The organism is Secundilactobacillus paracollinoides (assembly GCF_001702155.1).
In the GTDB taxonomy this organism is placed as follows: domain Bacteria; phylum Bacillota; class Bacilli; order Lactobacillales; family Lactobacillaceae; genus Secundilactobacillus; species Secundilactobacillus paracollinoides.
Genome location: NZ_CP014912.1, coordinates 2191515 through 2652887 on the forward strand (window position 1 = coordinate 2191515; position 461373 = coordinate 2652887).

Annotated in this window: 410 protein-coding genes, 26 tRNA genes, 3 rRNA genes, 1 other RNA gene, 8 pseudogenes and 3 other annotated features (2 of these 451 running past the window's edge); of the genes and pseudogenes, 360 read left to right on the forward strand and 88 right to left on the reverse strand. The window is 47.1% G+C overall.

Annotated elements, in window-relative coordinates; all coding sequences use genetic code 11:
• Window positions 1-355: the 3' portion of a ribosomal protein S18-alanine N-acetyltransferase gene (gene rimI, locus AYR61_RS09420; protein WP_083215533.1), read on the forward strand. The gene continues 116 nt to the left of window position 1, outside the view; the window shows 355 of its 471 coding nt (coding positions 117-471); the start codon falls outside the window, past its left edge; it ends in the stop codon at window positions 353-355.
• Window positions 345-1400: a tRNA (adenosine(37)-N6)-threonylcarbamoyltransferase complex transferase subunit TsaD gene (gene tsaD / locus AYR61_RS09425; protein ID WP_054711439.1), complete on the forward strand. Its 1056-nt coding sequence runs from the start codon at window positions 345-347 to the stop codon at window positions 1398-1400. Before rimI ends, tsaD begins: the two co-directional genes overlap by 11 nt.
• A gap of 192 nt (window positions 1401-1592) precedes the next feature.
• Here tsaD and AYR61_RS09430 read toward each other — a convergent pair whose 3' ends face one another.
• Window positions 1593-3560 (reverse strand): ABC-F family ATP-binding cassette domain-containing protein, encoded by a 1968-nt coding sequence (locus AYR61_RS09430; protein ID WP_065902755.1) that lies wholly within the window; start codon window positions 3558-3560, stop codon window positions 1593-1595.
• Between the two features lie 231 nt (window positions 3561-3791).
• Here AYR61_RS09430 and AYR61_RS09435 point away from each other — a divergent pair, with 231 nt between their 5' ends.
• From AYR61_RS09435 to ltrA (AYR61_RS09470), 7 genes are all read left to right on the forward strand, one after another.
• On the forward strand, window positions 3792-4430 hold the full coding sequence (locus tag AYR61_RS09435) for a redox-sensing transcriptional repressor Rex (RefSeq protein ID WP_065902757.1): 639 nt from the start codon (window positions 3792-3794) through the stop codon (window positions 4428-4430).
• Window positions 4431-4647: 217 nt separating this feature from the next.
• A complete protein-coding gene (gene cls / locus AYR61_RS09440; protein WP_056987560.1) occupies window positions 4648-6102 on the forward strand; it encodes a cardiolipin synthase in 1455 nt (484 codons plus the stop codon).
• Between the two features lie 407 nt (window positions 6103-6509).
• A complete protein-coding gene (gene groES / locus AYR61_RS09445) occupies window positions 6510-6791 on the forward strand; it encodes a co-chaperone GroES (protein ID WP_065902759.1) in 282 nt (93 codons plus the stop codon).
• A gap of 72 nt (window positions 6792-6863) precedes the next feature.
• On the forward strand, window positions 6864-8489 hold the full coding sequence (groL, locus tag AYR61_RS09450; RefSeq protein ID WP_056987559.1) for a chaperonin GroEL: 1626 nt from the start codon (window positions 6864-6866) through the stop codon (window positions 8487-8489).
• 268 nt (window positions 8490-8757) lie between these two features.
• Window positions 8758-8999, forward strand: a binding site (T-box leader).
• Between the two features lie 64 nt (window positions 9000-9063).
• The gene (gene asnA / locus AYR61_RS09455; protein WP_054711435.1) at window positions 9064-10071 is read left to right on the forward strand and encodes an aspartate--ammonia ligase; all 1008 of its coding nucleotides are present in this window, start codon (window positions 9064-9066) and stop codon (window positions 10069-10071) included.
• 1098 nt (window positions 10072-11169) lie between these two features.
• Window positions 11170-13005 (forward strand): APC family permease, encoded by a 1836-nt coding sequence (locus tag AYR61_RS09465; protein WP_065902761.1) that lies wholly within the window; start codon window positions 11170-11172, stop codon window positions 13003-13005.
• A gap of 487 nt (window positions 13006-13492) precedes the next feature.
• Window positions 13493-14875, forward strand: a complete 1383-nt coding sequence (gene ltrA / locus AYR61_RS09470) for a group II intron reverse transcriptase/maturase (protein ID WP_065900954.1) — start codon at window positions 13493-13495, stop codon at window positions 14873-14875.
• Window positions 14876-15383: 508 nt separating this feature from the next.
• On the opposite strand, the gene lrgB is transcribed toward ltrA (AYR61_RS09470), so the two are convergent.
• Window positions 15384-16148 carry an antiholin-like protein LrgB gene (gene lrgB, locus AYR61_RS09475; protein ID WP_065902764.1) on the reverse strand — a complete coding sequence of 255 codons (765 nt, stop codon included), beginning with the start codon at window positions 16146-16148 and terminating at the stop codon, window positions 15384-15386.
• A 37-nt stretch (window positions 16149-16185) separates the two neighbouring features.
• On the reverse strand, window positions 16186-16632 hold the full coding sequence (locus tag AYR61_RS09480) for a CidA/LrgA family protein (RefSeq protein ID WP_065902765.1): 447 nt from the start codon (window positions 16630-16632) through the stop codon (window positions 16186-16188).
• 278 nt (window positions 16633-16910) lie between these two features.
• Between AYR61_RS09480 and AYR61_RS09485 the strand changes: the two genes are divergently transcribed.
• Entirely contained in the window at window positions 16911-18005 is a 1095-nt protein-coding gene (locus tag AYR61_RS09485) for a glycosyltransferase family 4 protein (protein WP_065902766.1), read from the forward strand.
• A 489-nt stretch (window positions 18006-18494) separates the two neighbouring features.
• On the opposite strand, the gene AYR61_RS09490 is transcribed toward AYR61_RS09485, so the two are convergent.
• Both AYR61_RS09490 and AYR61_RS09500 read right to left on the reverse strand, forming a co-directional pair.
• Window positions 18495-19415, reverse strand: a complete 921-nt coding sequence (locus AYR61_RS09490; protein WP_404814626.1) for an acyltransferase family protein — start codon at window positions 19413-19415, stop codon at window positions 18495-18497.
• Window positions 19416-19653: 238 nt separating this feature from the next.
• Window positions 19654-20301, reverse strand: coding sequence for a YigZ family protein (locus AYR61_RS09500; RefSeq protein ID WP_065902770.1), 648 nt, complete (start codon window positions 20299-20301; stop codon window positions 19654-19656).
• Window positions 20302-20353: 52 nt separating this feature from the next.
• Between AYR61_RS09500 and AYR61_RS09505 the strand changes: the two genes are divergently transcribed.
• The 25 genes and pseudogenes from AYR61_RS09505 (at window position 20354) to uvrA (ending at window position 47321) form a co-directional block, all read left to right on the forward strand.
• Complete coding sequence (locus AYR61_RS09505) at window positions 20354-21655, forward strand: DEAD/DEAH box helicase (RefSeq protein WP_065902772.1); 1302 nt, start codon at window positions 20354-20356, stop codon at window positions 21653-21655.
• Window positions 21656-22126, forward strand: coding sequence for a hypothetical protein (locus AYR61_RS09510; protein WP_225353176.1), 471 nt, complete (start codon window positions 21656-21658; stop codon window positions 22124-22126).
• A gap of 69 nt (window positions 22127-22195) precedes the next feature.
• Entirely contained in the window at window positions 22196-22342 is a 147-nt protein-coding gene (locus tag AYR61_RS15555) for a ComF family protein (RefSeq protein WP_225353177.1), read from the forward strand.
• 126 nt (window positions 22343-22468) lie between these two features.
• A complete protein-coding gene (gene hpf / locus AYR61_RS09515) occupies window positions 22469-23029 on the forward strand; it encodes a ribosome hibernation-promoting factor, HPF/YfiA family (RefSeq protein WP_065902774.1) in 561 nt (186 codons plus the stop codon).
• Between the two features lie 268 nt (window positions 23030-23297).
• Entirely contained in the window at window positions 23298-25664 is a 2367-nt protein-coding gene (secA, locus tag AYR61_RS09520; protein ID WP_065902776.1) for a preprotein translocase subunit SecA, read from the forward strand.
• A 78-nt stretch (window positions 25665-25742) separates the two neighbouring features.
• Window positions 25743-26865, forward strand: a protein-coding gene (gene prfB / locus AYR61_RS09525) for a peptide chain release factor 2 (RefSeq protein ID WP_156770475.1) whose coding sequence is annotated in 2 segments (ribosomal slippage) — window positions 25743-25814 and window positions 25816-26865 — 1122 coding nt in all. Because the reading frame shifts where the segments join, the coding sequence is not laid out codon by codon here.
• Window positions 26866-27513: 648 nt separating this feature from the next.
• Complete coding sequence (locus AYR61_RS09530) at window positions 27514-28677, forward strand: PDZ domain-containing protein (protein ID WP_065902780.1); 1164 nt, start codon at window positions 27514-27516, stop codon at window positions 28675-28677.
• 61 nt (window positions 28678-28738) lie between these two features.
• Window positions 28739-29449 carry a response regulator transcription factor gene (locus AYR61_RS09535; RefSeq protein WP_065902782.1) on the forward strand — a complete coding sequence of 237 codons (711 nt, stop codon included), beginning with the start codon at window positions 28739-28741 and terminating at the stop codon, window positions 29447-29449.
• Between the two features lie 694 nt (window positions 29450-30143).
• A pseudogene (locus tag AYR61_RS15890) lies at window positions 30144-30278 on the forward strand (histidine kinase dimerization/phospho-acceptor domain-containing protein); the annotation flags it as partial.
• Between the two features lie 212 nt (window positions 30279-30490).
• Complete coding sequence (locus AYR61_RS15895; RefSeq protein ID WP_083215595.1) at window positions 30491-30820, forward strand: sensor histidine kinase; 330 nt, start codon at window positions 30491-30493, stop codon at window positions 30818-30820.
• Window positions 30821-31231: 411 nt separating this feature from the next.
• Complete coding sequence (locus tag AYR61_RS09545) at window positions 31232-32116, forward strand: phosphate ABC transporter substrate-binding protein PstS family protein (protein WP_065902784.1); 885 nt, start codon at window positions 31232-31234, stop codon at window positions 32114-32116.
• The gene (gene pstC / locus AYR61_RS09550) at window positions 32109-33035 is read left to right on the forward strand and encodes a phosphate ABC transporter permease subunit PstC (RefSeq protein ID WP_054709886.1); all 927 of its coding nucleotides are present in this window, start codon (window positions 32109-32111) and stop codon (window positions 33033-33035) included. Before AYR61_RS09545 ends, pstC begins: the two co-directional genes overlap by 8 nt.
• Window positions 33032-33919, forward strand: coding sequence for a phosphate ABC transporter permease PstA (gene pstA, locus AYR61_RS09555; RefSeq protein WP_065902786.1), 888 nt, complete (start codon window positions 33032-33034; stop codon window positions 33917-33919). Before pstC ends, pstA begins: the two co-directional genes overlap by 4 nt.
• Window positions 33920-33959: 40 nt before the next feature.
• Window positions 33960-34799 (forward strand): phosphate ABC transporter ATP-binding protein PstB, encoded by an 840-nt coding sequence (gene pstB / locus AYR61_RS09560; RefSeq protein WP_054709883.1) that lies wholly within the window; start codon window positions 33960-33962, stop codon window positions 34797-34799.
• 11 nt (window positions 34800-34810) lie between these two features.
• Window positions 34811-35566 carry a phosphate ABC transporter ATP-binding protein PstB gene (gene pstB, locus AYR61_RS09565; protein WP_054709880.1) on the forward strand — a complete coding sequence of 252 codons (756 nt, stop codon included), beginning with the start codon at window positions 34811-34813 and terminating at the stop codon, window positions 35564-35566.
• A gap of 15 nt (window positions 35567-35581) precedes the next feature.
• Window positions 35582-36256: a phosphate signaling complex protein PhoU gene (gene phoU / locus AYR61_RS09570; RefSeq protein ID WP_065902788.1), complete on the forward strand. Its 675-nt coding sequence runs from the start codon at window positions 35582-35584 to the stop codon at window positions 36254-36256.
• A 584-nt stretch (window positions 36257-36840) separates the two neighbouring features.
• Window positions 36841-37161: a PspC domain-containing protein gene (locus AYR61_RS09575; RefSeq protein ID WP_054709875.1), complete on the forward strand. Its 321-nt coding sequence runs from the start codon at window positions 36841-36843 to the stop codon at window positions 37159-37161.
• A 9-nt stretch (window positions 37162-37170) separates the two neighbouring features.
• Window positions 37171-37527: a phage holin family protein gene (locus tag AYR61_RS09580; RefSeq protein ID WP_054709872.1), complete on the forward strand. Its 357-nt coding sequence runs from the start codon at window positions 37171-37173 to the stop codon at window positions 37525-37527.
• Window positions 37528-37598: 71 nt separating this feature from the next.
• Window positions 37599-38540: an HPr(Ser) kinase/phosphatase gene (gene hprK / locus AYR61_RS09585; RefSeq protein ID WP_065902790.1), complete on the forward strand. Its 942-nt coding sequence runs from the start codon at window positions 37599-37601 to the stop codon at window positions 38538-38540.
• 20 nt (window positions 38541-38560) lie between these two features.
• Window positions 38561-39412, forward strand: coding sequence for a prolipoprotein diacylglyceryl transferase (gene lgt, locus AYR61_RS09590; protein ID WP_054709866.1), 852 nt, complete (start codon window positions 38561-38563; stop codon window positions 39410-39412).
• Window positions 39413-39417: 5 nt separating this feature from the next.
• Window positions 39418-40431 (forward strand): NAD(P)H-dependent glycerol-3-phosphate dehydrogenase, encoded by a 1014-nt coding sequence (locus tag AYR61_RS09595; protein WP_065902792.1) that lies wholly within the window; start codon window positions 39418-39420, stop codon window positions 40429-40431.
• A gap of 97 nt (window positions 40432-40528) precedes the next feature.
• Window positions 40529-41470 carry a thioredoxin-disulfide reductase gene (trxB, locus tag AYR61_RS09600; RefSeq protein WP_056987137.1) on the forward strand — a complete coding sequence of 314 codons (942 nt, stop codon included), beginning with the start codon at window positions 40529-40531 and terminating at the stop codon, window positions 41468-41470.
• Between the two features lie 307 nt (window positions 41471-41777).
• Window positions 41778-42308 carry a GNAT family N-acetyltransferase gene (locus AYR61_RS09605; RefSeq protein WP_056987136.1) on the forward strand — a complete coding sequence of 177 codons (531 nt, stop codon included), beginning with the start codon at window positions 41778-41780 and terminating at the stop codon, window positions 42306-42308.
• 109 nt (window positions 42309-42417) lie between these two features.
• Entirely contained in the window at window positions 42418-44424 is a 2007-nt protein-coding gene (gene uvrB, locus AYR61_RS09610; protein ID WP_065902794.1) for an excinuclease ABC subunit UvrB, read from the forward strand.
• Between the two features lie 44 nt (window positions 44425-44468).
• A complete protein-coding gene (gene uvrA, locus AYR61_RS09615) occupies window positions 44469-47321 on the forward strand; it encodes an excinuclease ABC subunit UvrA (protein ID WP_056987134.1) in 2853 nt (950 codons plus the stop codon).
• A 295-nt stretch (window positions 47322-47616) separates the two neighbouring features.
• Here the strand turns inward: uvrA and AYR61_RS09620 are convergent, their stop codons facing one another.
• Window positions 47617-48621, reverse strand: coding sequence for a YeiH family protein (locus AYR61_RS09620; RefSeq protein ID WP_065902796.1), 1005 nt, complete (start codon window positions 48619-48621; stop codon window positions 47617-47619).
• A 127-nt stretch (window positions 48622-48748) separates the two neighbouring features.
• Between AYR61_RS09620 and AYR61_RS09625 the strand changes: the two genes are divergently transcribed.
• The 5 genes from AYR61_RS09625 to whiA all read left to right on the forward strand — a co-directional run bounded on the left by AYR61_RS09625 (window position 48749) and on the right by whiA (window position 53464).
• The gene (locus AYR61_RS09625) at window positions 48749-49579 is read left to right on the forward strand and encodes a LysR family transcriptional regulator (protein ID WP_056987133.1); all 831 of its coding nucleotides are present in this window, start codon (window positions 48749-48751) and stop codon (window positions 49577-49579) included.
• A 107-nt stretch (window positions 49580-49686) separates the two neighbouring features.
• The gene (locus tag AYR61_RS09630; RefSeq protein ID WP_065902798.1) at window positions 49687-50223 is read left to right on the forward strand and encodes an HdeD family acid-resistance protein; all 537 of its coding nucleotides are present in this window, start codon (window positions 49687-49689) and stop codon (window positions 50221-50223) included.
• Window positions 50224-50621: 398 nt separating this feature from the next.
• The gene (rapZ, locus tag AYR61_RS09635; protein WP_065902800.1) at window positions 50622-51506 is read left to right on the forward strand and encodes an RNase adapter RapZ; all 885 of its coding nucleotides are present in this window, start codon (window positions 50622-50624) and stop codon (window positions 51504-51506) included.
• On the forward strand, window positions 51507-52520 hold the full coding sequence (locus AYR61_RS09640; protein WP_054709844.1) for a gluconeogenesis factor YvcK family protein: 1014 nt from the start codon (window positions 51507-51509) through the stop codon (window positions 52518-52520).
• A 5-nt stretch (window positions 52521-52525) separates the two neighbouring features.
• Complete coding sequence (gene whiA, locus AYR61_RS09645; RefSeq protein WP_054709840.1) at window positions 52526-53464, forward strand: DNA-binding protein WhiA; 939 nt, start codon at window positions 52526-52528, stop codon at window positions 53462-53464.
• A 238-nt stretch (window positions 53465-53702) separates the two neighbouring features.
• Here whiA and ltrA (AYR61_RS09650) read toward each other — a convergent pair whose 3' ends face one another.
• From ltrA (AYR61_RS09650) to AYR61_RS09660, 3 genes are all read right to left on the reverse strand, one after another.
• Window positions 53703-55085, reverse strand: a complete 1383-nt coding sequence (ltrA, locus tag AYR61_RS09650) for a group II intron reverse transcriptase/maturase (RefSeq protein WP_065902193.1) — start codon at window positions 55083-55085, stop codon at window positions 53703-53705.
• 478 nt (window positions 55086-55563) lie between these two features.
• Window positions 55564-56157, reverse strand: a complete 594-nt coding sequence (clpP, locus tag AYR61_RS09655; RefSeq protein ID WP_065902802.1) for an ATP-dependent Clp endopeptidase proteolytic subunit ClpP — start codon at window positions 56155-56157, stop codon at window positions 55564-55566.
• 671 nt (window positions 56158-56828) lie between these two features.
• Window positions 56829-56900 (reverse strand) — tRNA-Arg (locus AYR61_RS09660).
• Between the two features lie 301 nt (window positions 56901-57201).
• Here AYR61_RS09660 and AYR61_RS14930 point away from each other — a divergent pair.
• The 11 genes from AYR61_RS14930 to smpB all read left to right on the forward strand — a co-directional run bounded on the left by AYR61_RS14930 (window position 57202) and on the right by smpB (window position 69451).
• Entirely contained in the window at window positions 57202-57546 is a 345-nt protein-coding gene (locus AYR61_RS14930; protein ID WP_191982240.1) for a sugar-binding transcriptional regulator, read from the forward strand.
• 15 nt (window positions 57547-57561) lie between these two features.
• A complete protein-coding gene (locus AYR61_RS14935; protein WP_083220055.1) occupies window positions 57562-58188 on the forward strand; it encodes a sugar-binding transcriptional regulator in 627 nt (208 codons plus the stop codon).
• A 66-nt stretch (window positions 58189-58254) separates the two neighbouring features.
• Window positions 58255-59265, forward strand: a complete 1011-nt coding sequence (gap, locus tag AYR61_RS09670; RefSeq protein WP_054709829.1) for a type I glyceraldehyde-3-phosphate dehydrogenase — start codon at window positions 58255-58257, stop codon at window positions 59263-59265.
• Window positions 59266-59415: 150 nt separating this feature from the next.
• Entirely contained in the window at window positions 59416-60618 is a 1203-nt protein-coding gene (locus AYR61_RS09675; RefSeq protein WP_056987130.1) for a phosphoglycerate kinase, read from the forward strand.
• Window positions 60619-60771: 153 nt separating this feature from the next.
• Complete coding sequence (gene tpiA / locus AYR61_RS09680) at window positions 60772-61527, forward strand: triose-phosphate isomerase (RefSeq protein ID WP_065902804.1); 756 nt, start codon at window positions 60772-60774, stop codon at window positions 61525-61527.
• 96 nt (window positions 61528-61623) lie between these two features.
• Window positions 61624-62943: a phosphopyruvate hydratase gene (eno, locus tag AYR61_RS09685; RefSeq protein ID WP_056987128.1), complete on the forward strand. Its 1320-nt coding sequence runs from the start codon at window positions 61624-61626 to the stop codon at window positions 62941-62943.
• Between the two features lie 862 nt (window positions 62944-63805).
• Complete coding sequence (locus AYR61_RS09690) at window positions 63806-65344, forward strand: ClC family H(+)/Cl(-) exchange transporter (protein ID WP_065902806.1); 1539 nt, start codon at window positions 63806-63808, stop codon at window positions 65342-65344.
• Window positions 65345-65437: 93 nt separating this feature from the next.
• Window positions 65438-65674, forward strand: coding sequence for a preprotein translocase subunit SecG (gene secG, locus AYR61_RS09695; RefSeq protein ID WP_065902808.1), 237 nt, complete (start codon window positions 65438-65440; stop codon window positions 65672-65674).
• Window positions 65675-65761: 87 nt separating this feature from the next.
• On the forward strand, window positions 65762-66511 hold the full coding sequence (locus AYR61_RS09700; protein WP_054709822.1) for an alpha/beta hydrolase: 750 nt from the start codon (window positions 65762-65764) through the stop codon (window positions 66509-66511).
• 18 nt (window positions 66512-66529) lie between these two features.
• Window positions 66530-68950, forward strand: coding sequence for a ribonuclease R (gene rnr / locus AYR61_RS09705; protein ID WP_056987126.1), 2421 nt, complete (start codon window positions 66530-66532; stop codon window positions 68948-68950).
• A 27-nt stretch (window positions 68951-68977) separates the two neighbouring features.
• Window positions 68978-69451 carry an SsrA-binding protein SmpB gene (gene smpB / locus AYR61_RS09710; RefSeq protein ID WP_054709820.1) on the forward strand — a complete coding sequence of 158 codons (474 nt, stop codon included), beginning with the start codon at window positions 68978-68980 and terminating at the stop codon, window positions 69449-69451.
• 553 nt (window positions 69452-70004) lie between these two features.
• Here smpB and AYR61_RS09715 read toward each other — a convergent pair.
• Window positions 70005-70592, reverse strand: coding sequence for an LURP-one-related/scramblase family protein (locus tag AYR61_RS09715; protein ID WP_054709817.1), 588 nt, complete (start codon window positions 70590-70592; stop codon window positions 70005-70007).
• A 117-nt stretch (window positions 70593-70709) separates the two neighbouring features.
• Between AYR61_RS09715 and AYR61_RS09720 the strand changes: the two genes are divergently transcribed.
• The 4 genes from AYR61_RS09720 to AYR61_RS09735 all read left to right on the forward strand — a co-directional run bounded on the left by AYR61_RS09720 (window position 70710) and on the right by AYR61_RS09735 (window position 73521).
• Complete coding sequence (locus AYR61_RS09720; protein WP_056987125.1) at window positions 70710-71420, forward strand: uracil-DNA glycosylase; 711 nt, start codon at window positions 70710-70712, stop codon at window positions 71418-71420.
• Between the two features lie 57 nt (window positions 71421-71477).
• Entirely contained in the window at window positions 71478-72467 is a 990-nt protein-coding gene (gene pta / locus AYR61_RS09725) for a phosphate acetyltransferase (protein WP_056987124.1), read from the forward strand.
• Between the two features lie 87 nt (window positions 72468-72554).
• Entirely contained in the window at window positions 72555-73034 is a 480-nt protein-coding gene (tsaE, locus tag AYR61_RS09730; protein WP_054709811.1) for a tRNA (adenosine(37)-N6)-threonylcarbamoyltransferase complex ATPase subunit type 1 TsaE, read from the forward strand.
• The gene (locus AYR61_RS09735) at window positions 73024-73521 is read left to right on the forward strand and encodes a GNAT family N-acetyltransferase (protein WP_054709808.1); all 498 of its coding nucleotides are present in this window, start codon (window positions 73024-73026) and stop codon (window positions 73519-73521) included. The genes tsaE and AYR61_RS09735 overlap by 11 nt, the downstream gene beginning before the upstream one ends.
• Before the next feature lie 540 nt (window positions 73522-74061).
• Here AYR61_RS09735 and AYR61_RS09740 read toward each other — a convergent pair.
• Window positions 74062-74595, reverse strand: coding sequence for a 3'-5' exonuclease (locus tag AYR61_RS09740; RefSeq protein WP_054711555.1), 534 nt, complete (start codon window positions 74593-74595; stop codon window positions 74062-74064).
• Between the two features lie 40 nt (window positions 74596-74635).
• Window positions 74636-75400 carry an exodeoxyribonuclease III gene (locus tag AYR61_RS09745; protein ID WP_065902809.1) on the reverse strand — a complete coding sequence of 255 codons (765 nt, stop codon included), beginning with the start codon at window positions 75398-75400 and terminating at the stop codon, window positions 74636-74638.
• Between the two features lie 146 nt (window positions 75401-75546).
• Between AYR61_RS09745 and murB the strand changes: the two genes are divergently transcribed.
• Together murB and AYR61_RS09755 are read left to right on the forward strand one after the other, a co-directional pair.
• Complete coding sequence (gene murB / locus AYR61_RS09750; RefSeq protein ID WP_065902811.1) at window positions 75547-76455, forward strand: UDP-N-acetylmuramate dehydrogenase; 909 nt, start codon at window positions 75547-75549, stop codon at window positions 76453-76455.
• Window positions 76456-76475: 20 nt separating this feature from the next.
• Window positions 76476-78596 (forward strand): cation:proton antiporter, encoded by a 2121-nt coding sequence (locus AYR61_RS09755; RefSeq protein ID WP_065902813.1) that lies wholly within the window; start codon window positions 76476-76478, stop codon window positions 78594-78596.
• A gap of 190 nt (window positions 78597-78786) precedes the next feature.
• Here the strand turns inward: AYR61_RS09755 and AYR61_RS09760 are convergent, their stop codons facing one another.
• Window positions 78787-79467, reverse strand: a complete 681-nt coding sequence (locus tag AYR61_RS09760) for a DUF1361 domain-containing protein (protein ID WP_054711561.1) — start codon at window positions 79465-79467, stop codon at window positions 78787-78789.
• Between the two features lie 175 nt (window positions 79468-79642).
• Between AYR61_RS09760 and cdaA the strand changes: the two genes are divergently transcribed.
• The 11 genes from cdaA to AYR61_RS09810 all read left to right on the forward strand — a co-directional run bounded on the left by cdaA (window position 79643) and on the right by AYR61_RS09810 (window position 91707).
• Window positions 79643-80494, forward strand: coding sequence for a diadenylate cyclase CdaA (gene cdaA, locus AYR61_RS09765; protein ID WP_056987122.1), 852 nt, complete (start codon window positions 79643-79645; stop codon window positions 80492-80494).
• Complete coding sequence (locus AYR61_RS09770; RefSeq protein ID WP_054711563.1) at window positions 80491-81462, forward strand: CdaR family protein; 972 nt, start codon at window positions 80491-80493, stop codon at window positions 81460-81462. Before cdaA ends, AYR61_RS09770 begins: the two co-directional genes overlap by 4 nt.
• A gap of 25 nt (window positions 81463-81487) precedes the next feature.
• Entirely contained in the window at window positions 81488-82843 is a 1356-nt protein-coding gene (gene glmM, locus AYR61_RS09775) for a phosphoglucosamine mutase (protein ID WP_065902815.1), read from the forward strand.
• Window positions 82844-83061: 218 nt separating this feature from the next.
• Window positions 83062-84879 carry a glutamine--fructose-6-phosphate transaminase (isomerizing) gene (gene glmS, locus AYR61_RS09780; protein ID WP_056987121.1) on the forward strand — a complete coding sequence of 606 codons (1818 nt, stop codon included), beginning with the start codon at window positions 83062-83064 and terminating at the stop codon, window positions 84877-84879.
• 427 nt (window positions 84880-85306) lie between these two features.
• On the forward strand, window positions 85307-85450 hold the full coding sequence (locus tag AYR61_RS15385; RefSeq protein ID WP_169790384.1) for a hypothetical protein: 144 nt from the start codon (window positions 85307-85309) through the stop codon (window positions 85448-85450).
• Between the two features lie 139 nt (window positions 85451-85589).
• Window positions 85590-86285: a glucosamine-6-phosphate deaminase gene (locus AYR61_RS09785; protein WP_054711583.1), complete on the forward strand. Its 696-nt coding sequence runs from the start codon at window positions 85590-85592 to the stop codon at window positions 86283-86285.
• Between the two features lie 265 nt (window positions 86286-86550).
• Window positions 86551-87657: a glycoside hydrolase family 73 protein gene (locus AYR61_RS09790; protein ID WP_065902817.1), complete on the forward strand. Its 1107-nt coding sequence runs from the start codon at window positions 86551-86553 to the stop codon at window positions 87655-87657.
• A 728-nt stretch (window positions 87658-88385) separates the two neighbouring features.
• Window positions 88386-89237 (forward strand): glucosaminidase domain-containing protein, encoded by an 852-nt coding sequence (locus AYR61_RS09795; protein WP_054711569.1) that lies wholly within the window; start codon window positions 88386-88388, stop codon window positions 89235-89237.
• 93 nt (window positions 89238-89330) lie between these two features.
• Window positions 89331-90407, forward strand: coding sequence for an ABC transporter ATP-binding protein (locus tag AYR61_RS09800; protein WP_054711571.1), 1077 nt, complete (start codon window positions 89331-89333; stop codon window positions 90405-90407).
• 854 nt (window positions 90408-91261) lie between these two features.
• A complete protein-coding gene (locus AYR61_RS09805; protein ID WP_054711585.1) occupies window positions 91262-91570 on the forward strand; it encodes a hypothetical protein in 309 nt (102 codons plus the stop codon).
• 65 nt (window positions 91571-91635) lie between these two features.
• Window positions 91636-91707 (forward strand) — tRNA-Asn (locus AYR61_RS09810).
• A 67-nt stretch (window positions 91708-91774) separates the two neighbouring features.
• Here the strand turns inward: AYR61_RS09810 and ppx are convergent.
• The 4 genes from ppx to AYR61_RS09830 all read right to left on the reverse strand — a co-directional run bounded on the left by ppx (window position 91775) and on the right by AYR61_RS09830 (window position 97326).
• Window positions 91775-92734 carry an exopolyphosphatase gene (gene ppx, locus AYR61_RS09815; protein ID WP_065902822.1) on the reverse strand — a complete coding sequence of 320 codons (960 nt, stop codon included), beginning with the start codon at window positions 92732-92734 and terminating at the stop codon, window positions 91775-91777.
• On the reverse strand, window positions 92734-94887 hold the full coding sequence (locus AYR61_RS09820) for an RNA degradosome polyphosphate kinase (protein WP_191982304.1): 2154 nt from the start codon (window positions 94885-94887) through the stop codon (window positions 92734-92736). Before AYR61_RS09820 ends, ppx begins: the two co-directional genes overlap by 1 nt.
• A gap of 8 nt (window positions 94888-94895) precedes the next feature.
• Window positions 94896-96425, reverse strand: coding sequence for a Ppx/GppA phosphatase family protein (locus AYR61_RS09825; RefSeq protein WP_225356474.1), 1530 nt, complete (start codon window positions 96423-96425; stop codon window positions 94896-94898).
• A gap of 76 nt (window positions 96426-96501) precedes the next feature.
• Window positions 96502-97326 (reverse strand): LicD family protein, encoded by an 825-nt coding sequence (locus AYR61_RS09830; RefSeq protein WP_225353283.1) that lies wholly within the window; start codon window positions 97324-97326, stop codon window positions 96502-96504.
• A gap of 158 nt (window positions 97327-97484) precedes the next feature.
• On the opposite strand from AYR61_RS09830, the gene AYR61_RS09835 reads away from it, so the two are divergent.
• Window positions 97485-97949, forward strand: a complete 465-nt coding sequence (locus AYR61_RS09835; protein WP_065902825.1) for a MarR family winged helix-turn-helix transcriptional regulator — start codon at window positions 97485-97487, stop codon at window positions 97947-97949.
• Window positions 97950-98424: 475 nt separating this feature from the next.
• Here AYR61_RS09835 and AYR61_RS09845 read toward each other — a convergent pair whose 3' ends face one another.
• Window positions 98425-98871 carry an OsmC family protein gene (locus tag AYR61_RS09845; RefSeq protein WP_082409338.1) on the reverse strand — a complete coding sequence of 149 codons (447 nt, stop codon included), beginning with the start codon at window positions 98869-98871 and terminating at the stop codon, window positions 98425-98427.
• A 236-nt stretch (window positions 98872-99107) separates the two neighbouring features.
• Here AYR61_RS09845 and AYR61_RS09850 point away from each other — a divergent pair, with 236 nt between their 5' ends.
• The 3 genes from AYR61_RS09850 to AYR61_RS09855 are packed head-to-tail and all read left to right on the forward strand — an operon-like array spanning window position 99108 to window position 99832.
• Window positions 99108-99293 carry a hypothetical protein gene (locus tag AYR61_RS09850; RefSeq protein ID WP_054711576.1) on the forward strand — a complete coding sequence of 62 codons (186 nt, stop codon included), beginning with the start codon at window positions 99108-99110 and terminating at the stop codon, window positions 99291-99293.
• Between the two features lie 24 nt (window positions 99294-99317).
• Window positions 99318-99524 carry a hypothetical protein gene (locus tag AYR61_RS15390; protein WP_056987117.1) on the forward strand — a complete coding sequence of 69 codons (207 nt, stop codon included), beginning with the start codon at window positions 99318-99320 and terminating at the stop codon, window positions 99522-99524.
• Window positions 99525-99559: 35 nt separating this feature from the next.
• Window positions 99560-99832, forward strand: a complete 273-nt coding sequence (locus AYR61_RS09855; protein ID WP_054711579.1) for a hypothetical protein — start codon at window positions 99560-99562, stop codon at window positions 99830-99832.
• A 401-nt stretch (window positions 99833-100233) separates the two neighbouring features.
• Here AYR61_RS09855 and AYR61_RS15185 read toward each other — a convergent pair whose 3' ends face one another.
• From AYR61_RS15185 to AYR61_RS09880, 5 genes are all read right to left on the reverse strand, one after another.
• A complete protein-coding gene (locus AYR61_RS15185) occupies window positions 100234-100398 on the reverse strand; it encodes a hypothetical protein (protein ID WP_156319355.1) in 165 nt (54 codons plus the stop codon).
• Between the two features lie 349 nt (window positions 100399-100747).
• A complete protein-coding gene (locus AYR61_RS09860) occupies window positions 100748-101104 on the reverse strand; it encodes a fluoride efflux transporter FluC (protein WP_054711580.1) in 357 nt (118 codons plus the stop codon).
• On the reverse strand, window positions 101101-101484 hold the full coding sequence (locus tag AYR61_RS09865) for a fluoride efflux transporter FluC (protein WP_054711582.1): 384 nt from the start codon (window positions 101482-101484) through the stop codon (window positions 101101-101103). The genes AYR61_RS09860 and AYR61_RS09865 overlap by 4 nt, the downstream gene beginning before the upstream one ends.
• Before the next feature lie 199 nt (window positions 101485-101683).
• Window positions 101684-102871, reverse strand: coding sequence for a serine hydrolase (locus AYR61_RS09870; protein WP_065902827.1), 1188 nt, complete (start codon window positions 102869-102871; stop codon window positions 101684-101686).
• A gap of 548 nt (window positions 102872-103419) precedes the next feature.
• Window positions 103420-103785, reverse strand: coding sequence for a hypothetical protein (locus tag AYR61_RS09880; protein ID WP_225356475.1), 366 nt, complete (start codon window positions 103783-103785; stop codon window positions 103420-103422).
• A 475-nt stretch (window positions 103786-104260) separates the two neighbouring features.
• On the opposite strand from AYR61_RS09880, the gene AYR61_RS09885 reads away from it, so the two are divergent.
• From AYR61_RS09885 to AYR61_RS09915, 6 genes are all read left to right on the forward strand, one after another.
• Window positions 104261-105307, forward strand: a complete 1047-nt coding sequence (locus AYR61_RS09885; RefSeq protein ID WP_065903903.1) for an SGNH/GDSL hydrolase family protein — start codon at window positions 104261-104263, stop codon at window positions 105305-105307.
• Window positions 105308-105807: 500 nt separating this feature from the next.
• Window positions 105808-106929 carry an NAD(P)-dependent alcohol dehydrogenase gene (locus tag AYR61_RS09890; protein WP_065902831.1) on the forward strand — a complete coding sequence of 374 codons (1122 nt, stop codon included), beginning with the start codon at window positions 105808-105810 and terminating at the stop codon, window positions 106927-106929.
• Window positions 106930-107624: 695 nt separating this feature from the next.
• The gene (aldA, locus tag AYR61_RS09895; RefSeq protein ID WP_065902833.1) at window positions 107625-109100 is read left to right on the forward strand and encodes an aldehyde dehydrogenase; all 1476 of its coding nucleotides are present in this window, start codon (window positions 107625-107627) and stop codon (window positions 109098-109100) included.
• A 302-nt stretch (window positions 109101-109402) separates the two neighbouring features.
• Window positions 109403-110611 (forward strand): NAD(P) transhydrogenase subunit alpha, encoded by a 1209-nt coding sequence (locus AYR61_RS09905; RefSeq protein WP_056987113.1) that lies wholly within the window; start codon window positions 109403-109405, stop codon window positions 110609-110611.
• Window position 110612: 1 nt separating this feature from the next.
• On the forward strand, window positions 110613-110930 hold the full coding sequence (locus AYR61_RS09910) for an NAD(P) transhydrogenase subunit alpha (protein WP_054712006.1): 318 nt from the start codon (window positions 110613-110615) through the stop codon (window positions 110928-110930).
• A complete protein-coding gene (locus tag AYR61_RS09915) occupies window positions 110930-112345 on the forward strand; it encodes an NAD(P)(+) transhydrogenase (Re/Si-specific) subunit beta (RefSeq protein ID WP_065902835.1) in 1416 nt (471 codons plus the stop codon). Before AYR61_RS09910 ends, AYR61_RS09915 begins: the two co-directional genes overlap by 1 nt.
• Window positions 112346-112462: 117 nt before the next feature.
• On the opposite strand, the gene AYR61_RS09920 is transcribed toward AYR61_RS09915, so the two are convergent.
• Both AYR61_RS09920 and AYR61_RS09925 read right to left on the reverse strand, forming a co-directional pair.
• Window positions 112463-113047, reverse strand: coding sequence for a TetR/AcrR family transcriptional regulator (locus AYR61_RS09920; protein WP_054712008.1), 585 nt, complete (start codon window positions 113045-113047; stop codon window positions 112463-112465).
• A 291-nt stretch (window positions 113048-113338) separates the two neighbouring features.
• Window positions 113339-114664, reverse strand: coding sequence for a YhgE/Pip domain-containing protein (locus tag AYR61_RS09925; RefSeq protein WP_065902837.1), 1326 nt, complete (start codon window positions 114662-114664; stop codon window positions 113339-113341).
• A 198-nt stretch (window positions 114665-114862) separates the two neighbouring features.
• Here AYR61_RS09925 and AYR61_RS09930 point away from each other — a divergent pair, with 198 nt between their 5' ends.
• Both AYR61_RS09930 and ssrA read left to right on the forward strand, forming a co-directional pair.
• On the forward strand, window positions 114863-115633 hold the full coding sequence (locus tag AYR61_RS09930) for a Cof-type HAD-IIB family hydrolase (protein ID WP_056987110.1): 771 nt from the start codon (window positions 114863-114865) through the stop codon (window positions 115631-115633).
• Between the two features lie 66 nt (window positions 115634-115699).
• Window positions 115700-116070, forward strand: a transfer-messenger RNA (tmRNA) gene (gene ssrA / locus AYR61_RS09935).
• Window positions 116071-116134: 64 nt separating this feature from the next.
• On the opposite strand, the gene AYR61_RS09940 is transcribed toward ssrA, so the two are convergent.
• The gene (locus tag AYR61_RS09940; RefSeq protein ID WP_191982242.1) at window positions 116135-116539 is read right to left on the reverse strand and encodes a hypothetical protein; all 405 of its coding nucleotides are present in this window, start codon (window positions 116537-116539) and stop codon (window positions 116135-116137) included.
• 488 nt (window positions 116540-117027) lie between these two features.
• Here AYR61_RS09940 and AYR61_RS09945 point away from each other — a divergent pair, with 488 nt between their 5' ends.
• From AYR61_RS09945 to AYR61_RS09965, 5 genes and pseudogenes are all read left to right on the forward strand, one after another.
• Complete coding sequence (locus AYR61_RS09945; protein WP_065902838.1) at window positions 117028-117792, forward strand: response regulator transcription factor; 765 nt, start codon at window positions 117028-117030, stop codon at window positions 117790-117792.
• Entirely contained in the window at window positions 117792-119276 is a 1485-nt protein-coding gene (locus AYR61_RS09950; protein ID WP_065902845.1) for a sensor histidine kinase, read from the forward strand. Before AYR61_RS09945 ends, AYR61_RS09950 begins: the two co-directional genes overlap by 1 nt.
• Window positions 119277-119779: 503 nt before the next feature.
• The gene (gene ltrA / locus AYR61_RS09955) at window positions 119780-121162 is read left to right on the forward strand and encodes a group II intron reverse transcriptase/maturase (protein ID WP_065900954.1); all 1383 of its coding nucleotides are present in this window, start codon (window positions 119780-119782) and stop codon (window positions 121160-121162) included.
• 317 nt (window positions 121163-121479) lie between these two features.
• A pseudogene (locus AYR61_RS09960) lies at window positions 121480-122327 on the forward strand (GRP family sugar transporter).
• Between the two features lie 80 nt (window positions 122328-122407).
• Window positions 122408-123754, forward strand: a complete 1347-nt coding sequence (locus tag AYR61_RS09965) for a glucose-6-phosphate isomerase (RefSeq protein ID WP_065902847.1) — start codon at window positions 122408-122410, stop codon at window positions 123752-123754.
• Between the two features lie 394 nt (window positions 123755-124148).
• On the opposite strand, the gene AYR61_RS09970 is transcribed toward AYR61_RS09965, so the two are convergent.
• The 3 genes from AYR61_RS09970 to AYR61_RS09980 all read right to left on the reverse strand — a co-directional run bounded on the left by AYR61_RS09970 (window position 124149) and on the right by AYR61_RS09980 (window position 125492).
• The gene (locus AYR61_RS09970; RefSeq protein ID WP_065902849.1) at window positions 124149-124652 is read right to left on the reverse strand and encodes a hypothetical protein; all 504 of its coding nucleotides are present in this window, start codon (window positions 124650-124652) and stop codon (window positions 124149-124151) included.
• A gap of 20 nt (window positions 124653-124672) precedes the next feature.
• Window positions 124673-124879, reverse strand: a complete 207-nt coding sequence (locus AYR61_RS09975) for a hypothetical protein (protein WP_065902851.1) — start codon at window positions 124877-124879, stop codon at window positions 124673-124675.
• Window positions 124880-124967: 88 nt separating this feature from the next.
• Window positions 124968-125492, reverse strand: coding sequence for a CvpA family protein (locus tag AYR61_RS09980; RefSeq protein WP_054710443.1), 525 nt, complete (start codon window positions 125490-125492; stop codon window positions 124968-124970).
• A 221-nt stretch (window positions 125493-125713) separates the two neighbouring features.
• Between AYR61_RS09980 and AYR61_RS09985 the strand changes: the two genes are divergently transcribed.
• Window positions 125714-126355: an HAD family hydrolase gene (locus tag AYR61_RS09985; RefSeq protein ID WP_065902854.1), complete on the forward strand. Its 642-nt coding sequence runs from the start codon at window positions 125714-125716 to the stop codon at window positions 126353-126355.
• Between the two features lie 57 nt (window positions 126356-126412).
• On the opposite strand, the gene AYR61_RS09990 is transcribed toward AYR61_RS09985, so the two are convergent.
• Window positions 126413-126485, reverse strand: a tRNA-Gln gene (locus AYR61_RS09990).
• Between the two features lie 192 nt (window positions 126486-126677).
• Between AYR61_RS09990 and AYR61_RS09995 the strand changes: the two genes are divergently transcribed.
• Window positions 126678-126750: transfer RNA gene (locus AYR61_RS09995), tRNA-Glu, on the forward strand.
• A gap of 144 nt (window positions 126751-126894) precedes the next feature.
• On the opposite strand, the gene AYR61_RS10000 is transcribed toward AYR61_RS09995, so the two are convergent.
• Entirely contained in the window at window positions 126895-127224 is a 330-nt protein-coding gene (locus AYR61_RS10000) for a hypothetical protein (protein ID WP_056987780.1), read from the reverse strand.
• Between the two features lie 198 nt (window positions 127225-127422).
• Between AYR61_RS10000 and AYR61_RS10005 the strand changes: the two genes are divergently transcribed.
• From AYR61_RS10005 to AYR61_RS10015, 3 genes are all read left to right on the forward strand, one after another.
• Window positions 127423-128463 (forward strand): branched-chain amino acid aminotransferase, encoded by a 1041-nt coding sequence (locus AYR61_RS10005; RefSeq protein WP_056987779.1) that lies wholly within the window; start codon window positions 127423-127425, stop codon window positions 128461-128463.
• Window positions 128464-128661: 198 nt separating this feature from the next.
• Window positions 128662-129669 carry a serine hydrolase domain-containing protein gene (locus AYR61_RS10010; protein ID WP_065902855.1) on the forward strand — a complete coding sequence of 336 codons (1008 nt, stop codon included), beginning with the start codon at window positions 128662-128664 and terminating at the stop codon, window positions 129667-129669.
• A gap of 251 nt (window positions 129670-129920) precedes the next feature.
• Window positions 129921-131309, forward strand: a complete 1389-nt coding sequence (locus tag AYR61_RS10015; protein ID WP_056987778.1) for an amino acid permease — start codon at window positions 129921-129923, stop codon at window positions 131307-131309.
• A 181-nt stretch (window positions 131310-131490) separates the two neighbouring features.
• Here the strand turns inward: AYR61_RS10015 and AYR61_RS10020 are convergent, their stop codons facing one another.
• Both AYR61_RS10020 and AYR61_RS10025 read right to left on the reverse strand, forming a co-directional pair.
• The gene (locus AYR61_RS10020; RefSeq protein ID WP_056987777.1) at window positions 131491-132195 is read right to left on the reverse strand and encodes a type 1 glutamine amidotransferase; all 705 of its coding nucleotides are present in this window, start codon (window positions 132193-132195) and stop codon (window positions 131491-131493) included.
• Entirely contained in the window at window positions 132192-133550 is a 1359-nt protein-coding gene (locus AYR61_RS10025; RefSeq protein WP_054710435.1) for a Mur ligase family protein, read from the reverse strand. Before AYR61_RS10025 ends, AYR61_RS10020 begins: the two co-directional genes overlap by 4 nt.
• 596 nt (window positions 133551-134146) lie before the next feature.
• Here AYR61_RS10025 and AYR61_RS10030 point away from each other — a divergent pair.
• From AYR61_RS10030 to glyA, 5 genes are all read left to right on the forward strand, one after another.
• A complete protein-coding gene (locus AYR61_RS10030) occupies window positions 134147-134746 on the forward strand; it encodes a thymidine kinase (RefSeq protein WP_054710433.1) in 600 nt (199 codons plus the stop codon).
• A gap of 66 nt (window positions 134747-134812) precedes the next feature.
• Entirely contained in the window at window positions 134813-135895 is a 1083-nt protein-coding gene (prfA, locus tag AYR61_RS10035) for a peptide chain release factor 1 (protein WP_065902856.1), read from the forward strand.
• Window positions 135888-136736 (forward strand): peptide chain release factor N(5)-glutamine methyltransferase, encoded by an 849-nt coding sequence (gene prmC, locus AYR61_RS10040; RefSeq protein WP_054710430.1) that lies wholly within the window; start codon window positions 135888-135890, stop codon window positions 136734-136736. The genes prfA and prmC overlap by 8 nt, the downstream gene beginning before the upstream one ends.
• A 15-nt stretch (window positions 136737-136751) precedes the next feature.
• Window positions 136752-137786, forward strand: a complete 1035-nt coding sequence (locus AYR61_RS10045) for an L-threonylcarbamoyladenylate synthase (RefSeq protein WP_056987775.1) — start codon at window positions 136752-136754, stop codon at window positions 137784-137786.
• 79 nt (window positions 137787-137865) lie between these two features.
• Window positions 137866-139125 carry a serine hydroxymethyltransferase gene (gene glyA / locus AYR61_RS10050; protein ID WP_065902857.1) on the forward strand — a complete coding sequence of 420 codons (1260 nt, stop codon included), beginning with the start codon at window positions 137866-137868 and terminating at the stop codon, window positions 139123-139125.
• Between the two features lie 135 nt (window positions 139126-139260).
• On the opposite strand, the gene AYR61_RS15395 is transcribed toward glyA, so the two are convergent.
• Window positions 139261-139416 (reverse strand): hypothetical protein, encoded by a 156-nt coding sequence (locus tag AYR61_RS15395; RefSeq protein WP_156652907.1) that lies wholly within the window; start codon window positions 139414-139416, stop codon window positions 139261-139263.
• Window positions 139417-139669: 253 nt separating this feature from the next.
• Between AYR61_RS15395 and upp the strand changes: the two genes are divergently transcribed.
• The 19 genes from upp (at window position 139670) to AYR61_RS10145 (ending at window position 156253) form a co-directional block, all read left to right on the forward strand.
• Window positions 139670-140299 carry a uracil phosphoribosyltransferase gene (gene upp, locus AYR61_RS10055; RefSeq protein WP_065902859.1) on the forward strand — a complete coding sequence of 210 codons (630 nt, stop codon included), beginning with the start codon at window positions 139670-139672 and terminating at the stop codon, window positions 140297-140299.
• 289 nt (window positions 140300-140588) lie between these two features.
• A complete protein-coding gene (atpB, locus tag AYR61_RS10060) occupies window positions 140589-141305 on the forward strand; it encodes a F0F1 ATP synthase subunit A (protein ID WP_065902861.1) in 717 nt (238 codons plus the stop codon).
• 51 nt (window positions 141306-141356) lie between these two features.
• Complete coding sequence (gene atpE, locus AYR61_RS10065) at window positions 141357-141569, forward strand: F0F1 ATP synthase subunit C (RefSeq protein WP_054654092.1); 213 nt, start codon at window positions 141357-141359, stop codon at window positions 141567-141569.
• Between the two features lie 51 nt (window positions 141570-141620).
• Window positions 141621-142136 (forward strand): F0F1 ATP synthase subunit B, encoded by a 516-nt coding sequence (gene atpF, locus AYR61_RS10070; RefSeq protein ID WP_054710424.1) that lies wholly within the window; start codon window positions 141621-141623, stop codon window positions 142134-142136.
• A complete protein-coding gene (atpH, locus tag AYR61_RS10075; RefSeq protein WP_054710420.1) occupies window positions 142126-142668 on the forward strand; it encodes an ATP synthase F1 subunit delta in 543 nt (180 codons plus the stop codon). The genes atpF and atpH overlap by 11 nt, the downstream gene beginning before the upstream one ends.
• A gap of 32 nt (window positions 142669-142700) precedes the next feature.
• On the forward strand, window positions 142701-144230 hold the full coding sequence (gene atpA / locus AYR61_RS10080; protein ID WP_054710417.1) for a F0F1 ATP synthase subunit alpha: 1530 nt from the start codon (window positions 142701-142703) through the stop codon (window positions 144228-144230).
• A gap of 26 nt (window positions 144231-144256) precedes the next feature.
• Window positions 144257-145150 (forward strand): F0F1 ATP synthase subunit gamma, encoded by an 894-nt coding sequence (locus AYR61_RS10085; RefSeq protein ID WP_054710455.1) that lies wholly within the window; start codon window positions 144257-144259, stop codon window positions 145148-145150.
• Between the two features lie 21 nt (window positions 145151-145171).
• A complete protein-coding gene (atpD, locus tag AYR61_RS10090) occupies window positions 145172-146584 on the forward strand; it encodes a F0F1 ATP synthase subunit beta (protein ID WP_065902862.1) in 1413 nt (470 codons plus the stop codon).
• Window positions 146585-146596: 12 nt separating this feature from the next.
• Window positions 146597-147025 carry a F0F1 ATP synthase subunit epsilon gene (locus AYR61_RS10095; protein ID WP_065902863.1) on the forward strand — a complete coding sequence of 143 codons (429 nt, stop codon included), beginning with the start codon at window positions 146597-146599 and terminating at the stop codon, window positions 147023-147025.
• A 1195-nt stretch (window positions 147026-148220) separates the two neighbouring features.
• Complete coding sequence (locus AYR61_RS10100) at window positions 148221-148451, forward strand: DUF1146 family protein (RefSeq protein WP_056987771.1); 231 nt, start codon at window positions 148221-148223, stop codon at window positions 148449-148451.
• Between the two features lie 23 nt (window positions 148452-148474).
• Window positions 148475-149779, forward strand: a complete 1305-nt coding sequence (gene murA, locus AYR61_RS10105; RefSeq protein WP_065902864.1) for a UDP-N-acetylglucosamine 1-carboxyvinyltransferase — start codon at window positions 148475-148477, stop codon at window positions 149777-149779.
• 121 nt (window positions 149780-149900) lie between these two features.
• Window positions 149901-150911: a rod shape-determining protein gene (mreB, locus tag AYR61_RS10110; protein ID WP_065902865.1), complete on the forward strand. Its 1011-nt coding sequence runs from the start codon at window positions 149901-149903 to the stop codon at window positions 150909-150911.
• Between the two features lie 11 nt (window positions 150912-150922).
• Complete coding sequence (gene yidD, locus AYR61_RS10115) at window positions 150923-151198, forward strand: membrane protein insertion efficiency factor YidD (protein ID WP_054710408.1); 276 nt, start codon at window positions 150923-150925, stop codon at window positions 151196-151198.
• A 206-nt stretch (window positions 151199-151404) separates the two neighbouring features.
• The gene (locus tag AYR61_RS10120; RefSeq protein WP_056987769.1) at window positions 151405-151623 is read left to right on the forward strand and encodes a DUF2969 domain-containing protein; all 219 of its coding nucleotides are present in this window, start codon (window positions 151405-151407) and stop codon (window positions 151621-151623) included.
• 72 nt (window positions 151624-151695) lie between these two features.
• Window positions 151696-152925 (forward strand): FtsW/RodA/SpoVE family cell cycle protein, encoded by a 1230-nt coding sequence (locus AYR61_RS10125; protein WP_065903906.1) that lies wholly within the window; start codon window positions 151696-151698, stop codon window positions 152923-152925.
• A gap of 55 nt (window positions 152926-152980) precedes the next feature.
• Entirely contained in the window at window positions 152981-153283 is a 303-nt protein-coding gene (locus tag AYR61_RS10130) for a glycine cleavage system protein H (protein ID WP_054710402.1), read from the forward strand.
• A 396-nt stretch (window positions 153284-153679) separates the two neighbouring features.
• Complete coding sequence (locus AYR61_RS10135) at window positions 153680-154714, forward strand: methionine ABC transporter ATP-binding protein (protein WP_056987768.1); 1035 nt, start codon at window positions 153680-153682, stop codon at window positions 154712-154714.
• On the forward strand, window positions 154707-155390 hold the full coding sequence (locus AYR61_RS10140; RefSeq protein WP_054710399.1) for a methionine ABC transporter permease: 684 nt from the start codon (window positions 154707-154709) through the stop codon (window positions 155388-155390). Before AYR61_RS10135 ends, AYR61_RS10140 begins: the two co-directional genes overlap by 8 nt.
• 29 nt (window positions 155391-155419) lie before the next feature.
• Complete coding sequence (locus AYR61_RS10145; protein WP_065902867.1) at window positions 155420-156253, forward strand: MetQ/NlpA family ABC transporter substrate-binding protein; 834 nt, start codon at window positions 155420-155422, stop codon at window positions 156251-156253.
• An 84-nt stretch (window positions 156254-156337) separates the two neighbouring features.
• On the opposite strand, the gene AYR61_RS15190 is transcribed toward AYR61_RS10145, so the two are convergent.
• Window positions 156338-156577 carry a hypothetical protein gene (locus AYR61_RS15190; protein WP_156770477.1) on the reverse strand — a complete coding sequence of 80 codons (240 nt, stop codon included), beginning with the start codon at window positions 156575-156577 and terminating at the stop codon, window positions 156338-156340.
• A 61-nt stretch (window positions 156578-156638) separates the two neighbouring features.
• Between AYR61_RS15190 and AYR61_RS10150 the strand changes: the two genes are divergently transcribed.
• The 8 genes from AYR61_RS10150 to AYR61_RS10185 all read left to right on the forward strand — a co-directional run bounded on the left by AYR61_RS10150 (window position 156639) and on the right by AYR61_RS10185 (window position 165456).
• Entirely contained in the window at window positions 156639-157394 is a 756-nt protein-coding gene (locus AYR61_RS10150) for an ABC transporter ATP-binding protein (RefSeq protein WP_065902869.1), read from the forward strand.
• A gap of 10 nt (window positions 157395-157404) precedes the next feature.
• Window positions 157405-159216, forward strand: coding sequence for an FtsX-like permease family protein (locus tag AYR61_RS10155; RefSeq protein WP_065902873.1), 1812 nt, complete (start codon window positions 157405-157407; stop codon window positions 159214-159216).
• 63 nt (window positions 159217-159279) lie between these two features.
• Complete coding sequence (locus AYR61_RS10160; RefSeq protein ID WP_065902874.1) at window positions 159280-159651, forward strand: GntR family transcriptional regulator; 372 nt, start codon at window positions 159280-159282, stop codon at window positions 159649-159651.
• A complete protein-coding gene (locus tag AYR61_RS10165) occupies window positions 159648-160520 on the forward strand; it encodes an ABC transporter ATP-binding protein (RefSeq protein ID WP_065902875.1) in 873 nt (290 codons plus the stop codon). Before AYR61_RS10160 ends, AYR61_RS10165 begins: the two co-directional genes overlap by 4 nt.
• Window positions 160510-161286 (forward strand): hypothetical protein, encoded by a 777-nt coding sequence (locus AYR61_RS10170; RefSeq protein ID WP_065902876.1) that lies wholly within the window; start codon window positions 160510-160512, stop codon window positions 161284-161286. Before AYR61_RS10165 ends, AYR61_RS10170 begins: the two co-directional genes overlap by 11 nt.
• 101 nt (window positions 161287-161387) lie before the next feature.
• Window positions 161388-162362 (forward strand): DUF2785 domain-containing protein, encoded by a 975-nt coding sequence (locus AYR61_RS10175; protein WP_065902878.1) that lies wholly within the window; start codon window positions 161388-161390, stop codon window positions 162360-162362.
• Window positions 162363-163213: 851 nt separating this feature from the next.
• Entirely contained in the window at window positions 163214-164875 is a 1662-nt protein-coding gene (locus tag AYR61_RS10180; RefSeq protein WP_065902879.1) for a glycerophosphodiester phosphodiesterase family protein, read from the forward strand.
• 35 nt (window positions 164876-164910) lie between these two features.
• A complete protein-coding gene (locus AYR61_RS10185) occupies window positions 164911-165456 on the forward strand; it encodes a DNA-3-methyladenine glycosylase I (RefSeq protein ID WP_065902880.1) in 546 nt (181 codons plus the stop codon).
• Window positions 165457-165507: 51 nt separating this feature from the next.
• Here the strand turns inward: AYR61_RS10185 and AYR61_RS10190 are convergent, their stop codons facing one another.
• The 4 genes from AYR61_RS10190 to AYR61_RS10205 all read right to left on the reverse strand — a co-directional run bounded on the left by AYR61_RS10190 (window position 165508) and on the right by AYR61_RS10205 (window position 168781).
• Entirely contained in the window at window positions 165508-165984 is a 477-nt protein-coding gene (locus AYR61_RS10190; protein ID WP_065903908.1) for a universal stress protein, read from the reverse strand.
• A gap of 369 nt (window positions 165985-166353) precedes the next feature.
• On the reverse strand, window positions 166354-166644 hold the full coding sequence (locus tag AYR61_RS10195; RefSeq protein ID WP_054710374.1) for a hypothetical protein: 291 nt from the start codon (window positions 166642-166644) through the stop codon (window positions 166354-166356).
• Window positions 166645-166961: 317 nt separating this feature from the next.
• Complete coding sequence (locus tag AYR61_RS10200; protein ID WP_065902882.1) at window positions 166962-168233, reverse strand: replication-associated recombination protein A; 1272 nt, start codon at window positions 168231-168233, stop codon at window positions 166962-166964.
• Window positions 168234-168316: 83 nt separating this feature from the next.
• Entirely contained in the window at window positions 168317-168781 is a 465-nt protein-coding gene (locus tag AYR61_RS10205; RefSeq protein WP_054710371.1) for a YueI family protein, read from the reverse strand.
• Window positions 168782-168864: 83 nt separating this feature from the next.
• On the opposite strand from AYR61_RS10205, the gene AYR61_RS10210 reads away from it, so the two are divergent.
• Window positions 168865-169467 (forward strand): DUF1054 family protein, encoded by a 603-nt coding sequence (locus tag AYR61_RS10210; RefSeq protein ID WP_065902884.1) that lies wholly within the window; start codon window positions 168865-168867, stop codon window positions 169465-169467.
• A 12-nt stretch (window positions 169468-169479) separates the two neighbouring features.
• Window positions 169480-169644, forward strand: coding sequence for a hypothetical protein (locus AYR61_RS15195; protein WP_156319310.1), 165 nt, complete (start codon window positions 169480-169482; stop codon window positions 169642-169644).
• Between the two features lie 116 nt (window positions 169645-169760).
• On the opposite strand, the gene rpsD is transcribed toward AYR61_RS15195, so the two are convergent.
• Complete coding sequence (gene rpsD, locus AYR61_RS10215) at window positions 169761-170369, reverse strand: 30S ribosomal protein S4 (protein WP_065902886.1); 609 nt, start codon at window positions 170367-170369, stop codon at window positions 169761-169763.
• Between the two features lie 195 nt (window positions 170370-170564).
• Window positions 170565-171032, reverse strand: coding sequence for a GAF domain-containing protein (locus tag AYR61_RS10220; RefSeq protein WP_056987762.1), 468 nt, complete (start codon window positions 171030-171032; stop codon window positions 170565-170567).
• Window positions 171033-171198: 166 nt separating this feature from the next.
• Here AYR61_RS10220 and ezrA point away from each other — a divergent pair, with 166 nt between their 5' ends.
• From ezrA to cls (AYR61_RS10300), 15 genes and pseudogenes are all read left to right on the forward strand, one after another.
• Entirely contained in the window at window positions 171199-172935 is a 1737-nt protein-coding gene (gene ezrA, locus AYR61_RS10225) for a septation ring formation regulator EzrA (protein ID WP_065902888.1), read from the forward strand.
• Between the two features lie 480 nt (window positions 172936-173415).
• Window positions 173416-174591: a cysteine desulfurase family protein gene (locus AYR61_RS10230; RefSeq protein WP_065902890.1), complete on the forward strand. Its 1176-nt coding sequence runs from the start codon at window positions 173416-173418 to the stop codon at window positions 174589-174591.
• Between the two features lie 24 nt (window positions 174592-174615).
• Window positions 174616-175833 (forward strand): tRNA uracil 4-sulfurtransferase ThiI, encoded by a 1218-nt coding sequence (gene thiI, locus AYR61_RS10235; RefSeq protein ID WP_054712941.1) that lies wholly within the window; start codon window positions 174616-174618, stop codon window positions 175831-175833.
• Window positions 175834-176407: 574 nt separating this feature from the next.
• Window positions 176408-176917, forward strand: coding sequence for a thiol peroxidase (gene tpx, locus AYR61_RS10245; protein WP_054711305.1), 510 nt, complete (start codon window positions 176408-176410; stop codon window positions 176915-176917).
• A gap of 67 nt (window positions 176918-176984) precedes the next feature.
• Window positions 176985-177197, forward strand: a binding site (T-box leader).
• A 69-nt stretch (window positions 177198-177266) separates the two neighbouring features.
• Window positions 177267-179933 (forward strand): valine--tRNA ligase, encoded by a 2667-nt coding sequence (locus AYR61_RS10250; protein ID WP_065902892.1) that lies wholly within the window; start codon window positions 177267-177269, stop codon window positions 179931-179933.
• A 151-nt stretch (window positions 179934-180084) separates the two neighbouring features.
• Window positions 180085-181407: a bifunctional folylpolyglutamate synthase/dihydrofolate synthase gene (locus AYR61_RS10255; protein ID WP_065902894.1), complete on the forward strand. Its 1323-nt coding sequence runs from the start codon at window positions 180085-180087 to the stop codon at window positions 181405-181407.
• Between the two features lie 267 nt (window positions 181408-181674).
• On the forward strand, window positions 181675-182679 hold the full coding sequence (locus AYR61_RS10260; RefSeq protein ID WP_054711309.1) for a rod shape-determining protein: 1005 nt from the start codon (window positions 181675-181677) through the stop codon (window positions 182677-182679).
• A 478-nt stretch (window positions 182680-183157) separates the two neighbouring features.
• Window positions 183158-184021, forward strand: coding sequence for a rod shape-determining protein MreC (gene mreC, locus AYR61_RS10265; protein WP_065902895.1), 864 nt, complete (start codon window positions 183158-183160; stop codon window positions 184019-184021).
• 11 nt (window positions 184022-184032) lie between these two features.
• Window positions 184033-184557 carry a rod shape-determining protein MreD gene (gene mreD, locus AYR61_RS10270; RefSeq protein WP_065902897.1) on the forward strand — a complete coding sequence of 175 codons (525 nt, stop codon included), beginning with the start codon at window positions 184033-184035 and terminating at the stop codon, window positions 184555-184557.
• 16 nt (window positions 184558-184573) lie between these two features.
• Window positions 184574-185236 (forward strand): septum site-determining protein MinC, encoded by a 663-nt coding sequence (locus AYR61_RS10275; protein ID WP_054711317.1) that lies wholly within the window; start codon window positions 184574-184576, stop codon window positions 185234-185236.
• Between the two features lie 5 nt (window positions 185237-185241).
• Window positions 185242-186045, forward strand: coding sequence for a septum site-determining protein MinD (gene minD, locus AYR61_RS10280; RefSeq protein WP_065902899.1), 804 nt, complete (start codon window positions 185242-185244; stop codon window positions 186043-186045).
• A gap of 59 nt (window positions 186046-186104) precedes the next feature.
• Window positions 186105-186441: a binding site (T-box leader), on the forward strand.
• A gap of 59 nt (window positions 186442-186500) precedes the next feature.
• Window positions 186501-187145 carry an amino acid ABC transporter permease gene (locus tag AYR61_RS10285; RefSeq protein WP_054711319.1) on the forward strand — a complete coding sequence of 215 codons (645 nt, stop codon included), beginning with the start codon at window positions 186501-186503 and terminating at the stop codon, window positions 187143-187145.
• Between the two features lie 15 nt (window positions 187146-187160).
• The gene (locus AYR61_RS10290; RefSeq protein WP_065902901.1) at window positions 187161-187799 is read left to right on the forward strand and encodes an amino acid ABC transporter ATP-binding protein; all 639 of its coding nucleotides are present in this window, start codon (window positions 187161-187163) and stop codon (window positions 187797-187799) included.
• 19 nt (window positions 187800-187818) lie between these two features.
• Window positions 187819-188658, forward strand: a complete 840-nt coding sequence (locus tag AYR61_RS10295) for an amino acid ABC transporter substrate-binding protein (RefSeq protein WP_065902903.1) — start codon at window positions 187819-187821, stop codon at window positions 188656-188658.
• Window positions 188659-188731: 73 nt separating this feature from the next.
• Window positions 188732-190181: pseudogene (cls, locus tag AYR61_RS10300) on the forward strand (cardiolipin synthase).
• 273 nt (window positions 190182-190454) lie between these two features.
• On the opposite strand, the gene AYR61_RS10305 reads toward cls (AYR61_RS10300), so the two are convergent.
• Window positions 190455-191810: an aspartate kinase gene (locus tag AYR61_RS10305; RefSeq protein WP_065902904.1), complete on the reverse strand. Its 1356-nt coding sequence runs from the start codon at window positions 191808-191810 to the stop codon at window positions 190455-190457.
• Window positions 191811-192389: 579 nt separating this feature from the next.
• Here AYR61_RS10305 and yfmF point away from each other — a divergent pair.
• The 41 genes and pseudogenes from yfmF to tnpC form a co-directional block, all read left to right on the forward strand.
• A pseudogene (yfmF, locus tag AYR61_RS10310) lies at window positions 192390-193375 on the forward strand (EF-P 5-aminopentanol modification-associated protein YfmF); the annotation flags it as partial.
• Window positions 193376-193489: 114 nt separating this feature from the next.
• Window positions 193490-193636, forward strand: coding sequence for a hypothetical protein (locus tag AYR61_RS15400; RefSeq protein ID WP_191982244.1), 147 nt, complete (start codon window positions 193490-193492; stop codon window positions 193634-193636).
• Window positions 193633-194934 (forward strand): EF-P 5-aminopentanol modification-associated protein YfmH, encoded by a 1302-nt coding sequence (yfmH, locus tag AYR61_RS10315; RefSeq protein ID WP_054711331.1) that lies wholly within the window; start codon window positions 193633-193635, stop codon window positions 194932-194934. The genes AYR61_RS15400 and yfmH overlap by 4 nt, the downstream gene beginning before the upstream one ends.
• Window positions 194935-195042: 108 nt before the next feature.
• Complete coding sequence (locus AYR61_RS10320; RefSeq protein WP_054711333.1) at window positions 195043-195990, forward strand: helix-turn-helix domain-containing protein; 948 nt, start codon at window positions 195043-195045, stop codon at window positions 195988-195990.
• A 199-nt stretch (window positions 195991-196189) separates the two neighbouring features.
• Window positions 196190-196777 carry a CDP-diacylglycerol--glycerol-3-phosphate 3-phosphatidyltransferase gene (pgsA, locus tag AYR61_RS10325; RefSeq protein WP_054711340.1) on the forward strand — a complete coding sequence of 196 codons (588 nt, stop codon included), beginning with the start codon at window positions 196190-196192 and terminating at the stop codon, window positions 196775-196777.
• A 430-nt stretch (window positions 196778-197207) separates the two neighbouring features.
• Window positions 197208-198455: a competence/damage-inducible protein A gene (locus AYR61_RS10330; protein ID WP_054711335.1), complete on the forward strand. Its 1248-nt coding sequence runs from the start codon at window positions 197208-197210 to the stop codon at window positions 198453-198455.
• Between the two features lie 87 nt (window positions 198456-198542).
• Complete coding sequence (gene recA, locus AYR61_RS10335) at window positions 198543-199604, forward strand: recombinase RecA (RefSeq protein WP_054711336.1); 1062 nt, start codon at window positions 198543-198545, stop codon at window positions 199602-199604.
• A gap of 281 nt (window positions 199605-199885) precedes the next feature.
• A complete protein-coding gene (gene rny, locus AYR61_RS10340; protein ID WP_056987758.1) occupies window positions 199886-201445 on the forward strand; it encodes a ribonuclease Y in 1560 nt (519 codons plus the stop codon).
• 414 nt (window positions 201446-201859) lie between these two features.
• A complete protein-coding gene (locus AYR61_RS10345) occupies window positions 201860-202663 on the forward strand; it encodes a TIGR00282 family metallophosphoesterase (protein ID WP_056987757.1) in 804 nt (267 codons plus the stop codon).
• A 12-nt stretch (window positions 202664-202675) separates the two neighbouring features.
• The gene (gene mutS / locus AYR61_RS10350; RefSeq protein WP_404814629.1) at window positions 202676-205375 is read left to right on the forward strand and encodes a DNA mismatch repair protein MutS; all 2700 of its coding nucleotides are present in this window, start codon (window positions 202676-202678) and stop codon (window positions 205373-205375) included.
• 26 nt (window positions 205376-205401) lie between these two features.
• Window positions 205402-207459, forward strand: a complete 2058-nt coding sequence (gene mutL / locus AYR61_RS10355; RefSeq protein ID WP_065902906.1) for a DNA mismatch repair endonuclease MutL — start codon at window positions 205402-205404, stop codon at window positions 207457-207459.
• Window positions 207460-208033: 574 nt separating this feature from the next.
• The gene (locus AYR61_RS10360; RefSeq protein WP_054711338.1) at window positions 208034-208270 is read left to right on the forward strand and encodes a YkuJ family protein; all 237 of its coding nucleotides are present in this window, start codon (window positions 208034-208036) and stop codon (window positions 208268-208270) included.
• Window positions 208271-208461: 191 nt separating this feature from the next.
• On the forward strand, window positions 208462-210516 hold the full coding sequence (locus AYR61_RS10365; protein WP_065902908.1) for an LTA synthase family protein: 2055 nt from the start codon (window positions 208462-208464) through the stop codon (window positions 210514-210516).
• Between the two features lie 829 nt (window positions 210517-211345).
• Window positions 211346-212909: ribosomal RNA gene (locus AYR61_RS10370) — 16S ribosomal RNA — on the forward strand.
• An 82-nt stretch (window positions 212910-212991) separates the two neighbouring features.
• Window positions 212992-213065 (forward strand) — tRNA-Ile (locus tag AYR61_RS10375).
• A gap of 25 nt (window positions 213066-213090) precedes the next feature.
• Window positions 213091-213163: transfer RNA gene (locus AYR61_RS10380), tRNA-Ala, on the forward strand.
• A gap of 175 nt (window positions 213164-213338) precedes the next feature.
• Window positions 213339-216258 (forward strand): 23S ribosomal RNA (locus tag AYR61_RS10385).
• A gap of 68 nt (window positions 216259-216326) precedes the next feature.
• Window positions 216327-216443: ribosomal RNA gene (gene rrf, locus AYR61_RS10390) — 5S ribosomal RNA — on the forward strand.
• The 16S, 23S and 5S rRNA genes sit together here with 21 tRNA genes alongside, the layout of an rRNA operon.
• 10 nt (window positions 216444-216453) lie before the next feature.
• Window positions 216454-216526 (forward strand) — tRNA-Val (locus AYR61_RS10395).
• A gap of 2 nt (window positions 216527-216528) precedes the next feature.
• Window positions 216529-216601 (forward strand) — tRNA-Lys (locus AYR61_RS10400).
• 47 nt (window positions 216602-216648) lie between these two features.
• Window positions 216649-216721 (forward strand) — tRNA-Thr (locus tag AYR61_RS10405).
• A gap of 13 nt (window positions 216722-216734) precedes the next feature.
• A tRNA-Gly gene (locus tag AYR61_RS10410) sits at window positions 216735-216806 on the forward strand.
• A 12-nt stretch (window positions 216807-216818) separates the two neighbouring features.
• A tRNA-Leu gene (locus AYR61_RS10415) sits at window positions 216819-216904 on the forward strand.
• A 20-nt stretch (window positions 216905-216924) separates the two neighbouring features.
• Window positions 216925-216998, forward strand: a tRNA-Arg gene (locus AYR61_RS10420).
• 5 nt (window positions 216999-217003) lie between these two features.
• Window positions 217004-217077 (forward strand) — tRNA-Pro (locus AYR61_RS10425).
• 36 nt (window positions 217078-217113) lie between these two features.
• Window positions 217114-217187 (forward strand) — tRNA-Met (locus AYR61_RS10430).
• A 16-nt stretch (window positions 217188-217203) separates the two neighbouring features.
• Window positions 217204-217277, forward strand: a tRNA-Ile gene (locus AYR61_RS10435).
• A gap of 57 nt (window positions 217278-217334) precedes the next feature.
• Window positions 217335-217424: transfer RNA gene (locus AYR61_RS10440), tRNA-Ser, on the forward strand.
• Between the two features lie 9 nt (window positions 217425-217433).
• Window positions 217434-217507, forward strand: a tRNA-Met gene (locus AYR61_RS10445).
• Window positions 217508-217527: 20 nt separating this feature from the next.
• Window positions 217528-217602: transfer RNA gene (locus AYR61_RS10450), tRNA-Asp, on the forward strand.
• Window positions 217603-217609: 7 nt separating this feature from the next.
• Window positions 217610-217682, forward strand: a tRNA-Phe gene (locus tag AYR61_RS10455).
• A 32-nt stretch (window positions 217683-217714) separates the two neighbouring features.
• Window positions 217715-217785: transfer RNA gene (locus AYR61_RS10460), tRNA-Gly, on the forward strand.
• A 4-nt stretch (window positions 217786-217789) separates the two neighbouring features.
• Window positions 217790-217863, forward strand: a tRNA-Ile gene (locus AYR61_RS10465).
• A 2-nt stretch (window positions 217864-217865) separates the two neighbouring features.
• Window positions 217866-217953 (forward strand) — tRNA-Ser (locus AYR61_RS10470).
• Window positions 217954-217986: 33 nt separating this feature from the next.
• Window positions 217987-218058, forward strand: a tRNA-Glu gene (locus tag AYR61_RS10475).
• A gap of 15 nt (window positions 218059-218073) precedes the next feature.
• Window positions 218074-218147: transfer RNA gene (locus AYR61_RS10480), tRNA-Met, on the forward strand.
• Window positions 218148-218150: 3 nt separating this feature from the next.
• A tRNA-Asp gene (locus AYR61_RS10485) sits at window positions 218151-218225 on the forward strand.
• A gap of 471 nt (window positions 218226-218696) precedes the next feature.
• On the forward strand, window positions 218697-220079 hold the full coding sequence (ltrA, locus tag AYR61_RS10490) for a group II intron reverse transcriptase/maturase (RefSeq protein WP_065900954.1): 1383 nt from the start codon (window positions 218697-218699) through the stop codon (window positions 220077-220079).
• A gap of 249 nt (window positions 220080-220328) precedes the next feature.
• Window positions 220329-220520 carry a hypothetical protein gene (locus tag AYR61_RS10495; protein WP_065901350.1) on the forward strand — a complete coding sequence of 64 codons (192 nt, stop codon included), beginning with the start codon at window positions 220329-220331 and terminating at the stop codon, window positions 220518-220520.
• Window positions 220501-220854: an IS66 family insertion sequence element accessory protein TnpB gene (gene tnpB, locus AYR61_RS10500; RefSeq protein WP_065901706.1), complete on the forward strand. Its 354-nt coding sequence runs from the start codon at window positions 220501-220503 to the stop codon at window positions 220852-220854. The genes AYR61_RS10495 and tnpB overlap by 20 nt, the downstream gene beginning before the upstream one ends.
• 69 nt (window positions 220855-220923) lie before the next feature.
• Window positions 220924-222534 (forward strand): IS66 family transposase, encoded by a 1611-nt coding sequence (gene tnpC, locus AYR61_RS10505; protein WP_065902910.1) that lies wholly within the window; start codon window positions 220924-220926, stop codon window positions 222532-222534.
• 114 nt (window positions 222535-222648) lie between these two features.
• On the opposite strand, the gene AYR61_RS10510 is transcribed toward tnpC, so the two are convergent.
• Window positions 222649-223878, reverse strand: coding sequence for a DUF2075 domain-containing protein (locus AYR61_RS10510; RefSeq protein ID WP_065902912.1), 1230 nt, complete (start codon window positions 223876-223878; stop codon window positions 222649-222651).
• Window positions 223879-224008: 130 nt separating this feature from the next.
• On the opposite strand from AYR61_RS10510, the gene AYR61_RS10515 reads away from it, so the two are divergent.
• Complete coding sequence (locus tag AYR61_RS10515) at window positions 224009-226048, forward strand: heavy metal translocating P-type ATPase (RefSeq protein ID WP_404814630.1); 2040 nt, start codon at window positions 224009-224011, stop codon at window positions 226046-226048.
• 148 nt (window positions 226049-226196) lie between these two features.
• Here the strand turns inward: AYR61_RS10515 and AYR61_RS10520 are convergent, their stop codons facing one another.
• Window positions 226197-226697, reverse strand: coding sequence for a hypothetical protein (locus tag AYR61_RS10520; RefSeq protein ID WP_054712375.1), 501 nt, complete (start codon window positions 226695-226697; stop codon window positions 226197-226199).
• Between the two features lie 110 nt (window positions 226698-226807).
• Here AYR61_RS10520 and AYR61_RS10525 point away from each other — a divergent pair, with 110 nt between their 5' ends.
• From AYR61_RS10525 to pepF, 5 genes are all read left to right on the forward strand, one after another.
• On the forward strand, window positions 226808-227551 hold the full coding sequence (locus AYR61_RS10525; protein ID WP_065902916.1) for an MBL fold metallo-hydrolase: 744 nt from the start codon (window positions 226808-226810) through the stop codon (window positions 227549-227551).
• Window positions 227552-227675: 124 nt separating this feature from the next.
• Entirely contained in the window at window positions 227676-228080 is a 405-nt protein-coding gene (gene spx / locus AYR61_RS10530; RefSeq protein ID WP_056987194.1) for a transcriptional regulator Spx, read from the forward strand.
• A 160-nt stretch (window positions 228081-228240) separates the two neighbouring features.
• Complete coding sequence (locus AYR61_RS10535) at window positions 228241-228966, forward strand: adaptor protein MecA (protein WP_056987193.1); 726 nt, start codon at window positions 228241-228243, stop codon at window positions 228964-228966.
• Window positions 228967-229335: 369 nt separating this feature from the next.
• A complete protein-coding gene (locus tag AYR61_RS10540; protein ID WP_065902918.1) occupies window positions 229336-230403 on the forward strand; it encodes a competence protein CoiA in 1068 nt (355 codons plus the stop codon).
• 73 nt (window positions 230404-230476) lie between these two features.
• On the forward strand, window positions 230477-232297 hold the full coding sequence (gene pepF, locus AYR61_RS10545) for an oligoendopeptidase F (protein ID WP_156770479.1): 1821 nt from the start codon (window positions 230477-230479) through the stop codon (window positions 232295-232297).
• Window positions 232298-232914: 617 nt separating this feature from the next.
• Here pepF and AYR61_RS10550 read toward each other — a convergent pair.
• A complete protein-coding gene (locus AYR61_RS10550; protein WP_156319346.1) occupies window positions 232915-233553 on the reverse strand; it encodes a DsbA family protein in 639 nt (212 codons plus the stop codon).
• Between the two features lie 284 nt (window positions 233554-233837).
• Between AYR61_RS10550 and AYR61_RS10555 the strand changes: the two genes are divergently transcribed.
• The 4 genes from AYR61_RS10555 to AYR61_RS10570 all read left to right on the forward strand — a co-directional run bounded on the left by AYR61_RS10555 (window position 233838) and on the right by AYR61_RS10570 (window position 237535).
• On the forward strand, window positions 233838-234521 hold the full coding sequence (locus AYR61_RS10555; RefSeq protein ID WP_065903912.1) for a GTP pyrophosphokinase: 684 nt from the start codon (window positions 233838-233840) through the stop codon (window positions 234519-234521).
• Window positions 234518-235321 (forward strand): NAD kinase, encoded by an 804-nt coding sequence (locus AYR61_RS10560; protein ID WP_065902922.1) that lies wholly within the window; start codon window positions 234518-234520, stop codon window positions 235319-235321. Before AYR61_RS10555 ends, AYR61_RS10560 begins: the two co-directional genes overlap by 4 nt.
• Window positions 235314-236213 carry an RluA family pseudouridine synthase gene (locus AYR61_RS10565; protein WP_054711344.1) on the forward strand — a complete coding sequence of 300 codons (900 nt, stop codon included), beginning with the start codon at window positions 235314-235316 and terminating at the stop codon, window positions 236211-236213. The genes AYR61_RS10560 and AYR61_RS10565 overlap by 8 nt, the downstream gene beginning before the upstream one ends.
• A gap of 251 nt (window positions 236214-236464) precedes the next feature.
• Window positions 236465-237535 (forward strand): 2,3-butanediol dehydrogenase, encoded by a 1071-nt coding sequence (locus tag AYR61_RS10570; protein WP_065902924.1) that lies wholly within the window; start codon window positions 236465-236467, stop codon window positions 237533-237535.
• Window positions 237536-237837: 302 nt separating this feature from the next.
• Here the strand turns inward: AYR61_RS10570 and AYR61_RS10575 are convergent, their stop codons facing one another.
• On the reverse strand, window positions 237838-238434 hold the full coding sequence (locus AYR61_RS10575) for a copper homeostasis protein CutC (protein WP_065902925.1): 597 nt from the start codon (window positions 238432-238434) through the stop codon (window positions 237838-237840).
• Between the two features lie 62 nt (window positions 238435-238496).
• Between AYR61_RS10575 and AYR61_RS10580 the strand changes: the two genes are divergently transcribed.
• The 49 genes and pseudogenes from AYR61_RS10580 (at window position 238497) to AYR61_RS10820 (ending at window position 294533) form a co-directional block, all read left to right on the forward strand.
• Window positions 238497-239678, forward strand: a complete 1182-nt coding sequence (locus tag AYR61_RS10580) for an AI-2E family transporter (protein ID WP_054711347.1) — start codon at window positions 238497-238499, stop codon at window positions 239676-239678.
• A gap of 217 nt (window positions 239679-239895) precedes the next feature.
• Window positions 239896-240411, forward strand: a complete 516-nt coding sequence (locus AYR61_RS10585) for a tRNA (cytidine(34)-2'-O)-methyltransferase (protein WP_054711349.1) — start codon at window positions 239896-239898, stop codon at window positions 240409-240411.
• A gap of 55 nt (window positions 240412-240466) precedes the next feature.
• The gene (locus AYR61_RS10590; RefSeq protein ID WP_065902927.1) at window positions 240467-242839 is read left to right on the forward strand and encodes a DNA translocase FtsK; all 2373 of its coding nucleotides are present in this window, start codon (window positions 240467-240469) and stop codon (window positions 242837-242839) included.
• Between the two features lie 87 nt (window positions 242840-242926).
• On the forward strand, window positions 242927-243046 hold the full coding sequence (locus tag AYR61_RS14940; protein WP_082620271.1) for a DUF4044 domain-containing protein: 120 nt from the start codon (window positions 242927-242929) through the stop codon (window positions 243044-243046).
• A gap of 782 nt (window positions 243047-243828) precedes the next feature.
• Window positions 243829-244179, forward strand: coding sequence for a DUF3397 family protein (locus AYR61_RS10595; protein ID WP_065902932.1), 351 nt, complete (start codon window positions 243829-243831; stop codon window positions 244177-244179).
• Between the two features lie 235 nt (window positions 244180-244414).
• Window positions 244415-244846 (forward strand): division/cell wall cluster transcriptional repressor MraZ, encoded by a 432-nt coding sequence (gene mraZ, locus AYR61_RS10600; protein WP_065902934.1) that lies wholly within the window; start codon window positions 244415-244417, stop codon window positions 244844-244846.
• A 37-nt stretch (window positions 244847-244883) separates the two neighbouring features.
• Window positions 244884-245825, forward strand: a complete 942-nt coding sequence (gene rsmH / locus AYR61_RS10605; protein WP_065902936.1) for a 16S rRNA (cytosine(1402)-N(4))-methyltransferase RsmH — start codon at window positions 244884-244886, stop codon at window positions 245823-245825.
• A gap of 38 nt (window positions 245826-245863) precedes the next feature.
• On the forward strand, window positions 245864-246253 hold the full coding sequence (ftsL, locus tag AYR61_RS10610) for a cell division protein FtsL (protein ID WP_065902938.1): 390 nt from the start codon (window positions 245864-245866) through the stop codon (window positions 246251-246253).
• A complete protein-coding gene (locus tag AYR61_RS10615) occupies window positions 246250-248406 on the forward strand; it encodes a penicillin-binding transpeptidase domain-containing protein (RefSeq protein WP_065902940.1) in 2157 nt (718 codons plus the stop codon). The genes ftsL and AYR61_RS10615 overlap by 4 nt, the downstream gene beginning before the upstream one ends.
• Window positions 248407-248439: 33 nt before the next feature.
• Entirely contained in the window at window positions 248440-249396 is a 957-nt protein-coding gene (mraY, locus tag AYR61_RS10620) for a phospho-N-acetylmuramoyl-pentapeptide-transferase (protein ID WP_056987188.1), read from the forward strand.
• A gap of 56 nt (window positions 249397-249452) precedes the next feature.
• Window positions 249453-250835 (forward strand): UDP-N-acetylmuramoyl-L-alanine--D-glutamate ligase, encoded by a 1383-nt coding sequence (murD, locus tag AYR61_RS10625; protein ID WP_065902942.1) that lies wholly within the window; start codon window positions 249453-249455, stop codon window positions 250833-250835.
• Window positions 250835-251932, forward strand: a complete 1098-nt coding sequence (murG, locus tag AYR61_RS10630; protein WP_054711364.1) for an undecaprenyldiphospho-muramoylpentapeptide beta-N-acetylglucosaminyltransferase — start codon at window positions 250835-250837, stop codon at window positions 251930-251932. Before murD ends, murG begins: the two co-directional genes overlap by 1 nt.
• A gap of 51 nt (window positions 251933-251983) precedes the next feature.
• The gene (locus tag AYR61_RS10635; RefSeq protein WP_054711366.1) at window positions 251984-252835 is read left to right on the forward strand and encodes a cell division protein FtsQ/DivIB; all 852 of its coding nucleotides are present in this window, start codon (window positions 251984-251986) and stop codon (window positions 252833-252835) included.
• A gap of 123 nt (window positions 252836-252958) precedes the next feature.
• A complete protein-coding gene (gene ftsA, locus AYR61_RS10640) occupies window positions 252959-254290 on the forward strand; it encodes a cell division protein FtsA (protein ID WP_065903914.1) in 1332 nt (443 codons plus the stop codon).
• A gap of 24 nt (window positions 254291-254314) precedes the next feature.
• Window positions 254315-255565: a cell division protein FtsZ gene (ftsZ, locus tag AYR61_RS10645; protein WP_065902944.1), complete on the forward strand. Its 1251-nt coding sequence runs from the start codon at window positions 254315-254317 to the stop codon at window positions 255563-255565.
• A gap of 37 nt (window positions 255566-255602) precedes the next feature.
• On the forward strand, window positions 255603-256040 hold the full coding sequence (locus AYR61_RS10650; protein ID WP_065902946.1) for a cell division protein SepF: 438 nt from the start codon (window positions 255603-255605) through the stop codon (window positions 256038-256040).
• Window positions 256041-256069: 29 nt separating this feature from the next.
• Complete coding sequence (locus tag AYR61_RS10655) at window positions 256070-256333, forward strand: YggT family protein (protein ID WP_056987199.1); 264 nt, start codon at window positions 256070-256072, stop codon at window positions 256331-256333.
• A gap of 38 nt (window positions 256334-256371) precedes the next feature.
• Window positions 256372-257154, forward strand: coding sequence for a YlmH family RNA-binding protein (locus AYR61_RS10660; RefSeq protein WP_054711370.1), 783 nt, complete (start codon window positions 256372-256374; stop codon window positions 257152-257154).
• Window positions 257155-257170: 16 nt separating this feature from the next.
• Window positions 257171-257869, forward strand: a complete 699-nt coding sequence (locus tag AYR61_RS10665) for a DivIVA domain-containing protein (protein WP_056987186.1) — start codon at window positions 257171-257173, stop codon at window positions 257867-257869.
• A 271-nt stretch (window positions 257870-258140) separates the two neighbouring features.
• Window positions 258141-260957, forward strand: coding sequence for an isoleucine--tRNA ligase (ileS, locus tag AYR61_RS10670; protein ID WP_065902948.1), 2817 nt, complete (start codon window positions 258141-258143; stop codon window positions 260955-260957).
• Between the two features lie 186 nt (window positions 260958-261143).
• A complete protein-coding gene (locus AYR61_RS10675; protein WP_054711374.1) occupies window positions 261144-261395 on the forward strand; it encodes a cold-shock protein in 252 nt (83 codons plus the stop codon).
• A 93-nt stretch (window positions 261396-261488) separates the two neighbouring features.
• A complete protein-coding gene (locus tag AYR61_RS10680) occupies window positions 261489-262049 on the forward strand; it encodes an NUDIX hydrolase (RefSeq protein ID WP_056987185.1) in 561 nt (186 codons plus the stop codon).
• Between the two features lie 13 nt (window positions 262050-262062).
• On the forward strand, window positions 262063-262371 hold the full coding sequence (locus tag AYR61_RS10685) for a hypothetical protein (RefSeq protein WP_054711376.1): 309 nt from the start codon (window positions 262063-262065) through the stop codon (window positions 262369-262371).
• 24 nt (window positions 262372-262395) lie between these two features.
• On the forward strand, window positions 262396-263085 hold the full coding sequence (locus tag AYR61_RS10690) for a 5'-methylthioadenosine/adenosylhomocysteine nucleosidase (protein ID WP_065902950.1): 690 nt from the start codon (window positions 262396-262398) through the stop codon (window positions 263083-263085).
• Between the two features lie 16 nt (window positions 263086-263101).
• Complete coding sequence (locus tag AYR61_RS10695) at window positions 263102-264268, forward strand: cysteine desulfurase family protein (RefSeq protein WP_054711378.1); 1167 nt, start codon at window positions 263102-263104, stop codon at window positions 264266-264268.
• Window positions 264268-264615 carry a DUF1831 domain-containing protein gene (locus tag AYR61_RS10700; RefSeq protein WP_065902952.1) on the forward strand — a complete coding sequence of 116 codons (348 nt, stop codon included), beginning with the start codon at window positions 264268-264270 and terminating at the stop codon, window positions 264613-264615. The genes AYR61_RS10695 and AYR61_RS10700 overlap by 1 nt, the downstream gene beginning before the upstream one ends.
• Before the next feature lie 1121 nt (window positions 264616-265736).
• Window positions 265737-266861, forward strand: coding sequence for a tRNA 2-thiouridine(34) synthase MnmA (gene mnmA, locus AYR61_RS10705; protein WP_054711380.1), 1125 nt, complete (start codon window positions 265737-265739; stop codon window positions 266859-266861).
• 486 nt (window positions 266862-267347) lie between these two features.
• A complete protein-coding gene (gene ltrA / locus AYR61_RS10710; RefSeq protein WP_065900954.1) occupies window positions 267348-268730 on the forward strand; it encodes a group II intron reverse transcriptase/maturase in 1383 nt (460 codons plus the stop codon).
• Window positions 268731-268911: 181 nt separating this feature from the next.
• Window positions 268912-269592, forward strand: coding sequence for a histidine phosphatase family protein (locus AYR61_RS10715; RefSeq protein ID WP_056987901.1), 681 nt, complete (start codon window positions 268912-268914; stop codon window positions 269590-269592).
• Between the two features lie 13 nt (window positions 269593-269605).
• Window positions 269606-270304 (forward strand): tetratricopeptide repeat protein, encoded by a 699-nt coding sequence (locus tag AYR61_RS10720; protein ID WP_054707884.1) that lies wholly within the window; start codon window positions 269606-269608, stop codon window positions 270302-270304.
• A 15-nt stretch (window positions 270305-270319) separates the two neighbouring features.
• On the forward strand, window positions 270320-272920 hold the full coding sequence (gene recD2, locus AYR61_RS10725) for an SF1B family DNA helicase RecD2 (protein ID WP_054707880.1): 2601 nt from the start codon (window positions 270320-270322) through the stop codon (window positions 272918-272920).
• Window positions 272921-273049: 129 nt separating this feature from the next.
• Window positions 273050-274045, forward strand: a complete 996-nt coding sequence (locus AYR61_RS10730; protein ID WP_056987900.1) for a ribose-phosphate diphosphokinase — start codon at window positions 273050-273052, stop codon at window positions 274043-274045.
• A gap of 100 nt (window positions 274046-274145) precedes the next feature.
• The gene (locus AYR61_RS10735) at window positions 274146-275597 is read left to right on the forward strand and encodes an amidase (RefSeq protein WP_065902954.1); all 1452 of its coding nucleotides are present in this window, start codon (window positions 274146-274148) and stop codon (window positions 275595-275597) included.
• A gap of 135 nt (window positions 275598-275732) precedes the next feature.
• Window positions 275733-277280 (forward strand): annotated as a pseudogene (locus tag AYR61_RS10740) (peptide ABC transporter substrate-binding protein).
• A 425-nt stretch (window positions 277281-277705) separates the two neighbouring features.
• Window positions 277706-278608: an N-acetylmuramic acid 6-phosphate etherase gene (murQ, locus tag AYR61_RS10745; RefSeq protein WP_065902956.1), complete on the forward strand. Its 903-nt coding sequence runs from the start codon at window positions 277706-277708 to the stop codon at window positions 278606-278608.
• A gap of 848 nt (window positions 278609-279456) precedes the next feature.
• Window positions 279457-280449 carry an aldo/keto reductase gene (locus tag AYR61_RS10755; protein ID WP_065902958.1) on the forward strand — a complete coding sequence of 331 codons (993 nt, stop codon included), beginning with the start codon at window positions 279457-279459 and terminating at the stop codon, window positions 280447-280449.
• A gap of 138 nt (window positions 280450-280587) precedes the next feature.
• Window positions 280588-281592 (forward strand): ribose utilization transcriptional repressor RbsR, encoded by a 1005-nt coding sequence (gene rbsR, locus AYR61_RS10760; protein ID WP_065902959.1) that lies wholly within the window; start codon window positions 280588-280590, stop codon window positions 281590-281592.
• A gap of 383 nt (window positions 281593-281975) precedes the next feature.
• Window positions 281976-283211 (forward strand): arginine deiminase, encoded by a 1236-nt coding sequence (gene arcA / locus AYR61_RS10765; RefSeq protein ID WP_065902960.1) that lies wholly within the window; start codon window positions 281976-281978, stop codon window positions 283209-283211.
• Between the two features lie 27 nt (window positions 283212-283238).
• Window positions 283239-284267, forward strand: coding sequence for an ornithine carbamoyltransferase (gene argF, locus AYR61_RS10770; protein WP_065902962.1), 1029 nt, complete (start codon window positions 283239-283241; stop codon window positions 284265-284267).
• 787 nt (window positions 284268-285054) lie between these two features.
• Window positions 285055-286017, forward strand: a complete 963-nt coding sequence (gene arcC / locus AYR61_RS10775) for a carbamate kinase (RefSeq protein ID WP_056987896.1) — start codon at window positions 285055-285057, stop codon at window positions 286015-286017.
• A 60-nt stretch (window positions 286018-286077) separates the two neighbouring features.
• Window positions 286078-286767, forward strand: coding sequence for a Crp/Fnr family transcriptional regulator (locus AYR61_RS10780; protein ID WP_054707862.1), 690 nt, complete (start codon window positions 286078-286080; stop codon window positions 286765-286767).
• A gap of 24 nt (window positions 286768-286791) precedes the next feature.
• Window positions 286792-288264: an arginine-ornithine antiporter gene (gene arcD / locus AYR61_RS10785; protein WP_054707859.1), complete on the forward strand. Its 1473-nt coding sequence runs from the start codon at window positions 286792-286794 to the stop codon at window positions 288262-288264.
• Window positions 288265-288291: 27 nt separating this feature from the next.
• Entirely contained in the window at window positions 288292-288762 is a 471-nt protein-coding gene (locus tag AYR61_RS10790; RefSeq protein ID WP_054707856.1) for an arginine repressor, read from the forward strand.
• Between the two features lie 133 nt (window positions 288763-288895).
• Window positions 288896-289981, forward strand: a complete 1086-nt coding sequence (locus tag AYR61_RS10795; RefSeq protein ID WP_054707892.1) for a mandelate racemase/muconate lactonizing enzyme family protein — start codon at window positions 288896-288898, stop codon at window positions 289979-289981.
• A 26-nt stretch (window positions 289982-290007) separates the two neighbouring features.
• Window positions 290008-290898, forward strand: coding sequence for a C40 family peptidase (locus tag AYR61_RS10800; protein ID WP_054707851.1), 891 nt, complete (start codon window positions 290008-290010; stop codon window positions 290896-290898).
• A complete protein-coding gene (locus tag AYR61_RS10805) occupies window positions 290895-291653 on the forward strand; it encodes a serine hydrolase (RefSeq protein WP_065902963.1) in 759 nt (252 codons plus the stop codon). Before AYR61_RS10800 ends, AYR61_RS10805 begins: the two co-directional genes overlap by 4 nt.
• 293 nt (window positions 291654-291946) lie before the next feature.
• Entirely contained in the window at window positions 291947-292975 is a 1029-nt protein-coding gene (locus AYR61_RS10810; protein ID WP_056987895.1) for a DUF1002 domain-containing protein, read from the forward strand.
• A gap of 232 nt (window positions 292976-293207) precedes the next feature.
• The gene (locus AYR61_RS10815) at window positions 293208-294224 is read left to right on the forward strand and encodes a C40 family peptidase (protein WP_065902965.1); all 1017 of its coding nucleotides are present in this window, start codon (window positions 293208-293210) and stop codon (window positions 294222-294224) included.
• A gap of 102 nt (window positions 294225-294326) precedes the next feature.
• Entirely contained in the window at window positions 294327-294533 is a 207-nt protein-coding gene (locus AYR61_RS10820) for a hypothetical protein (protein ID WP_054707841.1), read from the forward strand.
• 462 nt (window positions 294534-294995) lie between these two features.
• Here AYR61_RS10820 and AYR61_RS10825 read toward each other — a convergent pair whose 3' ends face one another.
• The 3 genes from AYR61_RS10825 to AYR61_RS10835 all read right to left on the reverse strand — a co-directional run bounded on the left by AYR61_RS10825 (window position 294996) and on the right by AYR61_RS10835 (window position 298034).
• Window positions 294996-295955 carry a diacylglycerol/lipid kinase family protein gene (locus tag AYR61_RS10825; protein WP_065902967.1) on the reverse strand — a complete coding sequence of 320 codons (960 nt, stop codon included), beginning with the start codon at window positions 295953-295955 and terminating at the stop codon, window positions 294996-294998.
• 187 nt (window positions 295956-296142) lie between these two features.
• Entirely contained in the window at window positions 296143-297819 is a 1677-nt protein-coding gene (rnjA, locus tag AYR61_RS10830; protein ID WP_054707838.1) for a ribonuclease J1, read from the reverse strand.
• A complete protein-coding gene (locus AYR61_RS10835; RefSeq protein ID WP_054707834.1) occupies window positions 297816-298034 on the reverse strand; it encodes a DNA-directed RNA polymerase subunit epsilon in 219 nt (72 codons plus the stop codon). Before AYR61_RS10835 ends, rnjA begins: the two co-directional genes overlap by 4 nt.
• A 201-nt stretch (window positions 298035-298235) precedes the next feature.
• Here AYR61_RS10835 and AYR61_RS10840 point away from each other — a divergent pair, with 201 nt between their 5' ends.
• Window positions 298236-298748 (forward strand): hypothetical protein, encoded by a 513-nt coding sequence (locus AYR61_RS10840; protein ID WP_065902969.1) that lies wholly within the window; start codon window positions 298236-298238, stop codon window positions 298746-298748.
• 292 nt (window positions 298749-299040) lie between these two features.
• On the opposite strand, the gene def is transcribed toward AYR61_RS10840, so the two are convergent.
• On the reverse strand, window positions 299041-299601 hold the full coding sequence (gene def, locus AYR61_RS10845; RefSeq protein WP_054707828.1) for a peptide deformylase: 561 nt from the start codon (window positions 299599-299601) through the stop codon (window positions 299041-299043).
• A gap of 319 nt (window positions 299602-299920) precedes the next feature.
• Here def and pdhA point away from each other — a divergent pair, with 319 nt between their 5' ends.
• From pdhA to holA, 17 genes are all read left to right on the forward strand, one after another.
• Entirely contained in the window at window positions 299921-301036 is a 1116-nt protein-coding gene (gene pdhA / locus AYR61_RS10850; protein WP_054707826.1) for a pyruvate dehydrogenase (acetyl-transferring) E1 component subunit alpha, read from the forward strand.
• 2 nt (window positions 301037-301038) lie between these two features.
• Window positions 301039-302016 (forward strand): alpha-ketoacid dehydrogenase subunit beta, encoded by a 978-nt coding sequence (locus tag AYR61_RS10855; protein WP_054707823.1) that lies wholly within the window; start codon window positions 301039-301041, stop codon window positions 302014-302016.
• 49 nt (window positions 302017-302065) lie between these two features.
• Window positions 302066-303379 carry a dihydrolipoamide acetyltransferase family protein gene (locus AYR61_RS10860; protein ID WP_065902971.1) on the forward strand — a complete coding sequence of 438 codons (1314 nt, stop codon included), beginning with the start codon at window positions 302066-302068 and terminating at the stop codon, window positions 303377-303379.
• An 8-nt stretch (window positions 303380-303387) separates the two neighbouring features.
• Window positions 303388-304815, forward strand: a complete 1428-nt coding sequence (gene lpdA, locus AYR61_RS10865; protein WP_054707820.1) for a dihydrolipoyl dehydrogenase — start codon at window positions 303388-303390, stop codon at window positions 304813-304815.
• Window positions 304816-305301: 486 nt separating this feature from the next.
• Window positions 305302-306240 (forward strand): lactate/malate family dehydrogenase, encoded by a 939-nt coding sequence (locus AYR61_RS10870; RefSeq protein WP_065902973.1) that lies wholly within the window; start codon window positions 305302-305304, stop codon window positions 306238-306240.
• Window positions 306237-306536, forward strand: coding sequence for a UPF0223 family protein (locus AYR61_RS10875; RefSeq protein WP_054707814.1), 300 nt, complete (start codon window positions 306237-306239; stop codon window positions 306534-306536). The genes AYR61_RS10870 and AYR61_RS10875 overlap by 4 nt, the downstream gene beginning before the upstream one ends.
• Entirely contained in the window at window positions 306533-307309 is a 777-nt protein-coding gene (locus AYR61_RS10880; RefSeq protein WP_065902975.1) for an inositol monophosphatase family protein, read from the forward strand. Before AYR61_RS10875 ends, AYR61_RS10880 begins: the two co-directional genes overlap by 4 nt.
• Window positions 307310-307445: 136 nt before the next feature.
• Entirely contained in the window at window positions 307446-309287 is a 1842-nt protein-coding gene (typA, locus tag AYR61_RS10885) for a translational GTPase TypA (RefSeq protein WP_065902977.1), read from the forward strand.
• A 255-nt stretch (window positions 309288-309542) separates the two neighbouring features.
• Window positions 309543-310703 carry an FtsW/RodA/SpoVE family cell cycle protein gene (locus AYR61_RS10890; protein ID WP_065902979.1) on the forward strand — a complete coding sequence of 387 codons (1161 nt, stop codon included), beginning with the start codon at window positions 309543-309545 and terminating at the stop codon, window positions 310701-310703.
• 3 nt (window positions 310704-310706) lie between these two features.
• On the forward strand, window positions 310707-310997 hold the full coding sequence (locus AYR61_RS10895; RefSeq protein WP_056987890.1) for a YlbG family protein: 291 nt from the start codon (window positions 310707-310709) through the stop codon (window positions 310995-310997).
• Window positions 310998-311570 carry a 16S rRNA (guanine(966)-N(2))-methyltransferase RsmD gene (gene rsmD / locus AYR61_RS10900; RefSeq protein WP_054707807.1) on the forward strand — a complete coding sequence of 191 codons (573 nt, stop codon included), beginning with the start codon at window positions 310998-311000 and terminating at the stop codon, window positions 311568-311570.
• On the forward strand, window positions 311563-312033 hold the full coding sequence (coaD, locus tag AYR61_RS10905) for a pantetheine-phosphate adenylyltransferase (protein ID WP_054707804.1): 471 nt from the start codon (window positions 311563-311565) through the stop codon (window positions 312031-312033). Before rsmD ends, coaD begins: the two co-directional genes overlap by 8 nt.
• A gap of 13 nt (window positions 312034-312046) precedes the next feature.
• Window positions 312047-313096, forward strand: coding sequence for a SepM family pheromone-processing serine protease (locus tag AYR61_RS10910; RefSeq protein WP_065902981.1), 1050 nt, complete (start codon window positions 312047-312049; stop codon window positions 313094-313096).
• Window positions 313097-313882: 786 nt separating this feature from the next.
• On the forward strand, window positions 313883-314527 hold the full coding sequence (locus tag AYR61_RS10915; protein ID WP_056987889.1) for a helix-hairpin-helix domain-containing protein: 645 nt from the start codon (window positions 313883-313885) through the stop codon (window positions 314525-314527).
• Window positions 314528-314629: 102 nt separating this feature from the next.
• Window positions 314630-315115 carry a ComE operon protein 2 gene (locus AYR61_RS10920; protein WP_056987888.1) on the forward strand — a complete coding sequence of 162 codons (486 nt, stop codon included), beginning with the start codon at window positions 314630-314632 and terminating at the stop codon, window positions 315113-315115.
• A gap of 46 nt (window positions 315116-315161) precedes the next feature.
• On the forward strand, window positions 315162-317357 hold the full coding sequence (locus AYR61_RS10925; RefSeq protein ID WP_191982246.1) for a DNA internalization-related competence protein ComEC/Rec2: 2196 nt from the start codon (window positions 315162-315164) through the stop codon (window positions 317355-317357).
• Window positions 317354-318382, forward strand: coding sequence for a DNA polymerase III subunit delta (holA, locus tag AYR61_RS10930; protein ID WP_056987886.1), 1029 nt, complete (start codon window positions 317354-317356; stop codon window positions 318380-318382). The genes AYR61_RS10925 and holA overlap by 4 nt, the downstream gene beginning before the upstream one ends.
• A 64-nt stretch (window positions 318383-318446) precedes the next feature.
• On the opposite strand, the gene rpsT is transcribed toward holA, so the two are convergent.
• Complete coding sequence (gene rpsT / locus AYR61_RS10935; RefSeq protein WP_054707787.1) at window positions 318447-318710, reverse strand: 30S ribosomal protein S20; 264 nt, start codon at window positions 318708-318710, stop codon at window positions 318447-318449.
• Between the two features lie 266 nt (window positions 318711-318976).
• Between rpsT and rpsO the strand changes: the two genes are divergently transcribed.
• The 8 genes from rpsO (at window position 318977) to AYR61_RS10975 (ending at window position 328194) form a co-directional block, all read left to right on the forward strand.
• Entirely contained in the window at window positions 318977-319246 is a 270-nt protein-coding gene (rpsO, locus tag AYR61_RS10940; protein WP_054707784.1) for a 30S ribosomal protein S15, read from the forward strand.
• A 759-nt stretch (window positions 319247-320005) separates the two neighbouring features.
• Window positions 320006-321787: a ribonuclease J gene (locus tag AYR61_RS10945; RefSeq protein WP_065902985.1), complete on the forward strand. Its 1782-nt coding sequence runs from the start codon at window positions 320006-320008 to the stop codon at window positions 321785-321787.
• Between the two features lie 62 nt (window positions 321788-321849).
• The gene (locus tag AYR61_RS10950; RefSeq protein WP_065902987.1) at window positions 321850-322740 is read left to right on the forward strand and encodes a hypothetical protein; all 891 of its coding nucleotides are present in this window, start codon (window positions 321850-321852) and stop codon (window positions 322738-322740) included.
• A gap of 200 nt (window positions 322741-322940) precedes the next feature.
• Window positions 322941-324128 (forward strand): elongation factor Tu, encoded by a 1188-nt coding sequence (gene tuf, locus AYR61_RS10955; RefSeq protein WP_054707779.1) that lies wholly within the window; start codon window positions 322941-322943, stop codon window positions 324126-324128.
• A 215-nt stretch (window positions 324129-324343) separates the two neighbouring features.
• Window positions 324344-325660 carry a trigger factor gene (gene tig, locus AYR61_RS10960; protein WP_065902989.1) on the forward strand — a complete coding sequence of 439 codons (1317 nt, stop codon included), beginning with the start codon at window positions 324344-324346 and terminating at the stop codon, window positions 325658-325660.
• Between the two features lie 184 nt (window positions 325661-325844).
• Entirely contained in the window at window positions 325845-327098 is a 1254-nt protein-coding gene (gene clpX / locus AYR61_RS10965; RefSeq protein ID WP_065902990.1) for an ATP-dependent Clp protease ATP-binding subunit ClpX, read from the forward strand.
• A 194-nt stretch (window positions 327099-327292) separates the two neighbouring features.
• Window positions 327293-327892: a ribosome biogenesis GTP-binding protein YihA/YsxC gene (gene yihA, locus AYR61_RS10970; RefSeq protein ID WP_054707772.1), complete on the forward strand. Its 600-nt coding sequence runs from the start codon at window positions 327293-327295 to the stop codon at window positions 327890-327892.
• Entirely contained in the window at window positions 327889-328194 is a 306-nt protein-coding gene (locus AYR61_RS10975; protein WP_054707769.1) for a nucleoside triphosphate pyrophosphohydrolase family protein, read from the forward strand. Before yihA ends, AYR61_RS10975 begins: the two co-directional genes overlap by 4 nt.
• 84 nt (window positions 328195-328278) lie before the next feature.
• On the opposite strand, the gene AYR61_RS10980 is transcribed toward AYR61_RS10975, so the two are convergent.
• The gene (locus tag AYR61_RS10980; RefSeq protein WP_054712567.1) at window positions 328279-329202 is read right to left on the reverse strand and encodes an IS30 family transposase; all 924 of its coding nucleotides are present in this window, start codon (window positions 329200-329202) and stop codon (window positions 328279-328281) included.
• A gap of 343 nt (window positions 329203-329545) precedes the next feature.
• Here AYR61_RS10980 and AYR61_RS10985 point away from each other — a divergent pair, with 343 nt between their 5' ends.
• From AYR61_RS10985 to AYR61_RS10995, 3 genes are all read left to right on the forward strand, one after another.
• Entirely contained in the window at window positions 329546-330850 is a 1305-nt protein-coding gene (locus AYR61_RS10985) for an argininosuccinate synthase (RefSeq protein WP_054707766.1), read from the forward strand.
• Window positions 330850-332232 (forward strand): argininosuccinate lyase, encoded by a 1383-nt coding sequence (gene argH, locus AYR61_RS10990; protein ID WP_054707764.1) that lies wholly within the window; start codon window positions 330850-330852, stop codon window positions 332230-332232. Before AYR61_RS10985 ends, argH begins: the two co-directional genes overlap by 1 nt.
• 111 nt (window positions 332233-332343) lie before the next feature.
• Complete coding sequence (locus AYR61_RS10995; RefSeq protein WP_065902991.1) at window positions 332344-332943, forward strand: TMEM175 family protein; 600 nt, start codon at window positions 332344-332346, stop codon at window positions 332941-332943.
• Window positions 332944-333414: 471 nt separating this feature from the next.
• Here AYR61_RS10995 and AYR61_RS15405 read toward each other — a convergent pair whose 3' ends face one another.
• Window positions 333415-333585, reverse strand: coding sequence for an SPJ_0845 family protein (locus AYR61_RS15405; protein WP_169790395.1), 171 nt, complete (start codon window positions 333583-333585; stop codon window positions 333415-333417).
• Window positions 333586-333818: 233 nt separating this feature from the next.
• Here AYR61_RS15405 and AYR61_RS11000 point away from each other — a divergent pair, with 233 nt between their 5' ends.
• The 5 genes from AYR61_RS11000 to AYR61_RS11020 all read left to right on the forward strand — a co-directional run bounded on the left by AYR61_RS11000 (window position 333819) and on the right by AYR61_RS11020 (window position 341696).
• Window positions 333819-335306, forward strand: a complete 1488-nt coding sequence (locus AYR61_RS11000; protein ID WP_065902992.1) for an ABC transporter substrate-binding protein/permease — start codon at window positions 333819-333821, stop codon at window positions 335304-335306.
• Window positions 335296-336045: an amino acid ABC transporter ATP-binding protein gene (locus AYR61_RS11005; protein WP_054707758.1), complete on the forward strand. Its 750-nt coding sequence runs from the start codon at window positions 335296-335298 to the stop codon at window positions 336043-336045. The genes AYR61_RS11000 and AYR61_RS11005 overlap by 11 nt, the downstream gene beginning before the upstream one ends.
• 469 nt (window positions 336046-336514) lie before the next feature.
• A complete protein-coding gene (uvrC, locus tag AYR61_RS11010) occupies window positions 336515-338317 on the forward strand; it encodes an excinuclease ABC subunit UvrC (RefSeq protein WP_056987881.1) in 1803 nt (600 codons plus the stop codon).
• A gap of 111 nt (window positions 338318-338428) precedes the next feature.
• Window positions 338429-339727: a GTPase ObgE gene (gene obgE, locus AYR61_RS11015; protein ID WP_056987880.1), complete on the forward strand. Its 1299-nt coding sequence runs from the start codon at window positions 338429-338431 to the stop codon at window positions 339725-339727.
• A gap of 52 nt (window positions 339728-339779) precedes the next feature.
• Window positions 339780-341696 carry an acyltransferase family protein gene (locus AYR61_RS11020; protein ID WP_056987878.1) on the forward strand — a complete coding sequence of 639 codons (1917 nt, stop codon included), beginning with the start codon at window positions 339780-339782 and terminating at the stop codon, window positions 341694-341696.
• Between the two features lie 482 nt (window positions 341697-342178).
• Here AYR61_RS11020 and AYR61_RS11025 read toward each other — a convergent pair whose 3' ends face one another.
• Both AYR61_RS11025 and AYR61_RS11030 read right to left on the reverse strand, forming a co-directional pair.
• Entirely contained in the window at window positions 342179-342937 is a 759-nt protein-coding gene (locus AYR61_RS11025; RefSeq protein WP_065902994.1) for a hypothetical protein, read from the reverse strand.
• 14 nt (window positions 342938-342951) lie between these two features.
• A complete protein-coding gene (locus tag AYR61_RS11030; RefSeq protein ID WP_065902996.1) occupies window positions 342952-343218 on the reverse strand; it encodes a hypothetical protein in 267 nt (88 codons plus the stop codon).
• Window positions 343219-343477: 259 nt separating this feature from the next.
• Between AYR61_RS11030 and rnz the strand changes: the two genes are divergently transcribed.
• Genes rnz through AYR61_RS11050 form a run of 4 tightly spaced genes read left to right on the forward strand, consistent with a single transcriptional unit; the run spans window position 343478 to window position 347650 of the window.
• The gene (gene rnz, locus AYR61_RS11035; RefSeq protein ID WP_056987874.1) at window positions 343478-344422 is read left to right on the forward strand and encodes a ribonuclease Z; all 945 of its coding nucleotides are present in this window, start codon (window positions 343478-343480) and stop codon (window positions 344420-344422) included.
• Window positions 344423-344435: 13 nt separating this feature from the next.
• Window positions 344436-344792 carry a LapA family protein gene (locus AYR61_RS11040; RefSeq protein ID WP_065911917.1) on the forward strand — a complete coding sequence of 119 codons (357 nt, stop codon included), beginning with the start codon at window positions 344436-344438 and terminating at the stop codon, window positions 344790-344792.
• Window positions 344789-347116 carry a single-stranded-DNA-specific exonuclease RecJ gene (recJ, locus tag AYR61_RS11045; RefSeq protein WP_065902998.1) on the forward strand — a complete coding sequence of 776 codons (2328 nt, stop codon included), beginning with the start codon at window positions 344789-344791 and terminating at the stop codon, window positions 347114-347116. The genes AYR61_RS11040 and recJ overlap by 4 nt, the downstream gene beginning before the upstream one ends.
• Before the next feature lie 15 nt (window positions 347117-347131).
• Complete coding sequence (locus AYR61_RS11050; RefSeq protein WP_056987868.1) at window positions 347132-347650, forward strand: adenine phosphoribosyltransferase; 519 nt, start codon at window positions 347132-347134, stop codon at window positions 347648-347650.
• A 352-nt stretch (window positions 347651-348002) separates the two neighbouring features.
• Here the strand turns inward: AYR61_RS11050 and AYR61_RS11055 are convergent.
• The 5 genes from AYR61_RS11055 to AYR61_RS11065 form a co-directional block, all read right to left on the reverse strand.
• Window positions 348003-348090: transfer RNA gene (locus AYR61_RS11055), tRNA-Ser, on the reverse strand.
• 135 nt (window positions 348091-348225) lie between these two features.
• Window positions 348226-348369 (reverse strand): hypothetical protein, encoded by a 144-nt coding sequence (locus AYR61_RS15710; protein WP_082615674.1) that lies wholly within the window; start codon window positions 348367-348369, stop codon window positions 348226-348228.
• An 86-nt stretch (window positions 348370-348455) separates the two neighbouring features.
• The gene (locus tag AYR61_RS15715) at window positions 348456-348770 is read right to left on the reverse strand and encodes an NAD(P)-dependent oxidoreductase (protein ID WP_263850086.1); all 315 of its coding nucleotides are present in this window, start codon (window positions 348768-348770) and stop codon (window positions 348456-348458) included.
• A complete protein-coding gene (locus AYR61_RS14955) occupies window positions 348760-349173 on the reverse strand; it encodes a Rossmann-fold NAD(P)-binding domain-containing protein (protein WP_191982247.1) in 414 nt (137 codons plus the stop codon). Before AYR61_RS14955 ends, AYR61_RS15715 begins: the two co-directional genes overlap by 11 nt.
• A gap of 634 nt (window positions 349174-349807) precedes the next feature.
• Window positions 349808-350356 (reverse strand): GNAT family N-acetyltransferase, encoded by a 549-nt coding sequence (locus AYR61_RS11065; RefSeq protein WP_065903000.1) that lies wholly within the window; start codon window positions 350354-350356, stop codon window positions 349808-349810.
• A 287-nt stretch (window positions 350357-350643) separates the two neighbouring features.
• Between AYR61_RS11065 and AYR61_RS11070 the strand changes: the two genes are divergently transcribed.
• The gene (locus AYR61_RS11070) at window positions 350644-351087 is read left to right on the forward strand and encodes a universal stress protein (RefSeq protein WP_065903002.1); all 444 of its coding nucleotides are present in this window, start codon (window positions 350644-350646) and stop codon (window positions 351085-351087) included.
• 143 nt (window positions 351088-351230) lie between these two features.
• Here AYR61_RS11070 and AYR61_RS14960 read toward each other — a convergent pair whose 3' ends face one another.
• The 5 genes from AYR61_RS14960 to AYR61_RS15210 form a co-directional block, all read right to left on the reverse strand.
• Complete coding sequence (locus tag AYR61_RS14960) at window positions 351231-351386, reverse strand: 50S ribosomal protein L4 (RefSeq protein ID WP_082409133.1); 156 nt, start codon at window positions 351384-351386, stop codon at window positions 351231-351233.
• 155 nt (window positions 351387-351541) lie between these two features.
• Entirely contained in the window at window positions 351542-351673 is a 132-nt protein-coding gene (locus AYR61_RS15720; RefSeq protein WP_263849985.1) for a hypothetical protein, read from the reverse strand.
• 22 nt (window positions 351674-351695) lie between these two features.
• Window positions 351696-352061 (reverse strand): hypothetical protein, encoded by a 366-nt coding sequence (locus AYR61_RS11075; RefSeq protein ID WP_054707741.1) that lies wholly within the window; start codon window positions 352059-352061, stop codon window positions 351696-351698.
• Window positions 352062-352097: 36 nt separating this feature from the next.
• Complete coding sequence (locus AYR61_RS11080; protein ID WP_065903004.1) at window positions 352098-352373, reverse strand: HPr family phosphocarrier protein; 276 nt, start codon at window positions 352371-352373, stop codon at window positions 352098-352100.
• Window positions 352374-352475: 102 nt separating this feature from the next.
• Complete coding sequence (locus tag AYR61_RS15210) at window positions 352476-352688, reverse strand: hypothetical protein (RefSeq protein ID WP_156770481.1); 213 nt, start codon at window positions 352686-352688, stop codon at window positions 352476-352478.
• An 82-nt stretch (window positions 352689-352770) separates the two neighbouring features.
• On the opposite strand from AYR61_RS15210, the gene AYR61_RS11085 reads away from it, so the two are divergent.
• Entirely contained in the window at window positions 352771-353172 is a 402-nt protein-coding gene (locus AYR61_RS11085) for a hypothetical protein (protein ID WP_065903006.1), read from the forward strand.
• A 13-nt stretch (window positions 353173-353185) separates the two neighbouring features.
• Complete coding sequence (locus AYR61_RS11090; RefSeq protein WP_054707732.1) at window positions 353186-354349, forward strand: hydroxymethylglutaryl-CoA synthase; 1164 nt, start codon at window positions 353186-353188, stop codon at window positions 354347-354349.
• Between the two features lie 66 nt (window positions 354350-354415).
• Here AYR61_RS11090 and lexA read toward each other — a convergent pair whose 3' ends face one another.
• Window positions 354416-355045 (reverse strand): transcriptional repressor LexA, encoded by a 630-nt coding sequence (lexA, locus tag AYR61_RS11095; protein WP_065903008.1) that lies wholly within the window; start codon window positions 355043-355045, stop codon window positions 354416-354418.
• Window positions 355046-355225: 180 nt separating this feature from the next.
• On the opposite strand from lexA, the gene AYR61_RS11100 reads away from it, so the two are divergent.
• From AYR61_RS11100 to AYR61_RS11115, 4 genes are all read left to right on the forward strand, one after another.
• Window positions 355226-355471, forward strand: coding sequence for a DUF896 domain-containing protein (locus tag AYR61_RS11100; RefSeq protein ID WP_056987863.1), 246 nt, complete (start codon window positions 355226-355228; stop codon window positions 355469-355471).
• Between the two features lie 83 nt (window positions 355472-355554).
• Window positions 355555-355788 (forward strand): YneF family protein, encoded by a 234-nt coding sequence (locus AYR61_RS11105; RefSeq protein WP_191982305.1) that lies wholly within the window; start codon window positions 355555-355557, stop codon window positions 355786-355788.
• A gap of 352 nt (window positions 355789-356140) precedes the next feature.
• Window positions 356141-357883 carry an ABC transporter ATP-binding protein gene (locus AYR61_RS11110; protein ID WP_065903012.1) on the forward strand — a complete coding sequence of 581 codons (1743 nt, stop codon included), beginning with the start codon at window positions 356141-356143 and terminating at the stop codon, window positions 357881-357883.
• Window positions 357883-359676 (forward strand): ABC transporter ATP-binding protein, encoded by a 1794-nt coding sequence (locus AYR61_RS11115; protein ID WP_065903013.1) that lies wholly within the window; start codon window positions 357883-357885, stop codon window positions 359674-359676. Before AYR61_RS11110 ends, AYR61_RS11115 begins: the two co-directional genes overlap by 1 nt.
• 649 nt (window positions 359677-360325) lie before the next feature.
• Here AYR61_RS11115 and AYR61_RS11120 read toward each other — a convergent pair.
• Window positions 360326-360946 carry a lysophospholipid acyltransferase family protein gene (locus AYR61_RS11120; protein ID WP_054707721.1) on the reverse strand — a complete coding sequence of 207 codons (621 nt, stop codon included), beginning with the start codon at window positions 360944-360946 and terminating at the stop codon, window positions 360326-360328.
• Window positions 360947-361034: 88 nt separating this feature from the next.
• On the opposite strand from AYR61_RS11120, the gene AYR61_RS11125 reads away from it, so the two are divergent.
• The 3 genes from AYR61_RS11125 (at window position 361035) to AYR61_RS11135 (ending at window position 363169) form a co-directional block, all read left to right on the forward strand.
• A complete protein-coding gene (locus tag AYR61_RS11125) occupies window positions 361035-361799 on the forward strand; it encodes a tRNA1(Val) (adenine(37)-N6)-methyltransferase (RefSeq protein WP_056987857.1) in 765 nt (254 codons plus the stop codon).
• On the forward strand, window positions 361796-362068 hold the full coding sequence (locus AYR61_RS11130; RefSeq protein ID WP_054707718.1) for a GIY-YIG nuclease family protein: 273 nt from the start codon (window positions 361796-361798) through the stop codon (window positions 362066-362068). Before AYR61_RS11125 ends, AYR61_RS11130 begins: the two co-directional genes overlap by 4 nt.
• Window positions 362069-362173: 105 nt before the next feature.
• Complete coding sequence (locus AYR61_RS11135) at window positions 362174-363169, forward strand: D-2-hydroxyacid dehydrogenase (RefSeq protein ID WP_054707712.1); 996 nt, start codon at window positions 362174-362176, stop codon at window positions 363167-363169.
• A 240-nt stretch (window positions 363170-363409) separates the two neighbouring features.
• On the opposite strand, the gene AYR61_RS11140 is transcribed toward AYR61_RS11135, so the two are convergent.
• Window positions 363410-364114: an HAD family hydrolase gene (locus tag AYR61_RS11140; protein ID WP_065903014.1), complete on the reverse strand. Its 705-nt coding sequence runs from the start codon at window positions 364112-364114 to the stop codon at window positions 363410-363412.
• Between the two features lie 241 nt (window positions 364115-364355).
• Between AYR61_RS11140 and rpsB the strand changes: the two genes are divergently transcribed.
• The 23 genes from rpsB (at window position 364356) to lepA (ending at window position 394422) form a co-directional block, all read left to right on the forward strand.
• Window positions 364356-365132, forward strand: a complete 777-nt coding sequence (rpsB, locus tag AYR61_RS11145) for a 30S ribosomal protein S2 (protein ID WP_065903016.1) — start codon at window positions 364356-364358, stop codon at window positions 365130-365132.
• Window positions 365133-365269: 137 nt separating this feature from the next.
• Window positions 365270-366151 (forward strand): translation elongation factor Ts, encoded by an 882-nt coding sequence (gene tsf / locus AYR61_RS11150; RefSeq protein WP_054707706.1) that lies wholly within the window; start codon window positions 365270-365272, stop codon window positions 366149-366151.
• A 631-nt stretch (window positions 366152-366782) separates the two neighbouring features.
• Window positions 366783-367505, forward strand: coding sequence for a UMP kinase (gene pyrH / locus AYR61_RS11155; protein ID WP_065903022.1), 723 nt, complete (start codon window positions 366783-366785; stop codon window positions 367503-367505).
• A gap of 38 nt (window positions 367506-367543) precedes the next feature.
• A complete protein-coding gene (frr, locus tag AYR61_RS11160) occupies window positions 367544-368065 on the forward strand; it encodes a ribosome recycling factor (RefSeq protein WP_054707890.1) in 522 nt (173 codons plus the stop codon).
• Between the two features lie 30 nt (window positions 368066-368095).
• A complete protein-coding gene (locus AYR61_RS11165) occupies window positions 368096-368506 on the forward strand; it encodes a hypothetical protein (RefSeq protein WP_054707701.1) in 411 nt (136 codons plus the stop codon).
• Between the two features lie 109 nt (window positions 368507-368615).
• The gene (locus tag AYR61_RS11170) at window positions 368616-369395 is read left to right on the forward strand and encodes an isoprenyl transferase (RefSeq protein WP_065903024.1); all 780 of its coding nucleotides are present in this window, start codon (window positions 368616-368618) and stop codon (window positions 369393-369395) included.
• A 23-nt stretch (window positions 369396-369418) separates the two neighbouring features.
• Window positions 369419-370207, forward strand: coding sequence for a phosphatidate cytidylyltransferase (locus AYR61_RS11175; RefSeq protein ID WP_054707695.1), 789 nt, complete (start codon window positions 369419-369421; stop codon window positions 370205-370207).
• A 39-nt stretch (window positions 370208-370246) separates the two neighbouring features.
• The gene (rseP, locus tag AYR61_RS11180) at window positions 370247-371521 is read left to right on the forward strand and encodes an RIP metalloprotease RseP (protein WP_065903026.1); all 1275 of its coding nucleotides are present in this window, start codon (window positions 370247-370249) and stop codon (window positions 371519-371521) included.
• A gap of 29 nt (window positions 371522-371550) precedes the next feature.
• Window positions 371551-373275 carry a proline--tRNA ligase gene (locus AYR61_RS11185; RefSeq protein ID WP_054707692.1) on the forward strand — a complete coding sequence of 575 codons (1725 nt, stop codon included), beginning with the start codon at window positions 371551-371553 and terminating at the stop codon, window positions 373273-373275.
• A 176-nt stretch (window positions 373276-373451) separates the two neighbouring features.
• Window positions 373452-377783 (forward strand): PolC-type DNA polymerase III, encoded by a 4332-nt coding sequence (locus tag AYR61_RS11190; RefSeq protein WP_065903028.1) that lies wholly within the window; start codon window positions 373452-373454, stop codon window positions 377781-377783.
• Window positions 377784-378711: 928 nt separating this feature from the next.
• Entirely contained in the window at window positions 378712-379188 is a 477-nt protein-coding gene (gene rimP, locus AYR61_RS11195) for a ribosome maturation factor RimP (protein ID WP_065903029.1), read from the forward strand.
• A 23-nt stretch (window positions 379189-379211) separates the two neighbouring features.
• On the forward strand, window positions 379212-380501 hold the full coding sequence (gene nusA / locus AYR61_RS11200; protein WP_065903030.1) for a transcription termination factor NusA: 1290 nt from the start codon (window positions 379212-379214) through the stop codon (window positions 380499-380501).
• A 14-nt stretch (window positions 380502-380515) separates the two neighbouring features.
• Window positions 380516-380818 carry an RNase P modulator RnpM gene (gene rnpM, locus AYR61_RS11205; RefSeq protein ID WP_054707685.1) on the forward strand — a complete coding sequence of 101 codons (303 nt, stop codon included), beginning with the start codon at window positions 380516-380518 and terminating at the stop codon, window positions 380816-380818.
• Complete coding sequence (locus AYR61_RS11210) at window positions 380805-381110, forward strand: L7Ae/L30e/S12e/Gadd45 family ribosomal protein (RefSeq protein ID WP_054707682.1); 306 nt, start codon at window positions 380805-380807, stop codon at window positions 381108-381110. The genes rnpM and AYR61_RS11210 overlap by 14 nt, the downstream gene beginning before the upstream one ends.
• 14 nt (window positions 381111-381124) lie before the next feature.
• Window positions 381125-383782 (forward strand): translation initiation factor IF-2, encoded by a 2658-nt coding sequence (infB, locus tag AYR61_RS11215; RefSeq protein WP_065903031.1) that lies wholly within the window; start codon window positions 381125-381127, stop codon window positions 383780-383782.
• A 35-nt stretch (window positions 383783-383817) separates the two neighbouring features.
• The gene (gene rbfA, locus AYR61_RS11220; RefSeq protein WP_054707679.1) at window positions 383818-384177 is read left to right on the forward strand and encodes a 30S ribosome-binding factor RbfA; all 360 of its coding nucleotides are present in this window, start codon (window positions 383818-383820) and stop codon (window positions 384175-384177) included.
• An 859-nt stretch (window positions 384178-385036) separates the two neighbouring features.
• Window positions 385037-385936, forward strand: coding sequence for a tRNA pseudouridine(55) synthase TruB (gene truB / locus AYR61_RS11225; protein WP_056987847.1), 900 nt, complete (start codon window positions 385037-385039; stop codon window positions 385934-385936).
• Window positions 385937-385957: 21 nt separating this feature from the next.
• The gene (gene ribF, locus AYR61_RS11230) at window positions 385958-386920 is read left to right on the forward strand and encodes a riboflavin biosynthesis protein RibF (RefSeq protein ID WP_056987846.1); all 963 of its coding nucleotides are present in this window, start codon (window positions 385958-385960) and stop codon (window positions 386918-386920) included.
• A 105-nt stretch (window positions 386921-387025) separates the two neighbouring features.
• On the forward strand, window positions 387026-388069 hold the full coding sequence (gene hrcA / locus AYR61_RS11235; protein ID WP_065903032.1) for a heat-inducible transcriptional repressor HrcA: 1044 nt from the start codon (window positions 387026-387028) through the stop codon (window positions 388067-388069).
• Window positions 388070-388110: 41 nt separating this feature from the next.
• Window positions 388111-388758, forward strand: a complete 648-nt coding sequence (gene grpE / locus AYR61_RS11240; RefSeq protein WP_065903033.1) for a nucleotide exchange factor GrpE — start codon at window positions 388111-388113, stop codon at window positions 388756-388758.
• A gap of 38 nt (window positions 388759-388796) precedes the next feature.
• Window positions 388797-390686 carry a molecular chaperone DnaK gene (dnaK, locus tag AYR61_RS11245; RefSeq protein WP_065903034.1) on the forward strand — a complete coding sequence of 630 codons (1890 nt, stop codon included), beginning with the start codon at window positions 388797-388799 and terminating at the stop codon, window positions 390684-390686.
• Between the two features lie 185 nt (window positions 390687-390871).
• A complete protein-coding gene (gene dnaJ / locus AYR61_RS11250) occupies window positions 390872-392035 on the forward strand; it encodes a molecular chaperone DnaJ (RefSeq protein WP_065903035.1) in 1164 nt (387 codons plus the stop codon).
• A 548-nt stretch (window positions 392036-392583) separates the two neighbouring features.
• Entirely contained in the window at window positions 392584-394422 is a 1839-nt protein-coding gene (gene lepA, locus AYR61_RS11255; RefSeq protein ID WP_054707664.1) for a translation elongation factor 4, read from the forward strand.
• A gap of 154 nt (window positions 394423-394576) precedes the next feature.
• On the opposite strand, the gene AYR61_RS11260 is transcribed toward lepA, so the two are convergent.
• The 3 genes from AYR61_RS11260 to AYR61_RS11270 form a co-directional block, all read right to left on the reverse strand.
• Entirely contained in the window at window positions 394577-395032 is a 456-nt protein-coding gene (locus tag AYR61_RS11260) for a type II toxin-antitoxin system HicB family antitoxin (protein ID WP_054707660.1), read from the reverse strand.
• 27 nt (window positions 395033-395059) lie between these two features.
• Complete coding sequence (locus AYR61_RS11265) at window positions 395060-395242, reverse strand: type II toxin-antitoxin system HicA family toxin (protein ID WP_054707657.1); 183 nt, start codon at window positions 395240-395242, stop codon at window positions 395060-395062.
• A gap of 126 nt (window positions 395243-395368) precedes the next feature.
• Window positions 395369-396280, reverse strand: coding sequence for a LysR family transcriptional regulator (locus AYR61_RS11270; RefSeq protein ID WP_054707655.1), 912 nt, complete (start codon window positions 396278-396280; stop codon window positions 395369-395371).
• 153 nt (window positions 396281-396433) lie between these two features.
• Here AYR61_RS11270 and AYR61_RS11275 point away from each other — a divergent pair, with 153 nt between their 5' ends.
• Entirely contained in the window at window positions 396434-398776 is a 2343-nt protein-coding gene (locus AYR61_RS11275; protein WP_065903036.1) for an NAD(P)H-dependent oxidoreductase, read from the forward strand.
• A gap of 569 nt (window positions 398777-399345) precedes the next feature.
• On the opposite strand, the gene galU is transcribed toward AYR61_RS11275, so the two are convergent.
• Window positions 399346-400299, reverse strand: a complete 954-nt coding sequence (gene galU / locus AYR61_RS11280; RefSeq protein WP_056987840.1) for a UTP--glucose-1-phosphate uridylyltransferase GalU — start codon at window positions 400297-400299, stop codon at window positions 399346-399348.
• Between the two features lie 1251 nt (window positions 400300-401550).
• Here galU and AYR61_RS11285 point away from each other — a divergent pair.
• Both AYR61_RS11285 and AYR61_RS11290 read left to right on the forward strand, forming a co-directional pair.
• A complete protein-coding gene (locus tag AYR61_RS11285) occupies window positions 401551-402831 on the forward strand; it encodes an FAD-binding oxidoreductase (protein WP_056987837.1) in 1281 nt (426 codons plus the stop codon).
• A gap of 54 nt (window positions 402832-402885) precedes the next feature.
• Window positions 402886-403305 carry a MerR family transcriptional regulator gene (locus AYR61_RS11290; protein WP_054707649.1) on the forward strand — a complete coding sequence of 140 codons (420 nt, stop codon included), beginning with the start codon at window positions 402886-402888 and terminating at the stop codon, window positions 403303-403305.
• A gap of 19 nt (window positions 403306-403324) precedes the next feature.
• Here the strand turns inward: AYR61_RS11290 and AYR61_RS11295 are convergent, their stop codons facing one another.
• The 3 genes from AYR61_RS11295 to AYR61_RS11300 all read right to left on the reverse strand — a co-directional run bounded on the left by AYR61_RS11295 (window position 403325) and on the right by AYR61_RS11300 (window position 405742).
• Complete coding sequence (locus AYR61_RS11295; protein WP_065903038.1) at window positions 403325-404173, reverse strand: SDR family NAD(P)-dependent oxidoreductase; 849 nt, start codon at window positions 404171-404173, stop codon at window positions 403325-403327.
• Window positions 404174-404399: 226 nt separating this feature from the next.
• Entirely contained in the window at window positions 404400-404567 is a 168-nt protein-coding gene (locus AYR61_RS15215; RefSeq protein WP_156319230.1) for a hypothetical protein, read from the reverse strand.
• 410 nt (window positions 404568-404977) lie between these two features.
• Window positions 404978-405742, reverse strand: coding sequence for an SGNH/GDSL hydrolase family protein (locus AYR61_RS11300; RefSeq protein ID WP_065903040.1), 765 nt, complete (start codon window positions 405740-405742; stop codon window positions 404978-404980).
• Window positions 405743-405948: 206 nt separating this feature from the next.
• Between AYR61_RS11300 and AYR61_RS14965 the strand changes: the two genes are divergently transcribed.
• Window positions 405949-406374, forward strand: coding sequence for a MerR family transcriptional regulator (locus tag AYR61_RS14965; RefSeq protein ID WP_404814642.1), 426 nt, complete (start codon window positions 405949-405951; stop codon window positions 406372-406374).
• A gap of 984 nt (window positions 406375-407358) precedes the next feature.
• On the opposite strand, the gene AYR61_RS11310 is transcribed toward AYR61_RS14965, so the two are convergent.
• Entirely contained in the window at window positions 407359-408105 is a 747-nt protein-coding gene (locus AYR61_RS11310) for a sulfite exporter TauE/SafE family protein (RefSeq protein WP_065903048.1), read from the reverse strand.
• 183 nt (window positions 408106-408288) lie between these two features.
• Between AYR61_RS11310 and AYR61_RS11315 the strand changes: the two genes are divergently transcribed.
• Window positions 408289-408864: a TetR/AcrR family transcriptional regulator gene (locus tag AYR61_RS11315; RefSeq protein ID WP_054710457.1), complete on the forward strand. Its 576-nt coding sequence runs from the start codon at window positions 408289-408291 to the stop codon at window positions 408862-408864.
• Window positions 408865-408938: 74 nt separating this feature from the next.
• Here the strand turns inward: AYR61_RS11315 and AYR61_RS11320 are convergent, their stop codons facing one another.
• The 3 genes from AYR61_RS11320 to AYR61_RS11330 form a co-directional block, all read right to left on the reverse strand.
• Window positions 408939-409997: a baeRF6 domain-containing protein gene (locus AYR61_RS11320; protein WP_065903050.1), complete on the reverse strand. Its 1059-nt coding sequence runs from the start codon at window positions 409995-409997 to the stop codon at window positions 408939-408941.
• Window positions 409998-410093: 96 nt separating this feature from the next.
• Window positions 410094-411002, reverse strand: coding sequence for a magnesium transporter CorA family protein (locus AYR61_RS11325; RefSeq protein WP_065903052.1), 909 nt, complete (start codon window positions 411000-411002; stop codon window positions 410094-410096).
• Window positions 411003-411035: 33 nt separating this feature from the next.
• On the reverse strand, window positions 411036-411668 hold the full coding sequence (locus AYR61_RS11330) for a TMEM175 family protein (RefSeq protein WP_065903053.1): 633 nt from the start codon (window positions 411666-411668) through the stop codon (window positions 411036-411038).
• 215 nt (window positions 411669-411883) lie between these two features.
• Here AYR61_RS11330 and AYR61_RS11335 point away from each other — a divergent pair, with 215 nt between their 5' ends.
• The 8 genes and pseudogenes from AYR61_RS11335 (at window position 411884) to AYR61_RS11370 (ending at window position 419290) form a co-directional block, all read left to right on the forward strand.
• Entirely contained in the window at window positions 411884-412234 is a 351-nt protein-coding gene (locus tag AYR61_RS11335) for a hypothetical protein (protein WP_054710466.1), read from the forward strand.
• Between the two features lie 332 nt (window positions 412235-412566).
• On the forward strand, window positions 412567-413205 hold the full coding sequence (locus AYR61_RS11340) for a DNA-3-methyladenine glycosylase (protein ID WP_065903055.1): 639 nt from the start codon (window positions 412567-412569) through the stop codon (window positions 413203-413205).
• A 23-nt stretch (window positions 413206-413228) separates the two neighbouring features.
• The gene (gene prmA / locus AYR61_RS11345; protein ID WP_065903057.1) at window positions 413229-414188 is read left to right on the forward strand and encodes a 50S ribosomal protein L11 methyltransferase; all 960 of its coding nucleotides are present in this window, start codon (window positions 413229-413231) and stop codon (window positions 414186-414188) included.
• Complete coding sequence (locus AYR61_RS11350) at window positions 414188-414931, forward strand: 16S rRNA (uracil(1498)-N(3))-methyltransferase (RefSeq protein WP_065903058.1); 744 nt, start codon at window positions 414188-414190, stop codon at window positions 414929-414931. The genes prmA and AYR61_RS11350 overlap by 1 nt, the downstream gene beginning before the upstream one ends.
• A 330-nt stretch (window positions 414932-415261) precedes the next feature.
• Window positions 415262-415588, forward strand: a complete 327-nt coding sequence (locus AYR61_RS11355; RefSeq protein ID WP_056987827.1) for a hypothetical protein — start codon at window positions 415262-415264, stop codon at window positions 415586-415588.
• A 24-nt stretch (window positions 415589-415612) separates the two neighbouring features.
• Window positions 415613-417850 (forward strand): annotated as a pseudogene (locus tag AYR61_RS11360) (RelA/SpoT family protein).
• 30 nt (window positions 417851-417880) lie between these two features.
• On the forward strand, window positions 417881-418327 hold the full coding sequence (gene dtd / locus AYR61_RS11365; protein WP_054710472.1) for a D-aminoacyl-tRNA deacylase: 447 nt from the start codon (window positions 417881-417883) through the stop codon (window positions 418325-418327).
• A gap of 318 nt (window positions 418328-418645) precedes the next feature.
• Entirely contained in the window at window positions 418646-419290 is a 645-nt protein-coding gene (locus AYR61_RS11370; RefSeq protein ID WP_054710475.1) for an HAD-IA family hydrolase, read from the forward strand.
• 139 nt (window positions 419291-419429) lie between these two features.
• Here the strand turns inward: AYR61_RS11370 and AYR61_RS11375 are convergent, their stop codons facing one another.
• Entirely contained in the window at window positions 419430-420269 is an 840-nt protein-coding gene (locus tag AYR61_RS11375; RefSeq protein ID WP_065903059.1) for a fructosamine kinase family protein, read from the reverse strand.
• A gap of 23 nt (window positions 420270-420292) precedes the next feature.
• On the reverse strand, window positions 420293-421150 hold the full coding sequence (locus AYR61_RS11380) for an N-acetylmuramoyl-L-alanine amidase (RefSeq protein WP_156770482.1): 858 nt from the start codon (window positions 421148-421150) through the stop codon (window positions 420293-420295).
• A gap of 396 nt (window positions 421151-421546) precedes the next feature.
• Here AYR61_RS11380 and hisS point away from each other — a divergent pair, with 396 nt between their 5' ends.
• The 8 genes from hisS to AYR61_RS11420 all read left to right on the forward strand — a co-directional run bounded on the left by hisS (window position 421547) and on the right by AYR61_RS11420 (window position 431472).
• Window positions 421547-422833, forward strand: coding sequence for a histidine--tRNA ligase (hisS, locus tag AYR61_RS11385; protein ID WP_065903060.1), 1287 nt, complete (start codon window positions 421547-421549; stop codon window positions 422831-422833).
• Window positions 422834-422845: 12 nt separating this feature from the next.
• Entirely contained in the window at window positions 422846-424642 is a 1797-nt protein-coding gene (gene aspS, locus AYR61_RS11390) for an aspartate--tRNA ligase (RefSeq protein WP_065903061.1), read from the forward strand.
• A 751-nt stretch (window positions 424643-425393) separates the two neighbouring features.
• Entirely contained in the window at window positions 425394-425936 is a 543-nt protein-coding gene (msrA, locus tag AYR61_RS11395; RefSeq protein WP_065903063.1) for a peptide-methionine (S)-S-oxide reductase MsrA, read from the forward strand.
• Window positions 425937-426034: 98 nt separating this feature from the next.
• Window positions 426035-426910, forward strand: coding sequence for a YitT family protein (locus AYR61_RS11400; protein WP_065903064.1), 876 nt, complete (start codon window positions 426035-426037; stop codon window positions 426908-426910).
• Window positions 426911-427307: 397 nt separating this feature from the next.
• On the forward strand, window positions 427308-428462 hold the full coding sequence (locus tag AYR61_RS11405; RefSeq protein ID WP_056987902.1) for a CDP-glycerol glycerophosphotransferase family protein: 1155 nt from the start codon (window positions 427308-427310) through the stop codon (window positions 428460-428462).
• A gap of 23 nt (window positions 428463-428485) precedes the next feature.
• The gene (locus AYR61_RS11410; RefSeq protein ID WP_054710480.1) at window positions 428486-429295 is read left to right on the forward strand and encodes an ABC transporter permease; all 810 of its coding nucleotides are present in this window, start codon (window positions 428486-428488) and stop codon (window positions 429293-429295) included.
• Between the two features lie 26 nt (window positions 429296-429321).
• Window positions 429322-430545: a CDP-glycerol glycerophosphotransferase family protein gene (locus tag AYR61_RS11415; RefSeq protein ID WP_225356478.1), complete on the forward strand. Its 1224-nt coding sequence runs from the start codon at window positions 429322-429324 to the stop codon at window positions 430543-430545.
• A gap of 3 nt (window positions 430546-430548) precedes the next feature.
• A complete protein-coding gene (locus AYR61_RS11420) occupies window positions 430549-431472 on the forward strand; it encodes a deoxyribonuclease IV (RefSeq protein WP_065903067.1) in 924 nt (307 codons plus the stop codon).
• Between the two features lie 539 nt (window positions 431473-432011).
• Here AYR61_RS11420 and AYR61_RS11425 read toward each other — a convergent pair.
• Window positions 432012-432851, reverse strand: a complete 840-nt coding sequence (locus AYR61_RS11425) for a pyruvate, water dikinase regulatory protein (protein WP_065903068.1) — start codon at window positions 432849-432851, stop codon at window positions 432012-432014.
• Between the two features lie 189 nt (window positions 432852-433040).
• Between AYR61_RS11425 and rpsU the strand changes: the two genes are divergently transcribed.
• From rpsU to AYR61_RS11490, 13 genes are all read left to right on the forward strand, one after another.
• Complete coding sequence (rpsU, locus tag AYR61_RS11430; protein WP_054710489.1) at window positions 433041-433226, forward strand: 30S ribosomal protein S21; 186 nt, start codon at window positions 433041-433043, stop codon at window positions 433224-433226.
• A 76-nt stretch (window positions 433227-433302) separates the two neighbouring features.
• The gene (locus AYR61_RS11435) at window positions 433303-433749 is read left to right on the forward strand and encodes a GatB/YqeY domain-containing protein (RefSeq protein WP_054710492.1); all 447 of its coding nucleotides are present in this window, start codon (window positions 433303-433305) and stop codon (window positions 433747-433749) included.
• Window positions 433750-433977: 228 nt separating this feature from the next.
• Window positions 433978-434328, forward strand: a complete 351-nt coding sequence (locus AYR61_RS11440; protein ID WP_056987818.1) for a glycoside hydrolase domain-containing protein — start codon at window positions 433978-433980, stop codon at window positions 434326-434328.
• Between the two features lie 211 nt (window positions 434329-434539).
• Window positions 434540-435508, forward strand: coding sequence for a PhoH family protein (locus AYR61_RS11445; RefSeq protein ID WP_054710497.1), 969 nt, complete (start codon window positions 434540-434542; stop codon window positions 435506-435508).
• Window positions 435509-435527: 19 nt separating this feature from the next.
• Window positions 435528-436013 carry an rRNA maturation RNase YbeY gene (gene ybeY, locus AYR61_RS11450; protein WP_054710499.1) on the forward strand — a complete coding sequence of 162 codons (486 nt, stop codon included), beginning with the start codon at window positions 435528-435530 and terminating at the stop codon, window positions 436011-436013.
• Window positions 435997-436386: a diacylglycerol kinase family protein gene (locus AYR61_RS11455; protein ID WP_054710502.1), complete on the forward strand. Its 390-nt coding sequence runs from the start codon at window positions 435997-435999 to the stop codon at window positions 436384-436386. Before ybeY ends, AYR61_RS11455 begins: the two co-directional genes overlap by 17 nt.
• Before the next feature lie 20 nt (window positions 436387-436406).
• Window positions 436407-437312 (forward strand): GTPase Era, encoded by a 906-nt coding sequence (gene era, locus AYR61_RS11460; RefSeq protein ID WP_054710507.1) that lies wholly within the window; start codon window positions 436407-436409, stop codon window positions 437310-437312.
• A 355-nt stretch (window positions 437313-437667) separates the two neighbouring features.
• The gene (gene recO, locus AYR61_RS11465) at window positions 437668-438456 is read left to right on the forward strand and encodes a DNA repair protein RecO (RefSeq protein ID WP_054710510.1); all 789 of its coding nucleotides are present in this window, start codon (window positions 437668-437670) and stop codon (window positions 438454-438456) included.
• Window positions 438457-438919: 463 nt separating this feature from the next.
• Window positions 438920-440302: a group II intron reverse transcriptase/maturase gene (gene ltrA, locus AYR61_RS11470; protein ID WP_065900954.1), complete on the forward strand. Its 1383-nt coding sequence runs from the start codon at window positions 438920-438922 to the stop codon at window positions 440300-440302.
• 285 nt (window positions 440303-440587) lie between these two features.
• Window positions 440588-441088, forward strand: a complete 501-nt coding sequence (locus tag AYR61_RS11475; RefSeq protein WP_054710512.1) for an SRPBCC family protein — start codon at window positions 440588-440590, stop codon at window positions 441086-441088.
• Window positions 441089-441108: 20 nt separating this feature from the next.
• Window positions 441109-441939, forward strand: a complete 831-nt coding sequence (locus tag AYR61_RS11480) for an SDR family NAD(P)-dependent oxidoreductase (protein ID WP_065903069.1) — start codon at window positions 441109-441111, stop codon at window positions 441937-441939.
• 99 nt (window positions 441940-442038) lie between these two features.
• Window positions 442039-442995 carry a zinc-binding alcohol dehydrogenase family protein gene (locus tag AYR61_RS11485; protein ID WP_191982248.1) on the forward strand — a complete coding sequence of 319 codons (957 nt, stop codon included), beginning with the start codon at window positions 442039-442041 and terminating at the stop codon, window positions 442993-442995.
• Window positions 442996-443007: 12 nt separating this feature from the next.
• Complete coding sequence (locus AYR61_RS11490) at window positions 443008-443514, forward strand: MerR family transcriptional regulator (RefSeq protein WP_065903071.1); 507 nt, start codon at window positions 443008-443010, stop codon at window positions 443512-443514.
• Between the two features lie 119 nt (window positions 443515-443633).
• Here the strand turns inward: AYR61_RS11490 and AYR61_RS11495 are convergent, their stop codons facing one another.
• Window positions 443634-444173 (reverse strand): LysE family translocator, encoded by a 540-nt coding sequence (locus AYR61_RS11495; protein WP_065903916.1) that lies wholly within the window; start codon window positions 444171-444173, stop codon window positions 443634-443636.
• Window positions 444174-444290: 117 nt separating this feature from the next.
• Here AYR61_RS11495 and AYR61_RS11500 point away from each other — a divergent pair, with 117 nt between their 5' ends.
• Window positions 444291-444737, forward strand: a complete 447-nt coding sequence (locus AYR61_RS11500) for a MarR family winged helix-turn-helix transcriptional regulator (protein ID WP_065903074.1) — start codon at window positions 444291-444293, stop codon at window positions 444735-444737.
• Between the two features lie 29 nt (window positions 444738-444766).
• Here the strand turns inward: AYR61_RS11500 and AYR61_RS11505 are convergent, their stop codons facing one another.
• The 3 genes and pseudogenes from AYR61_RS11505 to AYR61_RS11510 all read right to left on the reverse strand — a co-directional run bounded on the left by AYR61_RS11505 (window position 444767) and on the right by AYR61_RS11510 (window position 447142).
• The gene (locus tag AYR61_RS11505) at window positions 444767-445609 is read right to left on the reverse strand and encodes a low temperature requirement protein A (protein WP_263850090.1); all 843 of its coding nucleotides are present in this window, start codon (window positions 445607-445609) and stop codon (window positions 444767-444769) included.
• Window positions 445610-445643: 34 nt separating this feature from the next.
• Window positions 445644-445886 (reverse strand): annotated as a pseudogene (locus AYR61_RS15725) (low temperature requirement protein A); the annotation flags it as partial.
• 311 nt (window positions 445887-446197) lie between these two features.
• The gene (locus tag AYR61_RS11510) at window positions 446198-447142 is read right to left on the reverse strand and encodes an aldo/keto reductase (RefSeq protein ID WP_318529557.1); all 945 of its coding nucleotides are present in this window, start codon (window positions 447140-447142) and stop codon (window positions 446198-446200) included.
• A gap of 183 nt (window positions 447143-447325) precedes the next feature.
• On the opposite strand from AYR61_RS11510, the gene AYR61_RS11515 reads away from it, so the two are divergent.
• Entirely contained in the window at window positions 447326-447742 is a 417-nt protein-coding gene (locus AYR61_RS11515) for a MerR family transcriptional regulator (protein ID WP_065903076.1), read from the forward strand.
• Between the two features lie 524 nt (window positions 447743-448266).
• Here the strand turns inward: AYR61_RS11515 and AYR61_RS11520 are convergent.
• On the reverse strand, window positions 448267-449505 hold the full coding sequence (locus AYR61_RS11520; RefSeq protein WP_065901908.1) for an IS110 family RNA-guided transposase: 1239 nt from the start codon (window positions 449503-449505) through the stop codon (window positions 448267-448269).
• 371 nt (window positions 449506-449876) lie between these two features.
• Here AYR61_RS11520 and AYR61_RS11525 point away from each other — a divergent pair, with 371 nt between their 5' ends.
• The 14 genes and pseudogenes from AYR61_RS11525 to AYR61_RS11580 all read left to right on the forward strand — a co-directional run bounded on the left by AYR61_RS11525 (window position 449877) and on the right by AYR61_RS11580 (window position 460515).
• Window positions 449877-450254 (forward strand): DUF2255 family protein, encoded by a 378-nt coding sequence (locus AYR61_RS11525; RefSeq protein ID WP_054710951.1) that lies wholly within the window; start codon window positions 449877-449879, stop codon window positions 450252-450254.
• A gap of 286 nt (window positions 450255-450540) precedes the next feature.
• Complete coding sequence (locus tag AYR61_RS15730) at window positions 450541-450672, forward strand: cupin domain-containing protein (RefSeq protein ID WP_263850091.1); 132 nt, start codon at window positions 450541-450543, stop codon at window positions 450670-450672.
• A 274-nt stretch (window positions 450673-450946) separates the two neighbouring features.
• A complete protein-coding gene (locus AYR61_RS11530; RefSeq protein ID WP_054710949.1) occupies window positions 450947-451795 on the forward strand; it encodes an aldo/keto reductase in 849 nt (282 codons plus the stop codon).
• Between the two features lie 52 nt (window positions 451796-451847).
• Window positions 451848-452573: an SDR family NAD(P)-dependent oxidoreductase gene (locus AYR61_RS11535; protein ID WP_065903078.1), complete on the forward strand. Its 726-nt coding sequence runs from the start codon at window positions 451848-451850 to the stop codon at window positions 452571-452573.
• An 81-nt stretch (window positions 452574-452654) separates the two neighbouring features.
• Window positions 452655-453512 carry a GRP family sugar transporter gene (locus AYR61_RS11540; protein WP_065903079.1) on the forward strand — a complete coding sequence of 286 codons (858 nt, stop codon included), beginning with the start codon at window positions 452655-452657 and terminating at the stop codon, window positions 453510-453512.
• A 14-nt stretch (window positions 453513-453526) separates the two neighbouring features.
• Window positions 453527-454312: a glucose-1-dehydrogenase gene (locus AYR61_RS11545; protein WP_054711487.1), complete on the forward strand. Its 786-nt coding sequence runs from the start codon at window positions 453527-453529 to the stop codon at window positions 454310-454312.
• Between the two features lie 74 nt (window positions 454313-454386).
• Window positions 454387-455253: pseudogene (locus AYR61_RS11550) on the forward strand (aldo/keto reductase).
• Between the two features lie 31 nt (window positions 455254-455284).
• Entirely contained in the window at window positions 455285-456166 is an 882-nt protein-coding gene (locus tag AYR61_RS11555) for an NAD(P)H-binding protein (protein WP_054711490.1), read from the forward strand.
• A 24-nt stretch (window positions 456167-456190) separates the two neighbouring features.
• Window positions 456191-457051 (forward strand): NmrA family NAD(P)-binding protein, encoded by an 861-nt coding sequence (locus AYR61_RS11560; protein WP_065903085.1) that lies wholly within the window; start codon window positions 456191-456193, stop codon window positions 457049-457051.
• A 41-nt stretch (window positions 457052-457092) separates the two neighbouring features.
• Entirely contained in the window at window positions 457093-457746 is a 654-nt protein-coding gene (locus tag AYR61_RS11565) for a nitroreductase (RefSeq protein ID WP_065903087.1), read from the forward strand.
• 59 nt (window positions 457747-457805) lie between these two features.
• Complete coding sequence (locus AYR61_RS11570) at window positions 457806-458393, forward strand: aldo/keto reductase (protein WP_225356479.1); 588 nt, start codon at window positions 457806-457808, stop codon at window positions 458391-458393.
• Window positions 458377-458592 carry an aldo/keto reductase gene (locus AYR61_RS15575; protein ID WP_263850092.1) on the forward strand — a complete coding sequence of 72 codons (216 nt, stop codon included), beginning with the start codon at window positions 458377-458379 and terminating at the stop codon, window positions 458590-458592. The genes AYR61_RS11570 and AYR61_RS15575 overlap by 17 nt, the downstream gene beginning before the upstream one ends.
• Window positions 458593-458777: 185 nt before the next feature.
• Window positions 458778-460112 carry an MFS transporter gene (locus tag AYR61_RS11575; RefSeq protein ID WP_054711497.1) on the forward strand — a complete coding sequence of 445 codons (1335 nt, stop codon included), beginning with the start codon at window positions 458778-458780 and terminating at the stop codon, window positions 460110-460112.
• Between the two features lie 4 nt (window positions 460113-460116).
• Window positions 460117-460515 carry a MerR family transcriptional regulator gene (locus AYR61_RS11580; RefSeq protein WP_054711499.1) on the forward strand — a complete coding sequence of 133 codons (399 nt, stop codon included), beginning with the start codon at window positions 460117-460119 and terminating at the stop codon, window positions 460513-460515.
• Between the two features lie 181 nt (window positions 460516-460696).
• Here AYR61_RS11580 and AYR61_RS11585 read toward each other — a convergent pair whose 3' ends face one another.
• Window positions 460697-461373, reverse strand: partial view of an alpha/beta fold hydrolase gene (locus tag AYR61_RS11585; RefSeq protein ID WP_225356542.1) — the 3' portion only. Its footprint extends 85 nt past the window's final position; only the last 677 of its 762 coding nucleotides appear in the window; its start codon lies off the right edge, out of view — the gene reads right to left on this strand; the stop codon is at window positions 460697-460699.

The window sequence follows — 461373 nt, forward strand, 5'->3', positions numbered from 1 at the left end:
GGCGGTATTTGCACAAGAATTACGTGCAGAAAAGCGCGTGTATGCATTGACATATCATGATGGTAAGCTCGTTGGGTTCGTAGGCGCCATCAAAGTCTTAGACCAAGTTGATATTACAGGTGTGGCCATGCATCCGGAAATGCAACGACACGGCCTTGCCTTTAAAATGATGCGAGCGTTCTTAGCAACGCTGTCCCCAAAAACTGAAGTGTTCTTGGAAGTTCGAGTGTCGAACGTGCCAGCCCAGGGCTTGTACACCAAGCTTGGATTTAAACAGATTGGGATTCGACCGCACTATTACACCCACCCAGTAGAAGACGCATTATTAATGAAACTGGTCATCAATGCTGATTAGAAAGGATCTGAAGCACGTGGAACGAAATTTGATTTTATCTTTTGAATCCAGTTGTGATGAAACAAGTGTGGCCGTCATTGAAAATGGCGACCATATTTTATCAAATATTGTGGCAACGCAGATCAAGAGTCACCAACGATTTGGTGGCGTTGTTCCAGAAGTTGCCAGTCGGCACCATATCGAACAGATCACGAGCTGTATTGAAGATGCGCTGAGTGAAGCTCAGGTTGGGTATGATGACCTTAACGCTGTTGCGGTCACCTATGGCCCAGGACTGGTCGGGGCGTTGTTAATTGGTGTAACTGCCGCTAAAACGGTTGCCTTTGCACACCACCTGCCATTAGTTCCGGTTAACCATATGGCAGGGCACATTTACGCAGCCCGGTTCGTGAAACCAATTGAGTTTCCAGCCTTGGCCTTACTCGTTTCTGGTGGCCATACTGAATTGGTCTATATGCCGGAACCAGGTAAGTTTGAAATTATTGGTGAGACGCGCGATGACGCTGCCGGTGAGGCCTATGATAAAATTGGCCGGGTGTTAGGCATTAATTATCCAGCAGGCAAAGAAGTTGACCGTCTCGCACATTTGGGCAAGGACACCTTTAACTTTCCTCGCGCCATGGATCAGGACGACTCGTTTGACTTTAGTTTTAGCGGGTTGAAGAGCGCCTTTCTGAACACGACCCACCATGCTGATCAACTTGGCGAGACGCTCAGTCGTGAAGACCTCGCGGCTAGCTTTCAACAGGCTGTTGTGGACGTTTTGGCGGATAAAACCGTCCGGGCGCTTGCGGACTATCCTGTTAAGCAACTTATTTTGGCGGGCGGTGTTGCTGCCAACCTCGGCTTACGTGAACGGCTGACGACTGAATTGGAAGCCTTTGACAATACTGAACTGTTATTAGCGCCGTTGAAGTTATGCGGCGATAATGCGGCGATGGTTGGGGCCGCTGGGTATGTCTTTTATAACCAGCAGCAGTTTGGCGATGCCAGTTTGAATGCTGATCCTAGTTTGGAGTTTGATTGGATGAGTACGGCGGAATAATTTTAAATAAACAGAACATTAAAAGGCCATCGCGGATTGCGGTGGCTTTTTTGGCTTTGATTATTCTATTGAGATGTAGCGGGGTGGTAGCTGTACCGAAACGCTACTTTTAAAGGCTATCTTTGATTTCTGGCAAACGTCAATATTTAGGTTTTCTTTTTATGCAACATAGCGGAAACGTGTTTCAGAAGGCTAACCCTGCAGCTCCTCCAACGTCATCGAAATCTCTTCCCATTGATCTTCAGTGGTTTCGATTTCCGCATTCACGTCGTTCAGCTGGTCCTGCAGCTTAGTTAGTTTTTCGATATCTGAGAAAACGTCTGGCTGGGACATTTGCGTTTCTAACGCATCCTTTTGATCAGAGAGGACTGTCAGCTGTTCCTCCAAGGCATCCGCCTGACGAGTCAGCTTACGTTCTTTTTTCTGCTGTTCCTTAGATTGCTGATACTGCTGCTTATTTTGACTGGTTGTCGGAGCGGCCGTCGTCACAGTTGTACCCGCAGCTTCAGCTGCCTCAGCTTCTTTTTGGGCTGCCAAGGCTTCCTGCTCTTCTTTTTTATCAATGTAGTAGTCATAGTCGCCCAGATAAAGTTCTGAACCCTCAGCTGAAAGCTCGACCACTGATGTGGCGACTTGGTTGATAAAGTACCGGTCATGGGAAACAAACAGGACGGTACCTTCGAAGTCATTCAGTGTGTTTTCCAGCACTTGCCGGCTATCAATATCCAAATGGTTAGTCGGTTCATCCAAAATCAGAAAATTATCGTGACGCATGGCAAGCTTGGTGAGCAGCAACCGGGCTTTTTCACCACCACTGAGGCTATGCACCATCTTGTCGACGTCTTCACCCGTGAATAGAAAACTCCCGAGAATCGTGCGAATATCGCCCTCAGGGGTTGTTGGGTGATCATCCCAAAGTTCGTTTAACACCGTTTTTTCACCATGGAGTGATTTTTGTTCCTGATCGTAGTAGCCGGTCTCAACGCCGGTGCCAAAATGCACGTCGCCCTTAATGGCCGGAATTTTACCCAGAATCGTTTTGAGCAGGGTTGATTTACCCACGCCGTTTGGCCCGACAATGGCAATTGCCTGGTGTTTATTGACATCCAGATTCACTGGTTGCGCCAACACGTTGTCCGGTGTGTAACCAATTGCGAGGTCGGTCGTTGTGAGCACAATATTGCCGCTTTCTTTAGTGGGTACAAATTCAAAATGGGCAACCTTGTCAGCACCCTCTGGCCGATCAACACGGTCCATTTTAGCGAGTTGTTTCCGCCGCGCTTGAGCACGTTTGGTCGTTGAAGCACGCACAATGTTTCGGTTCACGAAATCTTCAAGCTTGGAGATCTTTGCCTGTTGCTTGTCGTATTCCTTCCATTCACGTCTTAACTTCGCCGCTTTTTGGTCCACGTAATTGGAATAGTTGCCATGGTAGTGGGTGAGGATGCCAGATGACATGTCGTACACTTCGCTCACGATACGGTCTAAGAAGTACCGGTCATGAGAAACAATCAGCAACGCGCCCTTGTAAGACTGGATGTAGCCTTCGAGCCAGGTCAACGTTTCAACGTCCAAGTGGTTCGTTGGTTCATCTAATATGAGCAAGTCGCGTTTTTCTAACAGAAGTTTAGCGAGCGCCAACTGTGTTTTTTGACCGCCAGACAGTTCGTTGACAGAACGGTCATAGTCGGGTTCGTTAAAGCCGAACCCGTGAAGCACACCGCGAATCTCAGCTCGGTACCCATAACCGTTATTAGCCTTAAAGTCACTTTGGATTCGGTCATAGGTTGTGGTGACCTGTTCAAATTGGTCAGGATCCGCTATAATATCGGGATCGCTCATTTGGGCTTCTAACTCGTGCAACTGGTCTTCCTGAGCCTGAAGGGCCGCAAACACGCTGGCCATTTCTTCCCAGATGGACTTATTGGAATCAAGCCCTGTATCTTGGGCCAGGTACCCGAGTGTTAACTTCTTTCGGGTAACGATCTGGCCCTTATCAGGCGCATCGATTCCGGCAATGATGCGGATCAGTGTTGACTTTCCGGCACCATTGCGACCAACAAGTGCCACCCGGCCATTATCCGGGATATCCATGTTGACGTCGGCAAAAAGTGTTTCAGCACCAAAGCGCCGCGTCACTTGCTGGACTTGTAATAACATATGAATCAGCCTACCTTTCTTCGTGAAACTATTTTACCATAATAGGGGCTCATTAACTGGTAAATAACAGTTTTCACAACCTTTTTATTGAAAATTATTTCACAAGATAAGGGTTTATGCTATAATGAGCGAGGATGGCTATTTCACAAGCCCCAGAATTAAGAGTAGAATACACGCACTTATTCTAATTCACTTCATTCACTTTACTAAAATTCACAAGGAGGAGTTACTGTGGCAGAAACAAAGATCCCAAAGGCAACCGCTAAGCGCTTGCCGATCTATTACCGTTACTTAAACATCTTAAAAGATGCAGACAAGACGCGGGCCTCGTCGACTGAATTATCAGAAGCCGTAAAGGTTGATTCAGCAACGATCCGTCGTGATTTTTCATACTTTGGTGCCCTGGGTAAACGCGGGTATGGGTATGATGTTGAGAGTTTGCTAAAGTTCTTCAAGAAGATCCTGAACCAGGACAAATTGACCAACGCCGCTTTGATCGGGGTTGGGAACCTCGGGAATGCGCTGTTGAACTTTAACTTCCATCAAAATTCCAACGTCCGTATCAGCGCTGCTTTTGATGTTAAGGCTGACCTCGCAAACACCGTTAAGAGCGGTGTGCCCGTTTATCCAATGGCTGAACTTGAAAAACAGTTGAAGGATCAACAAATTCAGGTTGCCATCATTACGGTTCCTGCAGACGTTGCCCAATCGGTAACGGATGAAGCTATCGCTGGTGGTATCCGCGGTATTTTGAACTTTACGCCATTTCGGGTATCAGTTCCGAATAACGTGCGCGTTCAAAACGTGGATCTGACGAATGAATTACAGACATTGGTCTACTTCTTGGATCACTATAACGAAGAAGCATAAGCAAAACTGGCTAATGACCCTTAGTGGCATTGGTCAGTTTTTTTTGTTTGTGTCATTTTTTTAATCGAAACAAGAACACAACAAGTAAATTTAAAACGCCTATTTGATCTGGATAGGCGCTATTTTTCGCTTTCAAGAAGCGGTCAAAATTTCGAACTTGTGTGAGAAAACGCACAATAGTGCTATACTTTTTGTAACCCTTATTGGAGGTGAGCATGTGACGATTTCTTGGTCCATGATCCTTGGTGTGATCTACGCAATTAACCTGATGACGGCACTGTTTACAGTGTTTCGACAACGTCGCGATATTGCCGCGATGTGGGCGTGGCTGCTGGTGTTGTTGTTACTGCCGGTAATCGGGTTCATTTTTTACGCTTTTTTTGGGAGACAACTCCCCAAAAACAAACTTTTCAAAGTCGATAATACGGTTCAGACGCGGTTAGATACAATTTTGTCTGAACAACGAGAACTGCTGCTAGAGCCCGATACAAGCCAACACCCGGTGTCGCGCGATATTGCCGGAACAATGCAGCTTTTTATGCGGGCCAATCGCGCTTTTTTGACCCGACGAAATCGCGTGAAACTATTTACGGATGGCAATAGCTTGTTTGACGCCATCATCCGTGACATTAACGCCGCGCAACGCAACGTGAATGTTGAATTCTACACGTTTTATAATGATGAAATTGGCAGCGCTGTCTTAAGCGCCCTTGTTGCCCGTGCTAAGGCCGGTGTTACGGTACGGGTCATCTATGATCCGTGGGGGTCAATGGGGACTTATCGGCGCTTTTTTAAGCCACTGATCGATGCTGGCGGATATGTTGAGCCATTCTTGGCGCGTTCCGCTATTCTTGACTTTCGTCTCAACTTTAGAAATCACCGCAAAATAGTGGTGGTCGATGGGGAAATTGGTTACGTCGGCGGGTTTAACATTGGTGACCAATACCTTGGCTGCAGCAAAAAATTTGGCCACTGGCGCGACACGCATATTCGCATTGAAGGGGCAGCTGTCTTTGCGCTCCAAAGCCGGTTTGTTCTGGACTGGAATGCGACGTCAAAGAAAGCAAAACTTGCAGATAACTACGTCGATCGTGACTACTTTCCAGTGATGGCGCCAAAGGGATTAACGAGTATGCAGATCGTCAGCAGCGGGCCGGATTCTCAATTGCAGCAAATCAAGATGGGCTACATTCGCTTGATTCAGATGGCTAAAAAACGGCTCTGGATCCAGTCGCCGTACTTTATTCCCGATGATGGCGTGATTGAAGCGTTGAAGATTGCCATTATGTCGGGCGTTGACGTGCGCATTATGGTGCCCAGTATGCCGGACCATCCATTTGTCTACCGAGCCACCCAACATTTTTGCAGAGACACAGCTGAAATTGGTGCGAAAATCTACTACTACGGGAATGGATTTTTACACGCAAAGACGATGCTGGTCGATGACGAAGTGGCCTCAGTTGGCAGTGCTAATATGGATTACCGCAGCTTTAAGTTAAACTTTGAAGTGAATGCCTTTCTATATGATAAGGAGATAAATACACAGCTGGCCGCGTTATTTGAACAGGATATGGCGGAAAGTACATTGATCACGCCTGAAATGTTTGCGGATCAGTCGTTGTACTTGCGGTTTAAGCAGAGTGTTTCGCGATTGTTGGCGCCGATTTTGTGAGTGGCGGCCACTTTGAGTTTTATTGTGCTTGGGGATTACTGTCTTGTACTTTGCTTATCTTTTCCTGCTTATCGGGTTCCTTCTCAATTTTCTTCTCGATTTTTTTACACATTTTCTCGATTCTCGTCATCTCATAGAGTCTTTCTATTCAGCCGTGCCGAAACGTGTTCCGAAAAGCAAGGGGCGGCCATGTAAGGGACTCTGACAAAAATGCCAAACCCAGGCATTTCTGTCAGAGTCCCTTACATTCTGCCCCTTAACCGCCTTTCTCCACACTCTTTTCAACTTTCTAGTCAATATAACTTGCATTTTACCCCGAATAATTTTATAGTATTAATTGTTGATTAGCACTTGTGTTAGATGAGTGCTAAGAGTGCTAAATCTTTAGATTTATTGGAGGGATTCAAGTGTTAAAACCATTAGGAGACCGTGTGATCTTACAAGCTCAAGAAGAAGAAACCACTGTTGGTGGTATCGTTTTAGCAAGTAACGCCCAAGAAAAGCCACAAACTGCAAAGGTAGTTGCTGTTGGTGATGGCCGTGTACTTGATAACGGTGAAAAGGTTGCCCCAAGTGTTAAGGAAGGCGAGACCGTCTTGCTTGACAAGTATTCCGGCACTGAAGTTAAGTATGAAGGTGCTTCTTACCTTGTGGTTCACGAAAAAGATTTAGTCGCAATCGTTGACTAAAACCGGTCAGCCTGAATAGGGCAGACATAAACACAAAATTAACAATTAATCATATGAGGTGAAAAATTAATTATGGCTAAAGAGTTAAAGTTCTCTGAAGACGCCCGTGGCGCAATGCTTCGCGGTGTAGATAAATTGGCAGATACAGTTAAGACCACCATTGGTCCTAAGGGTCGTAACGTTGTTTTGGAACAATCTTACGGTAACCCAACCATCACTAACGATGGTGTGACGATCGCTAAGGCAATCGAATTGTCAGATCACTTTGAAAACTTAGGTGCTAAGTTAGTTGCTGAAGTTGCTTCAAAGACCAACGATATCGCTGGTGATGGGACAACTACTGCCACTGTTTTGACCCAAGCAATCGTTAACGAAGGTATGAAGAACGTCACTGCCGGTGCTAACCCTGTCGGCATCCGTCGTGGGATCGAAAAGGCCACTAACGCAGCCGTTGATGCCTTACACAAGATGAGCCACAAGGTCACTACCAAAGATGACATTGCCCAGATCGCTGCTATTTCTTCAGCTAGTGAAGAAACTGGTACATTAATTGCCGACGCCATGGAAAAAGTTGGTAATGACGGCGTGATCACCATTGAAGAATCACGTGGTGTTGATACCAGCTTGGACGTTGTTGAAGGGATGCAATTTGATCGTGGGTACATGTCACAGTACATGGTTACCGATAACGATAAAATGGAAGCTAACTTGGACAACCCATACATCCTGATCACTGACAAGAAGATCTCAAACATTCAAGACATCTTGCCATTACTGCAATCCGTTGTTGAACAAAGTCGTTCATTGTTGATCATCGCTGATGACATCACTGGCGAAGCTTTACCAACCCTTGTGCTGAACAAGATGCGTGGGACGTTCAACGTCGTTGCTGTTAAGGCCCCTGGCTTTGGTGACCGTCGTAAGGCCCAACTTCAAGACATTGCTGTTCTGACTGGTGGGACTGTGATCACCGATGACCTTGGCTTGAACTTGAAGGATGCAACGATTGATCAATTAGGTCAAGCTAACAAGGTTAACGTCACTAAGGACAACACGACCGTTGTTGAAGGTGCTGGTTCTAAGGAACAAATCGAAGAACGTGTTGCTGAAATCAAGACGCAAATCGATGCCACAACTTCTGACTTTGACAAGGACAAGTTAAAGGAACGTTTGGCTAAGTTAGCCGGCGGTGTTGCTGTTGTTCGTGTCGGTGCCGCAACTGAAACCGAATTGAAGGAACGCAAGTACCGAATTGAAGATGCTTTGAACGCTACTCGTGCCGCCGTTGAAGAAGGCTTTGTTGCCGGTGGTGGTACCGCATTGATCAACGTGATCGGTGACGTGGACAAGGTTGAAGCCGAAGGTGACGAAGCAACTGGTGTTGCCATCGTGCGTCGTGCTTTGGAAGAACCTGTTCGTCAAATCGCAGAAAACGCCGGTGTTGAAGGTTCTGTTATCGTTGACCACATGAAGGGCTTGGAAACTGGCGTTGGTTACAACGCAGCTACCAACAAGTTCGAAGACATGGTTAAGGCCGGCATCGTTGACCCAACCAAGGTTACCCGTTCAGCATTACAAAACGCTTCATCAGTTTCAGCACTGTTGCTGACAACTGAAGCCGTTGTTGCTGACGAACCTAAGGATGATTCAGCTGCTCCTGCAGCCCCAGCCCAACCAGGTATGGGCGGCATGATGTAATCACGCCTCACCATTTAGGGTAAAGAATAAATTAAGAAGCGCTGCGAGATCAATTTGATTTCGCGGCGTTTTTATTTTCCCGAAATTTGATGATAATGAGAATAAGAGTTGTGCGGTGAGATAATTTTAATTTTATTTCAAAACTTGAATAGGCGGTAATCAAGATATGAAAGCGCTCTCTTGAATGGCAGCTGAAAGTCATTTTAAAATTTCCTCTTTTCAAACTCTCATTTACATGCTAAAGTAAAGACACATACGAAACAGACGAAAAAACAGAAAGATAAGTAAGTCCTTTCGACCTGACAGTGAATCGGGGTTAGTGGAAAACCGATGAGGTATCGAGAGCACTGAATAACACTTTCTGAGATTGCTACCCCAAATGGCGTTGCCAGAGTAGGCGTAGACGTGACCGGCCCGTTATTGTCCGGAGGCGCATGATGGTGCGTCGTAAGGTGGTCTATTTGAAATAGACAAACTGGGTGGTACCGCGAAAAGTCTTTCGTCCCTTTAGCTGGGGACGGAAGGCTTTTTTCGTTTCCCAGTGTCGTACAAAATTTCAAAGGAGTTTTTGACTATGCATTTTATTGTCCCAAAGGATTACGATCCAAAATTGTCAGTTAAAGAAACTGAAGCTGCTATTCGTTATATTCGTGAAACGTTCCAGGATGAGTTCGGCAAAGAGATGGGGTTGCAACGGATGTCCGCCCCAATGATGGTCGAACGCTCAACGGGGTTGAATGATAATTTAAATGGCGTTGAAGCACCCGTTTCATTTACCATGAAGGACATGCCTGGTGAAACCATGGAAATTGTGCACTCCCTTGCGAAGTGGAAGCGGATGGCGCTGCATCGTTATGGCTTTAAGATGCATGAAGGGCTGTACACCAACATGAATGCCATTCGTAAGGATGAAGATCTGGACAACTTCCACTCCATCTACGTTGACCAATGGGACTGGGAAAAAATCATTGCTAAGGAAGAACGGACCACTGATACATTGAAGACCACCGTTCGCCGTATTTTTAAGGTCATTAAGCACATGGAAGACGAAGTTTGGTACAAGTACCCAGATGCTGTCCACCACCTCCCAGATGACATTAAATTCGTCACCACGCAGGAACTGGAAGACCGGTGGCCTGATAAGACGCCTAAGGAACGTGAAGACGCCATCTGTAAAGAAGACGGTGCCGTATTCTTGATGCAAATTGGCGGTCTGCTTAAGTCTGGCAAACGCCATGACGGCCGTGCACCTGACTATGATGATTGGCAACTTAACGGCGATATCTTGTTCTGGTACGAACCATTGAACTGTTCCCTTGAAATTTCAAGCATGGGGATTCGGGTCGATGAAACGGCGATGAAGGCTCAATTGAAAGCTGCTGATGCTGAGGACCGTGCCAGTCTGCCATTCCACAAACAATTGCTTGCTGGTGAACTGCCATATACCATTGGTGGCGGTATCGGTCAGTCACGCCTGTGCATGCTGTTATTAGGAAAGGCTCACGTTGGTGAAGTTCAAGCCAGTGTTTGGCCACAGGACATGCTGGATCAGTGTGCGGCTGCTAATATCCACCTGCTTTAATCTAAAAAAATTGTCTCTGTAAAGATCCTCTGTGCCCAGAATAATGACCGGGTACAGAGGATCTTTTGTATGAGCGGCCTTAGTTGATTCAGTTTGGGTCTTTCCAATGTTGGGTGACAGGCCGTTGCATTCCGCAATTTGGCAGGCCGTGTAGTGGCTCGCGACTGAGCTAACTCGATTTCTGCTGCGCAGCTCTCGAGTGGATCTAAGTCGTCTCGCACATCAGTAACCGACCAAAGTACGGTCGATAACTGATGTCGACACCACAGCTCCGTGCCAAATTGCTGCATTCCACTGACGTTGAGCCCGTTTCTTTCACGAGTTAAGCATCACAATTGCGCTAAATCAAGTTCGCAGAGAATCCGCCCTCGACTGCTAGTAAGGCTATTAACAGCAATGCTTCTCATGACGAGTTAGTTACTAGTAACGATTAATATGGAATTTTAGTGATACCACTTTTGAAGACTTATTAATTGTGACGACTACTAACAGAATTATAGTGTAGTGGAACCGTTCGGCATTGCAGGCTGTGATGTCGGTGATCGTTAGCGGCTGTCTTTTAGCCGGATACGACCACGGGAGATGTAGGAGATCCTTGAATTTCTGGAAAGACATTCAATACTCCCCCAGAGTGACTCCACCTCAGCCTGCAGGGCCGAACGGTGGAACGAAGCGATATTAAGGCGCTACTTTGAATCACCCAACAATGGAAAACTCCTTCAGTTTACTGATCGATAAATGAGCCGTCGTTACGCGCAATCATTATTTTTTGTGGTGATTTGGAAAAAGAACCCTGAATGATGTCGCTTTCTTGTCCGTTTCGGGTCAGAAAGTGTTAGAATTTGATTATGAGCTTTCGACCCAAAATGTTGATGTAACAGGGTTTTACCTCAATGTTTTTGACAAATTCTCATAAGGTACCCATTCTTTTTAAAATAAATAGTAATTAATGGTGGATTGGTGTACAATACCTAATGATTTTGCGTGAAGCGGATTTGCGCAAAAATACTAGTTATCGAATATTGGGGATTAAAAAAGCTATCAGTTATGAATTTTCGTAGGTGATAGCTATTATTAGTCGGAAAAGGAGTAAAGAAAATGTGGCGTTATTTGAAACGGTTGTTAATTGGGAAACCGTTAAGGACCACAGATGAAGGCGGTCAGGCCTTAACAAAGTTCAAAGCTCTTGCACTACTTTCTTCTGACGCGCTATCATCAGTGGCTTATGGGACTGAACAAATTACGACTGTCTTGATCACATTATCAGCTGCAGCCTTGATGTATCAAATGTGGGTTGCGCTGTTAGTTCTGGTCTTGCTGTTTGCCATCACACTGTCTTACCAACAGATCATTCATGCATATCCATCTGGTGGTGGGGCCTACGTGGTTGCCTCGACAAACTGGGGGACCTCAGCGGGGTTAGTTGCTGGGGGCTCATTGCTGGTCGACTATATGCTGACTGTGGCGGTTTCTGTGACATCAGGGGTTGATGCCATTGTCTCGGCAATTCCAGCGTTAAGTCACTATCAAGTGATCGTTGCTATTATTATTGTCCTTGGCATCATGGCCATTAATTTACGGGGCATGCGCGATTCGGCGTCCTTCCTTACCTTCCCGGTCTACTTCTTCATCATTATGATTATTGGGATGGTACTCTGGGGACTCTTCCGGATCGCAACGGGGCAGATTGCCTACCACGCTTCAGCGGGGTTAACGACGTCGGTTAGCGGTATGTCGGTCGTGCTGTTCTTGCGGGCCTTCTCATCCGGGTCATCGTCACTGACCGGGGTTGAAGCCATCAGTAACGCGGTGCCAAACTTCAAAAAGCCAAAGAGCCACAATGCGTCGGCAACCTTGGCGATCATGGCAACGATTCTGGCGCTCTTCTTTGCTGGAATCACGTTCCTGAGTTACTACACCGGTATTCGGCCAATGGCAGACAACACTGTGCTGTCACAAATTGCTGAAGCAGTCTTTGGGCACGGGTTGATCTATTACCTCATTCAGCTCTCAACGGCCTTAATTTTAGCCGTGGCGGCGAACACAGGGTTTTCAGCGTTCCCAATTCTGGCTTATAACCTGGCCAAGGATAAGTTCTTGCCACATGCCTACCTTGACCGAGGCGATCGGTTAGGGTACTCCAACGGGATCATCTCATTAGCAGTTAGTGCCATTGTTTTGATCATTATCTTTAACGGGAAAACGAGTTTGCTGATTCCATTATACGCAATCGGTGTGTTCGTCCCATTTACGTTGTCGCAATCCGGGATGATCAGACACTGGTTCCGGGTACGAGAGGGTATCTGGCCATTAAAGGCCTTCATCAACTTCCTCGGGGCGTTTATTTCAGCCTCACTGGTTGTTTGCCTGTTCTTCCTACATTTCGGCAACGTTTGGCCTTACCTGATCGTGATGCCAATGCTTTACTACATGTTCTACCGGATTCACTTGCACTATGATAACGTGGCGCGACAACTGCGTGTGAGCGAGAAGTTTACGCCTGAAAATCACCACTATGATGGTGCAACAGTCATTGTCCTTGTCAGCAACGTGACGAAGGTAACGGCTAATGCGATCGACTACGCGCGGTCCATCGGGGACTACGTGATCGCGATGCACGTGTCGTTTGACGAAAATCCAGTGAAGGAACATAAGACGGCGCACGAGTTCAAAGTGAAGTTCCCAGACGTTCGATTTGTGGACATTCACTCGTCATACCGGTCAATCATTACACCAACCATGCGGTTCTGTGATGTGATTGCCAAACGGGCTGCTGAACGGAACTTTACCACGACCGTTCTTGTACCCCAGTTCGTACCACGCCATCCATGGCAAAATGTGCTGCATAACCAAACTGCACTGCGTCTGCGTGGTGCCTTAAATACGCGTCAAAACATTATCGTTTCAACTTACAGTTACCACTTGAAGCGTTAGTTAGAACAAGCGAAAGCAGCTCTGGATCAGATGATCTGGGGCTGCTTTTTTGGTGCGCCCGGCATGGGCGCCAACTAGACGGTGAAAGTCCGTTGCGGGCCGTAGTAGTCGGAACCGCAAGTCAATGACAAGGGTGTCCATCGTGAGGTGGAATCTGAAGGAAGTCGGCGACAAAGTACCGCATTGATGTACAAGAATCAGCTATAAGGCTGTGTTGGTCGGACGAGGTTGCCAAACAAACCAAAGTCCAATACTACTCGAGGCCATCGCAGTAAAGCTGGCAATGACATGGTACGAAAGTGGGCGTTCTTACCCGGGGAGGCCTGTATCGTACGTTCCCGACAAGAGGCGCGCTAAGCGCCACAGGAACAAACATCGCAGTGATGTGGTGCAGAACGATACAGGAGTCAGCCGAGGCCATAGTAGTGGTATCTGCCACGAAGGGCTGAACAATAATAGGTCATCATTGATATTGGAGGTGGAGACAGTGCAACAACCGCAGAATACAGAAAAAGCTGACCGCCGGCGGACAGTAGGACTGGAAGCCCAAGAACAAGTCGGGGTGCGTAGCACTGACTCTGGTGAAAATACGATGATGAACGGCACTAAGTTTCAAGAGTTAGTCTTAGACCGAAATAACCTGAACGAGGCTTATCTTCGCGTCTGCAGAAACAAAGGTGCAGCAGGACTAGACGGAATGACCGTTGACGAACTGTTGCCCTACTTGAGGAAACATAAACAGGAATTACTGCAAGCTTTACAAAACGAGACCTATCGGCCTCGTCCCGTTAAGCGGGTTGAAATTCCAAAACCTAATGGTGGTAAACGCAAGCTCGGAATACCAACTGTGATTGACCGACTTGTTCAACAAGCCATGGCGCAAGTCATGGTGCCAACATTTGAGCGTGTCTTCTCAGATAATAGTTTTGGGTTCCGACCGAATCGAAGTGCTAAAGATGCCATTGATAGAGTGGTTCAGTTCTACAATCAGGGCTATCACTATGTCGTGGATCTCGATTTAAAAGCATACTTCGATACGGTCAACCACGATCTGCTTATTAAATTTATTGAGCAGTATATTACGGATCCATGGATACTGCATCTCATTCGTCGCTTCCTAACCAGCGGTGTCATGAATGGTGGTCTATTTGAACGAAGTGATAAAGGCACCCCTCAAGGTGGCCCCTTATCGCCACTTTTGGCTAACATTTATCTCAACGAACTGGATAAGCTGTTAACTTCCAGAGGTCATAAGTTTGTCCGCTATGCGGACGATTGTAATATTTATGTCCGAAGCAAACGTGCTGGAGAACGGGTTCTGACTAATGTTACTCGCTTTCTTGAAGGCGACCTAAAGGTCACCGTCAATGAGGACAAGACATCAGTAAGTTCGCCTCTGCGGGCCAAGTTCCTGGGATTTTCCTTGGGGGTTGGTCGAGGAGGTGCGTATGCGCGACCTGCTTGGCAGGCCAAGCAACGCATCAAGTCTGCACTCAGGAAAATGACCAAGCGCAATCGGGGCGTTTCGTTAAACCTGGTGTTTAACGAGATTCATCAAAAGATGCGTGGGTGGTTACAGTACTATTCGGTCGGGAAAATGACCAATTTTATCCGTCACTTAGACGAATGGTTGCGAGCAAGGATTCGCCAGTATATTTGGAAACAGTGGAAGAAGCTCAAAACAAAGGTCAATCATCTTGTAAAACTGGGGCTTTCTGGCACCAGTGCTTATACAATGGCCAATACCCGTAAGGGTTATTGGCGAACTGCGCATAGCAAGACATTGACCTATACTCTGACAAACAAAAGACTGGAACGCCTTGGACTCATCAATATGAGCAAGACACTCCAGTCAATACAAAGTGCTTAAATTATTGAACCGCCGTATACGGAACCGTACGTACGGTGGTGTGAGAGGTCGGTAATTGAATTAATCAATTACCTCCTACTCGATTCGTTGTTTGAGGAGTGGGGGCCTTAGCGCACTTAAAGCTACTGTATCGGCTTGGGGGACTTGACGCATCGCCGGATGAAAAAGTGATGTTGTGTGACGTCTTCAGGTGGGGGGCAATGTTGGGAGACCTAGGAGATCCTTGAATTTCTGCCAAGACATTCAATAGCTCCCCAGAGCGACCCACTTCAGCCTGCAGGGCCAAACGATGGAACGTAGCGGCATGTCAGCGCTATTTAACCCACCCAACCCAAACAGTCACCAAGCGACCGGTTGGGTTATGCGGGGAGGCAATGTTAGCAGATTTTATGGTGGCGTTAAGTTTGCATTGGTACCGTTGATCTCGATAGATAGCGCGGGATAAAAGGCCACAAAAAAGCCCCGAACCGAAGTCCGAGGCTAATGTTTCGTTCAAATAAATGCGATTTTAGAACAAGTGCATCATTGATGCAAATGGTGGAACCACGATATCAACAACGATTGAAATAACAACAACCGCGATAGAAGCCATGGCACCTTGGACAGAACCTAATTGAACGGCTTTGGCAGAACCAACGGTATGGCCGGCAGTCCCTAAACCTAAACCTGCTCCAACGGGGTCGCTGTTCAAACGGAAGATCTTGATCAAGAAGTCAGCTAAGGCGTAGATCAAGACGGCGTTTAAGATACATGCCATTGCGGTAACGGCTGAGTTCCCACCAACAGCGGCGGAAATCGGCATTGCGACGGCAGTGGTAGCAGCTTGTGGCAACATTGATGAGATCATCGTGTTGTTCAGGCCAGCAACCTTGGCAACGAAGTAGATGACGATCAATGAAATAACCATCCCGACGATTAATGATAGCACAATTTCAAGCCAGAACTTTTTGAAGACATCGTTCCGACGATATAGCGGAATGGCAAACGCGATAGTGGCAGGGTTCAAGAACCAGAATAAGATGTCACCACCGGGCTTGTATGCGGCCATGTAGAAGGTTGGCAGTGAAACACCGAACCATTTTGACAACAGCCAGAGAACAAAAATACCAAGAACCATACCAACGAATAAAGGCTGGAATAAGAAGAAACCATTACTAATTTTGAACAACCATTGCCCAATTAAGAAGACAACGAGCGATAGGAAGATACCGAAGAAGGCAATCCCACCGACTTTCGGGTCTAAGGCATTACCGAAAAAGTTAACCCAAGTCATTTAACTCAATCCTTTCTATATTGAGAGCTATCGAAACCTACTGAACGTCAGTACTCTTGTGGAAGACCTTACGGCTGATCCACATGAAGCATGCAGTAGTGTAAGCGATAACGACTAACAAGATGATGGTTGCTAAAATAATAACAACGATCAACATAACCCCAGTCAAAGCACCGTCGTCGGTGAAGACGTTAAGGGAATTAGCCATTTGCACCCCAGATGGGACGAATAAGAAGGCGATTAAACTAATTAAGAAATCAGCCATCTTTTCAACTTGGTAAAGCTTAATCGCGTGTGATGCCAATAAAACGTACATGAGAATCAAACCAATAACCGGTGTTGGCACTGGAAATGACTTTGGGAATAATGGTGAAATTAATGATGACACAAACAGAACGCAGGCAAAAATTGCCATTTGTTGTAAGATCGGTGCTGGTTCATGCTCAGCCTCCGTTGTATTGGCACTTTGTTGATTGCTTGCCATGGAAAAACACTCCTTTCAAAAATATATAAAACACTTTTCACAAACTTGCAAAGCGCTTTCACTTCACAGACCAATTATAATAAGTTTTCGTTAAAAAGGCAAGGAGATAGTCATAAACAGTTGTTGAAGATAGCGATTTCAATTGTGAAAAAGGTTATCACGTCAACATCTTTGCTCAAAAATTAATTAATATTATTTAGTTTTATCTCTCGGAAGATTGTCTTTACTGAAAGCGATTTGTATAATAGGAGACAGTATTTCACAGAAAGGAAGACGCTATGAAGTTCGAAATTATTGTCAGTTTAATTGCAACGATGATCTTTGCGGCAATTTTGACGCCGTTCATCCGCAAGCTTGCATTTCGGGTCGGGGCGGTGGATAATCCCAACGCTCGCCGAGTCAATAAAGTACCCATGCCAACTATGGGGGGCTTAGCCATCTTCCTGGCGTACACGTTTGCAACGGTGTTCTTATTACGCCAACAGATTTCCACCAAACAACTTTGGGGCGTCTTTGGTGGAGAATGTATCATCATCCTGACGGGCATTATTGATGACATTTTTGAATTGAAGCCTCGCCAAAAAGTATTGGGAATTTCGCTTGCAGCTTTGGAAGTTTACTTTGTTGCTGGGGTAAAAATGATTCATATCACGCTGCCATTTATCGGGAGCATTTCCCTTGGATGGCTGAGCTTACCTGTGACGTGGATCTGGATCTTAGCGATTACCAATGCGGTTAACTTGATCGACGGCCTGGATGGGCTGGCTGATGGTGTGGGCATCATCGCACTGTCAACGATGGGGATCACGGGGTTCTTTTTCTTAAATGTCGCTAATACGTTCGTCAGCATCAGTATTTTTGCGCTAGTTTTTGCGATGGTTGGCTTTCTCCCGTACAACTTTTTCCCGGCGCGAATTTATTTAGGAGATACAGGCTCCCTGTTTATCGGGTTTATGATCTCAGTCTTTTCACTGTATGGTCTGAAAAACGTGACGTTTATTTCGGTCATCATCCCAGTGATCATTTTGGGTGTGCCAATTACGGATACCGTGTACGCGATTCTGCGCCGGATGTTGAATCGCCAGCCGATCTCACACGCGGATAAGCACCATTTGCATCATCGACTGATGCAGCTGGGATTGACCCATCGGCAAACGGTGATGGTCATCTACGGCATCGCTTTGATTTTTGCCTTCATCTCATTACTATATCCAATTTCCCCGTTGTGGGGCGCTATCTTCCTAACGATTGCAAGTTTAGTTGGTCTGGAACTCTTCGTTGAAGCAATCGGTCTGGTGGGAAAGAATCGCCAGCCGTTGTTGAATTGGATCAATAAGATGGTTAAGAATACGACGTCGAAGAACTCGCATTAGAGAGTGGAGCAAGGCGGGTTAGGGGCGGTGTGTAACGGACTCTGGCAGAAAATCCCGGGTCTGGATTTTTTGCCAGAGTCCGTTACACGTTAGCCCCGTGCGGAACTCGTTTCGGCACAGTGGCCGAGAACGACAGCATAAAAAAATAGTCTGGGTCGAGGGGCAGAAAATCCCTGACCTGAATTGTTTGTCAAAGTCCGTTACACGATAGCCTCTCAGTCTTGCGGAACTCGTTTCGGCACGGTGGCCGAGAACGACAGCATAAAAAATAGTCTGGGTCGAGGGGCAGAAAATCCCTGGCCTGAATTGTTTGCCAAAGTCCGTTAAACGTCCACCCCGTGCCCTGCAAACCGGTTTTGACAAGGTGGCCAAGAAAGATAAGACGTCTGAGTCTTTTAGGATCATATAAGAAAAACCAAAAAAAGGATGCCAAATCAAAATCCAACCGGATAATGATTTGGCATCCTTTTCTATCCTCTAATTGAGCCGTTATTTAACCGAAACTGAAGCGCGCTTGCCCACAAGTCGCTGCAAAAAACGGCCAACCAACTGGTCAAACACCCAGCCAAGGAACAACGTGCTCACTAAAACAAAGCAGAAGTAGCGTACCGGTTGATGAGCAAGGACGGTGTGACGGCCGAGAATCATTGGCAACCGCTGCAACATGTAAATCGAGAACATTGCTGTGCCGCCAACGTAGCGATAGAACGGCGCTCGAATGGTTGTTTTCATTGCAAGGAAAACGAATAATAGCGGAAAACAGATGGCTGCAAATTGATAACTAATAAAAAATAGCCAACGATAGGGCGTTATTGCACATAAGATATAGAACCCGCAAAAGAGACTAAACGTCCATAAAAACAGGAGCCAGTAATGCCCCCAAGAGGATGTTAATCGTTTTTCAATGGGCTCATGGTATCGTGCAAACAACACGCCGCCTAAATAGCTAAAAATCGTTTCAGCATACCAGGGCGGCAGCTGTTTAACCGCAATGACTAAGTAGCAGCTTGTGCCGATGAACAGCAGTATGATCGCCCGATTTGGCTGACCAGGTGCAAGTTTAAATGCCACGTAGGTCAGCGCATACATGAGCAGAATTGCAAAGATGTACCAGCTACTGTTGCCAATCGTTGCCAACCCCAGATAGGCGAGGACGATTCTGCCAGGCGGAAAGGGAATCGCCATCGCAACCGACAAGACAAGATAAATTGTGACTGCAATCCGTTTAACAGGAAATGTCTCAAGATAGGCAGGACCACGTTTTTGAAGTTGAACCATCACGCCGTATCCTGAAAAGAATAGGAACGTGGTGACAATCAGCTCACCCTTAGTGGGCCATCCAAAGATTCGTGAGTGTTGACCAATGCTGCATCGGCGGCATGTAGGTGACAAGATGGCTGAATAAGACAAGCATCAAAAAGAGACCATTAATACTCGCGGTGGTTGTTCGGTTGAGATAGTCAGGTGAGGGGCCGCGCAGGTTTGGGCGGAGGCTGACGATAAAGACCAGGACAATAAGGAGTAGGATCGCATCCACGGATAAGACTTCCAATCTAGTATCAGTTTAGATTTAATTCTACATAAGTTTGGAAGCTCGTGAAACCTAAAAAACGAAAAAGGTCATTCGGTTCATTAATACTAACGGTCGCTATTGCTCATAAGTCGGCACGTCAACCTCGTTATAATGCTCGTCCCCTGCGATAATACGCACGTTGCCAGCAAGGCGATTCGTGATTTCAGTCTGAACGGCATCAATAGCGTCAAGATCCACCGCAATCTTAACGGTGACATCTGTCGCATAAGACGTATCCACAACGGGAATTGATTGCTGGGTGAGAAAATAACTGAGCTTATCAAAATCGGCGTATGACACGGTCATCGTCAGATCTTTTTGCAGCACCTTTTTAACGAGGCCGACTTGTTCGATGGCCCTTGAAGTTGCGTTACTGTAAGCCCGGATGAGGCCACCAGCACCGAGTTTGATATCGCCGAAGTAACGGGTCACAACGGCACAAACATCGTGAAGGTGCATCGTTTTTAACACTTCAAGGATGGGGATGCCAGCTGTTCCAGAGGGTTCGCCGTCGTCACTTTCTCGCTGGAGGTCATCATTTTGACCAGTCATGTAAGCAAAACAATTGTGCGTCGCCTTAGGATTAGCCTCACGCACATCTTGGATGAAGGCGTCTGCCTCTTCTTTAGAAGTCACGCGGCCAACCGTACAAACAAACCGAGACTTTTTGATTTCAATCTCGTTTTGTCCGGAGTGCTTAATTGTTAAATAATCTGAATTCATTCAATCAAATCCTTCTTTTCTATCGTAGTTAAGGGTAATAAGGGAGGTCGTCATGCTTATTCAAGAACTCAATCAACTCTATGGTCGGCAGATGCCTGAATCTGACTTACCAGAATCACTAGCTCAGTTGCCAACGCTGGAACGGCGGCCAGCAATTTTACTGACCGGCAAGCACGCCCAATGTCAGCGCTGTGGGCAGCCCATTGATCGTCGTGAAACGCAATTGCCGGACGGCAGCTGTTACTGTGGTAACTGTATCCAGCTAGGACGGATGCGGTCGACTGACAACCTGTGTTCTTTGCCCGAGCCGAATCGGTTTCCAGAAATGACCGCACCGTTGACTTGGACCGGTCAGTTAACGCCATTACAAGCTGGGTGCAGCAGCCAGATCCGCCAGTATTTTAAGTCCAGAGAAGATCACCTGATGTGGTCGGTTACTGGTGCTGGCAAGACTGAAATGCTCTTTGAAGGGATCGCCTGGGCGATTGCTAACGGTCTGCGAGTGGCCATTGCGTCACCGCGTGTCGATGTTTGTTTGGAACTCGCACCGCGACTAAAACAGGCCTTTTCAACCACGGACCAAGTGGTGCTTTATGGAGATATGCCAGACGATTATCGCTACTGCCAACTGACGATTTGTACCACCCACCAACTGCTTCGATTCTACCATGCTTTTGATGTTTTAGTGATCGACGAGGTGGACGCCTTTCCGTATGCGGCAGACCCGGGATTGCATTTTGCTGTTCAGCAGGCCAAAAAAACGGCCGGCGCGGCGCTTTATCTCACCGCAACACCAAGTCGACAACTGCTGCGGCAGGTGAAACGACATGAGCTGCAAGTGAGCTATCTGCCGGTAGGCCAATGGCGTAAGAAATTAGCGCAGCATCAATTGCCAACCGTTGTTGTGCGCCAACTAAAGGCGGCGTTTGTTGCGCACAGGCGCTTTCTATTCTTCGTGCCGCACATTGCTGATCTTGCCCCGATTGCGGCAGCCATTGAAGCCCAATTTGCAAATGAAAAGGCGGTCACAGTCTATTCGGCAGACCCTGAACGACACGTAAAGGTGCAGCAAATGCGCGATGGTCAGATTGACTTTTTATTGACTACGACAATTTTGGAGCGTGGGGTTACTTTTCCCGACATTGACGTGTTTGTTCTGGGGGCGGATGATCGGGTGTTTTCAACAGCGGCCCTTGTTCAAATTGCGGGTCGGGTGGGGCGAAGTGCCCAGGCACCAGAAGGCCTAGTTCAATTTTTTGTCACGGCCAAAACGGGCACGATTCGTCGTGCGCAGCAGCAGATCGAATTCGTGAATCGAAAGGCGAAACGACTGACGACACAGGAGGGGACTTAAATGAGCGCTTGTTTACTATGCGGGACGCCGCTGACTGCACCAATCAGTTTGACAACGCTGCTGTCGTTTCGTCCGCTAAAGGTCCCGGCAACTTGTCAGCGGTGTTGGCGCCGATTTTCGGTCATTGATCTAGTGAACCGGTGTCCTAAGTGCGGCCGCCAACAGGGAGACACCGATGTTTGTGGCGATTGTTTGCGGTGGCCAGCCAGTTCACCCTTTGTCAATCAAGCCTTATTTACTTACAATGATGCGCTGCAGGATTTTATGCTGCAATATAAATTTCGCGGCGATTACAGGCTCAGGCATGTTTTTCAAGAGGCGTTTAAAACGGCCATTAGACGCGCAACTCCTGATCTGGTTGTGCCCATTCCGATTCACCCGACCACGTTAGCGTCGCGCGGGTTTAATCAGGTGGCTGGGTTTCTTGAGGACGTTCAGGTTGCCGAACTGCTCACCACGGCGACTAGTTAAAAGCAACAACCGCAATCGAGTAAGTCCCGCCAAGAGCGATTACGGACACCACAACCGTTTAAATTAAATATTGAGCAAAAAAACAAGTGCGTCAATCAGCGTATTTTACTGGTGGATGACATCTACACAACTGGCACTACGATAAGGTTTGCAGCACATTTGTTAGCCGAAGCAGGGGCGGCTGAAGTGCATGGGTTGACACTTGCTCACGGATAAATTTTTATGCAATTCATTGTTAATTGTAGCGTTTTCATTTATAATAAATATAACAAAACAACATTAAGCTGAGTTAACATACTTGCTTAAATTAGCTTTTGTTTGTGTGGAAGGGAGAGAAGTTCTATGCTCACATTCAATATTCGTGGAGAAAACATCGAGGTTACCCAATCCATTCGCGACTACGTTCAAAAACGGATCAGTAAGCTTGAAAAGTACTTTGAGCAAAGCGTTGATTCGACTGCTCACGTTAATTTAAAGGTTTATCAAAATAAGGATTCAAAGGTGGAAGTTACGATTCCGCTACCTTATTTAACGTTGAGAGCCGAAGAAACTTCACCAGATCTGTATGCTAGTATCGATTTGGTCACCGACAAACTTGAGCGTCAGATTCGCAAGTACAAGACCAAGGTGAACCGCAAATCTCGTGAAAAAGGCTTTAAGAACTTTGAATTTACACCGAGTGAAGCAGCCGCTGCTGAAACAACGGATGAAGAATCCAAGTTAGAGGTTGTTCGGACAAAGCGGGTCTCTTTGAAACCAATGGATAACGAGGAAGCTATCCTTCAAATGGACATGCTGGGGCACGACTTCTTTATCTATGAAGACGCTGAAACCGATGGCGTCAACATTGTGTACCGTCGTAATGATGGGCGCTACGGCTTGATTGAAGCCGACAATGAATAACAGTGAACGAAAGGCACTCAGGACTGATGTTCTGGGTGTTTTTTTGCGTAGTACGATATACCTGAATCACGCATGGCTGGTATTTCTCTTCTTTATGGGGAGCTAAGCGCTTTCTTCCATCTATTGTGATTAAAATTATCTTACAAACTAATCCAGATGAGTTTTCAATTGTCATTATAAATGTTAAACTTATTGCTAGTATGCAATAAAACTCAAAAACTAGCACAACATAAGTTAAAAACGAGATTAATTTTGGAAGGAACTTAATATGCCAAACGTTTTAAGAAAATGGGTCGAAAGTGATAAGCGCGAACTCCGGCGAATCAGCAAGTGGGCTGATCAAGTGAACAGTCATGCCGAAGAATACGCGGCACTTTCTGACGAAGATCTACAAGCAAAAACCCCTGAATTCCAACAACGCTACCAAGATGGCGAAACGTTGGATGAGTTACTACCAGAAGCTTTCGCCGTTGCCCGTGAAGGGGCTAAGCGGGTCTTAGGCCTCTATCCATTCCACGTTCAGGTCATGGGTGGGATCGTGCTTCATGAAGGTAACATTGCCGAAATGAAGACTGGTGAAGGAAAAACCTTGACCGCTACCATGCCCGTGTACCTGAATGCCATTTCCGGCAAAGGGGTTCACGTTGTTACGGTTAACGAATATCTGTCTTCACGTGATGCCACTGAAATGGGCGAACTCTATTCATGGCTTGGTCTGACCGTTGGGTTGAACCTGGCCGAAATGTCACCAGAAGAAAAGCGGGAAGCCTACAACGCCGATATTACGTATTCAACAAACTCAGAAATTGGGTTTGACTACCTGCGTGATAACATGGTCGTTTACAAGGACGACATGGTGCAACGGCCACTGAACTTTGCCATTGTCGATGAAGTTGACTCCATCCTCATTGACGAAGCGCGGACACCGTTGATCATTTCTGGCCAATCTGAAGGCACTTCACAGCTCTATATTCGGACTAACCGGTTTGCAAAGACGCTGCACGAAGACGATGATTTCAAGATCGACTTGGAATCTAAGAGTGTGTCGTTAACTGAACAGGGTATTGCTAAAGCTGAAAAATATTTCAACTTAAACAACCTTTATGATACTGACAACACAGCCCTGACTCACCATATGGACCAAGCGCTGCGGGCCAACTTTATCATGCTGCGCGATAAGGATTACGTGGTTGACGATGGTGAAGTTAAGATCGTTGATTCATTTACCGGTCGTGTTATGGAAGGTCGGCGTTATTCTGATGGCTTGCACCAAGCCATTGAAGCCAAGGAAGGCGTGGACATTCAAGAAGAGTCCAAGACCATGGCCAACATCACGTACCAAAACATGTTCCGGATGTATCAAAAACTTGCCGGCATGACTGGTACTGCTCGGACTGAAATTGAAGAATTCCGGGAAATCTACAACATGGAAGTTATTTCGGTGCCAACCAACAAACCGGTTGTTCGGATCGATGAACCAGATGTGTTGTACCCAACCCTGAAGTCGAAGTTCGATGCCGTTGTCGATCGGATTCGTGAGCTAAATGAAAAGGGTCAACCGATCTTAATTGGGACGGTTGCCGTTGAAACGTCCGAATACCTTTCTGATCAACTGGATCAGGCAGGCATTGACCACGTTGTTTTGAACGCGAAGAACCATGCAAAGGAAGCCGACATCATCATGAATGCCGGCCAACGCGGCGCCGTTACCATTGCTACCAACATGGCTGGTCGTGGGACTGATATTAAGCTTGGACCGGGCGTTCGTGAATTGGGCGGACTCGTTGTCCTTGGGACTGAACGACACGAATCACGGCGGATCGATAACCAACTTCGTGGCCGTTCTGGTCGTCAAGGGGATCCTGGTTTGACCCAGTTCTACCTGTCGCTTGAAGATGATCTGATGCGGCGGTTCGGAACTGACCGGGTCAAATCCTTCTTGGAACACATGAACGTTGAAGGTGAAGATGCCGTCATCAAGAGCCGGATGATCAGTCGTCAAGTTGAATCAGCGCAGAAGCGGGTTGAAGGGAACAACTATGATTCCCGGAAGAACGTGCTGCAATACGATGACGTGATGCGGGCACAACGTGAAGTCATTTACGGCCAACGGCAACAAGTCATTGACGAGACTGACTCTTTGAAGTGGGTCATCATGCCAATGTTTGAACGGACTATCGACCGGGTCGTTAACCTGCACACACAGGGGGAAGACAAGGATTGGGACTTGAGTACGATCCTCGACTTTGCTATTTCCGCTTTGGTGAGTCCAGATAAGATCAAACTGGATGACCTGAAGGATAAGACTGCTGACGAAATTAAGAAGTTCTTGATGGGGTTGGCAGAAGGTGTCTATGATGAAAAGAAGGAACAACTTTACGACCCAGCCCAAATGCTGGAATTCGAAAAAGTGGTGATCTTACGAGTGGTCGATGCCCATTGGACGGACCACATTGACATCATGGATCAACTGCGGACTTCAATTGGGCTTCGTGGTTATGGTCAATTGAACCCCTTAGTTGAATACCAACAAGATGGGTACCGGATGTTTGAGGAAATGATTGCCGACATCGATTACGATGCCACACGGCTGTTCATGAAGTCAGAAATTCGACAAAACATTACGCGTGAGTAATTTAAAATTAAACCAAGAAGGGGTTGGACAGGTTGTAATGGCCGCCAACCTCTTTTATTGATAACTGGAGTGATTTACATGGAAATCAGCGATATTAAACGCGACTTAAAAGCCATGGCAGACGAGATTGCCGGCTTTGGGAGGTCGCTTTGACTTAGATGCCCTCAACGAGAGTATCTCGATCAATGAATCAAAAATGGCAGAACCTGGATTTTGGGACAACCAGGCGGCTGCCCAAAAGCTGATTGATGAAAATAATCAGCTTAAGGGTAAGGTAGATGCTTATCACGATTTGACAGATCAATTGGAAAACATTCAGGTTGCCATTGAATTATTGGAAGATGAACCCACACCGGATCCTGATATGAAGGCAGAACTGGATGAGAGTTTTAAAAAACTCCAACACGACCAGCAACAGTATCGGCTTGGCCTCCTGTTGAATGGTCCCTATGACCATAACAACGCCATTTTGGAAATTCATCCAGGCGCAGGCGGCACTGAATCGCAGGACTGGGGATCCATGCTTTTGCGGATGTATACACGATGGGCTGAACAGCATGGGTTTAAGGTTGAAACGTTGGACTACCAGGCCGGCGACGTTGCCGGAATTAACAGTGTGACACTCCTGATCTCAGGGCACAATGCCTATGGGTATTTACGGTCGGAGAAGGGCGTTCATCGATTAGTCCGGATCTCACCATTTGATTCAGCTGGTCGGCGTCACACCTCGTTTGCGTCAGTCGATGTCTTGCCGGAACTTGATGATTCGGTCAACATTGACATTAATCCAGCAGACCTGAAAGTTGACGTTTACCGGGCAAGTGGTGCCGGTGGCCAACACGTTAACAAAACGTCATCAGCTGTTCGAATCACACATATCCCAACCGGTATCGTTGTCGCCAGTCAGGCCCAGCGGTCACAGTTGCAAAACCGGCAAACCGCGTTGGGCATGTTGCGGGCTAAGTTGTACGAACGTGAAGAGGAAAAGAAAGCTAAGGAAAAGGCGGCGCTGGAAGGCGACCAAATGGACATTGGCTGGGGCTCACAGATTCGTTCCTATGTCTTCCACCCGTATACGATGGTCAAGGATCACCGAACCAACTACGAAACAGGCAATGGGCAGGCAGTGATGGATGGGGATTTGGATCCATTTATTAATGCTTACTTGCAGTATCGGTTGGAGGGGGAGAATCCGAGATAGAGCGTGAAGCAAGGCGTTTTGAGGGCGGAGCATAAGCCAACTCTGGCAGAAAATCCCGGTCCTGGATTTTTTGCCAGAGTTGGCTTATGCAGTAGCCCTCAGCCTTGCTGAACGCGTTTCCACTAGATAAAAGCAAAGCACGTCGCAAGTAGCACTCTTATAACAAGAACCACGACCCTGGATTTTTGCCAGAGTTGGCTTATGCAGTAGCCCTCAGCCTTGCTGAACGCGTTTCCACTAGATAAAAGCAAAGCACGTCGCAAGTAGCACTCTTATAACAAGAACCACGACCCTGGATTTTTTGCCAGAGTTGGCCTACGCAGTAGCCCCTTGCCCTGCTGAACGCGTTTCCACTAGATAGAAGCAAAGCACGTCGCAAGTAGCACGCTGATAACAAGAACCACAAACTAGGCATTTTAGCCAGAGTCGCTTACCCGATAGCTGACAGCCATGCTGAACAAACCATCACAAAAAGAACTATCCGTAAGTTTCCAACACACGGATAGTTCTTTTTGTGTCAACAACCGTTTCTTCAAATTCAATAAAGTTCCTAAAGCGCTCCCTCTATCATCAACCCGCATTAACTGGTATCATAATAAGGTATGGTATAGGCAGTGATATAAATTATATAAATTGTAGGTGGCAGTGATGAGGATAATTTTGCTAGTCTTGACGTTGGTTGCGCAACCAGTTTGGTGGCTTGGGTTGATTCGGGAGTGGTTTACGGCTGATCGGCGGTTAACTGCTGAGCGTCGGTTCTTTGGGAGCGCTGTGTATCAGGATAAATTTGAAGTGCGTCACTTTGTGTTACTAAGTCTGAGCTACGGTGTTTTAGCGTCGGTCATTTCAGTGCTGTTGGGGATTACGATTCCAATCGGCTGGGCTATTGGGTACATGATTTTGAGTCTGCTGGCCGTTATCATCGGTCCAGCAGCGGGGATTCCAATCACAGTACTCACAATTTCGGTGCTGTGTTATCAGGTAGTGGACCCGGTTAAACAAGTGACCGGTGTTGACACTTGGTTGCAAACTACCGGCATTCATCCAAGTGAAACGACCATGATCGGGCTATTAGCGGTCATGGTGGTGACGCTCTTCATTGGCGGTCTGTGGGTGCACCGAATCGGCGGTCGCTTTGAAGCACCGCGAATCTATTCGCAACGGCGAGGTAAGTTGATTGCGGGATACCGTTTCAATGAATTATTAGTGGTGCCGATGCTCGTCATGGTGCCAGGCGATTGGTTTACCAGTCATCTTGCATTCTGGCCGGTTTTAAACATCAACCACCAATCGGTGACGTTTATCTTCTTACCACTATTGATCGGGCTTCGAATGACGATCTTTAAACAGATGCAACGTGCCGCACTGAAACGGTTTGCAAAGTGGGAACTGATCATTAGCGCGCTCGGGGGACTGCTATTGATTGGGTCATTCTTTTATTCGGCCGTCTTTTTGCCAGCTGTCGTTGGGTTGTATCTGTTTTACTTAATTTTGCTTGTGTGGACACGCTGGCATGACCGTCACCAGTCCTTCTGGTTTTCAAAGGTCGACCGCGGTGTGCGAGTGCTAGGTATCAAGCCTGAAACACCAGCTGCCAAGATGGCAATCAATACCGGCGACATCATTGTGGAATGTAACCACGAACCGGTCAACTCTGAAACTGAATTTTACGAAGCACTGTTACTGAATTCAACATACTGTCACCTGCGGCTGCAAACGCCTCAGGGAGATTTGAAGGTCACGGAAACGGCCATCTTTGCGGGATCACCCCATGAAATCGGAATCGTTATTTTTCGTGACGCGACCCATTAAAATACAACTGCACCATTAACGTTGCCGCTCTGTTGTTAGGATTTTCGCCTAGGAGGGCCCTATGCAAAAGATTTTAGTTGTTGATGATGAACCAGCAATCGTAACGTTACTGAGTTATAACCTGACCCAGGCGAACTACGATGTCGAGACCGCGATGAACGGCAACGATGCGCTGGCACTTGCGACGAGTCAAACGTTCGATGCCATCTTGCTCGATCTCATGTTACCGGGCATGGATGGCGTGGAAGTGACGCGCAAATTACGCCAGGAACGAATTGCGACCCCAATTATTATGATTACGGCTAAAACGGATGAATTTGATAAAGTATTTGGATTAGAGATCGGCGCGGATGATTACATTACAAAGCCCTTTAGTCCCAGAGAAGTCATTGCCAGACTTAAGGCAGTGTTACGGCGCTACCAGAACGTCCCAGAAGACTTCGCCACAAGTTTGACCTCTCAAATGATTCAGATTGGCGACATTGTGATCGATACGGCCAAAGTAACGGTGAGACGCCGCGGCGAGCGGGTACAGTTGACACCCAAGGAGTACGAGTTGCTCTTGTACTTAGCGAAACGCCCGCATCAAGTTTTAAAACGCGACCAGTTGCTGGAGGGCGTTTGGGGGTTTGACTATGCCGGTCAAACGCGAATGGTGGACGTGCATATGTCTCATCTGCGTGATAAGTTGGAACCGGACCCTAAGCACCCAATTTACTTAAAGACGGTTCGGGGCTTCGGTTATCGGCTTGAGGCCCCGCTTCATGATTAGACGGGGACTTTCAGCCTATGCGATTTTTCTCGCGAGCGACCTTGTCATTAGCTGGCTGATCATTGGCATGGTGTTGCACGAGACGTTGTCACTGACGCAGTGGGGTCAAATTTTGACCGTTAATTTGGTGATTGCAATTGTGGAGATGCTGGCTGCCGTCAGAGTGTTACGGGTGCGCGAACAAAAAATTGCGGCCATGACGCGTAAAGTCCAGGGGATGTTGCAAAATGAAGAACCAGCGCACATTCTATTGAAGAAGACGGATCCTTATTATGACTTGACGATGACGATTAACCAGCTGCAGACACATCAACAACAATTGTTGCGGGAAAAGGCCCAACAGGGAGAAGAGTTGAAACTGTTGCTGTCCTACCTGCCCATTGGGGTGATGGTGATCGACAACTACCGAAAAGTTGAATTAGCGAACGCGGCGATGGCTGAGTTGTTGCAGGTGCCGATCAGTCCGCACCGGCACCCGTTTGCCCAAGATATTCAGCAGTACGAACTGGTGGCACTGATCAACAAAGTCTTTGAGGATAAGGAGACTCGGCGGCAAGTGATTACGCTACCGGGGATGCCCACCGAAAAAAGGGTTGAGGCGACGGTGGTGTATACATCCACGAGTGAGGACTTTTTCCAGATTCTGGTGCTGCTCTATGATATTACTGAGATTTTTACCGTTGAGCAGATGCAAATGGACTTCTTAACGAATGCCTCGCATGAATTAAAGACGCCGGTCACGGCGATTAACGGCTTTGCTGAAACTTTGCTGGACGGGGCAAAGGACGATCCAGCAATTCTTGATCAATTTTTGAAGATCATTCAACAAGAGAGTCAGCAGCTATCGGAACTGGTTCAGGATATTTTGTCGCTGTCACGCATTGAGTCTCAGTCGGTGACCCAACACGACCTCACGAGGGTGCACTTGGGCGCCATGATCGATGACCAGTTTAAAGTGTTGCAACAATTGGCAGAGATGAAGCACGTGACCCTGATCAATCAAGTTGCTGATGACGTTCAGGTCGTGACGGATCAGAGTAAGTGTATCGAAGTCCTAAAAAATCTGCTGTCAAGTACAATCGTGAAGGGGGCCAGGTCACCGTTCGTTTTGAGCAAACGGCAACAAGTTGGACTCTGCATGTGGCTGACACCGGAATCGGCATCAGCCAAGACGACCAATCCCGGATTTTTCAGCGCTTCTATCGTGCTGACAATTCACGAACCAAACAGGTTGTCAGCGGGACGGGACTCGGACTGGCCATTGTCGCGGAATTGGTTTCAGCGATGAAGGGGACAATTAATGTCCAGAGTCAACGCGGTGTTGGGAGCACGTTTGATGTGATCTTTCAACGACTGCAATTGGACGAGTAAACGTCTGGAATAAGTTTGAGTCACATGGTCAACCTAGAAAATGAGGTGGCATCTGTCATGAAGTCTTAACCGACTTCATGGCAGATGCCATTTTTTGATGGTCCGAAAACTAACGAGAGTTGTTTTAAACGGATGAAGTGTTAACACTCAAAATAAAATTCAAAAATAGGGAAAAATACTATTACATCAGCGTTTACAGCAATAGTTTGCTCACTCATTTTCAAAAATCTTTACACAACCTTTACATAGATATGTAGTAGACATTTACAATCGACCGATATACTTAAACCTGAATAAGAGAGGGTGACGGGAAGCGGCCAGTTTTCCGAAACTCGTTTCAACATGGTCACTAAGAATTGCGTTTAAAAAGCGTGCTTGGCGAATTGCAGGGAAGCGCGGGAGGTTGCGGAGATGAAAAAACGTTGGCTAGCAAGTTTACTGGTGGTCATTGTGATCGTACTTGGAATTGTTGGGTATCAGCATCGTCAAGTGAGTCAGGCGGACATGTCGATTACGGCAGTGGGGTCTACGGCGTTGCAGCCGCTCGTTGAAGCAGCCGGCGAAGACTATAGCGGCAGTCGACTTGGCAGCTTCATTAACGTGCAGGGTGGCGGTTCCGGGACGGGATTGAGTCAGGTCCAGGAAGGTGCAGTGGAAATCGGCAATTCGGATGTTTACGCCGAGGAGCAAAAGGGCATTCGGGCCGCTAATCTCGTTGATCATCGGGTCGCCGTTGTCGGCATTACGCCCATTGTGAATCGACAAAACGGCATCACCAACCTCACCACCAGGCAACTGATCGCGATTTTTACCGGAAAAGTGACGAACTGGCGTGAGGTTGGCGGCCGCAATCAAAAAATTGTGATCATTAATCGGGCGCAGGGGAGCGGTACCCGGGCAACATTTGAAAAATGGGCGCTCAATGGCCGACAAAGTAAACCAGCTCAGGAACAGGATTCATCTGGGATGGTCCGGCAAATTGTGGCAACCACACCGGGGGCCATTAGTTACGTTGGGTTCTCCTACGTGAATAATACGGTGCAAGCCGTCACGCTTAACCACGTCGCGCCAACGGATGCAAACGTTGAGACGAATAAATGGCCGATTTGGTCCTATGAACATATGTATACGCAAAAGCACCCCAATCAGTTAACACAGAAATTTATTGCCTACGTCCGATCCACACATGTGCAACACACGCTGGTACGGCAGTTAGGCTATATCAGTATGGATCAGATGCAGGTGACCCGGTCAGTCAATGGCCAGATTCAGAAAGTCGAGGGAAGTCATGAATAAACAGTTAGGCGAACAACTGCGAAAACGATCCAAGGCCGCCTGGTTAGAGCGAATCGGGAAGACCGTCAGCTTTTCCGCGTTAGCGCTGATCACGATCACCGTATTTGCCATCATCATTTTCGTGGCGTCAAAGGGGCTAGCGACGTTTTTTGATAACCACGTGAGTCTGTGGCAGTTTCTAACGGATAAAAATTGGAATCCAACGATCACCGATAGCAAGGGTCGTCCTGAAGTTGGCGCGTTGCCGATGATTACGGGGTCGTTTATCGTCACTTTCCTATCTGCATTGCTGGCAACCCCGTTTGCAATCGGCACCGCTATTTTCATGACGGAGATCTCGCCAAAACGCGGGGCACGCATTCTGCAGCCAGTTACTGAGCTGCTGGTTGGAATCCCATCCGTCGTTTACGGGTTTATCGGCTTAACTGTCGTGGTGCCAGTCATTCGGACAATCTTTGGCGGAAGCGGGTTTGGGATTCTCTCCGGGACCTTTGTGTTGTTCGTCATGATCCTCCCGACGGTCACATCCATGAGTGTTGACGCGCTGAAGGCGGTGCCGCGATACTACCGTGAAGCCGCGCTGGCATTAGGCGCCACGCGTTGGCAAACGATATATAAGGTCATTTTACGCGCCGCAACGCCTGGTCTTCTCACAGCAATCGTTTTTGGGATGGCGCGAGCGTTTGGCGAAGCGTTAGCTGTTCAAATGGTGATCGGGAACGCCGCTTTGATGCCAAGTAGTTTAGTGTCGCCGTCTTCAACGTTAACGTCGGTCTTAACGACGGGAATCGGCAACACCGTCATGGGATCGTTAGCGAACAACGCGTTGTGGTCGCTTGCGCTGGTCCTGCTGGTGATGTCGTTGATCTTTAACTTGATTGTTCGTTTGATTGGTCGGAAGGGAGCGCTGCGAAAATGAAGCCGAAAACAGCAAATAAGATTGCGACTGGTGTCCTCTACGGGATTGCCGGCACCATCGTTTTAATTTTGGCCGCGTTACTGGGGTACATCATCATTACCGGATTACCGCACATTTCCTGGCACTTTCTCACGACCCCGTCAAAGACGTTTACAGCTGGTGGTGGGATCGGGATTCAACTCTTTAACTCGTTTTATTTGTTGATTCTAACGTTACTAATTTCATTTCCCATCGCTCTGGGTGCCGGTATCTACTTAAATGAATACGCCCCAAAAAATGCGATGACAAGTTTAATTCGAACGGCGATCGAGATCTTAAGCTCACTTCCGTCAATTGTTGTCGGGTTGTTTGGTTTCTTGATCTTCGTTGTCCGGTTTGGTTTTGGATTCTCCATCCTATCTGGGGCCTTCGCGCTAACGTTCTTTAACTTACCCCTGCTGACGCGCAGTATTGAAGAGGCGCTGGCTGCTGTGCCAGAGACGCAGCGCGAGGGTGGCCTAGCATTAGGGCTGTCACGCTGGGAAACTGTGCTTCATATTATTTTACCCGCGGCATTGCCAACGATTTTGACCGGTGTCATTCTCAGTGCTGGCCGGATTTTTGGTGAAGCAGCTGCTCTGATTTTTACGGCGGGACAGAGCGCACCCGCGTTAGACTTTGCAAACTGGAATCCGTTTGATATCAGCAGTCCCTTGAATCCGATGCGCCCGGCAGAAACCTTGGCTGTCCACATTTGGAAAATTAATTCCGAGGGGATCATGCCAGATACAAAGGCCGTTTCGTCAGGGGCTTCCGCAGTCTTAGTAATTGCGGTCCTACTCTTTAACCTTTCGGCACGCTACATTGGCCGGCGGCTCTTTAAAAAATTGACTGCGGCTGATTAGGGTGACAGTCACCCTTTATTCTTGAAAGTGGGGCATTTAAATGTTTATTAATCCAACGAGTCAGCATCAACATAACGACAATACGGCCTGGCTTGATCGCAATATCGTCGCCCCTGAGGCAACGTCCGAGTCGCCAGTCGTGCTGGAAACGAAAAATATGCATGTGTTCTACGGTGAAAATGAGGCACTGTATGAAGGTGACCTGCAGTTTTTAGAACACAAGATCACCGCGCTAATTGGGCCAAGCGGCTCTGGAAAGTCGACCTATCTGCGCTCACTAAATCGGATGAACGATAACGTGGCGAAAGTAACGGGGCAGATCATGTACCGCGGTGTTGACGTGAATCAGCCGGACATTGACGTGTATGAAATGTGGCGGCGAATCGGGATGGTGTTTCAACGCCCGAACCCGTTTGCAAAATCGATCTATGACAACATTGTGTTTGCCCTGCGCCGGCGAGGTATCACCGATAAACACCAGCTGGATGAAATTGTTGAAACAAGCTTGAAACAAGCCGCCATTTGGGATGAAGTCAAGGATAAACTCAATCAAAGTGCGCTGGCACTTTCCGGTGGTCAGCAGCAGCGACTGTGCATTGCACGGGCCATTGCCATTAAACCTGATATCCTGCTGCTAGATGAACCCGCCAGCGCGCTAGATCCCGTTTCCACAAGTCAGTTGGAGAACACGCTGCTGCAGTTGAAAAAACAGTACACCATTATTATTGTGACCCATAACATGCAACAGGCAGCCCGCATCAGTGACTACACGGCTTTTTTTAATCTCGGTCGGGTCCTGGAGTACGATGAAACATCAACTATTTTTACCTCGCCGAAGGTACAGCTGACGAACAATTACGTTGCCGGTGATTTTGGATAGGAGGCGTTACGATGACGGCATTAATTTCAACGCAGGATCTGCACGTTTATTATGGTAATAACGAAGCACTAAAGGGCATCACATTAGATTTTCCAGCGAAGGGCATTACCGCATTGATCGGTCCCTCTGGTTCTAGTAAGTCAACTTACTTGCGCACGTTAAATCGGATGAACGACCTGATTCCTAACGTGACGATCACCGGTAAAGTCACTTTTAAAGGGCAGGACATCTATGCCCCACAAACGGATATGGTCAACCTTCGAAAAGAAATTGGCATGGTGTTTCAACAGCCCAACCCATTTCCCTTTTCAATTTATGATAATGTCGCGTTTGGCGTGAAAATCGCGGGTAAGGTGGCGAAAGAAAAACTGGACGAAATCGTTGAAACGAGTCTGCGTGAAGCCGCAGTTTGGGACGAAGTGAAAGACCACCTGCATGAGAGTGCGTTATCCTTATCGGGCGGTCAGCAGCAGCGGGTCTGCATCGCACGTGTTCTGGCGGTGTCGCCTGAAATTATTTTATTAGACGAGCCGACCAGTGCACTCGACCCAATTTCAAGTAGTCAAATTGAAGCGACTTTGCTAAAATTAAGAACCAACTATACGATCATCACGGTGACCCATAACCTTCAGCAGGCATCCCGGATTGCTGACCGGACCGTTTTCTTTATGGACGGGGAGGTTGTGGAAGCTGATGACACCAAGCGGATCTTTATGAACCCCGCGAAGAAAGCAACCGAAGACTACATTAGCGGCCGATTCGGCTAGCGGAGGAGGCACGTGATGCGACGACTTTTCGATGATGAATTAGATGAACTTGATAACGGGTTTACCGAAATGGGGGTCCTGGTCAGCCACACGGTTCAAAAGGCAGTGGCAGCGTTTATCAACCATGACCGGGAGTCGGCCCAGCAGATCATTGACGAAGACCACCAGATCAATGACCGTGAGATTGAATTGGAGGCCAAGTCCTTTGAAATGATTGCCCTGTACCAGCCAGTCACAACCGATTTACGCGAGGTGGTCACCATTTTAAAGGCGGTGTCTGATTTAGAACGGGCTGGCGACCATGCCCGCAACATCGCTCACGCAACGATTGATGTTAAGGGGCAGCACCGCGCACCAGAGGTTGAGAGTCTCCTGGCCTCGATGGGGGAGCAGACCACTGAAATCGTGAAGCAGGCCATTCAAGCGTATGTCAACAAGGACGACCAGGCGGCGCGCGACCTTGTGACTATCAATAACCACCTGGCAACGATCAACGACCATATTTTACATGAGGTATACACCCAAGCTCAGGCGGACAGCAACGTGATCCTTGCCGTCATGAAGTACAGTGCCGTTGCCGCCGATCTATTGCGCATTGCGGATTACATGATCAACGTTGGCGAGTGGATCGTTTACTTGAAGACTGGTCAGATCGTTGAACTAAAGCTGATGAATAATTCAGAGGATTAGCGTGGGTAGGAATACTTTTCGATAGTCAATTGAATGTTTATTGTATAGGTCTTCTCAACATTAGACGACCGGTTGCGTGCATGAGAAAATCTATCGACCGGCTAAGTGGCCCAATCACTTTAAACAGAGTATGTGCTGATTTCGCCAACAATCGCTGCTAAACTTTATGACAGTAATATTTCGACCGATTGCCAAGTTAGCCTGTAGCATTTATCTTGTGCGGTTCATAGCACTTTTCTAACTTTTCGTAAATAGTGACTATATTTTGCCTTGCAGCGTAGTGGAGCCGTTCGGCATTGCAGGCTCTGTGGTTGTCTGTGGTTGTTAGCGGCCGTCTTTTGGCCGATTACGAACACGGGAGATGTAGGAGATCCTTGAATTTCTGCCAAGACATTCACTAGCTCCCCGGAGCGACCCACTTCAGCCTGCAGGGCCGAACGGTGCAACGAAGCGGTATATGAGCACAACCTGTAACAAAAAATTAAACGATAGTTCAGGGCTGGGGGCTTGCTTTCAGCCCTTTATTTCTCTATTCTGGTAACAGAAAGTTCTCATAGAACTCGTTTAAGAAATGAGGTGGACAAATGAGTCAACATCGACGTTTAACACGGTCGTCCAATAAAATCATTAGCGGAGTCCTTGGCGGCATTGCCGAGTACTTTGGTTTTAGTGCGACTATCCTACGAGTCGTTTTCGTGATTTTGACGATTTACCCGGGACACATTTTATTTGGGCTGCTGGTTTATCTGCTTTTAATGACGGTGATCCCACGGGATACGAGTCATCATGATTCCAATCAACCCCACAATCCGTTCAGCGGATTTGGTGGGTTTGGCGGCGGTTCTGGGAAACAACCGCGTAAGACACTGCATGATGTTTCCGAAGATGATTCTGATGAAAGATGAGTGAAGTAGATGAAATTTTGGGGTCGCATATTAGTGAACGCGGTGTTGTTCATCGCGCTCGCTGGTTTTTTCCACAGTAGTTTTTACGTGGCCAGTATTTGGATCGCGCTGCTTGCCAGTGTGGTGCTCGCCATTCTCAACGCGGCAGTCAAGCCCTTTTTGATCCTGTTGTCGTTGCCGATAAACGTTGTGACCTTAGGCTTGTTTAGTATTGTCATTAATGGATTTCTCCTACAGTTGACCGCCTTTTTTGTGGGCAATAACTTTCGCTTTTCTTCCTTTGGCATGTCCATGCTGATTGCCGTACTGATGTCGCTTTGTAATGCGATTATTTCAAGCTTCATTGGTGGCCGGTCACGGGATTGATGTAAGAGCTATCATTAGAGGGGCGAAAAGTGATACACTAAACTTTAATAGTGTGACAAGGAGGGATTCAAATGGCAGATAGCGTGACGGTTGCTGACTTAGTTGATAATATTCGACTAGACGTGCTGTACGGCGAAGATTTGCTAGCCGACCGCAAGATAACGACCAGCGACATTTCACGGCCCGGCTTGGAACTGACGGGGTACTTTAACTATTATCCAGCCAAACGGGTCCAGTTACTCGGAATTACCGAAACGTCCTTTGCGAAGGGCATGACAAGTGATGATCTATTGCAGGTCATGCGTCAGATGTGTCAACCAGAGACACCGGCGTTTGTGATCTCAACACAACTTGAACCGCCGGAGGAGTTGCTTCAGGCGGCGCAAGAATCTAAAATTCCAGTTTTAGGGACAAAGATGACAACGTCACGAGTCCTCAGTAACATGACCAACTATCTTGAAGGCAAATTGGCTGAACGCCAGTCGCTTCATGGCGTGCTGGTTGACATCTACGGTGTTGGGGTCCTGATTACCGGTGACTCTGGCGTTGGTAAGAGTGAAACCGCGTTGGAACTCGTTAAACGTGGTCACCGCCTAATTGCGGATGATCGGGTAGAAGTCTACCAACAAGATGAGCAGACGTTAGTGGGGCAAGCCCCCGCAATCTTAGCGCATCTGCTGGAAATTCGGGGGATCGGCATCATCGATGTCATGAACCTGTTTGGGGCCGGTGCCGTTCGAAGTGAGACCGATATTGATCTCATTGTGCACCTAGAATCCTGGTCGCCCGACAAGAAATTTGATCGGCTGGGTAACGGTGATGAAACGCAAAAGATCTTTGATGTGATCGTGCCGAAGATTTCGATCCCAGTTAAGACTGGGCGAAATCTAGCCATCATCATTGAAGCGGCCTCCATGAACTTTAGAGCGCGCTCCATGGGGTACGATGCAACGAAGGTCTTTGATGATAACCTTAACCGGCTTATCAAACAAAATTCAAAAAATAATAAGTGAGGGGTGGCACCTTGAGAGGAATGTTAGCCGCATTAAATCCAATTGCCTTTCATTTGGGGCCGATCCAGGTTCACTGGTACGGCATTTTTATTGCGAGTGCAGTTGTGATTGCAGTCACCCTGGCTGTGCGAGAAGGTAAGCGTCGCGGGATCGACCCCGACGATATTTATGACATGATCCTGTGGGCGTTGCCCGCAGCCATCATCGCAGCCCGGCTGTACTACGTTGGGTTTGAATGGTCCTACTACTCGCAGCATTTAAACCAGATCATTGCGGTCTGGGACGGCGGGATCGCCGTTTATGGGTCACTGATCGGGGCGGGCCTCGTGGTCTACTTCTTCTGCCGATCACGGTTCATCCCGGTCTGGCTCATGCTAGACGTTGCGGCACCGACCGTCATTATGGCACAGGGAATCGGCCGCTGGGGCAACTTCATGAATCAGGAAGCCTTTGGTCAAGTGACCAGTCTGAGCTTCCTGCAAGGGTTGCACTTACCACACTGGCTGATTGCCCAAATGTTCATTAACGGGGCGTATCGCCAGCCAACGTTTTTATTCGAATCAACTTGGGATATTTTAGGGTTTATTTTCCTGATGTCCCTGAGACATCAAAAAGGGTGGTTCAAGCAGGGTGAGATCTTCTTGGGCTACGTCATGTGGTATTCGTTTGGCCGCTTCTTTATTGAAGGCATGCGGACAGATAGCTTGATGCTGTTCGCTGACATCCGGGTATCCCAGTTGTTATCAGTCATTTTGTTTATTGGTGCAATCATCATTGTGATCTACCGGCGACGTTTGGGGAACCAAATTCCCATGTATCTTGATGGTGATCCATTTCGCAAAAAAGCCCAAGTGGCAAAAAATAAGGAGTAATTACTATGTCTGAAAAAATTGCAGTTTTAGGTGCGGGTTCCTGGGGCAGTATTTTAGCAAACTTACTCGATGAGAACGGCAACCAGGTGTCGCTTTGGTCCTACAATTCTAAGCAAGTCGAAGAATTGAACACCAAGCACACAAACACCCACTACATCAAGGACTTTACCTATTCAGAAACCTTAATTGCTTATGCGGATCTAAAGGAAGCACTGACTGATGCAACCACGATCCTGTTTGTTGTGCCAACCAAGGCGGTGCGTGATGTGGCCAGCCAAGTCAAAACGATTTTGGCTGAGACTCACGCAAAACCAGCCTTGATTCACGCCAGCAAGGGAATCGAGCAAAAGACTTACAAGCGCGTTTCAGAAATTTTGGCGGAAGAGATTCCGGCTGAAAATCGCAGTTCAATTACAGTCCTTTCTGGGCCAAGCCACGCTGAGGACGTTGCTAAACGCGATATTACGTTGATTACGGCGGCCAGCACTGACCTGGATGCTGCTAAACATGTGCAGAACCTGTTTATGAACCACTACTTCCGGGTCTACACGAATAGTGATGTTATCGGGGTGGAGATTGCTGCCGCGCTGAAGAACATTATTGCTCTGGGTACTGGTGCGTTACGTGGCCTCGGTTATGGCGATAATGCCAAGGCGGCTTTGATGACCCGGGGTTTGGCTGAAGTTTCTCGGTTAGGCGGCTCGTTTGGTGCTAACCCGCAAACCTTTATGGGGTTGGCAGGTGTCGGTGACATCATTGTGACCGGGACCAGCTCAAATTCTAGAAACTGGCGTGCTGGTGACCAGCTCGGTCAGGGCAAATCTCTGGATGAAGTCATCAACAACATGGGCATGGTGATCGAAGGCGTTGCTACCACAAAGGCAGCCTATGAACTCGCTAAACAACGCGGCGTTGATATGCCGATCACTGAAGCCATTTACCAAGTGCTTTATGAAGGTAAGGAAATTCGGCAAGCCATTTCCGACCTAATGCAACGGGAAGGCCGCTCCGAATTTTAGGGATAGAAACAAACTACTAGACATCTTTACTGATTTATAGTAAGTTAATCACCGTATTTAACTGTCAGAATAACTGGCTAAGAGAGAAGGAAAACAGATGGCAAAACAATATGATGTAATCGTTATTGGTGCGGGACCTGGTGGCATGGCCAGTGCGTTATACGCGTCACGGGCAAACCTTTCAGTACTCCTACTTGACCGCGGCATTTATGGTGGCCAAATGAACAACACGGCGGCCATCGAAAACTACCCTGGGTTTTCATCAGTTCTCGGCCCAGACTTAGCCAAGGACATGTACGACGGCGCCACTCAGTTTGGTGCTGAATATGCTTACGGCAATGTTCAGGGTATCGAAGATCAGGGCGCGGTTAAGATCGTCACCACCGATACTGAAACTTACGAAGCAAAGGCGGTTGTCTTAGCAACGGGTTCTGAATACCGTAAGTTGGGTGTTCCCGGCGAAGAAGAATATGGTGGCCGAGGTGTGTCTTACTGCGCAGTCTGCGACGGTGCGTTCTTTAAGAACCGCGAAGTTATCGTCGTCGGTGGCGGTGATTCCGCTATTGAAGAGGGTCTTTATCTGACTCAGTTGGCTTCAAAGGTGACCGTCATTCACCGTCGTGACCAATTACGCGCACAAAAAATCATTCAGGACCGGGCATTTGCTAACGACAAGATGAACTTCGTTTGGAACAGCAATGTGACCGAGGTTTTGGGTGATGACCAAAAAGTAACCGGCGTTAAAGTGGTCAACAACCAAACGAACGAAGAGACTGTTATCGATGCTAGCGGCGTCTTCATCTATGTTGGCATCTTACCTAAGACGGAAGAAATTGCCAGCTTAGGCGTGACCAACGAAGACGGCTGGATCGAAACGAACGGTCAAATGGAAACCAAGGTACCTGGCGTTTTCGCCATTGGCGATGTTCGCGCTAAGGACCTTCGTCAGATCACCACTGCAGTTGGTGATGGCGGTGTTGCCGGCCAACAAGTTTTCAAGTACATTGAATCCTTGAATGACACTGGCGTTAAAGCTTAATATGAAGAATTTTAAAGAAAGCCTACAGTGGATACTGTGGGCTTTTTTTGACTGGTTTTTTCCATTATTAGGTGATAGTTTGTTGTATTCCACTAATGTTGAGCTGCTTTTCAGATAAGTTAAGCATCACATTGTCTTTAGATCAAGGTCGAAGAGAATCCGCCCTCGACTGCTTATCAGAGGGTCGACAGCAAGGCTTCTTCCGATGTGCTAGTTGACAGTCATGAGTAACTAGCCAGACCATTTGCTCGCCCAAGCGACAGGCACTATAATATGTAAGAAAGATAAAACGAAATGAGGCGTTCTAATGGCAGCTCAGTTAGCAGAAACATTGAATCAACAGGTGGTCTACCAGGTTCGGGAATTGACCCACGAAAACGACGCGCAGATCTACGCGTTGCAAAAAGCAAATCAAGCGTTCTTTAGTTTGTTTATGGACCATCATTTGACCCACCAGGAAGCAGTTGCTGATTTGGATAGCGTGGCGACTCAGGCGAAGGCGAATCAAAAATACTATCTGGGCTTCTTTGACCACGATAAGCTGGTGGCCAGTTTAGATTTGATGATCGATTACCCGGGACCCAAAATTGTTTGGATAGGCCAATATCTCACCGACCCTCAGACAGTGAGCGATGCACAAAAGACAACGTTACTGGCACAAGTCTTAAAAACGCTACGTCAGCTGGCAACTCAAACGGTCCAGCTGATCTTGCCAAAACGAGATGTGACTGATCAGAAATTTTACGAGGCTTTAAAGTTTGAAGCTGTTTCTGAGACCAAGGCACCGCTGGCCGGCAGTAGTGTTGACGTTGTCATTTATCAACGTCAATTATCGTAAACGTCATTGGTGGCGAAACTATGTTCGGTATGTTAGAATAGACAAGCATTGCGTAGGAAGGCAGTTGCTTTCCTACTTTTTGAGTGTTTAAAAAAGGGGGATTTAGGATATGATTGAACGTCAAGAAGATCGAAAGTTCGACCTGGTATCAGAATACCAGCCAACTGGTGATCAGCCGCACGCCATTGATGAATTGACCAAGGGCGTTGAAGCCGGCAAAAAGGCTCAGATCCTTTTAGGTGCCACTGGGACTGGGAAGACTTTTACGATCTCAAACGTGATCAAAAATGTCAATAAGCCGACCCTGATCCTGTCACACAACAAAACGTTGGTGGGTCAACTTTACGGCGAATTTAAGGAATTCTTCCCGAACAACGCGGTGGAGTATTTCGTGAGTTACTATGATTATTACCAACCGGAAGCCTACGTGCCCTCAAGTGATACCTACATTGAAAAGGATTCTTCAGTCAACGATGAGATCGATAAGTTGCGACATTCAGCCACGAGTTCCTTGCTGGAGCGTAATGATGTGATCGTGGTGGCTTCTGTGTCTTCGATCTTTGGGTTAGGGGATCCAAGCGAGTACAAGAACCACACCGTTTCATTGCGTGTGGGTCAAGAAATTGAACGTAATGATCTGATGCGTAAGCTGGTTGACATTCAATTTGAACGGAACGATATTGATTTTCAACGGGGCCGGTTCCGTGTCCATGGTGACGTTGTTGAAATCTTCCCAGCATCACGGGATGAACGTGCGCTGCGGGTCGAATTCTTCGGTGACGAAATTGATCGGATTCGAGAAGTGGATGCCCTTACGGGAGAGATCATTGGTGACCGCGACCACGTGGCCATTTTCCCCGCGACCCACTTTATGACGAATGATGATATTATGGACCACGCCATTCAAGGCATTTCAGACGAACTGGATGACCGGTTGGGTGTTCTGGAAGGCGATGGTAAGTTACTGGAGGCGCAACGTCTCAAGCAACGGACGACCTACGACATTGAAATGCTGCGGGAAATGGGGTACACCAACGGCATTGAAAACTATTCGCGCTTTATGGATGGTCGTAAACCTGGTGAGCCGCCGTTTACGCTGCTCGACTTCTTCCCAAAGGACTTTTTGCTGATCGTGGACGAATCACACGTGACGATGCCGCAGGTCCGTGGGATGTATAAGGGTGACCGGTCACGGAAACAACAGCTGGTCGATTATGGTTTCCGGTTGCCAAGCGCATTGGATAACCGACCGTTAAAATTAAATGAATTCGAGAAGCACGTCAACCAAGTGATCTATATGTCCGCGACTCCTGGTGATTACGAAATGGATCAGACGAAGGATGTTGTTGAACAGATCATTCGGCCAACTGGCTTACTCGATCCAACGGTTGAAGTCCGGCCAATTATGGGTCAGATGGATGATCTGGTTGGTGAGATCAATAAGCGGATCGATGCTAACGAGCGGACATTTGTGACAACACTGACCAAGAAGATGGCTGAAGATCTGACCGATTACCTGAAAGATCTCGGTATCAAGGTCGCGTATCTGCACAGTGATATCAAGACACTTGAACGGACGCAAATCTTGCGTGATCTTCGGTTAGGTAAGTATGACGTTTTGGTGGGGATCAACCTGTTACGTGAAGGAATCGATGTGCCCGAAGTGTCACTTGTCGCCATTCTTGATGCAGATAAGGAAGGTTTCCTGCGTAACGAACGGTCACTGATCCAAACTATGGGTCGCGCTGCCCGTAACGTGCATGGGTCCGTTATTATGTATGCAGACGCGATTACCGATTCCATGCAAAAAGCGATGGATGAAACGGCCCGTCGGCGTGAAATTCAACAGAAATATAATGAAGAACATGGGATCACACCACAGACGATCAAGAAGGAAATTCGTGATTTGATCAGTGTGACGAAGACGGATGAACACAGCGGTGAAAAGGACGACTTTGTTGAAAGTGACTTTGATGCGATGAGCAGCAAGGACCAAAAGGCAATGATTGCCCGACTAGAAGATGAAATGCGGTCGGCAGCCAAGAAGTTGGACTTCGAACACGCAGCAACATTGCGTGATACCGTACTAGAATTAAAAGCAGAAATGGATGCTTAGTGAGACATTCAGGTGACTATTGATGCCGGAGGAGGATTCGCCATTTGGCAAACGATTATATTGAGATTCATGGTGCCCGAGCGCACAATTTGAAAAACATTGATGTTAAAATTCCCAAAAACAAACTAGTCGTTGTGACGGGACTATCAGGGTCAGGCAAGAGTTCCTTGGCCTTTGATACGTTGTATGCCGAGGGACAGCGCCGGTATGTCCAATCATTGTCTGCCTATGCGCGGCAATTCTTGGGTCAAATGGATAAGCCTGATGTTGACTCGATCGACGGGTTGTCACCGGCGATTTCTATTGACCAAAAAACAACGTCAAAGAACCCCCGGTCAACCGTGGGAACGGTGACTGAAATCAATGACTATTTGCGGTTGCTGTGGGCTCGGGTCGGGACCCCAATTTGTCCAAACGACGGGACCGAAATTACGAGTCAGACAGTGGAACAGATGGTCGATAAAGTTCTCTCGTTGCCTGAACGGACAAAGTTGCAGATTCTGTCACCCATCGTGCGTGAAAAGAAGGGTCAGCACAAGAAAGTCTTCGATAAGATCAAGCGTGAAGGGTTTGTACGCGTTCGAATCGATGGTGAAGTCCATGATGTTGATGAGGAGCTTGACCTGAATAAGAATCAGATGCATTCAATTGATATCGTGGTTGACCGGATCGTTGTTAAGGACGGTATTCGGTCACGACTTTTCGATTCCTTTGAAGCAGCATTACGATTAAGCGGCGGATACGCTGTCGCTGATTTAATCGATGGCGAGCCCATTTTATTTTCAGAACACTACGCTTGTCCAATTTGCGGCTTTACTGTTGGTGAATTGGAACCGCGCCTGTTCTCGTTTAACGCGCCATTTGGTGCCTGCCCAGACTGTGATGGGCTGGGGATGAAACTGGAAATCGATCCTGACCTGATTATTCCAGACGATACGAAGACGTTGAGTGAAGGGGCCGTTGCGCCTTGGAACCCATCCAGCTCTAAGTATTATCCTGATATGTTAGCTCAGGCGTGTGCCCAAGCTGATATCGACATGGATACGCCATGGAAGGACTTGTCCAAGGATGACCAGCACTTTGTGTTATACGGCTCATCAAAGGTCATGCATTTTGAATTGAACAGTGATTTCGGTGGTGTTCGGGAGACCGATACCCCGTTTGAAGGTGTCATTAACAACGTCGACCGTCGTTACCACAATGGAACCGACTTCACTCAAGGACAGATGCAGCAATATTTCCGTGAGTTAACCTGTCAAACGTGTCACGGCTACCGGTTAAACCGGAAGGCGCTGGCGGTTAAAATTGGCGGCAAGCACATTGGTGAAGTTTCTGACTTTGCCATTGGAGAAGAACTGCCATTCTTTGACCAACTGCAGTTTAGTGATCAGGATCAGACCATCGCACAACCGATCTTGAAAGAAATTCGTGACCGGTTAACCTTCTTGGAAAACGTTGGGTTGGATTATTTGACGTTGAGTCGGGCAGCGCGAACGCTGTCTGGTGGTGAGGCGCAACGAATTCGGTTGGCCACTCAAATCGGGTCAAACCTTTCTGGGGTGCTCTACATTCTGGATGAACCGTCGATTGGGTTACATCAACGTGATAATGACCGATTGATTGCTTCATTGAAGAAGATGCGTGACCTTGGCAATACCCTAATTGTCGTTGAACATGATGAAGACACCATGAAGGCCGCCGATTATCTGATCGACATTGGCCCTGGCGCCGGTGAGCACGGTGGTGAAGTGATGGCTGCTGGCACGCCTAAACAGGTGATTCGAACTAAGAAATCACTTACTGGTCAATATTTATCCGGAAAGAAATTTATTCCGGTTCCGGAGACCCGGGGCAAAGGCAACGGTAAGAAGATCACGATCAAGGGCGCAGCGGAAAATAACCTCAAAGACATTGACGTTGATTTTCCACTGGGTGAATTTGTGGTGGTCACCGGGGTTTCAGGCTCTGGTAAGTCAACGCTGGTGAACACCATTCTAAAACGGGTGCTGGCACAAAAAATCAATCGTAACTCCGAGAAACCGGGGAAGTATAAGTCGGTTTCTGGGATCAAGAATATTGAAAAAGTGATTAACATTGACCAAAGTCCAATTGGTCGGACACCACGCAGTAACCCAGCCACTTACACGGGTGTGTTTAACGACATTCGCGGACTGTTTGCGCAAACGAGCGAGGCCAAGCTACGTGGCTATCAGCAAGGCCGGTTCAGTTTTAACATCAAGGGTGGCCGTTGTGAAGCCTGTCATGGCGATGGTATCTTGAAAATCGAAATGAACTTCTTGCCTGACGTGTACGTGCCGTGTGAAGTTTGTCATGGTAAACGCTATAATTCTGAAACCCTAGAAGTGGAATATAAGGGTAAGAACATTGCCGAAGTCCTTGATATGACAGTGGATCAAGCATTGGAGTTCTTTAGTGCAATCCCAAAGATCACTCGGAAGTTGCAGACGATTCATGATGTTGGGTTAGGCTATGTGTCACTCGGTCAATCAGCGACAACGTTGTCTGGTGGTGAAGCGCAACGGATGAAGCTGGCGTCTGAATTGCAGAAGAAGGCCAATGGCCAAAACTTCTACATTCTAGATGAACCAACCACTGGTCTGCACGTGGATGATATCAAACGCTTGTTGGATGTCTTGCATCGCTTAGTCGATAACGGGAACACGGTGTTGATCATCGAACATAACCTCGACGTCATCAAGACGGCTGATCACCTGATCGACCTTGGACCAGAGGGCGGCGATGGTGGCGGCCAAGTGGTCGCAACGGGAACCCCAGAAGAGATTGCAGCAGCTCCGGGAAGTTATACGGGGCAGTATCTTGGACCGATTTTGGAAAGGGATAAGGAAAGGGCAAAGAGCGTGAAGCAGGGCGCTTAAGGGGCGGAGTGTAACGGACTCTGAGCTAAAAGTCTGGTTTTGACTTTTGGCTCAGAGTCCGTTACACAGTAGCCCCTTGCCCTGCTGAACGCGTTTCAGCAGAGTGGCCAAGAAAGCAGTTGCCAGAAACTCTCTGAAGCATAAAAGCTGAGTCTAAGCTGTGGAATCACCGCCAGAGTTTGCTAAGGTGGGGGTCCCCATCTGTCTAGCGCACTGCATGCTTGTTGTATAACGCAAAATAAAAAACAAAAAGTCTGAGCAATAACGCACCTCGTTATCGTCTCAGACTTTTTTATTACAAGAGAACAGAAATCAAAACAACCGCACTCACAACCTGAACAATCAAAACGCCGCCACCAAAGTAGGCGAGTTTCCGTCCAGCCTTGATAAATGCCGCAAAATTCAATCGCAACCCAATCGCTGCTAGTGCGGTGACTTCGCACCAACTGCTCAACGAATGGGCACCACTTGAGATGATTGGCGCAAACGTCAACCAAGAATTAAGCGCACAGAGGACGATAAAACCGACCACGTACCAGGGTAATGCCCGTTTTGCGCTATCCACCATACTGACCGACTGTTGGTCAGCGGGCTGGTGATGCCGGTGAATTTGACTGAAAATCAGAACAACGGCGATCAACATGATGATTCGCAAAATCTTAAACAGTGTTGCAAAGGTCGTTGTTTCCTGATTGACCATTGTGGCGCTGGCAATCACTTGACCAACGGATTGCACGGTACCACCAATTAGGGCGCCACGGAGAAAATTACTGTGGTGAAAGGCTAACAGGCTGATAAGGGGCAGGGTGAGCATTAGCACAGTCCCCATGAGATTAACAAGGGTGATGGCGAGTCGTTGATCATCGTCTTTGGCCTCGATGGTTGGGGCAATAGCAGCAATGGCTGATGAGCCGCAAACGGCGTTGCCACCTGCCATCATTAGGGTCATCCCTTCAGAAAAATGGAGTCGTTTACCCAAAATGAGTGCGAAGCCGATCGTAATCGTCATCTGTAATAAAATAAACGCGATCCCGCCTAATTTTAATTGCTGAATCGTTTGAAATGTAATGGTGGCACCCAGCAGCATCACGGAATATTCTAAAAGGCGTTTTTCCGACCAGGCAGTTCCGCTGTACCACATCGGCTGACGAATAACTGTGTTGCCAAGCAGGACACCAATCAGCAACGCCACGGTTGGCGCACCAATCCCCTTAATGAGGTCAGCGTTGACCCACTGACTAATAGTTGCAATTAAAAAACTTAATCCAAAACCCGGTAGTACGGCACGTACAGGCTTCATATCACTCTCTCCCTCAATAGTAAGTTCTCTCTAAGACACTTCGTTAGTATACCGGGATTGTTGTGATTAATGAAATACTGATTTATAATATAAACTATTAAGAACTTTAATAGAAAGGCGAGCGTGTATGGAGCGAGACGTGCAAACATTTATGACCGTGTATGAGACGCGAAATTTTTCCGTGGCCGCAAAACAGTTATTTATTTCTCAGCCCAGCGTTTCGGTGCAGATCAATCGATTGGAACAGACCTTAGACATGACGCTATTTGTCCGTAATGGGCGGCGACAGGTTCAACCCACACCAGCTGCGGATCAGCTTTACCTGGCCTATAAGCGGCTCGATGAAGAGTGGCAACAGACTTTCATGGCAATCAAACAACTGAGTGAACATCCTCAGATGCCAGCACCGATCGGGTTTTCACAAACGACGGCCGTGACCGTGATGCCGATGCTGATGCAGCAACTTTTACCGCATAGTGAATATCAATTTGAGGTGCGAACGATGAATTCAGAGGCCGTTCTAAACGGGATTGTTTCCCATGAACTCGCTTATGGTTTGATTGAAAAGCCCATGCTCGCAGATGCTGTTCGTCAGACCGAGTTGCCTGGCGATCAACTGGTGTTGGCGGGCGACCCCACGACAGATTTGTGGTTGTTGCGTGAGGCGGGTTCCGGAGTTCGGCACTATACGGATGCTTATCTGCGTGAACAGGGCATTACACCGACCCATACACTGGTAGTTGATACCAACCAGAGTATTATGGGGCTGTTGCAGGCGGGGATCGGGGAAACGATATTTGCTAAAGCGTTAGTGCCAGCTGGGGTGCCATCTGCAGAAATTGGGGCGAAATATCACCGGCACTTTTATCTGATTGGCCTTGAACAACAGCCTAACACAACGTTGCGTCGCCTGAGAGACCTGATCGAGGCCACACTTAAATCACCAGATTCTAACTGATTGTTGGTTTATTAAAAATTCATCGCAATGCTTGCAACATCGCTTGTGTTAGCGCTTTTAAATCGGTATGATGGATTTAGAATAGGGAAGAAAACGAGGTGAGTGTCATGTTTAGTATGCGTCCTAAATGGGGTTTTGACTGGCATGAATTAATTACGGGTATCTTATTCATTCTGGCGGCCCTGGTCCTAGTATTCGAACCAAATATTGGCATTACGGCATTGGCCGTTGTCTTTGGCTTTGTTGCCATTATTAGTGGGTTAACCACGATCTCAGGTTTTTCGAAGTTGCGAGAGTTAGTTGGTAACGTCGCAATCTTTGCACTGGTCATTGGTATTATTGACCTTCTGATCGGACTATTATTTATCATCAAGCCAACCAGCGGCATTATGACCATTGGCTATCTGTTTGCGTTCTGGTTCATCCTAGATTCGATTGAACGGTTGTTGGTGATCGGTCATCTACGCCAGTTTGGTACCGGCTATTACTGGGTGTCCATGCTTTTGGATATCCTATCGTTGCTCGTCGGAATCTTGCTGTTGGTAAATCCAATTGTGGCGGCGTTCTCGTTGACCTGGATGATTGCGTTCTACCTGGTTATTTTTGGGATCAACGCTGTTGTATTAGCTTTTGCACGGCGATAATTTCAGTTAAATGAATTAGGTCTCACTACCAGGAACTCGCTTCCGCAGTGTTGACTAGAAAAAGAATCTCTATGATATTAGTCTCTTAATATCGTAGGGATTCTTTTTTGATTTCAGATTAAGGCTCGGTCAAAAATCGTTTTCTTGAATTTGCTAGTTTTTTTAGTTGTATGCTTCCTGGTATTTACGGTGACCGTGTTGTGTAGGGGAGATAGGTGTTTAATAAGCGACTCTGGTTAAAAAGTCAGGCCACAATAGAACTCACTTTTGCTTACGCAGTAGCCCTCAAAACGCCTTGCTCCACACTCTTCGCACACCCGGCCCCCCATTGTAAATGACACACCAGGTATGTTATACTGTAAGTCTTAGTGTAGACAGACAAATGATGGGAGAATGCCATGACTGATAATGAAAAAATTCAACTCGTCATTATTTCAGGGATGAGCGGTGCCGGCAAAACCGTCGCCATGCAAGCTTTTGAAGATTTAGGGTACTTTTGTATCGATAACATGCCGCCGTCGTTAATGACGAAGTTCTGGGAACTCGTTCAAGAATCCGGTAACATCAAAAAAGTTGCAGTAGTGATCGATCTGCGGTCACGGGCCTTTTACGATGAAATCATGCCAATGACGAAGGATATTGCCGACCTGACGCTATCTGATTTAGGCCAGGTCGTTTTCCTTGAAGCTGACGACGAGACCCTGGTTTCGCGCTACAAGGAGACCCGGCGCTCCCATCCGCTGGCCCGCAATGGTCGGGTGGTCGATGGTATCAAGGCGGAGCGGAAACTGCTGGCGCCATTAAAGCAGGCTGCGCAGCTTGTGTTAAATACATCCAAGTTGACGCCGCGTAATTTACGGGAAGAGATTTTCCATAGTTTTGAGACGGGAGACACGGAGACCTTTCATATTGAACTCATGTCGTTTGGCTTTAAATACGGATTGCCGATCGATGCCGATATTGTGATGGACGTCCGGTTCCTGCCAAACCCGTACTACCTGCCAGAATTGCGGCCGCAAGCAGGGAAGGATAAACCGGTCTACGATTACGTCATGGCACAACCAGAGACTGAGCAGTTCTATCAGCAATTTTTAGGACTGTTGCAGACCACCCTTCCCGGATACAAACGTGAAGGTAAAACGAATTTAACTGTTGCCATCGGCTGTACAGGTGGTCAGCACCGTTCTGTGGCGTTAGCAGAACGACTGGGCAATGATCTCGGGGAACAATATCCCGTTCATGTGACCCACCGTGATATTGAAAAACGAAAGGACTCACACTAAATGAGAAATGAGGAACGTCGTCGGCCCAAGATCGTTGTTATGGGTGGTGGGACAGGCTTGCCCGTCATCTTACGCAACCTTAAGGACCAGGATGTCGACATTACCGCGGTCGTCACTGTCGCGGATGATGGCGGCTCATCCGGAATTATTCGCAACTACGTAAACGTGGTGCCGCCTGGCGATATTCGAAACGTCATCGTGGCACTATCGGGGTTACCAAAATTGGAACTAGATCTGTTCCAATATCGGTTTGATAGCAAGGACCAATTCTTTGCGGGTCATGCCATCGGTAACCTGATCATTGCAGCTTTGTCAGAAATGCGCAGCGGTATCTTTGGTGCGGTCCAGGAATTATCCGCAATCATGAAGGTCGACGGCCATATTTATCCAGCCGCCAACGAGCCGCTTGAACTCAACGCAGAGTTTTCTGACGGGACTACGCTGACGGGAGAGTCTGAAATAACGGCCGCCCATAAACTGATCAAACACGTCTGGGTCACGCCCAGTAATAAGGACGGTGAGGAGCCGGAAGCTGTTCAAGAGGTTATCGATGCCATCATGACGGCCGACCAGATCGTCCTTGGCCCTGGGAGCCTATTCACCAGTATTTTGCCGAACTTAATGATCGGTAACGTGGGGGATGCCCTTCGGCGGACACCTGCAGAGGTCATTTATATCTGCAACATCATGACGCAAAAGGGTGAAACTGAGAAGTTTACGGATGCGGATCACGTCCGGGTACTCAACGACCATTTGCAGCAGAACGTCATCAACACGGTGCTGGTCAACACGCAAAAAGTGCCCGATGAGTATATTGATTACCAGCGCTGGAACGAAATGTCGCGCCAGGTCAATCACGATTTTAAAGGGTTACGTGAACAGGGGTGCCGAGTCGTTTCCGCCGACTTTTTGGAGTTGCGGGACAACGGGGCCTTTCATAACGGCGAATTGGTCGTTAACGAACTCATGAATTTATTGGGGCAGGTTGATTCACGAAATGCCGAGGGGAGGTAACGCCATTGTCATATGCCAGTGATGTCAAAAAAGAATTGACAACGTTAGAAGTCCACCGGGAGAATGCGAAGGCTGAGCTGATTGCGCTGATTCGGATGAACGGCGCAATGTCACTTGCCAACCACCATTTTGTTTTAAATATTCAAACGGAAAATCCCGCTATTGCGCGGCGCATTTACCAGCTATTAAAACAGTTTTATGATCTGGAAAGCGAACTGCTGGTTCGGCGGAAAATGAAACTAAAGAAAAACAATCTGTACATCGTGCGGGTCAATGCCGGCTCTGAAATGGTGCTGAAAGATCTTGGCATCTTTAAGGATGGCCAATTGATTGAAGAAGTCCCAGCCAGTTTATTTGAAAACGACGGCCAGGTTCGCTCCTATTTACGAGGGGCCTTTCTCGCAGGCGGGTCGGTTAACAATCCCGAAACGTCCCGGTACCATCTCGAGATATACTCTCTGTATGAGGGGCACAACGAGATGATTGCGAACATGATCAACAAGTACGATCTAAACGCGCGCACAACAGCTCGTCGCGGTGGGTTTATCACCTATCTAAAAGAGGGGGAGCGTATCGCAGACTTTCTGTCCCTGATTGGGGCCACAAGCGCCATGCTGAAGTTCGAAGACGTTCGGATCATGCGTGACATGCGTAACTCGGTCAACCGGTTAGTCAACTGCGAGAACGCCAACCTTGATAAGGTCGCAAATGCGTCAAGTAAGCAGATTGAAAACATCAAGTTTATTGATGAGATGGTTGGTCTCGGTCAGTTGCCACCGAAGTTACGCGAAGTGGCAGAGGTTCGGTTAGCCAACAAGGAAGTCAGCCTTAAGGAACTCAGCACAATGATTCCAAGCGGTGCCATTTCGAAATCTGGTATCAATCATCGGTTACGTAAAATCAATGAGTATGCGGATAATTTGCGCGGGGCGGAAGCTATCTAGAACGTGGAGAAGGACGGCGTTACCATAATAGGGAATCGCATCCGCGCTGCACCAGCTGATACAAGCCAGCAACCTTAGAAATTATTAACCAGTAAAAAAGATGACCCAGCAAGGCGCTGGATCATCTTTTTTTGAATTCAGATTAAAAATCGCAATCGAGTAGGAGGTAATTGATTAATTCAATTACCGACCTCTCACACCACCGTACGTACGGTTCCGTATACGGCGGTTCAATAATTTAAGCACTTTGTATTGACTGGAGTGTCTTGCTCATATTGATGAGTCCAAGGCGTTCCAGTCTTTTGTTTGTCAGAGTATAGGTCAATGTCTTGCTATGCGCAGTTCGCCAATAACCCTTACGGGTATTGGCCATTGTATAAGCACTGGTGCCAGAAAGCCCCAGTTTTACAAGATGATTGACCTTTGTTTTGAGCTTCTTCCACTGTTTCCAAATATACTGGCGAATCCTTGCTCGCAACCATTCGTCTAAGTGACGGATAAAATTGGTCATTTTCCCGACCGAATAGTACTGTAACCACCCACGCATCTTTTGATGAATCTCGTTAAACACCAGGTTTAACGAAACGCCCCGATTGCGCTTGGTCATTTTCCTGAGTGCAGACTTGATGCGTTGCTTGGCCTGCCAAGCAGGTCGCGCATACGCACCTCCTCGACCAACCCCCAAGGAAAATCCCAGGAACTTGGCCCGCAGAGGCGAACTTACTGATGTCTTGTCCTCATTGACGGTGACCTTTAGGTCGCCTTCAAGAAAGCGAGTAACATTAGTCAGAACCCGTTTTCCAGCACGTTTGCTTCGGACATAAATATTACAATCGTCCGCATAGCGGACAAACTTATGACCTCTGGAAGTTAACAGCTTATCCAGTTCGTTGAGATAAATGTTAGCCAAAAGTGGCGATAAGGGGCCACCTTGAGGGGTGCCTTTATCACTTCGTTCAAATAGACCACCATTCATGACACCGCTGGTTAGGAAGCGACGAATGAGATGCAGTATCCATGGATCCGTAATATACTGCTCAATAAATTTAATAAGCAGATCGTGGTTGACCGTATCGAAGTATGCTTTTAAATCGAGATCCACGACATAGTGATAGCCCTGATTGTAGAACTGAACCACTCTATCAATGGCATCTTTAGCACTTCGATTCGGTCGGAACCCAAAACTATTATCTGAGAAGACACGCTCAAATGTTGGCACCATGACTTGCGCCATGGCTTGTTGAACAAGTCGGTCAATCACAGTTGGTATTCCGAGCTTGCGTTTACCACCATTAGGTTTTGGAATTTCAACCCGCTTAACGGGACGAGGCCGATAGGTCTCGTTTTGTAAAGCTTGCAGTAATTCCTGTTTATGTTTCCTCAAGTAGGGCAACAGTTCGTCAACGGTCATTCCGTCTAGTCCTGCTGCACCTTTGTTTCTGCAGACGCGAAGATAAGCCTCGTTCAGGTTATTTCGGTCTAAGACTAACTCTTGAAACTTAGTGCCGTTCATCATCGTATTTTCACCAGAGTCAGTGCTACGCACCCCGACTTGTTCTTGGGCTTCCAGTCCTACTGTCCGCCGGCGGTCAGCTTTTTCTGTATTCTGCGGTTGTTGCACTGTCTCCACCTCCAATATCAATGATGACCTATTATTGTTCAGCCCTTCGTGGCAGATACCACTACTATGGCCTCGGCTGACTCCTGTATCGTTCTGCACCACATCACTGCGATGTTTGTTCCTGTGGCGCTTAGCGCGCCTCTTGTCGGGAACGTACGATACAGGCCTCCCCGGGTAAGAACGCCCACTTTCGTACCATGTCATTGCCAGCTTTACTGCGATGGCCTCGAGTAGTATTGGACTTTGGTTTGTTTGGCAACCTCGTCCGACCAACACAGCCTTATGGCTGATTCTTGTACATCAATGCGGTACTTTGTCGCCGACTTCCTTCAGATTCCACCTCACGATGGACACCCTTGTCATTGACTTGCGGTTCCGACTACTACGGCCCGCAACGGACTTTCACCGTCTAGTTGGCGCCCATGCCGGGCGCACCAAAAAAACGAACCAGACAAATGTCTGATTCGCAAAGGTGCGTTTACTTACGGTCTTTTGAGCTGGTCATGATGGCATCGATCAGACCATAATCCACAGATTCTTGTGCGGATAAGTAGTGGTCACGTTCAGTGTCAGCGTTGATTCGTTCAATTGGTTGACCGGAGTTGTCAGCTAAGATCTTGTTGATCAATTTACGAGTCTTCAAGATTTCAGTAGCTGCAATTTCAATTTCAGTTTGTTGGCCTTGAGCACCACCAGATGGTTGGTGAATCAAGACTTGTGAGTGAGGCAAAGCAAACCGCTTGCCCTTGGTACCTGAAGATGCCAAGACACTGGCCATTGAAGCAGCCATGCCCATAACGATCGTTTGAACATCAGATTGGATGAAGCTCATCGTATCGTAAATGGCCATCCCAGAGGTAACCACACCACCAGGAGAGTTAATGTAAAGGTAAATATCTTTCGTTGAATCTTGCGCGTCCAAGAACAAAAGTTGGGCGATGATGGCGTTGGCCATGTCGTCTTCAATTGCACCGGAGAGCATGATAATTCTGTCCTTTAATAGGCGAGAGTAGATGTCGTAAGCACGTTCGCCACGGCTGGACTGCTCAATAACTGTTGGGACTAAGTTCATAGCTTTGCAGCCTCCTTATTTCGCTGTATTGTTAGTTTAATCTTGCTAACTGATTTGTAGTTTAACCCAATGGTCAAAAAAGGTCAAACAAAAAGGCCTCACTTTTGTGACCGTTAGTTAGCAGAATGAAACCAGCTGCATCTAGAATACCATAAAACGAGGCGAGACGGGCATTGGATTACTTAGTGGCCTGACCAGTTTTGGTCAGGCTACTGTGTGAGCTCGCCAGCTAATCAGACAAATAAGTGAAATTCATTGGATAACTGTCGAGATCGACAAGGTGGGCAGATAAATTAAAAAATAATTAGTGAAAGCAATAACAATCTCTTGACTTCACGTTTAAAATCAGTTATTATTACCACATCGTAAGGATAATCAATTTATGTTTTATATGTTGATTGCATTGCTATAACACACTTTTCTGAAAGAAAGCCTGCCGCTCACAGACTTTCTTTTTTTATTACTTCCATTTGTGATTATATTAACTTGACGACTCAACCTAATTAAAACCTAAGGGAATATTCAACTGGAAGACTGCTAGTAAATTGAATAATAAATAAGCTTGAGACTGTAAATCTGCCTTTGACGAGGGAGGCAACTGGCGAAACCCAACGCAAAAAAATAGGAAGCTAACCAGCTGGTTAGCTTCCTTGCACCGCTTTGTTCTCTTATGCGCCCGGAGGGAATCGAACCCCCATTTCAAGAACCGGAATCTTACGTGCGATCCATTACACTACGGGCGCAACACGTTCATGTCCTTTCGAACACTAAATTACTATAACTGAAATTGGATAAAAATACAAGGGTAAAACCTAAATATTCTGAAAATTGCGTGTCAAACAACTTTACCAATATTTTACCGGCATACCGATTGCAATGAGACAGGGTGCCTGTTATAATGCACTTGTGGGTGAGAACCCATTGTTTTTTGACCTTAATGGGTCACAATAAGCATCGCTGGGACAATTGCTGTCCCAGCAACATAAGAGAGTTGGTTAGAAGATGAACATCGAGTGGAGATGGGTTAATGCGGTCGTACCAAAAATGACCCAGGAACTAATCGACCGTTACTCGTTGTTACGAACCATTCATTTGATGCAGCCGGTTGGTCGCCGGCTCCTCGCTGAAAAACTGGGTGTCTCCGAACGGAGTGTTCGGACTGACCTCGAGGCGTTGGAGAGCAGTCAATTGGTGGCCATGCAATCTAAGGGTGTTGTGTTAACGCCCGATGGTGAGCGTGCCGCTGACCAGTTGCTGCCGCTGATTCAAAATCTCACTGGCATTCATAAGAAGGAAAAAGCACTTCAGACCCGACTTGGGTTGGAGGGTTGCCGGATCGTGAGTGGGGATTCTGATGATCAGCCGGAGATCAAAACAGCTATGGGATAGCTTACCAATACGTTAATGCAGCACCACATGCCACTGGGACCAAGTATCGTCGCTGTCATGGGCGGTACGACGATGGCGGCCGTGGCGTCGACGTTAACGCAGGAGCTTTCGGAACAACGCCAGTTAACGTTTGTTCCGGCTCGTGGCGGCATGGGAGAGTCGCCTGATATTCAGGCGAATACCATTTGTGCCAAAATGGCTGCACGAACGGATAGTACGTTTCAGGCACTGTACTTGCCAGAACTGGCATCAGGATCCACGTACGCAACGCTGCGGTCCGAACCAATGATTGCTAAAACGTTAGCAACCATTGATCAGGCGAACGTGGCGCTCCACTGTGTGGGCGATGCGATGGCGATGGCAAAACGGCGCCAAATGCCAGCTGACGTGATTGCAACGTTACAGGAGCGACACGCCGTTGGTGAAGCGTTTGGTGACTTTTTTGACCAGAGTGGTCAAATTGTGTACCAGGTACCCAAACTCGGGCTTTCCATGTCAGATCTTGAGAGAATGGATCTGGTGGTGGCAGTTGCCGGTGGTCACACCAAGGTAGCCGCTATTGAGGCCTATTTCAAACTCCCGCCAGCACCAACTTTTTTGGTCACTGACGAGGGAACTGCTGACACGATTTTAAAGAAGTGATACTATGTTATCTGGTATTACTGCTTAAAATATATTTTTTTATTTCCTAAAGGAGGAAATCACAGTATGACTGTAAAAATTGGTATTAATGGTTTCGGACGCATTGGTCGTTTAGCGTTCAAGCGGATCCATGAACTACATTCTGACGACATTGAAGTCGCTGCTATCAACGATTTAACTACCCCTTCAATGTTAGCTTACCTTTTGAAGTATGATTCAACCCATGGTCGTTTCCCTGGTGAAGTTTCAGCTACTGAAAAGGGTATCGTCGTTGACGGTAAGGAAATCCCTGTATATGCAGAACCAAAGGCACAAAACATTCCTTGGGTTAAGAACGACGGCGTTGACTTCGTTCTTGAATGTACTGGTTTTTACACTTCAGAAGAAAAGTCACAAGCTCATTTGGACGCTGGCGTAAAGCGTGTCCTTGTTTCAGCTCCAGCTGGTGATGTCCGGACTGTTGTTCCTGGTGTTAACTTGGATACCTTACAAGCTAGCGACAAGATCGTTTCTGCCGGTTCATGTACCACTAACTGTTTAGCACCTATGGCTTACTTCTTGAATGAAGAATTTGGCATCAAGGCCGGTACTATGACTACCATCCACGCCTTCACTGCTACTCAACAAATTCTTGATGGCCCTCGTGGCAAGAAGATGCGTAACAACCGTACTGCAAGCATCAACACTATTCCTCACTCAACTGGTGCCGCTAAGGCTATCGGCTTAGTTATCCCAGAATTGAACGGTAAGTTACAAGGCCATGCACAACGGGTTGCTGTTGTTGATGGTTCATTAACTGAATTAGTTTCAGTTCTTGACAAGAAGGTCTCAGCTGACGAAATCAATGCTGCTATCAAGAAGCACACTGAAAACAACGAAGCATTCGGTTACAACGATGACGAAATCGTTTCAACTGATATCATTGATGACCCTCATGGTTCAGTATTCGATCCTACCCAAACTGAAGTTACTACTAATGGCGACACACAATTAGTTAAGACTGTTGCTTGGTACGACAACGAATGGGGCTTCACTTGCAACATGGTACGGACATTGTTGCACTTCGCTTCACTTTAAGATTAACCTTAAACGTTAATAATTGAACCAAATAAAAGGCGGAGGGAGGATACTTCTTCCGCCTTTTATCCATTTTTTGTAATGAAGGCTAAAAACTAAGTGTTATCGTTTTGAGACGTAACACTACTCGTAACCAGGAGGGATTTAGAATTGGCTAAATTAACTGTTTCTGATTTAGACTTAGATGGTAAAAAAGTCCTCATGCGTGTCGACTTTAACGTCCCGATCAAGGACGGCGTTATTGGTAACGACAACCGGATCGTGGCTGCATTACCAACAATCAAATACGTGATCGAACATGGTGGCAAGGCCATCCTGCTTTCTCACTTAGGCCGGATCAAGAAGGAAGAAGACAAGTCTGCCTTGTCAATGCGTCCAGTTGCTGAACGTCTTTCTAACTTGTTGAACAAGCCGGTGACCTTCGTTCCTGTAACTGAAGGCGAACAACTTGAAACCGCCATCGATAAGATGAACAACGGTGACGTTCTTGTCATGGAAAACACCCGTTACGAAGATGTTAAAGATGGCGAAAACGTGAAGCGCGAATCAGGTAACGATCCTGAATTAGGCAAGTACTGGGCATCACTTGGTGACGTCTTTGTTAACGATGCCTTCGGGACTGCTCACCGGTCACATGCTTCAAACGTTGGGATTGCTTCAAACATGCCACAAACCGCTGCCGGCTTCTTGATGGAAAAGGAAATCAAGTTTATCGGTGGTGCCGTTTCAAACCCAGAACACCCATTTGTTGCCATCTTAGGTGGTGCCAAGGTTTCTGATAAGATCGGTGTCATTGACAACCTGTTGGACAAAGCCGATAAAGTCATCATCGGTGGTGGGATGACCTACACCTTCTACGCTGCAAAGGGTATGAAGATCGGGAACTCACTCGTTGAAACTGACAAGATCGACTTGGCCAAGGAAATCATGGACAAGGCTGGCGACAAGCTGGTATTGCCTGTTGATTCCGTAGTTGCTGCTAAGTTTGACAACGATGCTGACCACAAGACTGTCGAAGGTGACATTCCTGATGGGTACATGGCCTTAGATATCGGACCAAAGTCTGTTGCTGAATTCAAGGATGTCTTGAAGGACGCTAAGTTAGTCGTTTGGAACGGTCCAATGGGTGTGTTCGAAATGCCTAACTACGCCGAAGGAACCCTTGAAATTGGTAAGTTCCTTGGTACTTTGAGCAACGCGACGACCATCGTTGGTGGTGGTGACTCAACTGCTGCCGTTCAACAATTAGGTGTTGGCGATCAATTGACCCACATCTCAACCGGTGGTGGTGCTTCCCTCGAATACCTCGAAGGTAAGACATTACCAGGTATCGCAGCCATTAGCGACAAGTAAATCTTTTTTGAAGCTGGGACCAGTGTGTCCTGGCTTCTTTACTATCAGTTTCATCAGCGTGACAAGATTTGAAAATGGTGTTTACTAGTAAAACCGGTTTCATTTCGCTAGAATAGGTCATGTGAAATTGATTTGAAAAAGGAGCGTTCGACTGTGCGAATACCACTAATTGCGGGTAACTGGAAAATGAACAAGACGATTGATGAGGCCAAGGCCTTCATGCAGGCGGTCTCAGAACAGGTGACGGATCCAGCCGACGTTGAAACGGCGATTGCGGCGCCAGCGCTGCTGTTGTCGACAATGTTAGCCAACAATCCTGGGCAAAAACTGCGGATTGCAGCCGAGGACTGTTACTGGGAAGATGCTGGTGCCTTTACGGGCGAAACGAGTCCCCAGGCACTAGCTGCCATGAAGATCACGTACGTTATCGTGGGCCATTCAGAACGACGCGCCTACTTTAACGAAACGGATGATACCATCAATCGGAAGGTGCACGCCGTATATCGTAACCAGATGACACCGATCTTGTGCTGTGACGAAACGATGGGCCGTTTGGAGGCTGGCGAAAAGATCCACTGGGTCGTTAGTCAGGTGACAGGCGCCTTAAAGGGCATCACAGAAGAGCAGGCACGCCAGTTGATCATTGCCTATGAACCTAGTTGGGCAATCGGCAGCGGCAAGTCTGCATCGGCTGAACAAGCTGAAGAGGGCTGCTACCTTATTCGCCAGACCGTTGCTGATTTATACAGCGATGATGTGGCCAATGAGATGCGGGTGTTATACGGCGGCAGTGTGAATCCTGAAAACATCGATTCAATTATGGCGAAGCCAAATATTGACGGTGTGTTAGCTGGTGGCGCCAGTTTGAACGCTGAAACTTATTTGCAATTGGTGCACTACCAAAAATAAGTGAAATAGTAATTGCAAGTTCAAGAGTAAACTTATAAAATAGACACGGGGAAAATTGTTTCCCGCTAGGTTAAACTTTCATAAGGAGAGAATACAATGTCAATTATTTCTGATATTTACGGACGTGAAGTCTTAGACTCACGTGGTAACCCAACTGTTGAAGTCGAAGTCTACACTGAGGCCGGTGCAGTTGGTCGCGGTATCGTTCCTTCAGGTGCCTCAACTGGTGAACACGAAGCTGTTGAATTACGTGACGGCGACAAGGATCGTTTTGGCGGCAAGGGTGTTACTAAAGCTGTTGACAACGTTAACAACATCATCGCTAAGGAAATCGTTGGCTACGACGTCACTGACCAAGTGGCTATCGACAAAGCTATGATTGCCTTAGACGGTACCCCTAACAAGGGTAAGTTGGGCGCCAACGCTATTTTGGGTGTTTCATTAGCTGCTGCCCGTGCTGCTGCTGATGAATTGGAAGTTCCTTTATACAACTACCTTGGCGGCTTTAACGGCCACGTATTGCCAACCCCTATGATGAACGTTATCAATGGTGGGAAGCATGCCAACAACAAGGTTGACTTCCAAGAATTCATGATTATGCCTGTCGGTGCACCTTCTGTTAAGGAAGCTATCCGGATGGGTGCTGAAACTTTCCACGCCTTGAAGTCGATCTTAAACGACCGCGGTTACTCAACTGCTGTTGGTGACGAAGGTGGTTTCGCTCCTGACTTGAAGAACAACGAAGAACCATTCGAAATCTTAGTTGAAGCGATCAAGAAGGCTGGTTACAAGCCAGGCAAGGACATCGCTATTGCCTTTGACTGTGCCGCATCAGAATTCTACAACACTGAAACTAAGACCTACGACTTAGTTGGTGATGGCAAGTCATACACTGCTGACGAATTCGTTAGCTTGCTTGAAGGCATCGTCGACAAGTACCCAGTTGTGTCAATCGAAGACCCATTAGACGAAAACGAATGGGAAGACTGGCAGATGGCTACTGAACGCCTTGGCAAGAAGGTTCAGATCGTCGGTGATGACTTGTTCGTTACCAACACTGACTACTTGTCAAAGGGTATCAAGATGGGCGTTGCCAATGCTATCTTGATCAAGTTGAACCAAATCGGGACCTTGACTGAAACGGTTGAAGCCGTTGAAATGGCCAAGGAAGCAGGTTACACTGCTATCATCTCACACCGTTCTGGTGAAACTGAAGATACGACTATCGCTGACTTGGTTGTCGCTTTGAACGCCGGCCAAATCAAGACTGGTTCAATGAGCCGTGGCGAACGTATCGCTAAGTACAACCAATTAATGCGGATCGAAGACCAACTCGGTTCAGTTGCAGATTACAAGGGCATCAAGTCCTTCTACAACTTGAGCGAACAAGCTCGTGACGCAATCCAAGCTAAATAATAATCGACATTAATCTCGATTTATTGAACCGTCTAGCACAGTGCTGGGCGGTTTTTTTAGAGCGTGAAGCAAGGCGGGTTAGGGGCGGTGTGTAACGGACTCTGGCGGAAATGCCCGAACTTGGCATTTTTGCCAGAGTCCGTTACACGTTAGCCCCGTGCCTTGCTGAACGCGTTTCCACTAGGTAGCCTACAAAGTAGTAAGTAGTCTTGTCCGTTACATTCCGCAATTTGGCACGGCACCGAAGTGGCTCGCGATGAAGCTAATTCGACTGTCGCGGTGCGCCATTCGAATGGATCTTCATCGTCTCACACATCAGTAACCGACCACAATACGGTCGCTAACTGATGTCGACACCACAGCTCCGTGCCAAATTGCTGCATTCCACTAACGTTGAACTATATTTTTCCACTGGTTAAGCATCGCACTGGCGTTAACCCAAGTTTGCGGAGAATCCGTCCTCGACTGCTAATAAGCTTATAGACAGTAATACTTCTTATAATGTTCCAGTTGCCAGTAACGACTAATTAACTAGATTCATGACAACTTTGACAGATTTCGTATCTATGCAGACTATCGCGTGCATTGTAGCGTAGCGGCGCCGATCGGCATTGCAGGCAGTAGTATCGGTATTAGTTAGCGACCGTACTTGGGTCGGTTACGAACACGGGAGGCGTAGGAGATCCTTGAATTTCTGTCAAGACATTCAATAGCTCCGGAGCGACCCACTAATGCCTGCAGGGCCGAACGGCGTAACGAAGTGAGATGTCAGCACGCTGTCGAACTGCAAAAGCTCATTTTTCACAAGGCACCGATTATGCTAAACTAAATCATAGGATTTCACGGAAAAAGAGGTTATGTAATGGATGCAAAGAAGGGAAAAGAGCGGGACTATTCGCGGTTGACGGCGGTTGGTCGCGGGTTGGTGATCGGTCTGTTTGTTGGGGTCGTCATTAGCTTGTTTCGACTCTTGATTATGAAGGGTCTGTTGTTTGTGCAATGGTTCTTCGGTCAAGCACACCAGAATGTTTGGTTGCTTGGCGTCTGGATTCTGATCAGTTTAGTGCTCACGATAGTTGTCGGAAGACTCATCAAACAAACACCTGAGATCAAAGGATCCGGGATTCCCCAAGTTGAAGGGCAGCTCATGGGCGAGTTGGACTATCACTGGTGGCCAGTCCTTTGGAAAAAATTTGTGGGTGGCGTTTTATCCATTGGGTCTGGGCTGTTTCTTGGTCGTGAAGGCCCATCGATTCAGTTGGGTGCGACAGTGGGGCAGGGCGTTGCTGCAGTGACGCATAATACGGGTAGCCAACGCCGGCTGATGATTGCCAGCGGGGCGTCTGCAGGACTGTCAGCAGCCTTTAACGCGCCGATAGCCAGTACGTTATTTATTCTGGAAGAAGTCTATCATAATTTTTCCACACTCATTTGGTTATCGGCGTTAGCCAGTGCGTTGACGGCCAACTTTGTTTCCACTGCCGTTTTTGGATTAACACCGGTGCTACATATTAATTACTTTGCATCACTGCCACTGAGCCAGTATGGGCTGTTGCTCATTCTTGGTCTCGTTCTTGGCCTGCTTGGTCGGTTGTATCAGAGTGTTGTGCTGCGGGTCGGGGATTGGTATCACAAACTGACCTGGTTACCTGATCAGTATTACAGCATCATTGCGTTACTTTTGCTGATGCCGGTTGCTTGGTATTTACCAAGTGTTCTTGGCGGCGGCAACGGGTTGATCGTTTCACTTGGCATGCATACCCCAAGCGCACTGATCCTTTTAGGCCTCTTTGTGTTGCGATTTGCGTATTCAATGATTGCGTATGGCACGGGTCTGCCAGGTGGCATTTTTTTACCTATCTTAACGTTAGGCGCTGTTTTCGGCGCGTTTTTTGGTAAACTCATGGTGCTGTGGCAGCTGACAAGACCGGCATATGTGCCGATCTTTATCATAGCGGCGATGGCGGGGTATTTCGCTGGGATTAGTAAAGCACCATTTACGGCAATTCTCCTGATTACAGAAATGGTCGGGTCGTTGCACCATCTGATGCCGCTGGCGGTGGTGTCCCTTATTGCCTACATGACGGTCGATCTGTTAAACGGGGCACCGGTCTATGCTGCCATGTTGGAGAAGATGCAAACGCCCGCCCAACGGCATCTTACGGATGAAGTGGGGCACATGGAGATTCCCGTAATGGCGAACTCGGTCTTAGACGGCAAGCAGGTGCGTGAGGTCACTTGGCCACAGGGAGCCTTGCTGACTGAGATTCACCGAGGTGAACGCCACATTGTGCCGCGGGGTGACACGCTGATCCGGGTCGGTGACCTGTTGATCGTTCACAGCCCGTTAGATCAGAATGAAAGCGTACGTCAAGAACTGTTAAAAATGAACGGGAGTTAAATCTTCTGCACGCACGGGTGGTAATTGACGGCGTTTTATGATAAATTGTATAAAGGTATTGTCGGAGAAACGAGTAATATAGGAGGCAATTTCTTGTATAATTTACTGTTAACAGGACTGATGATTGATAGTGTCCTTATCATTATCGCTGTGTTGATGCAACCTTCTAAGCAAGATGACGCGATGTCCGCTCTTAGTGGTGGCTCACCGGATCTATTTCAACAACAAAAAGCACGTGGATTTGAAGCCTTTATGCAACGGGTGACCGTTGTGCTGGGTGTTATTTTCTTCGTTTTAGCGTTGGCATTAGCTTACTTATCATCACACTAGCAATTGGATCCTCCTGTGAATTCGCAGGAGGATTTTTGTGAAATTCTTGAACCTTTGGCGTAGTTGTTAATTGGAGGTGTGAACACCATGATTCAAATGCCAAAACCATTTTTCTTTGAAAACGACGGGCCGAAAGCCATTGTTTTGTTGCACGCGTATGCGAGCAGCAGTAACGATGTACGGATGTTAGGCCGGCACTTACAAGGAGAAGGGTACACCGTGTTAGCCCCAATGTTTACGGGGCACGCAACGGGCGAACCAAAGGATATTTTGACTGCCGGTTCACCAACTGCTTGGTGGCAGGACACCCAACAGGCCATCCAGCAATTACGCGACAAAGGTTGCCAGGAAATTAGTGTGTTCGGGTTGTCGCTGGGCGGTATTTTCGCCATGAAGGCGCTCGAAACTGATCCTAATTTAATTGGCGGCGGCTCGTTTAGTTCACCAGTCGTCCGGTCCCGCGGGTCTAACTTGATTCCTGAATTTATAAAGTTGGCCGCAGCAACCTATCACTATACCGATTTAAGCCAGGCCCAGGTCGATGAGAACCTTGCCTGGTTAAAGGCCAATGTGACGACGCAACTGGCGCAAATCGATACGTTTGCGCAAACGGTCACGGATGAGCTACCAACCATTCATAAGGCCGTTTTTGTGGCGCAGGGCGGCGCTGATGAACTGATCGACGCTAATTGTGCTTACGACCTAAAAAACGCACTCACCAACGCTCAGGTTGATTTTCACTACTATGACCAAGCCGGCCATGTGATCACGGTCAACAGTGCCCGTCATGAACTCATGGCTGATTTAGATACCTACTTAACGACAATCTATAATTAAATAAATGAGGAATAAATTTTGGAAGATAACAACTTAAAGCAACAAATCGAGGATCTGCTCCGCGCAAATCCTACCAAAAAATTTCGCGTTGAAGATATTTCAGACGCACTGCACTATCACGGCTCAGCCGCATTCAAACTGATCGTGCAGGAACTTGCACGCCTTGAACGTGAAAAGGTGGCTGCTGTCACCGGTGAATCAGAATTTCAATTAGACCCGAAGGCCCGCGTTTTGACCGGGATCTTCCATAGTAACGATAAGGGCTTTGGTTTCGTGGCCTACGACGATGATCTGCCAGATGCCTACATTGCGCCAGATAACACGATGTCAGCACTGAACGGCGATGAAGTTGAAATGGAAATCGTTCGGCCAGCTGATCCACGCTCTGACCGCGGTCCTGAAGGAAAAGTCACGGGGATTGCGACCCATAACTACACTCAAGTCGTTGGTGAATTTATGCAGACCGATGATGATAAGGGCTACTATGGTCAAGTCCGGTTAACCGACAAAAAGTTGAAGCGGTACAGCTTTTACGTTGTTGGGACTGGGTTAAAACCAACGCCAGGTGAAGTTGTGACGGCGGAAATCACGGGATTTCCATCGTCAGAACACCCCTTAGCGATGGTCGGCATTGCTAAAAAAATCATTGGGAGTGTTGATGATCCCGGCATTGATATTTTGTCGATCGTTTATGCACACGATATTCCATCTGAATTCCCAGAAGATGTTTTGGAAGAAGCCGATGCTATTCCAGATCACGTGACTGAAGAAGAAATGAAGGGTCGCGAAGATGTCACCGACCAGAACCTGGTGACGATTGATGGCGAATCTTCAAAGGACTTGGATGATGCCGTTACCGTTTGGAAAATGGATAATGGCAATTACCACCTTGGGGTTCACATTGCCGATGTGTCCCACTACGTTAAAGAGGGTACCCTGCTTGATCAGGAAGCCTATAAGCGTGGGACCAGTGTCTACTTAACCGACCGGGTGATTCCAATGTTGCCACGGCGGTTATCAAACGGGATCTGTTCATTAAACGAGGGCGTGCTGCGGCTTTGCATGTCCTGTGAAATGGAAATTGATCCGGAAGGTAACGTGGTCAACCACCGCATTCACCCAAGCGTGATGAAGTCAAAAGCACGGATGACTTACACCAACGTGAATAAGATCATTGAGGCGCACGATGAAGCTACCCGTGACCGATACGGCGAGTTGACCCCAATGTTTGATGAAATGGCTGAACTGCATAAGATTCTTTACAAGTCTCGGAAGCGTCGCGGTGCCATTGATTTTGACGACACTGAAGCTGAGATCATCGTTGACGACAAGGGTCACGCCATTGACATTAAATTGCGGGTTCGTGGCGTCGCTGAACGGATGATCGAATCCTTCATGCTGGCTGCCAACGAAACCGTTGCTGAACACTACAACAAGGCGAAAGCACCATTTATTTACCGGGTGCACGAAACACCAGATGGCGAACGGGTCAAGAGTTTCTTCGAATTCTTGACTGCCTTTGGCATCAACGTTAAGGGTGATCCAGATCACTTGCGGCCAAAGATGTTGCAGAACGTTTTAAAGGGTGTTGCCGGTAAGCCAGAAGAAGCCGTCGTTTCAGTCATGATGCTGCGGAGTTTGAAACAGGCTAAGTATACCGACCAATCCCTAGGTCACTTTGGGTTGGCTGCGAAGTACTATACCCATTTCACATCCCCAATTCGACGTTATCCAGATACCATGGTGCACCGTTTGATCCACTTCTACGAAAAGAACGGCATCAATGCTGAATCCAAGGCACGCTATGCTAACTTGCTAGAAGAGGTCGGTGTCCACAGTTCTGAAATGGAACGTCGGGCAATCGATGCTGAACGTGATACAGATGCTATGAAGAAAGCTGAATACATGGCAGACCACATTGGCGAAGAATTTGATGCCACGGTTAGTTCTGTCATGAAGTTTGGGATGTTCATTGAACTGCCAAACACGGTTGAAGGGCTGATCCACATTAGCCGGATGCAGGATGACTACTACGAATACGTCGAGAAGTTCCTGGCCTTGGTTGGTCGGACAACGAAGCGGACTTACCGGATCGGGCAACCCGTTCGTGTTAAGGTTGTCAACGTGGACAAGGAACAAAGTCAGATCGACTTTGACCTTGTGAACCCGGAAGCTGCGCCAACCTCTGATCTGCTGCCAAAGCGCGAATCACGCAGTCGCGGTGGTCGTAACGGCGGGTCATTCGGTCATGGGAATAACCGTAATAGCAACAACAATAATCGCAATCACGGTAATGGTAACCGTGGGAGCAACACTCGTGGCGGCAACAACCACGGTGGTAACCGCAATGGGAATGGTGGCAATAACGGCAACCAAAACCACAGTAATGGCGGCAACCACAGCAACAATAATCGTAACCAGCCACGAAAACACAACTAAACTGAACGATAAGTCAGGTGAGGATTGATGGCTAAAAAGAAAAAGACGCCGAACGATAAAAACGTGATGGCGCAAAATAAAAAAGCCCGGCACGACTATGCCATCCTCGACACATACGAAGCCGGCATGGTGCTGACGGGTACTGAGATCAAATCGATTCGAGCAAGACGCATTACATTGCAAGATGGCTTCGCTCAGATTCGCAATGGCGAGGCGTGGTTAATGAACGTCCACATTGACGAGTATGCCGAAGGAAACCGATTTAACCACGACCCATTGAGAAACCGGAAACTGTTGCTGCATAAAAAAGAGATCAAAAAACTCCAAGATGCAGTCTCTGATAAGGGTATCACCCTGATTCCACTCCGTATTTATCTCAAAAACGGTGTGGCGAAGGTGTTGATCGGTGTTGCCAAAGGGAAGCACGAGTATGATAAGCGTGAGACCTTGAAGCGCAGAGATCAGCAGCGGCAGATTGATCGGGTGATGAAACGATATTAGAGCGTGGAGCAAGGCAGAGCGTGGAGCAAGGCGGTTAAGGGGCGGAGTGTAACGGACTCTGGCAGAAAAGTCCGGGTCTGACTTTTTTGCCAGAGTCCGTTACACAGTAGCCCCTTGCCTTGCGGAACGCGTTTCCACTAGAGAAGGGGCAAGCACGTCGCCATTAGCACTTAGGAGTCTAAAATACCTTTCTGTTAGGGCTTTGGCTATCCTCTACTTTTAAATTAATCAGAATGTTGCACAGCGTTTAAAAAACAGCTAATCTCATAAAAGTGAGATTAGCTGTTTTTTTGGTGCATTTCTTATACAGTCCAGTTCCGACAACGGCTTTCTAGGCCGCCACGCCGAAACGTGTTCCGGAAGGGCAAAGGGTTGCACCTAAGGGACTTCGAACGTAAAAGCCAAGCCCAGGCTTTTACGCTCAAAGTCCCTTAGGCTCCACCCTTTAAGCGCCCTTCCTCCACACTCTGTCGAAACGTGTTCCAGAAAGCTGAGGGCTACTGCATAAGCAACTTCCAATTCGAAAACCAAACCCGGGTTTTCAAACCGACAGTTACTTATGCTCCGCCCTCAAACCGCTTTCTTCCACACTCTTATCTGCATAGTGCCAAGCCCTATTCCCATGCATATCATTTGGCACATTAAACGAGACATGCCAAGCCTGACCTGGGAGTTTGAATTTTGTTCGGCGGTTAGCCCAGTGATCTAGAGTCGCAGCGATGCACAGGCAGACCGGTTCGTACGATTTTTGTGAGCAGGTGATGTGCATCTGATCATCGTCTGCATCGGCCGTCATGATTGTTTTGGTGCCGTGGTAAATCTTATAGTGACCAGTTAAAAAATTACCCACTACGATCCAGCGGAGGTTCGTAATGTAGATGAATTCGTTGAAGAAGCCAAAGCGTTTTGCGATTCGGCCGACTTTTTGGTTATGGTAATAAATGTCAAATTGGGGCAGTAAACCGAGGTTTGTTTGCCGCAGTTCAGCCAGTAGGGTACCGCTGATCTGGTAGAGTGAAAGCGTGTCTGGTCGCCGGCCCCAGCGCCCAATCAAGAGGTAGATGGACCGGTGATCTTCGTCGCGCACAACGGTAGCTCCCTTAGCTGATAGACTGTCTTTTCTAACGTACAGTGTTCGCATGGAAGCCCCCCATTCGTAAGGTTCAATATCACCTTACATAATAACATGAAACGAATCAATTTTCTGCAATGTTAATTTTCACATGAATATGCTAGAATGAATGTTGAGGTGTTGGGAATGAAACCGTTTATTCATAATGATTGGTGGGCTGAATTAGAGCCTGAGTTTGAAAAATCGTATTATCAAGACTTACATGCCTTTTTAATTCACGAGTATGAAACGCAGCTGATTCACCCCGATATGTATCACATTTATGAGGCCTTTGAATGGACACCGTTCAGTCAAGTGAAGGTGGTCATCCTGGGTCAGGATCCGTACCATGAACCGAATCAGGCGCATGGGCTCAGTTTCTCTGTGTTACCCGGGGTTCGCATTCCACCGAGTCTACAGAATATCTACAAGGAACTGCAGTCGGATCTCGGTATTCAACCCGTGAACCATGGTTATTTGGAAAAATGGGCAAAGCAGGGTGTCTTACTGTTGAACTCTGTGCTGACGGTTCGTAACGGCCAGGCCTTTTCTCACAAGGGGAAGGGTTGGGAACAGTTAACGGACGCTGCCATTCATAAGTTGTCAGAACGATCAACGCCGGTGGTGTTTATCCTCTGGGGACGGGCAGCCCAAAACAAGATCAATTTGATCGATACGGATGCCAACATCGTGATTCAATCAGCACATCCAAGCCCATTATCTGCTCATCGTGGTTTCTTTGGCTCAAAGCCGTTTTCAAAGACTAACACCGCACTTGAAGCACTGGGAGAAACGCCAATTGATTGGCAACTGCCAGAACACGCTGAGGTTGATGACGACAACCATCAGCGTGCGTAACACCGCATAATAAGAGGATTGACTAGTCGGAAATTCAAACATCTGGAGGTCTGGAAAGTGGAACTTTTTGATAGTTTAAAGCAAAAGATTAGTGGTAAGAACAAGGTCATCGTTTTCCCAGAAGGAAACGACATCCGAATCATTGGTGCTGCCAGTCGGCTGTCACACGATGGCTTGGTGAAGCCCATTTTATTGGGTGACCCAGACGAGATCAACAAGCTGGCTTCAGAAAAGGGCTTTGATCTAACAGGCATCAAGATCACCAACCCGGCCGATGCACCCGAAGCAGAAAAGAAAGAGCTGCAGGATGCGTTGGTTGAACGCCGGAAGGGGAAGAACACCCCAGAACAAGTTGCTGAAATGCTGAAGGATCCAAACTACTGGGGCACCATGCTCGTGTACTTGGATCAAGCAGATGGCATGGTTTCTGGTGCCGTTCACGCAACCGGTGATACGGTGCGGCCAGCTTTGCAGATCATCAAGACAAAGCCAGGCACTAAGCGGATCATCGGGGCCTTCATCATGCAAAAGGATGAAGAACGTTACGTCTTTGCTGACTGTGGCATCAACATCAACCCTGATGAAGAAGGGTTGGCTGAAATCGCCGTTGAAAGCGCAAAGTTAGCCAAACTGTTCGACATTGATCCTAAGATTGCGCTGTTGAGCTTCTCCACTAAGGGTTCCGCAAAGGACGACGTCGTTACCAAGGTTGCGAACGCCACTAAGTTAGCTCAGGAAAAGGCACCGGATCTGCCAATTGATGGTGAATTACAATTCGATGCTGCGTTCGTGCCAGAAGTCGGCGAGCGTAAGGCACCAGGGTCGAAGGTTGCCGGGCATGCGAACGTGTTCATCTTCCCTAACTTGGAAGCTGGGAACATTGCGTACAAGATTGCTCAACGTTTAGGTGGCTTTGAAGCCTATGGGCCAATTTTGCAAGGCCTGAACAAGCCAGTTTCAGACCTGTCACGTGGTGCAAACGAGCAGGATGTTTACCAAATTGCGATCATTACCGTAATTCAATCATTAGCAAATGAATCTAAATAATGCTCACAAGCGTTTGTGAATAAGAATCAAAAAGAGTCCAAGGCAAGCGATTGTCCGGGGCTCTTTTCAATCTAAGGGAGACGCATCATGATCGATAGAATTGTAACAAGTCCAGAAGAAACGATGGCAATTGGCCAACAATTAGCACCGTTTCTGCAACCGAAGGATATCATCCTGTTAGACGGTGATCTAGGTGCCGGCAAAACAACATTTACGAAGGGGCTGGCCCTTGGGCTTGGCATCAAACGAAACGTCAAGAGTCCGACATTTACCATCATCCGCGAGTATCAGGAAGGGCGCATACCGCTCTACCATATGGACGTTTACCGCTTAGAAGAAGGCGGCGGTGACGAGCTTGGTTTGGATGAATACTTCAATGGCGATGGTGTGAGTGTCGTTGAGTGGTCACAGTTTGTTGCTTCAGAGTTACCAGACGACTATTTGCGAATTGCGTTTCACCGCGAGGACGATGCTGGCGAAGCACAGCGTCGAATCACGTTTATGCCTAAAGGAAACCGGTTTGAAAAAATCGTTGATGAGTTGGAGGCACAGCTTAATGACAAGTGAAGACCTGGACTATAGACGTGTCCAGCCAGCGGATGCGCAAGCACTCTTAGCGTTACTACAGCAGTTGAGTCAAGAGACGACCACGTTTACCGTGCCGACGCCGTTGCCGAGTGTGTCGCAAGAGGTCAAGGAAATCGAACAGATCAACGCGGGCAAGGACCATGTTGTGATTGTTGCGGCTACTGGTGAACAGCTGGTCGGCGTTGTGACGGTCATGCCAACGGACGAGCAAGCAGCTGGAGAGATCGGTGTCGCAGTCTTGAAGAAGTACTGGCGGCAGGGTATCGGCTATGAGCTGATGCTGTCGGGATTGGACTGGGGGGCTCTAGAATCCAGCTATTCAGAGATTTCTTTAACCGTTCAGAAACAAAATACTGGCGCCATCGCCATGTATGAGAAAATCGGCTTTGCGACGTTGTCGACCAGTCACGTGGAAAATAGTGCGGGCGAGAGGGTTGAGGCGTTTGAGATGGCAATCGGGGTCTGAGCGTGGAGCAAGGCGGTTAAGGGGCTACTGTGTAACGGACGCTGGTCTAAAAGTCCGGGCCTGACTTTTAGACCAGCGTCCGTTACACAGTAGCCCCTTGCCTTGCGGAACGCGTTACGGCACGGATGCCTAGAAAGTACTAAACTGAAAAAGTCTGGCTCTAACTTTGATGCCAGAGTCCGTTACATGGCCGTCTCGCCTTGCGGAACGCGTTACGGCACGGATGCCTCGAAAGCATTGAACGATGAATGTCCGGGTCTGACTTTTTGGTCAAAGTCCTTTACACGTTAGCCCCTTGCCTTGCGGAGGGTCTTTCCACTACACGGAGTGCCAAATTGCGGAATGCAACGGACTATCACCTAACAGTGGAAAGCCCCCTTGCGAAACGCGTTACGGCACGGATGCCTAGAAAGCACTAAACCAAACAATAAAAGAAAAAGCACCTACGCAACACACGCTCACTCGAGTTTGTCGCATAGGTGCTTTTTACCACAAAAAACGTTATTTAAAACAGCAGGTCAGCACTCAAAACAAGACTGCTTAAAGTGCTGAAACAAACGGTTTAATCGCCTGTTGACCAAACGCCTGACTCTCATAAAGCAAAATGTTAGCGCAGGCCAAGCTGTCATCAAGTGCGTTATGGTGATGTTCCAGATCGATTCCCAGCGAATCACAAACGGTGTTTAGTTTATGATTCGGTAAGGAAGGATAGAATTTCCGACTGGTTTTGACCGTGTCTAACGTCAGGTAGCGTGGGGCGATAATGCCGTGATGATTCAGAGTCTGTTTCAATACGCCGTTATCAAACTGCGCGTTATGGGCAATGACTAACTGGTCCGGTGTGAAGAAGGATTTAATGTGGGGCCACACTTCGGCAAAGGTCGGTGCGTCGGCCACGTCTTCTTCATGGATCCCATGAATCTGGATGTTGCGCCAGAAAAATGGTGTCTGCGGATTGATCAGCGTATAGAATTCGTCTTCGACCTGGTTGTTTCGGACAATTGTCAGCGCTAGTGAGCAGGCTGAGTAGCGTTTGCCACTGGCGGTTTCAAAGTCCATTGCAACAAAATTCAAAGCGTCACCTCCAATTTAATTCGATGATGTATCAGCTAGTTTACACGTTAAGGCCGGTTGTGACAAGTTCCACGGGGCAGTGGTCGGACCCGAAAACATCGTTTCGAATTTCGGCGGTTTCTAGGTTCTTTTGAATTGAATTGCTGGTCACAAAATAATCAATGCGCCAACCCGCGTTGTTATCGCGGGCATGGAACCGGTAGCTCCACCAAGAATATTGTTCAGTAGCGTCTGGATTAAAGTAACGGAAGGTATCCGTGTAGCCGCGACCAAGCAGGGCCGTGAATTTTTCACGCTCGTCATCGGTAAACCCGGCATTTTTATGGTTGGTTTTAGGGTTCTTTAGATCGATCTCTTCGTGAGCAACGTTTAAATCGCCGCATAAAATAACCGGCTTTGATATGTTTAACTTATCGAGATAGTCCTGAAAAACGTCCTCCCAACCCATTCGGAAGTCCAAGCGTTTCAATCCGGAACCGGAATTTGGTGTGTAGCAGGTAACGAGATAGAAGTCGGGGTATTCAAGGGTGATCACCCGGCCTTCGTGGTCATACTCGGGGACGCCAATATCATAGGTGACGGCGAGCGGGTGATGCTTTGTGAAAATGGCCGTCCCCGAATACCCCTTTCGTTCCGCGTAGTTATAGTACTGCTCGTAACCAGGCAACTCGAGGTCGAGCTGGCCCGCTTGCATCTTGGTTTCTTGAATACAGAAAAAATCCGCGTCCAGATCAGTGAAAGTCGTTGTGAAGTCCTTTTTAACGACGGCACGTAATCCGTTGACGTTCCAGGAAATAAATTTCATGGTGGTCATCCTTTCTCAACTAAAGTCATTCATCCTCAGTATAGCAAAATTTTTTGAACACGGGGTCAACGAGCGCCCACCAGATTCCGAGTCATGGTAAAATGGACTTATGTAATTTGATGTCTGAAACGAAAGGAACAAGAGTAATGACGGTGAATTTTATAACACAGTTTCCAAACGTCACGATTTTAACAGATGAACCACTTTCAAAATATACAAATACTAAAACAGGAGGACCAGCAGATCTGTTGGCCTTTCCAGCCTCAGTTGATGAGGTCCAGGCCCTGATGACGGTCGCAAACGCCAATGACGTGCCCGTGACAGTCATTGGCAATGCTAGTAATCTGATTGTCCGAGACGGTGGGATTCGCGGTCTGGTGATGATTTTGACACGGATGGCCACCATTAAGGTTTCTGGTCATCAAGTGATTGCCGATGCTGGTGCGTCGATGATTGAAGTCACCAAGCGGGCACAAGCAGCCAGTTTGTCGGGCTTGGAGTTTGCAGCGGGGATTCCTGGCAGCGTTGGCGGCGCCATTTTCATGAACGCCGGGGCCTATGGCGGCGAGACCAGTGACGTTGCCGATAGCGTGCTGGTCTTGACGCGTCAAGGTGAGATCAAAACGATCACGCGCGACGATTTGAACTTCGGCTACCGTCATAGCCGCGTGCAAGATAAAAACGACGTTGTGCTCTCCGCAACGTATCTGCTGCAACCAGGAGACGGCCAGGAGATCCAGGCGAAAATGGATGATCTGAACGCACGTCGGGCTGCCAGACAACCACTTGATCTGCCATCGTGCGGCAGTGTATTTAAACGGCCGACTGGGTACTTTGCCGGTAAGCTGATTCACGATGCCGGCTTACAAGGCCATCAAATCGGCGGCGCGCAGGTTTCAATGAAACACGCGGGCTTCATCGTGAACGTTGACCACGCAACCGCAACGGACTATTTGAACGTGATTCACCATGTGCAAACCGTTGTGTTTGAAAAATTCAACGTCCATCTAGAAAATGAAGTGCGCATTATTGGGGAATCTGTAAAGGAAGACTAACGAAAAGAGGGGGTCCTTAGTTGCCAATTGTTGAAGCTGTTATCTTACTTGTTGTATTAGTCCTAGCATCCAACATCATTAGCCACTATCTTACCTTCATTCCAGTTAGCCTGATTCAAATCGGGTTGGGTCTCGTTATGGCACTATTTTGGCAAATCGAGATCCCGCTGGACACTGATTGGTTCCTATTATTATTCATTGCCCCGCTGCTATTTAATGATGGGCGGCGGTTCCCGAAGCGCGAACTCTGGAAGTTGCGGGGACCGATCTTTGCTAACGCCATTTTTTTGGTATTTTTGACGACGCTGTTGGGCGGCTTTTTAATCTATCTAATGGTACCTAAAATGCCGTTAACAGTCGGTTTTGCGGTGGCAGCCATCCTATCGCCAACGGATCCTGTGGCTGTGCAGTCGATTGCAAAACGAGTGCATTTACCAGAAAATATTTTGCACCTGGTCAGCGGTGAAAGTCTGATCAACGATGCATCCGGGCTGATCGCATTTAAGTACGCGGTAGCGGCCACTGTGACGGGCGTCTTTTCACTGAGCCAGGCCGCCGGTGATTTCTTTTACATCAGTATCGTCGGGTTGATCGTCGGAGCCGTGCTGATGCTGTTAATTCAGTTTATGCGCGACGTGTTGCGGCGACAGGGCATTAACGATGTGATTTTTAACACGGTATTACAAATCATGACACCATTTGTGATCTACTTTATCGCCGAAGACGTTTTTCATGCGTCGGGGGTCATCGCTGCCGTAACAGCAGGTATTATTTCCCACACGCGCAATAATCATCTGATTGAGGACTTGCCTGAACTGCACTTGGTGACGGAAAAGACCTGGGATATCATTGTGTATCTGTTAAACGGGATCGTGTTTGTCATCTTGGGAGACGAGTTGCCAACAGCGACGAGTCACATCATTAAAAATGCGCAGTTTAAAACGTGGCAGGCGGTGGCTTATGCCTTTGGCGCATGGGTCGTCCTACTGGTGATCCGGGTCGTTTGGATCTACATCTATCAACTGGTCGCACAGTGGCGGAAAAAAACGGAGAAGGCGAGTTTTCGAATTTCGCTTTTGGCTGGGTTATCAGGTGTCCGGGGGGCAGTGACGATGGCCGGTGTGCTGTCGTTACCACTTGTCACCGCAAGTGGTGCGGCCTTTCCACAACGGTCTCTTGCACTGTTCATTTCTGCCGGGGTGATCATTATCAGTCTGGTCGTGGCCGTCATCACCTTGCCGCTGGTTTCGCCTGATGATGCGCAGCCGTTGCAGACCCGGGCAAGCCTGAGTGACATGGATGCGGATGACCTTGTGGATACGGATGAGGACGAGGATTCTGACGTACCCAAAGCACCACGGTTGACGGACGACCAGTCTCGAATCTACATCATGCGGTTGGCCATCAACGCCATTGAAGAGCACCGGCGTCAAGAAAATCAACGAGCGGCGTATGATCTGATCCTGGATTACCAGTTCATGATCCGCCGAATGGAGGCCAAAAGTAAAGATGATGGTGCCATTCAGCGCGTTGCCAATGACGAAGTGGCGTTGCGGCGGGTTTGTTTAACCGGTGAACGGCAGGCAATTGAGCGGTTGTTTGAGCATCATCAGATCTCAAAGACCGGCTATCAGCTTGCGATGAAGCGGTTAGCACGCAGCCAGCGCCGGCTCAATCAGGCGGATCAGGCATCGCTGACGTTGATTATTCATAGCTGGTGGCTGTGGTTGAAACACACCGTGCACCGGATCATCCAGTTGGCGCGTCATCAACGTAATCCAAAGGTCGAAAACGAGCGTCAGCTGATCGACCGCGAAAGCGCGAAGGCAGCCATCAAATCGTTATCTAAATACTTGGGTCGCGAGGATGTGGCAACGGCGGAGTTGGATAAACAAGCCATTTATCATCTGGTTGTCTTCTACCGAAATCGCATTGAGCGGGCTAAGTCTGATGATAGTTTCTCGAGAGAAGCCTATGCAACGCAGGTCAACAAGCTGCGAATCGTCGGTCTGGGCGCCCAAAGAAGCGGTGTGCAGACGCTGTTAGAAGCTGGCAACATTACCTGGCAAATGGCTGGGCGGTTACGCCAGTATATTAATTACTCAGAGAATGTGTTGATGATGGGGGAAGACGAAGAATAGCGCCTTGCGGAACGCGTTTCCACTAGGGAAGTGAAATGCACGTCGCCTCAAGCACTCACAAGCCAGCAATCCAAATTCTTTGGGTTCACAAATTAAAAATTTCAAAAAAACACTCCGCTGAGATTTGAATCCAAACCTCAGCGGAGTGTTTTTATAAAAAATATGAAAATTAAAACGCAATCACAACCGGTTATCCCGATTTCCCATCATCGTGTTGACTCACACCAACATGCTGGTGATAAACCAAATGTGACAACCAATAGGCCAGCAATTGAATAACGGTCATCAACCCAACGAATTCAAGCATCGGTTCGGTCCACATTCCGAGGAGACGGTGCATGATGAGGTCCGGTGAAATAAAGAGGTAGATCGTGTGGATGCGCAGAAATCGGCCAGCGTAGATCCCAACGGAGGAGAGGAAGGTCAAAATCAACACTAAGATAATCTCCAGCCACCGCGCGCGCTTAAAGTACCGTTCTGTAATTGTTTCTGCGACATAGTTGAGGCTCCAAAAGCCCAGAAAGACGCAGAAGAGCACGCTGATCAATTCAACTGTAAAGTAGATCCAGATGTGCAAGGAGGCTCTCAACAGCCCATCGTATGTGTACGGGTTTAAGAGCGACAGGTGAAACAGGTCAGTGAGCAGGTAGGGGGCATTTGGATAAAACAGCAGCCATAGGATCACCAGTGCCCAAAAGAATAGCCCATGTTTTGGAAAGGTTGTTTTGATATGAAAAGAAATTTCAATCGGAATGTACCCTAAAAACGTATTTAAAATGAGAAAGGTAAAGGGGGCTTTGACGAAGGCCCAAAGAAAGAGGAGCCAAAGCACAAAGAAAATTCGGATCTGCCATTTGGCCTGTGTTCGCATCTTGTCACCCCCTATTGTTTTGCAGACTTTATATAAATAGTACCAGATTAAAAGGCGAATAACACCGCAATTAGACCGAGATTTATAAATTGCTAAGAACCAGTTGGCAAACGGGACTAAAAACGGGCAGTCGGCGTGTTATAATGATAGCCGAATAGATTTTTGGAGGGAAAATATGAACCTTGATTGGAGTAACTTATTGACGTGGCACACGATCGTTAACTTACTCGATATCCTGGTTGTGTGGTTTGTCTTCTACGAACTGATCATGCTGTTGCGCGGTACCAAAGCGATTCAACTGCTTCGTGGTATCATTTTTATTGTCTTGATCAAAATTGTGAGCGTGTATGTGGGCTTCACGACGGTATCCTGGTTGATGGACCAGGTGATCAATTGGGGTGTCATTGCCCTAATTATTATTTTCCAACCGGAAATTCGTCGGGGACTGGAACATATTGGTCGCGGCTCCGTGTTTGTGCGTAATCGCCAAATGAACGAGGCTGAAAACAAGATGATCGAGGCACTGGATAAAGCCATTCAGTACATGTCGAAACGACGGATCGGGGCGCTGATCACCATTCAGATGGATACTGGGTTGGAAGACTACATTGAAACGGGGATCGAGCTGAACGCGGAGATCACCGGTGAATTGCTGATCAACATTTTTATTCCTAACACGCCGCTGCACGATGGGGCGGTCATTATTCGGGATAATAAAATTGCGGTGGCTGCAGCGTACCTGCCGTTGTCAGAAAGCAACCTGATTCCTAAAGAATTGGGGACGCGTCATCGGGCAGCGGTTGGGATCTCTGAAGTGACGGATGCCTTAACGGTGGTGATCTCTGAAGAAACAGGTGAGGTCTCCATTACTAAGAACAATGAATTATTGCGTAATATGGACCAAAATGATTACCTGAAATTCTTCCGTAACGAACTGATCAAGGACCAGGAGCCGGAAAAGCGCAATGCCTACACGGCCGTTTTAGATTGGATCGACGAGCGGTTTAGAGGAGGTAATCAAAAATGAAAGCTTTCTTGAATAGTCGATGGCTGTACCGGCTGATCTCGCTATTTTTGGCGATCTGTTTATTTTTATACGTGAACAGTACCAAAACAACGACCAGTCAGTCGACAGACAGCAGCAATGATAGCACGACATTAACGACTAACGAGCACAAAACGATCTCCGTTCAGTTGCGGTTGAATGTGAACTCAGATAAGTATTTTGTGACCGGTTATCCCGAAAAGGTAAAGGTGCACCTTAGTGGGCCTGCCGCTTTGGTAACGGCCACTTCGAACACGCAAAATTTCCGGGTCATGGCTAACCTGACGAAGCTGTCCACCGGTGAACATACCGTGGCCCTTCAACAGGAAGGCTTAAACCGAGATCTGACTTACCGGATCGACCCGGCCAAGATCAAAGTGAATATTCAAAAACGTCAGACGGTGACCTTCCCAGTGACGGTCAACTATGACAAGACGCGGATCGCGGACAACTATGAAGCTGGTAAGGCAACTTCTGATGTGACCAGCGTCAAGGCGACTGGTGCGGAGAGTGAAATTGACCGCATTAACAAGGTTGTTGCTCAGGTCGATTTGAAGCAAAATGCGAAATCCACGGTCAACAGTCAGGCTGTGATCGAAGCACTGGATAAGCAAGGACGGACGGTGAACGTGATCTTGACGCCGTCAACAACGCAGGTCAACCTGCCAATAACGTCAAAGCAGAATTCAAAGAAGGTGCCGATCAGTTTTAAAGTCAAAAATGGCAGCAGTGACTACACCTACTCGATCAAGAGCAGTACGAGTTCGGTTCGCGTGTTTGGTTCGAAATCAAAACTGGCAGACATTTCCAGTTTTGAGGCTGATATTGACGTGAGTGACATTAAGAAGTCGACCACGAAGACCGTGAGCTTGGACCCGGACGCCAATGGTGTGACGGGTGTCAATCCAACGAGTGTGAAAGTGTCGATCACAACAAAACAAGCAGATTAATTACGAGAAATGAGGAATTGATAACATGAAATACTTTGGAACTGACGGTGTGCGTGGCATCGCAAACCAAGAACTGACCCCGGAATTAGCGTTTCGTTTGGGTCGTGCCGGCGGTTACGTTTTAACGGAACACGCTGAGGGTAAGCAGCAGGCCCAGGTTCTGGTTGCACACGACACTCGGATCTCCGGCCAAATGTTAGAAGAATCATTGGTGGCTGGATTGCTTTCAGTCGGGATCGAAGTACTGCGGTTGGGCGTCATCTCAACGCCCGCTGTCGCATACTTGGTTCGGACACAGGGAGCTGATGCTGGGGTGATGATCACCGCGTCACATAACCCAGTGGCCGACAACGGCATTAAGTTTTTCGGGGCAGACGGGTATAAGCTTTCTGATTCATTAGAAGAAGAAATCGAAAGTCTGTTAGACAAGGAGACCGATACCCTGCCACGTCCGGCTGCTGAAGGCTTGGGCACCGTTGAAGACTACCAGGAAGGTAGTCAAAAATACATTCAATTCCTAGAACAAACCATCTCTGATGATTTATCTGGCATGCACATTGCTGTTGACTCCGCTAATGGTGCAACCAGTAACCTGGTTTCTCGGTTATACGCGGACCTTGCGGCTGACTTTGACACCATCGCAACTACACCAAACGGCCTGAACATCAATGATCAGGTTGGCTCAACACATCCGGAACAACTGCAAAAATTCGTGGTTGAAAAGGGTGCGCAAATTGGCTTGGCCTTCGATGGTGATGGTGATCGCTGTATTGCAGTTGATGAAAACGGCGATATTGTTAACGGTGACAAGATCATGTACATCTGTGGCAAATACATGTCCGAACACGGCCGTTTGAAAAAGGATACCATTGTCACCACGGTCATGAGTAATCTTGGCATGTATAAAGCCATGGAAGCCCATGGCATGACGAGTGTGAAGACCCAAGTTGGTGACCGCTACGTTGTCGAAAAGATGGTTGCTGACGGGTACAACCTTGGTGGCGAACAATCCGGCCATATCGTTTTCTTGGACTTTAACACTACTGGTGACGGGATGCTGACCAGTTTACAATTGCTGCACATCCTTAAGGAAACGGGCAAGCCACTGTCTGAACTGGCCGCCGATGCTCAGGATTACCCGCAAAAACTCGTGAACGTGAAGGTTGCTGATAAGAAGGCCGCCCTTAACAATCCTGAGATCAAGGGCATCATCGACACGGTGGAAAAGGAAATGGCTGGCGACGGCCGCGTTCTTGTCCGTCCTAGCGGAACTGAACCGCTTTTGCGTGTGATGGCTGAAGCCCCAACCAAGGAAGCGGTTGCTGGTTACGTGAACCGGATCGCTGCCGTTGTGAAAAAAGAAGTCGGCGTTGAAGAGTAATGAAAATGAAAGAAGCGGTTTTCAGGTTCTACAGCCTGAAAACCGCTTTTTTACTGGTGTTCTGGCAGATGGTCTATTTTCATCCTATACCACTTGGCGATACAATGTGTTGACAACCTGATGTAAAGACTGTAGAGTATACGTGTTATCAAGATACAGTCTTGATAAATAAGTCTATACCAATTAAAAATAAATGAAAAATACGAGGATGAAAGCTTATGTGTGGAATTGTTGGTGTCACAGGTAGTGACAATGCAGTAAAGATCCTGTTGGAAGGGTTACAGAAACTTGAATATCGTGGTTATGATTCTGCTGGTATTTATGTCAATGACCAGGACGGCCAGGATTACCTTGTGAAGGAAAAGGGCCGGATCGCTGATTTAAAGCGCGAAGTCGGTCCCGAAGTTCACGGGTCTACTGGAATCGGTCATACCCGTTGGGCAACCCACGGTGGTGTTAGTGTTGCCAACGCCCACCCACAAGTTTCCCAAGATGACCGCTTCTACTTGGTTCACAATGGCGTGATCGATAACTTCCAGGAAATTCGGAGTGACTACTTAAGCGACGTTTCGTTTACGAGCCAAACGGATACTGAAGTTGTTGTTCAACTGATCGATAAGTTCGCTGTTGAAGACAAGTTGAACGCGCACGATGCGTTTGTTAAGGCGTTAACTGTGCTGAAGGGGTCCTCATACGCCTTCCTGTTAATGGATCGCGAAGACCCTGAAACGTTGTACGTTGCTAAGAACAAGAGTCCCTTACTCGTCGGTGTTGGTGACGGCTTCAATGTCGTTTGCTCAGACGCTTCCGCAATGTTGCGTGAAACCCATGACTTTTTGGAATTGCTGGACGGCGAAGTGGTCACCATCAAGCCAAACGAAGTGAAGATCGAAGACAAGGACGGCAAGCCCGTTGAACGTAAGACGTTCCATGTTGACATGGACGCCAGCGAAACAGACAAGGGTACGTATCCCTTCTATATGTTAAAGGAAATTGACGAACAACCTAACGTGATGCGCAAACTGGCCCAGGTCTACCTTTCTGAGACTGGCGAACCGGTTGTGAACGAAAAGTTGTTGAACTCAATGAAGCAAGCTGACCGGATCTACATCGTGGGTGCCGGTACCAGTTACCATGCAGGGTTAGTGGGTGCTCGGTTGTTTGAAAACCTGACCCAAACGCCAACTGAAGTGCACATTTCTTCAGAATTTGCTTATGAACAACCGATCTTGTCCAAGAAGCCATTCTTTATCTTCTTGTCACAGAGTGGTGAAACGGCTGATAGTCGTGAAGTTTTGGTCAACGTGAACGCAGCTGGCTACGAAAGTCTGACCATCACCAACGTCCAAAACTCAACGCTTTCACGTGAAGCAACGTACACGTTGTTGCTGCATGCTGGCCCAGAAATTGCTGTTGCCTCAACCAAGGCCTACACCGCTCAGATCGCCGTTGAAGCTATTTTGGCTAAGGCCCTTGGCGAATCAGATAACCAGATCGTTGCGCAACGGTTTAACATCCGTCAGCAACTTGGCCTTGTTGCCACTGGCATCCAAGCTATCGTTGACGCGAAGTCAAAGCTTGAAGACATGGCCAAGAAGTACTTCTTGAACACACCAAACGCCTTTTACATCGGCCGGAGCCTCGACTGGAGCGTTTCACTTGAAGCCGCATTGAAGCTCAAGGAAATTTCATACGTCCAAGCTGAAGGCTTTGCTTCAGGCGAATTAAAGCACGGAACCATTGCTTTGATCGAAGACGGGACCCCAGTGATTGGCATCATCACACAGGCCAAGACCGCTGGACTGACGCGTTCGAACCTGCAAGAGACCATGGCCCGTGGTGCCCAGATCATCACCATCACCACGGAAAGTTTAGCCAAGCCTGACGATGACATCATCTTGCCAGACGTTGACGAGTTGTTGACACCGCTGTTGAGCGTTGTGCCAACCCAGTTACTGGCTTACTACACCAGCCTGAACAAGGGCTTAGATGTTGATAAGCCACGTAACTTGGCTAAGTCAGTTACTGTTGAATAATTTGGTTAACAAGTGAGGCCGCTATCGCGTGATAGCGGCCTTTTTTGGCGCGAAAAAGTAATCTGACCAGTGAAATTGCGTTGCTTAATATTGTAATGACGGGCTTTCGTTGATTTAAATAGCGCTATTATATCGCTTCGTTCCACCGCTCGGCCCTGCAGGCTGAGGCGGGGATTGAATGTCTTAGCAGAAATTGAATTAGCTTCATCGCGAGCCATCACAGCGGAGTGCCAAATTGCGGCATGCAACGGACTTTCGCTCAGTATTAAAAGAATACGACCATTGTGGCCATGGTCGACAGCGCAGCGCAGAGTCCTGTGACCAGGGAATCTAATGCAGCGTGGGCATAAAAATAGACGTTTGTGCATTTTCGTGATAGAATCGCGCTTGAGATGAATCAGTTGATTCAGCAGAGAGGAAGAAAATAATGAAATATACAAAAAAACGCAGCACCAGTAAGGACGCTGCTTCGAAACGCGAAGCAACGTGGGAAAAGTTTAAGGACCAGCAGAATGATTTAGCAGCAAATCGCCGTGGCATTCGTCGGAAACCAAGTCGCCGACCGAAGTAGCGGCCTTTTTTGTGCGATTTTTGACCCTTCTTGAAATGAGTTGAGCCATTTGACTTGCAATATCGGTCTAGACAGGTTATTATTGGACTATACCAACAAAAAGAGTGGCGATTAAATGACAGAATCAACAGCAATGAAAATGAACGTAATCGTAGTGAAGGATCGGCAGGAGGGTGGCCAACGCGGCTACCAAATTTTTAAGGCGGCGTATGATCAAGGCGCCACGGTATACGGCTTAGCGACCGGTAGTACCCCAATTACCACCTATGATGCACTCGTTGCTAGTGATCTGGACTTTAGTCAGATGACTTCCGTTAACCTGGACGAGTACGTCGGTCTTGCGCCTGATCATGCGCAATCCTATCATTACTTCATGCAGCACCACCTCTTTGATCAAAAGCCATTTGCACACTCATACGTGCCAAATGGTCTTAATGCAGATGCGGCTGATGAGATGGCGCGTTACGATAACCCGATCGACCTGCAAATTTTAGGGTTAGGTCAAAACGGCCACATTGGGTTTAACGAACCAGGAACCGATCCTAAGTTGGGGACGCACAAGGTTGAATTAACTGAATCAACCATTCAAGCCAACGCACGGTTCTTTGACAACGCGGATGAAGTGCCACGTTATGCTTACTCAATGGGCATTGCATCTATCATGAAGAGCCACCAGATCCTCTTAGAAGCATACGGTGAGGAAAAGGCTGATGCTGTTAAGGCGATGATCGAGGGCCCCGTAACGCCTGATCTACCAGCGAGCTATCTTCAAAATCACGGCAACGTGACTGTGATCTTAGACGAAGGCGCCGCAAGCAAATTAAATTTGAAATAACCGTTAGTATTTACTAGAACAGACAACTCAAAATCGGTTAGCAGGCACAGTCGCCCACTAACCGGTTTTATTCTGAAACAAATTTGATATTATGTGTTACATCCCCAGAAGAAATAACCAACAATTTGGCGAATTTTGGACAATAGTTATTTTGTAATGCGCCTTTTCTTGAAGCCGTTCTCGATAATCTTTATAATGAGTCTATGAGCATACATAGGGAAGATTAAGGGGGATTTCTGGCATGTGAAAACCAACATTATTAAAAGTGGCTGTGGCTGCTATCGTGACGGTTGGCTTAATTGGTGCGGATACAATTCACACGAAAGCCAGTACAACAACGGATACGTTTATTGCTACCATGTCAACGCCGGTTAAAACGGTTGCGAATGCGTATAAGCTGTATCCATCCGTAATGATGGCTCAGGCAGCACTTGAAAGTGGCTGGGGGACCAGTACGTTATCGACCTCGGCAAACAACTATTTTGGCATCAAAGGCAGTTATAATGGCCAGTCTGTGACGATGAGCACGGCGGAGTACGATTCGTCCAGCCAGCTATACTATACGAACGCTGCATTTAAAAAGTATCCAACGATTTCAGCATCGTTAACGGACAATGCACAGTTACTGCGAAATGGGATCTCGTCAGATCCAACGTACTATTCAGGAACCTGGCGGGAAAATGCTGCGACTTATGAAGATGCAGCCAATGCGTTGACAGGAAAGTATGCGACGGCACCAACCTATGGCACTTCACTCATTAATTTGATTCAAACTTATGGCTTCAATTCTTTGGATAGTTCGAGTTCGTCAAGCAGCAGTTCCACAACGACGACCACGAAAAAGAAACCAACGATTACGTATTACTCGACATTAAATGGCGAGACAGGGACGTTGAGCAGCAAGTATAAATCCTATGCCATTTATAATCACGTGAAGGGCAGTGCGTATAAGACAACGAAGTACAAGTGGACGACCGTTGGCGGTTGGAGCGGCCGACCAGTTTGGTTTGACGGTCGGGCTTATAAGTCAGACAGTAAAACGACCTGGTACCGGATCCGTTTCAGCAAGCAAACCACAGCTAAGCGTTATTGGGTTTACTCAAAGGCGGTGTCACTGCCAAAGACCACGTACACTAAGGAAAAGAAAACAGCGACCTTTACAGCAACGTCTAACCCAGTTTATGACCACGTTTATAATTCCAGCTATTTAGCCAGTCAGTTAACGACGACTAAGGCGCTGGGCACTGGCAAGATGAGTGTGGATTGTAAGGGCGTCATTACCCAAAATGGCGTTGCAAGTACTTGGTATCGTGTGACGAGTGGCAAGACCACTGGTTGGGTCAAGAGTACCGCGATTTCAAAATTAAGTTAGTCAAAAAAATTCGGACAATTATCGGATGACGAGAATATTTTTAAGATGTTGGAGAAAAAGTATCAGTCTCTTTTTAAAGCGTCGAACCATGTGTATGCATTTGCGGTTTTCTTTTCATTAACCGGTTTTTGTTCTTAAAAGAGAACTCAGAGTTTGTCTTAACCCAGTCACACGCAACAGACAAGTGGTTGTCTTCGATGCCGTAGTACTTTAACGTGCTGACATTTTGCCGCTGATAGCTGCGATCGTAATTTTTGTCACCGGATTACTGACCAATGCCATTCAGGACAGTCAGAATACCGGCAATTAAATTCGGATGATTTTATTTTTATCTTTATTGTGTAAAAATAAAACAGTTGACCGATATCTTTCGTATTTGAAAGGTGTCGGTCTTTCTCAATAATGGGGAAGGTACCAGGCACTTGATTGTTAAGCACATGCTAGTGAGACTAATGGATTTCCACAGTGGTTTCTAATGAACCTAAGACAAGAAGTTAGTTTCAGACTGTGACCGTCTTCTTTAGCAACCAAAAGTGGAACGAACGACTGGTGGTGACGCGTCCCAGTGCCGGCAACTGACGGGCATTGGTTTACCTGCAAGGCACACTCTCTAAAAGTTTAATAAAAATATCGTTTTTATCTTGTGTCTTTTCTAAAGACCGGTATAATTAACACGGTTTAGAAATGTTAAGGCCGATAATGAACGAACACGAATGGAGTACAACTGGATGAAACTCTGGATCAAATTGACGGCAACGCTGACTTTAGCGCTTGCGGCAGTTGGGTTAGGCGGTGGCCACACCGTCCACGCTGACAGCCACACGGCGTTCATCAATCGGCTCAGCAAGCCCGTTTTACAAGCTAGTAAGAAGTATCACTTATACGGGTCCGTTATGATGGCCCAGGCGGCGCTTGAGAGCGATTGGGGAACGAGTACGTTGTCCAGTGAGGATAACAACTACTTTGGCGTAAAGGGCGCGTATGACGGCAAATCCGTCACCTTGTCAACTGCTGAAGCAGATGGTGCCGGTCAGTTTTTCAATACGATGGCTCAGTTTAAGGCGTATCCATCAGTGCAAGCGTCGATCAACGATTACGCGCAGACGCTGCGTGACGGGACGACCTGGAACCCATTTCTATACGAAGATACATGGCGAGAAAATGCAACGTCCTACACTGAAGCAGTTGATACGATTGCAGCCCATTACGCAACCGATACGAACTACGCCAGCAAGGTCGAAACCATTATCGCTGAGTATGATCTGACAAGCCGGTTTGACGACACGACGAGTAACACGGATGATGCAACGACAATACAGATCACACCAGGCGTTTCCTACGCAACAGATACGGGTACGGCAACTATTAAGACCGGGACAATTAAGCTATATAAGCAGGTTCCGGGACCGAGCGTTGACGCAACTTCCAGTAAGACTGCTACGTTAGCCGGCAAGACTGTGACAATTAAACAACGCGGCATCATCAAGAGCAGTCAAACCATTTGGTACCAAATTAAGAGCGGTAGCACCACTGGTTGGGTACAACTGACAGATCTGTTGAATTTACAAGAATCACACTAAACTGGCGGTGCATTTCCCAAACGGGGATTGTTTGTTATAATGACGAATATGCACTTGGTGCGTCAGTAAACGAAGGTTAAGGAAGAATTTGAAATGGCAACTGATTATAAGATTAGAGTACAGAATGTAACGAAAGAGTACGACCTCTTCAAGACCCAGTCTGAAAAATTGCGGTCGTTCTTTGCAATCAACCGGAAACCAGTACCGCACTTCTGGTCATTAATGGGAATCTCACTCGAAGTTAAAGCGGGGGAGACGCTTGGTTTGATCGGGGTCAACGGGTCCGGTAAGTCAACGTTATCTAACATTATCTCTGGCATTATTCCACAAACAACAGGGGTTGTTGACGTTAAGGGGGATACTTCCATTATCGCCATTGGCGCCGGCCTGCGTGGTAACTTGACCGGGCAAGAAAACATCCGGTTAAAGGCACTGATGCAGGGGCTCACTAACGAAGAAATCGACGGCCTGATGGACGACATTGTTAGTTTTGCTGATATTGGTGATTTCCTCTATCAACCCGTTAAGAGTTATTCAAGCGGTATGAAGTCACGGCTGGGCTTTTCAATTGCGGTTCACGTCAATCCTGATATTTTAATTATTGATGAGGCCTTGTCCGTTGGTGATGATACGTTCTATCAGAAATGTTTGGACAAGATCACTGAATTCAAAGAAGAGGGCAAGACGATTATCTTTGTCAGTCACTCTTTGAAACAGGTTGAATTGATGTGTGATCAAGTTGCGTGGATCCACTATGGTACCTTGCACGAAATTGGGGACACAACAAAGGTCGTTGGTGATTACCGCGATTTTGTGAAGTGGTTTAAGGGCCAGTCCAAGAAGGATAAGCGTAAGTTCCAGCGCAGTATGAAACAGAACCAAAAGGACTTTGATATTGATCAGTATCAGGCCAGTGTGGTTGAGGAACGTAAGACGGCTGATCCAACTGAAAAGAACGTTGAAGCTAAAGTTAAAAAGGATTTCTACGGTTCAGTTATCAGTGAAAAGATGTCTGCCGGATCTAGAATCTTAACGGTGCTGACCTTAGCCTTATTTGTGTTCTTCTGCTGGACCAATGTCTCGGGACACTCGATTCGTCAGGTGATCAGTGAACCTTCAAGTTTAGTCCATCCAACAGATCACATTGATACAACTGGAAGTCTTAAATAGGCTAACATTATATTTAAATTAAAAAATGTGGACTTTTCTCATACTAAATGGTAATCTTTAGATAACCATTTATTTACCACCTATTGGTCGGTGTGACGAATAGGGACATCTCTCATTTAGTGGTTAGACATTAAATGCGGTTTAAAAAGAACGCTTGCTGGGAAACTGGTGGGGGTTCTTTTTTTAGAGTGCAGAGTGCGCAAGAAGGGTGCCTAAGGAGTGGAGCATAACCGGACTCTGACAGAAATTCCTGGTCTTTGGAATTTATGTCAGAGTCCGGTTATGTGCAACTCCTTGCCCTTCTGTCGCACGTTTAGGCTAGGTAAAATATCTGGCTGGCGCCCAAAAACAGGGAGGCATTAAAAGCGTGCAATCCCTACAAGTGCTGGGCGCTTATTCTATATCACATAAGAACAAACCTCATATTCTGCTCAATTTTCAATATTATTTTCAAAAACCATTGACAGCGCTTACAAAAAACGATATATTGTTTTTGTAAGGTATGAATAATTACCTTCTAATCAATTCTCTTTCTCTCTTATGCCGCCACTATCATCTGATAGTGGCTTTTTTGATGCTGAGTAAAATTCCGATTATCGTCCAAACATGACTGGAATTCTGTTCTGTGACAATAGCCATGCTTGAGACGACGCTAACAACATCACACACTTACGAAAATGGCCTCGCACGCAAAACTGCCAGCAAATCGGCATGCAGGTAAACTACGGCCTGTTTACCAGGTGACATCATGAAGTGACGTCCAGAAAAATCCCAAGGAGTTTGTTCTAATCCTGTTCTCAGCCCATTATTTTATGGTATACTACTTAAGTTGTGATTGAAGGGAGACGTTGTTATTGAAGAGTCATGAAACCTTTACGTTAATCGAAGAAATCACCCGGCTAGACGGGTCTAAGTACATGGAGATCAGTGACATGGTCCAAAATGGGCGGGCCGAGTTGGCAGCTGAGCGTGGGTATATTAAAGAAGTGCGCATTTTGCAGTTAAACATTCCGCACTCACCACATGTGGTTGCCTATGAAGATTATGTGAACGAGAATTACGACATGCCAACTGAAGCACTTGACCATTTTGAAGAGTGGGAGAAGCCGGAAAAGATCCAACAAGAAGTGAACATGGTCCTAAAGGAAAATGGGATTGGTTAGAATTTAGTGCGAAAAAGATTTGCATAGCATTAGAGATTATGGTATAAATGTTACATGATGCTTTTTGCCCCGTAGTTCAGCGGTAGAATAATTGACTGTTAATCAAGAGGTCGCTGGTTCGAACCCAGCCGGGGCAGTCATCACAGGTTCGGGAAGTTTAAAAATTAAAAAAGGCAGCAGTCTGAAAGAGGGCTGCTGTCTTTTTTAGAGGTCATTAATGGGTGTCTCACGAGTGTTTTGCGTCCGCAAATCATTCAGGTGTTCAAATAAGATGCCTTCACGTAACCCATTATTTGAAAATGTAATGTGGTCGGGATCCAGATAGCGTATCAGCAACACTAGCGGAATGAGGCCACCGACGATAATGTCAGCCCGGCCCTTACTTAGTCCGGGAATTTGTTTGCGGCCTTCTAGGTTGGTACCGATGATCTCAGAAAATGTCTGGTCCACAGAGTGGCGGCTGAGACGGTACCCATGGACGTCTTCAATATTAAGTAAATTCTTGCGTCGTCGATTAATTTTAGCCATGGTTCGATTACTGCCGCCAAGACCGATGATCGGTAGATTCAAGCCATTACGCAGCCACCAAACGTTATTGAGGACCTCACTGACGAAGGTCATGGCATTGAATAACGCATCCGGGGTAATCTGGTCAGTCGGTAAGTATTCCTGAGTTAGGTTCACACTACCCAGAGGAATACTGATCAGGTGGCTGACCGCGTTATTTTGGACGAGCACGATCTCTGAACTGCCGCCGCCAGTATCCAGGATAACGGCATTGGTAGCCGGAAGCGTCTCGCTGACACCGAGATAGTCGTAATAGGCTTCGGTGGTGCCGGAAATCACTTCTAACGGGATGCCGATCTCACTTGTGACCGTTTTGAGAAACTGTTTTTGATTCACGGCCTGACGGGTAGCTACGGTGGCGACGGCTTTGATTTTAAGGTTATCCAGCTGGTCATACTCGTCTTTGAATTCACGTAGGGCAGTTAGTGTTCGGTCGATGGCGTCAGGTTGCAGTTCATGCGCTTCACCCATATTTTCAGACAGCCGGACGTACGACTTCATCTCCTTGACTGGGCTGTACGTGCCGTCATCATTGATGCGGGTGATGGTCATTCGAACTGAGTTTGAGCCAAGGTCAATCACTGCAAAATTTTCCATTAGTGCGGGTCACTCCCATCATCGTAGTTCAACGGGTTCGGTTGGTTTTCGGGGCTCAACATGGGTTGAAATTCAGTGGGCTTTGCCATTTCGGCCGCGGCTTTATCTGCCTTGGCGTGCACGCTGGCGAGGTCCGCAAAATACGCTTGTGCATCCAACGCGACGTGGCCGCGTCGGTCAACGTGCTTAAAGGTGTCATCTGGTTGCAGGACGCGGGTCTTCACGTTGTCATTCCACATGACCTTGTAAATGGTGAGCACCCGTTTTTTGATCTGGGGGTCGTTAATGGGGAACAGCAACTCAACACGCCGGTTTAAATTGCGCGTCATCAAGTCCGCACTGGACAGATAGACCGTTTCTTGACCGTCGAGATTAAAAATAAAGACCCGGCTATGTTCTAGGAAGCGACCAACGATTGAATGGACCGTAATGTTGTCACTAACGTCGGGAATGCCCGTTTTTAAACAACAGATGCCGCGGATGAGCAGACTGATCTTTACGCCAGCATGGGAAGCCTTGTAGAGATGTGCAATCATGGACTGGTCGGAAAGGGAGTTCATCTTCATCCTAATGCGGACTTTTTTGCCGGCCTTGGCCATTTCGGTCGCCTGCGTCAGCTTATCATTGATAAAGTCGCGGATGCCGTGGGGCGAGATGTGCAATTGGTGAAAATAGGGTGGTTCTGAATAACCCGACAGCATGTTAAAAATGTTGGTGGCATCGATGCCCATGTCGGCATTGACGGTAAACAGGCCCATATCCGTGTAGAACCGAGCGGTCACATCGTTGTAGTTTCCGGTCGCCATGTGCATGTAGCGGCGAATGACACCCTGTTCACGACGAACGACGAGGGTCAGCTTACAGTGCGTTTTGAGGCCAATGAGGCCGTAAATGACGTGGCAGCCCATTTTTTCGAGCTGCTTGGCCCAGTGAACGTTATTTTGCTCATCAAAGCGGGCTTTCACTTCTACCAAAACAGTGACCTGTTTACCGTTTTGGGCGGCCCGACCAAGGTAAGCGATGATCGGTGAATCCCCAGAGACGCGATACAGGGTCATTTTAATGGCAAGTACGCCGGGATCCATCGCTGATTGCCGAATGAACTCAATGACCGGATCGAATTTATCGTAGGGGTGTTGTAGAAAACGGTCGTGGCGCCGGATGGCCTCGAAGATATTGTGGCCGCCGGTGAGCGACGTGGGTTGATAGGCCGTGAAGGGTTTGTAGCTTAAGTCTGCATGGTTGGTGACTTGACTGGCAAGTTTGCTCAACACAGTGAGGTCAATGGGGCCGTTCACTTCATAGACGGCATAATCCTTGAGATTGAGTTCCTTACCGAGACGCTTGAGCAGTTTTTTGCTGATCGTGCTTTCAACTTCAAGTCGAATGACGCTGCCTTGTTCACGCAATTTTAACTGTTGCTGGACTTCCTTAAGCAGGTCAGAGGTGTCTTCTTCCGCGACGTCGAGATCCAAGTCCCGGATGACCCGGAATACAGCCGCTTCCTTCACGGTGTAGTTCACAAATAATTGACCGAGGAAGGGTTTAATGACGTCTTCAACTAAGATGAAGTCATTTTCCGCCCCAGGCAATTTAATGAGCCGTGGTAAATTATCGGGGATTTGAAGCGTGGCGTAGTAGCGGGTCTTGTCCTTGTTCAACTGGATGGCAAGATTGAGCGCGTCGTTTGCGATAAATGGAAACGGTCGTGAGCTGTCATCAGCAGTTGGTGTTAAGACCGGGTAGAGGGTGTCATGAAAATAATCCTTGATAAACCGTAACTGGTCAGGCGTTAGCTCGTCCGGTTTTAAGAGGTGGATATTCTGCTGGGCCAGAGCCGGCAGTAGTGACCGGTTGAGTGTGTTGTATTGTTTAATGAACATCTGGTGTGCTGACTTATTGACGGCTAAAAGTTGTTCCTCAGCCGTCATGCCCGAGGCATCAGGTTTGGGGTAGTTTACAGCCGCAAGTTTCGTTAACGACGCCACCCGCACGCTAAAGAATTCGTCCAAGTTACTTTGGGTAATACTGAGAAATTTGAGTCGTTCAAGAAGGGGATTGGTTTTGTCACGGGCCTCCTCAAGCACCCGGTCATTAAATGCCAGCCAGCTTAGTTCCCGGTTGGTATAGTAGTTGTGGTCGCTGTAGTTAATTTTGGTGGTCATTTAGCGGTCACACTCCTTTGTTTTAACTGTGGTTTGAGACCGAACGTTTCTTCAAAGAACTGACTCTTGAACGCAAACTCCCATTTTTCAAACAACAGACTTTCATTGCAGTAGGCGGTAATAATCACTTCGGGCGCCTTAAGCGAAACCGAGATTCGCTTGATCTTTTGCTGCCGGTCGTCATCTAACGCATCTGCTAACCGCAGAATTGACGCTAATTTGGCAATCAGCAGTCGATCCTCAGTCGGTAGTTGTCGGAAACGACTGAGATCCGCGCTGGGCGTCTGGGTACTGTGATACCGTGAAATCGCCGCGATGATGGCCCGTTCTTTAATCGAAAGGCCGATAATGTTGGAATGTTGAATGATGTACTCAGAATGCAGATAGTGCTCATGTGCATCCACGTAGCCACCGACATCGTGCAGAATGCAGGCAATCTGAAGTAACAGGCGTTCGCGACTGCCAAGTTGGTGCAGCGATTTTAGCTGATCAAACAAATGAAGGGCAAACTTAGTGACGAGTTCGCGATGCACGGGCTCTACCCGGTAGTGGGTCGCGATATTTTGCGCGTCCGTCACCGTTTGTTCACTAAAATCAAGCTTGCTGAAGCCGGCGTTGATCGATTCGTTGACTGCCAGACCGTCCAGAACTGTGGTATCAGAGAAAACGAGACTGGTGGCCTGTGTCAGTCGAAGCAGGCGTCGCAATAACAGCAGTTCGGGCAACAGCAGCGGCATTTCGGTTTCAGTGAGGCCGTACTGTTCCATTAAAAATTGGTCTGACGCATCGATGGCTTGGTCGAAGAGGCGTTCAAATTCCTTGATGGATAGTCGCCCCTTATGCTCGTTGCTAACCAAATGACTTAATGGCATCGTCCCAAGCAGGATCACCTCACTCGGGCCGCTGATTGCTTCACGCGGCGTAATCCGAGAAAAGTTGGTCAGTTTGCTTTCGATGTAATCATTTAAAACTTCAACTGAGTTCGGCGCACTTTGCCGTAAACTCTGCAGGTCCTCGGCGATTCGCACGGGACCCAGTGAGAAATTAGATGAGTAGACGAACGACCGGCCAGAAAACTGGGTGATCGTGGTATTGCCTGAGTTAATCCCAATCCAGTGGGTGAGACCATTTTCATTGGTCTTGTGTTTTCTGAGATTCAACAAAACAGCCTGGTTACGATAGTAGTTTTCTTCGCTGATCGATAACCAGCTGAGCCGCAAGCCCGTTCTTAAAAAGACCTGATCCCGGATGAAATCAGCATTGACGGCATGGGACAAGGCTTCGCTTCCCCATAGTTGATAGGTCTCAATATCATAGTCGTTCATCAGCTGTAAGAAGCCGCGCAGTGAATCTGTCATTTGATTGACGAGTTCAAAATCAATCGGCTGGTGTTGGTAAATGCTGTCACCAACCAGTAATTCTTTGTGCACCCGCTCAATGGGCTTGAGCGTCTTTAAGTTCACAATCAGTAGATCTAATCCTTGCACCGTGACGACAATGGCACCGTAATAGTTGTTGTTGGACACGGCAATCACCTCCAATATAGTAAGACACAGGGGATATCGTTTTATTTGACCCCTAAATTAGGCTTCCTTCAGATAACTACGTAAACAATTGATTATCCATGATTAATTTACTAATATGTTTTTCCGTCCGCTGTCGAACAGGTGGCAGTTTGTGGTAATCGCCATAAAGGCGTGTTAAAATCGCGTCATAATCCTTGGGTACACGGACATCGATCGTTTCGAAGGGCACCGTGACCAGGTCCAGTGCCTCGCTGGTCGTCATGATCTCTTTTTCATAGGCGTACTGCGACGCAATGTTCTTGACGTGTGTCAGCGGTTCTGTGTTATATTCGCGCATGATGGTCTCACGTTCCTGTTTCATTGCGTCCAGATCCTGAAGGTCATTAGGATCAAGATCGGCGTGACGATACAGCGGCGTTTCGATCCACCGGTAGCCGGCTTTCACGATGATCCGACTGTCGAGCACTTTGAACCGTGCGAGTTGGCTCCGTTGGTCACTAGGCTCCTCAGGGATTCTGTCAAACGGGAAAATATCAATGAAGACTCCTTTGCGTGCCCGGTTAACGTTGTTTTTTTCTTCAATGTAGGTGTAGCGGTCCAGCAGCTTCATATAACTAAACCCATAGTTGGCGTCACTGGCGGCCGTTTGTAAAAAATAGTGGTCGTTTGCCAACAGCCCCGGGGCGTACTGCGCAAACTGGTCGTAATCACTGCGAAGCATGCCGATGTCCATGTCGTCATCCCAAGGAATAAAGCCCTTGTGACGGATGGCACCGAGCAAGGAACCGCCAATCAGAAAATAGTTGACGTTCAGCTGCTCACAGAGTTGAATGATCTTTTTTAGGTTATTTAATTCAACATGGTGAATTCTGTCTAAAATATCGATGCGAACCACTCCCAATAGTAGTAGAATTACCTTAATAGTACCATAGGCCGATTAAAAAGATGCCGGAATGGCCTAGTAGTTTCCCCGGTAAATGATAAAAGATGTGGTAGTATTCACAAGAAAATAATGATAGTATGTTTAGAGTAAAGTTATCAAGATGATAGGGTGGAATAATGGAAGTTCAACAATTACTAGACGAATACATTGACGTATATATCAAATCACTGAAGTACTTGGACACGTTCGTTTCTGAACCAGCGATGGAATACAATCTTTCCTTCGAACAGTACTTGATTTTGCACGACATCGCGGAAAAGGCCAACGTGACCTTAGCGCGCATCGCGGATAAGCGCGGTGTGACTCGGAGTGCCATTTCGCGCCAGATCAAGGTCTTGCTCAACTTAGATTATATCTATCAACAACGTGATGAAAAGGACCACCGGCGCCAGTATCTGCATCTGACCCCGCGTGGTCGGCAGATCGAAGAAATTGTGACCAAAAAAGCTCGAACCCGTTTCGGCAGTTGGGTCGATATCTTCGGCGAGGACAAAGCCGCGTCTTTGCTAGACTTTATTAAACAGTTTAGTAAAGTAACAAAGCTGGAGAATGGTGGCAAGAGTGCGGAAGAAGACGATTAGAGGGCGGAGCACGTTTCGGCTATGAGGCCAAGTAAGGAAATGCCTGGGTTTGGCACTTTTGTCAGAGTTGGCTTAGGCAGGAGCCCGCTGTCTTCTGGAGCACGTTTCAGCCATGAGGCCAAGAAAGCGGCAAGAGTGCGGAAGATGGCGACCAAGGAGTGGAGCCTAAGTAACTTTTGGCAGAAAATCCCGGTTTTGGATTTTGTGCCGGAAGTTGCTTAGGTGCAACTCCTTGCCATCTGGAGCACGTTTCGGCTATGAGGCCAAGAAAGGAAATGCCTGGGTTTAGCATTTTTGTCAGAGTCGGCTTAGGCAGGAGCCCTCTGTCTTCTGGAGCACGTTTCAGCCATATAGCATAGCCATGTCACGACTAAAAGCACAACACCGGCAACTACCGGCAAAAAAAGAGCACCAAGAATCCGACAAAGTCGAATCCTTGGTGCTCTTAATGATTGTCTATTTTCGATCCGCAACACTAATCGATCACACCCTGATGTGTCGGTTCAAATTCATCCACAACATGGATCGTATAATTTTCGCTGCCACTCAATAACTTAGAAACAGGGCACCGTTTTTCAGCTTGGTGCACAAAATCTTCCGCCTGAGCGTGAGAAATGTGCGGAATACGAACGCGGGCGTCAACCAAAAATTCTAATCCGGCAGTGCCCTTGACCATCGTGACATGAACGTGAACTTGGGCACGGTGTGGCAGGTTGTTTTCTTTTTCAATGGCCTGCAGAGTGGCGCCCATGCAAGTACTAAGTGAGAGTCCAAGCAACTGCTCAGGGTTAGCGCCAGGCATCTTTTCGTTTAAGGGATTACTGACAGCAACACTAACGCCATTTGGCACGTAGGCGTACCCATTTAACCCATCATGGTTAAACGCATCGGTTTCGTATTTTTTAATAAATTTTTTATCCATGTTCATTTTCTCCTCAAAAACCAGGCTTATGCCTTCTAGTGTACGCAAGACGGCGCCAAATAGCAATTCACAAGATTCAGTTGGTTGTTTTAAACAACTAGACATTACCTGTAGTTGTGAAAAATACAGAATGAAATTTATAGAATTTTTTTATGATATCCTAGACCCGCATTTATTAATGTGCTATTATAGCGGCAATGCAGGAGTATGGCAGCGCTTTTTTGGAGGGGATCAAAATGAATCTGATTCAATTTTCAAGTCATCCTTCGGTAAGAAAAGCTTGGACACAACGCTTAAATCAGGGGGGAACACTGATTGAGCCGAAGATGATGTTAGCCTTTAGAACAACGCTTCACGCCAATGACCAACGGTTTGGGGACCGTCAGCCAAAGCGTGAAACAGTACTTGTTACGAAGCAGTAATTAAACAAAAAAGCGATTTGTCGCATGCTTTTCCAAAAAGGGGAAGGATGCGGCTTTTTATTTTTAAAACAATTTTCAACAAAAATGTTGCATCAAAACGGTAGGCAGCACAGGCAGGTAAGCGTTACCGGGCCTGACTATGGTGAATTGCGTCAGCGTGAGAACCGTGGTTTAATAAAGACAAGCAGCAACGGTCACCATGTAGAAAGTCTAGATGGTGCGGATGAATGAGAATTCATCGGGCAAAGAGAGATGGAGGAATGCTTGTGTATAAAGTAATGGTGATGCTTCACGAGGGTGACGACTACATTCGGATGAATAAGGTCTATTTTGAGACCATGCCGGTGGCGGGCCAGTATATCATCCACTCAGATGGGTTAGCCTACTACGTTGAAGAAGTCACAATGTTTGCGGGCTACGTCAGCAGTAAGGGTGCCACAACAATTTTGGTGGTCCACCCAGCCTCAAAGGATGAAGCGGTCAACCAACTTTACGGCATTGATATTGAAAGAGATTTGGATGATCCGGAAGAGGAGTAGAGCGTGAAGCAAGGTGCTCTAGGGGCGGTGTGTAACGGACTCTGGCAGAAATGCCTGAACTTGGCATTTTTGCCAGAGTCCGTTACACGTTAGCCCCGTGCCTTGCTGAACGCGTTTCCACTAGATAAGGGAGAACCACGTAGCCAGCAACACCCCGTAAGAAAAAAGCTGAATCGGGAATCTTCACAACAATCACCACGACAGAACCCAAAATTTCTGTGGCACTCATGTACGTGAGGCAATAGATCTAAAGCGAGCGCCTCAACCTCAATAGGTGTTAAAAACGAAAATAGGATGTTATTAACAGTCATTGTTGATAACATCCTATTTCGTATAAAATACAATTAGTAGTTGCGTTTTTCGCTGAGACACCATAGTATTCGACCCGTTCCTTTTCAAGATTATGAGTAGAAGTGGTTAGTCTTTGGTTCCATCCCAAATGCGTGTGCTTGGAAAAATTCACGTTCAGCGGCACTGACTTCTTGGAGGTCCTTTAACATGATGGGACGAACGTTATTATAATCTGTATGTGGTTGGTTGTTGTTATATTGGTCTAAAGCGTTCATTGATGTCACTTCCTATTCGTAGAATGATATTATTATACAATCATGAGAACGAAAAAGCTAGCTTAAAATACACTAATTTTAATATGCATACATAAATCATTCAAAAATTAGAAACAAAATGCAGAATCAATGCGTATTATCGTTTACCCCATTCATTTCAATATACAAATTTATGAATATTGTAACCGGTTAAATGTGTGGTCTTTGAGGTCATTATGAACAAAGAATGAGATTTTTTGGCCGGTTGATTACCAAATTATGTCATACCGATCAGAAACAGTAAAATCGTGAGTAAAATGACAAAAAGGTCGACAAGGACTTGTTTCATCACGACGCCTCCTTAATTTGGTCAGACGACTAAAAAGCCACAGTAAGCAACGGCGACACCAAGGACGGCTGCGAGTACGAGGTAAACACCGGCGATTCTTGGTTGGTCATGCAACAAAACTGCAATTTCATTGGTAAAGGTTGAAAACGTGGTAAAGCCACCTAAAAGACCACTGCCTACCATCCATAGTGTTGAAGTCGTTGGTAGACTTGCGGTGAGCATCCCCAGACAAAAGGCGCCTAGCAGATTAATGAAGAGAGTGGCAATTGGCAGCGAGACGCGGTGAAAAACGGTATTTCCGATTCGTGTACATGTGAATCGCAGCAGGGCACCTACCGCGCCAGCAAGCCCAATTTCAACAATTGTCAGTAGGGTCATGGCAGCCTCCTTTGTTGAATGCGGTGGCTGAGTGAAAAGCCCCAGCTTGCGGCTAAGATTCCAAGCACAAGGCTAATTGCCCAGTACGTGGCGGCGAGAAGAAAGCCTTGTTGTGTGCCGAGGTTAACGGTATCCACGCAAAACGTTGAAAATGTCGTAAAACTGCCAACTAGCCCGACGCTTAGTCCAGAGAGTAATTCGGGTGAGATCGGGACCACAAAGGGCAGCGCACCGGTGATCAGTGCCAGTAGAAAAGAGCCCAGAACATTAATGGCTAGGACCGTGACAAAATGGTATTGCGCAAAAATGGTCGTCAGCCAAAGGCGAATCAAACTGCCGATGAAGCCAAAGATAAAAATGTAGCCGATACGTTTAAGCATATGTATGGATGACTTCCTTTCTATGTAGTAAAGATAAATGAAACAAGTGAGACAAAAGTTAGTTTAAGAGTTATTTTCATGAAAGTAAAGTTGTTTTCATGAAAATTCATTAGGAAATTGGTGAAGACCCCCTGACCATAAGTTTTAAGAGATCAAAAAAACGCCGGTTATCATAACCAGCGCTTCTTGAGTAATGCGTTTAAATTAAGCCTGCTGAGTACACGTGATCCATCAATGAACGGGTTTCAGTAAACTCGTTAGCATCGTGAAGGACAACGGTGATCAGACGGTCGTGACCGGACTTTTGACCAGTTCCGACGAAGCAGTAACCTGCAAGATCGGTATAACCAGTCTTAAGGCCGTCAACGTTGAGGGCCTTTTCATAGTATTTCCGGCCTGGCAACAGATTGTTATAGTTATAGCATAACTGACCAGAAACGGTGACTGATCCCTTTGACGCATCGGTTAGAACGGCAGGGTAGTCAGTGATCAGATGGTTGGCAATTAAGGCCACATCCTTAGCAGAAACTTCGTTGGCTTCGCCGCCGCTGACCGAGTAGCCGTAAGTCTTGAGGGCTGATTGTTCAACGCCTGATGCGGAAACAAAGGTGGCGTGCCCGAGGTTCCAAGTTTTAGCCTGTGCGTTCATGAGTTTAATGAACTTAGCGTTATAGGAAGGGGTTGACCCGCCAGCGACCCATTGACCAAGTGCGGTGGCTGCGTTGTTCGAAGAATCAATCAAGGCTGCCAAGTATAGCTGTTCAACGGTGTAACTGTTCTTAGTAAACTTGAAGCCGCCGTAAACACTGGAAGCACCCATGGTCTTTAAGCCAGAGTACGAAGTCGTGACCTTAGAACTCCAAGTTGCACTGGTGTTGGCAACTTTTTGTTCAACAAGGTAAAGTGTCATCAGTTTTGAAACGGACGCAATCGCACGAGGGGTGTTCGCGTTCTTTGACCAAACGACTTTACCGGTTTTAGCGTCTAAAGCAACGGCCGCTTTAGCGTATTTCAACCCAAATGCAGATTTGCCCTTGGTGAGATAGCTGTGCCAAACGTACCCGGTCACAGTGCCGGCACCGTTGGTTACTTTGTAATAGATTGCCTTAGTCGACCCATGCTTTAAGATCACTTCCTGGGTAGCGTACCAGGTCGTGTAGGGGTAGCTTGAGAGATTAGCTAATTTTTTGGTGTGTGATTCGTTGTAGACCGCACCCTTAGTAGAAGCTCGATGATAAGCCGTTTTTGTCATACTCGTGGTTTTAGACACGGAATAAGTAGCGGCGTGCGCAGCGGGCTGGTTGACAGAAACAAAGCCAACAAAGCCCAGCAATAGCGCAAACGCGACAAGTAAAGTGCCGCGTAAATGAAAACGTGACTGACTCATATAAGTTCCTCCTCTTTATACAGACCAAAATAGCATGATGTTTGGGCTCAGAGTCCCTTACGCAGGAGCCCCGTGCCTTGCGGAACACGTTTAGGCTATGTGAAAAGGAAGCACAGTAGCCATTCCCATTCCGTTGCCTAAAACCGAAAAGTCCGGGCCTGACTTTTAGTCAGTGTCCGTTACACGTTAGCCTCATGCCTTGCGGAACACGTTTAGGCTACGTGAAAAGGAAGCACAGTAGCCATTCCCTTTCCGTTGCCAAAAACCAGAAAGTCCGGGTCTGACTTTTTGGTCAGAGTTCGTTACACGTTAGCCCCATGCCTTGCTGAACACATTTAGACAATATGACATAGAAAGACGAAACCGAAAGCCGAAACCGAAAGCCGAAACCGAAAGCCGAAAAAAAGTTGCGCCAAACCAGCCACAACAAAGTAAGCCACAGCAGCTACCAAGCATCCACAAAAAACTACCCAACGAAAAAAAGACCAGCCACATCACCGCCATCATCATGGTGGTAACGCAACTGGCCTCAACTGACTAGGTCACATTTAGTATTCGGTAATAGCCTCGTCTTCAGAAAGCTCTAACCACAGCGTTAAGGCTGATGGGTTAAAGTTTGTCCAAGCCTGCATGTCCTGGTAGGCCCGTTCGAGCAGGGTGCTCTTTTTCGTCTTTTCAAGTTCATCAAAAACTGAGAGGGCAAATTCATTATCCTCTAAGTCGGAGATCACGGTTGGCAAATGGTGATTCCATTCTTCAATTAAATCCTGATAGATCAACAGCTTACGTGCAGACTTAATTGCGAAGTCAACGCCCTGCTGACGGAGATCCTCGACATAGGTATGGTACTCGTTAATCACAGCATCCCGGGCAACGCCCCACTGCTGCTGATTATAGGTTGGTAATTTTGACATAATATCCCTTCTTAGCAATAAACTAATGAAACAATTGGTGCTCTAATCATCCCAAAAAGATCACCCAAACAGCCTGAAAAATTTAATCGATTAAATGAGGACTGAAGTGTCTACAACTCAGCCTACTGATTTTTGAGTGATTTGTCAAAGTATTCTTTAAGATATTTTTGTCTAAGTTTTGTTTAATTGAACACACCGCCATTGGAAACGGTTACGGTGGGGTATTATAGGAAATAATTGTTCAGAAATAATGAACACTTGTACATTTCTGACCATGGAAAATAAAGGAGATTTGAGGAAAATGACAGACAGTAATCGCGTTTTGTTTAAGTTTCAGAAAAGGAATTGACGCTAAGGAGACCCATTCGCTATAATGATGTTTTGTGTTTAACGATGCTGTGATATTGTGGGCGGATAAATTGGGGTTGCGCACACAGGATAGCTGATAAAATAAGTAGAAATGATGGCGGATGAAATGGTTAAAGGATTCAAATGGATTGGTTTATTGGGGATGATGCTGTTGGTATTAGGTAATGGACATGCAACTGACGCCCAGGCGGCAAAGAAGGCAACGAAACAAGTCACGGTCAGCAATGTGCACCAGGTGGCGAGTCGGGCGTATGCGCTAAGAACGGGTACATATGGCTATTCAGCAGCGAGTCTGAAACATGGTGTGACGCTGAATCATTTAAGTAAGACGACCTGGTATTGCCACCAAGCCGCGACCGTTAACGGCCAGACGCAGAAACAAGAAGTGCTGCAGTTGACGAGCGCCAATAAGCAGCACACCTATTGGATCCTAAAATCGCAGCTGCGTAGCGTGATGAGCAGTTCCTTTGACTTAAAGCTAAAGGGTGCGGGTGATAAGTATAAGACCGCGAAAATTAGGTTCTTCGGGGATTCAATTCCCGATGGCTGGAACGGGTATCGGTTCTATCCGACGACGTACCCGGTTTGGCTGGGGAAGTATCTTGGAGATGAAAAGCGGGTCAGCAACTATGCGTTTCCCGATGCGCGGATCGTCGGGCGCCGCTGGGAAGACGTTAACGGGACTCAGCGACCACAAGATTTGGCAGCTGTTATTAAGGCACGAAAGGCCAGTATTCCAAAGTTCAATATGATTTTTATTCATATTGGCACAAATGACTATACACCAGCGTCTGGATCGGGTAATCTCAAAAATGTGATGGCGCACTTGAAAACGAATGTGCAGGCTATTCGCCGACTCAATCCAACTGCGAAGATCTATGGGATATTACCGTTGACCCGGTTCAGCGGTACCGGCGTCAATAAAAATGACGTGATGAATGATGAAGGGTACACCTTCGATCAACTTAAGCAGGGGGAACGACAAACTTATCGAAAACTTGGCGTTCACGTGGTTGATTTTAAAACGTTGGCACCAAATCTCATCACCAGTGGTAATTACCACGTGGCATTAGCTGATCATCGATTACATCCCAGCGCGGAAACCGCACAGAAGATGGGGTATGCGTTGGCCAACTGGATCATCAAAAAATAGCATTGAAATTAGAATTTGATTAAAGGCCGCCTTAATTGGCGACCTTTTTTCTCATCTTTAAAAAAAGTGCAGGTTCATCTGATTGGTGAAATATCAGACGGTGATTAAAAACAGAGTGAAACAGTTCTCAAAAAAGACCACGAGGATGAGTATGCTTAAGCGATGTTTCAATTCTGTTGTGAAACAAGCCCGCCCATTAAGTTGTATGAGCGAAAATAAATTTCTTATTAAAGGTAAAAATATTTGTGATATAAATAACAAACATCGTTATTCTAAGGATTGTCTTATTTTAAATAAATTCTTGAAAACGCTTTATTTACGTGAACATTAGGACTATAATGAAGGTGTTGAAAGAGATGAATATAAGTTCACAAGAACGACGGTTATTGAAACTTCATCATAGGGAATCACTTATATCGTGTGGTTTCAATAGCAATTGTGACTGACTCATTTTCAATTTCTTTCATGCACCATAAGTAAGTAATGGAGATGATGTTGTTATGCGTATTAAAGCAGCAGTTGTTCAAGAAAAAGGTAGTCACTTTGAACTTAAGGATGATGTCGAGTTAGCACCGATGCAGGCGGATGACTTACAGATCCACATGGTCGCTAGTGGTATTTGTCATTCTGATGAAGCCTTGAGAAAAGGGGATGCCGAGATCGGTTATCCAATCGTTCTGGGACATGAGGGTTCTGGTATCGTTGAAAAGGTTGGGCCAGAGGTCAAGAACTTTAAGCCTGGTGACCACGTTGTCCTTTCCTTCTATGGATGTGGTGACTGTGACAATTGTTTGCAAGGCAAGCCAACACAGTGTTTGAACTACGCTGCAAATAATTTGTCAGGCGTTCGGCCCGATGGCAGTGCTCACTTTACAGAAGATGGTCACGATGTCGCTGACATGTTTGACCAATCTTCATTTACAACGACGACCATCGTCCGTGAACGGAATGCCGTTAAGGTGCCGAAGGATCTTGATTTGCGGAAACTCGGCCCTCTGGGTTGCGGGTACGTCACAGGTAGCGGGACAGTATTGAATACGTTGAAGCCGAAGCCAGGCCAAACCATTGCTGTGTTTGGGACTGGGGCCGTTGGCTTAGCCGCTATGATGGCTGGTAAGATCTCAGGGTGTACGACGGTTATCGCGGTGGACGTTGTGGATTCACGGTTGGCATTAGCCAAGGAACTTGGCGCAACTGATGTGATCAACAGCAAGACTGATAACGCGGTCGAAAAGATCAAGTCGCTGACAAATGGTCACGGGGTCGACTTTGCGGTGGATACGACTGGGGTGACCCAGGTGATGGAAGATTCCATCCAAGCCTTAGCTCAAGGTGGCACCACAGCAACGATTGCTGTGACGCCAAACCATATTGACCTGGATACCTGGAACGACCTTTGTGTTGATGACCGCTCGATCATCGGCGTAAACATGGGTGACTCCATTCCCCAAATTGATATTCCACGTTTGATCCGGTTCTACAAAGCTGGCATGTTCGACTTTGATAAGACGGAAAAGTTCTACGACTTCGACCAAATCAACGAAGCCAATGCGGATTCGGGCAGTGGTAAGACGATCAAGCCCGTTCTGGTGATCGACCCAAGTTACGAACCAGGAAAATAAGATAGGAAGTTTGTCTGTTTAAGAGGGTCTTCCCACTGTTAGGTGATAGTCCGTTGCATTCCGCAATTTGGCACTCCGCTGAGAGTGGCTCGCGATGAAGCTAATTCAATTTCTGCTGCGCAGCTCTTGAATGGATCTCCATCGTCTCGCACATCAGTAACCGAACACAATACGGTCGCTAACTGATGTCGACACCACAGCTCCGTGCCAAATTGCTGCATTTCACTGACTGTGAGCTCACTTTTCACCACTAGTTAAGCATCACATTGGCGTTAAACCAAGTTTGAAGAGAATCCGCACTCGACTGCTAATAAGACTATTAACAGCAATGCTTCTCACAATTTGTTAGTCACCAGAACCAATTGATCAACCGGTTTAATGCCACCACTTTTGGAGATTTACCATCTACTTTAACGATAACAAGTATCGTAGCGTAGTGGCGCCGTTCGGCATTGCAGGCTGTGGTGTCGGTGTTCGTTGGCGACCGTATTTTGGTCGGTTACGAACACGGGAGACGTAGGAGATCCTTGAATTTCTGCCCAGAAATTCAATAGCTCCGAAGCGACCCCACCTCAACCTGCAGGGCCGAACGGTGCAACGAAGCGACATGTCAGCACTATTTGATTCACCTAATAGTGGAATAACCCATTTAAGATTGGAACCAGTTGTTTAAAAACTGAAAGGAAGTCATTCTAATGTCAGAAACAATGAAGCAGCTAAAGCACTATCAAATGTATATTAACGGTGAATTTAAGGATTCAAATTCCGGCAAACTATTGACGGTGATCAACCCATCAACGGGTGAAAAGATCTCGACTGTGCCAAGTGCGACCCGTGAAGAGACTCAGGAAGCCATCAACGATGCTTACGAAGCTGAGAAAACGTGGAAGTTCGTTCCGGCAGCCACTCGTGGGCAATACCTCCACGACTGTGCCAGTGCCATTCGTGAGGACTCAGAGCATCTGATCGATATGTTGCAAGAAGAACAGGGGAAGATTCGGTCATTAGCCCAAACGGAAATTCTGTTCTCTGCGGACTACTTTGATTACATGGCTTCCGCTGCTCGGACATACGAAGGTGAGATTCTTCAATCGGGTAACGCCAACGAAAACATTATGATCACCAAGCAGCCAATTGGGGTTGCCGCCGGGATCTTACCTTGGAACTTCCCATTCTTCCTGATTGCCCGGAAGATGGGGCCAGCGTTGGTTACTGGGAACACGATTGTCATGAAACCAAGTTCTGATACGCCTAACCTGGCATTGGAATTTGCAAAGATCGTTGATAAGATCGGTATCCCAAAGGGTGTTGTCAACTTTGTTACTGGTCCAGGTTCAGTCGTTGGTGATGAATTATCAAAGAATAAGAAGATCGGCATCATCAGTTTGACCGGGTCCGTTAGTTCAGGGAAGCAGGTCATGGCTTCCGCTGCGACCCACATGGCTAAGGTGTCATTGGAACTTGGTGGGAAAGCACCAGCTATCGTTTGTGCGGACGCTGATATTGACCTGGCTGTTCAATCCATTATTGATTCACGGGTGGATAACAATGGACAGCTTTGCAACAACTGTGAACGGGTCTACGTTCAAGAAGATGTTGCTGACGAATTTACCAAGAAGCTGAGTGACAAGATGTCAGCCATCAAGGTTGCTAACCCGATCACGGACAAGGATTCCGGTATTGGCCCGCTGATCAACCAAGGGGCCTTAGACAAGGTTGCAGGTATGGTTGACCGGGCTGTTGAAGCTGGCGGCAAGATCACAGCCGGTGGTCACAAGGTTGAGATTGAAAATGGCTACTACTATGAACCAACCGTCATCACTAACGTCAAGCAGGATTCCGAAATCATTCAGGATGAAATCTTTGGCCCAGTGTTACCAATTGTGACCTTTAAGACGTTGGACGAAGCCATTGATATGGCAAACGACAGTGACTTTGGGTTGACCTCTTCGATCTTCACCCAAAACATTGATACAGCTCAACGGGCTTCAAATGAATTGGAAGATGGTGAAACCTACATTAACCGGTTTAACTTCGAAGCAATGAACGGGTCACACTCAGGCTGGAAGGAATCAGGTATCGGTGGTGACGATGGCCGTCACGGCATCGATGAATTCTTGAACACCCATGTCATTTACCTTCAGGGACATCCTGAAAAGGCACAGGGCTAATGCATTAGCCGCTCTGCGATGATGTCTTTTGATACAGGTATTGATGAGTGAAAGGCATTGTGACTTCCAAAAGGCATCGACTCGTTATTTGTCAGTCGGTGCCTTTTCTGGTAAGCTGAATGTAACCGTTTGCAAGTTCGCATTGGCGCGGTTATTGAGCAAGACGCTGTTTGACAAGGTTGTAAACGGGCGGGGCGGCTTGAGTTTTTGAAAACCGGTATGCCGGGCAGGTGGAAAACCGGTATTGTTGGGTTGAAATAAAGGTTGACTCAATTTTCCATTTGGAAATGGAGGGATTTGAAATGGCTATTGTGGTTTCTGTATTAAAGGAAGAACAGCCACATGAAAAACGGGTTGCAATTGACCCGGATGTCACCAAGCGGCTCATCAAGGCTGGCGCAAAAGTGCTGGTTGAACGAGGCGCCGGGGTAAAGTCTTACTACAGTGATGCGGCTTATGAACAAGCTGGTGCCGAGTTAGTTGATCGAACCAAAGCACTGAGTGAAGGGACCGTCATTGCGGTCGTTAATCGGCCAAGCGATGAAACGCTAAAGGCGCTAACTTCTGGCCAAGTACTGATCGGGCTTCTGAATGCGCTGATCGATCCAGATAAGATGCAACAGCTCGCTGCCCAAAAGGTGAGCGCACTGTCGTTTGAATTGTTACCTCGGACGATCAGTCGGGCACAGACGATGGATGTCTTGAGTTCACAATCCAGTGTGGCCGGCTATAAGGCTGCACTGGTTGCCAGTGATCTATATCCAAAGTACTTTCCAATGATGATCACCGCAGCTGGGACGGTCAAACCCGCAAAGGTCCTTGTTTTAGGGACTGGGGTTGCCGGTCTGCAAGCCATTGGGACAGCTAAGCGGCTGGGGGCCGTTGTTTCGGGGTATGACGTTCGGCCAGCTTCAAAGGGTGAAGTTGAATCACTGGGCGCAACGTTCCTGACGAGCTCAGTTTCAAACGGCGCTGGTTCAGGCGGGTATGCCCGGGCGTTGACTGCTGAAGAGACTGAAAAACAGCAAGAAGAGCTTGCTGGGTTCATTGCCGAAAATGACGTGATCATTACGACCGCTCAAGTACCTGGTCACAAGCCACCGTTGATGGTGCCGGCGACCAGCGTGGACAACGCTAAGCCAGGCACGGTCTTTATCGATTTAGCCGCCAGTGACCTTGGCGGTAATGTGGCTGGCAGCCAGCCTTTTGAGACGGTGACAACTGACAAACAAGTGATGGTCGTCGGGGCCTCGAATTTGGCGAGTGAGTTGCCGCATTCAGCTTCACAGTTGTTTGCGAAAAACGTGCAGGCGGTGATTAACGCGATGCTGGACGACGATGGCAACATTGCCATTGATCCAACGGATGATGTGTTTAGCGGTTTAACCGCAACAACGGCCGGTGAGATCGTTAACGCCCGGTTACGAGAGGCATTGAATTTACAACCGCTGACGAAGCCGGAACCTGCCAGCACGGCTGATGAACCAGCCGAAACGAAGGGGGCTGAGTAGGATGAGTCAGGAATTATATACGAATTTAGCCATTTTTGTGTTAAGCCTACTGGTGGGCTTTGAAGTCATCAGTAAGATTCCCGCAACGTTGCATACACCAATGATGTCAGGCGCCAACGCGATTCATGGGGTCGTTGTCGTCGGAAGTATCTTAGTGGCTTTGGAAGCAGATTCACCATTATTTTACGTGATTGCGTTTATTGCCGCTTTGCTAGGGGCCATCAACGTTGCCGGGGGCTACGTGGTCACTGACCGGATGCTTGAAATGTTCTCAAAGCCTAAAGAAAAGCCAAATGATGACAAAGGAGGCGAGCAATAATGTCAGGATTAATGACGGTTGTTTCGCTTTCATACCTTGTTAGTGCCGCTTGCTACGTGATTGGGCTGCACATGATGCGGACGCCAAAGACGGCTCGAAATGGGAACCAGTTGTCCTCAGTTGGGATGTTTTTGGCCGTGATCATGACCTTTATCGTGGCCTTAGTTAAACATCAGGCGTCAGCCATGGGTTGGATTTTACTCATTGTTGCCCTGATCATCGGGGTCGGTTACGGGGTCTATAAGGCCCGGACCGTTAAGATGACTGATATGCCGCAGTTGGTCAGTTTATTCAACGCCGTGGGCGGTGGCGCTGCCGCTGCCATTGGGACGTTTGATTACCTGAGCCAGCCCAATGGGGCCTCATTAGCCTTTGCGTTTTCATTTCCAGTGATTTTAGACCTGGTGATTGGGAGCGTGACCTTCTCAGGGTCGTTGATTGCGACTGGTAAATTGTCTGGTCACGTTTCCGGGAAGCCCATTAGTTTCCCAGGGGCGAAGATCTTAAACGGTATCGTGGTCATTTTGATATTAGCCAGCATCGTTTTGACGATCGGCTTTCCAACCAATGTCTGGACGCTGGTCTTGGCAATCGTTGCCAGTCTCGTCTTCGGGATTCTCATGACCATTCCAATTGGTGGTGCCGATATGCCCGTTGTCGTTTCACTGTTGAACGCGTTCACCGGGTTAGCCGTTGCGATGGCCGGGTTCGTTATCGATAACCAAGTCTTGATCATTGCTGGTGCCCTTGTCGGGGCTGCTGGGACGATTCTGACGTTGCAGATGGCTGCTGCGATGAACCGGTCCGTTGCCAACATTATTGCTGGCGGTTTTGGGACTGGCGACAGTGGCACTGCCGATGCGGATGATGTGCCTGTCAACGTGAAGGAAACCTCAGCGGATGATATTGGGGTGCAGCTCGCCTATGCCAAGAATGTCATGATCATTTCAGGGTACGGGTTGGCGGCCGCCCAAGCGCAACACGAAGTTGCCGAGTTGGCCAAGTTATTGACTGATAATGGGATCAACGTGAACTACGCCATTCACCCCGTTGCTGGGCGGATGCCAGGTCACATGAACGTGTTGTTGGCTGAAGTGAACGTCCCATATGATCAAATGAAACAGTTGGAAGAAGCCAACTCGATGTTTGAAAATACGGATGTCTCCTTAGTCATCGGGGCCAACGATGTCACGAACCCAGCAGCTCGGAAGCCAAATACGGTAATTTCTGGGATGCCAATTCTTGACGTTGATAAGTCGAAGTCGGTCGTGGTCATCAAGCGGTCAATGAGTACTGGGTATGCCGGTATTCAAAATGAACTGTTTTCAGATGATCAGACCAGCATGTTCTTCTCGGATGCGAAGAAGGGGCTGCAGGATATTATTGCGGCAACTAAGGAGTATCTGGATCAATAATGTGAACTTAAGGTAAGAAGTGAGCCCTGGCAGATAACTGCCGGGGCTTTTTTGGACACAAAAAGCCTGGCACCAAATAGCGCCAGACTTCTTAGTGTGGATTCTTATTAAGTGGTTCTAACGGCCTTGTAAATGCGCCGCAAATGCCTGGACATTATTTTCTTTAAATGTCGGCATCGGAATTGCCATTTTTGTATTCTGAAAGGAGAAGGTAAAAACGGCGTTTCCGAAATTCATTAGCACAAAATTGACCGCTTCACTGTCAGTATCAGTGTCGGCGCTGATCTCACCTGCGGCCTGCATGCGGATGAAGTTTTCCTTTACCAGTGAAACGAACCGAATTGGTAACTGCTGAAGCGCCTGACCAACTTCTGGAAACTGGTAGGACTCACGAACACCAACCAAGAAAACAACGAGGTGATTTTGGACAAAGGTTGTATAGAGATCCGCGACACGTTTGAGATCCGTAACGATATCACCAGAATAGTCAAACGACTGTCCGACCTTTTCCATGTCAACGAGATAGGCATCAATAATGTGTTCAAGAATGGTTCGCTTATCTTTGAAATGGCGAAAGATCGTACTTTCATTGACCCCGGCCTCTTCGGCGATCTTTTTGGTGGTCGTACCCTGATACCCATACTTAAGCGCTAATTGTGAGAAGGCATCAAGAATCTTTTCGTCAGTTGTTTGTGCTGTCATCGTGCAGGGGCACTCCTTTCTACGGTTGACCAAGGGGGTGACTGGTCTGTTCAGTCCTCTGTAGGCCACCGTGCTGAAACGCGTTTCGGAAAACAGAAGGCTGCCTGTAAACCAACTCTGGCAGAAATGCCAGGTACGGGCATTTCAAGGTGGTTCTCTGTCCTCAAGCCGAAACGCGTTTCGGAAAACAGAAAGCTGCATGTAAGTCAACTCTGGCAGAAATGCCAAGTCCAGGCATTTCTGCCAGAGTTGACTTACACTCCGCTTCCTCCCGTTTTCCTTCAAGCTCTATTAACTTAACCTATCAAATTGTAACATTGGTTGATGCTTTCTGAGTGCCACGATGACTAAATTTATCAGAATTGTGACGCCGGTTAGGGTCAGTAAACCGAGCCAGATGCCCGTGGTTCCGGTACCACCGTACATAATGTTAAAGTCTGCCTGAACGGCGTAATACATTGGCATTAGGCCGTGAATGCCCTTGAAGAACCCGTTCATCGCAAGGACGGGCACCATTCCGGCACTCGCCACAACTTGCAGCATGGTGAGAAAGGTATTGAGTGCGGTTCCGATTTGGCCGATGAGCAACACCAGAATCGCGTTGAAGTTGTACGCTGAGAATAACAGCAATGCCGATGTGATCCAGAGATTAGTGAAGGTACTGCCAGCTAGGCCCATCATGGCGATGATTGCCCAGGACACGAACGCGGTTCCGACAATGGCGATGAGTGCCATAGTAATCTCTAAATTCACAATAGACTTGAACCGGCCAATTTGTTTGGCAAACTTTGCGTAGGTGCCATACAACATGATCGTCCCAAAGAGGGCACTAATGTAGAGGGCGAGGTTCGTGATGAATGGGGCAAGTGAGTAATTCAGACCGGTTTTGACTTTGTTTTCACGGTGAATGCTTGTTTTAACTGAAGATGCTAACGGTTTAGCCTGTTTTTTAGCGCTATTGAGAATCGTTTGTTTTTGAGCTTCTGCTTTCGACGTTGCGGTCTTGGTTGAACTGGCTACTTGTTTTTGTAATTGCGCCGTGAGGGCCTTTTGTGAACTGGCAGGGGCAGCCGCAATCTTAGCCTTCTGGGTGGCAACTGTTGCCTTTGCTGCCGTCTGTTCTTTTTTAACAGTCGTTTGTAGTTTCGTGAGCGCAGGTTCAGCAATCATTAAGGCGCCTTTTTGTAAAAGGACGTTGTTGTTAACGGTCGTCCCAACGGTCTGTGCAACGGACTTCATGCCGGACACAACCGAGGTCTGATTAGATTCATTCACGTAAAAGTTTAACGTTGTCTGCTTGTTAGCGCGGATGTCCTTATTGAACTGCTTGGGAATCGCCACGATGAGGTATGTTTTTCGAGTATTCAACTGATGTTTTGCCTGGTTCAGATCAGTCGTTGTTTTGACGGTGTCAAACGGCAAGGCCTTTTTTAACTGGTTAGCGATCTTTTTACTTTGTCGATCTTGGTTGACCACGGTCACTGGCAATTGATCCAGATGATTTGGCATGGCATGGTAGCCAGTAAAGTAGATTGCAAAAATGATGATGCCGTAAATGAGGACGACCGCCAGTGCTAAAAGCGGCCCCTTAGATTTTAAAAATTTTCCGAGATTCATAACTGATGCCCCCTGAGTAATTAATGAAATAGAGAATAACACCATTTTAAAATGCGTGCAAGTAAATGCTTGCATAAAATAAAATCTTTATCCGTGATTAATGAGTAAACTTATTGATATCCTTGGTTTAGTCATTTTTTACCAGGCGAAATATGTTAAACTTTAGGTAATATGCAAACGTGAAAGGAACTTGACGAAATGGTAAAAGCAATCACCTTTTTTGACTTGGATGGCACCCTGCTCAATGCCAAAACACAGCTGGATCAAGACGTTATCGATGCAATGCATCAGTTGCAAAAAAATGACGTGTTACCAGTCATTTCAAGTGGGCGAAACTTATTTGAAGCGCGGCCAATTATGATGCAAACGGGGATCGATTCACTGGTTGGCGCCAATGGGTCGTACGTGATGCTGCACGGGGAACCTGTCTATACTGCTGAAATCGACCACAAGCTGATCAGTCAGTTCGAAGCCTTCGTCCAGGAACAAGACGAAGCATTTATTGTGTTAAATGATCAGCAGGCACGCAGCAACCGGGTGACTGAAGCGACAAAGCAGGCGTACCAGTTTGTCAACAGTCCGGTGCCTATCGTGAACCCAGTTTTTTGGCAAACGAACCCGATCTACATGATGATCATCATGACGGATCACGATGACGCCCGGTATACGATGAAGTTTAGAGATGACTTGACCTTTTATCGCAACACCCCATATAGCATGGACATTGTGGTGAAAGATGGGTCAAAGAAGGCGGGGATGCAGCACCTGCTTGACCGGCCTGAATTTAAGGACGTGCCAACATATGCGTTTGGCGACGGCAATAACGACATTTCGATGCTTGACCTGGTTGATCACCCCATTGCGATGGGCAACGCGCTGCCACACGTGAAACCACACGCCGAGTTTGTGACAACAGCTAACGTTGATCACGGAATCGTAAATGGACTCAAACACTTTGATCTGTTGTAATTCTGTAAGCATTCGGCTTTGCAGGACCAGGTATCTATGATAGACTAGTTACTGGACTTAATTTATGGGGTCGTTAAGGATTCGACAGGTATAGGTTGAGCCTAGATTGCGTTTCGTAGTGAGGAGCTACGTTAAAAGCCTCAACCTTTTTTAACTGCAAATAACAGTTCAAAATCTCTTGCATTAGCTGCCTAAATAGCGCTATACAAGGATCCGTCTGACTTCGTCCATGAGTCGGGTAGCGGGTCTAACCTTTAGTGGACTTACGCCAGAAGCTCACGTCTGAAGTAACTGGAAGAGTCTAATCAGACTAGCACGTTAAGTTAGCCCTGACAGGCGGCGCATTAGCGTGTGAATTTTAAGTAGTCTGCCTATGAACGTAGATATTTGGGTGGCAATATGCTTGGACGCGGGTTCGACTCCCGCCGACTCCATTGCTGATACAAAAGAACAAAGCCAACTGACAACTTGTCAGTTGGCTTTGTTCTTTTTATGCCCTTATTAGTGATGATTCTTATCTTGCCTTTCTTCGGCCATCTTAGCGATGTTTTGCTGAATTTCAGTCGGAAATTTTTGCTTAGCGCGTTGAAAAACGGTTTCTCGCTGAATCAGTAACGAGAATCCAATATAGAAGGTCATCAAGGCCGCACCATCTGGAACAAAGTGATCCCCAATCAGATGAATGAGGATGGATACCGCCCACAGCAGAAGTGTGACCACATTGCCGCGGCGAAGCACGATCTCGTTTTGATCATCCACCCACAGTTGGTAGCTAAACGCCCTAAGAATGCCGAAAATGACAGCCGAAATGGTTAAGGTGACGACCATAATAATGAGACCATTTACAGTGAATGAGACTTTTCTTTTATAGATGCCGCCGACCACTAGAATCAGACCAATTATCATAATGATGACGTACGATCTCGTATTTTTTGAAACCATTCGAGGCATTAATTGCCTTCTAACGATCCAAATGAGCAACAGAACTGGTACAACGTAGTTTGTCAGATTCATCTATAATTTCCCCCGAAATCTAAAATGCTGGTTTGAAGTCTACACGTTATCGGATGAACTTTCGATTATCGAAGGGCGTTTTGTCTAAATAGGGCGTATATTCAGTAGTAAGCGGCCCCATTTGTGGGAGGCCCATTTTTGACACCGCGGAAAATTTGGATTATGAACAGGTTCTATTTTCGGGTATAATGAATTTAGTATTGTACTGAGTGACAAATGATTGTTTAACGGGTGTCCTTGCCAACTCAGCAAGGGACACGTTATTTGCTCATAACTGGGATGTGTGGGCAAACAATGAGTTGTCAAAAGGGAGTGCCGTGAATTGTGGCAAGCAATTCAGCAGCAATAAGGGTTAACACCAAGACGTCGGAGGGAACTTCATGAAACTACTAATGATTGAAGATAATAAGTCAGTATCAGAAATGATGCAGATGTTTTTTAAAAAAGAGGATTGGGACGCGCACTTTGCCTATGATGGCATTCAAGCCGTTAAAATGTTTAAAGAGACCCCCAATGATTGGGATATGATCACGCTTGACCTGAATTTACCCGGTATGGACGGGATGCAGGTCAGTGCTGAGATTCGTAAATTGTCACCAACTGTCCCGATTATTATGTTAACGGCTCGGGATTCTGAAAGTGATCAGGTGCTTGGGCTTGAAATGGGTGCGGACGACTATGTTACTAAGCCATTTAGTCCCATTACACTGATTGCCCACATCAAGGCCTTGGATCGGCGTGCTAAGCTTGGTTCAAATAAAGCGGCCACGGATGATGCTGCTGCGTCAACGGCACCCGTCACGGAGGCGGAGGAGTCGGCTGAAGATAACCGGTTTGAAGTCACGACCGATAACTTCAGACTCAACAGTAAGACCCGCGAAGCTTATCTGAATGGTGAACAGATTAAGGATCTGACGCCCAAGGAATTTGATCTGTTAAAGACGTTGGCCACTAGGCCACGCCAGGTCTTTTCACGTGAACAGTTACTCCAACTTGTTTGGGACTACGAGTATTATGGTGATGAACGCACGGTTGATGCGCACATCAAGAAACTGCGTCAAAAGATTGAAAAGGTTGGCCCGCAGATCATTCAAACGGTCTGGGGCGTCGGCTATAAATTCGACGATACTGGAGCCGGTAAGTAATGAAACTCGTTTATCAACAAATGCTGGCCTTTTTTGCGGTCATTGCTACAGTCTTAATTCTGCTGGGATTCTCATTTAGTCAGATGACCAGAAACATGGTCTACCAAAATACCTGGACCAGTTTGGAAAAGTACGCCAATAGTTTAGTGGAGCAGTCGGTGCGGATCTCGTCCGGCAACCCGAACAAGGTGTCCTTTGACTCAGAATCACTGTTGAACAGTGAGGTATTGCTGCGCAACCAGTCTGTGCACTTTACCATCTATAACAAGAGCAATACCGCCGTTTTCCCCGATAATGTTTACAGTTCAAAAATCGGGAAGGCGGACTGGCAGAAGTTGAAGGCGGGTAAAATTGTTCAAAAGGTGACTGACCACCAGGTGAAAACGACGAGCGGCCAGGCGGAACCAGCCATGACCGACGTTTTAAAACCCTATTTTTACACGGATTCTAATAATAAGCGTCACCTGATAGCCGTGATTAAAATTGGGGCATTTATCTCAAACGTGAATTCAAATATCTCCGCCATCAATGCGAATTTAACCAAGGCGCTCATCGTTGCCAGCCTCGTCGCGCTGTTATTTGCCTATATCGTTTCTCGCTACCTGACGTTGCGGATCAACCGCTTACGACGGGCAACTAACCAGGTGGCGAAAGGGAATTACGACGTTGAATTGCCAAGTAAGAACCGCGATGAGATCGATGATTTGATCAACGATTTTAACGACATGACGTTATCGTTGCGGGAGTCCGAAGCGGAAATTGAGCGACAAGAAGAGCGGCGACGGGCCTTTATGGCAGACGCTGCTCACGAAATGCGGACGCCGCTCACGACCATCAACGGGTTGCTGGAAGGGCTGGCCTATGATGCCATTCCAGAAGATAGCAAGGAGCAAAGCATCGCGCTCATGCGTAATGAGACCAAGCGTCTGATTCGGCTGGTCAATGAAAACCTGGATTACGAAAAAATTCGTAATAATCAAATTGCGTTGCAGAAACAGTCGTTTAACGCCATTGAGACGCTGGATAATCTTGTTGAACAGCTGCACCAAAAAGCAGCTGCTAAGCAGGATGTGCTGACAGTCAATGGCCCCAAAGACCTGGAAGTGTATGCGGATTATGACCGGTTCGTTCAAGTGATGTTTAACATCACCCAAAACGCGATTCAGTTCACGGACAACGGCCAGATCACTATTCTGGCGCAACGCGGGTTTCACGAGAGTATCTTTAAGATCTCTGATACTGGCATTGGGATGTCTGAAGAGGAGCTTGCAAACATTTGGGAGCGATACTATAAAGCGGACCCGTCACGCACCAACACTAAGTACGGTGAATCTGGGCTCGGCCTGGCCATTGTGCACCAGCTTGTGCTCTTGCATAATGGGAAAATTGAAGTCACCAGCAAGGTGGGTGAGGGGACGACCTTCACCATCATTTTCCCGGATGAAGATCATGATCATTACCAGCAGCCGACCCATAATGCATGAAATGGCATAACTTAATCTTAGAAATCGCATAGTAGCCGATACCGTGATTGGTATAGGCTATTTTTTTGGTGCGCCCGGCATGGGCGCCAACTAGACGGTGAAAGTCCGTTGCGGGCCGTAGTAGTCGGAACCGCAAGTCAATGACAAGGGTGTCCATCGTGAGGTGGAATCTGAAGGAAGTCGGCGACAAAGTACCGCATTGATGTACAAGAATCAGCTATAAGGCTGTGTTGGTCGGACGAGGTTGCCAAACAAACCAAAGTCCAATACTACTCGAGGCCATCGCAGTAAAGCTGGCAATGACATGGTACGAAAGTGGGCGTTCTTACCCGGGGAGGCCTGTATCGTACGTTCCCGACAAGAGGCGCGCTAAGCGCCACAGGAACAAACATCACAGTGATGTGGTGCAGAACGATACAGGAGTCAGCCGAGGCCATAGTAGCGGTATCTGCCACGAAGGGCTGAACAATAATAGGTCATCATTGATATTGGAGGTGGAGACAGTGCAACAACCGCAGAATACAGAAAAAGCTGACCGCCGGCGGACAGTAGGACTGGAAGCCCAAGAACAAGTCGGGGTGCGTAGCACTGACTCTGGTGAAAATACGATGATGAACGGCACTAAGTTTCAAGAGTTAGTCTTAGACCGAAATAACCTGAACGAGGCTTATCTTCGCGTCTGCAGAAACAAAGGTGCAGCAGGACTAGACGGAATGACCGTTGACGAACTGTTGCCCTACTTGAGGAAACATAAACAGGAATTACTGCAAGCTTTACAAAACGAGACCTATCGGCCTCGTCCCGTTAAGCGGGTTGAAATTCCAAAACCTAATGGTGGTAAACGCAAGCTCGGAATACCAACTGTGATTGACCGACTTGTTCAACAAGCCATGGCGCAAGTCATGGTGCCAACATTTGAGCGTGTCTTCTCAGATAATAGTTTTGGGTTCCGACCGAATCGAAGTGCTAAAGATGCCATTGATAGAGTGGTTCAGTTCTACAATCAGGGCTATCACTATGTCGTGGATCTCGATTTAAAAGCATACTTCGATACGGTCAACCACGATCTGCTTATTAAATTTATTGAGCAGTATATTACGGATCCATGGATACTGCATCTCATTCGTCGCTTCCTAACCAGCGGTGTCATGAATGGTGGTCTATTTGAACGAAGTGATAAAGGCACCCCTCAAGGTGGCCCCTTATCGCCACTTTTGGCTAACATTTATCTCAACGAACTGGATAAGCTGTTAACTTCCAGAGGTCATAAGTTTGTCCGCTATGCGGACGATTGTAATATTTATGTCCGAAGCAAACGTGCTGGAGAACGGGTTCTGACTAATGTTACTCGCTTTCTTGAAGGCGACCTAAAGGTCACCGTCAATGAGGACAAGACATCAGTAAGTTCGCCTCTGCGGGCCAAGTTCCTGGGATTTTCCTTGGGGGTTGGTCGAGGAGGTGCGTATGCGCGACCTGCTTGGCAGGCCAAGCAACGCATCAAGTCTGCACTCAGGAAAATGACCAAGCGCAATCGGGGCGTTTCGTTAAACCTGGTGTTTAACGAGATTCATCAAAAGATGCGTGGGTGGTTACAGTACTATTCGGTCGGGAAAATGACCAATTTTATCCGTCACTTAGACGAATGGTTGCGAGCAAGGATTCGCCAGTATATTTGGAAACAGTGGAAGAAGCTCAAAACAAAGGTCAATCATCTTGTAAAACTGGGGCTTTCTGGCACCAGTGCTTATACAATGGCCAATACCCGTAAGGGTTATTGGCGAACTGCGCATAGCAAGACATTGACCTATACTCTGACAAACAAAAGACTGGAACGCCTTGGACTCATCAATATGAGCAAGACACTCCAGTCAATACAAAGTGCTTAAATTATTGAACCGCCGTATACGGAACCGTACGTACGGTGGTGTGAGAGGTCGGTAATTGAATTAATCAATTACCTCCTACTCGATTGCTAATGGATGTGATACCTTGCGGGAAGTTGCAACATACAGTGCCGTTTGTGCGACTTTTCTCAAGGTTAGCGGTATAATCCAAGCGAAGATTGGGAATTGATTAAAATCATGTATTTCGGGAGAAAGGGCTTTTATTTTGGAGAAACTTCTAGTAAAATGAGAATATTGAAAACATTTAAAAGCGCTTTCAAGTTTGAAAATAATTTGAAAATAAGAACGGAGAGAATTTCATGGTCATACTTTTAGCCTTGATTCCCGCTATTTGTTGGGGAAGTATTGGATTAATCAGTGGTAAATTGGGCGGGACTTCTTACCAACAAACGTTGGGGATGACCGTTGGGGCATTACTGTTTGGTATCTTTAGTATGTTTTACTTTCACCCACAGTACAGTTTGTTGGTCTGGGGCGTCGGCATAGCGTCTGGGCTGTTGGTCAATTTCAGCAATTCCAGTCGATGAAAGCAATCGGCATCTCGGTGACGGTTCCAGTATCGACCGGGGCACAATTGGTCTTTCAAAGTCTAGCTGGGGTCATTTTGTTTAACGAATGGAATACCACCAAGACGCTATCGATGGGCACGATTGCCATGGTTATCTTAATCCTGGGGATCGTTTTGACCTCGTTGCGCGATAATTCCAAACGCGATACTAGTGCGCGCAACTACAACACTGGTGCCGGGGTGCGCGCAATCATTTTCTCGACGATTGGGTACACGCTGTACACCGTGATTGTTGAATTAGGAAACGTCAACTCCAAAGCTGTTATTTTACCGCAATCGATCGGAATGGTTATCGGTGCGCTGTTGTTTGCTGCCGGCAAGCACCCATTTGGCAAGCCAATGGCCAAGAACGTGATTACTGGTCTGGTTTGGGGCGTTGGGAACTTCTTCATGTTCATGTCGATTCCTGCTGTTGGGTTGGCCATCAGTTACTCACTGGCACAATCCGGGATCATCATCTCAACCTTCGGGAGTATCTTCCTGCTTGGTGAACGCAAAACGCGTAAGGAAATGGTCTACGTGACACTTGGGTCGATCTTTGTCATTGCTGGATCAGCTATTTTAGGAATCATGAAGTAATTTTCGGTATAGACCATTTCATTTCTGACAGAAATCGGGTATAATAAAGACGATTCTAAATAAAGTGAGGTATATCGTTAATGGCACACATTTCATTTGATGCTTCAAAGCTTGATAAATTTGTTCACGACAATGAATTAGGCGAAATGCAAGCATTGGTCAATGCAGCGGATGCGGAATTAAGAAACGGGACAGGCGCCGGTAGTGATTTTCGTGACTGGTTAAACCTGCCAGAAGACTATGACAAGGACGAATTTGCTCGGATCCAGGCAGCGGCCAAAAAGATCCAGTCAACCTCTAAAGTGTTAGTCGTTATCGGGATCGGCGGCTCTTACTTAGGCGCCAAGATGGCCGTTGATTTCTTACACGATACCTTCTATAACTATTTACCAGATGACCAGCGTGATTTTCCACAGATCTTATTTGCGGGAAACTCACTGAGTCCATCGTACGTGCATGATCTCATTCATTTGATCGGCGACCGCGACTTCTCAGTCAACGTCATCTCAAAGTCGGGGACCACGACGGAACCGTCCATTGCGTTCCGGATCTTCAAGCAACGCCTGATCGACAAGTATGGTGAGGCGGAAGCCAAGTCACGGATCTACGCTACGACTGACCAAAAGCGCGGGGCGTTGAAGTCCGAAGCCGACGCTGAAGGTTACGAATCCTTCGTTATTCCTGATGGCGTGGGTGGCCGTTATTCAGTGCTGACTGCCGTTGGGTTACTGCCAATCGCTGCTTCCGGTATTGACATCGACCAACTGATGACCGGTGCGCGGGATGCCATGAACGCCTACACTGACACTGATCTCACCAAGAACGAAGCCTACCAGTACGCTGCTTACCGGAACATCTTGTACCGGAAAGGTTTTACCACTGAACTCCTAGAAAACTACGAACCTAACATGCAGTATTTTGCTGAATGGTGGAAGCAGTTGATGGGCGAATCAGAAGGTAAGAACGAAAAGGGTATCTACCCATCATCCGCCAACTTCTCGACTGATCTGCACTCACTTGGTCAGTACATTCAAGAAGGCCTGCGGAACTTGATGGAAACGGTCGTCTTCATTGACAAGCCAAACCACGATATCGATATTCCTAAGGAAGACGGTAATCTGGATGGGTTGCAGTACCTTGAAGGTCGGACAATGCACTTTGCCAACACCAAGGCCTTCCAAGGGGTGACCTTAGCGCATACTGACGGCAATGTGCCGAACATGAGCGTGCACATTCCTGATCAGACGCCATATACCTTGGGTTACCTGATCTACTTCTTTGAAGTGGCTGTTGCCATTTCTGGTTACCTGAACGGGATCAACCCCTTCAACCAACCTGGTGTGGAAGCTTACAAGACGAACATGTTTGCCTTGTTAGGCAAGCCTGGGTTTGAAGAACTGGGCGAGAAATTGAATAAACGGCTTTAAACGCCTGAAACAAACCAGTTAAAGACTGGAGCGGAAGCGGACTATTTTTATAAAATAGTCCGCTTTTTTTTTGACATTGATTTTGAGTCATTTAAATTGCACCACTATGCCGCTTCGTTCCACCGTTCGGCCCTGCAGGCTGAGGTGGGGTCGCTTCGGGGAGCTAGTGAATGTCTTGTCAGAAATTGAATTAGCTTCATCGCGAGCCATCACAGCGGAGTGCCAAATTGCGGCATGCAACGGACTATCACCTAGTTTTGTTGTGACTCGTTTTGCTATGTGGCAGTTGACTTACCCCGATTAATACTGTGTCGGATTCCATACAAAAAGCCCACTACCAATCATTTGATTGGTAGTGGGCATATTTTGGAATCGGTACTTATAGCATTACTGGTTAATTCAGTTCACCTTCAAGGGTGCTGAAATTGCCGTTTGTCGAGAGTGTTTTATATTGATTATAGGCAGCCACCCAGTTGCCATCGGCAATGGCTGTGCGCAGTTTTGAATAGGCCGCGTTATGGAAGACAACTGTTGTGGCAGCCTTAGACTGTGCTGCTGTAAGATCCGTCGTTTTATCAAGGAGCGCGCTGGCCTGGTTTTGATTCTTAGCGGCCTTCATGATCGTACTCATCTTAGTTTGTTTCAGTGTGGTTGCGGCTTTATCAATTGCGGCATCTGTCTGGGCATTGCCAGTTTTAGAAGCTTCGATTTTTTTAACGAGTTCGTTTTTAACTACTGTATCAGCGGGGGTGTCTTTGCCAGTTGCTGAGCGCATGGCGTTGTTTATCTGGGTAAAAAATAGCGCACCGCAGATAATGATAATCAGCAGAATGGCAATAATGATAGTGACCACCACAGGCCAGCGCCTTTTTCTGGATTTAACTTGTCTTGAACGCATGTGTGTCTTCCTTTCGGTGGTTAGTTATTTAAAAAGCCGCCCACGAACCAGCTTCCGACTAAAACGACCGCGACAATTAGAAAAATACCGATAAACGACGACGCAAACGCGAATACGAGGCCGCCGATGATCAGAATTCCTAAAATTCGAAATAACCAACCGAATAATCCAAAGAAGATCCGGAGACCAAAAAACAGGATTATGTCGATGATGATTAGTGTAAGCACGGTAATTCCTCCTCAAACAATTTTGTTGGCTTCATTATAGTGATACGTGCGTTAAATTCATATTATTAATCTAGTAATTAACCATAACTTAATTATTGGTCGAACTGCGGCTATCCTGCCATTGTCGATAAAGTTGGCCAGAAACCACCGGCGTTTTTTTAACGATCGTTTGCGCCAGACTCGAATTTTGGTACTGGCTAGTTGTCCAGGTGGTCGAGAAGAGTAACAGCACGTTCAATACCAGAAAAATAAACAGGTAACGAATGATAAAACTAATGGCAGCCCCTAACAGTGCGTTTGCCTGGTGAATCAGCGGCAGGCGGGTAATGATATTTAGATCACTGCCGATTCGGCGAACAATGCCGTAGATGACACTGAACATGACGAAAAATAAAATGCCGGAAAACGCCCGCGGCACAGTGATTGTCGACGCCGTACTGCCGTTGGTCACGGCACTGTACAGCAACTGGGCTAACTTATCACTAAAGGCCATGGTCAGCAGCCAGGCAATGGCGTACGCGACCAGCCGAACGAGCATGGTGACAAACCCACTGCGATAGCCCGAAATAAGGCCCAGTGCCAATATTAAAATAATGACCCAAGTATAGATCATAGTGGTAATCTCAATCCTCTCTGATGGGAATACATCCATTATACCGTGGGGAGTGGTAAAGGGTGTGTTAAGAATTATTGCGTTCTGATAACAACGGCGTTATCTGGCGTCATAATAACGCCGTTTTGGGTCATCAGCACGCTGTCTGACGACTCCTCACAGAACAATCTTGCTGCCTGTGCTATGCTGGAGACAGTTAAAACAGAAAGTGGTGGCTGATTATGTTAAAAATGGTGGACTTTGACATTGACGGGACGTTGGCAGAGACGTTCCCCGTTATTTTTGAAGCGTTTCGAAAAACGGTTCATGATTATTCTGGGCAGACAATTTCCAATCAAACCATTCTGGCGACGTTTGGCGTCAATGAGGCAGGAATGCTGCGCGAACTCGTTCCCGATGCACCAGCGACGTTAATGACCACGTTTTACCAAAATTATCGTGCGGCCCATCATCTCATCGATGGCCCGTTTGCTGGCATTCGTGAGCAGTTGGCAATGTTACACCATGCCAACGTTAAAACACCTGTAGTGACGGGTAAGGGAGCTGAGAGCTGTCAAATCACGCTTTTCGCCTTAGGGTTGACAGACGATTTTGCACCAGTCCTGACCGGTGACCCTGAGCACCCGAATAAAGCGGCTCAATTGCGTCAGCTGATGACAGATAACGACCTAAAACCGGCTGAGCTCGCGTATGTGGGCGACACGGTCGGCGATTTAGAAAACTGTCGGGAAGTCGGGATACACTGTTTTTCAGCGGCTTGGGCTGGTTCCGTTGACTTGCCAGCGTTAATTGCGGCGGGGGCTGATCAGTACAAAACAGTGGCGACCCTCACTCGTCACTTAGCGGCTATCCTAAATAAGTAGCCTTGAATTGAAGATACGAAAAACCGCCTGCATAATCATGCAGGCGGTTAATAATAATTGGGTATACTGGGCTCGAACCAGTAACTTACGGATTCAGAGTCCGCTGCCTTACCAATTTGGCGAATACCCAATAAGCGATAAGCTATCTGACAATTTAATAGTTTAACTTCTTTTAAAATCAATGTCAACTGACAATTGCAAAATTCACCTGATTTTTTTGGATATTACCTCAAATAACGTATATTCTCCCAAAACGGTTGACTTTTTGCATAAAAACGTGTAAATTGAATGATGTTCTAAAATAATTGTGTCATCATGCCATTGCCCGCTGGTCAAATTGGTTAAGACGTCGCCCTCTCAAGGCGGAGTTACGGGTTCGATCCCCGTGCGGGTGATAACATAGGTCTCAAACGTTGATTTGTCAGCGTTTGAGGCCTTTTTTTGGATTTCAAAATGAAAGGAATGATGGATGGCGACAAGCATTCCCATTTCATATGTTAGAATAAAAAACGCCGCCCATTTGGCCAGCGTGGGTAATGCTATTCAAAAGACAGATCTAACAAAAAAAGATGTTCTTTTTTTAGATGACTCGTCGTGATCCAAACATCACGGTAGTCAGGCTTAGTTTGTTTCGTCAGCTCATAAAAATGGTCCAGCAGGTCGCCATACTCGCCCAAAAAATCGTCAGTCATCAAGTTCACGCTGAGACGGTCACTAGGAAAGTAGATGTCCTGGTTAGCGACTTTGACCGTGTCTGGAATGCCGATAGTGACAACGTTGGTGAATTCTTGTGGTTTAAAGATGACCCGATCTGGATGTCGTTTGACATAGGTCAACACGTTGTAAATCGAATCCGAATTGCTTGCCAAAGTATTATATCCTCTTTTCTTCAAATGCCAGCCCCATTGTAGCAAAAATGCAGCCGTTCGTCAGCAAACATGGTTATTTTTTGAGGGCGGGTTGACAGGAACACCGTTTCAGACTACAATTTATTAAAAATCAATGAGGGATAACTCCCTCAAATGATTTTTTAATTAAAACATATTAATTTTTGAGGAGTGGTCTGTTTGGCAAAAGCACCAGAACCATCTACAATTGATTGGGCCAACTTAGGCTTCAATTACATGGATTTACCGTATCGTTTCATCGCACATTACGCTGATGGCAAGTGGGACGATGGTGAATTAACAGAAGATGCAACGTTACATATTAGCGAAGGTTCCACTGGGTTACACTATGGGCAAGCCGATTTTGAAGGCTTGAAGGCCTATCGCACGAAGGATGGCGAAATTAATTTATTCCGTCCAGATCAAAACGCAGCCCGGATGCACAAGAGTTGTGAACGGTTATTGATGCCTGCCTTCCCAGAAGACAAGTTTATCGCTGCCGTTAAATCGGTTGTTAAAGCAAACGCCGATTATGTGCCACCATATGGTACGGGAGGTACCTTATACTTACGGCCCTTAATGATTGGTGTCGGCGGTAATATCGGTGTTCACCCAGCGCAAGAATACATCTTTACGGTGTTTGCAATGCCTGTTGGTGCCTACTACAAGGGTGGTGTGACACCGACCAACTTTACCACGTCATACTACGACCGGGCTGCCCCTCATGGGACTGGCCAGTCTAAGGTCGGCGGTAACTACGGCGGGAGTTTACTTCCTGGCGACGAAGCGCACAAGGCTGGTTACTCAGATGTTATCTACCTTGATCCCGCAACCCATAAGAAGATCGAAGAAGCGGGTTCTGCCAACTTCTTCGGTGTCACCAAGGATAACGAATTTGTGACCCCTAAGTCAGATTCAATTCTGCCTTCGATCACGAAGTACTCATTGTTATACTTAGCTGAACACAACTTAGGGATGACACCTGTTCAAGGCGACGTCTTCATTGATGATCTAGACCGGTTCACTGAAGCTGGTGCCATGGGGACGGCTGCCGTTATTGCACCAATCGGCGGTATCGAATACCACGACAAGTTACACGTATTCTACAGTGAAACTGAAGTTGGACCAGTCACCCAGAAACTTTACGACACCTTAACTGGGATTCAGTTTGGTGACGTTGAGGCGCCTGAAGGCTGGATTCAAAAAGTGCCATTAGACTAATGTGATACTTTTTAAAAATCGGGACAATGTTCCCGATTTTTTTTGTGGGCTCGTTTAAAAATAAATATCATCCGCGTTTAAAAGGTTACCTCACGCGGACTGACTGGCAAGGAATAAAAGAAAGGCGAAATCTTAATTCTGTTCTTGTGCTAAACTAGGTGCATCTTTAAAAAAGAAACTAGGAAGTGGCTGCAGGAGATGGCAACATATTCAAAAACGATTCGCGACATGCACGCATTGGTTGAAGAGGGGGTCGTGCCCGGAATCAGCTACGCCTTTATTGATGACAACACGGTTCAGAGCGGCATCTACGGCGCTGAACAATTGCTGCCCGGCTATGAACCACTAAAGGAAAATCAATATTATGATCTGGCCTCACTGACCAAAGTGGTCGGAACCGTCAATGTCATTTTACAGTTGGTGGATGAAGGACGGTTGGCCCTGACGGATAAGGTGCGTGGGTATCTGCCGGAATGGACGGACACCACCGTTTCCGTGCGTCATTTGATCACACATACCTCTGGCATCGCCGGGTATATCCCAAACCGCAATAAGCTGCCAGCTAGTCAGTTGCACGATGCACTGCTCAACCTCCACGTTGGGCCGGACTTTGAACAAAAAATGGTCTATTCGGACATTAATTTTATTTTCTTAGGCTGGATTGCTGAAGCCATTACCGGAACGCCGATTCAGCAACTTATTGCTCAGCGCGTCTTAGAACCCCTGAAAATGGCGCATAGCACCTTTTCTCCAACGGATGCCGCCATGTGTGTGCCAACGGAATTATCGCCCACACGCGGCCTAATACGTGGTGTTGTGCATGACCCCAAGGCATTTGTGCTTCGCGAGCGGTGCGGGTCGGCTGGGTTGTTTGCGACTCGAGATGATCTCGTTACCTTTGAACAAGCGATTTTAAGCGGTCATAACTCACCGTTGCCCGATCAGTTTCGCCAGCAGATTGCAAAGGATCAGACGCCTTTGGGGCACCAGGGGCGGTCGTTTGGCTGGGCATTATTGCCGGTAAATGATGCCCATCCGCACCAGTGTATTTGGCATAGCGGGTATACTGGGACAGCAATCGTGCTTGATCTTGTGACGAATCAAGGGCTGGTTTTTCTGTCGAACCGGGTGCATCCTGACGCGCCGAATAAGCCTTTTTTGGCTCGGCGTAATGCGGTTATTGCAACTTATCTTGAGGAAAAGTAAACTAGTCAGGGTACTAAGTTGTGAGGTTTTTTTTCAAAAGGTACCTATTTGACCACTAGTGAGATGCCAAACTCAGACATTTTTTATGCTGGTGGTTCTCTGTGAAATAGACTAAACGAGTTTCGCAAGGCAGAGGGCGGAGCATAAGCCAACTCTGGCAAAAATGCCAAACCCAGGCATTTCTGCCAGAGTTAGCTTATGCTCCGCCCTCTAACCGCCTTGCTTCACTCTCTCTGGAGGAATCAAAATTCATGAAACGAAAGATTAACGAGGCACCCAAACTGCAGCGGTCCATGACCGCTGGGCAGATGGAGATGATCTCCTTAGGTGGTGCCATTGGTGTTGGGCTGTTTATGGGGTCTTCATCGACCATTAAGTGGACCGGGCCGTCTGTTTTACTGGCCTACATGTTTGTCGGCCTGATTTTATACATTGTGATGCGGGCACTTGGTGAAATGATCTACATCAATCCCGGCACCGGCTCATTTGCGGACTACGCGACCGAATACGTCCATCCGTTGGCTGGTTATTTAGCCAAGTGGGCGAACGTCTTTGAGTACATTGTTGTCGGGATGTCTGAGGTGGTCGCTGCCACGGAGTATTTGAAATACTGGTGGCCGCATATCAACGCCTTTGTTTCAGGACTGATTATCATTGTCTTTCTTGTTGCCGCCAACCTGGCCAGCGCAAAGGCGTATGGGTCACTGGAGTTTTGGTTTGCCATGATCAAGGTGTTGACGATTATCGCCATGATTCTCTTAGGCCTTGGACTGATCTTCTTTGGCTGGGGCAACGGTGGTCATCCAATCGGGTTGAGTAACCTTTGGGCGCACGGCGGCTTCTTCACTGGTGGGTTTACCGGTTTCTTCTTCTCAATGTCCATCATTGTTGGGTCCTACCAAGGCATCGAACTGCTGGGAATTTCAGCAGGGGAGGTTGCTAATCCACAACAGGCCATTATTAAATCTGTTAAATCGGTGTTATTCAGAATTCTGATCTTCTACGTGGGTGCGATCTTTGTGATCGTCACCATTTACCCGTGGAACCAGCTCAGCAGTTTGGGGTCGCCGTTCGTGTCAACGTTTGCGAAGGTCGGCATTACCGCTGCTGCCTCGGTGATTAATTTCGTTGTTCTGACGGCGGCACTGTCCGGTGCGAACTCCGGTATTTATTCGTCAAGTCGGATGCTGTTTAAGTTAGCGCATGAAGGTGACGCACCCAAGGTGTTAGGGCGATTATCGAAACGAGTCGTGCCGGATGCTGCTATTTTAGGTATTTCTGGCGGGATCCTGCTTGGGTTCATCATCGATACGCTGGCGTCAACGTACAGCAAGTCGACGTCGAATCTGTTTGTGGTCGTCTTTAGTTCCTCCGTACTACCCGGCATGGTGCCGTGGTTCGTGATCCTCTTAGCTGAATTACGATTCCGCAAGAGCAATCCGCAAGTCATGACTGACCATCCGTTTAAACTTCCGCTGTACCCGTTCTCGAACTACTTTGCGTTCGCCATGTTGTGGGTGATCGTGGCGTTTATGTTTGTGAATCCTGATACGCGAGTGTCGGTGATTGTTGGTGCGTTGGTGCTGATTTTGGCGACTGTGGTTTATGTGGTTCGGCATCGTGGTGAGACACGGGAGTAATTAAAAACAACGCTTAGTCGATAGGGACTGAGCGTTGTTTTTTCTTTCTATGTTACGTAGCGGCAACGAGTTCCGAAAAACTGAGACCGGCCGCGTAAGGGCAATGAGTGATAAATCCAAGACCGGGATTTTTCACTCATTGCCCTTACGCTCTGGTCTCAAACCGTTTTTCTCCACTCTCTTAAAACGTTGCCGGCACCGCCAACTCTTCCTGCTTTGAAAAATCAACATCTGGATAGCGCCGCTTCAAAGCTGCGACCAGCAAGCGTTTTGCGAGATTGCCATTTCGGGTCAGAATCGGGCCGTGGAAGTAGGAGCAGTAGACGTTTTTGTAAATTGCACCCTCTGTGTGATCCTCGCCGTTATTACCTTTGCCTTCCACAACGTTACCTAGTGTTTTTTCATCCTTGCCCAGGTATGTTTTACCTTGATGGTTTTCAAACCCGTGATAGGTTTCGCCATTGTCGGCGTTTTTGATCACAATGTCGCCGATGAACCGGTTGTGATCCTGCGCCAGTGTGTAGTGGTCTAACGCACCAATGCCGGGAATCTTATCACCCTTAGCATCGATGTAGTAGTGCCCCAACAGCTGATAGCCGCCACAGATAGCCAGCACTGGGCCGCCAGATTCAATGAAGTCGGTCAGTGCTTGTTTCTTAGTTTGAATATCTTGGGAAACGATTTCCTGCTCGAAATCTTGACCGCCGCCGAAGAATGCCATGTCGTAGTCGTCAGCCCTGAAATCTTGGTCCAGACTGACTACTTTGACGTTTAAATGAACATCCATCTGTTTTGCATAGTACTGCAATGCCAAAATGTTACCGACATCGCCGTAAGTATTCATCAGGTCGCCATAAAGGTGAGCCACATTTAATTCATAGGTCATGCGCCCATTCCCTCCTTGATATAGCCCTTGTCAGCTAATAATTTCCGTAATTGTAACACAGCTGTGTAGGTTGCCAAAACATAAACGTTCTCGGTTGGCAAAGTCTTAATCTTTTCCAGCACATCGCTAAGTTCTGGCACGACCTCGTGTTTGTCATCGGGCACACCGGCGACTTTTAGACGGAAGGTAATGTCCTTGTAGCGCTCGCCACCGGTAATATATGCTGGTATATTGAGTTTCGGCAGATTTTCAAAATTGCCGTCCCAGATCCAGCTTGTGTCGATCCCATCAGCGTAGTTAGCGTTGAGCAGGCCAACAAAGGAGAAAGGCTGCTTGTCAGTGCTGATCATGTCGAGTACCTGGTTTAAGCCAACCGGATTTTTGACCAGGATCAAGGTGACTTTTTTACCATCGACGTTGATCTCTTCTTGACGACCGAAGACTTTCTTGTCTTCGATGAAGGCAGTGTTGATCTGGTCAGGGGTAACGTCAAAGAAACGGCCGACAGCGTATGCTGCTAAAGCGTTGTAGACGTTATACATGCCGCCAATTTCAATTTTCATCGGACTGTGGTCGACTTCAAATGAGGAGCTCTTAGGCGTCCGGTCACCGACTTTGGTTAACTTATACGTTAGTTCGGGGCGCTTGAAGCCGCAGTTTGGACAGAAATAATCGCCCAAGTTGCTGTAGACCAGCGAATGGTAGTGTAAAATATGCTGGCATTTCGGACACAGAACGCCGTCAGTATTTGGCTTTGCTTTCATGTCCGTTGTTTTGTCATCTGTATCCTGATCAAATCCGTAATAAACGATCGGATTTGGCAAGTTCTTGGAGTGGAAGATCGGGGCATCGCCGTTTGCGATGATCGTCGCATCTGGTGCTAAGGCAACCCCATCGATGATTTTTTGATAGGTTGTATAGATTTCACCATAGCGGTCCATTTGGTCCCGGAAGATGTTGGTGAAAACAAAGGCTTTTGGCTTGATGTAACGGGTCACTTTGATGACGTTGGCTTCATCAACTTCCAAAACGGCGATCGGTCGGGCGCCCTTTGTCTTAGGGGCTCGAAGGAACGTGGTAACGATCCCTTGTTCCATGTTGGAGCCGGTAGGGTTGGTTAAAATTGAGTCATATTTTTGCTTGAGGACCCGCACTGTGAGTGCTGTGGTCAGTGTTTTACCGTTGGTTCCGGTGATGATCACAACATCGTAGTTTTGACCCAGGTGTCTTAAAATATCCGGATCAATTTTCGTGGTGATCTTACCAGGCAGCGAACTGCCACCCTTTAAGAATGTGTGTAAAAACCAGTAGGATGATCTCCCCGCAAAGGCGGCAACGCTACTTCGTAATGTCATTTTCTTCGCTCCTCTAGATCTAACGGGTGTCACATATTAAACACCCAAACTAAGCTTTAATTTTACCATGCTTGGCGGCTAATGGTGTGAGAAACGCTGACTTTTAATTAAAAATATGAAATCAGCGGTTCTTTTTCTTTTTGAACGGAGAGTGGCTGCCGCTCCGCCTCGCTACATGCTAGTAAACAATAAATATGTACGGTCAGTCGAGACTATGCGGTATAAATACGCTGGGTCATCATTACTTTTCACCTGAGCAACGTATGAAACAATGCTGTCACTGGAATTACTAGCAGTCGAGGGTGGATTTTTTTCGAACATGGTTTAACGCAATTGTGATGCTTAACTAATGGTAAATTGTAAACTCATTGTCAGTGGAATGTAGCAATTTGGCAGGTTGTCGTGGTGTCGAGCCACTACGACTGCCTGCCAAATTGCGGAATGCAACGGGCTGGTCGTCCAACATTGGAAAGTCCCCAGTCAATATAAAGATTTGACAAATTCAATAAATCTGTTGGGCGCGCCTGTTCTCATCTTAAACGGCTTATGCTATTATTGTACAATGGATATGAAATTTGCAGAAAGAGTGGAGACCATTGGCGCAATTATTTTTTAAGTACGGTGCGATGAATAGTGGCAAGACCATTGAAATTTTGAAGGTGGCGCATAACTATGAGGAGCAAAATAAACCGGTCATTATTATGACCAGCGGCGTGGACACACGTTCGGGGGTCGGTAAGGTATCAAGTCGGATCGGCCTTGAACGTGAGGCGGTTCCAATCTTTAAAACGGATAACGTGTACGATAAAGTGAAGCGCATCAACGAACATGCTAACTGTGTCATGATCGATGAAGCCCAGTTCTTAACAAAGGAACACGTTTTCCAATTGGCGAAGATCGTGGATGAACTCCACATTCCCGTCATGGCGTTTGGCCTGAAAAATGATTTTAGAAATGAACTGTTTGAAGGCTCAAAGTACCTCTTGCTTTACGCTGATAAGTTAGAAGAAATGAAGACCATTTGTTGGTTCTGTGCGAAAAAAGCAACCATGAATCTGCGTTTTCATGATAACAAGCCCGTTTATGAGGGCGAACAGGTGCAGATCGGCGGCAACGAGTCGTACTATCCCGTTTGTCGACGGCACTATTACAACCCGCCATTAGATATGTTGGGTCAGGACGCTTCAATGTTGTAGCTAGCCTATTGCTGCTCAACATCGATGGTGATACCACTGACGCAAAGAGATTGGAGAAATTAAGAAATGGACGAAATGTTCGACAGATTACAGGCGGTCGTTGACCGTTATGATGAACTTAATGAACTGATCAGTGATCCTGAAGTGATTGCTGATACGCAACGGTTCATGACCCTCTCTAAAGAGGAGGGTGAACTGCGCGATACGGTTGAGACATATCGAAAATACAAGCAGGTGACCGACCAACTTAACGAAGATAATGAGATGTTACACGAAAAGCTTGACGATGACATGGAACAAATGGTCAAGGATGAGCTAAAGGAATTAGAACCACAAAAAGAAGAACTCGAAGACCATATCCGAGTGTTATTGCTGCCTAAAGACCCTAATGACGATAAAAACATCGTGATGGAAATTCACGGGGCTGCTGGTGGTGATGAAGCCAGTTTATTTGCTGCGGACCTGTTCAACATGTACTCGCGGTACGCTGAAAAACAGGGCTGGTCAGTTGAAATTGTTGACCAGAGTGCCACTGAAGTCGGTGGCTTTAAGGAAATCGTGCTGCTGATCTCCGGCAATAAAGTTTACTCAAAACTGAAGTACGAGAGTGGTGCGCACCGGGTGCAACGGGTACCTGTCACTGAATCAGCCGGTCGTCTCCATACCTCGACGGCGACCGTTGGGGTGATGCCAGAAGCTGAAGAAGTCGACATCGATATCGATCCTAAGGATATTCGGACGGATGTTTACCGGTCATCTGGTGCCGGTGGGCAACATATTAACAAGACGAGTTCTGCAGTGCGGATGACCCACTTACCAACCGGGATCGTTGTGGCCATGCAAGATGAACGGTCACAACAACAAAACCGGGCGAAGGCCATGCAGATTTTGCGGGCCCGGGTCTACAACTACTATAAGGAACAAGAAGAAGACAGCTATAATGCTGAGCGAAAGTCAGCTGTCGGAACCGGTGACCGGTCAGAACGGATTCGGACGTACAACTATCCGCCAAACCGGGTCACGGATCACCGAATTGGCTTGACCCTGAACAAGTTGGACAAGATCATGAACGGCGAGTTAGACGATGTCATTGACGCGCTGATCCTTTATGATCAAACCCAGAAGATGGAAGAGCTGAACCATGGCTAACATGACCTACTTAGAAGCCCTGAAATGGGCTTCTTTGCGTATTCAGAGCAAGAAGTTAGACGATTCTGCAGCCAATTATTTGATGCTGGCGCTAAATGACATGGATCAGACCCACCTGCTGATGGCGTATCGTGAGGTCATGCCAGATGAAGCGTTGCAGCGATTTCAACGAGCAATTGACCAGTATTTGGTAGGCACGCCACCCCAGTACATTGTTGGCACGGCACCATTTTATGGCCGTAATTTTATTGTGAATGACCACGTCTTGATTCCGAGGCAGGAAACGGAAGAATTGGTGGAGTGGGTGTTAGCGGCGTTACCGGCAACACCGGTACGTGTCCTGGACGTTGGTACTGGCAGCGGCGCCATCGGCCTGACACTCAAGGCGGAACGGCCAGACTGGCAGGTGACCCTGACCGATATTTCAGCTGGGGCGGTTGCCGTTGCCCGCGAAAATACTGACCGGTTGCAACTGAACGTTGAGACGCATGTCGGTGATCTTTTGCAGCCGGTTAGCGGGCAATCATTTGACGTGATCGTTAGCAATCCGCCGTACATCGATCCCCAAGAGATCACGGTGATGGATGATGATGTTGTTAAAAGCGAACCGCATCTTGCGCTGTTTGCCGATCACGCCGGCCTCGCTATTTATGAGCAGTTGGCCCAGCAGCTGGCAGACCACATTGTCATGACCAGACATTTGTTTGTGGAGATCGGCTATCATCAGGGGACGGCAGTGAAGCACCTCTTTGAATCCGTCCTTGACCCGATGAGCGTTGATGTTCACCAGGACATTGCGGGCCACGACCGGATAGTGCACGTGATGCTTAAAGAAAATTAAGGAAGTTAATTAAATATGGAAACTAAAATTTATTCACTTGATGATATTGATGAAGCAGCGGCAGCCCTTAAGGCGGGTCAGCTGGTCGCTTTTCCAACTGAAACGGTCTACGGACTTGGCGCCGATGCTACCAACGTTGAGGCGGTCAGTCACGTCTATGCAGCAAAGGGTCGTCCTAGCGATAATCCACTGATCGTCACAATTGCGGATGTCGCAACATTAACCCGGTTTGCTCAGCCGCTCTCTGATAAAGTTAAGACGCTCATTGACACCTTTTGGCCAGGGTCGTTAACGATCATTCTGCCATTAAAACCGAACGCACTCTCAAAAACGGTAACGGGTGGCTTAGACACCGCGGCGTTTCGGATGCCGGCAAACAACGCAACGTTGAAGCTGATTCGAACAGCAGGGGTGCCAATCGTTGGGCCGTCTGCAAACACTTCAGGGAAACCGAGCCCGACACTCGCGGAACACGTGTATCATGATTTAAAGGGGAAAATTGCCGGTATTTTAGACGATGGGCCAACTGATGTGGGTGTTGAATCGACTATTATTGATATGTCGACCGAAATCCCGACGATCTTGCGGCCAGGTGCCGTGACTGAAGATCAGCTGGCCGATGTCATTGGCGAGGTGCGGGGAAACAAGCACAAGGTTGGTGCCAACGAGACGCCAAAAGCGCCCGGGATGAAATACAAACATTACGCCCCGACTGCTCAGGTGACCATTGTGGACGACCCAACTGACTTTGCAGCTGCCGTTGCCTGGGTAAGCAGTCATAATAGCAAGGCTGGCTTAATGGCAACGGACAGTGTTCTTAGTCAATTAACGGTGCCTGATAGCGTTGAAGTATTTACCCTCGGGCCTGACGTGGCGGCGGCAAGTCACCGGTTGTTTGCCGGGCTGCGCCACTTTGACCTGGAAACTGATGTGACGGCAATTTTGACGCAAGGGTTTAGCACAGACGGGCTGGGTGCCGCTTACATGAACCGGTTAAACAAATCGGCTGGCGATGAGCATTTTACGAACGATAAATCAATTGATAAGTAACATTGTTTGGTATAGACCCTTTCATTTTCAGTAAAAATTTGGTAAAGTAGTCTTATCAAATGCCAAGGAGCTGATTGTGTTGAACTATCGAGAACAAGATCCAAAATTATGGCAGGCCATCGTAAATGAAGAAGATCGCCAACAACATAATATTGAACTGATTGCTTCTGAGAACATTGTTTCGCAAGCTGTGAGAGCTGCTCAGGGTTCCGTTTTGACCAACAAATATTCGGAAGGTTATCCGTCTAAACGGTACTATGGTGGTAACGAGTACGTCGACGTGGTTGAAAACCTGGCCATTGACCGGGCCAAAGAACTGTTCGGCGCCGAATACGCGAACGTTCAGCCACATTCCGGGTCACAAGCCAATCAAGCCGTGTACGCCGCCTTTTTGAAGCCCGGCGACACGATCCTTGGCATGGGACTGGATTCCGGGGGCCACTTATCCCACGGAGCAAAGGTCAACTTTAGCGGCAAACTCTATCAAGCATACAGTTATGGGTTGAATCCCGATACCGAATTGTTGGACTATGATATGATTCGTGATCTGGCTAAGCAGGTCAAGCCGCAAATGATCGTGGCTGGGGCCTCAGCATATAGTCGCATCATCGACTGGCAAGCTTTCCGCGATATTGCGGATGAAGTAGGCGCCTATTTAATGGTCGATATGGCGCATATTGCTGGCCTAGTTGCTGCCGGTCTGCACCCGTCACCAGTTGGCATTGCAGACGTGGTGACAACGACGACGCATAAGACATTGCGTGGTCCCCGTGGTGGGCTGATCCTGTCACAGGAGAAGTACGCCAAGCAGATCAACTCCGCAGTCTTTCCTGGTACGCAGGGTGGGCCATTAGAGCACGTGGTGGCTGCGAAGGCTGCAATGCTCAATGAAGATCTCCAACCGGCCTTCAAGGACTATGCGGCGCAGATCATTAAGAATGCGCAGGCTATGGCAGACGTGTTTAACAAGAGCAAGACGATTCGCGTCGTTTCTGGTGGCACTGACAACCATTTGATGACACTCGATCTCACTAAGACTGAGTTAAACGGGAAGCAAACACAGGAATTACTTGATTCTGTTTTGATTACGACTAACAAGGAATCCATTCCAAACGAGCCTTTGAGTCCGTTTAAGACGTCGGGTATTCGGTTGGGAACGCCTGCTATTACAACCCGCGGATTCAAGGAAGATGACGCTGCACAGGTCGCAGAACTCATTGTGAAGGCTGTTGAGAATCACGCAGATGCAGCTGTCTTGGATGAGGTTAAGATAGCAGTTCGTGCTTTGACGGATGCCCATCCAATTGACGCTAACGTGGCAGAAATTGAATTTAAGTAAACTAGCCAACCTCACTTGACTGTGTAATTGGCCTATACTATGGAAGAAAAGTGTCTAGATTTGGACGCTTTTTGCGTCATAAATCATAAATAACCCGCTGTGTTTTCTGAAAAGGGGATACGGGCGTCGGGTTGTTTATGATTTTTTTCTTCCATTATATGTAAGGGCTTTCAAGGATTCCGCTTTCGCTGATGGTGGTGTTTTATAAGAGACACCTGATGCTTCCGGATAGCCAATTCTGAAGTCAGGAAGGGTCTTTCTATTGTTTGGTGAGGCAAATTGTTCTGACATGCCACTTCAGCGCCGTGCCAAATTGTGGAATGCAACGGACTATTACCTAATAGTGGAAAGACCAGTCAGGAAATAGCAGCGGTCGACTACTAACCCTGAGAGGCCTGTTCTGCGAGTTAGGACACTGATATTACTGGAAATGAGTACCCCACCATACGGATACACGCTTTTTTTATTTTTTATCATCCGGCCATTTATTCATTGGGGTGGATAATGGTACAATAAAGGAAATAATTAAAGGAGAGTCAAACTCATGGGCAAGTTTCAGGTTATGGATCATCCGTTGATTCAACACAAACTGACAATTATTCGAAACAAGAACTGCGGGACGAAGGTCTTCCGCGAGGTCGTTGACGAAATTACAACGTTGATGGCTTACGACGTTGCGCGCGATATGCCATTGGAGGACATTGAAATTGAAACACCAATTTCTAAGATGACCGCCAAGACGTTATCCGGGAAAAAGGTTGCCGTTGTTCCGATCCTTCGGGCTGGTATTGGGATGGTCGATGGCATTTTGAAACTGATCCCCGCAGCTAAGGCTGGCCACATTGGGATGTATCGTGACGAGGAAACGCTTGAACCGCACGAATATTTCGTGAAGTTGCCAGCTGATATTGAACAGCGGCAAGTCTTTGTTGTGGATCCAATGCTTGCCACTGGTGGGTCAGCCATCATGGCCATTGATGCCCTAAAGAAGCGCGGTGCCACTAACATTAAGTTTGTGTGCCTTGTTTCTGCACCGGAAGGGGTTAAAGCCCTTCGCGAAAAGCACCCCGACGTTGATATTTACGCCGCTGCCCTTGACGACCATTTGAATGAAGATGGCTACATCGTGCCAGGCCTTGGTGACGCTGGTGACCGGTTATTCGGAACTAAATAAACATTAGATTATAAAAACAATCAGTTTCAGATTTCAGTGATACCGCTGATATCGTGACACTGATTGTTTTTTTGTTATGAAATATAGTAAGTTTGTTTTGTAATTTTGTTGAAACGGTGGTAGTATTTTCTTTGTATTTTGTGACGTTTCAGGTTGTCTTTGAGGGGCAATTTGGGGTATCATTCATATGCCGCAACAATTTTAATCATGGATTCTAGTTGAAGTTAAAAATCGACTGGCACCATTGAATATTCTTGCGTTAATTTGGTTTGAAAAGAGGTGATACTCTGTGGGAGATCCATCTTCAGTTCCTACCTTTCAATTCGGAGGGCTTACGTTTAACGTCACGAATATGATTTCGGGACTTATTGCGTTTGTGCTCGTTTTTTTGTTTGTCTTCGCGCTGTCACGTCATATAACGATGAAGCCAGGTCGTGGACAAAACATTCTGGAATGGCTGATCGACTTTACGAATAACATTCTTAAGGGGTCGATTCCAGGCAACGAAACGAGTGCGTTTGGGCTATATGGATTCACCTTGTTCTTGTTCCTGTTCGTTTCCAACGAACTTGGGCTATTCCTCCAAATTTCCCTTGGCGGAAAAGATTGGGTTCGTAGTCCAACATCTGACCCGATCGTTACCATGACATTTTCACTTGCCACGTTAATGATTGCGCAGTACGCTGGTGTAATGAAGTTTGGTTGGAAAAAACATTTCTCAGGATACTTAAAGCCATTCGTTTTCTGGCTGCCAATTAGTATTTTTGAGGAATTTACGAACTTCCTAACGTTGGGACTTCGTATCTTCGGTGTCATTTACTCAGGTGAAATGTTGTTGAAGATTATCGGAAACATGGCCTTTTCTGGTGGGGTTGCGTCCTTTGGGGTCGCAGTCGTTCTGGCATTGGTCTGGCAAGGTTTCTCGGCATTCCTTGGGGCCATTCAAGCGTTCGTCTTTGTTACACTTTCGTCCGTCTACATTGCAGACAAAATCGAAATCGATTAGGCGAAAGAGAATTACTTAATACTTATATCATTTAAGGAGGATATACAGATTATGGGAGCTATTGCAGCAGGTATTGCCATGGCCGGTGCGGCTATTGGTGGTGGTGTCGGTGACGGTCTTGTTATTTCCAAGATGCTCGAAGGTATGGCACGCCAACCAGAATTATCCGGTCAATTACGGACTAACATGTTTATCGGTGTTGGGTTGGTTGAAGCCATGCCTATCATTGCCTTCGTTGTCGCTTTGCTTGTTATGAACAAGTAATTTTGATAACATTTAGTTTGCTTACTTTTAAAACGAAGGAGGTGTCAATAGATGCTCTCACATTTAATCGTAGCTACGAGCTTACCTTACGGTGACATTTTGTTCTACGCGATCTGTTTCTTAATTTTAATGTGGTTGATCAAGATCTTTGCTTGGAAGCCCGTTAATCAAATGATGCAAGACCGTGCTGATAAGATTTCTAACGATATTGATTCAGCCGAAAAGTCCCGTGATGAAGCCGCTCAGCTTGCACAGCAACGTCAAGACGCACTTTCAAATTCTCGCCAAGAAGCTACCACGATCGTTGAAAATGCTAAAAAGCAGGGTCAACAACAACGCGATGGTATCGTGGCTCAAGCCCAGACCGATGCACAAGCATTGAAGGTCAACGCTCAAAAGGATATTGAACAAGAACGCCAAGATGCATTGCAAAACGTGCGTAACGATGTGGCGGACTTATCTATTGAGATTGCTTCCAAGATCATTCAAAAAGAATTAAGCGCTGATGATCAAAAGGCATTGATTGATTCTTATATCGAAGGGTTGGGGAAGCAACATGAGTCTTGATAAGGTTACAGTAGCCAAGCGCTACTCAAAAGCACTGTTCGAGATTCTTGATGAAAAAGGCCAACTTGATGCTGGCTTTGCGGAACTCGAACAGCTACGTAAAGTCTTCCAAGACAACCCACAATTGGGCACTGCGTTAACAGATTCGACCTTAGACTTGTCTAAGCGCGAAGCATTAGTGAAGCCGTTCTTGGATAACTCATCTAGTTACATTCACAATTTGATTCAAATGGTCTTTGATTACAATCGGATGGATGCCATGGTTGAAATTATCAACCAATTCCAAACCTTGTATGATGAGAAGAACCAAACGGTGTATGCTGACGTGACGACTGCGGTCGCCTTAGATGATGCACAACTGGATAGTTTAAAGACGGGCTATGCGGAACGCGTTGGCGCAAAGCAGGTCATCTTGAACAGCAAGGTTGACGCATCAATTCTTGGCGGCGTGATCATTCAGTCTGAAGGTACCATCTTTGATGGCAGCATTAAGACGAAGATTGCCCGTGTCCGTCAGGCACTGTTAGGATAACAACGAGATCTTTATAAAGGGGTGAAACCTATATGAGCATTAAAGCTGAGGAAATCAGTGCTCTAATCAAACAACAATTAGCGGATTACCAAGACGAGATCTCTGTTGACGAAACCGGTACTGTTACCTACGTTGGTGATGGTATTGCCAGAGCTCACGGTCTTGAAAATGCGTTAGCTGGTGAGTTGCTCGAATTCGATAGCGGGGTTTTCGGCATGGTCCAAAACCTTGAAAGCAACGATGTAGGTATCGTTGTCCTTGGTGATTTCACAAAGATCACTGAAGGCGATACTGTTAAGCGGACTGGTCGGATCATGGAAGTTCCCGTTGGGGACGCTATGATTGGCCGGGTCGTTAACTCACTAGGTCAGCCAGTTGATGGCAAAGGTGAGATCAAGACCGACAAATCTCGGCCTATCGAACGAAAAGCACCCGGTGTTATGCAACGGAAATCCGTTTTCGAACCATTACAAACCGGGATGAAAGCCATTGACTCATTGGTTCCAATTGGTCGTGGCCAACGTGAATTGATCATTGGTGACCGTAAAACAGGTAAGACGACTGTGGCCATCGATACGATCATTAACCAAAAAGGCCAAGATATGATTTGTATCTACGTCGCCATTGGGCAAAAGGAATCAACTGTCCGTGGTTCCGTAGAAACACTTCAAAAGTTTGGCGCAATGGATTATACCATTGTCGTTACTGCGGGTCCTTCTGAACCTGCACCATTGCTCTACATCGCACCTTATGCTGGTGCCGCAATGGGTGAGGAATTTATGTTCAACGGCAAGCATGTGTTGATCATCTATGATGATTTATCAAAACAAGCGGATGCTTATCGTGAAATGTCACTGATCCTTCGTCGGCCTCCTGGTCGTGAAGCTTATCCTGGTGATATTTTCTACACCCACTCACGGTTGCTCGAACGGGCTGCTAAGTTGAGTGATGATCTTGGCGGCGGTTCAATGACTGCCTTACCAATCATCGAAACGAAGGCTGGGGACGTTTCGGCGTACATTCCAACCAACGTTATTTCCATCACCGATGGTCAAATCTTCTTGGATAACGATTCATTCTATTCAGGAATTCGGCCAGCTATCGATGCCGGGACTTCTGTCTCTCGTGTTGGTGGTGACGCCCAAGTCAAGGCGATGAAGAAAGTTGCTGGGACCTTACGTTTGGACCTCGCATCATACCATGAACTGGAAGCCTTCGCGCAATTCGGTTCTGACTTGGATGATGTGACTCAGGCTAAGCTGAACCGTGGTGCTCGGACCGTGGAAGTTTTGAAACAACCACTCCATTCACCATTGTCAGTTGAAAAGCAGGTCCTGATCCTGTACGCCTTGGATGAAGGGTTCCTTGATAAGGTCGAACTTGACGATATCGCCAAGTTTGAAAGCGACCTCTTTGACTTCTTCGACAGTAACCATGCCGACATCCTGAAGGGGATTGCCGACACTGGTAACTTGCCAGATGAAGACACCTTTAAGGCTGCAATCAAAGAATTTGCGGATACGTTCCAGGGTGCAGCCCAGACTGCAGCTGCGAACAAATAAAACTTGAGGAAGGATGGTGAGTGCTCATGGCTGAATCAATGAGTGACGTCCAACGTCGCATTGTTTCAACAAAGAATACACGGCAGATCACGACGGCGATGCAGATGGTTCAATCTTCAAAGTTGAGCCAGATTCAAAAAGCGGCAGTCGGTTACCAAGACTACGTGGCCAAAGTTAAGGCTGTTGTGATGCATCTCGCAAAATCTCATCTTTTAGGTGATTCCTCGAGCGATTCGCAATCCAAGGAGTCGAAAAAAACGGCTTATTTGGTCATTACCTCTGATCGAGGAATGGTCGGCAGTTATAACAGTAACGTTTTACGTGAGGCTAATGCGTTCATCGAACAGCATAATACTGATGGTGAACACATGATCCTTGCGGTCGGCGGAACTGGTGCTGATTTTTACAAGAAGCGCGGCGACAACGTGGCTTATGAATACCGCGGTGTCAGCGACGTGCCAACGTTTAATGAAGTACGTGAAATTGTCAAAACCGTGACTTCAATGTATGATAATGACGTTTTCGACGAACTGTACGTTTGCTACAATCATTTTGTAAACCGGTTGGTCTCCCGCTTCCGGGCGGATAAGATGCTGCCAGTTGACAGTGAAACGTTGTCTAACGACTCTTCTGAAGAAACTGAAACTGCGCCTCTGACTGCGAGCTACGACATGGAACCTTCCGAAAAAGAAGTGTTGGCTGTCGTTTTGCCACAATACTCAGAGAGCTTGGTCTTTGGTGCAATCCTTGACGCGAAAACGTCAGAACATGCATCTAGCTCGAACGCCATGAAGTCGGCTTCAGATAATGCAACCGACCTTATCGGCGAACTTGAGTTGCGATATAATCGTGCCCGTCAAGCAGCAATTACGACTGAAATTACTGAAATTACTGGTGGGCAAGAGGCATTAAATAATTAAGACGGGAGGAATTAACGCATAATGAGTTCTGGTAAAGTTGTTCAAGTTATCGGACCAGTTGTCGACGTTGAATTCCCGTTGAGCGATAAATTACCCGATATCAATACTGCCCTTCACATTATGAAGGATGATGGCAGTTTCCTTGTAACCGAAGTGCTCCTTGAATTAGGGGACGGGGTTATGCGGACAATTGCCATGGATGGTACTGATGGTCTTCGTCGGGGCATGGAAGTTGAAAACACTGAGTCTTCAATTACCGTACCCGTTGGCGATGACACGTTAGGTCGTGTGTTTAACGTTCTTGGGGATCCCATTGATGGCGGTGCCGAATTCGGCCCAGATGCCGAAAGAATGCCAATTCACCGTGACGCGCCTAGTTACGACGAATTGAACCCAACTTCTGAAATTTTGGAAACTGGGATTAAAGTTATCGACTTGTTAGCACCTTACGTGCGTGGTGGTAAGATTGGGTTGTTCGGTGGTGCCGGTGTCGGTAAAACTGTTTTAATTCAAGAATTGATCCACAACATTGCGCAAGGTCATAACGGTATTTCTGTCTTCACAGGTGTCGGTGAACGGACCCGTGAAGGTAACGATATGTACTACGAAATGAAAGGTTCAGGTGTTCTTGAAAAGACGGCCATGGTCTATGGTCAGATGAACGAGCCACCTGGTGCCCGGATGCGGGTCGCTTTGACCGGCTTAACGATTGCGGAATACTTCCGTGATGTTAAGGACCAAGATGTGCTGTTATTTATTGATAATATCTTCCGGTTTACTCAAGCCGGGATGGAAGTTTCAGCCTTACTTGGCCGGATTCCTTCAGCCGTTGGTTACCAACCAACGTTGGCTACTGAAATGGGTCAGTTGCAAGAACGGATTACGTCAACGAAGAAGGGGTCAATTACCTCTATTCAAGCCGTTTATGTTCCTGCCGATGATTATACCGACCCTGCGCCAGCGACGACTTTCGCCCATTTGGACGCTACCACCAACCTGGAACGTGCATTGACGCAACAAGGGATCTACCCAGCCGTTGACCCATTGGCTTCTACTTCAACTGCCCTTGACCCAGAAGTTGTCGGTCAAGAACATTACGAAGTGGCCACTGAAGTTCAACATGTTTTGCAACGTTACCGTGAGTTACAAGATATCATCTCTATTTTAGGGATGGATGAATTGTCTGATGAAGAACAAACGATTGTTAACCGTGCTCGTCGGATCCAATTCTTCTTGTCACAATCATTTAGTGTTGCCGAACAATTTACTGGTGTCCCAGGTTCATACGTTTCTGTTGAAGACACTGTTCGTAGCTTCAAGGAAATCCTTGAAGGTAAGTACGATGATCTTCCAGAAGATGCCTTCCGTAACGCCGGCCCAATCGAAGACGTTGTCGAAAACGCTAAAAAGATGCAGGCAAACCTGAACAACTAAGGAGGGTTCTAAATGGCTGATTCTCAATCGGTTTTAACCGTTAGTATCGTAACCCCCGACGGTAAGGTTTATGATAACGAGAAAGCGACCCTGATCGTCGTTAAGACGCAGCTTGGTGAACTCGGGATCATGCCGAACCACGTTCCTGTTATTGCCTCATTGGCGGTTGATGAAGCTCGTGTCCAATCAGTTGACGGTAAGGAAACTGATGAAATTGCTGTTAACGGCGGTTTCGTTGAATTTTCTGAAAATACGGCAACGATTGTCGCTGATACGGCTGAATGTCAGGCTGATATCGACGTTGACCGTGCTAAGAATGCTCAGAAACGTGCTGAAGCACGGATTCAAGAAGCACAACAAGCACAGGATAGCGACGCTTCGGCCCGGGCAGAAGTAGCACTTCGCCGAGCAATTAACCGAATTAACGTTGCTGGTAAATAATATTGGCTATGATGAAAGCACTCAGACCTTAGGGTTTGGGTGCTTTTTTTAGAGCGTGAAGCAAGGCGGTTTAGGGGCGGTGTGTAACGGACTCTGGCAGAAATGCCCGAACTTGGCATTTTTGCCAGAGTCCGTTACACGTTAGCCCCGTGCCTTGCTGAACGCGTTTCCACTCGGTAGCCTAGTAGGTAGTAAGAATCAAATAGTATGTAGTGTTGTCCGTTGCATTCCGCAATTTGGCACTCCGTGTAGTGGCTCGCGACTGAGCTAACTCGATTTCCACTGCGTGGCTCTCGAGTGGATCTCAGTCGACTCGCACATCAGTAACCGACCAGAAAACGGTCGCTAACTGATGTCGACACCACAGCTCCGTGCCAAATTACGCCATTCCACTGATATTGAGCTTACTTTTTCCACGGTGGTTAAGCCTCTCAATGGTGTTAATCCAGGCTTGCAGAGAATCCGCCCTCGACTGCTAGTAAGCCCATTGACAGCAATGCTTTTCACACGTTGTAGACTCTGGTAACAATTGATCAAGAGATTTCTCGGCATCACCGATGATGACGATTACAAGTATCGTAGCGTAACAGAACCGTTTAGCATTGCAGGCCGGAAAGCGACCTCACCTCCACCTGTTGGGGGCGAACGGTGAAACGAAGCAACTTGTCAGCACTATTTACCTCACCTAGCAATCAAAAGATTCTTTCTAGAACTCGATTCAACTAAGCCGAAAAGTGGGCAAACAATTTGTAAAGTCTCCGAAATTCGAAAGGCGGTGTGACGGCTCTCAGTTCTTTTACACATCAATAACCGACCACGATCCGGCTACCAACAAAATCAACACAACCACTATTCCAAACTACTTGTAATAAGCAATAAGCCTCTATGACAGTCAGACAGGAGAAAACAAAGGCATGTCTTTGCTACGTACAACTATGACCACTAAATCCGACAATGTGAAAGCGTCATCGGCGTCACTTGCTATCACAGCGATTCGGCATGTGCATTATCCCGTCAGAGGCAGGGCTCTAAACGGACAACATCACCAATTAGCAAATCACAAACAATAATCAGGTTATGTGTCGTAATTGCACGGCTCAAGTGAATTCGTAATATTACAAATGACACGTAACTAGCGACAACCCCTAGAAACTATGCTATATTTTAGAGGTAATGCGGAAAGGAAAGTTAGCTTATGCGAACAATCGGGACACAGGCCCTCTTGACTCTAATCAGTCATTTTATTTTTATCTTTGTTGCTTTTTGGAGTATTCAAAAATTGCACATTGAAAATCTTATGAGGCTCTACCCAACACAGGCGCGGGTGTTAATTGTGATGCTGTCTGTGACGGTAGGATATACCTGCAGTTCTTTTTTCCTGAATTTTATTGATAATGTCCGTAACTTAATTTACATCGTTAAGTAACGTGACACGTGGAGGGAATTAAAGTGGAAAAAATCATTGTGCATGGCGGAAATCGTCTACAGGGATCTGTACATATTGAAGGCGCAAAAAATGCGGTACTACCAATATTGGCAGCATCAATCCTTGCTGAACGCGATGAAATGGTCTTAACAAACGTACCGATCTTGTCGGACGTTTATACGATGAATAATGTTTTAAAATTTTTGAATTTAGATGTCGATTTTGACGAAGCACGGAATACTGTGCGGCTTAATGCGGCCAAAAAACTATCGACCCAAGCACCGTTTGAATACGTCTCAAAAATGCGGGCGTCGATCGTGGTCATGGGGCCGCTGTTAGCGCGTTATGGACATGCACGTGTTGCGATGCCAGGCGGTTGTGCCATTGGCTCACGGCCAGTTGATTTACATCTCAAGGGGTTTGAAGCCTTGGGTGCTACAATCAATCAACAGGACGGTTACATCGAAGCTAAGGCCGATCAGTTGGTAGGGACAAAAATTTACTTGGACTTCCCAAGTGTTGGTGCGACCCAGAACATTATGATAGCCGCAACGATGGCGAAGGGCACAACGGTCATTGAAAACGTTGCGCGCGAACCTGAAATTGTGGATCTGGCAAATGTCTTAAACAAGATGGGTGCCAAGGTTCGTGGTGCTGGGACAGAAACGATTCGAATCGATGGTGTCACTGCCTTACATGGCACGACTCATCACGTTGTTCAAGACCGGATCGAAGCGGGCACCTTTATGGTCGCTGCTGCCCTGACACAGGGGGACATTCTGGTTCAGGATGCGATTTCAGAACACAATAAGCCATTGATCTCTAAGTTGGAAGAAATGGGTGCAAAGGTCATTGATGAAGATGCTGGTGTTCGGGTCATTGGTCCTAAGGTCTTGACCCCAACCAACGTCAAAACAATGCCGCACCCAGGGTTCCCAACTGATATGCAACCACAAATGTCAGTGCTACAACTGGCAGCCAATGGCACTAGTACGTTGACTGAAACCGTGTTTGAAAACCGCTTTATGCACCTTGAAGAACTTCGGCGGATGAATGCCAATTTCAAGATCGAAGGCCGGACCGTTGTGTTATATGGGCCGACGTCGTTCAACGGTGCCGAAGTGGCAGCGACTGATCTTCGAGCTGCGGCAGCGCTAGTGCTTGCAGGATTGGTTGCTAACGGGTACACCCAAGTGACGAACCTCAAGTATCTGGATCGCGGCTATTATGACTTCCACAAGAAGTTGGCTGCGCTGGGTGCTGAGATCGAACGCGTCTCTGTGCCAGCCCAAGAAGAAATTGTTTTAAAGACTGCAACCAAGGATTAATGATGAATTAAGTAAAGATGGGGTTAAATTGCCCCATCTTTTTTATCGAGTCATAGTCCCTTTCTATGGGCTATGCTATAATTAACGGTTGAGATAATAAGTTCAGGAGGAATTATTTAGGATGGCTAAAGATATTGGTATTGATTTAGGAACTGCCAATGTTCTTATCTACGCAGTGGGTAAGGGAATTGTGTTAAACGAGCCGTCAGTGGTTGCCGTTGACACCAAGACGAACCAGGTGCTTGCAGTCGGTTCAGAAGCCTACCGGATGGTTGGGCGGACACCAAGCAACATTCGGGCAATTCGACCATTGAAGGATGGGGTTATTTCAGATTTTGACATTACTGAAAGCATGCTGTTATACTTTATCAGTAAGCTGAATGTGAAGGGCTTTTTGTCAAAGCCAAACATTATGATCTGTGCGCCAACCAACATTACTGAGATTGAACGGCGGGCCATCATTCAGGCTGCTGAAAAGTCTGGTGGGGCAAAGGTCTACCTTGAAGAAGAACCAAAAGTTGCCGCTGTTGGTGCGGGCATGGATATTTTCAAACCTCGCGGGAACATGGTGATCGATATTGGTGGTGGGACGAGTGATATTGCCGTCCTCTCACTGGGTGACATTGTGGCTAGCAAGTCCATCCGGGTTGCCGGTGATGAGTTGAACGTCAACATCATTAACTACCTGAAGACCCAGCACAACCTGCAGATCGGTGAGCGGTCAGCTGAAGCCATTAAGATTCAAATTGGGTCAGCCTATCCAGATGAAAACGACCAGGACAGCCTTGAAGTCCGTGGACGCGACTCCGTAACGGGGATGCCACGGTCAGTAGAAATTACGGCTGAGGAAATTCGGCCAGCAATTGGCGTTGTCATGGATCAAATCGTGAATGCTGCCAAGGAAGTACTCGAAATCGTGCCGCCTGAATTGGCATCTGATATCATCGATCGGGGGATCATGCTGACCGGTGGTGGTGCGTTGCTGAAGGGCATCGACAAGCTCTTTATTGACCGGCTCAAGGTGCCGGTTGTTATTTCTGACAGTCCATTGGATAACGTGGCTAAGGGTGCTGGTGTGTTACTTGAACACATGGATACGAATTCAAAGAAGAGTCGTAAAGCCAATAAGTAAGCGAGGCTGATATGAAAAAGATCCTAATGGTACTGGTTCGCGGGTATCAGCGGTTTATTTCACCGTTGTTTCCGCCAACTTGTCGTTATTCGCCAACCTGTTCCAGCTATATGCTGACAGCGTTGCAAAAACATGGTGCAATTAAGGGTGCACTGATGGGCATTGCCCGTATTTTGCGGTGTAATCCGCTCGTCCATGGCGGCTATGATCCAGTGCCGGATCACTTTAGCCTCCGAAGAAACAAGGCAGCCGAAATGGCTTACCTCGAAGAAATGAAATTAAAGTAACCACGGGAACCGTTATACCGGTTTTTCCGAGGGGATAAGAGGACTCAGCTGAAACCATAGCGGTTATTTAGCTGAGTCCTCTTATGTGGCCGAGCCTAACAGATTTTCTAAGCGGCCTATAACTGCTTTCTTCCACGGGTTAAATGCGTTAAAATAGGAATCGTGCACGATTTCGTTTGCATGAAAAACAAAATAAGGAGTTTCGTATGTCCAAAAAAAATCAACCAATTGGTGTTGCCATTGACGAAGTGCAACAAGGGGAATTAACGGTCCTTCAAGTCTCAATCAAAGATGATGTGATCGGCGTGATCAAACCCTTAGATAAAACGTTTGAAGTCGATATTGAAGGCGACCAGCCAGTTAAGGTCAAAACACAGGATGACGGGATCGAATACCTCATCCAAGCCTACAATTTACACCACTAAGCCGTTTTCTAAAAAAGGCTTAAATGCCTAGTTAGAAAATCGCAATACACTCACGAATGCTTATAATAGATGATGAGTGTGGAAGGAGGGCGTGCTTTGGCAAAAGAGCTTCGTGAAAATAAAAACGAAGAGGATTCAAGAATTGATTATGGCGTTATTTTTTGCGTTTTAATGTTATCAATTATTGGGTTAGCTTCAATCTATGTTGCCGCTACCCACGATTCAAGTGCCGTGAATATAAAGTCAGAAATGATTTCTCAGGTGGCATGGTACATTATTGGGACTATCGCCGTCGTGATCATTATGCAATTTGACTCGGAACAATTATGGAAGGTCGCGCCCATTGCCTACTGGCTAGGCATTCTTCTGTTAGCCTCGGTGCTGGTGTTTTACAGTCGATCGTATGCCGCTTCAACGGGTGCGAAATCGTGGTTCGCTATCGGCCCCTTAACGTTCCAGCCGTCAGAAATTATGAAACCGACTTATGTTTTGATGATGGCACGAGTCATCAGTGATCATAATCATACGTACTATCATCATACAGTGCGGACGGACTTTACATTACTTGGCAAAATGCTGGCTTGGACAATTCCAATTCCAGTGTTATTGAAATTGCAAAACGACTTTGGGACGATGCTGGTGTTCTTTGCTATTTTTGCAGGACTGGCCTTGATTTCAGGGATTACCTGGAAAATTCTAGTGCCAATATTTGTTGGTGGTGGTGCCATTGGCGGTGGCGTATTACTACTGGTGGTCACTTCAAGTGGGCGAACGATTCTTGAGCATTTGGGCTTTCAAGCCTATCAATTTTCACGAATCGATACCTGGTTGAATCCATCAGGTGAGACATCTAACCAAAGTTATCAGCTTTGGCAAAGTATGAAAGCCGTTGGATCTGGTGGCGTGTTTGGTACCGGATTTGACGTTTCAAAGGTCTACGTCCCCGTGCGTGAATCCGATATGATCTTTTCCGTTATTGGTGAAAACTTCGGGTTTGTCGGCAGTTGTTTGCTGATTCTGCTTTATTTCCTATTAATTTATCAAATGATTCGGGTCACGTTTGATACGAAGAATGTTTTCTACGCTTATATTTCGACCGGGATCATTATGATGATCCTATTCCATACGTTTGAAAACATTGGGATGAGTATTGGCCTCCTGCCACTGACTGGTATTCCATTACCATTTGTTAGTCAAGGGGGATCGGCATTGATTGGGAACATGATCGGTATTGGCTTAATCATGTCGATGCGTTATCATTATAAGAGTTACATGTTTAGCCGCAGTGATGATTTTGAATAACCGATCTCAAAATGATCACTGTTGGGCGACAAATTTGATGTTGAGGTGAAGGATAATGAACGAACAAGCAACTTACTTTTGGACAAAAGAGATTAACGGTAAGACCCGCGTGGGCTTGACCAAGGCTGGCCAAGACGAACTGGGTAGCATCAAGTTCGCACATTTACCAAAGGTTGGCGATGCAGTTAAGGCCGGCGCAACACTGATCAGTGTTGAAGCTGAAAAGGCTGTTTCTGACATCGACAGTCCCGTAAGCGGCACTGTTGCTGCTGTTAACCCACAACTGGACAACGACTTTGAGGCCTTAAACAGTGCCAGTGAAGACGATGCTTGGTTAGTAGACATCCAAACTGCCTAAGACAAAATGACAGTTTGATGATAAATGTTGCTTGACTTTTAGAATTGAGCTGAGTATACTTTTGTCATTGACTTGAATTGAATACCAAGTGGCAAGATGAGTAGGCCGGACAACGGGTTTAGAGAGTTCCTATTAGGTGAGAGGGAATCCCGATACATGGCTGAAGATGGTCTTGCAGGCACTGTTACGGTGAGTTTTTAATGAGCCGCAACTGGGTAACGTCCACTATCGCGTTGAGTCATGAGATGACTCATTGAGGTTACTGCTGTGAGGCAGTAACGAACTAAGGTGGTACGCGAAACGCTTCGTCCTTAACTAGTGGTAGACTAGTTGGGCGAGGCGTTTTTTATTTGATAATGAGTACAAGTGATAGTGATGAAAAGGAGGGGATATCCGTTGATTGAATTCAAAGATGTGTCCAAAACGTTTACAACGAAGGATGGCACGTTAAATGCCGTTCAGCACGTTAACTTTAACATTGAAGACGGCGAGATATACGGGGTCGTCGGCTATTCCGGCGCCGGAAAATCGACGCTGGTGCGGATGCTAAACGGATTGGAAACACCCACCAGCGGGGCAATCGATATTAATGGGGATAAGATCTCAGAGTTAAGCGGGACGGCGCTGCGAAAGAAACGCCAAAAGATCGGGATGATCTTCCAACACTTTAACCTGTTGTGGTCACGAACCGTGATTCAAAACGTTATGTTTCCGTTGGAAGTTGCCGGCGTGGGCAAGAAAGAGCGCCGAGAAAAGGCCCAGCGATTAGTTGACCTTGTCGGGTTAAATGGTCGTGAAAAGTCTTATCCGTCAGAATTATCTGGTGGTCAAAAGCAACGGGTCGGGGTTGCCAGAGCGTTGGCAAATGACCCTGAAATTCTGATTTCAGATGAAGCGACTAGTGCGCTGGATCCGCAAACAACGGATGAAGTGCTTGACCTGTTGCTTAAAATCAATAGGGAATTGAATTTGACGATCGTCTTGATCACCCACGAAATGCACGCGATTCGTAAGATCTGTGATCACGTGGCTGTTATGGAAGAAGGGAAGGTTGTTGAACGCGGTACCGTGTTTGACGTCTTCCGGAATCCACAACAGGAGATCACCAAGCGGTTCGTCAACGAGGAAGTTGACCCATCCCTTGCCGATACGAACGTTGTTATTGATGACCTGATCAAGAACTATCCAAAGGGCGTTTTGCTCCAACTGGTCTTTCATGGCGATCAAGCCAAGTTACCAATTGTGTCTGAGATGATTCATAAGTACCCTGATCTTCAGGTCAGCATTATTGAAGGCAGCATTCATCAGACGCAAGAAGGCGCCATTGGTTCGCTGTTCCTGCAACTGATTGGGGAACAAGAAAGCATCGACGGTGCCCAGGCACTGTTAAAGAAGATGCGGGTAGAAACGGAGGTCATTCACCATGACTAATGGCTCATACTTTGCGTTCCATACAGTCGATTGGGGCAGCATGTGGGGCGCCACATGGGAAACGATTTGGATGACGCTCGTCTCCATGGTCGTCGTCGTTATTTTGGGCATCCTATTAGGACTGCTGCTGTTTGAAACAGCCGATAGTCACAATTTCTTGGCAAAGGCATTGAATTGGCTAGTGTCACTCTTCGTCAACGTTTTCCGGTCAATTCCGTTCATTATCTTGATCTTGCTATTATTGCCCATCACCAAGAATATCGTGGGGACGATCATTGGTCCCACAGCGGCGTTACCTTCGTTGATCGTGTCAGCGGCCCCGTTTTATGCGCGGATGGTCGAAGTGGCCCTTCACGAAATTGACCACGGGGTGATTGAAGCGGCTGAGGCCATGGGGGCCAATAAGACGCAGATCATTTTAAAGGTCTTGTTACCAGAAAGTATGCCGGCGCTTGTTTCTGAAGCGACCGTTACGACGATCTCACTGATCGGCTACACCGCAATGGCTGGGGCCATTGGGGCTGGTGGTCTAGGTAACCTGGCATACATCGACGGGTTTGAGACCAACAATAACACCATTGTGTTAGTGGCGACTGTGATTATTGTTTTGATCGTGTTTGTATTTCAATTTATTGGAGATTTTCTTGTTCGTCGGATTGATAAACGGACATTGTAAAAGAAAACAACTATTTGGGAGGAATTATCATGAGATTATCCAAACGTGTGTTAGGTGTGTTAGGTGTAGCGGCAACGGCCGTTTTGTTAGTGGGTTGTGGCAGTAAGTCGTCATCTTCAAAGAAAATGACAACCATCACTGTTGGGGCTTCAGCTGTGCCTCATGCTCAAATTTTGAAGCATGTGCAACCACAACTGAAAAAGGAAGGCGTCAACTTAAAGATCAAAGTCTTCCAAGACTACGTAATGCCTAACAAGGCATTGGCTGCCAAGGAACTGGATGCTAACTACTTCCAGCATATGCCTTTCTTAAACCAGTGGAACAAGGAAAACCACGGGACATTGGTTAGCGCTGGTGGTGTTCATTTGGAACCCATCTCAGCTTACTCAAAGAAGTACAAGAGTTTAAAGGATGTTAAGGATGGGTCAACGATCCTTGTCAGCAGCAACACGCCTGACTACGGTCGTGTGTTGACGCTGTTGAAGGATGCTGGTTTGATCAAGATCAAGAAGGGCATTGATATCACCACTGCCAACTTCTCAGATATTACGTCAAATCCTCGTCACCTGAAGTTCAAGCACAGTTACGAACCGAAGTTGATGCCAACAATCTACAAGCAGGGTGAAGGTGACGTGGTCTTCATTAACGCCAACTACGCTGTGCAAGCAGGTTTGGATCCTCGTAAGGATGCCATCGCAACTGAAAAGAAATCATCACCATACGTCAACAGCGTGGCTGTCCGTAAGGGTGACCAAAACAAGCCAGCCATCAAGAAGTTGATGAAGGCATTGCAATCAAAGAGCACACAAAAGTGGATCTACAACCACTATAAGGGTGCAGTGTTGCCGGCGAAGGCATACTAGAGAGTGGAGCAAGGCGTTTAAGGGGCGGAGCCTAAGTAACTTTCGGCATAAAATCCCGGTTTTGGATTTTGTGCCGGAAGTTGCTTAGGCAGTAGCCCCTTGCCTTGCGGAACTCGTTTCGGCACGGAGGCCAGAAAGCGCGTCGCAAGAGGCATTCTCTAATAAAATGAGCATTTTTAAAGAGAATGCAAGACGTCCTGACCCAATCACAACTGAAAAAAGAACAACTTCAAAATCACCACCAAAAACTGTCAACCAAGCGTTGGCAGTTTTTTTATACCCAAATCCACCGTCAGGACCACTCTGAAATTTGACTTTTCTCACCCAACCCCTTATAGTTAACTACACAAGTAACTAACCAATTAAGACTAACGGGGGAATTCAAATGAACGCGAATGCAGTTGTCTCAGTACGGGACCTTCACAAAACCTATGGCAAGGCGGGGGAGAAACAATACGAAGCCTTAAAGGGCATCACGTTTGATGTTCAACCTGGAGAATTTGTCGGCATAATGGGGGCTTCCGGTTCTGGTAAGTCAACCTTGCTGAACATTCTTGCGACCCTGGACCAACCGACGAGTGGCCAGGTGACCATTGACCAACTGGATGTCACGACGCTTAAAGGCAACCAAATTGCTGATTTTTGGGCAAAAAAAGTCGGGTTTATCTTCCAGGATTTTAACCTGCTTGAAAACTTAACGAACTATGAAAATATTGCTTTACCGCTCTCTCTTCAAAATATTGCGGGTACAAAAATCAAGACAGCCGTGGAAAAGGTTGCGGCGCAGTTGACGATTACCGAGACACTTTCCAAGTACCCAACGGAAATTTCTGGGGGCCAAAAACAACGGGTGGCAGCAGCGCGGGCACTCGTTTCAAAGCCGGCCATCCTGTTTGGTGATGAGCCGACCGGGGCACTTGATTCAAACAGTGCCCGCGACCTCCTGGAAATGTTGACGGCCGTTAATCATGATCAACAGGTCCCAGTCTTATTAGTGACCCACGACCCGTTTTCGGCCAGCTATTGCCAGCGTATTTTGTTCATTAAGGATGGCCAAATCGGCCAGACGCTGCATCGTGAAGACCGGACACAACAAGCGTTTTATCAAGAAATTCTTGATACGCTAGGGACATTTAACTAGGAGGGGCGCCGTGTTAGTAAAATTAGCATTTGCGGGCATTAAGAGCCGCATTAAAGATTACGTTGTCCTCTTCTCAGGACTGGTCATGTCCAGTGCCATTTTCTACATGTTTGAGGCCCTCGCGACGAACCAGTCGTTCATTAAAAATAACACCACGGTGTCAGGCGCTAGTATTATTTTTCAACTGGGTGCTGTGTTGCTAACGATCATTACGCTGGTGTACATTTTCTACGCGAATTCGTTTTTAATGAGCATGCGCCGACATGATTATGGGATGTTTATGATGCTTGGGGCCAAACAACGTAAAATTGGTCAACTGATCTTACTGGAGACCATGGTCATAGGCGTCATCGCCAGCGTGATCGGAATCCTGGTCGGCTGGTTGCTTACCAGTACGCTAGGAAATCTGATGATGTCTGTCGTCATTGGGAGTCACCTTAAACACTTCAGTGCGTTCTATCTACCAGCCGTGTTGACCACGATCGATCTCTACCTTGGCCTGTTTATGATTGCGGGTATTGTGAACTGGTTGAGTCTCACTAAAACGCAAGTCCTTCAACTGTTGAAGGGTGATCAGCAGCCTAACCGTCCCGTTCTGCGGCCCGTTGCCCAGTTGATTCAAGTAATCGTCGGGCTTGTCTTGTTAGCAGTGGGCTACTACTGCATGGCTCACGTCCAAACGATTGGGCTGATCGGTATTTTCATTGCGCTGGTCACCATCGTGGCTGGGACGTACTTCTTATTTAACGCTGTTTTCATTTGGCTCGTGCTGTTATTGAAGCGGACCTCATGGGCGAATAGGGGCTTAAACACGTTTACCCTGTCGCAGTTACAGTTTCGGATTCGTAATTACACTAAAATGCTGTCGATCGTTTCCATTTTATTTGCGTTAGCGTTGGGTGCAATTACAGTCGGCATTGGCTTTCACCGGCAGATCGATCTCATGGCAAATGTTAATTCGCCATACACCATGGCAATTCCGGATCCAAAACCAGTGACTCAATCGTGCGTTGACCGGTTGCACCTTGCCACTAAGGCCCTTTATCAGCAGAAACAAACGCGCACGACTGTCTATTACAATGCAGCTGAACTGAAGGCCCATCCTGTTCAACGGGTAACAACGACCTTAGCAGAAATGCAAAAACAGCACCGCAGTCATGTTGCAGTGCGCTATGGAACGGTGAGCGTTGACCAATTGAAAAAAGATCCGGTAGCACTTGAAATGTTGCAGTCTGGACAGCAGCAGACAAAGACAGCTAAGGTGGTCTCAGCGGCTAAATTTGCTCAAATGAAGGGGACCACGCACCACCTGTTAGTCTTTAGAGTCACCAATTTAAAAGCCAGCCAAGCAGCCCTTAAAACGATTCAAAACAGTGAGTCTCTTGCTGCGGGCACTGTTCTTCCTGGCGGGTACGGCATGCTTGTGTTGGGTACCGCGCTCTATGGTGGCCTGGAGTTCATGGGACTCTTCTTAGGAATCGCCTTTCTTGCAATGCTTGCAAGTTGCCTGATGTTTAAGATCTTAAGCGGCGCTACAAGCGACCGTAAACGGTACATGATGCTCAACAAAGTGGGCACACGTCCCAGCGTTTTGCGCCGGTCGATCAACCGAGAAGTCGGGGTGTTGTTCATTCTGCCGGGAATCGTTGGTGTCATTCACGTCCTGTTTGGCTTACAATTGTTTACCTTATTAATGATAAATCCGTACGATCAGCTCTGGATACCATTTACAATCTTTATTCTGTTGTATATTAGTTACTATGTGATTACTGTGAGACTTTACGAACGAATCGTATTGCCGAAGATTCAGATTAATAATTAGGCGTGAGCGGTCGTCTCAAACAAATGTTAGGAAAGGAACATCGTCAAAAGCGGGTGGTGAAAAATGCAGTTTAATTTTGACAGTACAGAACCGCTATATTTACAGGTAGCCGATCAATTGGAGGAGGCTATCTTCTTAAACAGCTTTCAGGAAGGTGAGCAGGTGCCGTCCACCGCGGAAATTTCAAAACAGTTCCACATCAATCCGGCAACGGTGCTGAAGGGCATGAACATTCTTGTGGATAGCGGCTTTCTAGAAAAGAAACGGGGGTTAGGCATGTTTGTAACAACTGGCGCCAATGACAAAATTCGAACGAAACGACAAGATGAGTTCTACGCTGATTTCGTGTCCAACCTGGTCAGCGAAGCAAAAAAATTATCGTTGCCGGAGACGGCAATCATTGAGATGGTGAAACGGGCGTATGAACAGGCATGAATCCAATTAAAGTAACGGGACTATCCAAATCGTTTGGCAAAAAGACGGTCCTGACAGATATTAACCTGACAATTGAACCCAATACCATCTATGGTCTGCTTGGCCGCAATGGTGCCGGTAAGAGTACCTTGTTGAACTTGATTACGAACCGGCTGCCGATTGCGACCGGGACGGTGACGATTGACGGGACGCCCTTAGCAAACAATGACGCGCTATTGAATCGTATTTACATGATGAGTGAAGCCAACCTTTACCCGCCGCGGCTGCGGGTGAGTGAGATCTTTAAACTCACTGCCCAGATGTATCAGGGATTTGACGCTGCCTATGCGGATGAGCTGGTTGCGAAATTTGAACTGGATCCGCAGACCCGGTTTAATAAATTATCAACTGGTTATCGCTCCGTTATGAAGCTGATCATTGCCCTGGCAGTGGATGTGGACTACGTGTTTTTAGATGAGCCCACGCTGGGGCTGGATGCGAATCACCGGCAGTTGTTTTATGAGGAACTGATCGATAGTTATGCTAAGACGCCACGTTCGTTTGTGATCTCAACGCATCTTATCGAAGAAATTGCGAACGTGATCGAACGCGTCTTTGTGATTCAAGACCATCAGCTGCTTGTTAACGACACAACTGAAAATGTACTTCAGGAAGGGTACGCTGTCACGGGGCCAGCCAAGGAAGTGCAGACTTATACGGCAGATCTGAACGTGATCGGTCAGGAAAGTTTGGGCAATTTATTGGTTCACTACGTTTATGGCCAACTTGATGACCAGCGCGAAATTCCGGACACGGTGACTGTGAGTCACATTGATCTGCAGAAACTCTTTATTTATCTAACCAGTCAGGGGGGCCATCGTGAGATTTAAAGCTGGATTTTCATACCAATTCAAAACCTATCTAAAAGCGCTCGGGTGGTTCTATGTCTGGGCCATTGCGGGCATCGTGATCCTGCCCACGCTGATCACGGTTGTCCTGGGGCAGGCGCAACATTACACATTAAGCGATGCGCTCCCAGGTGGGCTGACCAGTATTGTTCTTGGGATTTTCTTAGTGGTCTACGGCGCCATCACTTATGATGGGTTCAAGCTATTTATTCAAAATGGTATCGGGCGGAAGACTTATTTTTGGTCAAAGACGGCCGTGCTTGGCGTCATCGTGCTCGTTGGTGAAGTGATCAATGTGTTGTACGGTTGGTTATATGAGAACGTCATCACCAGTCGCCACTCTGGGACCATGGTCTTCTTTGACCTTTATGGCAAGTGTTTTCACAACCAAGTGGCTGACAGACTGGCCGTTGTTGTGATCACGATTTTATTTATTGGCTGTTTTCTTGCAACAAGTATGGCAGTCGGCAGTATTCTCGGTTTGTTTTCGCGCAGAGTTCAAATTATTTTGATCGTCGGCATCCCGATTTTACTGTTTATCATCTTGACTGTCTTGATCTCAGTGAACACGACGAGCAGTCTAAAACTGACCTGGATCTACGATGCGCTTACGTTCATGGTTGGCTATCACAAGCAGGCCCAGGGCTATTTGAACCCGTTTGCACCGATGATTTCTGGAACGCTCTACATTCTGATTATGCTGGGAATCTCATACGGATTTACTTTAAAATTACGCGTGCCGCGATAAGCCTTCCTGAACGCCATTATTAATATGGACAGAAACATGCTAAAATAGCAGTATTAGTTAAAAATGGACACGTCTAGACAGACAGAAACGGGGCGAAAAGAGTGGACGATCAAATTGACACGTTGCGACACCAGTTGCAGACCTATAAAGATGAAGTTAACGCAGGTAAACTATATCAATCCCTAGGCCCCAAGCTGGAGGACCTGATCAAGGAAGCAAAAATTGTGCCACCGACCCCGGTTCAGTTGCCAAACGACGATGACGGGATCCGGCCGCTGTTACTGCAGCTAAACGACCAGATTCAAAATGAAACGCTAACAGAATTACGGGACCAGGATGTCATTTCTCTGTTACACCATATTGGGTCACCAGATCCAAAAATTCGGGATAAGGGCATCTATTTCCTGTTTAATGATTTGATTCAACAGCACTTGCTGACGAATAGTCAGATGACCATGATGGTGCGCTATCTCAGTAGTGACAGTGTGTTGTTCAGCCATATTTTTGAACCTGAAAATGAGGCCGTGTATCAACGTTCATTTGCGGTACTCTTACTTTCAGTCGTCATCTATGCAGATCGGGTTGCCTATCATTTTTTGGATGAAGATCTGGAAGCCCAAGTTGTGGATCAATTTGCCCTCTATATTTTATTAGAGCGCGATACCCGCGGCTTTATCGGCCAACAGGGGTGGGCTCACGCCTACACGCACATCGGCAACTTGTTAGATGAGTTGTCTGAACGGCCACGGTTAACACGGGCGGATAAGTTACTGATGCTGGCACTGATCATTGAACGCTACAAGCAGTTGGATGGCGCCTTGATTTTTGGAGAACCGCAGCGGTTGGCAGGGTATTTTTCACGACTGACCAATAAAAACCAGCTCTATGCTGACTATTTTTTGACTCAGTTAAAACGCTGGCGTCAGGAAATGACCATCATTCAATCTGCGGAAACCCAGGGTGTTTGGAACCGGGTGTATAACCGCGGACGATTGATAGAGGCCATGATTATTCGCCATGACTTTAATGATCAGATTATGGCTTATTTGAATTCGATTATCGATTTTTTGGCTTAGGATTTGCCTGCTGTTTTAGCCTGGTTTGTGTTTTGATTGTTAAAAGCAACTCTTGCGGCAGCATTCTTGGCGACATGTGCGGCGCAAGCAGGCGTAGATTTTCTGCTTTCTAGATGACATTGCCGAAACGTGTTCCAGGAGGGGTCTTTCCAATGTTAGGTGATAGTCCGTTGCATTCCGCAATTCGGCAGGCCGTCGTAGTGGCTCGCGACTGAGCTAACTCGATTTCTGCTGCGCAGCTCTCGAGTGGATCTCAGTCGTCTCGCACATCAGTAACCGACCAAGAAACGGTCGCTAACTGATGTCGACACCACGACAACCTGCCGAATTGCTGCATTCCACTCACGTTGAGCTTACTTTTCAGAAAAGTTAGCAACACACTAGCGTTAGACCAAGTTCGAAGAGAATCCGCCCTCGACTGCTTGTCAGACTCTCGGTAGCAATGCTTCTTACGATGTGACAATTGACAATCACGATTAACTAGCCAGCTTCTGAGCACTACTATGAACACTTATTTTCAATGTTGAGGCGTTCAAGAATCGTAGCGTAGTGGAGCCGTTCGGCATTGCAGGCTGTGGTGTTGGTGTTAGTTGGCAAGGGTTCTTTCCTTGCCTAGTAACACGGGAGACGTAGGAGATCCTTGAATGTCTGAAAGGACATTCAATAGCTCCGGAGCGACCCCACCTCAGCCTGCAGGGCCGAACGGTGCAACAAAGCGACATATCAGCGCCATTTATTCACCCAACATTGGAAAGACCCTCCAGGAGACAGAGGGCTACTGCGTAAGCAACTTATGATCCGCCCCCTAATCGTCTCCTTCCACACTCTATACTATAAAAAAGGACACCCAAATGAAGTCGAGTTATTATAAACGTTTATTTTCGATGAGCTATCAGTTGTTAAAGGTACGTTCTGTTAACCTTGGCTGGTTACTGCTTATGGCACTGCTCATGACCATGCAAATTCTCATGTTAAATGCCGGCTTGGTTGTCGCCAAGCTGGTTTTAGTCGTGGGATTTCTTGCCGGGCTACCCTTTGAGGTGACGCTGGTCACCACGGCGTTATTTGCATCTAATCAGCTTATCAACCAAAATGACTTGCTTCTGTTGACGACCTGGCGCCGATTCAAGAAACACTGGCTGCCCTTACTCGTCATGGAACTCTTGTTGCTGCTCGTCTGGGCACCGTTTGGCGACGTTGGGTTTTCTTCCGCATTTATTAATTTGGTTCGGTTGCCGGTTCACGTGATGGATAATTTTGTGATGTATCGCCGTATTTGGCTGGTCCTGGTCGCTATCGGCTACTTGATTGTTTTGACGCTATTCATGTTATTAACTTACCGAGTGGTCAACGGGATCATTAACCGCCGGGAACCGCAGCGACACGGATTAAAATCACTTTGGCAGTTCCAGCGGGTGTTCATTCGACCATTTCTTCGTATCATGGTGCCCGTTGTCGTGATCGATGAGGCTGTGATCTTTAGATTTCGGGCACTCATGCCGACCATTACCTCACAGACGCTGGGCAAATTTCTAAGTGTAGTGGTCATGATCATTCTTATTACGTTTACCGTCATGGCACTGAGCTGTTTAATGGTCGCCATGGTTTGGGAAGCGTTAGGGCAGCCTAGTTTCAAACCTGTGTTTGATAAGGATGATGCGACGCACACAATGGCGTGGTTCCCAGCTGGACTTGTGCTGATTTTAGTAGCCTTATTTAGTTTTCAGGCCTTTCACTTTAGCTCGCCTGCGTCGGCCTCAACGACCGTTGCACACCGTGGTGCTGTTGATAATAATGGGGTGCCAAACACGCTTGATTCCTTGGAAAAAACGGTGAAGGATCACCCAAACTATGTTGAGATCGATGTTCAAGAGACGCGTGATGGCAAATTTGTGGTTTGTCACAATCAACGCGTTCGAGAAGCCAACAATGGTAAGTTAGCCAACATTCAAAAAACGTCGCTGGCAAAATTGACTAAGATTAAGGTCACGGAAGATGGTCGCAAAGTTTACTTGACCGATTTAGCTGACTATTTAAGAGTGGCTAAGCAGTATAAACAACGGGTCATCGTTGAAATTAAAGTCACGCCGGATGACTCGAAAAATCTAGCCAAGCGGTTTGCTGCCCAGTATGGGAATACCCTTGTCGCCGACCGCGATTTTGTGCATACCATGAACTATCAAACGGTGAAGGATCTCAAAAAAGAGGTGCCTAATCTGATAGTTGGGTACATTGTGCCCTTTAACCTGGTTTCCGTGAAGCACTTACCGGCTGATTTTTATTCGGTTCAGGCCATTGGATTAGGCAAAACAATTGTGCAACAGGCGCATTCGATTGGCGCACCGGTCTTTGCCTGGACACCGAACCATTTAAGTCAGATGCAGCTCATGCGTGTTTACGGTGTCGATGGGCAGATCACTGATCGATTGACGGTGTTACAAGAAATGAACCGTGAGCAGCCCAGCCAATTTAATTGGGCAATTATACAAAGTTTAATCAGCCAATTCATCTAATCTTTACGTAGGTATACGTAAAGGAGATGATTTACATGACAGAGCGTTGTTCATGGGCAGCAAAAAGTACGCAGTTACTGCTGTATCATGATTTAGAGTGGGGCGTGCCCACACGAGACGAACGGCAACTATTTGAGAACCTATCACTTGAAATTTTTCAAGCGGGTCTCAATTGGCAATTGGTTTTAAAATACCGATCAGCATTGCGGGAAGCCTTTATGGATTTTGAGCCTGAGGCAATCGCGGCGTTGCGTGATGAGCAGATCGATGTGTTATGCGTCGATGAGACCATTATTCGTAACCGGCAGAAGATCTCAGCAGTTATCGCAAATGCCAAGGTGCTAGTCGCACTGCATGATCTGGACTGGTCACTGACCGAAGCCGTGTGGACGAATGCCGTTTTATTGCAACGGACACACGAGACAGATGTTTGCGCGCGGTTTAATGCGGATTTAGTTCATACGCTGAGCCACCTTGGATTCAAACGAGTTGGTCTCAAATCCTGCTATGCGTTTTTGCAGGCATCCGGTGTGATCAATGATCATGAAACGGACTGTTATCGGCGATTAGAATTACTGTAAATTAAAAGCGTGGTAGAAGGGGTTATCCTTCTACCACGCTTTTAAAGTGACTTATTCACCAGTTGTTTTTTGCGCCGGTTTGTTTTCTTGGTCAGTTCTCACAACGAGAACGTCACAAACGGCTGTCCGGGTCACGTATTCAGTAACTGACCCGATGAGGAGCCGCTCAACAGCGTTTAACCCAGTCGCACCGATCATAATCAGGTCGATGTCTAACTTCTTTGGAATCTCACGGGAAATGATGGTCTTTGGCGCACCGTACTCAATTGAGTAATCCACGTCAGAAATTCCGGAATCCTTGGCTTCTTGGATGTATTTGTCCAGAGTCTTCTTGGCGGTATCGGTAACCTCTTCCACCATGGTTGTATCAAAACTAGAAATATTTTGAAACGCCCGCGTATCCACAACGTGAACCAAATGAAGGTCCGCATCATTTCGTTTGGCAACGGCAACGGCTTTCTTAAAGGCTAATTCGGCCTCGTAAGAACCATCAACTGGTACTAAGATATGATTGTATTGTTGTAGCATCATGACTCACCTCTCTCACTTGTTAACTCTATCTTACGTTATTTTGCGGAAAATAAAAAGAAAAATGTGGTGGCGTTTTTAAAGAGAGCGGAGCAAGGCGGTTTGAGGGCGGAGCAGAAGCTAACTCTGGCAGAAAATCCCGGGCCTGGATTTTTTGCCAGAGTTGGCTTCTGCAGGAGCCCTCAGCCTTGCGGAGCTCGTTTCGACTCGAGGACAGGAGAGCGAGATAGCGAAGAGGGTTTTCTGAAAACAAACAGAACAACAAAAACAGAAAAAGCACCCTAACAAAAAAATACCATTTCCAAAAATCTCACAAACCCAAAAAGCGTCCAAGGCCAACCGCCCCAGACGCTAATGAGTATTCAAAAATCATTTAGCTTTCGGAAAGAAACTGACCAACATCAACTGAACGCCAACAATATCAGCTACCCCAATAAATAGCGCAATACAGATAAAGACTGTATTTTGACTGATTGTTGCTGCAGCGGCAACAACGCCAAGAATGACGAGTGAGTAGCCACCGAACTTGATGACGCCAGATAGTGGTTTGTTCGCTTCAGGATGAAAGATCAAAAAGGGTTTGTGCTGATGGGCAAGAAAGAAGCCCCCAATAAAAAAGGTCAGCAGGGTGTAGAGAATCATGAGAATGGTGATGGCCAAAATAAAAAACCTCCAAATTTTCTTTAAAAAGAAAAAGGCTGGCTTACAAGGTGCAAGCCAGTCCTCAAAGTGTTGCCACTTTGAAAGATCTAATAGTGCCGTTAATTGCCCGATAGGTTTTGGCCCGCTTGTAAGCAGGTGGGACGGGCAGGCCATGACTCTGACTACCAAGTGATAAGGCCTGTCATCGCTATGAACATCTACCCATGTCCCAATGTAAAACTAGTTGTTCGGCAAACACGTATGATGGGCAAGGCGAACACCCTAGAACTCACATGTATCGTAGCACAGAAACGTTGTTTTGACAACTTTTGTGACTAATGGCCCTGGGCTTTTCGCAGACGCGTATATTGCTCGCCCAGTGCGGTTTCAAACTTGCCATTTTGTTTCGGTTCGTAATACTGCACATTTTTGATCGGGTCGGGGAGGTACTGCTGTTTGACCCAGTCATTGTCGAAGTTATGCGGGTACTTGTAGTCAACGCCGTGGCCGAGCTTCGCAGCGCCGGCGTAGTGGGCATCTTTCAGATGAGCTGGAATGTCACCGCCACGGCCCTTGGCAACGTCACTCATGGCAGCATCAATGGCTGCCATGCCAGAATTCGATTTAGACGAGAGGCACAATTCAATCACGGCATCAGCGAGGGGAATGCGGCCTTCTGGAAACCCCAGGTGTTCTGCGGCGTAAACAGCATTCACCACCCGAGCGCAAGCTGGCGGATTGGCGAGGCCAACATCTTCATAGGCAATGACCATGAGCCGCCGCACGATCGACTGCATGTCGCCAGCAGTGACTAATCGGGCCAAGTAATGGAGTGCGGCGTCAGTATCACTGCCGCGAATTGATTTTTGAAACGCGGAAATGACGTCGTAATGAGCGTCACCATCCTTATCATGGCTAAAGGCCTTTTTTTGGACACATTCTTCAATGATCGGCAGGGTGAGGTGAATGACATCGTCGTCGGCAGGAGTGGACCTAGCGGCTAATTCTAGGCCGTTGAGGGCACTTCGCAAGTCACCATTCGTTGCCGTCGTTAAAAATGATTCGGCATCATCATCTAACTGAACATTTTGATCACCAAGGCCGTTTTCGCTATCACTCAGTGCCCGGTCGATGGCTGTCCGAATGTCATCGGGCGTTAACGGATGCACTTCAAAGATCTGTGTCCGACTGCGAATGGCAGGATTAATGTTGATGTAAGGATTTTCCGTTGTCGCCCCGATAAGAACGATTCGACCGCTTTCTAGGTGTGGCAGCAGAAAGTCTTGTTTAGTTTTATCCAGCCGGTGAATTTCGTCAAGCAACAGGATAACGGTCCCGCTCATCTTGGCTTCTTCGGCCACGATTTGAAGATCTTTTTTTGAATCCGTCGCTGCGTTCAGTTTACGAAAAGCGTATTTCGTTGAGCCCGCAATGGCACTCGCGATACTTGTTTTTCCAGTTCCCGGCGGCCCGTAGAGGATCATGGAGGAGAGCATTTTAGCCTGCACCATGCGACTGATGATTTTTCCTGGGCCAACGAGGTGTTGTTGGCCGATCACATCTTCGATCCGTTGTGGGCGCATGCGGTAGGCAAGCGGTTGTGGCAAGGTTGTCACTCCTTTCAATTGAGGGTCTAATAAGTGCTGGCAATAGAAACGTCGCCTGACCGAAGTCGGCGACGTTGGCGTTTCTATAAGCCAAAACGGTGTTTGAGTTTATCAAGCACGGAATTTGATTGTTGCGGTTTGGCATTGGATGCCGGTTTGTCAGGATATTTTTTGGTTGCTTCAATGGGATACACATTGATGGCATTTTTAGCAACGACCACGAACCCAGCGCTGTCTGGCTGGTGTGGATAAAAATCATCTGAAACGATGGTGAACTTTGTCCCAGCCTTGCTGGCAATACCCATGTACGGTGCCAATTCGGCAGCTTCGAGATGGCCGTTGAAGATGACTTGGTAGTCCGGATGGGCGCTGATTTCTTGCGTGAGCGCATCCTGGAACTGTTTGTCACGAATCTCCTGCACGGTGACAAGCAGGGAGACCCGTTCACGAAAAGTGCCTAAATATTGACGTTGTTCATCCGGGTGCAACATTGGCGTCCCATACATGGCATTGTCAAGGTGGGCACTCATTTGATCTTTTTCTGGCATATTTCGTCAACCTTTCTTTCTTAGTCCATCTAGTATAACATAGGTTTCAGGCTTAATCGAAGTTAACGACAGGGGTGACTGCAATGTTTAATCAAGAAGATTTTGACGTATTTAAGGACCAAACATTAGCTGGCCGGATGGCTGGTGTCCGCGGTGTGATCGATCCAAAATTTGAGGCGATTGCACCGACAATCAAGGCTGCTTTAGGTCAAGACCAACCAGTCTCAGATCACATTGCCAAGCACTTGCGCCGGTTCAAAAATCCGCCGATGAATACCTGGATCGCATTTAACCAAAATCCACGGGGTTATAAAATGACACCGCACCTGATGCTTGGGTTTGGGGATGACCGGTTATTCTTGTGGCTTGCGAGTCTGGCGGAGGCAACTGACCGCGATTTAATGATCAATCGCTGGCAAAGGTTATTACCTGAGCTGGTCAAATTACCGAGTCGGTTTGAAATCAGCCCAGATCATATGGCTAAAAAGAGCGGTCCAGTCACGATGAATGGCCTCAAACAACAATTGACCCGCTATGAAACGGTCAAACAAGCAGACTTTATGGTCGGTCGGCAGTGGCTTCAGGATGATGATGTGTTTAATCATCCCAATGATCTTAAACAGATCCTCGTCGACACGACGCATGAACTAGCACCATTCTATTCGGCGCTGGTCGCTGACAAATAGGGTGGGGGAATCATGATGACAATGATACTTGGTGTTCTGCTCATCATCATGTTGATTGCGATTAGTCTCGGCGCCTTTCAAGGCAATCGCACCGTGATTATTTTTGGTATGGTGGGGTTAACGCTTGTGGTCATCGCAGCCTTGTTCCTGATAGTTGTGGGGATTCCGACCTTTTAAAATGGTCACCAACCTTAAGTTACTGGCAGCGGCTCTCACGCCAATGCACCAGGAAGTTTGAGCAAAAAAAAGCAACTTGCCAAATGGCAAGTTGCTTTTTGAGTTGACGCAAAAGACTATAGCTTGTTGTAGTATTCAACGATAAGTGATTCGTCGATATCAGCATCAAGTTCTTCACGTTGTGGTAACCGTGACAATGAGCCTTCAAGCTTGTCGGCGTCGAATTCAACGTATTGAGAACGACCAACGACTGCTTCAACAGCGTCCTTGATGATTTGCATATCCTTGGACTTTTCACGAACACTGATCACTTGGCCTGGCTTAACTTCGTATGAAGGAATGTCCACACGCTTGCCATCAACAGTGATGTGACCGTGGTTAACCAATTGACGTGCTTGGCGACGAGTAGTTGCCAAACCTAACCGGTAAACAACGTTGTCCAAACGACGTTCGAGCAAGATCATGAAGTTAACACCATGCTTGCCTTCACGAATCTTACCGGCACGAACGAACAAGTTTTTAAATTGACGTTCAGTTAAGCCGTAAGTGAACCGTAACTTTTGCTTTTCGCGAAGTTGGGTCCCATATTCTGACAACTTTTGACGACGGCCTTGACCGTGATCACCAGGAGCGTAAGGACGACGAGCTAATTCTTTACCAGTCCCTGAAAGGGAGATACCAAGACGACGTGAAATGCGCCAGCTTGGGCCTGTATAACGTGACATAAATGAATCCTCCAATAATTTTAGTTGGAGTAAAATAATTCTTCGTAAGCACAGTATTCGTGCAGATCGCTTTGCAGAGTTCGCCCTGTGCAGCCGCAGGTTACTAACTGAACCACCAAGTGGGCAGTGACCTGTTGACGAGCTTACCGCTTACCGCCGCATTATTTTACACAAAGAGTAGTGTACCGCGAAACACTAGGCAATGTCAATGTGCGACAGCAAAATGTCCGCGAACTGTTCGAGTTCAGCCTTATCGTCATCATTAAAGCGGGCCAGCTTAGGGGAGTCAATATCCATGACACCAAGCTTCTTGCCATCCTTGATCAGCGGCACCACGATTTCAGAGTTACTTGCGGAGTCGCAGGCAATGTGGCCAGGAAACTCGTGGACGTTTTCGACAACCAGCGTTTTTTCTTCTTTAAACGCTGTGCCGCAGACGCCGTTACCGACCTGAATATGCACACAGGCAACGTTTCCCTGGAAGGGACCAAGCATTAATTCATCCGTATCCTCCTGATAGAGGTAAAAGCCAGCCCAGTTGATATCCTCAAGGGATTGGTTGAGCAAAGCGGATGCATTAGACAGGTTACTAATTAAGTTGTGTTCATTATACAAAAGCGCATCAATTTGTTGGTTCATTAACGATGGTGTTGCTTCTTGCATAAAATCGCCCCTTTACTATTATATAAATCTTCAAATTTACGGTGAAGCCTTTTCACTAACTATGCTATAATTTAAGCTAGAATTGATTTTAATGGCTAAATGTATAAAAAACAACCAAAAATGGTTCACCATACATATGAAATGGTAAACGAAGGACGGGGATTGGATGTTTAAGGTTTTCGTGGGAATTATAATCTTGGCAATCGTCATTTATGGCGGTATTTTAATTTATCAACAATATCTGTTGCGTCAGCTCAAGACGATTGATCAAGAACGTCAGGGACTGGACATTGACAGCTTGGAGGCGGCGGTCGCTCAAGTCAAGACCATGAGTTTGACGGGCAAGACGCTCGATCAAGTTGAGGCGCTGCTTAGCGATTATACAGCACTCAATGAGACACGGTTGCCACGGTTGAAAGCCCAGTTAGATCAAGCGACTGGGGCTGCTAAACAGTATCGATTACTGGCAACGCACAGCAATGTAAAAAAGGCCCAGTCTTCATTAAAGGTCACTCAGGATGCGATTGCGAAGTTAACCGAACAGATCGACGCCCTAAAAAAAGTCGATGAAGATCATAAGGCTGCTGTCAAAGCACTGGAGAAAAAATATCAGGATCTGCGTAAGACCTTGCTGGCAAAGAACTTCATGTACGGTCCAAGTATCGATGGACTGGAAACGCAACTTGGTACCTTGGAAGACGACAACGACCGCTTCCGTGAACTCACGAGTCAGGGGGATCACGAAAAAGCTGCTGAGCTGTTAGCACAATTACAGACTGATACTGAGCATCTTGAAGAAATGATCCAACAAATCCCGCCACTGTATAAGAACCTCGAAACGGAATTCCCAGCACAAATTACCGAACTGCAACAGGGTGAGGCAACGCTGAGTGCCCAAGGATTTAAGTATCCGGAAACAGACATGCATGACCAGATCCAGGGCCTCAATGGTGAGGTCAAGGCTGGTAAGGAAGCCCTGACCCAGTTGGATATGGATAAGGTTCAGGCTAACGACACCGCGTTGACGAATAAGATCGACCACTTCTATGACACCATGGAAAAGGAAATGGGCGCTAAAGAAAAGGTGACTGAAAACCTTGATACGTTGGCAAAATTCATTTCCCATGCGCGTAATCAAAACACGTTGCTGACCCGTGAACTCGACCGACTGAGTTTGAACTACACGCTGGATCACCAAGAAGTTGAAACGGCGCGGGAGTTCAAGGAGCAGATTCGAAACATTGATAGTGCTTATCAAGCTGATATCGAAGCCATTCAGTCTAACGAAGCAGTCTACACGCAAGTCTTAGCCCGTCAAACCCAAGCTGAACACGATCTGCAACAGATTGAAGAACAGCAACAGACCATCAATACGACGGTTTCTGGACTCGTCAAAGAAGAACAGCAGGCGCGTGATACGTTGCAACAGTTTGAACTGCGGCAGCATGGCTTACGGCGCCAGGTTGAAAATCTGAATTTGCCTGGGGTCTCAAAAACGTACTTAGACTACTATAATGTGGTACGTGATGAGATTGCGAAGTTAAATGACGATATCAATCAGGTTCAAATTAACATGGAAGAAATTACGAAACAGTTGATCATGATTGAATCGGATCTGGATATTCTGGCTGAAAAAACGACTGATCTCGTTGACAGTGCCGAGTTGTCTGAACAATTGCTTCAATACGCCAACCGTTACCGGCTCACACATGATGAAGTCGCAAAAGCGAGTCAGGAAGCGCAACGGTTATTTGATCAAGAGTTCGATTATGCAAAGAGTCTTGAAACGATTGCGACCGTTTTGGATCAGGTTGAACCTGGCTCTTATAAACGGTTGGAAGATAACTACTATAAGCGTAAGGGGACAGCTAAGAAGCCGGAACCTGAGGAAGACGCTGAATAGTTGAAGAATGTGAGTGCCTGTCCCGGTTGGGGTGGGTGCTTTTTTTGTGGGCGAGGATTGGTATTTTTTGGCGATGTGGCGAGTGGTGGGTGTTTTTTTGGAATATAGTGTTCGTACTTGCGTGGTTATCTAGTTTTGCTTTATCGTTTGGGCGCTTTTTATTTAGATTGCCGAAACGTGTTCTGAAAGGCAAGGGGCTAACGTGTAACGGACTCTGACGGAAAAGTCAGGCCCAGACTTTTCCGTCAGAGTCCGTCACACACTGCCCCTTAACCGCCTTTCTCCACACTCTGCTTGTATCCTAACGAAATTAATGTTTAATCATTGGTACTTTGTATTTAGATTGCCGAAACGTGTTCCAGGAGCCCTCTAACCGCCTTCTTCCACACTCTGCTTGTATCCCCACCCATTTCTCGTTATAATAAAAGCACTTTTTGATTGAAGTCGAACCAATCTAAAAATAAAGAGGCTTAGAAATTTATGATTTATTTTGATAACAGTGCTACCACGCAATCAGCACCGGACGTTGTGGCCACCTATGATAAGGTCAGCCATCAGATCTGGGGGAACCCATCCAGTCTGCACCAGTTTGGTGAACAAGCCTTTAACCTATTGGAACAGTCTCGCAAGCAGATTGCTGATCTGCTAGGGGCTTCTCAATCTGAGATTCTGTTTACTAGTGGCGGGACAGAAGGCGACAACTGGGTCGTAAAGGGTACCGCCATTGAAAAGCGGGCCTTTGGTAATCACTTGGTCACCACCGCAGTTGAACATCCAGCCATCCATAACTCAATGGAGCAGCTGAAACAATTGGGGTATGAAGTGACCTATCTGCCGGTTGACGAGCATGGTCGGATCTCAATTGATGATCTGAAAGCTGCTATTCGGCCAACGACGATTTTGGTATCCGTTATGGCCGTTAACAATGAAATTGGCACCATTCAACCCCTAACTGAGGTCGCTGATGTGCTGAAAGACTACCCGAAAATTCATTTTCATATTGATGCTGTTCAAGGCATTGGTAAGGGCATTCAAGACATGATCATGAATGACCGGGTGGACTACGTGACGTTCTCTGGTCATAAATTCCACGCGCCCCGCGGAATCGGGTTTATCTATGCGCGCCGGGGCCGGAAGATTGCACCACTGTTGACCGGTGGTGGGCAGGAACGTAACCTGCGAAGCGGCACTGAAAACTTGCCGGCCATTGCTGCCATGGCCAAGGCGTTGCGTTTGTTACTTGATAACGAGCCGGCTAAGGTCGACATGCAGCGACAGATCAAGGAACGGATTTACAACCACGTGAAGGATTTTCCACTGGTGACAACGTTCTCTGAAGACAATGATGGGTTTGCGCCACATATCCTGTGCTTTGCTATTCGCGGCGTACGTGGTGAAACCATTGTGCACGCATTTGAAGAGCATCAAATCTACATTTCAACCACCAGTGCCTGCTCATCAAAGAAGCACTTGGCTTCAAGCACGCTGACCGCAATGCGGATTCCAGAAGACGTTTCTACGAGCGCCATTCGAATCTCGTTAGACGAGCACAACACACTGGCAGAGGCTGATGAGTTCAACACCGTTTTTGATCAACTTTACAAACAATTCGAAAAATTGAGTTCAACTACTGCTGACGAACCAGCAAAGGCTTAATTTCTAAAACAAAGGAGGGTATCTATGGAATATACAGAAATCATGGTCCGCTATGGTGAGCTGTCCACAAAGGGTAAAAACCGAAAAGATTTTATCAAACAATTGGGCAAAAACGTTCGGCATAGTCTGCATGACTTTCCTGGTCTGGAGATTCGCGCCCAGTATGATCGGTTACACGTGGCACTAAATGGCACGCCAGCACAACCCGTCATGGACCGGCTAAAGGGTGTTTTTGGCATCGAGAACTTTTCACCAATGATCAAACTTGAAAAGGACTTCGAACAGGTCAAAGATACAGCGCTTGAAATGGTCAAGGCGCAGTACAAGCCAGGGATGACGTTTAAGATCAATACAAAACGCCAAGACCACAACTTTGAATTTGACACCAATCAGATCAATGATAAGCTGGGTGGTCACATTTTACGCAATGTGCCCGGTATCGAAGTCCAAATGAGACAACCTGACATTATGATCAAGGTTGAAGTCCGGTTAAACGGCATCTTCCTGACCAGTGAAACAATCAAGGGCGCTGGTGGTCTTCCCGTCGGTACTGGCGGCCATGCTGTGATGATGCTGTCCGGTGGTATCGATTCCCCGGTTGCTTCATACTTAGGCATGAAACGGGGCGTTAAATTGGATATGGTGCACTTCTTTAGTCCGCCATATACGAGTGAACAGGCGTTGGCTAAGGCTAAGGAACTGACGTCGAAGATTGCGGGTTATGCCGGCAGTATTCAGTTTGTTCAAGTGCCGTTTACCAAAGCTCAAGAAGAGATCAAAGAAAAGGTTCCCGAAGGCTACTTGATGACCATTCAACGGCGGATGATGCTGCGGATCACCGCAGCGATTGCGCAGTTGCGTGGTGCTAAAGGAGTCTTTACTGGCGAATCATTGGGACAGGTTGCCTCGCAAACGCTGGAAAGTATGCTGGCCATCAATGATGTGACGAACATGCCAGTGTTGCGCCCATTGGTATCAATGGATAAGACCGAGATCATCAAGATTGCTGAACAGATAGATACCTATGACCTTTCGATCCTACCATTTGAGGACTGTTGTACGATCTTCACACCACCAGCACCAAAGACGCGGCCTGATTTGGAAAAGACCCGTAACTTTGAAAAGCTGGTCGACGTTGATGCATTGATGAAGGAAGCTATTGACGGCATCCAAGTATGCAACATCCGCCCTGGTGAGAACTTTATGAATCAACAGGAAGATGTGTTTGCGGAATTGTTGTAGAGCAGAGCGTGGAGGAAAACGGTAGGAAGCGGAGTGTAAACCAACTCTGACGTAAATGCCCGAACTTGGCATTTACGTCAGAGTCGGCTTACATGCAGCTTTCTGTTTTCCGAAACGCGTTTCGGCTCGAGGACAGAGAACCACGAAAAATGCCCGAACTGGCATTTACGTCAGAGTTGGCTTACATGCAGCTTTCTGTTTTCCGAAACGCATTTCGGCTCGAGGACAGAGAACCACGAAAAATGCCCGAACTTGGCATTTACGTCAGAGTTGGCTTACATGCAGCTTTCTGTTTTCCGAAACGCGTTTCGGCACAGCTGTCAAGCAAGCAACCGCAACACCCAAATAAAGAATCCACATGAAAAAATCAAAACGGACGCGCTTATAAGATCCCAATCAGGAATCTCGTCAGCACGTCCGTTTTTGTGCAATCCGGTGCGTCCAAAGCAGCCCTATCACCAAGTCATTCAACAAACACCATTTTTACCCATGGATTTCAGTACAGACGCCTTGCATTTTTTAAAGACTCGCGGTAAATTAAGAAGAAATTGGTTCAGTAAAGGATGTGTTCGACGTGAAGGTTACGTTTCGTGGGGAAACTGTTGAATTAGAAGGCAATCCGCCGCAGGTTGGCGACCAGTTGCCAAAGTTTAAGTTGTTTGATCAGGATAACAATAAGGTCAAGATGGCACAGCTACTTGGCAAGCCGTTATTGATTTCCATCATGCCAGACATTAACACACGGGTCTGCAGCATTCAGACGCGTAAGTTCAATCAGCAAGCAGATCACTATCCGGATGCAACGTTCATTGCTGTTTCTAACAACACCATTCAAGAGCAAAAGAGTTGGTGTGCAGCTGAGGGCGTAGAACGGTTGCAGGTCCTTTCTGATGAGGAGCTTTCATTTGGCTATGCAACGGATCTGTACCTGCCAACATTAGGGAACCTTGCTCGAAGCATTATCATCACTGATGCTGAGGGGAAGATCACCTATGAGGAAATTGTTCCTGAAATCACGGACGAACCAAACTATGTGGCTGCGTTGGAAGCCTTAGAAAAACTGACCACGCGCGTGGAAGATTAGTCAATGAGATAACGTTAACCCCACAATTGGCTGTTGACGAGTCGCTTAAAATTGGCTATGATAACGTGTATAAGCAATGAGCAAGAGAGTAAGTCTTACGGTTTGTGCAGAGAGAAAACGACCGCTGAAACGTTTTTCAAACCGGAGTACTGAAGGTAACTTGTGAGCTGTCAGACTGAACGCACAGTAGGTCTGGCCGGAACAACAGCCGTTAGATTGTTATTAAGAGGGGTTAAAAACCCAATTTAGGTGGTACCGCGAAAAACACTTCGTCCTATGTTGATAGGATGAAGTGTTTTTTTCTTACATAACAGTCAAAAATAAGGGAATCAGAAGGGAAGCAGAGTTTATGGCAGACGACAACACACAAATGCCGCCAAAGTACGATCCGCAAGCCGTTGAAGCGGGCCGGTACAATGAATGGCTGGACGAAGGACTTTTCAAACCAAGTGGGGATAAGAAGGCCCACCCGTATTCAATCGTTATTCCACCGCCGAATGTCACTGGTAAGTTGCATTTAGGCCACGCTTGGGACACGACCTTACAAGATATGCTGATCCGGCAAAAACGGATGCAGGGGTTTGACACCCTGTGGCTGCCTGGGATGGACCATGCGGGAATCGCAACGCAGGCCAAGGTTGAAGCCCGGTTACGTGAACAGGGCATCAGTCGTTACGATCTTGGTCGTGAGAAGTTCGTGGAAAAGGTCTGGGAATGGAAGGACGAATATGCGGATACCATTAAGAAGCAATGGTATAAGCTGGGGCTTTCACTGGATTATTCTCGTGAACGATTTACCCTTGATGACGGGTTGTCAGACGCTGTCAAGAAGGTCTTCGTTCAATTGTACAACAAGGGTCTGATCTACCGTGGCGAATACATTATCAACTGGGATCCGCAAGCGCGGACTGCCTTGTCTGACATTGAAGTGATTCACCAGGATGATAAGGGTGCCTTCTATCACGTGAAGTATAAGTTTGCGGATGGTAAGACGACCCTTGATGGCAAGGACTATATTGAAATTGCCACCACCCGTCCTGAAACGATGATGGGCGATACTGCCGTTGCCGTTAACCCAAAGGATGAACGGTATAAGGATGTCATCGGTAAAAACGTTATTTTGCCACTGGCTGACCGTGAAATTCCAATCATTGGTGACCAACACGCAGACCCTGCCTTTGGAACTGGGGCTGTTAAGATCACACCAGCGCATGACCCGAATGACTTCTTAGTTGGGAACCGGCACAATCTGGAACGTATCAACACGATGAATGAAGATGCCTCCATGAATGAAAAGGCTGGTAAGTATGAAGGCATGGATCGTTTTGACGCTCGTAAAGCGATGGTTCAAGATCTCCAAGATCAAGGCTTGATGATCTCAATCGAACCGATCGTCCACTCAGTTGGTCATTCAGAACGGACTGGGGTCCAAGTTGAAGCGCGGTTATCGACGCAGTGGTTCGTTAAGATGAAGCCGCTGGCCGAACAAGCTTTGAAGAATCAGGAAACGGACGATAAGGTCTCCTTCGTCCCAGACCGGTTTGCGAAGACCTTCTCACAGTGGATGGAAAACGTGCATGACTGGGTCATTTCACGACAACTTTGGTGGGGTCACCAAATTCCAGCGTGGTATAACAAGAAGACTGGTGAGACCTACGTCAACGAAGAACCACCGACAGATATTGAAAACTGGGAACAGGATTCAGACGTGCTGGATACCTGGTTCTCAAGTGCGCTGTGGCCATTTTCAACGATGGGTTGGCCAAACGAAGACGCCCCTGATTTCAAGCGGTACTTCCCAACGGACACCCTGGTTACGGGCTATGACATTATCTTCTTCTGGGTCTCTCGGATGATCTTCCAGTCACTTGAATTTACCGGTCGGCGGCCATTTAAGAACGTGCTGCTTCACGGGCTGATTCGTGATGAGACTGGTCGCAAGATGAGTAAATCACTTGGTAACGGGATCGATCCAATGGACGTGATCGACAAGTATGGGGCCGACGCACTGCGGTGGTTCCTGTCAAACGGGTCAACACCTGGCCAGGATATTCGGTTCTCTTACAAGAAGATGGATTCCGCTTGGAACTTCATCAACAAAATTTGGAACGCCAGTCGTTATGTGATCATGAATCTGGGTGACATGACGAAGCCTGAATTACCAGCTGCTTCCGAATGGGACTTAGCTGACAAGTGGATCCTAAGCCGATTGAACGCAACCGTTAAACAAGTCACGGATCAGTTTGAGAAATTCAATTTCGGTGAAGCTGGCCGAGCACTGTATGACTTTATCTGGAATGATTTTTGTGACTGGTACATCGAAATGTCCAAGGAAATCTTAAACGGTGACGATGAAAAAGCCAAGGCGAACACGCGCAACGTTTTGGCCTACGTTCTGGATCAATTCTTACGGTTGCTGCACCCAATCATGCCATTCGTGACTGAAAAGATCTGGTTGACCATGCCGCATGAAGGCAAGTCACTGGTTGTTGCCAAGTACCCAGTCGACCACCCAGAATTCGACAACGATAAGGCTGAAGGGCAAATGGCCAACTTGATCGAACTGATCAAGGCTGTTCGGAATATTCGAGCAGAGGCTAACGCACCAATGTCATCGACGATTGACGTGCTGATCAAGACGGCTAACACCGATTTGGAGACTGTCTTTGAGAACAACCGGGACTACATTGACCGGTTTGTGCACCCAAAGGAATTGACGATTGGGGCTGACGTTACCGCGCCAACCTTAGCCATGAGTGCGATCATTACGGATGCTGAAGTATACGTGCCATTAGCTGAACTGGTTGATTTAAACGAAGAAGCTGCCCGACTTGAGAAGGAAGTTAAGAAGTTTGAATCAGAAGTTGACCGTGCAAAGAAGAAGCTCGCCAACGAACGGTTTGTTGCTAATGCACCGGATGATGTTGTTGATGCTGAACGGCAAAAACAAACTGAAAATGAGTCTAAGTTGCAGGCAACTCAGGACCGGTTAGCGGCCATTAAAGCCCAACAATAAATCGCTGAGACATTCTCGATTGTCGTGGATGTTCATGCTATAATAAGACTTAAATGAAAGGCTGGGATGTGAATCCCGGCCTTTTTGCGAGGCGACAGGTTGGTGTAAACTGGCAGTCGCACTATTCAAAAATAAGGCTGGGGATTGTGACATGATTAGCAATTACGAAGATGCGTTGGCGTTCATTCATGGCCGAACGCAATTTAAAAAAAGTGACCATCTTGACCGGATGCGGCTGTTTATGGCCAAATTAGGCAACCCGGAACGGCAACTTTCTGTTATCCACGTTGCCGGGACGAACGGGAAGGGGTCCACAGTCGCCTTTTTAAGGGACTTGCTGATGGCGACAGGAAAAACGGTCGGCACGTTTACCTCACCGTTTTTGATGCGGTTTAACGAGCGTATCAGTGTTGATGGCATGCCCATTCCTGATCAGGACCTGGTCGCACTTGTGAACCAGATCAAACCCACGGTGGATGAACTGGATGCGACGCTTGAAGAGGGCGGTCCCACGGAGTTTGAAATCATTACCGCAATGATGTTCACGTACTTTAAAGACCGGGTCGATGTGGCCGTGGTTGAAGTGGGTATTGGTGGGATCTTGGATTCAACGAATGTGTTGACGCCAGAAGTCTCTGTCATTACAACGATTGGTTACGACCACATGAAACTTCTGGGCAATACGTTGCCGGAAATTGCCGGGCAAAAGGCGGGCATCATTAAACGCGGCAAACCAGTGGTGGTTGGCCAGCTGCCTGAAGAAGCCCTGTCTGTGATCGAGCAGAAGGCCATTGCCGAAAAGAGCCCGATATACCGGATGGATCACGAAATTATGGTCCAGCCGTTACCGGACAATGCATGGGAAGAAAAATTCAAGTTTCGGTTTGATGGGTTCACGTTTGATGCCGTTAAGATTCAACTGCTGGGTCAGTATCAAATTGCCAACGCTAGCTGTGCGTTAGCAGCCTTTATGCTGTATCAGGCGGCGCACCATCAGCCATGGGATCGGCATGATACCTTGACCGCACTTGCTAAAACGGTGTGGGCTGGCCGGTTTGAACCCGTGAATCAGGATCCGCTGATCGTTCTTGATGGTGCGCACAACGAACCAGCGGTGACCGAAGTGACGCAGTTGCTGAAACAAAAATTTAGTGACCGCGAGTGCTATATTGTCCTGGCTGTTTTAGCGGATAAACAGTACGAAAAAATGCTGTCACTGTTTCAAACGGTGCCGCATCACCACATTATTCTAACGACTTTCCAAGGCCCGGGAACCCGGCACGCTGTCGATCCAGAAACCCTGAAGACCAAGCATGAAAATGACGCGCACATTGACGTTGTTGATAACTGGCAGCTGGCAATCGGCACAGCGTTGAAGACCATGTCCAGCGATGATCTGTTGTTGATCACGGGATCGTTGTACTTTATTTCTGACGTTCGGCATTTCTTTTTGGATAATGATGACGAGGCCTAAAAAAAGATGATGGTCGTCAAATAACGAGATTAGCCAACGGCCATCCGGCTGATTGATGGAATACGAACGCCGAATTTGACAGATGCGATGTTCTAATTATTAAAATCCGTTAAATTTGACAGAAAAACTTGCCGAAGACGCCTATTATTAGGTATGCTTTCAATGACAAGTAGTTATTAAACAAAATAGGTATGGTATAATACACCTAGCAAAATTTAAAATACATGTCAATCGTATGACTGTAGCCAAGTGAAGGGATGAAACATAGTGTTCGGATTAGGAACGAAAAATATTGGCATCGACCTTGGGACTGCAAATACGATTGTTTACGTTGACGGTAAGGGTATCGTTTTACGTGAGCCATCAGTAGTTGCGAGAAACACCAAAACAGGTGAAATTGTCTCCGTCGGTGAAGACGCGCGAGCAATGATTGGGCGGACACCCGCCAGCATCGTTGCCATTCGCCCCATGAAAGACGGCGTTATTGCCGATTATGATACAACTGTTGCCATGATGAAATACTTCATTGAAAAGACGTTAGGCAGCTCAAACGGCAAACCATACGTGATGGTTTGTGTACCAAGTGGTGTCACAGAAGTTGAAAAACGGGCTGTGATCGACGCTACTCGAGTTGCTGGCGCACGTGATGCGTACGTCATCGAAGAACCATTTGCAGCAGCCATTGGTGCCGGTTTGCCAGTGATGGATCCAACCGGTAGTATGGTCGTTGATATTGGTGGTGGGACAACCGATGTTGCCACGATCTCCTTAGGCGGCATCGTTTCCAGCCGTTCAATTCGGATGGCCGGCGACAAACTGGATGAAGCCATTGTGGCATACGTCCGTCAACACTTTAACCTGTTGATTGGTGAACGCACTGCTGAACAGTTGAAGTGGGACATTGGTTCTGCCTCACAAGAAGCCGTAAAGGATGATGACGGTGCCTCAATTCGTGGCCGTGATCTGATTACTGGCTTACCAAAGACAATTGAAGTTTCCGCAGCTGACATTGCTGAGGCCATTCATGAAGTGGTTGCTGAAATTATTACAGCAATCAAAGAGACCTTGGAAGAGACATCACCTGAAATTGCGGCTGATGTGATCGACCATGGGATCGTCCTCACTGGTGGCGGTGCGCTGTTGCGTAACCTGCCAGATGTCATTGCAGATGCGACTAAGGTCCCAGTATTTATTGCAAATGATCCACTGGATTGTGTGGCAATTGGTACGGGTGAATCCCTTAAGAGCATTGACGTTATGAAAAAGAAATAACACTTGGAGGCTGGGCAAAGATGAAGACTTTTGCGCAGCCTTCTTAGTTTGAATGGTGTCGAATTGGTCATCCGGTTGGATGCTATTCAAATTAGTATGAAATGGTTGTGTTTTGGCTGTTTCATTGTTTTTATTTTGGCTACTATAAATTGCGAAGTGCCTTTGCGCGTTTTATGTCAAAGGTGCAATTGGCTACTGTCTCTTGAATATATGTAGCCGAAACGTGCTCCAGAAGACAAGGGGCTCCTGTATAAGGGGCTTCGACTATTCTGCGTCGTACTTATGTGCGCTATGTCAAGTGTGCAAATTGGCTATTGTCTTACTAGCATACGTAGCCGAAACGTGCTCCAGAGAGCAGGAGGCTCCTGTATAAGGGGCTTCGGAAACAAAATCCAAAAGCGGGATTTTATTTCCAAAGCCCCTTATACTCCGCCTCCTAACCGCTCTCTTCCGCACTCTATTACCATGGAGGATAATCATGAACAAATTCTTTTCAAACCGGCGATTAGTGATCGTTATTGTTTGTCTAATTGTCAGTTTTGGTTTAATGAGTGTTTCTGTTATGATTCGTGATAAGCGCTCAACGCCGCCGCTTGTGCAACAATTTGGCAATGACGTTGTTGGGCTTGTTAACCGGGTCGTTGCTTGGCCAGTTAATGGTCTTAAAGGGTCGATCACCGGCGTTTCTGATTTACTGAACACCTACCAGGAAAATACCCGGTTAAAGGGCCAAGTTCAAAAATTGGCACAAACGCAGGTGCACGATCAGGCCGTTAGCCAAGAAAACAAAAAACTCAAAAAAGAATTAAAACTGACGCACTCACTGACCGACTACGAATCTGTCAACGCCTCCGTTATTGCTCGGACCCCATCCTCATTGCAGGATCAGGTCATTATCGACAAAGGGAGTGCCGCTGGCATCAAAAAGAACATGCCCGTTCTATCCGGTTCCGGGATGGTTGGCCGTGTATCTGAGGTCAATCGCACTAACAGTAAGGTTGAGCTGCTGTCTAACAGTAGTGAATCAGCCAACAAGTTTGCCGTTTCAATTACCAACAAGAGTGGCCAAGTGATTAACGGGGTCATTACGGGGTATAATAGTGGCAGTAACCGAATTGAAATGGGAAATGTGACGTCAAAAAAGAAAATTCAAAGGGGTGACAAGGTTGTGACAAGTGGTCTTGGTGGTGTCATGCCAGCTGGGCTGTACGTTGGTACCGTCACGACCACTGGGACTTCCGACTACGGGTTGGCTTCAAAGATCACGATCAAGCCAGCAGCTGACATCTCTGATCTGAGCGTTGTGAGCGTGGCCATTCGTCAAGCCCAGTCAACTAACTAAGGGGGAAGACCATGTTACGAGTGACAAGATTACGTTATGGTTTTCCAATTGGATTATTCTTATTCTTCTTTCTAGATGGTATTTTAGGAGAAGCCTTTCCAAAAGAACTTTTCCACTATCCCTATGCCATGAGCAGCTATCTAGTCGTGCTCTGGTTGGTGTTTGCTGTCTTCTTTGAAGATCCGATTCAGATTCCGCTTGGGGTCTGGGCAGCCGTTGCAGGCGGCCTTTTTGACCTTTATTACACAGGAATCTTTGGGATTTTTGTGTTTGTGTTTCCCATCGTTGTCATTTTGACAAGAGCGTGCTACCGCGCCTTTCCAGTGAACTTCTTGAGTGGGCTTCTGGTGTACTTTATTGATATCACCGTTGTCAGCATTCTGAGTTACTTTGGAAATTTGTTTGTCCACACCACGTCGGCATCCCTTACCGATTTGTTTGTGTACTCACTGGCGCCAACACTAGCCTATAATTTAGCCGCCTATGTCATTTTGTACTTTCCAATTCAACGGTTGTATAACTACTTGAAGAGCTGAAGTGAGGTTGTTAGAGATGCAGTCAGTCGTTTTAAGAGGGAATCAGGATGGCTACCAGCTGGTACTAGACCAGTCGGCAGGCTTCGAGGATATTAAATTAGAGTTGCGGACGTTGTTGGATAAATTGGCAGCGGACGCAACGACCACGTCGACCATCAGTTTTGACGTGCTTACCGCCAATCGGTTGATGACTCAGGATGAAAATCAGGCGTTATCAAAAATTGTTAGCAGTTACGAGCACTTTACGATCCACAAGATCATTGCGGACGTGATAACGATTGCGGATGCAACTAGGTTAAAGGAACAAGACAATGTCCACCTAGTGACACAAACAATTCGTAATGGCCAAACACTGACCATGAAGGGTGACGTGCTATTTTTAGGCGTGATCAACGAAGGCGGCCGACTATTGACCAGTGGTAATTTATTTATTATGGGAACGATTCTGGGCATTGCTCAGGCTGGTTTTCCGAGTAACGAAGATAAGGTGGTCATGGGCAATCTCGCCCAGGCTCAGCAGGTGCGGATCGGCGAACAGATCAGCATCGTTGAGGCCGATCAACCTGAAACTGATTTCCAAACGGTTGCCTACGTGAACGACCTGCACGTGCTTGAGTACGGTCAACTAAGTGACCTAAAAACAATTAATCCGAAACTGTATCATCAAATTGGAGGCTAGTGAAGATGGGTAAATCAATCGTGATCACGTCTGGTAAGGGTGGCGTTGGGAAAACGACATCCAGTGCCAACATCGGGACTGCGCTTGCGCTGATGGGAAAACGGGTCTGCCTAGTAGACTTAGATATTGGACTGCGGAACTTGGACGTGGTCTTAGGCCTTGATAATCGAATTATTTACGATATCGTGGACGTTGTGGAAGGCCGTGCCAAATTGGCTCAGGCCTTGATGAAGGACAAGCGGTTTGACGACCTCTTGTACCTCTTACCAGCGGCACAAAATGCGGATAAAAACGCGTTGAATGAAGAACAGGCCAAGGAGATCGTTGATGAACTCAAGACTGATTTTGACTACGTGCTGCTTGACTGTCCAGCAGGAATCGAACAGGGATTTTTAAACGCCGTTGCAGGCGCCGATACTGCCATTATTGTGACGACCCCCGAAATTTCTGCTGTCCGGGATGCCGACCGCGTCGTTGGGCTATTGGAGAAAAATCCGTTAAAGGAAGAATCTCATTTGCTGATCAACCGGATCCGGGGTCATATGATGGCTGAGGGTGACGTGATGGATATTGACGAGATCACGCATCACCTCGGTGTGCCGTTATTGGGTATTATCGTGGATGACGATGAAGTGATCGCCACGTCTAACCGCGGCGAGCCCGTTGTCCTTGAAACTGACAACGCTGCTGGTCACGGCTATCGTGATATTGCCCGGCGAATTGAGGGCGAAACAGTGCCGTTAATGAAGATTCAGGAATCCAAACCAAGCTTTTGGGCACGGGTGGGTCACTGGTTCAAACGCGGTTAATTTGAGGTTTGGTCTTGACTCTGCCAGCTAATCCGTTATAATGAGACTTAATTTAATAGATATGTACGTTGAGCAGACTAGTAGATGCGCGTTGACTAAAAGAGACTCCTTGGTGATGGGAATGGGAGAGTTGATCGTATCGAATCACATCTGTGAGTTGGCCCCCTGAACTAATAGTAAGGGGACACCGGTAAGCTCGTTATCGCTGAAGTTTATGAAATAAACTTATTGAGGTTCATTGTGTGAACAGTGAACGAAGATGAGGTGGCACAGCGAATTTAATCGCCCTCTTGGATTTTTCCAAGTGGGCGTTTTTTTATTTCATAAACTTCGTGAGGTCTGTCGTGTGAACGGCAGACGAACTGAGGTGGCACCGCGATAGCATTCGTCCTCTTGAGCTTAATGGCTCAAGAGGACTTTTTTATTGATCGATTATTTTGAAGGGGGCAACATCTATGTTACACTACTTTGCTGAAATCTTACCGTCACTGTTAAGCGGCGCTTGGATGACGATTCGCATCTTCCTTTGGACGCTGATTCTATCCATTCCACTTGGGGTTTTGGTCAGTCTCGGACTGTTATCAAAGTTTAGTCCGCTACGCTGGATCCTGAAATTTTATGTTTGGCTCATGCGGGGCACACCACTGTTACTGCAATTAATTTTCGTTTTTTATGGGTTACCCATTATCGGTGTGATTTTCCAACGTTACGATGCGGCCATCTTCGCTTTCGTATTGAACTACACGGCCTACTTCACCGAGATCTTCCGGGGCGGTTTTCAAGCCATTCCAAACGGTCAGTTCGAAAGTGCCCGTGTTTTACGGCTGACGAATTGGCAAACGTTACGTAAAATCGTGATTCCACAAGTGGTCAAGATCGTTGTCCCTTCGATTGGGAACGAAGTCGTCAACTTGGTGAAGGATTCATCATTGGTCTACGTTATCGGGTTGGGTGACCTGTTGCGGGCTGGTAACATTGCCAGTGCGCGGGATGTCACGTTGCTGCCACTGGTCGCCGTTGCTGTTATCTACCTCATCCTCACGGGGATCTGCACATACGCCTTGCGTCAGGTCGAACAACGCCTGAGCAAGTGGGAATAGATTGGGGGAAGCCAAATGCTAGAACTAAAAGATATTACAAAACGGTTTGATAACCGAACAATTTTAAATAAAATGAGTTTTCAAGTGCCGGATGGTCAGATCTTAGCAATCGTTGGCCCCTCTGGTGCTGGGAAGACAACACTTCTCCGGTGTATCACGGGTCTAGAAACTGTTGACGGTGGTGATTTTATTCTCGATGGGAAAAAATTTAACCCCGCTGCTAACCGGGATAACGATAAGGTGATTGGTGTCGTTTTCCAAGATTTTCAGTTGTTTCCGAACTTAACCGTTTTAGATAACGTGACGCTCGCACCTGAGCTGGTCTTGAAGATGAGCAAGGCGGATGCAACGAAACGTGCCCAAGAACTCATTGATGAACTGGCCCTTTCAGGTAAGGAAAAACTCTATCCGTTCCAACTGTCTGGTGGTCAAAAACAACGGGTCGCCATTGTTCGGGCACTTGCGATGAACCCGAAGATCCTCTGCTACGACGAACCAACGTCTGCCTTGGATCCTGATCTCCGTCAAACGGTTGAGGATATTATTTTAAATCTGAAGAGTGAAAAAATGACCCAGATCGTCGTCACGCATGATATGCAATTTGCACAAAATATTGCCGATCAAATTTTACGTGTTGAACCGATCGACGCTTAACGGAAGAGGGAGGACCTGCATGAAAAAGAAAATTTGGTTAGGCATGGTCATGCTGCTCTGTACCGTTATGTTGTCCGGCTGCGGGGTGACGATTGGGCAGCGTGCCAATCACGTTGACAACTGGCACCGGATTGAAAAACGCGGCTACGTTACCGTTGGCCTTGATGATACGTTCGTTCCAATGGGGTTTCGGGAAAAGAGCGGAAAGCTGGTCGGATATGATATCGATCTCGCCCGCGCCGTCTTTAAACTGTACGGTGTTCGCGTGAGTTTCCAACCCATTGACTGGAACATGAACGCGACCGAACTTAACAATGGGACGATCGACCTGATCTGGAACGGGTATTCTAAGACACCACAGCGTGAAAAGAAGGTTGCCTTCAGCGATACTTACCTGTCAAATGATCAAGAACTCGTTACCATGCGCAAAAACAACATTAAGTCGTTTGCTGACATGAAGGGGAAAGTCGTCGGTGCCCAAACGGGGTCGTCTGGGGCCAATGATATTAACCAGTTTCCCAAATTGTTGAAGGATAAGATCAGCGGTCAGCCGGTCTTGTATGATTCCTTTACCAATGCGTTTATTGACTTAAAAGCCAACCGGATCCAAGGATTGATCATTGATTCGACCTACGCTGGTTATTACGTCAATCACGAGTCAGATCCCAAGGCGTACCGCATTGTTCGCGGCAACTTCCCCAAGGAAGATTTTGGGGTCGGCCTGCGGAAGTCTGATAAGACCATGCGCCGAAAGATCAATCGGGGGTTAAAGATCCTCGCAAAGAACGGCACACTGAACAAAATTAATCACAAATGGTTCGGTGACAACGCAGATTCACCACTGCTAAAAAATAAGTAATTTAAGTGAATTAGCCATCCTGAATTGCGATTATGGTAAGATAACCGTATCGCAGATTAGGGGTGGCTTTTTTATGGCATTTATTTTGACAATTTTAATTTTGATCGTGGTCATCAACTTGATTGTTGCATTATTTACAATTCTCCGCGAGGAACGCGATATATCTGCGACCTGGGCCTGGTTGCTGGTGCTTGTCCTGATGCCGGTCTTTGGGTTTATCCTCTACCTGTTTGCGGGCAGAAAAATTTCAAAAAAACGCATCTTCGACATTAAAGCCCAGGAACGCCTTGGACTTAATCAGTTGGTGGATACGCAAAAACAGTTGATTCAACAGGGGGGCGCTTCAGGTACCTGATAACGATAATCCTGAAATTCAAGAAATCGTGAATTTGTTTTTGGAAACGGACCACGCTGTTCTGACAACGAATAACGCTGTTCAGGTATTTACGGATGGTGAGAAAAAATTTGCCGCACTATTTGACGACATTCGACACGCTAGACACCACATTAACGTGGAATATTTTACGTTTTATAACGACGAGATCGGCAACCAATTTGTTCGGTTATTAGAGGAAAAGGCGGCCGAGGGCGTTGCTGTGCGGGTAATCTATGATACGTTTGGCTCTCACGGCGGTAAAAAGCATATGTTCAAGCACCTCACGCAGTTGGGCGGCCAGGTCTACCCATTTCTAAGTTCACGACTGGCACTCAGTGATTTTCAGCTTAACTTTCGTGACCACCGTAAAATTGTGGTGATCGATGGCAAAATCGGGTACACCGGTGGCTTTAACGTGGGGGACCAGTACGTTAATCGGAAACCTAAATTCGGGTACTGGCGCGACACCCATTTGCGCATCGAGGGTCACGCCGTTTTGGCCTTACAAAGCCGGTTCTTTCTGGATTGGAACGCTACTGCTAAGCGGCACAAGGTGACCTACGATAAAAAGTACTTTCCGGTTCTCAATACGACCGGCACAACTAGTATGCAAATCGTTTCCAGCGGACCGGACTCTGAAGTGCAGCAGATCAAGAAGGGCTATTTAAAGCTGATCAATAGCGCCCGGCAGTCGATTGCCATCCAGTCACCATACTTTGTACCAGATGAAAGTATCCTAGAAGCGCTGACGGTCGCTGCCTTATCGGGAATTCACGTGCGGTTAATGATTCCAGACCAGCCGGATCATCCGTTTGTCTACCGGGCAACGGAGTACTTCTCAAAGGCGTTATTGAAGGCGGGCGGTCAAGTGTACCGCTATCACGGCGGGTTCATGCACGCAAAAATGATCGTCGTAGATGGCGAGGTGGCTTCGGTTGGGTCCGCCAATATGGACATTCGCTCATTTAAGCTCAATTTTGAAATCAACGCGTTCATGTATGATGTGCATCTCGCCACAAAACTAATGGGTATCTTCGAAAACGACATTGCGTTAGCGGAAGAGATGACACTGGGAAAATTCGCCCAGCAGTCGCTGTGGGTGAGGTGTAAGCAGGCGCTGTCGAGGCTGTTTTCACCCATTTTGTAAGAGTGTGGAGAAAGTCCGTTACACGTTAGCCCCGTGCCTTTCGAAACGTTTCGGCTACGATGCCAAACAGCTCGTCGCCAGCAGCACTAAAAAAGCAAAGCAACATTCAAGGCTTGGCCGTGTTTTCACCACAGTGACTTGTTCAAGAGCCCACAGTCTTTCAAATTCGGTTCAACTAGAATATCCAGAAAGGGCTTTTTAAAAGCAAACCAACCTGACCACAAAAAAACATCCTGTTGCAGACCTGCAACAGGATGTTTTTTACTATAACACTCACAAATCCGGGAAAAACGCATCGTACAACGCCTGCACAGAAGCATCCGCTTTATCCTGCTGGATCCCAAACATCATGGAAATTTCTGAGGCACCTTGATTAACCATAACCAGCTTCACATTTTGCCGTGCCAAGGCATCGGTTGCCTTAGACATCAGCCCGGTTCGGTTGAGCATCCCTTCGCCAACGACCATGAGCAACGCATAGTCGTGCGTAATGTGAATCTCGTCGGGATGGAGGGCGATCACAAGTTCACGAATCAGCAGGTCTTCAAGGTCGGGTGTCAGCTGATCTTGTTTCATAATGACAGTTAAATCATCGATCCCAGATGGCATGTGTTCGTACGATAGTCCATACTGTGCCAAAATGTTCAGGATCTTTTGGCTGTAGCTTTTCTTATCCAGCATGTATTTTCGAATATAGATGCCGCAAAAATCAGGGGAACTGGCAATTCCAGAAACGGGATAAGCTGGGTTGACCCGTTTGGTGGACGTGATTGATGTCCCACGTTCACTTGGGTGATTGGTGTTCTTTACGACCACTTCAATGTCACCTTGAATGGCAGGAATTAATGCCTCATCGTGAAAGACAGAAAAGCCGGCGTAGGCCAGTTCCCGCATTTCTCGAAAAGTCATGTGGTGGATCGCAATCGGATTTTCAACCACCTTAGGGTTAGCCGCGTAAATTGCGTTAACGTCGGTAAAATTTTCGTACCTATCGGCGTGCACCCCACGTGCCACGATGGCGCCAGTAATGTCAGAGCCGCCGCGGGAGAACGTGCAGATCTGGTCTTGTAGATTATACCCAAAAAATCCGGGAATCACACGGATGATACTGCTGGCAGCCCATTCGCCTAACCGGTCATAACTTTCAGGAATAATGTCTGCGTCGTTTGGCCGGTCAGTAACGACAAGGCCGACATCTTTAGGATCTAAGTACTTGGCGTTCAAGCCGGCACTGGTTAGGACCTTGGCAAACAAAATGGCGTTTAACTTTTCACCATGGGCCTTAAAGGCGGCCATTAGGTAGTCGTTATCTTGGTAGGAATGGTCTGGTAATTGCAAAATAGCCGCTTTGATTTCGTTGAAGTCGGCATCCGAAATGTGGAATGCTTGAGCGATCTCTTGGTAGCGACTGATGATCTGGGTGGTAATGTCATCCAGCGGGCGTTGCTTGATGACATCGTTGGCGTATGTAATCAAAAGATCAGTGACCTTAATGTCACCAGCGAATCGTTTTCCTGGCGCTGAGACGACCACGAAGCGTCGCTGATCGTCAGCTTTGATAATATTGACAACTTTTTGAACCTGGGCGGCGTTCGCGAGGGAACTGCCCCCAAATTTGACGACTTTCATAATGTTCCTCCTCAAGAGTTTGCTTTCAGGATAGCAAACTCAGCTAGGGGAGTGCAACCTTGTTTTGGAGATTTTTGGGAAAATGATGAGGGGGTATTATGTTGTTTTAATGTGTGGTGAGGTGGCGCGTAGTTTGATGTTTGCGGATGGGTATCGTTTGGGGGGAGTGCTTTTGCGGGCGGGTTCTCATGTGGTGGCTTGCTTTTGTGGTTGCATAGGTGTTGGTTAGTGCTGTCCTTTGTTTCGTGGTGTGCGTTATTGGATCGGTCATTTTTGAAGAGTGGGGTAGCAGTGAGCCTTTTTTGGTGAGTTTGAATGCTCGATTAGGGTATTTTTGCCAAAGAGGCGGTCTACACATGTGCTTTGCCAATTTGGCGTCTAAACGTGCTCCAGAAGGCAGAGGGCTCATGCCTAAGGGCAAGTCGGTCAAAAAGGCAGGCCCGGCCTTTTCGACCGACTTGCCCTTAGGCGCCGCCCTCTAAACGCCTTCTTCCGCACTCTCTTCTATTGTATTTTCACCCCCAATCATCTAATATTGTATGGGTAATTAAAGGAGGCTTTTGCGACTTGCAAGTGCATGTGACTGACGGGGTAACGCTCAACGTGATTGCGACCCCGCAATTTAAAACAACCAGTATCAGTATCGATTTTCTGGCACCCGTTTCAACTCAGGGATTGTCTCAGCGGATCTTGCTGGCGCAACTGCTTGAAACGAGTAGCGCGGATTATCCGACCCAGACAGCGCTGGCAAAGAAATTGGCCACGTTATACGGTGCCAGTTATGGGGTTAACGTGTATCGGTACGGGATGATCAATGGCCTACGTTTTTCAAGCAGCATCATCAATGACCATTTTGCCAACGGGGAGCACCTTACCCAGGCGATCTTTAGCTTTCTGAAACAGGTTATTTTTCGACCTTTGGCAGCTGATGGGCAGTTTGATGCCACGACATTTGACCGGCAGAAGGTCAATTTAATTGCCTATTTGAAGTCGCTGAATGATGACAAGCAGTACTATGCAGAGCGTGAATTATTTGACCTCTACTTTAAGGATCAGCCTGAACTTGCCACAAGTCTTTATGGCGATGAACCCACAATTGAAGAACTCGGTAATGCGGATTTATATGCTTACTATCAGCAGTTGTTGGCCACCGATGACATAAAAATCACCATTATTGGTGATGTGAATGCGGATGAAATTAAGCGTGATATTGCTGACTGGCAGTTGGCACCACGGACGTCCAAACAACAGGCGATTATTTATCATCGACCAGTTCAGACAGCAGTGACGGGGTCAGAAACCCAGCCACTGCAACAATCAAAACTTAATTTAGCGTATCAGTTACCGGTGTACTACCGCGATGCCCATTTTTATGAAGCCTTAGTCTTTAACGGCCTATTCGGTGGGACACCGATCTCGATGCTCTTTAAAAACGTGCGTGAAAAAATAGTCTGGCCTACTACGCATCGAGTCGGTTTGACGGCTTCACCGGCACGCTTAGTGTTCAAGCCGGCATCGATCAGCACAACCAGCAGGCAGTGCTTGACATCATTGCTGAACAACTTGAAGATATCGCAAACGGTAAAATTGACGAAGAGGTCTTTAACCAGGTTGTCGCAAGTCTAATCAACAACCACGAGTCGCGCCAAGATTCACCGCGTGCAGTCGTCAATCAGTCGGTGCTTGATCAAATGGTTGGGTCCACGGTGCCCGCTTCTGAGTGGTTGACCCATATCCAGGCGGTCACACCAGAGCAGGTTGCCGCTATTGCCCAACAGGTGACCCTGCAGGCGACCTACTTCTTAAAAGGAGATGAGTCACGGTGAAACAGATCGATTATCCGCAATTAGGAGAAACATTGTACCAAGAAACATTGGCAAACGGTTTGCGGGTCTACTTGCTGCCGAAAGCTGGCTATCACCGGACCTATGCCGTGATGACGACGGAGTATGGGTCGATCGACAACGACTTTGTGCCATATGGTCAGTCGGAGATGGTCTCGCTGCCAGCAGGTATCGCTCATTTTCTAGAGCATAAAATGTTTGAGAAGGCTGACCACGACGCGTTTGATACGTTTGCCCATTTTGGTGCGAGTTCGAACGCGTTTACCAGTTTTACACATACGAGTTATTTGTTTTCAACAACGCGAAATCTCAAAGAAAATTTGGAAACCTTGCTTGATTTTGTCCAAGACCCGTACTTTACTGATAAGACGGTCAATAAGGAAAAGGGCATCATCGGCCAAGAAATTCAAATGTATGAGGATGATCCGAATTCACGGGCGTACTTTGGGACGATCGCCAATCTGTATCCGGATCAACCGTTGGCAAACGATATTGCGGGAACGATCGACTCAATTGATAAAATCACGCCAGAAGACTTGTACCTCGCACATAAAACGTTCTATCACCCAAGTAATATGAGTCTCTTCATTGTCGGCAAAGTGACGCCTGAAGAAACGATGCAGTGGGTGCGTGACAACCAAGCGCAAAAAGACTTTGGTGAACCGCAACCAATTAAGCGTCAATCGTTGGTTCCGCTGCGGGATGGCAGTGATATTGTCCGGCGCAGAACGCTGACGATGCCTGTTGAACGGCCAAAAGTGACGATCGGTATTCGCGGCTTGGATGAGCTGCCGACTGGTCGTGACCGGCTTAAGTTTGAGGATGCCTTATCGATCGGGATGGAATTACTGATTGGCGACACCGCACCAGATTTTTTGCGGTTGTATGACCAGGGCGTGATCGATGACAGTTTTGGGTATAATATTGAAGTCCAGCGGGGCGCTCACTTTGTTGTTTTGGCGGGCGAAACCGAGGATCCAGCAGCGTTTGAGACTGAGTTGTTAGCAATTCTGGCACAGGCTAAGGATAAATTAAAGGGTACTCAAGAGACATTTGATCTCGCAAAACGTGAGGAATTTGGCAGCACCATTACCGCGTTTAATTCATTGGAGGCCATTGCGAACCAGTTTGATGATCAATTGTACGCACCAAGCAATTTGTTTGATGAAGCGGCGATCATTGATGAGCTGACCCTTGATGATGTCATCGCGGCCCTCGACCAGTTCCTGAAACCGGAAGCCATTAGCGTGCAACGCATTGTGGCACCTGAAGCCGGTTAAGAAAACCTTAAAATCAGATAATGTCGGAATTCGGCGTTAAATCATCCTCAACCATATGCTATACTTAATGTGAAATAAGAACATTTTTATTAGGTGGAGAATCTTTTTATGAGTGAAAATAACAAATCAATAGGTGAAACCTTACGTGACGCCAGAATTGCCAAAGGGTATACGCTGGATGATCTGCAACAGACGACCAAGATTCAAAAACGGTATCTGATTGCAATTGAAGACGAAAACTTCTCTGATCTGCCAGGGGACTTTTATGTGCGCGCGTTTATCAAACAGTATGCGGATACAGTTGGACTTGATGGCGGTGAGCTGTTAGACCAGTATGCGGACCAGTTGCCAAGTACGAAAACGCAGGAATACGTTGACCGGGTGAACGAAGAGAATCCCTCGACCCGTTCAGCCCAGCGTCAAGAAGACGACCGGGTCGCAAAGGTCAAACGACAGGTACCAATCGTGATTGCTGTTGTGGTTGTCGTGATCGTGATGGTCGGTATCTGGTTAGCCAGCACTAAACGGTCACAGCAGAGCAGTTCGTCAAACGTGGACTCCAGTTCCGTTTCCGTTTCGGGCAGTTCAAGTGAGTCATCTTCTTCAGCGTCATCAAAGAAGTCCAGCTCGAAGAAGACATCTTCAAGTAGTAAGAAAGCCAACAGCGTATCATTTAAAAAACTGTCTACTTCTGGTTCAACGACCACTTACGAGATGAAAAACGCGCCTTCAACGAAGACCATTACGCTGGCTAGCACAGCAAGCGCCTGGGTCTCAATTACGGCAAGCGGCAGTTCACTTTATTCTGGGACATTGACGGCTAACGCCTCACATTCCGTTAAAGTGAGCGCATCCGCAACTTCTGTGACGATCAATCTAGGAAACGCGCCATCAACGTCAGTGAAAATCGGTGGACACAAGGTGCCGATTTCAACGACGTCAACGTCATCTGCGGCCAGCACCTCGTCAACGACGACTGGCAGTACGACAACGAGCAGTAGTTCGTCTACGACAACATCATCACAAGTCCAAAACATTACAGTTGAATTTAAGTAACACATTGAGGCCGGGAATTGTTGATTCCGTGGTCTCTTTTTGATAACAGTCGGTGATTGGGCTGAAATGTGCTTGTGTAAAAACGACAGACTGTGTAAACTGGAATGAGTATTAAGAGCCGCGAGTGTTAGCAGTGGCTTTCAGGGTGTCAATCCGGCGTCTAGATGCGTCGCAAAACAAATCATGGGGGTCAATGGAATTGAATTTACCAAATAAATTAACCGTAATGCGGATCATCCTAATTCCGATTTTCTTATTATTGTTGGTGTTACCAATGGACTGGGGAACAGTGACCTGGCTGCAAACGGCGATTCCAGTGACACAGATCGTTGCCGCAATCGTGTTTGCGGTGGCGTCGATCACCGACTTTCTCGACGGTCAGATTGCCCGGCGCAATCATTTAGTCACGAATTTCGGCAAGTTTGCGGATCCTTTAGCCGATAAGATGATCGTGATGACCGCATTCATTATTCTGGTTGCTATGGGTAAGGCACCAGCCTGGGTCGTCGCCATTATTGTGTGCCGTGAGTTAGCAGTGACTGGTCTGCGGCTGATTATCGTTGAAAACGACGGTCAGGTGATGGCAGCTGCAATGCCAGGTAAGATCAAGACTTTTTCACAGATGCTGGGGATCATTTTCCTGTTATTAAACAACTGTTTCTTCCAAATCTGGCACTTCCCATTGGGCACGATCCTGCTGTACGTGTGCCTGTTCTTTACGATTTACTCGGGAATCGATTACTTCGTGCAGAATCGAAGTGTGTTCTCGGATTCGTTTAATGAGTAAGAGCGTGGAGGAAAACGGGTGAGGGCGGAGCGTAAGGGACTCTGGCAGAAATGCCTGGTCTTGGCATTTTTGCCAGAGTCCCTTACGCTCCGCCCTCAGTTTTCCGGAACGCGTTTCGGCACGGAAGCCTAGAAAGGTTTTCCAGCGCTGTAACAAAAAAATCAACTCAAACCCTCATAGTGACACCCGAAAAATCGGATGCCACTATGAGGGTTTTACAATCTCCAAATCAATAAAGCACGCAACACCCCATGCTAAGCAAAAATAATCCTACCCGGCCCCAATCATTTCAAAAAATAAAAAAACAATCCCCCAACCAAAACGTCATTATAGGGTAGATGGGTCAATGACGCATCGAACACAAATTCAGACAAACCGAACAATTATCGTGTACACTAGTCGTAGTTGTTTGAGAAAGGAAGAGACCTAGATGAACGCAGAAATTGTTGCCGTTGGTACTGAGTTGCTGCTCGGCCAGATTGCGAATACTAATGGCGCGTATTTGGCCCAAAAATTAGCCGGTATCGGCATTAATGTTTACTACCAAACAGTTGTGGGGGATAATCCTAAACGACTTGAGGCGGTCTTTAAGACGGCTCAGAATCGAAGTGACTTGGTTATCTTGATCGGTGGGTTAGGCCCGACGAAGGATGACCTGACAAAACAGGTTGTGGCACATGCCTTGGGTGAAGACTTGGTCACGGATGAGGATGCACTTGCTAAAATTACTGCCTTTCAGGAACAAAGTGGCCGATTAAACACGCCAAACAATCAGTTGCAGGCATTGAAGTTGGCACATGCAGACACGCTGCCCAACGCAACGGGATTCGCGGTTGGCGATCTTTACCGTGATCCAGATGGCGCTGACGTGGTGTTGTTACCGGGTCCGCCATCGGAATTTACCGTGATGGTCGATCAGCAATTGATGCCGCGGTTGATGGCAAAAGGGACGAACCAAGGTGTCATTTTTTCTAAGGTCATGCGGTTTATTGGCATTGGTGAATCGGAATTGGTGACGAACCTTGGGGATTTGATCGATGCCCAGACCAATCCCACCATTGCCCCCTATGCCAAGGTAGGAGAGGTTACTTTACGCATCACTGCTACGGCGAAGACACAGGCGGAAGCTGAGGACAAAGTCAACGGCATGGTTGAGGACGTTTTAGAACGTGATCGACAATACTTTTACGGCTATGGGGATGATAATTCCCTTGCTCAGGTGGTCGTTCACCAGCTGATAGATGCACAGCTCACAGTCACGGCTGCCGAAAGTTTAACAGCGGGTGAGTTCCAAAGCACTCTGGGAGACGTTCCGGGCGTTTCTGCCGTCTTTCCAGGTGGTTTTGTCACTTACGCAAACGAAGCAAAGGTTTCCCTGCTGTCGATTCCACAGCACATCGTAGATGACTTTGGGGTCGTTAGTGAAGAAACGGCAGTTTGGATGGCGCAGCAGGCAAAGCTCAAACTAGCGACAGACGTTGCTGTTTCGTTCACTGGCGTTGCCGGCCCTGACAAATTGGAAGGCCAACCAGCTGGAACAGTCTGGATCGGTATCGCGTTTAAAGACCAGCCGGCAGAGGCTCACCTGTATCATTTTGCTAACGGTAGGGCGCAGATTCGGCGCAGTTCAGTGCTCACTGGTCTCGACCTTATTCGGCAAAAATTAACGACAGATTAAGATGCGAACTTTTGTTCGATTTTTCTTGCTTTTTACGATAAAAGTCGGTATAGTTTATCTAGTAAATGGCTCATAAGGAGGACTGAAATGGCTGACGAACGACAAGCAGCACTGGATGCTGCGTTAAAGAAAATTGAAAAAAACTTTGGTAAGGGCTCCATCATGCGAATGGGGGATGCTGCTGATACCAAGATCTCAACGATTTCATCAGGTTCCTTGGCATTAGACAATGCCTTGGGAGTTGGGGGTTATCCTCGGGGACGGATCGTTGAAGTGTACGGCCCTGAAAGTTCTGGTAAGACGACGGTGGCGCTTCACGCAGTTGCTGAAGTCCAAAAAGAGGGTGGCACTGCTGCCTATATTGATGCTGAAAACGCATTGGATCCTGCATACGCAACTAACTTAGGCGTTAATATTGATGACCTGTTGTTATCACAACCTGATACTGGTGAACAAGGATTGGAAATTGCCGATGCCTTGGTTTCTAGTGGTGCGGTTGACATGATCGTCGTGGATTCCGTGGCGGCACTTGTACCACGGGCGGAAATTGATGGCGAAATGGGTGACGCCCACGTTGGGCTGCAGGCCCGGTTGATGTCACAGGCATTGCGTAAACTGTCTGGAACAATCAACAAGACCCACACGATTGCGATTTTTATTAACCAAATTCGTGAAAAAGTTGGGGTCATGTTTGGTAATCCTGAAACCACGCCTGGTGGTCGGGCACTGAAATTCTACGCCACTGTGCGGCTTGAAATTCGGCGTGCTGAACAGATCAAAGAGGGCACCGATATTATCGGGAACCGAGTTCGGATCAAAGTCGTCAAGAACAAGGTAGCACCGCCATTTAAGCGTGCCGAAGTCGATATCATGTATGGCTCAGGAATCTCTCAAACGGGTGAACTGGTCGACATGGCTGTTGAAAAAGAAATTATCAACAAGTCTGGGTCATGGTATTCTTACGGTGATGATCGAATCGGCCAAGGCCGTGAAAATGCTAAGGGTTACTTAGCGGACCACCCAGAAGTAATGGCTGAGATCACAAGCAAGGTTCGAGCTGCCTATAACATGGACGGTGAGGACGCCGAGGCGTCGACTGACGAAAGTGACGTCGAAACGTTGGATATCGATACTGAAGATGCAAAATAAAGCAACACCCTAAGAGACGCCCACTTTTCCAATCAGAAAAGTGGGCGTCTCTTTTTCGTAGATTCAGTTTTGCTTACCAAGCAAATCTCATGTAATTTTCATTTTTTTAGAGTTATTTAGGGTCTAATCTGAGAAATCGTGGTAATTGTGGTCTCCAGAGAGGATGTTTTATTGACACACCTATTTAGAAACATTAGAATACTAGTTGTGTCAATAATCATTAACATCTAAAAAATTACTGATTTATCAATCACCATTTTGGATGATGCGGAGGTGGAATCATGAGTATTCCGGAAATAATCCTCGCAATCATCGCTATCGTTGTAGGTGCTGTTATCGGATACGTCCTGCATAAGTCCGTTTACGAACGCAAGTTGGACGCGGCTCACGAAACAGCACAGGGAATTTTAGCAGATGCGAAAAAGCAGGCTGAGACTGATACTAAAGAAACGCTTTTAGAGGCGAAAGAGGACAGTCATCGTTACCGATCAGAAGCAGAAAAGGATCTTAAGCGGCAACGCAACGAGATTCAAAAGCAGGAAGATCGCGTGTTACAACGAGAAGAAGCACTTGATCGTAAAGATAACGCTTTTCAAAAGCGGGAAGATGCTCTTGAACGCAAGGAAAATAAGTTGAGTTCAGAGCAGCAAAAAGTTGCTAAATTACAACAGCAAGCAGACTCCCTTATTCAAAAACGGCAAGATGCCGTTGAAGAAGCAGCTGCGCTTTCACAAGAGGAAGCACAGTCCCTGATTATTAACGAAGCTAAGGAGACTTTAGCTTCGGAACGCGCCAAGATGATCAAAGAATCCACTCAGCAAGCAGCCCAAGAGGCTGATGCAAAAGCGAAGGACTTGATCGTTCAGGCGATTCAACGTAGCGGTGCGGACATGGTTTCCGACACAACGGTTTCCGTGGTCACACTGCCTAATGACGATATGAAAGGCCGGATTATTGGGCGTGAAGGGCGCAATATTCGGACGTTAGAAACCTTAACCGGCATCGATTTAATTATTGATGACACCCCGGAAGCAGTCGTTTTAAGCGGCTTTGACCCATTACGGCGAGAAGTTGCCAAGATTGCGCTTGAAAAGTTAATTCAGGATGGCCGGATTCACCCAGCTCGAATTGAAGAGATGGTTGAAAAGGCGCGCAAAGAACTGGATGAACGCATTCAGGACCTTGGCGAGCAAACGGTTTTTGATCTCGGGATTCATTCAATGCATCCCGCACTGATCAAGCTCGTAGGCCAAATGAATTACCGGGTTTCGTATGGTCAAAATGTGTTAACACATGCAGTTGAAGTTGCAAAACTTTCAGGGATTTTTGCAGCTGAATTAGGTGAGGATGTAACGCTAGCAAAACGCGCAGGATTATTACACGATATTGGTAAAGCGGTTGAAAATGATGTTGAAGAATCTCACGTACAGATCGGCGTTGACTTAGCTAAGAAATACAAGGAAAGCCCAGTGGTGATCGATGCCATTGCTTCCCATGATGAAACGAGCGAATCGCACTACATTATTTCAGAGTTAGTGGGGGCCGCAAACGTTATCTCAGCAAGTCGTCCAGGTGCACGAAGCGACTCCTTAGAGAGCTTCATTCACCGTTTGGAACGATTAGAATCAATTGCCGACGAGTTCGATGGTGTTCAAAAATCATTTGCAATTCAGGCGGGCCGAGAAGTTCGCGTCATTGTTAAACCAAATAAAATTTCAGATTTAGACGCTGTGACACTGGCGCACGACATTAAGGAAAAGATTGAGTCTGACATGGATTATCCAGGTCATATCAAGGTTTCCGTCATTCGTGAAGTGCGATCGGTAGCGTACGCAAAATAATGTGGAATAACCAGGAAATGAGGTTGCTGGCTCGTGATGAGCTGGTGGCCTTGTTTTTTTGATTTTGTTTTGGAAAGTTGGCGGGGGTGTTGGCTAGTTGGTAGTGAAATTGTGTCTATCTGGGGATGTGGTATGGGACGGTGGGGGTATGCAGTCGTTTGAGGCTGTTCTTTTGGATAAAGGGGCGGATTATGTTGGCTCATCGCTTATTTGGCGTCCAAACGTGCTCCGAAAGGCAGAGGGCTCCTGTGTAAGACACGCTTGCAAAAATGCCAGGTTCGGGCATTTCTGCAAGCGTGTCTTACACTCCGCCCTCTAACCGCCTTTCTCCGCACTCTATTTTTCCATCCACCCCCAAACCATGTTAAAATAGTCCAATACGATGATATAAAACAATTAGATTAGAGGATCAGTATGCGATTATTATTTATTGGTGACGTTGTGGGTGACCGCGGTGTTCACATGATTGAGACCTATTTACCTCAGTTGAAACGGGATTACAAGCCACAGGCGACGATTGTGAACGGTGAGAATTCCACACCAGTTGGGCGGGGCATCAGTCAGGCAATATACAAGACGTTGCTTGCTAGCGGCGCCGACGTTGTCACCATGGGGAATCACACCTGGGATAACAAAGAAATTTTTGAATTTATTGACGGCACAACGAAATTAGTCCGGCCTGCCAACTATCCCGGCAAAGATGTGCCTGGCCGCGGGTGGACACAATTGAAGGTCAATCAAGCGACACTTGCTGTGATCAATCTTCAAGGACGGGTGTTCTTGCCACCATTGGATGATCCGTTTACGGCAGCTGATGCGTTAGTGACCGAAATTCGGAAAACGACCCCCATTATCTTTTTAGATTTTCATGCTGAAGCCACGAGTGAAAAACGCGCGATGGCGACCTATCTTCAGGGAAAGGTGTCCGCAGTTGTTGGGACGCACACCCACGTACAGACCACGGATGGTCAGATCTTACCTGGTGGGACAGCATTTATGACGGATGCCGGGATGACTGGCCCTGATAACGGCATTCTTGGCATGCAGTCAGAGGGTGTCATCAGTCGGTTCCTGACGCAACGGCCAACGCGGTACGTTGTTGATGAAGATGAAAAAAGCATTTTATCAGGATGTGTGATCGATATTAATGATCAAAATGGCCAAGCAACAAAAATTAAGCCGATTTTGATCAGTGATGCGCATCCCTATTTTAATTAAGAGGTGAAGAGCTTGCCCTCAGCAGCAAAACAAACACCAATGATGGTGCAATATCAAGAAATTAAAGACCAGTACCCGGATGCTTTTTTGTTTTACCGGATCGGTGACTTCTATGAACTATTTAACGATGATGCCATCAAAGGCTCGCAATTATTGGAATTAACGCTGACTTCTCGAAGTCACAACGCAAGTGCTGAAAATCAAATTCCAATGTGTGGCGTGCCTCACCGGGCAGCTCAAAACTACGTCGATATTTTAGTCGATAAGGGCTATAAAGTGGCCATTTGTGAGCAGGTGGAAGATCCGAAACTCGCTGAAGGAATGGTGAAACGGGAAGTCATTCAACTGGTGACACCTGGTACCCAGACCGACACTGGAATCGGTGATGCGAAACGCAATAACTACCTGACCGCGTTGACAAAGACTGCCACAGACTACGGGTTTGCCTATGCTGACCTGTCGACGGGTGAACTTAAAGTGGCCAGTCTCAAAAACTTTGAAGCGGTTGTCAATGAAGTCATGAGTTTACAAACGAAGGAAATCGTTGTTGACCAAAGTGTTACGGATGACGAACGTCAGCAAATCAGCCAGATTGGCATCCTGGTTTCTCATCAGGACGATGTGACGGAACAGTCGGAACTGAGCTACTTAACTCAGGATGTGACAGATGTGGCACAAAATGCTGTTTTAAAGCATCTGTTAACGTACATTGTGACCACGCAAAAGCGTAGTCTAGCGCATTTGCAGCGTGCGGTCGTCTATCAACCATCTTATTTTTTAAAAATGGATCACTATTCCCAGCGAAATCTGGAGTTGACACAAAATATTCGCACCGGCAAGAAATCCGGCACGTTACTGTGGTTACTGGATGAAACGCGAACTGCCATGGGTGGTCGGTTGCTTAAACAGTGGCTTGACCGTCCGTTGGTGACGCGTGACGAGATCCTTGCTCGACAGCATAAAGTGGGGGCTTTGGTCACCCAATATTTTGAACGTCATAACCTGCAAGAGGAACTGACGAAGGTTTACGATCTGGAGCGGCTTGCTGGTCGGGTCGCTTTTGGGAGTGTAAACGGGCGTGACCTGATTCAGCTGAAAACGTCGCTGAACCAGATTCCTAAGATTCAACACGTTCTAGGGGAGTTTGAGGACGGCACGTTTGACGATATTTTAAATAATTTGGATCCTAACGATGACGTTGCGGATGCCATCGAACAGGCTATTATCGAGGACCCGCCGATTTCTGTGACGGACGGCGGCATTATCAAGGATGGATACGATGATCAGTTAGACACCTATCGTGAAGCCATGCATAACGGGAAACAATGGTTAGCAGAGATGGAGGCTTCGGAACGCCAGGCCACCGGTATCAATAATTTAAAGATTGGCTATAACCGGGTGTTTGGCTACTACATCGAAGTGACGAAGGTCAATCTTAGCAAGCTGCCGGAGGGGCGCTATGAACGCAAACAGACCCTGACCAATTCAGAGCGGTTTACTACGCCGGAACTGAAGGAAAAGGAACGGCTGATTTTGGAAGCTGAGGAAAAATCAACTGACCTTGAGTACCAACTGTTTGTTAAATTGCGCGAAATGGTCAAGCAAAATATTCAACGCATCCAGACGTTAGCGCACGCGGTGGCGGAACTAGATGTGCTGCAAAGTTTTGCGGACGTCAGTGAAAAATACCGCTTCGTTGCCCCAACACTGACCAAGGGTGGCCATCAACTTCGAATTATTGAGGGGCGGCACCCGGTCGTTGAAAAGGTGTTAGGGCGGCAAAAATACGTCCCAAACGATATTTTGATGGATGATCAAACGACCATTCTGCTGATTACTGGTCCCAACATGTCTGGGAAGAGTACTTACATGCGACAGCTAGCATTAACTGTGATTCTTGCGCAGATGGGGTGTTTTGTCCCCGCTAAGAGTGCCACAATGCCAATTTTTGACCAGATTTTCACCAGAATTGGGGCAGCAGATGACCTGATCTCCGGTGAAAGTACGTTCATGGTCGAAATGAAGGAAGCTAATGAAGCACTTGCGAACGCGTCCGCTAATTCGCTGATCCTCTTTGACGAGATTGGACGCGGGACGGCGACCTATGACGGGATGGCATTGGCGCAGGCGATTATTGAGTTTGTGCATAATCGGGTTCACGCCAAAACGCTCTTTTCGACTCATTACCACGAATTAACGGTTTTGGAAGAGAGTTTGCCAGAGTTGAAAAACGTGCACGTTGGCGCGGTTGAAAAAGATGGCGAATTAGTCTTCCTGCACCAGATGCAAAATGGTCCTGCTGATAAGTCTTACGGGATCCATGTAGCGAAACTTGCTGGGTTGCCTGATAGTTTGCTGACGCGAGCAGACCAGATTTTGACCCGGTTAGAGACTAAGGATGATCAGGATAAGCCCATCGTTGCCGCAACTTCAAGCGAGGCACAGTCGGTGGAGGATGTCCCGGCTAAAACGGTCGAAGAGCAGAAAAGAACAACTGTTCGGGAATCGGAAAATGAGGCCCTTACACCTAAAATTGATGATGGCGAGGATACACAACTGTCACTCTTTGGGACGCCTGAACCAACGAAGAAGCGTACTGAAGCTGATCAGTTGCTAAAACAGCTCAAGTCGCTTAATCTAATGGCACTAACGCCAATGGAAGTCATGAATCAAGTTTACAAGTGGCAGCAACAAGCCACCAAGAAAAAATAGAAACGGTACGATGAGAAGGTGAGAGAATGCCGCAAATTCACGAATTATCATCAACACTAGTGGATCAGATCGCAGCTGGTGAAGTTATCGAGCGGCCGGCATCAGTTGTCAAAGAATTAGTTGAAAACGCAATTGACGCGGGTAGTCACGAAATCGATATCATTGTTGAAGAGGCTGGGTTAAAACGAATCCAGGTGATCGATGATGGCAGCGGCATTGCCAATGATGAGGTGACGCTGGCATTCAAACGACACGCCACCAGCAAAATAACGGATCGTAAGGATCTTTTCCGCGTTCACTCGTTGGGGTTTCGTGGTGAGGCGCTGCCAAGTATTGCGTCGGTTGCTGACGTTGTGATGGTCACGTCCACCGGCGGCGAAGGCACTGAGATCCACATCAGCGGTGGTCAAACGAAGACCCAAAAGCCCGCAGAGGCGCGCCGGGGGACGGACATCACAGTGACGGACCTGTTCTTTAACGTGCCAGCCCGATTGAAGTATTTAAAATCGTTGAATACAGAACTGGCTAAGATCGTTGATATCGTTAATCGATTGGCATTTGGCCACCCGGACATTTCATTTTCACTTGCGAATAACGGGCGTGAAATGATGCGGACGGCGGGTCGCGGCGACCTTCTGCAGGTCATCGGCAACGTCTATGGCCTTAACAAGGCGAATAAGATGTTGGCCATCAAGGGCAAGGATGCTGATTTTAAAGTTAGCGGTTACGTGTCCCTGCCAGAACTGACGCGGGCGAACCGGGCCTACATGTCAGTACTATTGAACGGCAGGTACATTAAAAACTATGCCCTAACAAAAGCCATCATTGCCGGCTACGGATCGAAATTAATGGTCGGTCGCTATCCTTTGGCCGTGGTTAACATTGAAATGGATCCGTTACTCGTTGATGTTAACGTTCACCCAACGAAGCAGGAAGTCCGTATCAGTAAGGAACCGCAGCTCTCTGAAGTGATTAGCGAGGCGATTCGTCGGCAGCTTGCGAATCAGAATTTGATTCCGGATGCGTTAAGTAATCTTCAAGGTAGCGATGAACCGCAGCTCGACACGCAAAAATTAGCTGGTGACTTGGAAGCTATTTCGCGGGCCAATGCTAATTTAGTGACACGTCAGTCGCAACCTGAGGCCCCGAAGAATCCGTTATGGTCTGCCGGACTGACCGTGAGCGCGGCACCGGAGACTCAATTACCAGTACCGGAAGATCGCACGGCGTCGGCTGCCCCACAACCACCAGAATTTGATGCTGATGATGGCACAGTCGATCCCATTATGATCACCGATAAGGCGCAATTGCAGTCTGACACGCTGGCTGATTTTGATCAGAAGTATCAAAACACAAGTGCCGGCCCGTTTACTTTAGAAACGACATCAGGATCTGAGCGCACTACGGATGACGAGGCACCTTCAGCACAACCGGCAAACGAAACGGATCTGTTTTCTGAGCGAAAGGAACGGTTCCCTGAATTGACCTATATTGGCCAATACCATGGGACGTATTTATTGGCACAGTCACCTGATGGGCTCTACATCATGGATCAACATGCTGCTCAGGAACGGGTCAATTATGAGTATTACCGCAAGGCCATCGGGGAGGTTGCCGATGATCAGCAGCGGTTGCTGGTGCCCATTGTGTTAGACTACGCCACTTCAGACATGTTGAAAATTATGGACCAAGTGGACATGTTAGCGAGTGTGGGTCTGCATCTAGAACAATTCGGACCAAACAGCATCATTGTGCGGCAACACCCGACTTGGTTTAAGGCAGGTCAGGAGTCCGATACGATCAAAGAAATGATCGACTGGGTGCTTCGAGATGGTCATTTAACGGTTGCCCAATTCCGCGAAAAGACGGCTATTATGATGAGCTGTAAGCGGGCAATTAAGGCGAACCACCACTTGGACGACCAACAGGCAAATGCCTTAATGGTGCATCTAAAGTCAGCAGAAAACCCGTTTAACTGCCCCCACGGCCGGCCAGTGTTGATTCATTTTACCGACACAGACATGGAAAGAATGTTCAAACGCATTCAAGATTCGCATACGTCGCAAAGGGCGGATGAGGCCTAGAGTGTGGAGCAAGGCGGTTAAGGGGCAGAATGTAACGGACTCTGGCAGAAATGCCCGAACTTGGCATTTTTGCCAGAGTCCGTTACATGGCCGCCCCTTGCCTTGCGGAACATGTTTCGGCACAGAGGCCAAGCAAGCCAGCAGCCATACGCATTCGGCTGATAAAACACGCGGTCCGGTTCTGACTTTTTGGTCAGCGTCCGTTACACGTTAGCCTTGCGGAACACGTTTCGACACGGAGGCCAAGCAAGCCAGCAGCCATACCCACCCAGCTGATAAGTCCGAATCGACTTTCCATTCAGACGCTGCGATAAGGTAACCTGCTACTTTATGACTCAATAAAACATAATTAGACAGTGTTATCTCAAAACACCCCCCTAAAGCCACAGATGTTTCACCATCCACGGCCTTAGGGGGGTGTTTATATCACCATTTTCCCAATGCGAACAACGCGACAGGTTGCGGTTTCTGAGACAGTCTTAAAAAAATCCCTCGTTTTACAAGAATTTCGTGCGCATGGGGCGAGTCTTTGGTAAAATTAGAGTGTCAATTTGAAATCGGAAAGGGGATTCTCATGGAGGAATCACAATTAATCGGAATCATTAATCGACTGAAAGCAATGCAGGAAGATGCTGGTGACGAACCACAACCACGGCGCTTCGAAGTTAACGGTGTTGAACAGGCTCAGGTGACGTATCATTCCGAAACGAAAACGTACACGTTGGATGAATATCAGGGCAAGGAACATTTTGAGTTTGATAACATTGATTTAGTAGCAATTGAATTGTTTGAGTTACTGACCAATAATTAACGAAAAACTATGGGCAACCATAGTTTTTGTTTTATCATTTTCATTACTTATATGTATCATTTTCATTACTTATATGTATCAGTTTCGTTAATGAGTTGTGAAGTTTTTTCAAAGAAGTTAGCGTGAAATTGCTATTTCGGTAAGATTAGATATAATGGCATTTGTTAACTCTAACGTGGAGGCATTGGATTATGTCGGGAAAGATCAAGGGGTCAACGAATAAGCTGAATACGGTGTTTGGGTTCTACTTATTAGTTGTCCTATTATTTTGTGTGAAGACGTATATCGCCTATCAGACAGAATTTACATTGGGGGCCAAGGGGAGCGTGCAGCAGTTCCTGTTGGCGATTAACCCCATACCTGCTGCACTGCTGTTATTTGGCATCGCACTTTATTTCCGGGGACGATTAGTTTACTGGTTAATGATTGTTATTGACCTGATTCAGTCAATTTGGATCTTTGCGAACATCATTTACTATCGTGAATTTTCTGATTTCCTAACTTTTAGTGTGATCAAAGGCTCTGGGGACGTGCAAAACAACCTTGGGAAGAGTATTGGTCAGATTATTAGACCAACGGATTTCCTGGTATTCTTGGATATTATCGTGTTAGTTGTCCTATTACTGACACACGTGATCCGAGTTGATGTTCGGCCATTTAAACGCCGGTATGCGCTAGTCTTATCCGTGCTCGCCTTTTCGTTAATGGGTGCTGAATACGGGATGGCCAATGCGGACCGTTCCGGGTTATTGACCAGAACATTTGACAATAATTACATTGTGAAGTACTTAGGGTTAAACGAATATGCGGCGTTTAATGCGTATCAAACGCAAAAGGAAAGTGCGACGCGAGCACACGCAAATGCCAGTGATCTCACGAGTGTTAAGAAATTCGTGAACCGTAACCGAGTGAGTCCGAATGTGAAGTATTACGGGCAGGCTAAGGGTAAAAACGTCATTATCATTCATTTGGAAAGTTTCCAGCAATTCTTGATCAATTATAAGGTGGATGGTAAGGAAGTTACCCCTAACTTAAACAAGTTCTATAAGAACAAAAATACCCTGAGTTTTGACAATTTCTACAACCAGGTTGCCCAAGGGAAGACCTCAGATGCAGAAATGATGCTTGAAAACTCGTTGTATGGGTTGCCTCAAGGGTCAGCGATGACCACCTATGGGACGCAGAACACGTTCCAAGCTGCACCAGCGATCTTAAGCCAAAAGGGGTATACCACGGCTGCATTCCATGGGGATGTGCCAAGTTTCTGGAACCGAGATAATACCTATAAATCGTGGGGGTATGAATATTTCTTTAGTTCTAGTTACTATAAAACGAAACCTGATTATTCAGTTGGCTATGGGTTAAAGGATAAGATCTTCTTTAAGCAGGCGTCACAGTACCTCGATCAGTTACCACAACCGTTTTATGCGAAGCTGATTACGCTGACGAACCACTACCCGTATGAATTGGATAAGCAAAATACCGATTTCCCAGCTACCAAGACTGGTGATAAGACGGTTGATCCCTATGTGCAAACGGCGCACTACCTAGATGAAGCATTTGGTGAATTTTTGACGTACCTCAAGACTTCGGGATTGTACAAAAACAGTGTCATTATGCTCTATGGAGATCATTATGGGATATCGGATAACCACCGGGCTGCGATTGCACATCTGTTAGGCAAAAAGAGCGTGAATGAGTACGATCTGGCGCAGTTCCAGAAAGTACCATTAATGATTCATTCTGCCGGCCTTAAAGGTGGTATCGACCACACGTATGGTGGCGAGATCGATGTCTTACCTACGTTGATGGATCTGTTAGGCGTTAAGGACAACAATACGATTCAGTTCGGGCAAGATCTTCTGTCGAACAAGCGGAATCAAGTTGTTGCTTTCCGTGATGGGGACTTTGTCACACCGAAGTATACCAAGGTTGGCAGTACCGTCTATCAAACGTCGACGGGAAAGAAACTTACGTTGACGAGTCAGCAAAAGAAACAGATTACTAAATTGCAAAACTATGTGACGACGGAACTCTCGTTGTCTGATCGGGTCATCGAAGGGGATCTCTTACGGTTCTATACGCCAAAAGGGTTCACTAAGGTGAATAAGAAAGACTATAACTACAAGTACATCAATGGAATGGCTAAGTTGAAGGCTGCTGAAAAGAAGTATCCAACTAGCGTGCTTGCTAAACGCAATGGCAAGGCAGTTCCATATAAGACGGATGCACCTGAGTTGAAGTAACTGTGGCAACACAGTTGGTGAAAAACTGGCTACCTCTATAAGAAGGTAGCCAGTTTTTTTTGCGGTCTGGTTGTGGCTAACTTTGGCCAGAAGTTTCAGGACTAAACAGGTTGAGTTTAAATTTGTAGCTAGCACGAGTAAAGCGTGACTAGGCAGACTTACTTAGTTCGTGTGGGCTTTCATGTCATTAAAGCTAGTAATGGTTGAGAGGCGATAAAATTACGTATAGCGGGGTGTACCTGTGGCAATCTCGATCGTTACTAGTTGCTTATTAAAGTCAGAATGAAATTATTGAGGCAAATTCTCAAAAAAGTTGTAAACAGGCTTGACCTGAATGGAATTAGTTGATAAGATAATATGCGTTGTTGAAAAACAGCAAGCGAGAGCTCGAATAATTATTCAACAGATTCATTGAATTAGTCGTTGACAAGTTATGCGAGTTGGTAGTAAGCTGTTCTAGTCGGACAAGTTTGAATTAATAAATATTCAAAACGTTGCTTGACAGATATGACAGCATTTGCTAAACTAATAAAGTTCGTTGCTGATATAGCAAGGATTTAGTTAGCAAATTGCAGATTGGTTTTAATTGGAAATGTGAATTTGAATTAAATAATTATTCAAATTCATGGTTGACACGTTAAAATCGAGATGCTATAATGATTAAGTTGTTGGCTATCAACGCTAACAAGATATGTAGACCTTTGAAAACTGAACGAAGTTTTGTTTCACAAAGTGCAGGGCATCTCAACTGTAAGTTGAGATCAAATGTAATTTGCGAACGTCAATTCGCTTATTAACAATGTAACAACAAATGAGTCACAAACAATCATAAAATGAGAGTTTGATCCTGGCTCAGGATGAACGCTGGCGGCGTGCCTAATACATGCAAGTCGAACGCATCCCGCTAAATGAAGTGCTTACACGGATTTTAACATCGGATGAGTGGCGAACTGGTGAGTAACACGTGGGTAACCTGCCCAGAAGCAGGGGATAACACTTGGAAACAGGTGCTAATACCGTATAACAACAAAAACCGCATGGTTTTTGTTTGAAAGGTGGTTTCGGCTATCACTTCTGGATGGACCCGCGGCGTATTAGCTAGTTGGTGGAGTAACGGTTCACCAAGGCAATGATACGTAGCCGACCTGAGAGGGTAATCGGCCACATTGGGACTGAGACACGGCCCAAACTCCTACGGGAGGCAGCAGTAGGGAATCTTCCACAATGGACGAAAGTCTGATGGAGCAACGCCGCGTGAGTGAAGAAGGTTTTCGGATCGTAAAACTCTGTTGTTGAAGAAGAACACGTTTGAGAGTAACTGTTCAGACGTTGACGGTATTCAACCAGAAAGCCACGGCTAACTACGTGCCAGCAGCCGCGGTAATACGTAGGTGGCAAGCGTTATCCGGATTTATTGGGCGTAAAGCGAGCGCAGGCGGTTACTTAAGTCTGATGTGAAAGCCTTCGGCTTAACCGGAGAAGTGCATCGGAAACTGGGTAACTTGAGTGCAGAAGAGGACAGTGGAACTCCATGTGTAGCGGTGAAATGCGTAGATATATGGAAGAACACCAGTGGCGAAGGCGGCTGTCTGGTCTGTAACTGACGCTGAGGCTCGAAAGCATGGGTAGCGAACAGGATTAGATACCCTGGTAGTCCATGCCGTAAACGATGAATGCTAGGTGTTGGAGGGTTTCCGCCCTTCAGTGCCGCAGCTAACGCATTAAGCATTCCGCCTGGGGAGTACGACCGCAAGGTTGAAACTCAAAGGAATTGACGGGGGCCCGCACAAGCGGTGGAGCATGTGGTTTAATTCGAAGCTACGCGAAGAACCTTACCAGGTCTTGACATACTGTGCTAACCTAAGAGATTAGGCGTTCCCTTCGGGGACGCAGATACAGGTGGTGCATGGCTGTCGTCAGCTCGTGTCGTGAGATGTTGGGTTAAGTCCCGCAACGAGCGCAACCCTTATTGTCAGTTGCCAGCATTTAGTTGGGCACTCTGGCGAGACTGCCGGTGACAAACCGGAGGAAGGTGGGGATGACGTCAAGTCATCATGCCCCTTATGACCTGGGCTACACACGTGCTACAATGGATGGTACAACGAGTTGCGAACTCGCGAGAGCAAGCTAATCTCTTAAAGCCATTCTCAGTTCGGACTGTAGGCTGCAACTCGCCTACACGAAGTCGGAATCGCTAGTAATCGCGGATCAGCATGCCGCGGTGAATACGTTCCCGGGCCTTGTACACACCGCCCGTCACACCATGAGAGTTTGCAACACCCAAAGTCGGTTCGGTAACCTTCGGGAGCCAGCCGCCTAAGGTGGGGCAGATGATTAGGGTGAAGTCGTAACAAGGTAGCCGTAGGAGAACCTGCGGCTGGATCACCTCCTTTCTAAGGAATAATACGGAAGCCCTGCACTGAGACAAAACTTTGTTTAGTTTTGAGAGGTCTACTCTCAAACCGTAACGCTTTTGGGCCTATAGCTCAGCTGGTTAGAGCGCACGCCTGATAAGCGTGAGGTCGATGGTTCGAGTCCATTTAGGCCCACTCAACAAATCAAGCGGTTTGTTATGGGGAATTAGCTCAGATGGGAGAGCACCTGCTTTGCAAGCAGGGGGTCAGCGGTTCGATCCCGCTATTCTCCATTGACTCGTAAGAGTCATAAGAATTGGTTCTTTGAAAACTAGATAATATCAATTTTCTTTTATTAATTAATAATTTCATTAATTAAGCCGAGAACACCGCGTTATTTTGAGCTTTTTATTAGTAGTTAAACTACTTCGCATATACTCAATTAACTGAAATCACGTTAGTGATTTAGGTTAAGTTAACAAGGGCGCATGGTGAATGCCTTGGCACTAGGAGCCGATGAAGGACGGGACTAACACCGATATGCTTCGGGGAGCTGTACGTAAGCTTTGATCCGGAGATTTCCGAATGGGGAAACCCAGCCATTTTAACCGATGGTTATTGCTTAGTGAATACATAGCTAAGTAAAGGCAGACGTGGGGAACTGAAACATCTAAGTACCCACAGGAAGAGAAAGCAATTGCGATTCCCATAGTAGCGGCGAGCGAAGTGGGAACAGCCCAAACCAGGAAGCTTGCTTCCTGGGGTTGTAGGACTGAACATTTGAGTTACCAAAGTTGTTGGTAGTTGAACAGGTTGGGAAGCCTGGCCAAAGAGGGTGATAGCCCCGTAAATGAAACCAATAACCCTCAGTTCAGGATCCTGAGTACGGCCAGACACGTGAAACCTGGTCGGAATCAGGGAGGACCATCTCCCAAGGCTAAATACTCCCTAGTGACCGATAGTGAACCAGTACCGTGAGGGAAAGGTGAAAAGCACCCCGGAAGGGGAGTGAAATAGTTCCTGAAACCATGTGCCTACAATTAGTTGGAGCCCGTTAATGGGTGACAGCGTGCCTTTTGTAGAATGAACCGGCGAGTTACGCTAACATGCAAGGTTAAGTTGAAAAGACGGAGCCGTAGCGAAAGCGAGTCTGAAACGGGCGTTTCAGTACGTTGGTGTAGACCCGAAACCAGGTGACCTACCCATGTCCAGGGTGAAGGTGCGGTAAAACGCACTGGAGGCCCGAACCCGTGTACGTTGAAAAGTGCTGGGATGAGGTGTGGGTAGCGGTGAAATTCCAAACGAACTTGGAGATAGCTGGTTCTCTCCGAAATAGCTTTAGGGCTAGCCTCGGAATTGAGAATCGTGGAGGTAGAGCCACTGTTTGGACTAGGGGCCCGTCATGGGTTACTGAATTCAGATAAACTCCGAATGCCACAGATTTATATCCGGGAGTCAGACGGTGAGTGATAAGATCCATCGTCGAAAGGGGAACAGCCCAGACCACCAATTAAGGTCCCTAAGTGTATCCTAAGTGGAAAAGGCGGTGGAGTTGCATAGACAGTTAGGATGTTGGCTCAGAAGCAGCCACCATTTAAAGAGTGCGTAATAGCTCACTAGCCGAGTGATTTTGCGCCGAAAATGTACCGGGGCTAAGGATACCACCGAAATTGTGGATGTGACCATTAGGTCACGTGATAGGAGAGCGTTCTAAGGGCGGTGAAGCTAGATCGTAAGGACTAGTGGAGCGCTTAGAAGTGAGAATGCCGGTATGAGTAGCGAAAGATCAGTGAGAATCTGATCCACCGAATGACTAAGGTTTCCTGGGGAAGGCTCGTCCTCCTAGGGTTAGTCGGGACCTAAGCTGAGGCCGAGAGGCGTAAGCGATGGCTAACAGGTTGAGATTCCTGTACTAGTAAAGTGTGTTTGAACGATGGAGGGACGCAGGAGGCTAAGCCGTGCGCACGATTGGAAATATGCGTTCAAGCAGTAAGTCAGGTTACCAGTTAAATGCTGGCAGCCGGGTTGACAAGCTGTGATGAGGACCGAATTTAAGTAGGGAAGTGGCCGACGTCACACTGCCGAGAAAAGCTTCTAGTGAATACTTTATTACCCGTACCGCAAACCGACACAGGTAGTCGAGGAGAGTATCCTAAGGTGTGCGAGTGAACTCTTGTTAAGGAACTCGGCAAAATGACCCCGTAACTTCGGGAGAAGGGGTGCTGCACGCAAGTGCAGCCGCAGTGAAAAGGCTCAGGCGACTGTTTATCAAAAACACAGGTTTCTGCAAAATCGTAAGATGACGTATAGGGGCTGACGCCTGCCCGGTGCTGGAAGGTTAAGTGGATGAGTTAGCTTCGGCGAAGCCCAGAAATGAAGCCCCAGTAAACGGCGGCCGTAACTATAACGGTCCTAAGGTAGCGAAATTCCTTGTCGGGTAAGTTCCGACCCGCACGAAAGGCGTAACGATCTGAGCACTGTCTCAACAAGAGACTCGGTGAAATTATAGTACCTGTGAAGATGCAGGTTACCCGCGACAGGACGGAAAGACCCCATGGAGCTTTACTGTAGCTTGATATTGGGTGTTGACACAACTTGTACAGGATAGGTCGGAGCCGTAGAGGCCGGAACGCTAGTTTCGGCAGAGGCGCTGGTGGGATACGACCCTTGTTGTGTGAACACTCTAACCCGCACCACTTAGCGTGGTGGGAGACAGTGTCAGGTGGGCAGTTTGACTGGGGCGGTCGCCTCCTAAAAAGTAACGGAGGCGCCCAAAGGTTCCCTCAGAATGGTTGGAAATCATTCGTAGAGTGTAAAGGCAGAAGGGAGCTTGACTGCGAGACAGACAGGTCGAGCAGGGACGAAAGTCGGGCTTAGTGATCCGGTGGTACCGTATGGAAGGGCCATCGCTCAACGGATAAAAGCTACCCTGGGGATAACAGGCTTATCTCCCCCAAGAGTCCACATCGACGGGGAGGTTTGGCACCTCGATGTCGGCTCATCGCATCCTGGGGCTGTAGTCGGTCCCAAGGGTTGGGCTGTTCGCCCATTAAAGCGGTACGCGAGCTGGGTTCAGAACGTCGTGAGACAGTTCGGTCCCTATCCGTCGCGGGCATAGGAAATTTGAGAGGAGCTGTTCCTAGTACGAGAGGACCGGAATGGACACACCGCTGGTGTATCAGTTGTGCCGCCAGGCGCATTGCTGAGTAGCTATGTGTGGATGAGATAAACGCTGAAAGCATCTAAGTGTGAAACTCGCCTCAAGATGAGATTTCCCATTCCTTTATGGAAGTAAGACCCCTGAGAGATGATCAGGTAGATAGGCTAGAAGTGGAAGTCCAGTGATGGATGGAGCGGACTAGTACTAATCGGTCGAGGACTTAACCAAGTAAGAAAACGGTGATTTCCGGTAGGAAAACGATATTATCTAGTTTTGAGAGCACCAGTTCTCAATAGTGTGGTGGCGATAGCCTGAAGGATACACCTGTTCCCATGCCGAACACAGAAGTTAAGCTTCAGCACGCCAAGAGTAGTTGGGGGATCGCCCCCTGCGAGGGTAGGACGTTGCCACGCTATCATTCATGGAGGATTAGCTCAGTTGGGAGAGCGTCTGCCTTACAAGCAGAGGGTCACAGGTTCGAGCCCTGTATCCTCCATTGAGCCGTTAGCTCAGTTGGTAGAGCATCTGACTTTTAATCAGAGGGTCGACAGTTCGAGCCTGTCACGGCTCATTACCGAGAGAAATTTCGGATCTCTACACCCATTAATTTATTGAGTTGCCGACTTAGCTCAGTTGGTAGAGCACCTGTCTTGTAAACAGGGGGTCGGAAGTTCGAATCTTCTAGTCGGCATTTAACAGAATATGCGGAAGTAGTTCAGTGGTAGAACATCACCTTGCCATGGTGGGGGTCGCGGGTTCGAATCCCGTCTTCCGCTTTTGCCAAAAACGCCGGGGTGGCGGAATTGGCAGACGCACAGGACTTAAAATCCTGCGGTCAGTGATGACCGTACCGGTTCGATCCCGGTCCTCGGCATTGTTACAATTTAATATTTTGCACCCATAGCGCAATTGGATAGAGTGTCTGACTACGAATCAGAAGGTTGTAGGTTCGACTCCTACTGGGTGCATTGAGCGGGAAGTAGCTCAGCTTGGTAGAGCACCTGGTTTGGGACCAGGGGGTCGCAGGTTCGAATCCTGTCTTCCCGATTTAAATAAATAGTTTCATCTTTATTTAAACACCATCGCGGTGTAGCTCAGCTGGCTAGAGCGTCCGGTTCATACCCGGGAGGTCGAGGGTTCGATCCCCCCCGCCGCGATTGATCATTAGTGCTCGGACCTTTAGCTCAGTTGGTTAGAGCAGACGGCTCATAACCGTCCGGTCGTAGGTTCGAATCCTACAAGGTCCATTAACTTGGGTCTTTACTATGGTCAAGTAATGTTATATCATTGTTATTGTATCTTATGGAGGATTACCCAAGTCTGGCTGAAGGGAACGGTCTTGAAAACCGTCAGGTGGGTCAAACCACGCGAGAGTTCGAATCTCTCATCCTCCTTTTTATTATCGCGGGATGGAGCAGTCTGGTAGCTCGTCGGGCTCATAACCCGAAGGTCGTTGGTTCAAATCCAGCTCCCGCAATTATTTCTAAATATCTATTTGGTTCGTTGGTCTAGTTGGTTTAGGACGCCTGCCTGTCACGCAGGAGATCACGAGTTCGAGTCTCGTACGAACCGCTTTTATGGCTCGGTAGCTCAGTTGGTAGAGCAACGGATTGAAGCTCCGTGTGTCGGCGGTTCGATTCCGTCCCGCGCCATTAATAAAACAACGCCAATAGAAATACCAAATGCGGGTATAGTTTAGTGGTAAAACCACAGCCTTCCAAGCTGTTGTCGCGAGTTCGATTCTCGTTACCCGCTTTTTGGGCCTATAGCTCAGCTGGTTAGAGCGCACGCCTGATAAGCGTGAGGTCGATGGTTCGAGTCCATTTAGGCCCATTGGAGAAATACTCAAGTGGCTGAAGAGGCGCCCCTGCTAAGGGTGTAGGTCGCGTAAGCGGCGCGAGAGTTCGAATCTCTCTTTCTCCGTTGTTTCATTAATAGTTAAGTCATTTTATAAATGACCCGTTGGTCAAGTGGTTAAGACACCGCCCTTTCACGGCAGTAACATGGGTTCGAATCCCGTACGGGTCATAAAAATAATATTATCGCGGGATGGAGCAGTCTGGTAGCTCGTCGGGCTCATAACCCGAAGGTCGTTGGTTCAAATCCAGCTCCCGCAATTTGGTCCGTTGGTCTAGTTGGTTTAGGACGCCTGCCTGTCACGCAGGAGATCACGAGTTCGAGTCTCGTACGGACCGTCAGTAAACGATGAATGTGAGTTCATCGTTTTTTTGGTGCGCCCGGCATGGGCGCCAACTAGACGGTGAAAGTCCGTTGCGGGCCGTAGTAGTCGGAACCGCAAGTCAATGACAAGGGTGTCCATCGTGAGGTGGAATCTGAAGGAAGTCGGCGACAAAGTACCGCATTGATGTACAAGAATCAGCTATAAGGCTGTGTTGGTCGGACGAGGTTGCCAAACAAACCAAAGTCCAATACTACTCGAGGCCATCGCAGTAAAGCTGGCAATGACATGGTACGAAAGTGGGCGTTCTTACCCGGGGAGGCCTGTATCGTACGTTCCCGACAAGAGGCGCGCTAAGCGCCACAGGAACAAACATCGCAGTGATGTGGTGCAGAACGATACAGGAGTCAGCCGAGGCCATAGTAGTGGTATCTGCCACGAAGGGCTGAACAATAATAGGTCATCATTGATATTGGAGGTGGAGACAGTGCAACAACCGCAGAATACAGAAAAAGCTGACCGCCGGCGGACAGTAGGACTGGAAGCCCAAGAACAAGTCGGGGTGCGTAGCACTGACTCTGGTGAAAATACGATGATGAACGGCACTAAGTTTCAAGAGTTAGTCTTAGACCGAAATAACCTGAACGAGGCTTATCTTCGCGTCTGCAGAAACAAAGGTGCAGCAGGACTAGACGGAATGACCGTTGACGAACTGTTGCCCTACTTGAGGAAACATAAACAGGAATTACTGCAAGCTTTACAAAACGAGACCTATCGGCCTCGTCCCGTTAAGCGGGTTGAAATTCCAAAACCTAATGGTGGTAAACGCAAGCTCGGAATACCAACTGTGATTGACCGACTTGTTCAACAAGCCATGGCGCAAGTCATGGTGCCAACATTTGAGCGTGTCTTCTCAGATAATAGTTTTGGGTTCCGACCGAATCGAAGTGCTAAAGATGCCATTGATAGAGTGGTTCAGTTCTACAATCAGGGCTATCACTATGTCGTGGATCTCGATTTAAAAGCATACTTCGATACGGTCAACCACGATCTGCTTATTAAATTTATTGAGCAGTATATTACGGATCCATGGATACTGCATCTCATTCGTCGCTTCCTAACCAGCGGTGTCATGAATGGTGGTCTATTTGAACGAAGTGATAAAGGCACCCCTCAAGGTGGCCCCTTATCGCCACTTTTGGCTAACATTTATCTCAACGAACTGGATAAGCTGTTAACTTCCAGAGGTCATAAGTTTGTCCGCTATGCGGACGATTGTAATATTTATGTCCGAAGCAAACGTGCTGGAGAACGGGTTCTGACTAATGTTACTCGCTTTCTTGAAGGCGACCTAAAGGTCACCGTCAATGAGGACAAGACATCAGTAAGTTCGCCTCTGCGGGCCAAGTTCCTGGGATTTTCCTTGGGGGTTGGTCGAGGAGGTGCGTATGCGCGACCTGCTTGGCAGGCCAAGCAACGCATCAAGTCTGCACTCAGGAAAATGACCAAGCGCAATCGGGGCGTTTCGTTAAACCTGGTGTTTAACGAGATTCATCAAAAGATGCGTGGGTGGTTACAGTACTATTCGGTCGGGAAAATGACCAATTTTATCCGTCACTTAGACGAATGGTTGCGAGCAAGGATTCGCCAGTATATTTGGAAACAGTGGAAGAAGCTCAAAACAAAGGTCAATCATCTTGTAAAACTGGGGCTTTCTGGCACCAGTGCTTATACAATGGCCAATACCCGTAAGGGTTATTGGCGAACTGCGCATAGCAAGACATTGACCTATACTCTGACAAACAAAAGACTGGAACGCCTTGGACTCATCAATATGAGCAAGACACTCCAGTCAATACAAAGTGCTTAAATTATTGAACCGCCGTATACGGAACCGTACGTACGGTGGTGTGAGAGGTCGGTAATTGAATTAATCAATTACCTCCTACTCGATTTCAAAAATAAGCATGGCAGCTAACTTAGGAATGCTGCCATGCTTATTTCAAAAAACTGGCCACCTTTAGACGTATTGTAAGCAGTAGATAACCGACCGTATTCAAATCAACTCTAAAATGATTTACGATTACCTCATCAAATAAAATTGGTGAGGTAATTTTTTATGACTGAAAAACCTGATATTGTTCAAATTCGCATGGGTCAAACGCCACAGTCGCAACCAACGGTTACGACGAAAGCAATGCACATCAAAGTCGGCACCAACAAATCTGTCATTATCTACAATCACATTAATGGTTATATTTTAGATGCATTCCTAAAGGCGGTGTTTAGCGATGATAATCGATCAAAATAAGCTTCATCAGATCTTTCTGGTCTGCGGAAAAACAGATTTAAGAAAAGGAATTGATGGTCTAGCTGGGGTGGTTCAAGATCAATTTGATTTGGACCCATATAACAGCGCGTTATATTTGTTCTGCGGGAGTCGTAAAGACCGATTCAAAGCACTGTACTGGGATGGTGACGGATTCCTGTTATTATACAAACGAATTGAGAATGGTCGACTCCAATGGCCAGTTGATCAAGCTGCAATTCGTAAGCTAAATCCCAAACAGTTACTTCGTCTCCTGAGCGGGTGGTCGCTGGAGTCGACCATTCATCAAGTGAACCCACCGGGTCACAAAAAATAGCTTTTAAACCCGTTTAGCGAGTGGTAAACTCATTTCAACAACTCTTATATACGGAAAGGAGTGAATGCGATGGCTAAGCACGTAAAAAATATTGAAGCCGAACTAATTCGACAGAACACTGAGCTAAAACAAGAAGTGCACGAACTAAAACAGACGATTCTACTTCTGGAAGAACAGGTGGCATTTTTAACCAAAAAGATCTATGGCCAAAGCTCTGAAAGAATTAATTCTGATCAATTGTCATTATTCGGACAAAGTGGTGTTTTTACCGAACCAGAGCAAACTGGGAACCAAAGCGAAGAGACCTACCAAGTAATAACCAAGATCAGGTCGAAAAAGAAGACACGCAAACAAACAATCAGTCCTGACCTGCCGGTTCAGGACGTTTTAATTCCATTCGATGAGCCAGTCAGTGTCCTCACGGACACTCTGACTGGCTCATCGTCGGCAAAAAATTTGTCCGCCAAGAAGTCTGTCTGTTACGAACCGGGACGCCTGTACGTTAAAAGAATCTACATAGAAACTGGCACCTGCAGTGAATGTGAAAGACAAACTGGCCTTACTTATATGTTTCAGAGCCAGGCGCCGCATGGTTTATTAGCCCATAGTCCATTGTCAGCATCGCTGGCAGCGCATGTGATCAGTGACAAGTTTCTGTTAGATCTGCCCTTGTATCGACAACAAAGAGCCCTTAAACAGGGCGGCTTTAATGTTTCAGAGGGGACCTTAGCTAATTGGATCATCAAAACTAGCCAACTGATAGAACCATTGTATGGTCTGATCCACCGAGAATTAATTGCCCGTCATCACCTTCAAGGTGATGAAACACCAATCCAAGTTATTAACGAGCCTGGTCGGGCAGCAAAGTCAAGATCTTACATGTGGGTCGCGACCATCCCTTTGAAGCTAACCAATCGGATTGTGTACTATGCTTATAGCCAGACCAGAGCTGGTTCATTCGCGCAGAAACAACTCTGTAGCACGTATCAAGGCGTGTTACAATGCGACGGATATGCGGGCTATAATCTGCTTGGTGATCAGGCAATCAAGCGCGTCGGCTGTTGGGCGCACGTCCGGCGAAAGTTCAAAGATGCGTTTGATGCCGATAAACAGTACGTTGAAACACCCTTGCGATTGATCAACAGCATGTTTCGACTCGAAAAGACCTGGCAACACTTTTCTCCACGAGTACGCCAGCGACGTCGGCGTAGTAAAATAAGACCGCTTTTAAAACAGTTCTGGCAGTGGGTCGATCACTATGACGGGCTAGCTAAGTCCCGACTAGGTAAAGCCGTGACTTACGCGGCTGATCAACGCATGTATCTGAGCCGAATCGTGAACGATGGAACCATGGACTGGAGCAACAACACCGCTGAACGAACGATGAAGAGTTTAGTGATTGGTCGAAAGAACTGGCTGTTCAGTACTAGCCCAGAAGGTGCTAGATCAACAGCAATTTGGATGACAATTGTCGAGAGTGCCAAGGCCAATCACATTGATCCGACGAAATATATCGAATATATTCTACTCGGAGTTGCGCAACTACCAACTTTCCCAAAAAAGGAACAGTTAGCAGCTTATTTACCATGGAATTTCAAAGAATCCGATCTTGAGGCAGTCAAAAGAGCGCAAGCTGGAGTACTAATTCCTGATAAGAACGAAGACAAGAACGCATCATAGTAAGAAGCCTGGTATGTCTCAAAGAACGAGACATACCAGGCTTCTTTTTATATTTGTGATGAAATCGCAGTATTCAATACGGTCAGTTATCTACTGCTTACGACGTATTCAGAGCTACTCACTATTAGTTTTCAGCCGCCGATATAGGTGCATTAATAGATCACGAAGGCGCGGGTCGTGTGCGTAGAGGTAGAGTCCATGAACGCCACGTTTCATGATGACGTTCATCGCGTTTAACAGCAAGGTTCTTTTAGCTTCATTGATTGTGGCACTATCTTGCATGTCAGGTCGGCGTTTAAAAGCTTCAGGATCTGTAATGAGATGCGTGTCAATTGCAAGATGGGACCCATCTCCAGCTAAGACGACTGGCGGCCCTAAAATAATGCCGGCATAGTTTAAGTCAAATCCCTGACACGTATATATTGAGCCAACTTCATTAATGGTTTCGGGTATTTCCGCCCAGGGAGTGGCGGTGTAATTATATTGATCCCAGGGCATTTTAAACGCGCCTTCAGTAATGTAATGCTTGCCGCCGTCCAGTATGGAGGGATATCCCGTGGTGGACAAAATGCGAGAAAGACCGACCTGGTTGTTTTTAATGACAATTTGTTGCCGCATTTCTTCAGCATCATCGAAAATCCGGAAGTCATAGTGGTTTTTAAAGGCGCCTTGAATTGGCAGAATTTCGCCCTTGGTTGTGAGCGCATCGATCCATTGAATGACACTTGGATCAGCCTGCATTCGAAATTGATGATGAAGCGTAAACCACTGCTGATGAAAGGGTGCAAGTAAGTGTTTTAAACGAGCCGTTGTCCAATAAGTTTTTAACCGCAAGACTTGGCGCTCATCAAAAACAATAATCAGGACGCGACAGCTTGCGATTAATTCTTGAAGCTGATTATCACCATAAAAATTATTATAGTGGTCTGGTTGTGATAGCAGCAAATGGGCTTCATCCACGATGCCAATATCAAAACCGGCTCCAGTTTTTCGACAGCGATTAATGAGCGAGGTTGGTCGTTGGAAATTCTTCTTGTACTCGTTGGGTAGGTCACCGGCAATGTTGCGATAGACTTTAAGTAGTTCCGGATGATTCACCAGAAAATAGTTTGTGCTGTTATACAACGGGCTTTCTGAATCGTGCGCAGCACTTTGAAGATCGTAGAACAGTTGGCTTAAGACAACACTTTTGCCAGTGCCAGCATCGCCGGTGATGACGAAGACACTTGGGGTGTCGTCTTGATAGTGCGCATCAACGAACGCTTCTGCAGCGGAAACGAGTTGCTGCTGTTCACTGGTGAGTTCTTTTAGTGGTGATAATTTGGCGTTAGCCTGGTTGCTCAAGAGGGCACCTCCTAAATTAATGATATTCTTAGTGTAACGCAACCTAATTCATTGACAAAATTGAGGAGTCATTATAGGGTGTAGATATAGAGTTTACATTTGTAAACAATAAACGACATTGGGAGGTTAGATGATGAAAATGAATGGGGAACATCCAGCGGATATGTCAGAGATGGCTAATATGGATCAAGACACGATGACGATGCCTGGTGGCACGCATATGATGATGGATACGGGGAGTCTTCGGCGTAAATTCTGGGTCTCATTAATTTTAACGATACCCATAGTGCTCTTTTCACCCATGATGGGGATGAAATTGCCGTTTCAGATAACATTTACCGGGTCTGATTGGGTCGTCGCGGTTATTGGGACGTTCATTTTTATTTATGGCGGTCAGCCGTTCTTTTCAGGCGCGCGCAACGAATTGAAGATGCGACAACCAGCGATGATGACGCTGATTACGATGGGCATTTCGGTGGCTTATGTCTACAGCATTTACGCGGTGATTGCCAACGATATTTTCCATGTAACGCCCACTGTGACTGATTTTTTTTGGGAACTGGCGACATTGATCGATATTATGCTGCTGGGTCATTGGATTGAAATGGGCGCAGTGATGAACGCCGGTTCAGCCGTTGATAAGTTAGCCAAACTGTTGCCTGATTCTGCGCACTTAATTGGTGCAGACGGCACAGTCAGCGACGTTAAGGTGGCATCGTTGCAGGTTGGTCAGCGCGTCCAAATTCGGGCTGGTGAAAAGATTCCGGCTGATGGTACAGTCAACGACGGGACGACGAGCGTTAACGAGGCCATGGTCACGGGGGAAGCGAAGGCGGTCGCAAAGACAACTGGCGATACCGTTATCGGCGGGACGATCAATGGCACTGGAACACTAGAAATTACCATTACTGGTACCGGCGACAGTGGGTATCTATCGAAGGTGATGACACTGGTTCAATCCGCACAAGATAATAAATCACAAACCGAAACGATGGCCGACAAAGTTGCTGGTTATCTCTTCTACGCCGCGTTGATAGTCGGTGTTGGTTCGTTTATTGTTTGGCTGATGACGAGTAATTTAGCGGCTGCTTTATCGATTGCAGTGACTGTCTTTGTGATTGCTTGTCCGCACGCACTGGGGTTAGCAATTCCCTTAGTGGTGGCACGGGTAACCTCTCTGGCTGCCACAAGCGGGCTGTTGATTGCCAACCGATCGGCGTTGGAGCAGATCAATCACGTTAAGTATGTCTTGATGGACAAAACGGAAACGCTGACGGCTGGTAAATTTAGTGTGAATGACGTCCAGTCGTTTTCAGACGAAATGGACGATAACACTGTTTTAGCGACAATGGCTGCGCTTGAACAACAGTCGACGCATCCGTTAGCGACTGGGATTTTGAGTGCCGCAAAGTCGGCTAACCTAAACGTTACGGCTGCTGAAAATGTGTATCAGCAAACTGGTGTCGGCCTTGCTGGCGACCTGGACAACCATCATTATCAGATCGTGTCCCCGACATATGTTGCAAAACAAGGCTTAACGGTCCCAAAAATCGCCACGGGGCATCCTGGGGATACGATCAGCTACCTCATTGAGAATCAGCAAGTTTTGGGCGTGGTTGCCCAAGGTGATCAGATCAAACCAGAGGCACAAAAGATGGTGACGCAGTTGAAACAAGATGGGCTGGTTCCGGTCATGCTAACGGGTGATAATCGCCAAGCTGCTCAAACGGTCGCAGCCGTGCTTGGGATCGATGAGGTTCAGGCTGAATTGTTGCCAGAGGATAAGGACCGCCTCGTGACGGACTATCAAAAACGTGGCGGAGTGATGTTTGTCGGTGATGGTGTGAATGATGCACCAAGTCTTGCTCAGGCGGATATTGGTGTTGCGATTGGTTCCGGGACGGACGTGGCGATTGATTCCGCAGATGTAATCCTGGTCAATTCTAACCCGTATGACATTGTGAAGCTCATCCGACTCGCCAAAACCATGACGCGTAAAATGACGCAAAACATCTGGTGGGGCGCTGGGTACAACATTATTGCCATTCCACTGGCTGCCGGCGTTTTGGCGCCGATTGGGTTCATCTTGTCCCCCATGGTGGGGGCCGTCCTCATGTCATTGAGTACCGTGATCGTTGCGTTGAACGCGTTAACGATTCGCCGCGATTAAGAGTGACTTCAAAAAACACGGTTCAGCTGACTGGTTATCCAGTGCTGAAACGTGTTTTTTAGGTGATACGTAATAATTGCGGTTCTCATGTGATGAAATGATACAACACGTTAGTTTCCTGATACTTGGCCACTAACGCGGATGGTCGTCAGTTATCCTGCTCAACGCTTTGATAACTTGCTTCGTGGTAGTTATTTAACGGTCGCTGGAAGTAGACAAATGGTTTGAATCGTTCGTCGCGTTTCCAGACCGCGAAGTCTTCACTGGTATCCCAGACGGTCAAAATGATATTGTTTGACCGGTTATGTTCTTCCTTCATAAAGTAGATGGCGTGAAGCCCCTCAGGCATCTCGTCAGTTGTGACAAAGTGGTTGGCCTTTGAATTAAACACTTTTTGGTCATCTGGTGATAGATTGTCAAAATACATGAAATTGACAAACCGTCCCCAATCGGTTGTACCACGGTGAAGTTTAATGTCATAATGGACGGGTGAGGCAAATACTGATTCTTGACCAGACACATCTAACAAAGCAAGTTGCTCGCCTGACGTAGTGGTTTCCAGCAGGAGCATCGGCCGATCCGGATTCTTTGCCTGGACCTGTTCGAGAACGTCCTTACTGCCAAAGGTGATACTGAGTTGTGAAATCATAGTCATTCCTCCTTTACTTCATCATCCTTATTATACGAGTGATGTGCACCAAATGAAAACGTAAACAACTTTTTTATGTTAATTCTTATTTGAAAGGAAGTTATTCTCTTATGCAACTAACAGTCATTGGGTATTACGGCGGCTATCCGGCAAATGGTGTCGGCACGAGCAGCTATTTAATCGAGGCTGACAATTATAAATTACTTTTGGATTGTGGCAGCGGTGCGCTATTGAGTTTACAAGAAATCATGGATCCGCTGGCCCTTGACGCGGTGATCGTTTCCCACTACCACCACGACCACGTGGCCGATTTAGGGGTGCTGCAATACTACTGGCAGCTTCATGAGGAACGACCCAACCAAAATGTGCTGCCCATCTATGGGCCAACGTCTGACCCGTTAAACTTTGGCACCCTGACGTGGCCGCACGCAAGCGTTGGACACGGCTACTTGGCGGATGATACCCTGACAGTCGGGCCGTTTACGATCCGGTTTCTAGAGACACATCATCCCGTGCCTGCCTACGCGATGCGGATCACTGAAACGGCGACTGGCAAGACCCTTGTCTTCACGGCGGATACCGCTTATTTTGACGGCTTGGCACCATTTGCAAAGGATGCTGATCTGTTGTTAACGGACACAAATTTCTACGACGATAAGACTGGTAAAAAATGGCATCTTACAGCTGGCAAATCTGGTCAAATTGCTAAGGACGCCAACGTGAAACAACTTGTACTGACACATTTACCGCAGTGGGGCGATCTTGACCAGCTCGTGGCGCAAGCCAGCGCAACAGCAGGGGATCGGGTGCGTGTGAGCCATGCCCAGTTACGCCAGACCTATATTCTGAAGTAATTGTGACGAAACCTTGCGATTAGTTTGATGTTTTAGTGAACATGGTTCTAAAACCGTGCGGCCTCCGTTATACTGTGGGTAGAGACAAACACAGACGATACCGACAAGTTTGGAGGCCTATGCTATGACAGTAACTTTATTTACTTCACCCAGTTGTACCTCCTGCCGGAAAGCCAAAAAATGGCTGCAGGATAATGACGTTGCGTTTACAGAACAAAATATCTTTGTTCAGGCACCCAGTGTGCAGCAGATCAAATGGATCTTGAGTTTGACTGAAAATGGGACTGAGGAGATCATTTCTAAACGCTCTAAAGGCTATAAGACATTGAACCTTGATATGGATACGTTGTCTATTCATGAGCTGATTACCTTGATCACCAAGTATCCAGGATTGTTGCGGCGACCAATTTTGTTTGATAACAAGCGCCTGCAAGTTGGGTATAACGATGATGAGATTCGCCGGTTTCTGCCACGGCACATTCGAACGATCGAACTCGAACGTGCAAAACGACGCGCCGATCTGCTATGACGTCTTGCTTGACGTTGGGCCAATCGCTTGATATACTTGCACTTACTATGGGGATTTTATATAATCATGTCAAAGACCACTCAGGTACTTTACAAACGCGTAAAATCCTTTAAACTTGTAAGTAGCAAGATAAGGTACCGGCAGAAAGAGGTGTTGGGTCATGGAAATGGAAAGAATTAACGAAAATACAATTCGTGTTTTGATTGGTAATGACGATTTAACCCAACGGGGAATTACCGTCCTCGATCTGCTTGGTAACCACAAGCAAATAGAAAACTTCTTCTACAGCATTTTGGAAGAGGTCGATGTTGATCATCAATTTCAAGAAACAGATGCCGTGACATTCCAAGTGTTACCGAATCGCAACGGTCTTGAGTTGTTTATCAGCAAAAGTAACGCTTCTGATGACCAAGTGGATCCAGACCAACCTGATGACGATGATGACGCACCCCAGATTCAATCAATTAAACAAGAAGAGGTGCCGGATTTTCTGAAGCGGCAATTGATGCAAACGGATGATGATCAAGACGGCACTGATGATCGGCAAGAACATGATTCAGACGACCAGCTAGCTGGCAAACCGAATGGCTCACCGCTGCACACGGTCGTGCTTAAACTTCACGCGTTTGATGATTTAATTGCGATTGCCAATGTCTTAAACCTGACCGACGTTGCATCAAGTCTCTATCACTACCAGGATAGCTACTATCTTGAATTCTCATTTCGCATCAACGAGCAATCACCAGAATCCATTAAGGATGAATTAGCGGTTGCCTATGAATATGCTGAACAAACCACGATCACAGCGGATGTGTTGGACGAACACGCGCAAAAGATCATGGACCAAACAGCGTTAGAATTGACCCGGCGTTATTTTAATAAGTAATGAGGGCACTATAAGAGCATCACATATCTAATTGTGGATATGTGGTGCTTTTTTTAGAGCAGAGCGTGAAGCAAGGCGGTTAGAGGGCGGAGCAGAAGACGAGTCTGGTAGAAATGCCTGGGTCTGGCATTTTTACCAGACTCGTCTTCTGCAGTAGCCCTCTGCCTTGCTGAGCGCGTTTCCACTATATAATTGAGAAAGTTACAGGTAGGGACGCCCAAGCCGACATTTTTACCGGAGTCATTTTTTGCAGTGGCCTTCACTTGTCCTTGCAAACGCGTTTCGATTAGTTAGACAAGAAAAAATACACTTAAAAACAACCAAACACCCCAATCCCCACGTAGTTACCAGGTGAAAGGGGGCAACACCATGCTAACAGCTATTAATCAGTCCCATCAGGTGATAATCGCCGCGGCTGCTGATCGTCGGACACTCTATTATTGTCCCGGTTGCCGAACGAAAGTGATCCTTAGACGCGGTCAACGAGTGGTGGCACACTTTGCGCACCAGTCAGGCAGTCACTGTGCGGTAAGCAGCGAACCAGAAAGTCAGCAACACCTCACCGGTAAGTGGCAGATGGCGCATTATTTTGGTGAGGACAGGGTCGAACTGGAACCTTATCTGAAGACCATTAGACAGCGACCAGATCTGATCGTTACTCAAGCTAAAGGACAGGTGCCGATTGAATTTCAATGTTCGGCAATTTCACCAGAAAAACTCACAAGCCGCAACGCGGGCTACCAGCAGCTAGCGCTGAAACCAGTTTGGGTGTTAGGAAATCAGTATTATCAGCATATGACGAGACAGGCACAGGTTGCACCGTTTGTGACCTGGTCAGCAGCGTGGGGGTGGTACCTTCTGTTTTGGCGGACAGCGACGGCCACGATGGAACTGTGGTGCCAGATTCAAACCGATCTTTTGGGGACGATCGGGTACCAACGATATCGGCTGTTAGGTGCAGGCCAGTATGAATTTATTGAAAACAAGGCGATTCGGGCCACGACATGGCAAGTCAACCAATTGCGGCAACAAATCGTTCACGGATTACGCTATCGAACACCGAAGTATATGCAATGGCAGAATTTTTGTTATAGTCACCACCGGCTGTTACAGACGATTCCCGACTTCTGTTTTGATCAGCCAGTCGTCGTGCCGATTTTTGGTGACTCAGTCGCTATTTTTCGCTACTGTTTACTGATATTGATTTCAGAACTTGGGTCGGATCAAGAATTGAATCAGTCACAGCTATTCTGTATGGTCGAAAAACTACGCCCAATGCTGGTGATTGGCAATTTAGCAAATTGCAGTGAGCGCCGTTTTCGTGACCAGTTGCAGCTTGTTCTTGACGATTGGGTCCAAACGCTCATGAATAATGGCTACTTACACCGGGTCGGTCCTGAAAAATGGCGGGTGACCAGACAAATTATGCCAGCCTAAATGGTTGACGTGCCGTTTTGGTGTCAATTATGCTAAAGTAGCCTTAACAAGTGAACTCAAGGAGGAAATGCAATTGGCAGACGTCAAACAATTACCAACTCGTGATGAAGTAGATCCCAAATTCACGTGGGATCTCACACCAATTTATGCAACAACAGCCGACTTTGAAGGTGACTTCAACAAGGTCCAGGAGGCGATTCCTGAATTAGAAGACCTTCGTGGCTCTCTAGCGACTGGTGCTGATCAGCTGCTGCATGCGATCCAAAGCATTCTTAGCGTGATTCGACGAGCGGAAAAAGTCTATGTTTACGCGTCTTTAAAGCACGATGAAAACACCGGAAATGCTGAGAATCAAGCGCTAAGCGGCCGAACGCAAACCTTATTTACCAGTCTTGAAAGTGCCATTGCGTGGTTTGAACCAGAACTGCTGGCCATTGATAAGGCAACACTTGACAACATGCTGGCCCAAAACAGTACCCTCGGTGAATACAAACACTATCTCGATACGATTACGGATCAGCGAGATCACGTTTTGGCCCCCAACGAAGAAAAATTATTGGCCCAAGCTGGAGATGCACTCGGGACGGCAAGTAACACGTTTGGCGTGTTAAATGATGCTGACCTGGAATTCCCCGTTGTGGAAGATAATGATGGTCAGGCCGTTCAACTGTCTCAGGGTGTGTATGATCAGTTGATTCAATCCACCAAACCAGCCGTACGTGAAATGGCCTTTAAACAGCTCTATGCCGTTTATCACCAATTCCGCCATACATTGGCTTCAACACTGGCTGGCAACGTTAAAACGCATAATTTCAACGCTCAGGTGCGTCATTATGCTGATGCCCGTGAGGCAGCGTTGAGTGGCAATCACATCCCTGTGAGTGTGTATGACACGCTCGTCAAGGCGGTCAACGCCCATTTACCGTTACTGCACCGTTATGTGGCGCTTCGAAAACGAATCTTGGGGTTGTCGGACCTTCATATGTATGATCTGTATACGCCAATTACCGGGGAACCACAATTAACCTACACCTACGAGACTGCTCGTGATGAAGCACTTAAAGCTTTAGATGTGATGGGACCTGACTATCTATCCCACGTTAAAACAGCCTTTGATTCACGCTGGATCGATGTTGTTGAGAACCAGGGAAAGCGTTCTGGTGGGTATTCATCTGGCATGTACGACACGGCACCGTATATTTTGCTGAACTGGCAGGATAATTTGGAAAGTTTGTACACCTTGGTTCATGAAATGGGTCACAGTATGCACAGCTATTACAGTAGTCACAACCAGCCATATCAGTATGGCGACTATTCCATTTTCGTTGCCGAGATTGCATCCACGACTAATGAAACGTTGTTGACGGACTATCTGCTGAAGACTTACGACGAGCCACAAGTTCAGGCCTTTGTGTTAAATCATTACCTGGACGGCTTTAAGGGGACTGTCTTCCGCCAGACTCAGTTTGCTGAATTTGAGCAATTTATTCACGAGGAAGATGCAGCGGGACACCCGTTGACGGCGGATCATTTGAGTGATTACTATCTGAAGCTTAATCAGCGTTACTACGGTGATGCTGTTCAGTCTGATCCGGAGATTGCGGACGAATGGGCCCGAATCCCGCATTTCTACTATAACTACTATGTTTACCAGTACGCCACCGGCTTCGCGGCAGCGAATACGCTGGCAGACCGGATCCTTTCTGGGGACACTAGCAAGCGCGATGCTTATCTGAATTACCTGAAGTCGGGCAGTTCTGATTATCCGATCGAAGTGATGAAGAAGGCGGGCGTAGACATGTCACAAGAGACCTATCTCGACCAGGCGTTTGACCAGTTTGAAGCACGGTTGAATCAGTTTGAAAAATTGGTAGAGCGTGAAGGAAAACGGTAGGAAGCGGAGTGTAAGCCGACTCTGACATAAAGGCCTGATCTTGGCCTTTATGTCAGAGTCGGCTTACGCGCAGCTTTCTGTTTTGCGAAACGCGTTTCGACTCGAGGACAGAGGCCCACACGGAAATGCCCGAACTTGGCATTTCCGTCAGAGTGGGCTTACATGCAGCTTTCTGTTTTCCGAAACGCGTTTCGGCTTGAGGACAGAGAATCGCAAAGAAATGCCCGAACCTGGTATTTCCGTCAGAGTGAGCTTACAAGCAGCTTTCTGTTTTCCGAAACGCGTTTCGGCGTGGTTACCCAAAAATTGCCGGAAAGAAATTCGTATTTTTACCTAATCAAAAAGAATCCTTGGCCACACTCCGAAATTGGCGTGTAGCTAAGGATTCTTTTTTGGAGGACAATCATTATGAAATTACAGTGATTTTCTAGATTACCGTGCCGAAACGCGTTACAGAAAGCAGAAGGTTGCACACAAGAGGACTCTGACAAAAATTCCAAACCCGGGAATTTCTGTCAGAGTCCTCTTGTGCTCCACCTTCTGGACGCTTTCTTCCACGCTCTAGACAAACGGTTGCACAAAACCACAAACTCAATTACCCAAAATGGTATTGCGTGCTACAGAATGTGAAAGTTAGGGTGGTCTTCCGTTTTTTGTTTCGCTAAAGCCTGATTTGCCAGCAACCCTTGATTTTCGCAAACTTCGAATAGTGTTTGGTCGGTCACATCATTTAACATGAGTCCGTAGTCTGAGACATCTGCATTATACAAGATTGCGGTGGATGGGGCTTCTACCTTCATTTCGGATGCTAGGCGCTGATCAGCTTGAAAGGCACGTTTTGCGATGTCTGAGCGACGATCTTCGCCAAACATATCGACATCTAGATGTGACTCGTCGGCGACTGACATGACCAGATCATCGCAGTAATGTTCATCATCTGTGATGAGGGCATCCTGTAACGCCATCAAGAACTGACGGCCGCGTTTCTTACCTTGAAACAGGGCGGCCTTATAGTCGAGAATAGCTTGATAGTGGAGTTGAAAGACCTGGTTACGCAACCTCAAGTCATGATAGTCTTCTTGGTCGCATTTCAACTGTTGATCAATCATTTGTGGCGTTAGCAACGGAATGAATTGGTAAGAAATGTGATCGAATATTTCGTCAGCCAGCTTTAGGATGTACTGCTCTGACTTCATACATCGACTCCCCAGTGGGTTTATAAATAAGTACACTTCTAACACATTAATTTCCTCCATTGTAGGTTGTGACGTGACACGACCATCGATTCAAAATAATCATAAAGCTTTTTACCGTAATTGCAAGCAATGGGCACTTTTTTAATGGTTTTAAAAACAATGACGTCCCATCACCTGTTTCCATGTTGTCCATCATGCAATAAAATTATTGATTCGTAAAGCGAAATGCATTATCTTTGAAATCGATGTTTATGATTTTAGGTTTTTAACATCTATGCTAAAATATGTACTATGCTTGTTTACTATTAAACAAGTGAGTTGTTGAAAGAACTGAGGTGACCATGTTGATTGAAAATTGGGATCATTTTCTACTACCATACACACAGGCAGTGGATGAACTAAAGATTAAATTAAGGGGTATTCGCAAACAATTTCAGAACCAAAATCAACGACCACCGATTGAATTTGTGACTGGGCGGGTCAAACCCGTAGCCAGCATTCAGGAAAAAATGACCAGGCGGCACGTGACTGAAGAACGGTTGGAACAGGACATGCAAGATATTGCAGGCCTGCGGATCATGTGCCAGTTTGTGGAGGATATTTATCAGGTCGTCGAACTTCTTTGGAAGCGGACGGACCTAACGATTCTGGAGGAACGTGATTACATCCATAATGAGAAGCCAAGCGGTTACCGCTCGTATCACATTGTCATTGAATATCCTGTTCAGATGGTGACTGGGGAGAAAAAAATTTTAGCGGAGATTCAGGTCAGAACGTTGGCGATGAATTTCTGGGCCACCATTGAACATTCATTAAATTACAAATATCAGGGGGCGTTTCCAGAAGAATTGAGTGCGCGGTTACAGCGTGCTGCGGAAGCGGCCTTTAAGCTTGACACTGAAATGTCAGAGATTCGCGAAGAGATTCAGGAAGCGCAACATCTGTTTTCCTATGGGAAGCGCCCGGATCAGGGGGACAACGATTCGTCATCTCAGCAAACTGATCGTGAAAAGGATGAGAACTCTTGAAAATAGAAATTTTTAGTAATGACGGCCCGTCGTCAAGGAAGGTCGCTGAGGCGTTGAAAGCCAAGATCGCAGCAGAACACTTGACGATCGACGATGACCACCCGGAAATCGTCATCACGGTGGGCGGCGATGGAACGCTGTTAACGGCGTTTCACCACTATCAAGACCAACTAGCCAGCATTCGATTTGTCGGCATTCATACGGGCCATTTGGGCTTTTACACGGACTGGCGGGACTATGAAGTTGATCAACTGATCGATAGTTTGGCAAACGATAACGGCCAAAGCGTGACTTATCCGCTACTAGACATCGGCGTTGAATACGATAATGGGGCGTATGAAAAATTATTAGCCCTGAATGAGTCCACTTTAAAGCGGGCGATGGGGACGATGCAGGCCAACGTCTATATTAAGGATAAATTGTTTGAACTTTTTCGTGGCGATGGGCTCTGTGTGTCCACACCAACGGGCTCTACGGCCTATAATAAATCAGCTGGCGGGGCGGTTTTAAGCTCTGAACTTGAAGCGATTCAAGTGTCTGAGATTGCCTCCATTAACAATCGGGTGTTCCGGACACTGGGATCGCCGCTGATTATTTCACCAAGCGAATGGGTGCGCGTTGAACCTGCCCAGGAGGGTGAAATGCTGCTGACATGTGACACCGAACTGGTCAGCCATCAGCAGGTCAAGGCAATTACTTACCGGATTTCAAAACAAAAGATTGCCTTCGCACAATACCGGCATACCCAGTTTTGGCAACGGGTCTCAGAGTCATTTATCGGGGTTAAACCAAATGACTGAGTTTTCCTGGCAGTATCAGGCAGAAACCCCGATTCATGTCCGCACGTTTATGCGCCAAAACGGCATCAGCCGGACGCTGCTGAAACAGATTAAATTTCAGGGCGGCAAAATTATGGTGAACGGTGAAAATCGCCGGGTGAACACTATGATGCACAATACGGATGTGTTGACCGTTGTGCTGCCACCAGAAATTGGGAGCGACCGCATTGTGGCGTCACAGACAGCGCTTGATATCCTGTACGAGGATGACCATTTTCTGGTGGTTAACAAGCCAGCAAAGGTCGCTTCCGTCCCGTCTCATCTTTACCCAGATGATGCGCTTGTGAACCGGGTGAAAGGCTACCTGGTGCGCACCCATGCGCCCAGCCAGGTCACGCACATCGTGACCCGGCTTGACCGGGAAACAAGTGGGGTGGTGCTCTTTGCGAAACATCATTTTGCACACACGGTTTTGGATACGCAGTTAAAACAACATACGATTCAAAAAACGTACGTCTGCGTTGTGCAAGGGCAACTCCCTAACAATCATGGTGTCATCAATGCGCCGATTGGTCGTGAGCCAGGGTCGTTCATTAAACGCGCTGTCCGGCCTGATGGCCGACAAGCGTTGACCGAGTACTGGCAGATCAAACGGATGCCGCAAGCGGCGCTTTTACGTGTTCAATTGCATACCGGTCGAACGCACCAGATCAGAGTCCATTTGACAAGCTTGGGTCATCCATTGCTTGGTGACTTTCTGTATGGTCAGCAGACCAATCCGTGGATCCACCGACAGGCACTGCACTGTGCGCGGGTAAGTTTTTACAATCCGTTTGCACAAAAACAGGTGACCTGCTATGCACCACTGCCGCAGGATTTTGCGTCACTCATTACGCATGAGGCCGCATTATGAGTATGAAACAAAATAATTGTTTGCTACTAAATTGGACAAAATGAAAACACTTGAGCTGGCTGTGAGCAGGCTCAGGTGTTTTTTATTCGGCATTGTCGCATCAAGTCTTACACTGTTGTCATGAAAGCCAGCATTTATGTAAGAAATCAGATGGTTAACAGGTGTAACAATTGATGGTTGCGTTTTCATAACGGCTCTCGTAGACTGAAGATGTAGTCGATACTTAGTCGTTAATTTGGGAGGCCTTTTGAATGAAAGCTGTACGAATTTATGGGGAAAAAGATGTTCGGGTTGAAGATGTTACGATCGATGATCCAAAGGACGATGAAGTCCAAGTCCGTGTGAAGTATTGCGGGATTTGCGGCAGTGATCTCCATGCCTATTTGGAAGGTTGGGGGTTACCAACTCAACCATATCCGCTGACTGGCAAAACGGTTCCTATTACACTAGGTCATGAATTTTCAGGCGAGGTCGTTAAGGTCGGAAAGGACGTTGACACCCTCAAGATTGGTGACGATGTTGCAATCGAACCATTAATTGCGTGTGGTAAGTGCGAAAACTGCCGGAAGGGTGACTATAACTTCTGTAACAATGCCGTTGCAGCAGACGGTGCCGGGAACTTCTTAGGCTTCTCACAAGATGGCGGCTTTGCGGAATTCGCAAACGTTCAGGGCGTTTTTGCTCACAAACTGCCAGAAGGCATGGATCCTGAATTAGGTGCCGTTGCTGAACCAACTGCTGTGGTTTATGAAGCCGTTAAACGCAGTGGCTTGCGTGAAGGTGAAAATGTGGCAGTTATGGGTGCCGGCCCAATCGGTCTCTTAATGGCACTACTTGCTAAAATTAGTGGTGCCAACAAGGTCTACATTGTGGACGTTTCAAAAGTCCGCCTCGCAAAGGCTAAGGAACTTGGTATCGAAAACACGATTAATCCATCCGAAGAAGACGTTAACGAAGTCATTCGTAAAGACCTGCTAAACGGGGTCGACATTACGTTTGAATGTGCGGGTGTTCAGGCAACCTTTGATACAGCCCTGAAAGTGACAAAACGGACTGGGACATTGCAAGTTGTTGCACTGTTTGGTAAAGACGTTTCAATGAACATGACGGATGACGTGATCATGCAAGGCATCAATATCACGACAACGTTGTGCTACAACAACTCATTCCCAGCCGTGTTGGGCATTATCAACAACCATCCTGACACATTCCGGAAAATCATCACTAAGGAAATTGGCCTTGATCAAGCCGTTGACGAGGGAATCAAAGCATTAGCTGAAGATAAATCACAGGTTAAGATTTTGGTGTCACCGGACCTGTAGCAGAGCGTGAAGGAAAACGGTAGGAAGCGGAGTGTAAGCCGACTCTGACATAAAGGCCCGAACTTGGCCATTATGTCAGAGTCGGCTTACATGCAGCTTTCTGTTTTCCGAAACGCGTTTCCACAATGTGAAATAGACAGTCGCTTTCCATAGTCCGAAATGCGTTTGCGACACAGTGGCCAAGAAAGATCGATTTCATCCGAGCAACAAGATTTTGATAGGACTGTGCGACAATAATTTTTTTAAAAAACGACCCTCATCGACCCTTTTAATCAAAAGGGTCGATGAGGGTCGTTTAACGTTTATTTCAAAACCGCCAAATTCAGATCATTATCCTGAGCAAATGCGTCAAGCTTAGCACGGTCAGCACTCATCGGCACTGGCACAAGTGATTGCGCCTTTGCCTTAGCAACAAAGTCAGTCCATTCGGCTTGTTCCGCCGTGTCGATGTCAAACAACACGCGCTCAACGCCGCTATCTGTCAATTGTGAGAACGTCTGTGAATCAGGAGCATTCACGCTGCCCCAAACATCGGCTAAAGTCACAGTCATCCCGCCCGCGGCTGCAATGAGATTGGCCATCGCCTCGTTATCGAGCTGGTGGTTCTTGGTGGTCGCTGCGAAGATCACTTCGTCTGCACCAAGCTGCTGGGCTTCCAGAAGGTCAGCTTCCATGATTTTTAATTCAGTGTCCGTGTAGGTGTAGTCACCCTGACGCGGTTTGATGAGAAAGCCAATGCTGCCATCTTGGTCGTGGACGTACAGGGTCGCCTCTGCAAGAACCCCCTTACTTGGTGTTGTGCCACCGGCAGCGCGGTTATCAGCCACGATCACGTGGTCGTGGTGAGTCAGTGTTTCGGGTAGTGACGTGTAATTTTTAATGAATGGAACTTCAATCATGAAGTGGTTCCTCCTTGTGTTATGCTAAAATGATTATAGCAAGTTTTTGGGGAGGGTGCTAAATGAAACAATCTCGACAACCGATTCGATCTTGGTTTTCAGCCTGGATCCTAAATAGCAAAACAGTGGTTGCACTGATTATTTTGCTGCTGGTCCTGCTGAATCTGTTCATGTTAAGTAAGCTGCCCTGGCTCTGGTCACCATTGAAGGGTGTTTTTACCTTATTAGGGGTGCCCATCATGCTTGCAGGAGTCGGCTACTACCTGATCAATCCGCTTGTAGATCGACTTGAGGCCAAGTTTCACGTGAATCGTCTCGTGACCATTGCCGTGGTGTTTGTTGTGATCCTCGGATTGCTCATTTGGGGCGTTGTGTCGTTGATTCCGGTTGTCCAGGCGCAAATTGTGAGTCTTTTAGATAATTGGCCGCGTTACTGGAATCATTTGGAAGACTTTTTGACCCAGTGGGTACCCGGATCGCCGTTTGAAGCGCTACATAAGCAGTTGACGGACTTTAATGATGAAATCGCCAACCTGTTAAAGGGCCGCGGTTCAGATCTGGTGTCAACGTCACTGACGTCGATTGCTGGTGTGGTATCGCGGGTTTCAACGGTTTTGATTGCGCTGATCACGGCGCCATTCATTCTTTTTTACCTGCTGAAGGACGGCCACCAGCTGCCGAAGTATCTGGCCCACTTTGTGCCAAAACGCAACCGAGCATCGTTTTTAAGGATCCTGACGAGCATGAATCGCCAAGTCAGCAACTACATTCGAGGACAGCTGACCGTCGCGTTTTTCGTTGGGGCGATGTTTGCCCTAGGGTACTGGGTCATCGGCCTTAAATTTGCCTTGTTACTTGGCATCGTTTCTGGTATCTTAAACTTGATTCCGTATCTTGGCTCATTTTTGGCGATGATTCCGGCAATCACGGTCGGGGCGTTTGTGTCGCCGTTGATGCTGGTGAAGGTTCTCATTGTGTTTGCGATTGAGCAGACCCTGGAAGGCCGAGTGATTTCACCGTTAGTACTAGGCAACACCTTGGCGATTCATCCGGTGACGATCATCTTTATCTTGCTAGCGGCGGGCAAACTATTCGGTGTTCCGGGTGTCATTCTTGGGATTCCTGGGTATGCGGTCATTAAGGTGATCGTCAACGAATGGTTTGATTGGTACCGACGACATTCTGATTTTGACACAGATGACGCCGTAGATGAGCAACCGGCGTCATCATCGTCTGAAAAATGAGTGTGTTTCTTCATTAAATCTTTACGAAAACTTGCATCTTTTCTAATTTCATGTTAAATTACTGGTTGAGAAATCGTTCGGGAGTGGATGTCGAGAAATCGTCAGCTTCTGTCGAATTTGCACTTCATTAACGCAGTTCCTCGCCGTGCTAACACCGAGGAGTTGCGTTTTTTTATGCCCCATTACCATGTGAACTATATCTAAAAGGAGAATTTTGATGGCTAATCATATCGTACTATTTGAACCATTAATGCCGGCAAACACCGGTAATATCGCGCGGACCTGTGCCGGAACGGACACCATTTTAGACCTGATCGAACCACTTGGCTTTTCGGTGGACGACGCGCATTTAAAGCGGGCGGGGTTAGATTACTGGGATAAGGTCGATATTCGATACCATAAGACCCTACAGGATTTCATGGCGACCGTCCCAGATATTACCCGCTTGTTCCTTGTATCGAAGTTTGCTGAACACGGGTACACTCAACGGGATTACACAGACGTTAATGGCGGTGATTACTACTTCATGTTTGGTAAGGAAACAACTGGGCTGCCAGAACCATTTATGCGTCAGCATGCTGAACAGGCCATTCGAATTCCACAGGATGATAGCCATATCCGCGCACTGAATTTATCAAATTCAGCGGCCATCGTAATCTATGAAGTCCTGCGACAACAGGATTTTAATCACTTGGAAATTAGCCATTTATACGATAACGATAAACTCAAGTAATACACTAGAGGATGTAGACACACGGCAGTTACTGCCGTAAAAAGGGGGCAGTTTTGTGGCACAAAAACGTCGACAAACACGACGAAAAACGACCAGCCGGGGTGGAACAAAACGGCCGACTAAACGAAAGACAGCCGCTCAGCAGCATCAGTATACGGGCAACGTTATTGGCCTGATCCTCCTCTTGGTCTGCCTTTTGGCACTGCTTCAAGCAGGCATTATTGGCACTTTGGCAGCCAACCTTATCCGATTTGTGGTGGGGGATACCTACCAATTTGTCGGCCTCGTTGGTGGTGCCGTGGGCTTGGCTTTATTGATCACTGGGAAATTACCAACCCTGAAACGCCACTTCATAGTGGGGGTTGGGATTGCGTACGTGGGCTTACTCTTGTGGCTGCATACAGCACTGTTTTTAGCTGCTGACCAGCACACTGGCTTCGTGTCGTATACCTTGCAATTATTGAATTCAGATATTGCCAACGGCAGCGTTTCTCAGCACATCGGTGGTGGCATGGTTGGGGCAGTCTTCCTGACGATCACAAACTTTTTGGTCTCACTGATCGGCACACAAATTATTGCGGTGATCCTGATGATCGTCGGTGTCATGGTCTTCTTTAACATTCCCATGGCCGTTTTATTTCAGGGACTCTCAAAGGGCTGCCACGTCGTTTGGCAGGGAATTACGCGACTGGGCAACAGTCTCGTTACCGGGGTTCAGTCGATCATTGCCCGTCAGCGGCAACGCGCAGCTCAGAAACCGGCCAAACCAAAACAGTCGAAGCCAAAACCGCGACAACAGTCAGAAACAGTTGCCACGAGTCAGGCACCGTTAACGGCACCGGAGGAGAAGACGTTACCGACCCCCGTTTCCGAACGGCAACCGGCCAGTGACAAGATTCCAATCAGCGTTGCGAGCCAGCCAAAGCCGGCTGCTCAGACTAAACCGGAAGAGGATGACGATACGGATCTGTCAATGCTGCAAACTCAGGATGATGATCCGAACTACCAGTTGCCTGATACGTCATTACTGACGCCGATCCCGAAAAAGGATCAGACGGATGATTATCAAACGATTGAAAAGAACACTAAAATTTTGCAGCAAACGCTTGCCAGTTTTGGTGTCGATGCGGAAGTGAAGCACGTTAATTTGGGGCCTTCGGTGACCGAATACGAGCTTCATCCTGCTATTGGGGTCAAGGTCTCCCGAATCGTGAACCTGTCAAACGACCTTGCGTTGGCCTTGGCTGCCAAGGACATTCGAATCGAAGCGCCGATTCCGGGCAAGTCATTAATTGGGATCGAAGTGCCGAACCGGGAAATTTCGACAGTTGCGTTTCGTGACGTCAGTGAAGCCGTTCCCCACGGACCAGCACATATGTTGGAAGTACCGCTTGGCCGTGACGTGACTGGGAAAGTTATCACTTGTGATTTAACTAAAATGCCGCATCTCCTCATTGCCGGGTCAACTGGGAGTGGGAAGTCGGTGGCCATCAACGGGATCATTACCAGCATTTTGATGAATGCTAAGCCAAGTCAGGCTAAGTTGATGCTGATTGACCCCAAAAAGGTTGAATTAAGCGTTTATAATGGGATTCCCCACTTATTGACACCGGTTGTGTCTGAACCCAAAAAAGCGGCCCGGGCACTGCATAAGGTCGTGCACGAAATGGAACAACGCTACGACCTGTTTGCAAAGGTTGGTCAGCGGAAGATTTCCGGTTACAACAAATTTGTACAGGAACAGAATCAGGAAACAGATAAACCGCTTCCGGTGCTGCCATACATTGTTGTCATCGTGGACGAATTGGCTGATTTAATGATGACTGTTTCAAACGAAGTTGAAGACGCCATTATCAGATTGGCGCAAATGGGCCGGGCCGCTGGGATTCACATGATCTTGGCGACTCAACGGCCATCCGTCGACGTTATTACTGGCTTGATCAAGGCGAACGTGCCGTCACGAATTGCCTTCGCCGTTTCAAGCGGGGTGGATTCGCGGACCATTTTGGATTCAAACGGTGCTGAAAAATTGCTCGGGCGTGGGGATATGCTCTACATGCCGATCGATCAAAATTCACCAGTTCGGGTTCAGGGCGCATTCATTTCGGATCAGGATGTTGAACGCGTTGCTGATTTTATTCGTGAAGAACAGCCCGCTGAGTACGATGAACAGATGATGGTGAGCGATGAAGAAGTTGCGGAAGGGGATACAGAGTCTTCCGAGGACGACCTCTTTAACGATGCACTGGACTTCGTGGTTGACCAGCAGAAGGCCAGCACCTCACTACTGCAACGGCACTTTAGAATCGGGTATAACCGGGCAGCTCGGCTGATCGATGATCTTGAACAGGGGGGCTTTATTGGGCCTCAAGACGGGAGCAAGCCGCGTCAGGTGTATAAACAAAAGCCTGCTGATCCTGGTGACTAGACTGGTTCAGATTTTAGAATTGCAATTCTGAGCCGTCCACGTTACACTGTTTAGATAGAAAAGCCTTTAGAAAGTGGTGCAAACTTAATGCAAAAGAAAAAGAAATCGACCTTTCAAAAAATCACGATGGTTTTCGTGTGGTTAATGATCATTGTTACTGTCGGCTCGCTGGTTGCGACCGCTATCGGTTCTTTGGGCGGATTTTAGGCGTGTTGTTAGATTAAAAAATAGCATTTCAGGCTTAGAATGGCCAAGGACGTCGCATTTAGGTGCGGCGTCTTTTTTAGAGCGTGAAGCAAGGCGTTTAGGGGCGGAGCATAAGGGACTCTGGTCACAAAAGTCCGGGCCTGACTTTTGTGACCAGAGTCCCTTATGCAGTAGCCCCGTGCCTTGCTGAGCGCGTTTCCACTAGAGAAGGGTCACGCACGTCGCCACAAGCACTCATCGGCAGAAATGCTCTAACTGGGCATTTTGCCAGAGTCCGTTACACGTTAGGCCCGTGCCTTGCTGAGCGCGTTTCCACTAGAGAGTGGTCGCGCGCGTCGCCACAAGCACTCATCGGCAGATGCGCTGGACCTTGTGACCAGAGTCCCTTATGTAGCCCCGTGCCTTGTTGAGCGCGTTTCCACTAGGTAGTAAGAATCAAATAATAAGTACTGTTGTCCGTGCATTCCACAATTTGGCACTCCCTGTATTCCGGTGGTGTTTTTCAGAAATCAGTATATGAGCTGTTGCTAGCCACTAAGGTTGCTTTATCGACTAGGAAAGCAGCGCAATTACATGCCGTGTTTTTGCAGTGAATTCGGCTATACGCCGATTGTGAACAACCCTTACTAAGAGGGGGGAATCGCTGTTTAGGCACGAGAAGCTTGCTAGTTTACGAAACCGCTAAGCGTGCTGGCTGAAAACGCTGTAGTTTTGGCGCACTTGCATCTTACCCACACTATCTATATAATGAGTTGGTATTTTATTGAGGGGTGTGAAAAAAGTTGGCGAATCCACTGGTTCAAATCGGGTTGTTGCTTGTCGTCATAGTGGTTTGGCAACTGTTGAAACGCATTAAACTGTTGTCGAAAATGAAAAACGGGCCGTTGCTGGACGTGTTGCCGGTTATGTTGCTCGTCTTTATGTGGTTCTTGACCAATACCTGGGATGCGCCCTGGTTCGCCACGATGATCTGTATTTGGATGATCGGGGCGATCTTCTTGACGGTCGTGTGGGGACTCGCACGCGGTGAGATTTTGTGGGACCAGTTCCTGTTATTATTTTGGCGTGCCAGCCTGATTTTTTTGACGCTTGCGTATCTCGTGACAATTGTTGCCAGTTTTTGGATTGTGTAACAAAAAACAGCAAAAATTATGAAGCCGACAACCACTCGTGAAATTGTTGCACAAACTTTAGAATTTTACTTAAAATAGGACCAAAAAGAAACCCGCCAAACGTACGTTTGGCGGGTTTCTTAGATTTTTAAAGGATTTTGTTAAAAGATTGATATAAAAGTTGGGTGACGTGTGGTAGAAAGTGGGGGCATGTGGTAAACTTTAGGTAAATTAGTTGACAAAGGGGGGCGGTTGAATGTTCATGGGAGAATTTGAGCATGCAATCGATTCCAAAGGTCGACTGATTATTCCAGCAAAATTTCGTGAGCAACTTGGTGAAACGTTTGTGATCACTCGTGGGATGGATGGCTGTTTGTTCGGTTATCCGATGGCCCAGTGGGAAATTCTACAAAAACGTTTGGCAGCGTTACCGTTAAATAAACGCGATGCCCGGGCGTTTGTGCGCTTTTTCTACTCTGCCGCAACTGAGTGTGCCTTTGATAAACAGGGGCGGGTCAACTTACCTAAACCACTGCTCACCCACGCTGAAATTCAAAAACAGTGCGTCATCGTTGGGGTGTCCGAACGGTTCGAAATTTGGAGTCAGGAACGTTGGAACGCCTTTGCGGACAAAGCTGAAGAGAATTTCGATGACATTGCTGAGAACTTAATTGACTTTGATATTTAAACTAACAGTCACACGGTGGGAGGTGACCGCAAAACACATGGCAACATATGGACACGTAACGGTTTTGTTGAACGAGGCCGTTGCAAACTTACAAGTCGCATCAGATGGTCAATACGTTGACTGCACACTGGGGGGTGGCGGTCATACGGGGAAAATCTTGACCGAGTTACAAACGGGTCAGTTATTTTCCTTTGATCAGGACCAAGCGGCCATTACATTTAATCAGCAGCAATACGCTGATGAGATCGCAGCAGGTCGGTTAACCTTGGTTCATGATAATTTTCGAGAATTAGCGTCTGAATTGGACGCACATGGTGTTTCAAACGTGGACGGTATCCTCTATGATCTGGGCGTTTCATCACCCCAGTTCGACGATGCCAAGCGGGGCTTTAGTTACCGGTATGACGCACCACTGGACATGCGGATGGACCAGTCACAGGAACTGAGTGCTAAGACCGTGGTCAATGAATGGACCTATCAGGATCTAGTCAGAATTTTTTATCGCTACGGTGAGGAGCATTTTGCGAAACAAATTGCGCGAAAAATTGAGCAACATCGCCAAGATGCCCCAATCGAAACCACGGAACAACTTGTTGAGGTGATCAAGGAAGGCATTCCGGCCGCAGCACGCCGGCATGGTGGTCACCCAGCAAAAAAAGTATTTCAAGCAATTAGAATCGCGGTCAATGATGAATTGGGCGCCCTTGAACAGTCTTTGGAGCAGGCTTTAACACGACTCAATCCTGGGGGAAGGATCTGTGTCATCACCTTTCAGTCGCTCGAAGACCGGTTAGTGAAAACAATGTTTAAAGAAAAAAGCAGCTTACCTGAATTACCGGCGGGGTTACCGGTGATTCCGGATGACATGAAACCAGATTTTAAGTTAATCACGCGCAAGCCAATCTTACCAAGCGAGTCGGAGTTAACGGAAAATCATCGTGCGCACAGCGCAAAGTTACGCGTCATCGAACGGGTGTAAATTTGTGACCATTATATTAAGGAATAGGATGATGAAGTATGGCTCTGAACAATTTGGCAAGACAAACGACGCAATCACCGCAGCCGTTCCAGGCAACGCCTGACGAACAGCCTTTACATAAAGCGGCAACTCGAACCGTTAAGCTTCCAAAATACTTGGCGACTTCGAAATTTGAAAAATGCTTACTGTTAGTTGGCAGTTTAATGGTGATTACAATGATGGTGTGGTTGGTCAGTCTGAAGATTGGGGTATCTTCAGCACAACAACGGTTACAGGATGTGAATACACAAATTACCAGCCTGCAAACGAAGAACACCAACAAGCGTCAAGAAATCAACGAACTTTCTAACCGGTCCCGACTTGAAAATATTGCTAAGAAGGACGGTCTGTCACTATCGAACAACCAAATAAGGAACGTGAATAAATGAAACAATCACCTAAGCGAACGGTGACTAGTCAACAAGCACAACGTAATCGGAGAGTCTTCGGACGCGTCCTATTTCTGATCATTACGGGTGTGTTTGTACTATTCATTGCTCGTTTTTCTTATATCGCAATTGGAAAAAATGTGGAACACGTGAACTTATCCGCGCGGGCCCAAAAATTGTACACGGCAACACAGACAGTGAAGGCACAGCGGGGCACCATTTATGATGACTCGAACCAGCCGATTGCCGAGGATACAAGTACCTATTCGTTATATGCCGTTTTAGATAAAACGCAGCGGAGTACGGATGGGCGCCCAATGTATGTGCAGAATAAGAAAAAAACCGCCACTGTTTTAGCCAAGTATCTGCCCATTAGCAAAAAGCGGGCGTTGGCTTATTTAACGCCGTCAAATGCCAAAACGTTCCAAGTTGAATTTGGGCTGGCCGGTCAAAATATTTCTCTGACGACCAGAAACAAAATTGAGCAGGCGCATCTAACCGGCCTTAATTTTGTCCAGCAACAAGCCCGTCTTTATCCAAACGGTGTGTTTGCTTCTTACTTGGTGGGGAACACTGCCACTAACAGCAAGGGCGTTCTTACTGGGACGATGGGCCTTGAAAGCCAGTATAACAGTCTGTTAACTGGGACCAACGGATTCAAGACGGAAAAGCAGGATAATAACGGCTACAAGATTCCGGGCACGACCCAGAAGGATAAGAAGGCCAAGAACGGCGACGACGTTTACACAACGTTAGATTCACGTCTGCAGACGCTGCTTGAAACCGAAATGTCGGCGCTTCAATCAAAGACGCATTCCAGGTCACTTAACGCCGTCTTAATGAATGCGAAGACTGGGGAAATTGTGGCGTCAACGCAGCGACCAACGTTTAATCCTGAAACGGGTGCTGGTCTGGGAACGGACGGCACCTGGCGGGATAGTCTTGTTCAGGACCTGTACGAACCAGGGTCAACGATGAAGGTTTTCACAATGGCCGCTTCGATCGACAGTGGCAACTATAACGGAAACGCAACGTATCAATCCGGGAAGTATACTGTCGGCGGTCAAGTGGTGCCTGACTGGCAGACGTCTGGTTGGGGAATCATTACCTATAACAAGGGGTTTGCGCTTTCAAGTAACGTTGCGATGGCGCACTTGGAACAACAGATGGGCGCTAAGACTTGGATGAAATACATCAAACGGTTCAAGTTCCTCAAGTCGACCAACTTTGGTCTTCCCGGGGAACAAGCCGGCAGTATTCAATTTAGTAAGGCCATCGAACAGGCCGATACTGCCTTTGGTCAAGGGATTCAAGTCACGGCCATTCAGATGCTGCAGGGATTGTCTGCTATTGCGAACAATGGTAAGATGTTGAAGCCGTATCTTGTTCGTAAAGTGGTCGATCCAAACACTGGAAAAACCGTTAAATCCTATGGCACAAAGGTCATCGGGCACCCGGTCTCCGCAGCAACTGCTAAGGCTGTTAGAAAACACATGGAAGACGTTGTATATAAGTCTTACGGCATTGGTGGCGACTACAAGATCAAGGGTGTTCGGATCGCGGCAAAGACCGGGACTGCTCAGGTCAGCAACGGGAAGTCTGGGTATCTGAGCGGGGATGATAGTTATCTCTACTCAGTTGCCGCCATGGCACCCGCGAAGAACCCGAAGTATATTATGTATATTACAATGAAGCAGCCGACCTTACCGGGCACCGAAACGGCGACCCAGTTATTGGCGGATGTGTTCAAGCCAGTGATGAAACGCGCCCTGTTAGAGGATTCATCTAGTTCCTCGACAGAAACCAGCACTAAGATGGTCTCCTATGTCAACCGGTCTGCTAAAGCGGCCGAAGAGACCCTAACGAAGGCTGGCTATAAAGTCACCGTCCTTGGATCTGGTAACCGCGTCGTTAAGCAGTCGCCAGAATCTGGTCAGGTGATGATGGAGGGCCAACGGGTGATCCTGCTGACCAGTGGGGCACAAAAGATGCCAAGTATCAGCGGCTGGTCGAAGAGTGATATTCTGCGGTTGGCTGATCTGCTTGGGATGAAGGTGACCTTTACGGGCAACGGATACGCAAAAACACAAAGTATTAAGGCGGAACAAGCCGTGAGTGACGAGGAACAACTCAAGGTCTCACTAGGTAACTGACCCGCCGCATAAAGAGTGAAAGAGGAGAAATCAATGAGTTCAACAATTGCGTTTGTGATTAGCTTTATCATTACGCTGGTCTGTATGCCAGCCCTGATTCGGTATTTCCGAAGTAAACATGAGGGTCAGATGATTCGTGAAGAAGGGCCTTCATGGCACGAAAAAAAATCGGGAACACCAACGATGGGTGGTCTGATGTTCATTATCGCAATTATTGTGGGCTCATTAATTGCTGGGGCCGTGGGACACTTGCTGTCGCCCGTCCTGTTGATTTTATTGTTTATTTTGATCCTTTACGGATTGCTTGGCATGTGGGATGACTCGATCAAGCTGTTCCGTCGGCAAAACGAAGGATTGAAAGCCTGGCAGAAATTGCTTGGCCAAATTGTCGGAGCGGTCGTTTTCCTTATGGTCTACGTGCACGAAGGGTTGCCACTTGGCATCGTTATTCCGGGTTTTGGTAATTTGAATCTGGGCTGGATCTATTTCTTATTCGTTGCGTTTTGGTTGGTCGGGTTTTCAAACGCGGTCAATTTGACAGATGGCCTTGACGGACTCGTTGCCGGGGTGGCCACCATTTCGTTTGCAACTTACGGCATCATTGCCGCACATCAACACCAGTACGACGTCATGCTCTTTTGTTTTGCCGTTGTTGGTGGGCTGCTTGCCTTTTTGGTGTACAACCACAAGCCAGCAAAAATTTTCATGGGCGATATGGGTTCATTAGCCCTTGGTGGCGCCCTTGCAGCGGTCTCTATTTTGCTGCATCATGAGCTATCGCTGCTCTGGATCGGGTTGATCTACGTGTGTGAAACCGCTAGTGTCATCTTGCAGGTGGCCTCGTTTAAACTCACGGGCAAGCGCATCTTCTTAATGTCGCCAATTCATCACCACTTTGAAATGAAGGGGTGGAGTGAATGGCGGATCGATCTTACCTTCTGGGCTATCAGTCTGGTGACTGCAGCAACGGGACTCTGGGCAATGTGGTAGTACGCAACACAAGTAATGATGAGTTTTAAATTTAAATAGGTGGCGGAATAAGAAAAATGAAGGCAATTCAGACGTATCAGGGTAAAAGGGTAATCGTAGTGGGACTCGCAAAAAGCGGCTTTAACGCAGCTAAACTGCTTCATCAGCTTGGCGCCGTCGTTACCGTGACCGACCAGCAACCGCTAGATAAAAATGCGGAAGCACAAGAATTGAACGCTACTGGCGACTATGTGGTCTTAACTGACGAACAGACGCCAGATCAGTTAGACGCTGGGTTTGATTTAATGGTCAAAAATCCTGGGATTCCCTACGATGTGCCGATCGTTAAGGCGGCGTTAGCGCAAAAACTGCCAATTATTACGGAGATCGAGTTGGCCAGTGAAATTAACGAGGCTGAACTGATTGCTGTGACTGGCAGTAATGGGAAAACAACGACCACGACGATGATTACGAAGATGCTCAATCAGGAACGACCAGCTGGCCGCAGTGCCTATGCTGGCAATATCGGCATCCCTGCCAGTCAGGTGGCAGCTTCCATGACGCCTGACGATACATTGGTCCTTGAAACCTCAAGCTTTATGCTTCTGGGCATCACCGAATTTCACCCGCATATTGCTGTTTTGACAAATATTTTTTCGAACCATCTGGATTATCATAAAACGCGTGAAAACTACGTGAACGCAAAGATGCGCATCACGATGAACCAGACTGCCGACGATTACTTCGTGGTCAACTTTGATTCAGAAGAATTAGTGGCGCTCAGCAAACGGTCGCAGGCACACGTTGTGCCATTTTCTCGCACGGGTGTCACTCAAGACGGTGCCTATGAAAAAGACGGCAACTTGTTCTTTAAGGATGACCTGATTATGCCCGCAGCCGAGATCAAGGTTCCAGGTGACCACAACGTTGAAAACGCGTTGGCTGCAATTGCAGTCGCTAAGATCGAGGGCAAATCAAACGCTGCAATTAAGCACGTTTTGACCACCTTTGGCGGCGTTCGTCACCGCACTCAGTACGTGTTAACCAGTGAGGGACGCCAGTTTTACAATGACTCTAAGGCAACGGACATGGAAGCGACTGAAATGGCATTAAAGGGCTTCAAACAACCCGTTGTTTTACTAGCTGGTGGTCTTGATCGCGGGTACACCTTCGAACGTCTTGTGCCATTCTTTAAGGACCACGTGAAGGGCATTGTGCTCTTTGGCGAGACAAAGAATCTGCTCAAAGAAGCCGCTGAGGCTGCCGGTGTGGCCACGATTGAAATGAGTGAGAATGCAGAAACAGCTGTCCCAACAGCTTATGCAATGAGTGCACCTGGTGACGTCATTTTGTTATCACCTGCCAACGCGAGCTGGGATCAGTACCCGAACTTTGAAGTCCGTGGGGATAAATTTATTCAGGCGGTTGAACAACTGACTGGTAAAAAGGAGGAACAATAATGCGATTAATGGTATCAGGCGGTGGGACTGGCGGCCATATTTATCCGGCCTTGGCCGTGATCAATGAGCTTAAACGCCAGGATCCAAACGCTGAAGTCATGTACGTTGGCTCACAACGTGGTATCGAAAGCACGATTGTTCCAGAACTCGGGATCCCGTTTAAAGAAATGGAGATTCAGGGATTCAAGCGGTCGTTGTCACTGGAAAATTTTAAGACGGTGTATCTCTTTTTGAAGAGTGTGCACCGCGCTAAAAAACTCGTTCGTGAGTTTAAGCCGGACGTTGTTCTGGGAACTGGCGGCTACGTTTCTGGCGCCGTCCTGTACGCGGCTGCTAAGCAACACGTCCCAACGGTCATTCATGAACAAAACAGTGTGGTCGGGATGACGAATAAGTTTTTAAGCCGGTACGTCGACAAGATCGCCATCAACTTTGAGATGGCCCGTGATCAATTTCCTGCTGACAAGGTCGTGATGACTGGAAATCCACGGGCTCAGGAAGTGGCTAATATTGACAGTCATTTTGATCTGGCAAGCTTTGGGTTGGATAACACGAAACCAACGCTGCTGGTTGTCGGCGGGTCACAAGGCGCTTTGAAGATCAATAAAGTGATGGTTGAAAGCCTTAAAACGTTTGCGACTAAGGACTACCAGGTGGTCTTCGTGACAGGCCCTAAACGTTACGACGATGTCATGGCGCAGATCAAGGACCTGAAGGCACCAAACATTGCCATCAAGGCGTACATCAGCAACATGCCGGAAGTGCTCCCTAAAATGGCGGCCGTTGTTGGCCGGTCCGGGGCAACGACCCTGGCAGAACTGACTGCGTTAGGTGTGCCTTCGATCCTGATCCCAAGTCCTTACGTGACGGCGGATCACCAGACGAAGAATGCGCAGAGTCTCGTGGACGCAAACGCAGCCTTAATGATTACCGAGGCTGACCTGTCACCGGAAACCTTGGTCAGCACGGTCAATCAGTTGATGACTGACCCAAGTAAACAGGCGGCAATGGCTGCGGCATCTAAGAAATTAGGGAAGCCACAGGCAGCAACCGAGATGGTGGCACTGCTACGCTCGGTCATCACCGCCCATCAATAACCGAGACGAGGCAAGACCCATTAAGAGATTCTAGGAGGGGGCGAATGGGAGATGGCCTTTAAGTTGGACCGGAAGCGGTCGAATCGCAAGGTTGCGGTGACACCGTGGGAAAAATATCAAAATCAACAAGAAGAGCGTGAAAAGGCGGCTAAGAAACAGCGCCGCCCGTCACGGATCGGGGCAAAGCTGCCCTGGTTAAAGCATCAAAAGCATCGCCGGTTGCTCAAACGGATGAGTATCCTGGTCGGCATCTTTGCGGTGATCTTACTGGTTGCCGGGTATTTTGCGACCCCCATTAGCCATATTTCTAAAATTTCAGTGACTGGCAACCGGGTTGTCAAAACAGCCAGCGTTGAAAAGATGACTGGTCTTAAAACTGGGGATTCAATTTATAAAGTTTCTAGTAAGAATGCTAAACAGATCTCTAAACGGGTGAAGCAGACGTATCCGCGAGTAAAATCGATCTCGTTTAAGATCAAAAAACACAATCAACTGGCGATTCACGTGGTCGAATATCAAACGGCAGGGTTTGTGCCCAGCAATGGCTACTACCGCATTGCCCTTGAATCCGGCGTGATCTCAAAAGAAAGACAAAAGCAGCCTACTGGTAATTATCCGGTGTACGACAAGTTCACGTCAGCACGCCGGCTCCACCAGATGATCCTGCAATTTGCCAAGTTGCAGCCCAAAATTAAGACGGGCATTTCGGAAATTCAATTTTCTCCAACAAAATCGAATCCGGAACGCATTCATGTTTTCATGAACGATGGCAACGAAGTATACGCGACTTTATCAACATTTGCGGCTAAAATGGCGTATTATCCAAGCATTGCAGCAAAAATGAAACGCAATGGCGTGGTCAATTTGGAAATCGGCGCATATTCTTACCCATTTTCAAGTTAAAATGACGTCACTGTAGGAACTTAGCACTTTTTTATCAGTGTGTATTTGTGGTAAACTGAGTTGTAAACTACGACGATTTAGGTAATGAATGAATATGTCGGAATTAAGGGAGGCTCCTGCATGATGGATACTTCAGGTATGTACGTGGGACTTGATATAGGGACGACCTCAATCAAAGTTATCGTGGCTGAGTATTTGGACGGTCAATTGAATGTTTTAGGGGTAGGAAATGAACGTTCATCCGGACTCAGTCGTGGGGTCATTGTTGATATTGATAAGGCAAGTGAGGCAATCAAGAATGCAGTTAAATCTGCGGAGGAGAAAGCCAGTATTGAGATTCATGACGTGGTGGTGGGCATTTCTGCCAACATGTTGAAGATCGAACCGGTAAACGGGATGGTGGCCATTGGCGACCAGGCTCGGGAAATTACGGATCAGGATGTCCGTGATGTCGCATCTGCGGCAATCATTCAAAATTTACCACCAGAACGAGAGATCATTAATTTGGTCCCAGATGAGTTTGTCGTGGACGGTTTTGATGGCATTAAGGATCCGCGTTCCATGGTTGGTGTTCGATTAGAGATGCACGGGATGTTATTTACGGGTCCCAAGACGATCGTACATAATACGAAAAAGGCAGTTGAGCAAGCCGGCTTAAACCCGCAGTTAGCGGTTGTGAGTCCAATTGCACAGGGGCTCAGTATTTTAAGCGATGGTGAACAGGATTTCGGAACGATCTTACTGGATCTGGGCGGCGGTCAAACGACCGCAGCTGTCATCCATGATCACAGATTAAAGTATGCCGAAGTGGATCCTGAAGGCGGCGACTACATCACCAAGGATATTTCCGTGGTGTTGAACACGTCGATTGAAAATGCGGAAAAGCTGAAACGCAATTACGGGTATGCGGCTGCAACTCGCGCGGCTGAGGACAACCAGTTCCCAGTTGATGTTGTGGGTCAGTCCAGACCAACGGAAATCACGGAACAGTACCTGGCTGAGATCATTGAGGCACGGTTATCGCAGATCTTTGATAAACTTAAGGGTCAGTTAGCGGCGACGAACGCGTTATCTCTGCCAGGCGGTATCGTGGTGACCGGTGGGGTGGCAGCGTTACCCGGCATTGTCGACCTGTTGAAGGCCGACTTTGACGATGTACCAGTCCGGGTCTCAATTCCCGACCAAATGGGCTTACGACACCCGTCATTTACCCAGGCACTTTCGCTGGTCAACTATCGCGGTCAGCTCAATGAGGTGGATCTGCTTGTGCAATCAGCGCTTGCTGGCAACCAACAGTTAGCCTCACAGGTTGCAAAAAAGCCGGCACCAGCAACGACCTCACAGTCGCAAGCTGCACCTCAGCAGGCGACTGCTACAACTGAAAAACGCAATAAGCAGACAACTAAAAAGCGCAGTCAAGGATTCAAAAAATTCTTTAGCGACTTCTTTGACTAATTCGAACCACTGGAGGGATTTCAAATGGAATTTTCGTTAGACTCGACACAGAACCATAGTGCCAACATTAAAGTTATCGGCGTCGGTGGCGGTGGCGGTAACGCCGTCAACCGAATGATCGAAGAAGACGTTAAGGGCGTTGAATTTATCGTGGCCAACACGGATGTGCAGGCACTTGAAGCTTCAAAAGCTGAAACTAAGATTCAATTAGGACCGAAACTAACTCGCGGGTTAGGCGCAGGTTCGAATCCTGAGATCGGGTCAAAGGCTGCTCAGGAAAGTGAAGAACAGATCGGCGAAGCTTTAGCGGGTGCCGACATGGTCTTCGTGACAGCCGGCATGGGCGGCGGTACTGGTAACGGTGCCGCACCGATCGTGGCAAAATTAGCCAAGGAACAGGGTGCCTTAACGGTTGGGGTCGTTACCCGGCCATTTACGTTTGAAGGGCCTAAGCGTGGCCGATTTGCTGCTGAAGGCGTTGTCCAAATGAAAGAAAACGTCGATACACTGATCGTGATTGCGAACAACCGTCTGTTGGAGATCGTTGACAAGAAGACGCCAATGATGGAAGCCTTCCAAGAAGCTGACAATGTGTTGCGTCAGGGTGTTCAAGGAATCTCAGACCTGATCACCAGTCCTGGTTACGTTAACTTGGACTTTGCTGATGTGAAGACAGTGATGCAGGATCAGGGCTCTGCCTTGATGGGGATCGGTTCAGCAAACGGCGAAAACCGGACGGAAGATGCCACTAAGAAAGCTATTTCGTCACCACTGCTTGAAGTTTCAATTGATGGCGCTGAACAAGTGCTGTTAAACATCACTGGTGGCCCAGACTTGTCTCTGTTTGAAGCCCAAGCAGCTTCTGAGATCGTTTCTTCAGCTGCAACGAGTGACGTGAACATTATCTTCGGGACGTCAATTGACGAAAACCTTGGTGATGAAGTTCGCGTGACTGTGATCGCAACTGGGATCGACCAACGCAACAAGGGCGGTCGGCCAGCAACGCGCAGTGCCCGTCACTTAGGCACTGATAACCAGTCAGACAGCCAATCAACACAAAACAACACACAATTAGATTCTGATCGGTTAGACAACGGTAACACGCAGTCTAACAACGACCACATGGTCAGTCATCGACAAGACGCAAGCGAATTTGACGGCGTTTCAAAGCCTGATTTCAGCGTTTTTAACAGCGATGACCTTGATAACCAAAACGGTGATGATTCGGGCTTAGACACCCCGCCGTTCTTTAAGCATCGCCGGAAGCAAGACTAAGTTACGCTAACCGAGTTTGCGAAAGGAGCGTAAGAGAATGGGAAAATTTAGTATGAGCCGCTTTTTTGGCATTGACGACGATTACGATGAGACGACTGATTACCAGCAACCGGATGACCGCGAAACCAGTAATCAGCAACCTGTTGAAACACCGGCACCGCGGCGTAATGGCGGCAAGGTCGTTTCAATTAATGCGCCGCGACCGTCAATGAACAAGATTGCCTTGTTTGAACCGCGCCTATACTCTGATGTCCAAGAAATCGCAAGCCGGCTTATCAAAGATCAGGCGGTCATTGTGAACCTCGGCCACATTGAAAAGGGACAAGCACGGCGCATTATTGATTTTTTGACTGGGACGGTATTTGCTATTGAGGGCGACATTGAGCGGGTCGGTGATCAGATTTTTCTGTGCACGCCGCGTAATTTCGAAATCAAGGGCGACATCTCAGCAAATTTAAACGATAAGCTCAATTAAGGAGTGAGTCTTTGGTCCAAGCAATTAGTATGATTTATTGGGTGTTGTCACACTTAATCGAGCTTTATAGCTGGGCAATTGTGATCTACGCACTACTAAGCTGGTTTCCAGGAGCCTACCAAACGGCATTTGGCCAATTCCTGGCACGAATTGTGGAGCCTTTTCAACGTTGGTTTAACTTTGCGCACATTGGGATGATTGGTTTTGCACCGATCGTTGCCTTGATCGTGTTGCAAGTTGTCAATTACGGGTTACAGTATGTTGCCCAACTTCTTTTACAGTTCGTGAGTTGAGTTGTCACATCTATTTGGTTTTGTAGGAGGAGTTTGAATTGGCTGACAACATCGCACAGCACTTTCGTAAGGAGGAAGCCGCCTTTATTGAAAGTGCCACAGGTTGGATTCAACAGGCCAATGATGAATATCGGCCGATTTTGACCCACTTTTTGAACCCGCGTCAGCAGTATATCTTAGAGACATTGGTGAACCGTGAAACGGATGTTAAACTGCGGCAAAATGGCGGTTATCCGGGTGCGGAAATGCAGCGTGGCTTGATCTATCCGGACTATTTTGAAACAAGTGACTCGGACTTTGATGTGAACTTGTTTGAAATTGACTATCCGGTTAAGTTCACGGAGTTGCACCATGGCCAGATCTTGGGATCCATGCTGGCGGCTGGTATCGACCGGGACGTGCTTGGTGATATCATCACTGACGGCACGCGCTGGCAGGTGTACACCACGGGTGAAATGGCGAGCTATATTAGCGACCAGGTCACCCGAATGGGGAAAATCAAGGTTCGGTTGCTGCCAATGGAATTGTCGGCGCACATTGTGCCGTTAACGGCGTGGGAGTATGAAACCACTACGTTGTCCTCGGCGCGAGTCGATAACGTTGTTGCTACAGCCTTTCATCTATCTCGACACCATGCCAAACAACTGATCGAGGCTGGCAAAATTCAACTGAACTGGAATGAGTTTGAGCGTCCCGACTATCAGTTGGCACACCAGGATATTATTTCCGTTCGCGGGTTTGGCCGAGTTAGATTAAACAGTGTTGATGGTGTCACAAAGCGTGATAAGCTGCGCGTCACGTTGTCAGTATTACACAAGTAAACGGGGAGGAACACTTATGGTACTAAGCCCACTGGACATTCATAATAAAGAATTTTCGACAAAGTTACGTGGTTACAACATTGATGAGGTCAATGATTTTCTGGAACAAATTATTAAGGACTATCAGATCACCCTTGATCAAAATAAGAGTTTAACGGATCAGCTGGCTGCCAGCGACGAAAAACTCAAGTACTTCAATGATTTGAAGGATTCATTGAACCAGTCCATCATTGTTGCGCAGGAGGCTGCCGATAAGGTGCGGGCAAATTCCCAAAAGGAAGCCGACATCATTAATCGTGAGGCCCAAAAGCAAGCCAATGACGTTGTGAGTGAGGCTACCGATAAGGCCAACCAGTTACTTGAAGAAGCGTCCAATCGTGCCAAGCAGTTAGCCGTTGAGACGGATGATCTGAAGAAGAGTACCCGGGTCTTCCGCCAACGCCTGCAAGTCATGTTGGAATCACAGTTAGAAGAGATCAAGTCAGATAACTGGAATGAGTTATTGAAGGATGATGGGTCTTCTTCTTACGAAGACATTAAAAAAGCCATTTCTGAGAACAGTCTTGACAATGACGCTGATGATGGCGTAGACTCAGACTCACAAGCAGATGATGAGTCCGATCAGATTTACGATGCTGACCAACCGGTTGATCCGAAGCACGATACGCGGACCGAAACGGTGGTCATCTTCCCAGATGATGATCAAAAGGCGTAGTGATTTGCGTAAATGAATACCGCACATGAAGAACAGCAAGTCAGATAAGATACATATAAGCGAGCCGAAAACTGGTGAAAGTTCGGCGGTCCCTGTTGTCTGACGGATCATCTTCTAGCTGTTTGGCTGAAGTAGTAAGCCAAGCCGGTTCGACCCGTTATCGTCATGTAAGAAGAATGTTAAATTCTAAAAATTGGGTGGTACCACGAAGATCTCGTCCCTTGGATGAGGTCTTTTTTGTTGCCATGCGATAATTCAAGGAGGGACCCTAATGCGGGTTAAAGATACGCTGAACTTGGGAAAAACCAAGTTCAAGATGCGCGGCAACTTGCCAGTCAAAGAAGTCGAACGACAAAAGGCTTGGGAAGACAACGGCGTCTATCAATTAAGACAAAAATTAAACGAAGGCAAGCCAACATTTATTTTACATGATGGCCCACCATACGCGAACGGCGACATTCACATGGGCCACGCGTTAAACAAGATTTCAAAGGACTTTATCGTCCGTTACAAGTCCATGAACGGCTTCCGGGCACCATACGTTCCTGGTTGGGATACCCACGGACTGCCAATTGAACAGAAATTGACACAACAGGGTTACGACCGTAAAAAGATGTCTACGACTGAGTTCCGTGAACTCTGTCGTAAGTATGCGCTGGAACAAGTTGATCGTCAGCGTGAAGAATTCAAACGGTTAGGTGTTGCCGGTGATTGGGATAACCCATATCTGACATTGAAGCCTGAATTTGAAGCACAAGAAGTTCGGACCTTTGGGGCGTTCGCAAAGCGCGGCTTGATCTTCCGTGGCAAGAAGCCCGTCTTTTGGTCATGGTCATCAGAATCAGCCATGGCGGAAGCCGAAGTTGAATACCATGACGTGACGTCACCATCTGCCTTTTACGGTGAACAAGTCGTTGACGGCAAGGGCGTTCTGGAAAATGGGACCACTTACCTCGTTGTTTGGACAACCACACCGTGGACCATTCCAGCATCTGAAGGGATCACCTTGGATGCCACCTTTGACTATTCGGTTGTTCAGCCTGAAGGTGAAGACCGGAAGTTCGTTGTTGCCACTGAACTCCTCGATGATTGTGCCGAGAAGTTTGGCTGGAAGAACGTGAAAACGTTGAAGGTCGTTAAGGGACAAGAACTTGACCGTGTCCTTTGCCAACACCCATTCTATGAAGACCGTAAACTGGTCACGATGATGGGCGACTTTGTCACGACTGATGCTGGGACTGGTTTGGTCCATACTGCCCCTGGTTTTGGGGAAGATGACTTCTACGTGGGTCAAAAATATGACCTGCCGATCCTTGTTCCCGTTGATGATAAGGGATACATGACCGCCGAAGCTGGTCCCGATTTTGAAGGTGTTTTCTACGATGACGCCAACCAAATCTCACTGGACAAGTTAAAGGATGCTGGCCTGTTACTGGACTACATGCCTTACGAACACAGTTACCCATTTGATTGGCGGACTAAGAAGCCAGTTATCTTCCGGGCAACACCGCAGTGGTTCGCATCTGTGGATAAAATCCGCGATGAGATCTTAGACGCCATTCAAGACGTTGAATTCTTCCCCGATTGGGGCAAGAAGCGGCTCTCAAACATGATTCGTGACCGTGGCGACTGGGTCATCTCACGACAACGTGTTTGGGGTGTGCCGCTGCCGATCTTCTACGGTGAAGATGGTGAAGCCATCATTACCGAAGAAACGATCGAACACGTTGCGCAACTGTTTGAAAAGTACGGGTCGAACGTTTGGTTTGATCGTGACGCAAAGAACCTGTTACCAGATGGGTTTAGGTCAGAACATTCACCAAACGGCAAGTTCACCAAAGAAACTGACATCATGGATGTTTGGTTCGACTCTGGTTCATCTCACCAAGGCGTTTTGGAGACGCGGCCAGAACTCAGCTACCCAGCTGATATGTATCTGGAAGGGTCTGACCAGTACCGTGGCTGGTTCAACTCCAGTTTGATCACCAGCGTTGCCGTTTCTGGTAAGGCACCTTACAAACAAGTCTTGTCACAAGGGTTCACCCTTGATGGTCAGGGCCATAAGATGAGTAAGTCACTTGGCAACACGATTGCGCCTGCAGAAGTGATTAAGCAAATGGGTGCTGAAATCGTTCGGTTGTGGGTCTCTTCAGTGGATTCAAGTGCTGACGTGCGGGTTTCAATGGAAGCCTTCACGAAGACGTCTGACGCCTACAAGAAGATTCGAAACACCGTCCGTTACATGCTTGCTAACACAAGCGACTTTGATCCAAAGACGAATGCGTTAGCTTACGATGACTTAGAACCCGCAGACCAGTACATGCTGATCAAGTACAACCACCTTGTTGCTGACTTGAAGGCGAAGTACGATTCTTACGACTTCTTAGACATCTACAAGCAGATCATGAACTTCTTCATTTCTGAACTGTCTGCCTTCTACCTGGACTTTGCCAAGGATATCTTGTACATCGACCCAGAAGACAGTCATACGCGTCGCTCAATGCAAACTGTTTTGTATGAAATGACGGTCGGCTTGACCAAGTTGTTGACGCCAATCTTGCCACATACGACTGAGGAAATCTGGCCCTTCTTAAAGGAACCAGAAGACTACGTGCAGTTAGCTGAAATGCCAACCCCACAACACTTTGACAACGAAGACGCTGTTCTTAAGACCTGGGAAGGGTTCATGGAACTGCGGAGTGATGTGTTGAAAGCGTTGGAAGAAGCGCGGGATGCAAAACTCATCGGGAAGTCACTGGAAGCCCGTTTGGACCTCTACGTTGACGACCGGAACAAGGCTATCATTGACGCCCTTGGTGCTGATGTGCGCCAGGTCTTAATGGTCTCAGACCTTGAAGTGCACGCGATTGCTGATGCGCCTGCTGATGCTGAAAACTTTGACGATGGCGTTGCCACCAAAGTTTCCCACGCTGCCGGTGAGGTTTGTGACCGTTGCCGGATGACGACTCAAGATGTTGGGGTCGATCCAGATTACCCACACTTCTGTGCGCGTTGTGCCAAAATTGTTCGTGAAAACTTCCCTGAAACCAAGGGTGTTGAATTCGACGATTTTAAGGCCGAAGACTAATCACAACATAAAAAACACATTTAAAAGGGCGAATTAGTCGCCAGTCACTTGACGAAACTGGTACACTATTAGTAGCTAAAAAATGTGGACTTTCGCACCTGATAAGGGTGACTGAAATTAATCGAAAGAGGGTTCGAAACAGCTGTTGTTTTGAATCCTTTTTTGTCTGAATAGGTGGTGAAACACATGATCAAAGGTACAGTAGATCGGTACAATGAACAAAATGGGTTTGGCTTTATTAAGTCTGAAACCGGTGAAAATGTCTTTGTGCACTATACCGGCATTGAAATGGCGGGCTATAAGAGTTTGCAGCCGGGTCAAGAAGTTGAATTTGTGATCGTTGAGGGGCAAAAAGGACCGCAGGCGGCACGCGTCCGGCCGGTATCACAGCAAGATGAGGCAAGCGCTCAAACTTCTGAAGAAACCCCTAAAGAATAGGGGAACAATTGCGTCTGGCTCTGATTCTGGTAAACTGGGTCATGACAAGTCACGACGATGACATGACTGAAGAAGAATGGGGAGCGAGTGACGATGAAGATGGAAGAACGGGTTATCAGTACCGAGAAGATTTACGATGGCGCAATCATTAACGTTGAAAGAGAAACCGTTGAACTGCCGGACGGCCACCAGTCCTACCGAGAAATTGTTCGGCATGCCGGGGCTGTTGCGGTGCTAGCCATTACGGATGACAACAAGGTGATATTGGTTAAACAGTGGCGGTCACCAATTGCCAAACCGACGTTGGAAATTCCGGCAGGTAAGTTGGATGATCGGGATAACGGGGATGCACTGCACGCCGTCAACCGGGAATTGAATGAGGAAATTCGGTTGCAGGCCACTCAGTTAAAGAAGGTGACTGGCTTTTATTCATCAGTTGGCTTTTCTGACGAGTACATGACCTTATACGTGGCCAAAGACCTCAAACCGGTTGCTGATGAATTGCCACGTGATCCAGGTGAAGATTTGAATGTAAAGGCCTATTCGCTGGATGAATTGAAGGCGCTGATGGCCACGGGTGAGATCGAAGACGCCAAAACGACCATGGCCGTTTGGTACTTTGAATTAATGCAACTGAAGCAAGCACAAGATTGAGGGGGTGACCGCAATGGCAAGTCGCAATTCTGACGAACAGGTTCAAGAACCACAAGAAGAGCAGCCCCTAAGTCGGTCTGCCTACCGCAAGCAACAGCAAGCTGAGCAGGATGCATTTTTAAAACGGGATCGTAAACGGGTTCAAGCGGAAAAACGTTACGCGAAGCAACACCCAGAAGGTGATCCTGAACAGGCTGCTCAGACGGCTAATTTTGATGAAGAAAAGATTCAGCGGCTCAAGCATCGTTTAAATTGGGCAATCGCTGGATTGAGTTTAGGCATCATTATCGTTTTTTTAGTGTTGAGATTTGTTGAATTTTAGGGTTTATAGAAGGGAAGAACGACAGTGACAGTTGGTATTTTATGCGCGATGGACGAAGAGATCGCAACGTTAAAAGAAGCACTTCAGGACGGGTTTACGACCGATATTTCCGGTATTGATTTTTACCAGGGCAGAATCAGCGGCCAGGACGTTGTTTTAGTCCGTTCAGGGATTGGTAAAGTAGAAGCTGGGTTAACCACTTCCTTGCTGATCAGCCGGTTCCACGTTGACGTTGTGATCAACTCTGGTTCTGCAGGCGGCATTGGTGACGGGTTGAAAGTTGGCGACGTTGTGTTATCGACGCAAACGGCTTACCACGACGTTGATGCCCAAGTATTTGGGTATGAATACGGCCAGTTACCGCAACAGCCAGCCCGGTTTGATGCGGATGAAAAATGGTTGGGAAAGCTTGCTTCAGCAGCCCAATCAACTGGGTTAACGGTTAAGCAGGGGCTCATCGTCTCTGGCGACCAATTCATTGCCAGCAAGGCGGCGACAGATGCCATCTTAAGCCATTTTCCAGACGCACTCTCCAGTGAAATGGAAGGCGCTGCCGTGGGTCAAGTGGCTAACCAGTTCCACACACCATACGTGGTCGTTCGGGCCATGTCAGACGTTGGCGACGACAACGCCGGCGTTAGTTTTGACGATTTCATTATCGAGGCTGGCAAGCACTCAGCCAAGATGTTATTAGCCTTACTAGCAGCAGAATAAGACGGAGGGAATTGCAGTGAAGGAAATTTATTTGGATAACGCAGCGACAACACCGATTTCAAAAGAGGTCCTCGCTGAAATGACTGACAAGTTAGCCAATATGTACGGCAACGCTTCAACGTTGTACGGGTTGGGCCGCGAAGCCCACACCCTGTTGGAAAATGCGCGCCACATCATCGCGCAGAGCTTAAATGCGGACGATGACGAAATTATTTTTACCAGCGGTGGATCTGAGTCAGATAACACCGCAATCATGCAAACGGCAGTTGCCCGCGAAGGGTTAGGTAAGCACATTATCACCACGGCCATCGAGCACGAGGCGGTGTTAAAGCCACTGCATTTTCTCGAAAAGCGTGGGTTTGAGGTCACTTATTTACCAGTTGATGAAACGGGGCAGATCAGTCTGGACGATTTTAAGGCTGCGCTGCGTGATGATACGATTTTGGTCACCATCATGACGGGGAATAATGAGGTCGGCTCACACATGCCGATTCACGAAATCGGCGACATCTTAAAGGACCACCAAGCCTGGTTCCATACGGATGCCGTTCAAGCCTATGGGTTGTTAGACATTGATGTGAAGCGTGATCATATCGACATGCTGTCAACGTCTGCCCACAAAATTAATGGTCCTAAGGGAACTGGGTTCTTGTACCGTAAGACTGGCATCAACTTCCCGAGCTTCATGAAGGGCGGCGACCAGGAGGAAAAGCGGCGTGCTGGGACTGAAAACATCCCAAGTATTGCGGGCTTTGCAGCAGCGGTTCAAACGATTACCCCTGACGAAAAGGCACACCGGCAAGAAAAGTATCACCAGTTCAAACAAGAAATTATTGATGGTCTGACGAACGCCGGCGTGGACTTTGCGCTCAACGGGTCGATGGCTGAAACAAATTTGCAGCACGTGATGAACATCTGGATCAAGGGTGTGTCGACCTATGTGATGCAGACCAACCTGGATCTGGCGGGGATTGCCGTTTCAGGCGGCTCAGCATGTACGGCCGGGTCAATCGAACCATCACACGTTCTGACCGCCATGTTTGGGGCGGATTCACCACGCATTTCCGAATCCATCCGAATCAGTTTTGGCCGGTACACAACTGAGGACGACATTCAGGCACTGATCAGTGCCGTTTCGAAAATTGTGACGCGGTTAAAGACCAGAAATGAGGTGCATCAATAATGGCATTTAATAAAACGGTAACGCTTCAGGGCGATAGTACCGCCTATACAATTAGCAGTAACGTTAAAAAATACACATTGAAAGACCTCGGCTTTCAGGAAACGAAGGTCGGTAATTTTAGTCTGAAACGGTCGTTGGATCCTAAGTCACCATTCAATTCAAGTATTGAATTGAAAGTGATGATCAACAGCACGCTGGACGGCTTTAAAATGGCTGCCGTGGCTTCAAAGGGCACGCGGGAAGTCAACTTGTTCAAAATGGACCGGGCGGATGAATTCGCAGAGCAGTTCCACTATTTGATGGAATCGTTTGTTGAACGCGATGTGTTTGAGACGGTTGCGGACTAGTAAGTTGTGAAAGTGCTCAGAACGTGGGGAATTATCTCTGCGTTTTGAGCGCTTTTTGTATGCCAATAAAGGGATACTGAGCAAAATTTCTTTAGACTTCGAGATAATTATTTCAACAGATTAGTTAAGATTGAGGAGGAATTCTGACGCAATTTTTTTATGTGACAGCAAAGTATCATATTGTTTGTGTTTGGATTCGACTAGCTTTTGGCGCTATGACAGAAGCGTGTTTACTCCGAAACTGGTGAATGTCTGATGCTTTTCCTATGCGTAATCGATTAAGGTTGGCCGCTAATGAACTCCGATACTACAGCTCGTCATGTCTGACAATTTCACTACAATACGGTTCTCGTTATTATCATTGAGAATGCTGATATGGTGTGAGGAATTCTGGCTATTCATTAGGACTCACTTGACCGTTGCACGATGCATTGCCGTAGAGAATCTTAGAGGCAGTCGAGGGCGGATTATCCACAAACCAGGTTTAAAACTATTGTGATACTTGACCAGAGGATAAAATTTGCTCAACGTGAGTGGAATGCAGCAATTTGGCACGGAGCTGTGGTGTCGACATCAGTTAGCGACCGTTTTTGGGTCGGTTACTGATGTGCGAGACGATGGAGATCCATTTGAGAGCTGCGTAGCAGAAATCAAATTAGCTTCATCGCGAGCCACAACAGCTCCGTGCCAAATTGCGGAATGCAACGGACTGGATGCCTAATATTTGATGAACTCTTTGTGTTCTAACAGGGGTTGTTCTACACTCTGGCAACGTAGCCGAAACGTGTTCCAGAAGGGCAAGAGGCGGCCATATAAGGGACTCTGGCAAAAATCCCAAAGGCAGGGATTTCTGCCAGAGGTAAACCGTTTTCTGACAACGTAGCCGAAACATGTTCCAGAAGGGCAAAGGGTTGCACCTAGTGGACTTCGACGATATAAGCCAAGCCCGGGCTTATATCGTCAAAGTCCACTAGGCTCCACCCTTTAACCGCCCTTCTTCCACACTCTAAGCTAAATTACTTGCAATGCCCCATACCAGCGCGTACACTTAAAATTACTGGATTTTTACGACCTTCAACTCGTGGATTCTCCAGAATCTTAACAGAAGTGATGGTGATTTTATGCAAGACAACAGCCAAACACGTGTGGTTGTCGGCATGAGCGGTGGGGTAGATTCCTCCGTTGTCGCGCTGCGGTTAAAGCAGCAGGGATACGACGTCATTGGTGTGTTCATGAAGAACTGGGACGACACTGATGACAACGGGGTCTGCACCGCCACAGAAGATTACAAAGACGTGGCAAAGGTGGCTGCCAAAATTGGTATTCCATACTATTCCGTTAACTTTGAAAAGGAGTACTGGGACCGTGTGTTCACGTACTTCTTGGATGAGTATAAGAAGGGGCGGACACCTAACCCGGACGTTATCTGTAACAAGGAGATCAAGTTCAAGGCTTTCTTGGACTACGCACTAGACCTCGGGGCCGACTACATTGCAACTGGGCATTACGCACAGTTAAACCGCGATGCAGACGGTCACATGCATCTGATGCGTTCCGTAGATACCAACAAGGATCAGACCTATTTCCTGAGTCAGTTATCAACTGAGCAGCTTGACCGCGTGATGTTCCCAATTGGTGACATTACAAAGCCAGAGGTGCGTCAGATTGCAAAGGATGCCGGTTTGGCAACCGCTGATAAGAAGGATTCCGTTGGGATCTGCTTCATTGGTGAGAAGAACTTCAAGGGGTTCTTAGGCCAGTATCTGCCAGCGACACCAGGTAAGATGATGACCGTTGATGGTGAAGAGAAGGGCCAGCATGCTGGGCTGATGTACTACACCATCGGTCAGCGTCGCGGTCTTGGTATCGGCGGTGATGGTGTGGATAACGAGCCTTGGTTCGTTATTGGTAAGGACCTGAAGAAGAACATCTTGTACGTTGGTAAGGGGTACCATAACGAGCATCTCTATGCCACGCATCTGGATGCCTCTGATATTCACTGGGTCAACACCATTGATCGTGGTCAGGACTTCCACTGTACAGCGAAGTTCCGTTACCGTCAGACCGATACTGGTGTCACTGTTCACCTATCAGATGATGGGCAGAAGGTCACAGTTGAATTTGACGATCCTGTTCGGGCAATCACACCCGGTCAGGCCGTTGTGTTCTACGATGGTCAGGAGTGCCTTGGTAGTGCCATTATCGACGCTGCTTACAGCAAGGACCGCGAGTTACAGTATATCTAATTAAACCAATTACGACGCTTAACTTCTTCGGAGGTTAGGCGTCGTTTTTTGGTGCGCCCGGCATGGGCGCCAACTAGACGGTGAAAGTCCGTTGCGGGCCGTAGTAGTCGGAACCGCAAGTCAATGACAAGGGTGTCCATCGTGAGGTGGAATCTGAAGGAAGTCGGCGACAAAGTACCGCATTGATGTACAAGAATCAGCTATAAGGCTGTGTTGGTCGGACGAGGTTGCCAAACAAACCAAAGTCCAATACTACTCGAGGCCATCGCAGTAAAGCTGGCAATGACATGGTACGAAAGTGGGCGTTCTTACCCGGGGAGGCCTGTATCGTACGTTCCCGACAAGAGGCGCGCTAAGCGCCACAGGAACAAACATCGCAGTGATGTGGTGCAGAACGATACAGGAGTCAGCCGAGGCCATAGTAGTGGTATCTGCCACGAAGGGCTGAACAATAATAGGTCATCATTGATATTGGAGGTGGAGACAGTGCAACAACCGCAGAATACAGAAAAAGCTGACCGCCGGCGGACAGTAGGACTGGAAGCCCAAGAACAAGTCGGGGTGCGTAGCACTGACTCTGGTGAAAATACGATGATGAACGGCACTAAGTTTCAAGAGTTAGTCTTAGACCGAAATAACCTGAACGAGGCTTATCTTCGCGTCTGCAGAAACAAAGGTGCAGCAGGACTAGACGGAATGACCGTTGACGAACTGTTGCCCTACTTGAGGAAACATAAACAGGAATTACTGCAAGCTTTACAAAACGAGACCTATCGGCCTCGTCCCGTTAAGCGGGTTGAAATTCCAAAACCTAATGGTGGTAAACGCAAGCTCGGAATACCAACTGTGATTGACCGACTTGTTCAACAAGCCATGGCGCAAGTCATGGTGCCAACATTTGAGCGTGTCTTCTCAGATAATAGTTTTGGGTTCCGACCGAATCGAAGTGCTAAAGATGCCATTGATAGAGTGGTTCAGTTCTACAATCAGGGCTATCACTATGTCGTGGATCTCGATTTAAAAGCATACTTCGATACGGTCAACCACGATCTGCTTATTAAATTTATTGAGCAGTATATTACGGATCCATGGATACTGCATCTCATTCGTCGCTTCCTAACCAGCGGTGTCATGAATGGTGGTCTATTTGAACGAAGTGATAAAGGCACCCCTCAAGGTGGCCCCTTATCGCCACTTTTGGCTAACATTTATCTCAACGAACTGGATAAGCTGTTAACTTCCAGAGGTCATAAGTTTGTCCGCTATGCGGACGATTGTAATATTTATGTCCGAAGCAAACGTGCTGGAGAACGGGTTCTGACTAATGTTACTCGCTTTCTTGAAGGCGACCTAAAGGTCACCGTCAATGAGGACAAGACATCAGTAAGTTCGCCTCTGCGGGCCAAGTTCCTGGGATTTTCCTTGGGGGTTGGTCGAGGAGGTGCGTATGCACGACCTGCTTGGCAGGCCAAGCAACGCATCAAGTCTGCACTCAGGAAAATGACCAAGCGCAATCGGGGCGTTTCGTTAAACCTGGTGTTTAACGAGATTCATCAAAAGATGCGTGGGTGGTTACAGTACTATTCGGTCGGGAAAATGACCAATTTTATCCGTCACTTAGACGAATGGTTGCGAGCAAGGATTCGCCAGTATATTTGGAAACAGTGGAAGAAGCTCAAAACAAAGGTCAATCATCTTGTAAAACTGGGGCTTTCTGGCACCAGTGCTTATACAATGGCCAATACCCGTAAGGGTTATTGGCGAACTGCGCATAGCAAGACATTGACCTATACTCTGACAAACAAAAGACTGGAACGCCTTGGACTCATCAATATGAGCAAGACACTCCAGTCAATACAAAGTGCTTAAATTATTGAACCGCCGTATACGGAACCGTACGTACGGTGGTGTGAGAGGTCGGTAATTGAATTAATCAATTACCTCCTACTCGATTGTTTTAAAAAGACGTGCCTCACCGGGCTCGTCAGCGTGTAAAACTTTGAAATTCGCTATGAAAACTGGCATAATAGTACTGATTGTTTTTAAGAAAATGAGTAAGCGAGGGATTGCATTGAGACTATATTTTCTGCGTCATGGCAAGACTGAATGGAACTTGGAATCGCGCTATCAGGGCGCTGGCGGTGACTCGCCACTGCTACCCGAATCCTATGCTGAGATTCATCAGGCGGCGACATTTTTAAAACAGGTCACGTTCAGTCACGTGTACGCCAGTCCCATCAAACGGGCACGCGACACAGCATTGACTGTGCTGAATGATCTGCCTGATGACATACCGTTAAGTTTGCTGAGCCGACTGGAAGAGTTTCATCTGGGACGGATGGAAGGCATGACCTTTACTGACGCAAAGAAAACCTTTCCGGCTGAATTTGAGGCGTTTCGCAATGCCCCGGACAAGTACAAGCCGGTTGAGATTGGCGGGGAATCGTTTCAAGAACTGATCAACCGCATGACGCCGGCCATCCAAATGATCGTGCATGCCAATGGCGGAGCAGATCAAAACGTGCTTGTTGTGAGTCACGGGGCTGCCTTAAACGCTGAAATCAATGCCCTGCTGGGGACGCCATTGGCGCATCTACGAGACCGCGGCGGCTTGACGAACACGTCGACGACGATTCTTGAAACAACTGACAACGGTGCCAGTTTTCAACTGATTGCGTGGAATAAAACAGATTATTTAAAACGACAACTCGATGCAACCGACACAATTTAAACGAGGTTAATAAATGGCTAACGATAAGAAAACGACGGAGCGCGATGAAAAACAAAAAGCTTCCGAAAAATTAATGCACCAATTGATTCAAGAAATTGACGATGACCCGGATAACTATCACACCTATTATGATTTAGGCGCCTTACTGGTTAATCTGAAGAGTTACTCGCAAGCTGAGGAGCTCCTGATGAAGGCCATGGGCATGTTTGGTGATAAGAGTCGTCAGGCCAAGGATACGTTGACGTATGGCCTGGGCAACGTCTACTACGAAGCAGGCGAGTACCAAAAGGCCATCGCACAATTTTCACAGGTGAAGGATAAAAAACTCCAAGCTGACGCCTACCTTATGCTGGCGCAAAGCTACATGGGCAACGGTGACCACAAAACAGCGCTGGCGTTTGCAATCACAGCCGGCGATACGCATAAACAAGATCCGCAGGTCAACCAACTGATTGCCGATAATTTACTGGCACTGGGGAACTTCAACCAGGCAGCCGACTATTACGACCAAGTGCTGAAGGCTGAACCTAAAAACGGCCATGCCCAGTTTGACCGCGGAATTGCCGCAGTTGTTTTAGGCCAGGATGCCACAAGTTTTTTTGACCAAGCAAAGACGCTTGACCCGGATTATTACCAAAAAGGTCAATCTCGTTTAAAAGATATTCAAACGTTTCTCAATAAGCAAAAAACCGATCAGGACAATCAAAAGTAGGAAGGGTGTTTCAAGATGGCAAGCGAAAATATGAACTTGTTTGGCGACGACCAGCCGAATGACCAGCTATACATTGTCGGCCGAGTTGCCACGACCTTCTTTGAAAGTCCCGATAGTTTCTATAAGGTCCTGTTAGTGAAAGTCCAGCAGACCAACATGACCTGGACGGACAGTGAAATTGTGGTCACGGGAAATTTTGCCAACATTAAGGAAGAAAATCCGTACCGCTTTTTTGGCCAGCTAGTTGACCATCCGAAATACGGCAAACAATTTCAGGCGGCCAACTATCAAAGCGAAGTCCCGACGTCTCGTGAAGGCGTGATCGGGTACCTTGCCAGTGATGAATTTCCCGGACTTGGGAAAAAGACGGCTGAAAAAATTGTGGACGCCTTGGGCCCAACCGCAATTGATCAGATCAATAAAGATGCCGGCGTTTTGGCCGATATCGGGCTTTCAGCTAAGGTCAAACAAACGCTTGTGGCCAATCTTGCTGAAAACAACGGTGTTGAACAAATTATCATCGGCTTAAACGGCTATGGTTTTGGGAGTTTGCTCGCAAGTGCTATCTACGACCGTTACAAGGAAAAAACGTTATCGATCATTCAGGACAATCCTTACCAGCTGGTCGAAGACATTAACGGGGTCAGCTTTAAACGGGCGGACCAAATTGCAGAGCAACTCGGCATCGGTGCGTTGTCTGACCAGCGAATTCAGGCTGGTCTGCTGCAGGAACTTAACGAACTCGCCATGCAGGATGGCAATACCTATACGACTGCCCAACCGCTCTTAACCGGGACCATTCGGTCACTGCAATCCAGTCGAAATGAGGCGGTTAACCCCAAATTGGTTGCTGATCAATTGCTGGCCCTGGCGAAGGTTCAAAAAGTGGTCGGTGAGGGTGACAAGATCTACCTGAAGACCCTCTACGACACGGAATGGCAGATTGCGGAACACTTGAACCGGATCACAAACGGCGACGAGTTGAAGTCCTTTAACGACGATGCCATTGAAAAACAGATGCGCGTGGTTGAACGTAATCTCGGCATTGACTATGATGACTCGCAGGAAACAGCCATTTTGACCGCGATGAAGTCACGAGTCTTTATTCTAACGGGTGGCCCTGGGACCGGTAAAACAACGATCATCAACGGGCTGGTGAACCTATATGCCCGGTTACACGACTATTCGCTCGATATCAATCAGTATAAGGATAAACCGTTTCCGATTCTGCTCGCCGCGCCAACCGGCCGGGCAGCCAAGCGGATGAGTGAGACCACCGGACTGCCAGCAAGCACCATTCACCGGTTGCTGGGACTGACTGGTCGCGAAGGTAATGATGCCAACGCTGCTAAGGACCTGGAGGGTGCGCTCCTAATCGTCGATGAAATGTCCATGGTGGACGTCTTTTTGTTCAGGACACTCCTGCGGGCAATTCCGGACACGATGCAGGTCGTGCTTGTTGGGGATAAGGATCAGTTGCCATCAGTTGGCCCTGGACAGGTCTTCCATGACCTGTTAGCCAGTCAACGGGTAGCGGCAATGGAACTAGATACCATTTACCGTCAGGGTGAAAAATCATCGATCATTCCGCTGGCCCACGATATTAAAATGGGCCGGTTGCCAGATGACTTTGACCAAAACCAGCCTGACCGGTCATTCATTAGCTGTTCGGAGGCGCAAATGCCGTCGGTTATCGAACAGATCATTGGTCGCGCCAAAAAGAAGGGCTTTTCCGCAGAAAATGTGCAGGTACTTGCCCCGATGTATCGCGGACCAGCTGGCATTACCCGGTTAAATACGATCATACAAGAGATCATGAATCCGCAAACCGAGTCCCATCGTAAACAAGTTGACTTTCGTGGCGAGATCTTTCGAATTGGTGATAAGGTCCTGCACCTGATGAACAGTCCGGAAAACAACGTGTTTAACGGTGATATTGGTGAAATTGTCGGGATTACGATGGCGAAGGATAAGGGTAATGAAGACAAGGCTGATAAGCTGACCATTGCGTTTGACCAGACCGAAGTGACGTATAACCGCAACGATTGGAACCGGCTAACGTTGGCTTACTGTACGTCGATCCATAAGGCACAGGGGAGCCAGTTTCAGATGGTGATCCTCCCCATGGTGATGCAGTACTCGCGGATGCTGGAACGTAATCTGTTGTACACTGCGGTGACGCGGGCGAAGAAAACGCTGATCTTGTTGGGTGAGCGACGAGCGTTTGAACAAAGTGTTCAACGCGTGTCGATCAATCGAAAAACCATGTTGGTGGACCGACTGACGCAAACGTTGGCTGCCTTGCCAGCTGATGCGGTTGTGCAATCGGCTGCCACTGAACAACCAGTGACGAGTGACCAGATCGTCGAGGCACCAGTTGATGCCGATTCAATTACGAGTGCTGATCAACAGCCTGCGGAGTCAGTAGCCACCACGGCCAGTACAGGTCAAGAAACGACGACTGATAGTGCTGCCCCGGCCAAGGATGCCGCAGACACGCGGGATACTGTTTTAAACGATGGCGTTTTGACCATGGCGCTGATTCAATCTGGTCAGATCAACCCGATGATCGGAATGGGTAAGCTTTCGCCTAAATCCTTTATGACCAGCGAGTAATCCTTGTACTTAGTCCCCATAATTGCGACAATGGGGCTATGGCCAGCAGACCGATGCTGACATCATTTACGCGATAAACCTGGCGCAATCATTGACGCCAGATCACACAAAAATTCATGGAGGTTCACCATGCCTAATCAAAAACAAACAAAGCATCCGCTTAAATTGTTCGCGCTGAACTCAAACCGGCCGCTTGCAGAAAAAATTGCTGCCGCCGCTGGTGTCGAACTCAGCCAGGCAAGTATTAAACACTTCAGTGACGGCGAGATTTCCATTACCATCACCGAAAGTATTCGCGGTGCCGACGTTTATCTTATTCAATCAGTCTCAGACCCTGTCAACACGATGTTGATGGAGTTATTGATCATGGTTGATGCTGCTCGCCGGGCCAGTGCCCACTCAATTACCGTCGTAATTCCATACTACGGCTACTCACGTGCTGACCGGAAAGCCCGGTCACGGGAACCCATCACTGCCAAGCTGATAGCCTCGATGCTTGAAGCCGACGGTGTTGACCGGGCCGTAACCTTAGACCTGCACGCCGCACAACTGCAAGGGTTCTTCGACATTCCCGTGGATCATTTGGAAGCCACACCACTTTTGGCGCGGTACTTCTTCGAACATGATCTGCTGGATAACCTGGTCGTTGTGTCACCAGACCACGCGGGCGTTTCAAAGGCCCGGCGGATGGCTGATCTGCTGCACGCACCACTGGCAATTATCGACAACCGGGATCCTGATAAATCAACCACCAACCCGGAGGCAGTGATCGGGTCAGTTGAAGGGGAAAATGCCATTCTCGTTGATGACATTATTGATACGGCGGTCCGCATTTCAATTTCAGCCCAAACGCTGAAGAATGCCGGCGCAAACGACATTTACGCCGTCGCCACTCACCCGGTCTTTAGTCAGGATGCGGTCAAGCACATGACTGAATCACCATTGAAAAAGGTCATTGTCACGGATTCGATTCAATTACCGGAAGAAAAAATGTTTGATAAGATCGAAATTATTTCTGTCGGTGATCTGATTGGCCGCACCATTCGGCGAATCTATCAGGAACGCAGTGTGGGGAAGCTCTTCTTAAAGGAAGAACGCGAATCTACCAAGTCTGATCCTAAATAAGTTCAACTGTTATAAGATGCAGGCACCCGGATAGTCACCGTCATTGGTTATTATCCGGGTGTTGTGCCCTAAAAATGGGTTTAAGTGAGGCGAATCTATCATGAAAACAGCATTAGCGTTAGCGCAGCAAGTTCGACAAGGCACCGTTTCAGCAACGACGCTGGTTAAGGAAGCTCTTGAGCGCGTGGCCGCAGGTAACGACGCGTTAAACGCGGTTACGGCAACTAGAGAACAGGCGGCGTTGGCCGAGGCAGCAGCGCTCGAGGACCACGGCCAACCGTTTCTCGGCGTGCCGCTCTTGATCAAGGGGCTTGGCCAGTCTTTGGCCGGAAGCCCCAACACCAGTGGATCACGCTTGTTAGCAGGAAGCGTTGCCAGCCAAACGGATTTCTTCGTACAGCAACTGCAGGCAGCTGGTTTTATTATCATTGGCCAGACCAACGTACCTGAATTTGGGTTTAAGAATATCACCGATTCAAAACTCTACGGGCCGGCGCATAATGCATGGAACCGGTCCTATTCTCCGGGCGGTTCGAGTGGTGGCTCCGCAGCCAGTGTGGCAGCTGGAATTGTACCGATTGCTGCCGCCAGTGACGGTGGCGGGTCCATTCGAATCCCAGCCAGCTTTAGCGGGTTAGTTGGGCTGAAACCAACCCGGGGGCGGGTACCAGTTGGGCCTGGCGATTGGCGGTCCTGGCAGGGGGCAGCCATTAATTTTGCGTTGACTCGATCTGTTGATGATACCGCGGCATTACTGGATGCAATGCAGACTGTTCAGCCAGCTGCTGTGTTCCAGGTGCCGCTAAATGAGCACGGGTATCTTGCAACCCTCAATGATGCTAAGCTAGTAAAAGTAGCTTATAGCACCAAATCACCCGTAGGCACGCCGGTGTCTGCGGATGCGGTTCAGGCAGTTGAGGATGCGGCCAGCTTTCTAAGTGACCAGGGGTATGACCTAGTTGAGGCTGCCCCGGATCTTGATGGCGTGGCCCTCATGGACAGTTATTACGTGATGAACGAAGCCGAAACGACCGCGATGTTTGACGAATTAGCAACAGCGTTTGGCCGGGCAATCACGCGTGATGAGGTCGAACCGCTGACCTGGGCGCTTGGTGAAACTGGCAGGCATTTGTCAGCAGCACAGTACAGTGAGTCACTTGGACTGTGGGACCAGGCCAGTTACACCATGGCCAAGTTCCAGGCACAGTACCCGCTGTACCTGACGCCAACAACAGCCATGCCTGCCCCAAGTGTGGATGATCCGTTAATTTCGGATGAAAACCTTGAAAAAATCAAGGCCATCGAGCAATTCAATCCTGATGAGCAACAACAGTTGATCTATGATCAGTGGTTACCAGCATTGACCCGATCACCGTTTACGCAACAGGCTAACTTGACGGGGCAACCCGCAATCAGTCTGCCAACGCACGTTTCCGATGCAGGGTTGCCGTTAGGGGTTCAATTAACCGCGTTAAAGGGGCAAGAAGCATTATTATTGCAAACTGCTAAGCTTTTTGAGCGTGAAAATCAGTTTCATTTGTTAAACTTATAGTTGGTGACAAAAAGTAGGGAAAAGAAGGAAAAACAGATGGGGTTAAAAAAGGTAATTATTGGCTTGGGCAGTGTGGCCCTTGCCCTGACTCTGGCAGCGTGCGGCAACCAGAGTAGTCAGTCAGGCAGTGGTAAGATGGCTGACAAGCAGGTCTTGAACCTGAGTACGACGGACACGATTTCGACGTTAGATGATTCTCAGGCGTCTGAATCGATCAGTTTAACGCAATTATATTCAACTGGCGAAGGCCTTTACCGGTTGGGTAAGGACTTCAAGCTGGAGAATACGTTGGCTAAGAGTTCAACGGAGTCTAAGGATGGTCTGACCTATACGTTTAAGCTCCGGACGAATGATAAGTGGCAAAATGGTCAAAAGGTGACCGCTAAGGACTTCGTTTACAGTTGGCGCCGAACCGCTGACCCGAAGACCAAGGCGGGTTATGCCTACATTTATGACGGTCTGAAGAACTTTAGTGCGATTTAAAACGGCAAGATGAGCCCTGATAAATTGGGCGTTAGTGCGCCAAATGATTCAACGCTGGTCGTGAAATTGAGTAAACCGGTGCCATACTTCAAATTGTTGCTGGCGTTTCCAACGTTCTTCCCAGAACAACAGTCAATGGTTGAAAAGTACGGGTCCAAATATAGGACAAGCAGTGCAACATCTGCCTATGACGGACCGTTTAAGTCAGAGGGCTGGAACGGGACGAACAATACCTGGAAACTGGTTAAGAATCCAAACTACTGGGACAAGAAAAATGTTCATTTGAGCACGATCAACTTCCAGGTAGTCAAGAGTCCGGCAACTGGGTTAAACTTGTATGAGTAAAAGAAACTGGATGTGACACCACTTTCAGGAACACAAGTTGCCAACTACAAGAACAAGGCCGGCTTTAAGACGTTTGTCGGCGGCTCTATGGAGTACCTTCAGATCAATCAACGCCACAATAAGGCTTTGAAGAATCTGAAAGTTCGCCAGGCCTTGTCTCAAATCATCAATAAGCAGGCGCTTGCAACCAGTGTGCTGCGTGACGGCTCAACGGCGCCAAAGGGGTTTGTCTCAACAAACTTCTATAAGAACCCGAAGACCGGCGCAGACTTTGCGACTGACGCTTATGTCAAATCGGGCGTCACTTACAATGCCAAGAACGCTAAGAAACTTTGGCGTGAAGGGATGAAGGAAGTCGGCGAAAAGAAATTGACGTTGACGCTACTGAGTGATGATACGGATCAGGCTGAGACGACCACCCAATATCTGCAGGATCAATTCCAGAAACTGCCAGGATTGAAGGTCAACATTGATAACGTGCCGAACAAGAACCGGTTGGCACGGTCATCAAGCGGTAATTTCGACCTCGTTATCTCCTCGTGGGGCGCGGACTTCGCTGATCCAATCAACTTCTTGGATCTGCAAACGAAGAGTAACCCAACCAACAATGGTCACTGGGTCAACAGCGAATACGACAAGTTGATCTCAGCTTCCAGCAACCAGGACGCTAACAACAAGCAAAAGCGGTATGAAGATTTGGTCAACGCCGAAAAGATCCTGATGAAGGACCAGGGCGTTATCCCATTGTATCAACCGTCAGTCACTGAATTATGGCGGCCGACAATTCATGGGTACGTTTGGAATCCAGCCGGAATGAGTCGCGGTTATAAAGAAGTCTACATTACGCAAAAATAGGTATGCGATACGCTTCTGCAGATTCTTGTCACCTGGCAGAAGGGATTAGCGACTATCGTTACTCATAAACGGATCAATACAAACAGTTGTCATGTGTTTCTAACATGACAGCTGTTTTTTTGATGGCTTGTTTTCAACGATAAGCTCTTATTTTTCAAAATTGATGGTACAATTTAGACCAATATGTGCAACATTAGTTCAATTAACTGGTTATTATCAAACACTTTCATAATTTAGAAAAGAAAGCGGTTATATTTTATCCGGATAACATTATTTTCACTATTGAATGAAAATAAATGCAGATACTCGAAATTTATTGAAATTTATCATGAAACATGATATACCTGAATAAGAACAAATGAAAACGTTACCACAAACACTGTGTCGATTCGGCACAGGCTATTATGACAATTGGGGGATGCACCATGAACTTTGAAGACTTATTAACTGAACAGCGAAACCGTCACTCAACCCACATCGACCAGGCCGATTCAAATGAGATGGTTGATATTATCAACCGTGAGGATCAGCGGGTGGGCCGCTCGGTGCAAAAACAGCTGCCACAAGTCGCTGAAGCGATTAACCTCGCCACCAAGCGGTTTGATAAGGGTGGCCGGTTGATCTACATTGGTGCCGGAACCTCTGGCCGGTTAGGTGTGTTGGACGCCACGGAGTTGCGGCCAACGTACGGGCTTGAAGAATCACAAACCTTTGGAATCATTGCTGGCGGACCCGAAGCCATGTTCCACACGATTGAAGGGGTGGAAGATTCTGGTGAACTGGCTGAAGAAAACTTGAAGGATGCGTCGGTGACTGAAAAGGATATCGTTATTGGGATTGCTGCTAGTGGGGCGACCAACTACACGGTGTCTGCATTGGCGTACGCTAAAAAACAGGGTGCACTGACGATTGCGTTAGCCTGTGTTCCCGAGAGTCCTCTGGAAAAGAATGCGGACGTTGCCATCTGCCCAATCGTGGGACCAGAAGTCATTACTGGTGCAACCTTGATGAAGGCCGGGACTGCGCAAAAGATGGTCCTTAACATGCTGTCGAGCGGTATTATGATCCGGTCAGGCAAGGTATACCAAAACCTGATGATCAATGTGACGCCAACTAACGAAAAAACGCAACGCCGGGCAAAGCGAATCATTGCAGCGGCAACGCAAACATCAACATTGGCAGCAGAAAGAGCCTTGGCTCGCGCGGATAACAATGTGCCGCTGGCCATTCTGCTAATTGAAACAAAGGGCACTATCGCGGAAGCTAAGAAACTACTGGCTCAGTCTGGTGGTCATGTGAGTGATGCGGTGAAGTTGAGCTTGCAGTAGAGAGTGTGGAGCAAGGCGGTTTAGGGGCGGTGTGTAAGGGACTCTGACCGAAAAGTCTGGGCCTGACTTTTTGGTCAGAGTCCCTTACACGTTAGCCCCGTGCCTTGCGGAACACGTTTCGTCTATGAGGCCAGAGCGCGCGTCGTCAGCACCACTCAGACAGTAAAAAATGCCAATCCCGGGTCTGACTTTTAGGTCAGAGTCCGTTACAAGTTAGCCCTTGCGGAACACGTTTCGGCAATGTGAAATAGAAGGTTGTCGCAAATACTACTCAAATAAAATTTACCCAAGTTTGGCATTCTTATCTGAGTTGGCTAGAAAGGCGGTTTTATCTTCGTCTCAATTTACGTAAAAATCAAGAAGAGAATTTAATAAATGCACACGTTAATCCAGGACGGAGAGACGTGTGCATTTTTTGAATCTAATATAAAGAAATCAATGACTATGTATTATAGTAAAGAACTTCAATTAATTGCTGAAAGTGACGATAGAATACTCAGTAAATTGTACGTTGATCATACATTGTCGAAACGTTTTCCAGGACATAAAGGCTTAGCACTCCAGTCTTTGAACGTGTCCTTTCACACGCCATTGTTTTGATTTTTAACAATAAACTCAATTGTGGCGCCGTATTAACATGGTCGAAATGTGTTCCGAAAGGCAGAGGGCTCCGGTGTAAGCAACTCTGGTCAAAAAAGTCAGGCCCGGACTTTTCTGACCAGAGTTGCTTACACTCCGCCCTCTAACCGCCTTTCTCCACACTCTTACACTCTGCCCTTGCATTATCCCCCCCGTCCCTTTAAAATTAATAGGTATGATGATTTGAGAGAAGAGAGGACGATTTATTGATGTATCTGGCAGATGAGAACCGTTATGATGGGCGGATGCCCGTTCGGCGTGCCGGCAACAGCGGGTTGCAATTACCCGCCGTTTCGTTTGGCATGTGGCATAATTTTGGCGACGACGCCAACTATGCTGATAGTGAAAAGATTTTGCTTAAAGCGTTTGATAGTGGCATTTTCAGTTATGATCTTGCATACAACTACGGCCCAGAATCCGGAGCCGCTGAGCAGTTGTTTGGTCAGATCTATCAAGCAGATCTGAAACCATATCGGGATGAATTAGTGATTACGACCAAGGCTGGCTTTCACATGTGGCCGGGGCCATACGGCCAAATGAGTTCGCGCAAAACGTTGATGACTGCGCTAGATAACAGTCTCAAACGAATGGGTCTCGACTACGTGGATATTTTCTACAGTCATCGGTTTGATCCGGACACGAACCTTGAAGAAACGGCGATGGCACTTGATGACCTGGTTCGTTCGGGTAAAACGCTGTACGTTGGAATCTCGAACTATAATAATGCGCAAACGCAAGAAATTATTAAATACTTCCACGAGTTCCATACACCGTTCGTTGTTAATCAACTGTCCTATAACATGTTAAATCGCGAAGTTGAAGAAGACGGTGTTTTGGACACGCTAAAGACCAACAACGTCGCAACGGTGGCCTATGGTCCGCTAGCTGAAGGCTTGTTGACCAACCGGTATCTCGGTGGTATTCCGGAAGACTTCCAGATCCACTGGAGCAGTACTGCTGTGATGGATCAGGGTCGATCAGCCTTGACGCAGAAGTTGAATCAATTAAACGAGATTGCCCAAAATCGTGATCAAACCATGGCTCAGATGGCCTTAGCTTGGTTACTCAAGGATGACGTTGTGGCCAGTGTTGTGACTGGGGCGTCAAAAGTCTCTCATTTGGAAGACAATCTTAAGGCGGTTCAAAACACGACGTTTACAACGGATGAACTGGACCAGATCGAAAAAATTCTACACGCTTAATCGTTAGTCATGTGAGTTAATGGGCCTCTATTTCAATCACCGGATCGAAATGGAGGCCTTTCGTAAGACTTGTTGAATTGCACCTGATAGTAGCGCACGCTATTTAATCCAAATCAGGCAGCAGGATGGGGGCACACCTTGACACAGAAAGTAACCATTCGCGACCTTGCCGAAGCAGCGGGGGTCTCAGTGACAACTGTTTCGCAAATCTTAAATGGAAAGGGCGAACGCTTTTCCAGTGATACGCAGGCACGAGTGTTGAAATTGCAGAAAAAATTGGGCTATGTTCCGGACTGTAATGCGCGGAATTTGATTATGCGGTCAACCCAGACAATCGGGGTGTTGGTGCCCAACTTGGCGAACCCATTCTTTAGTATGTTTATTAAGGGGATTCAACAAGCCTCACAAAACAATAAGTTTGTGCCCATTATTTTTGATGCGAACCACAATCAAAAATTGCAGAGTATGTACCTGGAAGAATTGATCAAGCGCGCCGCAAATGGGTTGATTATTGCGAGCACCACGTTAGATGCAAATGATATTGATCGGATCCTGACGCGAAACGGAATTCCGTACCTGCTGTTTGATCAAAATGATGCACAGGTCGGTGACCGGGTCTGGGTGGATGATTATAAGGGTGGCCAAATGGCTGCCAATTATCTATTATCAGCTGGCCACCGTGACATCGCGTTGCTGGTAGGCGATGACATTACGCAAAACATTCAGCAGCGAATCAATGGCTTCCAGTCGGTGATGGAGAAGTATCATTTGTCATTTACGGATGACATGGTCGTTCAAAACAAGATGACAAAGCTAGGCGGCTATCAGGCTGTTGATGATTTAGTCGCACGAAAACCGAGCGCGATATTTGCCATCAACGATGAAATGGCCATCGGGGTTTATCGCGGTCTTCAGGAACGCGGCTACCGGATTCCTGAAGATGTGTCAATCATGGGCTACGATGATATTGATTTAGCTGACTTTATGATGCCGAAACTGACGACAATTCACCAACCCGCCTTTGAAATGGGCCAGGTTGCCACCGAATTGCTGATCGAACGCATTCAAAATCCGCGGTTAGCCCATCAGGATAAACAGTTACCGTTAGAGCTGATTGTGCGGGATAGTGTAAAGAATGTGTAGAATTTACAAAAAAGGTCATCATTTCTTAACAAAATATACAATAAGTTCATAAATGGTATTCAACTTTCCCACACTTGTATACAATCTAAATATGAATAATATGTGAAGAATTTATGAGAAAGTTCTAAAATCCTTATAAAATATAGGATTTTAGAACTTTTTTAAATTAATTTATTTTTAATATTTTGATTTTATACATATACGTGTGTATAATAAATGATTTACGCCTGAATATTCATAATAAATGTGTATTTAACACGTTCGTATTCATCGCAAAATTAAAATGTGAAATAGTCTACATTCTGACTGTTAAGAACTTTTAGAAATCGCTTACATTCCATTGTATTCTAGAGATGTTCAAAAGAGATAGGAGGTAACGCAAAATGACAAAACCTATTCATGTAACATCCGAAATTGGGAAGTTAAAGACCGTTCTGCTGAAACGCCCAGACGTTGAAGTTGAAAACTTTACCCCAGATATGATGCCACGGTTACTGTTCGATGACATTCCATACCTGCCAACTGCCCAGAAGGAACATGACTACTTTGCTGATACTCTGAGAGATAACGGGGTCGAAGTCCTGTATCTTGAAAAACTTGCCGCTGAAGCACTTGATGCTGGCGGTGACGAAGTGAAGAACACCTTCCTTGAAACGATGTTAGCTGAATCTGGCTATGCTGCCGGTGTTACGCACGATGCTTTAAAGGAATACCTGAGCGCTATGACGACTCAGGACATGGTCAACAAGATCATGGGTGGGATTCGCAAGAACGAACTTGACTTTGTGCCACGCGGCTTAGTCAGTGCCGCTGAAGAAGAGGACTATGAATTCTTTATGGATCCAATGCCTAACCTCTACTTTACACGTGATCCTGCGGCTTCCATTGGCGATGGGTTAAGCATTAACCATATGACTTTCCCAGCCCGTCAACGTGAATCCCTGTTTATGGAAAACATCATTAAATACCATCCACGCTTTGCAGACCAAGGTGTTCAGGTATGGCGTGATCGGAACCACACCACCCGGATCGAAGGTGGGGATGAACTTGTCTTAAGCGACTCAGTACTTGCCATTGGGGTTTCCCAACGGACGTCAGCAGACGCGATTGAAGACATTGCCCACAATCTGTTCAGCAGTAACAGTGGTTACGAAAAGATCATTGCCATTCGCATTCCGCATAACCATGCGATGATGCATTTGGACACTGTGTTCACCATGATCAACAAGGATCAATTCACCGTTCACCCAGGTATCCTAGGTGAAGGCGGTCATATCGATACTTGGACGATCACTCAGGGTAACGATGGTGAATTAAGCCTTGACCACAGAACGGATCTCAAACAAGTTTTGAAGGATGCTTTGCACCTTGACGACCTTGATTTGATCCCAACTGGTAACGGCGACCCAATCATTGCCGGGCGTGAACAATGGAACGATGGTTCAAACACGTTAGCGATTGCACCAGGTGTGGTTGTTACCTATAATAGAAACTACGTATCTAACGAATTGTTGCGTCAACATGGCCTGAAGGTTCTGGAAGTTCTTTCAAGTGAATTATCCCGGGGTCGTGGGGGTCCACGTTGCATGAGCATGCCATTAGTTCGTGAAGACCTATAATACCTAAATTGAGAAGGAGTTAACATTATGACAGATTTCAAGAATAGCGTTTTTCAAGGACGCTCAGTATTAGCCGAAAAGGACTTTACCGCAGCTGAATTAGAATATTTGATCGATTTTGGGTTACATTTGAAGGCTTTGAAAAAAGCTGGTATTCCTCATCATTATCTTGAAGGTAAAAACGTTGCTTTGCTGTTTGAAAAGTCATCCACTCGGACCCGGTCAGCATTTACCACTGCTGCCATTGATCTAGGTGCTCACCCAGAATTCTTAGGCGCTGGTGACATTCAATTAGGGAAGAAGGAATCTGTCGAAGATACTGCCAAAGTGTTAGGTAGCATGTTTGATGGTATCGAGTTCCGGGGCTTTAAGCAAAGCTCAGTTGAACAACTGGCCGAATTCTCAGGCGTTCCAGTTTGGAACGGTTTGACGGATGAATGGCACCCAACTCAAATGTTAGCTGACTTCATGACCGTTAAGGAAAACTTTGGCCACTTAAAGGGCTTAACGTTAACCTTTATGGGTGATGGTCGTAACAACGTGGCAAACTCATTACTTGTGACTGGGGCGATCCTCGGTGTCAACATTCATATCGTTGCACCAAAGGAACTGTTCCCAACTCAAGAGACGCAAGACATTGCCAACAAGTTCGCAAAGGAATCAGGCGCCAAGTTAGTCATTACCGATGACCTCGACGAAGGTATGAAGGGCTCAAACGTTGTTTATACCGACGTATGGGTATCCATGGGTGAAGATAACTGGGAAGAACGGGTCAAATTATTGAAGCCATACCAAGTTAACATGGCTGCTTTAAAGAAGACCGGCACCCCTGATGATCAATTGATCTTCATGCACTGTCTACCTGCATTCCATGACGCAACGACTGAATATGGGCAAGAAATTGAAGAAAAGTACGGGATCACTGAAATGGAAGTGACTGATGAAGTCTTCCGTTCAAAGTACGCTCGCCAATTTGAAGAAGCTGAAAACCGGATGCACTCAATCAAGGCAATGATGGCTGCGACACTTGGCAATCTCTTCATTCCTCGAGTCTAATAACAACTTCGAAAACAGGCGAATGGCAGAAATGGCTTCGCCTGTTTTTTGTAAGAGTGTGGAGCAAGGCGGTTAGAGGGCGGAGCCTAAGCTAACTCTGGCATAAATGCCCGAACCTGGCATTTTTGCCAGAGTTGGCTTAGGCAGGAGCCCTCTGCCTTGCGGAACACGTTTCGGCAATAAAACAGCAGAGAGCGGTAGCCAATATCACTCAGAGACAGAAATGCCCGAACTTGGGCATTTTTGCCAGAGTTGGCTTAGGCAGGAGCCCTCTGCCTTGCGGAACACGTTTCGGCAATAAAACAGCAGAGAGCGGTAGCCAATATCACTCAGAGACAGAAATGCCCGAACCTGGCATTTTTGCCAGAGTTGGCTTAGGCAGGAGCCCTCTGCCTTGCGAAACACGTTTATCAATGTAACCAAAGAGCACGTCAGCCAGCAATGAATATAGGTAAACCTGTTAAACAGATGCAGTATTACCAACATCCGTTACTTGGCTGGCCTGAAGAAAAACGTTTTACCAATCAAAATCAGGGCGATTCAAGACTTCAAGTCTTAATCGTCTTCTGTCAGAAATATCGGGCCTGAATTTTTGACAGAAGACGATTAAACGCCAGTCAGTGCCCTAAAGATAAAGGTTAAAATCAGCACACAAAGATCGAGTATCAGCAGGCCCACCAAAACAAAAAAGAAGCAAAAAAATGTGTACGGCTTTTTCTCGAAACCAAAACTTTCCTGCATTAGCCTGATACAAAAAATCCAAAATCAATTAAAAAGGGTGATTATAATGACAAATCGAAAAATTGTGGTAGCCCTTGGCGGGAACGCAATCTTATCAAAGGATGCTTCAGCCGAGGCCCAGCAACAAGCACTTCGGGAAACGGCCAAGTACCTTGTCGAATTCATTAAGCAGGGCGATCAACTGATCATTTCTCACGGGAATGGTCCCCAAGTTGGGAATCTCTTACTTCAGCAAGCTGCCGGGAGTACAGACAAGAACCCCGCAATGCCACTCGACACAGCCGTTGCCATGACACAAGGCAGTATCGGATACTGGATGCAAAACGCCCTGAGTGAAGTCCTCGCAGAAAACAAGTTAGACGTTGACGTCGCCACAGTGGTGACCCAGGTTGAAGTGAGTGAAGACGACCAAGCCTTTACGAATCCAACGAAGCCGATTGGCCCATTTTATACTAAGGATGAGATCGACCTTATCAAGGCCCAGAATCCTGACCAGACCTTCGTTGAAGATGCTGGTCGTGGTTACCGGCGCGTTGTTCCGTCACCTAAACCAATTGGTGTGAAGGAATCTCGGGTGGTCAATAAATTAGTTGATGCCGGAATCGTTCCAATTTCAGTTGGTGGCGGTGGTGTCCCCGTTGTTAAGAGGGGCAACCGATACGTGGGTAAGGAAGCCGTGATTGATAAGGACTTTGCTTCTGAAAAATTGGCCGAACTTGTTGGGGCCGACCTGCTGATTATTTTGACTGCAGTTGACAACATCTACGTGAACTTCAATAAGCCAAACCAAAAGCAGCTTAATGAAGTCACCGTTGACGAATTGAACACCTATATTAAGGAAGGCCAATTCGCGAAGGGCAGTATGCTGCCTAAGGTCCAAGCAGCCATTGATTTTGTCGACAATCGGCCGGACAGTAAAGCCGTTGTGACGTCACTTGAAAACGTTGGTCGTTTCCTATCAGATGGGAGCGGGACAATTATTTCTAAGACAGCCGTCACTAGTAAGTAACGTGTTGGATTGGGGTATAATAGGACTATAGTAAATGCGGAGAAAGGGTCCTATTAACTCATGAATAAAAAAGATGACTTCGATAAATATCGATCATTTATTCGTCAACAACCAGAATTTCGAGCCTTTCGCTCAGAAGAATTCAATCAGTTAGCAGCAACGTTAAAAGTTAAATCGTTTGGGAAGGGGCAGGTCCTCTTTGATCAAGGAGATACCAGGGATCGTTTATACTACGTTATTAAGGGTGTTATGCGTCTGGAGCGGTCGGATGAATCTGGAAACTACAGCTTCATCAATTACGTGAAAGCCAATAAGGCGTTTCCGTATCGGGGCATGTTCATTGATCATGAATATCCCTATACCGCATCAGCCATGACATCCATTGTCATTGCATCATTTTCTATGCCGGTATTTGAAGAAGTCCTCCTGACGAATCGCGATATTATGAAGCGTTTGATTGCGCAAATGGGTCAGATTATTGATACGACGGAAAATCGGCTTCAGCGCATGGTGACCTCTAGTGCCAGCAGTCGGGTGCAACAAGCCCTGATCATGCTGGGGGAGGATCTCGGGGAAGCGCAGACCGATGGGACGATGACCATTAATTATCCGATCACACTGATTGAACTTGCACGCGTCAGCGGCACCACGCGGGAGACTGCGGGTCAGGTTGTGGCGAAACTCGCTGAAGAAGGTACGGTAGTTTATCAGCACAAAAATTTTCGATTTAATCCCAGTTCATTACATTAAACTTCTCGAGAGGGAGTGTCATTAATGGAAGAATCAGATAAAGGAAAATTAAACCTCGTTGAACTTATTGCGTTAGTTGTTGGGTCGATCATTGGTGGTGGGGTCTTCAACTTAATGCATGATATGTCCGCCGGCGCTGGTGCCGGAGCAATCATCATTGGCTGGGTCATTACCGCCATTGGGATGTTGATGTTAGCAAAGACATTTCAAAATTTGACCATGAAACGGCCCGACTTGGATGCCGGGGTCTATAGTTACGCTGAAGCTGGCTTTGGGAAGTACATGGGGTTTAACTCAGCCTGGGGCTACTGGCTGTCAGCTTGGTTGGGGAACGTTGGTTACGCCACATTGCTGATGAGTGCGGTGGGCTATTTCTTCCCAGTGTTTGGCGATGGCCAAAACATTTGGTCGATTGTGGCCGCCTCATTTATTCTGTGGGCTTGCCACTTCATGATCTTGCGCGGGGTTGAATCCGCTTCCTTCGTGAACACGATCATTACCATTGCTAAATTGATTCCAATTTTCATTTTCTTAGTGACCATGATCATTGCCTTTAGACTGGGCGTCTTTACGCACGGTTTCTGGTACACACCAACTGGTACTTTCCAGTTCGGTAACGTCATGGGTCAAGTTCGGAACACCATGTTAGTGACGGTTTGGGTCTTCATTGGTATTGAAGGCGCCGTGGTCTTCTCAGGCCGGGCAAAGAACCGGAAGGATGTTGGCCGGGCAACTGTTTTAGGTATCATTACTGTTATTTTGATTTATGCGTTGATCACTCTGTTATCCTTAGGGGTGATGCAACGGGCAGGCTTAGCCAAGTTGACACAACCAGCCATGGCCGACTTACTGCAATCCGTTGTTGGTAAGTGGGGCGCCGTCGTTGTGAACGCCGGGCTGATCATTTCCGTTGTCGGTGCTTGGTTATCATGGACCATGTTTGCTGGACAATTACCTTACGAAGCTGCTAAGGAAGGGACCTTCCCGAAGATCTTCGCAAAGGAAAACAAGAATGGTGCACCAGTGAACTCGTTGCTGTTTACCAACATCTGTGTGGAAGTCTTCATGTTCTCGTACCTGGTCACTGCATCAGCTTACAATTTCTTCTATTCGATTGCGAGTGCAGCCATTCTCATTCCGTATGCGTTTTCGGCCTTTTACCAGTTCAAGTATTCCATTCAAGAATCACCAGAGGTACCCGGACGTGGCGGTAACATCACGGTTGGGGCAATCGCAAGTATTTATGCGCTGTGGCTGCTGTTTGCTGCCAACCTGGGTTACATTCTGCTGATGAGTTTATTATTCGCAGTGGGGATTCCCGTCTACATCTTGTTGCAAAAACGGGATAACAAGGCAGAAAAAGTGTTCGGTAACACGGAACGCATCATTGCCATCGTGGTCTTTCTGATTGCGGTATTGACGGTCTTTGAACTCTTCCGCTTGGGCGTTGACGGTGTGACTGGCCTCACATGGAGCCAGTTTAACCAACTGTTTTAATCAGTAGAAAGTGAGTGAAGGTCAACCATGAAAAAAGAAGTGCGTCAGTCTAAAATTGAACAAATTATTAATCAGTTTGCGGTGACCACTCAGGATGACCTGATGGCACGGCTGAAAGATGCGGGCATTAATGCAACCCAGGCGACGATTTCGCGTGACATTCGTGAAATGCAGATCGTGAAACAACAGGACGCGACTGGTGCGTCTCGGTATATGATCTACAAGGCCGGCAATCAAAATGAACTGCAACATTTGTATCGTGAAATTAGCGAAACGGTGACAAAGTATGAGCGCATCCAATTTTTGACGATCGTGCACACGTTACCGAGCTACGCGAACATGCTGGCCGCCATTTTAGATGACCTGACGCTGGAAGAAGTTTCTGGCACGCTGGCCGGTCATGATACGATCGTGTTGTTTAGTCCTGATGAAGATCGGGCAAGAACGATCTATGAGTTGTTTAAACGACACGCAAATCCGGACCTCGTGGCCGAATAACACCATTATTTTGAATAAAAACACGCTTATTGCAAGATTTATATTGCCGTAAGCGTGTTTTCGTTTTATGGTTAAAGGTAAAGAACTCATGAAAATTGAATAACAGTTTTCTGAGAAGGAAAGGACGTTGTTCATGTCAGCAACCATTTCAACTGTTCAAGTGTTTCCAATCGCCGTGCCACTTAAATCGCCGTTTAAAACCGCGCTGCGTACCGTCACCACGGCGGAGAGCCTGTTAGTCCAGATCACGGATTCAGATGGGGTCACGGGGCTTGGGGAAGCCGCACCCACGGCTGCCATTACAGGGGATACCATGGCAAGCATTCGCTATGCCATTGAGACCATTATTGCGCCAAAATTGATTGGGGCTTCGTTAGCCCAACCAGAAGCCCTCAAGTCGCTGATCGAAACAAGCATTGTGAATAATCACAGTCCAAAAGCGGCCCTTAATATTGCGGTCAATGATTTGCTGGCTAAACACTACGGTGTGTCGCTCAATGCGTTGCTAGGGGGCTACCGTCAGCAGATCGAAACCGATTATACGGTCAGTGTTGGGACGACAGATGCGATGGTTGACCACGCCCTTCAGCTGGTGAAGGATGGGTTTGATACCTTAAAGGTCAAAGTGGGCAATCAATCAGCCTTTGACGATGTGAAACAGGTGCGTGCGATTCGCAAGGCGGTCGGCCCCGCTATCAAGATTCGGTTGGATGCGAACCAGGGCTGGCAAAAAAAACAGGCCACAGTGGCCATCAACGCAATGGTTGATGAGGGGCTTGATTTGGAGTTGGTGGAACAACCCGTTCCGGCGGCGGATTTTGAAGGCATGGCGTACGTTACTGCGCACACGCCAATTCCAATCATGGCGGATGAAAGTATTTTCTCCGTGACCGATGCACTTCGGCTCTTAAATATGGATGGCTGTGATATTATTAATCTAAAGCTGATGAAGGCTGGCGGAATTGACAATGCACTCAAAATTAACACGCTTGCAGAAGCATTTGGCGTGCCTTGTATGGTGGGCAGCATGATCGAGTCGCAGGTATCCGTCACAGCGGCGGCACATTTAGCGGCGGCAAAGACCAATATTCAGTACTATGACCTGGATGCAGCGATGATGTTTCGTGATCAACCGACGACCGGTGGCATCACCCATGATGGTCACGTGATCACGGTACCCGATACGCCCGGCATCGGTGTCAGTCTTCAGCAACAGTAAGTTGAACGACAAACGAGGTGATAAGAATGCAGACGAGAAGAGTAATCGTGCCAGTAGCCACTTTTTGGACCCGTAAGGATGCCCCGCGTGACGTTGATGCCTTAGCGTTAAAGGGTGATGTGAAGAACTGGGTGGCGCAAATGACCACTGAACAGACCATTGATCTATGCGACAGTAAGCGGCTAGAGACACAGGCACTATTTAACGATGAAGTGATTATCGATCACATTGAGGGGTCGTGGACCCGTGCTTTTATTACAGCTCAGACGGATGATAGTGATCCGCGCGGGTACGCTGGCTGGGTGCCAACGGCGTCCTTATCTGAGACTGAAGTGACCTATCCAACCACCACGGCGCGCGTTGTCGTTGCTCAGCCGACCACAACACTATACGATCAGCATAAAACGCCGATTTTTGATGTCAGCATGGGCACGACCTTTACGGAGCTGGCCAACGAAGGTGAGTGGCTTAAGGTTGCCACCCCATTTGGCGAGGGCTACATTAAACAGTTAAGCATTATTGTAACTGCAGAAGGTGCAACTACCGGAGAACAGATGGTAGCGATGGCCAAACAGTTTTTAGGACTACGTTATCTGTGGGCTGGTATTTCGTCATACGGGTTTGATTGCTCCGGCTTGATGTATACCTTGCACCGGGTCATGGGGTTCCTGATTCCCAGAGATGCAGATGACCAATCCGTGAATGGGCAGCCAGTTGCACCTGAAAATCTGCAGCCTGGCGACTTGTTGTTTTACGCTTATGATCACGGCAAGGGGTACGTTCACCACGTTGGGATGTACATTGGCAATGGTCAGATGATCCAGTCGCGGACACCGGGTAAAGAAGTCGATATTGCAAAGTTGACTGAGATGCGATACGCACCTGAATACGTGGGTGCAAGGCGGTATTGGCGATGAGTTTAGCTGACCAGTTACGAGAACTCGTCACGCCGTTTGCGGCGCATCAGGTCGGGTTGGTTGTCAGCCACGGTGACCAGATTATCCTCTCTTGGCAAGCAAACCAGGTGTTTCCGGCTGCGTCGTTGATTAAATTAGCCGTTTTAAATCAGACACTTAGCCAACATCCCGACTTGGAAGCCCCTATTGCGCTTGACACGACGCCGGTGGTTGGCGGTGCTGGTGTGCTGCAATTAATGCCCAGTGTGACGCACCTGCCGCTTAAAACGGTGTTGGAGCTGATGCTGGCGGTTTCTGATAACTATGCAGCTAATTTGATGCTTGCCCGATCATCGATGACAGCTATTAATGAGTGGCTGATTGATCACGGTGACGTCAACACCAAATTACAGCGTTATTTAATGGATACAAAATCTGTGAAAAAGGGGCTTGATAATGTCACTACAGCTCAAGATGCATGGCAATTGTTTCGCACTGCGCTGACCGATTACCCTGAAACACAGGCGTGGTTCGCGCATCAGCAGTTTCGCTATAAATTACCAGCGACAATTGATGAGCTTGAGACACCGATCACAGTCCTCAATAAAACCGGTGAAGGGCCAGCCGTTGATCACGACGTTGCCCGGTTTTTCATTGGGACGGATTACTATGACGTGGCACTGCTCACTGCAGACATCGCCGACCGGTCGCAGGCTATTCTGCTGCACCAGCGCGTTGGCCAGTGCATTGCCCAGACACTCTTAAGTAATCTTTAACAGGCGTATAAATTTTTATAAAAAAGTCGCAAGTTTATGCGACTTTTTTTGTTGGCATGCTACACTGATGATAGTTGAACTTCCAGGGTCTGGGTAGCATATATGCTATTTGCTGTTTTGCTGTGTGCTATGACCTGACCATGGGCGGATCAGCCAGTTTTTCTGAGTTACTTTTTATGAGCTGCCGCAGCTGAGCCCAGTCTTTACTTGGGATTCAGCAGATCTTGCGGTAAAGGAAAGGAGACTCACCTGATCTGTGAGGCGGTTTGATCACAGTCAGGTGAATAACAATCATGAAAATAACAATTCGGTTAGGACTCTTAGCTGCGGTGTTATTGCTAACTTTAGGAACAGGTAGTGCATTGAGTCACGCGGATACGACCACTGGCACCACGTCTAGTGCGACGGCGGGCAGCAGTGATAGTGCTGATTCAAGCAGCGCGGTGCAAACGAAGGCGCTGTCCAAATCGTATGTGGTTTATGGCAGCGGGCTTGCTTCTGAGGACAAGGATGCCGTTGCGAAGGCACTGGGTGTGCAGTCAAACTATGAGGCACTAACAGTGACGGGATCGGATTATGCAACATACATCAATTCAGCAGGAACGACGGATGCCAGCATGATCAGTTCTGTATCGCTAGCGCCAGCTGATCCCGGTTCAGGCGTTAAAGTGAACATTGCGGACTTTGACGGCAAGGATAACATTACTGAGGTGACCTCCCAACAGTATGCCATGGTCGCTACAATGGCTGGGGTTAAGGACGTCATTATTACCGTTACAGCTGATAAGGCCGTTTCGGGTGAATCGGCGCTGACGGGTGTTTATAAGGCACTGGCAGCAGATGGTATCTCGCTGAACTCTGAGAACACATCTGCAGCCAACAGTGTTCTGGATGCAACGCAACCAGCAATTGATTCAAATTCTAATAATAAGAGTTACCCTGGTAAGCTCATGTCAGCTGTTGGAGATGTTTCCTCTAAGCTGGCTAAGCAGCGCCAGAATAACAATGAATACGCAACAAAGGCCGATATTCAGCAGATGTTGAACGAGGCGTTAGCCAGTCGTGGTATCAAGTCATCCACGTCGACTACGGTGATCAACAACTTAGTAATTGCATTAGCCAAAGTGCAGAAAGCACCGGTTTCAAGCACGTCCAGTTACGTGTCAAACGTGAAGTCGATGGCCAGCTCATTGAGTAGTTCTGTAGGTAACAAGATGGCTGAACTCAAGGATTTTGCTAGTCGGGCAGACACAAGTGGCATTATGGGCTTCCTGAGTCGCATTTGGCAGGCAATCGTTAATTTCTTTTCAAATCTGTTCTAGTCTGTAACAAAGATGTAATAATTAACCCAAAAAGCACGTTCTGTGACGTTGGAAACGCCATCAGAACGTGCTTTTTTCGTGGAACATACGTTCGGAGAATCTTAGGAATCGCAAGGAATTCTTAAACTTTAAAACGTAAATTTTAGAAACTGTGGTACTACAAGCTTGTAACTTGAATCAAATATGAGCTTTTGTATACGCCAAGATGGCAAAACAGGAGGGGTGATCCGATTTGGGAAAACAATATTCATCTGTAAAGGTACTGACAGCGGGTGTTATTGGCGCAGCCGGCTTTATGATTGCCGGGTCATTTCAATCTGCCAGCGCCAAAACTATCACTGTTAAGTCGGGAGATACAGTTTCAGCTCTGGCCAGTAAGTACGATGTTTCTGCCAGTGCTTTAGAGAAGACCAATCATATCACAAAGGATCAAATTTTTGCGGGTCAAAAGATCACGTTGCCAGGGACAACGAAGACCACCACAAAAACAACAACTAAGGCTAATGCTGCGGCAGCAACGACAACGAAGTTAGCATCAACGTCGACGACTAAAGCCACGACTTCAAAGACTACATACACTGTTAAGTCTGGCGACACGCTGTGGGCAATTAGCTCAAAGTACGGCGTGACCGTAAGCCAAATTCAAAAATGGAATAACTTAAAGAGTGACTCAATTGCCACGGGCCAAAAGTTGGTCATCTCTGCCAGTGCGGCTAAAACAAGCACTAGCACAGTAACCACTACTGCAAAGAAGGCAACCACAAGCAAGACCACCGCAAGCAAGACCACGACGGCCGCCGCAACGACGACTAAAAAAGCAGCCACGACGACAACGACAAAGAAGGCCGCAACAACCGATAAAGCTGATGCTGTTCCTTCTGCATCGACGGCTTCAGTTGCCAGCTATGCCGTTAAACTTGCGAGTGAAAAGATCCCATATGTTTGGGGCGGTGCTTCCTTAAAGGGGATGGATTGCTCTGGATTAACCAGCTACGTTTACCAACACGCTGCGGGCATTTCATTACCACATAACACGGTTTCCCAAGAAGCAATGGTTTCAAAACACTCAGTCAGCAAGGCTCAAGTGGGCGATCTCTTATTCTGGGGGAGTGCCGGTGCAACCTATCACGTTGCCATTTACATTGGTAACAGCGAATACGTTGCCGCACCAGAACCTGGTGAAAATGTTCAGATTCAGACGATCAGTTCATACTTCATGCCAAGTTTTGCTGGTACTGTGAATAGCTAATTTATTTTGAAATAAGTGTTCACATTTTGATTGTTTGGTGTTATAGTTTCTGAGTCGCTTAAGTTGCTTAGATTATTATGCTAGTTAAAGGGGTGTAATCTGATGAGTAATCGTTCAGAAATTATCGAAGAATACCAACAAAAGAATCGTGAATTAGATGACCTCAAGCGTGATGAAGCGCATCACGTGGAGGCCTGTACCGACACAATAACGATTGAACCGAAATACGGTCAGCAGATGGCAGCCTTATCTGAGCAGTGTTCAGAATTAAGTGCGATCCTTGAAGCTATGGACGCATCGGAAGATTGATCGTGCGTGTTAATAACTGGTAACCTGTTTTCTGTGGGAGAATAGGGGCCAGTTTTTTTGTGGGCAAAATTGCACAGAGACGCATTTAAATGTGAATTGTGGTGTGAGTCTAAAATGACACAGTAGGCGCCCAGAAATCACAATCATGGGCTGTCTGTCGCCCAACCCTAAGAAGAACCCGCTTACGTTATTCCAGGTACGCAAATTAAGTTGGCACTGGTGACAATTAGGCTGGCATGATTATGGGGAATGATGTTCGTTAGAATGTGAAGTCCTTATCTCAGTTGTCGACTTAATAAAAAGATGAGCACGGCGCCTGATTTAATATTAGTAACTAGGTGATATCGGGAAAATGGACATGTTAACCACGAAAAAATGCTAATTGCATCATGCAATTAGCTTTTGATCAAACTTATTATAAAAACTGTTACTGCTTAATTTTGTATCATACAAGTTATTAGTCTAGATTGTTGTATCAATCCAGAAAGGGTACTGGGCAATCTCAAAATAGGTATCCCAGTAGCGCCCACCCATTTCTTCACCATCTTCTTGACCATACTCAATTGATGGGACGATGAGGTGCAGTTTGGGTTCGTGGTAGTGATGAACTGACTTCAAGTGCATGTGTCTTCCCAGACGCAGCATCAGTGCAATGAACAGTAACTTTGGCAAATGCGGTTTTTCGATGACGATTAGATCCAGGTTAGGGTCAGTGACCTCTGCTGTTGGAGCAATGTTAATGCCACCGCCAAGATAGGGATGATTCGAAACAGTCACAAGGTAGGCATGGGCATAAATGTCACGGTGCTGGCCCACATGGACTGTTAACGGGAATGGCAATTCATTGTAAACGACGCTGATTAGCGATGATAGTCGACTGAGCCACCCGAGGTGAAGCCGCTTGGTCAACCGTTTAGGTGACTTGCCATTTGCATCATTCACGACAGCGGCGTCAAAACCGATGCCGACAGTGTTGGTAAATACCCCAGTTGTATTTTTTTCTGCGTCCCGATAGGTGCCAACATTTAGCCGTGATGCACTGTTACAGCCCAGAATCTGGTCAAGGGCCGAGCGCCAACGGGTGGCCATCTTAATGCCCTTCGCAAAATCGTTGCCGTTACCAACGGGTAAGTAAGCAACGGGGATGGGATGCGTGAGTTTTGCACTCGCAAGTCCATTTAGCACTTGGTGCAACGTGCCATCGCCGCCGACAGCTAAAACGACATTGGTGGCCGTCGTGAGATCTGGGTGCTGTTTAGCATACTGCCGTGCCAGTAACGTGGCTTGGCCAGGGTAGGTGGACTTCGCCACTTGGTAGCTGACCTGGCGTTCTTGCAGCACCGTTTTAATTTCGGGCCACAAGTTCTTCGCTTTGCCGCCACCGGCAAATTCATTTAAAATAACGTAAAAATTGACTGACACGACAACAAGACCATCCTCTCAAAATACATACTTTTTAATTATAACGAACTTTATAGTTCCAGGCTAGATTGAACCCGTAAAAGTTTAGACTTATTTCAGGAGTGAGGTGATCTCCTAAATGAGTGCCTGCTATAGTAAACCATAAAAAAGACACCATCACAACCGAAAAGTGTGATGGTGTCTTTTATTAATCCATGATCAGCATTGGCAGAATCATTGGATGACGTTCAGTTTTTTCAAATAGGAAGTTTTGTAAATCATCAATGATCGCGTTTCGAATCGAAGCCTCAGTGGCTTTCTTAGAACGCATTGCGCGGCGAATTGTTGAGAACACAAGCCGTCGTCCTTCATTGAGTAATTCACCGGATTCGCGCATGTACACAAACCCGCGAGACAGGATGTCAGGGCCAGCCTGAATCATCTTATCCTTAAGACTGATCGTGGCAACAACCACAACTAAGCCCTCTTCTGACAACAGTTGGCGGTCACGTAAGACCACGTTGCCAATATCACCGATGCCGCTGCCATCAATGTAAACATCACCAGCAGTGAAGTGACCGGCAATTCGAGCGGTGTCCTTGGTCAACGCGAGCACATCACCATTTTCCATGATGTAGCTGTGGTCAAGCGGCACGCCGCATTGTTCGGCAAGTTCGGTATGGATCTTCAACATCCGGTACTCCCCGTGAATTGGCATGAAGAACTTGGGCTTCATGAGCCGTAACATGAGTTTTTGTTCCTCTTGGCCACCATGACCAGAGGTATGAATGTTGTTGACCTTACCGTGAATCACGTTGGCACCGGCTTCTTCCAACTCGTTGATCACGTGGTTAACACTCACAGTATTCCCAGGAATTGGGTTACTTGAGAAGACCACGGTGTCACCAGGTTGAATCGCAATTTGCCGGTGGGTCCCGTTCGCAATTCGAGACAGGGCGGCCATTGGTTCACCCTGAGAACCGGTACACAGGATCAGCGTCTTGTTTGCAGGCAACGACTTTAAATCGTTGGCATCCACAAGGGCATCGTCTGGAATATTCAGATAGCCTAACTCACGCCCATTGACGATTGCGGCTTCCATGCTTCGGCCAAACACGGCAATTTTACGATCGTGCGCAAGTGCCGTTTCGCAAGCCGTTTCGATCCGTGAGATATTTGAGGCGAAGGTGGCGAAAATAATCCGGCCATCGACTTGGTCAAAAATCTTACGAACTGATTTGCCGACCCATTTTTCTGACTTGGTCCAGATGGGCCGCTCAGCGTTGGTGGAGTCTGCCATTAAACAGAGCACACCTTCTTCGCCAAGCCGGGCCATCTTTTGCAGATCAGGCGGCTGGTTGGTAACGGGCGTGAGATCGAACTTATAGTCACCCGTTTCCACGATCACGCCGGACGGAGTGTGGACTGCAACTCCCATTGTATCTGGGATTGAGTGGGTGGTCCGGAAGAACGACACACTTGTTTTTCGGAACTTCAGCACGGTATCATCATCGATCTCGTGGAGTTCAGCTTGGAGCAAGAGGCCATGTTCTTCCAGTTTGTTTTTAATGAGCGCTAGGGCTAGGGGACCAGCATAGATCGGAACGTTGAGGTCCTTTAACAGGTAAGGAACACCACCAATATGGTCTTCGTGACCGTGGGTGATGACGAGTGCCTTAATTTTTTGCTGGTTGGCGACCAGATAATGGTAGTCAGGAATGACATAGTCAATTCCTAAGAGGTCATCTTCTGGGAACTTGATCCCGGCATCAATCAGGATAATTTCATCCTGGAACTGAATACCGTACGTGTTCTTACCAATTTCACCTAAACCACCAACGCCAAAAATTGCAGTTTCGTTATTTTTGACGTTCAGTTTTTTCATTTACTAAACTCCGTCAACGAAAAGTCCGGGTTTTCTTTTTCATATTCAAGGAACTTACCCTCAAGCGGTTCGATGAATTCGATGTTGTGGTCGGTGTTTGCGGCAACCTCTGCCCGGGCCTCAACTTCGGTGTCCGCCTCGATAAATAAGGACTTAGTGTCCTCACGCTTCGGGTTACGAACATTATCTTCTTGGTAATAGACTTTAAAAATCATAGTGGGTTATTAAACATCCTTTCATAATCAGCACCCTGAAACAGGGCACCTCATTTTCTAAACTATTTGTACCGAACGTCTTAGTTGTTTATGAAACAACAGTTGGTTAAATATTAGCATACCCATGTCATTTTGTATAGTAGGTTATAATCCACGTCATAAGTGATATTATAGAAGAAAACGAAAACGGAGGTGTTGAAAATGGGGGTTACGCTTACAATCGTGATCGCGGTGATCGTTGCTTTCATCGTGTACATGCTCGTTCACCGGCTGATTGTCCGGCGCACGACACAAAATGCACAAGAAGCAGCTTTGAACCAGACGAACGTTGCTGTTAAGGCGTCATTACAGCGGTTGGTTGATGATCGGTTTATTAGTGAACCGGCAGAATTTGTGAAATCGACCATTAATCCTGACGGCTGGGGCCGGGGTGTCATGGCGTTTGAATACGTGATCAAGCTGGATCACGTGACCGATGACCAGCTGCCCATTTTACGGCAGCGCCTCAATCATATTTTAGCCGAGTTTACTGAAGATTATAAAATTGCGTCAGCTGACGGCGCGCAACAGTCCGCATTTTTCATTACCGATATTTGGCGCCATGAGACGCGAATTCATATGAGTATCGCTTATTTGGTCAATGAGGCAACTGTGGAGTATTTGCAGGATCTGCACCGGCTTGAACATCCGGAGAAGGAGGATCGGGCTGAGTAGTGGATTGCGTGGTCTTGCTTTGGTTTCTGGATAAATTAAAAGACATCATCCTGGATTGTTAGTGGATGGTGTCTTTTTTGTTGCTTTTCATTTTTTTGGTGTTTGAAATGGGTTTCAGTGGTTGGTTGAAAGTAGCTAGATAGTGTACTTTCTTGTCCTCATAGTGGAAACGCGTTCCACAAGGCAGAGGGCTACTGCATAAGGCAACTCTGACACAAAATCCAAACCCGGGATTTTCTGCCAGAGTTACCTTATGCTCCGCCCTCTAAACGCCTTGTTCCACGCTCTGCCTCTAATCAAACATCACCGTATCCTCATCGATCTCAAACGGTGCATCCTTATTGATGTGATCATAGAACAAAACACCATGCAGGTGGTCGATCTCGTGTTGGCACACAATTGCTGGGTAGTTCTTCAGCCGTACCTTGTGTTGTTCGCCTTGCAGATCCTGGTAACGCAACGTGATTCGGTCGTGGCGTGGGACGTAGCCTGGGACTTCCGTATCGACTGAAAGGCAGCCTTCGCCCTCCGTTAATGCTCCGGCCTGAACGGAGTGGCTAATGATCACTGGATTAATGATGACTTGCTTAAAGGGTGACTCGCCACCTTCCTCTTCAGCAGGAACCAGTACCGCGGCCATCATTTCTGAAACACCGACCTGGGGTGCTGCTAGACCAACACCAGCGCGCAGGCCGTACTTCTTACATAACTCTGGATCCTGGCTCACTTCCAGGTATTCCATCATGTCAGCAGCTAACTTTTGATCTTCCTCTGAGAGGGGGAAGGTGACCTTAGCAGCTTCTTTGCGTAAAACGGGATTGCCGTCACGCGTAATATCTTTCATTAAAATCAAAAAAATTACCTCCGCATTCCAATAAAAATGGAACTCACTTAATAGTTAATTTTAGCATAAAAATGAGAAAGAATGAAACCATTAAAAATGTGAAGAAAATAACAATGTTTTTTCTGAAAACGGGATTCCCCGCCGTTACGGCAAAACGGTGACTTTTGCGATATAAAAGTAATGAAAGGGCTTGTATGAACTGTGAAAGCGTGTTAATTTAAGAGTGTAGTTGAGAAAGCAAACAATCGTTTCTCGGTTTGGAAAGGCCGAATAGTTTGGAAAGGCCGAATAGATTGAATGCGTACAAACGGAAAGGAAAGTGTTAGTTATGGCGAAGAAAACTGGGCAAGTAGTTGATTTTGCGTCAATCAAAGCCAAGATGAGCGATCCTTACAAGAAAACACTCCAAGTTATCAATGAAAAGGGTGAGATCGTAAATCAGGAACTTTTCGATAGTTTTTCAGATGACGAACTCGTCAATTTCATGAAAGACATGGTTTGGGAGCGTGCATTGCACGAACAAACAATGAACTTCTCTCGTCAAGGTCGGTTAGGCTTCTATGCCCCAACCTATGGTGAGGAAGCAAGTGAAATGGGTTCAATCGCAGCTTTCAAAGATCAAGACTTCCTGTTCCCTGCTTATCGTGATTTACCACAATTAATTAAGCATGGCGCTTCAGTTGCTCAAGGCTTCTTATGGTCAAAGGGTAACGCAGTTGGTGATGACTATGGCGATACGCGTAACTGGTTCCCACAAATCATTATCGGTGCACAATATGTTGAAGCTGCTGGTGCAGCCTTAGGGATTAAGAAGAACGGTGAAAAAGATGCCGTATCCTTCGTTTATACCGGTGATGGTGGTACTTCACAGGGTGACTTCTACGAAGGGATTAACTTTGCTTCAGCCTTCCAAGCTCCTGCAGTGTTCATGGTTCAAAACAACGGTTGGGCTATTTCCGTTCCACGGAAGAAGCAAAACGCTGCTGAAACCTTAGCACAAAAGGGTGTTGGCTCAGGTGTTCCAGGTGTTCAAGTTGATGGGATGGACGTTTTGGCGACTTACTTAGCTACCAAAGCAGCCCGTGACTTTGCCGCTGAAGGCAATGGTCCAGCATTAGTTGAAACCTTAACTTATCGTTTCGGTGCTCACTCAAGTGCTGGTGATGATCCTAGTCGTTATCGGACTAAGGAAGAAGAAAAACCTTGGTTCGATGCTGATCCACTGATCCGTATGCGTAAAGTCTTAACTGACAAGGGCTTATGGTCACAAGATCAAGAAGACAAACTTGTCGAAGAATATAAAGACAGCTTCAAGGCATCAATGAAGGAAGCTGAAAATACACCAACGCAATCAGTTGTTGATATGTTGAAGACCACGTTCGAAGAACCAACTCCACAAATCAAGGCTGACATTGCAAGATTCGAAGCAAAGGAGTCGAAGTAACCATGGCTAAATTAACTTATATCAAAGCGATTACAGATGGTTTAGACGTTGTTTTAGGCGAAGATCCAAAGACGTTGATCTTCGGTGAAGACGTTGGTAAAAACGGTGGTGTGTTCCGGACTACCCAAGGCTTGCAAGACAAGTATGGTGAAGACCGGGTCTTTGATACACCATTAGCCGAATCAGGTATTTTAGGATTAGCAATCGGGTTAGCTGCAACTGGCTGGCGTCCACTTCCTGAAATCCAATTTATGGGCTTCACTTTTGAAGCCGTTGACTCAATTGGCGGTCAAATGTCACGTAACCGGTTCCGGTTCAGTGGCAAGCGTGCAATGCCAATCACTATCCGGACCCCATTTGGTGGTGGTACCCATACTGCTGAAATGCATGCTGATAACCTTGAAAACTACTTCGTTGGGACCCCAGGCTTACGTGTTGTCACACCTGCTAACCCATACGATGCAAAGGGCATGATCATTTCTGCCGTTGAAAACAACGACCCAGTTCTGTTCATGGAAAACCTGAAGTTATACCGTTCAATGAAGGACGAAATTCCTGATGGCAAGTACACTGTTCCGCTAGACACTGCAAAGGTGGCTAAGGAAGGAACTGACATTACCCTGGTTGCTTACAGTGCAGAAGTCAACGAATCTCTCAAGGCTGCTGATGCTTTAGCTAAGGACAACATCTCTGCTGAAGTCATTGACCTTCGTTCATTGTTTCCAATTGACACTGACACCATTTTCAAGTCAATTGAAAAGACCCACAAAGTAGTTGTCGTTCAAGAAGCACAAAAGATGGCCGGCGTTGGGGCACAAGTTGCTTCAGAAATCGCTGAACACGCTATCATGAACTTGGATGCACCTATCGGCCGTGTGGCTGCCCCAGATTCAGTATATCCATGGGCTCAAGTTGAAAACGACTGGTTACCAAATGCCGATGACATCGAAGAAAAAGCTCGCGAAATTTTGAACTACTAAGATAGCTCACTCAAACGAATACTTTGTGATATAGAAAGGAAGTTTTCCCATGGCTTTTGCATTCAAACTCCCAGAGCTTGGTGAAGGGATGGCCGAAGGTGAAATTGCATCATGGCTTGTCAAAGAAGGGGACGACGTTAAGGAAGACGACGTTTTAGTTGAAATCCAAAACGATAAGTCCGTTTCAGAATTGCCATCACCTGTAGCCGGTAAAATTAAGAAAATCGTTAAGCAGGAAGGCGAAACTGCTGAAATTGGTGATACGTTAGTTGAAATCGATGACGGTTCACCTGACACACCTGACGACGGTGGCGACGCAGCCCCTGCTGCAGAAGCACCTAAAGAAGAAGCTGCTGCACCAGCAGCCCCAGCCGCCCCTGCTGTACCTGCTGCACCAGCACCCGCAACTGGCGTGCCTGCCTTATCAGATCCTAACAAGATCGTTTTGGCAATGCCTTCAGTGCGTCAACATGCACGTGACAAGGGTGTTGACATCTCAGCCGTTACCCCAACTGGTAACCACGGCCAGATCTTGTTAGCCGATGTTGACAACTTTAACGGTGCCGCTGCACCTGCTGCTCCGGCCGCTGCCGCTGCACCAGCTGCTGCTGCCGCTCCAGCTGCCGCACCAATCAAGCCTTACAAGTCAGCAACACCTGAACTTGAAACCCGTGAACCAATGTCAATGGTTCGTAAGGTTATCGCTAAGGCAATGCGGACTTCAAAGGATATTTCACCTCACGTTACCTCATTCCAAGACGTCGAAGTTTCTGCTTTGATGGCTAACCGGAAGAAGTACAAGGCATTGGCAGCTGATAAGGATATCCATTTGACATTCTTACCATACATTGTTAAAGCAATGGTTGCTGTTTTGAAGGACTTCCCTGAATTCAACGCGTCAATTGACAGCGCTTCAGAAGAAATCGTTTACAAGCACTACTTCAACGTGGGTATTGCAACGGATACTGATCACGGTCTTTACGTACCAAACGTTAAGAACGCTGATGCTAAGGGTCTGTTTGAAATTGCTAAGGAAATTACTGAAAACACCCAAGCTGCTAAGGATAACAAGCTGAGTGCCGACGCAATGTCCGGCGGTTCAATCACCATTAGTAACGTTGGTTCAATTGGTGGCGGCTTCTTCACCCCTGTTATCAACCAACCAGAAGTTGCAATCTTAGGTGTCGGCAAGATTGCCAAGGAACCATATGTCAACGAAGATGGCGAAATCGAAGTTGGCAACATGCTCAAGCTATCCTTGAGTTACGATCACCGTTTGATCGATGGGGCGTTAGCACAACGTGCCTTGAACAAACTCAATGATCTGCTTCATGAACCAGAATTGTTATTAATGGAAGGATGACCCTTAATATGTCAGATGTTGAAAAACGCGATACTGTCATTATCGGTGCCGGCCCTGGTGGGTACGTTGCCGCTATCCGGGCAGCTGAATTAGGCCAAAGCGTCACAGTGATCGAAAAATCTGAAACTGTCGGCGGTGTCTGCCTGAACGTTGGTTGTGTTCCTTCGAAAGCGTTGATCAATGCTGGTCATCGTTTCCAAGAAGCAGCGGATGCTTCAACGTTTGGGATTACTACCCAAGCACCTTCAATCGACTTCTCAAAGACGCAAGAATGGAAGCAAAAGAAGGTCGTTGATCGAATGACCAGCGGTGTTCGGATGCTGTTGAAGAAGCACAAGGTTGATGTTATCCAAGGCGAAGCAGTTTTGGATTCAGATACTAAGCTTCGTGTCGTTTCAACCGGTCCAAAGCAATTTATGAGTGCTGACGATGGTCTGACCATCGAATTTAAGAACTTGATCATTGCTACTGGTAGCCGTCCTGTTGAAATTCCTGGTTTCAAGTTTGATGGTCGGGTCGTTGACTCAACTGGTGGCTTGAACTTACCAGAAATCCCTAAAGAATTCGTCGTTATCGGCGGCGGGTACGTTGGGACTGAACTGGCTGGCGCCTATGCCAACTTAGGGTCACACGTGACCATTCTTGAAGGGACACCTTCGATCTTACCTAACTTCGACAAGGACATGGTTGCTGTTGTTCTGAAGCAAATGAAGAAGAAGGGCATCGATGTTGTGACAAGTGCCATGGCAAAGAAGTCTGTTCAAGACGATAACAGTGTCACTGTTACCTACGAAGTTGACGGCAAGGAAGCCACTATCAAGGCTGACTACTGCATGGTTACTGTTGGCCGGAAGCCTAACACGGATGACATTGGTCTTGAAATGACTGATGTTAAGACGACTGACCGTGGCTTGATCGAAGTGGATACTCAGGGTCACACCTCAGTACCTAACATCTATGCCATTGGTGATATCGTTCCTGGTCCAGCTTTGGCCCACAAGGCCTTCTTTGAAGCTAAGACTGCTGCCGGCGCAATTGCTGGTAACAAGACAGCCAATGACTGGGTCGGTGTTCCTGCAGTCTGCTTCGCTGATCCTGAATTAGCCACTGTTGGTTTAACTCAGACCGAAGCTAAGGACAAGGGCATTGAAGTTTCAACTGCCAAGTTCCCATTTGCTGGTAACGCCCGTGCCGTTTCACTTGACGAACCAGATGGCTTTGTTCGTTTGGTGACGACTAAAGACGACAACCACAATCTTCTGGGTGCCCAAGTTGTTGGACCCGGTGCATCTGACTTGATTGCTGAATTAAGCTTAGCTGTTAACAGCGGGATGAACGCCGAAGATATTGCTTTGACCATTCACCCACACCCAACATTAAGCGAACCAATTCAAGAAGCTGCCGATATTGCGATTGGATTCCCAACCCATATCTAAACACTTTGCGATGATTAAAGACCTGGAGATTGCTCCGGGTCTTTTTTGGTCTCTTATATTAAAATAGTGGTAAAATGCCGAACACCTCCGCTCCGCCGAATTGCTGCCAAGAATTGGCAGTGGACAAGGGAATCAAAAGAATGGAGTGAATCATTGCATTGCAGAACGCAGAATGGTGGCAGTTCAGTGCTGATTTTCTTCAGTAGTGATTAAAACTGTTGTCGTTTTTAATCCATGTCTAAATAAGCGCCATTCAACTGAAAACCCATTATTTTGCCTTGTATCGCAATCGATCTTGATGCTGTATGAAATAACAGCATGCATTGAACTAGCCTCTAAACATGGAAACAAGTAGCGAACACGCTTGTTTATAGTATCGACTGCGGCAGGGCTCTGAGATCGTACTCTAAATTCTATCTATTGATTAACTTCGGATTTAACCTATAATTAAACTAGCAGTTTTTCAGAGAAAATGGAGGGTTGTCTATGAAAGCTAAAGTTGTCATTTGCGGGGATTCATCACGCATCGATAGTCTTTTAGCGACCTTGATCATGAAGGATCATCCGGTGGCAGGTGTTGTGTTGCCCGCTGATGAACCGGCCAAAACGTCAACTGAATTCGCAGCCTTACAGACGGCCGCTAAATTATGCCAGCATTTTTCACTGACACTGGGTCAAAATGAAGATCTGGCAAGTGCAGATGTTGTCATCATTGCCCTTGAACGGCCACAAATCGCGGCTGAGGACATGTTATCCTATGTTCAGGGCATTATGCCCCGATTTCGTCAGCTTGTGAATAGCGTGATTGAAAATGGGTTTAAGGGGAAAATACTGATATCCGCACCGTTTGACGAATTGCTGGTGTACTTTGCTTGGCGGTTCTCCGGCTTACCGCAAACGCAATTGGTCGGCGTGGGGACGTTCAGTCAGACCCTGTTTCTTCAGTCTCAGTTAAAGCATCGGCTACACGTTGGTGAAAATGATGTGCGGGCGTTAGTGGTCGGGACACCGCAGCAGCAGTTGATTGTTTGGAGTCGCAGTTACGTTGGACCGGCCCCCGTTTTGATGTATTTGGCCAATCAGGACAACCATTTTAGTGCTGAGGACATTGCGGAATTGGAGACTGAAGCCTCCAGCCAGGCGTTGGTTGATAATTGGGTGATTCAAGACATGGCCCTGGAGCGTCTTTTGATGGCCTTGGTGGACGACCAGCCTCTGATTGCGACGGTGTCGAATATCCAGACCGACCATGAAGTTGGCCCATTAGCAATCAGTACACCGGTTTTGGTGAGCCTAGCAGGGGTCCATCGGTTAACTGATCTAACACTTTCAGATTCTGAAGAGACCGAATTTGAGACGATCATTGGCCAGCTCAGACAAACCATTACAGAAATTGAAAACGGAAAGATAGGTGGCACCGAATGAGTGAAAACTATGCGTATCCTTTAGCGGATGATTGGTCAACGGATGAAATCATCACCGTCACGCATTTTTATCAACTGGTTGAAAATGCTTATGAACTCTCACAGGGCGTTTTGATCAGCGAGTTAACAGCGGCTTACCGGGCGTTTAAAACGATCGTAACCTCAAAGTCCCAAGAAAAGCAGTTGGATAAAGCCTTTGGCAAAGTCACGGGGTACAGTATTTATTTGACGATGAAACAATCCCGAGAAACGACCAAGAAATCAGTGAAAATGAGCACTGGGAGGGATGCGCGATGAGTGAACCAACACTTGAACAGGTTGATCAAACGGTCAAGACCTGGTTGAGAGAATCCCGCGACCTCGTTTTAAAGCGGATGGCAACGCCGTTAAACGTTGACCAGAAGACCGGCCGCAAAGACCTGGTCACAAACGTGGATAAGGAAAATGAGCGGTTATTGGTGAGCAAGATTCGAGCTTTTTCACCGGACAGTCAAGTGTTAGGCGAGGAAGGCTTCGGCGATCAAGTGACGGATACGGCGGGCTGGGTCTGGGTGGTCGATCCCATTGATGGGACGATGAACTTTGTCAAACAGCGTGACCACTTTGCGATGATGATTGCCTTATACATTGATGGGCAAGGTGTCTTGGGTTACATTTACGATGTGATCAACGACGCCCTCTATTCTGGCGGGCCTTCGCTTGGCGTCTTTAAAAATGACCAGCCGGTGGCCCAACCAGCTAACGTTGCGTTGCGCGACGGGCTTGTGGCCATCAGCGGCCCGCTTGTTACAGAGGATGTCATGAATATGCCGGAGGTCATCCGACAAAGCGCTGGCTTTCGGGCGTATGGTTCAGCGGGGATTGAGTTCAGTCTCATGTTAACTGGTGAACTTATTACGTATGTTTCCTATTTAAAACCCTGGGATTTCGGTGCGGGCAAAATTTTAGCCGAAACCTTAGGACTTCGGGTAACTAGAGTTGACGGGACGCCACTGAGTATGCTATCATCAGACTTCGTAATGGTAGCAACGGAAAAAGCACAACAAGACATTCTGCCAATCATCGGTTAAAGCGTCTGACTGTGACACTTAGTCACAGTTTTTTTATGGCGCAAGGTCAGCGTAGGGTGCTCATTGCGCGGCCAGGTTTAACCATTTTCACGCAACAGGTTTAATAACGAGTCACTATGAAAGGAAGATACACACTTTGAAAACCAGAGATGATATTCGAAACATTGCAATTATCGCCCACGTTGACCACGGTAAGACGACCTTGGTTAATGAATTATTGAAACAATCTGACACTTTGGACGAACACGTTCAGATTGAAGACCGGGCTTTGGATTCTAACGCCATTGAACGGGAACGTGGGATCACGATCCTTTCAAAGAACACTGCCGTGCGTTACGGCGACAAGCAGATCAACATCTTGGATACCCCAGGACATGCCGATTTCGGTGGTGAAGTTGAACGGATCATGCGGATGGTTGACGGTGTTTTGCTGGTTGTTGATGCCTTTGAAGGGACCATGCCACAAACCCGTTTCGTGTTAAAGAAGGCTTTGGACCAACATTTGACCCCAATCGTGGTCATCAACAAGGTTGACCGCCCAGGCGCCCGTCCAGAAGAAGTCGTTGACGAAGTCCTTGACCTCTTCATCGAATTAGGTGCTGATGAAGACCAACTGGACTTCCCAGTGATCTACGCATCAGCTATGAACGGGACGTCAAGCTACGATTCTGACTTGGCAACCCAAGAACACACCATGAAGCCAATTTTTGACACCATTGTTGATCACATCCCAGCACCAATTGACAACTCTGACGAACCATTACAGTTCCAAGTTGCCATGTTGGATTATAACGACTTTGTTGGTCGTGTTGGGATCGGCCGGATCTTCCGTGGGACTGTCAGCGTTGGTGACAACGTTACAGTGATGAAGCTTGACGGCATAAAGAAGAACTTCCGGGTCACTAAGTTATTCGGGTTCTTTGGCTTGAAGCGGTTGGAGATCAAGACCGCTAAGGCCGGTGATCTGATTGCTGTTTCCGGGATGGAAGACATCAACATTGGTGAAACTGTCGTTGACCCAAGCACCCCAGAAGCATTACCAATCTTACGGATCGACGAACCAACCTTGCAAATGACTTTCCAAACCAACAACTCACCATTTGCTGGTCAAGACGGGAAGTTTGTTACCAGTCGTCAATTGGAAGACCGGTTGAGGACTGAGTTGGAAACCGATGTGTCGTTACGTGTTGATGACACTGACGAACCAGGCGCATGGGTCGTTTCAGGACGTGGTGAATTGCATTTGTCAATTCTGATTGAAACCCTTCGTCGTGAAGGATTTGAATTACAAGTATCACGGCCAGAAGTTATCTACCGCGATATTGATGGCGTTATGAGCGAACCATTTGAAGAGGTTCAGATCGATACCCCTGAAGAATACACTGGTAGCGTGATTGACAGTCTGTCACAACGTAAAGGTGAAATGCAAAACATGGAATCAACTGATAACGGCCAATCTCGTTTGACGTTTATTGCCCCTTCACGTGGGTTGATCGGTTACTCAACCGAATTCATGTCCATGACTCGTGGTTATGGGATCTTGAACCATACCTTTGAAAAGTACGCCCCAGTAATCAAGAACTGGCACCCAGGCCGTACTAAGGGGACGCTGGTTTCCATGAACGCCGGTAAGGCAACGACCTACGCTATGATGGGTGTTGAATCTCGTGGGACCTTGCTGATCGATCCAGGTACCGATGTGTACGAAGGCATGATTGTCGGCCAAAACAGTCGTGAAAACGACATTACGGTTAACATCACCAAGGGTAAGAACTTGACCAACGTTCGTGCTGCCGGTTCTGACGACATGGCTCGGATCAAGACACCAACCCACTTATCACTTGAAGAATCACTTGAATTCTTGAACGAAGACGAATTCTGTGAAGTTACCCCTAACCACGTTCGCTTGCGTAAGCAGATCCTTGACACGAACACTCGTGAAAAGGAAGCTAAGAAGCGTCGTGCCGGTTCACGGTAATTCGAAAAATAATTGACTGAGTTCATCTTAGTCAAAAACGTCACTCACAACTGGTGGGTGGCGTTTTTTTATTCCGTCATAGGGGGACTAGTACAGTAAATGATGACAGACACCTGATACCCACTTGAATGTGGCCGCTCAATTCAAAATAATTTGTTTAAGCTTCACACTCAACAACCACGATTTTTCACGGGTATGCTATAATTTAAAAGACTTGCTGTACGCAGGTGTATTCACGAGTGTGGGGATAGTTAAATGAAAAGGTTAAGAGATTTAGATTATTTTTTGATCGTACCATATTTATTATTGTGTGCAATCGGCATCGTGATGGTGTATTCAGCCAGTTCTAACGTTGTCATTGAAAACGGTACAACGCCGGGCGCTTATTTAGTACGTCAGGCATTTTGGGTCGTGATCGGCCTGTTGATCACCATTTTTATGACCGCTATGAACACGCGGTACCTTCACTATAAGCAATTTTACTGGGGCGGAATGCTGATTCTTGACGTCATGCTGGCTGGCTTACTGGTTGGCGGTAAGACGATCAACGGGGCCGCTGGCTGGATCACGCTTGGCCCAATCAACATTCAACCTGCTGAATTTGTAAAATTCTTTTTGATCGTGGCTACGGCGTCTCGTCTTGGGAGAAGGAGTGACGAGGAACCGATGCTTAATGGGCACTGGTGGACCACTAACGCAAAACCGTTGGCACTGAGCCTGCTGATGATTATGCTCGTACTCCTGCAGCCTGATATGGGGAGTGCCATGATTATTTCTGGTATCTTAGTCATGATGTATCTTGCCAGTGGGTTTTCTTATAAACTCATGGGCGCCATTGTTGGCGGCGGGATCGCGTTTTATCTGTGTATTTTGCTGCCCATCATGTTTAAAATCGGTAAAGCAACTCACGTCACGAGCTATAAACTGGCGCGAATCGTGGCATTTGTGGATCCGTTTGGTCACCAATCTGGTTCTGGTTCACAACTGGTAAATTCTTACTATGCCATCAGTAACGGTGGATTGTTTGGTGTCGGTCTTGGCAATTCGATTCAAAAACGGGGTTATTTACCCGAACCGAACACCGACTTTATTATGGCGATCATTAGTGAAGAGTTAGGGTTGATCGGGGTGCTCATTATTTTGTGTTTGCTGGCGTTTATCGTCTGCCGCGCAATCTACATTGGCATTCATTCAAAAAACACGTTTAATATTTTAATTTGCTATGGTGTGGCAACGTATTTTGCCATCCAAGCTTTCGTGAACATTGGCGGGGTGGTTGGGTTTCTCCCAATTACCGGGGTGACATTCCCATTTATTAGTTACGGGGGGTCGAGTATGATGTCCCTCACACTTTGTTTGGGGTTGCTCATCAACGTGAGTGCTCAGGAAAAAATTGCAAGACGAAAGGGGCTGTAAACTGTGCCGGCAATTCAAGAACGAGAAGATTTAGTCGTTTACGTGTCTAATTTGCGACAGGTGCGACAGTTAAAACGCTATGGTCATGTGGCTTATGTGTCCAAACGGATGCGGTATGCCGTGATTTATGTCAACACGGATCAAGTCAGTGACGTTACTGCCCAATTAAAAGAGCTGCGATTTGTGAAACGAATCATTACGTCGCCGCATAAAGCATTGATCGATTTACTGGGACTTTCTGGTAATCCGGTTGCGAAAGACGAACAGGCGAAGGCCGAGGAGGACGACGATTAGATGCGTGTCATTTCAGGTGAATACGGTGGTCGTCGGTTGCGAGCCGTCCCCGGTATGAAGACCCGGCCGACCACTGATAAGGTGAAAGAAGCTATTTTTAACATTATTGGCCCGTACTTTGATGGCGGGACGAGTCTGGATTTATTTGCGGGCTCTGGCGGCCTTAGTATTGAAGGTGTTTCTCGGGGCATCGACCATGCGGTGTTAATTGATCGGCAGGGCGCTGCCATCAAAACGATTCACCAAAACATTGAGGTTACAAAAGAACCCGACAAATTTAGTGTCTACAAACGCGATGCTGAAAAAATGTTGCCGCAATTAAAGAGCCAAGGGTTAGCCTTTAATTTGGTTTATTTTGATCCGCCGTATCGCGAACAAAAGATCATGAAGGAAATCCAGATTTTACAGGATCTGGCGCTGTTAGCACCAGAATGTTGTATTATGTGTGAAACGAACCAGGAAGCTGAACTGCCAGAAATGGTCGGTGCTGCAAAACTGGTCGAACAAAAATCTTATGGCATCACGAAGGTGACCATCTACGAGATGCCGGAAGAGGGGGAGACTGATGACTAAGGCTGTTTTTCCTGGCAGTTTTGATCCGCTGACGATGGGCCATCTTAATTTGATTCAACGCGCTAGCGGCTTGTTTGATGAGCTGATTGTGACGGTGGGGACGAATATAAGTAAACGGTCGTTGTTTACGCCAGATGAGCGGGTGGCCCTTATTCAAGAGAGCGTCGCGGATTTGTCCAATGTGCGCGTGCAGATGGAAAGCGGGTTAACGGTCGATTTTGTGAAATCGGTCAACGCCAGCGTTATTTTACGGGGTCTGCGCAATTCAAAAGATTATGACTATGAGGCCGGTATTGCACAGATGAACCACTATCTGGATAATGGCATTGAGACGTTATTTTTACTGACGGACGCGAAATATGCGTTTATCTCGTCAAGCCTCTTAAAAGAAGTGCTGCACTTTGGCGGCGATATTTCAGAGCTCGTGCCGCCAGCAGTTGTGGCCGCATTGGCTAAAAAGTGAGGTTGGGGGACCAATGAAAAATTTCCTAAAAAAAAGGGCGACTAAGGTTACTCTCGGGGTGATCGTCGGTGTTTTAGTACTGGTTGGCCTGTTTTGGCCGTTGCCGTACTACATTGAAACGCCGGGATCGGGCACAAATCTGAAGTCGTTTGTGACGATTAAATCCCACCCGGATAAGCGTCCCGGTGAGTACATGATCATGACGGTGCAGCTTGCTCGTGCGCGACCCATTACATACGCGCTAGCCAAGGTGCTGCCCTACCATGAGATCGACACGGAAAAGAGCGTTACTGGCGGCCAGAGCGGTGCCACTTACATGCGGATGGAGAACTTCTATATGCAAAGTGCCATCAACGAAGCGAAGGCTGTTGCAGTTAAGGCGGCTGGGGACAAGGTGACCAAGGATTATTTGGGCATCTATGTCATGGAAGTTCAGAAGAACTCCAAGTTTAAGGGTGAGCTCAAAGTGGGTGATACGATCACAAAGGTCAACGGTCGCCATTTTGAGAGTGCCTTTGGGTTCCAAAACTATATTCGCAAGCAAAAGGTTGGTAAGCAATTGGCCGTCACTTATGAACGAGACGGCGTTAAGCACACTGTGACGGAACCGCTGATTAAATTATCAAGCGGTCAACCTGGGATTGGCATCATTTTGACGGATAACGTGAAGATCAAGACCTCGCCAAAGGTTTCAGTGGATCCGGGACAAATTGGCGGCCCGTCAGGTGGTTTAATGATGAGTTTGCAGATCTACACGCAATTGACCAACACCAATTTACGTCACGGCCGTAAAATTGCCGGAACGGGAACCATCAATCCGGATGGCTCCGTTGGTGAAATTGGCGGGATCGATAAAAAAATCGTGGCGGCTAAAAAAGCCGGTGCAACAATTTTCTTCGCACCGTATATTAAACCAACGAAGGCGGTGCTGAAGTTAGAAGAGCACCATGAAACAAACTATCAACTCGCTAAGAAGACGGCGAAGAAGGTTGCACCAAACATGAAGGTCGTTCCTGTGACGAGCTTTAAGCAGGTGGTGCGGTATTTGGAGACACATAAGTAGAGCGTAGAGCGTGGAGCAAGGCGCTTAAGGGGCGGAGTGTAACGGACTCTGGCAGAAAAGTCCGGGCCTGACTTTTTTGCCAGAGTCCGTTACACTCCGCCCCTTGCCTTGCGGAACGCGTTTCCGCTAGAGAAGGGCAAAGCACGTCGCCAAAAGCACTCAGTGACAGAAAAGTCCGGGCCTGACTTTTTTGCCAGAGTCCGTTACACAGTAGCCCTCAGCCTTGCGGAACGCGTTTCCACTAGAGAAGGGCAAAGCACGTCGCCAAAAGCACTCAGTGACAGAAAAGTCCGGGCCTGACTTTTTTGCCAGAGTCCGTTACACAGTAGCCCCTTGCCTTGCGGAACGCGTTTCCGCTAGAGAAGGGCAAAGCACGTCTCCCAAAGCACTCAGTGGCAGAAAAGTCCGGGTCTGACTTTTTTGACCAGAGTTGCTTATACAGTAGCCCTCAGCCTTGCGAAACGCGTTTCCACTAAAAAGTGCAAAGTGCGTCGCCAAAAAGAGCTAAGTGGTAAATAAGCTTCTAATCAGAATTTGCTTACCCAAACCACTAAAAAAATTCCACATATAACTAACCAAACAGTGAAATTAATCATCCTGAAACAATATAAAAGCCTGAAACTAGCTTAGTTTCAGGCTTTTATAATCCCCAAAAAAAGAGCACTAAAACAGATACCGCTCGTACCCATTTTCCATTGCATATAAAAATTTAAAAATAATTTACTACCTAGACAACCATTTCCAACTTTCCCTGCGTAGTTAACGGGTAAGAAGGGAGGAATAGTGTTGGATAGGTTAAAAGAACTGTTAGGAACGATGGGACGAGAGGTTTGGATCATTGCGGGAATTGCGGTAGCAACGATTGGTATCGTTTTTTTGATGGTACACCAGGCCCCACAGGAGGCATCTACGCAACCGGAATCAGCCGTAATGTCAGATAGCATGGCGGTGGCGAGCAGTGGCGGTAGTGACTCGACTGTGGCGTCTAGCCAGTCAATGACGATGTATGTTGATATTAAGGGTGCCGTTAAGAATCCAGGATTAAAAAAGGTGACCGGTGACATGCGTGTGATCGATGCTGTGCAGTTGGCCGGCGGATTTGCAAGCAATGCTGACCAAAAACAGGTGAATTTAGCCCAGCGGCTGACTGATCAGCAGGTCGTGTTTATTCCAAAGCACGGAGAAACCGCACCGCCAGTTGCCACGGGTGGCGGTGGTGCGGGTGCCAGTAGTGAAGCGCCGCAAGTGAACCTGAATTCAGCAGACCTCGAGCAGCTGCAACAGTTGGACGGTGTGGGTGAAAAAAAGGCCCAAAAGATCATTGATTACCGGACGGCTAAGGGTCAGTTTAAGACCATCGAAGATATTAAGAACGTTTCTGGATTCGGTGATAAAACATTTGAGCGGTTAAAGCCACAACTTGCGGTGTGATTTTTGAGATGTTAGTCGGTTGTTCAATTTTTTGGTATACTGAGTTTTGTTTCAATCTTTATCGAGAGAATTGAGCGTTACCGAATAAGCGGAGGCAATCACATGACAAAAAAGAGAATTCCATGGGATCAATACTTTATGATGCAATCTGTCCTGTTAGCCAGTCGGAGTACGTGTAATCGGCTGTCTGTGGGGGCCACGATCGTGCGTGATAAGCGGATCATTGCGGGTGGCTATAACGGTTCTGTTTCAGGTGATGTGCACTGTATCGATGAGGGCTGCTACCTCGTTGACGGGCATTGTGTCCGGACAATTCATGCAGAAATGAATGCCATTTTGCAGTGTGCAAAGTTTGGGGAACAAACGGATGGCGCGGAGATTTACGTGACCGATTTTCCCTGTCTGCAATGCACGAAAATGTTGCTTCAAGCGGGCATCAAAAAAATATCCTACTTGCGTAACTATCACAATGATCCTTACGCAATGGAATTGATCAAGATGAAAAATGTTGAACTCAATCAAGTGACATTAGACGAAGAAATGATTAAACGAGCTTCTTTTGAGACCTATTTGACTGACCATCAATAAAACAATTATTTGGTTAGCGGTCCTGGTGGGCTGCTTGAGTGGCTGTGTGTTTGGCGATTTTTGGGTATCGGCGGGACTGGCCGGTATTTGGCTGATTCGAATTGTCTGCTTGAAGGATCGCAGTATTTTGATTTGGGCAATCGTGACTAGCCTTGTTTTTGGGTGCTGGTTTGTGTTTCAACGTGATCAGCGCCGCTTACAAACGTTGCCTGAGATGTCGAACACCACGGTGAAATTGCAGGTGCAACCGGATGATGTCCTGGTTGGGCCGGACAGCGTCCAACTTAAGGGCAGGCTGCCAACTGGCCAGCAAGTTACAGGCCAATATTACGCTGCAGAAGGAGAACGACCGGCGCCACAGTGGCAGATCAAACGGGCAAGTACTTTGACTGTTGCCGGCGATGTCATGCAGTTTGAACCAGCTACGAATGTGAATGAATTTGATTACGGTGCCTATCAGCGCCAGAACGGGGTGTTGAACCGCGTTAAAATCGCACAGTTATTGGCTGTCACGCCGGCGACCGGTGGGCATGTGTGGCAACGCTGGCTGAATGCGTGTCATACCTTGCGGGCAAGATTGATTATTGAAACTAAAAAATTGCCCCCGTTGCTGGCACTCTACGTTCAGGGGCTGTTCTTGGGGTACCGGGCAGATAATTTTTATGACAACCTGGCCGCCGTTACAGACCTCGGCCTGATCCACTTATTTAGCATTTCTGGCTTCCATGTGGTCTGGCTAACGGCAGTAATGGCATTCGTTTTGAAACGATTACGGTGTTCCCAGGCCGCAGTGAATGTCATCATCCTTTTGAGTTTACCCAGCTACTTTGTGTTAGCCGGTGCGGCGCCTAGTTTACTGCGAGCAATTTTAGTGTCGATGCTGGCTCTGGGGGCTTCTCTAATGCACTGGAAAGTGACACCACTAACGCTTTGGGGACTCAGCCTTATGCTGGCTTTACTGTGGTACCCAGCGTTGTTGATGCAATTAGGGGGTCAGTTAAGTTATGCACTGGCGTTTGCCCTGATCTTTGTTGAGGGTCGCTCAACTTTGATGAAAACAGTGTTATTAAACATGGTGAGTCTGCCGTTTGTTTTGTATCACGTCTATCAGTGGCACGTGTGGTCATTGATGGCCAATTTATTGATCTTACCGGTGTTTAGCTGGCTCATTTTTCCAGTGACGCTGATCGGCGGTCTCCTAGGTCTGAAATTTCCGGTGGTTGCGCAACTGTGTACGCATCTGTTAGGCTGGTTTACACAGGGGCTGGATACGATTGCCCATTTCCCTGGGATGATCACCTTTGGCAAGCCGCACATCGTTTTGGTGGTGTTGCTGGTTGGCCTTACCTTAGTGCTCTTGACACGCCACCGGCAGCGGACTGTTATTATTGCGCTTGCGGTGACGTATGCCGCATCATTTTTAATGATCCACTATCCAGTTAAGGGCGAGGTAACGTTTTTTGACATTGGCCAAGGGGACAGTTTCATGATTCGAGAACCCTATGGTAAACAGATCACCATGATCGATACCGGGGGTGATGTTTTCTTTGGCGGGCATCAGGTCAAAAAACGAAGTCGGGCATTACGCCTGAACATCAACTACATGCAGAGTATGGGCATTCACCGCATTGACGCACTATGTTTGTCCCATCAAGACGCTGACCACGTTGGCTTTGTCGGCGATGTGTTGAAAACCATGGCCGTAAAACGGTTATATATTCCCTGGGGAATGGCAGCCAACCCGCAATTTATGCAGCGGATTCGACCCAATTTGAATCAGACTCAGTTGATTAGTGTCCGGGCAGGTCAGACCATCCCTGGCACGCACTTGAAGGTCGTTCATCCCTTTACGCCAGGACTTGGTGGGAATGAAGACTCCATGGTCTTAACGGGTCAGTATGGCGGGTTGCAGTTCATGTTTACGGGTGATTTGGGGCAGGATGGCGAAAAGAAAATTATTGCCCACTATCCGCAACTGAGAACGGATGTTTTAAAACTCGGTCATCATGGGAGTAAAACATCCTCGGCACCTGAATTCATTCAGGCATTACAACCCAAGGTGGGTATCATCTCAGCCGGGCGGCATAACCGGTATGGCCACCCGAACCAAGAAACGCTGGCAACACTGGCACAACAACACGTCCCATACTTTAATACGCAAACAAACGGCATGATCCGGTACCGATTTCGGGCACATCACCCCGGGTACTGGGAAACAGTGATGAAGGAGGATGCAACTTGAGTTACGAAACGGTCATGAAATCACTACACAACCACACGCCGGTTTCTGTTTATCTCATAACTGGTGATCAAGCGTACTTGGTGAATCGACTCAAAAAAGCGTTCACAGATTTGATTCCTGAAGAAGAGCGGACGATGAATCTTGCAAGCTATGATATGGAATCAACGCCACTTGCTCAGGCGCTTGACGATGCAATGTCAGCACCATTTTTTGGCGAACGCCGACTGGTATTTGTTGAGCACGCCTATTTTTTGACGACGGATCCGCACAAGGGCATCAAGGTCGACCATGATATAGATGGGATGCTGACCTACCTCGAACATCCTGAGCCAACAACGGTCATCGTTTTTATTGCGACTACTGGCAAACTTGATAGCCGTAAAAAAATTGTTAAAACGCTTAAAAAAGTGGCTGATGTTGTGTCCCTTGAGGCGATTGGTGAAACGCAGATCAAACAGCTGGTTGGCAATGACCTCCAAAACAATGGGTTTAAGATTCAGCCGGACGCGTTTAATCAGTTGCTGCAGCGGACCGGGTCGGATCTTTCATTGATTATGAATGAACTGCCTAAGCTAAAAATGGCCAGCTATGAGTCAAAGGAGATCACGGCCGAAGTGGTGCAGGAATTGGTCACAAAGTCTCTCGACCAAAATGTGTTTGACCTGGTGAACGACGTGATGGCAAAACATATTGATGCGGCCCTGACGTTATACCGGCAACTGATTTTGACCAAAGAAGAACCGCTTAAGATCAATACCGTCTTAGTGAGTCAGTTTCGGTTGTTGATTCAAACGAAGATTTTAGTTAAGAATGGGTATAGCCAGGGGAGCATCGCAAGTACGCTTAAGGTACATCCATACCGGGTCAAGCTTGCCATGCAGAGCACCCGACGACTTAAGTTGGATGATTTAAAGCGGGCTTATCTTGGTCTGATCGCCATTGAACGGTCATTAAAGTCGACTAGTCAGGACCCGGAGACTTTATTTGAACTGTTTATGTTGAAATTCTTAAACGAAGTGGCCTAAAAAAGGGCACAAAAAAAGGCTGGTTCGCAAGGAATCAGTCTTTTTTTATGATGGGTCGTTTAAGTTAGGCGTTTGCTTTAGCAAGACGTGCAGCCATCCGTGACTTGTCACGAGCAGCTTTGTTACGCTTGATTAAACCCTTTGATGCGGCTTTGTCAACGGCGCTTGATGCAGCGACGTATAAAGCAGCAGCTTTTTCATCATGAGCAGTGACAGCAGTTTCGAACTTCTTAACAGTTGTCCGCATCGTGCTGAGTTGTGATGAGTTACGCTTGTTTGCTTTAACGTTAGTCTTTGCACGTTCGATAGCAGATTTGATAATTGGCAATGATTTCACCTCCACAGTAAAAAAGAGCCAAACGGTCTTTTTAATATTCAACGAATGTCATTATACAGAAGATAAGGGGTGATTGCAACACCTCTGGTCGAAATGTAAAGTAAAAATACTTGATAATGAAATGCCTTGTGTTCAACCGCGATGTTGTGTACAATGATTAAGGTTCATATGCCCATACTTAGTTTCTCGTGATCTCACTCACGGTAACTCAGTATTGGGTGGATCAAAAAAATATTTATAAGGTGGGAATTTTTACCATGGCTATTAGTCAAGAAAAGAAAAACGAAATCATCAAGCAATATGCACGTCACGACGGCGACACTGGTTCAGCCGAAGTCCAAATTGCTGTTTTAACTGCTGACATCAACAGCATCAACGACCACATGAGAGCTCACAAGAAGGACTTTCATTCACAACGTGGGTTGATGAAGAAGATCGGTCACCGTCGTAACCTCTTAGCTTACCTCCGTAAGTCAGACGTTCAACGTTACCGTGACTTAATCCAATCATTGGGTCTGCGTCGTTAAAATTAAGTCTTTTAGAGAATCGCTTAGGCGGTTCTTTTTTTGTAAGGTGCGCAAGAAGGGCGCCTAAAAGGTGGAGCACAAGGCCACTCTGACATAAATTCCTGGGCCTGGAATTTGTGTCAGAGTGGCCTTGTGTGCAACCTTTTTGCCCTTCTGTAGCCCGATTCGGCTAGAGAGCAGGGGTGCTGGATGAAATGTCTGGGTCTGAAATCCGTGCTGGGGCGCGCTTGTGTGCAACGTTTTGCCCTTCTGTAGCCCGATTCGGTAGAGAGCAGGGGTGCTGAATGAAATGTCTGGGTCCGGAAACCGTGTCAGAGTGGCCTTGTGTGCAACGTTTTGCCCTTTTGTAGCCCGATTCGGCAAGGGAGCAGGCACGCAGTATAAAAAGGGGTCTCTGCACTAAAACACAAACAACTCCGCCCATTTGAGCCAAACTGCTCTACAAAATAGTGGTGGCCCCCTCGAACAAGTTACCAACAAGTCATGCAAATAATCCTCATCGGCGTGCGAGTTAAAAATGCCAAGAGGTCCCGTTTCACCTCACAACTAACTTGATGCAACAGCTAAATAGGTAATACATCTTTAATTTCCATCCAGTCTTCAACCGCCTTCTTCCACAGGCTACTAAAGTGTGATAAACTAATGACAGCTTGTAGTCGTGCCTAAATTAGTGAATTTAGGGAAAAAGTTAATGCAGTGTGTTTCTCAGTTTTGGGGAACACTTTCAAAAATGAGATAGAAGACAGTTTGAGGTGAATTATGGAAGAAGCAACAGTAAAAATTATGCCGTTGGGCGGGGTTCGCGAAAACGGTAAGAACATGTACGTCGTTGATATTAATGACGGCATCTATGTGTTGGATTGCGGGTTGAAGTACCCGGAAAACGAACTGCTGGGAATTGATATTGTCATTCCTGATTATAACTATTTACGGGAAAATAAAGACCGGATCGTCGGGGTCTTCTTGACCCACGGCCACGCGGATGCGATTGGTGCTTTGCCTTACTTTTTAAGTGAGTTTAATGTGCCCGTTTTTGGGTCTGAAATGACCATTGAATTAGCAAAGCTTAACGTCAAAGATGATCCCAACGTGAAGGACTTTGATGATTTTCACGTTGTGGATGAACGCACAGAAATCGACTTTGGCGATGTGACGGTGTCGTTCTTTAAGACGACCCACTCAATTCCTGAATCAATGGGAATCGTTTTGGGCACAGCCTCAGGCAACATTGTGTACACCGGCGATTTTAAGTTTGACCAGACAGCCTCAAAGGACTATCAAACAGACTACGCACGGCTAGCTGAAATCGGTAAACAGGGCGTTTTGGCGCTACTCAGCGATTCAGCAAATGCAGAAAATCCGAACGAAACGGCAAGCGAGCGCGACATCGCTGAGATGGTTGATGAAACGTTGAACTACCATAACGGTCGGGTCATTGTGGCGAGTGTTGGCTCAAACATTATGCGGTTACAGCAGGTGTTTAACGCTGCTGCGCGCAACGATCGTAAGGTACTGCTTACCGGGCGCGACATTGAAAAGATCGTGGATACAGCACTTCGCTTGAATAAGCTGATCTTGCCGGTGGATGATCTCTTAATTAAACAGGATGATCTGGAAAAATTGGCACCGGAACAAATTGCCATTATTCAAACGGGGCGGATGGGCGAACCCATCAAAGCCCTGCAACGGATGGCAAACGGTCAGGAAAAAGGCTTATCAATTAACCAGGGTGACCTCGTGTTTATCACAACGACACCGTCACACGCAATGGAAACCACTGTGGCAAAGACTCGCGATATGATTTACCGGGCCGGCGGTGAAGTGAAAGCCATTTCTGATGAGTTGAATTCCTCAGGCCACGCCAGCAAGAATGATCTGCAACTGATGATCCATCTGTTGCACCCAACGTACTTGATTCCCGTTCAGGGCGAGTACCGGTTGCTTTCTGCCCACCGCCATGCCGCTGAAGAAGTCGGAATGGCAGAAGACCATATCTTCTTGACGGCCAAAGGCGACCAACTGGTCTATGATAAGGGTGAAATGGTGTTGAGCGGCAGTGTCGAGGTTGGTAACACCATGATTGATGGTATCGGTGTTGGTGACATTGGCAACATCGTGTTGCGTGACCGTAAAGTGCTGTCTGAAGATGGGATCTTTGTCGCCGTTGTGACCATCGACCATAAGAAAAAACAAATTATCGGAGAACCAAAGATCACCTCACGTGGTTTTGTGTACGTGAAAGCAAATAAAGATCTGATGCATGAAAGTGCCGAGATCATTAAGAATGTTGTTCAAGCTAACCTTGATAATAAGGAATATGACTGGACTCATCTGAAGCAGGATGTCCGCGAGAAGTTAAATCACTATCTATTTGACCAAACGCGACGTCACCCTGTGATCTTGCCCGTTATTATGGAAGTTGACCCACGGCGGCATAAGCCCAAGAGCAATAAGGGTAAAAAGAAAAAGGCAGCTGATAACAAGCCAGCTGCGGATAAGCCTGCCAAAAAGGGGCCATCTAAAGAAACCACTAACGACTAAGATAATCAAACAGCGACCGTACTCCAGGCATGGAGCACGGTCGCTGTTTTAGGGAGGCAAAAATGGCAAATGAACGGGTGTTGAAAACTGCAAACGATGCCTTTAAGGCTGAGGATTGGGCGACAGCGGCGCGCCTTTATGATCAACTCTATCAAGAAAACAAAACGGTTAAGTTGAACCATCTGGTAGTCAAGTGCCACTATGAACTGGCACAGTATGAGATCGCCTTAGCAGTGATGCGGGAACAGGAACAAAGCTATTTTGAGGATCACTACCACATGATTTTATGGGCCAAGATCATGCTGGCAAATCACCTGAACATCATGGTCCGAATCGCAATGGTCACGTTACCTGATGTCCCACAGGAAATGACGTTGCTGGTCACTGAGTACGAAGCCGCCGTTCGCCAACGGCCTGATTTTAAACAACGGTATCAAACTTTTTATCAATTAAGCGCTGGTGATGTGACAGAACAACGTCACCAGTTTGAAATGGGAAAGGCACTGCCGATAGCCGAGTGGCAAACAGCAGTGACGCATTTACTGACGGATCCATTTGTCAAACCAATCGTTCGGGTGAGCCTGTTGGAAATGCTGACCAAGCTGAAGGTCACTGACCCAGTCAGCTATGTTTGGCTAGATGGTACGGCGACCGATGTGGTGCCCAGTCAGTTAAGCCCGCTCGATGATCTGCCTGTTGTTCAGACCACGCAAGACGCACTACAGACGCTTTTGGCTGATGATGACCCAATCACGCAGCAGCTCTATGCCGAGTCACTGAGGGTCCAGTTATCGCTGCTCTATCCGTTTGTAAATCGGGCGGTGACGGCGCCACAAAAATGGGTGTGCGTGTTGACTGGTCAGATTTCAGATGGGGATGATGACCCCACGACCCAGCAGATGATCGACTGGCAGGGGCGGTTAGGTGAAATGATGCAGGAAATGACGTCGTAATTGAAAAAAATCGTGAAAAATCACGAAAAAACACACATTTTTGTTTACAAACGATTACCCAGTCTATATAATGTTTTAAGGATTCTTCTTGAGGGATTCTCGATTTACCTTTTCGGGAAGAAGTAGTATAATTTACACCAAAGGGTTGCTGGTTTTTATGGCCAGCATTATCTTTGTGAAAAATACAGGAGGTTTCATTAATGGCAAAGGAAACATATGAAAGAACTAAGCCCCATGTAAACATTGGTACTATTGGCCATATTGACCATGGGAAGACCACTTTGACTGCAGCAATCACTAAGGTTTTAGCCGCTAAAGGCTTGGCTAAGGCTGAAGATTATGCTGACATTGATAAGGCACCTGAGGAACGTGAACGTGGTATCACGATCAACACTGCCCACGTTGAATACGAAACTGAAAAGCGTCACTATGCACATATTGACGCCCCAGGACATGCTGATTACATCAAGAACATGATCACTGGTGCCGCACAAATGGATGGTGCTATCTTAGTTGTTGCCGCAACTGATGGTCCTATGCCACAAACGCGTGAACACATTCTGTTGGCTCGCCAAGTTGGTGTTGAATACATCGTTGTATTCTTAAACAAGACCGACTTAGTTGATGACGACGAATTGATCGACTTGGTTGAAATGGAAGTCCGTGAATTACTTTCAGAATACGATTACCCTGGTGATGATATTCCAGTTATCCGCGGTTCTGCATTGAAGGCCCTTGAAGGCGATCCAGAACAAGAAAAGGTTATTTTACACTTAATGGACGTTGTTGATGAATACATCCCAACACCAGTTCGTGATAACGACAAGCCATTCTTGATGCCTGTTGAAGACGTCTTCACCATTACTGGTCGTGGTACTGTTGCTTCTGGTCGTATCGATCGTGGTACGATCAAAGTCGGTGACGAAGTTGAAATCGTCGGTCTTAAAGAAGAAATCTTGAAGAGTACCGTAACTGGTTTGGAAATGTTCCGTAAGACTTTGGAATTTGGTGAAGCCGGCGATAACGTTGGTGTTCTGTTGCGTGGTATTAACCGTGAACAAGTTGTTCGTGGCCAAGTGCTTGCAGCTCCAGGTTCAATCCAAACTCACAAGAAGTTCAAGGGTGAAGTATATATCCTTTCTAAAGAAGAAGGTGGCCGTCATACGCCATTCTTCTCAAACTACCGTCCTCAATTCTACTTCCACACCACTGATATCACTGGTGTTATCGAATTGCCTGATGGCGTAGAAATGGTTATGCCTGGCGATAACGTCACTTTCGAAGTTGACTTAATTGCCCCAGCTGCCATTGAAAAGGGTACTAAGTTCACTGTCCGTGAAGGTGGCCATACTGTTGGTGCCGGTGTCGTTTCAGACATCATGGACTAAACTTTTAGCCTAAATGAACAAGAGAAGTCCGAGAAGGTTTCCTTTTCGGGCTTTTTTTTATTGTTAATAATGGTTACAAATTCAGTAATATCACCGGATTGACGGTGATTTTTGCCGAAATAGTTTTACTTTTTTTCGCGTATACGGTAAACTAAAAGCTGTACGCAATTTGAATATGATCGTATTCAAGAGATATTTGATTCGGAGGGAAAATAATGTCTGCAAAATGGGAAAAGAAGGAAACCAACAAGGGCGAACTGACCTTTGAAATTGGTGCCGACCAAATTAAGAAGGGCTTGGATCAAGCCTTTGCTAAAACCAAGAAGAACTTAGCTGTTCCTGGTTTCCGTAAGGGAAAGGTGCCGCGTCAAATCTTCAACCAAATGTATGGTGAAGAAGCACTTTACCAAGACGCTTTAAACATCGTCTTACCAGACGCTTACGCTGCTGCTATTGAAGAAGTAGGAATCGAACCCGTTGACCAACCAGAAGTTAACGTTGAATCAATGGAAAAGGGTCAAGCTTGGGTATTAAAGGCGGTTGTTACCGTTAAGCCAGACGTTAAGTTAGGCGAATACAAGGACTTAAGTGTCACTAAGCAAAACACCCGTGTCTACCAAAAGGACATTGATGCCGAACTCGAACGTCGTCAACAACAACAAGCTGAATTAGTGCTTAAAGAAGACCAACCTGCAGCCAAGGGCGACACTGTTGTCATTGACTTTGATGGTTACGTTGATGGTAAGCAGTTTGATGGCGGTAAAGCTGACAACTACTCACTTGAATTAGGCTCTAACTCATTTATCCCTGGCTTTGAAGACCAATTGGTTGGCCATAAAGCTGGTGAAGATGTTGAAGTTAAAGTCACCTTCCCAGATGACTACCAAGCTGAAGACCTTCAGGGTAAAGAAGCAACCTTTAAGACGACGATTCACGAAGTTAAGGCTAAGGAATTACCAGCCCTTGACGACGAATTTGCTAAGGACGTTGACGAAGAAGTTGACAGTCTTGACGAATTAAAGGCTAAGATCAAAGACGAATTAAAGGAACAAAAGACGAACGCTGCTCAAGAAGCTATCGAAGATGAAGCAATTCGCGAAGCTGTTGACAACGCCACCATCGAAGACGTTCCTGCTGCCATGGTTGAAGACGATATTCACCGTCAAATGGACCAATACTTGGCTAACATGCAACAACAAGGCATCGATCCTAAGACGTACTTCCAGTTAACTGGGACGACTGAAGACGACCTGCACAAGCAATTTGCTTCAGACGCAGAACGTCGTGTCAAGACGAACCTTGTTTTGGAAGCCATCGTTGAAGCTGAAAAGATCGAACCTTCTGACGACGAAATCAACAAAGAAGTCACTGATCTTGCCGGCCAATATGGTATGGAAGAATCAGCTGTTCGCTCAGCATTGAGTGACGATATGTTGAAGCATGATATTGCTGTTCAAGACGCCGTTGCCTTGGTCCGCGATTCAGCTAAGCAAGACAAGTCTAAGAAGGACGAAAAAGAAGACGAGAAGTAAGCTTTAATCGTCAACTCAATCGTCATAAACAAAAGGCCCTGAGATGAGATTTCTGATCTTGCCAGGGCCTTTTGTTTGGAGCTAGGGTAAATTCTTTTGCATGCCGACTGTTCTATGGTATAGTAGCAATTGCATTGGGAAATCGTCCTAGTGTCCTTAAAACTACGAAGGGGTGACTCATAAATTGTTTGAAAATACCGACGTAAATGGCCCCGTAAATTGTTCTTTTTGTGGTAAATCACAGGATCAAGTTATGAAAATTGTTGCGGGTCCTGGTGTGTACATTTGTAATGAATGTATTGATTTATGCAAAGAAATCATTGATGAAGAGTTCAACGAAACTGCAGAAGAGACTGTTTTTGATGTTCCAACACCACAACAGATCGTGGATTCCTTGAACCAGTACGTAATTGGCCAAAATGAAGCGAAAAAAACGCTTTCAGTAGCGGTTTACAACCATTATAAACGTGTGAACGAAATGGCCACCAGCGAGGGCGCTGAGGGTCCTGAATTACAGAAGAGTAACATCACAATGATTGGACCCACTGGTTCCGGGAAGACTTATCTTGCCCAGACCCTGGCAAAGATCTTGAACGTGCCGTTTGCAATTGCTGACGCAACGACTTTGACTGAAGCCGGTTACGTTGGTGAAGACGTGGAAAATATCCTGCTGAAGCTGCTGCAAAACGCTGATTATGACGTTGAACGGGCTGAAAAGGGTATCATTTACATTGATGAAATCGATAAGATCGCTAAGAAGGCTGAAAATGTCTCCATCACTCGTGATGTATCAGGTGAAGGGGTTCAACAAGCACTCTTAAAGATCTTGGAAGGCACCATTGCCAACGTGCCGCCGCAGGGTGGTCGTAAGCACCCACAACAGGAATTTATTCAGATCGATACCACGAATATTTTGTTTATCGTGGGTGGGGCCTTTGACGGCATCGAAACGATCGTTAAAAACCGGTTGGGTGACAAGACCATTGGGTTTGGGACGGATTCAACGCACCAACCAATCAATGGTTCTGAAAGTCTGATGCAACGGGTCGTTCCAGAAGACATGCTTGAATTCGGTTTGATTCCAGAATTTATCGGGCGGTTGCCAATCTTGACAGCCCTTGAGAAGTTATCAGAAGAAGACCTTGTGCGAATTCTGACCGAACCAAAGAACGCGCTGGTTAAGCAGTATCAAAAGCTCTTGTCCCTCGATGGCGTCCAATTGGAATTTGACGCTGCAGGACTGCGTGAAATGGCGAAATTAGCCCTGAAGCGTAATACTGGTGCTCGTGGTCTGCGGTCCATCATTGAAGACGTTATGCGCGATATCATGTTCGAATTACCAAGTCGTGATGATGTCGAAAAAGTTGTGGTTACCGGTGAAACGGTAAAGGACCATGAGGAACCACAATTGATTTTAAAGGATCAAAAAGCCTCTTAATTGGGGAACCAATTGCCACTTATAGCGGCTATCAAAAATGTCCACCAACGGCTGTATGTGAATGACAGTCGCGTTGATGGGCATTTTTTTGTGGCCTTTTTACAGGTGACGAGCTTGGGTCATACAAATTCTGTACACCCAGTTCGCCATCCATGATATGATAGAACACAGCATATTTAAGGAGGGATTTCAGCATGGAAGTCCATGATGTGGAATTAGTAATGAGCGCCGTTGACCCCAAACAATATCCAACGACCGGGGATCCGGAGATTGCGTTGGTGGGACGCTCCAACGTTGGGAAGTCGTCGTTGACCAACGTGTTGATCAATCGAAACAGTTACGCGCACACGTCTAGTCAACCGGGTAAGACGCAGACTCTGAATTTTTATCACGTTGAATCCCAGATGTACTTTGTTGACGTTCCAGGTTACGGTTATGCCAAGGCTTCGCGAACCGATCGGGAAAAATGGGGGCAAATGATTGAAACTTATTTAACCCAACGAGAACAATTGCGCGGCGTTGTTTCGCTTGTTGACGGTCGTCACGAGCCAACCAAGGATGATCAGCAAATGTATACCTGGCTGGCGTACTACGATATTCCAACCCTAGTCGTTGCCACTAAATTGGATAAAATTTCACGGGGAAAGTGGAATAAGCAGCTCAGCATGATCAAAAAGACGTTGCAGCTGAAGCCTGAAGACGCGTTGTTGCCGTTTTCCGCCCAGACGAAAATGGGCAAGGATGCGGTGTGGGATTGGATCGAGACACAAGCATTTGGAGGCAAATTAGGATGAATTTTAACGATTACCAACAAGCAGCGAACCGGACACTTTACGGCAGTGAACAGGTGTTAACAAACTGCGCCCTCGGACTTTCAAGCGAGACTGGCGAAGTTGTCGACCTCGTTAAGCAGTACACGTTTCAAGGAAAGGATCTCGACCGTGAGACACTGACCAAGGAAATGGGTGATGTTCTCTGGTATCTGTCACAGGTTGCTGAATGGGCAAACATTCCCTTTGACGAGGTTGCTAAGGACAACATCCAACGATTGAACGAACGCTATCCAAACGGGTATCAAAACCAACCGGAATCATAAGTGACTTGCAATTATTACCATTGGTGACGGTTTCAGAAAACAACATTAAAAAATGGCAGATTGCAAGAAATAACTTGAACGAATTTAATGACGTAAATTAAGCAAGAAGATCTCGATTGGTGTATGCCAATTAAGACATTTAAGTGGCCGTGAATTCAAATACCAATTAATTTGAACCAATTGGTGATCACTTAGTTCTTCAATGGCTTGGCCTTTGGGAATAAAGCGCCGCAAAACTCGGTTACGGTTCTCATTACTGCCTCTTTCATGCGGTGAATAGGCATGGGCAAAATAAACCTGTGTACCAGTTCGCCGTTCAATTGTCTGATAGTTAGCGAACTCTTTACCATGATCCACAGTAAGCGTCTTGAGCTTGTCTTGAAGTTGACGAGCTAGTTCAAGTACGGTTTGAGTCATGGACTGACTGTCGCGACCATGGAGCCTTTTAACAATTGTCAGGCGACTTTTACGCTCCACAAAAGTAGCCACAGCTTGACCTTTACGTTTACCAGAAAGTACGGTATCAGCTTCAAAGTGGCCGAATTCCTGGCGAGTTTCGATTTTATGAGGACGCTTCTCAATTGAGCGGCCGTGACTGAACGTACCACGCTTTTCTTTAGCACGATGACGACGAATTCCATGATCAGGCAAATCGGGCAACTGTACATCAAGCCAGCCTTGATCAATCCAGTTATAGACCGTCTTGTAGGCAATCCCCACCACATGGGCAACTTGTTCAGGGGACCACTTCTGGACTTGAATCTTTTCCTCGATCAAGTGTTTAAGGTTTTTAGTAAGCGAAGACTTTCGCCCCCGTTGACTAACCTTTCGTTCAAAGTCAGTTTGCGCTAGCTCAGCCTGGTACTCACCATTTAGTCGGTGAAGTTCGTTAAAGATGGTGGTCTGACTAAAGTCTAAGTAGTTAGCGATGTATCGCAAGGAACGTCCTTCATTATGAAGCGTTTCAATGACAACACGGTTCTGGAATGATACAATAGTGGTGCTCATCAAGGTCCTTCTTTCTAATGGATTGTGTGGTAACACCATTAAAGACCTTGATAGGTTTTTCTGTCCACTTAAATGTTCAACTTAAATTTTACAATCTGCCAAATCAAAAATAGAGCGACTTAAGATCAATTTTTATATGATTTTAAGTCGCTTTTTTGTATATTATTACAACTATTCTAATTTTATTACCTGTTTTCATCCTGAATATTAGAAAACTTAATGTATATTAAACGTGAATATCGTTAAATTCATGTATAAATTTCAAAAAAGGTTGTAATTTCTGAATAAAGGTGTTAACCTCTAATTTATTAAGTTGAAATTAAGAAATGAGAGGGATAATCATATGACAGAAAACCAAAAAGTAGTATTAGCATATTCCGGAGGCTTAGATACCTCAGTTGCCATTCCTTGGCTTAAAGACAAGGGCTATGACGTGATTGCCTGCTGTATTAATGTCGGCGAGGGAAAAGATTTAGATTTCATCAAGGAAAAGGCCTTAAATGTCGGCGCCGTCAAAGCTTATGTCATTGACGCCTTAGACGAATTCGCCGAAGATTACGCGCTGGTTGCGTTACAGGGTCATACCTTTTACGAGGGTGAATACCCATTGATTTCAGCATTATCCCGTCCATTAATCAGTAAAAAACTTGTTGAAGTTGCACAACAAGAAAATGCTACCGCCGTTGCCCATGGTTGCACTGGTAAAGGAAACGACCAGGTTCGGTTTGAGGTTGCCATTCACGCCCTCAATCCAGCCCTGGAAGTTTTAAGTCCAGTTCGTGACTGGCACTGGTCTCGTGAAGAAGAAATCAACTATGCTAAGGAACACAATATTCCAATTCCAATTGATCTGGACTCACCATATTCGATCGATGCGAACATTTGGGGCCGGGCTAACGAAGCCGGCGTCTTGGAAGACCCATGGGTTTCAGCACCTGAAGATGCCTATGCACTGACCAACCCAATCGATAAGACTCCAGATACACCGACGGACATTGAAATTACGTTTGTTAAAGGGGTCCCAACCAAGCTGAATGGCAAGGCAATGAAACTGGCTGACCTGATTCAAGACTTAAATAAGATTGCCGGCGAAAACGGCATTGGCCGGATCGACCACATTGAAAACCGGTTAGTCGGTATCAAGTCTCGTGAAGTGTACGAAGCACCCGCAGCAACCGTTTTGATGAAGGCCCACAAACAACTTGAAGACCTGACTTTTGAACGTGATCTGGCGCACTTTAAGCCCGTTGTAGAAGACAAGTTAAGCGAAATGATTTACAACGCGTTATGGTTCTCACCATTGATGGGCGCCTTACAGTCCTTCTTAAAAACGACTCAGGAAGTTGTGAGCGGCGTTATCAAGGTGGAACTCTTTAAGGGCAACGTGATCACACTTGGTCGGAAGTCAGACAATTCATTGTATGACAAGAACCTGGCAACTTACACGGCTTCAGATTCGTTTGACCAAATTGCTGCTAAAGGCTTCATTAAGCTTTGGGGCTTACCAACTCAGGTATACTCACAAGTGAAGATGAAGAACCAACAATCAGCCTTTGTGAACGCTGTGACCAAGAATGCCAAGAGTAAGGTCAAGGTCGCTGTGAAGACCGACAAGAAGGCTGAATCCGAAAAAACGGGGGCTAAATAATGAGTACCAAAAAGCTATGGGGCGGTCGGTTTCAGGAACAGGCTGCCGCTTGGGTCGATGCTTTTGGTGCCTCCATTTCCTTTGATCAACTGATGGCCGAGGAAGACATCGAAGGGTCACTGGCCCACGTGAAGATGTTGAAGGCTACCGGGATTCTGACCGCTGACGACAGTGACCAGATCATTGCTGGCTTGGAGGGTATCCAGACCGATTTAGAAGCTGGCAACCTTGAATTTTCCGTTGAAAACGAAGATATCCACATGAATATTGAATCGATCTTAACGGAGCGGATCGGCGCCGTTGCTGGGAAACTGCATACGGGCCGGTCACGAAACGACCAAGTGGCAACTGATTTTCATTTATATTTAAAGAAACGGTTGCCCAAGGTCATTGATGAATTAACGACGATTCAAACGACGCTCGTGAAGATGGCTGAAGAAAATGTTGAAACGATTATGCCGGGGTACACCCACCTTCAGCACGCCCAACCGATTTCATATGGCCACTACTTGATGGCGTATTACCAAATGTTTAAGCGTGATAAGGAACGGTTGACGTTCAACGAGAAGCACACCGATATGTCGCCATTGGGCGCAGCTGCGCTTGCGGGGACCACGTTTCCAATCGATCGGCAAATGACGGCGAAAACACTCGGCTTTTCTGAAGTGTACGCAAACTCGCTAGATGCTGTCTCTGACCGGGACTTTGCGCTTGAATTTCTCAGCAACAGCTCGATTCTCATGATGCACCTGTCGCGGTTCTGTGAAGAACTCAGCATGTGGGTGAGCCATGAATTCCAGTATTTGGAACTCAGCGATGCCTACACTACTGGCAGCTCTATCATGCCGCAGAAGAAGAACCCCGATATGGCGGAACTGATTCGCGGTAAGAGTGGCCGGGTCTATGGACATTTAATGGGCTTATTGGCTACCATGAAGTCGTTGCCGTTGGCGTATAACAAGGACCTTCAGGAAGACAAGGAGGGCGTATTTGATACCGTCAAGACCTTGCTGCCAGCACTGCGGGTCTTCAACGGGATGCTGTCAACGCTGACCGTTAAGAAAGAAAATATGCAGCATGCGACCGAAAATGACTTTTCAAACGCGACTGAGTTAGCAGACTACTTAGCTGCCAAGGGGGTTCCCTTTAGAGAAGCACATGGGATTGTTGGTCAATTGGTGCTCAAGGGCATCCAAACGCACCAGAATCTGCAGGATATGTCCCTAGATGACCTTAAACAGGCCTCCCCAGCAATCGAAGCCGACGTGTACAATGATTTAAAGTCGGAAGTTGCGGTGGAACGCCGGCATTCCGAGGGCGGTACTGGGTTTGATCAGGTTCGTCACCAAATTGAAGTTGCAAAGCAAGAATTGAGTTTATAATGTATAAAAAACAGCCAAGCACATGCTTGGCTGTTTTTTATGCGTTGAGACGGAATAATAGGCATATGGATAATGGTGGGGTATTCTGGATTAAACGGGGGTGTGCGCAAAATGAATAGAGGACGAATTGAAGCCTTCACGGATGCTGTTTTAGCCATTATTTTAACAATCATGATTCTCGAGTTTAAGGTACCAGAGTCGTTTCAGTTGTCAGCCATGCTGGCACAGTTACCCTATCTTATTTCATATGCGATCGGTTACTTATTCATCGGGACTGCCTGGTATAACCACCACTATATGTTTACGCAAACGCGCCATATTACGCGTGACATCTATTGGACAAACAACTTCTGGATGTTTACGACGTCGTTTTTACCTGTGGCAACGGCTTGGGTTGGTCGCGGTATTAACAAACAGGGACCGGAGGTTTTTTATTTCATCGTGTATTCGGCGTGGAGTTTTGCTTATGTTGAATTATCGAGAAGTCTGATCAAAGCGAACGAAGCGAGCGGCCATCCTGAGGTGGCCACCAATATTAAACGGATGAATATTTACCGCTATCTCACAAACTGGAAGCTGGTGTTGATTCAAACGATTGTGATGGTGATCATTCTGATGTATCTGCCAGCTTTACAAATGGTGGTCGTGGTGATGCAGATCGTGCTTGTTGGGATGCGGTTTAATGAGGATAGTGATCGGTTGGATGGGTGAGAGTGTGGAGCAAAGCGGTTAAGGGGCAGAATGTAACGGACTCCGGCAGAAAATCCCGGGTCTGGATTTTTTGCCAGAGTCCGTTACATGGCCGCCCCTTGCTTTGCGGAACACGTTTAGTCTACGTAAAAAGGGAGCGCAGTAGCCAAAATTACTCGGCTGTCTAAGTCCGGTAAGTCCAGGTTTGACTTTGGTCCGTTGCTGTTAACTCAGTACTGAAAATGGTTAGCCGTGAAAAACAATCAACTAAAGACAACCAAAAAGAACACTCAATTAACCAGCGGATAACATCGCGAGTTAATTGAGTGTTCTTTATTTTATATTGGCTAGTCTTTCTAGGCCACCACGCCGAAACGTGCTCCACAAAGCAGAGGGCTCCTGCATAAGCCAACTCTGACAAAAATGCCTAAGTTCAGGCATTTCTGTCAGAGTTAACTTATGCTCCGCCCTCTAACCGCTTTGTTCCGCACTCTACTTGTGGTAACTCCGCTTTTCTTTAATCAAATCTTTGGCTGCCTTAGTTGTATCTTTTTGTTCATCGCGCTTCAGGAACTTATCGCGCTTGTCGTCTTTTAAATCCATTTCAGCAAATTTGCCGAACATGGAGTCGAGATTATCTTGTCGTTTTACCTTAAGACCCATGGTTGATGCCTCCTTACTTTGGACTATATCTTATCAGAATTTGCGCCATTTGTCATTTTTTACGGATTCTCATAAATAAATCTCAGATTATTTTTGAATAAAAAAGCGGTTACATCAATAATATGTGTATAAAAAGTCTTTTTTATTAAATTTTATTGCATAAAGAATGTGAATGGTGTATTGTTAATAGTATCAAAAATTAGAGGATACAAATTTAGAGAGGAAGTTCGCGGATGACCATTAAGGGGAAACACGTGTTGCAAGTCGTGCTTGCATTATGTTTATCGCTATTATTCTTTGTCAGTTTCAGCAATGTGACAACCAACGACCAAACAGCTTATGCGGCTGATAATTCTTTACAAAAGATTAAGCAAAAGGGGACACTGGTGGTGGCAACATCACCAGATTATCCACCATATGAATTTCAAACCACTAAAAATGGGAACAGTAAAATTGTTGGGATGGATATGTCCGTCGCCAAGAAAGTTGCCAAGGGCTTGGGCGTTAAGCTTGTCGTGAAGAGCATGAGCTTTGACTCGTTGCTGGTTGCGATTGAAACTGGTAAAGCTGACGTTGCCATTGGGGGAATCAACCCGACGGCTAAGCGGCGTCAATCCGTTGACTTCACCCACATTTATTATTCAGGTGGTCAAAGCTTCCTTGTTAACAAGGCTGAAAAGTTGAAGTATTCCAGCCGAGCGAAGCTTAAGAATCAAAAGGTTGGTGCCCAAACTGGGACCCTCCAATATGATTTAGCAAAACAACGAATCCCCGGCGTGACCGTCAAGGGGATGGATAAGAACACCGACCTTGTGTTGGCGTTAAAGACCCACAAGATCGCAGCTGTCGGGATGGAAACCCCAACTGCTAAGGCCTACGTCGAAAACGATTCAAGCTTAGCGATGATTCCTTCCGGTTATAAATTAAATAAGAACGATGTTGGGGCAGCGATTGCCGCGCCAAAGGGATCAACAGCCCTGATCGATGCCATGAATAAGAGCGTTGACCAGATCAAGAAACAAAACCTGACTGACGGCTATCTCAAGACCGCCGGGACGTACATGAAGACCAACACGAACAACACCAGCATGTTCCATTACTGGAAGTACTTCGCAAAAGGGGTCGAATACACCCTGATCATTTCAGCCATCTCAGTTGTCTTTGGGGTTCTGCTTGGGACGATTCTGGCACTGATGCGGTTCAGCCACAATAAGCTGGTGCACGCCATTGCCGTTGCCTACATTGAATTCGTTCGTGGGACACCGTTGATGGTTCAAGTGATGTTCGTTTACTTTGGAATCGGGATCATTATTAATTTGCCGGCCTTGTTATCTGGTATCATTGCGGTATCCTTGAACAGTGGGGCGTACGTCGCGGAAATCATCCGTGGCGGGATCGATTCCGTTGCTAAGGGACAAACTGAGGCCTCTCAATCACTGGGGTTAAACAGAACAGATACGATGCGGTACGTGGTGATGCCACAAGCCTTAAAGAATATCTGGCCAGCCCTTGGGAACGAATTTATTTCCCTGATTAAGGAAAGTTCAATCGTGTCCATCATTGGGGTCACGGATCTGATCTACCAGTTAAACATTGTGCGGGCAGATACTTACCGTGGTGTAATGCCAGTCTTCATCGCGATGATCCTGTACTTCATCATGACCTTTATCCTAACCAGAATTTTGAACCACTACGAAAGGAAGATGAACCATGCAAAGTAGTAAACCAATTATTGAAGTTAAAAACTTAGAGAAGAAGTATGATTCAGCAGACGTTTTAAAGGATATCAACGGCGTCGTTAATCAGGGGCAAGTCATCTGTGTGATCGGGCCTTCTGGTGCCGGGAAAAGTACTTTCTTGCGGTGTCTGAACCTGTTGGAAAAACCCACATCGGGAACCGTCTTGTTTGAAGGCACTGACCTGGTGTCGTTAAAAACCAACGAACTGACCACGTTGCGGGAACGAATGGGGATGGTGTTCCAGAGTTTTAACCTGTTCCCCAACATGACCGTTATCGAAAACTTGAAACTGGCGCCGGTGCGGGTGAAGCATATGAGTGATGCGGACGCTACAAAGAAGGCAACAGAATTACTGGAACGGGTCGGCCTAGCAGAAAAAGCGGATGTCTATCCAAGCAGTTTGTCAGGTGGCCAGCAGCAACGGGTTGCGATTGCGCGTGCCTTAGCAATGGATCCAGAAGTGATGTTGTTTGACGAACCAACCAGTGCGTTGGATCCTGAAATGGTCGGCGAAGTGCTGGCCGTTATGAAGGAATTGGCGGATGAAGGGATGACCATGGTCGTTGTGACTCACGAAATGGGCTTTGCGCGTGAGGTGGCCGACGAGGTCTGGTTTATGGCCGATGGCTATATCCTGGAAAAGAACGAACCAAACGAATTGTTCAACAACCCGCAAAACGACAGGGCGAAGGACTTTATTGGGAAGATTATTAATGCCTAGAGCGTGAAGCAAGGCGGTCAGTGCGCGTTACACGTTAGCCCCGTGCCTTGCTGAACGCGTTTCGGCTACGTAACCAAGAAAGCCGCAGCAAGAACCATTCTGTTTGTTGTAACTGAGAATAGTCTAATCCATAATAAACAATCAAAGACACCAAAAATCGTGCCCAAGCGAACATGTCAAACCATAAAACTCAAAAATCAAAGGACCTTGCCTAACCACCCAGGTTGCAAGGCCCTTTTTTGTGAATGAACCAATCAGAAAACAAGGTGCAAACACGGCCCCGTTTGTCACAAACTGTGCTAAACTACGCACAAGTGAATTCTGTCGGTTACAACCATTTATTGGCTGTGTGACAAAGTGATAAGGGGGTATCCCATACCAAACACGCACTTCCATTGAACCAAACACGTATTCGCGTTATAATAGGGCTTCTGAACAATCGAGCGCATTGTAAAAAGGAGGGCTCAGCGTGGCATCTGAATACTTAGAGCATAAACTGGCGTTGCTGCCTGATCTGCCTGGCATCTACATGATGAAAAATATCAACGGGCACATCATTTATGTGGGTAAGGCTAAAAATTTAAAGAACCGGGTCCGCTCCTATTTTAAGAGCAGTCACGAAGGCAAAACTGCCCGGTTAGTATCTGAAATTGCGGACTTTGAGACGATCATCGTTTCCAATGACAAGGAAGCCTTCCTGTTGGAAATTACGATGATTCAAAAACATCAACCGCATTACAATATTAAATTAAAGCAGGGGACGGGCTATCCCTACATTAAAATTACGAACGAACGAGATCCAGAAACAAAAATTGTGAGTCAGGTGCGTAAAGATGGCGCGTACTACTTTGGCCCGTATCCGAACGTTTACGCGGCAGAAGAAACGTTGCACTTCCTGCAAAAGGTCTATCCGTTACGTCGGTGTAATGGGTTTCAGCACCGTCCGTGTCTTTATTATCATATGGGGCAATGTTTGGGTGCTTGTTTTAAAGAGGTGCCGGAAGAAGAATATGCAAAACAAATCGAACGCATTAAGTCTTTCTTGAATGGAAATGTCGCTGAGGTCAAGCGGCACTTAAACGGTCAGATGAAGACGGCTTCCGATAAGCTGGAATTTGAACGGGCTGCTGAGATCCGTGATCAAATGCACTACATTGAGGTGACGGTTGAAAAGCAAAAGATCATTTCAACAGATAAGACACCGCGAGATATCTTTAATTTTTATCTCGATAAGGGGTGGTTATCCGTTCAGATCTTCTTCATTCGTCAGACCCGTTTGATCAAACGAGAGAAGCGCTTGTTTCCCATTGTGGATGATGCGGTCTCTGAGATGAGTAGTTTTATCACACAGTTTTACAATCGAAAGAACAGCGTGTTGCCAAAGGAAATTCTAGTCCCGGAAGAGATGCCTAAGGACGTCTTAAGTAACGTGCTCGGGGTGCCGTTTCGGACGCCGCAGCGGGGTGAAAAACGGGCGCTGCTGGACATGGCGGGCAAGAACGCCCGACTTGTTTTGGAAGAGAAGTTCCGGCTATTGGAGCTAGATGAACAAAAAACGACCGGTGCGATGAAGGAAATTACGGATGCGTTAGGGATTCGCCCGGGACACAAGATCGAAGCCTTTGACCACTCTCATATTCAGGGGGCTGATCTAGTGTCTGCCATGGTGGTTTTCGTGGATGGGCAGCCAAACAAGAATCTTTACCGGAAATACAAACTGAAAACGGTGGACCATGCGGATGAAGCCGCCAGCACGCGGGAAGTCATTCGGCGACGGTATAGTCGGGTGCTCAAGGAACACACTGAGTTGCCAGATTTAATTCTCATGGATGGTGGCGACATTCAGCTGGATGCAGCGCGTGATGTGCTGGAAAATGAGTTGGGCTTGAACGTCCCTGTAGCGGCGATGGTCAAGAACGACAAGCACAAGACGGCCGACCTGCTGTCCGAAGTCAACGATACGCCGATGCATCTTGATCCTAAGTCACAGGGGTTCTATCTCCTGCAACGAATTCAAGATGAAGTGCACCGGTTTGCCATCACCTTCCATCGCCAAGTCCATACCAAGCATTCCCTCAGTTCGCGATTGGATGATATTCCAGGGGTTGGGCCAAAGACCCGGACAAAGTTGTTGCGGAAGTTCGGCTCCCTGAAAAAGATTGCGGATGCGGATACGGAAGAACTCACGAAGCTTGGCATCTCCCACACTGTGGTGGATACAATCAAGCTGACACTTGCCAATGAGACCCCGCAAAAGGTCGAAAAATCGTAAAATTATCATTTTCAGTGAAAATATTCCAATTTATGATGGTAATTTTCCTGGATTCATTAGATAATGACACAGGCAAGGTAACTAGTTTAGAAGAGTTATGGAGAATAAAATATGTTTGTAGATCAAGTAACGATAAATGTAAAAGCAGGAAACGGCGGTAACGGGATGGTTGCGTTCCGTCGCGAAAAATATGAGCCAAATGGCGGGCCTGCTGGTGGTGATGGCGGCCGTGGCGGCAGTGTGATCTTTAAAGTGAACACTGGCTTGCGGACGTTGATGGACTTCCGGTACAACCAAAAATTTAAAGCTGATAGTGGCCAAAACGGCGGCATCAAAGGCATGACTGGCCGCGGTGCAGACGATAAGATCGTTATCGTCCCACAGGGAACCACCATCATTGATGACGAAACGAACGCGGTTATCGCGGACCTGGTTGATCCAGATGATGAGATCGTTGCCGTTCAAGGTGGTCGTGGCGGACGGGGCAACGTCCATTTTGCGACGCCGAAGAACCCGGCTCCCGAGCTTGCTGAAAACGGTGAACCTGGTCAAGAACGCCGAGTCCGACTAGAATTGAAGCTGTTGGCCGACGTGGGGTTGATTGGGTTTCCTTCGGCCGGAAAGTCAACATTGCTTTCGGTGATCACGGATGCCAAACCAAAGATTGGGGATTATCACTTTACAACGTTATCGCCAAACCTTGGAATGGTTCGCATTGATGTGGATCACGACTTTGCGGTGGCGGATCTTCCTGGGTTGATCGAGGGCGCCGCTAACGGGGTTGGCCTCGGTATCGAATTCCTACGCCACATTGAACGGACCCGTGTTCTGTTGCACGTGATCGACGTGGGCGGATACGAGCAACGCGATCCGTATGAAGACTTTTTAAAGATCAATGAAGAGTTAAAGAAGTATGATCCAGCGCTGTTGGACCGACCACAAATTGTGGTGGCGACAAAGATGGATCTCCCAGATGCTAAGGAGAACCTTGAGCAACTTAAGGCGAAGTTGGCTGACGACCATACGTTGCCAACACCACCGGTTGTGATGGCGATTTCGAGTGTCACTCATGATGGGCTGCAACCACTGATTGCTAAAACGGCTGAAATTCTTGACCAAACGCCAGCATTCCCTGTAAAGGGCTTGGATGATCTGGATGAAGCATTGGGTCTGCCGACCGAACCTGATAGCGACTTTACAGTTGAACAGGATGAAGACGGGACTTGGGTCCTTAGTGGTGAGAAGTTGGAACGCTTATTTAAGATGACCAACATGGACCACGAAGAAAGCACCCTTCGATTTGCCCGTCAGTTGCGGGGAATGGGTGTTGATGATGCGCTACGAGAAAAGGGCGCAAAGAATGGTGATCTCGTTCAAATTGATGACTTTACCTTTGAATTCGTTGAATAAGTAACACAATGAACGACATTAGGTTGTGATTAAAGGAGAACGGGGGAGAATCATGCAACAACAAAGTGGGAGCAAGCGGCTAAAACACAGCCGCTACATCTCAGGGTTTGATGGCATTAGAACGATTGCAGTTATTGGTGTTATTGTGTACCATTTGCTACCTTACAGCCTAAAAGGTGGTTATTTGGGGGTACCAATATTTTTCGTTGTGTCAGGATATTTAATTACGGATCTGCTGTTACAGGAGTACGAGCAAAACGGATCGATCGACATTTGGGCCTTTTATGGGCGCCGGATGAAACGCCTCTACCCGGCGTTAGTGACCATGGTCTTAACGACTGCAGCGTACATTACCCTGTTTCAGCGATCATTATTTGTGAATTTGAAGTCAATTATTTGGACAAATTTGCTTTACGTGTACAACTGGTGGGAAATTGGTCACGGCCAATCCTATTTTGACCGGTTTAACGGCGAATCACCGTTTACCCATTTATGGTCGCTGTCGATCGAAGGTCAATTCTATTTGTTCTGGCCACTGATTTTAATTGCGCTGCTCTATGTGTTCCATCAGCGTAAGACGATCTTTTATCTGGTCATCGGCGTGGCGGTTCTGTCCGCAATTGCGATGGCAGTTCTCTACGATCCTGCTAATACGAACCGGGTGTACTACGGGACGGATACGCGAATGTTTGCCATTTTACTGGGTGTCGGGCTGGCCTTTATGTGGCCCGCAACCAAGCTCAAAACGGAATTGCCAGATCAGGCACGCCGCGCTTTGAATATAACTGGTGCTGTGAGTCTTATCTTGATCGTGATCCTGTTCTTTAAACTTTCTGGTGAAACGAGCTTTACCTATCGCGGCGGCATGTTTATCTTTACACTGCTGTCAACGGTACTAGTCGCCACGGTCGCACATCCGGCAGGGGTTATGAACCAGGTGCTGACCAACCGGCTATTTGATTGGGTCGGGAAACGCAGTTATGGTATTTACCTGTACCAGTTCCCGATCATGATCTTTTATGAGGCACGGGTGACAAACATTGCCGCACATCCAGTCTTAAATGCGTTGATCGAAACCATTTTAATTTTAGTGGTGAGCGATCTGTCTTACCGGTACCTAGAGTCACCAACACGGCACTATCACTATCATGAATTGCCACAGTTGGTCAAAAACTGTTTTTCTCGGCAGTCTCAATATGGTTGGAAACGGTGGGTCGCTATTCCGGCAGTCATGGTGACATTGATTGCCCTTTATGGTGCAGCAGCGGCGCCAAACCACTTACCAGCAAAGGATAACGCGCTTCAGAATCATATTCAGCGCAACCAAAAAACAGTGACGAAGGATAATGAGGCTGTTTTATCGAAGCAAAAAACGGCCCAAAAGAAGGCCGCTAAGCCGAAGACGGCGGCAAGTAAGTACGCCAAGGTTAAGCTGACGTCTAAGCAACGCAGTGTAGCAAAGGACTATGACCTGACCAAAACGCAATTGCTGACAGCAAAAAATATGCCGGTAACAGCGATTGGTGATTCGGTCATGGTCGACGTCTCAACGGATTTACGTCAGGTCTTTCCAAACACCTATGTGATGGCGAAAGTTGGCCGTCAAGTTTGGCAAGCACCGTCTGAGATCCACGGGTTAGAGGCAAAGGGCGCGCTGTCACAAAATGTGCTGATCAATTTGGGAACAAATGGCCCAATGACCACGCAGCAGATCAATGATGTGATTCACGCAATTGGTCCAAAGCGGCATATTTTCTGGGTAACCACGCACGTCCCAACAAGAAATTGGGAAACCCAAACAAATACAACGATCCACGAAGCAAGCAAGCGTTTCTCAAACGTGACAGTAATCGATTGGCACGGTTTGAGCGCCGACCATAAGAGCTGGTTCTATAACGACAATGTGCACCCCAACCCAACAGGGAATAGGTACTTTACGGCGTTGGTGGCGAAGCATATGACGGATTAAAGAGCGTGGAGGAAGGCGCTTAAGGGGCAGAATGTAAGGGGCTCTAACAGAAATGCCTGAACTTGGCATTTTTGTTAGAGTCCCTTACATGGCCGCCCCTTGCCTTCCGAAACGCGTTTCGGCAAGGTAGCCAAGAAAGGCGCGGCCTTCAACCAGATGTGGATTTGGTCCCGAAAGTGCTTTACATGCAACTCTTGCCTTCGGGAACGCGTTTCGGCAAAGTAGCCAAGAAAGGCGGGCCTTCAACCAGATGTGGATTTGGTTCCGAAAGTGCCTTACATGCAACGCCTGCCTTCTGTACCGTGTTTTGGCAAGGCAGCCAAGAAAGGCACGGACTTATAACCAGATGTGGCTTGAGTGCCAGAACTGCCTAACATGCAATGTGTCAATTGTATAATCAGGTTCAACGAAACCATAAAACCACAAAAAGACCGGGAACGTCAATTCCCGGTCTTTTTGTGTCTCAATTATTCAAAGAATCTCTAATTCAATGCAACATCCAACGTCTTCGGCGACGAAGACCGTTTTTCACCATTAGCAGAAAAACTGCCGGAAAACTGAATGGCAAGTTTCGTCACAGTAGTGTCAGCGGTTCCCGTCAACACCATGGCGTGAAAGGTTCTTGTTTGGTGTGCCTTAATGGTCTGGCCAGCACTGCTGTCGCTGAGACCGCTGGCACTTGTTGCAGTATTGGTGCCGTTAAAGACAACCTTATTGATCCCATCAGTCCGAACATCTTGATCAAGCTGGTTGTTAATTTTAAAGTTGATCTGAATGGTCTGGTAGGGGTTAGCGATGGTGGTCACATTAAAGGCCTGTTCAGCCATTTGCTTAGCCGCCGACGTTTTGGCGCTGTTCGTGATCATCTTGGTACTGATCATTTGGTAACTTAATCCGGTACTAGCCGTTTTTCGAGTGGAGTTCTGTTTCTTTTTCAACGTTAACTTTGTGCCCGCTTTGTCGTACGAAAATTCACCTGGAATCGTGAGCAGGCCAGACTTAACATACGATTTTTTCTGTTTTTCACTAGCTGGTACTTGATAATTCTTCATTGTTGCAACGGTGTTGTTAGACGACGACGCACTCGCCGCAGATTCTGCCTTTTTTGTTGAAGACTGGCTTGCCTGTGAGGATTGTGATCCCGACGAGGTTGCTTGACTCTTGGTGGATTGCTGGCAGCCGGCTAAGGAAATAGCGATGACGGCTAGACCGGCGACCCACAAGTGATTGCGATGACTCATGTGATGATTCCCCCTTATTTAAATAACAGCCATTTTTGACTATGGCGAAAGCCAAATAGTCGTTGCCCCTGATAAAAGAGGGTCGGCTGCCCCTTTAACTCTCTTGTTTGGTGCTTCAATGTGGCCAGATCTAAAGGCTCATGCCCGGCCTGACTGATAAACTGCAAGCCGTCATGATCCAGTGTGATGCGCGTAATCGGCACAATGGGATCCTGATCCAAAGCAATCTTCAATGCGGGATCAAAGTGACTGGTCAGGATCTTTAATTCAATGACGTTCATGCTGGCCTCCTTGATATTGCTGATACCATGGTGTGTCGTATCTCATTATACCGTACTTTGGCAGAACCACCATCTTCGCAGTTCAGAAAGGAACAGCAAAGATTCCAATTTTAATCGACGTTAAAGGACGAAAATTAGGGTGGCATATGCTACAATTGTAAGGTTGAGGTGAGCGGTGGTGACGAACTGAAATGAACATCTCAGTTATGGCGACCATTGCGCTCACCTGCGGACTTAACATTAGAAAAGGACGACATAAATGCAAATAGAATTTTTAGGTACGGGTGCTGGTTCCCCGGGAAAATTTAGAAACGTCAGCAGTTTGGCACTTCGCCTACTTGAAGAACGGAATTCAATTTGGCTGTTTGATGCCGGTGAAGGCACGCAGCATCAAATCTTACGGACGACCATTCGGCCACGTAAAATTGATAAAATATTTATTACCCACCTGCACGGCGACCATATTTTTGGTCTGCCTGGGTTGCTGAGCAGTCGCTCATTTCAGGGTGGCAACGAAAAATTAACGATTTATGGTCCAAAGGGCATTCGCAACTTTGTGTTGACGAGCTTAAAGGTTTCCGAAACCAAGTTGTCGTACTACATTGAATTTGTTGAAATTGAAAACGAAGGTGAAATCTATAGCGATGATAAGTTTACCGTCTATGCGCGCAAGCTGGATCATAAGATCGAATGCTTTGGGTATCGCATTGAAGAGCACGACCATCAGGGTGAATTGATGGTTGATAAATTGCGGGAGGACCAGATTCCGTCCGGTCCCGTCTACGGCCAGCTGAAAGCTGGAAAAACGGTCACACTGCCTGACGGTCGGGTGATCAACGGTCACGACTATATCGGGCACGCACAGAAAGGCCGAATTATCGCGATTTTAGGTGATACCAGACGGACACCGAATAGCAGTGTGTTGGCTGAAAATGCGGATGTGCTGGTGCACGAGAGCACGTTTGCGAAGGACGAAGCCAATTTAGCACATAACTACTACCACTCAACAAATATGCAGGCTGCAAATATCGCCCGTGACGGGCACGTTGGTCGGCTATTGCTCAACCATATTTCGGCACGTTATACCGGAAAAATGGCGTTAGAGCTTGAAAAACAGGCCAAGTCGATCTTTCCGCGGACGAAGGTCGTTAAGGATTTCGATTTAATCGATATTCCGTTTGATAAAGAACGTCAAACAAACTAGGGGGACGATGGGGTTGAAACGTCAAGGACAGTTGATATTAGGCATTATCTTGATTATCATTATTGCCGTTTTTTCGATTTTAAACGTGACACCGGTTCCAATCAATTTTGGGTTCGTGACCGTTCGCTGGCCACTGGTCATTGTGTTGCTGGGTGCGGTGTTCATTGGTGCACTGCTGATGTTTTTGCTGACGACGGTGACGCATTTTCAAAAACGCCGGCAGGACAAACAGCAGCCTGATCAGCCGGCAACTAAGCTTGAACCGGAAACTGTCAAACAGCATAACCGGCGTATTACTGGGGCGGTCGCTGAGCAAAACAAGGCGGCTCAAACAACGCAGGATCAAAACGAAAAGGATGACCGTAAGTGATCGAATCGCACTATGATTGGCAGGTCAAAGATGTTGACCAACCGACGGAAGCAGCCCAACAGGCCGCTGAACAACTGAAGATTGACCCGATGATCGCGCAAATTTTGATCAATCGGGGGTACGATACCATTGACACAATGCAGACGTTTTTGACGCCAGACCTGAGTCAATTGCACGACCCATTTGCGATGCACGATATGCAAAAGGGGGTCGATCGGATTCAAAACGCCATCATGAACGCTGAAAAAGTCACGATTTATGGTGATTATGATGCGGATGGTGTGACAAGTACGGCCATCATGTATGAAACGCTTGATCAGTTCGGTGCTAACGTTGACTACTTTATTCCCAATCGGTTTGTAGATGGGTACGGCCCTAACACAGCAGCGTTTGAGCGGCTGATTGAAGGGGGTACCCAACTGATCGTTACCGTTGACAACGGGGTTTCTGGTCATGATGCCATTGCTCGTGCTAATGAACTGGGATGCGATGTGGTGGTGACTGACCACCATGAACTGCCTGAAACGTTACCGGACGCTGCAGCCGTGATTCATCCGCGGCATCCAGAAGGAGATTACCCATTTGGGGGGCTCTCCGGTGCTGGGGTGGCTTTTAAAGTGGCCACTGCACTATTAGAAGAGGTCCCACAGGAACTCTTAGATCTTGCTGCTATTGGGACGGTTGCTGACCTTGTGCCAGTCGTGGACGAGAATCGGGTCCTCGTTTCCCTTGGCCTTAAGATTTTAGCGCAAACGGATCGTTTGGGCCTTGTGAATCTGATGCAGGGCGCGGGCATCGATCCCAGCCAATTAACGGAACAATCCATTGGTTTTGGCATTGCACCGCGACTCAACGCACTGGGACGCCTAGATGATGCCGCCCCGGCCGTTGAGTTGTTAACGACCCTGGACGATGAGCGGGCAAGTGAGCTTGCGCAACTAACTGAAAAACAGAATAAGTATCGCCAGCAACTGGTTGCGGATATTAGTGAGACAGCTTTGACACAAGCACAGGATGCTGATCACCGCGACCACCCAGCATTGGTCATTACAGGTGAACACTGGCACGAAGGCGTTTTAGGAATCGTCGCCAGCAAGGTCGTTGAAACGATGGGGAAGCCGACCGTCGTCTTGAACGTGAATCCTGATAGCAATACCGCCAAGGGTTCCGGTAGAAGTGTGGCTGGTTTCAACTTATTTGAAGCCTTTGATGGGCACCGTGACCTGATGGTTGCCTTTGGGGGTCACGCTGGTGCCGTCGGAATGACGGCCAAAGCCGATCAGCTAACGGCACTTCAGACGGCGTTTGATGACGCTGCTGAAACGCAGCATCTCACTGATCAACCTAAGGGCCAGCTTAACGTTGCCGCACGGTTAACGGCTGACAAGGTGACGATGCCGTTGTATGAACAACTTCAGCGTCTCGCACCATTTGGTACCGATAACCCGGTCCCATTGTTTGCGTTCGATCCTGAAACCTTACAAAATGTGAAGGCCATCGGGGCTGACGGCAAACATTTGAAGTTTAAGGTCGAAGATAACGGTCAGGCGGTGGATGCCATTGATTTTGGCCAGGGTGCGCTTGCACCGGTGTTAGCCAGTGCGCCTGATCAAGTGAAATTGTTGGCACAGATCGACATTAATGTGTGGCAGGGCCGGACCAATATGCAGTTGATGGTTAAAGATATCGCTGTAACCGGCATGGTCGTTGAAGATAAACGGACTCAGCAGCTGCACAAAACGATGTTCAGTGAAGCTGGTACCTATGTCTTCTTTAATCAACGAGTCTACGAGCAACTCCGAACGCAATTGCCGCCAACCGCGGTAAGTATCGTTGTTACGGCTGGACAAGAAATTTCTGACCAAAAGATCAACACGCTATTTTTAGTGGATTGTCCTGCCTCAATTGCTGATCTACAGCGGGTTTTGGGCCATATTACGGCTGATCGAATCGTTGCTTATTTTTATCTTAAGCAAAGTCATTACCTTTTGGGGATGCCAGAACGCGCACAATATGCTAAACTGTTTAGGTTCGTTAAAACGCATCAAAACGTGGACGTTGGCAAACGGATGGCTGAATTAGCCGCCTATTTGAAGATCGACGCCAGTCAACTCGTTTTAATGCTTCAGATCTTTTCGGAACTGCACTTTGTAACCATTGAGAACGGTCAATTAACCCCCATTGCACAGCCGGCGAATCAGAAGATCGAAACGGCACCGAGTTATCAATCCCGACAAACCCAGATTGAAACCGAGAAACAGCTACTGTATAGCGAATCAGCGGTTCTAAAACAACTTTTGACGAGCTTTACAGCCGATAAATAAAGGAGTTTATTTAAAATGGCAATTGATTTAACCCAATACATCGCGACTGTTCCAGATTATCCAGAACCCGGCGTGATGTTCCGGGACATTTCCCCATTGATGGCAGACGGTGAAGCCTACCGTTATGCAACTGACCAGCTGGTGGACTACGCGCGTGGCAAGAACGTTGAAATGATTGTGGGCCCAGAAGCTCGCGGGTTCATCGTGGGTTGCCCAGTCGCTTATGAATTAGGCGTTGGCTTTGCACCAGCTCGTAAGGAGGGGAAGTTACCCCGAGAGACTGTTAAAGCAACGTACAGCCTTGAATATGGTACAAGTGCTTTGTACTTGCACAAGGATGCAATCAAGCCAGGTCAGCGTGTCTTAGTGACTGATGACTTGTTGGCAACGGGTGGCACAATTGCTGCAACGATTCAATTAGTTGAAGACCTTGGCGGTATCGTTGTGGGAACTGCCTTTATTATTGAACTGAAGGACCTTCATGGCCGTGATAAGATTAAGGGGCATGATATTTTTAGTTTGATGGAGTATTAAAGAGTGTGGAGCAAGGCGGTTTGAGGGCGGAACACGTTTCGGCTCGAGGCTAATAGAAAGTAAAACAAAAAATGCCTAAACTGCCATTTTTCCCAAAGCCATGTTACGTGGCCACCATGGCTGCAGAACGCATTTCACCTCGACTGCTAGAAATCCAAATGCTAAAATAATCATTATCAAATTGAAAAACGTGAATAAAAAAGTGTGGTAAGCTTACAAATCCTATTTGGACAAGTAGACTTACCACACTTTTTTTGATAGTTTCATTCCCACATCAACACGAGACAGAATTAAAAACAAAAAAAGGTTTTGACAACCACATCAAATGGTCGTCAAAACCTTTAAAAATATAAGGAGAGTACAGGATTTGAACCTGCGCGCCGGTATTAGCCGGTTCGCCGGATTTCGAGTCCGGTGCATTACCACTCTGCCAACTCTCCATTAACTAACAACACTAAATAATTATACCAAAACTGAGATAACTTGCAAGGGTTTTAGTCATCATTAACTATTGAGATTAACGGTTTTGACAAAGAGGTAAAGCGCGTCTTTTTTTTGAAATTAAATTATATTAATTACACTTCAGGCGCATTCACGGCCCACTGCGGTTTCTGCCCCCGAAGAACCTGTTCAATCATCTTGGCAGCGCCCATAGCCATGCGTTGGTTGGATTCAACGGTGTTGGATCCAACGTGAGGGGTTACGAAAACGTTGTCCAAGGATAAAAGCGGATTGTCCGTGGTGATGGGTTCCTTCTCATAGACGTCTAAAGCGGCGCCTGCGAGCTTTTTCTCACGTAGGGCAGTTACTCTAGTGCTTCCTCGTCTACAATCGCACCACGGGCCAAATTAATTAGCGAGGCGGTGGGCTTCATTAGAGCGAGTGTTTCCGCGTTGATGATTTTCGTCGTTTCTGGGACAGCTGCGAGGTGAAGGGTTACAAAGTCGGCTGTCTTAAAGAGGGTGTCCCAGTCGACATATTCGCCATAGGCGGTCTCGTAGTGGGTCCGGTTATAGATCAAAACGGTAACGCCAAAACTGCTTAAAATTTTGGCGACTGCTTGACCGATATGGCCGTAACCAACAATACCAACTGTTGCCCCAATTAAATCATGCCCCATGATGTGGTAACCACCAGTCCAGTCGCCGGCGCGCAGTTTTTTTTGAAATGGCATCGAATTGCCGGGCCATCAGCATGATATCCAGAACAGCAGCCTCAGCAACACTGACAGCGTTGGCACCGGGCGTATTCGTTACCCAAACCCCTTTTTTCGCAGCAAATGCGACGTCAATATTGTCGTACCCAACACCGCGCCGAGCGAGAATTTTTAAGTTGGGCATTTTATCGTACAACGAATTGGGAATTTTATTGCTGATCATCATGACGGCGGCAGCGTCCGGAGCAGTCGCTAGGATATTTTCTGCGTCTGGATTGTCAACGGTCAAGACTTCAAAGCCCTGCTTTGTCAGGTAATGGTCGGTGAGGTCGTCTGCCACGGCAGGCATAATTATTTTTTCGGTCATATTACGCATCCTTTTGCCTAGATGCGGTTCAAGAATAGCACTGTTGATAGCAATATTGTTGAAGTGAACACACCTATAGCGATATTTAAGTTCAGTTTAGTGATTAGTGATTGTCACTATTATAATAACTTCGATGGCCTTAAAACAAGCTTAAATCAGCATTCTATTAGGCAAAGTACGGCTTGATTGAAATACTGTCTCAACTGGCAATACCAGTACAAAACACCTCTTGAAATTTAGTAGAAACCGGCATAAAATGACATAATAACTTGAGTACAATGGGACTCATGTTAGGTAAATAAATGGTTAAGCGTGTTCACCGGTGTGGTGGGCGCGCTTTTTATTTAGCATGGGTTGAAAAAAGGGATTCGGCGAGTTGTTTTGCCAACACAAAAGTTAATATTGCCAAAAAACAAGATGATAGCGCTTTAAAAGTCGAAAATTATCGTACAAATTGTTTACAAATAAATTTATTGGGTGTATTCTTGTCAGCATACTTTCCAGTACGAACGTACTTATTCTCAACTACCAAAAGATGTCGATTCCCGTGAGGGAATGGGCTTTTTTTGTGTCATCAAAAGAATATGTGCATAAAAAAACGTCTGAGATCATCTCTCAGACGTTGGTGGTGAATTTAGCTGGCATGGGGCATCGTTTTTGGATTAGACGTCAGTCGTTCATATACGTAACTAATATCATCCTTGTGATAGACGCCGTAAATTTCACCGACTTTAGTGAAGTTCATTTTATCGATCAGGTGTTGCATGGCCTTATTATCGGCGTGGGTATCAATGCGAATACTATCGATTTCAGGGTGGTTGGCCTCAACGTGACTGATCACACTTTCAAATAGTTGCGTTGCATAGCCTTTGCCACCGTGGTTTGAATGGATAGCGACCCGGTGAATCACCAGGTAGTTGTCGTTATGATTCAGCCAGTCGCCCGTCATGGTATCGTATGAATGGTCTGGTGCTGTGACGATTGCGATCGCCCCAACTGTTTGGTTATCGTCGGCATGGGCAAGATATGCAAAGCCGTGATTGATGTCGTCAGTGATTTGGTCAGCGGAAGGGTAGTCCCCCTGCCACTGGTCGACACCTTTTTCCGCGAGCTGATCACGCCCGTCACTTAAAATCGCCACGATATTGTCTAAATCGGCGATGGTTGCTTTTGTTAATTGCATTTGTAAACACTCCTTTGCAAAGAAATCACATGCTCTAATGTAACTGATTCTGAGCGGAATTGCTAGCGTTAATGACTCGAGATGATGAAAATTTCATAAACGAGACAGTTTACTAATAACTGTCTGTTTTTCTCGTTGGCGATAGTGTTCCAAATTGGGAAAATAATGGGATGAAAACGTGGGCATTTACATTGCTATTCTGGCATTATTTGGTGATAATAACACTATAGGATGAAACAGCGAGAACAGACACCCGGCGGCAGTACCTACCGAAAGGAGTCATGATAATGTATCAACACATTTTGGTCCCCTTAGATGGCAGTGCAAATTCAAATCAGGCGCTTCAAGAAGCTATTGAACTAAGTCGTGTTTTTGGCGCGAAACTAACGTTACTGACAGTGGTGAACAATAGTAACTGGATTGCAGCGTCAGGGAGCATTGCAACAGATATTACAAAAGATTATCGTGAGCGGGCAGAAAGATTACTCGCTCAAGGACGGGCAATCACTGATAAGGCCGGTATTCAGACAACGAGTGTGATCAAAACGGGTATCCCGAAAAATGTCATTGTGGATTATTGTCAGAGTGAAGACATTGATCTGATCGTGATTGGTAAATCGGGGGCGGATGCAATCAATCGGTTACTCATTGGATCGACCACTGCCTATGTGGTGCGCCACGCCACTGTTCGGGTGCTGGTGGTCAATGCGCAAGAAGATCCGGAGGCGTAACCAACAGCAGGGACAACCAATAAGCAGCTTTTCACATTGCCCACCAGGATACCGTGTAGTCGTGACTAAAGCTAAAAAATAAGACTCAAAAATGATCCAGCTCGACGGCCAAAAGGGGTGTCAGCTGGATCATTTTTAGGTGGTTATTTAGGGTCAAAATTAGATTTAAAAATATAGCCACATGAAGGACAGTGGTTGATGCCGTGATAGATTGTCATTGGACGGCGACATTGTGGACAGGTGCCACGAACGCCTCGTGCGATTTTTTTAAAGGTCGATTTCTTTGGTTCTTCGGTCATGGTAATGAGGACCTCCCTTTATGTTCAGTATACGCTTCAACGCAAGATAACGATAATAATTGCTTGATGGTTATTGCGGTGAGTATTGCTAATAAAAGGAAAAAGGCTGGTATCAGGAATACCAGCCTTTTTCACTATTGCTATATACAATTAATTTAATGACGGTTCTTTCTTGCTGCCGACAACTCATTAAGGGCTTGAAGAACCTGTTGCTGTTGATCATAATCGAGCTTTGTAAAGGCATCGATAAAGGTACTGTACGTTGTTTCAAAGCTGGCATCTGCCATAAGTTACAGCCTCCTATTTGAATTAGCCAAGGAGCAGTTGGTGCGCGACCTTGATCTGTGGTGAGTCACCCTGATGTTCAGCGACAACTTGAACGATTGCTTCCTTCGAGGGGACTTTTAGAACGTGTTCATCTTCGCTGGAAGCAAAATTGATCGTAGCGAGACGGTATTTGTCCGCGTCCATCGCGTCGTCAATATCACGGATGAGGTTGAGCGCTGGTTGGCCAGACTGAAAGAAAATATGCTGTGAGGCGAACCGTTGGTAGGAGACGCTGCCGACTTGGGTGATACTTTTGTGTTCTTCGGGATCGGCCAAAATAATCTTGTACGAAATGGTGACCGTTTCGTGCGTCACACGATTACTAAAGTTAATAGTGTATTGATTCAACGTGATCCCTCCAATACGGTTAGCGAATGCGAGTGCTTAAAGTGTCTTGACGAATTGCTTGTCAGTTAATGCCGTGATGACTTCTTGTAGCTGCGCATCGTCACCTTCAACGCTGATCTCAACTTCGGCATCAGCTGGAACACCCAGACTCATGACACCCAAACTGCTGTTAGCGATAGTGGTGGTACCGTTATACTTGAGCATAATCTTAAAGGTAAACTTTGATAATTCATTGGTAAGTTGGTTAACAGTGTCGCCAGTTAGGCCACCGTTAGCAATGACACGTACTTTTGTACTTTTTAAATTGAACACCTCAACATTCTCAAATTGGTTGTGTAATCGCTACACACACTCTAAATTTAATATAATGACGCTTTCATTAACAAGTGATTTGGATTAAAGTCTGACACTTGTTTAATTGACGATGGGGTTAAACCCGTTGTAGGTCACAACTAATCCAAGCCAAACCGCTCCGATAAAAACAAGGAAGACGGCAGCTACAAGCGATAACGCGCGCAACCAGTGCCGCAGTGAAGACTGTTCTACATAGTGCGCACCAACTAGCCCGCAGACGATGATTAAAACAGCAATTAAAATATTATAAGTGTTTGAAGTTAGAAGTCTCACAGGACACATCCTCACATTAAGTGTTAAAGTTATTCTAGCATGGTGAGCTGACATTACAAGTCGCGATTCGGGAGGAAAACGAATGCGGTTTTCAGAGTTAACACCAATTCAATTAAACGTAATCTCACAGTCATCTGTATATAGCAACTCACAGGATAGGCCGCACTTGCATGACTGGCAAATTGATTGGCGTCGGTTATACACGCTGGTCAATGATAATTCAGAGCAATTATTAGAAGTTAAGGCTGGTCTGGCTGAAGACTGGGTGCGCACCCACGGGACCGTTTGGGATGTCACCCAGGGCTTTCATCGGCGGCCCAATGACAGCTACGATTATGATGACACCGTGTTTTGGGGGTATTCGTCATGGGCGACCCCAGCCATAGTTGTGACATTTGCGGATGAACGAGAGGCAGCATTTGCGCTTTATACGCACGGAATGGATTATAATTATCATTATTTAGGATATGGACAATTAGATTAAAGGAGCACAGAACATGCAAGTAGGAATTGATCAGATTGGCTTTTATGCCCCAAACCAGTATTTAGACCTGACAGCGTTGGCGCAGGCCCGCAATGAAGATCCCAATAAGTATCTCATTGGGATCGGCCAGAGTGAGCAGGTTGTGATTCCAGTTACCCAAGATGTTGTGACTATGGCGGCGAGTGCAGCCAGCCAGATCATAACAGACGATAATCGCGATAAGATCGCAATGGTGATTTTTGGCACGGAGTCGGGTATTGACCATTCAAAATCGGCAGCGATGTATGTGAAACGGTTGTTACAGCTGCCAGACCAGATCAGAGCGATTGAGGTCAAGCAGGCTTGTTATGGGGCGACCTTTGGTGTGCAAACAGCCAAGGATTTCGTCCGGGCCAATCCGGATAAACAAGTGCTCGTTATTGGCGCCGACATTGCGCGTTACGGTTTAAATACGCCTGGTGAAGTGACCCAGGGTGGTGGGGCAGTGGCCATGACGATTGCGGCTGACCCACAAATTTTGGCGCTTGATGATGCGACTAGTTTTCGTTCTGAAGACGTCATGGACTTTTGGCGGCCATTATACCGGACGGAAGCCCTAGTAGATGGACGTTATTCGGAAAACATTTATGTCGATTTTTTCAAGGCGGTCTTCCACGACTACTGTGCACAAACTGGCCGAACGATTGCGGACTTTACAGCACTGACCTATCATTTGCCATTTACAAAGATGGGATTGAAGGGGTTACGAGCAGTCTTGCCTGAGGCTAGTGAGCAACAACAAGCAATATTAAAGGCAAACTTTGAAGCGAGTCGTGCCTATAACCGGCGGGTCGGTAATCTCTACACAGGGTCATTATATTTAAGTTTAATCTCGTTACTCGCTAATGCTGAATTAACGGCGGGCGACCGGATCGGGTTATTCAGCTATGGTTCCGGTGCTGAGGGTGAGTTCTATAGCGGTACGTTGGTTCAGGATACGCCACAGTTAAACTTGCGGAATTGGTTTGACGCCTACTTTAAACAGCGTCGTGAATGTTCCGTGGCAGCATACGAACAACAATTTCAGCAGCAGTTGCCCGCGCATGACGTGTTGTTAGATACCCGAGCTGATGATGCCAGATTCGTGTTGACCGGCATCAGGCATGACCAGCGCCAGTACGTTGATCGGCAAGCATAATTAAGACAGTAAAAAAGACTCTAGCCGTCAAACGATGGCTAGGGTCTTTTTAAGGTGTAAGTCAATTTATTGAATGTGGTCACGATAAACGCCAATGACCTTACCCAAAATGGTGACACTGTCCAAAATAATGGGCGCCATGGTGTCGTTTGCCGGTTGCAGACGGTAGTAATTCTTTTCTTTGTAGAACCGCTTGCAGGTCGCTTCATTATCCTCAGTCATGGCGATGACAATGTCGCCATTATCTGCGCCTGATTGTTTTTTAACGATGACCTTATCGCCATTTAAAATAGCATCGTTGATCATTGACTCCCCGCGAATCGTCAGCATAAAGAGGTCACTGGCCTCGTCTTCAAGTTCGTCAGGAATGGGGAAGTAGTCCACTGCTTCTTGGACGGCCAAGATTAGCTGTCCAGCAGTAACGGTACCAAGCACTGGAATCTTTGTTGGGGTCAGTTGGATACCTAGTGCGTCGATCCCCATATCGGTGACTTCTAGTGCCCGGGGCTTGGTCGGGTCTTTAATGAGGTACCCCTTTTTGGTGAGGCGGGCAATGTGGCCGTGGACGGTCGATGTTGAGCTAAGGCCAACAGCTTCCCCGATTTCTCTAACGGTCGGCGGGTATCCGTGTTCCTGTGTTTGGTCATAAATATATTGCAAAATGGAGAGTTGTTTTGTCTCTGAAGATTTTGTCATGAGTTTACCTCGAAAGTTCGTTGTTTTATTGTGTTTATTGTACCATGAAACCCATTCAACTTCAAACAAACGTTCGGTTATGGCAAATACGGTTAACTTCTGGCAGAATCGGGGGGCATTTCAATTGTTAAATCGGTCAAATGCTGGTAGAATATGAAACTGCGTGTAAGGAGTGATCATATGGCAGATGATGAAATGAAAAAATTAATTGCTCGGATCAATGAGTTGGCTAAGAAGGCCAAGGAAGACGAGCTTACTGAAGTTGAAGAAATCGAACGCAAAAAACTACGAAAACGCTATTTAGAGAAGTTCCGTGAATCCTTTAAGAGTCAGATCGAAATGGTTCGGGTTTTCGATAAGGCGGGTAAAGAAGTCACACCGGAAAAGGTCCAAAAAATCCAACGCAAAAAGGGCTTACGTGACTAAATTTTGAGAACTTTCCAGAACCGCTTTTCATTTCAGGCGGAATTGTGTAATATTGTTTAAGGAAGTTTTAAAAAAGGAGGCACATCCGCTTGTCAACTGGTATTTGGATATTGATCGTTGCAATCGCACTGATCGTTGGTCTTGCCGGTGGGTTATTTGGCGCACGGCGCTACATGGAAAAGTACATCAAAGAAAACCCGCCATTTAACGAAGATCAACTTCGGACGATGATGATGCAGATGGGACAACGCCCGTCTGAAAAGAAGCTGCGTCAGATGATGAACAGCATGAAACAACAAGACACAAGTAAAAAATAAGTCGATAATTGAGTCAGGACCGGTATTCGGGTCCTGACTCTTTATTTTGGACGCGGGAAAAAATTTTCGCGCAGCGTCTATGGCACCTAAGATTGAAATCCCGACCCAAGTTGGATTTTGGTGTTAGGTGCCTTATATTGCCGATTGCGTCTTTGTTTCATGCCTAGGTTATCAAGGGCTAGTAGTTTCCAGAATTAACAGTTTTAAAGTTGTTTGCGTTTAAAAGGCTGCTATTTTTTAACAGGATAGGGTCAAGATGTTGTTTAAGTATATTTTTAAAGACTGTGATACGCTAGTTCTATGTGAGTCAAGTGATTATTGGAAATGAGAGGTAAGAAAGAACACCAGGGGTATTTTTCGAAAACTAGGGTGGTATTTTAAGCGGGAGCGTCGGACATACTTAATTGGCGTTTTAGGGTTACTGTTGACCGCTTTATTTGCGATTATTCCGCCACGATTGATCGGGATGGTGGTCGACGCCATCAACGACCATCGGCTGACGGTGCGGCGATTACTCATCTATTTAGCTATTCTTGTAGTGGCAGCCATTGGCCAGTACGTGACCCGCTACATGTGGCGGACCGCTATCTGGGGTGCTGCGGCTGAACTTGAACGCTTGCTGCGGACGCGGCTATTTAAACATTACATGGTGATGGACCAAACATTTTATCAAAAATACCGTACGGGAGATCTGATGGCCCGTGCAACCAACGACTTGCAGGCAATTCAACGGGTTGCTGGTGGTGGGATTTTACAGTTTGCGGATTCCATCATTACTGGTGGCACAACGCTAATTGCAATGATGACACTGGTTAATTGGCGCTTGACCTTAATTGCGGTCCTGCCATTTCCGCTATTGGCAGTCATGGCATTTTATCTTGGCCAAAAGATGAACATTGCCTTTCGGGAGTCACAAGCTGCGTTTTCACGACTCAACAACAAAGCCCAGGAAAGTATTACGGGTATCAAGGTTATTAAAAGTTTAGGCCAAGAGCGAGAAGATATGGCTGACTTTAATCATCAGGTGGATGAAACCATCAACGTGAATCGGCGGGTGAACCGATTAGACGCCATGTTTGATCCATTGACAACACTGATCATTGCGCTGGCATACGTTGCAACCATTGTGATTGGCGGGTCACTTGTCGTTCACGGGACGATTACGATTGGAAATCTCGTGACGTTTATCACCTATCTGGCCATGATGGTCTGGCCGATTTTTGCAGTTGGAATGCTGTTTAACACACTTGAACGTGGGAATGCCAGTTATGACCGTGTGATGCATTTATTGAACGAAGTCCCGGCAGTGAGCGACGGTGAAAGTGGGCGGCAAACTGCGCCTCAGGGCGATTTAACGTTTGATATTCAACAGTTTCAATATCCAGGTGATGACCATCCGAGTTTAACCGATGTAGCCTTTACGGTAAAAGAGGGGCAGACACTTGGAATCGTTGGCCGGGTCGGCTCTGGAAAGTCCACCATTATGCGGTTGATCTTGCGACAGTTTGAACACTACCAGGGCCGGATCATCATGGCCGGTGACGATGTTCGCGATTACCAGTTAGATGCGTACTTGCCAGCGATTGGGTACGTGCCGCAAGACAGTTTTATGTTTTCTGATTCAGTTCGAGAAAACATTGCCTTTGCGCGCCCTGACGCGTCGATGGCAGAAGTTGAAACCGCTGCTGAAAAGAGCGACCTGGCGCACCAGATCAGCCAGTTTCCGGACGGCTATGACACGCAGGTCGGTGAAGATGGGATTTCGCTTTCTGGTGGTCAGCGTCAGCGATTGGCGGTTGCCCGCGCGTTGATGATCGATCCGGAACTCCTGATTTTAGATGATGCCCTGTCAGCTGTTGATGCCGAGACGGAAAGCCAAATTCTGGGCCAACTGCGGCAGGAACGACAACATAAGACCACCATTATTGCGGCACACCGGTTGAGTTCGGTGATGCATGCTGATGAGATCATTGTGATGGATGGCGGCCGCGTTGTTGAACGTGGTGATCATGAGTCCTTGATGGCAAGCAACGGCTGGTACCGGCAAATGTTTGACCGGCAAGCCTTGCAGTTAAAGGTTAGGGGGGAAGAGTGATGAAGAAAACAAAACGCAAGTCGGCGTGGGCGACCTCACTGCCCATTAAGGAACAGTTTCGAATCGTCGGCAAACTGATCGGATTTGCGAAACCCTATTGGCGCCACTTTATCAGCGCCATTGTTCTGGCCGCGGCTGTCAGTGTCGTGAACATTTATTTACCCACGATTATCCGAATCTATATGGACACCTACCTTAAAGTTGGGAAGGCAAACTATCAGATCATGTGGTTCTTTGCGGGACTGTATTTATTTACGATGATCGTTAAAGCGGTCATGCAATTTGGTCAGGACTTTCTGTACAGCATGGGTGCTGAGTACATGCTAGAAAACGTGCGGCGACGGATCTTTGCAAAATTGCATCGCTTAGGCATGCGGTACTTTGACCAGGTGCCAAGCGGATCGATAGTCTCACGATTAACGAACGATACGATGTCGTTTTCCACGTTTTGGCAATTATTCAGCAGCCTGATCGTTGCCCTTTTTTCAGTCGTTTCGTGTGCGATAGCGATGTTTATGTTAAACAAAACGGTGGCCCTGTTGCTGCTGACCTTCATGCCGTTGCTGATGATCGTTATCTGGTACTACCAGCGGTATAGTTCGCGGGTATACCGGCGGATGCGAGAACGGTTAAGTGAGCTGAACTCCCGGTTGGCTGAAGCAATTACGGGTGTCAGTACGATTCAGCAATTTCGTCAGGGAAGACGGATGAGTGACGAATTCAGCCACACAAATAATGCCTATTTTGACACACGAAAGGCAATGATTAGCATCAATGCGCTGCTGTTGAGTCCCATCATTAACCTGTTCTATGCACTCGGCGTTGTGGTCGTGCTGGGATTATTTGGGGTGAAGGGTCTGAACGGTTACGTTCCGGCTGGGATGATCTACGCGTTTATTACTTACGTGGACAATTTTTATAACCCAATGACGTCCATGATGGACAATTTGAGTGACTTCCAAGACGGGGTAGTATCGGGGTCACGGGTCATCAAGCTTTTAAACGATCCAACTGCGGCACCAACCCAGAATGTCCGCGCAAATCGGCAGATCACGGATGGCAAAATTGAATTTAAGCACGTGACGTTTGCCTATGACGGCGAGCATCCGGTTCTAAACGATGTCTCTTTCACGGCTGAACCGGGACAGACGGTGGCACTGGTTGGTGAAACGGGGAGCGGCAAAACATCGACAATCAACGTTTTAATGCGGTTTTATGAGTACCAGTCTGGCGAAGTGTTGATCGATGGCCATTCGATTCGCGAGTATGATATGAAAGAACTGCGGCAAAAGATGGGGTTAGTTCTCCAGGAACCGTTTTTGTTTTATGGCACGGTGGCCTCGAACATTCGTATGTTTGACGAGACCTTATCCGACCAGCAAGTGCGGGCCGCCGCTCGGTTTGTCAATGCGGATAACTTTATTGAGGACTTGCCAAAGGGGTACGACTCGCGGGTTATTGAACGTGGGAGCGGGTATTCGAGCGGCCAGCGACAACTCATTTCGTTTGCCGGAACGGTGGTAACGGATCCCAAGATCTTAATCTTGGATGAAGCAACGGCCAACATTGACACCGAAACGGAGCAAACGATTCAGCGAAGCCTGAACCAGATGCGTGAAGGCCGAACAACGATCGCCATTGCGCACCGATTATCAACGATTCAAAACGCAGATCTGATTCTTGTATTATCTCGCGGCAGAATCGTGGAGCGTGGCACCAACGATGAGCTGATGCAGCAGCATGGTGTCTATTATGATATGATTCGGTTGCAGAATACGGCGCATTTGGATTAGAGAGCGCGGAGGAAAACGGGTGAGGGCGGAGCGTAAGGGACTCTGGCAGAAATGCCTGGGTTTGGCATTTTTGCCAGAGTCCCTTACGCAGGAGCCCTCAGTTTTCCGGAGCGCGTTTAGGCTATGCAGCATAGAAAGCCAGGGTCCCTTGTGCAGGATCCCTCATTTTTCCGAAAACCGGAAGGGCTATAAAACAGGGGAGCACTGAAACTGAAAAAAATAGACTTTAAAAATTGAAGTAGCAGACAAACTCATCGTTACTTGATCAGTTTCTAGACAAAAAAAGCTCAGCATATCTAAAAAAAATATGCTGAGCTTTTTTATATCAGGGTGATAGTTTGCAACTTTAATGAGCTCTTTTACCGCTGAGTAGTACTTGCGACGTGGTTTTTCGGGTATATTGCCGAAACGTGTTCCGGTCTCAGCACGGGGCTAACGTTTAAGGGCCTCTGACCAAAAAGTCAGGCCCGGACTTTTCTGGTTTTTAGTAACTGAGTGGTGCGGGCCTCTGCGCTCTCTCTTTATTTTGCCGAAACGTGTTCCGCAAGGCACGGGGCGGCCATGTAACGGACTCTGGCAAAAAATCCAAACCCGGGATTTTCTGCCAGAGTCCGTTACATTCTGCCCCTAAACCGCCTTGCTCCACACTCTACTTCGTCACATCCACATACCGAAAATTCGGATCAATCTCCTTATCCAGGGCATCAAAGGCTGACTGCATCTGATGTTCCACCTTGGCTAAGCCTTCTTCGTTTAACTTCAGCTTTGGATCCACATAGAAGGGATCTCCGAAGGACACTGTTACTGGGTGGCGGCTGAATAGTTCCTTGAACGTCAAGGGGCCTTGGTACACGGTTGGCACGATCGGCACTTTAGCCATTTTTGCGATGACGGCCACGCCACCTTTCAATTCTTGAGAGTGGCGCGTACCAGAGGGAAACATGACCAAGGAGAGGTCCTTATCGCGAAGCGTCTTTACCGGCGTTTTAATGGCGGAAGGGCCTGGATGGTTCCGGTCAACTGGGAACGCATTGGCGTGGCGCAGGATAAAACTGAGAATTGGATTCTTGAACAGTTCAATTTTTGCCATAAAACTAAATTTTTTTGGACTGGCTGCCAGTGCGTAGTAAATTGGATCAAACCAGGTCCGATGGGGGCCAACCAGAATGTAGTTGCCCTCAGGTAAGCGGTCCTTGTTAATGAAACGGTTATGACCGTTGACCACAAAAAGGATGATTCTAACGAGAACACGTAAAAACGAGTAGAACATTGTGAAACCTCACTTACTTTAATGTTGTATAATGATAGCCTATATTATAATGATAATAACGACAAACATCAATGAAATGGGTGATTATTTGGGGGACGTCAAACTTCTTGCTGGGGAACGTATTGATCAGCTCTACAGTCAAGATATACAAATTATTCAGAGCAGCCAAGTCTTTTCATTCTCGCTGGATGCTGTTTTGCTGGCGAACTTTGCGAAGGCGCCAACCTCTGCAAAGGGGCGGTTAGTAGACCTTTGTGCCGGTAACGGCGCCGTTGGTCTGTTTATGGCGCCTCGTACTCGGGGAAAAATTGCGATGGTGGAATTGCAGGCGAGATTGGCCGATATGGCAGAACGCTCAGTTGTTTTAAACGACCTTTCAGAACAAGTCACAGTCTACCATCAAGATTTAGCAACGATCACGGATCAGATTCCAAAGGATAGCGTTGATGTGGTCACCTGCAATCCGCCGTATTTTTCCGACTTGCCGACGAGTAAAAAAAATCCGAACAACTATCTTGCAATTGCGCGTCACGAGATCACGACCACGCTGAATACGGTGCTTGCAACGACGAGTGACTTGTTAAAAATGAACGGCAAAGCCTATTTTGTTCACCGTCCCGACAGGTTAGTGGAATTATTGGCGCTAATGTCAGCCAACCGGTTAGCGGCCAAACGGCTCCAATTCGTTTACCCCAAGGCTGGTCGTGATGCGAACATTGTTTTAGTTGAGGCAATCAAGGATGGCAAGGCAACTGGGTTGAAAGTGTTGCCGCCGATCATGACGTACGGTGATGATGGTGCTTATTCGCCGGCGATTCACAAGATGTTATATGGGGAAGTGTCAGACGAATGAGTGATCACTACTTTTTCTACGTACTATTGTGCGCTGACCACACACTGTACGGTGGATTCACAAACGACGTTGCCCACCGGTTTCACCAGCATGAGATTGGAAAGGGCGCAAAGTATACGCGGGTCAAGAGTCGCCACCCACTGAAACTGATTTATTCACAAGCCTTTGACACAAAGTCAGCTGCTCTCAAGGCGGAGCACGCGTTTAAGCACCAGCCCCGGTCGCAAAAAATTGTCTTTTTGGCACAACACGGGGTGGTTGTTGAGTGAAAACGCTTACTTGTGAAGAAATTCATATAATTCACTAAAAACGATTATCAAAGGCTTTAAAACATGGTAAAATAATGACAGATTCTTTGAATGGAGGAAACAATTGTGAAAATTATTGCATATGGTATGCGTGACGATGAAATGCCTTACTTGAAACAATGGTCAAAAGACAACAACATCGAGGTTAAGGCCGTTAAAGAATTGTTGGACGAAAACACTGTTGATTTAGCTAACGGCTACGATGGTGCGGTTGTTTATCAACAAAAGCCTTACACCGCTGAAGTATTGGACAAGTTGGCTAGCTTCGGTATCAAGTCACTATCATTGCGTAACGTTGGTGTTGATAACATTGATGCAGACGCTATCAAGCGTAACGGTATCAAGGTTACTAACGTGCCAGCATACTCACCAAACGCCATTGCTGAATTGACAGCAACTCAATTGATGCGTTTGATTCGTCGGACCAACACGTTTGATCGTAAAATTGCTAATGGTGACCTTCGTTGGGCACCAGACATTGCCGACGAATTGGATCAAATGACCGTTGGTGTTATTGCTACTGGTCGTATCGGCCGTAAAGCAATCAACATTTACAAGGGCTTTGGTGCCAAGATCATCGCTTACGATATCTACCACAATCCGGAATTGGAAAAGGAAGGTATCTACGTTGACACCTTGGACGAATTATATGCTAAGGCTGACGTCATTTCCTTACACTCACCAGCAACTAAGGAAAACGAACATATGTTGAACGACGAAGCATTCAGCAAGATGAAGGATGGCGTTTACATCTTGAACCCTGCTCGTGGTGCCCTGATCGATACAGATGCATTGATTCGTGCCCTTGATTCTGGCAAGGTCGGCGCTGCTGCCTTGGATGTTTACGAAGACGAAGTTGGTATTTTCAACACTGACTTTGGTTCATTCGATGCTATTCCAGACGAACGCCTGAAGAACTTACTGAAGCGCGAAAACGTTTTGGTTACCCCACATATTGCTTTCTACACCAAGACTGCTGCTAAGAACATGACACAGTTCGCCTTGACAAGCAACGTTAACTTAATTACTAAGGGTACTGACGACAGCGAAGTTAAATTCTAATTTACTTTCAATGTTAAACGTACACTAACTAAAAAACGAGGTCCGATAATTGTCGGATCTCGTTTTTTATAGTTAGTGATAAGTAGGGGGTACTCTGGATGCTACCCGTTCAGAATCACGACTAAAAATGAACGTGAAATACTTGTTACGCTGCAAAAAGCCCTTAATGCATCATCTCGATTAGAGACTGGGCATTAAGGGCTTTTTTGTCCGTGCTTAAAATGGTGGTGCTCACGTTATCTAATAAGACGCGACAGACATAGCTTCCAATAAGTCAGCTAATTCTTCTGTTGTTTCGACGGTCTGGTCGGGGATAAAGTTCGCGCCAGGTAACTCGGCGTGGCGGTGGTTAAACCAAAAGGCTTGCCAGCCGGCTTGCTTGGCCCCAATCATATCCGTATTGTAGTTATCACCAATATAGACAGCTTCGTTCGCCTGCAGGTCCAACATTCGGTTAAAGTAGGTAAAGATCCGCGCATCAGGTTTTTGTAACCTAACTTCGTCAGAGATCAGCATGTTGTCCCGGTCGATCCAGTGGTGCAGGTCTAACTGGAGTGCCTTTTTTGATTGTAGATCAGTCTCGCCGTTTGTAATCACGCCGAGCTGATAGTGTTCTTTCAATGATGATAGACAGCGCCGAATATCGGCAAATAAATCGATGTGGGTCAATTCTTGTCGGTAATGTTCCCAAAAAGTCTCACTGTGTTCGCCAGTGAATGGTGGCAGCCCTAGTTCTTCTAAGACTGGGTCAACTTGGCGGGCCATGGTCGACGTGTCAGTTGCCTGAATTGCTTGGTCAGTGGCGACTTTAAAAGCACGGTATAGGCGCTGAACCATCACCTCAGTTAGGTGGAGGTCCTTATGCGTTGCCTCAACGGCTTTTTTAAAGGGCTTTAACTGGTCATACAGGGTATCATCAAGATCAAAAACAACGGCTTTGATCATGGTTGGTTCCTCCTCACGCAGTTCTGCGAGATATATTGTAACATAACCGTAACACTTTACAAAACTTTTTTGAGAATTGCAATTTTTGAGCTTGCGGTAGCGCCTGAAAACAGGTATACTAATTACCGGCTAATTGCCGCAATTCACACCTCACGCAATACGCTGGGCGGTGCTCTTCGGAGTTCCCGGTGTAAATGAACGTGGGGGAGGAGTTAAACTAATTTAATGGAGGCTATATTTCATGGCTGTTATCACAATGAAACAATTGCTTGAAGCTGGGGTCCACTTTGGTCACCAGACGCGTCGTTGGAACCCAAAGATGAAGGAATACATCTTCACTGAACGTAACGGGATCTACATCATTGACTTACAAAAGACGGTTAAGTTGATCGATGCTGCTTACAACTTCGTTAAGGACGAATCATCTAAGGGTGCTGTCGTTCTGTTCGTTGGGACTAAGAAGCAAGCGCAAGACTCAATCGCTGAAGAAGCTACCCGTGCTGGTCAATACTACGTTAACCATCGTTGGTTAGGTGGGACTTTGACTAACTGGAACACCATCCAAACTCGGATCAAGCGTCTTAAAGATCTGAAGAAGATGGCTGAAGACGGGACCTTTGATCGTCTTCCTAAGAAGGAAGTTTCCTTACTGAGAAAGCAAACTGACAAGTTGGAACGTTTCTTAGGCGGTATCGAAGATATGCCTAAGTTGCCTGACGTGATGTTTGTTGTTGATCCTCGCAAGGAACAAATTGCCGTTAAGGAAGCTCAAAAGTTGAACATCCCAATCGTTGCCATGGTTGATACCAACACTGACCCTGACGATATCGATGTGATCATTCCTTCTAACGATGACGCTATTCGTGCCGTTCGTTTGATTACCAGCAAGATGGCTGACGCTATCATTGAAGGTCGTCAAGGCGAAGACGAAGCAGCTCAAGCAGGCGACACCGACATGCAAGATGTTGTTGATGCTGTTGAAGGCGACAACGCTTCAAGCGAAAACGCCGCTGAATAATTTGTTACACTTACCATTAAGTTAAAAACAATATCAGTACTAGGCTGGCTGAAAAATGTGGACCCACGCGGCCTGATATTTTCTGTCAGCCTTTTATTGTGTTGAAATGATCCAGTATTTATAAGGAGGCCAATTAAATGGCAAGCATTACTGCAAAATTAGTTAAAGAACTTCGTGACAAGACCAGCGTTGGTATGATGGACGCTAAGAAGGCCTTGGTAGCGACTGATGGTGACATGGACAAGGCTGTCGACTTCCTGCGTGAAAAGGGGATTGCCAAGGCTGAAAAGAAGAGTGGTAACGTGGCTGCTAACGGTTTAGCTCACATTACCGTTGATGGCAACGTTGCTGCCATTACTGAAATTAACTCAGAAACTGACTTCGTGGCAACCAACGACCGTTTCAAGAACTTGGTTAACACGATCACTGATTTGATTGCTGCTAACAAGCCAGCTGACTTGGATGCCGCAATGGCATTGACCAACGACAAGGGTCAATCAATCAACGATTTGATCGTTGAACAGACCCAAGTTACTTCTGAAAAGACCACGTTACGTCGGTTCACTGTTTTGGAAAAGGCCGATGGCGATGTCTTTGGTGCCTACCTGCATAACGGCGGCCAAATCGCTGCCTTGGTTGAACTCGAAGGCGCTGACGAATCAGTTGCTAAGAACGTTGCAATGCACGTTGCAGCCGTTAACCCTGAATTCGTTTCACGCGACGAGATTCCTGCAGAACGTTTGGACCACGAACGCGAAGTTTTGAAGAAGGAAGCCTTGAACGAAGGTAAGCCTGAAAAGATCGTTGAAAAGATGGTCGAAGGTCGGTTACGTAAGTTCTTGTCAGAAATTAGTTTAGCTGACCAAGAATTCGTTATGGATTCTGACCAAACTGTTAGCCAATACGTTGCTTCAAAGGGTGGCAAGCTCAAGAAGTTTGTCCGTTACGAAGTTGGCGAAGGAATCGAAAAGAAGGTTGAAAACTTCGAAGACGAAGTGAACAGCCAAATTAACGGTTAATTTTAATCATGATTACGGGGGACTGGGGAATGTAGATTTCCCAGTCTCTTTTCGTGTGTAGAGAATGATTGCTGGATATGCACTGAGCAGTATTGATTCAGAGTGTGAAACTTAATTCAAACGTGCGTGGTTGCAAATAAACCAGGTCATAGTGATCGGTTTTTGTTCGATAATGATTGCGTGGCTGAATTTGCAAAATGCTTAGGATGACAGTTTTGGAATAATGTTGACTCACTTGTGATTGAGTAATGTGATTAATTTTAAAATAGGATGTCACTAGAAATACAATGCCGCAATCCAGGGAGATACCACAAAGTAGTGCAGTGGAACTAGTCGGCATTGCAGGCTGTAGTGTCGGCTAGCGTTAGCGACCGTTCTTAGGTCGGTTACGCTAGCGGGAGACGTAGGAGATCCACTTTTGCATGCAAAAGTTAGCTCCGGAGCGACCCCACTTCAGCCTGCAGGGCCGACTAGTGGAACGGAACGGCATTAGATAACTAAACAAATCTAATTGGGATCCGACTTAATTCGAAAAAGGTCAAGCTTTATTGTAGTTTAACCGGATTACCGGTATCGAATTATTGCTAATTATGATAAAATCAAACACAGACAAGCTAATAGGAGGACCATCATGACGGACTTAAAATATAAGCGAATTATCCTGAAACTTAGCGGTGAAGCCTTAGCAGGTGATCAAGGGTTTGGCATTCACCCACCGGTCATCAAAACGGTTGCCAAAGAAGTGAAGGATGTCTACGAACTCGGTCTTCAGATTGGGATCGTTGTCGGCGGCGGAAACATGTGGCGCGGCGAATCCGGTGCCCAAATGGGAATGGAACGTGCCCAGGCGGACTACATTGGGATGCTAGCGACCATCATGAACGCCCTGGCCTTACAGGATAATCTGGAGTCATTGGATGTTCCTACTCGTGTCCAGACGTCAATTGAGATGCGGGAGATTGCTGAACCTTACATTCGTCGTAAGGCAATTCGGCACCTTGAAAAGAATCGGGTCGTCATCTTTGCCGGTGGCACTGGAAGTCCATACTTCTCGACGGATACAACGGCTGCCTTGCGGGCTGCTGAAATCAATGCCGATGCTATTTTAATGGCGAAAAACGGTGTTGATGGCGTCTACTCAGCTGATCCGAACGTTGATGTCAACGCGGTGAAGTATGATCATCTGACCCAGATGGATATCATCAACAAGGGCCTGCACGTCATGGATTCAACTGCCAGCACGCTGTCAATGGACAACGATATTCCGCTGGAAGTCTTTAACTTAAACCAACCAGGTAACATAAAGAAGGTCGTTTTAGGTGAACAAATCGGAACGACTGTAAGGGGGAAATAGTTTTGGCACAACCAATTATTGATGAAGCAAAAGAAAAAATGCAAAAGGCTGAACAAGCGTTGAGTCGTGAATTCGGGACAATTCGTGCCGGTCGCGCTAACGCCAGTTTATTGAGCCGGGTCACTGTGCAGTATTATGGTGTCGATACACCAATCAACCAGGTGGCTTCGATTACGACGCCGGAACCACGGGTCATCATGGTCACGCCGTTTGATAAGTCGTCCTTACAAGATGTTGAAAAGGGCATCATGGAATCTGACTTGGGCATTACGCCTGCCAATGACGGAACTGCCATTCGGCTCGTTGTCCCACAACTCACTGAAGAACGCCGTCAAGAACTTGCAAAGCAGGTTCGTGCGGTGGCTGAAACGGGTAAGGTTGCGGTTCGTAACGTTCGGCGTGAAGCTATGGACGCCGTCAAGAAGGGTCACAAGAATGGCGATTTCACTGATGACGACCAGCATGACCTTGAAAAACAAGTTCAAAAGGTGACTGACGATGCCATTAAGGGCATTGATAAGTTGACCGATGAAAAAGAAACTGAAATCATTTCCGGCTAGTCTGGAAGTTAAAAAGGAAGGGATTATTAAATGGCACAAGACGATGAAACCGTTGAATTAACGCCTGGCACCCCCGAGTTTGAAAAAATGGTCTTTAAGCTGAACCAAGAAGTTAATGCTGAAAACCTGGCTATTTTGAACTACGACGGTAACGAATTACAACAGATCGAAGAGGGCGTTTATGCACAGCCCGCCTATGTTGCCGATGACTTTAATCTATTCTTTATCGTCACCCAATTGATTGAAGACGACTGGATCGTTGCCTTTTCTCAAGCAACCATTGAAAATGAGAGTGATATTACGGATCTAAGCGAACCCATTCCAACTGGGAAAGGGTTAAACATGTTGGGTAACCAATCTCCTGATGATGCAAACAAGTTACTGCAATACTTCAACACATTATCGGATGCCAACCGTGGTGAATGGCGATTACTTCAGTAAGCTTGTTTTAAATTCTGTTAAATATCATCGTTCAGACAGAGTTGGAATAGTCGCCAACTCTGTTTTTTGGTATGATAAGATTTTGGATAACGATTATGGAGGTGCCATTGTGTTTTCATGGTTAAAAAAAGATGCGGTGCCGAGTTCGCCTGACGAGCTGGTACTTGATCCCAATAATATTCCGGCACACATTGCCATCATTATGGATGGTAACGGTCGGTGGGCGCAAAAGCGACATTTACCGCGAGTTGCTGGGCATAAACAGGGCATGGACACGGTCAAGACCATCACCATTGCGGCGAGTGATCTCGGTGTTAAGGTCCTGACACTGTACGCCTTTTCGACAGAGAACTGGAAGCGGCCTGAAGATGAGGTCAACTATCTCATGAAGTTGCCAGTCGACTTTTTCGATACGTTTGTGCCGGATCTGATCAAGAACAATGTCCGGGTCAATGTGATGGGCTATCTCGATCAATTGCCGAAACAAACGCAAAAGGCGGTCTATGACGCCATGGCTGATACGAAGGACTGTACTGGAATGGTGCTGAACTTTGCGTTGAACTATGGCAGTCGCGCTGAAATCACCACGGCGATGACTGACATTGCTAAGGAAGTGGCGGCTGGACAGCTTAAGCCAGACGACATTACTGATGACATGATCAGTCAACATTTGATGACTGCCAGTTTAGGCGAGTATGCCGATCCTGACCTGATCATTCGGACATCAGGTGAAGAGCGGATCTCGAACTTTTTGTTGTGGCAGATGGCGTACAGTGAATTTGTCTTTATGACGCCGCACTGGCCAGAATTCACACCAGAACTGCTGCAAGAGGCAGTCTACACGTACCAACATCGGAAACGCCGGTTTGGTGGGTTAAAAAATAAGTAATTTTGAAAAAGGGGTTAGTAGTTATGAGACAACGGGTGATCACAGCCGTGGTTGCGTTGATCATATTTATCCCAATCATTATTGCGGGCGGTATTTGGGTGGATATTGCCGCCGCAGTATTGGGATTGATCGCGCTATCTGAGCTGTTAGTAATGCGGAATAAGTTAATTGTGTCCTGGGAAGCGGTTCTGTCAGGATTAGCGATATTAGTTGTTATTCTGCCAGACTTTTGGCGGCAATTGATTTCAAAAAATATTGAAACGTCATTTATCGTCTATTTTCTGGTCGTATTAATGCTGATGTACACGGTCTTTTCACGCAACCGGTTTTCATTTGACGATGCAGCGGTTTTAACCCTGGGTGTGCTTTACATCGGTTATGGGTTTCACTTCTTTATTGAAGCTCGGGCGGTCAGCTTTACCATGCTGCTGTTTGCGTTGCTGATCGTTTGGATCACCGATTCCGGGGCATACATGATCGGGCGGAAATTGGGCCGTCATAAACTGGCACCTAATATCAGTCCGAACAAGACTTGGGAAGGGTCGATCGGCGGAACCGTTGTTGCGGTCATTATCGTTGGCATTTACTGTTACTTTTACCCAGTCGGCAACTTTAGCTTCCCAGTGACGCTGTTACTGATTCTGGTACTGTCGATCATCGGCCAAATTGGTGACCTTGTTGAATCTGCTTTGAAACGGTATTACGGTGTGAAAGATTCCGGAAAGATCCTACCTGGACATGGTGGGATCCTCGACCGGTTCGACAGTTTATTACTTGTCTTACCAGCACTACATCTGCTGGCGTTTATTTAAGAGTAGGCACCCAAAACTAACACGGAAGGATCGACGCTTGTGCTAACGACCATCATTACATTTATTATCGTCTTTGGGGTCATTGTGTTCATCCATGAGTTTGGTCATTTTTACTTTGCAAAACGGGCGGGCATTCTGGTGCGCGAATTTTCCATTGGGATGGGCCCGAAATTGTTTAACTACCGGACTGCCGAAACAACGTACACCATTCGACTTTTACCAGTCGGCGGGTACGTTCGGATGGCCGGTGGTGAGGATGACGAAGATGAATTAAAACCGGGGACGCCGGTTAGCCTATTTGTGGGCGACCAGGATAAGGTGACCCGGATCAATACTAGTAAGAAGACGACCCTGTTCAATGGGATCCCAATGCAGGTCACTGCAACGGATCTAGAGCACGACCTCTGGATCGAAGGGTACGAAAATGGCGACGAGTCTGAAACAAAACGGTACGCGGTGGCGCACGATGCCACGATCATTGAATCGGACGGGACCGAAGTCCGCATTGCACCAACGGATGTGCAATTTCAGTCTGCCAGCCTTGGTCACCGGTTGATGACCAACTTTGCGGGCCCAATGAACAACTTTATTCTGGCCATCATTGTCTACACCATTTTGACCTTTGTTGTGGGTGGCGTGACCAGTAATAATAACCGAATCGATCCGACGTCATCGGGGGTTACGATCGCCCGTGATGCTGGCATCAAAAACGGCGATTACATCACAGCAGTTAACGGGACCAAGGTTAAAACTTGGGACGGCCTGGCAACACAGATTCAAAAGCGGGCCAATAAGAAGACCACGCTGACCATCAAACGCGACGATGCCACTAAACAAGTGACGTTAACGCCAAAGGCCGAAACGGTGCAAAAGAAGACCGTGGGCCAGATCGGCATTACGCAGTATCATAACCATGCAATCGGCGCAATGCTGCTCTCCGGATTTACCCAGACTTGGGATATGACCAAGCGGTTGATCGGGGCAATCTGGTCAATGGTTTCGGGTCACTTCAGTCTAAACGATTTGGGTGGGCCGGTTGCCATCTTTGCGACGACGTCAACAGCAGCGTCTGAGGGTATTGCAGGGGTGTTAAACTTCCTAGCCTTCCTGTCGCTTAACCTTGGAATTGTGAATTTACTGCCAATTCCAGCGCTGGATGGTGGTAAAATACTATTGAATGTCATCGAAGGAATTCGGCGTAAACCATTGCCAGAAAGTGTTGAAACAGGCATTACACTGGTGGGGGTCGTCTTTCTCGTGATTTTAATGGTGCTTGTCACCTGGAACGATATTGAACGTTACTTTATTAGGTAAATAACTAAATTAAAGGGGTTTTCTCTGATATGAAACAGTCAAAAATGCTTATTCCGACCTTGAAAGAGGTGCCTAGCGATGCTGAGGCCTTAAGCCATCAAATGATGCTTCGGGCTGGCTACGTCCGTCAGGTAACGGCCGGTATGTATGCGTATCTGCCACTGGCCTTTCGGGTCTTGACCAACATTGAAACAATCATTCGTGAAGAAATGGAAAAAATTGATGCGGTTGAAATGGTGGTGCCATCAGTCTTGCCAGCGTCCCTCTGGAAGGAATCTGGTCGTTACGACACATACGGACCAACCCTGTTCAAATTCAAGAACCGTCACGACACCGACTTTATTTTGGGACCAACCCACGAAGAAACGTTTACGACGTTGATCCGGGATAACATTAAATCCTACAAGAAGTTGCCCTTGGTCCTTTACCAAATTCAGGCCAAGTACCGTGATGAAGAACGTCCTCGCTATGGCTTGCTACGTGGTCGTGAATTCATTATGAAGGATGCGTACTCGTTCTCAACAAACTACGATGATCTGGATACCGTTTACCGGCAAATGGAGACGGCTTACCGTAACGTGTTTGACCGGATCGGTCTGAACTATCGGACCATCATCGGGGACGCCGGTGCCATGGGTGGTAAGGATTCTAAGGAATTCTCTGCCATTGCCCCAATTGGTGAGGACACCATCGTTTACTCAGACTCATCTGATTATGCTGCCAACCTTGAAATGGCAACCAGCTTGTACATTCCTAAGAAATCTCACGCCGCTCAACAAGACTTGGAAAAGATTGATACGGGTGACGCGAAGACCATCGATCAAGTTGCTGAACAACTTGATATTGAGGCCTCACAACTCATCAAGAGTCTGTTATACATTGCTGACGAAAAGCCTGTTTTAGCGTTGATTCGTGGCGACCATGAGTTGAATGAGACCAAGTTGAAGAACTATCTGTCAGCTGATTTCTTGGCACCGGCAACAAACGAAGATGCCCAAAAGTATCTCGGCGCTTCCTTTGGCAACGTTGGTCCGGTTGGCGTGAGTGATGATGTGACCATTTTGGCTGACCAGTACGTTCAGGACATGGTCAACGCTGTCGTCGGCGCAAATGAGACTGGTTTCCACTTTAAGAATGCCAACCTCGAACGTGATTTCCGGGTCGACAAGTTCGTTGATCTGCGAACAGTTCAAGAGGGCGATGTGTCACCAGATGGTTCCGGCGTGCTGAAGTTCACTCGTGGAATTGAAATTGGGCACATCTTTAAGTTAGGCACCCGTTATTCTGAATCACTGGGCGCTAATGTGCTTGATGAAAATGGCCGCAACGTGCCGGTGATCATGGGGTCATATGGGATCGGTGTCAGCCGGTTGTTATCTGCAATCGCAGAACAAACGGCTGATGAAAATGGGCTGGTATGGCCACGTGCCATCTCACCTTACGATTTGCACATCATCCCAGTAAATGCAAAGAATGACGAACAAATGACAGTCGCTACTGACTTGGAAGAACGGCTTCAAAAGGCCGGTTACCGTGTTCTGTTAGATGACCGTAAGGAACGTGCCGGTGTTAAATTTGCTGATTCTGATTTGATGGGCTTACCCGTTCGAATCACGGTTGGTAAAAAAGCCGCTGATGGCATCGTTGAAATTAAGATCCGGAAGACTGGCGAAACGATTGAAGTGAAGACTGAAGAAGTTGAAAACTCAGTTGGCATCCTGTTGAAGGAAACAGACAATACTGAAGCAGAATAGTGTGTCAATTAAATCGTGCTTCATGTTAAGCGACAGTCAAATTGCGTTACCAACCTCAAAAATGTGTTAAACTAATAATCGTTTATGACGGTAAAAAATAGCCCGAAAACAAAACACCGTGTTTTGTCTCCGGGCTTTCTTTACCACTAATTGGCAAGTGAGAAGGAGGAATTAATATGGCGTTGGATCATCAGCAGTTGTTTGCAAAGTTACTGCAACAGCTGCAGTTAAGTGATGAAGCGGATCAGCCATATTTTGCGGGGGCTCAACTCGAAAAATTAACGATTCACGAAAAATCAAAACGGTGGCACTTTGACTTCAAGCTGCCCCAAATTTTACCCTTTGAAACATTCTTGACGTTTCAATCTCAATTAAATACCGCGTTTAAGCAAATCGCGCGGGTAGATTTTAGTATTCAAACAGACCAGCAAGACCTCAATGATCGCTTGCTCGGCGATTACTGGGAATGGGTCGTTCAGCATAGTGACCTGCATTCCCCACTGGTTCAGGAGCTGTGTCACAAACAAGTGCCGACGATGGATGATGGTCGGGCTATTTTTATGGCCGAAAATGAAGTCGTCAAAAACTTCCTCGTGAATCAGGCGCTGGGGCCAATCGAAACGCAGTACCAGCAATACGGTTTTCCACAGTTTTCCATCCACACGATGGTGGACGAAACTGCTTCTCAACAAAAAATTCAAGAATTTAAGCAGCAACGCGCTCAGTCGGATGCTGAACTGGCTCAAAAAGCGGTTGCTGCGATTAAAAAAGCGAATGAAAAACGTGAAAAGAACGCCAGTGAGAATATCGCTGAGGGGCCAACGGTTATTGGCCGAAAGATCAAGCCTGATGAAGACCCAACCAAACTGATCGATATTCAAGAAGAAGAAAAGTCGGTTATTGTGCAAGGGTACGTGTTCAATAAGGAAGTGCGTGACCTGCGCTCTGGCCGAAAATTGATGATTCTAGAAATCACCGACTACACGTCATCGATCGCCATCAAGAAATTTTCGCGAGACGAGAGTGACGAGGCTCAGTTTAACGGCTTAAATGAAGGCGATTGGATCAAGGTTCGCGGGGGTGTTCAAGAAGACAACTTCATGCGCGACCTGGTTATGAACGCCTATGATATCAACCAAGTGAAGGTGCCAAGTCGCCAAGACACGGCGCCGGAGGGTGAAAAACGGGTCGAATTGCACCTCCATACGGCGATGAGCACGATGGATGCAACCAATTCCATTACCGACTATGTGAACCAGGCAAAAAAATGGGGTCAAAAAGCAATCGCCATTACTGACCACTCTGGCGTCCAGGGCTTTCCAGAAGCCTATCATGCTAGTGAATCAGCCGGCGTCAAAATGATTTACGGTGTTGAAGCTAACCTTGTGGATGATGGCGTGCCGATTGGGTACAATAGCGACCACCGCGAGTTGAAGGGTGCGACCTACGTTGTCTTTGACGTGGAAACCACTGGGCTGTCAGCCATTTATGACAAGGTCATTGAACTCTCTGCCGTGAAGATGCAGGGAAAGGAAGTCATTGACCAGTTTGAGGAATTCATTGATCCTGGGTTCCATCTGTCTGATTTCACCACTGATCTAACGAGTATTACCGATGACATGGTGCACGGGTCGAAGTCTGAAAAAGAAGTCTTCGAACTATTCCGTGAGTTTTATGGCGACGCAATTATCGTTGGCCATAACGTCACTTTCGATATCGGGTTTATGAACGCTGGCTATGCACGGTACGATATGCCGCCAGTCACGAATCCCATTATCGATACCTTGACGTTGGCGCGGTTCTTATACCCGAATTTGAAGGGGTACCGGTTAAACACGCTGGCTAAAAAGTTCCATGTTGTTTTGGAACACCATCACCGGGCTGTTGATGATGCGGAATCAACTGGTCACTTGAATTATCTTTTCTTGACTGATGCTGAAGACCGCTACGGGATCCAGTATCACGACCAGTTGAATGAACACATGAGTGAAAACGACGCCTATAAACATGCACGGCCGTCACACGCCATTGTGCTGGCCCAAACACAGGCCGGCTTAAAGAACATGTTCCGGTTGGTCTCCATGTCTAACGTTGAGTACTTTTATCGGGTCCCGCGGATTCCCCGCAGCCAACTTGAAAAGTACCGCGAAGGCCTGCTGATCGGCTCAGCTTGTGATTCTGGTGAAGTGTTTACCGCCATGATGCAAAAGGGGTACGCCGAAGCAAAGGAAAAAGCCAAGTTCTATGATTACCTGGAAGTGCAGCCTAAAGCGGCATATCAACCACTGATCGACAGCGGCCTGATTCAAAATCGGACCAACCTAGAAGAAATCCTGGGGAACATGGTCAAACTTGGTGATGAACTTGGTAAACCCGTTGTTGTCACCGGTGATGTGCACTACTTAAATCCAGAAGATGGCATTTATCGGCACATTTTGATCAATTCTCAGGGTGGTGCCAACCCACTAAACAGGCAGAAGTTGCCGGATGTGCATTTCCGGACAACCAACGAAATGCTGGAAGACTATAAGTTCCTGGGCGAGGAAAAAGCCAAGGAAGTTGTCATTACGAATTCCAATAAGATTGCCGATGAGATTCAGGACGTCCACCCGTTGAAAGATAAACTGTACACGCCGCGGATGGAAGGCGCTGAAGACGAGATTCAGAAACGGACGATGAATACAGCTCACGAATGGTACAGTAAGGACTTGCCAGAACTGGTTCAACACCGTCTTGACCGTGAGTTGAAGAGTATCATTGGTAACGGGTTCTCCGTTATTTATCTGATTGCGCAACGACTGGTGGCCAAGAGTAACAAGGATGGGTACCTGGTTGGGTCTCGTGGGTCTGTCGGGTCTAGTTTAGTGGCGACCCTGACCGGAATCACTGAAATCAATCCGTTGCCGCCACACTACCGCTGTCCTAACTGTCAGCATTCTGAGTTCTTTACGAAGGGTGAGTACAGTTCCGGATTTGATTTGCCTGAAAAGAATTGTCCTGAATGTGGGACGCTCATGATCGGCGACGGTCATGATATTCCTTTCGAAACGTTCTTGGGATTTACCGGGAACAAGGTCCCTGATATTGATTTGAATTTCTCGGGGGACTACCAGCCAATTGCCCATAACTACACTAAAGTGTTGTTCGGGGAAAAGAACGTGTACCGGGCCGGCACAATTGGGACCGTTGCCGATAAAACGGCTTACGGTTATGTGAAGGCTTATGAACGGGATACGGAACAGCATTTGCGCGGTGCTGAAATTGACCGATTGGCTAAGGGCGCGACCGGTGTAAAGCGGACCACGGGGCAACATCCCGCTGGGATCATTGTTGTGCCAGATTACATGGACATTTACGACTTTACGCCGATCCAGTATCCAGCCGATGATCAGGACGCGGCTTGGCAAACGACCCATTTTGATTTCCATTCGATCCATGACAACATTTTAAAAATTGATATTCTGGGACATGATGATCCGACGATGGTGCGGATGCTGCAAGATCTAAGCGGCGTTGATCCGTACACGATCCCAATGGATGATCCAGGTGTCATGTCACTGTTCTCAGGGACAGAAGCACTTGGTGTCACGCCGGAGCAGATTCAGTCTAAGACCGGGACGTTTGGTGTGCCTGAATTCGGGACCCGTTTCGTTCGGGGGATGCTTGAAGCCACCCACCCGCAAAACTTCTCAGATCTCCTCCAGATTTCCGGCCTGTCACATGGGACGGATGTGTGGTTAGGAAATGCAGAAGAATTGATCAAAAATGGGACGGCGACCATCGCCAATGTGATCGGTTGTCGTGATAACATCATGACCGACTTGATTCACTGGGGCATGGATTCTGAAATTGCGTTCCAGATCATGGAGCACGTTCGGAAGGGCCGCGGGATTCCCGACGAGTGGCAGGATAAAATGAGGGAAGCAAACGTGCCGGACTGGTACATTGATTCTTGTTTAAAGATCAAGTACATGTTCCCGCGGGCCCATGCGGCAGCCTACGATTTGATGGCGCTGCGGGTCGCTTACTTTAAGGTTTACTTCCCACTGGTCTACTATTCTGCATATTTCTCAGTTCGAGCCGAAGATTTCGACGTCGTGGCCATGTCACGGGGCAAGGAATCCGTTAAGGCACGGATGAAGGAAATTAATGATCAGGGAATGGACGCCAGCACAAAGGAAAAGAATTTGCTGACTGTTTTGGAACTGGCCAACGAAATGCTGGAGCGCGGCTTCAAGTTCAAGATGATCGATATTGAAAAGTCAGAAGCCAACCAGTGGCTGATCGACGGCGACACGTTGATAGCACCGTTCAACGCGGCACCAGGATTAGGGTTGAACGTGGCGAAACAGATCGTTGCGGCCCGTGAAGATAAGCCATTCTTGTCAAAGGAAGACTTAGCAAAACGGGGCAAGGTGTCAAAGACCTTGATCGACTTTATGACTGAAAATGGCGTTCTTGAAGGACTGCCGGATGAGAATCAGTTGAGTTTGTTTGATATGATGTAGAGTGTGGAGCAAGGCGGTTTAGGGGCGGTGTGTAACGGACTCTGACCAAAAAGTCCGGGCCTGACTTTTTGGTCAGAGTCCGTTACACGTTAGCCCCGTGCCTTGCGGAACACGTTTCGGCAATGTGGCAGAAAAGCGCGTCGACTACAAGACATTGCAGCCGAAATGCCCGAACTGGCATTTCTGTCAGAGTCCGTTACACGTTAGCCCTGTGCCGAGACCGGAACACGTTTCGGCAATGTGACAGAAAAGCGCGTCGCCAACAAACCGATGAGGCATAAAAGTCCGAGCCTGATTTTTTTGACCAGAGTTGCTTACACAGGAGCCCTCTCGCCTTGCGGAACACGTTTCGGCAATGTGACAGAAAAGCGCGTCGCCAACAAACCGATGAGGCAAAAAAGTCCGGTCCTGACTTTTTTGACCAGAGTTGCTTACACAGGAGCCCTCTCACTTTGCGGAACACGGTTTCGGCAATGCGATAGGAAAGCGCGTCGCCAACAAAGCGATGTGGCATAAAACCTGATCTTGACATTTTTGTCAGAGTCAGTTACATGGGTTCACTCGTGGAACTGGCTTCTACGCGCAAACAAAAAAGCTGAAGAACTGATTTGCCTTACAAACAAACTACCCTAGAAAAAAAGGGGCTCTCTACCACAGAGAGCCCTTTTTTGCTCCAATCCCACCAAAAAATATTAAAAATTCACTAACAATCAAAAAAATCACACTATATTTCCCAAATTCCCAACGCGTAAACCCAACACACAACGTCCGACTACAAATTCATAAATCGCGAGTTATCGCCGAGATAACAGCAAACAATTGCGTTTTTATACAGTTTGTGCTAGACTATTTATTGTAGATATTTCGGAAAGGAGTGAGCAGCAATGCTCACTCTTTTTAATGGAAAAATGGACACGGAGGTAAAAGATTGGATAATAACGTCGTAGACATTGTCACTAACCTGGCAACGCCAATCGTTGATGCGCACAAGTTTGAACTGGTTGACGTTGAATTTGTACAGGAAGCAAAGAGTTGGTATCTTCGGCTCTATATCGACAAGCCTGGTGGTATCACCATTAACGAGTGTGCCCTGGTTAGCGATGAGGTGGGCGAAAAACTGGATGAACTCGATCCGGATCCAATCCCGCAAGCATACTTTTTAGAAGTATCTTCACCGGGTGCAGAACGGCCCCTGAAGAAGGAACAAGATTATGAACGGGCACTGAACCATTACATCCACGTGTCCCTGTACCAAAAGCTTGACGGTGAGAAGGCCTATGAAGGTACCATGACGGACCTGACACCTGATGAGCTCACGCTAAAGGTGAATTTGAAAGGGCGCATAAAAGACCTGACGATTCCGCGTGACAAAATTGCGAAAGCCAGACTGGCAATTAAGTTCTAAGTTTTTAAAGGAGACTACTAATAATGAGTAAAGAATTATTAGGTGCCCTAGATACGTTAGAGACAGAAAAGGGTATCAAAAAAGAAATCGTGATCGACGCGTTAGAAGCTGCCTTGACCTCGGCTTACAAGCGAAACTACGGCCAAGCACAAAACGTTGACGTTGAATTTGACCAAAAAAAGGGTGACGTTCACGTTTACGCGGTCAAGAAAGTCGTTGATCAAGTGTACGATTCACGGTTGGAAGTGAGCTTGGATGACGCGATGACCATCAGCCGCGGTTATGAAATGGGTGATGACATTAAGTTTGAAGTGACCCCCAAGAACTTTGGCCGGATCGCTGCTCAAACGGCTAAACAGGTCATTATGCAACGGGTTCGGGAAGCTGAACGGTCATTGATCTTTGACCAGTACAGTCAGTACGAAAACGAAGTCATCACTGGTGAAGTTGAACGTCAAGACAGCCGTTTTGTCTACGTCAACTTGGGTAACGTTGAGGCGGTTATGGGGCGTCAAGACCAGATGCCAAACGAAGCCTACGCGATGCACGACCACATTAAAGTGTTTGTGACGCGTGTTGAGAACGCCGCTAAGGGCCCACAGGTCTTCGTTAGTCGAACTGCGCCAGGGTTACTGAAGCGTCTGTTTGAACAAGAAATTCCGGAAATCTACGATGGCACTGTTGAAATTATGTCAGTTGCACGAGAAGCCGGCGACCGGGCTAAGGTTGCCGTTCGGTCTAACAACCCCGACGTCGACCCGGTTGGAACCAGCGTTGGTCCTCGTGGGCAACGGGTTCAAGCCATCGTGTCTGAACTCGGCGGTGAAAACATGGATATCGTTGAATGGACGGATGACGAAGCAGCCTTTATCGCCAACGCGTTGAACCCTGCAGAAGTCATTGATGTCATTTTTGACGAAAACAATGAACGGGCCTGCACTGTGATCGTGCCTGATTATCAGTTGTCATTAGCCATTGGTAAGCGCGGGCAAAACGCCCGGTTAGCTGCCAAGCTGACTGGTTTCAAGATCGATATTAAGTCTGAATCAGAAGCTGAAGAATTCATGGCGCAACACCAGGCTGACGCAGATGCCCAGCCCGCTGATGATGCCGAGGACGTTGCAGAAAATGACAGTGACGATGAAACCGTAGTTGATTCTGAAGAAGTGACTGAGGAAACCGATGTTGTTTCCGATGAGACGACTGACAATGACGACACTGCTGACACAGATGACACCGCAACGGCTGATACGGATGCTGAACCGGACGACGCTGAGACTGACAACGGTACCGACGATTCTGAAACCCTTTAAGGAGGCGTGGAACTGTGAAAAAACGAAAGATCCCAATGCGTAAAGACATTGTGACCGGCGAAATGGCCCCCAAAAAGGAATTGGTCCGGATCGTTCGGGACAAGGAAAACAATGTCGCAGTTGACCCAACTGGGAAAATGTCTGGTCGCGGGGCCTACATCACCTTAAATGTTGATGTTGCCAAGAAAGCCAAAAAAGATCGGACGTTTGATAAGGTGTTTGAAACGAAAGTTGACGATACCTTCTACGACGATTTGATTGCGTACGTTGATCACCAACAAGCACGGAGAGAATTATTTGACAATGGAAAAGCCTAATGCCTTTCTGCAATTACTGGGATTGGTACGACGGGCAAGCAAGCTGGAGTCTGGCGAAGAGTTTGTTTTAAAAGCGATTCGCAACAACAGTGTCCAACTTGTGATCATTGCCAGTGATACTGGTCAGGCAAGTGCCAAAAAGATTCGGGACAAGGCGTCTTACTACCACATTCCGTTGATCGACCGGTATACTAAAAGTGACCTTAGCCAAGCAACGGGCATGTCCCGTACGGCTTACGGCGTGAAAGATCCTGGTTTTGCTAGAAAGTTGAGTACCCTAGTAAACGAATAAAGGAGCGTGAAGATATGGGCAAAAAGCGAATTTATGAATTAGCAAAAGAGCTTAATGTCTCAAGTAAGGCGATTGTTGATACCGCCCAGAACAAGGGGTTTGCCGTCAAAAATCATATGTCATCGTTAGGTGATAATGAGGAACGGCAACTACGGGCGGCGTTCAGTAAACCTAAACCTACTTCGGCCTCCAAGTCACCCGCACAAAACGTAAGTCACTCGCACACAGACGCTGGTGCAAACCAGTCGAGTGCTCATTCTAAGGATAATGGTAATAATAATCATAATATGACAACTAATAATAATCGAAACACCTCAAACAACGGTGGAAACGGCAGCAGTGCTAACCGTCAACATCGTGATGAAACCCATCAAAACCGTCAGAACAACAATCACAGTTCTAACACTCAGCACAGTACGACGAATGGCCAACGGAGCAACAACGGCAGTCAACATGCCAGCACGCAACGGTCAAACAATAGTCAGGGTCGTAGCAATACTACCCGGTCAAACAACGGTAACGGCCAACGGTCAACCACGAGCAGCAACCGTTCAAATAACAGCCAACGGTCAAACAACAATGGCCAACGCTCGAACAATAACGGTGGCGGGCAACGAAGTACCAACGGTCAACGTAGCAACAATAGTAACAACGGCAACCGTTCGAACAACAGCCAAAACCGTAGCAGCAACCGGTCAAACGGTGGGTCATCAGAAAACCGCAGCGGTTCAGGGCGGTTTGGCGGCAGTTTAAACAATAACAACTCTCGCGGCGGGCGTAACGGCAACAGTCGAAACAACCGTAACAACAATAATCGTCGCCGGAACAATAACAAAAAGTACAACAAGAAGAACCAACGGATCAAAGAAGTGAACCATCCAAAGGGTGCTCCAGAACGGAAGGATAAAGCTTTACCTGAAGTACTGAACTACAGCATCGGGATGAACGCCCAAGACCTTGGGAAGATCCTTCACCGGGAACCAGCTGAAATCGTTAAGAAGTTGTTCATGTTAGGTGTGATGGTGAACCAAAACCAGTCACTTGATAAGGACACCATTGAAATTTTAGCTGCTGAATACGGGATCGAAGCACAAGAAAAGGTCGAAGTTGATGTTTCTGATATCGACAAGTTCTTTGAAGAAGAAGAACAAAACACTGACCATCTTGAAAACCGGCCACCAGTTGTGACGATCATGGGGCACGTTGACCATGGGAAGACAACCCTGTTGGATCACTTGCGTCACTCTCACATTACAGCTGGTGAAGCTGGTGGGATCACGCAGGCTATTGGTGCTTACCAACTGAAGCATAACGGCAAGACCATTACCTTCTTGGATACCCCAGGACATGCGGCCTTTACCGAAATGCGGGCGCGTGGTGCTGACATCACTGATATCACCGTTTTGGTGGTTGCTGCTGATGACGGTGTCATGCCGCAAACGATCGAAGCCATTAACCATGCGAAGGCTGCTGAAACACCAATTATTGTGGCCGTCAACAAGATCGATAAGCCGGGTGCTAACCCGAACCACGTTATCGAACAGTTGACTGAATACGGCTTGATTCCTGAAGACTGGGGTGGCGACACCATCTTTGTTCAGATCTCAGCTAAGTTTGGCACCAACATCGATGACTTGCTGGACATGATCCTCTTGCAGGCTGAAGTGATGGAATTACAAGCCAACCCACAACAAAACGCTGCCGGTTCTGTAATCGAAGCGCGGTTGGATAAGGGGCTTGGTTCCGTTGCCACTTTGCTGGTACAACAAGGGACCATGCACGTTGGTGACCCAGTTGTTGTTGGGAACACCTTTGGGCGTGTCCGGACCATGCAAAATGAACGTGGTAAGGACATCAAGAAGGCCGCACCATCAACACCAGTTGAAATCACTGGGTTGAGCGATGTGCCAGAGGCCGGTGATCGTTTCGTCGTCTTTGATGATGAAAAGACTGCTCGGACAGCTGGTGAAGAACGGGCTAAGAATGCCTTGATGGAAGAACGGAAGTCGAAGAACCGTGTGACCCTTGATAACCTCTTTGATACCATGAAAGAAGGGGAAATGAAGGAAGTCGACGTTATTATTAAGGCCGACGTTCAAGGGTCTGTTGAAGCATTGGCTAACAGTTTGAACAAGATCGAAGTTGAGGGTGTTCGGGTGAACATCATCCATACTTCTGTTGGGGCCATTAACGAAAGTGATGTGACCTTGGCTGAAGCAAGTAACGCCATCATCATCGGGTTCAACGTTCGACCAACGCCACAGGCAAAGGCCCAAGCGGACCAAGACGAAGTTGACATTCGATTACACCGGGTCATTTACAATGCCATCGATGAAATTGAACATGCCATGAAGGGTAAGCTGGAACCAACCTATGAAGAAGAAATCATCGGCCAAGTTGAGGTCCGTGAGATCTTCAAGGCTTCTAAGATTGGGACCATTGCTGGTGGGATGGTCACTGATGGTCATGTTTCAAGCGACGCTGATGTGCGTTTGATCCGTGACGGTGTGGTCATTTACGAAGGTAAATTAGGCAGTTTGAAACGCTTTAAGGATGACGTGAAGGACGTTAAGCAGGGTCACGAACTTGGGTTGACCATCGAAAACTACAACGACATTAAAGTCGGTGATGTTGTCGAAGCTTATGTCATGAAGGAAATTCCAATCGAATAACAGCATTGCACATTAAAATAGGGTGGTGAAAGAATATGGCACATTATCGAATTGGTCGACTTGAACAAGAGATTCAACGGGAAGTTAACGATATTTTATTGAAGCGTGTTCGTGATCCTCGCGTTCAGGGCATCACTGTCACGGGCGTCGTTGTGACGGGTGACCTGCAACAGGCAACGATTTACTACAGTATCTTATCTGATCTGGCATCTGACGGTGAAAAGGCAGAGGCTGGGTTGAAGAAGGCTACCGGTCTGATTCGTAGTGAATTAGGCGCTCGGTTAAACATCTTCAAGACCCCAGAACTGTTCTTCGAACGCGACGAATCCGTTCAATACGGGAGTCATATTGACCAACTACTGAATCAGCTCCACCGCGACGATCCGAATCTGTGATGATTTGACGACGTTACGATAAAAAGACACTTTGTAAACCGTCCTCAGTGGGCGATTGACAGAGTGTTTTTTTGTAGACTCTCCACTGTTGAGTGATTCAAAGTAGCGCTTTAATGTCGCTGCGTTGCGCCGGTCGGCCCTGCAGGCTGAGGTGGGTCGCTCCGGAGCTATTGAATTTCTGAAAGAAATTCAAGGATCTCCTACGTCTCCCGTGTTTGTAACCGACCAAGGAACGGTCGCTAACAAACACCGACACCACAGCCTGCAATGCCGACCGACTCCACTACGCTACGATACTTGTAATAGTTCATCGTAGATGGTAAGGCTTCATAGGTAGTGTCATGAAACCCGTTAATTAATCGTTACCTGCAAGTAGAACATGGTGAGAAGCATTGCTGTCAATGATCTGACTCGCAGTCGAGGGCGAATTCTCCGCAAACTAGGGTTAACGCCATTGTGATGCTTAACCAGTAGTAATAAGTAAGTTCAACGAAAGTGGAATGGAGCCATTTGGCACGGAGCGGTGGTGTCGACATCAGTTAGCGACCGTACTTTGGTCGGTTACTGATGTGCGAGACGATGGAGATCCATTCGAGAGCTGCGCAGCAGAAATCGAATTAGCTTCATCGCGAGCCACCACTGCGGAATGTCAAATGGCGGAATGCAACGGACTGTTTATCTAGTGGTGGAAAGAAACGGCATCATACTTCTGTGTAGATTGCTAATTGTAAAAAGAGAAATTAACCCCCAAACCGCTATCAGCAAGTGATTATGATATAATGCTGTATGTGTGCTTATTGCACAGCAGTTGTTTTAATGAACTGTTAAATCGAATTTTAGAATGGAGCATTAAGTTGCGATGAACGGAATTATCCCACTGTATAAAGAGCGCGGCATGACCAGTCACGACTGTGTGAGTCAGCTTCGCAAAATCTTACACCAAAAAAAGGTTGGTCATTCGGGCACGCTTGACCCAAGTGTTGATGGTGTGCTGCCAGTTTGTGTCGGCAGTGCCACTAAAGTGGTGGACTATTTGCTGAATCATCGAAAGGTTTATCGTGGCAGCGTTACGCTTGGCTTTTCCACTGAGACTGAGGATCTAGACGGTGATGAAGTCGACCGGCAACCGCTAAGTGCCCCGTTTACGGATGAGGCAATTGATACTGTTTTACAGACACTCACGGGTGATTTACAACAGACGCCACCAATGTATTCAGCAGTGAAGGTCAACGGCCGAAAACTGTACGAATACGCACGAAAACACGAAACTGTTGAGCGCCCCGTCCGCACCATTCATGTGGCCCGGTTCGACCGGACAGCGCCAAGCACGTTTGATGAAACAACGGGCACCCAGACCTTTACGTTTGAGGTGGAATGTTCAAAGGGCACCTATGTCCGGACGCTTGCCGTTCAAGCCGGTGAAGCATTGGGTGTGCCGTCAGTGATGGCATCGTTGACCCGGGTCGAAAGCGGGGGCTTTACGCTGCAGGAGACGATTTCTCTGGCACAGGTCAAGGCCGCGGTTGAAGATGATGACCTGAGTTTTCTACGGCCACTAGACCGGGCATTGGATAACTACCCTGAAATTGAACTAACGACCGCGCTTTGGCGGGGCGTGCAAAACGGCGTCTGGTTGTTACAGCGAGAGGTCAATAGTGATGCGCCAATTGTTGCATTGCGTTATGATAACGAAATTAAGGCGTTGTACAAATTAGTTGATGATAAGTACAAGCCGTTAAAAATGTTTAGTACGAAGTAGAGAAAGTCGAGATGAGCGAGCATGCAAGTCATTCAGATTCATCACCCAATGTCAGCGGATACGCCGATCAACAAGCCCATTGTTCTTGCTATGGGTTTTTTTGACGGGCTGCATCTTGGACACCAGGCCGTGATCAAACGGGCCAAAACCATTGCTGAGGAACGCGGGCTGCCATTAGCCGTATTGACGTATGACCACCATCCAAAGCTGGTATACGCGAAATTAAGCGCAGATGAAAACAAGTATCTCACCACGAGACAACGTAAGCTGGACCTATTTGAAAAATTAGGGGTGGATATCGTTTACATGGTGAACTTCACGAGTCAGTTTTCAGCCCTGAAGCCGCAGGAATTTGTGGACGAGTATCTGATGGGCTTTCACGCGCAGGTGGTTGTTGCGGGGTTCGATCACACCTATGGACCAAAGGATATTGCGACTATGGCGCGTTTACCAGAATATGCACAGGAGCGATTTGAGATCGTGACCGTGGGTGAGCAGGAAATTGATCATCAAAAAATCAGTTCCAGTCGGATTCGGCGCAATATTACCGATGGCGACATCAAAACGGTCAATGAGCTGCTGGGCTACCATTATCAAACGATTGGCACCGTTGTTCACGGTGAAGCGCGCGGTCGCACGATTGGTTTTCCAACCGCGAATGTCAGTCATGACGTCCACTATTGGCTGCCCGCAGTTGGGGTGTACGTGACCCGAATCAAGATCGGCGACACCTGGTATCCTTCCGTTACTTCTGTTGGCCACAACGTCACGTTTGGTGAAGGTCGGCCCGTGACGGTCGAGGTCTATATCATCGACTTTAACGAAGCGGTTTACGGTGAAGTGGCGACGGTGGAATGGTGCTACCGGTTGCGCGGTGAAGAAAAATTTGCATCAGTTGACGCGTTGGTCACTCAAATGACCGCGGATACTGATCATGCGCGTCAGTATTTAGCGCATGATTTTCATGAATTAGCACTCGACTAAATTAATTGCTAAAAATCACGGTGTAATGCTTGACTTAAAAAACGCCATTTGATACATTATATATGTGTCTTAGCACTTAGGTTAGATGAGTGCTAAAAAGAGGTGATGATCACGTTAACGGACAGACAGAAGATGATTTTAAAGGCGATCGTTCGCGACTATACGAGCAGCGGTGTCCCAGTTGGGTCAAAAGCCTTGGCGGCACAGCTGCCCATGCATGTGAGCTCAGCGACCGTGCGAAACGAGATGGCTGCGCTGGAAGAGTTGGGTCTGATCAATAAGACGCACTCCTCGTCCGGTCGAATTCCATCTGTTAAGGGTTATCGCTACTACGTGGATCATTTGGTTCAACCTGACCCGGTGAAGGCGAATGATATTGATATCATCAAGTCTTCACTGGATGGTCAGTTTTTAAAGATCGACGAGATCATTGAGACCTCGGCCCAGATCCTTTCAAACCTGACCTCGTATACGGCCTTTACGTTGAAACCAGAGCTGCAGGATAGTAAGTTAAGCGGTTTTCGGCTCGTACCGCTGGGTAAACGTCAGGTCATGGCGGTCCTTGTGACTGATAATGGCGATGCTGAGACCCAGACGTTTAACCTCGCACCCGGCGTCACTGGTGACCAGCTTGAAGCTGTGGTTCGGTTGATCAACGACCAGCTGGTTGGCAAGTCCCTGCGAGAAGTCTTGCAGGCACTACAGACCAAGATCCCCCAAGAAGTCACCAAGTACCTCCAGGGTCCGGAAGGGTTCCTTAAGATATTCGGTGATGTGTTAACTCAGGCGGCGCAAGAACGTTACTACGTTGGCGGCCGGCTGAATTTGCTTAACTTCTCGGATAGTAGCGACGTTGACGAGTTGAAGTCGCTGTACACGTTAATGGACCGGACCGATGACATGGCGACCGTCTTAGGCCGACCAAGCGATCATATTCAAGTGAAGATCGGTAGTGAGATGACGAATGCGATCCTGAGAGATTACAGTCTGATCACAGCAACCTATGAGGTGGGCGACCACGGCAAGGGTGTGATAGCTCTGCTGGGGCCGACCCGGATGCCTTACTCACGGATGATCGGGTTAGTCGGCACGTTTAGACAGGAGCTTGCCAAGCGGCTGACGGACTATTATCGTTACTTTGATCAGTAATTTGTGTCATCAATTTGATAAGTAGTAAAGGGGTGTTATGAGTGGCTAAAAATGAAGCAAACAAGCCAGAAGATTCAGCTCAGGCTGACGAGACTGATGCAACGAAGGCCGACCAAACCACGGCGGCTGACGCACAACAGGATTCAAAGACTGACGCAACTGAACCAAATGCAGCTGACCAGGGCCAAGCGGCAACTGATCAGGATGCTCAGGCTGACGATCCGCTTCAAGAGGCCCAGCGTAAAATTGCCGATCTGCAGAAGCAAGTTGCTGATTTAAACGATCGTAATTTACGTTCACAGGCCGAGATTCAAAATATTCAAAGCCGTAACAAGAAGGACCAGGCTGCCCTCATCAAGTATGATGGGCAGCAGTTGGCACACGATGTGCTACCGGCCTTGGATAACCTGGAACGTGCCTTGCAAACGCAGGTTGACGGCGAACAGGGCGAATCATTGAAAAAAGGCATTGAAATGGTTCAAAAACACTTACTGGCTGCATTGACCAACAACGGTGTCACCGAGATCAAGGCAGCTGGCGAGAAATTTGATCCAAACATTCATCAGGCCGTTCAAACGGTGCCGGCTGAAGACGATGATCATAAGGATCACGTTGTTCAAGTCCTGCAAAAGGGCTATCAGCTTAAGGACCGTGTCTTACGGCCAGCGATGGTTGTTGTATCACAATAACATTTTGAACTAAATTAAAATAAGAAGGTATTGCATAAATGGCAAGTAATAAAATTATCGGTATCGATTTAGGGACGACGAACTCAGCTGTTGCTGTTCTTGAAGGTAACGAACCAAAAATCATTCCAAACCCAGAAGGCGGTCGGACGACACCTTCAGTTGTTGCTTTTAAAGACGGCAAGCCACAGGTTGGTGAAGTTGCCAAGCGGCAAGCAATCACAAACCCTAACACGGTTTCTTCAATCAAGAGCCACATGGGCGAAGCCGGCTACAAGGCCAGCATCGACGGCAAGGACTACACTCCACAAGAAATCTCAGCATTCATCCTGCAATACATCAAGGGCTTTGCTGAAGACTACATTGGCGACACGGTGACCCAGGCTGTCATTACGGTGCCTGCTTATTTTGACGATTCACAACGTCAAGCAACTAAGGATGCTGGTAAGATTGCTGGCTTAGATGTTAAGCGGATCATCAACGAACCAACTGCTTCTTCATTAGCATACGGCTTGGACAAGCAGGATGCTGACGAAAAGATCTTGGTTTATGACCTTGGTGGTGGGACCTTTGATGTTTCCGTCCTTGACTTAGGTGACGGTGTGTTCGATGTGCTTTCTACCAACGGTGATACGCACCTTGGTGGTGATGACTTCGATAAGAAGATCATGGACTGGTTAATTGCCCAGTTCAAACAAGCAAACGGCATCGATCTATCACAGGACAAGATGGCCATGCAACGGTTAAAAGAAGCTGCTGAAAAGGCTAAGAAGGACTTGTCAGGTGTTACTGAAGCTTCAATCAGCCTGCCATTTATCTCTGCTGGCGACAACGGCCCATTGCATTTGGAAGAAACTTTGACCCGTGCTAAGTTTAACGAGCTCACTGCTGACCTCGTTGAAAAGACGCGGATTCCAGTTGAAAACGCCTTGAAGGATGCTGACTTATCAGCCAGCGACATCGACGTTGTCATCTTAAACGGTGGGTCAACTCGGATTCCAGCCGTTCAGGAAGCTGTTAAGAAGTGGACTGGTAAGGAACCAAGCCACTCGATCAACCCTGATGAAGCCGTTGCTTTAGGGGCCGCTATTCAAGGTGGTGTCTTAACCGGTGACGTTAAGGATGTTGTGCTTTTGGATGTTACCCCATTATCACTGGGTATCGAAACCATGGGCGGTGTGTTCACTAAGCTGATCGACCGGAACACCACGATTCCTACCAGCAAGTCACAAGTCTTCAGTACTGCTGCCGACAACCAACCAGCCGTTGATATTCACGTGCTGCAAGGTGAACGGCCAATGGCTGCTGACAACAAGACACTGGGTAACTTCCAATTAACTGACATTCCAGCTGCACCTCGTGGGGTGCCTCAAATCGAAGTGACCTTTGATATTGACCGTAACGGGATCGTTAACGTTTCCGCTAAGGACAAGGGCACTGGTAAGGAACAAAAGATCACCATCAAGAGTTCAGGCGGCTTATCAGACGATGAAATCGATAAGATGATGAAGGAAGCTCAAGAAAACGAAGAAGCTGATAAAGCTCGTAAGGAAGAGGCTGACTTAAAGAACGAAGTCGACCAACTCTTGTTCACGGTTGATAAGACCTTGGACGAAGTGAAGGGCAAAGTTTCAGACGACGAAATTCAAAAGGCTAAGGACGCTCGTGACGCCCTGAAGAAGGCCCAAGAAGATAACAACGTCGAAGAAATGAAGATGAAGAAGGATGATTTGAACAAGATCGTTCAAGACCTTTCAGTCAAGCTGTATCAACAAGCCCAACAAGAACAGGGTTCTGCTGATGGCGCAGCTGCAGGTGCCGATGGCGCTAACGCCGGCTCAGATGCTGATTCATCCAAGTCAGATGACAAGGGTGATGGCAAGACCTTTGACGGTGACTTCTCAGAAGTTAATGATGACGACAAGAAGTAGGCTCGTTTAAACAAGCTGGCAAAAAGCCAAGGCTCGAAAGTGGGCTTTGGCTTTTTGTTTCATTGCAAATGATGTTGTTCCCAGTTGGCCTCACCCTCAGAATATGGTATATTGAGGTGTTATGAAATAACGTGGACGGGAACAACAATACCTTAAAAATGAAACGCGTAATTGGAGGATAATTAATGGCTGACAAGGATTATTATGAAACGCTTGGGGTCAGCAGGGATGCTTCCCAAGATGAGATCAAGAAAGCCTACCGGAAACTCTCAAAGAAGTACCATCCAGATATCAATAAGGAACCTGGTGCTGAAGAGAAGTTTAAGGAAATTACAGAGGCCTATGAAGTCTTAAGTAACGACCAGAAGAAAGCCAACTATGACCAATACGGTTCTGCTGACGGCCCAAGCGGGTTTGGCGGCGGTGCTGGTGGTGCTGGCGGCGGCTTTGGTGATTTCGGCGGTTTCGGCGGCGGTGCCGGTGGCGGTTTCGAAGACATCTTCAGCCAATTCTTTGGTGGCGGCGGTGGCGGTCGTTCGCAAAACCCGAACGCGCCTCAAGCCGGTCGTGATCTGCAGTACCAGATGAACCTTAAATTTGAAGAGGCCATCTTTGGCAAGAAGACCAAGATCAAGTACAGTCGTGAGGCGCAATGTCACACCTGTGGCGGGACCGGCGCAAAGCCTGGTACACACCCAGAAACGTGTCATAACTGTGGTGGTTCAGGCTACGTGGTCAGTGAAACAAATACACCACTTGGCCGGATGCGCAGTCAACAGGTCTGCCCCGTATGTCATGGGACTGGTAAAGAAATCAAAGAAAAGTGCCCAACCTGTGGCGGTTCTGGTCGTGAAGAAGAACGTCACGAAGTTGAAGTCAACGTCCCAGCCGGCGTTGACGATGGCCAACAAATGCGGTTACAAGGCCAAGGGGAAGCCGGTTCAAACGGCGGCCCTTACGGTGATTTGTTCATTGTCTTTGAAGTGGCCCCAAGCAAGGTCTACACACGTGACGGCGCCGATATTTACCTGAACAAGGATATTAGCTTCGTTCAGGCTGCTTTAGGTGACGAAATCAATGTTCAGACTGTTCATGGCGACGTCAAAATGAAGGTGCCAGCCGGAACACAAACGGGTTCGATCTTCCGCTTAAAGGGCAAGGGTGCCCCACGTCTTCGCGGAAACGGCAACGGTGACGAGCGGGTGACCGTCCGTATCGTAACGCCAAAGAACCTCAACAAGAACCAAAAGGTCGCGTTGCAGGCCTTCGGTGAAGCTAGCGGCGACAAGCCCGTATCGGGTAAGAAGGGCAGCTTCTTTGATAAGATGCGGGATGCGTTTGATAATTAGAGAGCGTGAAGGAAAACGGTAGGAAGCGGAGTGTAAGCCAACTCTGACAGAAATGCCCGAACCTGGCATTTCTGTCAGAGTTGGCTTACATGCAGCTTTCTGTTTTCCGAAACGCGTTTAGGCTCGAGGACAGAGAACCACAGAAATGCCTGGATTTTGGCATTTTTGTCAGAGTTGCTTAGGCAGGAGCCCTCAGTTTTCCGAAACGCGCTTCCGCACGGTAGCCAATAAAGCTATCAAAAGTCTTGACTAATCGAGCCAAAATTCGACGTACGATCCAAAATAACTAGCTCACAACAAGAGACCCCAGACCAAAATCCACGTTAGGACTTTAGCCTGAGGTCTCTTTATTGATACAGGAAAAGGGCGTAAGAACAATGCAGAATGGCAAGAGCGTCCATCATGAAATCGGTTCGTTCAGGTCGCAAACCACCCAAAAACACATTAAACACAACAAGTGGAAAACATTTGTCTAACGCCCTAGTAACTTGGTATAATAGACTGATTAACGAAACGAGCTTAACTGAGAAAGTAGGGACTTAACGAATATGGATCTTGAACAAATGAAGGAGCACCAACAGTACATCCGGAACTTTTCCATCGTGGCGCACATTGATCATGGTAAATCAACGCTTGCGGACCGGATTTTGGAACTGACGGATACTGTTGCGAAGCGCGACATGCAAGATCAATTGCTGGATAACATGGATCTTGAACGGGAACGTGGCATCACGATCAAGCTGAACGCCGTGGAATTGCAGTATAAGGCCGAGGACGGCCACACCTATGAATTTCATTTGATCGACACCCCAGGGCACGTGGATTTTTCCTATGAAGTTTCACGGAGTTTGGCGGCGTGCGAAGGTGCCGTTTTGGTTGTCGATGCTGCCCAGGGGGTTGAAGCCCAGACACTAGCGAACGTTTATTTGGCGCTGGATGACGACCTGGAAATTCTCCCCGTGATCAATAAAATTGATTTGCCATCAGCCGACCCGGAGCGGGTGCGCAAAGAAGTTGAAGACGTGATCGGTATCGATGCGTCGGATGCTGTGTTAGCAAGTGCGAAGCAGGGTATCGGTATTCAAGAATTACTGGAACAGATCGTGCACAAGGTGCCGGCCCCAGATGGCGATTTGACCGCGCCGTTGCGGGCGTTGGTTTTTGACTCAATCTATGATGACTATCGTGGTGTTGTGCTGAGTGTCCGGGTGTTTGAAGGCACCGTCAAACCTGGCGATAAAATTAAATTGATGAACAGTGGGTCTGAATATGAAGTCACTGAAGTTGGCGTGAACTCACCAGATCCCATCAAACGTGATATGCTGATGGCCGGCGAAGTTGGGTACATTACAGCCAGCATCAAGGACATTACCGACACCCGTGTTGGTGATACGGTGACCGGCGCGGCTGATCCTGCTAAGGAAGCTCTGCCAGGTTACCGTGAAATGGCGCCCATGGTTTATGCCGGACTCTACCCAACGGATAATGCCAAGTACGGCGACCTGCGGGAAGCCTTGGAAAAATTAAAGTTGAACGATGCTGCCCTGGAGTTTGAACCTGAAACGTCACAGGCGTTGGGATTTGGTTTCCGGGCCGGTTTCTTGGGCATGCTGCACATGGACGTGGTTCAGGAACGGTTGGAGCGTGAGTTTAATCTTGATCTGATCACAACGGCGCCATCGGTTACCTACCATGCGAACCTGACGGATGGGACGCAAAAAGAAGTTGAAAACCCATCTGAGATGCCAGAAGTTTCGGAAATTAGGAACATTGAAGAACCATACGTTAAAGCAACGATTATGACGCCAAACGACTATGTTGGTCCAGTCATGGAACTGTGTCAGCGGCGCCGGGGTCAGTTTATCACCATGGAATACTTGGATGATTATCGGGTCAACGTTGAATACGAGATGCCGCTATCAGAAATTATCTTTGATTTCTTTGATAAGCTTAAATCTAGCACTAAGGGGTACGCCTCTCTTGATTACGAACTAGACGACTACCAACAAAGTGACTTGGTTAAAATTGACATCCTGTTAAATGGCGACAAGGTCGATGCGCTGAGTTTTATTTCTCACCGAACTTTTGCTGAAAAGCGGGGGCGTGACATCGTCACCAAGTTAAAGGGTATCATTCCTCGACAAAACTTCGAGATTCCAATTCAAGCCGCGATTGGCGCGAAAATTATTGTTCGGACTAATATTCGAGCCTACCGGAAGGACGTTACTGCTAAGATTCATACGGGTGATCCGGACCGGCGTGCTAAGCTGTTGGACAAGCAGAGACGTGGTAAGGAACGGATGAAGTCGGTTGGAACAGTGGACGTCCCTCAGGAAGCGTTCATGGCTGTTTTGCAGACAGATGAGGAAGATAATGGCGGTAAATAGGCATTCATAATGAGGTACCTTGCGGTTATCCTGCCTGTATCCTACCGTTATCCAACATTGAACTCAAAATAGGCGATAAAATCGTAAAGCCAATTAAACATGACATCATTAAAAAACACCCCAAAGTCATCAGACTAAGGGGTGTTTTTTTCTGTTATCGATTGCCTGACTTCAATGAAATATCAGTAATCGCATCGGTCAATGTTTGAGAAAAGTTGAGTTTAAGTTTCTTACCGAGTTTGTCAGCCCAGTTTGGAATCGTGAGTGTTTTTTTTATGGGTTTGTCGGCAGCTAAATAAGAAGATAAATCAACAGTTACCATTGAAATAAATGATTTTGTCATATCATAATGGTTCTTAAAATCTGGGTCATCTTTAAACGGATTATTGTTGATCAGTGAGAGTTGATTGATGTCTGTTGGTGCTGGCAGAGGGTGTGTTTGTTGCAACATATCCGCAGCGGTGATGCCGAGATAGTCTGATGCCATCATCATGGCATCAGAGATGGTTTTACCCTGTGTCGCCGAATTAGGAAAATCGGGGAAGTGGACAAAGTAAGGGACACTTTCATCTGGGTCAAAATAGAATAGTGCGGGGTAGGTCATTAACATGTGATCAGTCCTTTCGATAAAATCGGCTTATAACAAACCAGCTTCTTTTTTGATGCCATGTTCGGTATATTTGTTTAACTCACCATGGGGCACGATAATCGGTCGCTGACCAGACTTTTGCATCTTAACATGTGAGCCCTTGCCGCCCACTGTTTTTTGCCATCCGTGTGTCATCAATAGCTTAATCATTTGTTTCTGCGTCATCGGCATGGTCGCCACTCCTTAGTTATAGTATAACACGTGCAATACGTGTTCGTCACGATTAAAAAGCGGATGGTCAATCCAAGCCTTTTCACTCGCGAACTATAACTACGCAAATGAGTCAAATGATTATTTTTAAATTCCGATGGTCGTTTTAATCGATGCAATCAAATCAGTCACTAAAGGACTGCCCACTAATCGATCAGGCACGTTAATACCAAAATCAAAAGTCAGCACATCCTTTGGTAGAGGGATGATGTTTACAGGTGTATCAACCGCCATCGGTAATGTTTGCATGACCAGGTCCGGTGCAAAGGTTAGTCCGATTTGTTTCAATGCCAATAATGTTGCTGTCTGCAGATTCGTCACCTCTAGAAAGCGCCGGGTGGTGAGATTTAAGGACAGTAGTTTAGCGTTGATCATCTGTTGAAACGAGGATCCTGAATTGACACTGATGAATGGTTGGTTATTCAGATCCTTCCAGTCGAGTGTCTGAAAGTCACGCCAAGTCATATCCGGCAGATACAGTGGCGAACTCGCTGGAATAAGCAACAGGATAGGAAAGTCCAGAATGTGTTGGTAGGTGACATTGCGGTCAATGATTGGTTTATCCATCACGAGATCGACCAACCCCGCCCGAAATTGTTTTTCCGCTTCTTGATAGGGCAACTCAATGGTTTTTAAAATGACGTGAGGTTGTTTTTGGATAAAGTGTTGGAGAATTTGCGCATACCAGTCGTGACCGAATGAGGAGTTGGTGCAGATGGTTAATGCGTCGACTTTTTTATCAGCAAAATCGGCGAGTTCATGACGCATGTTTTCTTGAAGCTGTTGTTGCTGACGCAGATAGTCCAGCAATGTTCGACCAGCATTGGTGAGCGTCAATGGGTGCTGATCACGGTTCAATAACGCGACGTGATACTCGGTTTCTGCCTCCTTGATTAGTCGGCTGACGTAGGGTTGTGTGACGTATAGTTGCCGAGCTGCTTGTGAAATACTACCCGTTTCTTGGATCGTTTGTAAAAAAGGCAATAGGTTGATGTTCATACGCATTCCTCACTTTTATTACAGTTAAGTTCTGAATTTTTTTGTATATTCCATTACTTATCAGTAATATTATTATCTTTAAAATGGTATTTTACAAGTCTTTCATTCGGTTAGATAATGACTAGTGAAAATAATTACAAGGAGGGTAATCCGATGAAACTTGCAGCCATTGTCGGCACCAATGCCGATACATCCTACAATCGAACTTTACTAACCTATATGCAACGCTACTTTGCAGCTGAGATCGACATTGATATTTTAGAAATAAAAGACCTACCGTTATTTAACGAATCGACAACCGAAACGCCAGCCGCCGTTTTAAATATGGCCAAAACGATCAGTGAAGCCGATGGGGTGATTATCTCGGCGCCCGAATACGATCACGGTGTCACTGCTGCCCTGAAGAGTGCGTTGGAATGGTTGTCTTACAGCGTCCATCCGTTAGCTCAAAAACCAGTCATGATCGTCGGTGTTTCACTTGGTAAACAAGGGACTGACCTTGCCCAAGTGAACCTGCGACAAGTGCTCGACGCGCCTGGGGTGGATGCCTATGTCATGCCTGGTCATCAATTCCTGTTGTCCAATGGTCCTGAAGCGTTTGACCAAAACGGCGATTTGAAAGATTCAAGTTGTGTCGACTGGATGAAGACTTGCATGAACAGCTTCACCTCATTTGTCAAAACAATGACCCAGCAGGGCGGTGATCTCGTCGATACGATAAAATGGGATGCCGTTTACGATAATCTTGTTATTGGGTTTGGCGGTGCTGGTGCGACAGCAGCCCGGTTCGCAGCCGATGCTGGCGCAAAGGTACTTCTCGTAGATGCTGCGCCATTGGGGCATGAAGGCGGTAATACCCGTTACGCGGCACAATTGTTGAATTCGGGAGCCGACTATGACCAATTGCTGGCCTACTACAAGTCACTTTACGCACCAAAAGATTACGATGAAGCCATGTTGGAAACCTACGTTCACGGAATGACAAAATTGCCAGAATACCTCAGGCAAGATCTGGGTGTCACGCCAGTGTCTGCGAAAAAAGATCTTCATTTGGTCAACTATACGTTGCCAGAATACCCAGAATTTAAGGGTCACGAAACCGTTGATTTTACCTTAGTCCACAAAGGAATTTTCGATGCCTCACTATGGAAACTATTGCGGCAAAAAGTGCTTGACCGCAAAGATAGTATTGATATTTGGTTATCATCACCAGCACGGCATTTGATCCAGGACCCACAAACAAAAATGATCCTGGGTGCGCAGATTGAACGAAACGGCGAACTGCTAAATATTCGGGCAGTCAACGGGGTCGTTTTGACCGTTGGCGGGTTTGAAAACAATCGCGATATGGTTCAAAACTTTCTTGGTGCCACTCATCTGACACCGTTGGGATCCCTCTATAATCAGGGCGACGGGATTCGGATGGGTGAAGAGATTGGCGCCAAATTCTGGCATATGAGTAACTACGAAGCGCTGGGAATTCTAAACGGGATGGTGTTTGCCGTCCCTGAAGGCGAACGCGGGCACTATATTAATCCGACTTACACCAAGCTGTTTACAGGGGCAATTTTCTTGGCTGGGGATGACGGCAGTCGATATACAAAGGAAGATGAGCAAAATCGGCATGGCCACGTCTACGAACAGGGACAATGGCACGTGGTTCGGCCTAACGAACATCCACACCTTGTGTTTGATGCTAAACAGTGGGAAGCCCTTCTTCATGACGATGAAAGCCCCTATACGGACTGGTACGACCAGGTGATTTCAGCGCCAACGATTGCCGAACTGGCAGCGAAGATCGGTGCCGATCCAGCAATTCTGGCACGAACGGTTGCGCAATTTAATCACTTCGCCGCTGCAGGTGAAGACTTTAAGTTTGGCCGTTTGGGTGACACCATGCGGGCATTTGCGGAAGACGGTCCGTACTATGCAGTGGCTGTTAACCATGATGTGCTTAATACACAAGGTGGGCCACAACGTAATGCGCGCGCAGAAGTACTGGCAGCGGATGGGACGCCAATTCCGCACCTCTATAGCGCCGGTGAATTGGGCGGTATCAACGCCAATATGTATCAAGCGGGTGGGAACCTCGCCGAATGTTTGATCTTTGGTAAGATTGCCGGTACGAACGCTGCAACCGCTAAAACCACAGAAAAAGTGGCCTTACAAGCGGCCCTGCCAAAGTACGGCCATAACGACATTACCACCAGTGATGATCTTGCAAGCATCACCCTTGGCCCAGATCAATACCTTGGTCAGAGTAATGAAGGTATCGGCGGGCAGGTGGTCGTGCGCGTTACAGCCAAAGCGGGGACGATCACCAACGTTGAGATCGTGCGCGAACACGAAAGTGACGATGTGGCAGCCGAAGCGCTCAGTACGTTACCACAGCGGATCGTGACTGAGAATACGGCGGATGTGGATGCAGTTTCTGGGGCATCCTCGTCCAGTCGGGCAATTAAGAACGCGGTTAAGGATGCATTGAAACAGCTTTAAGCATAAAAATAAAGAGCAGTAAAAAACCGTTGAGCGTTTAGTCTCAGCGGTTTTTGCTGTTTTGACAAGTGTTATTAAACGGAACCTTCTTGAGTGCCGTGAAACCAATTGGAACCAACAGCACTTCGACACGGGGAAAGTGAGCAAAAAATATGTCGAAACGCGTCACAGGTTATCAACAAGATGGGATGGTCGTCAACGATTTCGTGGTGCGAGGTTGTTTGTATGAGTGGCCACCTCAATGTGACGATGCACGTTTAATTGGGAAACGTGTGAGACATCCGCTAGTCGATAACCGGTGGCTGGTCACGGATTAGTTCGGCGTTACTAACCGGTGTTTGGAAAACCAGGTGATCATCGCTCCCAGTGATGGACGCACTGGGATTTCGGCTCATACATCAGTGAGCCGGCGACGGTGACCAGTATGCGGGTGGTGGTTTGTGGTTAGCAATTATATGCCAAACCTGCCGATCAGCATGATTTCAAGTGGTTCCAGGCGTGGCACCACCTCCTTAATGGGTTTTGAAGGGGCCCAACCGTTTAACGGAGTGTAAAGTCCCTTTTTGAGATTAATGGTGCACGCTGACACTGAGTTTTGGGCGTTTTAATTCTGGGTGGGAGTGTTTGTCAGGCCGTGCAGCGTCTTCTGCATCCAGTAGCTGCGTCAGTGTTTTGAGGTAGGCGCGGAGTCCATCGCGTGTTTCAGGATGCCGCAATCCATAAGCAATATTGGTTTCCAGCCAGCCTAACTTATTGCCCACGTCGTAACGTTGCCCTTCAAACCGGTGGGCAAACACGCGCTGAGTCTGGTTCAACCGGTCGATCGCATCGGTGAGTTGCAGTTCGTTTCCCTTGCCAATTGGGGTGCGTTCTAACGCGGTAAAAATTTCCGGTGTGAAGAGGTAGCGCCCAATAATGGCGAGATCCGACGGGGCATTTTCGGGTTGCGGCTTTTCAACGAAGCGTTTGACTTGGTAAAGATCGGATGCCACTTTAGTGAGCGGATCGATCACGCCATATTTTGCGGTCTCTTCGTGAGGAACCTGCATGACGCCAAGGGTCGAGGCGCCAGTTTTTTGATAACTCTTAATGAGTTGTTGCGTGAGTGACGTTTGCCCCTCATTCAAATCATCGCCCAGCATGACCATAAAGGGTTCATTACCGATGAAATCCTTAGCGGTCAGCACGGCATCGCCCAGACCACGTGGATGGGATTGGCGGATGAAGTAGAGGTTCATGTCCGTTGTTTGCCGAACGAGATCGAGCATCTCATCCTTGTGACTGGCAGACAGGGCATCTTCAAGCTCTGGATTGGCGTCAAAGTGGTCTTCAATCGACCGTTTATTTTTGCCAATGACGATGACAATGTCTTCTATCCCCGCTTGCCGAGCTTCTTCAACAATAAATTGAATGGTTGGTTTGTCGACGATGGGTAACATTTCTTTTGCTAATGCTTTTGTAGCCGGTAAAAATCGGGTGCCAAGACCGGCAGCTGGAATAATGGCTTTACGAATTTTTTTCATGAGGAATGCGCCTTCTTTATAGAGTGTCATTTCGATTAAATGGGTCGCTCGCTGGCACTGAAACAGTACCGGCGCTGATAATGCATTTATTCTAGAACAGTGGGAAGCAGCCAAAAAGGGCGGTTGTCTAAGCCGTAAATGAACATTTTTCATGCTGAAACGGTGGCGAAGGTGAAAACCCTAATACCATCGCCTTTGAAAATGAAAAAAACTCAGAATTCAAATAATTGTCATCTAAAATACGCGTTGGGGATTTTTTAGGCTCTTTCCACTGTTAAGTGATTCAAAGTAGCGCTTTAATGACGCTTCGGAATTCTTGAATTTCTTGTCAGAAATTCAAGGATCTTCTACGTCTCCCGTGATCGTAACCGACTAAAGACCCGCCGCTAACGATCACCGACAACCACAGAGCCTGCAATGCCGAACGGCTCCACTACGCTACAATTCTGGCAGTGGTCGACATAGCTAGGAAGTCGTCATAAGTTGTCCTAAACGTTACTGGGGATTGACACTTCATGAGAAGCATTGCTGTTAATCGCCTTATTTGCACTCGAGGGCGGATTCTCTGCGAACCAGTTTTAACGCAATTGTGATGCTTAACTAGTGATAGAAAGTTGGCTCGATGTCAGTGGAATGCAGCAATTTGGCACGGAGCTGTGGTGTCGAAGATGCCAGAGTGTGTAGCAAGCCGGTCAGAATGCGGAGTGTAAGGGACTATTGGCTGAAATCCCGGGCTTGGATTTGAGTCAATAGTCCCTTACACAGTAGCGTTCCAGGCTTGCGGAACACGTTTCCGCAATAGGTCAGCTAAGCTGGTCGGTTACTGATGTGCGAGACGACTGAGATCCACTCGAGAGCTGCACAGCAGAAATCGAGTTAGCTCAGTCGCGAGCCACCACACGGAGTGCCAAATTGCGGAATGCAACGGACTATCACCTAACAATGGAAAGGCCCATTTTTAACGTGCGCAAACAACGCCGCAACTTCAATTAAAATTTCTCAGATTAAATTTATTTACCATCTCTTTCACCGACAATTTTGAATGGTTATGCTGGATGTATTCAAAACAAAACCGAAGCGATGACTCTTAGTCGCTAAGTGAAGAGAGATGGTATGTATGACACGGATAAGGGCAACAGGCAGGACAAACAAGACACTCGTTTTTAGCGCTGACCGCTCCTCAATCATGACAGGTACAAGCAAAACGGTGCCGCTTCATGGCACACTTATGATAGAAGGAAGGCGATAACCATGCTAAAGAAATTTCCCTATATTTTTGGCCTCGTCTGGGTCGTCGTTCTTTTTGTAATCCCGTTACCGCTAATTCAAGCATTGGCTGCGGGCTTACCCGGTAGAAATGCTGCTGACGCGTTGGCCATTCAACTGGGGTCAGTCGCCTATGTCTGGTTCCTGACGGCAATCTATCTGAGTACTCGCCCAAAGTGGCTGGACCGATTGATCGGGTTGCCAAACATCTACTTTATTCACGGGGTGTTGAGCCTGTTTGCGATTGGACTTGCCTTTATCCATAAGACAAATTTGCACTCGCACGGGTTGATTCAGTTAACTGGTAACTGGGCGTTTGACCTCTTTATTGGTGTAATGGTCTATTCATTGGTCTTTATGGCGGGGTGGTTCACTGCACATTTAAAGGTGATCGCTCAGCTGAAGAAGGTGCTTGAACACGTTTTTCACCACGAACTCACGATTTGGATTCACCGATTGAACATCGTGGCCGTGGTGCTTGTGTTTATTCACGTAGAATTGATCGGCTATATCACAAGTATTCACGCCTACATGGCATTGTTTTACCTGTATAGCGGCTTTACGCTGGTCGCTTACCTGGTTAAGAAATTGCGTGATTACCGCTTTTTACCAGTGGGGCACTTGGTGGAAAAACGCGCCTTAAAGGATAATTTCTATAAGTTTAAAATCAAGGTTGGCCATTTGAAATGGCGCAAGATCCAGCCTGGCGACTATGTCTTTATTAAGGTCCCTAACGTCCGTGGCCTGCGCGAATTACACCCGTTTTCAGTGGTCAACAAGGTTGGCGAAGACGGTGTCATCACATTAGCGATTCGCGGTGACGGTGATTTCACACGTCAGATCCAGTCACTTGAACTGGGGGAATTGATCCAATTTGATGGCGGATACGGCCGGTTCAACACGCTTATTACGCAAAATGATGGCGATCAGCTGGTGCTCGCAACTGGTGGAACTGGTATCGTGCCCATGCTCGCCATTATCGATGCGCACCCAGAACGACTGATCACGTTGTTCTACACGGTGCACACCGCTGCGGATCAGATCTACGTCACGCAACTGGAACACTGGGCAGCGACGCGGGCAACACTAACCGTTCATGTCCAAACGGGACGGTTTACACCGGCAACGGAGCTTCAGAAATTTACCGGTCACCGGACAACATTTTTGATTTCTGGTCCATATGCGCTGGGACAAAGTTGGGTTCGGGCGCTGCGGCAGCGGCGGATCGCCGCCAGCAAATACTACTATGAAGAATTTAATTGGTAGGACTAGCGTTCGACCCCATTGCGTGTTACCCTTAGCACAATTGGAGGTGAAACGATGCCTGAATTAACGATGACGGACGTTTGTAAACAGTTTGATATTTCAGCTTATACGTTGCGCTACTATGACAACATTCACTTGATTCCCGGCGTGATTCGAAACGACAGCGGCCGGCGTGTCTTCACGGAGGATGCGCAGGGCTGGTTGCGCTACATTATGGCTTTTCGCAGTATTGGGATGTCAATCAAGGAAATTAAGCACTATATTGCGCTGACTGAAGAAGGCACTGACACGCTGGACGAGCGTTTGGGGATGTTGGCGGATCAGCAGACGGAGATCGATGCTCAGATTGCTGCTTTAAACGATAAAAAACAATTGATTCAATGGAAAATTGATAACTACACTGCGACGAAGGCGAAACTTAAAGCCGCTTCTGAACAGCAAAAAGAAGCCGCTCCATACCAGAATTGGGTATAGGACGACTTCTTTTTTGTGCTTACATGTTACCTGTTGATTCGGTTAGGGCTGCATTTTCGGCATCACTCTTGGCGAGGGCTTCAGCGTGCTGTTTGGCAGAGGCTTGTGCATCCTTACCAATGAGGAGGTGAGTCGGTGCTTTTGGCATTTCACTCAGAGTGTAAATGGCATCAGCAACTTTGGCCGGTTCACTCACATAACGGGGATGATCTGGGTCGTTTTCAGCGTCCCAGCCGTCGTGCACGAGCTTGATCCACTGGCCAACTGTTTCAGCGTAAACGTCTGATTGAACGGCTGACATGGACTTGCCACCCCAATCAGTCCGCATCCCGCCTGGTTCAACAGTCGTGACCTGAATGTTAAATGGGGTCACTTCCGAGGCAACGACTTCAGTCAAGCCGTTGACCGCGAACTTGGCACTTTGGTAAGCGCTCAAGCCAGGACCGCCGACCCGGCCACCAATTGAACTAATGTTAATGATTCGGCCAGCTTTTTGTAGCCGCATGATCGGCAGTACGGCACGAATCGTAAATAGGGTGCCGTAAAAATCAGTATCCATCTGGGCTTTGAAGTCCGCCGTACTCATTTCCTCGGTGGCGGCCATTTGGGCGTAACCAGCGTTGTTCACCAGGACATCAACGCTGCCAAAGTGTGTCTGAGCAGTCTTGATTGCTTTGTTAACAGCATCTTCATCGGTCACGTCTAATTGCAAAGGCAACAGGTTGTCACCATACTGGCTAACTAGATCAGCTAGGGCATCAGTATGCCGTGCCGTTGCAACAACTTTAGCACCGGTTGCCAGTGCTTTCTCAGCGATGGCCCGACCTAAACCGCGGGCGCTTCCTGTAATAAACCATACATTTGTCATAATTAAAAACCTCCTGAATTTTGATTACGAGAGGTAGTATAGTTTGTTAGAGCGACTGTAAGTAAACCCAAAACACTCATTTTTTTAAAAAAAGTTGCTGCATATGGGCGAGACGTATAAAACTGGACAATCCATGATCCTTCAGGATAGGTCACCCACAACTAAAGCACAAAAAAACAGCTAAGAATCACGATTTGGATTCTTGGCTGTTTTTGCGTATCACTCATTATTTTGTTAAGAAGCCCATCATGACGTTGCTGTGATCGTCATCGGTAGCGTCCTCGTGCACTTCACCAAATTGTTCGTAGTGGGGTGCATTGACAAGGTTCTTTGATGATACTGGGTGTAAGCGAATGTCTAAACTGCTAACTTGTTGGTCTAATTCTTGCTTCAATGCTTGAAGCGTGGCGTAGTGGGCGGCAGCATCGTCAGCACTAACGGGTTAGTTGATCAAATTTTTAGCAACTGCTACTTGTTCGTCGTAAGTTAAGGTCTCTTTTAAAGTCATTTTTAAATCCCCCTATAATCGGTAAGCATTATGATGTGCCTATTATAGCAGAGTAAATTAAAATGTATAGTCTTTTCTGAAAAAAACAAGACAAAATAGCCCAATTTACATACCAATTTTCAAGTTATTTTAGATTAAACAGGATATATGAACAAAAAGCAGCAAATACTGTTTAAAACGTATTGTAAAAAAGAAATGCTTAGAAAAACTTTTCACAGCTTATGAAAGGCATAAATTATTCCAATTCAATTTAAAAGAAGCTATACTACGTGTGAGTAACCATCGCAGACTGATAATTAGTCTGTGGACGCTAGGACACGCGTCAATACCTGTTCGAAGAGTGGGGTCCAAATGGTTTGATAGCCCAGTTGAGTTGGATGTGCGTCATCCGCCATTGCCAGGGGACTCGCTGCCGTCAGGGTCTTTACCACTGGATCAGCCCAGAGGTCGAGAATGGTGAAGTGCCACTTAGCTTGTAGATGATACAGTTGGGTCACGAGCGCCGAGTAATCTGCATCAGTCTTTCGCAGACACGTATAGAAAATAATCGGTGCATCAAAGTGGTCCTGAATGTAGCTGCAGATGAATTCAATTGCGCCAAGGGTTGTACTACGATTAAAGCCAGTTCGCTGGTCATCGGGGGTGAGAATGCCCAACCCCAAATTTTGGCGACTGTCGTTGGTTGATAATTGGATGACAAACGCGTCGTAGGCGGTCGTTAAAGGAAAGTCTGTAATGAGGCGACTGACATAGGTTTTAGGGCTGTTTCCAGCCAGGGTGGTGCCGCTGATGGCTGATTTTGTGGTGATCACACCATCCTGCGCCCGCAGATAATCGACGAAAGAGACGCCATGCGCTGCTGCGCCATAGGTGATGGACGAGCCAAGGTAGCCGACCCGTTTGCCAAATAACGGTGAGGCTGGATTTAGTTTAACCTTATCCGGCCGGTATTGTGGGGCGTTCCCCAGCACGAGTGCCTTTACTGGCCGCGACATCAAGTGTGCAGCGACGATACCGGCACCCAGCAGGACGAGTTTCTTTTCAAATGAATGTCTTGTCATGTTCAAAACCTCGCTTCTCTGAAATTAAGTCAAGTGTACGCCTAAAACCTGACAGACTGTGTAAAAAAGACTAAATTGTCAGTAAAGGATTGTATTCAAATAGGCGCAGCGTGTAACAGAATGCTATAATGCTCGTTGTAGAAAAAGAGACAGGAGTGACTTAATTGGCGTTTGGTGAAGAAAATAACCCCGGTTTTTTGAAACGGATGCGCAATCTTGATATTTCAATGGGAATCGGCGAAACAAGCCGGGTGACTGAAGCCAGTACGACCCAGATTCGGTATTGGGAAAAGCGCGGGTTGATCGAATTGGTCAGCCATGGCAAGGGTCAAAATAAACGGTACAATCTCGAAAATATTTCAACGATTCTGTATCTGAAAATGATGCTGGATAATGGCTATACTTTAAATAAGGCAGCAGAAATGGCGAAGGAACGGTTAGCCAACGTGGACATCATTAGGATGTTTGTGAGCACCCGTGTCAATCGAATCGCACACGATGGTGAAAATACGTTGCTGAATTTGGGACCGCTAGAAAATGATCCAAAATTTGATGTGATTGCGGATGTGAGTGATGGTGGGGTGACGTTGAATAAGGAGGAAAATGGTAAGAGTGTGAAGCAAGGCGATTAGAGGGCGGAGTGTAAGTAACTCTGGTCAGAAAAGTCCGGGTCTGACTTTTTTGACCAGAGTTGCTTACACAGGAGCCCTCTGCCTTGCTGAACACGTTTAGACAATATGAAATGAAAGCACGACGCCGATTTATCCTATGTAACATAGAATCAGGCATTTTTGCCAGAGCCCGTTACATGGCCGCCCCTTGCCTTGCTGAACACGTTTCGGCAATGTGAAATGCGAGCACGACGCCGATTCATCCTTGTAATATAAAACCAGACTTTTTTGACCAGAGTTGCTTACACAGGAGCCCTCTCGTCTTGCTGAACACGTTTCGGCAATGTGAAATACGAGCACGACGCCGATTTATCCTTGTAACATAGAATCAGGCATTTTTGCCAGAGTCCGTCACATGGTCGCCTTACTGAACACGTTTCGGCGATTTGAAATTCAAGCACGACGCGGATTCAACCATATCAACATACCTCACAAAGAAATCACACAGTTTCAGCCATATGTCCGAATTTTAAATGTTCTGAATGAAACCAATCATGCTCTAAATTAAAAACCGACTTCAGGCAGGATCCGATAGGGTTCTGGCTTGAAGCCGGCTTTATAGGTTTGATGTAACTTCAGATGAATGGCAATTTTATTTTAAGTAAATGTTTGATTTGATTTTCTTGGCAACTGTGCCGAAACGCGTTTCGGAAAACAGAAAGCTGCGTGTAAACTGACTCAGACATGAAGGCCAAGTTCGGGCCTTCTACGTTGGTTCTCTGTCCTCGAGTCGAAACGCGTTTCGGAAAACAGAAAGCTGCGTGTAAACTGACTCTGACATAAAGGCCAAGTTCGGGCCTTCTACGTTGGTTCTCTGTCCTCGAGTCGAAACGCGTTTCGGAAAACAGAAAGCTGCATGTAAGCCAACTCTGACATAAAGGCCAAGTTCAGGCCTTTATGTCAGAGTCGGCTTACACTCCGCTTCCTCCCGTTTTCCTTCACGCTCTACCAAATGGTCTTAATCCCCATCAAAATCAACAATATCCCCATCACAGGCTTAAGTTTTCCGCCCCCGTTCTTTGAATTGCCCACGAACCTTTTCATAATATAGGGCGCAATAGCTGCGCCAATTAGTGCGCCAATCATCAGGCCGATGCCTGCGTGCCAATCCACTTGACCGCCCGCTGTGTGGAAAATGGCGCCGACGATCGTCATGAAAACGAGGACGTAGGAGGATGTTGCCACGGCGCTAACGGTGTCGAGTCCCAGCAACAAGAGCCCGGCTAAAATGGGCCCGCCGCCGCTCAGACCCGCAACACCGACCATCAGTCCACTTAGCACTCCAAAACTGCTTGCTTTTAAGCGACTGTGAGTCGGTAGTTCTGCGGTCTTACTCTGCTTATTGCGCATAATGTTAATGCCCAGCAGGACTAAAATAAGACCAACGACCCATTTATAGATTGATTCGGGAATGTAGGGTGATAGCAACGACCCTACGACAACGGCAGGGATGGTCGCCAGCAGCATTTGATTGCCAATCTTAAATTTAATCGCGTGTTGCCGGTAGTACCCAAACGACCCTAGAATAAGGGAGGGCAAGGCGGTAACGAGCGACGTTGCGGTTGCGGCTGCGGGCGCAAGGTGAAAGACCGCCGTTAAAACACCAAGGTAAATGGCGGCACCACCGCCGCCCATTGAAATGACGAAAAAACCGACGATAAGGCCGATCAGTAATAGTGATACGATTTCCAAAAAAAGACTTCCTCTCAGTTGATGCTGATCGGACTGATCCTAAATGACACCTTGTAAGTAAAGGGGGACGCCATTTATAATAGGGTGATCAGTCGCAATTAGCGTTGATTTAAATCCGTGATGATTACAATATGTTATTATAGTTTACAATATGTAAATAGCGAGCAAAACGAGGTAATTTTTATGGTTCGACAAGTTTTAACCCAAGAACGTATCATCCAAGCAGCCATGGACTGCATCGAAGCAGGGCAGAGCCCCACATTCTCAACGCTGGCGCGGACGCTTGGTACCCGGTCACAGGCGTTGTATCCGTATTTTGCGAATCAACAGGCGCTAAGTTACGCCATTTTTAACTCGGCGGCACAGCAGCTTTCTGACCAGCTGAAGACGGAACTATTTGGCCAGAGTGGTCGGGATGGTCTGTTGGCACTGGCGGTCGCTTGCCGGCGTGAAGTGTTGGCACACATTCACCTTGCGCAGTACCTACTAGGCGTGCCGCGAGATACTGAAAATCCTGATATGCAGCAGGCAACGGATGTGTTTCACGAGCTTTTGGGACGGATGATCAGTCCGGTCTATAAAAAGCCACGGGTGCGACTACTGGCGGGTAGGTGGTTGCGTGATCTAATTGTGGGTGACGCACTCAACGTTGGTTCCGGGTGGTTTCAAAACCGGGAACTGACTTCAGATGAAAGCTTTATTTGGCTAGTTAATGCGAGCTTGGACCGTTTAGCACTCGAGGATCAGCAGGTGCAATGACCAAAAGAACGCCAGTCAAACCCAGAATTGGATTTGGCTGACGTTCTTTTTAGTGTTTCATTAAAGTGATTATCCTAGTAAGTCACCGCGCTGACAGGGGCCATTTCTGGTGCCTGATCACGCAGCACAATAATTTGGTCATTCTTTGCGAGCGCTTGTGAGATCACATTGTTGATCGCATCGTAGGCTTCACGTTCCGTTGGTTCAATGTGGTGTTGTGCGTTGATGACCAGCTGCTGAATGCGGTTTTCAATCAACGCTGTGCGGATCTGACCCATTTCGGTGAGCAGCCGGTGGGTATCTAAATCAGCAACGTCGCGCGAGGTACTATCCTTTTCATGGTCGGAAATCGTTTTAGCTGCGAGCTGACCCAGTTCCTTAGTGGACAGGTCAGTGACCGAGCGGCGAATACTAATATCTGCCAAGTTGAGGCGGTTGCCGGCGACCTGCGTAAAGAGGGTCAGGTTTTGTGGTAGACCCATGAGCACGATTGGTCGGTTATCCAGTTTCGGATTAGCAGCTAAGAAGTCAACAATGATTCGGTAGTAGCGTTCTTGGTCAATGTCTTTTTCACGACTTGTTTCGTTGTGGCCGTGATACTGACTTTGACCCGGAGTAGCCTTGTAATTTAAGCTGCCGCCGCGTTTTTCTGTCCCGAGGGCAGTGGTTAAATTACCTGGTGAATCAGGCAGTTTTAGCGTCGTTAATTGTTGCTCCTCTAAGCGGTACAGGCTAAAATCAGTCTGTTCCAGTTGGAGTAAATAGTAGTCTTTGTTTGGTGTTTCTTTTAGGATCGATAAGAGGTCGGGACCGCCCGCCACACTCAGGTGTACGGTCTGCACACTGTTTCGCGGCAGGTACAGGATCTCATCGCCATCGAGGTTCGCAAAAATACTCAATCCCCGATATGGGAGGCCCTGGTCGAAGAGATGATTGATCTGGTCGACAATTTGATCACCCAGAATTTCCGGCGAGACCGCGGTCAGATTATGAATCTCCTGCAGGGCGTTCTTCAATTTCAGTTGCTCAGTTTCTTGATAATTGAGCTTATCAAGGTTCACACTCAAGGTTAGTACAGAAGCTTCAGGTCGTTTCAAAGTTGCGAGTTCTTTTAGCGTCACCATTTTTGCCATACACATGCACTCCTTTTTATGTCGTTAACTTGATTATACCCGTTAATTGTGACGAGAGTGTGAAGTTTTATCGAAAACGGTTCCATTGACGCTAAATTAAGGCTTGTGATGGAATTTAATGGTCAATAATAGCCAAACGATTGCGGCGAGTGAGAGGCCAACCACAATCAGCCAGGCATCGTTTAATCCCGCTAATGGCAGCTTAACGTTCATGCCGTAAAACCCGGTAACGATCGTTGGTACCGCCATGGTCAGCGACCAAATTGTGAGAAACCGCATCGTGTCATTCAGATTATTGTTGATGATGGAATCAAAGGTGTTAATGATCCGGTCAACCACCTGCGATTCGTTTTCAATCATGCGACGCACCTGGTCCGCTTCAATGGCAACGTCCTCAAGCTGATCACGCTCGTAACTGGAGTTGTTGACGCCAAAGTAAGTCCGCGGAATCCGGACGAAGAGGTCACTGTTTGATTCAACGGCGCTAAAGAAAAAGGTCATCGTCTGCCCCAGGTTAGACAGGTCGACCAGCATGTTATTTTTCGGATCGCGATTCAGTTGTTTATCCAGCTGGTTACGCTGTTTTGTCACCTGTTTAATGATGGGAATGTAACTATCAATGAAGGCAAAAAGAGCTTCTAAAATAAAACTGGCGGGGGTCGTGACCTCATCATCAACGGCCGCCTTGTCCAGCGCCTTATCAACGAAATCAAGGTTGCTATCATTAAACGTGAAGATTCGGCCTTTATGAATTAAAAACCCAACCGGCCGCGCGATATAGCGCATTTTTTCACCCTTTAATCGGTAGGGCACTAGCGCAATCAGGAGCTGTTGGTTGTTTTCCGGGTCGTAGACGTAATTGGCGCTTTCATCTTTATCAGTGACGTAGGTAATGACGTCGTCGGTAATCCCATAATCGTCCATGAGTGTCTGCTGTTCTGGCACGGTAAGCGCGGAAGTGGCGATCCACTCAAAGCCGGCCAGTTGTTTTGCGGGTTTGATCAAAATGAAGATCCTCCTATACGAGTTCGGTAACCGTTAGTGATGTGTTGTTGGGTGCAGCCGGTCTAGTGACCGTCCCATTCTTAAATACGCAAAAAAGTGAAACACGATCTCTAAAATTAAGAGGGCGGCGCTCAGACTGATCGACCAAAACGACGAGAGGATTGCGACGCCATAAATCAGAATACTTTTGACAGGATCTAGTTTGATACTGTCATAAAACGTCTTCGGGATTTGGTGACGGTGTAATTCTGGGTGGCGATGGATGTAAAGGTACATCAGGTAAAAGGTTGCCGAAATGAAAAGGGCAACGATGTCATACATCACAAAAGCCGTTTGCAGGTCGGCCCGGTTTCCAGTAGTCAGGGTCGCGCCTAGAAGGGACATGGGGTAGTCGATGAGGGTGATACTAAAGAGCATCAACAAATTCAACATATTGACGTTCCGGTCAATTCGCGTTAATAATGAAAAATAATCATGGTGAAATAACCAGAGCGTGCCCACGTAAAGGTACGAAAATAGGTAAGAAACGAACGTTGGCCCCTGGGTATCCAGCGCGGCCAATAAGTGGCCTGTTTTAAACACGGGAATATGAAATTCAAGCACTAAAATCGTAATGAGAATTGCAAAAACACCATCACTAAACGCGTTAAACCGGTCTGTTTCCATGACGTCCCCTCCTATTCAGCTTAATTTCATCTTAGTTGAAAGCAACTGATTATTCAATCATCATGTTTTAAACAAAATAGTTGACAAATGCGTTATTTTTCACTAGTATGTTATTTTTAGAACTACTTAAAACTGTTTATTATGCCATGAAGACTTTTCTTGAATATGGTATGATTAACCTTAGAAGATAGTGCTTACATTTTAATCGTTGGGAGGTGGTTACCGTGCTAAATAGAACTAAACAGTACTTAAAAAACCGTAACTATCATTATCAAAAGTCCTATATTCGACCATTGATGACGCCGGAATCTGTTTACGTGTTTAAGTTTGGTCGCGAGGCATTAAACAATCGGGTAATCATTCGATACAGTCATACGTGGACTGGTCGACAACGGATTAATGAGATTGATCTGCGCTTGCATAAGCAAAAGCATCCCCGCATTTTCCGCACAGAAACCGAATTACTAGATTACCTAGAGTCACGCTTACCACAGCGTGAAAAAAAGGAAGCCGATAAAGACGATCGGCAAACGCAACAAAACAAACAAACAGACGCATCCAAGTGAGGGTGCGTTTTTTTGTAGAGTGCGGAGCAAGGCGGGTTAGGGGCGGTGTGTAACGGACTCTGGTCTAAAAGTCCGGGTCTGACTTTTAGACCAGAGTCCGTTACACGTTAGCCCCGTGCCTTGCGGAGCACGTTTGGGCAATATGGCAGCAGAGAGCGGTAGCCAGTACCATTCAGGAGCAGAAATGTCTGGGCCTGGCATTTTTGTCAGAGTTGGCTTAGGCAGGAGCCCTCTGCCTTGCGGAGCACGTTCAGTCATAAAGATAGTAGACTGAAATATAAACCAGCCATTCACCCACACAAAAAGCAATAAACCCAACCGCTCACCAGGAGATGACCATCATCAACGCCCAACTCACAAAATTCTTCACCGATGGCACCACCCCAGAAATCGCACAACGGCTCCTGGGCTGTCGTATCCAGTATGAAACCCCAAACGGACCACTGACTGGGCTCATCGTCGAGACCGAAGCTTACGTTGGCCCAAGTGACGCCGCAGCACATGCCTTTGCTGGAAGACGCACCAAGCGCAACGAAGCCTTATACGATGCGCCAGGAACAATCTACATGTTCCAATCACGACAGTATGTGTTATTGAATTTTATTACCCAACCGGTCGATGTACCGGAGGGAATTCTGATTCGCGGCGTTGAACCGGAACAGGGCATTGAAACAATGCAAGCCAATCGCGGCACTAGTGGTGCGTCGCTCACGAACGGTCCTGGGAAATTAACACAGGCGTTTGGGATGTTCATGGCTTTAAATCAGACGCCCTTGAACGTGGGGGCGCTTTCGCTCGATCTCTTACCAGTACGCCATCCGAACCAGGTGGCTTCCAGTGCCCGCATTGGTGTGCCCAATAAGGGTGAGTGGACCTCGGCGCCCCTGCGCTATTTCGTAGCGAGCAATCCCTACGTTTCAAAAATAACTAAAAAAACAATTGATCAGGCCCATCACGGCTGGCGAGCATGACTCGCAGAAAGGAAGTAACGACTATGGATTGGACAGAACTCTCCGTTACCACAACGAGCGAAGCAGTGGAGGCAGTTTCAAACATTCTGATGACCCACGGTGCAACTGGGGTCCAGATCGACGATGTCAAGGATTTTGAAAAATTACGCGACGGGCATTGGGAACAGGAGGGCAAGATCATTGATGTTGATGAGATTCCTCACCAATTGACTGGTGCCAAGGTTAGCGCTTATTTTCCAGAGACGATTTTTGTGCCGGAAATCGTGCCAGAAATCACCCAACAGGTGCAAAGTCTGACGAAATTTGGCTTGGCAGTGGCACCGGCAACCGTTGAAACTACTGCTGTTGACGAAACCAATTGGGCAACCGCCTGGAAGAAGTATTATCATCCGGTTCAGGTCACCCGTTTCTTAACCGTTGTGCCAAGTTGGGAAAAATACGAGCCGCAGTCGTCAGATGAACGCTTGATCGTTCTTGACCCTGGAATGGCGTTTGGCACTGGGACGCATCCTACCACTCGGCTCTCCTTGGAAGCTCTGGAAATGGTCATTCGCGGTGGTGAGCGCCTCATCGACGTTGGTACCGGGTCTGGTGTGTTGAGTATTGCAGCTAAGCAACTGGGCGTGGGCGACGTCCGGGCCTATGATCTTGACCAGGTCGCTGTTGACTCGGCCCAGAAAAACCTTGATCTGAATCCAGTTGCCAAAGACGTCAAGGTTGCTGCAAACAATCTGTTGACGGGCATCACGGGGCAGGCTGACATTATCGTAGCAAACATTCTGGCAGAAATCATTATGCCGTTAATTCCGCAAGCGTGGGATCTGTTGCCGGTTCATGGTTACTTTGTGACGTCTGGGATCATCGCCGAAAAGGCGTCGGATGTGATCGTTGCGCAGGAGCACCAAGGCTTTAAGATCGTTCAAACTTTGAAGATGGGTGATTGGTTCGGCGTTGTGGCGCAAAAACCGGGGGAAGATGACTAATGCAGCGATACTTTATTGACGGGTCATTGACGGTCGGCCACACCTTTGAATTAGACGCCACGGTCAGCAAGCACTGGCGTCAAGTTTTGCGGGCCGAACCTGGCGCCCAAGCCGAATTTGTGGATGGGCATGAGCAGCTCTTTTTAGGCGAACTGGGTGACGGCAATCAAACGACAGTCCTGAAGGCGTTGACGAGTACGGTTGAGTTACCGGTGAACGTTACGATTCTTTCTGGCCTGCCGAAGCAGGACAAGGCCGAATGGATCGTTCAAAAGGCGACTGAACTTGGCGCCCACACAATTGCGTTCTTTGGCGGTGACTGGTCGGTTGCCCGTTGGCAGGACAACAAGGTTGCCAAGAAGCTGGTGCGGCTGCAAAAAATTGCGCACGGGGCCAGCGAACAATCACATCGGACACACATTCCAGAAATTCAGTTTTATTCCACACTCGCAACTGCCATTCAGGCAATTGATTATGACCAGCTGCTGGTGGCCTATGAAGAGGCGGCTAAACAGGGTGAGCAGGCGCAGCTGACGCGGACGTTGTCGCAACTGCAGACGGGACAAACCCTCGTGGATGTGTTTGGTCCAGAAGGCGGGATCTCACCGGCTGAAATTAAAACCCTGACCACTAATGATGGCGTGCTTGCTGGCTTGGGTCCGCGGATCCTGCGAACGGAAACGGCACCGTTGTACCTTCTGTCAGCTGCATCCACGGTTTGGGAATTGCAACGACAAGCTTAAAAAACGAATAGCACATAAGCGCTGAAGCCGGGACAGTCATGTTCGGGCTTTTTGTTTCGGCAGCGGTCAGCAAGTCATTTGGAAAAAAAGACGCCTTAACCACAACCGGTAACGTCTTTCCAGACTCTTAATTTTTATAGCGTTGAATAGCCCTACGTTATAGCGTAAAATGAGACCTAATATTGTAACGAACCGGGTCTTTTCTTCGGGAAGGTTTCTTTGAACTATCTGAATAAACCAGTTAAAATAGGACATTGAGATCCGGTTTTAACGGGTTTAAAAAGGCTCGAAACCGCGCAACAAACACTAAGATAAGAGAGTGGAAGACACATGGGACTTTTTTTAAAACGAATTGGTTGGCCGTACTGGGTAATTAGCTTGATTCTAGGGGTGATCATTCCCTATATTCTTGAGCGCATGATCTCGTTTGGCGCGATGGTCCATTTAGGCATTATTTTTGGGATTTTATATACGATCTGTGCCGGCGTTATGGGTTGGGCTGTGAAACGCCGTGGTCAATCAGTTTGGTTCATTTGGATCTTACCAGTGATCTACGCAGTGGGCCTCTATTTTGTAGGACCGCTTCACGCAACTTATTTTGCGCCGGTCTATCTCTGCGTGGCCTATCTGGCTTACGGGTTAAGTGCCGCAAACTAATTGTTTTTAAGGGGAAATGCTTAAATGCCAAAAGAACAGACATGGACGGCAGAAAGTGTGATTGCTGCCGTTTCTTCATATATGAATAAGGAACACGTTGCTATCGTGGAGCGGGCCTATCGCTTCGCTGCGGTGGCGCATCGTGACCAGCAACGGCAGTCGGGCGAAGCCTACATCATGCATCCGATCCAGGTTGCCGGAATTTTAGCGGACCTGAAAATGGATCCTACCACGGTCGCATCTGGCTTTTTACACGATATCGTTGAGGATACCGGTGTCACACTGGATGACGTTCGTGAGCTCTTTGGTGACGACATTGCGATGATCGTCGACGGGGTCACGAAGCTTGGAAAAATTAAGTATAAGTCGAACAAGGAACGCTTAGCCGAAAATCACCGAAAGCTGTTATTGGCCATGTCAAAGGACATTCGGGTCATGATCGTCAAGCTTGCGGACCGGTTACACAACATGCGGACCTTGCAGCACCTGCGGCCGGATAAGCAGCGGCGCATTGCGAATGAAACGTTGGAAATTTACGCACCGTTGGCTGACCGATTAGGGATCAGTACCATTAAATGGGAACTCGAAGATATTTCGTTGCGGTATTTGAATCCACAACAGTATTACCGTATCGTGCACCTGATGAATTCTCGTCGTGATCAGCGTGAAGCTTACATTGCGGAGGCTATCGGTGATATTAAATCAGCCATTAGTGACCTGGATCTGGACACCGAAATTTATGGGCGGCCAAAGCATATCTATTCTATTTATCGTAAGATGCGCGACCAGCACAAGCAGTTTAGTCAGATCTATGACCTATTGGCGATTCGGGTAATTGTCAACACCATCAAGGACTGTTACGCAGTCTTAGGGGCCATTCATACCCAGTGGAAGCCAATGCCAGGGCGGTTTAAAGACTACATTGCCATGCCGAAAGCCAACATGTACCAGTCCCTGCATACGACCGTGATTGGGCCAGAAGGGCGGCCGCTTGAAGTTCAGATCCGTACTGAAGAAATGCACCGAGTGGCTGAATATGGGGTTGCTGCGCACTGGGCATACAAAGAAGGTATGACCGATAAAGTCGAAGCGACAAATTCGGGAAATAAACTCAACTGGTTCAAAGAAATTATTGAACTGCAGGAGGAAACTGATGACGCGTCCGACTTCATGGACGGTGTTAAAGGTGAGCTCTTTGGCGATCATGTTTATGCCTTTACACCAAAGGGCGATGTTCTCGAACTGCCGAAGGGTGCCGGTCCGCTGGATATGGCCTATCAGATCCATACCGATATTGGGAACCATACCACTGGCACCACGGTTAACGGGAAGATCGTTCCCCTTGATTACGAAGTTAAAAATGGCGATATCGTCGACATTAAAACGTCTGCGAACTCTGCGGGGCCTAACCGTGACTGGTTGAAACTGGTCTCTACGTGACGGGCGCGAAACAAAATTAAACAGTTCTTCCGCCAGAAAGATCGGGAGCAAAACGTGGCTGAAGGGCAGGATATCATTGCGCGACAGTTGCGGGACATGAAATTTGATCCAAAGGAAATTATGACCAAGGAAAATCTGGCCAAGGTCGTGGGTCGGCTGCATTACCAACACGTTGACGACTTGTACGCAGCGGTCGGGTTCGGCGATCTGCAACCCGTTGGTGTGGCCAACCGGTTAACGGAAGATGTCCGCCACGAGCGCGAAGAAGCCCGGCAACGTCAAGAAGAGCGTGAACTATTGGAAGAACATCAATCGATCAATAATGAGACCCAGGAATCTGACACCCAGCGGAAACGGAAACAAAAGGCGTTTGAAGGGGTCATTATTGAGGGTGTTGATAACTTGCTGGTTCGGCTGAGCCACTGTTGCTCACCGGTGCCTGGTGATGCCATCGTGGGGTACATTACAAAGGGCCGGGGAGTTTCGGTTCACCGGAAGGATTGCCCGAATGTGGCCCACGCTGAAGCCAATGGCGAGCGGCTGATCGATGTGCATTGGGAGAATCCTAACGAATCCACGTCAATGTATAACGCTGATTTGGAAGTGCAAGGGTATAACCGGAATGGTCTGTTGAACGAAGTACTGCGGATCGTGAACAATACGACTAAGCAGTTGAACTTAGTCAACGGGAAGGTCGATCACAACAAAATGGTGACTATCTCTATTTCACTGGGTACGCGAAACGCGGCGCAGTTGCAGCGAATCATTGATAATTTGAAAAACATTCAGGATGTCTACGTGGTTAAACGGCCGTTTAGATAACCGGGTGACTATCGTAGGAGGAAAACGACAGTGCGAGTAGTATTACAACGTGTCAGCGAAGCATCGGTGGCAATCGAGAATAAGACTGTTGGCAGTATTCAACAGGGTTATTTACTGTTGGTGGGTGCCGAAGATACTGATGGCACCGAAGAAATTGACTATTTGGTGCGCAAAATTACCCGGTTGCGGGTATTTGCGGATGAAGCCGGTAAAATGAACCTGTCCATCCAGGACATCGGCGGTGCGATTTTATCCGTGTCGCAATTTACCCTCTATGCGGATACAAAAAAGGGCAACCGCCCAAGTTTCGTCAAGGCGGGAAATCCGGAGCACGCAAACAAAATTTACGAGCAGTTTAACGATAAACTACGTGAAGAAGGCCTTAAGGTTGAAACGGGTGAATTTGGCGCCGACATGCAAGTTAACCTGGTGAACGATGGGCCGGTGACGATTTTGTTTGATACGGACAATAAGTAGAGCGTGGAAGGAGGCGTTTTGAGGGCGGAGCATAAGCTAACTCTGGCAGAAATGCCCGGGTTTGGCATTTTTGTCAGAGTCCCTTACACGTTAGCCCCTCCTGGAACGCGTTTCCGCTAGATAAGGGGCAACAGACAGAACCGCACAAGAGTGTGATCCTGCCTGTAATTGGCATTTTATGTCAGAGTAAGCTTACCAAGTCTCGTCTAAAAAAAGCGTCACAACCAAAACGCATAACAGCAGCACAGAAAAACGGATAGCAGCGTAAAAGCTATTATCCGTTTTGTGCCGTTCTATCTGATTCAAAAGGAGAAACCAATGCAAAGAAAAACATTCTTCTGGGACTTTGATGGCACCTTGTTTGACACGTATCCCATCATGGTTCAGGCGTTTATGCAGGCGTTATTAAAACAGCACGTGTCCGAATATGAACTAGACGAAGTCGAGATCTACGAAGTCATGCGACAGCACGCGATGGGGACGGCACTGTCTCAATTCAGCGCTCAGTTTTCAATTGATCAGGTACAGCTAGAACGTGACTATCGCGACATTGAACCCACGATGATCGATGCAGCGCAACCGTTTGACGGGATTGTTCCGCTTCTTAAGGCGATTCATGATCAGGGTGGTCAGCATTATCTGTTGACGCATCGCGATGCAAGTTCGCTGCACTTACTTGAGCAGGCAGAAATCAAGTCATTGTTCAACGACTTTATCACTAAGGAGCAACCATTTGCCCGCAAACCTAACCCTGATTCGCTGAATTTCCTAATCGATAAACACAACGTTGATCGTGATACAGCAATCATGGTGGGTGACAGAACGTTAGATATTGATGCGGGGCATAATGCTGGCATTGCCGGTGCGTTATTTGATCCCCACCGGGTCATTAATGCGGCGGCAAGTCATCCGGAAATTGATGTGACGAATGTGCCGGCACTGGCGAAAGCGTTACTGGCATAGGTGCCAAGAAATGGCCAAAATGAACGTTTAACGAAAGAGGTCCCAGGTCAACGACTTAACAGCGTTGACCTGGGACCTCTTATGCAACTGAGTAGTAAACCCACAATGTCATTTGGCAGTAAAGGCCTGAATGGTCGGCTTAATAGAGACTCAAGATCCGATCCACGGCGCCACCATAGGTCTCACCAAAAAGGTTAAGGTGTGCCATGAGATAGTAAAGCTGATACCAGGGAAGCCGGTCATTAAAGCCGGGTTTGACTGGGTAGACCGCGTTATACCCCGCGTAGAAATCAGCATCAAAGCCACCGAAAATGGTGGTCATCGCCAAATCAAATTCACGGTCGCCATATAAAACGTCCGGGTCGATCAAAGCCGACTTGCCATCACTGGTAAACATGTAGTTTCCAGCCCACAGATCACCGTGCAGTAAGCTGGCTTCCGTCTGATTTTGGTGGTAAAAGTCCAGAATAATAGTGCGTAAATGCGCTAATTGCGTTTGGCGCGAACGGGACCATAGGCCGTGCTCTTGTGCGCGTTTTGCCAGGACATCCAAGCGTTGATAAACGTAAAATTCACCCCAGTTGTCCTGCCACGTATTGATCTTTGGTAATTTGCCATCGACGTTGTGGGCAAACCCGAACTGGTCATTGTGAACCTGGTGCACATGTGCGACGAGTTCGCCAAGGTCGCGCTGACTGCCGCTGCCGCTTTCTAACCAAGACAAAATCAAAAAGGCGTCACCGTCAATTTGACCGTTTGCGATCACCTCGGGCACCAGTGCGGCTTTACCAAGCAAGTGGAGACCCTCAATTTCATGCCGATAAAATGCTGTCTCACGATGCGGTTGAACCAGCAGAAAATAAGACGATGTGCCCTTAGTGATTCGATAAGCCTCGTTGATATCGCCGCCAGAAACAGGCGTGGCGGTATCAATTGGGGCAATCGGTAGTTGTGCTAACCATGTGTTTGAAACCATCATTGAAGCGACCTTTCTCATGTGTGTTAATTGTTGGCTTTATCTTTGAAATAAGCAGCAAGTCCTTTTGTGACATCCTTTGCGACGTGTTCTTGATACTTGGGTGACCGAATGTGTTTGAAATCATTGGCCGTGTTAATGTAGCCCATTTCAAGCAGCAGTGCTGGTCGCAGGTTATCACGAATGACTTCAAAATTACCAAATTCCACGCCGCAATTATTCAGCGGCAGTCCTGTTAAATGACGGTTGATCGTCTTAGCTAACTGAAGCGACGTCGATTTGTGGTAGTAGTAGGTGGTAAACCCGGAACCGAGATTGTCAGACGGTGCTGAGTCGAAGTGAAAACTGATGAAGGCGTCCGCGTGGTTGTCGGTGGCCAGCTCTGGTCGGGCACCAAGGAAGACGGTTTGGTCGCCCGTTCGGGTCATGATCACGTGAGCACCGCGCGCCTGCAATAGTTTGCGAACCTTTTTGGCGAGCCGCAGGGTGTACGTTTTTTCATCGTGCTTTTGATCAATGGACAGGGCACCAGAATCACTGCCGCCGTGTCCCGGATCCAAAACGATGGTTGCTTCAGACAGACTCGTCGCACTTTTAACCTTGGTATTTTGATTGATCAGCCAGCTTGCGACCCAGCCAAAATGGTGGTCGTTGTAGCGGATGCGATACCAGTTGTCCTTTTTCTTAACAACGTAGACGGCGGACCCCTTCTCTAACGTGCCGTTGGACTGGTAACTAATCCCAGGCCCCCTGCGAACGTTGATGTTGCTCATGGGTACGGTCAGCCGGTTTTTCCAAATAGTGGCAAAAATTGTCCCGCCGGCGATAATCATAATGGCAATGGTGACCGCCATTGGCAGCCAATGTTTTTTAAGATAGTTCACAACCTCATCCTCGATTTCTCACAGTCTTGCAGTCAGTTGGGCAACTACCTGGCTGACTGAATTGTCTTCCATTATAAAATAGATGTGGCCAAATTAAAAATTAAGATAGTCTTGACTTTTATCTTTGAAATCGTTAGTCTTAATCGTAGTTAAATAAGATACACCGATGACGAAGACCAGTAGGCAGTTGCCAGCTTTCAGAAAGTATCCGGGTGATGAAAGGGTACAGCAGGGCAAGTGCTGAAGACACTTTTGAGGTGAATAATGCAGATTATTCGTGTCCAACGTTATGGATGAGTAAAATTAAGGTGGTACCGTGCCAAGCACCCTTGTGAAAACAAGGGTGCTTTTTAATTTCATTTGCACATAAACCGATAATCAAGAAAGGAGTTTTACATGCGCTATCAACGACCAAAAGGAACTGCCGATACGTTGCCAGCTGACACACGTCACTGGCAGTACGTTGAAGGCATCGCACGCGACGTTTTCGCCAAGTACCGGTTTGAAGAGATCCGCACGCCGATGTTTGAAAACTTTGAAGTCTTTTCTCGGACTTCAGGCGACACCTCAGACATCGTGACGAAAGAAATGTATGATTTTAAAGATAAAGGTGATCGCCACATTACCCTGCGGCCTGAAGGGACTGCTGGGGTGGTTCGGGCCTTTGTTGAAAACAAATTGTATGGCCCTGAGACTCAAAAGCCCTACAAGGTCTATTACATGGGGCCAATGTTTCGTTACGAACGGCCACAGTCAGGCCGATTACGTGAATTCCATCAGATCGGGGTGGAGGCGTTCGGCAGTGACGAACCAGCGTTAGACGTTGAAGTCATCGCAGTTGGCCGGGACCTGTTGAAACATTTTGGTATCGACAACGTACGGCTGGCTGTGAATACACTGGGTGATCAACAAACCCGTGACGATTACCGCAAGGCGCTTGTGGATTACCTTGAACCCCACTATGAGGAACTGAGTGCTGATTCAAAGACCCGGCTGTACAAGAACCCATTGCGGGTACTCGACAGTAAGGATGAACAGGATCAAAAATTTGTTGAGGGTGCCCCGTCGATTCTTGACTACTTGACACCCGAAGCACAAGCTCATTTCGATGAGGTCCAAAGCCTGTTGAAGGCCCTGGATATTCCGTTTGAGATCGACCCGACCATGGTTCGTGGGTTAGATTACTACAACCATACCATCTTTGAATTTATGGTGAACTCAAAAGCCTTGGGTCACGGGTACACCACGATCTGTGCCGGCGGCCGGTATAACGGGCTAGTCGAAGAACTCGGCGGCCCTGAAATGTCAGGCGTTGGTTTTGGGATGGGTGTTGAACGTCTCTTACTGCTGATGCAGGGCGAGGACGTTGAATTCCCAGATCAACATCCATTAGATGCTTATTTAGTGGGCATTGGTGAGGGTGCTAATGCGGCCACACTCAAGGTCGTCCAAGCATTGCGGAACCAAGATTTCGCTGCTGACCGCGACTACTTAGCGCGTAAACCAAAGGCCCAGTTTAAAACGGCTGATAAACTGAATGCTAAGTATACGCTGACCATTGGCGAAGAAGAGTTAAAAACCAACACGATCCACGTGAAGAACATGGCTTCAGGCAATGAAGTGACCGTTCCGATGGCGGATGTGCTATCAGGATTTGCGGCAGTGACTGCCAATATTGACTAAGGAGAAATTCTAATGAAGCGAACAACATACGCAGGACTCGTTGACGAGCAGTATCTCGACCAAGACGTTGTCCTTAAAGGATGGGTTCAAAAACGCCGGGATCTCGGTGGGTTGATCTTTATCGACCTCCGCGACCGGGAAGGCATCGTCCAACTTGTGTTCTCAGAAGAATACGATAAGGATGCGCTGGCAGTTGCTGACCAACTGCGAAACGAATACGTGATTGAAATCAAGGGGCACGTTGTCAACCGGGCCGACCGCGAGATCAACCCCAAGATGAAGACTGGGAAAATTGAAGTGCGGGTCACTGAAATTAACCTGTTAAACAAGGCCAAGAACCCGCCATTTTACATTCAAGACGACATTAACGTTTCGGATGAACTGCGGTTGAAGTACCGTTACTTAGACTTGCGTCGGCCAGAAATGCAGCGCGGTCTGATGATTCGTAACCGGATCACGCAAGCCGTCCACAGTTACTTTGACGACAACGGTTTCATCGATATTGAAACGCCAGATCTGACCAAGTCGACACCAGAAGGCGCCCGGGATTACCTGGTACCGTCACGGGTCTACCCAGGTCACTTCTACGCATTGCCACAATCCCCACAACTGTTTAAGCAGTTGCTGATGGGCGCTGGCTTCGACCGTTACTACCAAATCGCACGGTGTTTCCGTGACGAAGATCTTCGTGGTGACCGGCAACCAGAATTTACCCAAATCGATATGGAAACTTCTTTCTTAGATGCTGAAGAAATTCAGGATCTAACTGAAGGCTTGATTGCCCGTGTCATGAAGGAAACCCTGGGCATCGATGTTAAATTGCCATTTGACCGGTTAGATTGGGACGACTCCATGGCGCGCTTTGGGACTGACCAGCCTGACGTTCGGTTCGGGATGGAATTGAAGGACTTGGGCGACTTAGTTGACGACCTTGGGTTTAATGTCTTCAACAACGTGCTCAAGGATGGCGGTCAAGTCAAGGCCATTGCGGTTCCTGGTGGGGCTGACAAGTACTCCCGGAAAGACATTGATAAGTTCGTTGAACATATCGACCGCTTTGGTGCCAAGGGGTTGCCTTGGTTGAAGGTGACCGAAGATAACTTCACTGGTCCAATCGCTAAGTTCTTCAAGGATAACGCAGACCTTTACCAAAAGATCACTGAACGCACCGGTGCTAAGCCTGGTGACATGCTGTTATTTGCTTGTGACTCCAAGCGCGTTGTTGCCCAAACACTGGATTACCTGCGTCGGACGATTGCCAACGAACTTGGTCTGATCGACGAAAACAAGTTTGCGTTCCTTTGGGTCGTGAACTGGCCACTGTTTGACTACGATGTTGACTTGAAGCGCTGGGTACCAGCGCACCATCCATTCACGATGCCAAAACAGGGTGATGAGCACTATCTGGACGAAGGCGAAGATCCACATCAAGCCTATGCCCAATCATACGACATCATCTTAAACGGTTTGGAACTTGGTGGCGGGTCGATTCGGATCCACACCCGTGAGTTGCAAATGAAGATGTTGAAGGCCCTTGGGTTTACTAAGGAACGTGCCGAAGACCAATTCGGTTACCTCTTGAATGCCTTGGACTACGGCTTCCCGCCTCATGGTGGTCTGGCCATCGGTCTCGACCGGTTCGCCCGGTTGCTCGCTAAGCGCGGAAACATTCGTGACGTCATTGCGTTCCCTAAGAACTCAAAGGCTGTCGAACCACTGACCGAAGCCCCAACCACGGTTTCAGACAAGCAATTGCAAGATCTGAGCTTGTTTGTCACTAAGGAAGACGACGATAAAGATAACGACTAGTTTTGTTGAAGCACTGCCTGTTGGGCGGTGCTTTTTATTTTTGCTGTGCGCCACTCGAATGGATCTCCATCGTCTCGCACATCAGTAACCGACCAAAGTACGGTCGCTAACTGATGTCGACACCACAGCTCCGTGCCAAATTACGCCATTCCACTAATATTGAATTTACTTGTTACCACTTGCTAAGCATCACAATGGCGTTAAACCAAGTTCGAAGAGAATCCGCCCTCGACTGCTAGCAATACCAATGCCAGCCAGGTTTCTCACAATGGGTTAGTTGCCGTTAATGGTTCATTAATAGGTTTCGAGGCAACACTTGCAAAGACCTGCCATCTAGGATGACGATTGCAAGTATCGTAGCGTAGTGGAGCTGGTCGGCATTGCAGGCAGTAGTGTCGGTATTAGTTAGCGAGGGTTTTTTCCTCGCTTACTAATACGGGAGATGTTGACGCACTTCAACGTAGGAGATCCTTGTTTTTTAAATTTACGTTGCTGAAACGTGTTCCGCAGGCCAACTCTCGGAGTGTAAGGCAACCTTGCCAGAAATTCAATACCGGAATTCCCGGCAAAGTTGCCTTACACTCCGGAAGTTACCAGGCCTGCTCCACACTCTGACTACAGCCTGCAGGGCCGACCGGCGGAACGAAGCGGAAGTCAACTACTTTCACATCAAGCATAGCAAGGCCATCCAGCTTGTCAGCCACTGGTAACTGCGGTAAAATGAATAGCATTAAATTTCGAGGTGAAACGCATGAGTGAGCATGAAGAGACAGCAATTTTTGCGGGTGGGTGTTTTTGGTGCATGGTGATGCCGTTTGATACACTACCCGGTATCAAGCAAGTGATTTCCGGGTTTACGGGCGGTCATGTCGCCAACCCGACGTACGAACAGGTAAAGGCCCATGAAACAGGACATACGGAAGCCATTAAGATCATCTATGATCCAACGGTGATTTCATATGCTAAGTTGGTCGATATTTACTGGCAGCAAACGGATCCAACAGACGCCATGGGCCAGTTCCAGGATCGTGGCGACAACTATCGACCGGTTATTTTTGTCCAAAACGCGCAAGAACGTGAGGTTGCTGAGGCGTCGAAGGCAAAGCTTGAAGCCAGCGGCCTTTTTGACAAGCCCATTGTGACGCAGATCGAAGACGTTCAGCCGTTTTATGATACCGAACCTGAACACCAGGAGTTTTATAAGTTCCACCCAGAACGGATGGCGGAAGAAGAGGCGGCTGGTCGGGCCGACTTTGTTAAGAAATACTGGGAAAATAACACGAAAATTAAGTAAATCATGAAAAAATGACAGTTGAATCAACGATGGTGATCAATTATGGTAAGATTATTGGGGTATAACGAGGTAGACATCACATTAAAGAAGGTTAATACATGGACGACGTACAGCGCCTAATTAAACGCCATCAATCAATTGGAAAGATATCAACTGCATTTATTTATGGGATTTTGGTCTCAGTGGCCATGAATTTTTTCTGGACGCCGGGACACATTTATTCATCTGGTATCACAGGGTTGGCCCAACTGGTCACGACACTGACGGAGCGGCATCTTGCATTTACAATTTCAACGGCGCTGGGGCTGTTCTTACTGAACGTGCCATTGTTCATTCTAGCCTGGCGTAAAATCAGTCACCAGTTTGCGGTGTACACGATGATCACGGTCTTCATGGCCAGTTTAATGATCAAGATGCTGCACCCGGTTCACCTGACCACCGACCCGATCGTGTGTGCGATCTTTGGGGGTGCGGTCAACGGGTTTGGGACTGGGTTAGCCTTGAGAAACGGGATCTCCACTGGGGGTCTTGATATTTTGGGCATCGTTATCCGGCGAAAAACGGGCCGCTCAATTGGGACGATCAACATGATGTTTAACGCGTTGATCATCATTGCGGCCGGATTCATGTACGGCTGGCCATACGCGTTTTACTCCGCCATCGGTCTGGTCGTGAACGCCCGGGTCATGGATATGACCTATACGCGTCAGCAGCTCATGCAGGTCATGATCATTACTGACCGTCCGAAAACGGTGATCGACTCCATTCAAAATCACATTCGGCGGGGCATTACAATTGTGCACGATGCTGAAGGGGCGTACCACCATGATAATAAGACGATTTTATTTACCGTGATCTCACAGTATGAAATGAACGATTTGGAAGAGGCCATGGACGAGGCAGATAACCACGCCTTTGTCAGTATCTCAGAGTTGTACAAGGTTCTGGGACACTTCTATGAACCGAAACTATAGGCAAATGATAAAAGCCTGGCGTAGAAAATCTGCGCTAGGTTTTTTTTGACGAACAGGGTAAAATGGGTGTAATGGTCGCAAGGATACGCTGACCGATTAGTTAAGATCAGACGAAAATCGGACAGTTTGACACCTCCTTTGCATTAATGAAAGAATGCTGTCAAAACTAGCAATTAAGTTGCTATCGATTTAGATCAATGGGTTTAACGACGCAACTATTTTCCTGGAAAGTGTTGGTCTTCTGCCTAATTTAGGATGCCTCAGGCTAACCGTTAAAGCTTAAGGAATTCATAAGCATTAAATTCTGCTTAAAAGTACGGTTAGCATAAAGTGATGTGGTATAATACCAAGTTGTGCGTCGGAAGGGGCACGAGAATTCATAGAATTGGTGGTTGTCGTGAAAGCAATTTATATATGGTTAGTTCGTTTTGTGTCGATCCTGAACTATTTTTCGCGGTCAAAAGACAGGCAGGTCGTTTATCTGATGAGTTTTGGCAATAACTTGAACTTTATTGCCCGTCTCGCGGATGCGCTGCCTGACCGGAACCAGTTACTAGTTTTGTACCGACCTTCAGTAGAGGTGGAAGCTACTGAATTAGCCGCGTTAGGCATTCCAGTCATGCCATTTCAAGACAATGTGCACTTTGTTTTGGAAGGTGTGCCAAAGATCATGCAGGCAAGGCTGATTTTTTGCGATAACTACTACGCGTTTTTAGGTGGGTTGGTGCACCCGCGGCACGCAAAGATCGTGCAGCTGTGGCATGCCAATGGCGCCATTAAACGTTTTGGCTGGGGCGACCCCAAGACTGTGCAACGGTCAAAAACAGACCAGCGCAGATTCCAGCGGGTCTATAACCAGTTCGATGACTATGTTGTTGCGTCGCAAGCGATGGGCAAGGTGTTTGAAGAAAGCTACCGGGTCCCCGCAAAACGCATGCAATTACTTGGTTATCCAAGGTCTGACCGATTCTTTTCGGAGGATTGGAAACAAACTGCAGTCCGGCGCGTCCAGCGTGTCGCACCGGATCTGTTGACGCACCGGGTCATTTTGTATGCCCCAACATATAGGGAGAACATGCATTTTGAGCTGTCAAAGGACTTGAAGGAAGCCCTGATGGCGGACCCAGATGCGGTCGTTGTTGTGAAGCTGCATCCCGTATTACAAAAGTACGAGCAGCAGTTTAGCCAGGCCTCGCACCACCAGATCCGGTTTTACCCGAATCTGTCAACGACGGATCTTTTGGCAGTGAGTGAAACACTGATTACTGATTATTCGTCAATTGCCTTTGATTTTAGCTTACTCAGCTCAGCCCACAGTTTATTGTTCTACATGTCGGACTTAGAAGCGTACGCGCAAAATCCTGGCATTCAGCCGCACTTCGTCAAGTGGCTGCCCACGCCGCCGCTGAAGACGCCTGCGGAGCTCAAACAAGCAATTATTGCGGATCAAGCTACTGATTATTCAGCGTTTAACCACCATTGGAACACTTACAATGACGGTCAGGCCACTCAGCGGGTTGTGACATATTACTGCGACTATTTAGGAAAATAGTCGGTTTAAAGGAGTGTTTTAACTTGAAAGAGGTTGCTACCTTATTCAAAGAGCAGTTTAAAAACATGGGAATCGTGTTTCGAATCTCACGTTATGAAGATATGGCCAGTTACCAAAGCCATTATCTGGGGTTAGTTTGGGAATACCTGTATCCGTTGATTCAAATTTGTATTTATTGGTTAGTGTTCGGGGTCGGCTTAAAGCGTAGCGGGACAACCGGTGGCGCTGACTACCTGCCGTGGATGGTTATCGGGATCACGCCTTGGTTCTTCATGAACCGGGCAACCTTGGATGCTTCAAAGAGTATCTACCAACGGGTCAACATCGTCTCAAAAATGAAGTTCCCAGTTTCAATTCTGCCATCGATCAGAATTATTTCTAACTTGAGCTCATTTTGGACCATGCTGGTCGTATCCGTTTTTGTTGGGTTCCTATACGGGATGCGCCCAAACATCTACTGGTTCCAGTCAATCTACTACTTCTTCGCGATGATGATGCTGATGCTGGCGTTTGGGATATTTAACTCGGCAGTCTCGGTGCTGGTGCGGGATTATCATATCCTGCTCCAATCTGTCATGCGGATGCTGTTCTATCTATCAGGTGTCCTGTTCAACTTTGAGACGGGCTCATTCCCACCAGTGATCGTTCGGATCATGCAGGTCAACCCATTCTTCTACGTGGTTTCCGGTTTCCGGGAAACACTGTTTGGCCAAGGCTGGTTCTGGCAACGACCAACACTGACACTGAGCTTCTGGTTCTTTGTCCTGTTCTTCTTGCTGATCGGCTCACACTTGCACTACAAGTTCCGGTCACGGTTCGTTGATTTAATTTAGTTGATTAATTTAATTTAGGAGGAATCATGATGGCACTGTCTCGGGGATTAAACCAGATCGTTAAGGGGCTCAAAATCGTGATTCGTTATGGACTCATCGTGCTGAACGATGGGTTCATTTTGTTTTCACCGAAGAAAAACTTATTGATGTTTGAGAGCTTTAACGGCAACGACATTAACGATAATCCGGCCGCCATTTATTACCAGCTGGTTGCCGACCACCCAGAATTAGCGAAGACGGCCTATTTTGGCGTTAAGCCGCGTTACTACGCGCGTCTAAAGGCGAAGTATCCGGATATTTTGCTGGTCAAACGCTTTTCCTTAAAATGGGTGTGGCTCATGGCGCATGCCCACTACTGGGTCTTCAATTCGCGGATGCCTAATTGGTGGCGCAAAAACCGGCGGACGATTTATATTCAGACCTGGCATGGGACGCCGCTAAAGCATCTTGGTGTCGATATTGAAAATGTGGCGATTCCGGGGACAACTACTGAAGATTACTACCAACAATTTACCCGTGAGGCGAGTCGCTGGGACTATTTGATTGCGCCAAATGCGTATTCTAAGAAGGTTTTTCGTTCAGCGTTTCAGTTTCATAACCAGTTTTTAGAAATTGGGTATCCGCGCAACGATGTGCTGTATCAGGATAACCGACCAGACAAAATTCGAGAATTAAAACAGCGGTTAGTCGGCAGTCCAGACGCGACTGTGATTACCTACGCACCAACGTGGCGAGACGATGATGCCATCAAGAAGGGCCAGTATCATTTCCAACTGCCATTTGACCTGCAGCGGTTTTTAGACCAGGTCGATGACCAAACGATTCTGGTGCTCCGCCCGCATTATCTGGTGAAGGATAAGATCGATATCCGCGGGTTTGAAGACCGGGTTAAGATTCTGGCGGATGAAGACATTGCGCATCTGTATCTCATCACTGATCTGATGATTACGGACTACTCGTCAGTGATGTTTGACTTCGCTAATCTGGAACGGCCGATGCTGTTTTACGCCTATGATCTGGAGCACTATCGTGATCAGCTTCGCGGCTTTTATTTCAATTACCAAGCCGAAATTCCGGGTCCGCTGGCAACGACTGAGGACCAGTTAGATACTTATCTGACAGCGTTTCAGCGGGACGGTGGGTTCAGTGATTACCGCACGGAATTATCTGGTTTTAATCAGAAATACTGCAGTTGGGAAAATGGGACGGCTTCCGAACAAGTCGTTCACGTCATTGAAAAGGGGTTGTAGGACATGACATTTTTGATTGGGTCACACGTAAGTATGAAGGGCAAGGAGATGCTGCTGGGGTCAGCCAAGGAGGCGGCGGGTTACGGCTCGAACGTCTTCATGGTGTATACCGGGGCACCACAAAATACCCGTCGCAAGCCGATCGACGAGCTGAATATTCCAGCGGGACAGGCGTACATGAAGGACCATGATCTGCAGCAGATCGTGGTGCACGCACCCTACGTTGTGAATTTAGGCAACACGGTTAAGCCTGAAAACTATCCCTTTGCGGTTGAGTTTTTGAAGGAAGAGGTCAAGCGGGCGGATGCGTTAGGCGCCACCCAGATCGTCTTACACCCCGGTGCACATGTTGGTGCCGGGCCAGAACCCGCCATTGCTCAGATTGCGAAGGGACTCAATGAGATCATTACCGAAGACCAGCACGTTCATATCGCGATTGAAACCATGGCTGGCAAGGGGACTGAAGTCGGCATCACGTTTGAACAGATTGCCGAAATGATCGACAAAATCAAGTTAGACGATAAGGTCTCCGTCTGTTTTGATACTTGTCATACCAGCGATGCCGGTTATGACATTGCGGGCGACTTTGACGGTGTGTTGAAACACTTCCATGAGGTCATTGGGTTGGAACGACTTCAGGTCATTCACCTTAACGATTCAAAGAACCCCCGCGGCAGTCACAAGGACCGTCATGAACTTATGGGCAGTGGTACAATTGGGTTTGACGCCCTAAATGCCGTTGCGCACCATCCATTGTTGGAGAACGTGCCAAAGATCATGGAAACCCCATGGGTCGCCATTGATAAGAAGCACAAGCTGCCACCTTATGGGTACGAGGTCGCAATGTTGAAGCACCAGCAGTTTAATCCGCACCTTGAAAAAGATGTGTTGGCTGGCGTGCCATTTGATCAGTATCTCCAGGAGTAATAATAAAAGAACCCTTCTAAATCGTGAGTGCGATTTAGAAGGGTTCTTTTGATTTTTGGTTGAGAGATTCAAAGTATCGCTTTGATGCCGCTTCGTTACACCATTTGGACCTGCAATGCCGAATGGCTCCACTGCGCTACGGTACTTGCAATCGTTATAATAGATGGGAAGGTTTCATAAGGGTTGCCTTGAAACCTGTTAATGAGCCAATGCCAGCAACTAACCCACTGTGAGAAGCATTGCTGTTGAGAGATTTGCTAGCAGTTGAGGGCGGATTCTCTTCGAACTTGGTTTAACGCCATTGGAATGCTTGACTAGTGGTAAACAGTAAGTCTAACGTTAGTGGAATGGCGCAATTTGGCACGGCGCTGTGGTGTCGACATCAGTAAGCGACCGTTCTTTGGTCGGTTACTGATGTGCGAGACGATGAAGATCCATTCGAGAGCTGCGCAGCAGAAATCGAATTAGCTTCATCGCGAGCCACTACTGCGCCGTGCCAAATTACGGAATGAAACGGACCTCAGCTACTGTTTAACGCGCTAATCTTTGATAGTATCCACTTCAGCCGGTTCCAAATTCAAACTTTCAAGAATCAGCGTGGCCGTTTCTTCAATCGATTTGTTGGCGACGTTGATTTCAAGGCAACCGATCTTACGATAGATGGTGTCGGCGTATTCAAGTTCTGCCTTGATCTTATTTGTATCAGAATAGTCGCTTTCAGCAGGGAGCCCATAGGAGATCATCCGTTGCTGGCGGATGCGCCGCAGGACCTTTGGATTGTTTGTGAGGCCAATGATCTTATTGGAATCCACTTTCCACAGGTCGTCTGGTAACTGAGCCTTTGGCGATAATGGTAAGTTTGCCACCTTTAGTCCTCGGTTAGCTAAGAACAGTGATAGTGGGGTCTTAGAGGTTCGTGATACCCCTAAAATGACGATGTCCGCCTTCAGAAGGCCAGCGGGGTCCTTGCCATCGTCGTAGGCAACAGCGAACTCCATGGCGCTGATCCGGTCAAAATAGGTGTCAGTCAAGCTGTGGTTCATGCTTGGAATCGCAGCGGGTTCCAAGTGGCTGCGGTTGGATAACACCTTCATGGCAGGTTGGATGCAGTCAAACGCCTGCAGGTTGTTTTCTGCGGTAAAATCACGAAGCTGTTCAGTCAGTGATTTCGTGACTAATGTATAATACAAGACAGCGTTCTTTTTCTTGGCAAGGTCGAGAATACCCTTTAAGATCGAAGCTGTTTGAATGAACGGAAAGCGTTGATATTTAACGTTTAAATCAGGAAACTGAGCGACAGCCGTTTGCGCAACTGTCAGGGAAGTTTCACCAGACGAGTCGGAAATAATAAAGATTTCGATCTGTTCGTTTTCGGCCATTTTTGTTACCTCCAGATGTGAGTTTTCATTGTTTCTAGTTTAGCATAAAACCTTTCGAAAAATACGTTTGTTTTATTGACGATTCGCCCCGAGATATGTATAATTAAAAAGAACTGTTGAGGTGAACGTTATTTTCGTAATGCTCATTTTTGATAAGTTACTATTTGAGTCCGGAGGGAGGGAATTTACATGACAAAGACAGTCGTTCGCAAAAACGAGTCTCTTGACGATGCTCTTCGGCGCTTCAAACGAACCGTTTCAAAAAGCGGTACATTACAAGAATACCGTAAACGTGAGTTTTATGAAAAGCCAAGCGTTAAACGCAAATTAAAATCTGAAGCAGCACGGAAACGTAAGAACAAGCGTCGTTTCTAGTTGTTTAAAAGGTTCCTGTGTTTACGCAGGGCCTTTTTTTATGAAATTAGATATTAAATACGGGAGGAAAACGATTATGTCATTAGAAACAACGTTAAATGAAGATTTAAAGACTGCGATGAAGGCGCATGACAAGCTGGCATTAAATGTCATTCGAATGGTTAAAGCCTCTTTGACCAACGAACGTGTTAAGGTTGGCCATGATTTAACTGCTGACGATGAACTCACTGTTTTGTCACGTGAGATCAAGCAGCGTAAAGAATCCCGTGAAGAATTCGCCAATGCTGACCGTCAGGATCTGGTCGATGGCTTGGATAAGGAACTTGCATTTCTTGCTAAGTATGCACCAAAGCAACTCAGCGAAGACGAAGTGAAGCAGATCATTACTGATACTGTGAGCGAAATCGGTGCTAGTTCAATGGCTGATTTTGGTAAAGTGATGGGCGCTGTAATGCCTAAACTTAAGGGTCAAGCTGATGGTGCTTTGGTCAACAAGACCGTTAAGGCATTGTTAAGTAAATAAGCGCTAGAGGAAAGTCTGGGTAGCGACTACCGAGGCTTTTTTTGTTTGCTCAAAATTCGGCGACATAGGAGAAAAAAGTCTTAAATGAGTGACACTTGTTACATACAATTGACTGATAAATCAGGCCTTAAAACTGTTAATCTGTTTCATTGCAATTTGATATAAAAACGCTTACGCTATAGAAAATTTGATGCAGCAGTTAGTCAACAAAAGTTTGGAGGGGTCGACGTGCTCGATGTCAAAAATTCAATTGAGCGGTTGTCGTGGACGGTGGAACATCATTTCTTGCATATTCAGGCGCAGCATGAATTTATGCGGGCGTGGGCCATTCAGTTTGAGTTAGCATACACGGATTTTCGAGTGATTCAAATGGCGTTGCAACTAGCGGGGGATTCACATCATGAGCTGCTGTCGCAGTTCTCCGCAGCGTATGAAAAGGTATTTGACTATGAGTATGCGTTTGTTGCTGGCGGACTTGACGGTTTTAACGCAAAGTTTGGTGACCAGCTTGATCAGTATGAAGCGGCCGAAAAAGAGACCTTAGGCTTGATCAAGCAAATCAGTGCGATTGATATTTAAAAAATTGGTATATACAAACATGGGACTACTAGGCAATGCGCTAGTAGTCCTTTTAATTTGCGACTATTGTCCGAAATGCCGCATCGACTTTTAATCCAAGACCCCTGTCACAACCTTTGCTGCGGTGGTAAGTGTGACAAGCTTTTTGCGGGCATTTGTCGTATAATATATAGAGCGAAAGACTAATCTAATACAAAGGAGTCAATGATATTTGGCTGACAATACACAAACCGAAAAAGAATTCATCCTTGCCAATCCAGAACGTGAAATTTCGTTACTAGGCGCGCAGGATCAGTTCGTTTCACTGCTGGAAGAGGGCCTCAATGTGACGGTCAATCCGTTTGGCACGACCATTAAGGTTGCGGGCGAACCTTTTCAAGTTGAAAAAACAATTACCATTTTACAAAAAATGGACAAACTGGTTGAAGAAGGGATTCAGCTAAACAGTGCCGATGTTGTCAGTGCCATGAAAATGGCCGACCGCGGGACGCTGGACTACTTCTTGGACTTATATACTGAAACGCTTATTAAAGACGCAAAGGGCCGTCCTGTTCGGGTTAAGAACTACGGACAGCGCCAATACATTGATGCAATCAAACACAACGACGTGACCTTTGGCGTTGGCCCAGCTGGGACGGGTAAAACTTACCTAGCAGTTGTGATGGCTATCGCTGCGCTCAAGCGCGGTGATGTTGAAAAAATCATTTTAACGCGTCCAGCCGTTGAAGCTGGCGAGAGTCTTGGGTTCCTGCCTGGGGACTTAAAGGATAAGGTTGACCCATATCTGCGGCCCATTTACGATGCGTTATACGCCATCCTTGGCGCGGAACATACGAATCGCTTGATGGAACGCGGTGTGATTGAAATTGCGCCGTTGGCTTATATGCGTGGCCGGACGTTGGACGGCGCATTCGTCATCTTGGACGAAGCGCAAAATACAACCAATGCCCAAATGAAGATGTTTCTGACCCGTTTGGGCTTTGGCTCCAAGATGATCGTTAACGGGGACGTGACCCAGATCGATTTGCCACGGAACGCGAAGAGTGGTTTGATTCAAGCAACTAAGATCTTAAAGGGTGTCAACCACATTGAGTTTGTTGAATTCTCGGCCGACGATGTTGTGCGTCACCCAGTGGTTGCCGCAATCATCAATGCCTACGAAAAACTAGAAAATAACTAAAAAGCGAGCGTAATAATAAATGGATTTAGAGATTTATGATGAAACAACCGATGGCTTCCCAGACGAAAAGGTTAAGTTGATTAGAGACGTCCTGGAGTATGCAGGCCAGTACATTAAACTCGGAGAAAATACCGAAATGTCTGTGACGCTAGTCAATAATGACCGGATTCAAGAGATCAACAAAGAATACCGGGGCGTTGACCGGGCAACTGACGTGATCAGTTTTGCCATCGAAGACAGTGCAGAGGAAGATGAGTTTCCAATTGTGATGGATGACGAATTAAGCGAAGTCATTCCAGAAAACATTGGTGACATTTTTGTTTCCGTGGACAAAGTTGGGGAACAAGCTGACTTTCTGGAACACTCTTATGACCGGGAACTCGGATTTTTGGTCGTTCATGGCTTCCTGCATTTAAACGGCTACGACCACATGAAGGCTGAAGACGAAAAGGTCATGTTTAAACTACAGAGGGATATCTTGGACGCTTATGGGCTTAAACGATAAACAAGTCAATAAAAATAAATCGTTTTGGCAGTCCTTTGGCCACGCGTTTGATGGTGTGAAGGATCTAGTGCTGACGGAGCGTAATTTTCGCAAGCACTTGATTTTTGCAATTCTCGCCATTCTGCTGGGGATCGTTGTGCGGCTGTCAATCAACGAATGGTTGTGGGTCACACTTGCGATTTTTATGGTGGTGACCGCCGAAGTACTGAACACTGTTGCTGAATCCATTGTTGATCTGGTGGTCGGTGAGCGGTATGAGGCAGCTGCCAAAAAGGCCAAGGATGTGGCCGCTGGCGGTGTTTTATTGGCAGCATTTTTCGCAGTCATCATTGGCTGTCTCGTTTATATTCCGGAACTACTCAAGTTTTTTTAATCATTTCAGGAGGAACACAGTTGGATAATCCAAACTTTAAATCAGGATTCGTGGCCATTGTAGGCCGACCAAACGTTGGTAAATCAACGTTGTTAAATCGGGTGGTAGGCCAAAAGGTCGCCATCATGTCTGACAAAGCACAGACGACGCGGAATAAGATTCAGGGGATTTACACCACCGATGAAGCCCAAATTGTTTTCATCGACACACCTGGAATCCATAAACCAAAGAGTGAACTCGGTGATTTTATGGTGCAGTCTGCACTATCGTCACTTAACGAAGTCGACGCCGTTTTAATGATGGTCAACGCCACTCAAAAGCGGGGCGCTGGAGACAACTTCATTATCGACCGATTAAAGAGTGTTAAACAACCAGTTTATCTCGTTATCAACAAGATCGACCAAGTAAAACCAGATGATCTGCTGACGGTGATTGAACAGTATAAGGATGCCTTGCCGTGGCAAGAAGTTGTTCCAATCTCCGCATTGGAAGGCAATAATGTGGTTGAAATGCTTGAAAAAATCATCGATACACTGCCAAATGGCCCACAATACTATCCAGATGACCAAGTCACTGATCACCCAGAACGGTTTGTTGTGTCAGAACTGATCCGGGAAAAAATTCTCCAGCTGACCCGTCAGGAAATTCCGCATTCCGTTGCTGTGAACGTGGAAAAGATGAGCCGTCAGGACGAAAAGAAAGTCCATATTCAGGCCACAATCATTGTTGAACGACCAACGCAAAAGGGTATCCTGATCGGTAAAGGCGGCTCGATGTTGAAAAAGATCGGAACGTTAGCCCGTCAAGATATCGAACGCCTTTTGGGCGACAAGGTCTTTCTAGAGCTGTGGGTTAAGGTCGTTCCAGGCTGGAAGGATAAGAAGTCAGCACTTCAAGCTTACGGGTATAAGAAGAGCGATTATTAGAAAGAGCGCGGAAGAAGGCGGTTAAGGGGCGGAGTGTAAGTAACTTTCGGCATCAAATCCCGATTTTGGATTTGGTGCCGGAAGTTGCTTACACAGTAGCCCCTTGCCTTCTGGAGCGCGTTTCCACTAGAGAAGGGGCAACAGCTGCAGCCAGTACCAAGAAGACAAAGATATCAACCTTGGAATTTGTGTCAGAGTTGGCTTATGCAGTAGCCCTCTGCCCTTTGGCTTGCGGAACACGTTTCCACTAGAGAAGGGGCAACAGCTACAGCCAGCACAACTAAAGCTAGTCAAACACTGCTCGCCATCTCCAGAAACCAATCAAAAAAACTAAGCAACAGAATCGGGTGACACAATGGCCGGCCAAATTATGGACTTTAACGGCATCGTAATGATGCAGAAAAACTATCGTGAACGAGATCTACTGGTTAAGTTTTTTACCATGGAGGCTGGCAAACGGATGTTTTTTATCCGGGGTGCGAAAAAACGCGGGTTTAAAATGACGGCGGATCTGTTGCCCTTTACGTATGGCACCTACGTGGGTGATCTGCGGGATCCCGGGCTGTCGTACATCAATGCAGTGAAGGAAACAGCTCACTTTCAAAATATTAGTGAGGATATTGAAAAGAACGCTTATGCGACGTATATTATGTCACTGCTTGATCGGGCAATTCCTGATAACGAACTGTTAGGCAGCTGGTATAACCGGCTGTATCATGGGCTGTTGGCGATCGACCAAGGTCTGGACGCCGGTATCGTTGCTAATATTTTTGAAGTGCAACTTCTGGAATTGTTTGGTGTGGCGCCCAATCTACGCAACTGCGTGATCTGTGGGCGAACAGATTTACCGTTCGACTACTCGGAATCTTATGGTGGTCTGCTTTGTCAAAATCACTGGCATATGGATCCGAACCGCCTAAAGTTGGACCAGCGAACGATTTTTTACCTGCGCCAATTTTCAGCGGTTGACCTCACGAAATTATCATCCATCAAGGTCCATCCAGAAACGAAGCATCATCTCCGGTTAGCCTTGGATATGATCTACAGCGATACTGTGGGTGTTTACCCCCGCAGCAAACGGTTTATTGACCAAATGAATAAGTGGTCGGATAAGTTACCTCATCCGACAGACGACAAGAACTAGGGCCAGATGGTCCTAGTTCTTTTTTTGGGTGCGCCCGGCATGGGCGCCAACTAGACGGTGAAAGTCCGTTGCGGGCCGTAGTAGTCGGAACCGCAAGTCAATGACAAGGGTGTCCATCGTGAGGTGGAATCTGAAGGAAGTCGGCGACAAAGTACCGCATTGATGTACAAGAATCAGCTATAAGGCTGTGTTGGTCGGACGAGGTTGCCAAACAAACCAAAGTCCAATACTACTCGAGGCCATCGCAGTAAAGCTGGCAATGACATGGTACGAAAGTGGGCGTTCTTACCCGGGGAGGCCTGTATCGTACGTTCCCGACAAGAGGCGCGCTAAGCGCCACAGGAACAAACATCGCAGTGATGTGGTGCAGAACGATACAGAAGTCAGCCGAGGCCATAGTAGTGGTATCTGCCACGAAGGGCTGAACAATAATAGGTCATCATTGATATTGGAGGTGGAGACAGTGCAACAACCGCAGAATACAGAAAAAGCTGACCGCCGGCGGACAGTAGGACTGGAAGCCCAAGAACAAGTCGGGGTGCGTAGCACTGACTCTGGTGAAAATACGATGATGAACGGCACTAAGTTTCAAGAGTTAGTCTTAGACCGAAATAACCTGAACGAGGCTTATCTTCGCGTCTGCAGAAACAAAGGTGCAGCAGGACTAGACGGAATGACCGTTGACGAACTGTTGCCCTACTTGAGGAAACATAAACAGGAATTACTGCAAGCTTTACAAAACGAGACCTATCGGCCTCGTCCCGTTAAGCGGGTTGAAATTCCAAAACCTAATGGTGGTAAACGCAAGCTCGGAATACCAACTGTGATTGACCGACTTGTTCAACAAGCCATGGCGCAAGTCATGGTGCCAACATTTGAGCGTGTCTTCTCAGATAATAGTTTTGGGTTCCGACCGAATCGAAGTGCTAAAGATGCCATTGATAGAGTGGTTCAGTTCTACAATCAGGGCTATCACTATGTCGTGGATCTCGATTTAAAAGCATACTTCGATACGGTCAACCACGATCTGCTTATTAAATTTATTGAGCAGTATATTACGGATCCATGGATACTGCATCTCATTCGTCGCTTCCTAACCAGCGGTGTCATGAATGGTGGTCTATTTGAACGAAGTGATAAAGGCACCCCTCAAGGTGGCCCCTTATCGCCACTTTTGGCTAACATTTATCTCAACGAACTGGATAAGCTGTTAACTTCCAGAGGTCATAAGTTTGTCCGCTATGCGGACGATTGTAATATTTATGTCCGAAGCAAACGTGCTGGAGAACGGGTTCTGACTAATGTTACTCGCTTTCTTGAAGGCGACCTAAAGGTCACCGTCAATGAGGACAAGACATCAGTAAGTTCGCCTCTGCGGGCCAAGTTCCTGGGATTTTCCTTGGGGGTTGGTCGAGGAGGTGCGTATGCGCGACCTGCTTGGCAGGCCAAGCAACGCATCAAGTCTGCACTCAGGAAAATGACCAAGCGCAATCGGGGCGTTTCGTTAAACCTGGTGTTTAACGAGATTCATCAAAAGATGCGTGGGTGGTTACAGTACTATTCGGTCGGGAAAATGACCAATTTTATCCGTCACTTAGACGAATGGTTGCGAGCAAGGATTCGCCAGTATATTTGGAAACAGTGGAAGAAGCTCAAAACAAAGGTCAATCATCTTGTAAAACTGGGGCTTTCTGGCACCAGTGCTTATACAATGGCCAATACCCGTAAGGGTTATTGGCGAACTGCGCATAGCAAGACATTGACCTATACTCTGACAAACAAAAGACTGGAACGCCTTGGACTCATCAATATGAGCAAGACACTCCAGTCAATACAAAGTGCTTAAATTATTGAACCGCCGTATACGGAACCGTACGTACGGTGGTGTGAGAGGTCGGTAATTGAATTAATCAATTACCTCCTACTCGATCGTTTTAAGGGACCCGTTTTTATGATTATCAGTGTGTGATGTACCAAACGGCAATTTCGAATCTGCTGTAAGGCGTGTCATATCAGGAAATAAATCACTTATTAAAAATAATTGATCAAAAGTGCTTGACCTGAAGTCGACTCCAGGTTTTAAGGTTAGTCCATCACCAAATTAAGTTATTTTTTAGGAGGACAATCTATAATGAAATCAATTAATTGGGCAACAGACTATTTACCAGGCACCACCGACAATTTTGTGTCAAACGAGGTGATTGCGAGCGGCATCACACTTGATGCCGTTTGGGCAAACCTCGTGGACACCAGTCAGTGGACAACATATTACGACAATGCGACCAACATTAAGTTAGATGATCCGCGCGATACGACCTTACATTTTGGCGAACATTTCCGATTTGATACGTTTGGCTTTCCCATTGATGCCCAGGTCATGGAATTGGTTGCACCGACAGATGGTCAGGTCGCTCGGTTAGCCTGGCACGGGTGGCAAAATGGTGACGCCGACACGCAGTTCGACGTTTACCATGCCTTCGTGATTGAAAGATTCGCAGATGGCCGAATTCGGTTACTGACGCAGGAATCACAGGTTGGCAAACCGGCTGCTGAATTGGCGGCACAAACGCCCAACCCAATGTTGAATGGTCATCAAGCTTGGCTGGATGGTCTGGTCAAGGCGTCTCGTTAGAAGAGAGGAGAAAATATAAAATGGCAAAAACATGGTTCATTACAGGTACTTCTAGCGGCTTCGGACAAGCATTAGCCAAAATCATTGCGCAACATGAAGACGTTAATTTAATTGCGGCGGCTCGAAACTTGGCGGACTTAGCATATTTGAACGACTATGATCAAACGGCAATTGAAAAGGTTGTCATGGATGTGACCAATAAAGACCAGATTGCTGAAGCCGTCAAACAGGGTCAGGCGAGGTTCGGGGGGATCGATGTGTTAGTGAACAACGCTGGGTTGGGTTATTTTGGGACGGTTGAAGAGTCAAATGAGGCGGATGTTCGTCAGTTGTTTGACGTCAATGTATTTGGCCTCGCAAACGTCACAAAGGCCGTGTTACCTGTCATGCGGCAACAGAAAAGCGGCCTGATCATCAATGTTTCATCCGTTTTAGGCATCACGTCGTTGCCCACATTTGGCTGGTATAGCGCAACCAAGTTTGCGGTTGAAGGGGTCCCAAATGTGCTTCGTCAAGAGGTAAAGGGGCTTGGCATCAAGGTGATGCTGGTGGAACCAAGCGGGGCTCGAACCAAATGGAATGCCGGTAAGACGGCACCCGTTGAAATTAACGATTATCAGCAGTTTGCGGAGATGATCAGCGGTGCTGCCAGCGGCACAACGCAAGCGCCTGGTGACCCGGTTCGAATCGCCCAACTGATGTTTGACGTGGCGACTGCTGATGAACCAGTTCCGGGACACTTACCACTTGGCGAATTTGCGACGAACGGCATGAAACAGGAACTGTCGACGTCCCTGGCTGAAGTTGAACAGTATCACGAGTTATCTTTAAAAGCTGATGCACCAGCCTAGCAGGATACAAAGGGCCTGACCAGTTGCTTGGCGAGGCCTTTTGGTCATAGAAAGGAGCTATCAATGAGAAGGGTAGTTGTAAACGAAAACCGGGAACTTATGGATGAAGAAACATCACGTCCGAGCCCCCAAGCCCACGATGTTCTCGTCAAAATTGAGGCTATTTCCATTAATCCAATTGATATCAAACGCATTCACCGGATCACAGCGACTGATCCGCGGGTGCTAGGCTACGATGCTTTGGGCGAAGTGGTGGCAACTGGCAGCCGCGCCAATCAGTATCAGATCGGTGACGTCATCTTTTATGCTGGTACTACGAGCCGAGATGGGTGTTACGCGGACTATCAATTAGTTGATGAACGACTAACAGCGTTGGCACCAACGAGGATTCCGGTTGCGCAAGCGGCTGCGATGCCGTTGACATGGTTGACGGCGTACGAAATTTTAGTGGATAAATTAGGGGTTCAGCCGACCCGAGGTGCTCACAAAAACGACACACTGCTTGTCATTAATGGTGCAGGCGGGGCAGGTTCCGTCCTGACCCAACTTGCTCGTTGGATGGGGCTGACCGTGATTGCTACCGCGAGCCCCAACAACTTCGACTGGTTGCGCGAGCATGGGACGGCTGTCTGTATTGATTACCACGGCGATATTCAGGCACAACTCAAACAGGCAGGATATCCGACTGTTGACGCTGTTGTCAATCTCTTTGATACTGCCAGATACTTCGATATTGCGCGTGCGATCGTGCGACCGTTTGGACACCTCGTGAACGTTGCGCTGACGCCTGAGCCAATCGATATCATGAGTTTGCAAGCGAAATCGCTGAGTTTTGACTGGGAGTTGATGTTTACGAAATCTAATTTAGGATACGAGATGGCAACCCAGGGAGCAGCTCTAGCCCTTTTAAGTCGTTTGTTGGATAATGGTGACATCACATCCACACTGACAAAAAGGATTGTGGCACCCATTAACGCAAGGACAATCACTCAAGCGCATGACTGCTTAAGTGCCAATTCGGTGGTTGGTAAAATTGTGATTGAGAGTCCAAAATAGGGAGGCATAAGTATGAGTTACAGTATTGGTCAAGTAGCCAGCACCTTGGGTGTCAGCATTGACACACTTCGTTACTACGACAAATCAGGTCTGCTGCCGTTCGTTAAACGCAGCGCGAACGGACGCCGACAATTTACCGAAAACGACGTCCATTTGATGCGGACAATTATTTGTTTAAAGAACGCCGGTGTCTCAGTAAACGACATTGGTAAATTTATTCACTTACGGTTAATGGGCGACAGCACGCTTAATCAGCGCTATCATCTATTGGAAGATCATGAAGAAGACCTGCAACGGCAAATCAATGATCTGCAAGAAACATTGAGTTACCTAAAGTTCAAGAAATGGTATTACGAAACGGCGGTTGACGCGGGAACCGAATCCTTGCATTTCGTTCCGGATTCAAACGAAGTCAAGCCAGACTTGGATCAGGAATACATGGCGCACTTGAAGGAGAATGACGAGCCTGAAGAGTTGCAGCGGTTTTTGAACGTTCGTGATTATCGGAATAAACGTTAATGGGTGGTCGGGCGCAGCATTACCAGTAGCGCTATTGGCATGAACGGGGTACAAATTAAGCTCACTCATTCAACTGTTAATGATGGTGTCAGTCAACTCAAGCAGGATTCGTCGGTCAACTACCGCCATAAATCAACGACACTCACCACCAGCAACAGGGCCACCACCAGATTAACAACACCCTGGTGACGCTCGTAAAACGTTTTTAAATAATGGCCTGCTAACGTCCAGATCAGTGTTCCTAAAATGCCGATCACCACCATCACGGTAAGTTTCAACCACACACTGTACCGATTGGTCGAAAAAACAGTCGCAAACCCTGTTAAACCAGCAATGTAGTACAAATAGATTTTGATGTTAGTTGCCTGAAGCAAAATGGCCGCAAAAATAGGGTGGTTTAAGCCCTCACTGGTTTCAATGCTTGAGGCAGGTAACAGGCTATGCACGGCTAAGTAGATCAGATAGAGCGACCCGATCAGTTTCAGTCCGGTGGTGAGCTGCGGATTATTGACTACACTGGCCGACAGACCGGCAACGACTAGCCCGACCAGCCAGAACCCAATAAAACTACCGAAATTAAACGCCAGTCCACGACGAAACCCTTTGTTTTGACCTTCTGACAGAGCCATGATGGTGTTGGGACCGGGCGTGATCGCCATGATCCAATTGAATGTTAAAAATGAGAGCACGATATTGCACCTGATTACTTGTTGTATTTGCAACAAGGATAACACGACGATGTTGTATTTGCAACAACGTTTTGTTATACTTAAGCCATGACAGATGAAGAAAAAAATGGGAAACAAATTTGGCGCGATATCGGCTGGATCGCTCGAGAATTTAACGGGACAGCTAATCGTGAATGGCGTGATGAGCGGTTGGGCGACAATCGGTTCATTTACGTGATTCGTGTGCTGGAGCAGCCGGGCATTGGTATGCAGGCCCTTGCGACGGCCATTGGTGTGGATCGAACGACTGCGTTTCGTGCCGTTTCTAAGTTGGTAACGGATGGGTATTTAGAAAAGCGCGATCATCCGACACAACCTCGACTGAAGGTCCTTTTTCCAACGCAAAAAAGTCTGGCTTTAAAAACCCGCTTGTTTCGATTTGAAAGTGAGACGTTTGATCGCTACCTACACGGCTTGTCGTCGGCTGAGGTTGCCACTCTCGAGCGCCTGCTTGAACGGGTTCGACTAGGCGAAATAGAAAACAATAAAAAATAGACTAACGGTGAATTGACACTACCGTTAGTCTATTTTTGGTTATTTTGGGCCTTAAATCTGTAATAGACAGTGTAGGCACAGGCTGCAACGGTCACGATGGTCGTCATGAGCACAACATCTTGAAATGAGTTGCGCCATAGACAGCCCACGTAACCTATTACAGTGGTTACCACAAACCAGATGCCCATGTGATTATGAATACGAAAGCGGTGTTGATTATAGCGTTTAGCTGACCAAACGCCAAAAAGTAGGAGGCCGATGCCAGCATAGAGCGCTGTGACCGCAAAATTAAGATTGGCTTCAGCGTCTGCGATAAAGTGAAGCGACACAGTGACAAGGCTAAGCCCAAATATGATCGGGTAATGCAGGTAAATCAGTAAGTTGCCGGTCTCACCGCTTCGACTGCTGGCAATCAGATGGTCGAATTGCACAATGTAGATGAAGAAGAGACTTGCGACGATGATGAAAATCAAAACGGAAGTCCACGAGAGGGCGTCGCGCGTAAAGAAGGTGGCGATGCTGACAATTGTTTCACCAAAGGTAATGATCGTGAGTAGTGTCAGCCGTTCCAACAGATGTGAAAAAATGATTGGATGTTGTTTTGTTTGCCGGCCAGTAAAGGCAGGTGCTGTCCAACTAATCAGAATACCAATAATTGCCAGTGGCAGCCCTGTTCTTAACGGTAAGTAGCCGGCTGACAATAACGTCACCGTTCGAATCAATAAAATACCGACAAAGTCCGCGGCAATCCGGCGGTCGATCTGTTCTTGTGTCCGGAAAAGAACGATACCGTATTGCAGCAACAGGGTGAGCGATAATAGCCCTGCCGCAATGAAAAAACGGATGCAGGTCTGTGTTGAGCGTCGCAGCAAAAGAATTTGACATGTATAATACAATCATCATATCTATAAAGGTAAAGCCAATATCGATCCAGAAGGAACGACCATAGCGATTGGTGAAGACGGACTGCACCATCCAGGAATTAATAAACACAATAATGACAAACACGAAAATAAGTAAGGTTATCGGCGACAGCACACCATGATGTAAATGGTGAATCAGGTCGGTTGCCTGGGCAATCATGTAGGCAAACACTAAATCGTAGAATAGTTCAAACATGGAAACACGCTTATCAGTAGGGACTTCCATAGGACACCTCCTTTGAAGAATGGGGTAATAGCAGTATTTTGTATATAGCAGATAGTACTTTTTAAAGTGAATCAGGCGCGACGAGATCAGATTCGTAACGATGTGCCAGCAACCTTAAATTCAGTTTAGCGAAATTATCAATGAAATTCAAAGAATGACGCTTAAGGTACATGCTGAGGAGTTGAAAAAGTGTCAAATTGACGCTGAATGTAAAAATGACAATTTATGATGATTATTGATATAGCTAGATATTGTACAATACAACAAACCCACTGATACGCATGAATCACGTATCAGTGGGTTTTAAAGGACTAGTCAGTCATCGGCTTCTCCCAGAAACCGCGAGTATCCACACCAGTCTCATTGGCAAGGGTCTCGAGGCGCGCCATCTCATCGGCTGAAAGCTGGCACTTGATCGCACGTTGCTCATCAGCAATGTATTTCGCTTTTGTGACGCCAATAATTGGAACGGTGCCTTTTTGAATCGCCCAGGCCGTTGCGATATCTGCGGCGGATGCGTCATATTTGGTACCGATTTCCGTGAGTGCGGCGGTTAGTTTTTCTAATTTAGGCAATTGCGGATTGTAGTTCTTCGCGCGTTGACTGCCTTCAGGTAACGGATTAGCCGTGTTGTATTTACCAGTCAGAACGCCTTGTTCGAGCACCATGTATGAAAAGAACGTGATGTTGTGTTGCTGGCAATAGTCTAGGATGCCCGCTTTTTCCGAAGACCGGTATAGTAGACTAAAATGGTTTTGAACGGCACTGACCTGGATACCAGCTTCACCCAGAATTTCGTTTGCTCGTTTGATCTGTGCCAGATTATGGTTTGAAACGCCCACGCGTTTAATGTGGCCGCTTTTCACTAACGGAATCAACTGCGGTGTCCATTTCTCAACGTCGGTTGGGTTATGGATCCAGTACAGGTCAACATAGTCGGTGTGTAGTCGTTTAAGACTGCCCGCCAGCATGTCGGTCATTGCCGTGTCAGAGTCGCTGGCCATCGCCGGCGTGAACTTGGTCGAGAGGACATACTCATCACGCTTATAAGCCTGCAGCAGGTTCCCAAGGATTTTCTCCGATGCGCCAGAACCATAGGCGTAAGCGGTGTCCCAGAAATTCAAACCAGAACGCATGGCGGCGTCCACAACGGGGCGCAGATTGACCTCGGTCTTAGTATTCCCGCCGAAGTAATCATCGCCACCGGCGGTCACCCCACGCCCAGGTACCCAGTGCGAGTTTTGGTGTTTGTTCAATTGTCATTGTCATCCCTCCGAATCGACTTGTTAGCATCAGTGTAGCACGTTTAATGGGGTGGAAATGCTTGAAAATTATGGGCCTTTTGTCTTTCCTTGCGCAAATACCAAAACATCATTTGACTTAAAGCGTACTTGAAGTGTTAGGCTATGTACAAAGACAATGAGAAAAGAGGGACTTCTATGGCAGAAACAATCTATAAAATTGGTGCTTTTAGTAAAAAGGTTGGGTTACCAAACTCAACGCTGCGATACTACGAAGATGAAGGACTGATCAAACCGCATTACGACGACAATGGTCAGCGATATTACACGGATGCTGATATTAAGTGGATCGGGTTTATCCTGCATCTAAAGGGTACTGGCATGCGCATGGGTGAGTTAAAGGATTACGTGACGTGGCGAGCTCAGGGTGATGAGACCATCCCGCAGAGGGTCGCACTCCTATCGCGGGTCAAGACCAATGCTGAAGATGAAATTAAGGAATTGGAAGCAAACCTGGAAGTTGTCCGGCATAAGATCGATTGGTATCAGGGAAAGTTGGATGCCACGATTGATGAGGATGAGGATTTTGAGCATTATTTGAGGAGATTCCAGTAGCAGAGCGTGGAAGAAGGCGGTTAAGGAGTGGAGCCTAAGGGGACTTTGACAGAAATTCCGGGTTTGGATTTTTGTCAAAGTCCCCTTAGGTGCAACTCCTTGCCTTCTGGAGCGCGTTTCGGCACGGTGGCCAAGAAAAATTCCACGAATCTAAAAACAAATACAAGTAAATCTACAATATCCAAGTTATCCAAAAAAGAAATCTAGGCTCTAAACTTTTCGAAGCACCAAAATACCACCCAGCAAAAGGGACCACGAATCCACATCGCGGTCCTTTTTAATATCCAAAAACCAACCGAATAAACACCTCTTCAAAACAATATACTTGCGCTCGCAACTATTTATCGCTATACTGGGGTCGACTTTAAGATAAGACATGTGGTGATAAGTCAATAAAATAAATTAAAGCAGACGGGATTTGGTTCTGCTCAACACTTGGAAAATGGTGCACTTAAATAAGCCCACTGATTTTCGATTTTTGAAAATCAGAGCTGATGGCTTGACCTTAAGCTGGTTTTATATGCCTATACCGATTCCTCCTTTTGATAGAGTTGGTGTCGACGGAGTAGGACGTCAAGCACCCTGATAAGCTTTCTTGCGGTTAATGCGAGGCCGCGCTTTCTAGGAGTCTTCGTAACTTCGGACATCTTTTTTTCAAAATAGGAACGAAATACTGGATCATAGCGGGTTACCGAACCGGCAGCTTCGATTAGGTAATAGCGTAGATACTTGTTTCCAGTATGCGTCCGAGGCGTAATCTGTCCGTTAAAGTCGCCAGACTGGTTTTGTTTCCAGGCTAATCCAGCATAGCGAGCCAGCTGAGTCTCTTTATCAAAGCGTTCAATCTGGCCAATCTCGGCTAAGATACCAGCCGAGTAAACTGAGCCGATACCAGGAACCGATTGAAGAATTTCAGTTTCCGGTAATACCATGACAACCGCTTCGATTTGTTTATCAAGTTCTTTGATGAGTTTTTGGTAGGTTCGAATCTCAGTGGCATAGATAGACACATTGATATCGATAGAGTTTTGGATGACTTTAGGTAAGCGATACGAGCCACGAACGGCCCTTTGAATCGCTTTAGCGGTCTTCTCAGCATCAGCAAAGCGGCCATGACCAGCGGCGTTTAAATAGTCAATTAAGTCTTCGGTCGAGGCGTTGATGAGCTCATCGGTGGTCATTTCATCAGTGAGTAGGTTAAAAATAGAGCTACCAAAGACCGCCACCTTTTCTCCTGAGGAGTTTACAGCGAGTTTATTGACTTTATAGTAAAGGTTCTCTAAGAAGTGTTGTTTAGAACGAGCTAATGAGGTCACAAGTTCAAAACGAGAACGGGTAAGGCGTTGAAGCGCAATATATTCATCCTCACGAACCAGACTGGTGGTGAAGCGACCATTACGTAGGTAGTCAGCAATATAAAGTGCGTCAATGTGGTCGTTTTTATTGTCTTCAAAAACGTCTTTATAACGCTTAGTATCACGGGGATTGAGAACGACCGCTTCGGTATTGAACTGAGCTAGATCGTCATCGTTCATAAAGAAATAAGCTGGATGGAAACTATAAATGGAAGTCGATTCCATACCAATCGTAATTTGTTCAAAATGACGTTGTTCATTCAATGCCAAGATGATGGTCTTAAGTTCCGTGGCGCCGTTGAGATCATTCTCAAAGGCACCTTGGAAGACAGGTTTTAGCGCTTCAGAAGTCATCATCACAACTTCAAGCGTTTTCGAACTAACATCAATGCCGACAAGTAATTTCATTGGGATGGCCTCCTTTCATAATTATTGTCTGGTCTTAAGTTGGACACCATGTGATAACCCCTAATTACAATCACTAAACACATCCTCGCAGATAAGAATTCATGGGTGACTAAGTTCAAGCTGCGGCTAGTCCTACTCAGACTAGTGAACGTCGTCATCGAAACAGCATGTGGTTCGTGATTTAGATGATTGTCTGGGCGGCAGTCTAATAAAGTAGTCGCGGCTACAAGGAGGTCTAAACCTATACCAGTTGACCAAAGCCAATGACAATTAGAGATTATCACGTGGTGTCCAACAAATAAATAGCAACACAAGTAATGAGCTACAAATACACCGAAGGAACAACTTATATAATACGAGGAGGCTAATTAATGGCAATATGGCAGCAAAAACAATTATCGGATTTCGCTCGCGCGGATGATTTTCATGTCTCACCTTTCTATGATGATGGAAAAACCTTTGGGACACCAACCTGGATATGGTCAGTAGTTGTTGGTGATAACTTATATATCCGTCCATGGAATGGTCGGGCTTCCCGGTGGTATCAATCGGCGGTCAAACAAGGTGCAGGTCGCATTAAATTAGCTGGCAATGTGTTTCAAGTTGAATTTGAAAAAGCTGATGCTGATAAGGGTCTAAACCAACAAATCAGTGAGGCCTATTCTAAGAAATATAGTGGTAGTTCATATTTACCACCGATGATTGCTGAAGGCCCCACTTCAGCAACGATGAAAGTCTTACCAAAATAAATAAGACAGAAGTCTCTAATCGTTAGTATTGTGCGACTTGGCAGTACCCACGTTGTCATCAGAAAAATGTGATTACTAATAGACTACCTAAAAGAAGGGACTTCTAATATGTTAGAAATCGATGCTCTTGAAACATTGCTATTTTGTGATGAGGACGATAGTTCTTTGTGGCTAGTTTTATTTTCTGATGGCGGTTATGATCCTTTGTCACGATACTAAAGGTTTAGGTGGGATGGGAAGCAGTGGAGACAAACCAAACACATTTTTCAATAGGTCAACATAGCCAATGGCAAGTCACTTTGGTGGACAGATTCTGTTAGTTACTGGCGGGTGCGGTTGGTACCAGGAAAAAGATGGGCCACTACGGTCGTTGCATCCTGGAGACGTCATTCAAATGATGAGCGGTACAAGCTTTTAGTGTGGTGCCACTCACGTGCAATGGATCAGTATTCTAGAATGGTTTACCGGAAAGTCAGAGAAATTAAAGCCATTGGATGAAGCCCATTATGACCGCTTAATTCTGCCGGATTCATAACATTAACTACTAATATTGTTGAAAATTTATTACCAAAAAAATCATACATTCTGTTCAACCATAGTTGGTCACGCTTTTGCAGGTAATAGTTTCGTTGAAAATTGTATCAACCACAAATGCGTTGCGCATCAATCGTTATAAAAGGGAGGTCTCAAGTATGGAAAAGACACCATCAATCACGTTAAGAGATGGTACTGAAATGACACAACTTGGATTTGGCGTTTTGATTCCGGATACTGGATCCGCAAAGGAAGCCGTTTCAAGTGCTATTTCGCTGGGGTATCGATTAATTGATACCGCTTCGGCGTATGGCAATGAAAGTGCCGTTGGTGAGGCCATTAAAACAAGTGGCATCAATCGTAATGATCTCTTTATCACTTCAAAACTTTGGATTTCAGATTTCGCGTATGAATCAGCCAAGAAGGGTATTGACACTTCACTTTCAAACCTTGGACTTGATTATCTGGATTTGTACCTGTTACATCAACCGTATAACGATATTTTCGGTGCATGGCGCGCACTTGCCGAGGCTCAAAAAGCCGGTAAGATTCGAGAAATTGGTGTTTCTAACTTCTATGCTGATCAGCTTAAAAATTTGGAACTCACAACTAACATTAAACCAGCTGTGAACCAAATTGAGGTCAACCCTTTTCATCAACAAAAAAAGGAAATTCAATTCAACCAATTTGAAGATGTTCAGGTAGAGGCATGGTCACCATTTGCAGAAGGACAAAAAAATATTTTTGCAAATGCAACTCTAAAAAACATTGCTGAAGATCATCATAAAACAAGTGGTCAAGTGATACTGAGATGGCTGCTTCAGCGCAATATTGTTGTTATTCCAAAGTCTGTGCATGAGTCACGGATGAAGGAAAACCTTGACATCTTTGATTTTCAATTAAGCGACGATGAAATGAAACAAATTGGTCAGTTAGATACTGGCAAAAGTCAATTTTTTGACCATCGTGATCCTCAAACCATTGAACAAGCCTTCAAAATGCAGTAATTAACAGTGACAGTTTCGTGCATTCGGAAACAAAAAGGAGACGAATACAAATATGAAAACAGCTTTAATTACCGGTGCTGGACGTCATGATGGCATTGGATTCGAGGTTGCTAAGGAGTTAGCCGCTAAGGGATACCATGTCATTATTTCAGCTCGTCAACAAAGTCAAATTGACGACCGAGTCGCCGAACTCAATAATCAAAATTTATCCGCTTCTGGCCTTTTAATGGATATCACGAGCCAAGAGAGTGTTGATATTGCGGTCAAAGTATTTACAGAGCAGTTTAAACAACTAGACGTTCTAGTGAACGATGCCGCGTATTTTGGCGACTTTGCTGACATTGTTAACACCAATTTTGACCAAGTAGAAAAAATCTTTAAAACAAATTTATTTGGTTCTTGGCGAGTGGCTCAAGCTTTTTATCCGTTTTTGAAGCAGGCTGGCTCATTTCGGTTAGTCAACGTTTCAAGTGGTGCTGGTTCCTATGATGATCCGGTCTATGGCTTGCTTCGTGGGTCGATGGGGATGGATGCTTCGGAATATGCGCTCACTAAATTAGCCTTAAATGGCTTAACCATCAAAATGGCGCGTGAGTTTGAGAAGGATGGCATCATTGTGAACGCAATCTGTCCTGGTGTTGTCAACACGCACCCAGATGCCGGGTTTGGTGGTCGAGACGTTGAGGAAGGTGCTGATGGTATTGTTTGGGCTGCGACGTTACCAGATGGTGCCGCTACAGGTGGTTTCTATCGGGACAAAAAGCCGTTACCATGGTAGTTAGCTCCTGGTGCAATTGTTTTAATTAGTTTATGTTGTTATTCGCGAATTCTGTTTTTGAGGGGGGAGTGTTGATCAATCATGAGTACGTTACTTTTATTGGCGCCGGCGATTACTTGGGGGATATTACCACTTGTTGTGAGCGCTACTGGTGGGCGTCCCGTTAATGAAATTTTTGGAACGGCATTAGGAACTTTGATCGTTGCAGTCATTGTTGACCTGTTTTTACGACCAACGATTGATACTAAAAGTTTTATCTTAGCACTAGTAGCTGGGGCATTTTGGATTGTCGGCCAATTAGGACAATATACTGGTTATGACGCCATTGGTGTTGCCCAAACAATGCCAATTTCAACTGGCCTGCAGCTGGTAGGAACGTCACTGGTCGGTGTTGTCATTTTTGGTGAATGGAGCACCGTTACGGCCAAACTAATTGGTGCACTCGGCATTCTCATCTTAATTGTTGGTGTTATCTTAACCTCAATTCGGGACAAGAAAGATACGTTATCTAATAAGGGAAACAGAGGCACAATCATCATGTTAGTGTTCACGACGATTGGGTTTATTACGTATAACGCAATCCCTAAAGCTTTATCTGATTCAGGGATTGCCATCTTTTTACCTGAATCGATTGGCATGGTTCTGGCCGTTCTTGTTTATTTGTTGTTCACGCGTCAGGGAGCTGCATTTCGAGAAAGTGCCAGCTGGCGTAACATCATCGGCGGTGTTGTTTTCTCTGTAGCTTCACTGACCTATATCTTGTCAGTTCGTGAAAACGGTGTGAACACCGCATTTATTATTTCACAGCTGTCCGTTGTGATTTCGACACTTGGCGGTCTATTGATTTTGAAAGAAAAAAAGTCACGGCGAGAATTGTTCGCGACATTAGGCGGCTTAATTTTAATTGTTGGCGGTGCTGTTATCACAACATTCATTTAAGGAGTGTGACACTTATGTACGAAGACTTAAAGGGAAAGATTGCTGTTATCACAGGTGGCTCAAAAGGGATTGGTGCGTCAATTGCCGAACGTTTTGGTCAAGAGGGCATGAACGTTGTGATCAACTACAATAGCGATCCTAAGGGCGCTCAACAAACAGCAGATATCGTTACAAAAGCTGGTGGTCAAGCCGTAATTGCACAGGCTAATGTGGCTAATGAAGAGGGTGTTAACAGTCTAATGGCGGCGGCACTTGATGCTTTTGGCGATCTAGATGTTTGGGTGAACAACGCCGGAATGGAGATTAAGTCACCTACCCATGAGCTCTCACTTGATGATTGGAACAAGGTCACTGCGATTGATCAGACTGGTGTTTTCCTTGGTTCTCGAACAGCTTTGGCTTATTTTAAAGAGAAAAACAAACCAGACAATATTATCAACTTGTCATCAGTGCATGAACGTATTCCATGGCCAACGTTCGCAAGCTATGCTGCTGCCAAAGGTAGTGTCAAACTTTTCACACAGACGATTGCGATGGAATATGCTAAAGACAATATCCGAGTTAATGCTATTGGACCTGGAGCGATTAATACACCAATTAATGCAACAAAATTTGCAGATAAAGCGCAGTATAACCAGACAGTTAATATGGTTCCAATGAATCGTATTGGAACGCCAGAAGAAGTAGCTGCCGCCGCTGCGTGGTTGGCGTCTTCTGAATCTAGCTATGTCACTGGCATCACTTTATTCGTCGATGGCGGCATGACACTTTATCCTGCTTTCAAAGACGGTCAAGGCTAGTTTATCCTTGATAATAGTAACGATTATTATCGACCTATTTCGTAAAAGTTTATCTAGTAAAAGGAGAGATCAACATGAGTGAAATACCAACTATTCAATTAAACGATGGCACTGAAATTCCTGCAATTGGTTTTGGGACATTTGAAATTCCGAGTGACGGCAGTACTTATAAAGCAGTGTCGACAGCTTTAAAGGATGGGTATCGACATATTGATACGGCTGTGGCATATTTTAATGAAAACGAAGTCGGCCAAGCAGTTCGCGATAGCGGCATTCCACGAGAGCAAATTTGGATCACAAGTAAATTATGGCTGTAAGATTACGGCTATGAGCCTGCTAAAGCAGCAATCGATGTTTCGTTAAAGAAATTAGGTCTGGATTATATTGACTTGTATCTCATTCATCAGCCTTATGGCGACGTTCCTGGTGCTTGGAAAGCAATGGAAGAAGCCAAACGTGATGGTAAGATCCGCTCAATTGGGGTTTCAAACATGACGCCAAAAATTTGGAATCGTTTCGTCCCACAATTTAGTACGTTACCTTCCGTTAATCAAATTCAGTACAATCCGTATTTGCAGCAAAAAGAAATCCGAAAAATCATGGCCGATAGTAACGTCAAACTAGAGGCATGGGCACCGTTGGGGCAGGGGAATAAAGATTTATTCACTGAACCAGTCATTGAACAGTTAGCTGACAAGTACAACAAAGATGCGGGACAAATCATTCTGCGTTTTGAACATCAAGAAGGGGCAATCGTTTTTCCACGTTCGGTTCATGAATCAAGAATGAAGAGCAACATGGCTATCTTTGATTTTGAACTCACAGACAGTGAGATGGATACAATTCGAGCACTTGACCGTGGCAAAGCAGCTTGGGATCCAGACACACCGGGGGCAGCAGAAATGTTACTTGGTGCGTATGACGTTCATGCGAATGATTGAGTAAGCTGTAAGTGTAAAAGGAAGTGCTTAATTGGGGAAAATAGGCGTATTCGGTGCTACTGGTCACCTTGGGCACGATGTGATTGAACAGTTGTTGAAACTAAAAGTACGTCCAGCCGATATTTTGGCTTTTTATCGTGATCGTCAAAAAGCAAGCCAGTTCATTGATGCAGGCATTACCGTCCGAGAAGCAGATTACCATGATGCTCAATTTTCAGCTGCCACATTAAATGGGGTTGAAAGGCTATTGCTCATTTCAACAAACGACCCCGATCACATTGCCTTTATGCAAGATCATCTCAATGTGATCAAAGCTGCCAGAAATGCTGGTGTCAGTCAAATTGTTTACGTTGGACTGGCTTTCCCTGAGAAAACGACGATGCCGATGAAAAATTGGCATTTGGCAACTGAATATATGGTTAAAGCTAGTGGGATACCGTATACCATATTGCGGAATTCCTTTTATTCAGAGGTCAACTTGGATCCAGTTGAACTAAAGTTTGAAGCCGACCACGGGGTTGTTTACAGTAACACGAGCAATGCTGGGTTGAATTTTGCCCCGCGTGCAAATTACGCTTTAGCGGCAGCGACGGTACTAACTCAGGATGGTTATCTTAATCAGACGTTCAACTTGACAACACCCCGACCTTACACGTTTAAAGATATCACTGCGGATCTTTCAGAAATCACGCAAAGGGTGATTCAAAATACTGATGAGTCGCCTGAGGAGATAAAACAAGCACTCAGTGATTTGGGCGTACCTGATGTCTTACAGCAGTACAAGATTCATGCAAGTTATCAGGATGGTTGGGCTTCCCACACATCTTTAGACTTGCAGCAGATTATTGGTAAAGAGAACGTTTTGTTTCCCAAGCAGACACTTTTAACAATGAAACAGGATGGTTTGTTGTAAATCATCCTATTTGGAGGCGTAAATATGAAGTACACAGTGACAGGGGCAACTGGAAATTTAGGTCAATTAGTTGTTGATCAGCTGCTAGCGGATGTTACACCGAGTGATGTTCGCGCGACAATTCACAACCCTAAGAAGGCATCGTTATTTGAACAAAAGGGCATTGAGACTCGGACGATCGACTATGCTGATGTGACGAGCATGGTTGACGCTTTTCAAGGGACGGATGTGCTCGTGTATATTCCAAGTAATATTTATAATGTCCTGCAGGCTGTCAGTGAATTTGAAAAGACGTTACAAGCGGTTCAAACCACAGGCATTAAGAATATGGTCTACGTCGGTTTTTATGCCGACCAGGAACGAAATCCATTTGTGATGTCGTCCTATTTTGGGTATGTACCGCGGCGTTTAGCATCAACTGATCTGCATTTTGCTGTTTTAAAAAATGCCATGTATGCTGACCCACTCGTACCCTATTTACCGGAGTTGATCGAGCGCGGCGCAATTATTTACCCTGTTGGCCAAGCACCACTATCTTATATATCAAGAAATGACAGTGCTGAAGCAATTGCTACCGTGGCGACAACGCCGGCGCTTCGCAATAACGGGCAGCTATACACGCTTACGCAACCTGAATCCTACGACATGGATACCTTGGCAACAATTATGAGCGATATTACGGGTGCTAAGATCGGTTACGCCCCCATGACACTCAGCGCGTTTATTGAGGCTTATCGAGCTGAGGGTGATGGCGTCGAGCTAGGCTCGATGTACCATGCTGGCAATCTTGGGTTACTCAGTACGGTTACAGACGACTTTAAGCAAATCACGGGACATGATGCACAACCAATGCCAAGTTTCCTAAAAGCGCACTATCAAAAATAAGGGGTGTACCCCCTTTTAATAAGGAGGAACCTAATCACAAAATGAAAGTTGAAGAAGCAATCACACAACGACATTCAACCAGAGCTTTCACTGACCAAAAAATTTCAGAGGATCAAATTCGAAAAATTATATCACTCGCACAACTTGCGCCATCGTGGGTCAACTCGCAACCGGCACACGTTTATGCTGCAACTGGTACGACCCTTGAACTCATTCGTCAACGGCAAGCCAACGCAGTTCGGACTGGGGCGGCCAGCAAGACTGAAGTGCCCACAGTATCTCGAAGCAGTTTTCCAAAAGAAAAACAGGATAACATGGCAAAATGGTATGCTTCAATTCCAGATGCAATTGGGTCAGAATGGCAAAAATACAATAATGATGCTGCCTTGAAACTGTACAATGCCCAGCTGATCCTGTATCTAACGCTTCCCAAAAATCATGCCGAATGGTCAATGTTTGACTTAGGACTCTTCGCGGACAATATTTTGCTTGCTGCTAAGGAACAGGGGCTAGACTCGATGACAGCCTATTACTTAGTCATGTACCCGCAAATACTGCGTGAGACGTTGCCAATTTCCAAGAACGAACGGATTATCGTGGGAATTGCATTAGGATATAAACAAGATGACGCGACGATTAATGGGATTACTTCAGAACGGGAGCCTGTGGATGACGTGTTAACTGTTGTTAAGTAAACTGGAATAATCAATTTGGCTTCTCACATGATGACACTAAATTTTAGGAGGACGCAATCATGGACTTTGTTACCCTCAACAATGGTATAAAAATGCCGATCATTGGTTATGGGACTTTTCAGACGCCGCTGAAGGCAACTGCAGATGCTGTGAGTCAAGCAATCGCGGCGGGTTATCGTAGTTTTGACACTGCTCAAGTCTATGGCAACGAAGCAGGGGTTGGTTCGGCTATTCAAGCAAGCGGCATTGATCGCTCGGAATTTTTCATAACGTCGAAAACGCAAACGCGTGGTTACACTGAAACAAGCCAGGGGTTAGACGCTTCTTTACAACGGTTAGGGACAGATTATTTTGATATGCTGATCATTCATTGGCCTACGAAGGAAAGTCTGGAAACGTATCGGGCACTAGAGGACGGCGTTAAGGCTGGTAAAATTAGAGCCATTGGTGTGAGCAACTTTAACGGCCAGCAACTAAAGGATTTAGTGAAAGCCAGTGATACTGTACCAGCTGTTGATCAAATTGAGACCCATCTCTTCTGGCAACAGCAAAAAATGAGTCCGATTCTGCAAGAGTTGGGTATCGTCCACGAAGCATGGGCACCATTAGCAGAAAGTCAGGGGGTCAACAATGATGAAATTGCCTGAAATTCAACTGTTAGCTGAAAAGTATCAGGCAACCCCGGCACAGGTGCTTCTTCGGTTCTTGACGCAACAGGGCATCGTTGTTATTCCAAAATCAATGAATATTGACCATCAAAAGAGCAATCTTGATAGTCTCGGATTTACAATGACGGATGAAGAAATCGCGTCATTACGCAAGTTTGACAAGCATCACTCAAATTAAAAATTGGCCGGCTTCGATGGCCGAAAAGGCTTACTAAACCGTTTAAAAAGAGAAATGAGGGTTCCCATTTCTCTTTTTTGGATGTCAAATTAGCTCGTTTAATCCTAAATTGCAGTTATCTCTTGACCTATAGCACGGTATAGAGACTATGCTATTTTGCGTTGTTACTGAAAGGGGCTTCTATTTTGACATCAAAAGTAAAACAACGAATTGTATTGATAATTGCACTATTAAGTTATTTTTTGACAGCGTTAAGTACGTCAATTGTGATTACCGGGTTGACTAAAATATCTGCTGATCTCCATCTCGATCAGTTAGGACTTTCTTGGGTTCAAAATGCGTATGGCTTAGCGTTTGGCAGCTTTATTTTGTTAAGTGGTCGTCTTAGTGATCTACTCGGTCGCAGGCGTGTTTTGAACATGGCATTAGTGATTTTTAGTATTGGTTCTCTGATTGCTGGATTTACCGACCAAACAGTTGTGATGATTGCAGCGCGTTTTTTACAGGGCATTGGGGCCGCAATATTGGCACCAACGTCAATGGCACTGCTGATGGACTATTTTGAAGGACCGGCATTGGTGAGGGCGATTGCCTGGTACAGTTCTATTTCCGGATTGGGTGCTAGTGTGGGTCTAGTTTTGGGCGGTGTTCTTGCCAGCTATTTGTCTTGGCGGATCGGCTTTTATTTAAACGTACCGGTCGCTTTAGTCATGTTGTGTCTTTCAGTAGTCACTTTAAAAAAGTCGCGTGTGCGCCATGAATCATTTGATTGGATCGGTACTGTTCTGTCAGTTATTGGTTCGGGCATACTTGTGTATGCAGTGAACGGCGCAAAAAATGGTGTACTATTTTTGATAATCGCCCTAATCCTTTTGAGCACTTTTGTTGGCTATGAGAAGAAGAATCAAGCACCAATCATGCCGCTGTCAATTTTTCATAGCAGGCAGCGTGTTCTGGCATATTCGATTCGTGCGCTATTCGTAGGCGCGATGATGGGCTTTTGGTTTTTTATTTCCGAATATTTGCAGGAGGTTTTGCATGCTACACCATTGCTCACTGGATTTGCGTTTTTACCAATGACGTTGACTCTATTTATCACCGCCATTTTGGTTCCTCGACTGATTATGAATTGGGATAATAAGCACACCTTAATTTTAGCCAATGTTTTGTTAGTTATCGGTTTTTTGTGGATTTGGATTGGCGGTAACCACGGTTATTTGACGACGGTCATTATGCCAATGATTTTGTTTGGCATAGGTCAGGGACTGGGATTGACGCCGTTGACAAATTTTGGGATCGCGGATGTGCCAACTGCTCAGACCGGAGTCGCTTCAGGGATGGTTAATACTGCCCATCAATTGGGCAGTGTTCTTGGTTTAGCCATCATGGTCAATATTAGTTCTGCACTAGTCAACGCTCAAAATATTGCCGGTCAGTTTCGGATAGCCATGTTTGTCGGCCTTATTTTGACGATTGTCTGTACTGGACTATCACTGATGATTCATGTAGAAAAGAAATGATAAAATGAGAATTTCCGAGGTAAGTCAGCAGTTTAATATCTCGATTCAAACGCTCTATTATTATGAAAGAGAAGGGATTATTCCGCCCATTCAGAAAAACAAAAGTGGCAATCGGGATTATACCAGTGACGATTTAAAGTGGATCCATTATATTCGCTCTTTACGCCGCGCGCATGTCTCACTCGAACAAATAAGGCGGTATGTCGCTATGGTTCAGGTGGGGCAGTCGACGCGTGCTGAGAGGTTGGCTCTTTTGAAAAATCAGCGAAAGGAATTGGAACGGCAAATTTCTGGGTTACAAGATTCTTTGTCTTGGATCACGCATAAAATTGACTATTTCGATACGTATAAGCAAGATTTAGAAGGGGTTGTTTCAGTGAACCAAAAGAAACCCTGTGTTTAGATGCTAATCCCAATTGAAACGATTGAAAAATGAAAAATAGTGAGACCCATTATTTTGGTGCTGTCATTAATTTGAAGAATTTCAAAACCACCTTTCCCAGTTTGAGAGAGGTGGTTTTTAGTAGTTGTTTAAAAATAGGGTCGCAAAAAATGACCAGACTTGTTTCTAGGCATCAACAATATTAAAAATCATTGGTGAATTCAGTCACAACCTGATTAAACTTTTCTGGATACTCAAAAAACAGCATGTGGCCTGCATCACTAAACCGCACAAATTGACTATTTGGTATCAAATCACTCACATGCTTTGTACTCTTCCAGTTAACAAGACTGTTTTCTCCTGAGAGTACCAAACTTGGCAACGTAATGGTCGGCAACACATCACTCCAATCTAACACATGGTGGTTGAAGATAAGTTGCGATAAGAAGTTGCCGTTGCCTAATTGTGAATCAGTGACAAGATCATCAATATTCAGGGTGGTTTTATGTAAAAGGGAACGGATGAATGTTTCTATTGTTTGGTCCGTATGGTCACGCATGTTGTTTTGGAATGCAATTAAATCGTCCATTGACATGGCACCTGTTGGGTTATCCGGGTCGGCAGCTGCTAAAGCTGGCTCATCGACGAAGATAAATTTCGCTAAGCGGTCGGAACCAAACAAGTCCCAGTAACACCACCCAACCGAGGCACCCATTGACCATCCAAGATAGGTCACATTCGTGAGGTTGAGTGAGATTAGCAGTTCGTGAATATCAGTTGCTAACCGTGATACACGGGGACCCTTTGTCGCTTTGTTTGAGTGTCCCTGACCACGAAGATCGACTGCAATGACCCGAAAGTGTTTGCTGAGTTCAGGAA

Coding starts and splice junctions, on each gene's coding strand:
- yihA (WP_054707772.1), top strand. CDS start 327,293: ATGGAAGTCCATGATGTGGAATTAGTAATGAGCGCCGTTGACCCCAAA.
- AYR61_RS09845 (WP_082409338.1), bottom strand. CDS start 98,871: ATGGATAAAAAATTTATTAAAAAATACGAAACCGATGCGTTTAACCAT.
- AYR61_RS11100 (WP_056987863.1), top strand. CDS start 355,226: ATGGCAGATGATGAAATGAAAAAATTAATTGCTCGGATCAATGAGTTG.
- AYR61_RS15395 (WP_156652907.1), bottom strand. CDS start 139,416: ATGTCAGAACAATTTGCCTCACCAAACAATAGAAAGACCCTTCCTGAC.
- murB (WP_065902811.1), top strand. CDS start 75,547: ATGACGGTGAATTTTATAACACAGTTTCCAAACGTCACGATTTTAACA.
- AYR61_RS11315 (WP_054710457.1), top strand. CDS start 408,289: ATGGTTCGACAAGTTTTAACCCAAGAACGTATCATCCAAGCAGCCATG.
- mreC (WP_065902895.1), top strand. CDS start 183,158: ATGAACAAATTCTTTTCAAACCGGCGATTAGTGATCGTTATTGTTTGT.
- AYR61_RS11490 (WP_065903071.1), top strand. CDS start 443,008: ATGAGTTACAGTATTGGTCAAGTAGCCAGCACCTTGGGTGTCAGCATT.
- AYR61_RS10345 (WP_056987757.1), top strand. CDS start 201,860: ATGCGATTATTATTTATTGGTGACGTTGTGGGTGACCGCGGTGTTCAC.
- AYR61_RS10780 (WP_054707862.1), top strand. CDS start 286,078: ATGAATAAAAAAGATGACTTCGATAAATATCGATCATTTATTCGTCAA.
- AYR61_RS11000 (WP_065902992.1), top strand. CDS start 333,819: ATGACCATTAAGGGGAAACACGTGTTGCAAGTCGTGCTTGCATTATGT.
- prfA (WP_065902856.1), top strand. CDS start 134,813: ATGGACGAAATGTTCGACAGATTACAGGCGGTCGTTGACCGTTATGAT.
- AYR61_RS11005 (WP_054707758.1), top strand. CDS start 335,296: ATGCAAAGTAGTAAACCAATTATTGAAGTTAAAAACTTAGAGAAGAAG.
- AYR61_RS09940 (WP_191982242.1), bottom strand. CDS start 116,539: ATGATAATTGGTCTGATTCTAGTGGTCGGCGGCATCTATAAAAGAAAA.
- AYR61_RS09485 (WP_065902766.1), top strand. CDS start 16,911: ATGAAGTTCGAAATTATTGTCAGTTTAATTGCAACGATGATCTTTGCG.
- AYR61_RS10755 (WP_065902958.1), top strand. CDS start 279,457: ATGTATCTGGCAGATGAGAACCGTTATGATGGGCGGATGCCCGTTCGG.
- AYR61_RS11130 (WP_054707718.1), top strand. CDS start 361,796: ATGAGTGATCACTACTTTTTCTACGTACTATTGTGCGCTGACCACACA.
- murG (WP_054711364.1), top strand. CDS start 250,835: ATGCGATTAATGGTATCAGGCGGTGGGACTGGCGGCCATATTTATCCG.
- rpsU (WP_054710489.1), top strand. CDS start 433,041: ATGACAAAGACAGTCGTTCGCAAAAACGAGTCTCTTGACGATGCTCTT.
- AYR61_RS09785 (WP_054711583.1), top strand. CDS start 85,590: ATGAACGTAATCGTAGTGAAGGATCGGCAGGAGGGTGGCCAACGCGGC.
- msrA (WP_065903063.1), top strand. CDS start 425,394: ATGAGTGAGCATGAAGAGACAGCAATTTTTGCGGGTGGGTGTTTTTGG.
- AYR61_RS14935 (WP_083220055.1), top strand. CDS start 57,562: ATGCAGCACCACATGCCACTGGGACCAAGTATCGTCGCTGTCATGGGC.
- ppx (WP_065902822.1), bottom strand. CDS start 92,734: ATGGAAAATTTTGCAGTGATTGACCTTGGCTCAAACTCAGTTCGAATG.
- AYR61_RS10205 (WP_054710371.1), bottom strand. CDS start 168,781: ATGCCAGAAAAAGATCAAATGAGTGCCCACCTTGACAATGCCATGTAT.
- AYR61_RS10230 (WP_065902890.1), top strand. CDS start 173,416: ATGATTTATTTTGATAACAGTGCTACCACGCAATCAGCACCGGACGTT.
- hprK (WP_065902790.1), top strand. CDS start 37,599: ATGGCAGATAGCGTGACGGTTGCTGACTTAGTTGATAATATTCGACTA.
- dnaK (WP_065903034.1), top strand. CDS start 388,797: ATGGCAAGTAATAAAATTATCGGTATCGATTTAGGGACGACGAACTCA.
- AYR61_RS10360 (WP_054711338.1), top strand. CDS start 208,034: ATGGAGGAATCACAATTAATCGGAATCATTAATCGACTGAAAGCAATG.
- AYR61_RS09770 (WP_054711563.1), top strand. CDS start 80,491: ATGAAAGCTTTCTTGAATAGTCGATGGCTGTACCGGCTGATCTCGCTA.
- AYR61_RS15720 (WP_263849985.1), bottom strand. CDS start 351,673: ATGGCAGATGCCAGCTTTGAAACAACGTACAGTACCTTTATCGATGCC.
- truB (WP_056987847.1), top strand. CDS start 385,037: ATGAACGGAATTATCCCACTGTATAAAGAGCGCGGCATGACCAGTCAC.
- rpsD (WP_065902886.1), bottom strand. CDS start 170,369: ATGTCACGTTATACAGGCCCAAGCTGGCGCATTTCACGTCGTCTTGGT.
- AYR61_RS10515 (WP_404814630.1), top strand. CDS start 224,009: ATGATGAAAATGAATGGGGAACATCCAGCGGATATGTCAGAGATGGCT.
- rnz (WP_056987874.1), top strand. CDS start 343,478: ATGCAAATAGAATTTTTAGGTACGGGTGCTGGTTCCCCGGGAAAATTT.
- AYR61_RS10635 (WP_054711366.1), top strand. CDS start 251,984: ATGGCCTTTAAGTTGGACCGGAAGCGGTCGAATCGCAAGGTTGCGGTG.
- rsmD (WP_054707807.1), top strand. CDS start 310,998: ATGCGTGTCATTTCAGGTGAATACGGTGGTCGTCGGTTGCGAGCCGTC.
- AYR61_RS10220 (WP_056987762.1), bottom strand. CDS start 171,032: ATGCAAGAAGCAACACCATCGTTAATGAACCAACAAATTGATGCGCTT.
- rapZ (WP_065902800.1), top strand. CDS start 50,622: ATGACTGATAATGAAAAAATTCAACTCGTCATTATTTCAGGGATGAGC.
- AYR61_RS09745 (WP_065902809.1), bottom strand. CDS start 75,400: ATGAAATTTATTTCCTGGAACGTCAACGGATTACGTGCCGTCGTTAAA.
- AYR61_RS10525 (WP_065902916.1), top strand. CDS start 226,808: ATGCAACTAACAGTCATTGGGTATTACGGCGGCTATCCGGCAAATGGT.
- AYR61_RS14965 (WP_404814642.1), top strand. CDS start 405,949: ATGCGCAATCTTGATATTTCAATGGGAATCGGCGAAACAAGCCGGGTG.
- AYR61_RS11375 (WP_065903059.1), bottom strand. CDS start 420,269: ATGATGGTTTCAAACACATGGTTAGCACAACTACCGATTGCCCCAATT.
- AYR61_RS09980 (WP_054710443.1), bottom strand. CDS start 125,492: ATGATCTATACTTGGGTCATTATTTTAATATTGGCACTGGGCCTTATT.
- AYR61_RS14955 (WP_191982247.1), bottom strand. CDS start 349,173: ATGACCGAAAAAATAATTATGCCTGCCGTGGCAGACGACCTCACCGAC.
- AYR61_RS11435 (WP_054710492.1), top strand. CDS start 433,303: ATGTCATTAGAAACAACGTTAAATGAAGATTTAAAGACTGCGATGAAG.
- AYR61_RS10655 (WP_056987199.1), top strand. CDS start 256,070: ATGATTTATTGGGTGTTGTCACACTTAATCGAGCTTTATAGCTGGGCA.
- AYR61_RS09800 (WP_054711571.1), top strand. CDS start 89,331: ATGGCAACTGATTATAAGATTAGAGTACAGAATGTAACGAAAGAGTAC.
- mutL (WP_065902906.1), top strand. CDS start 205,402: ATGCCGCAAATTCACGAATTATCATCAACACTAGTGGATCAGATCGCA.
- AYR61_RS11540 (WP_065903079.1), top strand. CDS start 452,655: ATGAGTACGTTACTTTTATTGGCGCCGGCGATTACTTGGGGGATATTA.
- AYR61_RS11355 (WP_056987827.1), top strand. CDS start 415,262: ATGGGACTTTTTTTAAAACGAATTGGTTGGCCGTACTGGGTAATTAGC.
- AYR61_RS09920 (WP_054712008.1), bottom strand. CDS start 113,047: ATGACAGCACAAACAACTGACGAAAAGATTCTTGATGCCTTCTCACAA.
- AYR61_RS11175 (WP_054707695.1), top strand. CDS start 369,419: ATGAGACAACGGGTGATCACAGCCGTGGTTGCGTTGATCATATTTATC.
- tnpB (WP_065901706.1), top strand. CDS start 220,501: ATGATAATCGATCAAAATAAGCTTCATCAGATCTTTCTGGTCTGCGGA.
- AYR61_RS10950 (WP_065902987.1), top strand. CDS start 321,850: ATGGCAAATGAACGGGTGTTGAAAACTGCAAACGATGCCTTTAAGGCT.
- obgE (WP_056987880.1), top strand. CDS start 338,429: ATGTTTGTAGATCAAGTAACGATAAATGTAAAAGCAGGAAACGGCGGT.
- AYR61_RS11025 (WP_065902994.1), bottom strand. CDS start 342,937: ATGAGTCATCGCAATCACTTGTGGGTCGCCGGTCTAGCCGTCATCGCT.
- hisS (WP_065903060.1), top strand. CDS start 421,547: ATGCGCTATCAACGACCAAAAGGAACTGCCGATACGTTGCCAGCTGAC.
- AYR61_RS09535 (WP_065902782.1), top strand. CDS start 28,739: ATGCAAAAGATTTTAGTTGTTGATGATGAACCAGCAATCGTAACGTTA.
- AYR61_RS09965 (WP_065902847.1), top strand. CDS start 122,408: ATGGCACACATTTCATTTGATGCTTCAAAGCTTGATAAATTTGTTCAC.
- arcD (WP_054707859.1), top strand. CDS start 286,792: ATGGAAGAATCAGATAAAGGAAAATTAAACCTCGTTGAACTTATTGCG.
- AYR61_RS10015 (WP_056987778.1), top strand. CDS start 129,921: ATGAAACGAAAGATTAACGAGGCACCCAAACTGCAGCGGTCCATGACC.
- smpB (WP_054709820.1), top strand. CDS start 68,978: ATGGCTAAAAAGAAAAAGACGCCGAACGATAAAAACGTGATGGCGCAA.
- AYR61_RS10835 (WP_054707834.1), bottom strand. CDS start 298,034: ATGATTTTTAAAGTCTATTACCAAGAAGATAATGTTCGTAACCCGAAG.
- lepA (WP_054707664.1), top strand. CDS start 392,584: ATGGATCTTGAACAAATGAAGGAGCACCAACAGTACATCCGGAACTTT.
- AYR61_RS10840 (WP_065902969.1), top strand. CDS start 298,236: ATGGGGGTTACGCTTACAATCGTGATCGCGGTGATCGTTGCTTTCATC.
- infB (WP_065903031.1), top strand. CDS start 381,125: ATGGGCAAAAAGCGAATTTATGAATTAGCAAAAGAGCTTAATGTCTCA.
- AYR61_RS09715 (WP_054709817.1), bottom strand. CDS start 70,592: ATGCGAACACTGTACGTTAGAAAAGACAGTCTATCAGCTAAGGGAGCT.
- AYR61_RS10680 (WP_056987185.1), top strand. CDS start 261,489: ATGAAGATGGAAGAACGGGTTATCAGTACCGAGAAGATTTACGATGGC.
- AYR61_RS10665 (WP_056987186.1), top strand. CDS start 257,171: ATGGTACTAAGCCCACTGGACATTCATAATAAAGAATTTTCGACAAAG.
- recA (WP_054711336.1), top strand. CDS start 198,543: ATGGCTGACGAACGACAAGCAGCACTGGATGCTGCGTTAAAGAAAATT.
- AYR61_RS11115 (WP_065903013.1), top strand. CDS start 357,883: ATGAAGAAAACAAAACGCAAGTCGGCGTGGGCGACCTCACTGCCCATT.
- AYR61_RS11500 (WP_065903074.1), top strand. CDS start 444,291: ATGACAGATGAAGAAAAAAATGGGAAACAAATTTGGCGCGATATCGGC.
- AYR61_RS10945 (WP_065902985.1), top strand. CDS start 320,006: ATGGAAGAAGCAACAGTAAAAATTATGCCGTTGGGCGGGGTTCGCGAA.
- pstA (WP_065902786.1), top strand. CDS start 33,032: ATGAAGCCGAAAACAGCAAATAAGATTGCGACTGGTGTCCTCTACGGG.
- glmM (WP_065902815.1), top strand. CDS start 81,488: ATGAAATACTTTGGAACTGACGGTGTGCGTGGCATCGCAAACCAAGAA.
- AYR61_RS10165 (WP_065902875.1), top strand. CDS start 159,648: ATGAATCCAATTAAAGTAACGGGACTATCCAAATCGTTTGGCAAAAAG.
- aspS (WP_065903061.1), top strand. CDS start 422,846: ATGAAGCGAACAACATACGCAGGACTCGTTGACGAGCAGTATCTCGAC.
- AYR61_RS10025 (WP_054710435.1), bottom strand. CDS start 133,550: ATGACATTACGAAGTAGCGTTGCCGCCTTTGCGGGGAGATCATCCTAC.
- pstB (WP_054709883.1), top strand. CDS start 33,960: ATGTTTATTAATCCAACGAGTCAGCATCAACATAACGACAATACGGCC.
- AYR61_RS11485 (WP_191982248.1), top strand. CDS start 442,039: ATGGATGAAGAAACATCACGTCCGAGCCCCCAAGCCCACGATGTTCTC.
- AYR61_RS10150 (WP_065902869.1), top strand. CDS start 156,639: ATGAACGCGAATGCAGTTGTCTCAGTACGGGACCTTCACAAAACCTAT.
- AYR61_RS09930 (WP_056987110.1), top strand. CDS start 114,863: ATGGTAAAAGCAATCACCTTTTTTGACTTGGATGGCACCCTGCTCAAT.
- AYR61_RS10800 (WP_054707851.1), top strand. CDS start 290,008: ATGCAGACGAGAAGAGTAATCGTGCCAGTAGCCACTTTTTGGACCCGT.
- AYR61_RS15185 (WP_156319355.1), bottom strand. CDS start 100,398: ATGAACGCTTTAGACCAATATAACAACAACCAACCACATACAGATTAT.
- atpE (WP_054654092.1), top strand. CDS start 141,357: ATGGGAGCTATTGCAGCAGGTATTGCCATGGCCGGTGCGGCTATTGGT.
- AYR61_RS10550 (WP_156319346.1), bottom strand. CDS start 233,553: ATGGAGGAAATTAATGTGTTAGAAGTGTACTTATTTATAAACCCACTG.
- AYR61_RS10790 (WP_054707856.1), top strand. CDS start 288,292: ATGAAAAAAGAAGTGCGTCAGTCTAAAATTGAACAAATTATTAATCAG.
- nusA (WP_065903030.1), top strand. CDS start 379,212: ATGAGTAAAGAATTATTAGGTGCCCTAGATACGTTAGAGACAGAAAAG.
- eno (WP_056987128.1), top strand. CDS start 61,624: ATGTCAATTATTTCTGATATTTACGGACGTGAAGTCTTAGACTCACGT.
- AYR61_RS10855 (WP_054707823.1), top strand. CDS start 301,039: ATGGCTAAATTAACTTATATCAAAGCGATTACAGATGGTTTAGACGTT.
- AYR61_RS09880 (WP_225356475.1), bottom strand. CDS start 103,785: ATGTCAAAATTACCAACCTATAATCAGCAGCAGTGGGGCGTTGCCCGG.
- AYR61_RS10995 (WP_065902991.1), top strand. CDS start 332,344: ATGAATAGAGGACGAATTGAAGCCTTCACGGATGCTGTTTTAGCCATT.
- AYR61_RS11330 (WP_065903053.1), bottom strand. CDS start 411,668: ATGGAAACAGACCGGTTTAACGCGTTTAGTGATGGTGTTTTTGCAATT.
- AYR61_RS10365 (WP_065902908.1), top strand. CDS start 208,462: ATGTCGGGAAAGATCAAGGGGTCAACGAATAAGCTGAATACGGTGTTT.
- AYR61_RS11190 (WP_065903028.1), top strand. CDS start 373,452: ATGGCGTTGGATCATCAGCAGTTGTTTGCAAAGTTACTGCAACAGCTG.
- AYR61_RS15385 (WP_169790384.1), top strand. CDS start 85,307: ATGAAATATACAAAAAAACGCAGCACCAGTAAGGACGCTGCTTCGAAA.
- AYR61_RS10810 (WP_056987895.1), top strand. CDS start 291,947: ATGAAAATAACAATTCGGTTAGGACTCTTAGCTGCGGTGTTATTGCTA.
- AYR61_RS10520 (WP_054712375.1), bottom strand. CDS start 226,697: ATGATTTCACAACTCAGTATCACCTTTGGCAGTAAGGACGTTCTCGAA.
- AYR61_RS10730 (WP_056987900.1), top strand. CDS start 273,050: ATGCCTAATCAAAAACAAACAAAGCATCCGCTTAAATTGTTCGCGCTG.
- tsf (WP_054707706.1), top strand. CDS start 365,270: ATGGCAAGCATTACTGCAAAATTAGTTAAAGAACTTCGTGACAAGACC.
- AYR61_RS09500 (WP_065902770.1), bottom strand. CDS start 20,301: ATGAATTCAGATTATTTAACAATTAAGCACTCCGGACAAAACGAGATT.
- AYR61_RS09720 (WP_056987125.1), top strand. CDS start 70,710: ATGAAACCGTTTATTCATAATGATTGGTGGGCTGAATTAGAGCCTGAG.
- AYR61_RS09465 (WP_065902761.1), top strand. CDS start 11,170: ATGTGGCGTTATTTGAAACGGTTGTTAATTGGGAAACCGTTAAGGACC.
- AYR61_RS10860 (WP_065902971.1), top strand. CDS start 302,066: ATGGCTTTTGCATTCAAACTCCCAGAGCTTGGTGAAGGGATGGCCGAA.
- AYR61_RS11515 (WP_065903076.1), top strand. CDS start 447,326: ATGGCAGAAACAATCTATAAAATTGGTGCTTTTAGTAAAAAGGTTGGG.
- mraY (WP_056987188.1), top strand. CDS start 248,440: ATGAGTTCAACAATTGCGTTTGTGATTAGCTTTATCATTACGCTGGTC.
- secA (WP_065902776.1), top strand. CDS start 23,298: ATGCCAAACGTTTTAAGAAAATGGGTCGAAAGTGATAAGCGCGAACTC.
- AYR61_RS10920 (WP_056987888.1), top strand. CDS start 314,630: ATGACAAAAAAGAGAATTCCATGGGATCAATACTTTATGATGCAATCT.
- AYR61_RS10250 (WP_065902892.1), top strand. CDS start 177,267: ATGGCAGACGACAACACACAAATGCCGCCAAAGTACGATCCGCAAGCC.
- recO (WP_054710510.1), top strand. CDS start 437,668: ATGGCCGGCCAAATTATGGACTTTAACGGCATCGTAATGATGCAGAAA.
- AYR61_RS10540 (WP_065902918.1), top strand. CDS start 229,336: ATGCTAACAGCTATTAATCAGTCCCATCAGGTGATAATCGCCGCGGCT.
- AYR61_RS10570 (WP_065902924.1), top strand. CDS start 236,465: ATGAAAGCTGTACGAATTTATGGGGAAAAAGATGTTCGGGTTGAAGAT.
- rsmH (WP_065902936.1), top strand. CDS start 244,884: ATGGCAACATATGGACACGTAACGGTTTTGTTGAACGAGGCCGTTGCA.
- AYR61_RS15390 (WP_056987117.1), top strand. CDS start 99,318: ATGCTTTTCCAAAAAGGGGAAGGATGCGGCTTTTTATTTTTAAAACAA.
- AYR61_RS09630 (WP_065902798.1), top strand. CDS start 49,687: ATGTTTAGTATGCGTCCTAAATGGGGTTTTGACTGGCATGAATTAATT.
- AYR61_RS11425 (WP_065903068.1), bottom strand. CDS start 432,851: ATGGCCGAAAACGAACAGATCGAAATCTTTATTATTTCCGACTCGTCT.
- ftsZ (WP_065902944.1), top strand. CDS start 254,315: ATGGAATTTTCGTTAGACTCGACACAGAACCATAGTGCCAACATTAAA.
- AYR61_RS09860 (WP_054711580.1), bottom strand. CDS start 101,104: ATGACCCTACTGACAATTGTTGAAATTGGGCTTGCTGGCGCGGTAGGT.
- AYR61_RS10650 (WP_065902946.1), top strand. CDS start 255,603: ATGGGAAAATTTAGTATGAGCCGCTTTTTTGGCATTGACGACGATTAC.
- AYR61_RS14940 (WP_082620271.1), top strand. CDS start 242,927: ATGCAAAAGAAAAAGAAATCGACCTTTCAAAAAATCACGATGGTTTTC.
- atpD (WP_065902862.1), top strand. CDS start 145,172: ATGAGTTCTGGTAAAGTTGTTCAAGTTATCGGACCAGTTGTCGACGTT.
- AYR61_RS11210 (WP_054707682.1), top strand. CDS start 380,805: ATGGAAAAGCCTAATGCCTTTCTGCAATTACTGGGATTGGTACGACGG.
- upp (WP_065902859.1), top strand. CDS start 139,670: ATGGGCAAGTTTCAGGTTATGGATCATCCGTTGATTCAACACAAACTG.
- AYR61_RS11350 (WP_065903058.1), top strand. CDS start 414,188: ATGCAGCGATACTTTATTGACGGGTCATTGACGGTCGGCCACACCTTT.
- AYR61_RS11140 (WP_065903014.1), bottom strand. CDS start 364,114: ATGATCAAAGCCGTTGTTTTTGATCTTGATGATACCCTGTATGACCAG.
- AYR61_RS09915 (WP_065902835.1), top strand. CDS start 110,930: ATGTCAGGATTAATGACGGTTGTTTCGCTTTCATACCTTGTTAGTGCC.
- rnjA (WP_054707838.1), bottom strand. CDS start 297,819: ATGAAAAAACTGAACGTCAAAAATAACGAAACTGCAATTTTTGGCGTT.
- atpH (WP_054710420.1), top strand. CDS start 142,126: ATGAGTCTTGATAAGGTTACAGTAGCCAAGCGCTACTCAAAAGCACTG.
- AYR61_RS09985 (WP_065902854.1), top strand. CDS start 125,714: ATGTTAAAAATGGTGGACTTTGACATTGACGGGACGTTGGCAGAGACG.
- frr (WP_054707890.1), top strand. CDS start 367,544: ATGCAAAAGGCTGAACAAGCGTTGAGTCGTGAATTCGGGACAATTCGT.
- tig (WP_065902989.1), top strand. CDS start 324,344: ATGTCTGCAAAATGGGAAAAGAAGGAAACCAACAAGGGCGAACTGACC.
- AYR61_RS09870 (WP_065902827.1), bottom strand. CDS start 102,871: ATGAGTCAGTCACGTTTTCATTTACGCGGCACTTTACTTGTCGCGTTT.
- AYR61_RS09510 (WP_225353176.1), top strand. CDS start 21,656: ATGAGCGCTTGTTTACTATGCGGGACGCCGCTGACTGCACCAATCAGT.
- galU (WP_056987840.1), bottom strand. CDS start 400,299: ATGAAAAAAATTCGTAAAGCCATTATTCCAGCTGCCGGTCTTGGCACC.
- AYR61_RS11570 (WP_225356479.1), top strand. CDS start 457,806: ATGGACTTTGTTACCCTCAACAATGGTATAAAAATGCCGATCATTGGT.
- tuf (WP_054707779.1), top strand. CDS start 322,941: ATGGCAAAGGAAACATATGAAAGAACTAAGCCCCATGTAAACATTGGT.
- rpsB (WP_065903016.1), top strand. CDS start 364,356: ATGGCTGTTATCACAATGAAACAATTGCTTGAAGCTGGGGTCCACTTT.
- AYR61_RS09580 (WP_054709872.1), top strand. CDS start 37,171: ATGAAATTTTGGGGTCGCATATTAGTGAACGCGGTGTTGTTCATCGCG.
- AYR61_RS10580 (WP_054711347.1), top strand. CDS start 238,497: ATGAAACAATCTCGACAACCGATTCGATCTTGGTTTTCAGCCTGGATC.
- AYR61_RS11340 (WP_065903055.1), top strand. CDS start 412,567: ATGACCATCATCAACGCCCAACTCACAAAATTCTTCACCGATGGCACC.
- AYR61_RS09885 (WP_065903903.1), top strand. CDS start 104,261: ATGGTTAAAGGATTCAAATGGATTGGTTTATTGGGGATGATGCTGTTG.
- AYR61_RS10985 (WP_054707766.1), top strand. CDS start 329,546: ATGACAGAAAACCAAAAAGTAGTATTAGCATATTCCGGAGGCTTAGAT.
- lrgB (WP_065902764.1), bottom strand. CDS start 16,148: ATGACTTGGGTTAACTTTTTCGGTAATGCCTTAGACCCGAAAGTCGGT.
- hrcA (WP_065903032.1), top strand. CDS start 387,026: ATGATCACGTTAACGGACAGACAGAAGATGATTTTAAAGGCGATCGTT.
- AYR61_RS09865 (WP_054711582.1), bottom strand. CDS start 101,484: ATGCTTAAACGTATCGGCTACATTTTTATCTTTGGCTTCATCGGCAGT.
- ybeY (WP_054710499.1), top strand. CDS start 435,528: ATGGATTTAGAGATTTATGATGAAACAACCGATGGCTTCCCAGACGAA.
- coaD (WP_054707804.1), top strand. CDS start 311,563: ATGACTAAGGCTGTTTTTCCTGGCAGTTTTGATCCGCTGACGATGGGC.
- lpdA (WP_054707820.1), top strand. CDS start 303,388: ATGTCAGATGTTGAAAAACGCGATACTGTCATTATCGGTGCCGGCCCT.
- AYR61_RS10700 (WP_065902952.1), top strand. CDS start 264,268: ATGGCATTTAATAAAACGGTAACGCTTCAGGGCGATAGTACCGCCTAT.
- AYR61_RS09605 (WP_056987136.1), top strand. CDS start 41,778: ATGGCAGCTCAGTTAGCAGAAACATTGAATCAACAGGTGGTCTACCAG.
- AYR61_RS10320 (WP_054711333.1), top strand. CDS start 195,043: ATGAGTGAAAATAACAAATCAATAGGTGAAACCTTACGTGACGCCAGA.
- AYR61_RS10330 (WP_054711335.1), top strand. CDS start 197,208: ATGAACGCAGAAATTGTTGCCGTTGGTACTGAGTTGCTGCTCGGCCAG.
- thiI (WP_054712941.1), top strand. CDS start 174,616: ATGGAATATACAGAAATCATGGTCCGCTATGGTGAGCTGTCCACAAAG.
- AYR61_RS11475 (WP_054710512.1), top strand. CDS start 440,588: ATGAAATCAATTAATTGGGCAACAGACTATTTACCAGGCACCACCGAC.
- AYR61_RS09480 (WP_065902765.1), bottom strand. CDS start 16,632: ATGGCAAGCAATCAACAAAGTGCCAATACAACGGAGGCTGAGCATGAA.
- trxB (WP_056987137.1), top strand. CDS start 40,529: ATGGCAAAACAATATGATGTAATCGTTATTGGTGCGGGACCTGGTGGC.
- AYR61_RS11320 (WP_065903050.1), bottom strand. CDS start 409,997: ATGGCAAAAATGGTGACGCTAAAAGAACTCGCAACTTTGAAACGACCT.
- argF (WP_065902962.1), top strand. CDS start 283,239: ATGACAGATTTCAAGAATAGCGTTTTTCAAGGACGCTCAGTATTAGCC.
- AYR61_RS09905 (WP_056987113.1), top strand. CDS start 109,403: ATGGCTATTGTGGTTTCTGTATTAAAGGAAGAACAGCCACATGAAAAA.
- AYR61_RS11265 (WP_054707657.1), bottom strand. CDS start 395,242: ATGCCGATGACGCAGAAACAAATGATTAAGCTATTGATGACACACGGA.
- recD2 (WP_054707880.1), top strand. CDS start 270,320: ATGGCAAGCGAAAATATGAACTTGTTTGGCGACGACCAGCCGAATGAC.
- AYR61_RS11495 (WP_065903916.1), bottom strand. CDS start 444,173: ATGGCGATCACGCCCGGTCCCAACACCATCATGGCTCTGTCAGAAGGT.
- AYR61_RS10120 (WP_056987769.1), top strand. CDS start 151,405: ATGTCCAAAAAAAATCAACCAATTGGTGTTGCCATTGACGAAGTGCAA.
- yidD (WP_054710408.1), top strand. CDS start 150,923: ATGAAAAAGATCCTAATGGTACTGGTTCGCGGGTATCAGCGGTTTATT.
- tnpC (WP_065902910.1), top strand. CDS start 220,924: ATGGCTAAGCACGTAAAAAATATTGAAGCCGAACTAATTCGACAGAAC.
- AYR61_RS11270 (WP_054707655.1), bottom strand. CDS start 396,280: ATGAACATCAACCTATTGCCTTTTTTACAAACGATCCAAGAAACGGGT.
- AYR61_RS10130 (WP_054710402.1), top strand. CDS start 152,981: ATGAACGAACAAGCAACTTACTTTTGGACAAAAGAGATTAACGGTAAG.
- AYR61_RS09505 (WP_065902772.1), top strand. CDS start 20,354: ATGCTTATTCAAGAACTCAATCAACTCTATGGTCGGCAGATGCCTGAA.
- AYR61_RS10100 (WP_056987771.1), top strand. CDS start 148,221: ATGCGAACAATCGGGACACAGGCCCTCTTGACTCTAATCAGTCATTTT.
- atpF (WP_054710424.1), top strand. CDS start 141,621: ATGCTCTCACATTTAATCGTAGCTACGAGCTTACCTTACGGTGACATT.
- AYR61_RS10735 (WP_065902954.1), top strand. CDS start 274,146: ATGAAAACAGCATTAGCGTTAGCGCAGCAAGTTCGACAAGGCACCGTT.
- AYR61_RS10575 (WP_065902925.1), bottom strand. CDS start 238,434: ATGATTGAAGTTCCATTCATTAAAAATTACACGTCACTACCCGAAACA.
- AYR61_RS09910 (WP_054712006.1), top strand. CDS start 110,613: ATGAGTCAGGAATTATATACGAATTTAGCCATTTTTGTGTTAAGCCTA.
- ezrA (WP_065902888.1), top strand. CDS start 171,199: ATGTTTAAGGTTTTCGTGGGAATTATAATCTTGGCAATCGTCATTTAT.
- AYR61_RS10125 (WP_065903906.1), top strand. CDS start 151,696: ATGAGTGTGGAAGGAGGGCGTGCTTTGGCAAAAGAGCTTCGTGAAAAT.
- AYR61_RS10535 (WP_056987193.1), top strand. CDS start 228,241: ATGGAAATGGAAAGAATTAACGAAAATACAATTCGTGTTTTGATTGGT.
- gap (WP_054709829.1), top strand. CDS start 58,255: ATGACTGTAAAAATTGGTATTAATGGTTTCGGACGCATTGGTCGTTTA.
- pdhA (WP_054707826.1), top strand. CDS start 299,921: ATGGCGAAGAAAACTGGGCAAGTAGTTGATTTTGCGTCAATCAAAGCC.
- AYR61_RS09620 (WP_065902796.1), bottom strand. CDS start 48,621: ATGAAGCCTGTACGTGCCGTACTACCGGGTTTTGGATTAAGTTTTTTA.
- tsaE (WP_054709811.1), top strand. CDS start 72,555: ATGATCGATAGAATTGTAACAAGTCCAGAAGAAACGATGGCAATTGGC.
- AYR61_RS09575 (WP_054709875.1), top strand. CDS start 36,841: ATGAGTCAACATCGACGTTTAACACGGTCGTCCAATAAAATCATTAGC.
- AYR61_RS10210 (WP_065902884.1), top strand. CDS start 168,865: ATGTTTAATCAAGAAGATTTTGACGTATTTAAGGACCAAACATTAGCT.
- AYR61_RS09950 (WP_065902845.1), top strand. CDS start 117,792: ATGAAACTCGTTTATCAACAAATGCTGGCCTTTTTTGCGGTCATTGCT.
- AYR61_RS09945 (WP_065902838.1), top strand. CDS start 117,028: ATGAAACTACTAATGATTGAAGATAATAAGTCAGTATCAGAAATGATG.
- mreD (WP_065902897.1), top strand. CDS start 184,033: ATGTTACGAGTGACAAGATTACGTTATGGTTTTCCAATTGGATTATTC.
- AYR61_RS10145 (WP_065902867.1), top strand. CDS start 155,420: ATGAGATTATCCAAACGTGTGTTAGGTGTGTTAGGTGTAGCGGCAACG.
- aldA (WP_065902833.1), top strand. CDS start 107,625: ATGTCAGAAACAATGAAGCAGCTAAAGCACTATCAAATGTATATTAAC.
- AYR61_RS09890 (WP_065902831.1), top strand. CDS start 105,808: ATGCGTATTAAAGCAGCAGTTGTTCAAGAAAAAGGTAGTCACTTTGAA.
- AYR61_RS15730 (WP_263850091.1), top strand. CDS start 450,541: ATGGCAAGTCACTTTGGTGGACAGATTCTGTTAGTTACTGGCGGGTGC.
- uvrB (WP_065902794.1), top strand. CDS start 42,418: ATGATTGAACGTCAAGAAGATCGAAAGTTCGACCTGGTATCAGAATAC.
- glmS (WP_056987121.1), top strand. CDS start 83,062: ATGTGTGGAATTGTTGGTGTCACAGGTAGTGACAATGCAGTAAAGATC.
- AYR61_RS11520 (WP_065901908.1), bottom strand. CDS start 449,505: ATGAAATTACTTGTCGGCATTGATGTTAGTTCGAAAACGCTTGAAGTT.
- AYR61_RS11070 (WP_065903002.1), top strand. CDS start 350,644: ATGTATCAACACATTTTGGTCCCCTTAGATGGCAGTGCAAATTCAAAT.
- AYR61_RS10880 (WP_065902975.1), top strand. CDS start 306,533: ATGAGTGAACCAACACTTGAACAGGTTGATCAAACGGTCAAGACCTGG.
- AYR61_RS10095 (WP_065902863.1), top strand. CDS start 146,597: ATGGCTGATTCTCAATCGGTTTTAACCGTTAGTATCGTAACCCCCGAC.
- AYR61_RS10975 (WP_054707769.1), top strand. CDS start 327,889: ATGAATTTTAACGATTACCAACAAGCAGCGAACCGGACACTTTACGGC.
- clpP (WP_065902802.1), bottom strand. CDS start 56,157: ATGAACTTAGTCCCAACAGTTATTGAGCAGTCCAGCCGTGGCGAACGT.
- dnaJ (WP_065903035.1), top strand. CDS start 390,872: ATGGCTGACAAGGATTATTATGAAACGCTTGGGGTCAGCAGGGATGCT.
- AYR61_RS11275 (WP_065903036.1), top strand. CDS start 396,434: ATGAAACTTGCAGCCATTGTCGGCACCAATGCCGATACATCCTACAAT.
- AYR61_RS10805 (WP_065902963.1), top strand. CDS start 290,895: ATGAGTTTAGCTGACCAGTTACGAGAACTCGTCACGCCGTTTGCGGCG.
- AYR61_RS09595 (WP_065902792.1), top strand. CDS start 39,418: ATGTCTGAAAAAATTGCAGTTTTAGGTGCGGGTTCCTGGGGCAGTATT.
- mreB (WP_065902865.1), top strand. CDS start 149,901: ATGGCTAAAGATATTGGTATTGATTTAGGAACTGCCAATGTTCTTATC.
- AYR61_RS10720 (WP_054707884.1), top strand. CDS start 269,606: ATGGCTAACGATAAGAAAACGACGGAGCGCGATGAAAAACAAAAAGCT.
- prmC (WP_054710430.1), top strand. CDS start 135,888: ATGGCTAACATGACCTACTTAGAAGCCCTGAAATGGGCTTCTTTGCGT.
- tsaD (WP_054711439.1), top strand. CDS start 345: ATGCTGATTAGAAAGGATCTGAAGCACGTGGAACGAAATTTGATTTTA.
- AYR61_RS10495 (WP_065901350.1), top strand. CDS start 220,329: ATGACTGAAAAACCTGATATTGTTCAAATTCGCATGGGTCAAACGCCA.
- AYR61_RS09640 (WP_054709844.1), top strand. CDS start 51,507: ATGAGAAATGAGGAACGTCGTCGGCCCAAGATCGTTGTTATGGGTGGT.
- AYR61_RS09430 (WP_065902755.1), bottom strand. CDS start 3,560: ATGTTATTACAAGTCCAGCAAGTGACGCGGCGCTTTGGTGCTGAAACA.
- pyrH (WP_065903022.1), top strand. CDS start 366,783: ATGACGGACTTAAAATATAAGCGAATTATCCTGAAACTTAGCGGTGAA.
- AYR61_RS11545 (WP_054711487.1), top strand. CDS start 453,527: ATGTACGAAGACTTAAAGGGAAAGATTGCTGTTATCACAGGTGGCTCA.
- AYR61_RS11455 (WP_054710502.1), top strand. CDS start 435,997: ATGGGCTTAAACGATAAACAAGTCAATAAAAATAAATCGTTTTGGCAG.
- AYR61_RS11400 (WP_065903064.1), top strand. CDS start 426,035: ATGGACGACGTACAGCGCCTAATTAAACGCCATCAATCAATTGGAAAG.
- ftsL (WP_065902938.1), top strand. CDS start 245,864: ATGGCTCTGAACAATTTGGCAAGACAAACGACGCAATCACCGCAGCCG.
- AYR61_RS11030 (WP_065902996.1), bottom strand. CDS start 343,218: ATGAACGTCATTGAATTAAAGATCCTGACCAGTCACTTTGATCCCGCA.
- AYR61_RS11085 (WP_065903006.1), top strand. CDS start 352,771: ATGCGGTTTTCAGAGTTAACACCAATTCAATTAAACGTAATCTCACAG.
- AYR61_RS09795 (WP_054711569.1), top strand. CDS start 88,386: ATGAAACTCTGGATCAAATTGACGGCAACGCTGACTTTAGCGCTTGCG.
- AYR61_RS11580 (WP_054711499.1), top strand. CDS start 460,117: ATGAGAATTTCCGAGGTAAGTCAGCAGTTTAATATCTCGATTCAAACG.
- AYR61_RS10890 (WP_065902979.1), top strand. CDS start 309,543: ATGAAAAGGTTAAGAGATTTAGATTATTTTTTGATCGTACCATATTTA.
- phoU (WP_065902788.1), top strand. CDS start 35,582: ATGCGACGACTTTTCGATGATGAATTAGATGAACTTGATAACGGGTTT.
- AYR61_RS10795 (WP_054707892.1), top strand. CDS start 288,896: ATGTCAGCAACCATTTCAACTGTTCAAGTGTTTCCAATCGCCGTGCCA.
- AYR61_RS10870 (WP_065902973.1), top strand. CDS start 305,302: ATGAAAGCTAAAGTTGTCATTTGCGGGGATTCATCACGCATCGATAGT.
- AYR61_RS09700 (WP_054709822.1), top strand. CDS start 65,762: ATGATTCAAATGCCAAAACCATTTTTCTTTGAAAACGACGGGCCGAAA.
- AYR61_RS10185 (WP_065902880.1), top strand. CDS start 164,911: ATGACAGAGCGTTGTTCATGGGCAGCAAAAAGTACGCAGTTACTGCTG.
- AYR61_RS11420 (WP_065903067.1), top strand. CDS start 430,549: ATGACATTTTTGATTGGGTCACACGTAAGTATGAAGGGCAAGGAGATG.
- AYR61_RS10565 (WP_054711344.1), top strand. CDS start 235,314: ATGACTGAGTTTTCCTGGCAGTATCAGGCAGAAACCCCGATTCATGTC.
- AYR61_RS10685 (WP_054711376.1), top strand. CDS start 262,063: ATGGCAAGTCGCAATTCTGACGAACAGGTTCAAGAACCACAAGAAGAG.
- AYR61_RS10585 (WP_054711349.1), top strand. CDS start 239,896: ATGGCTAATCATATCGTACTATTTGAACCATTAATGCCGGCAAACACC.
- AYR61_RS11050 (WP_056987868.1), top strand. CDS start 347,132: ATGGCAATTGATTTAACCCAATACATCGCGACTGTTCCAGATTATCCA.
- AYR61_RS10715 (WP_056987901.1), top strand. CDS start 268,912: ATGAGTAAGCGAGGGATTGCATTGAGACTATATTTTCTGCGTCATGGC.
- AYR61_RS14960 (WP_082409133.1), bottom strand. CDS start 351,386: ATGACCGAAGAACCAAAGAAATCGACCTTTAAAAAAATCGCACGAGGC.
- murD (WP_065902942.1), top strand. CDS start 249,453: ATGAAGGCAATTCAGACGTATCAGGGTAAAAGGGTAATCGTAGTGGGA.
- AYR61_RS15405 (WP_169790395.1), bottom strand. CDS start 333,585: ATGGGTCTTAAGGTAAAACGACAAGATAATCTCGACTCCATGTTCGGC.
- AYR61_RS10045 (WP_056987775.1), top strand. CDS start 136,752: ATGGAAACTAAAATTTATTCACTTGATGATATTGATGAAGCAGCGGCA.
- AYR61_RS10180 (WP_065902879.1), top strand. CDS start 163,214: ATGAAGTCGAGTTATTATAAACGTTTATTTTCGATGAGCTATCAGTTG.
- pstC (WP_054709886.1), top strand. CDS start 32,109: ATGAATAAACAGTTAGGCGAACAACTGCGAAAACGATCCAAGGCCGCC.
- AYR61_RS11285 (WP_056987837.1), top strand. CDS start 401,551: ATGCTAAAGAAATTTCCCTATATTTTTGGCCTCGTCTGGGTCGTCGTT.
- AYR61_RS09970 (WP_065902849.1), bottom strand. CDS start 124,652: ATGCGTTCAAGACAAGTTAAATCCAGAAAAAGGCGCTGGCCTGTGGTG.
- AYR61_RS10285 (WP_054711319.1), top strand. CDS start 186,501: ATGTTACACTACTTTGCTGAAATCTTACCGTCACTGTTAAGCGGCGCT.
- ribF (WP_056987846.1), top strand. CDS start 385,958: ATGCAAGTCATTCAGATTCATCACCCAATGTCAGCGGATACGCCGATC.
- AYR61_RS15715 (WP_263850086.1), bottom strand. CDS start 348,770: ATGGGGCATGATTTAATTGGGGCAACAGTTGGTATTGTTGGTTACGGC.
- murQ (WP_065902956.1), top strand. CDS start 277,706: ATGAACTTTGAAGACTTATTAACTGAACAGCGAAACCGTCACTCAACC.
- AYR61_RS11530 (WP_054710949.1), top strand. CDS start 450,947: ATGGAAAAGACACCATCAATCACGTTAAGAGATGGTACTGAAATGACA.
- AYR61_RS09530 (WP_065902780.1), top strand. CDS start 27,514: ATGAGGATAATTTTGCTAGTCTTGACGTTGGTTGCGCAACCAGTTTGG.
- AYR61_RS11090 (WP_054707732.1), top strand. CDS start 353,186: ATGCAAGTAGGAATTGATCAGATTGGCTTTTATGCCCCAAACCAGTAT.
- ileS (WP_065902948.1), top strand. CDS start 258,141: ATGCGGGTTAAAGATACGCTGAACTTGGGAAAAACCAAGTTCAAGATG.
- ftsA (WP_065903914.1), top strand. CDS start 252,959: ATGGATACTTCAGGTATGTACGTGGGACTTGATATAGGGACGACCTCA.
- atpA (WP_054710417.1), top strand. CDS start 142,701: ATGAGCATTAAAGCTGAGGAAATCAGTGCTCTAATCAAACAACAATTA.
- AYR61_RS11120 (WP_054707721.1), bottom strand. CDS start 360,946: ATGTTCTACTCGTTTTTACGTGTTCTCGTTAGAATCATCCTTTTTGTG.
- AYR61_RS10295 (WP_065902903.1), top strand. CDS start 187,819: ATGAAAAAGAAAATTTGGTTAGGCATGGTCATGCTGCTCTGTACCGTT.
- rny (WP_056987758.1), top strand. CDS start 199,886: ATGAGTATTCCGGAAATAATCCTCGCAATCATCGCTATCGTTGTAGGT.
- AYR61_RS10675 (WP_054711374.1), top strand. CDS start 261,144: ATGATCAAAGGTACAGTAGATCGGTACAATGAACAAAATGGGTTTGGC.
- AYR61_RS10980 (WP_054712567.1), bottom strand. CDS start 329,202: ATGAGCACCACTATTGTATCATTCCAGAACCGTGTTGTCATTGAAACG.
- AYR61_RS10290 (WP_065902901.1), top strand. CDS start 187,161: ATGCTAGAACTAAAAGATATTACAAAACGGTTTGATAACCGAACAATT.
- groL (WP_056987559.1), top strand. CDS start 6,864: ATGGCTAAAGAGTTAAAGTTCTCTGAAGACGCCCGTGGCGCAATGCTT.
- hpf (WP_065902774.1), top strand. CDS start 22,469: ATGCTCACATTCAATATTCGTGGAGAAAACATCGAGGTTACCCAATCC.
- AYR61_RS11480 (WP_065903069.1), top strand. CDS start 441,109: ATGGCAAAAACATGGTTCATTACAGGTACTTCTAGCGGCTTCGGACAA.
- mraZ (WP_065902934.1), top strand. CDS start 244,415: ATGTTCATGGGAGAATTTGAGCATGCAATCGATTCCAAAGGTCGACTG.
- AYR61_RS10020 (WP_056987777.1), bottom strand. CDS start 132,195: ATGACCTATGAATTAAATGTGGCTCACCTTTATGGCGACCTGATGAAT.
- AYR61_RS09850 (WP_054711576.1), top strand. CDS start 99,108: ATGAATCTGATTCAATTTTCAAGTCATCCTTCGGTAAGAAAAGCTTGG.
- cdaA (WP_056987122.1), top strand. CDS start 79,643: ATGAACCTTGATTGGAGTAACTTATTGACGTGGCACACGATCGTTAAC.
- AYR61_RS11295 (WP_065903038.1), bottom strand. CDS start 404,173: ATGACAAATGTATGGTTTATTACAGGAAGCGCCCGCGGTTTAGGTCGG.
- AYR61_RS11165 (WP_054707701.1), top strand. CDS start 368,096: ATGGCACAAGACGATGAAACCGTTGAATTAACGCCTGGCACCCCCGAG.
- AYR61_RS11185 (WP_054707692.1), top strand. CDS start 371,551: ATGAAACAGTCAAAAATGCTTATTCCGACCTTGAAAGAGGTGCCTAGC.
- AYR61_RS09835 (WP_065902825.1), top strand. CDS start 97,485: ATGGAAGTTCAACAATTACTAGACGAATACATTGACGTATATATCAAA.
- AYR61_RS10275 (WP_054711317.1), top strand. CDS start 184,574: ATGCAGTCAGTCGTTTTAAGAGGGAATCAGGATGGCTACCAGCTGGTA.
- AYR61_RS11535 (WP_065903078.1), top strand. CDS start 451,848: ATGAAAACAGCTTTAATTACCGGTGCTGGACGTCATGATGGCATTGGA.
- AYR61_RS09545 (WP_065902784.1), top strand. CDS start 31,232: ATGAAAAAACGTTGGCTAGCAAGTTTACTGGTGGTCATTGTGATCGTA.
- AYR61_RS11020 (WP_056987878.1), top strand. CDS start 339,780: ATGCAACAACAAAGTGGGAGCAAGCGGCTAAAACACAGCCGCTACATC.
- AYR61_RS11415 (WP_225356478.1), top strand. CDS start 429,322: ATGATGGCACTGTCTCGGGGATTAAACCAGATCGTTAAGGGGCTCAAA.
- AYR61_RS09690 (WP_065902806.1), top strand. CDS start 63,806: ATGGATGCAAAGAAGGGAAAAGAGCGGGACTATTCGCGGTTGACGGCG.
- mnmA (WP_054711380.1), top strand. CDS start 265,737: ATGCAAGACAACAGCCAAACACGTGTGGTTGTCGGCATGAGCGGTGGG.
- AYR61_RS09760 (WP_054711561.1), bottom strand. CDS start 79,467: ATGCGAACACAGGCCAAATGGCAGATCCGAATTTTCTTTGTGCTTTGG.
- AYR61_RS09625 (WP_056987133.1), top strand. CDS start 48,749: ATGGAGCGAGACGTGCAAACATTTATGACCGTGTATGAGACGCGAAAT.
- argH (WP_054707764.1), top strand. CDS start 330,850: ATGAGTACCAAAAAGCTATGGGGCGGTCGGTTTCAGGAACAGGCTGCC.
- AYR61_RS10615 (WP_065902940.1), top strand. CDS start 246,250: ATGAAACAATCACCTAAGCGAACGGTGACTAGTCAACAAGCACAACGT.
- AYR61_RS10305 (WP_065902904.1), bottom strand. CDS start 191,810: ATGAAAGTCGTCAAATTTGGGGGCAGTTCCCTCGCGAACGCCGCCCAG.
- AYR61_RS10875 (WP_054707814.1), top strand. CDS start 306,237: ATGAGTGAAAACTATGCGTATCCTTTAGCGGATGATTGGTCAACGGAT.
- AYR61_RS11065 (WP_065903000.1), bottom strand. CDS start 350,356: ATGCAATTAACAAAAGCAACCATCGCCGATTTAGACAATATCGTGGCG.
- spx (WP_056987194.1), top strand. CDS start 227,676: ATGACAGTAACTTTATTTACTTCACCCAGTTGTACCTCCTGCCGGAAA.
- rpsO (WP_054707784.1), top strand. CDS start 318,977: ATGGCTATTAGTCAAGAAAAGAAAAACGAAATCATCAAGCAATATGCA.
- pstB (WP_054709880.1), top strand. CDS start 34,811: ATGACGGCATTAATTTCAACGCAGGATCTGCACGTTTATTATGGTAAT.
- AYR61_RS10820 (WP_054707841.1), top strand. CDS start 294,327: ATGAGTAATCGTTCAGAAATTATCGAAGAATACCAACAAAAGAATCGT.
- AYR61_RS15195 (WP_156319310.1), top strand. CDS start 169,480: ATGATGACAATGATACTTGGTGTTCTGCTCATCATCATGTTGATTGCG.
- AYR61_RS11560 (WP_065903085.1), top strand. CDS start 456,191: ATGAAGTACACAGTGACAGGGGCAACTGGAAATTTAGGTCAATTAGTT.
- AYR61_RS11300 (WP_065903040.1), bottom strand. CDS start 405,742: ATGACAAGACATTCATTTGAAAAGAAACTCGTCCTGCTGGGTGCCGGT.
- AYR61_RS14930 (WP_191982240.1), top strand. CDS start 57,202: ATGACCCAGGAACTAATCGACCGTTACTCGTTGTTACGAACCATTCAT.
- AYR61_RS09925 (WP_065902837.1), bottom strand. CDS start 114,664: ATGAATCTCGGAAAATTTTTAAAATCTAAGGGGCCGCTTTTAGCACTG.
- AYR61_RS10085 (WP_054710455.1), top strand. CDS start 144,257: ATGGCTGAATCAATGAGTGACGTCCAACGTCGCATTGTTTCAACAAAG.
- AYR61_RS15575 (WP_263850092.1), top strand. CDS start 458,377: ATGATGAAATTGCCTGAAATTCAACTGTTAGCTGAAAAGTATCAGGCA.
- AYR61_RS10140 (WP_054710399.1), top strand. CDS start 154,707: ATGACTAATGGCTCATACTTTGCGTTCCATACAGTCGATTGGGGCAGC.
- AYR61_RS11565 (WP_065903087.1), top strand. CDS start 457,093: ATGAAAGTTGAAGAAGCAATCACACAACGACATTCAACCAGAGCTTTC.
- AYR61_RS11370 (WP_054710475.1), top strand. CDS start 418,646: ATGCAAAGAAAAACATTCTTCTGGGACTTTGATGGCACCTTGTTTGAC.
- AYR61_RS10255 (WP_065902894.1), top strand. CDS start 180,085: ATGATTAGCAATTACGAAGATGCGTTGGCGTTCATTCATGGCCGAACG.
- AYR61_RS10910 (WP_065902981.1), top strand. CDS start 312,047: ATGAAAAATTTCCTAAAAAAAAGGGCGACTAAGGTTACTCTCGGGGTG.
- AYR61_RS10010 (WP_065902855.1), top strand. CDS start 128,662: ATGGCAACATATTCAAAAACGATTCGCGACATGCACGCATTGGTTGAA.
- prmA (WP_065903057.1), top strand. CDS start 413,229: ATGGATTGGACAGAACTCTCCGTTACCACAACGAGCGAAGCAGTGGAG.
- minD (WP_065902899.1), top strand. CDS start 185,242: ATGGGTAAATCAATCGTGATCACGTCTGGTAAGGGTGGCGTTGGGAAA.
- asnA (WP_054711435.1), top strand. CDS start 9,064: ATGCATTTTATTGTCCCAAAGGATTACGATCCAAAATTGTCAGTTAAA.
- lexA (WP_065903008.1), bottom strand. CDS start 355,045: ATGACAAAATCTTCAGAGACAAAACAACTCTCCATTTTGCAATATATT.
- AYR61_RS10160 (WP_065902874.1), top strand. CDS start 159,280: ATGCAGTTTAATTTTGACAGTACAGAACCGCTATATTTACAGGTAGCC.
- AYR61_RS11260 (WP_054707660.1), bottom strand. CDS start 395,032: ATGTTAATGACCTACCCCGCACTATTCTATTTTGACCCAGATGAAAGT.
- rbfA (WP_054707679.1), top strand. CDS start 383,818: ATGGCACATTATCGAATTGGTCGACTTGAACAAGAGATTCAACGGGAA.
- AYR61_RS09735 (WP_054709808.1), top strand. CDS start 73,024: ATGACAAGTGAAGACCTGGACTATAGACGTGTCCAGCCAGCGGATGCG.
- AYR61_RS10190 (WP_065903908.1), bottom strand. CDS start 165,984: ATGCTACAACAATACAATCATATCTTAGTACCAGTTGATGGTTCTTAC.
- arcC (WP_056987896.1), top strand. CDS start 285,055: ATGACAAATCGAAAAATTGTGGTAGCCCTTGGCGGGAACGCAATCTTA.
- lgt (WP_054709866.1), top strand. CDS start 38,561: ATGTTAGCCGCATTAAATCCAATTGCCTTTCATTTGGGGCCGATCCAG.
- arcA (WP_065902960.1), top strand. CDS start 281,976: ATGACAAAACCTATTCATGTAACATCCGAAATTGGGAAGTTAAAGACC.
- AYR61_RS11290 (WP_054707649.1), top strand. CDS start 402,886: ATGCCTGAATTAACGATGACGGACGTTTGTAAACAGTTTGATATTTCA.
- AYR61_RS11525 (WP_054710951.1), top strand. CDS start 449,877: ATGGCAATATGGCAGCAAAAACAATTATCGGATTTCGCTCGCGCGGAT.